The organism is Plesiomonas sp. ISS29, assembly GCF_056522795.1.
Map to the genome: position 1 here is coordinate 1,787,817 of NZ_JAWRZQ010000001.1, position 461,373 is coordinate 2,249,189.

412 protein-coding genes, 13 tRNA genes, 7 pseudogenes, 2 riboswitches and 1 other annotated feature (2 of these 435 running past the window's edge) are annotated in these 461,373 nt (G+C 45.2%); of the genes and pseudogenes, 247 read left to right on the top strand and 185 right to left on the bottom strand.

Going from position 1 to position 461,373, the window contains the following annotated elements; genetic code table 11:
* A protein-coding gene (gene dtpA, locus AC1HDJ_RS07995; protein ID WP_479537052.1) for a dipeptide/tripeptide permease DtpA crosses the window boundary here: on the bottom strand, nt 1-328 show its 5' portion. It extends 1,154 nt beyond the left edge of the window; 328 of the gene's 1,482 nt are visible here — the first part of the coding sequence; it begins with the start codon at nt 326-328; its stop codon lies beyond the left edge, outside the window.
* A 422-nt stretch (nt 329-750) separates the two neighbouring features.
* Between dtpA and apt the strand changes: the two genes are divergently transcribed.
* The 18 genes and pseudogenes from apt to AC1HDJ_RS08085 all read left to right on the top strand — a co-directional run bounded on the left by apt (nt 751) and on the right by AC1HDJ_RS08085 (nt 24,753).
* Nucleotides 751-1,296: an adenine phosphoribosyltransferase gene (gene apt / locus AC1HDJ_RS08000; protein ID WP_479534876.1), complete on the top strand. Its 546-nt coding sequence runs from the start codon at nt 751-753 to the stop codon at nt 1,294-1,296.
* 266 nt (nt 1,297-1,562) lie between these two features.
* Nucleotides 1,563-3,911, top strand: a complete 2,349-nt coding sequence (gene dnaX / locus AC1HDJ_RS08005) for a DNA polymerase III subunit gamma/tau (RefSeq protein ID WP_479534878.1) — start codon at nt 1,563-1,565, stop codon at nt 3,909-3,911.
* A 204-nt stretch (nt 3,912-4,115) separates the two neighbouring features.
* A complete protein-coding gene (locus AC1HDJ_RS08010) occupies nt 4,116-4,451 on the top strand; it encodes a YbaB/EbfC family nucleoid-associated protein (RefSeq protein ID WP_438623058.1) in 336 nt (111 codons plus the stop codon).
* Nucleotides 4,452-4,599: 148 nt separating this feature from the next.
* Nucleotides 4,600-5,208 (top strand): recombination mediator RecR, encoded by a 609-nt coding sequence (recR, locus tag AC1HDJ_RS08015; protein ID WP_479534881.1) that lies wholly within the window; start codon nt 4,600-4,602, stop codon nt 5,206-5,208.
* Between the two features lie 163 nt (nt 5,209-5,371).
* A complete protein-coding gene (gene htpG, locus AC1HDJ_RS08020) occupies nt 5,372-7,285 on the top strand; it encodes a molecular chaperone HtpG (protein ID WP_479534883.1) in 1,914 nt (637 codons plus the stop codon).
* A 272-nt stretch (nt 7,286-7,557) separates the two neighbouring features.
* Nucleotides 7,558-8,202 (top strand): adenylate kinase, encoded by a 645-nt coding sequence (gene adk, locus AC1HDJ_RS08025; RefSeq protein ID WP_479534885.1) that lies wholly within the window; start codon nt 7,558-7,560, stop codon nt 8,200-8,202.
* Between the two features lie 172 nt (nt 8,203-8,374).
* A complete protein-coding gene (gene hemH, locus AC1HDJ_RS08030) occupies nt 8,375-9,352 on the top strand; it encodes a ferrochelatase (RefSeq protein WP_479534887.1) in 978 nt (325 codons plus the stop codon).
* Between the two features lie 95 nt (nt 9,353-9,447).
* Nucleotides 9,448-10,758 carry an inosine/guanosine kinase gene (locus tag AC1HDJ_RS08035; RefSeq protein WP_479534889.1) on the top strand — a complete coding sequence of 437 codons (1,311 nt, stop codon included), beginning with the start codon at nt 9,448-9,450 and terminating at the stop codon, nt 10,756-10,758.
* 222 nt (nt 10,759-10,980) lie between these two features.
* Complete coding sequence (locus AC1HDJ_RS08040) at nt 10,981-12,171, top strand: dicarboxylate/amino acid:cation symporter (RefSeq protein WP_479534891.1); 1,191 nt, start codon at nt 10,981-10,983, stop codon at nt 12,169-12,171.
* A 368-nt stretch (nt 12,172-12,539) separates the two neighbouring features.
* Nucleotides 12,540-13,457 (top strand): annotated as a pseudogene (locus AC1HDJ_RS08045) (L,D-transpeptidase family protein); the annotation flags it as partial.
* A 535-nt stretch (nt 13,458-13,992) separates the two neighbouring features.
* Nucleotides 13,993-15,297 (top strand): trigger factor, encoded by a 1,305-nt coding sequence (gene tig, locus AC1HDJ_RS08050; protein ID WP_479534893.1) that lies wholly within the window; start codon nt 13,993-13,995, stop codon nt 15,295-15,297.
* Nucleotides 15,298-15,400: 103 nt separating this feature from the next.
* Nucleotides 15,401-16,024, top strand: a complete 624-nt coding sequence (clpP, locus tag AC1HDJ_RS08055; RefSeq protein WP_479534895.1) for an ATP-dependent Clp endopeptidase proteolytic subunit ClpP — start codon at nt 15,401-15,403, stop codon at nt 16,022-16,024.
* 83 nt (nt 16,025-16,107) lie between these two features.
* Nucleotides 16,108-17,382, top strand: a complete 1,275-nt coding sequence (gene clpX / locus AC1HDJ_RS08060) for an ATP-dependent protease ATP-binding subunit ClpX (protein WP_438630947.1) — start codon at nt 16,108-16,110, stop codon at nt 17,380-17,382.
* A gap of 250 nt (nt 17,383-17,632) precedes the next feature.
* Complete coding sequence (gene lon / locus AC1HDJ_RS08065) at nt 17,633-19,990, top strand: endopeptidase La (protein WP_479534897.1); 2,358 nt, start codon at nt 17,633-17,635, stop codon at nt 19,988-19,990.
* A 253-nt stretch (nt 19,991-20,243) separates the two neighbouring features.
* Complete coding sequence (gene hupB / locus AC1HDJ_RS08070) at nt 20,244-20,519, top strand: nucleoid-associated protein HU-beta (protein ID WP_438623069.1); 276 nt, start codon at nt 20,244-20,246, stop codon at nt 20,517-20,519.
* 129 nt (nt 20,520-20,648) lie between these two features.
* Nucleotides 20,649-22,517 (top strand): peptidylprolyl isomerase, encoded by a 1,869-nt coding sequence (gene ppiD / locus AC1HDJ_RS08075; protein ID WP_479534900.1) that lies wholly within the window; start codon nt 20,649-20,651, stop codon nt 22,515-22,517.
* A gap of 227 nt (nt 22,518-22,744) precedes the next feature.
* Nucleotides 22,745-23,119, top strand: coding sequence for a ComEA family DNA-binding protein (locus AC1HDJ_RS08080; RefSeq protein WP_479534902.1), 375 nt, complete (start codon nt 22,745-22,747; stop codon nt 23,117-23,119).
* Between the two features lie 236 nt (nt 23,120-23,355).
* The gene (locus AC1HDJ_RS08085) at nt 23,356-24,753 is read left to right on the top strand and encodes a coniferyl aldehyde dehydrogenase (protein WP_479534904.1); all 1,398 of its coding nucleotides are present in this window, start codon (nt 23,356-23,358) and stop codon (nt 24,751-24,753) included.
* Nucleotides 24,754-24,823: 70 nt separating this feature from the next.
* On the opposite strand, the gene queC is transcribed toward AC1HDJ_RS08085, so the two are convergent.
* The gene (gene queC / locus AC1HDJ_RS08090; protein WP_479534906.1) at nt 24,824-25,516 is read right to left on the bottom strand and encodes a 7-cyano-7-deazaguanine synthase QueC; all 693 of its coding nucleotides are present in this window, start codon (nt 25,514-25,516) and stop codon (nt 24,824-24,826) included.
* A gap of 198 nt (nt 25,517-25,714) precedes the next feature.
* On the opposite strand from queC, the gene ydiK reads away from it, so the two are divergent.
* Nucleotides 25,715-26,833 carry an AI-2E family transporter YdiK gene (ydiK, locus tag AC1HDJ_RS08095; RefSeq protein WP_479534908.1) on the top strand — a complete coding sequence of 373 codons (1,119 nt, stop codon included), beginning with the start codon at nt 25,715-25,717 and terminating at the stop codon, nt 26,831-26,833.
* 108 nt (nt 26,834-26,941) lie between these two features.
* On the opposite strand, the gene AC1HDJ_RS08100 is transcribed toward ydiK, so the two are convergent.
* Nucleotides 26,942-27,994, bottom strand: a complete 1,053-nt coding sequence (locus AC1HDJ_RS08100) for a PLP-dependent cysteine synthase family protein (RefSeq protein WP_479534910.1) — start codon at nt 27,992-27,994, stop codon at nt 26,942-26,944.
* A gap of 110 nt (nt 27,995-28,104) precedes the next feature.
* Between AC1HDJ_RS08100 and AC1HDJ_RS08105 the strand changes: the two genes are divergently transcribed.
* From AC1HDJ_RS08105 to yfcD, 4 genes are all read left to right on the top strand, one after another.
* Entirely contained in the window at nt 28,105-28,581 is a 477-nt protein-coding gene (locus AC1HDJ_RS08105) for an Lrp/AsnC family transcriptional regulator (protein WP_479534912.1), read from the top strand.
* Between the two features lie 305 nt (nt 28,582-28,886).
* On the top strand, nt 28,887-30,068 hold the full coding sequence (locus AC1HDJ_RS08110; protein ID WP_479534914.1) for a thiolase family protein: 1,182 nt from the start codon (nt 28,887-28,889) through the stop codon (nt 30,066-30,068).
* Nucleotides 30,069-30,265: 197 nt separating this feature from the next.
* On the top strand, nt 30,266-30,817 hold the full coding sequence (gene yfcE / locus AC1HDJ_RS08115) for a phosphodiesterase (RefSeq protein WP_479537054.1): 552 nt from the start codon (nt 30,266-30,268) through the stop codon (nt 30,815-30,817).
* A gap of 26 nt (nt 30,818-30,843) precedes the next feature.
* On the top strand, nt 30,844-31,380 hold the full coding sequence (gene yfcD / locus AC1HDJ_RS08120; RefSeq protein ID WP_479534916.1) for an NUDIX hydrolase YfcD: 537 nt from the start codon (nt 30,844-30,846) through the stop codon (nt 31,378-31,380).
* A 60-nt stretch (nt 31,381-31,440) separates the two neighbouring features.
* Here yfcD and pta read toward each other — a convergent pair whose 3' ends face one another.
* Nucleotides 31,441-33,579 carry a phosphate acetyltransferase gene (gene pta, locus AC1HDJ_RS08125; RefSeq protein WP_479534918.1) on the bottom strand — a complete coding sequence of 713 codons (2,139 nt, stop codon included), beginning with the start codon at nt 33,577-33,579 and terminating at the stop codon, nt 31,441-31,443.
* A 75-nt stretch (nt 33,580-33,654) separates the two neighbouring features.
* Nucleotides 33,655-34,857: an acetate kinase gene (gene ackA, locus AC1HDJ_RS08130; RefSeq protein WP_438623080.1), complete on the bottom strand. Its 1,203-nt coding sequence runs from the start codon at nt 34,855-34,857 to the stop codon at nt 33,655-33,657.
* A 317-nt stretch (nt 34,858-35,174) separates the two neighbouring features.
* Here ackA and yfbV point away from each other — a divergent pair, with 317 nt between their 5' ends.
* Nucleotides 35,175-35,627 carry a terminus macrodomain insulation protein YfbV gene (gene yfbV / locus AC1HDJ_RS08135; RefSeq protein WP_479534921.1) on the top strand — a complete coding sequence of 151 codons (453 nt, stop codon included), beginning with the start codon at nt 35,175-35,177 and terminating at the stop codon, nt 35,625-35,627.
* Between the two features lie 528 nt (nt 35,628-36,155).
* Entirely contained in the window at nt 36,156-36,656 is a 501-nt protein-coding gene (locus AC1HDJ_RS08140) for a YfbU family protein (protein ID WP_479534923.1), read from the top strand.
* Nucleotides 36,657-36,799: 143 nt separating this feature from the next.
* Here AC1HDJ_RS08140 and AC1HDJ_RS08145 read toward each other — a convergent pair whose 3' ends face one another.
* The 8 genes from AC1HDJ_RS08145 to AC1HDJ_RS08180 all read right to left on the bottom strand — a co-directional run bounded on the left by AC1HDJ_RS08145 (nt 36,800) and on the right by AC1HDJ_RS08180 (nt 47,382).
* On the bottom strand, nt 36,800-37,489 hold the full coding sequence (locus AC1HDJ_RS08145; RefSeq protein WP_479534926.1) for an N-acetylmannosamine-6-phosphate 2-epimerase: 690 nt from the start codon (nt 37,487-37,489) through the stop codon (nt 36,800-36,802).
* Entirely contained in the window at nt 37,486-39,051 is a 1,566-nt protein-coding gene (locus AC1HDJ_RS08150) for a PTS transporter subunit EIIC (protein ID WP_479534928.1), read from the bottom strand. The genes AC1HDJ_RS08145 and AC1HDJ_RS08150 overlap by 4 nt, the downstream gene beginning before the upstream one ends.
* A 162-nt stretch (nt 39,052-39,213) precedes the next feature.
* Nucleotides 39,214-40,083, bottom strand: coding sequence for a MurR/RpiR family transcriptional regulator (locus AC1HDJ_RS08155; RefSeq protein ID WP_479534930.1), 870 nt, complete (start codon nt 40,081-40,083; stop codon nt 39,214-39,216).
* A gap of 240 nt (nt 40,084-40,323) precedes the next feature.
* Nucleotides 40,324-41,064 (bottom strand): pyruvate formate lyase 1-activating protein, encoded by a 741-nt coding sequence (pflA, locus tag AC1HDJ_RS08160; RefSeq protein WP_438623086.1) that lies wholly within the window; start codon nt 41,062-41,064, stop codon nt 40,324-40,326.
* 145 nt (nt 41,065-41,209) lie between these two features.
* On the bottom strand, nt 41,210-43,492 hold the full coding sequence (pflB, locus tag AC1HDJ_RS08165; RefSeq protein ID WP_479534933.1) for a formate C-acetyltransferase: 2,283 nt from the start codon (nt 43,490-43,492) through the stop codon (nt 41,210-41,212).
* A 14-nt stretch (nt 43,493-43,506) separates the two neighbouring features.
* Nucleotides 43,507-44,415, bottom strand: coding sequence for a formate transporter FocA (gene focA, locus AC1HDJ_RS08170; protein ID WP_479534935.1), 909 nt, complete (start codon nt 44,413-44,415; stop codon nt 43,507-43,509).
* Nucleotides 44,416-44,907: 492 nt separating this feature from the next.
* On the bottom strand, nt 44,908-46,662 hold the full coding sequence (ycaO, locus tag AC1HDJ_RS08175; RefSeq protein WP_479534937.1) for a 30S ribosomal protein S12 methylthiotransferase accessory factor YcaO: 1,755 nt from the start codon (nt 46,660-46,662) through the stop codon (nt 44,908-44,910).
* A 141-nt stretch (nt 46,663-46,803) separates the two neighbouring features.
* A complete protein-coding gene (locus AC1HDJ_RS08180; protein ID WP_479534939.1) occupies nt 46,804-47,382 on the bottom strand; it encodes a hypothetical protein in 579 nt (192 codons plus the stop codon).
* Between the two features lie 212 nt (nt 47,383-47,594).
* Between AC1HDJ_RS08180 and ansB the strand changes: the two genes are divergently transcribed.
* Nucleotides 47,595-48,671, top strand: coding sequence for an L-asparaginase 2 (gene ansB / locus AC1HDJ_RS08185; protein ID WP_479534941.1), 1,077 nt, complete (start codon nt 47,595-47,597; stop codon nt 48,669-48,671).
* Nucleotides 48,672-48,762: 91 nt separating this feature from the next.
* Here ansB and AC1HDJ_RS08190 read toward each other — a convergent pair whose 3' ends face one another.
* From AC1HDJ_RS08190 to AC1HDJ_RS08200, 3 genes are all read right to left on the bottom strand, one after another.
* Nucleotides 48,763-49,233 carry a hypothetical protein gene (locus AC1HDJ_RS08190; RefSeq protein ID WP_479534943.1) on the bottom strand — a complete coding sequence of 157 codons (471 nt, stop codon included), beginning with the start codon at nt 49,231-49,233 and terminating at the stop codon, nt 48,763-48,765.
* A gap of 42 nt (nt 49,234-49,275) precedes the next feature.
* Nucleotides 49,276-49,890 carry a 5'-deoxynucleotidase gene (gene yfbR / locus AC1HDJ_RS08195; protein ID WP_479534945.1) on the bottom strand — a complete coding sequence of 205 codons (615 nt, stop codon included), beginning with the start codon at nt 49,888-49,890 and terminating at the stop codon, nt 49,276-49,278.
* Nucleotides 49,891-50,180: 290 nt separating this feature from the next.
* Nucleotides 50,181-51,395, bottom strand: coding sequence for a pyridoxal phosphate-dependent aminotransferase (locus AC1HDJ_RS08200; protein WP_479534947.1), 1,215 nt, complete (start codon nt 51,393-51,395; stop codon nt 50,181-50,183).
* A 376-nt stretch (nt 51,396-51,771) separates the two neighbouring features.
* Between AC1HDJ_RS08200 and AC1HDJ_RS08205 the strand changes: the two genes are divergently transcribed.
* The 6 genes from AC1HDJ_RS08205 (at nt 51,772) to menE (ending at nt 59,375) form a co-directional block, all read left to right on the top strand.
* Nucleotides 51,772-53,196 carry an isochorismate synthase gene (locus tag AC1HDJ_RS08205; RefSeq protein ID WP_479534949.1) on the top strand — a complete coding sequence of 475 codons (1,425 nt, stop codon included), beginning with the start codon at nt 51,772-51,774 and terminating at the stop codon, nt 53,194-53,196.
* Nucleotides 53,177-54,880: a 2-succinyl-5-enolpyruvyl-6-hydroxy-3-cyclohexene-1-carboxylic-acid synthase gene (gene menD, locus AC1HDJ_RS08210; RefSeq protein WP_479534951.1), complete on the top strand. Its 1,704-nt coding sequence runs from the start codon at nt 53,177-53,179 to the stop codon at nt 54,878-54,880. Before AC1HDJ_RS08205 ends, menD begins: the two co-directional genes overlap by 20 nt.
* A gap of 100 nt (nt 54,881-54,980) precedes the next feature.
* Nucleotides 54,981-55,817 (top strand): 2-succinyl-6-hydroxy-2,4-cyclohexadiene-1-carboxylate synthase, encoded by an 837-nt coding sequence (gene menH / locus AC1HDJ_RS08215; RefSeq protein ID WP_479534953.1) that lies wholly within the window; start codon nt 54,981-54,983, stop codon nt 55,815-55,817.
* 135 nt (nt 55,818-55,952) lie between these two features.
* Nucleotides 55,953-56,810: a 1,4-dihydroxy-2-naphthoyl-CoA synthase gene (gene menB / locus AC1HDJ_RS08220; protein WP_438623098.1), complete on the top strand. Its 858-nt coding sequence runs from the start codon at nt 55,953-55,955 to the stop codon at nt 56,808-56,810.
* A gap of 148 nt (nt 56,811-56,958) precedes the next feature.
* Nucleotides 56,959-57,930, top strand: coding sequence for an o-succinylbenzoate synthase (gene menC / locus AC1HDJ_RS08225; protein ID WP_479534956.1), 972 nt, complete (start codon nt 56,959-56,961; stop codon nt 57,928-57,930).
* The gene (gene menE / locus AC1HDJ_RS08230; protein WP_479534958.1) at nt 57,912-59,375 is read left to right on the top strand and encodes an o-succinylbenzoate--CoA ligase; all 1,464 of its coding nucleotides are present in this window, start codon (nt 57,912-57,914) and stop codon (nt 59,373-59,375) included. Before menC ends, menE begins: the two co-directional genes overlap by 19 nt.
* A 43-nt stretch (nt 59,376-59,418) precedes the next feature.
* On the opposite strand, the gene AC1HDJ_RS08235 is transcribed toward menE, so the two are convergent.
* Nucleotides 59,419-59,850 (bottom strand): GNAT family N-acetyltransferase, encoded by a 432-nt coding sequence (locus AC1HDJ_RS08235; RefSeq protein ID WP_438630198.1) that lies wholly within the window; start codon nt 59,848-59,850, stop codon nt 59,419-59,421.
* A gap of 431 nt (nt 59,851-60,281) precedes the next feature.
* Between AC1HDJ_RS08235 and fdnG the strand changes: the two genes are divergently transcribed.
* The 22 genes and pseudogenes from fdnG (at nt 60,282) to nuoN (ending at nt 87,979) form a co-directional block, all read left to right on the top strand.
* Nucleotides 60,282-63,338, top strand: a complete 3,057-nt coding sequence (gene fdnG, locus AC1HDJ_RS08240; protein ID WP_479534960.1) for a formate dehydrogenase-N subunit alpha — start codon at nt 60,282-60,284, stop codon at nt 63,336-63,338.
* An 11-nt stretch (nt 63,339-63,349) separates the two neighbouring features.
* Entirely contained in the window at nt 63,350-64,324 is a 975-nt protein-coding gene (gene fdxH / locus AC1HDJ_RS08245) for a formate dehydrogenase subunit beta (protein ID WP_479534962.1), read from the top strand.
* Nucleotides 64,321-64,968 carry a formate dehydrogenase cytochrome b556 subunit gene (fdoI, locus tag AC1HDJ_RS08250; protein WP_479534964.1) on the top strand — a complete coding sequence of 216 codons (648 nt, stop codon included), beginning with the start codon at nt 64,321-64,323 and terminating at the stop codon, nt 64,966-64,968. The genes fdxH and fdoI overlap by 4 nt, the downstream gene beginning before the upstream one ends.
* A gap of 6 nt (nt 64,969-64,974) precedes the next feature.
* Nucleotides 64,975-65,910 (top strand): formate dehydrogenase accessory protein FdhE, encoded by a 936-nt coding sequence (gene fdhE / locus AC1HDJ_RS08255; protein WP_479534966.1) that lies wholly within the window; start codon nt 64,975-64,977, stop codon nt 65,908-65,910.
* A 96-nt stretch (nt 65,911-66,006) separates the two neighbouring features.
* A pseudogene (selA, locus tag AC1HDJ_RS08260) lies at nt 66,007-67,425 on the top strand (L-seryl-tRNA(Sec) selenium transferase); the annotation flags it as partial.
* Between the two features lie 108 nt (nt 67,426-67,533).
* Entirely contained in the window at nt 67,534-69,507 is a 1,974-nt protein-coding gene (gene selB / locus AC1HDJ_RS08265; protein ID WP_479534968.1) for a selenocysteine-specific translation elongation factor, read from the top strand.
* A gap of 83 nt (nt 69,508-69,590) precedes the next feature.
* Nucleotides 69,591-69,685, top strand: a tRNA-Sec gene (locus AC1HDJ_RS08270).
* A 399-nt stretch (nt 69,686-70,084) separates the two neighbouring features.
* The gene (locus AC1HDJ_RS08275) at nt 70,085-72,025 is read left to right on the top strand and encodes a PhoX family protein (RefSeq protein WP_479534970.1); all 1,941 of its coding nucleotides are present in this window, start codon (nt 70,085-70,087) and stop codon (nt 72,023-72,025) included.
* A gap of 323 nt (nt 72,026-72,348) precedes the next feature.
* On the top strand, nt 72,349-72,492 hold the full coding sequence (locus tag AC1HDJ_RS08280) for a sugar diacid recognition domain-containing protein (RefSeq protein WP_479534972.1): 144 nt from the start codon (nt 72,349-72,351) through the stop codon (nt 72,490-72,492).
* A gap of 633 nt (nt 72,493-73,125) precedes the next feature.
* Nucleotides 73,126-73,548 (top strand): NADH-quinone oxidoreductase subunit A, encoded by a 423-nt coding sequence (locus AC1HDJ_RS08285; RefSeq protein ID WP_438623113.1) that lies wholly within the window; start codon nt 73,126-73,128, stop codon nt 73,546-73,548.
* Between the two features lie 16 nt (nt 73,549-73,564).
* The gene (locus AC1HDJ_RS08290; protein WP_479534975.1) at nt 73,565-74,239 is read left to right on the top strand and encodes a NuoB/complex I 20 kDa subunit family protein; all 675 of its coding nucleotides are present in this window, start codon (nt 73,565-73,567) and stop codon (nt 74,237-74,239) included.
* A 21-nt stretch (nt 74,240-74,260) separates the two neighbouring features.
* Complete coding sequence (nuoC, locus tag AC1HDJ_RS08295; RefSeq protein ID WP_479534977.1) at nt 74,261-76,060, top strand: NADH-quinone oxidoreductase subunit C/D; 1,800 nt, start codon at nt 74,261-74,263, stop codon at nt 76,058-76,060.
* Nucleotides 76,061-76,062: 2 nt separating this feature from the next.
* Nucleotides 76,063-76,563 (top strand): NADH-quinone oxidoreductase subunit NuoE, encoded by a 501-nt coding sequence (gene nuoE, locus AC1HDJ_RS08300; protein ID WP_479534979.1) that lies wholly within the window; start codon nt 76,063-76,065, stop codon nt 76,561-76,563.
* Complete coding sequence (gene nuoF, locus AC1HDJ_RS08305) at nt 76,560-77,900, top strand: NADH-quinone oxidoreductase subunit NuoF (RefSeq protein WP_479534981.1); 1,341 nt, start codon at nt 76,560-76,562, stop codon at nt 77,898-77,900. Before nuoE ends, nuoF begins: the two co-directional genes overlap by 4 nt.
* 128 nt (nt 77,901-78,028) lie before the next feature.
* Entirely contained in the window at nt 78,029-80,743 is a 2,715-nt protein-coding gene (gene nuoG, locus AC1HDJ_RS08310) for an NADH-quinone oxidoreductase subunit NuoG (protein WP_479534983.1), read from the top strand.
* Nucleotides 80,740-81,717, top strand: a complete 978-nt coding sequence (gene nuoH / locus AC1HDJ_RS08315) for an NADH-quinone oxidoreductase subunit NuoH (RefSeq protein ID WP_479534985.1) — start codon at nt 80,740-80,742, stop codon at nt 81,715-81,717. Before nuoG ends, nuoH begins: the two co-directional genes overlap by 4 nt.
* 25 nt (nt 81,718-81,742) lie before the next feature.
* Nucleotides 81,743-82,282, top strand: coding sequence for an NADH-quinone oxidoreductase subunit NuoI (gene nuoI / locus AC1HDJ_RS08320; protein WP_479534987.1), 540 nt, complete (start codon nt 81,743-81,745; stop codon nt 82,280-82,282).
* Between the two features lie 11 nt (nt 82,283-82,293).
* Nucleotides 82,294-82,824 (top strand): NADH-quinone oxidoreductase subunit J, encoded by a 531-nt coding sequence (gene nuoJ / locus AC1HDJ_RS08325; RefSeq protein ID WP_479534989.1) that lies wholly within the window; start codon nt 82,294-82,296, stop codon nt 82,822-82,824.
* Complete coding sequence (nuoK, locus tag AC1HDJ_RS08330) at nt 82,824-83,129, top strand: NADH-quinone oxidoreductase subunit NuoK (protein ID WP_438630226.1); 306 nt, start codon at nt 82,824-82,826, stop codon at nt 83,127-83,129. The genes nuoJ and nuoK overlap by 1 nt, the downstream gene beginning before the upstream one ends.
* The gene (gene nuoL, locus AC1HDJ_RS08335; RefSeq protein ID WP_479534991.1) at nt 83,126-84,973 is read left to right on the top strand and encodes an NADH-quinone oxidoreductase subunit L; all 1,848 of its coding nucleotides are present in this window, start codon (nt 83,126-83,128) and stop codon (nt 84,971-84,973) included. The genes nuoK and nuoL overlap by 4 nt, the downstream gene beginning before the upstream one ends.
* Before the next feature lie 21 nt (nt 84,974-84,994).
* Nucleotides 84,995-86,512, top strand: coding sequence for an NADH-quinone oxidoreductase subunit M (gene nuoM, locus AC1HDJ_RS08340; protein WP_479534993.1), 1,518 nt, complete (start codon nt 84,995-84,997; stop codon nt 86,510-86,512).
* A gap of 3 nt (nt 86,513-86,515) precedes the next feature.
* Nucleotides 86,516-87,979, top strand: coding sequence for an NADH-quinone oxidoreductase subunit NuoN (nuoN, locus tag AC1HDJ_RS08345; protein WP_479534995.1), 1,464 nt, complete (start codon nt 86,516-86,518; stop codon nt 87,977-87,979).
* Between the two features lie 278 nt (nt 87,980-88,257).
* On the opposite strand, the gene AC1HDJ_RS08350 is transcribed toward nuoN, so the two are convergent.
* On the bottom strand, nt 88,258-88,656 hold the full coding sequence (locus AC1HDJ_RS08350) for a MerR family transcriptional regulator (RefSeq protein ID WP_479534997.1): 399 nt from the start codon (nt 88,654-88,656) through the stop codon (nt 88,258-88,260).
* A gap of 243 nt (nt 88,657-88,899) precedes the next feature.
* A complete protein-coding gene (gene yciA, locus AC1HDJ_RS08355; RefSeq protein WP_479534999.1) occupies nt 88,900-89,340 on the bottom strand; it encodes an acyl-CoA thioester hydrolase YciA in 441 nt (146 codons plus the stop codon).
* A 370-nt stretch (nt 89,341-89,710) separates the two neighbouring features.
* Between yciA and AC1HDJ_RS08360 the strand changes: the two genes are divergently transcribed.
* From AC1HDJ_RS08360 to ptsG, 3 genes are all read left to right on the top strand, one after another.
* Entirely contained in the window at nt 89,711-90,202 is a 492-nt protein-coding gene (locus AC1HDJ_RS08360) for a glutathione peroxidase (protein ID WP_479535001.1), read from the top strand.
* Nucleotides 90,203-90,491: 289 nt separating this feature from the next.
* Nucleotides 90,492-92,069, top strand: coding sequence for a transcriptional regulator TyrR (gene tyrR / locus AC1HDJ_RS08365; protein ID WP_479537057.1), 1,578 nt, complete (start codon nt 90,492-90,494; stop codon nt 92,067-92,069).
* Between the two features lie 748 nt (nt 92,070-92,817).
* A complete protein-coding gene (ptsG, locus tag AC1HDJ_RS08370; RefSeq protein ID WP_438623130.1) occupies nt 92,818-94,275 on the top strand; it encodes a PTS glucose transporter subunit IIBC in 1,458 nt (485 codons plus the stop codon).
* Between the two features lie 165 nt (nt 94,276-94,440).
* Here the strand turns inward: ptsG and AC1HDJ_RS08375 are convergent, their stop codons facing one another.
* Both AC1HDJ_RS08375 and AC1HDJ_RS08380 read right to left on the bottom strand, forming a co-directional pair.
* The gene (locus AC1HDJ_RS08375; RefSeq protein ID WP_479535004.1) at nt 94,441-95,790 is read right to left on the bottom strand and encodes a dihydroorotase; all 1,350 of its coding nucleotides are present in this window, start codon (nt 95,788-95,790) and stop codon (nt 94,441-94,443) included.
* Between the two features lie 216 nt (nt 95,791-96,006).
* The gene (locus AC1HDJ_RS08380) at nt 96,007-98,067 is read right to left on the bottom strand and encodes a methyl-accepting chemotaxis protein (protein WP_479535006.1); all 2,061 of its coding nucleotides are present in this window, start codon (nt 98,065-98,067) and stop codon (nt 96,007-96,009) included.
* 316 nt (nt 98,068-98,383) lie between these two features.
* Between AC1HDJ_RS08380 and hinT the strand changes: the two genes are divergently transcribed.
* The 8 genes from hinT to AC1HDJ_RS08420 all read left to right on the top strand — a co-directional run bounded on the left by hinT (nt 98,384) and on the right by AC1HDJ_RS08420 (nt 105,446).
* Nucleotides 98,384-98,749, top strand: a complete 366-nt coding sequence (hinT, locus tag AC1HDJ_RS08385; RefSeq protein WP_479535008.1) for a purine nucleoside phosphoramidase — start codon at nt 98,384-98,386, stop codon at nt 98,747-98,749.
* On the top strand, nt 98,749-99,147 hold the full coding sequence (locus AC1HDJ_RS08390) for a YcfL family putative periplasmic lipoprotein (RefSeq protein WP_479535010.1): 399 nt from the start codon (nt 98,749-98,751) through the stop codon (nt 99,145-99,147). Before hinT ends, AC1HDJ_RS08390 begins: the two co-directional genes overlap by 1 nt.
* A 21-nt stretch (nt 99,148-99,168) precedes the next feature.
* Nucleotides 99,169-100,089, top strand: coding sequence for a phosphotransferase (locus tag AC1HDJ_RS08395; RefSeq protein ID WP_479535012.1), 921 nt, complete (start codon nt 99,169-99,171; stop codon nt 100,087-100,089).
* 116 nt (nt 100,090-100,205) lie between these two features.
* A complete protein-coding gene (nagZ, locus tag AC1HDJ_RS08400; RefSeq protein WP_479535014.1) occupies nt 100,206-101,240 on the top strand; it encodes a beta-N-acetylhexosaminidase in 1,035 nt (344 codons plus the stop codon).
* A 94-nt stretch (nt 101,241-101,334) separates the two neighbouring features.
* Nucleotides 101,335-101,877: an alpha/beta hydrolase YcfP gene (gene ycfP / locus AC1HDJ_RS08405; protein WP_479535016.1), complete on the top strand. Its 543-nt coding sequence runs from the start codon at nt 101,335-101,337 to the stop codon at nt 101,875-101,877.
* A gap of 128 nt (nt 101,878-102,005) precedes the next feature.
* Complete coding sequence (locus AC1HDJ_RS08410) at nt 102,006-103,298, top strand: NAD(P)/FAD-dependent oxidoreductase (protein ID WP_438623138.1); 1,293 nt, start codon at nt 102,006-102,008, stop codon at nt 103,296-103,298.
* A gap of 260 nt (nt 103,299-103,558) precedes the next feature.
* Nucleotides 103,559-104,101, top strand: a complete 543-nt coding sequence (locus AC1HDJ_RS08415) for a heme NO-binding domain-containing protein (protein WP_479535019.1) — start codon at nt 103,559-103,561, stop codon at nt 104,099-104,101.
* Nucleotides 104,102-104,108: 7 nt separating this feature from the next.
* Nucleotides 104,109-105,446 carry an ATP-binding protein gene (locus tag AC1HDJ_RS08420; RefSeq protein WP_479535021.1) on the top strand — a complete coding sequence of 446 codons (1,338 nt, stop codon included), beginning with the start codon at nt 104,109-104,111 and terminating at the stop codon, nt 105,444-105,446.
* A 116-nt stretch (nt 105,447-105,562) separates the two neighbouring features.
* On the opposite strand, the gene mfd is transcribed toward AC1HDJ_RS08420, so the two are convergent.
* Entirely contained in the window at nt 105,563-109,075 is a 3,513-nt protein-coding gene (mfd, locus tag AC1HDJ_RS08425) for a transcription-repair coupling factor (protein ID WP_479535023.1), read from the bottom strand.
* Between the two features lie 3 nt (nt 109,076-109,078).
* On the bottom strand, nt 109,079-109,645 hold the full coding sequence (locus AC1HDJ_RS08430; protein ID WP_479535025.1) for a PilZ domain-containing protein: 567 nt from the start codon (nt 109,643-109,645) through the stop codon (nt 109,079-109,081).
* A 323-nt stretch (nt 109,646-109,968) separates the two neighbouring features.
* On the opposite strand from AC1HDJ_RS08430, the gene lolC reads away from it, so the two are divergent.
* The 6 genes from lolC (at nt 109,969) to AC1HDJ_RS08460 (ending at nt 115,181) form a co-directional block, all read left to right on the top strand.
* Nucleotides 109,969-111,174 (top strand): lipoprotein-releasing ABC transporter permease subunit LolC, encoded by a 1,206-nt coding sequence (gene lolC, locus AC1HDJ_RS08435; protein ID WP_479535028.1) that lies wholly within the window; start codon nt 109,969-109,971, stop codon nt 111,172-111,174.
* Nucleotides 111,167-111,871 carry a lipoprotein-releasing ABC transporter ATP-binding protein LolD gene (gene lolD, locus AC1HDJ_RS08440; RefSeq protein WP_479535030.1) on the top strand — a complete coding sequence of 235 codons (705 nt, stop codon included), beginning with the start codon at nt 111,167-111,169 and terminating at the stop codon, nt 111,869-111,871. Before lolC ends, lolD begins: the two co-directional genes overlap by 8 nt.
* Nucleotides 111,871-113,115, top strand: coding sequence for a lipoprotein-releasing ABC transporter permease subunit LolE (lolE, locus tag AC1HDJ_RS08445; protein ID WP_479535032.1), 1,245 nt, complete (start codon nt 111,871-111,873; stop codon nt 113,113-113,115). Before lolD ends, lolE begins: the two co-directional genes overlap by 1 nt.
* Nucleotides 113,116-113,140: 25 nt before the next feature.
* A complete protein-coding gene (locus AC1HDJ_RS08450) occupies nt 113,141-114,094 on the top strand; it encodes an SPFH domain-containing protein (protein WP_479535034.1) in 954 nt (317 codons plus the stop codon).
* Nucleotides 114,088-114,543, top strand: coding sequence for an NfeD family protein (locus tag AC1HDJ_RS08455; RefSeq protein ID WP_479535036.1), 456 nt, complete (start codon nt 114,088-114,090; stop codon nt 114,541-114,543). The genes AC1HDJ_RS08450 and AC1HDJ_RS08455 overlap by 7 nt, the downstream gene beginning before the upstream one ends.
* 101 nt (nt 114,544-114,644) lie before the next feature.
* Nucleotides 114,645-115,181, top strand: a complete 537-nt coding sequence (locus AC1HDJ_RS08460; RefSeq protein ID WP_479535038.1) for a YaeQ family protein — start codon at nt 114,645-114,647, stop codon at nt 115,179-115,181.
* 63 nt (nt 115,182-115,244) lie between these two features.
* Here the strand turns inward: AC1HDJ_RS08460 and AC1HDJ_RS08465 are convergent, their stop codons facing one another.
* Nucleotides 115,245-115,673: an N-acetyltransferase family protein gene (locus AC1HDJ_RS08465; protein ID WP_479535040.1), complete on the bottom strand. Its 429-nt coding sequence runs from the start codon at nt 115,671-115,673 to the stop codon at nt 115,245-115,247.
* A gap of 192 nt (nt 115,674-115,865) precedes the next feature.
* Between AC1HDJ_RS08465 and AC1HDJ_RS08470 the strand changes: the two genes are divergently transcribed.
* Nucleotides 115,866-116,231, top strand: a complete 366-nt coding sequence (locus AC1HDJ_RS08470) for a hypothetical protein (protein ID WP_479535042.1) — start codon at nt 115,866-115,868, stop codon at nt 116,229-116,231.
* Nucleotides 116,232-116,410: 179 nt separating this feature from the next.
* The gene (locus AC1HDJ_RS08475) at nt 116,411-117,826 is read left to right on the top strand and encodes an EAL domain-containing protein (RefSeq protein WP_479535044.1); all 1,416 of its coding nucleotides are present in this window, start codon (nt 116,411-116,413) and stop codon (nt 117,824-117,826) included.
* Nucleotides 117,827-117,938: 112 nt separating this feature from the next.
* Here AC1HDJ_RS08475 and AC1HDJ_RS08480 read toward each other — a convergent pair whose 3' ends face one another.
* Nucleotides 117,939-119,528, bottom strand: a complete 1,590-nt coding sequence (locus tag AC1HDJ_RS08480) for an ABC-F family ATPase (protein WP_479535046.1) — start codon at nt 119,526-119,528, stop codon at nt 117,939-117,941.
* Between the two features lie 258 nt (nt 119,529-119,786).
* Here AC1HDJ_RS08480 and earP point away from each other — a divergent pair, with 258 nt between their 5' ends.
* Together earP and efp are read left to right on the top strand one after the other, a co-directional pair.
* Nucleotides 119,787-120,938, top strand: coding sequence for an elongation factor P maturation arginine rhamnosyltransferase EarP (gene earP, locus AC1HDJ_RS08485; RefSeq protein WP_479535048.1), 1,152 nt, complete (start codon nt 119,787-119,789; stop codon nt 120,936-120,938).
* A 45-nt stretch (nt 120,939-120,983) separates the two neighbouring features.
* Nucleotides 120,984-121,553 carry an elongation factor P gene (gene efp / locus AC1HDJ_RS08490; protein WP_438623153.1) on the top strand — a complete coding sequence of 190 codons (570 nt, stop codon included), beginning with the start codon at nt 120,984-120,986 and terminating at the stop codon, nt 121,551-121,553.
* A 75-nt stretch (nt 121,554-121,628) separates the two neighbouring features.
* Here the strand turns inward: efp and ttcA are convergent, their stop codons facing one another.
* Both ttcA and AC1HDJ_RS08500 read right to left on the bottom strand, forming a co-directional pair.
* Nucleotides 121,629-122,564, bottom strand: coding sequence for a tRNA 2-thiocytidine(32) synthetase TtcA (ttcA, locus tag AC1HDJ_RS08495; RefSeq protein WP_479535051.1), 936 nt, complete (start codon nt 122,562-122,564; stop codon nt 121,629-121,631).
* Between the two features lie 320 nt (nt 122,565-122,884).
* Nucleotides 122,885-123,232: a hypothetical protein gene (locus AC1HDJ_RS08500; protein ID WP_479535053.1), complete on the bottom strand. Its 348-nt coding sequence runs from the start codon at nt 123,230-123,232 to the stop codon at nt 122,885-122,887.
* Between the two features lie 293 nt (nt 123,233-123,525).
* Between AC1HDJ_RS08500 and AC1HDJ_RS08505 the strand changes: the two genes are divergently transcribed.
* On the top strand, nt 123,526-124,446 hold the full coding sequence (locus tag AC1HDJ_RS08505; protein ID WP_479535055.1) for a cation diffusion facilitator family transporter: 921 nt from the start codon (nt 123,526-123,528) through the stop codon (nt 124,444-124,446).
* Nucleotides 124,447-124,645: 199 nt separating this feature from the next.
* Here AC1HDJ_RS08505 and uspE read toward each other — a convergent pair whose 3' ends face one another.
* The 10 genes from uspE to ccoN all read right to left on the bottom strand — a co-directional run bounded on the left by uspE (nt 124,646) and on the right by ccoN (nt 134,234).
* A complete protein-coding gene (gene uspE / locus AC1HDJ_RS08510; protein ID WP_479535057.1) occupies nt 124,646-125,611 on the bottom strand; it encodes a universal stress protein UspE in 966 nt (321 codons plus the stop codon).
* Between the two features lie 149 nt (nt 125,612-125,760).
* On the bottom strand, nt 125,761-126,510 hold the full coding sequence (locus tag AC1HDJ_RS08515; RefSeq protein WP_479535059.1) for an FNR family transcription factor: 750 nt from the start codon (nt 126,508-126,510) through the stop codon (nt 125,761-125,763).
* Between the two features lie 65 nt (nt 126,511-126,575).
* A complete protein-coding gene (locus AC1HDJ_RS08520; RefSeq protein WP_479535061.1) occupies nt 126,576-127,259 on the bottom strand; it encodes a sulfite exporter TauE/SafE family protein in 684 nt (227 codons plus the stop codon).
* Nucleotides 127,246-127,590 (bottom strand): cbb3-type cytochrome oxidase assembly protein CcoS, encoded by a 345-nt coding sequence (ccoS, locus tag AC1HDJ_RS08525; protein WP_479535063.1) that lies wholly within the window; start codon nt 127,588-127,590, stop codon nt 127,246-127,248. Before ccoS ends, AC1HDJ_RS08520 begins: the two co-directional genes overlap by 14 nt.
* 3 nt (nt 127,591-127,593) lie before the next feature.
* A complete protein-coding gene (locus tag AC1HDJ_RS08530; protein ID WP_479535066.1) occupies nt 127,594-130,119 on the bottom strand; it encodes a heavy metal translocating P-type ATPase in 2,526 nt (841 codons plus the stop codon).
* Between the two features lie 62 nt (nt 130,120-130,181).
* Complete coding sequence (locus tag AC1HDJ_RS08535; protein ID WP_479535068.1) at nt 130,182-130,670, bottom strand: FixH family protein; 489 nt, start codon at nt 130,668-130,670, stop codon at nt 130,182-130,184.
* Between the two features lie 290 nt (nt 130,671-130,960).
* Nucleotides 130,961-131,974 carry a cytochrome-c oxidase, cbb3-type subunit III gene (ccoP, locus tag AC1HDJ_RS08540; RefSeq protein ID WP_479535071.1) on the bottom strand — a complete coding sequence of 338 codons (1,014 nt, stop codon included), beginning with the start codon at nt 131,972-131,974 and terminating at the stop codon, nt 130,961-130,963.
* On the bottom strand, nt 131,971-132,150 hold the full coding sequence (locus AC1HDJ_RS08545; RefSeq protein ID WP_438621833.1) for a cbb3-type cytochrome oxidase subunit 3: 180 nt from the start codon (nt 132,148-132,150) through the stop codon (nt 131,971-131,973). Before AC1HDJ_RS08545 ends, ccoP begins: the two co-directional genes overlap by 4 nt.
* 9 nt (nt 132,151-132,159) lie before the next feature.
* Complete coding sequence (ccoO, locus tag AC1HDJ_RS08550) at nt 132,160-132,780, bottom strand: cytochrome-c oxidase, cbb3-type subunit II (RefSeq protein ID WP_479535073.1); 621 nt, start codon at nt 132,778-132,780, stop codon at nt 132,160-132,162.
* Between the two features lie 14 nt (nt 132,781-132,794).
* Nucleotides 132,795-134,234 (bottom strand): cytochrome-c oxidase, cbb3-type subunit I, encoded by a 1,440-nt coding sequence (gene ccoN / locus AC1HDJ_RS08555; protein ID WP_479535075.1) that lies wholly within the window; start codon nt 134,232-134,234, stop codon nt 132,795-132,797.
* A 263-nt stretch (nt 134,235-134,497) separates the two neighbouring features.
* Here ccoN and AC1HDJ_RS08560 point away from each other — a divergent pair, with 263 nt between their 5' ends.
* Nucleotides 134,498-134,980: a hypothetical protein gene (locus AC1HDJ_RS08560; protein WP_479535077.1), complete on the top strand. Its 483-nt coding sequence runs from the start codon at nt 134,498-134,500 to the stop codon at nt 134,978-134,980.
* A 171-nt stretch (nt 134,981-135,151) separates the two neighbouring features.
* Complete coding sequence (locus AC1HDJ_RS08565) at nt 135,152-135,565, top strand: acyl-CoA thioesterase (RefSeq protein ID WP_479537059.1); 414 nt, start codon at nt 135,152-135,154, stop codon at nt 135,563-135,565.
* Nucleotides 135,566-135,568: 3 nt separating this feature from the next.
* Here AC1HDJ_RS08565 and AC1HDJ_RS08570 read toward each other — a convergent pair whose 3' ends face one another.
* A complete protein-coding gene (locus AC1HDJ_RS08570; protein WP_479535079.1) occupies nt 135,569-136,291 on the bottom strand; it encodes a DUF3581 family protein in 723 nt (240 codons plus the stop codon).
* A 329-nt stretch (nt 136,292-136,620) separates the two neighbouring features.
* On the opposite strand from AC1HDJ_RS08570, the gene AC1HDJ_RS08575 reads away from it, so the two are divergent.
* From AC1HDJ_RS08575 to AC1HDJ_RS08615, 9 genes are all read left to right on the top strand, one after another.
* Nucleotides 136,621-136,696: transfer RNA gene (locus AC1HDJ_RS08575), tRNA-Gly, on the top strand.
* 2 nt (nt 136,697-136,698) lie between these two features.
* Nucleotides 136,699-136,772, top strand: a tRNA-Cys gene (locus AC1HDJ_RS08580).
* 31 nt (nt 136,773-136,803) lie between these two features.
* Nucleotides 136,804-136,879, top strand: a tRNA-Met gene (locus AC1HDJ_RS08585).
* Between the two features lie 66 nt (nt 136,880-136,945).
* A tRNA-Met gene (locus tag AC1HDJ_RS08590) sits at nt 136,946-137,021 on the top strand.
* A gap of 65 nt (nt 137,022-137,086) precedes the next feature.
* A tRNA-Met gene (locus tag AC1HDJ_RS08595) sits at nt 137,087-137,162 on the top strand.
* A gap of 71 nt (nt 137,163-137,233) precedes the next feature.
* Nucleotides 137,234-137,309 (top strand) — tRNA-Met (locus AC1HDJ_RS08600).
* Between the two features lie 63 nt (nt 137,310-137,372).
* Nucleotides 137,373-137,448: transfer RNA gene (locus tag AC1HDJ_RS08605), tRNA-Met, on the top strand.
* Between the two features lie 71 nt (nt 137,449-137,519).
* Nucleotides 137,520-137,595, top strand: a tRNA-Met gene (locus AC1HDJ_RS08610).
* Between the two features lie 63 nt (nt 137,596-137,658).
* A tRNA-Met gene (locus tag AC1HDJ_RS08615) sits at nt 137,659-137,734 on the top strand.
* Nucleotides 137,735-137,899: 165 nt separating this feature from the next.
* On the opposite strand, the gene AC1HDJ_RS08620 is transcribed toward AC1HDJ_RS08615, so the two are convergent.
* Nucleotides 137,900-138,103: a hypothetical protein gene (locus AC1HDJ_RS08620; RefSeq protein WP_479535081.1), complete on the bottom strand. Its 204-nt coding sequence runs from the start codon at nt 138,101-138,103 to the stop codon at nt 137,900-137,902.
* A gap of 125 nt (nt 138,104-138,228) precedes the next feature.
* Nucleotides 138,229-138,819, bottom strand: a complete 591-nt coding sequence (gene ribA, locus AC1HDJ_RS08625; RefSeq protein WP_479535083.1) for a GTP cyclohydrolase II — start codon at nt 138,817-138,819, stop codon at nt 138,229-138,231.
* A gap of 297 nt (nt 138,820-139,116) precedes the next feature.
* Between ribA and nagK the strand changes: the two genes are divergently transcribed.
* Together nagK and cobB are read left to right on the top strand one after the other, a co-directional pair.
* Nucleotides 139,117-140,028, top strand: a complete 912-nt coding sequence (nagK, locus tag AC1HDJ_RS08630; protein ID WP_479535085.1) for an N-acetylglucosamine kinase — start codon at nt 139,117-139,119, stop codon at nt 140,026-140,028.
* A 258-nt stretch (nt 140,029-140,286) separates the two neighbouring features.
* Nucleotides 140,287-141,120: a Sir2 family NAD+-dependent deacetylase gene (gene cobB, locus AC1HDJ_RS08635; protein WP_479535087.1), complete on the top strand. Its 834-nt coding sequence runs from the start codon at nt 140,287-140,289 to the stop codon at nt 141,118-141,120.
* A 158-nt stretch (nt 141,121-141,278) separates the two neighbouring features.
* Here cobB and potD read toward each other — a convergent pair whose 3' ends face one another.
* The 4 genes from potD to potA form a co-directional block, all read right to left on the bottom strand.
* On the bottom strand, nt 141,279-142,325 hold the full coding sequence (potD, locus tag AC1HDJ_RS08640) for a spermidine/putrescine ABC transporter substrate-binding protein PotD (protein WP_479535089.1): 1,047 nt from the start codon (nt 142,323-142,325) through the stop codon (nt 141,279-141,281).
* Between the two features lie 127 nt (nt 142,326-142,452).
* Nucleotides 142,453-143,226, bottom strand: coding sequence for a spermidine/putrescine ABC transporter permease PotC (gene potC / locus AC1HDJ_RS08645; protein ID WP_438624223.1), 774 nt, complete (start codon nt 143,224-143,226; stop codon nt 142,453-142,455).
* Entirely contained in the window at nt 143,223-144,080 is an 858-nt protein-coding gene (gene potB, locus AC1HDJ_RS08650; RefSeq protein ID WP_438624222.1) for a spermidine/putrescine ABC transporter permease PotB, read from the bottom strand. Before potB ends, potC begins: the two co-directional genes overlap by 4 nt.
* On the bottom strand, nt 144,064-145,182 hold the full coding sequence (gene potA / locus AC1HDJ_RS08655; RefSeq protein ID WP_438624221.1) for a spermidine/putrescine ABC transporter ATP-binding protein PotA: 1,119 nt from the start codon (nt 145,180-145,182) through the stop codon (nt 144,064-144,066). Before potA ends, potB begins: the two co-directional genes overlap by 17 nt.
* A 305-nt stretch (nt 145,183-145,487) precedes the next feature.
* Here potA and AC1HDJ_RS08660 point away from each other — a divergent pair, with 305 nt between their 5' ends.
* The 5 genes from AC1HDJ_RS08660 (at nt 145,488) to AC1HDJ_RS08680 (ending at nt 151,175) form a co-directional block, all read left to right on the top strand.
* Nucleotides 145,488-146,261, top strand: a complete 774-nt coding sequence (locus tag AC1HDJ_RS08660) for a DUF2987 domain-containing protein (RefSeq protein WP_479535093.1) — start codon at nt 145,488-145,490, stop codon at nt 146,259-146,261.
* Nucleotides 146,262-146,339: 78 nt separating this feature from the next.
* Nucleotides 146,340-147,566, top strand: a complete 1,227-nt coding sequence (gene pepT / locus AC1HDJ_RS08665) for a peptidase T (protein ID WP_479535095.1) — start codon at nt 146,340-146,342, stop codon at nt 147,564-147,566.
* A gap of 395 nt (nt 147,567-147,961) precedes the next feature.
* On the top strand, nt 147,962-148,336 hold the full coding sequence (locus AC1HDJ_RS08670; protein WP_479535097.1) for an Hpt domain-containing protein: 375 nt from the start codon (nt 147,962-147,964) through the stop codon (nt 148,334-148,336).
* 228 nt (nt 148,337-148,564) lie between these two features.
* A complete protein-coding gene (locus AC1HDJ_RS08675; RefSeq protein WP_479537061.1) occupies nt 148,565-148,882 on the top strand; it encodes a putative pterin-binding protein in 318 nt (105 codons plus the stop codon).
* A 46-nt stretch (nt 148,883-148,928) separates the two neighbouring features.
* Entirely contained in the window at nt 148,929-151,175 is a 2,247-nt protein-coding gene (locus tag AC1HDJ_RS08680; RefSeq protein WP_479535099.1) for a response regulator, read from the top strand.
* A gap of 14 nt (nt 151,176-151,189) precedes the next feature.
* Here AC1HDJ_RS08680 and AC1HDJ_RS08685 read toward each other — a convergent pair whose 3' ends face one another.
* The 14 genes from AC1HDJ_RS08685 to AC1HDJ_RS08750 form a co-directional block, all read right to left on the bottom strand.
* Nucleotides 151,190-151,993 carry a PP2C family protein-serine/threonine phosphatase gene (locus AC1HDJ_RS08685; protein WP_479537646.1) on the bottom strand — a complete coding sequence of 268 codons (804 nt, stop codon included), beginning with the start codon at nt 151,991-151,993 and terminating at the stop codon, nt 151,190-151,192.
* A gap of 22 nt (nt 151,994-152,015) precedes the next feature.
* Nucleotides 152,016-152,690, bottom strand: a complete 675-nt coding sequence (locus AC1HDJ_RS08690; RefSeq protein WP_479537648.1) for a response regulator — start codon at nt 152,688-152,690, stop codon at nt 152,016-152,018.
* Nucleotides 152,691-152,753: 63 nt separating this feature from the next.
* Complete coding sequence (locus AC1HDJ_RS08695) at nt 152,754-153,476, bottom strand: tyrosine-protein kinase family protein (protein ID WP_479535103.1); 723 nt, start codon at nt 153,474-153,476, stop codon at nt 152,754-152,756.
* A gap of 14 nt (nt 153,477-153,490) precedes the next feature.
* Nucleotides 153,491-155,653 (bottom strand): polysaccharide biosynthesis/export family protein, encoded by a 2,163-nt coding sequence (locus AC1HDJ_RS08700; protein ID WP_479535105.1) that lies wholly within the window; start codon nt 155,651-155,653, stop codon nt 153,491-153,493.
* A gap of 32 nt (nt 155,654-155,685) precedes the next feature.
* On the bottom strand, nt 155,686-156,147 hold the full coding sequence (locus AC1HDJ_RS08705; protein ID WP_479535107.1) for a hypothetical protein: 462 nt from the start codon (nt 156,145-156,147) through the stop codon (nt 155,686-155,688).
* A gap of 63 nt (nt 156,148-156,210) precedes the next feature.
* On the bottom strand, nt 156,211-156,546 hold the full coding sequence (locus AC1HDJ_RS08710; RefSeq protein ID WP_479535109.1) for an STAS domain-containing protein: 336 nt from the start codon (nt 156,544-156,546) through the stop codon (nt 156,211-156,213).
* Between the two features lie 54 nt (nt 156,547-156,600).
* Nucleotides 156,601-157,236 carry a sugar transferase gene (locus AC1HDJ_RS08715; RefSeq protein WP_479535111.1) on the bottom strand — a complete coding sequence of 212 codons (636 nt, stop codon included), beginning with the start codon at nt 157,234-157,236 and terminating at the stop codon, nt 156,601-156,603.
* A 2-nt stretch (nt 157,237-157,238) separates the two neighbouring features.
* Nucleotides 157,239-158,429: a glycosyltransferase family 2 protein gene (locus tag AC1HDJ_RS08720; protein WP_479535113.1), complete on the bottom strand. Its 1,191-nt coding sequence runs from the start codon at nt 158,427-158,429 to the stop codon at nt 157,239-157,241.
* Complete coding sequence (locus AC1HDJ_RS08725) at nt 158,426-159,559, bottom strand: glycosyltransferase (protein ID WP_479535115.1); 1,134 nt, start codon at nt 159,557-159,559, stop codon at nt 158,426-158,428. The genes AC1HDJ_RS08720 and AC1HDJ_RS08725 overlap by 4 nt, the downstream gene beginning before the upstream one ends.
* Nucleotides 159,498-161,012 carry a GumC family protein gene (locus AC1HDJ_RS08730; RefSeq protein ID WP_479535117.1) on the bottom strand — a complete coding sequence of 505 codons (1,515 nt, stop codon included), beginning with the start codon at nt 161,010-161,012 and terminating at the stop codon, nt 159,498-159,500. The genes AC1HDJ_RS08725 and AC1HDJ_RS08730 overlap by 62 nt, the downstream gene beginning before the upstream one ends.
* Nucleotides 161,002-161,412: a hypothetical protein gene (locus tag AC1HDJ_RS08735; protein ID WP_479535119.1), complete on the bottom strand. Its 411-nt coding sequence runs from the start codon at nt 161,410-161,412 to the stop codon at nt 161,002-161,004. Before AC1HDJ_RS08735 ends, AC1HDJ_RS08730 begins: the two co-directional genes overlap by 11 nt.
* Nucleotides 161,413-161,629: 217 nt before the next feature.
* Complete coding sequence (locus AC1HDJ_RS08740) at nt 161,630-164,320, bottom strand: hypothetical protein (protein WP_479535121.1); 2,691 nt, start codon at nt 164,318-164,320, stop codon at nt 161,630-161,632.
* The gene (locus tag AC1HDJ_RS08745; RefSeq protein ID WP_479535123.1) at nt 164,317-165,780 is read right to left on the bottom strand and encodes a glycosyltransferase; all 1,464 of its coding nucleotides are present in this window, start codon (nt 165,778-165,780) and stop codon (nt 164,317-164,319) included. Before AC1HDJ_RS08745 ends, AC1HDJ_RS08740 begins: the two co-directional genes overlap by 4 nt.
* Nucleotides 165,773-166,540 (bottom strand): acyltransferase, encoded by a 768-nt coding sequence (locus tag AC1HDJ_RS08750; RefSeq protein WP_479535125.1) that lies wholly within the window; start codon nt 166,538-166,540, stop codon nt 165,773-165,775. The genes AC1HDJ_RS08745 and AC1HDJ_RS08750 overlap by 8 nt, the downstream gene beginning before the upstream one ends.
* A gap of 145 nt (nt 166,541-166,685) precedes the next feature.
* On the opposite strand from AC1HDJ_RS08750, the gene AC1HDJ_RS08755 reads away from it, so the two are divergent.
* The 4 genes from AC1HDJ_RS08755 to AC1HDJ_RS08770 all read left to right on the top strand — a co-directional run bounded on the left by AC1HDJ_RS08755 (nt 166,686) and on the right by AC1HDJ_RS08770 (nt 171,806).
* Nucleotides 166,686-168,014: a lipopolysaccharide biosynthesis protein gene (locus AC1HDJ_RS08755; RefSeq protein ID WP_479535127.1), complete on the top strand. Its 1,329-nt coding sequence runs from the start codon at nt 166,686-166,688 to the stop codon at nt 168,012-168,014.
* Nucleotides 167,972-169,363: an O-antigen ligase family protein gene (locus AC1HDJ_RS08760; RefSeq protein WP_479535129.1), complete on the top strand. Its 1,392-nt coding sequence runs from the start codon at nt 167,972-167,974 to the stop codon at nt 169,361-169,363. The genes AC1HDJ_RS08755 and AC1HDJ_RS08760 overlap by 43 nt, the downstream gene beginning before the upstream one ends.
* Before the next feature lie 80 nt (nt 169,364-169,443).
* Entirely contained in the window at nt 169,444-170,667 is a 1,224-nt protein-coding gene (locus tag AC1HDJ_RS08765; RefSeq protein WP_479535131.1) for a glycosyltransferase family 4 protein, read from the top strand.
* Nucleotides 170,664-171,806, top strand: a complete 1,143-nt coding sequence (locus tag AC1HDJ_RS08770; RefSeq protein ID WP_479535133.1) for a glycosyltransferase — start codon at nt 170,664-170,666, stop codon at nt 171,804-171,806. Before AC1HDJ_RS08765 ends, AC1HDJ_RS08770 begins: the two co-directional genes overlap by 4 nt.
* 28 nt (nt 171,807-171,834) lie before the next feature.
* Here AC1HDJ_RS08770 and AC1HDJ_RS08775 read toward each other — a convergent pair whose 3' ends face one another.
* Both AC1HDJ_RS08775 and AC1HDJ_RS08780 read right to left on the bottom strand, forming a co-directional pair.
* Nucleotides 171,835-172,905: a glycosyltransferase family 4 protein gene (locus AC1HDJ_RS08775; protein WP_479535135.1), complete on the bottom strand. Its 1,071-nt coding sequence runs from the start codon at nt 172,903-172,905 to the stop codon at nt 171,835-171,837.
* Between the two features lie 226 nt (nt 172,906-173,131).
* On the bottom strand, nt 173,132-174,148 hold the full coding sequence (locus AC1HDJ_RS08780) for a mechanosensitive ion channel family protein (protein WP_479535137.1): 1,017 nt from the start codon (nt 174,146-174,148) through the stop codon (nt 173,132-173,134).
* A 302-nt stretch (nt 174,149-174,450) separates the two neighbouring features.
* Here AC1HDJ_RS08780 and ovoA point away from each other — a divergent pair, with 302 nt between their 5' ends.
* Entirely contained in the window at nt 174,451-176,586 is a 2,136-nt protein-coding gene (gene ovoA / locus AC1HDJ_RS08785; RefSeq protein ID WP_479537063.1) for a 5-histidylcysteine sulfoxide synthase, read from the top strand.
* Nucleotides 176,587-176,716: 130 nt separating this feature from the next.
* Complete coding sequence (locus AC1HDJ_RS08790) at nt 176,717-177,661, top strand: DUF808 domain-containing protein (protein ID WP_479535139.1); 945 nt, start codon at nt 176,717-176,719, stop codon at nt 177,659-177,661.
* A 93-nt stretch (nt 177,662-177,754) separates the two neighbouring features.
* Here the strand turns inward: AC1HDJ_RS08790 and AC1HDJ_RS08795 are convergent, their stop codons facing one another.
* Nucleotides 177,755-179,077, bottom strand: a complete 1,323-nt coding sequence (locus tag AC1HDJ_RS08795; RefSeq protein WP_479535141.1) for a Na+/H+ antiporter family protein — start codon at nt 179,075-179,077, stop codon at nt 177,755-177,757.
* 229 nt (nt 179,078-179,306) lie between these two features.
* Here AC1HDJ_RS08795 and rlmG point away from each other — a divergent pair, with 229 nt between their 5' ends.
* Both rlmG and AC1HDJ_RS08805 read left to right on the top strand, forming a co-directional pair.
* A complete protein-coding gene (gene rlmG / locus AC1HDJ_RS08800; RefSeq protein ID WP_479535143.1) occupies nt 179,307-180,428 on the top strand; it encodes a 23S rRNA (guanine(1835)-N(2))-methyltransferase RlmG in 1,122 nt (373 codons plus the stop codon).
* Nucleotides 180,429-180,625: 197 nt separating this feature from the next.
* The gene (locus tag AC1HDJ_RS08805; RefSeq protein WP_479535145.1) at nt 180,626-181,045 is read left to right on the top strand and encodes an H-NS family histone-like protein; all 420 of its coding nucleotides are present in this window, start codon (nt 180,626-180,628) and stop codon (nt 181,043-181,045) included.
* Nucleotides 181,046-181,332: 287 nt separating this feature from the next.
* Here AC1HDJ_RS08805 and AC1HDJ_RS08810 read toward each other — a convergent pair whose 3' ends face one another.
* Together AC1HDJ_RS08810 and AC1HDJ_RS08815 are read right to left on the bottom strand one after the other, a co-directional pair.
* Complete coding sequence (locus tag AC1HDJ_RS08810; protein ID WP_479535147.1) at nt 181,333-181,809, bottom strand: hypothetical protein; 477 nt, start codon at nt 181,807-181,809, stop codon at nt 181,333-181,335.
* Nucleotides 181,810-181,901: 92 nt separating this feature from the next.
* A pseudogene (locus AC1HDJ_RS08815) lies at nt 181,902-182,054 on the bottom strand (IS1 family transposase); the annotation flags it as partial.
* A gap of 616 nt (nt 182,055-182,670) precedes the next feature.
* Between AC1HDJ_RS08815 and AC1HDJ_RS08820 the strand changes: the two are divergent.
* Nucleotides 182,671-184,530, top strand: a complete 1,860-nt coding sequence (locus AC1HDJ_RS08820) for a peptidase U32 family protein (protein WP_479535149.1) — start codon at nt 182,671-182,673, stop codon at nt 184,528-184,530.
* Between the two features lie 103 nt (nt 184,531-184,633).
* Here the strand turns inward: AC1HDJ_RS08820 and AC1HDJ_RS08825 are convergent, their stop codons facing one another.
* Complete coding sequence (locus AC1HDJ_RS08825; RefSeq protein ID WP_479535151.1) at nt 184,634-185,683, bottom strand: 3-deoxy-7-phosphoheptulonate synthase; 1,050 nt, start codon at nt 185,681-185,683, stop codon at nt 184,634-184,636.
* A gap of 393 nt (nt 185,684-186,076) precedes the next feature.
* Here AC1HDJ_RS08825 and ydiJ point away from each other — a divergent pair, with 393 nt between their 5' ends.
* Together ydiJ and menI are read left to right on the top strand one after the other, a co-directional pair.
* On the top strand, nt 186,077-189,148 hold the full coding sequence (gene ydiJ, locus AC1HDJ_RS08830) for a D-2-hydroxyglutarate dehydrogenase YdiJ (RefSeq protein WP_479537065.1): 3,072 nt from the start codon (nt 186,077-186,079) through the stop codon (nt 189,146-189,148).
* A gap of 231 nt (nt 189,149-189,379) precedes the next feature.
* Nucleotides 189,380-189,793 carry a 1,4-dihydroxy-2-naphthoyl-CoA hydrolase gene (gene menI / locus AC1HDJ_RS08835; RefSeq protein WP_479535153.1) on the top strand — a complete coding sequence of 138 codons (414 nt, stop codon included), beginning with the start codon at nt 189,380-189,382 and terminating at the stop codon, nt 189,791-189,793.
* A 115-nt stretch (nt 189,794-189,908) separates the two neighbouring features.
* On the opposite strand, the gene AC1HDJ_RS08840 is transcribed toward menI, so the two are convergent.
* Entirely contained in the window at nt 189,909-190,079 is a 171-nt protein-coding gene (locus AC1HDJ_RS08840; protein WP_438624156.1) for a hypothetical protein, read from the bottom strand.
* A gap of 160 nt (nt 190,080-190,239) precedes the next feature.
* Here AC1HDJ_RS08840 and zntB point away from each other — a divergent pair, with 160 nt between their 5' ends.
* The gene (gene zntB, locus AC1HDJ_RS08845; RefSeq protein ID WP_479535155.1) at nt 190,240-191,214 is read left to right on the top strand and encodes a zinc transporter ZntB; all 975 of its coding nucleotides are present in this window, start codon (nt 190,240-190,242) and stop codon (nt 191,212-191,214) included.
* A 467-nt stretch (nt 191,215-191,681) separates the two neighbouring features.
* Here zntB and AC1HDJ_RS08850 read toward each other — a convergent pair whose 3' ends face one another.
* Nucleotides 191,682-192,254, bottom strand: coding sequence for a PhnA domain-containing protein (locus tag AC1HDJ_RS08850; RefSeq protein WP_479535157.1), 573 nt, complete (start codon nt 192,252-192,254; stop codon nt 191,682-191,684).
* 242 nt (nt 192,255-192,496) lie between these two features.
* Nucleotides 192,497-193,198: a ribonuclease T gene (gene rnt / locus AC1HDJ_RS08855; protein WP_479535159.1), complete on the bottom strand. Its 702-nt coding sequence runs from the start codon at nt 193,196-193,198 to the stop codon at nt 192,497-192,499.
* Between the two features lie 123 nt (nt 193,199-193,321).
* Here rnt and AC1HDJ_RS08860 point away from each other — a divergent pair, with 123 nt between their 5' ends.
* The gene (locus tag AC1HDJ_RS08860; RefSeq protein ID WP_479535161.1) at nt 193,322-194,224 is read left to right on the top strand and encodes a flagellar protein MotY; all 903 of its coding nucleotides are present in this window, start codon (nt 193,322-193,324) and stop codon (nt 194,222-194,224) included.
* 111 nt (nt 194,225-194,335) lie between these two features.
* Here AC1HDJ_RS08860 and gloA read toward each other — a convergent pair whose 3' ends face one another.
* Nucleotides 194,336-194,740 carry a lactoylglutathione lyase gene (gloA, locus tag AC1HDJ_RS08865; protein WP_479535162.1) on the bottom strand — a complete coding sequence of 135 codons (405 nt, stop codon included), beginning with the start codon at nt 194,738-194,740 and terminating at the stop codon, nt 194,336-194,338.
* A gap of 605 nt (nt 194,741-195,345) precedes the next feature.
* On the opposite strand from gloA, the gene AC1HDJ_RS08870 reads away from it, so the two are divergent.
* Nucleotides 195,346-195,585 carry a hypothetical protein gene (locus AC1HDJ_RS08870; protein ID WP_479535164.1) on the top strand — a complete coding sequence of 80 codons (240 nt, stop codon included), beginning with the start codon at nt 195,346-195,348 and terminating at the stop codon, nt 195,583-195,585.
* A gap of 138 nt (nt 195,586-195,723) precedes the next feature.
* Here AC1HDJ_RS08870 and AC1HDJ_RS08875 read toward each other — a convergent pair whose 3' ends face one another.
* Nucleotides 195,724-197,397, bottom strand: a complete 1,674-nt coding sequence (locus tag AC1HDJ_RS08875) for a phosphoethanolamine transferase (RefSeq protein WP_479535166.1) — start codon at nt 197,395-197,397, stop codon at nt 195,724-195,726.
* 321 nt (nt 197,398-197,718) lie between these two features.
* Here AC1HDJ_RS08875 and AC1HDJ_RS08880 point away from each other — a divergent pair, with 321 nt between their 5' ends.
* Both AC1HDJ_RS08880 and AC1HDJ_RS08885 read left to right on the top strand, forming a co-directional pair.
* Nucleotides 197,719-198,156 (top strand): YcgJ family protein, encoded by a 438-nt coding sequence (locus AC1HDJ_RS08880; protein WP_479535168.1) that lies wholly within the window; start codon nt 197,719-197,721, stop codon nt 198,154-198,156.
* A gap of 203 nt (nt 198,157-198,359) precedes the next feature.
* Entirely contained in the window at nt 198,360-199,898 is a 1,539-nt protein-coding gene (locus AC1HDJ_RS08885; RefSeq protein ID WP_479535170.1) for a cyclic di-GMP phosphodiesterase, read from the top strand.
* Between the two features lie 28 nt (nt 199,899-199,926).
* Here AC1HDJ_RS08885 and AC1HDJ_RS08890 read toward each other — a convergent pair whose 3' ends face one another.
* Nucleotides 199,927-200,319 (bottom strand): hypothetical protein, encoded by a 393-nt coding sequence (locus AC1HDJ_RS08890; protein ID WP_479535172.1) that lies wholly within the window; start codon nt 200,317-200,319, stop codon nt 199,927-199,929.
* Between the two features lie 159 nt (nt 200,320-200,478).
* Nucleotides 200,479-201,060 carry a superoxide dismutase [Fe] gene (gene sodB, locus AC1HDJ_RS08895; RefSeq protein WP_479535174.1) on the bottom strand — a complete coding sequence of 194 codons (582 nt, stop codon included), beginning with the start codon at nt 201,058-201,060 and terminating at the stop codon, nt 200,479-200,481.
* Between the two features lie 412 nt (nt 201,061-201,472).
* Here sodB and AC1HDJ_RS08900 point away from each other — a divergent pair, with 412 nt between their 5' ends.
* The gene (locus tag AC1HDJ_RS08900; protein WP_479535176.1) at nt 201,473-201,811 is read left to right on the top strand and encodes a Grx4 family monothiol glutaredoxin; all 339 of its coding nucleotides are present in this window, start codon (nt 201,473-201,475) and stop codon (nt 201,809-201,811) included.
* Nucleotides 201,812-202,155: 344 nt separating this feature from the next.
* Entirely contained in the window at nt 202,156-203,388 is a 1,233-nt protein-coding gene (locus tag AC1HDJ_RS08905; protein ID WP_479535178.1) for a uracil-xanthine permease family protein, read from the top strand.
* Nucleotides 203,389-203,511: 123 nt separating this feature from the next.
* Here AC1HDJ_RS08905 and AC1HDJ_RS08910 read toward each other — a convergent pair whose 3' ends face one another.
* Together AC1HDJ_RS08910 and AC1HDJ_RS08915 are read right to left on the bottom strand one after the other, a co-directional pair.
* Nucleotides 203,512-204,954 (bottom strand): DUF2867 domain-containing protein, encoded by a 1,443-nt coding sequence (locus AC1HDJ_RS08910; RefSeq protein WP_479535180.1) that lies wholly within the window; start codon nt 204,952-204,954, stop codon nt 203,512-203,514.
* A gap of 185 nt (nt 204,955-205,139) precedes the next feature.
* Nucleotides 205,140-205,694 (bottom strand): undecaprenyl-diphosphatase, encoded by a 555-nt coding sequence (locus tag AC1HDJ_RS08915; RefSeq protein WP_479535182.1) that lies wholly within the window; start codon nt 205,692-205,694, stop codon nt 205,140-205,142.
* 194 nt (nt 205,695-205,888) lie between these two features.
* On the opposite strand from AC1HDJ_RS08915, the gene AC1HDJ_RS08920 reads away from it, so the two are divergent.
* The 3 genes from AC1HDJ_RS08920 (at nt 205,889) to nrdG (ending at nt 209,964) form a co-directional block, all read left to right on the top strand.
* On the top strand, nt 205,889-206,473 hold the full coding sequence (locus AC1HDJ_RS08920) for a rhomboid family intramembrane serine protease (RefSeq protein WP_479535184.1): 585 nt from the start codon (nt 205,889-205,891) through the stop codon (nt 206,471-206,473).
* Between the two features lie 786 nt (nt 206,474-207,259).
* Nucleotides 207,260-209,380, top strand: coding sequence for an anaerobic ribonucleoside-triphosphate reductase (nrdD, locus tag AC1HDJ_RS08925; protein ID WP_479535186.1), 2,121 nt, complete (start codon nt 207,260-207,262; stop codon nt 209,378-209,380).
* A 116-nt stretch (nt 209,381-209,496) separates the two neighbouring features.
* Nucleotides 209,497-209,964 carry an anaerobic ribonucleoside-triphosphate reductase-activating protein gene (nrdG, locus tag AC1HDJ_RS08930; protein ID WP_479535188.1) on the top strand — a complete coding sequence of 156 codons (468 nt, stop codon included), beginning with the start codon at nt 209,497-209,499 and terminating at the stop codon, nt 209,962-209,964.
* A 35-nt stretch (nt 209,965-209,999) separates the two neighbouring features.
* Here the strand turns inward: nrdG and bioA are convergent, their stop codons facing one another.
* Nucleotides 210,000-211,277, bottom strand: a complete 1,278-nt coding sequence (gene bioA, locus AC1HDJ_RS08935; RefSeq protein WP_479535190.1) for an adenosylmethionine--8-amino-7-oxononanoate transaminase — start codon at nt 211,275-211,277, stop codon at nt 210,000-210,002.
* Nucleotides 211,278-211,398: 121 nt separating this feature from the next.
* On the opposite strand from bioA, the gene bioB reads away from it, so the two are divergent.
* From bioB to bioD, 4 genes are read left to right on the top strand one after another with little or no spacing between them, the layout of a single operon-like run.
* Nucleotides 211,399-212,526, top strand: coding sequence for a biotin synthase BioB (gene bioB / locus AC1HDJ_RS08940; RefSeq protein ID WP_479535192.1), 1,128 nt, complete (start codon nt 211,399-211,401; stop codon nt 212,524-212,526).
* The gene (gene bioF / locus AC1HDJ_RS08945; RefSeq protein ID WP_479535194.1) at nt 212,523-213,779 is read left to right on the top strand and encodes an 8-amino-7-oxononanoate synthase; all 1,257 of its coding nucleotides are present in this window, start codon (nt 212,523-212,525) and stop codon (nt 213,777-213,779) included. The genes bioB and bioF overlap by 4 nt, the downstream gene beginning before the upstream one ends.
* Nucleotides 213,772-214,563 (top strand): malonyl-ACP O-methyltransferase BioC, encoded by a 792-nt coding sequence (gene bioC, locus AC1HDJ_RS08950; protein ID WP_479535196.1) that lies wholly within the window; start codon nt 213,772-213,774, stop codon nt 214,561-214,563. The genes bioF and bioC overlap by 8 nt, the downstream gene beginning before the upstream one ends.
* A complete protein-coding gene (gene bioD / locus AC1HDJ_RS08955; protein WP_479535198.1) occupies nt 214,556-215,236 on the top strand; it encodes a dethiobiotin synthase in 681 nt (226 codons plus the stop codon). Before bioC ends, bioD begins: the two co-directional genes overlap by 8 nt.
* 172 nt (nt 215,237-215,408) lie before the next feature.
* Here bioD and AC1HDJ_RS08960 read toward each other — a convergent pair whose 3' ends face one another.
* Nucleotides 215,409-215,558, bottom strand: coding sequence for a hypothetical protein (locus AC1HDJ_RS08960; RefSeq protein ID WP_479535200.1), 150 nt, complete (start codon nt 215,556-215,558; stop codon nt 215,409-215,411).
* 372 nt (nt 215,559-215,930) lie between these two features.
* Here AC1HDJ_RS08960 and htpX point away from each other — a divergent pair, with 372 nt between their 5' ends.
* On the top strand, nt 215,931-216,809 hold the full coding sequence (gene htpX / locus AC1HDJ_RS08965; protein WP_438642379.1) for a protease HtpX: 879 nt from the start codon (nt 215,931-215,933) through the stop codon (nt 216,807-216,809).
* A 157-nt stretch (nt 216,810-216,966) separates the two neighbouring features.
* The gene (locus AC1HDJ_RS08970; protein ID WP_479535203.1) at nt 216,967-217,833 is read left to right on the top strand and encodes a DUF3658 domain-containing protein; all 867 of its coding nucleotides are present in this window, start codon (nt 216,967-216,969) and stop codon (nt 217,831-217,833) included.
* A 21-nt stretch (nt 217,834-217,854) separates the two neighbouring features.
* Here the strand turns inward: AC1HDJ_RS08970 and punC are convergent, their stop codons facing one another.
* A complete protein-coding gene (punC, locus tag AC1HDJ_RS08975; RefSeq protein ID WP_479535205.1) occupies nt 217,855-219,045 on the bottom strand; it encodes a purine nucleoside transporter PunC in 1,191 nt (396 codons plus the stop codon).
* A 169-nt stretch (nt 219,046-219,214) separates the two neighbouring features.
* Between punC and punR the strand changes: the two genes are divergently transcribed.
* Entirely contained in the window at nt 219,215-220,180 is a 966-nt protein-coding gene (gene punR / locus AC1HDJ_RS08980; RefSeq protein ID WP_479537068.1) for a DNA-binding transcriptional activator PunR, read from the top strand.
* On the opposite strand, the gene AC1HDJ_RS08985 is transcribed toward punR, so the two are convergent.
* The 4 genes from AC1HDJ_RS08985 to AC1HDJ_RS09000 all read right to left on the bottom strand — a co-directional run bounded on the left by AC1HDJ_RS08985 (nt 220,072) and on the right by AC1HDJ_RS09000 (nt 224,131).
* On the bottom strand, nt 220,072-221,340 hold the full coding sequence (locus AC1HDJ_RS08985) for an ABC transporter substrate-binding protein (RefSeq protein ID WP_479535207.1): 1,269 nt from the start codon (nt 221,338-221,340) through the stop codon (nt 220,072-220,074). The two genes, punR and AC1HDJ_RS08985, sit on opposite strands and share 109 nt — an antisense overlap.
* A gap of 348 nt (nt 221,341-221,688) precedes the next feature.
* Complete coding sequence (locus AC1HDJ_RS08990) at nt 221,689-221,934, bottom strand: DinI-like family protein (protein WP_479535209.1); 246 nt, start codon at nt 221,932-221,934, stop codon at nt 221,689-221,691.
* A gap of 271 nt (nt 221,935-222,205) precedes the next feature.
* Nucleotides 222,206-223,228, bottom strand: coding sequence for an HTH-type transcriptional repressor PurR (gene purR / locus AC1HDJ_RS08995; protein ID WP_479535211.1), 1,023 nt, complete (start codon nt 223,226-223,228; stop codon nt 222,206-222,208).
* 378 nt (nt 223,229-223,606) lie between these two features.
* The gene (locus AC1HDJ_RS09000) at nt 223,607-224,131 is read right to left on the bottom strand and encodes a hypothetical protein (protein WP_479535213.1); all 525 of its coding nucleotides are present in this window, start codon (nt 224,129-224,131) and stop codon (nt 223,607-223,609) included.
* A 178-nt stretch (nt 224,132-224,309) separates the two neighbouring features.
* Here AC1HDJ_RS09000 and cydH point away from each other — a divergent pair, with 178 nt between their 5' ends.
* Nucleotides 224,310-224,399, top strand: a complete 90-nt coding sequence (cydH, locus tag AC1HDJ_RS09005; protein ID WP_438624123.1) for a cytochrome bd-I oxidase subunit CydH — start codon at nt 224,310-224,312, stop codon at nt 224,397-224,399.
* 140 nt (nt 224,400-224,539) lie between these two features.
* Here cydH and AC1HDJ_RS09010 read toward each other — a convergent pair whose 3' ends face one another.
* The 4 genes from AC1HDJ_RS09010 to ybcJ all read right to left on the bottom strand — a co-directional run bounded on the left by AC1HDJ_RS09010 (nt 224,540) and on the right by ybcJ (nt 228,381).
* Nucleotides 224,540-225,448 carry a DMT family transporter gene (locus AC1HDJ_RS09010; protein WP_479535215.1) on the bottom strand — a complete coding sequence of 303 codons (909 nt, stop codon included), beginning with the start codon at nt 225,446-225,448 and terminating at the stop codon, nt 224,540-224,542.
* Between the two features lie 142 nt (nt 225,449-225,590).
* Nucleotides 225,591-226,133, bottom strand: a complete 543-nt coding sequence (locus tag AC1HDJ_RS09015; protein WP_479535217.1) for a YniB family protein — start codon at nt 226,131-226,133, stop codon at nt 225,591-225,593.
* 282 nt (nt 226,134-226,415) lie between these two features.
* The gene (gene cfa, locus AC1HDJ_RS09020) at nt 226,416-227,600 is read right to left on the bottom strand and encodes a cyclopropane fatty acyl phospholipid synthase (RefSeq protein WP_479535219.1); all 1,185 of its coding nucleotides are present in this window, start codon (nt 227,598-227,600) and stop codon (nt 226,416-226,418) included.
* Between the two features lie 568 nt (nt 227,601-228,168).
* Nucleotides 228,169-228,381, bottom strand: coding sequence for a ribosome-associated protein YbcJ (gene ybcJ, locus AC1HDJ_RS09025; protein WP_438624237.1), 213 nt, complete (start codon nt 228,379-228,381; stop codon nt 228,169-228,171).
* Nucleotides 228,382-228,562: 181 nt separating this feature from the next.
* On the opposite strand from ybcJ, the gene AC1HDJ_RS09030 reads away from it, so the two are divergent.
* Both AC1HDJ_RS09030 and pbpG read left to right on the top strand, forming a co-directional pair.
* A complete protein-coding gene (locus tag AC1HDJ_RS09030) occupies nt 228,563-229,042 on the top strand; it encodes a YehS family protein (protein ID WP_479535221.1) in 480 nt (159 codons plus the stop codon).
* A 78-nt stretch (nt 229,043-229,120) separates the two neighbouring features.
* On the top strand, nt 229,121-229,996 hold the full coding sequence (gene pbpG, locus AC1HDJ_RS09035; protein WP_479535223.1) for a D-alanyl-D-alanine endopeptidase: 876 nt from the start codon (nt 229,121-229,123) through the stop codon (nt 229,994-229,996).
* A gap of 76 nt (nt 229,997-230,072) precedes the next feature.
* On the opposite strand, the gene AC1HDJ_RS09040 is transcribed toward pbpG, so the two are convergent.
* The gene (locus AC1HDJ_RS09040) at nt 230,073-230,273 is read right to left on the bottom strand and encodes a hypothetical protein (protein ID WP_479535225.1); all 201 of its coding nucleotides are present in this window, start codon (nt 230,271-230,273) and stop codon (nt 230,073-230,075) included.
* 254 nt (nt 230,274-230,527) lie between these two features.
* On the opposite strand from AC1HDJ_RS09040, the gene AC1HDJ_RS09045 reads away from it, so the two are divergent.
* From AC1HDJ_RS09045 to AC1HDJ_RS09055, 3 genes are all read left to right on the top strand, one after another.
* Nucleotides 230,528-230,604 (top strand) — tRNA-Val (locus AC1HDJ_RS09045).
* 27 nt (nt 230,605-230,631) lie between these two features.
* Nucleotides 230,632-230,708: transfer RNA gene (locus AC1HDJ_RS09050), tRNA-Val, on the top strand.
* A 51-nt stretch (nt 230,709-230,759) separates the two neighbouring features.
* Nucleotides 230,760-230,836, top strand: a tRNA-Val gene (locus AC1HDJ_RS09055).
* A gap of 196 nt (nt 230,837-231,032) precedes the next feature.
* Here AC1HDJ_RS09055 and AC1HDJ_RS09060 read toward each other — a convergent pair.
* A complete protein-coding gene (locus tag AC1HDJ_RS09060) occupies nt 231,033-232,403 on the bottom strand; it encodes an MATE family efflux transporter (RefSeq protein ID WP_479535227.1) in 1,371 nt (456 codons plus the stop codon).
* A gap of 243 nt (nt 232,404-232,646) precedes the next feature.
* Between AC1HDJ_RS09060 and AC1HDJ_RS09065 the strand changes: the two genes are divergently transcribed.
* Nucleotides 232,647-233,309 (top strand): riboflavin synthase subunit alpha, encoded by a 663-nt coding sequence (locus tag AC1HDJ_RS09065; protein WP_479535229.1) that lies wholly within the window; start codon nt 232,647-232,649, stop codon nt 233,307-233,309.
* A complete protein-coding gene (locus tag AC1HDJ_RS09070) occupies nt 233,310-233,969 on the top strand; it encodes a Dph6-related ATP pyrophosphatase (protein ID WP_479535231.1) in 660 nt (219 codons plus the stop codon).
* A 170-nt stretch (nt 233,970-234,139) separates the two neighbouring features.
* Here the strand turns inward: AC1HDJ_RS09070 and hxpB are convergent, their stop codons facing one another.
* Nucleotides 234,140-234,787, bottom strand: a complete 648-nt coding sequence (hxpB, locus tag AC1HDJ_RS09075; RefSeq protein WP_479535233.1) for a hexitol phosphatase HxpB — start codon at nt 234,785-234,787, stop codon at nt 234,140-234,142.
* 109 nt (nt 234,788-234,896) lie between these two features.
* Nucleotides 234,897-235,775 (bottom strand): fructosamine kinase family protein, encoded by an 879-nt coding sequence (locus tag AC1HDJ_RS09080; RefSeq protein ID WP_479535235.1) that lies wholly within the window; start codon nt 235,773-235,775, stop codon nt 234,897-234,899.
* Nucleotides 235,776-236,168: 393 nt separating this feature from the next.
* Here AC1HDJ_RS09080 and thrS point away from each other — a divergent pair, with 393 nt between their 5' ends.
* From thrS to AC1HDJ_RS09145, 13 genes are all read left to right on the top strand, one after another.
* Nucleotides 236,169-238,097 carry a threonine--tRNA ligase gene (thrS, locus tag AC1HDJ_RS09085; protein ID WP_479535237.1) on the top strand — a complete coding sequence of 643 codons (1,929 nt, stop codon included), beginning with the start codon at nt 236,169-236,171 and terminating at the stop codon, nt 238,095-238,097.
* A 4-nt stretch (nt 238,098-238,101) separates the two neighbouring features.
* On the top strand, nt 238,102-238,644 hold the full coding sequence (gene infC, locus AC1HDJ_RS09090; RefSeq protein ID WP_438624235.1) for a translation initiation factor IF-3: 543 nt from the start codon (nt 238,102-238,104) through the stop codon (nt 238,642-238,644).
* Nucleotides 238,645-238,734: 90 nt separating this feature from the next.
* Entirely contained in the window at nt 238,735-238,932 is a 198-nt protein-coding gene (gene rpmI / locus AC1HDJ_RS09095; RefSeq protein ID WP_010863568.1) for a 50S ribosomal protein L35, read from the top strand.
* 37 nt (nt 238,933-238,969) lie between these two features.
* Nucleotides 238,970-239,326 (top strand): 50S ribosomal protein L20, encoded by a 357-nt coding sequence (rplT, locus tag AC1HDJ_RS09100; RefSeq protein WP_438624108.1) that lies wholly within the window; start codon nt 238,970-238,972, stop codon nt 239,324-239,326.
* 85 nt (nt 239,327-239,411) lie between these two features.
* Nucleotides 239,412-239,543: a sequence feature (Phe leader region), on the top strand.
* A 195-nt stretch (nt 239,544-239,738) separates the two neighbouring features.
* Nucleotides 239,739-240,725, top strand: coding sequence for a phenylalanine--tRNA ligase subunit alpha (pheS, locus tag AC1HDJ_RS09105; RefSeq protein ID WP_438621975.1), 987 nt, complete (start codon nt 239,739-239,741; stop codon nt 240,723-240,725).
* A gap of 18 nt (nt 240,726-240,743) precedes the next feature.
* Nucleotides 240,744-243,131 carry a phenylalanine--tRNA ligase subunit beta gene (pheT, locus tag AC1HDJ_RS09110; protein WP_479535240.1) on the top strand — a complete coding sequence of 796 codons (2,388 nt, stop codon included), beginning with the start codon at nt 240,744-240,746 and terminating at the stop codon, nt 243,129-243,131.
* 4 nt (nt 243,132-243,135) lie between these two features.
* Nucleotides 243,136-243,432 (top strand): integration host factor subunit alpha, encoded by a 297-nt coding sequence (ihfA, locus tag AC1HDJ_RS09115; RefSeq protein ID WP_438621973.1) that lies wholly within the window; start codon nt 243,136-243,138, stop codon nt 243,430-243,432.
* 229 nt (nt 243,433-243,661) lie between these two features.
* Nucleotides 243,662-244,699: a succinylglutamate desuccinylase gene (gene astE, locus AC1HDJ_RS09120; protein WP_479535242.1), complete on the top strand. Its 1,038-nt coding sequence runs from the start codon at nt 243,662-243,664 to the stop codon at nt 244,697-244,699.
* Entirely contained in the window at nt 244,699-245,694 is a 996-nt protein-coding gene (gene btuC, locus AC1HDJ_RS09125; RefSeq protein WP_479535244.1) for a vitamin B12 ABC transporter permease BtuC, read from the top strand. Before astE ends, btuC begins: the two co-directional genes overlap by 1 nt.
* A gap of 106 nt (nt 245,695-245,800) precedes the next feature.
* Nucleotides 245,801-246,562 (top strand): vitamin B12 ABC transporter ATP-binding protein BtuD, encoded by a 762-nt coding sequence (locus AC1HDJ_RS09130; protein WP_479535246.1) that lies wholly within the window; start codon nt 245,801-245,803, stop codon nt 246,560-246,562.
* Between the two features lie 115 nt (nt 246,563-246,677).
* On the top strand, nt 246,678-247,169 hold the full coding sequence (locus AC1HDJ_RS09135; protein WP_479535248.1) for an NlpC/P60 family protein: 492 nt from the start codon (nt 246,678-246,680) through the stop codon (nt 247,167-247,169).
* Between the two features lie 70 nt (nt 247,170-247,239).
* On the top strand, nt 247,240-247,512 hold the full coding sequence (locus tag AC1HDJ_RS09140; RefSeq protein ID WP_479535250.1) for a DUF2960 domain-containing protein: 273 nt from the start codon (nt 247,240-247,242) through the stop codon (nt 247,510-247,512).
* Between the two features lie 36 nt (nt 247,513-247,548).
* Nucleotides 247,549-247,785 carry a hypothetical protein gene (locus AC1HDJ_RS09145; protein WP_479535252.1) on the top strand — a complete coding sequence of 79 codons (237 nt, stop codon included), beginning with the start codon at nt 247,549-247,551 and terminating at the stop codon, nt 247,783-247,785.
* An 11-nt stretch (nt 247,786-247,796) separates the two neighbouring features.
* On the opposite strand, the gene cspE is transcribed toward AC1HDJ_RS09145, so the two are convergent.
* Nucleotides 247,797-248,006, bottom strand: a complete 210-nt coding sequence (gene cspE, locus AC1HDJ_RS09150; protein WP_438621967.1) for a transcription antiterminator/RNA stability regulator CspE — start codon at nt 248,004-248,006, stop codon at nt 247,797-247,799.
* A 708-nt stretch (nt 248,007-248,714) separates the two neighbouring features.
* Between cspE and AC1HDJ_RS09155 the strand changes: the two genes are divergently transcribed.
* From AC1HDJ_RS09155 to folM, 3 genes are all read left to right on the top strand, one after another.
* Entirely contained in the window at nt 248,715-249,347 is a 633-nt protein-coding gene (locus AC1HDJ_RS09155; protein ID WP_479535255.1) for a transglycosylase SLT domain-containing protein, read from the top strand.
* Between the two features lie 2,212 nt (nt 249,348-251,559).
* On the top strand, nt 251,560-252,963 hold the full coding sequence (locus AC1HDJ_RS09160; RefSeq protein WP_479535257.1) for an amino acid permease: 1,404 nt from the start codon (nt 251,560-251,562) through the stop codon (nt 252,961-252,963).
* A 117-nt stretch (nt 252,964-253,080) separates the two neighbouring features.
* Entirely contained in the window at nt 253,081-253,812 is a 732-nt protein-coding gene (gene folM / locus AC1HDJ_RS09165; RefSeq protein ID WP_479535259.1) for a dihydromonapterin reductase, read from the top strand.
* A gap of 67 nt (nt 253,813-253,879) precedes the next feature.
* Here the strand turns inward: folM and AC1HDJ_RS09170 are convergent, their stop codons facing one another.
* On the bottom strand, nt 253,880-254,818 hold the full coding sequence (locus AC1HDJ_RS09170; RefSeq protein ID WP_479535261.1) for a DNA replication terminus site-binding protein: 939 nt from the start codon (nt 254,816-254,818) through the stop codon (nt 253,880-253,882).
* 132 nt (nt 254,819-254,950) lie between these two features.
* Nucleotides 254,951-255,925 (bottom strand): glucosaminidase domain-containing protein, encoded by a 975-nt coding sequence (locus AC1HDJ_RS09175; protein WP_479535264.1) that lies wholly within the window; start codon nt 255,923-255,925, stop codon nt 254,951-254,953.
* A 211-nt stretch (nt 255,926-256,136) separates the two neighbouring features.
* Between AC1HDJ_RS09175 and AC1HDJ_RS09180 the strand changes: the two genes are divergently transcribed.
* Nucleotides 256,137-257,162 (top strand): DUF2860 family protein, encoded by a 1,026-nt coding sequence (locus AC1HDJ_RS09180; protein WP_479535266.1) that lies wholly within the window; start codon nt 256,137-256,139, stop codon nt 257,160-257,162.
* Between the two features lie 126 nt (nt 257,163-257,288).
* Here AC1HDJ_RS09180 and hrpA read toward each other — a convergent pair whose 3' ends face one another.
* A complete protein-coding gene (hrpA, locus tag AC1HDJ_RS09185; RefSeq protein ID WP_479535268.1) occupies nt 257,289-261,191 on the bottom strand; it encodes an ATP-dependent RNA helicase HrpA in 3,903 nt (1,300 codons plus the stop codon).
* 371 nt (nt 261,192-261,562) lie between these two features.
* On the opposite strand from hrpA, the gene AC1HDJ_RS09190 reads away from it, so the two are divergent.
* The 6 genes from AC1HDJ_RS09190 (at nt 261,563) to rlmF (ending at nt 269,317) form a co-directional block, all read left to right on the top strand.
* Nucleotides 261,563-262,597, top strand: coding sequence for an ABC transporter substrate-binding protein (locus AC1HDJ_RS09190; protein WP_479535270.1), 1,035 nt, complete (start codon nt 261,563-261,565; stop codon nt 262,595-262,597).
* A 10-nt stretch (nt 262,598-262,607) separates the two neighbouring features.
* Nucleotides 262,608-263,681, top strand: coding sequence for a FecCD family ABC transporter permease (locus AC1HDJ_RS09195; RefSeq protein WP_479535272.1), 1,074 nt, complete (start codon nt 262,608-262,610; stop codon nt 263,679-263,681).
* A 55-nt stretch (nt 263,682-263,736) separates the two neighbouring features.
* Nucleotides 263,737-264,786: a FecCD family ABC transporter permease gene (locus AC1HDJ_RS09200; RefSeq protein ID WP_479535274.1), complete on the top strand. Its 1,050-nt coding sequence runs from the start codon at nt 263,737-263,739 to the stop codon at nt 264,784-264,786.
* Between the two features lie 5 nt (nt 264,787-264,791).
* Nucleotides 264,792-265,631, top strand: coding sequence for an ABC transporter ATP-binding protein (locus AC1HDJ_RS09205; protein WP_479535277.1), 840 nt, complete (start codon nt 264,792-264,794; stop codon nt 265,629-265,631).
* Nucleotides 265,632-266,047: 416 nt separating this feature from the next.
* Complete coding sequence (locus AC1HDJ_RS09210) at nt 266,048-268,123, top strand: TonB-dependent receptor domain-containing protein (RefSeq protein WP_479535279.1); 2,076 nt, start codon at nt 266,048-266,050, stop codon at nt 268,121-268,123.
* Between the two features lie 213 nt (nt 268,124-268,336).
* Nucleotides 268,337-269,317 carry a 23S rRNA (adenine(1618)-N(6))-methyltransferase RlmF gene (gene rlmF, locus AC1HDJ_RS09215; RefSeq protein ID WP_479535281.1) on the top strand — a complete coding sequence of 327 codons (981 nt, stop codon included), beginning with the start codon at nt 268,337-268,339 and terminating at the stop codon, nt 269,315-269,317.
* Nucleotides 269,318-269,445: 128 nt separating this feature from the next.
* Here rlmF and AC1HDJ_RS09220 read toward each other — a convergent pair whose 3' ends face one another.
* On the bottom strand, nt 269,446-271,296 hold the full coding sequence (locus AC1HDJ_RS09220; RefSeq protein WP_479535283.1) for a glycerophosphodiester phosphodiesterase family protein: 1,851 nt from the start codon (nt 271,294-271,296) through the stop codon (nt 269,446-269,448).
* A gap of 178 nt (nt 271,297-271,474) precedes the next feature.
* A complete protein-coding gene (locus AC1HDJ_RS09225; RefSeq protein ID WP_479535285.1) occupies nt 271,475-272,251 on the bottom strand; it encodes an SDR family oxidoreductase in 777 nt (258 codons plus the stop codon).
* Between the two features lie 824 nt (nt 272,252-273,075).
* Here AC1HDJ_RS09225 and AC1HDJ_RS09230 point away from each other — a divergent pair.
* From AC1HDJ_RS09230 to AC1HDJ_RS09265, 8 genes and pseudogenes are all read left to right on the top strand, one after another.
* Nucleotides 273,076-273,165 (top strand): annotated as a pseudogene (locus AC1HDJ_RS09230) (hypothetical protein); the annotation flags it as partial.
* Between the two features lie 100 nt (nt 273,166-273,265).
* On the top strand, nt 273,266-275,392 hold the full coding sequence (locus AC1HDJ_RS09235) for an Ig-like domain-containing protein (RefSeq protein WP_479539989.1): 2,127 nt from the start codon (nt 273,266-273,268) through the stop codon (nt 275,390-275,392).
* Complete coding sequence (locus tag AC1HDJ_RS09240) at nt 275,352-275,759, top strand: hypothetical protein (RefSeq protein WP_479539987.1); 408 nt, start codon at nt 275,352-275,354, stop codon at nt 275,757-275,759. Before AC1HDJ_RS09235 ends, AC1HDJ_RS09240 begins: the two co-directional genes overlap by 41 nt.
* A 223-nt stretch (nt 275,760-275,982) precedes the next feature.
* The gene (locus tag AC1HDJ_RS09245) at nt 275,983-276,846 is read left to right on the top strand and encodes a LysR family transcriptional regulator (RefSeq protein ID WP_479535289.1); all 864 of its coding nucleotides are present in this window, start codon (nt 275,983-275,985) and stop codon (nt 276,844-276,846) included.
* A gap of 259 nt (nt 276,847-277,105) precedes the next feature.
* Nucleotides 277,106-277,702 (top strand): FMN-dependent NADH-azoreductase, encoded by a 597-nt coding sequence (locus AC1HDJ_RS09250; protein ID WP_479535292.1) that lies wholly within the window; start codon nt 277,106-277,108, stop codon nt 277,700-277,702.
* A gap of 145 nt (nt 277,703-277,847) precedes the next feature.
* Nucleotides 277,848-278,240 carry a DoxX family protein gene (locus AC1HDJ_RS09255; RefSeq protein WP_479535294.1) on the top strand — a complete coding sequence of 131 codons (393 nt, stop codon included), beginning with the start codon at nt 277,848-277,850 and terminating at the stop codon, nt 278,238-278,240.
* Between the two features lie 233 nt (nt 278,241-278,473).
* Nucleotides 278,474-279,175, top strand: a complete 702-nt coding sequence (locus AC1HDJ_RS09260; protein ID WP_479535296.1) for an ABC transporter ATP-binding protein — start codon at nt 278,474-278,476, stop codon at nt 279,173-279,175.
* On the top strand, nt 279,172-279,969 hold the full coding sequence (locus AC1HDJ_RS09265) for an ABC transporter permease (protein WP_479535298.1): 798 nt from the start codon (nt 279,172-279,174) through the stop codon (nt 279,967-279,969). The genes AC1HDJ_RS09260 and AC1HDJ_RS09265 overlap by 4 nt, the downstream gene beginning before the upstream one ends.
* Nucleotides 279,970-280,035: 66 nt before the next feature.
* On the opposite strand, the gene AC1HDJ_RS09270 is transcribed toward AC1HDJ_RS09265, so the two are convergent.
* Genes AC1HDJ_RS09270 through AC1HDJ_RS09280 form a run of 3 tightly spaced genes read right to left on the bottom strand, consistent with a single transcriptional unit; the run spans nt 280,036 to nt 283,360 of the window.
* Nucleotides 280,036-280,512, bottom strand: a complete 477-nt coding sequence (locus tag AC1HDJ_RS09270; RefSeq protein ID WP_479535300.1) for a response regulator — start codon at nt 280,510-280,512, stop codon at nt 280,036-280,038.
* Nucleotides 280,513-280,553: 41 nt separating this feature from the next.
* Nucleotides 280,554-281,918, bottom strand: coding sequence for a sensor histidine kinase (locus AC1HDJ_RS09275; RefSeq protein WP_479535302.1), 1,365 nt, complete (start codon nt 281,916-281,918; stop codon nt 280,554-280,556).
* A complete protein-coding gene (locus AC1HDJ_RS09280; protein ID WP_479535304.1) occupies nt 281,918-283,360 on the bottom strand; it encodes an SLC13 family permease in 1,443 nt (480 codons plus the stop codon). The genes AC1HDJ_RS09275 and AC1HDJ_RS09280 overlap by 1 nt, the downstream gene beginning before the upstream one ends.
* A 174-nt stretch (nt 283,361-283,534) precedes the next feature.
* Between AC1HDJ_RS09280 and AC1HDJ_RS09285 the strand changes: the two genes are divergently transcribed.
* On the top strand, nt 283,535-284,527 hold the full coding sequence (locus AC1HDJ_RS09285; protein WP_479537070.1) for a 2-hydroxyacid dehydrogenase: 993 nt from the start codon (nt 283,535-283,537) through the stop codon (nt 284,525-284,527).
* A 626-nt stretch (nt 284,528-285,153) separates the two neighbouring features.
* Nucleotides 285,154-285,747: a TetR/AcrR family transcriptional regulator gene (locus AC1HDJ_RS09290; RefSeq protein ID WP_479535306.1), complete on the top strand. Its 594-nt coding sequence runs from the start codon at nt 285,154-285,156 to the stop codon at nt 285,745-285,747.
* Between the two features lie 239 nt (nt 285,748-285,986).
* Here AC1HDJ_RS09290 and AC1HDJ_RS09295 read toward each other — a convergent pair whose 3' ends face one another.
* Nucleotides 285,987-286,730, bottom strand: coding sequence for a hypothetical protein (locus AC1HDJ_RS09295; RefSeq protein ID WP_479535309.1), 744 nt, complete (start codon nt 286,728-286,730; stop codon nt 285,987-285,989).
* A 203-nt stretch (nt 286,731-286,933) separates the two neighbouring features.
* Between AC1HDJ_RS09295 and AC1HDJ_RS09300 the strand changes: the two genes are divergently transcribed.
* The 5 genes from AC1HDJ_RS09300 (at nt 286,934) to AC1HDJ_RS09320 (ending at nt 296,591) form a co-directional block, all read left to right on the top strand.
* The gene (locus tag AC1HDJ_RS09300) at nt 286,934-287,479 is read left to right on the top strand and encodes an META domain-containing protein (protein WP_479535311.1); all 546 of its coding nucleotides are present in this window, start codon (nt 286,934-286,936) and stop codon (nt 287,477-287,479) included.
* A gap of 1,604 nt (nt 287,480-289,083) precedes the next feature.
* Entirely contained in the window at nt 289,084-290,055 is a 972-nt protein-coding gene (locus AC1HDJ_RS09305; protein WP_479535313.1) for a TAXI family TRAP transporter solute-binding subunit, read from the top strand.
* 226 nt (nt 290,056-290,281) lie between these two features.
* Nucleotides 290,282-292,885, top strand: coding sequence for a TRAP transporter permease (locus tag AC1HDJ_RS09310; protein WP_479535315.1), 2,604 nt, complete (start codon nt 290,282-290,284; stop codon nt 292,883-292,885).
* A gap of 350 nt (nt 292,886-293,235) precedes the next feature.
* Entirely contained in the window at nt 293,236-294,699 is a 1,464-nt protein-coding gene (locus AC1HDJ_RS09315; protein WP_479535317.1) for a catalase, read from the top strand.
* 284 nt (nt 294,700-294,983) lie between these two features.
* Nucleotides 294,984-296,591 (top strand): hypothetical protein, encoded by a 1,608-nt coding sequence (locus AC1HDJ_RS09320; RefSeq protein WP_479535319.1) that lies wholly within the window; start codon nt 294,984-294,986, stop codon nt 296,589-296,591.
* 82 nt (nt 296,592-296,673) lie between these two features.
* On the opposite strand, the gene AC1HDJ_RS09325 is transcribed toward AC1HDJ_RS09320, so the two are convergent.
* From AC1HDJ_RS09325 to AC1HDJ_RS09335, 3 genes and pseudogenes are all read right to left on the bottom strand, one after another.
* Nucleotides 296,674-298,692 (bottom strand): EAL domain-containing protein, encoded by a 2,019-nt coding sequence (locus AC1HDJ_RS09325; protein ID WP_479535321.1) that lies wholly within the window; start codon nt 298,690-298,692, stop codon nt 296,674-296,676.
* A 415-nt stretch (nt 298,693-299,107) separates the two neighbouring features.
* Complete coding sequence (locus AC1HDJ_RS09330; RefSeq protein ID WP_479535323.1) at nt 299,108-299,323, bottom strand: VF530 family protein; 216 nt, start codon at nt 299,321-299,323, stop codon at nt 299,108-299,110.
* A gap of 253 nt (nt 299,324-299,576) precedes the next feature.
* Nucleotides 299,577-299,750, bottom strand: a pseudogene (locus AC1HDJ_RS09335) (NADP-dependent isocitrate dehydrogenase); the annotation flags it as partial.
* Nucleotides 299,751-300,174: 424 nt separating this feature from the next.
* Between AC1HDJ_RS09335 and AC1HDJ_RS09340 the strand changes: the two are divergent.
* The 3 genes from AC1HDJ_RS09340 to AC1HDJ_RS09350 all read left to right on the top strand — a co-directional run bounded on the left by AC1HDJ_RS09340 (nt 300,175) and on the right by AC1HDJ_RS09350 (nt 301,425).
* On the top strand, nt 300,175-300,399 hold the full coding sequence (locus AC1HDJ_RS09340) for a type II toxin-antitoxin system Phd/YefM family antitoxin (protein ID WP_479535325.1): 225 nt from the start codon (nt 300,175-300,177) through the stop codon (nt 300,397-300,399).
* Nucleotides 300,396-300,773, top strand: coding sequence for a type II toxin-antitoxin system death-on-curing family toxin (locus AC1HDJ_RS09345; RefSeq protein ID WP_479535327.1), 378 nt, complete (start codon nt 300,396-300,398; stop codon nt 300,771-300,773). The genes AC1HDJ_RS09340 and AC1HDJ_RS09345 overlap by 4 nt, the downstream gene beginning before the upstream one ends.
* Nucleotides 300,774-300,864: 91 nt before the next feature.
* Nucleotides 300,865-301,425 (top strand): serine O-acetyltransferase, encoded by a 561-nt coding sequence (locus tag AC1HDJ_RS09350; RefSeq protein WP_479535329.1) that lies wholly within the window; start codon nt 300,865-300,867, stop codon nt 301,423-301,425.
* 9 nt (nt 301,426-301,434) lie between these two features.
* Here AC1HDJ_RS09350 and AC1HDJ_RS09355 read toward each other — a convergent pair whose 3' ends face one another.
* From AC1HDJ_RS09355 to AC1HDJ_RS09410, 12 genes are all read right to left on the bottom strand, one after another.
* Nucleotides 301,435-302,361: a phage baseplate protein gene (locus tag AC1HDJ_RS09355; RefSeq protein WP_479537072.1), complete on the bottom strand. Its 927-nt coding sequence runs from the start codon at nt 302,359-302,361 to the stop codon at nt 301,435-301,437.
* Nucleotides 302,361-303,014, bottom strand: coding sequence for a baseplate wedge 1 family protein (locus tag AC1HDJ_RS09360; RefSeq protein ID WP_479535331.1), 654 nt, complete (start codon nt 303,012-303,014; stop codon nt 302,361-302,363). Before AC1HDJ_RS09360 ends, AC1HDJ_RS09355 begins: the two co-directional genes overlap by 1 nt.
* On the bottom strand, nt 303,011-304,219 hold the full coding sequence (locus AC1HDJ_RS09365; RefSeq protein WP_479535333.1) for a baseplate J/gp47 family protein: 1,209 nt from the start codon (nt 304,217-304,219) through the stop codon (nt 303,011-303,013). Before AC1HDJ_RS09365 ends, AC1HDJ_RS09360 begins: the two co-directional genes overlap by 4 nt.
* Nucleotides 304,206-304,556 (bottom strand): contractile injection system sheath initiator, encoded by a 351-nt coding sequence (locus AC1HDJ_RS09370; protein ID WP_479535335.1) that lies wholly within the window; start codon nt 304,554-304,556, stop codon nt 304,206-304,208. The genes AC1HDJ_RS09365 and AC1HDJ_RS09370 overlap by 14 nt, the downstream gene beginning before the upstream one ends.
* Nucleotides 304,556-305,206, bottom strand: a complete 651-nt coding sequence (locus AC1HDJ_RS09375; protein WP_479535338.1) for a Gp138 family membrane-puncturing spike protein — start codon at nt 305,204-305,206, stop codon at nt 304,556-304,558. Before AC1HDJ_RS09375 ends, AC1HDJ_RS09370 begins: the two co-directional genes overlap by 1 nt.
* Nucleotides 305,178-306,065 carry a baseplate hub protein gene (locus AC1HDJ_RS09380; protein ID WP_479535341.1) on the bottom strand — a complete coding sequence of 296 codons (888 nt, stop codon included), beginning with the start codon at nt 306,063-306,065 and terminating at the stop codon, nt 305,178-305,180. Before AC1HDJ_RS09380 ends, AC1HDJ_RS09375 begins: the two co-directional genes overlap by 29 nt.
* Complete coding sequence (locus AC1HDJ_RS09385; protein WP_479535343.1) at nt 306,058-306,360, bottom strand: phage baseplate plug family protein; 303 nt, start codon at nt 306,358-306,360, stop codon at nt 306,058-306,060. The genes AC1HDJ_RS09380 and AC1HDJ_RS09385 overlap by 8 nt, the downstream gene beginning before the upstream one ends.
* The gene (locus AC1HDJ_RS09390; RefSeq protein WP_479535345.1) at nt 306,357-306,977 is read right to left on the bottom strand and encodes a phage baseplate protein; all 621 of its coding nucleotides are present in this window, start codon (nt 306,975-306,977) and stop codon (nt 306,357-306,359) included. The genes AC1HDJ_RS09385 and AC1HDJ_RS09390 overlap by 4 nt, the downstream gene beginning before the upstream one ends.
* Nucleotides 306,977-308,677, bottom strand: a complete 1,701-nt coding sequence (locus tag AC1HDJ_RS09395; RefSeq protein WP_479535347.1) for a phage tail tape measure protein — start codon at nt 308,675-308,677, stop codon at nt 306,977-306,979. Before AC1HDJ_RS09395 ends, AC1HDJ_RS09390 begins: the two co-directional genes overlap by 1 nt.
* A gap of 49 nt (nt 308,678-308,726) precedes the next feature.
* Nucleotides 308,727-309,431 carry a Rha family transcriptional regulator gene (locus AC1HDJ_RS09400; RefSeq protein WP_479537659.1) on the bottom strand — a complete coding sequence of 235 codons (705 nt, stop codon included), beginning with the start codon at nt 309,429-309,431 and terminating at the stop codon, nt 308,727-308,729.
* Nucleotides 309,432-309,514: 83 nt separating this feature from the next.
* A complete protein-coding gene (locus AC1HDJ_RS09405) occupies nt 309,515-310,132 on the bottom strand; it encodes a P22AR C-terminal domain-containing protein (protein ID WP_479535351.1) in 618 nt (205 codons plus the stop codon).
* 73 nt (nt 310,133-310,205) lie between these two features.
* The gene (locus AC1HDJ_RS09410; RefSeq protein ID WP_479535353.1) at nt 310,206-310,379 is read right to left on the bottom strand and encodes an Arc family DNA-binding protein; all 174 of its coding nucleotides are present in this window, start codon (nt 310,377-310,379) and stop codon (nt 310,206-310,208) included.
* A 124-nt stretch (nt 310,380-310,503) separates the two neighbouring features.
* Between AC1HDJ_RS09410 and AC1HDJ_RS09415 the strand changes: the two genes are divergently transcribed.
* A complete protein-coding gene (locus AC1HDJ_RS09415) occupies nt 310,504-310,917 on the top strand; it encodes an Arc family DNA-binding protein (RefSeq protein ID WP_479535355.1) in 414 nt (137 codons plus the stop codon).
* A gap of 81 nt (nt 310,918-310,998) precedes the next feature.
* Here the strand turns inward: AC1HDJ_RS09415 and AC1HDJ_RS09420 are convergent, their stop codons facing one another.
* From AC1HDJ_RS09420 to AC1HDJ_RS09580, 33 genes and pseudogenes are all read right to left on the bottom strand, one after another.
* Entirely contained in the window at nt 310,999-311,697 is a 699-nt protein-coding gene (locus AC1HDJ_RS09420) for an OB-fold protein (protein WP_479535357.1), read from the bottom strand.
* 141 nt (nt 311,698-311,838) lie between these two features.
* Entirely contained in the window at nt 311,839-312,018 is a 180-nt protein-coding gene (locus AC1HDJ_RS09425) for a YdcA family protein (protein WP_479535359.1), read from the bottom strand.
* 169 nt (nt 312,019-312,187) lie between these two features.
* A complete protein-coding gene (locus tag AC1HDJ_RS09430; protein ID WP_479535361.1) occupies nt 312,188-312,640 on the bottom strand; it encodes a hypothetical protein in 453 nt (150 codons plus the stop codon).
* Between the two features lies 1 nt (nt 312,641).
* Nucleotides 312,642-313,091, bottom strand: coding sequence for a phage tail fiber protein (locus AC1HDJ_RS09435; protein ID WP_479535363.1), 450 nt, complete (start codon nt 313,089-313,091; stop codon nt 312,642-312,644).
* A 12-nt stretch (nt 313,092-313,103) separates the two neighbouring features.
* On the bottom strand, nt 313,104-314,618 hold the full coding sequence (locus AC1HDJ_RS09440; protein ID WP_479535365.1) for a DUF3383 domain-containing protein: 1,515 nt from the start codon (nt 314,616-314,618) through the stop codon (nt 313,104-313,106).
* Nucleotides 314,619-314,630: 12 nt separating this feature from the next.
* On the bottom strand, nt 314,631-315,164 hold the full coding sequence (locus AC1HDJ_RS09445) for a phage gateway protein (protein WP_479535367.1): 534 nt from the start codon (nt 315,162-315,164) through the stop codon (nt 314,631-314,633).
* On the bottom strand, nt 315,161-315,532 hold the full coding sequence (locus AC1HDJ_RS09450; protein ID WP_479535369.1) for a phage collar protein: 372 nt from the start codon (nt 315,530-315,532) through the stop codon (nt 315,161-315,163). Before AC1HDJ_RS09450 ends, AC1HDJ_RS09445 begins: the two co-directional genes overlap by 4 nt.
* On the bottom strand, nt 315,529-315,978 hold the full coding sequence (locus AC1HDJ_RS09455; RefSeq protein ID WP_479535371.1) for a hypothetical protein: 450 nt from the start codon (nt 315,976-315,978) through the stop codon (nt 315,529-315,531). The genes AC1HDJ_RS09450 and AC1HDJ_RS09455 overlap by 4 nt, the downstream gene beginning before the upstream one ends.
* Entirely contained in the window at nt 315,975-316,406 is a 432-nt protein-coding gene (locus AC1HDJ_RS09460; protein ID WP_479535373.1) for a DUF4054 domain-containing protein, read from the bottom strand. Before AC1HDJ_RS09460 ends, AC1HDJ_RS09455 begins: the two co-directional genes overlap by 4 nt.
* A 3-nt stretch (nt 316,407-316,409) precedes the next feature.
* Nucleotides 316,410-316,775: a hypothetical protein gene (locus AC1HDJ_RS09465; protein WP_479535375.1), complete on the bottom strand. Its 366-nt coding sequence runs from the start codon at nt 316,773-316,775 to the stop codon at nt 316,410-316,412.
* Between the two features lie 47 nt (nt 316,776-316,822).
* Nucleotides 316,823-317,962: a major capsid family protein gene (locus AC1HDJ_RS09470; RefSeq protein ID WP_479535377.1), complete on the bottom strand. Its 1,140-nt coding sequence runs from the start codon at nt 317,960-317,962 to the stop codon at nt 316,823-316,825.
* Between the two features lie 54 nt (nt 317,963-318,016).
* A complete protein-coding gene (locus AC1HDJ_RS09475; RefSeq protein WP_479535379.1) occupies nt 318,017-318,556 on the bottom strand; it encodes a structural cement protein Gp24 in 540 nt (179 codons plus the stop codon).
* Nucleotides 318,557-318,565: 9 nt separating this feature from the next.
* Nucleotides 318,566-319,726 carry a DUF2213 domain-containing protein gene (locus tag AC1HDJ_RS09480; RefSeq protein ID WP_479535381.1) on the bottom strand — a complete coding sequence of 387 codons (1,161 nt, stop codon included), beginning with the start codon at nt 319,724-319,726 and terminating at the stop codon, nt 318,566-318,568.
* Nucleotides 319,726-320,364, bottom strand: coding sequence for a phage minor head protein (locus AC1HDJ_RS09485; RefSeq protein WP_479535383.1), 639 nt, complete (start codon nt 320,362-320,364; stop codon nt 319,726-319,728). The genes AC1HDJ_RS09480 and AC1HDJ_RS09485 overlap by 1 nt, the downstream gene beginning before the upstream one ends.
* Nucleotides 320,345-321,913 (bottom strand): phage portal protein, encoded by a 1,569-nt coding sequence (locus tag AC1HDJ_RS09490; RefSeq protein ID WP_479535385.1) that lies wholly within the window; start codon nt 321,911-321,913, stop codon nt 320,345-320,347. Before AC1HDJ_RS09490 ends, AC1HDJ_RS09485 begins: the two co-directional genes overlap by 20 nt.
* Nucleotides 321,910-323,202 (bottom strand): PBSX family phage terminase large subunit, encoded by a 1,293-nt coding sequence (locus tag AC1HDJ_RS09495; protein WP_479535387.1) that lies wholly within the window; start codon nt 323,200-323,202, stop codon nt 321,910-321,912. Before AC1HDJ_RS09495 ends, AC1HDJ_RS09490 begins: the two co-directional genes overlap by 4 nt.
* A complete protein-coding gene (locus AC1HDJ_RS09500) occupies nt 323,186-323,800 on the bottom strand; it encodes a terminase small subunit (RefSeq protein ID WP_479535389.1) in 615 nt (204 codons plus the stop codon). Before AC1HDJ_RS09500 ends, AC1HDJ_RS09495 begins: the two co-directional genes overlap by 17 nt.
* 18 nt (nt 323,801-323,818) lie before the next feature.
* Nucleotides 323,819-324,145 carry an Rz1-like lysis system protein LysC gene (gene lysC / locus AC1HDJ_RS09505; protein WP_479535391.1) on the bottom strand — a complete coding sequence of 109 codons (327 nt, stop codon included), beginning with the start codon at nt 324,143-324,145 and terminating at the stop codon, nt 323,819-323,821.
* A 207-nt stretch (nt 324,146-324,352) separates the two neighbouring features.
* Nucleotides 324,353-324,967, bottom strand: a complete 615-nt coding sequence (locus tag AC1HDJ_RS09510; RefSeq protein WP_479535393.1) for a glycoside hydrolase family 19 protein — start codon at nt 324,965-324,967, stop codon at nt 324,353-324,355.
* Nucleotides 324,964-325,254 carry a phage holin family protein gene (locus tag AC1HDJ_RS09515; RefSeq protein ID WP_479535396.1) on the bottom strand — a complete coding sequence of 97 codons (291 nt, stop codon included), beginning with the start codon at nt 325,252-325,254 and terminating at the stop codon, nt 324,964-324,966. Before AC1HDJ_RS09515 ends, AC1HDJ_RS09510 begins: the two co-directional genes overlap by 4 nt.
* Complete coding sequence (locus AC1HDJ_RS09520; RefSeq protein WP_479535398.1) at nt 325,238-325,621, bottom strand: putative holin; 384 nt, start codon at nt 325,619-325,621, stop codon at nt 325,238-325,240. The genes AC1HDJ_RS09515 and AC1HDJ_RS09520 overlap by 17 nt, the downstream gene beginning before the upstream one ends.
* Before the next feature lie 78 nt (nt 325,622-325,699).
* On the bottom strand, nt 325,700-326,767 hold the full coding sequence (locus tag AC1HDJ_RS09525) for a DNA-methyltransferase (RefSeq protein WP_479535400.1): 1,068 nt from the start codon (nt 326,765-326,767) through the stop codon (nt 325,700-325,702).
* Nucleotides 326,768-326,918: 151 nt separating this feature from the next.
* On the bottom strand, nt 326,919-327,122 hold the full coding sequence (locus AC1HDJ_RS09530) for a hypothetical protein (RefSeq protein ID WP_479537074.1): 204 nt from the start codon (nt 327,120-327,122) through the stop codon (nt 326,919-326,921).
* Between the two features lie 170 nt (nt 327,123-327,292).
* Nucleotides 327,293-327,802 (bottom strand): antiterminator Q family protein, encoded by a 510-nt coding sequence (locus AC1HDJ_RS09535; RefSeq protein ID WP_479535402.1) that lies wholly within the window; start codon nt 327,800-327,802, stop codon nt 327,293-327,295.
* Nucleotides 327,799-328,404, bottom strand: a complete 606-nt coding sequence (locus AC1HDJ_RS09540) for a recombination protein NinG (protein WP_479535404.1) — start codon at nt 328,402-328,404, stop codon at nt 327,799-327,801. The genes AC1HDJ_RS09535 and AC1HDJ_RS09540 overlap by 4 nt, the downstream gene beginning before the upstream one ends.
* On the bottom strand, nt 328,398-329,216 hold the full coding sequence (locus AC1HDJ_RS09545) for a phage N-6-adenine-methyltransferase (RefSeq protein ID WP_479535406.1): 819 nt from the start codon (nt 329,214-329,216) through the stop codon (nt 328,398-328,400). Before AC1HDJ_RS09545 ends, AC1HDJ_RS09540 begins: the two co-directional genes overlap by 7 nt.
* Nucleotides 329,209-329,406: a hypothetical protein gene (locus AC1HDJ_RS09550; protein ID WP_479535408.1), complete on the bottom strand. Its 198-nt coding sequence runs from the start codon at nt 329,404-329,406 to the stop codon at nt 329,209-329,211. Before AC1HDJ_RS09550 ends, AC1HDJ_RS09545 begins: the two co-directional genes overlap by 8 nt.
* Before the next feature lie 41 nt (nt 329,407-329,447).
* A complete protein-coding gene (locus tag AC1HDJ_RS09555) occupies nt 329,448-329,879 on the bottom strand; it encodes a recombination protein NinB (protein WP_479535410.1) in 432 nt (143 codons plus the stop codon).
* On the bottom strand, nt 329,872-330,606 hold the full coding sequence (locus AC1HDJ_RS09560; protein WP_479535413.1) for a replication protein P: 735 nt from the start codon (nt 330,604-330,606) through the stop codon (nt 329,872-329,874). The genes AC1HDJ_RS09555 and AC1HDJ_RS09560 overlap by 8 nt, the downstream gene beginning before the upstream one ends.
* Before the next feature lie 2 nt (nt 330,607-330,608).
* Nucleotides 330,609-330,929, bottom strand: a complete 321-nt coding sequence (locus AC1HDJ_RS09565; protein ID WP_479537076.1) for a conserved phage C-terminal domain-containing protein — start codon at nt 330,927-330,929, stop codon at nt 330,609-330,611.
* A 158-nt stretch (nt 330,930-331,087) separates the two neighbouring features.
* Nucleotides 331,088-331,559 (bottom strand): annotated as a pseudogene (locus AC1HDJ_RS09570) (replication protein); the annotation flags it as partial.
* Nucleotides 331,560-331,674: 115 nt separating this feature from the next.
* A complete protein-coding gene (locus tag AC1HDJ_RS09575; RefSeq protein ID WP_479535415.1) occupies nt 331,675-331,953 on the bottom strand; it encodes a CII family transcriptional regulator in 279 nt (92 codons plus the stop codon).
* A 132-nt stretch (nt 331,954-332,085) separates the two neighbouring features.
* On the bottom strand, nt 332,086-332,301 hold the full coding sequence (locus AC1HDJ_RS09580; protein ID WP_479535417.1) for a YdaS family helix-turn-helix protein: 216 nt from the start codon (nt 332,299-332,301) through the stop codon (nt 332,086-332,088).
* Between the two features lie 111 nt (nt 332,302-332,412).
* On the opposite strand from AC1HDJ_RS09580, the gene AC1HDJ_RS09585 reads away from it, so the two are divergent.
* The 10 genes from AC1HDJ_RS09585 (at nt 332,413) to AC1HDJ_RS09630 (ending at nt 339,457) form a co-directional block, all read left to right on the top strand.
* Nucleotides 332,413-333,105, top strand: coding sequence for an XRE family transcriptional regulator (locus tag AC1HDJ_RS09585; protein WP_479537078.1), 693 nt, complete (start codon nt 332,413-332,415; stop codon nt 333,103-333,105).
* Between the two features lie 67 nt (nt 333,106-333,172).
* Nucleotides 333,173-334,198 (top strand): hypothetical protein, encoded by a 1,026-nt coding sequence (locus AC1HDJ_RS09590; protein WP_479535419.1) that lies wholly within the window; start codon nt 333,173-333,175, stop codon nt 334,196-334,198.
* A 634-nt stretch (nt 334,199-334,832) separates the two neighbouring features.
* The gene (locus AC1HDJ_RS09595; protein WP_479537080.1) at nt 334,833-335,027 is read left to right on the top strand and encodes a hypothetical protein; all 195 of its coding nucleotides are present in this window, start codon (nt 334,833-334,835) and stop codon (nt 335,025-335,027) included.
* A gap of 15 nt (nt 335,028-335,042) precedes the next feature.
* Nucleotides 335,043-335,321: a hypothetical protein gene (locus tag AC1HDJ_RS09600; protein WP_479535421.1), complete on the top strand. Its 279-nt coding sequence runs from the start codon at nt 335,043-335,045 to the stop codon at nt 335,319-335,321.
* Nucleotides 335,322-335,805: 484 nt separating this feature from the next.
* Complete coding sequence (locus AC1HDJ_RS09605; RefSeq protein WP_479535423.1) at nt 335,806-335,955, top strand: hypothetical protein; 150 nt, start codon at nt 335,806-335,808, stop codon at nt 335,953-335,955.
* The gene (gene exoX, locus AC1HDJ_RS09610; RefSeq protein ID WP_479535426.1) at nt 335,948-336,616 is read left to right on the top strand and encodes an exodeoxyribonuclease X; all 669 of its coding nucleotides are present in this window, start codon (nt 335,948-335,950) and stop codon (nt 336,614-336,616) included. Before AC1HDJ_RS09605 ends, exoX begins: the two co-directional genes overlap by 8 nt.
* 23 nt (nt 336,617-336,639) lie before the next feature.
* The gene (locus tag AC1HDJ_RS09615; RefSeq protein ID WP_479535428.1) at nt 336,640-337,308 is read left to right on the top strand and encodes an ATP-binding protein; all 669 of its coding nucleotides are present in this window, start codon (nt 336,640-336,642) and stop codon (nt 337,306-337,308) included.
* A 10-nt stretch (nt 337,309-337,318) separates the two neighbouring features.
* Complete coding sequence (locus AC1HDJ_RS09620) at nt 337,319-338,017, top strand: hypothetical protein (RefSeq protein WP_479535430.1); 699 nt, start codon at nt 337,319-337,321, stop codon at nt 338,015-338,017.
* 80 nt (nt 338,018-338,097) lie between these two features.
* Nucleotides 338,098-338,349 carry an excisionase gene (locus tag AC1HDJ_RS09625; RefSeq protein ID WP_479535432.1) on the top strand — a complete coding sequence of 84 codons (252 nt, stop codon included), beginning with the start codon at nt 338,098-338,100 and terminating at the stop codon, nt 338,347-338,349.
* Entirely contained in the window at nt 338,324-339,457 is a 1,134-nt protein-coding gene (locus AC1HDJ_RS09630) for a site-specific integrase (protein ID WP_479535434.1), read from the top strand. Before AC1HDJ_RS09625 ends, AC1HDJ_RS09630 begins: the two co-directional genes overlap by 26 nt.
* 212 nt (nt 339,458-339,669) lie before the next feature.
* On the opposite strand, the gene icd is transcribed toward AC1HDJ_RS09630, so the two are convergent.
* Nucleotides 339,670-340,923 carry an NADP-dependent isocitrate dehydrogenase gene (icd, locus tag AC1HDJ_RS09635; RefSeq protein WP_479535436.1) on the bottom strand — a complete coding sequence of 418 codons (1,254 nt, stop codon included), beginning with the start codon at nt 340,921-340,923 and terminating at the stop codon, nt 339,670-339,672.
* Between the two features lie 146 nt (nt 340,924-341,069).
* On the opposite strand from icd, the gene rluE reads away from it, so the two are divergent.
* From rluE to AC1HDJ_RS09675, 8 genes are all read left to right on the top strand, one after another.
* On the top strand, nt 341,070-341,714 hold the full coding sequence (rluE, locus tag AC1HDJ_RS09640) for a 23S rRNA pseudouridine(2457) synthase RluE (protein WP_479535438.1): 645 nt from the start codon (nt 341,070-341,072) through the stop codon (nt 341,712-341,714).
* Between the two features lie 207 nt (nt 341,715-341,921).
* Nucleotides 341,922-343,031 carry a tRNA 2-thiouridine(34) synthase MnmA gene (gene mnmA / locus AC1HDJ_RS09645; RefSeq protein ID WP_479535440.1) on the top strand — a complete coding sequence of 370 codons (1,110 nt, stop codon included), beginning with the start codon at nt 341,922-341,924 and terminating at the stop codon, nt 343,029-343,031.
* A 5-nt stretch (nt 343,032-343,036) separates the two neighbouring features.
* Complete coding sequence (gene hflD / locus AC1HDJ_RS09650; RefSeq protein WP_479535442.1) at nt 343,037-343,663, top strand: high frequency lysogenization protein HflD; 627 nt, start codon at nt 343,037-343,039, stop codon at nt 343,661-343,663.
* A 64-nt stretch (nt 343,664-343,727) separates the two neighbouring features.
* Complete coding sequence (gene purB, locus AC1HDJ_RS09655; RefSeq protein ID WP_479535444.1) at nt 343,728-345,098, top strand: adenylosuccinate lyase; 1,371 nt, start codon at nt 343,728-343,730, stop codon at nt 345,096-345,098.
* 376 nt (nt 345,099-345,474) lie between these two features.
* The gene (gene phoP, locus AC1HDJ_RS09660) at nt 345,475-346,161 is read left to right on the top strand and encodes a two-component system response regulator PhoP (protein WP_479535446.1); all 687 of its coding nucleotides are present in this window, start codon (nt 345,475-345,477) and stop codon (nt 346,159-346,161) included.
* Nucleotides 346,161-347,645 carry a two-component system sensor histidine kinase PhoQ gene (gene phoQ / locus AC1HDJ_RS09665; RefSeq protein ID WP_479535448.1) on the top strand — a complete coding sequence of 495 codons (1,485 nt, stop codon included), beginning with the start codon at nt 346,161-346,163 and terminating at the stop codon, nt 347,643-347,645. The genes phoP and phoQ overlap by 1 nt, the downstream gene beginning before the upstream one ends.
* Nucleotides 347,646-347,686: 41 nt before the next feature.
* The gene (locus tag AC1HDJ_RS09670; RefSeq protein WP_479535450.1) at nt 347,687-352,378 is read left to right on the top strand and encodes a dermonecrotic toxin domain-containing protein; all 4,692 of its coding nucleotides are present in this window, start codon (nt 347,687-347,689) and stop codon (nt 352,376-352,378) included.
* 138 nt (nt 352,379-352,516) lie between these two features.
* Complete coding sequence (locus AC1HDJ_RS09675; protein ID WP_479535452.1) at nt 352,517-353,692, top strand: ribosomal protein uL16 3-hydroxylase; 1,176 nt, start codon at nt 352,517-352,519, stop codon at nt 353,690-353,692.
* Between the two features lie 102 nt (nt 353,693-353,794).
* Here AC1HDJ_RS09675 and ppiC read toward each other — a convergent pair whose 3' ends face one another.
* Nucleotides 353,795-354,076, bottom strand: a complete 282-nt coding sequence (ppiC, locus tag AC1HDJ_RS09680; RefSeq protein WP_479535454.1) for a peptidylprolyl isomerase PpiC — start codon at nt 354,074-354,076, stop codon at nt 353,795-353,797.
* Between the two features lie 344 nt (nt 354,077-354,420).
* On the opposite strand from ppiC, the gene pfkB reads away from it, so the two are divergent.
* Entirely contained in the window at nt 354,421-355,356 is a 936-nt protein-coding gene (gene pfkB / locus AC1HDJ_RS09685) for a 1-phosphofructokinase (protein WP_479535456.1), read from the top strand.
* Between the two features lie 170 nt (nt 355,357-355,526).
* Here pfkB and AC1HDJ_RS09690 read toward each other — a convergent pair whose 3' ends face one another.
* On the bottom strand, nt 355,527-357,527 hold the full coding sequence (locus tag AC1HDJ_RS09690) for a DUF2813 domain-containing protein (protein ID WP_479535458.1): 2,001 nt from the start codon (nt 357,525-357,527) through the stop codon (nt 355,527-355,529).
* A gap of 218 nt (nt 357,528-357,745) precedes the next feature.
* Between AC1HDJ_RS09690 and AC1HDJ_RS09695 the strand changes: the two genes are divergently transcribed.
* From AC1HDJ_RS09695 to hcr, 3 genes are all read left to right on the top strand, one after another.
* On the top strand, nt 357,746-358,645 hold the full coding sequence (locus AC1HDJ_RS09695; RefSeq protein ID WP_479535460.1) for a LysO family transporter: 900 nt from the start codon (nt 357,746-357,748) through the stop codon (nt 358,643-358,645).
* Between the two features lie 119 nt (nt 358,646-358,764).
* The gene (hcp, locus tag AC1HDJ_RS09700; protein ID WP_479535463.1) at nt 358,765-360,420 is read left to right on the top strand and encodes a hydroxylamine reductase; all 1,656 of its coding nucleotides are present in this window, start codon (nt 358,765-358,767) and stop codon (nt 360,418-360,420) included.
* 114 nt (nt 360,421-360,534) lie between these two features.
* A complete protein-coding gene (gene hcr, locus AC1HDJ_RS09705; protein ID WP_479535465.1) occupies nt 360,535-361,611 on the top strand; it encodes an NADH oxidoreductase in 1,077 nt (358 codons plus the stop codon).
* Nucleotides 361,612-361,890: 279 nt separating this feature from the next.
* Here hcr and kch read toward each other — a convergent pair.
* Both kch and AC1HDJ_RS09715 read right to left on the bottom strand, forming a co-directional pair.
* Nucleotides 361,891-363,135, bottom strand: a pseudogene (kch, locus tag AC1HDJ_RS09710) (voltage-gated potassium channel protein); the annotation flags it as partial.
* Between the two features lie 133 nt (nt 363,136-363,268).
* The gene (locus AC1HDJ_RS09715) at nt 363,269-363,733 is read right to left on the bottom strand and encodes a hypothetical protein (protein WP_479535467.1); all 465 of its coding nucleotides are present in this window, start codon (nt 363,731-363,733) and stop codon (nt 363,269-363,271) included.
* Between the two features lie 382 nt (nt 363,734-364,115).
* On the opposite strand from AC1HDJ_RS09715, the gene AC1HDJ_RS09720 reads away from it, so the two are divergent.
* The 5 genes from AC1HDJ_RS09720 to AC1HDJ_RS09740 all read left to right on the top strand — a co-directional run bounded on the left by AC1HDJ_RS09720 (nt 364,116) and on the right by AC1HDJ_RS09740 (nt 366,644).
* Entirely contained in the window at nt 364,116-364,469 is a 354-nt protein-coding gene (locus AC1HDJ_RS09720; RefSeq protein ID WP_479535469.1) for a monooxygenase family protein, read from the top strand.
* A 167-nt stretch (nt 364,470-364,636) separates the two neighbouring features.
* Nucleotides 364,637-364,822 carry a hypothetical protein gene (locus tag AC1HDJ_RS09725; protein WP_479535471.1) on the top strand — a complete coding sequence of 62 codons (186 nt, stop codon included), beginning with the start codon at nt 364,637-364,639 and terminating at the stop codon, nt 364,820-364,822.
* Nucleotides 364,823-365,056: 234 nt separating this feature from the next.
* The gene (locus AC1HDJ_RS09730; protein ID WP_479535473.1) at nt 365,057-365,254 is read left to right on the top strand and encodes a hypothetical protein; all 198 of its coding nucleotides are present in this window, start codon (nt 365,057-365,059) and stop codon (nt 365,252-365,254) included.
* Between the two features lie 210 nt (nt 365,255-365,464).
* Nucleotides 365,465-365,722, top strand: a complete 258-nt coding sequence (locus AC1HDJ_RS09735; RefSeq protein ID WP_479535475.1) for a hypothetical protein — start codon at nt 365,465-365,467, stop codon at nt 365,720-365,722.
* A 247-nt stretch (nt 365,723-365,969) separates the two neighbouring features.
* Nucleotides 365,970-366,644 carry a YfdX family protein gene (locus tag AC1HDJ_RS09740; protein ID WP_479535477.1) on the top strand — a complete coding sequence of 225 codons (675 nt, stop codon included), beginning with the start codon at nt 365,970-365,972 and terminating at the stop codon, nt 366,642-366,644.
* Nucleotides 366,645-366,728: 84 nt separating this feature from the next.
* Here the strand turns inward: AC1HDJ_RS09740 and nadA are convergent, their stop codons facing one another.
* Nucleotides 366,729-367,769 (bottom strand): quinolinate synthase NadA, encoded by a 1,041-nt coding sequence (gene nadA, locus AC1HDJ_RS09745; protein ID WP_479535479.1) that lies wholly within the window; start codon nt 367,767-367,769, stop codon nt 366,729-366,731.
* A 151-nt stretch (nt 367,770-367,920) separates the two neighbouring features.
* Nucleotides 367,921-369,543: a zinc ribbon domain-containing protein gene (locus AC1HDJ_RS09750; RefSeq protein ID WP_479535481.1), complete on the bottom strand. Its 1,623-nt coding sequence runs from the start codon at nt 369,541-369,543 to the stop codon at nt 367,921-367,923.
* Between the two features lie 715 nt (nt 369,544-370,258).
* Between AC1HDJ_RS09750 and sbcB the strand changes: the two genes are divergently transcribed.
* Both sbcB and rarD read left to right on the top strand, forming a co-directional pair.
* Nucleotides 370,259-371,686: an exodeoxyribonuclease I gene (gene sbcB, locus AC1HDJ_RS09755; RefSeq protein ID WP_479537082.1), complete on the top strand. Its 1,428-nt coding sequence runs from the start codon at nt 370,259-370,261 to the stop codon at nt 371,684-371,686.
* A gap of 111 nt (nt 371,687-371,797) precedes the next feature.
* Entirely contained in the window at nt 371,798-372,730 is a 933-nt protein-coding gene (rarD, locus tag AC1HDJ_RS09760; RefSeq protein ID WP_479535483.1) for an EamA family transporter RarD, read from the top strand.
* 146 nt (nt 372,731-372,876) lie between these two features.
* Here the strand turns inward: rarD and phoA are convergent, their stop codons facing one another.
* Both phoA and AC1HDJ_RS09770 read right to left on the bottom strand, forming a co-directional pair.
* Nucleotides 372,877-374,337, bottom strand: a complete 1,461-nt coding sequence (gene phoA / locus AC1HDJ_RS09765; RefSeq protein ID WP_479537084.1) for an alkaline phosphatase — start codon at nt 374,335-374,337, stop codon at nt 372,877-372,879.
* Between the two features lie 332 nt (nt 374,338-374,669).
* Entirely contained in the window at nt 374,670-376,034 is a 1,365-nt protein-coding gene (locus AC1HDJ_RS09770; protein WP_479535485.1) for an alanine/glycine:cation symporter family protein, read from the bottom strand.
* Nucleotides 376,035-376,160: 126 nt separating this feature from the next.
* Nucleotides 376,161-376,256: riboswitch (glycine riboswitch) on the bottom strand.
* A 450-nt stretch (nt 376,257-376,706) separates the two neighbouring features.
* Between AC1HDJ_RS09770 and AC1HDJ_RS09775 the strand changes: the two genes are divergently transcribed.
* From AC1HDJ_RS09775 to AC1HDJ_RS09835, 13 genes are all read left to right on the top strand, one after another.
* A complete protein-coding gene (locus AC1HDJ_RS09775; protein ID WP_479535488.1) occupies nt 376,707-377,126 on the top strand; it encodes a CidA/LrgA family protein in 420 nt (139 codons plus the stop codon).
* Entirely contained in the window at nt 377,123-377,809 is a 687-nt protein-coding gene (locus AC1HDJ_RS09780) for a CidB/LrgB family autolysis modulator (protein ID WP_479535490.1), read from the top strand. The genes AC1HDJ_RS09775 and AC1HDJ_RS09780 overlap by 4 nt, the downstream gene beginning before the upstream one ends.
* Before the next feature lie 170 nt (nt 377,810-377,979).
* A complete protein-coding gene (gene cdd / locus AC1HDJ_RS09785; RefSeq protein WP_479535492.1) occupies nt 377,980-378,879 on the top strand; it encodes a cytidine deaminase in 900 nt (299 codons plus the stop codon).
* Between the two features lie 210 nt (nt 378,880-379,089).
* Nucleotides 379,090-379,968 (top strand): DMT family transporter, encoded by an 879-nt coding sequence (locus tag AC1HDJ_RS09790; protein ID WP_479535494.1) that lies wholly within the window; start codon nt 379,090-379,092, stop codon nt 379,966-379,968.
* A gap of 295 nt (nt 379,969-380,263) precedes the next feature.
* Complete coding sequence (gene csgD / locus AC1HDJ_RS09795) at nt 380,264-380,905, top strand: biofilm master transcriptional regulator CsgD (RefSeq protein WP_479535497.1); 642 nt, start codon at nt 380,264-380,266, stop codon at nt 380,903-380,905.
* Nucleotides 380,906-380,964: 59 nt separating this feature from the next.
* Nucleotides 380,965-381,336, top strand: a complete 372-nt coding sequence (gene csgE / locus AC1HDJ_RS09800) for a curli production assembly/transport protein CsgE (protein WP_479535500.1) — start codon at nt 380,965-380,967, stop codon at nt 381,334-381,336.
* Nucleotides 381,337-381,346: 10 nt separating this feature from the next.
* On the top strand, nt 381,347-381,748 hold the full coding sequence (locus AC1HDJ_RS09805; protein WP_479535502.1) for a curli assembly protein CsgF: 402 nt from the start codon (nt 381,347-381,349) through the stop codon (nt 381,746-381,748).
* Nucleotides 381,749-381,766: 18 nt separating this feature from the next.
* The gene (locus AC1HDJ_RS09810; RefSeq protein WP_438624014.1) at nt 381,767-382,603 is read left to right on the top strand and encodes a CsgG/HfaB family protein; all 837 of its coding nucleotides are present in this window, start codon (nt 381,767-381,769) and stop codon (nt 382,601-382,603) included.
* Nucleotides 382,604-383,002: 399 nt separating this feature from the next.
* Nucleotides 383,003-383,527, top strand: coding sequence for a curli minor subunit CsgB (csgB, locus tag AC1HDJ_RS09815; RefSeq protein WP_479535504.1), 525 nt, complete (start codon nt 383,003-383,005; stop codon nt 383,525-383,527).
* A gap of 47 nt (nt 383,528-383,574) precedes the next feature.
* Nucleotides 383,575-384,501 carry a hypothetical protein gene (locus AC1HDJ_RS09820; protein WP_479535506.1) on the top strand — a complete coding sequence of 309 codons (927 nt, stop codon included), beginning with the start codon at nt 383,575-383,577 and terminating at the stop codon, nt 384,499-384,501.
* Nucleotides 384,502-384,660: 159 nt separating this feature from the next.
* Entirely contained in the window at nt 384,661-384,987 is a 327-nt protein-coding gene (csgH, locus tag AC1HDJ_RS09825; protein WP_479535508.1) for a curli-like amyloid fiber formation chaperone CsgH, read from the top strand.
* A gap of 225 nt (nt 384,988-385,212) precedes the next feature.
* Nucleotides 385,213-386,916, top strand: coding sequence for an NAD-dependent malic enzyme (locus AC1HDJ_RS09830; RefSeq protein WP_479535510.1), 1,704 nt, complete (start codon nt 385,213-385,215; stop codon nt 386,914-386,916).
* A gap of 440 nt (nt 386,917-387,356) precedes the next feature.
* Nucleotides 387,357-388,214 carry a SanA/YdcF family protein gene (locus AC1HDJ_RS09835; protein ID WP_479535513.1) on the top strand — a complete coding sequence of 286 codons (858 nt, stop codon included), beginning with the start codon at nt 387,357-387,359 and terminating at the stop codon, nt 388,212-388,214.
* Nucleotides 388,215-388,246: 32 nt separating this feature from the next.
* Here the strand turns inward: AC1HDJ_RS09835 and yeiB are convergent, their stop codons facing one another.
* Both yeiB and folE read right to left on the bottom strand, forming a co-directional pair.
* Nucleotides 388,247-389,407, bottom strand: a complete 1,161-nt coding sequence (gene yeiB, locus AC1HDJ_RS09840; protein WP_479535515.1) for a DUF418 domain-containing protein YeiB — start codon at nt 389,405-389,407, stop codon at nt 388,247-388,249.
* A 163-nt stretch (nt 389,408-389,570) separates the two neighbouring features.
* Nucleotides 389,571-390,227, bottom strand: coding sequence for a GTP cyclohydrolase I FolE (gene folE, locus AC1HDJ_RS09845; protein WP_479535517.1), 657 nt, complete (start codon nt 390,225-390,227; stop codon nt 389,571-389,573).
* A 502-nt stretch (nt 390,228-390,729) separates the two neighbouring features.
* Between folE and moeA the strand changes: the two genes are divergently transcribed.
* Nucleotides 390,730-391,983 (top strand): molybdopterin molybdotransferase MoeA, encoded by a 1,254-nt coding sequence (moeA, locus tag AC1HDJ_RS09850; protein ID WP_479535519.1) that lies wholly within the window; start codon nt 390,730-390,732, stop codon nt 391,981-391,983.
* Nucleotides 391,984-391,985: 2 nt separating this feature from the next.
* The gene (gene moeB, locus AC1HDJ_RS09855; RefSeq protein ID WP_479535521.1) at nt 391,986-392,789 is read left to right on the top strand and encodes a molybdopterin-synthase adenylyltransferase MoeB; all 804 of its coding nucleotides are present in this window, start codon (nt 391,986-391,988) and stop codon (nt 392,787-392,789) included.
* Nucleotides 392,790-392,913: 124 nt separating this feature from the next.
* Here moeB and modC read toward each other — a convergent pair whose 3' ends face one another.
* From modC to moaA, 8 genes are all read right to left on the bottom strand, one after another.
* Entirely contained in the window at nt 392,914-394,134 is a 1,221-nt protein-coding gene (gene modC / locus AC1HDJ_RS09860) for a molybdenum ABC transporter ATP-binding protein (protein WP_479535523.1), read from the bottom strand.
* Nucleotides 394,135-394,146: 12 nt separating this feature from the next.
* Nucleotides 394,147-394,830 (bottom strand): molybdate ABC transporter permease subunit, encoded by a 684-nt coding sequence (gene modB / locus AC1HDJ_RS09865; protein WP_479535525.1) that lies wholly within the window; start codon nt 394,828-394,830, stop codon nt 394,147-394,149.
* Between the two features lie 87 nt (nt 394,831-394,917).
* Nucleotides 394,918-395,640 carry a molybdate ABC transporter substrate-binding protein gene (modA, locus tag AC1HDJ_RS09870; RefSeq protein ID WP_479537086.1) on the bottom strand — a complete coding sequence of 241 codons (723 nt, stop codon included), beginning with the start codon at nt 395,638-395,640 and terminating at the stop codon, nt 394,918-394,920.
* A 47-nt stretch (nt 395,641-395,687) separates the two neighbouring features.
* Nucleotides 395,688-396,176 carry a molybdopterin synthase catalytic subunit MoaE gene (gene moaE, locus AC1HDJ_RS09875; RefSeq protein ID WP_479535527.1) on the bottom strand — a complete coding sequence of 163 codons (489 nt, stop codon included), beginning with the start codon at nt 396,174-396,176 and terminating at the stop codon, nt 395,688-395,690.
* Nucleotides 396,176-396,421 carry a molybdopterin synthase sulfur carrier subunit gene (gene moaD, locus AC1HDJ_RS09880; RefSeq protein WP_479535529.1) on the bottom strand — a complete coding sequence of 82 codons (246 nt, stop codon included), beginning with the start codon at nt 396,419-396,421 and terminating at the stop codon, nt 396,176-396,178. Before moaD ends, moaE begins: the two co-directional genes overlap by 1 nt.
* Nucleotides 396,418-396,897: a cyclic pyranopterin monophosphate synthase MoaC gene (moaC, locus tag AC1HDJ_RS09885; RefSeq protein ID WP_479535531.1), complete on the bottom strand. Its 480-nt coding sequence runs from the start codon at nt 396,895-396,897 to the stop codon at nt 396,418-396,420. The genes moaD and moaC overlap by 4 nt, the downstream gene beginning before the upstream one ends.
* Nucleotides 396,898-396,910: 13 nt before the next feature.
* Nucleotides 396,911-397,423 carry a molybdenum cofactor biosynthesis protein B gene (gene moaB / locus AC1HDJ_RS09890; RefSeq protein WP_479535533.1) on the bottom strand — a complete coding sequence of 171 codons (513 nt, stop codon included), beginning with the start codon at nt 397,421-397,423 and terminating at the stop codon, nt 396,911-396,913.
* Nucleotides 397,424-397,464: 41 nt separating this feature from the next.
* The gene (gene moaA, locus AC1HDJ_RS09895; RefSeq protein WP_479535535.1) at nt 397,465-398,445 is read right to left on the bottom strand and encodes a GTP 3',8-cyclase MoaA; all 981 of its coding nucleotides are present in this window, start codon (nt 398,443-398,445) and stop codon (nt 397,465-397,467) included.
* Nucleotides 398,437-398,585, bottom strand: a riboswitch (molybdenum cofactor riboswitch). It overlaps the preceding gene by 9 nt.
* 339 nt (nt 398,586-398,924) lie before the next feature.
* Here moaA and AC1HDJ_RS09900 point away from each other — a divergent pair.
* Together AC1HDJ_RS09900 and AC1HDJ_RS09905 are read left to right on the top strand one after the other, a co-directional pair.
* Nucleotides 398,925-399,131, top strand: a complete 207-nt coding sequence (locus AC1HDJ_RS09900) for a hypothetical protein (RefSeq protein ID WP_438624031.1) — start codon at nt 398,925-398,927, stop codon at nt 399,129-399,131.
* 118 nt (nt 399,132-399,249) lie between these two features.
* Complete coding sequence (locus AC1HDJ_RS09905; RefSeq protein ID WP_479537088.1) at nt 399,250-400,149, top strand: gluconeogenesis factor YvcK family protein; 900 nt, start codon at nt 399,250-399,252, stop codon at nt 400,147-400,149.
* Between the two features lie 44 nt (nt 400,150-400,193).
* Here the strand turns inward: AC1HDJ_RS09905 and uvrB are convergent, their stop codons facing one another.
* A complete protein-coding gene (gene uvrB / locus AC1HDJ_RS09910) occupies nt 400,194-402,212 on the bottom strand; it encodes an excinuclease ABC subunit UvrB (RefSeq protein WP_479535538.1) in 2,019 nt (672 codons plus the stop codon).
* A 1,226-nt stretch (nt 402,213-403,438) separates the two neighbouring features.
* On the opposite strand from uvrB, the gene AC1HDJ_RS09915 reads away from it, so the two are divergent.
* From AC1HDJ_RS09915 to nth, 8 genes are all read left to right on the top strand, one after another.
* The gene (locus AC1HDJ_RS09915; protein WP_479535540.1) at nt 403,439-404,998 is read left to right on the top strand and encodes an EAL domain-containing protein; all 1,560 of its coding nucleotides are present in this window, start codon (nt 403,439-403,441) and stop codon (nt 404,996-404,998) included.
* Between the two features lie 179 nt (nt 404,999-405,177).
* Nucleotides 405,178-405,756, top strand: coding sequence for an electron transport complex subunit RsxA (rsxA, locus tag AC1HDJ_RS09920; RefSeq protein ID WP_438624034.1), 579 nt, complete (start codon nt 405,178-405,180; stop codon nt 405,754-405,756).
* Between the two features lie 2 nt (nt 405,757-405,758).
* Nucleotides 405,759-406,319 (top strand): electron transport complex subunit RsxB, encoded by a 561-nt coding sequence (gene rsxB, locus AC1HDJ_RS09925; RefSeq protein WP_479535542.1) that lies wholly within the window; start codon nt 405,759-405,761, stop codon nt 406,317-406,319.
* Nucleotides 406,320-406,322: 3 nt separating this feature from the next.
* Entirely contained in the window at nt 406,323-408,932 is a 2,610-nt protein-coding gene (gene rsxC / locus AC1HDJ_RS09930; protein ID WP_479535544.1) for an electron transport complex subunit RsxC, read from the top strand.
* Entirely contained in the window at nt 408,929-409,975 is a 1,047-nt protein-coding gene (gene rsxD, locus AC1HDJ_RS09935) for an electron transport complex subunit RsxD (RefSeq protein ID WP_479535546.1), read from the top strand. Before rsxC ends, rsxD begins: the two co-directional genes overlap by 4 nt.
* A gap of 10 nt (nt 409,976-409,985) precedes the next feature.
* Entirely contained in the window at nt 409,986-410,615 is a 630-nt protein-coding gene (rsxG, locus tag AC1HDJ_RS09940; RefSeq protein ID WP_479535548.1) for an electron transport complex subunit RsxG, read from the top strand.
* Nucleotides 410,616-410,650: 35 nt separating this feature from the next.
* The gene (locus AC1HDJ_RS09945; protein ID WP_479535550.1) at nt 410,651-411,361 is read left to right on the top strand and encodes an electron transport complex subunit E; all 711 of its coding nucleotides are present in this window, start codon (nt 410,651-410,653) and stop codon (nt 411,359-411,361) included.
* A 26-nt stretch (nt 411,362-411,387) separates the two neighbouring features.
* Entirely contained in the window at nt 411,388-412,020 is a 633-nt protein-coding gene (gene nth, locus AC1HDJ_RS09950) for an endonuclease III (protein WP_479535552.1), read from the top strand.
* A gap of 497 nt (nt 412,021-412,517) precedes the next feature.
* Here the strand turns inward: nth and AC1HDJ_RS09955 are convergent, their stop codons facing one another.
* The 7 genes from AC1HDJ_RS09955 to lrp all read right to left on the bottom strand — a co-directional run bounded on the left by AC1HDJ_RS09955 (nt 412,518) and on the right by lrp (nt 422,697).
* Entirely contained in the window at nt 412,518-413,132 is a 615-nt protein-coding gene (locus tag AC1HDJ_RS09955; protein ID WP_479535554.1) for a hypothetical protein, read from the bottom strand.
* A 362-nt stretch (nt 413,133-413,494) separates the two neighbouring features.
* Nucleotides 413,495-413,944: a LexA family protein gene (locus AC1HDJ_RS09960; RefSeq protein ID WP_479535556.1), complete on the bottom strand. Its 450-nt coding sequence runs from the start codon at nt 413,942-413,944 to the stop codon at nt 413,495-413,497.
* Nucleotides 413,945-414,128: 184 nt separating this feature from the next.
* A complete protein-coding gene (gene serS / locus AC1HDJ_RS09965) occupies nt 414,129-415,415 on the bottom strand; it encodes a serine--tRNA ligase (RefSeq protein ID WP_479535558.1) in 1,287 nt (428 codons plus the stop codon).
* Nucleotides 415,416-415,573: 158 nt separating this feature from the next.
* Nucleotides 415,574-416,914 (bottom strand): replication-associated recombination protein A, encoded by a 1,341-nt coding sequence (locus AC1HDJ_RS09970; RefSeq protein ID WP_479535560.1) that lies wholly within the window; start codon nt 416,912-416,914, stop codon nt 415,574-415,576.
* 9 nt (nt 416,915-416,923) lie between these two features.
* Complete coding sequence (lolA, locus tag AC1HDJ_RS09975; protein ID WP_479537090.1) at nt 416,924-417,535, bottom strand: outer membrane lipoprotein periplasmic chaperone LolA; 612 nt, start codon at nt 417,533-417,535, stop codon at nt 416,924-416,926.
* Between the two features lie 246 nt (nt 417,536-417,781).
* Nucleotides 417,782-422,062: a DNA translocase FtsK 4TM domain-containing protein gene (locus AC1HDJ_RS09980; protein ID WP_479535562.1), complete on the bottom strand. Its 4,281-nt coding sequence runs from the start codon at nt 422,060-422,062 to the stop codon at nt 417,782-417,784.
* Between the two features lie 140 nt (nt 422,063-422,202).
* Entirely contained in the window at nt 422,203-422,697 is a 495-nt protein-coding gene (gene lrp / locus AC1HDJ_RS09985; RefSeq protein ID WP_438624054.1) for a leucine-responsive transcriptional regulator Lrp, read from the bottom strand.
* Between the two features lie 153 nt (nt 422,698-422,850).
* Here lrp and ald point away from each other — a divergent pair, with 153 nt between their 5' ends.
* From ald to infA, 7 genes are all read left to right on the top strand, one after another.
* Complete coding sequence (gene ald, locus AC1HDJ_RS09990) at nt 422,851-423,972, top strand: alanine dehydrogenase (RefSeq protein ID WP_479535565.1); 1,122 nt, start codon at nt 422,851-422,853, stop codon at nt 423,970-423,972.
* A gap of 247 nt (nt 423,973-424,219) precedes the next feature.
* On the top strand, nt 424,220-425,176 hold the full coding sequence (trxB, locus tag AC1HDJ_RS09995) for a thioredoxin-disulfide reductase (protein WP_479535567.1): 957 nt from the start codon (nt 424,220-424,222) through the stop codon (nt 425,174-425,176).
* Between the two features lie 93 nt (nt 425,177-425,269).
* A complete protein-coding gene (gene cydD, locus AC1HDJ_RS10000; RefSeq protein WP_479535569.1) occupies nt 425,270-427,141 on the top strand; it encodes a heme ABC transporter permease/ATP-binding protein CydD in 1,872 nt (623 codons plus the stop codon).
* Between the two features lie 3 nt (nt 427,142-427,144).
* Nucleotides 427,145-428,899, top strand: a complete 1,755-nt coding sequence (cydC, locus tag AC1HDJ_RS10005; protein WP_479535571.1) for a heme ABC transporter ATP-binding protein/permease CydC — start codon at nt 427,145-427,147, stop codon at nt 428,897-428,899.
* Between the two features lie 30 nt (nt 428,900-428,929).
* Nucleotides 428,930-429,688 (top strand): leucyl/phenylalanyl-tRNA--protein transferase, encoded by a 759-nt coding sequence (gene aat / locus AC1HDJ_RS10010; protein ID WP_479535574.1) that lies wholly within the window; start codon nt 428,930-428,932, stop codon nt 429,686-429,688.
* 2 nt (nt 429,689-429,690) lie between these two features.
* Complete coding sequence (locus tag AC1HDJ_RS10015; RefSeq protein WP_479535576.1) at nt 429,691-430,419, top strand: arginyltransferase; 729 nt, start codon at nt 429,691-429,693, stop codon at nt 430,417-430,419.
* A gap of 99 nt (nt 430,420-430,518) precedes the next feature.
* Nucleotides 430,519-430,737: a translation initiation factor IF-1 gene (infA, locus tag AC1HDJ_RS10020; protein ID WP_010861786.1), complete on the top strand. Its 219-nt coding sequence runs from the start codon at nt 430,519-430,521 to the stop codon at nt 430,735-430,737.
* Nucleotides 430,738-430,866: 129 nt separating this feature from the next.
* Here the strand turns inward: infA and clpA are convergent, their stop codons facing one another.
* Nucleotides 430,867-433,173: an ATP-dependent Clp protease ATP-binding subunit ClpA gene (gene clpA / locus AC1HDJ_RS10025; protein WP_479535579.1), complete on the bottom strand. Its 2,307-nt coding sequence runs from the start codon at nt 433,171-433,173 to the stop codon at nt 430,867-430,869.
* Between the two features lie 45 nt (nt 433,174-433,218).
* Nucleotides 433,219-433,536, bottom strand: a complete 318-nt coding sequence (gene clpS, locus AC1HDJ_RS10030; RefSeq protein WP_438624065.1) for an ATP-dependent Clp protease adapter ClpS — start codon at nt 433,534-433,536, stop codon at nt 433,219-433,221.
* 255 nt (nt 433,537-433,791) lie between these two features.
* On the opposite strand from clpS, the gene cspD reads away from it, so the two are divergent.
* The gene (cspD, locus tag AC1HDJ_RS10035) at nt 433,792-434,016 is read left to right on the top strand and encodes a cold shock domain-containing protein CspD (RefSeq protein ID WP_438624066.1); all 225 of its coding nucleotides are present in this window, start codon (nt 433,792-433,794) and stop codon (nt 434,014-434,016) included.
* A 198-nt stretch (nt 434,017-434,214) separates the two neighbouring features.
* On the opposite strand, the gene hutZ is transcribed toward cspD, so the two are convergent.
* The 4 genes from hutZ to AC1HDJ_RS10055 form a co-directional block, all read right to left on the bottom strand.
* Nucleotides 434,215-434,772, bottom strand: a complete 558-nt coding sequence (hutZ, locus tag AC1HDJ_RS10040) for a heme utilization protein HutZ (RefSeq protein WP_479535582.1) — start codon at nt 434,770-434,772, stop codon at nt 434,215-434,217.
* A 148-nt stretch (nt 434,773-434,920) separates the two neighbouring features.
* Nucleotides 434,921-435,466, bottom strand: coding sequence for a heme utilization cystosolic carrier protein HutX (hutX, locus tag AC1HDJ_RS10045; RefSeq protein ID WP_479535584.1), 546 nt, complete (start codon nt 435,464-435,466; stop codon nt 434,921-434,923).
* Nucleotides 435,467-435,561: 95 nt separating this feature from the next.
* Nucleotides 435,562-436,917, bottom strand: coding sequence for a heme anaerobic degradation radical SAM methyltransferase ChuW/HutW (gene hutW / locus AC1HDJ_RS10050; protein WP_479535586.1), 1,356 nt, complete (start codon nt 436,915-436,917; stop codon nt 435,562-435,564).
* A complete protein-coding gene (locus AC1HDJ_RS10055) occupies nt 436,917-438,938 on the bottom strand; it encodes a TonB-dependent hemoglobin/transferrin/lactoferrin family receptor (RefSeq protein ID WP_479535588.1) in 2,022 nt (673 codons plus the stop codon). The genes hutW and AC1HDJ_RS10055 overlap by 1 nt, the downstream gene beginning before the upstream one ends.
* Nucleotides 438,939-439,227: 289 nt before the next feature.
* Here AC1HDJ_RS10055 and AC1HDJ_RS10060 point away from each other — a divergent pair, with 289 nt between their 5' ends.
* Genes AC1HDJ_RS10060 through AC1HDJ_RS10085 form a run of 6 tightly spaced genes read left to right on the top strand, consistent with a single transcriptional unit; the run spans nt 439,228 to nt 443,961 of the window.
* Complete coding sequence (locus AC1HDJ_RS10060) at nt 439,228-440,106, top strand: energy transducer TonB (RefSeq protein ID WP_479535590.1); 879 nt, start codon at nt 439,228-439,230, stop codon at nt 440,104-440,106.
* A 17-nt stretch (nt 440,107-440,123) separates the two neighbouring features.
* Nucleotides 440,124-440,768, top strand: a complete 645-nt coding sequence (locus tag AC1HDJ_RS10065) for a MotA/TolQ/ExbB proton channel family protein (RefSeq protein WP_479535593.1) — start codon at nt 440,124-440,126, stop codon at nt 440,766-440,768.
* Nucleotides 440,765-441,187 (top strand): ExbD/TolR family protein, encoded by a 423-nt coding sequence (locus AC1HDJ_RS10070; RefSeq protein ID WP_479535595.1) that lies wholly within the window; start codon nt 440,765-440,767, stop codon nt 441,185-441,187. Before AC1HDJ_RS10065 ends, AC1HDJ_RS10070 begins: the two co-directional genes overlap by 4 nt.
* Nucleotides 441,188-442,084, top strand: a complete 897-nt coding sequence (locus tag AC1HDJ_RS10075) for a heme/hemin ABC transporter substrate-binding protein (RefSeq protein WP_479535597.1) — start codon at nt 441,188-441,190, stop codon at nt 442,082-442,084.
* A gap of 9 nt (nt 442,085-442,093) precedes the next feature.
* Nucleotides 442,094-443,149, top strand: a complete 1,056-nt coding sequence (locus AC1HDJ_RS10080; RefSeq protein ID WP_479535599.1) for a FecCD family ABC transporter permease — start codon at nt 442,094-442,096, stop codon at nt 443,147-443,149.
* Entirely contained in the window at nt 443,146-443,961 is an 816-nt protein-coding gene (locus tag AC1HDJ_RS10085) for a heme ABC transporter ATP-binding protein (RefSeq protein WP_479535601.1), read from the top strand. Before AC1HDJ_RS10080 ends, AC1HDJ_RS10085 begins: the two co-directional genes overlap by 4 nt.
* Before the next feature lie 143 nt (nt 443,962-444,104).
* Here AC1HDJ_RS10085 and mlc read toward each other — a convergent pair whose 3' ends face one another.
* The 3 genes from mlc to AC1HDJ_RS10100 form a co-directional block, all read right to left on the bottom strand.
* A complete protein-coding gene (gene mlc / locus AC1HDJ_RS10090; RefSeq protein WP_479535603.1) occupies nt 444,105-445,322 on the bottom strand; it encodes a sugar metabolism global transcriptional regulator Mlc in 1,218 nt (405 codons plus the stop codon).
* A gap of 107 nt (nt 445,323-445,429) precedes the next feature.
* The gene (locus AC1HDJ_RS10095) at nt 445,430-447,076 is read right to left on the bottom strand and encodes an AMP-binding protein (protein WP_479535606.1); all 1,647 of its coding nucleotides are present in this window, start codon (nt 447,074-447,076) and stop codon (nt 445,430-445,432) included.
* Nucleotides 447,077-447,508: 432 nt separating this feature from the next.
* Nucleotides 447,509-448,051 (bottom strand): cytochrome b, encoded by a 543-nt coding sequence (locus AC1HDJ_RS10100; RefSeq protein ID WP_479535608.1) that lies wholly within the window; start codon nt 448,049-448,051, stop codon nt 447,509-447,511.
* Between the two features lie 478 nt (nt 448,052-448,529).
* On the opposite strand from AC1HDJ_RS10100, the gene queE reads away from it, so the two are divergent.
* The gene (gene queE / locus AC1HDJ_RS10105; RefSeq protein ID WP_479535610.1) at nt 448,530-449,204 is read left to right on the top strand and encodes a 7-carboxy-7-deazaguanine synthase QueE; all 675 of its coding nucleotides are present in this window, start codon (nt 448,530-448,532) and stop codon (nt 449,202-449,204) included.
* A 160-nt stretch (nt 449,205-449,364) separates the two neighbouring features.
* Here queE and queD read toward each other — a convergent pair whose 3' ends face one another.
* Nucleotides 449,365-449,739, bottom strand: a complete 375-nt coding sequence (gene queD / locus AC1HDJ_RS10110) for a 6-carboxytetrahydropterin synthase QueD (RefSeq protein WP_479535612.1) — start codon at nt 449,737-449,739, stop codon at nt 449,365-449,367.
* Between the two features lie 153 nt (nt 449,740-449,892).
* Nucleotides 449,893-452,304: a heavy metal translocating P-type ATPase gene (locus AC1HDJ_RS10115; protein WP_479535614.1), complete on the bottom strand. Its 2,412-nt coding sequence runs from the start codon at nt 452,302-452,304 to the stop codon at nt 449,893-449,895.
* 78 nt (nt 452,305-452,382) lie between these two features.
* On the opposite strand from AC1HDJ_RS10115, the gene AC1HDJ_RS10120 reads away from it, so the two are divergent.
* Complete coding sequence (locus AC1HDJ_RS10120; protein WP_479535616.1) at nt 452,383-452,862, top strand: Cd(II)/Pb(II)-responsive transcriptional regulator; 480 nt, start codon at nt 452,383-452,385, stop codon at nt 452,860-452,862.
* A 214-nt stretch (nt 452,863-453,076) separates the two neighbouring features.
* Here the strand turns inward: AC1HDJ_RS10120 and AC1HDJ_RS10125 are convergent, their stop codons facing one another.
* Complete coding sequence (locus AC1HDJ_RS10125; protein WP_479535618.1) at nt 453,077-454,786, bottom strand: pyridoxal phosphate-dependent decarboxylase family protein; 1,710 nt, start codon at nt 454,784-454,786, stop codon at nt 453,077-453,079.
* 381 nt (nt 454,787-455,167) lie between these two features.
* Between AC1HDJ_RS10125 and asnS the strand changes: the two genes are divergently transcribed.
* The 5 genes from asnS to AC1HDJ_RS10150 all read left to right on the top strand — a co-directional run.
* Nucleotides 455,168-456,568 carry an asparagine--tRNA ligase gene (gene asnS, locus AC1HDJ_RS10130; RefSeq protein WP_438624088.1) on the top strand — a complete coding sequence of 467 codons (1,401 nt, stop codon included), beginning with the start codon at nt 455,168-455,170 and terminating at the stop codon, nt 456,566-456,568.
* Nucleotides 456,569-456,906: 338 nt separating this feature from the next.
* The gene (locus AC1HDJ_RS10135) at nt 456,907-458,082 is read left to right on the top strand and encodes a porin (protein ID WP_479535621.1); all 1,176 of its coding nucleotides are present in this window, start codon (nt 456,907-456,909) and stop codon (nt 458,080-458,082) included.
* A 371-nt stretch (nt 458,083-458,453) separates the two neighbouring features.
* Nucleotides 458,454-459,572, top strand: a complete 1,119-nt coding sequence (locus AC1HDJ_RS10140; protein WP_479535623.1) for a porin — start codon at nt 458,454-458,456, stop codon at nt 459,570-459,572.
* 136 nt (nt 459,573-459,708) lie between these two features.
* Nucleotides 459,709-460,899: an amino acid aminotransferase gene (locus tag AC1HDJ_RS10145; protein ID WP_479535625.1), complete on the top strand. Its 1,191-nt coding sequence runs from the start codon at nt 459,709-459,711 to the stop codon at nt 460,897-460,899.
* Between the two features lie 216 nt (nt 460,900-461,115).
* Nucleotides 461,116-461,373: the 5' end (the start) of a DUF2982 domain-containing protein gene (locus AC1HDJ_RS10150; RefSeq protein ID WP_479535627.1), read on the top strand. Its footprint extends 426 nt past the window's final position; 258 of the gene's 684 nt are visible here — the first part of the coding sequence; the start codon lies at nt 461,116-461,118; its stop codon lies beyond the right edge, outside the window.

Genomic DNA, 461,373 nt, shown 5'->3' on the forward strand with positions numbered 1-461,373 from the left:
AGAAGGCTATCATGGCGTAACCGAGCATGAGTGTAATTGCACCCAGAATAATCAGGCGCTTTGTGCCGAGGATTTTATCCCCCAACCAGCCACCCACAGCAACCAAACCGTAAACCAGCGCGATGAAAGAGGAAAACAGTGCAAATGAGTGGGTTTCAGTCAGCTTTAACTCTTGAACTAAGTAAACAGCAAGAATGCCCTGTAGCCCGTAAAAACCGAAACGCTCCCACAATTCGACCGAAAATATGAGATAAAACGATTTGGGTTGTTTGAGTGATTCAGTGATCGACACGTTAACCTCTGTATGAATTATTGTGTTTTGCAAGATGCGTAATTTTTTTTAGACACTCTCGTTTACACGTCTGTGAGGTAAATCACAACCCATTGCAAAATCATGTTACAAAACAGCAAGGTAAAAAGGTTAATGATGTTTATATTTTGAATGAGTTGTTTGTTTTTATGGGGTTAAATCATCAGGAAAGAGAATTGATGTGATAAAAGCTTAGCTGCTCTGCGTAAGATATGAGCATCGGGTTTAAGATTTAATTTAAGGCGTTGCATTTCACGTCAGCTTTGACTAAATTCTGCACTTTTGAGATTTTCCCTCTGCGCAATTGGCAGGGTAAGCCTGATTCTCTTTTTTGTTGTATAGGGATGTAAGCACAGAAGATGCGAACACAAAAAGAGATTTTGCTCTGCCTTGTAGATAGTATTGCCAGATTCCCTCTGTACTGCGGACGACACTAAATTATGACCGAACAAGCACGCCAACTGGTTAAAGAGAGCATTAAAACCATTGTAGACTACCCAAAGCAGGGCATCCTGTTCCGTGATGTCACCAGTTTGCTGGAAGTACCGGAAGCATTTGCAGCCAGTATCCGTTTGATTGTTGAGCGTTACCGCGATCAGGGCTTCACCAAAGTGGTGGGCACAGAAGCACGTGGCTTTTTATTCGGTACTCCGGTAGCACTGGCACTGGGTGTTGGTTTTGTACCCGTACGTAAGCCCGGCAAACTGCCGCGTGAAGTTATTGCGGAAAGCTATGCGTTGGAATACGGCACAGATACTCTGGAAATGCACATTGATGCGATTGTTCCGGGTGATAAAGTGCTGGTGATTGATGATCTTTTGGCTACCGGTGGCACAATTGAAGCTACTGCAAAACTGATCCGTCGTCTGGGCGGTGAAGTCACTGATGCTGCGTTTATCATCAATCTACCTGATTTAGGCGGTCAGCAGCGTTTGGAAGATATGGGCATTAAAACCTTCAATCTGGTTGATTTTGCTGGCCATTAATAGCAGACAATGCATAAATCTGCCATTCATGTTATGAGTGTGCAGTGTAATCTGTTGAATACCACATTTTGATACGGGCCGGCTTGCTGGCCCGTTCTCTTTTCTGAAACGGGTCTCCCTCTTTTCTGTATTGTGCTTTTTCTTTTTCTTTTGAATATGCCAACAGTCTGATTTTCCGCGCAATGTTGCCAGATAGCGGCTGAATTCTGTAATCAACGCTGCTGTTGTGCTACTATTTACGTCTGTTTCCCTGTATTCCGGTTCCGATGAGTTATCAGGTTTTAGCCCGTAAGTGGCGTCCCCACACCTTTAATGCTGTTGTGGGTCAGGAGCACGTACTAACAGCCTTAGCGAATGGTTTATCGCTCGGGCGTTTGCATCATGCCTATCTGTTTTCTGGTACGCGCGGAGTGGGTAAAACCACCATCGCCCGCCTGTTTGCCAAAGGGTTAAACTGTGAAACCGGGGTTACTTCTACCCCTTGTGGTGTCTGTGATACCTGCCGCGAGATTGATGAAGGCCGCTTTGTTGATTTGTTAGAGATTGATGCGGCATCACGTACCAAGATCGAAGACACCCGTGAACTGCTTGATAATGTTCAATACACGCCGGTGCGTGGTCGCTTTAAAGTCTATCTGATCGATGAAGTGCACATGTTATCGCGTCACAGCTTTAATGCACTGCTCAAAACGCTCGAAGAGCCGCCTCCGTATGTGAAGTTTTTGCTGGCAACAACTGATCCGCAAAAGCTACCAGTCACTATCTTGTCGCGCTGTTTGCAGTTCCACCTTAAAGCGCTGGATGTCGATCAAATTCGTGGTCAGCTTGAGTATGTGCTGAAAGCCGAAGCTATCCCGTTTGAGCTGCGTGCGCTTTCGCAACTGGCGCGTGCCGCCGAAGGCAGCATGCGTGATGCGCTGAGTCTGGCTGATCAAGCTATTGCCATGAGCAGCGGTCAGGTGACCATTGAGGGTGTCAGCCAGATGCTCGGCTCACTGGATGCTGACCAGCCGTTGGCACTGATTGAAGCGCTGCAGCAGGCTGATGGTCAGCAGGTTATGCTACAGTTGCAGCAGGCTGCCGAACGAGGCACTGATTGGGAAGCCTTGCTGGTGGAAACCAGCGCTATTTTGCACCGTATTGCAATGGCACAGATGCTATCCGGCACAATTGACGATGCCGATCCGCATGCCGTGCGTTTGCATACTCTTGCCCGCACGCTTGCCCCACAGGATGTGCAGCTGTATTACCAAACACTGCTGATGGGGCGAAAAGAGTTGCTGCTCGCCCCTGATCGCCGCAGCGGTGTTGAAATGACATTTTTACGTGCGCTGGCATTTCATCCCGCACAGGTTGCTGCACAGCTAAACAAGGTAGCACCCTTTGGCGCAATGGCGGCGGCCAGTGAACCACAGATGCCGGTCTTGGCGGCAACACCTGCGGCACGGGTAAGTGCTATCCCGAACCATGTTCCGCGTCGGGTAGCATCTGCTGCGCCGCGTCAGGATATGGCGCAACGCGCTTTGGCACCGGTCGCGCCCTCGGTGAGCTCTCAGCCTGCGGTTTTTGAACCATCAGCCTCAAGAGTGAGTACCGATGCTGAATACGCGCATCCGGCCGAGGCGGGTTTGCCTTCAGGCTCGGTGTTTGATTCTGCCAGCGAACCTGCCGGTTTTATTGGCAGTGCAGATGATACGGGTGCAGATAATACCGGCGCAGATCATGCGGGTTATCCGGATAATGCAGATCGACTGAATGAGCACCGAGGAAACAGCCCAGAATTTTCACATCCGCCACATGCTTCGGTGTCTGTGAGTGATGCTGCACCAGAGCCTGCGGGAGTAAGCTCTCCGGCAATGCAGGCGTTGCAAGCACGTGAGCAGTTGCGCTCTCAGCGTCAGCGTACCGAGGGCAACGCGCGCACAGACGCCGGAGGTTTAGCAAAAAAAGCTGAGCCGGTTGTAGCAGCAACGCTGCGGCCGGCAAAGAGTAAGCCTTCACCGTTAGAGCGTCTGGCACTTGCGGGGGAGCAACGAACTCAGCAATCGGATCAGCGGCAGGTTGCTAATGCCCAAGTACCGGTGTTGGCTAAAAAGAAAAAAGAGGCTTACCGCTGGACAGCGCAAAACCCCGAGCTGGAAACCAATGATGTTGTGACACCTGATCAGTTGCGCAGCTCACTTGAACATGAAAAAACGCCAGAGATGGCGTTAAAGTTGGCGAAAGAGGCGAGCGAACGTGACCCTTGGTCGGCACAAATAGAAACACTCGGTGTGGCTAAATTAGTAGAACAAGTGGCGTTAAATTCTGTCAAAGAGGAACTAAGTGCTGGGCAGATCCGCCTGTTATTGCGCTCTTCACAGCGGCATCTGAACTCTGACCGGGCAAAAGAGCAGTTAACCGAGGCGCTGAGCCAGCAAACCGGTTTGCCTATCGCGCTTGAAATTGTAGAAAGTGATGATAAAACACAGCTTACCCCGCTAGAGATTCGACAAGTTATCTATGAAGAGAAGCTGGCTCAAGCACGGCAGTCATTGCAGGAGGATGCGCATATTTTGCAGTTACAGCGTCTTTTTGCGGCCAGTATAGATGAGAGCAGTATTCGACCACTGTAGTGCTATATCCCCCATTTGCGGTTTGAAGTTTACCGTGTAAATGTTGAATAATGGGTGGAATAAGTTATTTTGTGCTGTGTGAATGCAGTAAATAAGATTTTTATGGGAAAGCATGCGGTAAATCTGCTTTCCTTGTGACATAAAATTGAATCAAATAGTCTGTATGCCGATATCGGCTCAACCCAAAAGAAAAGAGAGAGCGCTATGTTTGGTGGTGGAAAAGGTGGTCTTGGTAACCTGATGAAGCAAGCCCAGCAAATGCAAGATCGTATGCAGAAAATGCAAGAAGAGATCGCGCAGCTGGAAGTTACCGGTGAGTCGGGTGCGGGTCTGGTTAAAGTAACCATCAACGGTGCGCACAACTGTCGTCGTATCGACATCGACAGTAGCCTGATGGAAGATGATAAAGAGATGCTGGAAGATTTGATTGCTGCGGCATTCAATGATGCGGCACGCCGTATTGAAGAGACTCAAAAAGAGAGAATGGCACAAGTGACTGGCGGTATGCAGTTACCACCGGGTTTTAAAATGCCATTCTAAGCGTGTTTTGCCTGTTAGCGTATTTTAATCAGTGTGATCTGAATGCTGGTTATTTGCGGCAACAATTACGGTAACAGGGCAATAAACACAGGTAAAACGGTTAACCTCAACGCCCTGATTGCAGGGCGTTGCTAATATAGGTTTATACATGGCAAATTCTAGCCCTCTTTTAGATACCCTGATGGATGCGCTGCGCTGTTTACCCGGTGTCGGGCCAAAGTCAGCACAACGCATGGCATTTCAGTTGTTGCAGCGGGATCGCAGTGGCGGTATGCGCTTATCACAAGCGCTGTCGCGCGCTATGTCAGAGATAGGGCATTGCCGTGATTGTCGTACGTTTACCGAAGAAGATGTGTGTGCTATCTGCACCAATCCTCGGCGGCATAAAAGCGGCCAGATTTGCGTGGTTGAAAGCCCTGCGGATATCCATGCCATTGAACAGACTGGGCAATACTCAGGCCGCTATTTTGTGCTGATGGGGCATTTGTCGCCGTTAGACGGTATTGGGCCGGATGATATCGGGCTCGATCGGCTAGAAGAGCGTTTGCGCACCGAAACGATCAATGAAGTGATTTTAGCCACCAACCCAACCGTAGAAGGTGATGCCACCGCCAACTTTGTTGCCGAAATTTGTGCTATACACAATGTCATGGCCAGCCGAATTGCCCACGGTGTACCAGTAGGTGGAGAGCTAGAGATGGTTGATGGTACAACGCTTTCCCATTCATTAGCCGGCCGTCATCCGTTCAAATATTAAGCGCCGCGATTACCACCAAATGCCATAAATATGTGCAGGTTTGTCTTAATTTCATCAGGGAAGCAGAAAGCTTCCTTTTTTTGCACTTGAAAACAGTTTGTGTGCCCCCATCTATCTGAATATCACTTTTATTTTGCTATCTGTTGATACGAGGATTTGCACAATGACCCAAAATACAACTCAGGATTCTTCCCTTAAAGCACAGGAAACCCGTGGTTTTCAGTCTGAAGTAAAGCAACTGCTGCAATTGATGATCCACTCACTGTATTCCAATAAAGAAATTTTCTTACGTGAGCTGATCTCAAACGCCTCTGATGCGGCGGATAAACTGCGTTTTCGGGCGCTGTCACAGCCTGATCTGTATGAAGGCAATGGTGAGCTGTGTGTCCGCCTTTCGGTAAACAAAGAGGCCGGAACGATTACCATCAGTGATAACGGTATTGGTATGACCCGTGCTGATGTCATTGATCACTTGGGTACCATTGCAAAATCAGGTACTAAAGCATTTTTAGAGTCAATCGGCTCTGATCAGGCCAAAGATAGCCAGCTTATCGGCCAGTTCGGTGTGGGTTTCTACTCTGCATTTATTGTGGCTGATAAAGTTACCGTACGTACGCGTGCAGCCGGTGTAAGCGCTGATCAGGGCGTATTCTGGGAATCAGCCGGTGAAGGTGATTATACCGTTGCCGATATTACCAAAGCCGATCGCGGTACTGAAATCACCCTGCATTTACGTGCCGATGAGCATGAGTTTTTAGATGACTGGCGTTTGCGCTCTATCATCGGTAAATACTCTGATCATATCAGCCTGCCGGTTGAAATTCAGAGCCGTGAGCAGAACGAAGATGGCAGTGAAGGCGATCTGAAGTGGGAGAAAATCAACAAAGCGCAAGCCTTGTGGACCCGCAACAAAGCCGATGTGTCTGACGAAGAGTATAACGAGTTTTATAAGCATATCTCGCACGACTTCTCTGACCCGATGAGCTGGAGCCACAACCGTGTTGAGGGCAAGCAGGAGTACACCAGCTTGCTGTATATCCCAGCACATGCGCCTTGGGATATGTGGAATCGCGACCACAAGCACGGTCTGAAACTGTATGTACAGCGCGTATTTATTATGGATGATGCCGAGCAGTTCATGCCGACATATCTGCGCTTTGTTCGTGGTCTGATTGACTCTAATGATCTGCCGTTGAACGTTTCACGCGAAATTTTGCAAGATACCCGTATCACCCAAAGCTTGCGCAGTGCTTGTACTAAGCGTGTGTTGCAGATGCTGGAAAAACTGGCAAAAACCGATGCCGAGAAGTACCAGACTTTCTGGAACGAGTTTGGTCTGGTGATGAAAGAGGGCCCGGCAGAAGACAGCGCGAACAAAGAGACTATCGCAAAACTGCTGCGCTTTGCTTCCACCCAAAATGATAACGATGTTCAAAATGTGGCGCTGGCCGACTATGTCAGCCGCATGAAAGAAGGGCAGGAGAAGATCTACTTTATCACTGCCGATAGTTACGCCGCTGCCAAGAACAGCCCGCACCTTGAGTTGTTCAACAAAAAAGGCATTGAGGTTCTGCTGTTATCCGAGCGTATTGACGAGTGGATGATGAGCTACCTGACCGAGTTTGACGGCAAACAGTTCCAGTCTGTGACTAAAGCAGATCTAGATCTGGGCGCGCTGGCAGATAAAGAAGAGGAAGAGAAGCAGAAGGAAGCCGACGCTGAATTCACCTCTTTTGTTGAGCGTGTGAAAGGTTACCTGGGCGAGCGCGTGAAAGATGTACGCCTGACCCACCGTTTAACCGGTACGCCGGCACTGGTTACAACCGAGTCAGATGAAATGACGACTCAAATGGCTAAACTGTTTGCTTCTGCAGGTCAGAAAGCCCCTGAAATCAAGTATGTGTTTGAGCTAAACCCTGAGCATATGCTGGTGAAAAAAGTGGCTGATACCAGTGATGAGCTGCAATTTAACGAGTGGGTTGAGCTGCTACTAGAGCAAGCTATGCTGGCAGAGCGCGGTAACTTAGAAGATCCAAGCGCCTTTATCCGCCGCATGAACCAGCTGTTAACCGCGTAATGTACGCAGTAGTATCCGTGGTATAAAAGCATAACAGAGACCTGATATGCATCAAATTTAGCCACCGTATTAACGCCGCTTGTCTTTGTACTGGCGGCGTTTTATTTTGTATTTATTGCTTAAATATTCAACATAATCTGGTTTTTATTGCCGGAAGCACGGCGATAACAGGTGCTGATCTTGAGTTTGGCGCTGAGTCAGTGTTATGGTTTATCCCTAAAAAAATTATACCCTTCATTATTATCTTGAATTCTAAGAGAGAGGAATCATCTATGCGTATTATTCTGCTCGGTGCTCCGGGTGCAGGTAAAGGCACTCAAGCGCAGTTCATCATGGAGAAATACGGAATTCCGCAAATCTCAACCGGTGATATGCTGCGTGCTGCGGTAAAAGCTGGAACCGAGCTGGGTTTACAAGCGAAAGCAATCATGGATGCAGGTCAGCTAGTTACTGATGAGCTGATCATCTCTTTGGTCAAAGAGCGTGTAGCGCAAGAAGATTGCCGTAACGGTTTCTTGCTTGATGGCTTCCCGCGCACGATTCCACAAGCTGATGCAATGAAAGAGGCCGGTATTGCGGTTGATTTCGTACTGGAATTTGATGTGCCTGATCAGGTTATTGTTGATCGCATGAGTGGCCGTCGGGTACATCCGGCATCAGGCCGTGTTTACCACGTTGTGTACAATCCGCCAAAAGTGGAAGGTAAAGATGACGTGAGCGGTGAAGACTTGATTATCCGTGTGGATGATGAAGCTGAAACCGTACGTAAGCGTTTAGCCATTTATCATGACCAGACCGAACCTCTGGTGGCTTATTACAATAAAGAAGCCGATGCAGGCCAGACCCGTTATTTCAAATTAGACGGTACACGTAACGTTGATACCATCAGCCAAGAGTTAGCGACTATTCTGGGTTAATACTCGATACGCGCTAAAATGGCAGAATAGCGTTACAAAAAGATAATAAAAGGTGGCTTAGCCACCTTTTTTGTATAGCCAGTTTAGAGTCTGAATTCATCTATTGTACCGGTGAGTTAACCTGTAGCGGGGTGGATACAGCCTCTATTTTTAGCATAAGGAGCGGCGATTGATGGCTCAGAAACAGTATGGGGTGTTGCTGGTTAATTTAGGCACGCCGGATGCACCCACACCGGCAGCGGTAAAACGCTATCTGGGTGAGTTTTTGCATGATAAGCGGGTAGTTGATCTGAGCCGCTGGCTCTGGTGCCCGTTACTGCATGGTGTGATCCTGCCGATTCGTGCGCCTCGGGTAGCAAAGCTGTATCAGTCGGTATGGCGTGATGACGGCTCTCCGTTGCTGGCATTCTCCCGCCAACAGCAGCAGGCGCTGTATTCTCAGTTTCAGCAGCAGGGGCATGATATTCCAGTTGAACTGGCAATGACCTACGGCAACCCTTCGTTATCGCACGCTCTTGATCAGCTGCAATCAAAAGGGGTTACAAACCTTGTGGTGCTGCCGCTGTTTCCACAATATTCAAGCTCTACCACTGCTGCTGTGTGGGATGGCCTGACAAAAGCACTGAAAGGCCGCCGAAATATACCGGCTATTCGTTTTATTCGTGACTATCATGATCATCCGCTCTACATTGCGGCACTGGCAAAAAGTATCCGCCAGCACCTGCCGCAACTGCCGGATAAACTGATCTTTTCGTATCACGGGATTCCACAGCGTTATGTGGATGAGGGCGATCAGTATGCCGCCCAATGTCAGACCACTACCGAGCAGGTTGCACAGGCGTTAGGGTTGGCAGAAACACAATATCTGCATACCTATCAATCACGGTTTGGGCGCGAAGTTTGGTTACAGCCCTATACTGATCATACGCTTAAAGCATTGCCTAAGCAGGGCGTTAAGACACTGGGTGTAGTGTGTCCGGCATTTTCTGCCGATTGTCTGGAAACACTCGAAGAGATTACCGAGCAAAACAGAGAGATCTTTTTGCATGCAGGGGGCGAGGTGTTTACTTACGTTCCGGCACTGAATGCCGATCCTGCACATATCGTGCTATTGCAGTCTTTAGTGCACCACGAAATAGAAAATTGGTAGCAGATTAGTGCATTAGGATTCATTCTGTTTACACTATTTTGTGATAGAATTCGCGATATACGCTGATTGTCCACAGCCTTTTCTGGATCTGAACGATGAAATTTCCCGGCCAACGTAAATCAAAACACTATTTTCCTGTCAGTGCGCGCGATCCTCTACTGATTAATCAAATGCGTGCAGCAGAGAGTGAAGTCAGTACCGCGTATGTGGTCGGTATCGATCAAACGTTGGTTGATATTGAAGCCCGTGTTGATGAAGATTTTTTGTCGCGTTATGGGCTGAGTAAAGGGCACTCTTCGGTTATTGAAGATGCCGTTGCTGAAGCGCTGTACCGTGAATTAAAAGATCGCAGCCTGATTACGCATGAATTTGCGGGCGGTACGATTGGCAATACCCTGCACAATTACTCGGTACTGGCTGATGATAAATCAATCATGCTGGGTGTGATGTGCAGCCGTATCGAAATTGGTGGTTACGCTTACCGCTATTTGTGCAACACCTCAAGCCGTTTGGATCTGGATTATCTGCAACCGGTAGATGGCCCGATTGGGCGCTGCTTTGCACTGATTTCTGAAAACGGCGAGCGCACGTTTGCCATCAGCCCCGGCTGTATGGATCAGCTGCACCCCGATAGCATTCCGGAAGAGGTTGTTGCCGGTGCTTCAGCACTGGTGCTGACATCCTATCTGCTGCGTTGTAAACCGGGTGAGCCGATGTCAGAAGCCACCTTGCGCGCCATTGAGTATGCGAAAAAGCATGATGTGCCAGTAGTACTGACTCTTGGCACAAAAATTCTGATTGAAGAAAATCCACAATGGTGGCGTGATTTCCTCAAAGAAAACATCTCTATGGTAGCGATGAATGAAGAGGAAGCGGCGGCATTAACCGGGATTGAAGATCCACTAGCGGCATCAGATAAAGCGTTAGATTGGGTTGATCTGGTGCTCTGTACTGCTGGGCCAGTGGGTCTGTATATGGCCGGTTACACTGATGAAAGTACGTTACGCCAAACACAGCATCCACTGTTGCCGGGCGTTATTCCTGAATTTAATCTGTACGAATTCAGCCGCCCGATGCACCGTGCCGCCTGTGTAACGCCAAAACGTATCTACTCACATATCTGCCCGTATATGGGTGGGCCTGAGAAGATCATGAACACCAACGGGGCAGGTGATGGTGCACTGTCAGCTATTTTGCATGATATGGCAGCCAACCACTACCACCGCAGTAATGTGCCGAACTCCAGTAAGCACGCCTGTACCTTCATGACATACTCCTCACTGGCACAGGTATGTAAATACGCTAACCGTGTGAGTTATCAGGTATTAAACCAGCACTCTCCGCGTTTAACCCGTGGCCTACCTGAGCGTGAAGACAGTCTAGAAGAGTCTTATTGGGAACGATAAACCCTCTTTTTGACAAAGAATGTCCATTAAGCCGACAGGAAACTGCCGGCTTTTTTTATGCATAGGAATTTAGAGCTGAAACGTTACCACTAGTTGATATGCAGTGTTTTTTATGACTAACACGATGCTTTTAACTATTAAAAGCGGAAAATATGCTATTTGCATGCTAAAAATGCCGCCGTAATCAAGATGCCCCAAATGATGTAATTAAGAGAGGGAACGATGAAATTAATTTTGCGCCTGCTAGCAGGTATTGCTTTTGGTGTTTTATGTGGTCTTTTTGCACCAGACTTCTTAATCCGAGTACTGATTACCGCTAAGGTATTGATTAGCCAAATGATTGGCTTCACGATACCGTTACTTATTCTGTTTTTTGTTACCAGTGGTATTGCCAGCTTGCCAAAGAACTCAGGTAAGCTACTGGGGAAAACGGTTGGGCTTGCTTATGCCTCTACAGTGGGTGCCGGTTTCCTCGCTTATCTTGCTTCGGTCGAGATCATGCCGACACTGTTAAGCCATGCTGGACAGCTTGCCGAACCCGTTCGCAAGTTAGAGCCGCTGATGACCTTGCAAATTCCGCCGGTAATGGGCGTGATGAGCGCACTGGTGCTGGCTTTTGTTTTTGGTCTGGGCATTGTGGCTACCAGCAGTGCTGAGATGAAAAAATTGAGCGATCAGGGCCGTGATATTATCGAGCTGCTGTTGAGCAAGTTTATGATCCCAGCTCTACCATTTTATATTGCCGGTGTATTTGCGGATATGACCGTACAGGGCACAGTATTTGCCACCCTGAAAACCTTCAGTTTGGTCTTGGTACTGGTAGTGGTACTGCATTGGTTGTGGCTGACATTCCAGTTTATTACTACTGCTGCAATTGTGAAGCGCTCACCGTTAACCCTGCTCAAAACCATGATGCCGGCTTACTTTACCGCGCTGGGTACAATGTCATCTGCGGCAACTCTGCCGGTGACACTGCGTCAGGCTCAGGTGTGTGGTACGAGCAAAAGTATCTCTAACTTTGTTGTTCCCCTGTGTGCAAATATTCACATGGCCGGTTCAGCAATCAGTATTGTTACCGTAGCCTGTGCGGTGATGCTGATGAATGGCTACGCACATATCCCGAGTTTTACCGAAATGCTGCCGTTTATCATGATGCTGGGAATTACCATGGTGGCCGCACCGGGCGCACCGGGTGGCGCTGTGATGGCCGCACTTGGATTACTGGGCACTATGCTAGGCTTTAGCGAAGCGATGCTGGGCCTGCAAATTGCCTTGCACTTGGCACAAGATGGGTTTGGTACGGCCTGTAACGTCACAGGTGATGGCGCTTTGGCAATGTGTGTTGACAAAATGGCAGAGAATGACGGTATTGTGGCCGAAGAAACCCCTGTTGTGGCTGATGAGATAGCTTAAACCTGATGCTCATACGGGTGATCAAGTAACCCGTGGCAAAATAAAAAAGAGGTCAGCATATCTGGCCTCTTTTTTGTTTTTAGGCGCTAGCTCTCTCTATTTTGCGGAAGGTTTTGCGAGCCATTTTGCAAAAATAGGGTATTCACTTCACAGTAAAAAATTTTTATATAAAAAAGTTTATTGTTAGCTGAATACATTATTTAATATAGCGCTTGATGTTGTCATATTCAGTACACAATGTGCTTTTTTTTCAGCCATTGATACTGGCAATGGCATTACTTTACTGTCTATTTCGCACTGGCCATTCTGAATGATCGTATCACTATGATCGGATTAAAGAATGAATCTATGCTCTTTTGGGGTCATTAATGAAAGCTGTTCGTCTACTTGCCGGCTTGCTGGTGTCTGCGCTGGCAATGGCTGCCGTGCCACATGCACTGGCTGCATCTTATCCGCTGCCTCCTGTTGGTAGCCGTTTAATCGGTACTGAAGAGATCTACACTGTACCCGGAAATGGTGAGTCATTAGAAACCATTGCGGCCCGTTATCAGGTCGGTTTAATCGCCATGTTAGAAGCGAACCCGACAGTTGATCCGTTCCTGCCGCAAACCGGTATGGAGCTGCGCATTCCAACAACTATGCTACTGCCTGAAACACCGCGTGAAGGGATAGTGCTCAATCTGGCCGAGCTGCGTCTCTATTATTACCCGAAAGGCAGCAATGTTGTCGAAGTGTACCCCATCGGTATTGGCCGTGTAGGGCGCTCTACACCCACTATGGTTACCACCATTATCTCTAAGCGTGCTAACCCGACATGGACACCAACGGCAAATACCCGTAAAGAGTATGCAGCTCAAGGTATCTCACTGCCCGCAGTTGTACCGGCAGGGCCGGAAAACCCAATGGGGTTATTTGCACTGCGTTTGGCAAAAGGCAATGGCGAGTATCTGATTCATGGTACTAACGCAAACTTCGGTATTGGCATGCGCGTTAGTGCCGGATGTATCCGTTTACGCCCTGATGATATTGAAGCGCTGTTTGATAAAGTGCCAGTAGGTACGCGGGTACAAATCGTCAACGATCCTATCAAAGTCTCAGTAGAACCTGATGGCAAGCGCTATATGGAAGTGCATCAGCCGCTGTCAAAAAATGATAACGATGATCCACAAACTATGGTGATCCCATTTAGCGCATCGGTACAAAGCTTTATTTTAGATGCTAAAACTGACAATGTTGCAGCAGAAAAAGAGGTTGCGCGCCGTTCAGGTTTACCGCTAGATGTTACTGCGCCAAGCGAACCGCAATAATTGTGCGCGTTAGATGTTAGGATCATCAGATGTTAGTAGCATCACCGTTTAACGCTACTGCCAACCATTATTTATGGGTGTAGATTTGTAGGTATAGTGAGCGTTATCGGTTGATTCGACACTGGGTTAACCCCAAACAAAAGCTGCTATGGCCATGTGCTAAGCAGCTTTTATTATTTATAGCGCATTTTTTGCTTTTATATTTCTCATTGATTGGCCTGATAATTATACGATTTATCACGCAAAAGAATCATCTGATGCCCTTGCACACGCTTTAACCAGCCAATGTTGCCGGAAAATTGAGCGCAAACACACCTCAGACCTTCTGTTAACTCGACTCCCCCTGATACCACCGCTATAATGCCTCGTCTACTTTTCCATACTGTACTCGGGACATTCCGATAACAGAAATATATCGGTTGTGTTCGGTAACTGATACAGCGTGTTATTTTCGTGCTACACGGAAGTGAGCAGCTCATCATACCGAGCACTGAGGATTTTTTTGAGGTAAAAGATGCACGTTTCCGTTGAGACAACTCAAGGCCTTGAGCGCCGCATGACCATCACCGTAGCGGCTGACGCTATTGAAACCGCCGTTCGTAACGAACTGCAGCGTATGGCTAAAAATGTACGTGTAGATGGCTTCCGTAAAGGTAAAGTTCCAATGAGCCTGGTTGCCAAGCGTTATGGCCAGTCTGTACGTCAAGATGTTGTTGGTGAAGTTATGCAACGCAACTTCATTGACGCTATTATCAAAGAGAAGATCAATCCAGCTGGCGCACCTACTTTTACCCCAAGTGAAATGGTAGAAGGTCAGGATTTCTCTTTTGCAGTAACATTTGAAGTGTACCCAGAAATCACCCTGCAGGGTCTGGATACCATCGCTGTAGAGAAGCCAGTTGTTGAAGTGACTGACGCTGACGTTGAAAACATGATCGACGTACTGCGTAAGCAGCAAGCAACTTGGAAAGCAGCAGATCGCGCAGCAGAAGCTGAAGACCGCGTAACTGTTGACTTTACCGGCTCTGTAGATGGCGAAGTGTTCGAAGGCGGCAAGGCCACTGACTTTGCGCTGGCAATGGGCCAAGGCCGTATGATCCCTGGTTTTGAAGAGGGTATCGTTGGTCACAAAGCGGGCGAAGAGTTCACTATCGAAGTGACTTTCCCAGCTGAATACCATGCAGAAAACCTGAAAGGTAAAGCAGCTCAGTTTGCTATCGTATTGAAGCAAGTTGAAGAGCGCGAGCTGCCAGAACTGACTGCTGAATTCGTACAACGTTTTGGCGTTGCTGATGGTTCAATTGATGGCCTGAAAGCTGAAATCCGCAAAAACATGACCCGTGAACTGAGCACCGCAGTGAAAACCCGCGTGAAAACTCAAGTTCTTGACGGTCTGCTAGCGGCAAATGAGTTTGATATCCCAACTCCGCTGATCGACGGCGAAATTGACGTACTGCGTCAGCAAGCTGCACAGCGTTTTGGCGCACAAGGCAACAAAGCGTTTGAACTGCCACGTGAGTTGTTCGAAGAACAAGCTCGTCGTCGCGTACAAATCGGCTTGCTGCTGGGTGAAGTTATCAAAACCAGCGAAATGAAAGCAGACGACGCACGTGTAAATGCACTGATTGAAGACATGGCTTCTGCGTACGAAGATCCATCTGAAGTTGTTGCATATTACGCGAAAAATGAAGAACTGATGAACAACATGCGTAATGTTGCTCTGGAAGAACAAGCGATTGATGCTGTTCTGGCGAAAGCAAATGTCACTGAAAAATCAGCGACCTTTGATGAGCTGATGAACCAAGCACCGGCAGCCTAAGTGCTATGAGCCGACCTAAGTATTTGACTTAATTCCGGCTCTTCTGCTATCTATGGCTCGGGTGAAGCATCACTCGGGCCATTTTTCTATTGGGGAGAAGACAATGTCATACAACGCAAAACAGGATGATTTCACCACCCGTATGGCCTTGGTGCCAATGGTCGTTGAACAGACATCGCGTGGTGAGCGATCTTATGATATCTATTCCCGCCTGCTAAAAGAGCGTGTCATCTTTTTGACCGGGCAGGTAGAGGATCACATGGCGAACCTAATCGTCGCCCAGCTGTTATTCCTTGAATCAGAGAATCCTGAGAAAGATATCTATTTATACATCAACTCACCGGGTGGTTCAGTTACCGCAGGGATGTCTATTTATGACACCATGCAGTTCATCAAACCTAATGTCAGCACCGTATGTATGGGGCAAGCTTGCTCAATGGGCGCGTTCTTACTTGCTGGTGGCGCGAAGGGCAAACGCTTTTGTTTACCGAATGGTCGGGTTATGATTCACCAGCCATTGGGCGGTTTCCAGGGGCAAGCGTCTGACATTCAGATTCATGCACAAGAGATCCTGAAAACGAAACTGAAACTGAATGAAACGTTGGCATTCCATACCGGCCAGCCACTGGAAAAAATCGAGCGCGATACTGACCGCGATAATTTCATGTCTGCTCAGGAAGCGGTGGAATACGGTCTGGTTGATGCAGTACTCAGCCATCGCGAGTAATAGCGGCAAATTCCGGAAGCTGATATACACTCAACATTAGGTCTATCAGGTTCCGGGGCTGAGCCCTGATAAGAGGTTTACGAATGACAGATAAGCGCAAAGACGGGTCTGGCAAACTGTTGTATTGCTCCTTTTGCGGCAAGAGCCAGCATGAGGTACGCAAGCTGATTGCAGGGCCGTCGGTGTATGTCTGCGATGAATGTGTCGATCTGTGTAACGACATCATCCGCGAAGAGATCAAAGAGCTGTCTCCACGTCGTGATCGCAGTGCATTACCAACACCACATGAAATCCGTAATCATCTTAACGATTACGTGATTGGCCAAGATCATGCCAAAAAAGTATTGGCAGTAGCCGTATATAACCACTATAAGCGGTTACGTAACGGTGACACCAACAACGGCGTGGAATTGGGTAAAAGTAATATCCTGCTGATTGGCCCAACCGGTAGTGGTAAAACATTACTGGCCGAAACACTGGCTCGCCTGCTTGATGTGCCATTTACAATGGCCGATGCTACCACATTAACCGAAGCGGGTTATGTGGGTGAAGATGTTGAAAACATCATTCAAAAGCTGCTGCAAAAGTGTGACTATGATGTCTCCAAAGCACAGCGCGGTATCGTCTACATTGATGAAATTGATAAAATTTCACGCAAATCAGATAACCCGTCAATCACCCGTGATGTTTCCGGTGAAGGTGTCCAGCAGGCATTGCTGAAACTGATTGAAGGAACTGTTGCCGCTGTGCCTCCGCAAGGTGGCCGTAAGCACCCACAACAAGAGTTTTTGCAGGTTGACACCTCAAAAATTCTGTTTATCTGCGGCGGTGCATTTGCCGGTTTGGATAAAGTGGTTGAGCAGCGCCTTAACACCGGTACCGGCATTGGTTTTGGTGCGCAGGTGAAAGGCAAAGATGATAAGTTTGGCCTGAGTGAACTTTTCACCCAAGTTGAGCCTGAAGATCTGATCAAATTTGGTTTGATCCCAGAGTTTATTGGTCGTCTGCCGGTTGTCGCAACATTAACCGAGCTTGATGAAGCGGCACTGATTCAGATCTTGCAAGAGCCGAAGAACGCGCTGACCAAGCAGTTCCAAGCCCTGTTTGATCTTGAAGGCGTGCAGCTTGAGTTCCAAGAAGATGCCCTGATTGCCATTGCCAAAAAAGCACTGGCCCGTAAGACAGGTGCTCGCGGATTGCGCTCAATCGTAGAAGCTGTATTGCTTGATACCATGTATGACTTACCTTCTTTAGAAGGCGTGGAAAAAGTGATTGTTAATGAAGCTGTCATTAACAATACTGCTGCACCTACCTTGATCTACGCAAAGCCAGAAGCACAAGCCTCTAACGCCGATTAATGTATGGTTAACCCCTATTTTTGTCGCTCTGTTGTCAGCAAGACAAAACGGGACTTGACAAAAAGTGCCGGTTAGCCGAACGTAAATACAGGCAACGCATTGACAAAGGGAAGGGAAACCTTCCCTTTTTCTTTGCCCTTCTTTTTTCTTTGGGAAGTTATCTGCTTAGCTGTTGAATCCTATTTTTCTGACCCCATATATTCAGATAACAATTATATTTGGCGGAAGCTAAGTCTTAAGAGAGAGTTCTATGAACCTGGAGCGTTCCGAGCGAATTGATATTCCTGTATTGCCTCTGCGTGATGTTGTGGTCTATCCGCACATGGTTATCCCACTGTTCGTGGGGCGAGAAAAATCCATTCGCTGCCTAGAAGCGGCAATGGAGCAGGATAAACAAATCCTATTAGTGGCACAAAAAGATGCCGCAACCGATGAGCCTGTAGCCGCTGATTTGCACCAAATTGGTACTGTTGCCACTATTTTACAAATGCTGAAACTGCCTGATGGCACGGTTAAAGTTTTAGTAGAAGGGCAGCAGCGCGCAAAAATCATCCTTCTGGCCGACAGTGACGAATTCTTCTCTGCTCAAGCTGAATTCTTAACCACCACAGTGGCAGATGATACCGAGCAAGATGTACGCGTTCGTACTGTGATTACTCAGTTTGAAGGTTACATTAAGCTAAATAAAAAGATCCCACCAGAAGTGCTCACTTCATTGGCTGGAATTGATGATCCTGCACGCTTGGCTGATACCATTGCTGCACACATGTCATTGAAAATAAAAGATAAGCAAACAGTATTAGAGATGACCAATGTCTCTGAGCGTCTTGAGTATCTGATGGCAATGATGGAATCAGAAATCGATCTGCTGCAAGTTGAAAAGCGCATTCGTAACCGCGTTAAAAAGCAGATGGAAAAAAGCCAGCGTGAGTACTATCTGAATGAGCAAATGAAGGCTATTCAGAAAGAACTCGGCGAAATGGATGATGTTCCCGATGAGTTCGAAGGCTTAAAACAGAAAATTGAAGCGGCAAAAATGCCGAAAGAAGCGCGTGAGAAAACGGAAGCTGAACTGCAAAAATTAAAAATGATGTCACCGATGTCAGCAGAAGCAACTGTAGTGCGTGGCTATATTGATTGGATGCTGCAAGTGCCTTGGCATCAGCGCAGCAAAGTGAAAAAAGATATCGCTAAAGCGCAAGAGATCCTTGATCAAGATCACTATGGTTTAGATCGCGTCAAAGAGCGTATTTTGGAATATCTGGCAGTACAAAGCCGTATTAACAAAATTAAAGGCCCGATCCTGTGTCTGGTTGGCCCACCGGGTGTGGGTAAAACGTCACTGGGGCAATCTATTGCACAGGCGACGGGGCGTAAATATGTCCGTATGGCATTGGGCGGCGTGCGTGATGAAGCCGAGATCCGAGGCCATCGCCGTACTTATATCGGCTCAATGCCAGGTAAATTGATCCAAAAAATGGCGAAAGTGGGCGTTAAAAACCCATTGTTCTTGCTCGATGAGATCGACAAGATGGCATCTGATATGCGCGGAGATCCCGCATCAGCATTGTTAGAGGTACTTGATCCTGAGCAGAACGTAGCGTTTAACGATCATTACCTTGAAGTTGACTATGACCTGTCGGATGTGATGTTCGTGGCAACCTCGAACTCAATGAATATCCCCGGCCCACTGCTTGACCGTATGGAAGTGATCCGTCTTTCCGGTTATACCGAAGATGAGAAGCTGAATATCGCAAAACGCTATTTGCTTTCGAAGCAAATCGAGCGTAATGCGCTGAAAGGCAATGAGCTGACTGTTGATGACAGCGCATTAATTAGCATTATTCGTTACTACACTCGTGAAGCGGGCGTGCGTAGCCTAGAGCGTGAAATCTCTAAACTATGCCGCAAAGCCGTGAAAAACTTGCTGCTCGATAAATCACTCAAGAGCATTACGATTAACGCTGAAAACCTCAAAGAGTACCTTGGTGTACAGCGTTATGATTATGGTAAGAGTGATGGTGAAAATCACATCGGTGAAGTTACCGGTTTGGCGTGGACAGAAGTGGGTGGTGATCTGCTGACCATTGAAACCGCATCTGTTCCGGGTAAAGGTAAGCTGACCTATACCGGTTCACTCGGTGAAGTGATGCAAGAGTCTATTCAAGCGGCAATGACAGTGGTTCGTGCACGTGCTGAAAAACTCGGGATTAATAGCGATTTTTATGAAAAACGCGATATCCATGTGCATGTGCCGGAAGGGGCTACTCCTAAAGATGGGCCGAGTGCGGGTATTGCAATGTGTACTGCGCTGGTCTCATGCCTGACCGGTAATCCGGTACGCGCTGATGTTGCCATGACGGGTGAAATTACCTTACGTGGTCAGGTGTTACCGATTGGTGGCCTTAAAGAGAAGCTGCTCGCGGCACACCGTGGTGGCATCAAAGTGGTACTGATTCCGGAAGAGAATCGCCGTGATCTGGAAGAGATCCCTGACAATGTTATTGCTGATTTGCAGATTCATCCAGTCAGTAAAATTGATCAGGTCTTGAGCATTGCCTTAGAAAACAGCCCGTTTGGGGTTGATTTCCCAACAGCAAAAGCGTGATCTATAGCAAGAAGCGCTGAGAAATACAGACTGGTTTGGTTTTCTGACCTTGCCAGTCTTTTTTTGCGCAGTTACCGTAGCCAGCAACGTAACAAGGTTAAAGCTGTTAATCCCTTGTGTTACGTGGCTTGTAACTTAAACAACCCAGCGTTTGCGCTGCTTGCCAAGGCTGGGTAAGACTGATATAAAAGCGCCATCGTGACCCTAAAGGATAGTGTCGGGCATGATATGAGATTCTTAGAGGGGATGAAGAGTGAATAAATCTCAACTGATTGACAAAATTGCAACTGATGCAGATATTTCAAAAGCGGCTGCTGGCCGTGCGCTAGATGCATTCATTGATTCTGTAACTGATACACTGAAATCAGGTGATCAAGTTGCATTGGTGGGTTTTGGTACTTTTGCTGTGCGTGAACGCGCTGCGCGCACTGGCCGTAATCCACAAACCGGTAAAGAGATTGCTATTGAAGCCGCGAAAGTACCGGGTTTTCGCTCGGGTAAAACGCTTAAAGATGCGGTAAATAGCTAATCACAGATAACCTGTGCAAAATGTTGCTGCGTCTACAATAATCAACATTTTGTTATGATTGCAAGGCGCATCATTTGATGCGCTTTTTTTCTTATTTGACAGCGTAACAAGACGGAGCATTGTCAACTCATGATGGACAAATTGCGCGAAGCGCAACATAGCATCGCTCTCAAAGTTGTGCTCGGTATCATTATTCTGTCGTTCGTACTGACCGGCGTTCAAGGATTCCTCAGCGCGAATAGCAACTATGTTGCTAAAGTCGATGGACAAGAGATCACTCGCCAGCAGTTCGAGCAGGCGTTCCAAACAGAGCGCACCAACTTACAACAGCGTATGGGTGATAACTTTAATACGCTGGCAGCTGACCCTAATTACCTGACTATGCTGCGTAAAGAGGTATTAAACCGCCTGATTGATGATGTATTGCTAAATCAATATGCCAAATCACTCGATTTGCGTGTTAGCGATGATCAAATCAAGCAGGGCATTGTGACTATGCCTGAATTCCAGAAAGAGGGGCGTTTTGATAACGCACAATATCTGGATTTGATTCAGCGTGCAGGTTTTACACCTGATGCGTTCAGTGAATATATGCGCCAGCAAATGGTTCGCCAGCAACTATTGTCGGCGTTTACCGGCAGTGATTTTGTGTTGCCAAAAGAGAGTGACCAGACATTTGCACTGCTGACACAAGAGCGTGATGTCCGCTTAGCTACTATTGCAGTACAACCGCTTGAAGCAGCGCAATCAGTGACCGAGCAAGAGCTGAAAGACTATTACGAGAAGAACCCAACTCGTTTTATGTCTCCAGAACAAGCGAAAGTGCGTTACGTTGAAATTAACGCTTCTGAGCTGCAAAAAGCGGTAAAAGTGGATGATGCAACCATCAGCCAGTATTACCAAGAGAACAAAGCCCGTTTTAGCCAGCCTGAGCGTCGTAAGTTGAGCCATATTCTGGTGAGTAATGAGAAAGCGGCACAAGCTATCGAAGCTGAGCTGAAAAAAGGGGCTGACTTTGCCACTCTGGCAAAAGACAAATCAGAAGATAAGTTCTCTGGCCGTAAAGGTGGTGAGCTGGGTTGGACAGACAAGGGGGTCATGGATCCTGCCTTCGATCAGGCTGCATTTGCTCTGACAGCTAAAGGTGATGTTTCGGCTATCGTGAAAACCCAGTTTGGTTATCATGTGATCCGTTTAGATGATATTCAACCGGAACAAGTTCGCCCGCTGTCAGAAGTGCGTGACGATGTTGCCAAGCAGCTGCGTCAAACCACGGCAATGAATGAGTTCTACGCTCTGCAACAAAAAGCCAGTGATAAAGCCTTTGAAAATCCGGATTCATTGGATGATGTTGAAGCGGCTACCGGCGTGAAGATTCAGGAAACCGGTTTGTTTGATGAGAAAAACGTACCGACAGCACTGAATTACCCTGATGTTGTAAAGGCTATTTTTAGTGATGATCTGATCAACGGTAATGCAAACTCAGACGTTATCTCGGTGGATGACGAGCACGCTTTTGTTATTCGAGTAGTTGAGCATAAAAACGAAGCGCGTAAGCCATTTGCTGATGTTAGCGCTGAAATTACTGCGTTGCTAAAACGTCAGAAAGCTGAAGCAGTTGCTCGTGCAGAGGGTGATAAGTTGCTGACTGCGCTGAAAGCTGGTAAAGGTGATGAAGCGTTAAAAGCGGTTTCTGTTGAGTTTGGTCAATCTCAAACGTTACAACGTAACGCGCCGGATCAGCAATTAGCCACCGTTGTTTTCAATTTGGCAAAACCACAAGACAATAAACCTGTGTATGGCGTAAGCCAAGACAATAAAGGTGATGTTGTCGTGGTTGAACTGTTGAAAGTAAAGAGTGAAAATAATCCGGAAATGGCCAAAATGTTTGCCCAGCAGCAGCTAAATGGTGAAATGAATACCACCTTTATGGCAATGTTGGCGAGCTTACGTGCGAATACCGAGATTAAATACGGTGATTTAGCAAACGTAGAATAATATTCCGCTACTGCTGCAATTCACTGCAACAACAAAAAGCCGCTTTTGCGGCTTTTTGCTTTTTGGTAAACCGCAGATAGACTCTTTTTTTCTGAGCAGGCAGAGTTTTCGCTCAATGGGCTGCGTTGTTCACGGAATAAAAGAGGGAGTGCACTGTGTGCCAAAAAAACATATATCAAAAAATATCTAGCCAAGTTAAACGCTTATCATGCGGTTTCTTGTGTTTTATGCTCTGTTATTTCTCGGTAAATACCGAACTGTATGCGCAAACTGAACGTTATATTATCAACGGTATCCCGATTGAAAATATTGAACAGGATAAAAGCCGCAGTGCAATTTCAAGCTCACCGACAACCTCCGCGGGGAAAACGTCTGTAACTAAACAGACGGAGTCTGCGGAAAAATCAGAGCAGGTTAATATTAATACGGCAACCGCCGATGAGCTTGACCGTGTGTTAGTGGGTATTGGCAAAAATAAAGCGCAAGCGATAGTGGATCACCGCACAAAAAACGGCACATTTTTACGTATTGAGCAGCTAACGGATGTCAAAGGTATCGGGGAAGGTTTGCTGAAAAAAAACTTGTCACGTATTTTAATTTAGCACTGTAGCTTGTGTGGCATCTGGTGGTATCAAAATGTAGAGGATTGAAATTAAGGGGCTGTTATGCAGACACTCTGAGTTTTGCAATACTCTGCTGAGTTTGTTACCAGTGCAGCATAGCCACAGACGCTCTTATTATGGCAAAGTAACACCTATCCTGCGTTTTGCAGGTCGCCCGAATGCATGCGTGTTATTGATACACTGTATTGTCATACCAAGCCAAAGGAGTCAGGTTCATGAGTGCCGCACAACTCGCATTTAACCGAGTCAAAGAGGCCTTTGATATCAATTCAAACCCCGATATATCAATGCGCAGGCATTGGCTATTACAGCTTCGCGGGGCACTGAAACAACATGAACATGATCTGATTAGCGCAATGGATAAAGACTTCGCTGGCCGCTCAGAGATGGAGAGCCGCATGGCAGATTTAATGCCATGTTATGCGTTATTGCGCTATACCTTGAAAAACCTGTCTGGCTGGATGAAACCGGAGAAACGACCGGTTGATCTGGTATTCCGGCCGGGAAAAGCGTGGGTTGAGTATCAGCCGGTGGGTGTGGTGGGAATCATTGCCCCATGGAATTATCCGGTGAATTTAGCGTTACTGCCGCTGATTACGGCGTTGGCTGCTGGTAACCGTGTATTGCTCAAATTATCAGAATATACCCCGGAAACTAACCGTGTACTGAATAAATTACTGACGGATGCTTTTAGCCATGAGGAGGTCGGCGTTATTCATGGTGGTGCTAGTGTGGGGGCTGAGTTTTCCCGTTTACCGTTTAACCATATTGTGTTTACCGGCTCATCGGCTATCGGGCGCAAAGTAATGCGTGCAGCGGCTGAAAATTTAACCCCAGTAACCTTAGAGTTGGGGGGGAAAAGCCCAGTATTGGTCGCTCCTGACAGTGATGCCACTCAAATTGCCCGTACTATTATCTTTGGAAAATCACTCAATGCGGGGCAAACCTGCATCGCGCCTGATTATCTGATGTGTGCACAGGTACAGCAAGAGCCGTTAATTGAGGGGATGCGAAATGCGTTCGCACAGCAATACCCTAATGCGCTAGATAACAGTGCCTATACCTCGATCATCAATGTACAGCATTTTCAGCGGTTAATTCATTTATTGGACGATGCAAAAAAGCAGGGTGCAACGGTTATTCCGTTACAGCAACCGGCGATTGATGAAAGTCGTCGGCGTATCGTGCCGCATATTATCACTGGTGTCACAGACGATATGCTGATTATGCAAGAAGAGATCTTCGGGCCACTGTTGCCGATTAAAACCTATGATGTTATTGGCTCTGCACTGCGCTATATCCATCGTCGGCCAAAGCCTTTGGCGTTGTATCTGATGACATCAGAGCCATTTGTGATAGAGATGTGTACCAAGCAGGTTCACTCGGGGGGCTTGTGTATCAATGAAACGATGCTGCATGCTGCAGTTGATAGTTTACCTTTTGGCGGGATAGGGGCCTCAGGTGTTGGTTGTTATCATGGGCCGGAAGGGTTTAAAGAGTTATCACATCCTAAAGCGGTGTTGCAGTATAAAAGGGTCAATTTTAACTCACTGATTCAACCGCCTTACCGCTGGTGGCACCGTTTGGCCGTGCGCTGGTTATCTCGTAAATAGCGGGGATATCCCCGCTGGTACGATAGAGCGCAAATACTCGCTGATAATACTGTGTGACACCAAGGGTGTTTTAATCACCTAATCGGGTTTTTTGTAGCATACTGTGCATAACCACCGGTGGGTTATCTAAATACTCTTGTAAGCCCCGTGCACGTAAGTGGCATGCTGCGCACTCACCACAGCCATCTCCGGCAATAGCGTTATAGCAGGTAAGTGTATTTTTCCGCACCCAGGATAAGCGACCATAATGGTCTGCCAATGCCCATGTTTCAGCTTTATTTAGCCACATCAGCGGAGTATCAAACTGCACATCACGGCCCATGCCTAGTGTAATGGCATGGTTGAGTGCCCGTACAAACTCATCGCGGCAATCAGGATAACCTGAGAAGTCTGTTTCACAGACTCCGGTAATCACATTTTTAGCGCCGATTTGATAAGCATAGATAGAGGCTAGTGTCAGGAACAAAATATTTCGCCCCGGAACGAAGGTATTGGGTACTCCGTCAGTGCATTCGGTGGGGACGGGAATGTTATCGCGGGTTAGGCTGCTGATAGCCAGCTCGTTGAGCAGAGTTACATCCATCACTTTATGGGCGGTAACCCCTAACTCTGCGGCTAATTGTCGGGCGATATCAATTTCAGCACGATGGCGCTGACCGTAATCAAAGGTAATACAGTGAACTTCATCATAAATTGAGAGAGCCTGAATTAGACAAGTGGTAGAATCTTGTCCGCCACTGAATACAACAACTGCTTTTGACATGAGATTAACTTCTATACTTATGGCTGGTGGCGGCTAATAACTAAACATTAAATCGCGCACGCTGTGAAAATTCATGCAGATAAGCATAGAGAAAAGGTGTAAGTTGTGCACGCGCTAAATCATGTCATCATTTTAATGTGCCTCGATGCGGGGTATCTATCGAATTGTTATTATTAAGATTTTTTATAAAGGCTTTCTATGTCGAGTGAACCCATTACGCCAAGTAAACCTGTTGCGCTGAACAAGCTTGCCACACTCAATAAACCGATCCGTGCAGATTTGGCCGGTACAGTTTTAAGCGTGCTGTTTATTGGCATCTTAATTATTGCTGCCTTTTGGGTTGTGAACCCGTTTTTGCCCGCGCTAGTCTGGGCAACCATGATAGTGATTGCTACATGGCCTATTTTGCTGTTTTTCCAGAAAATGCTGTGGGGCAAGCGAGGGTTAGCCACGTTTGTGATGACCACCGCACTGCTGTTGCTGTTTGTTATCCCTATTCTGCTGGCTATTAGTACCATGATAGAGAATGCGCCTGCGTTAATCGCATGGAGTGGCAAGCTCTCTTCACTGGATATTCCGGTATTAGATAATCTGAGTAAGATCCCGTGGGTAGGGCCAAAACTGGCTGAAACCTGGGTACAAATTCAAGCAAGTGGTGGTAAAGCACTGCTGAGCAAGCTAACACCGTATATCGGTAAAAGTCTGAGCTGGATTGCCTCACAAGCAGGCAACTTAGGCATGCTTGTGGTTCACTTTATCATTACTGTGGTGATCTGTGGTCTGCTGTATAGCTCGGGTGAAATAGCGGCTAAAGGGCTACGCCGTTTTACCTGCCGTTTGGCAGGTGAACGGGGTGATACTGCGGTGATTTTGGCATCGCAGGCGATTCGTGCTGTGGCGTTGGGGGTTGTGGTTACCGCGCTGGTTCAATCCGCTTTAGCCGGTGTAGGGCTGTTTATTGCCGGTGTTCCTTACGCTATGGTGCTGACCGTGCTGATGTTTTTACTGGGCATTGCTCAGTTAGGCCCAGCATTAGTGCTGTTTCCTGCTGTCGCGTGGATTTACTGGAGTGGTGATAATACGTGGGGTACGTTCCTACTGGTATGGTCACTGCTGGTTGGCAGCATGGATAACTTTATGCGCCCGATGCTGATTAAACGCGGTGCTGACTTACCTCTGATGCTGATCTTGACCGGTGTTATTGGTGGTTTGCTGGCGTTTGGTATTATCGGCTTGTTTATCGGCCCTGTTGTGTTGGCAGTGGCTTATACGCTGCTGGTGGCATGGATTAAAGAGGGTGAGCAATCGGCGCAGTGATAAAATCGCGCGGTTATTTATAAAGACAAAGTAGAAATAAAAAGCAAAAAGCGATTTTCCGTTGTTAAATAGCTGGAAAATCGCTTTTTTATTTGTTTGTGTCTCGGTTTAGGCCTGCTGTAATTGCTGAAGCTGTTGCAGATAAGGTGAGATATCGCCTAGCGTGCCACGTATCCATGCCGGGTCATAATACGTATCAAGGTAACGTTCACCGCTGTCACACAACAGGGTTACAATTGAGCCTTGCTCGTGGTTTGCCCGCATGCGTTGTGCTAGTTGCAGTGCTCCCCAGACATTGGTGCCGGTTGATGCACCAACTTTCCGCCCCACTATTTTTTCCAGCCAGTGAATGGTGGCGATACTGGCCAGATCAGGCACTTGCATCATTTCATCAATCACACCGCAAATAAAAGAGGGCTCGGCACGCGGGCGGCCAATACCTTCAATTTTACTGCCACATCCGCAGGTCAGATCGCGATCATTACGGGTATAGCAATCAAAAAAGACAGAATTTTCAGGGTCAACAACCAGCAGTTCAGTCGGGTGTGATTTATAACGAATATAGCGGCCAATGGTTGCCGATGTACCGCCTGTTCCGGCACTCATTACTACATAGCGTGGAATCGGGTGCGGTTCAAGCTCCATCTGGCGGAAAATGCTATTGGCGATATTGTTATTTCCACGCCAGTCGGTAGCGCGTTCAGCATAGGTGAACTGATCCATATAATGGCCGCTCAGTTTTTTTGCTAGATGTTCTGATTCGGCGTAAATTTCTGATGAGTGATCAACAAAGTGGCACTTTCCGCCGTAGAACTCAATTTGAGCAATTTTTGTTTTCGCGGTGGTACGCGGCATAACAGCAATAAAGGGTAAACCCAATAAACGGGCAAAATAGGCTTCGGAAATAGCCGTGCTGCCTGATGATGCCTCGATAATTGGCGTGCCTTCTTTAATCCAGCCATTACATAAGCCGTACAGAAACAGTGAACGGGCTAAGCGGTGTTTTAAGCTGCCGGTAGGGTGGGTGCTCTCATCCTTTAAATAAAGATCGATACCCGGAAAACCCGGTAGCGGGAGTTTTATCAGATGTGTATCAGCTGAGCGTTGAAAATCAGCTTCAATCGCATGAATGGCACGGTTAACCCAAGATCGAGATGGCATATGTCAGCGTCCAGTACGGTTTTTTATTATCCTACCTAGCTGCGTGAAGAAAAACATTGCTATTATTCCCATAATTTCCCCATTAAGTAGAATAATTTTCTAAAAAAATCATGCTTGATAAAATAGATCGTAAGTTACTGGCGCTGTTGCAGCACAACAGTGCGCTCTCTTTGCAGGAACTGGCTGATGCGGTAAACCTGACAACTACGCCTTGCTGGAAGCGGCTAAAGCGTCTGGAAGATAGCGGGGTGATCCGGGCGCGCGTGGCTTTGCTGGATGCAGAGAAAATTGGTGTCGGGTTAACGGCATTTGTGTTGCTGAAAACACAAAATCATACCCGTGATTGGTATCAGGCTTTTGTGCAGCAGGTGAGTGAATGCCCAGAGGTGATGGAATTTTACCGTATGGCCGGTGAATACGATTATTTACTGCGGGTTCAGGTTTCTGGAATGAAGCAGTTTGATACCTTTTACAAAAAACTGGTGAACAATGTGCAGGGGTTGAGTGAGGTGACATCAAGCTTTGCCATGGAGCAGATTAAATATACAACAGCATTGCCACTCGATCTTCCTGTCGGAAATACGTAAAGATCATTGACTGTATTCTATAACATTCTATATGCCGTTGAATGATAACAAATTCAACGGCATTTTTTTGCAGTGAAGATGTTAATTGTTGTTAACATATTTATCACATGCAATGCAATTGCATACGCTTAATGCATTAAAACAGACAGATAGACAATTATTTTGGAATGTAGGTAACTTTTTTTTTGGATATTCAGTTTTTGTAAACTATAAGTCATCTATAGCGGGTAAAAATGAATACAGATGCATACTGAACAAAATTTACCCGTAGATAAAAAACAAAATAAGCCAAGGAAGAGGTTGTTATGTCTAAGAATATCGTTGTGTTGTCTGCTGTTCGTACCCCAATGGGTGGTTTTCAGGGCAGTTTGGGGGGATTTTCAGCCCCGCAATTGGGCGCTGAAGTGATTAAAGCAGCAATAGAGCGTGCTGATATTCAAGCTGATCATGTCAATGAAGTGTTGATGGGTTGTGTATTGCCTGCCGGACAAGGGCAAGCACCTGCGCGTCAGGCGGCATTAGCTGCCGGTTTACCTGATAGCGTACCCTGCACCACAGTAAACAAAGTCTGTGGCTCAGGGATGAAAACCTTGATGCAGGCGGCGGCCAGTTTGCGTACCGGTGAGGCCGATGTGATTGTTGCCGGCGGTATGGAAAGTATGACGCAATCACCTTACATTCTTCCGGCCGCACGCGCTGGCTTGCGTATGGGGCATGGTGCGGTAAAAGATCACATGTTTGCTGATGGCCTTGAAGATGCTTACAGCGGTAAGCTGATGGGTGTACTGGCACAGCAAATGGCCGATAAGCGTGAAATCTCCCGTGAAGAGATGGATAATTTTGCGATTGCCTCACTAGCAAAAGCAAACAAAGCGATTGCCGAGGGCGCGTTTGAAGCAGAAATTACACCGGTTACCGTTAGCGGCCGCAGTGGTAATACGCTGGTGGCCGTTGATGAGCAGCCGGGTAATGCTAAACCTGAGAAGATCCCGACTCTGCGCCCTGCGTTTGCGAAAGAAGGAACAATTACCGCCGCAAATGCTAGCTCCATTTCTGATGGAGCTGCTGCGTTGGTATTGGCAACCGAAGAGTATGCTGCCCAGCAAGGTTGCAAGCCGTTGGCTCGGATTGTCTCTTATGCATCACACGCCCAAGCACCAGAAGAGTTTACCGTAGCACCGGTAGGCGCTATTCGAAAAGCGATTGATCAGGCCGGTTGGTCGGTCGATGATATTGACTTGTTTGAAGTTAACGAAGCCTTTGCGATGGTTACTCTGCTGGCAATTAAAGATGTCGGTTTAGACAGCGCGAAAGTGAACGTGCACGGTGGTGCATGTGCATTAGGGCATCCGTTGGGTGCCAGTGGTGCGCGTGTTGTGGTTACTTTGATCCACGCTTTGCGTCGCTACGGTAAAAAACGTGGTTTGGCTGCACTGTGTATCGGTGGTGGTGAAGGTATTGCTATGACAGTTGAGCTGATTGATTAATTTTAAAAAATCATAAACTTGAGTGATTTTTTGCTTAAAGAAACAATGGTTATGCTTTCGTTTCTCAGGCTTAATCAGTATGTAATGTTATGCAATTAAAAGGCTTCATTTTGAAGCCTTTTATCTTATATGAATCATGGCATCTGGCCGGTGGCTACGGTATTCTAGGCGTCTCTTTCCTCTGCTTTCCTATCACCATGAAATTGTTATTTGCTTCTGATCTGCATGGCTCGGTTGAGGCAACTGAGCAGGTATTACAACGGTTTGAACAACATCAGGCTGATTGGCTCATTTTACTCGGTGATCTGATGTATCACGGCCCGCGTAATCCGCTTCCTGCGGGTTATGATCCCGCACAAGTTGCTGCGCTTTTAAATCCCTATAAAGATAAAATTATTGCGGTGCGTGGCAATTGTGAGAGTGAAGTTGATCAGATGCTGCTACATTTTCCGGTGATGGCCGATTACCAGCAGGTTTTACTGCCTGCGCGGCGGATGTTTTTAACGCACGGACACCTCTATAACCCACAGTCATTACCACCGCTTGCTGCGGGGGATGTACTGGCGTACGGACATACGCACCTTCCGGTGGCTGAAATTTCAGGGGATATTGTTGTATTTAACCCTGGTTCAGCGGCACTGCCGAAAGGCGGGTTTCCGGCAAGTTATGGCCTGTTGGCTGATAACCGGTTACAGGTATTGGCACTGGACACACAGTCTGTCATTGCTGCTATCACAATTGACGCTTAATGATGATAAGTCAAGGATCGAACCTGATGGATACACTGGTGCAAGAGTGGGTTGATGTTGTGGATGAAGAGAACCGTGTGACCGATACGGTTTCTCGGCAGCAGGTCAGAGAGCAAAACCTGTGTCACCGTGCTACCTATATCATTGTGCACGATGGCATGGGCAATATTTTAGTTCAGCGCCGAACCGAGGGTAAAGATTTCTACCCCGGCTGGTTGGATGCGGCAGCCGGTGGTGTGGTATCGGCGGGTGAGAGCATGAGTGAAGGTGCTAAGCGCGAAGGGGAAGAGGAGCTCGGTATTGCCGGTATTCCACTTCTTGATCATGGCAGTTTCTATTATGAATCTGAAGATTGCAAAGTGTGGGGTGGGTTGTTCAGCTGTATCAGCCGGGGGCCGTTTGCACTGCAAGAGTCAGAGATTGCAGAGGTGATGTGGATGTCTCTTGATGAGATAAACCAGCGTCGCCGTGAAATCACGCCAGATACTCGGGTTGCGCTTGATTTATGGCTTAACCGTAATAGCGGTGAGCTTTCCACTGAAAAAAGTCAGCTGGCATATTAAATTACGAATAAAAAAAAACCGGCTTATTAGCCGGTTTTTTTATTTCAGATAGAACACAAATTACTGTTGTGTCGCCTGAATTGCAGTGAGTGCGATGGTATAAACGATATCGTCAACCAATGCACCGCGTGACAGGTCATTAACTGGCTTACGCATGCCTTGCAGCATTGGGCCAATAGAAACCAGATCAGCTGAACGCTGTACTGCTTTGTAGGTGGTGTTACCGGTATTCAGGTCTGGGAAGACGAATACGGTAGCTTGACCGGCTACTTTGGAGTTTGGTGCTTTTGATTTTGCTACGTCAGCCATGATAGCGGCATCGTATTGCAGTGGGCCGTCGATCATCAGATCTGGGCGCTTTTCTTGTGCAATACGGGTTGCTTCACGGACTTTCTCTACATCGCTACCTGCACCTGAAGTGCCGGTAGAGTAAGAGATCATGGCAACACGCGGGTCAATACCAAAGGCAATGGCAGACTCTGCAGATTGAATAGCGATTTCAGCCAGTTGCTCAGAGGTTGGATCCGGGTTGATTGCACAGTCACCGTAAACCAGAACTTGGTCAGGCAGCAGCATAAAGAACACGGAAGAAACCAGTGATGCACCCGGTGCTGTTTTGATCAGCTGCAAAGGTGGACGAATGGTGTTGGCAGTGGTGTGAACCGCGCCAGATACCAGACCATCAACAGCAGAAGCTTCCAGCATCATTGTGCCCAGAACAACGGTATCTTGCAGTTGTTCACGTGCAACAACTTCAGTCATACCTTTGTTTTTACGCAGTTCAACCAGACGTGGAACGTAGGTTTCAATGACATCAGCAGGGTTAACAATTTCGATACCCTTGCCCAGTGTAACGCCCTGAGAAGCAGCAACACGTTGGATCTCTTCTGGGTTACCCAGCAAGATACACTCGGCAATACCGCGCTCAGCACACAGTGCGGCAGCTTTGATGGTACGTGGCTCATCACCTTCTGGCAGCACAACACGCTTACCGGCTTTACGAGCCAGTTCAGTCAGTTGGTAGCGGAATGCAGGAGGAGACAGACGACGTGAACGACTTGATGCCGCAGTCATTGATTCGATCCACTGGCCATCAATGTGTGAGGCGACGAAATCTTGAACTTTCTCGATACGCTCTTTGTCGTCTACTGGCACTTCCAAGCTAAAGCTTTGCAGGCTCAGAGATGACTGCCAGGTGTTGGTTTTTACGCCAAACACAGGCAAGCCGGTTTCAAATGCACGGGCACACAGCTCACGCACCTGAGGCTCGATAGCGTAGCCGCCAGTCAGCAGCAGAGCGCCAATTTCAACGCCGTTCATGGCAGCCAGTGAGGCAGCAACCAGAACATCTGAACGATCAGCCGAGGTCACAAGCAGTGAACCTGGGCGGAAATGTTCAACCATGTGCGGAATGCTGCGTGCACAGAATGTAACATTCTTAATGCGGCGGGTATTGATTTCACCTTCGTTGATGATTTCAGCATTCAGGTGCTTGGCCATATCGACTGCACGGGTTGCAATCAGGTCAAAGTTCCAAGGCACACAGCCCAGAACACGCAGCGGACTGTTGGCAAACAGCTGCAAAACTTCAACGTTAGCTGATTTTGCTTTGCTGCTGTCATCAAAAATTTCAGACAGGTCTGGGCGAGTACGGCCCATTTCATCAACCGGTGCGTTCAGTTTGTTAACAATCACACCTGCGATAGATTGGTTTTTCAATCCACCGAAGTTAGAGCATGCTACTTCAAGACGCTCTTTGAGCTCTTCAGGGGAATCGGTGCCCGGAGTGATAACAAATACGATCTCTGCGCCTAATGTCTTGGCAATGTCAAAGTTGACGTTGTTAGCAAAAGACTGCTTACGCGTTGGCACTAAACCTTCGATCAGAACGGTATCAGCGTCTTTAGTTTCTTCGCTGAAACGCGCAACAATCTGCTCAAGCAGTACATCAGTCTGGCCGCTACCGATCAGATTTTCGGCAAAGCTCAGGGCAAACGGCTCGATAGTTTTTACTGTGCCGTTAGCATTGATGATGCTGCTGGTCAGATCCGGCTCATTGCCGCCCTGACGTGGCTGGCAGATAGGTTTGAAGAAGTTGACGTTAACGCCTTTGCGCTCCATCGCGCGTACAACACCTAGACTGACGCTGGTCAGACCGACACCGGTGCCGATGGGAACTAACATGATGGTACGGGACACGGCTAAACCTCTATTCGGTTGGGCTAGAATGCAAAAAAGCACCGCCAGCAGAGCTGACGGTGCGGAAGTCGTTGATTATGCAGTCAGACGTGCAGCGTCTTGTGCAATCACCAGCTCTTCGTTGGTTGGGATGACCAGAGCAGGGCGGCTGTTGGCAGTAGCAATGTTGCCAGACTTACCAAAGCGTGCCTTCAGGTTGCCTTCTGGGTCGATTTCGAAGCCCAGAACAGCCAGTTTCTTCATGGTCAGTTCGCGAACCAATGCTGAGTTCTCGCCAATACCACCGGTGAAGATGATAGCGTCAAGACGGCCTTCCATTGCAGCAGCATAAGATGCTACGTATTTTGCTAAACGGTAGCAGAATACATCCATAGCACGTTTCGCGTTTTCTGCGGTTTCGTAGTTATCTTCAACGTAACGGCAGTCGTTAGAAACTTCGGTCAGACCCAGCAGGCCTGATTTTTTGGTCAGCATTTCGTTGATTTCAGCAACAGACATGCCCATTGCATCGTGCAGGTGGAATACGATAGCAGGATCGATATCACCTGAACGCGTACCCATAACCAGACCTTCTAGTGGAGTCAGACCCATAGAAGTATCAACACACTCACCGTTACGGATAGCAGCAACAGATGCGCCGTTACCCAGATGGCAAGTGATAACATTCAGCTCTTCTACTGGCTTGTTCAGCACTTTTGCAGCTTCACGGCTTACATAGAAGTGGCTAGTGCCGTGTGCACCGTAACGGCGGATGTGCTGTTCGGTATACAGGCTGTATGGTACTGCGTACAGGTATGCTTCTTGTGGCATAGTCTGGTGGAACGCAGTGTCAAATACTGCAACGTTTTTGTCTGCCAGATTCGGGAATTCTTTTAGTGCTTCTTCGATACCGATCAGGTGGGCAGGGTTGTGTAGGGGAGCAAAAGGAATCGCAGCTTTGATGCCGTCGATAACGTCAGCGTTGATCACAGCAGAAGCGGTGAAGTTTTCACCACCGTGAACAATGCGGTGACCGATAGCGGTCAGGTTAGCAGAGAGCTCCGGCTTCTGCGGCAGAATGGTGTTCACGATGTGGCTCAGTGCTTCTGCGTGTGCAGCGCCTGCACCCAGTTCAGCTTCGTGTTTTGCACCATCCATTTTCCACTTGATACGGGCTTCCGGCAGGTTAAAACACTCGGCCAGACCAGAGAGATGCTCGTCACCTGTTACTGCATCAATGATGGCGAACTTCAGTGAGGAACTACCGCAGTTTAAAACCAGAACCAGCTTGCTCGACATGAGAAAGTACCTATACGTCTAAATCGGATGATCATGACATGAACAAATCGCGTGCAATCCTAAAATCGTAGTGCATTATTGGGAAACTTGCTTATCTTAAGCAAAAGTATGTTTCTCCGATAATCAGACACAGAAAAGTAGATGACACCTGCTTTAGATACGACTATGGTTGAATTGATCTGCTCATGCTTGTGTGAGCGCATAGAATAGCGATACTTACCGCAGATCACAAAATAAATTGAATAAAGAAGCTTAATTTTAATCAATTTTTACTTAAATATTTTAATCGTTGCACTTTTTTTTGAATCGGAGGGCGTATGAGTGATGTGAGTCCGAGTTGGATGCAGCTGCTCCGGGATGGGCAAACGTATATGAAGTCGTGGCCAACAGAGAAGCGTTTGGCGATGATTTTCCCCGAGCCCCGCATAATCAAAACAACAAAGTTTGCGCAACGTTTTATGCCGGCATTGGCGGTGTTCAGTGTGGCATGGCAGATGTCGGTCGGTGGTGGCAATAATATGGCTGTTGCCGTGATTGTGGCGCTGTTTTCACTCAGCTTGCCGCTGCAGGGCTTATGGTGGTTAGGAAAACGGGCAAATACGCGCCTGCCACCCTCTTTGACTCAGTGGTATCGAGATATCTACCATAAAATGCAAGCGGGTGGGATGGCGCTATTGCCGGTAGCCAGTAACCCCCGTTATCAGGAGTTAGCTGAGCTGCTCAATCGTGCGCTGAAAAAACCGGAATGGCAGATTTTAGATGAGCTGTAGTTGATTCGCTGTAACTACGCTGTTGTAACTAGGCTAAGGCATATATTGCAGTACTGAGGTATATACTAAGGCGTGGTGTTGTATATCACAGGCTTACTGGGTCTGATTGTGGCGCAGTAAGCTTGTGTTGTTTTTCGTTTTTTTTCCTTCCCTTTAAATAAAGTCTTTTTATTTTTTGATCTGAATCACAATGAATGTTTTGTTTTGCCACTGGCTGTGAAACAAAACGTGGTCAAAATCAAAAAATCCATGTTATGACCATGCTACTTTATAATGACTTTATAATGACTTTATGGATGAGATATTTTTCACGACAACAGTGTTGGCTTATAAGGCTGAAACGATACAGCCTATTCGGTATGGGTGATTTTAGCGTGTAGATCCTGCTAATACGGTGGCTGATGTTGTTTGAACCGATCTTTTTATTTTGCTCTATTTATACAAAAAGTTGATCTTAAAAGAGCCGATATAAAGGTAATAGACTGTTGTGGTGAAAAACTTTTATTTTTCTTATGCGGAGAGCAAACCATGGAAATGACGAACGCCCAGCGTCTGATTTTATCGAACCAGTATAATTTGATGGCGATGATGGATCCGAATAATGCCGCGCGTTATCGCCGTTTGCAGACGATTGTTGAGTGTGGCTATGGTTTGCAGTTGCGTGAACTGGATCGTCACTTTGGTGATCTAAGCGAAGAGGATTGCCGCACGATTATTGATGCGATGGAGATGTACCACGCTCTGCAAGTATCGTTTAATAATTTGAGTGCTGATACTCAGCAGCCGATTGATTCACGCCGTTTAGGTTTTTTAGGGTTTGATGCGGCTACAGAGCCACATTTACTGGGGTATGTTCGTTTTCTGGTGGAAACTGAAGGCCGTTACCCGCAGTTTGATGCTTCTGTGCACGGGTTTAATGCCCAGATGCCGATGTGGGATAAATATCAGCGGATGTTGAATGTATGGCATGCTTGTCCGCGCCAGTATCACTTATGTGCAGCTGAAATTGCACAGGTGCTGAATGCGTAACTAATTCGCTATTATTTGTTGTCTTAACGCACATAATAAAAAGCTCTCAGGCCGTTGCCGAGGGCTTTTTTTGTGTCTATTTTTTTATTTTCACAGACCCTGTACGCGGTTAAAACGTACAGGGCTTGATTCTGTTTATGCGTTTATGCAATGGCTTTCGCAAAGCGTTGCGTGATGAGTTGCGGGCGGGTAATGGCGCTGCCAACAACTACGGCATAACAGCCAAGTTCCATGCAGCGTTTTGCCATTTCTGGCGTTTCCACATTACCTTCTGCGATCACCGGAATATTGACATTGGCCAGTACATCTTTCAAAAACACATAATCGTTGTGATACAGTTTGTGTGTCTGGGTGTATTCGGTGTAACCGTGCAGTGTGGTTGATACACAGTCAAAGCCCAGTTGCTCGGCAATTTTTGCCTCTTCGAGCGTTGAGATATCGGCCATCAGCGCAACGTCAGGGTATTTACTGCGAATTTTAGTCACCAATTCAGCCAGTGTTTCCCCCTGAGGGCGGGGGTTGATGGTGGCATCAAGGGCGATCATCTCTGGGTGAACCGTCATCAGTTCATCCACTTCCTGCAATGTTGCGGTGATATACACGTTACTGTTGGCGTAATCGCGCTTGATGATACCGATAATCGGCAGATCAACATGCTGTTTGATGGCGGCGATATCTTTTGCACTGTTGGCGCGAATACCTACAGCGCCACCTTGTGCCGCGGCAACGGCCATTCTGGCCATAATGAAATCACTGTGCAGTGGCTCATCGTCGAGTGCCTGACAGGAAACAACCAGCCCTTTGTGGATTTTCTTGAACAGATTCGCTGTCATAAGCCTAATACTTCCTCTATTTCATTTTTAATGATCGTAACATGCGGGCCATAAATAATTTGTACCCCGTTACCTTTCATCACGATAGCACGTGATTGTGTTGATTTAATCAGCTCTTGGTTGACTTGTTCACTGTCATTGACTGAGATCCGCAGGCGGGTTGCACAGCAATCAACATCTTTGATGTTGGATTTTCCGCCTAATCCATCAATGATTCGCTGTGCCCGTTCTGTACCTGAGAGAGCATCTCCGGCAGGCTCGGCTTCAACGGCCTCTTTTTCTCGCCCTGGGGTATTTAGCCCTAATTTGGTGATCAGGATCCGGAAGGTAAAGTAGTATAAGAAAAACCATACCGTGCCGATGACCGGAACGAACATCCAGTTTGTTTTGGTTTCACCTTGTAAGATACCGAACAGTACAAAGTCAATGAATCCACCCGAGAAGGTCTGCCCAATGGTGATGCTGAAAATATGAGCCAGCATAAAGGCAAGGCCATCAAAGAAGGCATGGACTACGTATAATACCGGAGCTAAAAATAGGAATGAAAACTCCAGTGGCTCGGTGATACCGGTCAGAAAACAAGTTAATGCGGCGGTTAACATCAGGCTGCCAACACGCTTTTTATGTTCAGGTTTTGCGGTGTGGTAAATGGCGAGGGCTGCGCCTAGCAAACCAAACATCATGGTGATAAAGCGGCCAGACATGAAGCGCGCCGTTCCCTCAAAGAACTTTGCGGTATTTGGATCTGCCAACTGTGCAAAGAAAATACGCTGTGTACCTTCCACCAATACCCCATCTACCACGGCACTGCCGCCCAAAGCGGTTTGCCAGAAAGGTAAATAGAAGATGTGGTGTAAACCAAACGGGCCTAATAAGCGCAGAACAAAGCCGTAGATAAATGTGCCAATATAGCCGGTTGTTTCAACTAAGCTGCCCATGCTGGCAATACCCGCTTGTACTACCGGCCAGACAAGGTACATCAGCGTACCAAGGATAATTGCCCCGAATGAGGTGATGATTGGGACAAATCGCGATCCGCCAAAAAAGCCTAAAAACTGTGGCAGCTCAATCTTGTTATAACGCGAGTGCAGTAGGTAAGCCATAATGCCGACAATCACACCGCCAAATACGCCAGTATCGAGTGCCTGAATGCCGAGGATCATACCTTGACCACTCGCACCTAAGTTACCGGTGGCAAGTTCGGTATTTAAGATCAGCAGTGAGTTTATGGTGGCATTCATCACCAAATAACCGAGTACTGCGGCTAATCCAACGGTGCCTTTATCGCTTTTCGCTAGGCCGACGGCCAGCCCGACCGCAAACAGCAGAGGTAAGTTGCTAAATACAATGGCACCGGCACTGCTCATGACGGTAAAGATAGCCTGAAGCAGTGGGATATTTAAGAACGGATAGGCTGCCAATGTATTGGGATTTGACAGTGCTCCGCCAATACCGAGTAAAAGGCCTGCTGCTGGTAATACTGCAATAGGCAGCATCAGGGATTTGCCAAATTTTTGGGCTTGTTCGAAGAAATTTTGCCTGAGCATGCTGAGCTTGTTCATGTGGTTACACTCCGACCGATGTTGATTGGAGTATAATTCCATTTGATGGAGTAATACTCCATATGCGGTGAGCATTTGTGTAATGAAGATCACTAATAATTTTTGATAAAACCGATCTTCACTCTGAGTGTCTGGCTGAAAATGTATAAATAAGACAGTGCGTTATTCTAGTGAACGGGTTGTTTTGAGCTTAAATTCCCGAGCACTGTCGGGTTTAGCCTGAACAAGTAAAGTGTAGAGCAGATCAATGATAAACAGCTGTGAAAGTTTGGTGCCGATAGAATCACCCTGCAGGAAATTTTCCTGATTGCCGTTATTGAGTATGCAGTCTGCATAAGTACAAATGGCTGAAAACGTATTTTGGGTGATGGCTACGGTAAATGCACCGGCCTCTTTTGCCAGCCGCAATGCTTTGATGGTTTCCGGTGAGTTACCTGAGTGTGAAATAGCAATGGCGATATCTTGTTCGCAGAGCAGTGAGGCGCGCATATACATAAAATGGTTGTTGGTTACGGCTTCAGAACGATAACCGATACGCATTAGCTTATTTTTCGCCTCTTCAGCAGTAATACCAGATGACCCGACACCAAAAAAGCAGATGTCACGGCAGTTCACAATCTTATCAACAACATGGCAAATTGCGCTGTAGTCGAGCCGTTCAATGGTTTCATCCAAGACCTGAATCAGGTTGTTTTTCAGTTTTTTGGCGATCAAATCGGTGGGGTCATCAAGTTCCACTTCTTGTGAAAGCAGGGGAGTGATGTTCCGGTTTTTATTGGCAATCTCTACTGCCAGTGCCACTTTAAACTCTTGAAAACCTTTAAATCCGAGTGATCGGCAAAAGCGAATAACCGAGGCTTCACCTACTTTTGCGCACAAAGAGAGCTGACTGACTGAGCTGTGTGTTGCTTGCTCTGGCGCGTGAATGATTGCATCAGCCAAGCGTTTTGCCGAAGGCGTTAGCTCGCTGTTGATCATTTTCAGGTGTGTCAGAATGCGCGTGTTATTCAAGATTGGGTGAGAGGCCGGCATAATAGAAAACAGTGTCAGGGAAATTGTCCGACAGGATACCGTAAAGCGGTTGCCTACAGCAAATGAGTGCGGTTTGTGGCCAATGGTAGTTAACGGCGGGAGTGTACTTGGGTTGGTGAGTTTTCTTCAGGCTAAAATAAAAACCGGTTGTAATAAAAACAGGCTGTAATAAAACGAGCGGCAATAAAAAAACCGGCACAGATGATGCCGGTTTTTAGGTGAAGCGTACTGAAAGCACACTCAGTACATTACTTTGTGGCCATAACCTTCAAGAATGGTTTTAATTTTCTCAAGTGTTTCTTTTTTCGGGGGTTTTACACCGGCCAATTTGTACTCTTCACCCATGGCTTCCCACTTATGTTTACCCAGCTCATGGTAAGGAAGAAGCTCAATTTTCTCTATATTTTTCATGTCTTTGATAAATTCACCCAGCTGGTGTGCTGAGGCTTCATCATCGGTATAACCTGGAACGATGACATAGCGGATCCATGTGGTTTTATTGATTTTGGCTAAGTATTGCGCAAAATCTAAGACCCGCTTGTTTGATACGCCGACCAGATTGTGGTGGATGTCATCATTAATTTGTTTGAGATCGAGCATGACCAGATCGGTGGCATCAAGCAGCTCATCGATCACCGGTTCCATTTTACGGACAAAACCGTTGGTATCCAGACAGGTGTGAATGCCTTCTGCTTGACAGGCGCGGAACAGATCGCGCACAAACTCTGCCTGTAAAATAGCTTCACCGCCTGATGCAGTCACACCGCCACCCGAGGCTTTCATAAAATGGCGGTAGGAGCGTAAATCATTCATGATTTCATCGACTGTCACCTCTTTGCCGCCGTGGGTATCCCACGTATCGCGGTTGTGGCAGTACAGGCAGCGCATCAGGCAGCCTTGCATAAAGACGATGAAGCGGATCCCTGGGCCATCAACCGTACCGCAGGATTCGAAAGAGTGGATACGTCCTTTCACTGACATAGCGAGGTAATACTCCGCATAAGGCTGAACAATAGCAGCCTGTTTAAAATAAAAAAGGCCCCGAAGGGCCTTTTATTTTACGCGATTTTTGCAGATTTTTCCGCATTTACACGCAGTTTGTAATGTTATTCGTGGAATAACAAGATTACAGTGACTGGGTGAAGGTACGAGTAATCACGTCTTGCTGCTGTTCTTTAGTCAGCGAGTTGAAACGTACGGCATAACCAGATACACGGATGGTCAGCTGAGGGTATTTCTCAGGGCTTTCCATTGCGTCTAGCAGCATTTCACGGTTCATTACGTTCACGTTCAGGTGTTGACCACCTTCGATGCTCGCTTCGTGGTGGAAGTAACCGTCCATCAGGCCAACTAGGTTACGCTTTTGCGCTTCCATGTCTTTACCCAGTGCGTTAGGTACGATAGAGAAGGTATAAGAGATACCGTCTTTCGCATGCGCAAATGGCAGTTTAGCCACAGAGGTCAGGGATGCAACAGCACCTTTCTCATCACGGCCGTGCATTGGGTTGGCACCCGGGCCGAATGGCGCGCCAGCACGACGACCATCTGGCGTGTTACCGGTTTTCTTACCATAAACCACGTTAGAGGTGATGGTCAGAACTGACTGAGTTGGGATAGCGTTACGGTAAGTTTTCAGCGCACGGATCTTGGTCATGAAACGCTCAACCAGATCACAAGCGATGTCATCTACACGTGAATCGTTGTTACCAAACTTCGGATAGTCACCTTCGATTTCGAAATCTACTGCGATACCGTCTTCATCACGTACTGGTTTAACAGTGGCGTATTTGATTGCAGACAGGGAGTCAGCAGCAACAGACAGACCTGCGATACCACATGCCATAGTACGAACTACGTCACGGTCGTGCAGCGCCATCAGAGAAGCTTCGTAGCTGTACTTGTCGTGCATGAAGTGGATAACGTTCAGTGCAGTTACATACTGCTTCGCCAGCCAATCCATGAAGTGATCCAGACGATCCATCACTTTGGTGTAATCAAGAACGGCATCAGTCATTGGCGCTTCTTTCGGGCCAACTTGCATTTTCAGTTTTTCATCAACGCCGCCGTTGATTGCGTACAGCATGGTTTTAGCCAAGTTTGCACGAGCACCGAAGAACTGCATTTGCTTACCAACGATCATCGGAGATACGCAACATGCGATTGCATAGTCGTCAGAGTTGAAGTCTGGACGCATCAGATCATCGTTTTCGTACTGCAGGGAAGAGGTATCGATAGACACTTTCGCTGAGTAACGCTTAAAGCCTTCTGGCAGTGCTTCAGACCACAGGATGGTCATGTTCGGCTCTGGAGATGGGCCCATAGTGTAAAGGGTGTTCAGGAAGCGGAAGCTGCTCTTTGTCACCATAGTACGGCCATCTAAGCCCATACCTGCCAGTGATTCAGTTGCCCAGATTGGGTCACCAGAGAACAGAGTATCGTACTCAGGTGTACGCAGGAAACGTACCATACGCAGTTTCATGACGAAATGGTCAATCATCTCTTGCGCTTGTTCTTCAGTGATCAGACCCGCTTTCAGGTCACGCTCGATGTAGATATCGAGGAATGAAGAGGTACGGCCCAGAGACATTGCTGCACCATTTTGTGATTTCACTGCAGCTAGGTAGCCGAAGTAAGTCCACTGAATAGCTTCTTGTGCAGTTTTTGCCGGAGCAGAAATATCACAACCGTAAGAGGCTGCCATTTGCTTGATTTGGCCCAGTGCACGGTGCTGTTCTGCAATTTCTTCACGCAGTTGCATGGTCATTTGCAGATCTTCGCCGTTTTCCATGCGCTCTTGCAGGGAAGTGAACTGTGCGAATTTGTCTGCCAGCAGGAAGTCGATACCATACAGTGCAACACGACGGTAGTCACCGATGATACGGCCACGGCCATACGCATCAGGCAGACCAGTCAGTACACCTGACTTACGGCAGCGCAGGATATCAGGGGTATAGATATCAAATACGCCTTGGTTATGCGTTTTACGGTATTCGGTGAAAATTTTCTTAACCATTGGGTCAAGTTCACGACCGTAAACTTTGCAAGAACCTTCAACCATCTTGATGCCGCCAAATGGAATCAGCGCACGCTTCAGAGGGGCATCAGTTTGTAGACCAACGATAGTCTCTAGAGACTGGTCGATGTAACCTGCACCGTGAGAAGTAATGGTAGCTGGCAGGTCGGTATCAAAGTCAACCGGCGAATGCGTGCGGTTCTCTTCTTTGATGCCTTCCATGACGGAATCCCACAACTTGGTGGTCGCTTCAGTTGCACCCGCTAGGAACGCTTCATCGCCTTCATACGGTGCGTAGTTCTTCTGAATGAAGTCACGTACGTCGACAGCGTGTTGCCATTCACCGGAAGCGAAGCCTTCCCATGCGTTAGCGAAGTTTTGATTTAATTCGGTCATTGTATGTACCTACCTTAATTCTGAGGTGTTTCTTGCGAAAGCGCAGTACGCAGTGAGACAGGTAAAACTGTCTCTCCGCGCAAAAAGATAACCCAGTTCATCATTCCGACCAGCAGCGCACCACCGATAATATTACCCAAGGTAACCGGGATGAGGTTGTTGAAGACAAAATGAGAGACGGTTAAATCAGCAAACTGAGCAGGGTCAACATTGATGCTGGTCCAGAACTCTGGGCTGGCAAAGGTGTGAACCACGATACCCATTGGGATCATAAACATGTTTGCGATGCTGTGTTCAAATCCGCTGGCCACAAACATGGCTACAGGTAACAGCATAGCAAGAATCTTATCGGTAACGGAACGGCCTGCGTAGGTCATCCATACGGCCAAACAGACCATCAGGTTAGCCAAAATACCGAGGGCAACAGCTTCAACGAAGCTATGGTGCAGTTTGTGTTGTGCCGTTTTAAGCACGGTCAGACCCCATTGTCCATCGGCGGCGGTATGTTGACCGGCAAACCAGATCAGGCCAACAAAGAAGATAGCACCGATAAAGTTACCGACATATACCACACTCCAGTTCTTGAACATTTGTGCCCAAGAGATGCGGTTACTGGCTTTGGCCACGAGGGTTAATACGGTAGAAGTGAAGAGTTCGCCACCACAGAGCACAACAAGGATTAAACCTAAGGCAAAGGCGACACCGCCCATCATTTTGGCCAAGCCCCAAGCAACGCTGCCGGTTCCTGTCATGACGGTGGTATAAAAAACAAATGCGATGGAGATAAATACACCTGCCATGATGGCAAGTAAGAACGATTGGTTCTGATTTTTGGTTGCTTTATAAACACCGACATCTTCGGCTTTTTTAGCCATAGTTGCTGGCGCTAAAGCATCAACATGAGATGAGTTTTCTGTTTTCACACACGGGTACTCATTGACATGAAATTGGCGAGACAATACTAGCAAAACAGCTTTCATTTAAAATTGATCTAGATCATGTCCGTGAAATTAGATAACACAATTTACAAGGTTATTAACAGAGTGAAATATTTAACCACATGAAAAATAATAAGAAAAATTTTTTTAAAATTTGCACTAAAAATTGAATGTAACTAAGTTACGAAAAAAAATAACAGTATCAGCCGGTTACCGATCGTCTGTTGTTGGTGATCTCGATCACAAATAAAAGCCTCAAAAACTGTTTTGGGATATTTGGAATAATATTTGAAATAGAGGCTAACGTGCCATCGACAATCTATAGATGCCAATGGCTATAAATAAGTGTAGTTCAAATTGACGCATACGCTGGTTTTTTTTGTCTAAACATTGGGTTTTGTAAGTGCATAAAAAAACGGCACGAGCCTAAGCACGTACCGTTTTACTAAGATTATCGATATTTATGCGTTACTGAATTTAACTCCAGTAAGTGCGTTTTGCATTTTGCAGCTTTTGATAAGCATGCAGCAGTGCTTGATGAGCCGGGAATTCGTTCAGATCACTGTCAGAGGCGATAAGGCCAAAGAAGCGTTGTTCACCTTGAACTGCAGCCCATGCTTCACTCACGGTTTGTGCACCGTACATACGTTCAAACGCATGGCGGTATTGTTCAGGATGACGATCCTCATCCAAGAACAGCTCTAATGAGGCTTTCAGGCAGCGGTAGTAGTTTGCGCGCTCAGTTGAGAAGACTGACGCATTGAACTCCATCGTCCACTCAGCCCACTCGAGTGCAACATCAAGCTCACCTGCTGCCAGCGCCAGCATTGATTTCAGCTCACCGACACGCAGGGTATTCCACGCACTGTTTGCACCCGGAACAAAGCCGAGCAGTTCACGTACTCGGGTGAAATCATCCATGCCTTCTTCATCTAACTGGTTATAGAAGGCCATGTAGTCCTCTTTTTCCCATTCAGAATCAGGTAGGCTTAAGATGATATCGCGCAGGTGCATGCCCATATTGTTGTTGGCCAGCAGCAGATCATCTGCCGGATAAATATCAGACATGCTCGGCACTAAAATACGGCAGGCATATACGCCTAAATGCTCGTAATCAGCGATATACACATCAACATCTTCATCGGCAAAAATGCTCATCAAACCGGCAAACTCTTGCTCGGTATCATCACCAAAGTTCCAGTCAGCAAACTCATAGTCAGCTTCGGCTTTGAACATATCCCATGAAATCAGGCCGCTTGAATCAATAAAGTGGGTCTCAAGGTTGGCATGTTCGGCAACATCATCATTATCAAATGACGGAGGCATAAATACGTCAAGATCTTTGAGGCTGCGGCCTTGCAGTAGCTCTGTTACGGTACGCTCAAGTGCCACACCAAACATCGGGTGTGCGCCAAATGAGGCAAAGCAACTGCCATTTTCTGGGTTAAACAGCACCACACAAATTACCGGATATTGGCCACCGAGCGAAGCATCATAGGCAAAAATAGGGAAGCCTGCGGTTTCCAGCGTTGCAATGGCCTCTTGCACATGTGGGTAACGTGCCATGACTTCAGCCGGAATTTCAGGCAGGCTGATACCCTCAGCAATAATGCGGTTTTTAATGTAGCGTTCGAAAACTTCAGATAGCCCCTGTACACGCGCTTCATAGCGGGTATTACCGGCTGACATACCGTTTGACACATACAAGTTGGCAACGATATTCATCGGAATATAGACAGTTTCGCCATCTGATTGGCGGGTAAACGGCAGGGCGCAGATCCCGCGCTCTTCATTGCCTGATTGCAGGTCAATCAGGCCTGATGCCAGCAGTTCACCTTCTGGATCATAATAGTCGCGCAGACCGTCATCCAAAATGCCGTCTGGCAGGCTGTCGTCTTCAGGAATAGTGAACCATTTTTCATCGGGGTAGTGCACAAAATCGCCGTTGGCGATCTGTTCTCCAAGATAAAAATCGGCGAAGAAGTAGTTAGTAGACAGGCGTTCAAAATACTCACCCAGTGCAGAGGCCAGCGCGGCCTTTTTGGTTGCACCTTTACCGTTGGTAAAACACTGCGGACAGTCTTTATCACGGATATGAACGGACCAGACATTAGGCACTGGGTTTAACCATGAGGCTTCTTCAATATTAAAGCCCAATGCTTTCAGTTTGGACTGGAAACGCTCGATAGAATCTTCTAGGGCTGCGTCTTTGCCCGGAATGAAAGTTTGCATGTGCATAGAGTCCGTTTGATTGAGTCAAGAATGCCGGTAAAACTCATCCCGGCGGTTCAGGTGTTACATTACTGCGGTTTTATGGCAATTGTGAACCTGTTGTTTTGTTTATTTGGGAAGCCTGTTGATTGTAGCGCAATATTAACGTACTTCATTCTGATAAAACGTACTATCACAATTCGCTGCACCTTCAACGGTGTAATTATAAAAATCACCGTTTACAGATAGATAATCGTTCAGCGCGGAATAAGCAAGCTGTCGCTCGGGTGTATTAGTGATCCACTGCTCAATTTCTTTTAATGGGAAGTCGGGGGTCACATTTTGGAATGTTGCACAGGCGGCTGCTCGGGCAATCGGCTCGCCGGTGACAGAGATTGCTTTTTTATCCTCTAACTCTTGATTATAAGTCATCATACTTTGGCTGATTGCTGCTGCAAGCTGCATTAGCGCGGCTCGTTTACTCGGTTCGCTAGGGTAGCGCTGCGCAATTTTCCGCTGTACATCATCGCGTATTCCGTTGCCGTCAAGATCAATGCCCTCAAGGGTTAATGTACCGGCCATGCCGGGATCAGGCGGTAGGCTAGAGGAGAGCGCGGTAAAGGCCTGTTCGCGTTGCTGGCTGTTTTGTGAATCATCCGCAACTTGTAGCCGTGTGGTATTTGCTGATGCTGGCAGCACAGTGCCAGTAATTGCCAGTGCCAGTATTATTTTTGCGATCATGCACGTTCTCCTTCCTCTGTACTAAGAGAGCCCTATTGTCCGCTATTTTTATGTGCGGTAATTAACACTCTTAGGTTTTTATGCTGCGCTTAGCGCTTTTTTATACGATTAATCACATTTTTATTATTCATGCTCGGCATAATTGCGCCGGTCAATGAACGCACTTTCTGCTTTCATAGCAATTTGTCAATACATAAATGGATGTAATATTAATGACTCTGCATAAATCCTTCAAAAAAACGTTAAGTGCATCAGTGGTTGCATTGTGGTTTTCAAGTGCTGCATTTGCTGCTGATTTACCGAATATTACCATTTTGGCAACCGGCGGCACGATTGCCGGCGCAAGTACCACGAATTCGGCCACCGATTCCGGTTATACCGCAGGTAAAGTGGGTGTAGATGCACTGATCGCGGCTGTGCCGGAAATGAGTAAGGTAGCAGATGTCACCGGTGAGCAGGTGGTAAAAATTGGCTCACAGGATATGAATGATGAAGTCTGGCTGACATTGGCTAAACGTGTGAATGCGTTGCTGGCCAAAGAGGATGTTGACGGCATTGTGATAACACATGGTACAGACACCATGGAAGAGACGGCCTATTTCCTAAATCTCACGGTGAAAAGTGATAAACCAGTCGTCTTAGTGGGCGCAATGCGCCCGTCAACCGCAATGAGCGCCGATGGCCCGTTTAATTTGTATAACGCCGTCGTCACGGCGGCAGACGGCGCATCAAAAGGGCGCGGTATAATGGTTGCGATGAATGATACGGTATTGGGTGCGCGTGATGTTGTGAAAATGAGCACAACAGAAGTGAATACGTTTCAAGCACCAAATTTTGGCCCGTTAGGGTATATCCATAACGGTAAAATTGATTATCAGCGCACTCCAACCCGTAAGCATACCGGTGGTGTGCAGTTTGATATTAGTAAGCTAGATAAGCTGCCGAAAGTGGGCATTGTTTACGGCTATTCAAACATGGCGGTAGAGCCGGTAAAAGCGCTAGTGGATGCCAAATATGATGGGATCGTGACTGCCGGTGTGGGCAACGGTAATCTGTATAACACAACGTTTGATGTGCTGGAGAAGGCGGCAAAGCAGGGTACGGCGGTGGTTCGTTCATCACGCGTGCCGACCGGAGCGACTACGTTGGATGCCGAGATTGATGATGCTAAATATGGTTTTGTGGCCTCGGGTGCGCTTAATCCACAAAAAGCCCGTGTTTTGCTGCAACTGGCATTAACCGAAACCAAAGATCCGGCTAAAATTCAGGAAATTTTCCAGCAGTACTAAATTCTTCGGCAGTACTCTGTTGCCTAAATAAAAAAAGGCGCAACCTCGGCGGTAAATGTTGAGGTTTGCGCTTTTTTTTATAGTGATGTGATTAGAGCTTTTTGATCCACACACCGTTTTCTTGTTCAACGCTGTTTTCCCAACCACACAGCGCGGTAACATCACTCTCTTTATATAAAATGGCCGGCTGACGCCCGTATCCAAACATAAAGTTGTACTGCTGTTTTTGTGCGCTGGTGCTGCTGGCATCGGTATTTACATCGCCCAAGGTGCGCTCTACGTTAAACAGCATGTCTCCGACCCAGAGAAACTTCCTGTACTGCGGATACATTGAACTCCAGCCCGGCATGGTGTTCTCATCTTCTAATATGCCGGTTACGTGGGTGATATCACTGTGTGCAAGTGCCGGACACAAGGTTTTGAGTTTGCGCCATGCGCTGACCACACTCTGAATTTGTTGCGGAGCAAGTGTGGGCTGATCAATGGTAACTTTCAGCTCTTTTTCTTTGTCTTTGCAGCCGGTCAGGGCGACCAGTACAACCAGTGCCGCAATACGTTTCATAAATTATCCTGTATTTATCGGTGATCTTGTATAAACAGCTACTTACAAACTGTGGTTTTCGCCTTGTTCATCATGGCTGATTTCATCGAGTGACAGATGAAAACTGGGGACAAACACCGTCATAAAGTAGTCCATCTCTTCGCTGTGTCGCTCTTTGAGTGTTTTTTTCAGGCGCTTTTTCGCCAGTTTAAATTCATTATTACCGGCCTCAAGCTCTTCAATGCATTTTAAGTATGCACAGAGCGAATCGGCCTGCTTCACCAGCAGTTGTTCTTCGGGTTCGTGTTCATCTGAGTTAATCAGCGGGCGGTAATCTTCCTGAAACTCTTCCGGAAGCATATCAATTAGCCTGTTTTCGGCGATTTTTTCAATTTTCTTATATTCGCGGGCAATTTCAGGGTTGTAATACTTAATCGGGGTTGGCAAATCACCGGTCAGTACTTCGCTGGCATCATGGAACATGGCAATCAGTGCGATACGCTCAGGGTTGACCTTTCCCCCAAATTTTTTGTTTTTAATCAACGCCAGTGCATGAGCAACAAAGGCCACTTGTAAACTGTGTTCAGAGATATTCTCTGCACGGATATTGCGCATCAGTGGCCAGCGATTAATCAGCTTCATGCGTGAAAGATAGGCAAAAAAGTGGCTGTGATTCATAACGATCCTCGTCAGCATAAGGCCATCAGTAAAGAGGCGTATCAATAAACGGGCATATCAATAAACAAAAAATACGCTTAAACATAAGCGGTATATGTTTCATGTGTTGGCTTGGATGAGAGTTTATCGCAGAAAAGGGAAAACAGCATGCCTATGAATAGGAAACAGAGCGTTACGTGGAGTATAACGAAGAATAGAAACAGGCAGTGCGACCTTTATTAGAGCTTCATTAAAGAAAGCTTCTCGTTAGAGGGCACACTACCGATAAGGTTATTTACGCTAAGACAAACTTACTGGTGATAATTGGCAAAAAAACGGCCAAGTTTGCCGATGGCCATCTCGAGTGTATCAACCCGAGGCAGGGTAACGATGCGGAAGTGATCATGCTGCGGCCAGTTAAAACCGGTGCCTTGTACCAGTAGTACTTTCTCTTGCATCAGTAGATCAAACACCATTTTCTGATCATTTTGGATATTGAATTTTTTCTGATCCAATTTAGGGAACATGTACAGTGCACCCATCGGTTTGACACAGGATATACCGGGGATCTGGTTTATGAGTTCCCACGCGCGGTTACGCTGCTCATACAAGCGCCCGCCGGGTTGGATAAATTCACTGATGCTCTGGTAGCCACCAATGGCGGTTTGGATGGCATGCTGCATCGGCACGTTGGCACACAAACGCATTGAGGCCAGCATATCCAGCCCTTCGATATAGCCTTTGGCATGCTTTTTCGGGCCATTGAGGACCATCCAGCCCTGCCGGAAACCCGCCACGCGGTAGGTTTTTGATAGCCCGTTAAAGGTGACGGTCAGTAGATCAGGGGCTAATGCGGCAATTGAGTGATGTTTGGCTTCATCGTAGAGAATTTTGTCGTAAATTTCGTCGGCAAAAATGGTCAGATTATGCTGACGCGCTACCTCAACCACCTCTAACAGCAGCTCTTTACTGTATACGGCACCCGTTGGGTTGTTGGGGTTGATGATCACTATCCCTTTGGTATTGGGGGTGATTTTGCGTTTGATATCATCAATATCGGGAAACCAACCAGCATCTTCATCACACATATAGTGCACGGCATTGCCGCCAGAGAGCGAGACGGCGGCTGTCCATAATGGGTAATCAGGGGCGGGCACTAAGATTTCATCACCAGTGTTGAGCAGTGCCTGCATGGCCATCACGATCAGCTCTGACACGCCATTACCGATATAGATATCTTCCACTGTGATATCCATCATGTTGCGCTTTTGGTAGTGCTGCATAATCGCTTTACGTGCCGAATACAGGCCTTTTGAGTCACAGTAGCCCTGTGCGGTCGGCAGATTACGAATAACATCGACTAAAATTTCATCTGGCGCATCAAACCCAAACGGGGCTGGATTTCCGATATTCAGTTTGAGGATGTTGTGGCCTTCTTCCTCAAGGCGCTTCGCCTCTTTCAGTACTGGCCCGCGAATGTCATAACAAACGTTATCTAATTTGATTGATTTATTGAGTAAGTGCATGATTAGCGCGCCATTATTTGAAATCATTAACTAAAATGTAGGTATCTGTAGCACTTTACTCCGCAAGTTCCTTATTCGAAAGACAAAAACCTGATTTTGGAGCAAGGCTCTGTATCCAGTAGAGATATTAGCGGATATCAGATTGTATAACTGAAATTTACGGTGTTTTGTTGTAATAATTGCAGATAAAATAGATTAAAATCGTGCGTGCAGCACAGCGCTTTACGGGTGTAGTCGTTAAACATTGTAATTTAGAGTTACAATACAACTGTTTTATCACTGTTTTTTGTGATTTCTCTCGATTAACGATAGGTAATATAGATCGTAAAATGAGAAGAGATGACCCGTGAGCGGATAATTTACGCATGAGGTTACTTTGAATCTGCTTGATGACCTGATGCCTCGTGTGCATCAGTTACTCTGTTCTTGGCCGGAAAACGGCGCGTCAGCTGAAAAAACAGCAGAAAAAAAGGGTGCGAAACTGAACCCGACGCAGAACGATGTGAGCTCAACCGACGCTGTTTTCCCGCCGAATGCAGGTGCTCAGCGGATAACGCTTCCGCTGAAACGTCAGGAGATGGGTAAATTACTCGACTGGCTGGCAGCACAGACGTTGTTTCCTAAATTCTATTGGTTACACCGTGATGGCTCTGAAGAGGTGGCTGCTTTGGGGCAGGTGCGTAATTTTACACGCCCTGATGCTGCTAGTGCATTTGTTCGCCAGCAAGAGAGCGCATTTCGCCTATGGGGTGGAACGGCGTTTGATGGTGAGCAGGCCCGCAGTCACGGCTGCCTTAGTGGTTGGTTTTTTCTGCCGCGTTTTGAGCTGAGTCAGGGCACAAAAGGTGCGCAACTGGTCATTAATTTGTTCAGTCAGACCTCTTTACGTGCCGATGCCGCTCTGGCATGGCAGCAATTCAGCGCCTTGGTCAGTGGTACTGCATTAACGCTACCGGATGTGACTGTGGTGCGTGCGCAGCATTTACCGGAGCACGGTGCATGGTGTGATCTTGTCAATCGTGCTTTGGCGGCGATTGAAGCGCATCAGGTTGATAAAGTGGTGCTGGCGCGTAAAACTACGTTAACGCTCGATACGCCGGTTGCTCCGCCGCAGTTGCTTAATGCCAGCCGTAGGGTGAATCACCGTTGTTTCCATTTTATGCTGGCAATAGATGATAAGCATGGGTTTATGGGATCAAGCCCTGAACGGCTGTTCCGACGGCACGGGTTGGCGCTGCACACGGAAGCGTTGGCCGGAACGGTATCACGTACCGGTGATGATAAGCGCGATACTCAGCTGGCAAACTGGCTGCTTTCAGATAAAAAGAATCAACATGAAAATCTGCTGGTGGTTGAGGATATCTGCACTCGTTTAAACGGGCATGTAGATAATGTTGATGTGCTTTCGGCAGAAGTGTTGGTGCTGCGTAAAGTACAGCATTTACGGCGTAAAATTACTGCCCAGCTGCGCACCCGCGATGATGCCGAGTGCCTTGAATGGTTGCATCCTACGGCGGCGGTGGCCGGATTACCGCGCGAACCGGCCCGTGTATTTATCCATGAACATGAGCCATTTGAACGGGGCTGGTATGCCGGTTCAGTGGGCTATCTTTCGCGTGATCGCGCCGAGTTTACGGTGGCGATCCGCTCTGCATTAATTCAACAAAATTACGTTCATTTATTTGCCGGCGCAGGAATTGTGCCCGGCTCTGACCCAGAAGCTGAGTGGCAGGAGATCGAGCGCAAAGCGGCCGGTCTGCGCACTCTGCTGGAGCCCGACTATGTCAATGAGTGCCTTTAATCGTCGCTGGGCGGGGGTAGTACTGGAAGCGATTACCCGTCACGGGGTGCGCCATGTCTGTATTGCACCCGGTTCCCGTTCTACACCGCTTACATTAGAAGCGGCTGCACATGCAAAACTGACCTGCCATACGCACTTTGATGAGCGTGGGCTAGGGCATATGGCCCTTGGTATGGCAAAAACCTTAAATCAACCGGTTGCCGTCATTGTGACATCCGGTACGGCGGTGGCTAATCTTTATCCCGCATTAATTGAGGCGGGGTTAACTAAAGAGAAACTGGTGCTGCTGACAGCAGATCGGCCACCGGAACTGGTAGATTGTGGTGCAAATCAGGCCATTCGTCAGCCTGATATGTTTGCTTCTCACCCCTGTGTCAGCCTGAATTTACCACGGCCAAGTGCCGATATTCCGGCGCGCTGGTTGCTGTCAACGTTGGATGATGCCATGCATCAACAACATCAGCAGGGCGGTGCGGTGCATATTAACTGCCCGTTTGCCGAGCCGTTGTACGGCAACGATCAGCACGCTTTTACCGAGTGGTTAGCACCGGTGAATACATGGCTGCAAAGCACAAAACCGTGGGTCAGCTTTAGTGCGCCAGTTGCGCAGGCTGAAACTGATCCACAGTGGGAAACGCTGCGTCGTCAGAAAGGGGTGATTGTTGTCGGCCAGTTGGCACTCGGTGAAGGTGCGGCTATTGCAGCATGGGCGCAACAGTTGGGTTGGCCACTGATTACTGATGTGCAGTCGGGTGTTTCGCCGATGTTGCCTTATGCCGATTTGTGGATGAGCAATTCGCATGCACTTGAGCGGTTAGCTGAGGCGGATATTGTACTGCAATTTGGTGCGCGCTTTATCTCTAAACGTATTAATCAGTGGCTGGAAACACTGAGTGTGCCGGAGTATTGGCTGATTGACCCGCAGCAGGGGCGGCTTGATCCGTATCACCAGCACAGCCGCCGCATTTGTTGTGCGGTGGCACAGTGGGTTAGCGTGCATCCGGCTGATCCGGTAGATAGCACCCGCAAACCGTGGGCTCCTGAACTTCCCGCATTGGCGCGTTTTTCCCATACGCAAGTACAAAAACAGGTGGGATCAAAGCTCTGTGAAGCTTCTATTGCCCATCACTTAAATAAAATTCTTCCGCCGGAAGGTCAGGTATTTTTGGGCAACAGCCTGATTGTGCGTTTGATTGATGCACTCGGCACGTTGCCGGAAAACTACCCGATCTTCAGTAACCGTGGCGCGAGCGGTATTGATGGCTTGATCTCTACTGCCGCGGGCGTGGCCAAAGCGGGCGGTAAGCCAACGCTGGCGATCATGGGGGATATGTCAGCATTGTATGATCTAAACTCCATGGCACTGCTACGCAACTTAGGCGTGCCGTTTGTGCTGATTGTAGTGAACAACAATGGCGGTGCGATTTTTGACATGCTGCCTGTGCCTTCAGAAGAGCGGGATCGCCTCTACCGTATGCCGCATGGTCTGGATTTCTCGCATGCCGCAGCGATGTTCGGCATGACCTACACGCGCCCTTATACTTGGGCCGATGTGGGTACGGCACTGCGTCAGGCCTATATCAAAAACGGGGCGATGCTGATGGAGCTGAAAGTTGCCGACAGCGAAGGCGCAGATACACTGCGCGCGCTGTTACAGCAAGTGCGTGATGCGGTGATTAATTGATCTGATCCCAGCATAACCTTTCTGGATGCTGCATAGCCGGAAACGCCCGCTATGCAGCTCATTATCAACCGAATGACTGAATCTACAGGTTCATTGAAATATGCAGCGAGAGCATGACGCTATCCTACAAACCACGCTTTATTGCCAAAAACAGGGCGCTGTTGAGGCTGTTGAGAACGGTCAGCCCTATCTGGTTTGGCTACACGGTTTTTTAGGCAGCAGCGAAGACTGGCAGGCCGTTGTTCCCCACTTTGCTGATTATCCAAATCTGGTGGTGGATCTTCCGGGGCATGGCGGATCATCGTCGATCCGTGTGCGCAGTATGGCGCAGGTCAATCAGCTGTTGATCAATACCCTCAAGCAGCAGGGCATTGAGCGATATTGGCTGGTCGGGTACTCAATGGGCGGGCGAATTGCCTGCTTTCATGCTACACAGCCTACCGAGCAAGAAAATGACATCGCATCATCACCTACTGGGCTGTGCGGGCTGATTGTCGAAGGTGCACATCCGGGGCTGGCACAGGAAGAGCAGTGTCTTGGTCGTTGGTATCATGATAACCGCTGGGCAGAGCGTTTTCGCCGTCAGCCATTGGCAAATGTGCTCGACGAGTGGTATCGCCAACCGGTTTTTGCCGATCTTAGCGCCGATATGCGCAGTGCAATGATCGCCGCCCGTAGCCAGAATGATCCACAGGCTTTGGCGATGATGCTTGAAGGCACATCACTGGCCCGTCAGCCACAAATGAGCCGCGCATTGCAGCGTTTATCCGTGCCGTTTGCATATCTGACTGGCAGTAAAGATGTGAAGTTTCAGCGTATCGCACAACAGTACGGGTTTCCGCTAACTATTATTACTGATGCCGGACATAACGCACACACTGCTAATCCGGCAGAATTTTCCGCTGAGGTGCGCCGTATTCTGAATGGCGCTCATTGATTGCGTGTTCGTTAACACACGCTATTGGCGATGAAATACGCTATGACATAAAAATCGTGCCGATGAGGCAAAGCAGCCCACGCATTATCACGGTTTTTGTTTGTTACCATTTTTTCAATCATAGGAAGCAGCCTGATGCTTTATCCAAGCGAAGAAGAACTGTATGCCGCGGTAGAATGGCATGATTGCTCAGAAGGTTATACCGATATTCAGTATCACAAATCGGCTGACGGTATTGCTAAAATCACCATCAATCGCCCGGAAGTGCGCAATGCGTTTCGCCCACTGACCGTTAAAGAGATGCTACAGGCACTGGCTGATGCGCGCTATGACGACAATATCGGCGTAATCGTGCTGACAGGTCAGGGCGAGAAAGCATTCTGTGCGGGCGGCGATCAGAAAATTCGTGGCGATTACGGCGGCTATCAGGATGACTCGGGTGTGCATCACCTGAATGTGCTTGATTTTCAGCGCCAGATCCGTACCTGCCCGAAACCTGTTGTGGCCATGGTTGCTGGATATGCAGTTGGGGGCGGCCATGTGCTGCACATGATGTGCGATCTGACTATTGCGGCAGAGAATGCCCAGTTTGGTCAGACCGGCCCAAAAGTGGGTTCGTTTGATGGCGGCTGGGGTGCATCGTATATGGCCCGCATTGTTGGCCAGAAAAAAGCGCGTGAAATCTGGTTCTTATGCCGTATGTATGGCGCACAAGAAGCGTTGGATATGGGGCTGGTGAACACGGTCGTTTCACTGGAAAATCTTGAGCGTGAAACCGTACGCTGGTGTCGTGAAATGCTGCGCAACAGCCCGATGGCACTGCGTTGCCTGAAAGCAGCGCTGAATGCTGACTGTGATGGTCAGGCGGGTCTGCAAGAGCTGGCCGGTAATGCCACTATGCTGTTCTATATGACTGATGAAGGGCAGGAAGGGCGTAACGCATTCAACGAAAAGCGCCAGCCTGATTTTAGTAAATTCAAGCGTAACCCGTAATTGTTGCTATCACGGTAACGGTACCAATGCGGTCATGATCTAAATAGGGCATGGCCGCACTGATAGCGGTGAGATAGCCCTACACGGAATCTATTTCCTGCAAAATAGAAAGTTATGCTTTTTACATAATAAATGAGTGAATAACGCCATGAGAACTGCGGCTCTGTATCGCTATAGTGTGCCGATGGAAGCTGGAATTGGCCTGCGTAACCGTCCGTTAAAAACCCGCGAAGGCCTGATTATTCATCTGCAACACGGTGATAAACAAGGTTGGGGGGAAATTGCCCCGTTGCCCTATTTCAGCGAAGAGACGCTCGAACAAGCTCAAGCAGATGCACTGTGCTGGCTAACCCGCTGGCAGGCAGATGAGCAACCTGAAGATCCACAGTGGCCTTCAGTCGCCTTTGGCGTGAGCTGTGCAGAAGCTGAACTTTCTGGTGAACTGCCTTTGCATGGTGATTTTCGTACTGTACCACTCTGTTCAGGTGATCCCGACGAGCTGTTTACCACACTGAATGACATGCCCGGTGAGAAGATTGCTAAGGTAAAAGTGGGCCTGTATGAATCGGTGCGCGATGGCATGATAGTCAATATGCTACTTGAGGCACTGCCCGATTTAACGTTGCGCTTGGATGCCAACCGCGCGTGGACACGCGCAAAAGCCGATGGATTTGCAAAATACGTGAACCCAGATTACCGTGCGCGGATCCAATTTCTGGAAGAGCCGTGCAAAACGCCGCAAGAGAGTCTGGCTTATGCCCAGTATACCGGCATCAATATTGCGTGGGATGAAACGGTACGTGACCCCGGCTTTGTGGTCAAAGCCGAAGAGGGCGTTACGGCAATTGTGATTAAACCAACACTGGTCGGCAGCTTGCAACGTTGCCAAGCCTTGGTCACTCAGGCGCATGAACAGGGTTTAACGGCGGTGATTAGCTCAAGCATTGAATCCAGCCTTGGGCTGACCCAACTTGCGCGGGTTGCCGCATGGCTGACACCCGACACTCAGCCGGGTTTAGACACCTTAAACATGATGACAGCGCAAGTTCTTCGCCCGTGGCCAGACAGTGCGTTACCGATGATCAGCCAAGGTCAGTTGGAATGTCTCTGGCAGCGTTAAGTGACTATCCGTGGCAGGTGTGGGCACGGCAGCGTGTAGCCGAAACTGCACTGATCACCGAGCAGGGCACGCTGACATGGCAGCAACTGGCCGCAGAGGTTAATCTTCGCGCGCAGCATCTGGCTGCGTGCGGAGTCTCTGCCGGAACGGGCGTGGCACTGTTAGGCCGCAATAGCCCCGCGTTATTGCTTGATTATCTGGCCACAATTCAGCTGGGTGCGCGGGTTTTGCTGCTGAACCCGCAGTTGCCGGAACTTCAGCAAGCAGAGCTGGTGCAGCGGCTGGATATTAGCCTACTATCTGAACCGCAATTATCTGCGCCGCAATGGTCAGAGCTTCAGACTCGTGACTCTACTGCTGGGGTGGATACCGATAATCCAGTGCAATATAACCAGCAGCCGGCCTATGATCATCAGCCCGTGTACAGCGCACCATGGCAGCCATCGCGACCGGCTACAGTCACACTGACCTCCGGCTCAAGCGGCCTACCCAAAGGGGTGGTGCACTCTGTAGCTAACCATCTGGCCAGTGCCGACGGTTTATTGCAGTTGATGCATTTTACCGCTGCAGATAGCTGGTTACTTAGCCTGCCGCTATTTCATGTTTCGGGTCAGGGCATCGTTTGGCGCTGGTTACTGCGCGGTGCGCGGTTAGTTCTGCGCGATACGCGTGATCTGCTGCATGCGTTGCGCGGCTGTACCCATGCATCGTTAGTGCCGACACAGCTTTATCGCCTGCTCAACCAGAGTGCTCAGCACGATCAGCCTGTTGCTAAACCAGTATTGCGTGAAGTGTTATTGGGCGGGGCGATGATCCCAGTTGAGCTCACCACGCAGGCCGAACAAGTCGGTATCACTTGTTGGTGCGGCTATGGGATGACTGAAATGGCCTCAACAGTCAGTGCAAAACGTGCCGACAGCCTGCCCGGTGTGGGGCTGTGCTTACCGCGCCGTATGTTGCATCTCGAACATGATGAAATTTGGGTTAAAGGTGAACCGCTGGCATTGGGTTACTGGCGTGAAGGTACTATTGAGCCGCTTACCAACCCGCAAGGCTGGTTTGCTACCCGTGATCGGGGTTGTTGGGAAAACCAAGAACTGCGGATCTTAGGCCGTTTAGATAACATGTTTATCAGTGGCGGCGAAAATATTCAGCCGGAAGAGGTAGAGCGGATACTTGCCCAGCATCCGCAAATAATGCAGGCGTTTGTGCTGCCCGTGCCCGACTGTGAATTTGGGCAGCGTCCGGTTGCGGTGTTACAGCTAAACAGCCATAACAACACCGAGTTTACGGAAATTGCCCAGTGGTTAATGCCACAAATCAGCCGCTTTAAGCAGCCAATTGCCTATTACGCCTTACCGGAAAACCTGCAACAAGGCGGAATTAAAATATCCCGTAAAGCCGTCGCGGTTTGGCTATCAGAACAATTGCAGCTGATACCATAAAAACAGCATGAAATATTATAAAAATGCAGAGAATAGGGGGATCTTAATCCCCTTTTTTATAGATATTCGGATCATGAATTTCCATATACACCTGCGGGCGGGGCAGCGGTTCAAAACCGTATTTATTGTACAACGCATGGGCATCAGCGGTTGTCAGCACAAAACGGCGTAGCCCCTGTAAATCAGGGTGTGCCATTACTGCCTCAAGCATAGTTCCGGCAATACCCTGACCCCGAAACTCCTCCAGCACAAACACATCGCACAAATAAGCAAACGTAGCATAATCTGAAATCACACGGCAGAACCCGACCAGCTCATCGCCCTTGAGTGCACTAAAACACAATGAGTGATCAAGGCCACGCAGCAGCGTTTCCCGTGGAATGCGGCGAGCCCAATTGCTCTGTTCAGAAAGGAACTGATAAACCCGTTCATCATCAACATCTTTACGTTGATCGGAAATGGTTATTTGCAACATGCTCATACTCCGGTTACGACACTGTTTATTGAGCATACCTTAATTTGTCGGGGGATAAAGCCGACAGCAGGTTAAATTTATTTGTGCGAACAACGGATTATTTTGATATTACGCCAGCACTGTCTATTTTTCAGTTTCCCACCCTCTGCTTTGTATCCCCCAAAAAGGCTTTGCACGTATTACAAACGTGCCTGATTTGCTTATATGTGAAGATGCATATGATGTGATTGCAATGTAAAAATAAGCCAGATAACTGAGTGTAATTTGTATTTTACGTGTGTTTTAGCACAGGTTTTTATGCTGAAAATCGACAGAATTGTTATGAATACGCTATTATCCACAACAGCCCTATGGGTATGCGTTAAGACAGACGTGTTTCAGAGCACTTAAAATAAAAAGTAAACGTGATCAAAGTGATCAAGGAGATGACCATGCAGGTCAGCAGAAGACAGTTTTTTAAAGTCTGTGCTGGTGGTATGGCAGGGACAACATTGGCTGCACTGGGGTTCGCTCCGGCGACTGCGCTGGCCGATGTTCGCAGTTATAAACTGATGCGGGCAAAAGAGACTCGCAACACCTGCACATACTGTTCAGTCGGCTGTGGAATTTTACTCTACAGCTTAGGGGATGGCGCGAAAAACGCGAAAGCCGAAATTTTCCATATCGAGGGTGATCCCGATCATCCGGTCAACCGAGGTGCATTGTGCCCGAAAGGGGCGGGGCTGGTGGATTTTGTCCACAGTGAAAGCCGCCTGAAATACCCGCAATATCGCGCGCCCGGCTCTGATAAATGGCAGCGTATTAGCTGGGATGATGCCTTTAGCCGCATTGCCCGTTTAATGAAAGATGACCGCGATAGCCATTTTGAAACCACCAATCAGCAAGGTGTTACCGTAAACCGTTGGTTGAGTACCGGCATGCTGTGTGCTTCGGCTGCCAGTAACGAAACGGGCTGGATAACGCAAAAAGTGGTGCGTTCATTAGGAATGTTAGCGGTCGATAACCAAGCGCGTGTCTGACACGGACCAACGGTGGCAAGTCTTGCCCCAACATTTGGTCGCGGTGCGATGACAAACCATTGGGTTGACATTAAAAATGCCAACCTGATTGTGGTGATGGGCGGGAATGCAGCAGAAGCGCATCCTGTCGGTTTCCGCTGGGTGATGGAAGCGAAAACTAAAAATAATGCCAAACTTCTGGTGATTGATCCGCGCTTTACCCGCACGGCTTCAGTGGCTGACTACTATGCCCCGATCCGGCCGGGTACTGATATTGTCTTCCTGTCAGGGCTAATTTTACACCTGCTGACCGAAAATAAGGTCAACATGGAGTACGTGCGTGCCTATACCAACGCCAGCTTACTGGTGCGGGATGACTACGCCTTCAATGATGGCCTGTTCTCTGGCTATGATGCCGAAAAACGGCGCTATGATAAAACCAGTTGGAATTACCAGCTTGGCGCTGATGGCTATGCGCTTGAAGACCCGACACTCACCCATCCGCGTTGCGTTTGGAACCTGCTGAAACAGCATGTCAGCCGCTATACCCCTGATGTGGTTGAGAATATCTGTGGCACACCGAAAGAGGCATTTCTAACGGTTTGCGACTATATCGCCCAAACCAGTGCACCGGATAAAACCACCTCATTTTTATATGCCTTGGGCTGGACACAGCACTCCGTTGGCTCACAAAATATTCGCACCATGGCGATGGTTCAGTTGTTGCTCGGGAATATGGGCATGGCAGGCGGTGGCGTTAACGCGCTGCGTGGTCACTCCAATATTCAGGGCTTGACCGATGTTGGGTTGTTATCACAAAGCCTGCCCGGTTATCTGAGCTTGCCGTCAGAAAAAGAGACCGATTTGGCCACTTACTTGGCCAAAAATACCCCTAAACCCCTGCGTGCAGGACAGGTGAACTACTGGGCCAACTACCCAACTTTCTTCATCTCATTGATGAAATCGTTCTGGGGAAACAGTGCCACACCTGAGAATAACTGGGGCTATGACTGGTTACCTAAGTGGGATAAAGGCTACGATGTTCTGCAATACTTCACCTTAATGGGGCAGAACAAGGTGAACGGCTATATTTGTCAGGGTTTTAATCCGGTTGCCTCCTTCCCTGATAAAAATAAAGTGGTTGCTAACCTGAGTAAGCTCAAGTTTTTGGTCACTATTGATCCACTGGTCACTGAAACCTCTACATTTTGGCAAAATCACGGCGAAATGAACGCGGTTGATACTGCCACCATTCAGACCGAAGTGTTCCGCCTGCCGTCGACCTGTTTTGCCGAAGAAGATGGCGCAATCGTCAATTCTGGGCGTTGGTTACAATGGCACTGGAAAGGGGCAGATGCTCCGGGTGAAGCGCGCGGCGATCAAGAGATTATTGCGGGGATCTTCTTAAAGCTAAAAGAGCTATATGCCAAAGAGGGCGGCGCGTATGCCGAGCCGATTCATGCGTTGAGCTGGAACTATCTGCAGCCAGAATCCCCAAGCCCTGAAGAGCTGGCAAAAGAGCTGAACGGCAAAACCTTAGCCGATCAGTTTGATAGCCGTGATCCCACTAAAATCAAACTGAAAAAAGGTGAGCAACTCTCAACGTTTGCTCAGTTAAAAGATGACGGCTCTACTGCCAGTGCGTGCTGGATCTTTGCCGGAAGCTGGACAGCGGAAGGCAACCAGATGGCACGGCGCGACAATGCTGATCCATCGGGGCTTGGTAACACCTTGGGTTGGGCGTGGGCGTGGCCGGTCAACCGGCGGATCTTGTATAACCGTGCATCCGCTAATCCAGCCGGACAACCGTGGGATCCAAAACGCAAATTAATTGGCTGGAACGGTGAGATCTGGAGCGGTATTGATGTGCCTGATTTCAAAACCGATGCCGGGCCTGACAGCAACGCAGGGCCATTTATCATGCAGCCGGAAGGGTTGGGGCGTTTATTCGCACTCGACAAAATGGCTGAAGGCCCGTTCCCGGAACACTATGAACCGTTTGAAACGCCGATTGGTACTAACCCGATGCATGCTTCGGTGATCTCGAACCCAGCAGCGCGGATCTTCAAAGAAGATCAGGCGCAATTAGGTTCTCACACCGAGTTTCCATATGTGGGAACAACTTATCGGCTAACCGAGCACTTCCACTACTGGACCAAACATTCGCGCCTGAACGCCATTATTCAGCCCGAACAGTTTATCGAGATCAGTGATGTACTGGCGGCCGAAAAGGGCATTGCGCATGGTGATACGGTGAAAGTATCCAGCCAGCGTGGTTATATCAAGGCCAAAGCGGTAGTTACTAAGCGGATAAAACCGCTGACCGTAAACGGCCAAACGGTATACACCATCGGTATTCCAATTCACTGGGGCTTTGAAGGGGTAGCGAAAAAAGGCTTTCTGGCCAATACCCTGACACCGTTTGTCGGCGATGCGAACAGCCAGACACCGGAGTTCAAGGCATTTTTAGTTAACGTCGAGAAGGTGTAACGGAGTCAATTATGTCAATGCAATCACAAGACATCATTCGCCGCTCAGCCACCTCGTCGCTGACTCCGCCGCCGCAAACGCGCGATTACAAAATGGAAGTGGCCAAGCTGATTGATGTCACCACCTGTATTGGCTGTAAAGCCTGTCAGGTGGGGTGCTCAGAGTGGAATGACTTGCGTGATGAGATCGGCAGCAATGTGGGTGTCTATGATAATCCGGCCGACTTGTCGGCCAAAACATGGACATTGATGCGCTTTAGTGAAACTGAAGAGAACGGTAAGCTAGAGTGGCTGATCCGTAAAGATGGCTGCATGCACTGCAGTGATCCGGGTTGCCTGAAAGCTTGCCCGTCAGAGGGCGCAATCATTCAATACCGTAACGGTATTGTGGATTTCCAGTCGGAACAGTGTATCGGCTGCGGTTATTGTATCTCAGGTTGCCCGTTCAATATTCCACGGATTAACGAACAAGATAACCGAGCTTACAAATGCACCTTGTGCTCTGATCGCGTTAATGTCGGTCAAGAGCCTGCGTGTGTGAAAACCTGTCCGACCGGCGCTATCCATTTTGGCTCGAAAGAGGACATGTTGCACTTGGCCGAAACGCGGGTTGCCGAGCTGAACACGCGCGGCTTTGCTAATGCAGGCGTGTACGATCCGCAAGGGGTTGGGGGCACGCATGTCATGTATGTGTTACATCATGCCGATAAACCTGACCTTTACCACGGTCTGCCAAAAGATCCGCATGTGAGCGACACCATCCGGTTCTGGAAAAGTGTCTGGAAACCGCTGGCCGCGATCGGCTTTGCGGCAACCTTTGCCGCCAGCTTGTTCCACTACGTGGGCGTAGGGCCAAACAGAGTCAGTCAGGATGAGGAAGAGGATGCAAATAGCAACTCAACTGAAACTGACAGTCAGCAAACCTCTGATTCGCAGACTCAAGCGCCGCACCGTCGACAGGATCAGGATAAAGGAGGCAAACAATGAGTCAGCAGCGTCTTATCCAGCGTTACAGTGCGCCGGAGCGGATCAACCACTGGATTGTCGCTTTCTGCTTTATGCTGGCGGGGATCAGCGGGTTGGGCTTTCTGTTTCCCTCGTTTAACTGGCTGATGGGTATTTTTGGCACACCGCAATTAGCGAGGATTTTGCATCCATTCACCGGTGTCATCATGTTTGTTGCGTTCAGTTTCATGTTTGTACGTTACTGGCGGCACAACTTGATCAACCGTGAAGATCTGATCTGGGCTAAGAATATCCATCGTATCGCCATGAACCATGAAATGGGTGATACCGGCCGCTATAACTTTGGGCAGAAATGCGTATTCTGGCTGGCAATTGTCAGCCTGATACTGTTGTTGCTCAGTGGTATTGTGATCTGGCGTCCGTACTTTGCACCTGTGTTTCCTATTCCGCTCATCCGCATCGCGCTGTTGCTGCATTCGGTTGCAGCCGTTGGGCTAATGTTGGTCATTATGATCCACGTTTATGCGGCATTGTGGATCAAAGGCACAATCACCGCGATGGTTGAAGGTTGGGTTACCACAGGCTGGGCAAAGAAACATCACCCGCGCTGGTTTCGTGAATCACAACAAAAAAATCTCGCTAATAGCGATAAACCAAGGCAGTAATTTTTCATGAGTATCCGCATCGTCCCAAAAGAAAAATTGGATGCTGATGGCAGAAAAAACAACACGGCGGGAGTTATCCCGCCGTTACTTTTCGCCAATATCAACACCCTGTATCAACACCGCTCAGCCCGCATGGCTGCGTTGGCACAACAGCATCCGTTTGCCGAGTACCTGAACTTTGCCGCGCAACTTGCGCAGGCCCAACATCATGCGCAGCATGATCATCCATTACCCCAGCGCGAGCGCCAATCGATTAGCGAAAATGCTGCTTTAGAGTCAGCGCCGCCTTTGGCGGTAAAAACACAGGTTCGTTCAACGCACTGGCATCAGTTGTTGCATGCGATCATTGCCGAGTTGCGGCCTGATATGCATGAGCCTATTTCAAGCGTATTAGACAGCCTAGAAAAAGCTTCTGCCACAGAGTTGGAGCAGTATGCCGATGCACTGCTGCGTTACGATTTTGCTTCGGTAGGCAGTGATAAAGCACCGTTTTTATGGGCAGCGTTATCCATATATTGGGTGCAATTGGCCGCAGAGTTACCAAAACATGCCATTGCCGAATACGGTGAGCAACGTCAGTGTTGCCCTGTATGCCAGAGTGTGCCGGTTTCCGGTGTGATTCAACTGGGTACGGCGCAAGGTTTGCGCTATCTGCACTGCGCACTGTGTGAGTCAGAGTGGCATGTGGTACGAGTAAAGTGCAGCCACTGTGAGCAGACAGGCAAGCTCGATTACTGGTCACTTGATAGCGAGCACGCCGCCATTAAAGCCGAAAGTTGTGGTGAGTGTGGCAGTTATCTCAAATTACTGTATCAAGAAAAAGACCCTCATAGCGAAGCGGTGGCCGATGATTTGGCTTCGCTGTTTTTGGATGCAAAAATGGAAGAAGAGGGGTTTATTCGCAGCAGTTTAAATCCGCTGGTATTTCCTCAGGGTGAATAGCCCTATTTTCACGCGATATTATAGTGTATATGTGTGATAAATAGAGATATCCTCTGTAATTAGACTTTTCTCTTTTAAATAATAACGGACTTATGGATGAGCACCTTCTCTGACACGGCTAACAGATCCTCTTGCTTACCACTTTCGGGCTTGTATCGGCAGATCCCAGCCATTGAGCATCTGTTACGTCAGCCGGAGATCTGCGCATTAGTCAGAGAAAAAGGGCAGAGTTTTATTGTTGGAAAGCTGCGCAATTTGCAACAGCAAGCGCGTGAGCACATCAAACAGCATGCTGTATTGCCAAAATGGCACAACAACTGGGTAGATGCCCTGAACACCGAACTTGCTCGTGTTCTCTGTGCCCCCATTCCGGTTTTTAATCTAACTGGAACCGTTTTGCATACCAATTTGGGGCGTGCGTTACTGGCTGAAAATGCGATAGAGGCGGTTACTCAGGTGATGCGCCGCCCAGCCGCGCTGGAGTTTGATCTGGATAACGCCGCACGCGGACACCGTGATCAGGCTATTGCCCGGCTGTTGTGTGATCTTACCGGTGCGGAAGATGCCTGTATCGTTAACAACAATGCCGCTGCAGTCTTGCTGTTACTGGCCAGCGTTGCGGCTGGAAAAGAGGTGGTGGTTTCCCGTGGTGAACTGGTTGAAATTGGCGGCGCATTTCGTATTCCTGATGTGATGCGGCAGGCCGGTTGCCAGTTGCACGAAGTGGGCGCAACCAACCGCACACACCTGAAAGATTATCAAGCCGCTATCAATGAACAGACCGGTTTGTTGATGAAAGTGCATGCCAGTAACTACAGCATTCAGGGTTTTACAGCAGAAGTCAGCCATGCACAGCTAGCCGAATTGGGGCAGCAACATCAGCTGCTTACCGCCGTTGATCTGGGTAGCGGCTCACTGACCAATATGCAGGCTTATGGTTTGCCTGCAGAGCCGATGCCACAAACACTGATTCAGCAGGGTATTGATCTGGTTACTTTTTCGGGGGATAAACTGCTGGGCGGGCCACAAGCGGGTATTATTATCGGTAAACGAAAGTGGATAGAGAAGCTCCAATCTCATCCGCTAAAACGCGCACTGCGGGCCGATAAAATGACCCTTGCCGCGCTTGACGCTACCCTTCGCTTATATCAACAACCTGAATTGCTTGCGCAAAAATTGCCGTCGTTGCGTCTGCTTACCCGCACACCGAGTGATATCTACACCTGTGCGCAAAGTTTACATACGCCATTGCAAGCGCACTATATCCATGATTTTAAAATCGATATTCAGCGCTGTGCATCGCAAATAGGCAGCGGTTCACTGCCGCTAGATCGCCTGCCAAGCTGGGCGATAACCTTCACACCACATAATCAGCGCGGCGCGCTCTTACATATACTGTGCGATCTGTGGAGCAAATTACCGATACCGGTAATCGGCCGGATTCAAGAAGGGCATCTGTGGCTCGATTTACGCTGTGCAGAGCCAGAGTATGAAGCTGAACTGTTAGCAATGCTGACTCATCCCAGTGTTTTATCCGGTTTACATGCCCTTTCGAGCAATATGGATAAAACAACTCAGGGTTAATCTGAGCATTCTGAAAAAACAACACGGAGTCAAACCCTCATGCTGATCGCTACTGCCGGACATGTTGATCACGGTAAAACCACCTTGCTGCATGCTATTACCGGTATCAATGCAGATCGGCTGCCGGAAGAGAAGCAACGAGGGATGACCATTGATCTTGGCTACGCCTATTGGCCACAGCCAGATGGGCAGGTTATCGGTTTTATTGATGTACCCGGCCATGAAAAATTTCTGGCCAATATGCTGGCGGGGATTGGCGGTATTGACCATGCTCTGTTATTGGTTGCCTGTGATGACGGCATCATGCCGCAAACCCGTGAACACCTGCAGCTTTTGCACCTTAGCGGTTTGCAATCATTAAGCACAGTATTAACCAAAGCTGATCGCACGAGTGCTACCCGCCAACAGCAGGTGCATCTTGAAGTTACTGAGCTATTGTCAGAATACGGCTGGCAACACACGCCCTGTTTTATTACTGCCGCAACGCAACAGCAGGGGCTTGATGCCCTTAAACAGCATCTGCAGCAGTTGCAACCTTCCGCCAAAATGTACGCTCAGCGTTTTAGATTGGCCATTGATCGCGTTTTTACCGTAAAAGGTGCAGGCACAGTTGTCACCGGAACGGCCTTATCTGGGCAGGTTGCAGTGGGTGATACCCTTTGGCTAACTGGTAAAACCGGTCAGGTTTCCGTGCGCAGCTTACACGCACAAAATCAGTCAGTCTCTCAAGCAGGAGCTGGGCAGCGAGTGGCGCTGAACTTGCGCGGCGCTGATCCGCACAATATCAGGCGTGGGGACTGGTTACTGGCACAAGCACCGGTTGGCGATGCCAGTGATCGTGTCATCGTCAGGTTAGATCAGCAGCATACCTTTACCCATTGGCAACCGCTGCACCTATATCATGCCGCCAGCCATATTACCTGCCGTATCTCTTTGCTGACCGATCACCAGAGTGCCTTGCCACTTGCTGAATTGCGTTTTGATACACCGCTCTATCTGGCAGAAAAAGATCGTCTTATTTTGCGGGATATCAGCGCGCGCTACACCCTAGGTCAGGCAACGGTTATTGACCTTACACCTCCTAAGCGGGGTAAGCGTCAGGCGGGAAATTTGGCATTTTGGCAGCACTATGCACAACAAATTACATCTGATCAACGCACATTAGAAACACGTTTACAGCAAGGCTGTATCAACCTGCCGCAATTTTCGTGGGCAAGGCAACTGACACCGCAAACACTTAACGTACTGCTTGAACAAAACAGCCTATTATCAGCAGGAAACAGCATTATCAGCACAGATTATGCGCAAGGTTTACTGCAAAAATTATGCGCTGTATTGGCTGATTTTCATCAGCAAAACCCCGACCAACAGGGTATCAGCCGTTCACGTTTACAACGAATGACATACCCGTTATTAGATTCAGCACTGTTTCAGAGCCTGATAAAAATACTGCAACAACAAGACCAACTCACTATTACGCAGGGGTGGTTGCATCTGTCGGAGCACCGAATTGAGCTGAGTGAAGATCAGCAGCAACAGTGGCAATATATCTATCCGATATTGCGCTCTGCGGGAGTCAGTTGGGTGCGTGATCTGGCCACACAACTGCAAACACCCGTACAGTATAATCCCGCAACAGAGCAAAATCTAAAGCCAGAAAATAGCCAATCCTGTCAAGGGAAAAGAGACATTCAGTGGGAAGAAAACACACTTCGGCAGCTATTACAACATACCGCAAAAATAGGTTTAACCACTGCGATTGTGCCAGACCGTTACTGTTTGCGTGAACAACTACTCCAATATGCCGCCCTAATTCGCGCTTTACACTCCACGCAAGGTTCAGTATGTGCCGCTGATTTTCGCGATCATATACATATTGGCCGAAAGCTGGCGATTCAGATTTTAGAGTATTTTGATCGAAGCGGATTCACTCGTCGGCGGGGAAATAGCCATATCATACGGGATCACAGCATGTTTGCTGATACCGATTTAGACTCTTCATCCGCTCATTAATACCGTTTACTGTGGCGATAATCTGTCACTTTATAGCTGACTTTACCCGTGATTTTCTTTATAATTGAAAATGTTAGAAGCATGGAAGGTCGTCGTTTCCGGTGAGGCGGCTGGGCTTCAAATCCAGTTAGGGCTGCCAGCAGTCCTGGGCAGGTTCAACTCCTGTGACCTTCCGCCAATTAAGCTCTCCTGAACTCTCCCCGCGTCAACAAATCGATTGTAATTCAATGATATACTCAGAGCAGCTACTCTTCTATAGTCAATTCATATCAACCCACACTCAGCGAGGTTTGGAGGTTATTTTAGCTATCTTGAAAATAGGCCTATTATCAAATAAACCGAAAATTTCATTTCATTATTGATGAAGTTAATGAATGAAGTGAATAATTTTGTCTTATCTAAAATTGTATGATTATCTAGGCTAGCAGCACAGTTATTGTATTTAATAACTGAATATCATTTCTCATTATTTCATGTCGATATTGAACCGTTATGTAATATTAGTGTCACAGCTAGAATGTATTTTCTTAGAACATTAAAAATTAATTTATCAATTAGTTTGTAGGAAAGTACTCATATGAGTTTTAAAGAAAGCCGTAATGACAAAAGCACTAAAGATGTTGCGTTTGATACCATTTTATCCCACTCAATAAATAGACGTAATGTCCTAAAAGGTGCTTTTGGTGCAACGGCAACACTGTTTTTTGCTAGCAGCTCTTTAACAAGTGCATTTGCTAAATCAAAAAACAGTACTTTGCTTAATTTTAAACCTGTGCCAGCGAGCACTCTTGATACTATTGTTGTTCCAGAAGGTTACTCATTCAAATCTTTAATTTCGTGGGGTGATCCTATTATTAAAGGTGCTGCAGCATTTAATCAGAGCTTAAATTCTGCAGAAGAGCAACTTGGTCAGTTTGGGGATAACAATGACGGAATGAGTTTTTTTCATTTTATGAATGAAAAAGGAGAACTGAACCAAAATCGAGCATTAATGGCCATTAATAATGAATATTATCAGCCTTTTATTTTCCCACATCAAACGGCAAAAATTAAAAACATTAATGATTTGAAAAAAGCTCAAGCAGCTTCAGGTGTATCTATCATTGAGGTGGTAAGGGACAGTAAAAACCAATGGAAATATGTTCCCGATTCTAAATTTAATCGTCGCATTCATGCTAACACACCAATGGAAATAACAGGTGAAGTTAGAGGCTCTGATTTATTAAAATCAACATTGCATACTGATGGCGTTCATGTTTCAGGCACAATAAATAATTGCTCTAACGGAAGAACCCCATGGGGAACGTATCTGACGTGCGAAGAAAACTTCAATGTGTATTTTGGTGCAACAGACGAGTTTATACCTACTCCAGTACAAAAACGTTACGGTTTAAGTGCAAAATCTGAACCGGGCCGTGAATGGGGTGAATTTGATCCTCGTTTTGATCTAAATAAAAATCCGAATGAAGCTAATACATTTGGGTGGGTTGTTGAAATAGATCCCTTTGACCCTACCTCCGTTCCTAAAAAGCGTACGGCCTTAGGTCGCTTTATGCATGAAAATGCTGCTGTGGTCATTAACAAAGATGGGCATGTTATTGTTTACATGGGGGATGATGATCGTGGCGAATTTATGTATAAGTTTGTTTCTGAAGATGTTTTTGATGCAAGCAATCCTTCAGCTAAAAGTAACCGAGATCTTTTAGAAAAAGGGACACTATACGTAGCTCAATTTGAAGGTTCAGAAAATAAAAATAGCGTAAATGCACCAATGGGAACGGGGCGCTGGTTACCTCTTATTTGGAATGAGAATGGCCTCACACCTGATAATGGTTTTTATTCACAAGCTGATGTATTAATCAATGCACGGTTAGCGGGTACGATTGTAGGTGCAACAACAATGGATAGACCTGAGTGGGTTGCAATTAATCCGCTGACGGGTGATATTTTCACAACACTTACCAATAATAAAAATAGAGGCGTGAATGATAATCAAGCTCTCAATGCTCCGAATCCTCGTGCAGAGAACCATTATGGGCAAATTATTCGTCTTTCTTTATTAAATAAAGATCATGCTAGTGATGATTTCTCTTGGGATCTGTTTTTATTAGCAGGTAATCCGATAGTTCATAAAGGTACTTTTTACGCAGGATCTCATAATATTACGTCTGAAAACATGTTTAACAGTCCTGATGGTATTGGGTTTGATAAAGCTGGCCGCTTATGGATACAAACAGATGGTAATTATAGCAATAAAGGTGATTTTAAAGGCATGGGTAACAATCAAATGTTATGTGCTGACCCCAATACAGGCGAAGTAAAACGGTTTTTAACTGGCCCTACGGCATGTGAAATTACGGGGCTTACATTTTCAGATGATCAAAAAACAATGTTTATTAATGTTCAACATCCAGGTGAAGATAGTGTTTCTACCTTTCCACATGGAGTTAAAGGTAATGTGCCGAGATCGTCTGTTATTATGATAACTAAAGATGATAATGGTGTTATTGGTGATTGATTTTGAATCCTATAAACACTCTGCCAGGAATGGGTTTTTTAATGTACGCAATAAATTTGATGGTTAATTAATAACATTTTCATTTCTTTCTTATAGTGAGGTAATAGCTTTTACCTCACTCATTTCAATGTTTTTAAAATAGTATTGCTCAGAACAGTCAGTGCTAATTAAAATAGATAGTCAAGTCAAGTCAAGTCAAGTCAAGTCAAGTCAAGTCAAGTCAAGTTTGTGACCTACCATAAATTCATTTTTTTAATTATGTATTACGACAAGTCATTGTAGTTTACCTATTGTATAAGAATCCTTTTCTTGCGGAGTTATCCATGCTCCAGAATGTTGCCATTGCACAGCAGATTGTTGAGCGTACCATGAACATTATCCACTATTCGGTCAGCGTGATGGATCAGCATGGCAGAATTATCGGCTCGGGCGACCCAATTTACCCATTGTTTTTAATCAGTAGGTGATTGGCGTTGATGTCGCAGATCCAGTGGAATAAACGTCATTGTTAAGAGCTGGTATTGCAGTTGATTCAAAGCAGTGAATTGAGAGAGCAACAGCTAATTAAGGTAGCCGAGCGTCTGAATGTAGACCTTATCTAACTACGGATTGCCGCTATAGTAAAAGTGCTGCCACAATCGGGGGAGAATTTTTCCCTGAATTTTTCAAATTCAACGCATTGAAACCTGCAGCCCGTTATATTGAGCTGCTTTCTGTCATTGTGGTATTTGCATACTGTAAAAGTGATATACATCGCATAAATTTTGATGTGGGTATTTTATTACAAGTGTCGGTTGCAACCAGACTCAATGAATCCCCAAATCATAACGTACTGTCTTTAAAATAGACTGAAAATACAAAGAAATAGGTATTCATTTTAAATGTGAAGGGGCGTATCAAAATACACTGTTGTACCGTAATTCAATTGACATATTGTTGCTTACTGGTGTAAAAAACATGTGAAGTTTATATAAAAAAATTGCATGTATTCTGTTCTTTATTACGTGCTATAAATAGACTTATCCTGTTGAAGTGCTTGTTTCCTGCCATAATGCACTGTTCAACCTAACGCTAATCCACTGATTGTTGAGGGTCAGACGATGACATCGGAAGTCATTGCTCATCATTGGTCTTTTGCCGTATTCGTCTTTGCGATACTCGGCTTATGCGCTTTCATGGTCGGTACTGCCTCGTTGTTGGGCGGTAAGGCTTGGGGTCGCTCCAAAAACCAACCGTTTGAATCCGGTGTTGATTCTGTCGGTAATGCCCGCCTGCGTTTTTCTGCCAAATTTTATCTCGTGGCTATGATGTTTGTTATTTTCGACGTCGAAGCTCTGTTTCTTTTTGCATGGGCCGTATCCGTGCGTGAAAGCGGTTGGCTTGGCTTAATTGAGGCCTCTGTCTTTATCGTCGTACTGCTGATGGGGCTGGTTTACTTAGTGCGAATTGGTGCACTTGACTGGACACCTGAACGCTCTAAACGTGCCATTAATGCCAATAAGAATGTTGCCACAAAGTCGTGAAACAAGGATTGTCCACATGAAGTACACGCTCACCCGAATTGATCCGAATGCATTACCCGAACAGTATCCTATGGGTAAAACTGAGACGGTTGATGATCCTTTGCAGCAAGATATTGACCGTAACATTTTTATGGGCAAGCTCGAAGATGTACTTCATTCAACCGTCAATTGGGGGCGTAAAAACTCCCTCTGGCCCTATAACTTTGGTTTGTCCTGTTGTTACGTTGAAATGACTACTGCCTTCACATCACCACATGATGTGGCCCGTTTTGGCTCAGAAGTTATTCGTGCATCTCCACGTCAAGCTGATTTTATGGTGGTGGCAGGTACATGCTTTATCAAAATGGCACCGGTCATTCAGCGTTTATATGAGCAAATGCTTGAGCCTAAATGGGTTATCTCAATGGGGGCATGTGCTAATTCGGGTGGCATGTACGATATCTACTCAGTAGTGCAAGGCGTAGATAAGTTTCTTCCAGTGGATGTGTACATTCCGGGCTGCCCACCTAGACCGGAAGCATTCTTACAAGCTCTAATGCTATTGCAAGAGTCTATCGGTAAAGAGCGTCGTCCGCTCTCTTGGGTGGTTGGCGATCAAGGTGTTTATCGTGCACAAATGCCTGCAGAGCGTGATGTGAAACGTAATGAGCGTATTCAGGTAAAAAACCTGCGTACTCCCGATGAAGTGTGATGAGCAGGAGTTGCTTTTAAAATGACAACAACACTACATACTCCTGAGCAGTCAACACAAGGTTGGCCATCTTCCGATCATCAGCATGATCCTATTCTTGCTGAACTGGCCACCCGTTTTGGGAGTGATGCTTTTGTATTGCAACCCACTAAAACTGGTATGCCGGTTATCTGGCTGCGCAAACCACTGCTAACTGATGTGCTGCTATTTTTGAAAAAAGTCGCAAAACCTTATGTCATGCTGTACGACCTGCATGGTGTAGATGAGCGCTTGCGTACGCATCGTGAACACATTGCCGCACAAGATTTTACCGTCTTTTATCATCTGCTCTCGGTTGAGCGGAATCGTGATATTTTGATTAAAATTGCACTCAATGAGCATGATTTAGTGCTGCCGAGTATCACCTCTATCTTTGCCAATGCGAACTGGTATGAGCGTGAAGTCTGGGATCTCTACGGCATCACCTTTTCTGGCCATCCTCATTTAACCCGAATCATGATGCCACAATCATGGGAAGGGCATCCGCTGCGTAAAGACTTTCCTGCGCGAGCCACTGAGTTTGATCCTTTTTCGCTGGATATTGCTAAACAGGATTTAGAGCAGGAAGCTCTGCGTTTTAAACCTGAAGATTGGGGCATGAACAAGGGAACAGACAACGAAGATTATATGTTCCTAAACCTTGGCCCTAACCACCCGTCTGCACACGGTGCATTTCGTATCGTATTACAACTCGATGGTGAAGAGATTGTCGATTGTGTTCCTGATATCGGCTATCACCACCGTGGCGCAGAGAAAATGGGCGAGCGCCAGTCATGGCACAGTTATATTCCGTATACCGATCGTGTGGAATATCTCGGTGGTGTGATGAATAACCTACCTTATGTTTTGGCCGTCGAAAAACTAGCCGGTATCAATGTGCCTGAACGCGTTGAGGTTATTCGGGTGATGCTGTCAGAACTCTTCCGTATTAATAGCCATTTGCTCTTTTTGGGCACATATATTCAAGATGTCGGTGCTATGACTCCGGTGTTCTTTGCTTTCTCTGATAGGCAGCGTATCTACAATATTATTGAGGCCATTACTGGGGCAAGAATGCATCCGGCATGGTTTCGTATTGGTGGTGTGGCGCATGATTTACCGCAAGGTTGGCAGCATCTGGTACGTGAATTCTTAGATTGGTTACCGAATCGCTTAGAAAGTTATGTTACCGCTGCGCTGAAAAACAGCATATTAAAGGGCCGGACTATCGGTGTTGCTGCGTATAACACCCAGCAGGCGCTTGACTGGGGGGTGACTGGCGCAGGTTTACGGGCTACCGGTTTTAATTTTGATATTCGGAAGTGGCGCCCTTATTCCGGCTACCAAAATTTTGATTTTGATGTCCCTACTGGCAATAACGGTGATGCCTATGATCGTGCATTAGTCAGGGTTGAAGAGATCAGACAAAGTCTGCGTATTATTACCCAGTGTTTAAATAATATGCCTCAAGGGCCTTATAAAGCTGATCATCCGCTGACTACGCCACCGCCAAAAGAGCGGGCATTACAGCATATTGAAACTCTGATTAACCATTTCTTGCAAGTGTCATGGGGGCCAATAATGCCGGCCAATGAATCGTTTCAGATGATTGAGGCAACAAAAGGGGCAAACAGCTATTACCTGACTAGTGATGGCAGTACCATGAGTTACCGCACCCGTATTCGTACCCCAAGCTTTGCGCATTTACAGCAAATTCCAAGTGTTATTCGTGGAAGTCTGGTCTCTGATCTTATTGTCTATTTAGGCAGTATCGATTTTGTTATGTCAGATGTGGATCGTTGATTATGGATAATCACAACAAAGACAACGCAACAACATTTGAACTTCCTTCCGAAGTTAAAGCGGCCATTGAACATGAAATGGCACATTATGAAGACTCGCGTGCCGCATCGATAGATGCATTAAAACGGGTACAAAAGCATTATGGCTGGGTGTCTGATGAGGCTATTTACGCCATTGCCGATATATTAAAAATCCCAGCGAGTGATGTAGAAGGTGTCGCTACATTTTACAGCCAAATTTTTCGCCAGCCGGTAGGGCGGCATGTGATTCGTTTATGCGATAGCGTAGTGTGCTATATCACCGGTTATCAGGGTATCCAGCATAAATTAGAGCGAAAACTGGGTGTGAAGTTAGGGCAAACCACCGCCGATCAGCGTTTTACTTTATTACCGGTTTGTTGCTTAGGTAATTGTGATAAAGGCCCAACGCTGATGATTGATGACGATACCCACAGCCACTTAACGCCAGAGAAGATAGATAACTTGTTGGAGCAATATTTATGAGCATATTGTCCGCAGATACACACCCTTTGACGTGGCGTATTCGTCCTGATTTGCAACCGGTCTGGCTTGATGAATATAAGAAAAAAGATGGCTATGCAGCGGTAATTAAAGCGTTAACCACCATGCAGCCAGCAGAGGTCACTGCTTGCGTAAAAGATGCAGGCTTGCGTGGGCGCGGTGGCGCTGGTTTTTCTACCGGCGTAAAGTGGAGCTTAATGCCGACAGATCCTAAGTTTGATCGCAAATATCTGTTGTGTAACGCCGACGAAATGGAACCGGGTACCTACAAAGACCGCTTGTTGATGGAGCAATTACCACATCAGCTCGTCGAAGGCATGATTCTAGCCGCTTATGCTCTCGGTACTTACCGCGGTTATATTTTCCTGCGTGGAGAATATATTGAGGCAGCTGATCGTTTACAGCGTGCTATTGATGAAGCGAAAGCCGCCGGTTTTCTGGGAAGCAATATCCTTGATTCTGGATTTAGTTTCGATCTGTATGTGCACACTGGCGCGGGGCGTTATATCTGCGGTGAAGAAACCGCTCTTATTAACTCACTTGAAGGTCGGCGCGCCAATCCACGTGCGAAACCGCCGTTTCCTGCTATTGCCGGAGCGTGGGGAAAACCAACCTGTGTGAATAATGTCGAAACACTCAACAATATTCCCTACATTATTCATTATGGTGCTGACTGGTATAAAGGCTTATCACAAGGGAAAAGTACTGACAGTGGTACCAAATTAATGGGCTTTTCTGGCCGAGTTAAACGCCCCGGGGTGTGGGAAGTGCCTTTTGGTACTACTGCCAGAGAATTACTCGAAGAGTATGCTGGCGGCATGTTAGACGGCTACACATTTAAAGCCTGGCAACCGGGCGGTGCAGGAACTGATTTTCTGCTTGATGAACACCTTGATTTACCGATGGACTTTGACTCTATCGCCAAAGCCGGTAGCCGTTTAGGTACAGGATTAGCCATGGCGGTTGATGACAGCATCAACATGGTTTCACTGGTTAAAAACTTAGAGATATTTTTTGCCCGTGAATCGTGTGGTTGGTGTACTCCTTGTCGTGATGGCCTGCCGTGGAGCGTTAAAATTTTACAAGCACTTGAAGCAAAACAAGGGCAAGCCGGTGATATTGAAACCCTTGAACAGCTTTGCCAGTTTTTAGGCCCTGGAAAAACATTTTGTGCTCACGCACCGGGTGCAGTAGAGCCATTACAAAGTGCGATTAAATATTTCAGGTCTGAATTCGAAGCGGGTATCAATACTGCTGAGTTAACATCACTGCGTACTTTGGCTGGCATTCAGCCTAATCTACTTAAAGAGCGATGGTAGATAGATCAATACCCAAAATAAAGTCATAAAAAGGAATTGTGAGTACAGATATCTCTGCATGAAGAGAGTGACTCCCAACACATCAATAACCCGCCTGTAGTATCGGGCATAAAATAAGATTGCTAGGTATGGCTACGATTCACATTGATGGAAAGGATTTCGAGGTCAATGGTGCAGATAATTTACTGCAAGCATGCCTCTCATTGGGTTTAGATATTCCTTATTTTTGCTGGCATCCGGCACTAGGAAGCGTAGGTGCGTGTCGTCAGTGCGCAGTAAAACAGTATCAAAATGCCGACGACAAACGTGGCCGTTTGGTTATGTCGTGTATGACTCCGGCAGCAGATGGTACGTATATTTCAATTGATGACGATGAAGCGAAAGCGTTTCGTAAGAATGTTGTCGAATGGCTTATGCTCAATCATCCGCATGATTGTCCAGTATGTGAAGAGGGTGGTGCGTGTCATTTACAAGATATGACTGTGATGACACAGCATACAGAACGACGTTATCGCTTTACCAAACGAACACATAAAAACCAGAATTTAGGTTCGTTTATTGCCCATGAAATGAATCGCTGTATAGCCTGTTATCGCTGTGTTCGCTATTACAAAGACTATGCCGGAGGTACTGATCTGGGGGTTTATGGTGCACACGATAATGTCTATTTTGGCCGTGTAGAAGATGGCGCATTAGAGAGCGAATTCTCCGGAAACCTCGTTGAAGTCTGCCCGACCGGCGTATTTACCGATCAAACGCATTCGCAACGCTATAACCGTAAATGGGATATGCAATTTGCCCCGAGTATCTGTCAGCACTGTAGCGTTGGCTGTAATATCAGCCCCGGTGAGCGTTATGGCGAATTACGTCGTATAGAAAACCGTTATAACGGTGTTGTAAACCACTACTTCCTCTGTGATCGTGGTCGTTTTGGGTATGGTTTTGTGAATGCAAAAGATCGTCCATTACAGCCGCTGTTAAAAACAGATGGCGGATTTGTTTCTATCACGCAAGAACATGCATTAAATTTAGCCGCTGATACTTTACGGCACGCTCAACACATTATCGGTATCGGTTCGGCAAGAGCTAGTATAGAGAGCAACTTTGCATTAAAAGAGCTGGTGGGCGCAGATAATTTTTATGCCGCGGTTGATGCTGAGCAGTGGGAGCGTCAACAGTGTGTCTTGGATATATTGACACAAGCTAATGTTACGTTGCCTTCATTGCGTGATATCGAAGAGTACGATGCAGTACTTATTTTGGGCGAAGATATCACGCAAACAGCACCACGTATTGCGCTGGCTGTGCGCCAGGCAGCTAAGGGTAAGGGGCGTGAAATGGCGGCCAGTTTGCGTGTTGATGCATGGCAAACTGCCGCTATTCAGCATATCGGACAAACAGCCCTGAATCCGGTGATCATTACCGGTACCGAACCCAGCCGTTTAGATGATATTGCGCAAATGACATGCTTTGCACATCCTGAAGAGCAAGCGCATTTAGCCTTTGGTATTGCTGAGTATATTCAGGGCGCTCGTACCGATAAAAGTCATGCTGATATAGCCGATGTTGCCAATATTTTACTTAATGCGAAAAAACCGCTGATTATTTCCGGCACATCTGCGGGCTCTTTATCACTGATTCAAGCCAGTGCCAATATTGCGATGGCATTGAAAAAACATAACCCACAGGTTGGGTTGAGTTTGGTTGTTCCAGAGGTGAACAGCTTAGGGCTGACCATGCTGGGGGCAAAGCCGCTGGATGATGCTTTTACCCGCATCAGCACAGAGAGTATTGATACTGCCATTATACTGGAAAGCGATCTGTATAGAACGTTTGCTGCTAATGTGGTTACCAACGGGTTGAAATCACTGCAATCAGTGATAGTGATAGATCATCAGCATACCGCGACCGTCGATAATGCAACTTTAGTGTTACCGGCAGCCAGCTTTGCCGAAGCTGATGGTACAGTGGTCAACCACGAAGGGCGAGCACAGCGTTTTTATCAGGTCTATTCACCCGCTTATTACTCTGATGCAAATTTAGTCAATGAAAGTTGGCAATGGCTGAGTGCGTTAAAAAGCCAGATGACCGACAGAACCATACAATGGGCTGATTTTGATGCGCTATTAAAACACTGTGCTGACTCTGTACCGGCCTTGCGATCAATTACTGATGCTGCGCCAAAAGCCGATTTTCGTATTCGCAGTTTGAAACTGGCTCGTTCGCCGCATCGTTACAGCGGCCGTACGGCATTGAGAGCCAATATCAGCGTGCATGAGCCGCGTGTTCCTCAAGACAGTGGTACACCATTCTCATTTTCGATGGAAGGTTATTCCGGTACTAAAGAGTTATATCCGGATATCCCTTTTGCATGGTCACCTGGGTGGAACTCACCACAAGCGTGGAATAAGTTCCAGCAAGAAGTGGGCGGATCATTAAAAGCGGGTGATCCCGGTTTGCGCCTAATTAATACGGCCACTGATGCAGTGTCTATTGCTTGGTATCCTGCGAAAATAAAAAACATTACTGCACAGACAAACAAATGGTTGGTTGTTGCTGACTATCATATTTTTGGCAGTGATGAATTGTCACAGCGTGTCGGTGTTATTCAATCACGCATCTCTGTGGCATCAATTGGATTAAGCCACGTTGATGCACAGCTATTAGGTGTTAATCAAGGCAGTGCCATTTCGTTTACTTGGCATGATAACTACTACCGTCTACCTGTTCGAATTAGCCCACATTTAACACAAGGTATTGTTTCTATTCCCGTCGGTTTTGAAGGGTTACCCTTAAGTTTATTAGGGAAGTATATTACAGGTATTCAGGAGGCCGTATTATGATGAACTTCTCTCCTGAAACGGTGTTGATAATTAGCTCCGTATTGAAATCGGTTGCAATATTATTGATAGTCGTCAGTTGCGGTGCATTCATGAGTTTTATTGAACGGCGGCTGCTTGGGTTATGGCAAGATCGCTACGGCCCTAATCGGGTTGGCCCGTTTGGTCTGTTTCAGATTGCCGCTGATATGATCAAAATGTTCTTCAAAGAAGACTGGATCCCTCCCTTTGCAGATAAACTAATTTTTATCCTTGCGCCACTTATTGCAATGGGGGCATTTTTACTCACGTTTGCCATTATTCCTATAACGCCGACATGGGGCGTTGCTGATTTGAATATCGGTATCCTGTTTTTCTTTGCTATGGCGGGTCTCGCCGTTTATGCGGTGTTATTTGCTGGTTGGTCGAGTAACAACAAATACTCATTATTAGGAAGTTTACGAGCATCGGCACAAACATTAAGTTATGAGGTCTTTATGGGCCTCTCTTTAATGGGGATCGTTGCAGTAACAGGCTCATTTAATATGCGCGATATCGTTGCTGCACAGCAAGATGTTTGGTTTATTGTGCCGCAATTTTTTGGATTTGTGACCTTTCTTATCGCAGGCATCGCAGTAACACACCGTCACCCTTTTGACCAGCCAGAAGCTGAGCAAGAGTTAGCCGATGGATACCATATTGAATATGCCGGTATGAAATGGGGTATGTTCTTTGTCGGTGAATATATTGGTATATTGCTAGTTTCTACCTTATTGGTCACATTATTTTTTGGTGGTTGGCTAGGGCCATTTTTTCCACCGATTGTGTGGTTTATCTTAAAAACTGCGTTTTTTGTTATGTTTTTTATTCTGTTGCGCGCGTCATTACCGAGGCCTCGTTATGATCAGGTCATGACATTTGGCTGGACATTTTGCCTGCCGCTCACGTTGCTTAATTTGATAGTGACCGGTGCCGTTGTTTTATATAACGCCCAATAAACTAGCATCACCAAGGACGATAAAGATGTTAAAAGAAATTATCATTGGTACGGGCACTCAGTTGCGAAGTTTATGGATGGTATTTGCACATTCGTGGCGTAAGCGCGATACATTGCAATACCCTGAAGAATCGGTTTATTTACCACCTCGGTATCGCGGAAGGATTGTATTAACACGAGATCCCGATGGCGAAGAGCGTTGTGTCGCGTGTAACTTGTGTGCTGTAGCCTGTCCGGTGGGGTGTATTTCACTACAAAAAGCTGAAACACCTGATGGCCGATGGTATCCGGAATTTTTCCGTATCAACTTTTCGCGTTGTATTTTTTGTGGCTTATGTGAAGAAGCTTGCCCGACTACCGCGATTCAGTTAACACCCGATTTTGAAATGGGTGAATACCGCAGACAAGATTTAGTGTACGAAAAAGAAGATTTACTGATTTCTGGGCCAGGAAAATATCCTGATTATAATTTCTATCGGGTTTCAGGTTTATCTATAGCAGGTAAACCAAAAGGTAGCGCACAAGATGAAGCTCAACCGATAGATATTAAAAGCCTGTTACCATAAGGAGAGAGAGAATGAATATCCCTTTTTATGCGGCAGGTGCTATTGCACTGATAGCGACATTTCGAGTTATCAGCAATCGCAGCCCAATGCATGCATTACTGTATTTGATTATCTCATTGCTGTCGGTTGCCATGGTTTTTTTCACATTAGGTGCTGAGTTTGCAGGTGCAGTTCAAATTATTGTTTATGCTGGTGCTATTTTAGTTTTATTTGTTTTTGTTGTCATGATGCTTAATATCGGTACATCAGAAGACCAAGAAAAACAGTGGTTAAAACCAAGAGTCTGGATAGGCCCAGCGATTTTATCTGCTTTGCTTTTAGTGATTATCGCTATTGCTATTGGCAGTTTAGGTAGCGGTGTTATCGGCAGTCACGATGTTCCCTCTAAAGCGGTAGGAATATCACTGTTTGGGCCGTATGTCTTAGGTGTTGAACTGGCATCTTTATTATTATTAGCTGGTGTCGTCTCTGCTTATCATTTAGGGCGTGAAAATAAATCAGCAGACAGCGCAATAAACCGTTCACAAGGAGACAAGAGATAATGGATATACCTCTTGAGCATGGATTATTGCTATCCGGTGCACTATTTGCCCTCGGTTTAACAGGGCTGATGATAAGACGCAACTTGCTATTTATTCTGATGAGCTTAGAAATAATGATGAGTGCTGCTGCATTAGCCTTTGTTGTTGTGGGTAGCTATTGGGGGCAGGCTGATGGGCAGGTTATGTATATTTTTATCGTGACACTGGCCGCAGCAGAAGCAAGTATTGGATTGGCATTGCTGTTACAAATGTACCGGCGCCATCATACCCTCGATGTTGATGTCGTAAGCGAGATGCGCGGATGAATCTCTTATTTTTAACAGTCGTATTCCCATTGCTAGGGTTTTTAATTCTGGCTTTTTCTGCAGGCCGGTTAACTGAAAACACCAGTGCCGTGATCGGCGTTGGTTCTGTCGGTTTATCTGCGTTGGTTACTGCTTATGTAGGTTATGGCTTTATTAATGCGTATCCTGAAGGGGGAATATACACTCAGCCCTTATGGCAGTGGCTTTCGGTTGGTGATTTTACGGCTAATTTATCCCTCTATTTAGATGGGTTATCACTGACGATGTTATCGGTAGTCATTGGTGTGGGATTTTTAATACACCTTTTTGCCTCTTGGTATATGCGTGGTGAAGAGGGATATTCACGTTTTTTTGCTTATACAAACTTATTTATTGCCAGTATGCTTTTTCTGGTTTTAGGTAATGATTTATTGTTTGTATATCTAGGCTGGGAAGGTGTTGGCCTCTGCAGTTACTTACTCATCGGGTTTTATTATCAGCACAGTAAAAATGGTGCAGCGGCGTTAAAAGCCTTTGTAGTAACACGTGTTGGTGATGTGTTTCTAGCCATTGGTCTATTTATTTTATATCAGCAACTAGGCACATTAAATATCCATGAAATTGTTACCCTAGCACCGCAAAAATTAGAGCAAGGTGGGTGGCCCATTACGTTGGCAACATTGATGTTGCTCGGTGGTGCAGTGGGTAAGTCTGCTCAACTACCATTGCAAACATGGCTGGCTGACGCAATGGCAGGCCCAACTCCTGTCTCTGCACTGATCCATGCTGCAACAATGGTAACGGCAGGCGTTTATTTAATTACCCGAACACATGAACTGTTTTTATTGGCACCTGATGTTCTTTACCTCGTGGGTGTGATCGGTGCAGTGACTCTGTTACTTGCCGGTTTTGCCGCGCTGGTTCAAACCGATATTAAGCGTATTTTAGCATATTCAACCATGAGTCAGATTGGTTATATGTTCTTAGCACTCGGTGTTATGGCGTGGGATGCGGCAATTTTTCATCTGATGACGCATGCATTTTTTAAAGCACTGCTGTTCTTATCTGCGGGTGCGGTGATTGTAGCCTGCCATCATGAGCAAAATATTTATAAAATGGGTGGTTTACGAAAATCATTGCCATTCATTTATGTTTGCTTTTTGGTTGGTGGCGCTGCTCTTTCTGCGCTTCCTTTTATTACCGCAGGTTTTTACAGTAAAGATGAAATTTTGTGGCAAGCATTAGCTTCTAATCACACAGGGTTGTTACTTGCAGGTTTAGTAGGGGCATTACTCACCTCTGTCTACACGTTCCGGTTAATTTTTATTGTGTTTCATGGCTCAAGCAGTATCGATGCGCATGCAGGTAAGGGGGTTAGTTACTATTTACCATTGTGTATACTAATGCTGCTATCAACATTTATTGGTGCGTTAATTACTCCTCCGCTAGCGGGTGTGTTACCCATGAATGAAACGGTAGCTGATTTTAGCGCTAAACACCAACTTGAGCTTATCTCGGCTTTAGTGGCATTGGCGGGTATTGTTATTGCTGCCGGATTATTTTTAGGTGATCGCCATCGGGTGAATAAGATAGCGCACTCTGTGATAGGCAAAAAATTAACTGTGTTGTGGTTTAATGCATGGGGTTTTGATTGGTTGTACGATCATATTTTTGTAAAACCTTATTTACTTTTTACGCAGAAACTACAAGCTGACCCACTAAATAGAATGCTTAATATTTTTATGCTGGTGACTCGGCAGGGAAATAAGCTGGTTGTATCTACAGAAACAGGGCAGTTACGCTGGTACGTAACGTCAGTAGGGTTCGGTGCGCTGTTCATTTTAGCGTTGCTGGTGTTGTTTTAATTAGAATGGATTCTATCTGCCATGACACTACTGTGGCTCATCCTTATCCCCTTTATGGGTGGTTTTTTATGCTGGCTGGCTGAGCGTGGCCAGTCTTTAATGCCACGTTGGATTGCATTGTTTTCTATGGGTTTAACGCTGGCATTAGCGTTATATCTGTGGGCTACAGGGAATTTTACGTTACCGGCTGTGAATGGTGTTCCACAGTGGCAAGTTGAGTATCAACTGCCGTGGATACCTCGGTTTGGCATTTCACTGCATTTGGCACTGGATGGTTTATCACTGCTGATGGTGATATTAACCGGTTTACTCGGTGTATTAGCCGTGTTGTGTTCATGGAAAGAGATTCAGCGTCACTTAGGTTTTTTCCACTTAAACTTATTGTGGATTTTAGGCGGCGTAATCGGTGTATTTTTATCCGTTGATCTTTTCTTGTTTTTCTTTTTCTGGGAAATGATGTTAGTTCCCATGTATTTTTTGATTGCCTTGTGGGGGCATAAAGCCTCTGACGGTAAAACAAGAATTACGGCTGCTACAAAGTTCTTTATTTATACGCAGGCAAGCGGGCTATTAATGCTTGTTGCAATCCTGTCTCTGGTATTTGTGCATTATCAAGCAACAGGGATAATGACATTTAGTTATGAAGAGTTGCTGCATACTCCAATGACTAAAAACGTTGAATATGTTCTGATGCTTGGTTTCTTTATTGCTTTTGCCGTGAAAATGCCAATAGTGCCGTTACACGGTTGGTTGCCTGATGCGCATAGCCAAGCGCCTACCGCCGGCTCTGTTGATTTGGCGGGGATTTTACTTAAAACTGCAGCATACGGTTTATTACGTTTTAGCTTACCGCTTTTCCCTGAAGCATCGGCTGATTTTGCCCCTATTGCTATGTCATTGGGTTTGGTCGGTATATTCTATGGCGCATTACTGGCATTTGCACAAACCGATATTAAACGCTTAATTGCGTATACCAGTATATCTCATATGGGCTTTGTGCTTATTGCTATTTATTCTGGAACAACGCTTGCTTTGCAAGGCGCGGTTGTTCAAATGATTGCTCATGGGTTATCAGCTGCAGGCCTGTTCATTCTTTGTGGGCAAATTTACGAACGCTTGCATACGCGTGATTTACGTGAAATGGGTGGTTTATGGGGAAGAATTCGTTATCTTCCTGCGCTATCACTGTTTTTTGCAGCAGCATCGCTCGGGCTACCTGGCACAGGTAACTTTATTGGTGAGTTCTTAATTTTGCTGGGAAGTTACCAGGTTGTTCCGAAAGTGGCGGTGGTCGCAACATTTAGTTTAGTGTTGGCCTCAGTATATTCGTTGATTATGATTCAGCGAGCATTTTATGGGCCAGCTAAATCTGATTCACCTTTAGCAGATATGACCAAAAGGGAGTTCTTTATTATTCTCTTGCTGGCATCACTGTTGTTATTGCTGGGTGTATATCCGCAGCCAATTTTAGATACTACAACACAGGTTATGCTCAATGTTGAGTATTGGTTTAATTCAATTCCTGTGAATGGAGTGTAGATCATGATGTTCCCACTACAGTCACTTATTGCCGAACTTCCGTTAATTATTACCGGGTTAACGGCGCTTATCGTTATGATGGTTATTGCATGGAAGCGTGAACACTTCTATGTAGCCACTGTTTCGGTAATCGGTTTAAACTTAGCTTTGTTTTCAGTGCTATTTGGTGCACAAGTTCCGGCTCAGCAAGTTACACAACTGTTGCAAGTTGATGGTTTCAGCCTGTTTTTTTCAGCGCTGATTTTAGTGGCAACACTGGCTAGTTGCACCTTTGCTTACTTATGGTTGCAAGATTACCCAGATAATAAAGAGGAATTTTATCTTCTGTTATTGATTGCGGCATGTGGTGGATTGGTATTGACCGGTGCGCGTCATTTAACATCGCTGTTTATTGGAATAGAGCTGATTTCATTACCCTTATTTGGTTTGGTTGGTTATGCTTATCGGGAAAAAAGGTCGTTAGAAGCCAGTATTAAATATATGGTTCTTTCTGCTGCAGCCTCTGCCTTTATCCTTTTTGGTATGGCATTATTGTATGCAGAAACAGGAAGTTTGGTTTTTGTCGATATAGGTTCTTCATTACAGCATCATACATTCCATGAACCACTTCTGCTTGCTGGGTTTGGTATGATGTTAGTTGGGTTTGCGTTTAAACTATCTCTAGCACCATTTCATTTATGGACACCTGATATCTATGAAGGCGCACCTGCTCCTGTTGCTACCTTTATTGCTACAGCAGGTAAAGTAGCTATATTTGCTGTGTTTTTACGTTTCTTATTGAGTACGCCTGCTGCTAATCATCCAGTATTGCAGCAAGTACTGAGTATTTTAGCTGTGTTATCAATTCTCTTTGGTAATTTATCAGCATTAATGCAAAATAATATTAAGCGTATGTTAGGTTACTCTTCTATTGCACACTTTGGATATGTGCTGGTTGCAGTTGTTGCGGCAAGAAACCTTGCTGTTCCGGAAGAGTCTGTCGCGGTGTATTTAGTTGCTTATGTACTTACAGCATTAGGTGCGTTTGGTGTTGTAAGCTTAATTTCTAGCCCATATCGTGGCCGAGATGCTGATTTATTGTATAGCTATCGTGGGTTGTTTTGGCATCGTCCGGTGCTAGCGGCAGTATTAACCGTTATGATGCTGGCGCTAGCTGGTATTCCGTTAACACTGGGCTTTATTGGTAAATTCTACGTGCTTGCGGTTGGCGTTGAATCACATAACTGGTGGTTAACTGGCGCGATTGTTTTGGGTAGTGCCATTGGTTTGTATTATTACTTACGAGTCATGGTTGCACTGTACCTTGCACCACAAATGGTTAGAACCCGTGACACTGCAGATAATTGGGCAGTAAGTGCAGGGGGGATAGTTTTACTGTTATCAGCGTTGCTAGTATTGGTATTAGGTATTTATCCACAGCCGTTATTAACGTTAGTTTCAGCAGCAAGGATTATTCCAATTTTGTAGTGATCTAAGTATATTCAACAATAAATACGGTTATGATAATAGCTTTGATGATAAATATATTTTCATGATTAGCATTATCAAGTTAATAAAAAGGTAAGCTTAATCAATAAGCTTACCTTTTTTTTGTTGCAGTGTTAATTTAGGTGTGCCGGATGGGTTTTTAGTCTAAACCGCTGGATTTTAACTGTTAAATTAGTGTTCCAAGCCGGTTTTTGCTTTTATTCTTTTGATGGGATATGACCGCTGGCTTTAGCTTATTATTTATTATTTATTATTTATTATTTATTATTTATTATTTTATTTGCAGCCTCTGTGCATATTTCTTCTGCACTATTTAATTCATTAAGTACAATATGTATGTCATTGAGTTGTTGCTTAAGTTGTATTTTTTTATCCTCAATTAAATTTTGCATATTTCTTATTTGAATTCGATTGTCTTTGGGGGAATCGTACCAGTTAAATAATGTTTTTATCTCGCTTAAACTAAAACCTAGTCTTTTCCCGCGTAATATGAGTTGCAAGCGGAGTCGATCTTGGCGGCTATAAATACGGGTTAAGCCTTGTCGGACGGGAGATAGCAAACCTTCGGCTTCATAAAAACGCAAGCTACGAGGTGTAATCTCAAACTCAGCAGCTAAATCAGAAATAGAGTATTTTGCTGGTGAGGTGTCAGACATGGAGTGATCCCTGTGTTTATTCCATAAAATATGGCGACTTTATCAGTACCATTATTGATAAATGAAATGACTACATATTTCAATGAATTACAAGATTGTCTTATCAATTTGTGTATAAGATCGCATTTATCGAAAGAGAAGAAGCCGATCAAATAGAAAATTACCGGCTTCAACGCATAGGCTGGGTAACAGTATACGGCATGTTCAGCCGTATTTTATGCATGTTGTGTTACTTGTTACTTGTTACTTGCTGATTGTTGATACAGCCAGATCATATTCTGGATTTTGTGTTTTAGGGACAGGACGCGCTCGACCGTTAGGATCAACAGCAACATAAGTAAAGATAGCTTCAGTAACGCAGTAACGTTGACCAATTGGCTCACTAGAGACTTTTTTGACCCATACTTCCATTCTGATTTTCATCGAGCTGTTGCCGACATGCACTGCTTTGCCGTAACAGCAGACAACATCACCAACGGCTACTGGTTTAAGGAACGTAATGCCATCGACTGCTACAGTCACTACACGCCCATGGGCGATCTCTTTTGCCAGAATTGCGCCGCCAATATCCATTTGTGACATGATCCAGCCACCAAAAATATCACCATTCGGATTAGTATCGGCGGGCATCGCTAAGGTACGCAGCAGTAGCACACCTTCGGGTTTGCGGGGTTGTTCAGTCATACAGTGATCTCAATTGCTCGCGGGTTAGCCCGGACAGCAGCAAAACCCCTAAAAAGGGCATAGTGCAGTGTATTGGGAACTTACAGTCTGTGTGCTTAACACTATGATTGTGGTGCACAACATCAAAATTCAGATATACAAATTAGGCCGTAGTAATAAAGGCTGCAACAAATTAGTAGAACTTGAGAGCAATGTCGATAAATTTGTCGTAAAAATGATGAGGTATTTACCGTTATTCTTGTTGGCTAGTGTGGGTGATCACAAGATCAGAGCATGCAGGTTCATAAGATTGCATGTGTGCGTTGTGGTGCTCAGCTAAATGTGAATAATTGTGCTAAAAGTTATAGACCGACATTAAAGGAGATAAGTAATGACATCATTATACAATTTTGAGTTAACGGAGCTGACCGGTCGTACATTTGATACGCAGTCTTTGAAAGGTAAGGTGATATTAGTTGTTAATGTGGCTAGCCAGTGCGGTTTTACTGAGCAATATAAGGGATTAGAAGCACTGTATCGGGAGCTTTCTTCGTTAGGATTACAAATTTTGGCGTTCCCCTGTAATCAATTTGGTGAGCAAGAGCCGGGGTCTGCTGAAGAAATTATGCATTTTTGCTCATTAAATTATGATGTTACATTTCCTATAATGCAGAAAATTGACGTAAATGGTGAGCATTCTCATCCGTTATATCGTTGGTTGAAAGCCCAAAAATCAGGTTTGTTGGGTCTGGAAGCTATTAAGTGGAATTTTACAAAATTCTTGCTTGATGGTGAGGGAAATGTTGTTGAACGCTATGCTCCGCAGACTGCACCGGAATCTTTACGTTCCGATATTATTAAGTATCTAAGTAAGACGGCATAACCTGCTGTTAAGCGTTGTCTACTTTGTATTTTATGCGGATTTTTCAGGCCAAAAACAGTATTACTCAATAGCTGTTTAGTTTTTTTTGACAGAAATGTGTAACTTTCTTTGAGATAAAAGAGACGGTAACATTATGATATTTAGTGGTTTATCTTTATGATAAGCCCTAAAACGTAACGAAGTGGGCGATATATCTGTCAAGAAATAGTGACACATGTCTTCATCTGCCGCACATAGCGGGGTATTATCCATTGCATACGAAGTTAAACATCGTAAAGGTCAGGAAGATATGCGGCTGGAAGTGTTTTGTGAAGACCGAGTAGGGTTAACGCGTGAGTTGCTCGACTTACTGGTAGGGCGAGGGATTGATCTTCGCGGTATTGAGATTGATACCTGTGGTCGAATTTACCTAAGCTTCCCTGAAATTGACTTTGAAAATTTTAGCAGTTTGATGACCGAAATTCGGCGTATTGCTGGAATTACTGATGTACGTAAAGTTCGCTTTATGCCGGTTGAGCGTGAGCATACCGAGTTAAAGGCCTTAGTGCATGCACTGCCTGACCCAGTATTTTCAGTGGATGTACGTGGTCGAATTGATCTGGCAAACAAGGCAGCTTTAGCACTTTTTGCCATGAATGAAACACAGTTGCGTGATGAGGGTATTCAAACATTACTGACTGGTTTCCATTTTCAGCGCTGGTTTGAGAAAGATAACCCGGCAGCATGCCTTGCTGAGCATATCGAGGTGCGCGGACAAGATTATCTGATGGATCTGACACCGGTTTACATCACTCATGATGACGATCCCCAGCAGCCTTTACTGGCCGGTGCTGTGCTGATGCTGCGCTCATCGGCAAAGCTGGATTATGTGTTACAGCCGGTGAATGTGCATGATGAAGATAGTTTTTCTCATGTGTTGGCGGATAGCCCGAAGATGAAGCAGGTTGTGCTACAGGCAAAAAAACTATCAATGCTTGATGCACCCTTGTTGATTGAAGGGGAAACCGGAACAGGAAAAGAGATGCTTGCACGGGCTTGTCATTTGCGCAGTGCACGTGGAAATCTGCCATTTTTGGGTTTGAACTGTGCTGCATTACCTGACTCTGTTGCGGAAAGTGAACTGTTTGGTCATGCTCCGGGGGCATACCCTGGTGTTGTAGAGAGCAAAAAAGGTTTTTTTGAGCAGGCAAGCGGCGGTACTGTTTTTTTAGATGAGATTGGTGAAATGTCATCTCAGATGCAGGCCAAACTGCTACGTTTTCTTAATGATGGTACGTTTCGGCGGGTGGGTGAAGATCACGAAGTGAGTGTTGATGTTCGGGTGATTTGCTCAACACAACGTAATTTGCTTGATCTGGTACATAAAGGCGTTTTCCGAGAAGATCTCTATTACCGTTTGAATGTACTAACACTAACTGTTCCGCCTTTGCGTGAGCGTCAGCTAGATATCCCTGAGTTGGCAATGATGTTTATTACACAAATTGCCCATGAAATGCAGATTGAACGGCCTATTGTTGTACCTGAACTGATGCCATTTTTAACGCAATACACATGGCCGGGAAATGTCAGACAACTGCGTAATGCGATTTATCGTGCGTTAAGTCAGCTTGACGGGCATATGATGACACCTCAGAGTATTGATCTTCCTGAGCTTGAGGCTGAAATCAGTGTTGCAGATGATCAATTGACAGGCTCATTAGATGAGATAACTAAACGCTTTGAGCGTTCGGTATTAACCCGTTTATATCGGAGTTACCCGAGTACGCGTAAATTAGCTCGGCGTTTGGGTGTTTCACATACTGCGATTGCAAATAAATTGCGTGAGTATGGATTAGGTAAACACCACCATGATGAAGCAGAGAAGTAGATTGAAATATGAACTGTCAGAGTGTTAATCATACCACTTTTTAAATGGTGGATAGTCACTTACGATAGTCACTTATGTATGTTAACTACTCTAAATTACTACTAGAACAGCCACATGAGTTAACGGCGCTATAATAGTGCTTTAACGGATGTGGTTTTTTTTACATGTAAATATTTGTAGAAATGAATAATTGTTAAATTATTGCATGTAAGGTGATTTGTTTTTTACCAAAATAAATATACGTTTTGGGCATTGGATTAGCACAACGGTGGACTCTATATTATGCTTAATGGATTGATATGTTTAAGCATACATTCAGTTATGGACATGCTCAAGTAATGCGCTGTATCAGTAACTCAGGGGTGAATCGTTATTTTTCAACGTAAAATATCTTTTGTATTTTCTTCGTTGGTATTACTTTAATGCTCAAAATAAATACGTTTTTAAATGTTAAACTCTTCAATTTATCATCTTTGCAAGACATTTTTTACTTTGTGTAATTACTTTATTATCTGAAATATTTATTTTGTGAAGCGGATAGAGCTTTTTAGTAGGCTAACGGTGTGATCCAGCTAAAAGAAATGATACCTAGTACTGTTTGCGCTTGTTTTAATCTGACAACCGTCAAACAATACGCCGACTTTATTTTCTATTATGTCATCAGGTTACAACACAGCTTTTAATCTGCCATATCAGTGGCAAACAGAAAATGTAACGATAATAAACTCACTCAGGAGCACAGACTCACATGATAAAGGATGCCTTTGCTGGCCTACAAAAAGTAGGTAAAGCGTTGATGCTACCCGTATCGGTTTTACCGGTTGCGGGTATTTTGCTCGGTGTTGGTGCCGCCAACTTTAGTTGGTTACCAGAGATCGTCTCCAACATTATGGAGCAGGCAGGTGGTTCTGTATTTGGCCAAATGCCGCTGCTGTTTGCTATTGGTGTTGCATTAGGCTTTACGAATAATGATGGTGTTGCTGCCTTGGCGGCAACGGTGGGTTACGGTGTAATGGCCGCGACGCTGACCGTTATGGCCGGTGTTATGGGTGTTGAGAAAATCGATACCGGTGTGCTTGGCGGTATTCTTGCCGGTGCGTTGGCGGGGTACATGTTTAACCGCTTCTATCGAATTCAATTACCTGACTATCTTGGTTTTTTTGCCGGAAAGCGTTTTGTACCGATCATTACCGCGTTTAGCTGCATTGGTTTAGGTGTGATTTTGTCTGTGGTGTGGCCGCCGGTAGGTGCTGCTATTCAGGCATTCTCTAACTGGGCAGTGCACCAAAACCCTGCGTTGGCATTTGGTATTTATGGTGTGGTTGAACGATCACTGATTCCGTTTGGTTTGCACCATATCTGGAACGTACCGTTCTTCTATCAAGCCGGTGAAACCTGTGTTATCAACAGTAAAGTTGTTGCTGCTATTACCGCAGAGCCTGCATGTTTGGCTGAAGGTGGTAAGTGGATTACAGGTGAAATTCAGCGTTACCTGATGGGTGATCCAACTGCCGGTAATATGGCGGGTGGTTATATGTTTAAAATGTGGGGCCTGCCTGCTGCTGCTATCGCAATGTGGCATACTGCGAAGCCTGAAAACCGTGCAAAAATTGGCGGTATCATGATTTCAGCGGCGTTGACTTCATTCCTGACCGGTATTACCGAGCCGATTGAATTTGCGTTCATGTTTGTTGCTCCAGTGCTGTATATCATTCACGCTCTGTTGGCAGGTTCAGCGTATGTTCTGCTGATTTTGCTGGGCATGAAGCATGGTATGACATTCTCACACGGTGCAATTGACTTTGGGTTGTTCTATCACCTGTCTACAAATGGTTGGATGTTCTTTATTGTTGGCCCAATTTATGCCGCGATTTACTACATTGTTTTCCGTGTGGCGATTGTGAAATTGGATCTGAAAACCCCAGGCCGTGAAGATGAAACTGCTGCAAGCTCCACTGCATCGGGTTCTGAAATGGCGCAAGCGCTGGTTGCAGCGTTTGGCGGTAAGCAAAACATTACCAGCCTAGATGCTTGTATCACTCGCTTACGTGTAGGCGTTGCTGATGTGGCGAAAGTTGACCAAGCTGGCTTGAAAAAGCTGGGTGCTGCGGGTGTAGTGGTTGCAGGCTCAGGCGTACAAGCAATTTTCGGTACTAAGTCAGATAACCTCAAAACAGATATGGATATTTACATGAGCAGCAATTAATGTTGCTAACTTAACCTTATCTGTTAACAGATAAGGTGGTTATGTAAGTGTTGTATCAGTACAAAAAAGGGAGCTTTAGCTCCCTTTTTCTTTTTATGTTCTCTGTTTTTTCTTTGAGTGCACGCTGACTTTTAGATTAGTCAGTATTGCTTGTTTCCTGAAAAATTAACGGCGGTTAAAACCAAGACGCTGCCCAGGGCGTGCGTTGGTATGTGCTGCATTACGGAAAACAATTTCACCGTTGACGAATGTGGTATCTATGCGGGCAGGGAAGGTGTGCCCCTCAAATGGCGACCAGCCGCACTGGTAGAATAAATTCTCTTTATTCACGCTGAAGTGGGTATTTTGATCGACCAGTACTAAATCAGCCCAGTAGCCCTCACGTAGGTAACCACGGTCTTGCAGTTGGAAGCGTTCAGCAATGGCATGACTGGTTTTTTGTACCAACATTTCAAGGCTTAGTGCACCTTGTTTGTGCAGATCAAATAGCGCTAACAGTGGGTGTTGAACCAGCGGTAGGCCAGATGGCGCATTAAAATAGGTGTTCTGCTTTTCATCCCACGTATGAGGGGCGTGATCGGTAGCGATAATATCAATGACTCCCCGACGCACGGCATCCTGCAAGGCTAGCTGATCTTCACGTGCTTTGACTGCCGGATTGCATTTCAGTAAATGGCCTAAACGATCGTAATCTTGTTCATTAAAAAAGAGATGGTGCACACAAGCTTCGGCAGTAATTTGCTTGTTGCGAAGAGCTTCTAGTGTTGGGGCCGCTTCAAACAGCGCTAGCTCTTCTTTGGTGGTGATGTGTAAAACATGCAGGCGGGTACCGTGTTTTTTTGCCAGCTCTACGGCCAGAGTAGACGATTTCAAACAGGCTTCAGTAGAGCGAATGCGGCCATGTTCACGAGCAGGAACGTCATCACCATAACGAGCGCGGTACTCATCTTCCAGCAGTTTGATGGTTGGCGTATCTTCACAGTGGGTTGCGATTAGCACCGGGCTTTCAGCAAAAATAGCGGCCAGTGTATCGGCATTATCAACCAGCATGTTACCGGTTGAAGCGCCCATAAAAATTTTCACACCACAGGCTTGCTCTGGTGCAAGGCGGCGAATTTCATCAAGGTTATCGTTGGTAGCGCCAAGGTAGAAGCTGAAGTTGGCTACAGAAGAGAGGGCTGCCCGTGAATATTTGTCTTCAAGCGCTTGCAGGTTGGTGGTCTGCGGATTGACGTTTGGCATCTCCATATAACTGGTGACACCGCCTGCAACCGCGGCTCGTGACTCGCTGGCAATCGTTCCTTTCAGGGGAAAACCCGGTTCACGAAAGTGCACTTGATCATCAATCATGCCGGGGATAAGGAGTTTGCCGGCTGCATCTATAACTTCTGCTCCGTTTGGAGCACTAATGTTACTGCTAATGTGGCTTATTCTGCCATGCTCAACCAGCATATCTCCTTGTGTCTGGCGGCCCTCATTGACCATAGTTGCATTTTTTATCAATAACTTAGTCATCACTTCATCCTTCCAGCGTGGGTGATTCACTATACTGGAAATGTTTCGGAACTGGAATTGGCTGAAAGCGAATTCCCTCGTGACAATTCGTTTATTTTAATGCGATACCTGTTGTGTGCATAAAGGGGCGTATTTCAGTGATAGAGCTATTTTGTGCTGGGAAGATCTTACCATGCGCATACATGTATATGCATGTATGCGCATGGTAGGATAAAATCACAATGTAAACTGTTTAACTAACCGCTCTTGTGAGGCTGCCAGCGTGTCAAGTTGCGTGCTGTTTCCGGCAATTTTTTCAACGCTGTGGAAGTTCTGATCAGCTAAACGCGATATCTCTTCTAAATTACGTGCAATATCTGTTGAGGTGGCCTCTTGCTCTGTGGCGGCATTGGCTATCTGTGCGTTCATATCGCTGATTTGGCCAAGCCCATCGAGGATAATTCTCATCGCATCACCGGTCTGGCTGGTTTGGCTCACGCTCAAAGACATGTCATTGAGGCAGTTATCCATATTGCTCAGTGCGGTATGTGTACTGTTTTGTAATTCAGCGATCATTTTCTCGATTTGTCCGGTCGAGTCGGTAGTGCGTTTTGCCAGTACACGCACTTCATCGGCTACTACAGCAAAACCACGGCCCATATTACCGGCGCGGGCCGCTTCAATAGCCGCATTGAGTGCCAGCAAGTTAGTTTGATCAGCAATACTGCGAATAACATCCAAAATTGAGCCGATTTTCTCACTCATCTGGGCAACGGTTTTCACTTCAGATGAGGTATTGGTTAGGCGCGAGGAGAGCTGTTGACTGGTAGATATATTATCTTGCACTAAACGATCACTTTGTGTCACCGTCTGTTCGAGCATTAAAACCTGATCGAGCGTGTGGTTAACACTGCGGGCGATCTCTTTTACCGAGTGCTCCATCTCTGCCATTGCAGTGGCTACGCTTGTGGTCTGTTCACGCTGTGACTCTACGGCACTTTGTGCGTTGGTCGTATTTGCCTGATTGAGCAAGGTCACGTGTGATAATTGCGCCGAGGCATGGCCGATTTGCTCAAGAATATCGTGTAATCGAGTTGCCATCGTATTGATATGATTAGCGATTAAGCCAAACTCATTGTTGGATGACGTATTAATCCGGCTGGTCATATTACCCGATTCAATATCACGCAATGTTTGCAAAATAGCCTGTACCGGTTTACGAACTGAGCGGGCCAAAAACCAGCCGGTAACGGCTGCCAGCAGAGCGACAATGGCTGAAACCGTGACTGAGAACCAAAAACCACGGGTATAGTTGCTGTTTGCTTGCGCGGCCAACTCAGTGACATGATCTGCCGATTGCTGGCGTAATGTGTTTAGCAACACCAACGCGTTATTCATTAGGGTTGCTAATGTTGCGATGTCCTGATCGACAGCCAGTTCACTGCGGGTAAAATCATCGTGCTGCTGCAAAACACCGTCTTTGCGCCCTGCATCTGTTAAGAAGCCCTGAAACAGAGTGCCATAGCGTTCGCTGAGTATTGGCTCTTGTGCTGCCAGCGCTTTGAAAGAGTAATCGAGCCGTACAATATTCATTTTATTTTTCTTGATAGCCGCTTCAATGCTAGCAATATCTTTTGTGGTTAACGCCTCTGATGTGGTGTTATCTACTTCACGTAAGCTATTGAAAAAAGACTCGCTCGTCAGTTTTAATACATCATTATCGCCATTATCAATCAGTGCTTTTAATCCATATTGCAGCTCGAGTTTTTTATTCTGGAAAGCATGCACGGCCTGATTCAAATTTAAGCGGCCTTTGAGTATTTGCTCGTAACGGGTGAATGTGGCTTTTGCCAGCGTAAAATAACGCTGTTCGATACCGCTGAGCACTGTTAGCTGTGCAGAATCTATGGTTTGTGTGTCTGTTGTTTGTAAGTTGGCCACAGTTGAATTTTTTGCCGTAACAGACAAATCTGAATGTGTTAACTGAGAGAGCTGTTCAATTTGCTGGCGAAATTGTTGGTGGCCAAGATCAAATTCCTGCTGATAGCCAGTAATCAGTGTCGGGTTTTGATTAGCAATAAATGATGTCAGAGCTTTATCGGTTGTCAGTAAGCTTAGTGTTAGCTCTGATGATGTATTGGTGACCGGCATTGCTTGATCTATCACCGAATCAAGGCTGTTTTTCAAACGCCCGGCAACATCAAGCGAAAATAAACTTGCGGCAATAAATGCGCCCACCATAACAACAAAGCTAATTGTCATATGGCGTACAACGGAGACGTTCTTTTTTTTATCCATAAAATTCAACACCGCAAAGGGAAAGAGGCAACATCCAATGTTTATAGAAGGCCTATCGGCTGATTAAGTCGGGTGTTGAATCATATCGGCAATGCGTGATCTCTTTTTCGAGGCAGATAACGAAATCATTGAGGTGTTGCAGGGTGTGTGCATTTTTGTGACAACACGGGGGATTTAACAACAGTATTTTTAGGCTTATCTGCGGAGTTATCCCGCTTATACATCACACATATTTTCAAAAATAGACTAAGTTGCAGTACTATATAATTAGCAAGCTAACCCATTGAATTTTGAACTGCATGAAGGAGCATAAAACATGGCCGAAGAGACTATTTTCAGTAAAATTATCCGTCGTGAAATTCCAGCTGATGTGGTGTACCAAGATGAACTGGTTACCGCATTTCGTGATATCAGCCCGCAAGCCCCAACACATATTCTGATTGTACCAAACCACTTAATCGCCACGACCAATGATGTTACGGTTGACGATGAAAAAGCACTGGGCCGCATGATCACCGCTGCAGCTAAAATTGCTGCTGCAGAAGGTATTGCTGATGACGGTTATCGCCTGATCATGAATTGCAACCGCCATGCCGGGCAAGAAGTGTTCCATATTCATATGCACCTTGTGGGTGGCCGGGCACTTGGGCCGTTACTGAGTACTGCGGTGAATGCACACTGATGCGTAGCTTGTGGGTAGCTTCCTTGCTGATTGGTACAACATTATTGGTCGGATTGGCTGGTTGTGCGCCCGCCACCAGTGGTTTTAAGATAGATCAGCAACAGCAGGTTGTGGTGGCTGATGCTGACTCTAGCCGTACCATCAGCATTGAGCGTATTCATTCGGGGAAAAAAGCGCAGCGGTTAAATGTACAGGTAGAGATAAAAAACCAGCGTCAGCAGGCTCAGTTGCTTGAATACCGTTTTTACTGGTACAACAAACAAGGGCTAGAGATTGACCGGGATACCGCACCTTGGCATACCCTGACAGTTTTCCCGAGCGCCGTAAGCACCATTCGCGCGGTGGCAGCTGAACCCAATGTGGAATATTTCCGGTTGTATGTGCGGACAAAAAAATAACCGTGCTTGGAATAGGCAAGCATGCTGAATACTGATGACCCGATAGCACAAATTCTCGCCTTGCCCTGTTGGCATAACCTGAAAGTGATGTCGGTTGTGCCGTTAGCCGGATTATCGGGCGGAAGTTTTCAGATCCGGCTTGAAAATAACCTTGTGCTGGTGGCTCGCAGGGGTGATAACCACGCGCGGCAATTGGGTGTTTGCCGTACTCAGGAATCACAAATTTTAACGTTTTTGGCCGCTAGCCATGACACCGCACACCGTGCGCCGCTGCTATTTTATCACAGCCCGCAGTGGAGTATTTTACGCTGGGTTGCGGGCGATATATGCCCCCCTGATTATCTGCAGCACCGGCAGGGCTTGCAGGCATTGGCGGTTTGCCTTCAATCGGTACATCAATCTGTACATCAGTCAGTGGCTTCGGGCAGCTTACTGTATTCTGAACGCCCTGAAACAACCGTACCTACCTTTGATATTAAGCAGCGTTTAGCGCTGTACTGGCAAAATATATCACCACAACGCAAAACACCGTTTTTACAGCAGGTTTATCGCACATTTTTAGTGTTAATGCCCCCATGTCTACAAATGCCGATATTGGCACATCATGATTTGCATCCGGCCAATATGGTATTAACCCCGACAGGGCTGGCATTAATTGACTGGGAATATGCCGCTATCAATGCGCTTGCCTGCGAAATATGTTTATTGTGTGATGCAAACCAGTTCAGTGAGCAGCAGTTACAGCACTTCTTACAATATTATTTGCCAGATCAAGAGACAAAAACCTTACTGTTAAGGGATATAGAGCGTTGGCACCCATGGTGTCATTTTTTGACTCTGCTGTGGTTTGAAGTCCGCTTCCGGCAAACCGGCGAGCCGCAATATGCTCAGTGGGCTGAGCAGTATCAACACCTATTACCCGAAATAACATCAAATGTATAACCCCATATTCTGCGATGTTGTCAACAGCATCTACTGAATATGGATGTTACGATATGCCACCTTCGCCCCTGACGCAGATAAACGTTGGATGTAGGCAATTGAAAAGGAGAAACACCGTGGGCCCAGTCATGCTTGATGTACTTGGTTATGAGCTTGATGCGGAAGAGCGCGAGATATTGCGTCATCCGTTGGTGGGGGGCGTAATCTTTTTTGCTCGCAATTATCACGATCGGGCGCAGATGCAGGCGCTGGTAAAAGATATCCGCCAAACCGTACAGCGCCCGTTATTACTGGCGGTTGATCAAGAGGGCGGGCGTGTTCAGCGTTTCCGTGACGGTTTTACCCGTTTACCCGCTCCGCAAGCTTTTGCCGCACTGAATGAATGGCCGAAGGCACTCTCGTTAGCTTTTGACAGTGGCTGGATGATGGCAGCCGAACTGCTGGCGATGGACATTGATCTTAGTTTTGCCCCCGTGCTTGATTTAGGACACCAGTGTGCGGCGATCGGCGATCGGGCTTTTCATGATGATCCCAAAAAAGCATTAGATTTAGCCCGCAGCTACATTGATGGTATGCACAGTGCAGGTATGAGTGTGACTGGTAAGCACTTTCCGGGGCACGGCGCAGTGTTGGCTGATTCACACAAAGAGACTCCACGGGATAACCGCAGCAAAGCTGAGATCATGAATCATGATATGGCGCTATTCCGCCAGCTTAATCAGGAAGGGCGTTTAGATGCCGTTATGCCAGCTCATGTGATTTACACCGATTGTGATCCTCGTCCAGCTAGCGGGTCTGAGTTTTGGCTTAAAGACGTACTGCGTAAACAGCTGCAATTTGATGGTGTGGTTTTCTCTGACGATCTATCCATGGAAGGCGCTGCCATTATGGGCAGTTATGCCGAGCGTGCCGAAGCCTCACTCAATGCTGGATGCGATATGCTGCTGGTGTGTAATAACCAACAAGGCGCAGTTGAAGTGCTTGATCGTCTGCCACAGACTCGCTCGGAGCGCATCGCGCGTTTACTGCGTAAGCCTGCGCCTGCACAAGCGGAATTAGAAGCGTCGGAACGTTGGGTAAACTGCCATCGTCAGTTACAAGATTTGGCCGCGCGCTGGCAAGATCACAAAGAAAAACGACTGGCAAAATAGAATGGATTACTGCATAGCGGCTGGCGTAATGTGGTGCATAAAATAGCGCTGCGCTCGCCCGCTTCTCCTGTTCATCATGTTTAAGGAATAGACCATGATCATCTATTTACACGGTTTTGATTCAACCAGTCCGGGTAACCATGAGAAAATTTTGCAATTGCAATTTATTGATCCTGATGTTCGGTTTATCAGTTATAGCACCTTACACCCGCGCCACGATATGCAGCATCTGTTAAAAGAGGTACACAAAGCTATCCAGCAAAGTGAGGATAAAGCTCCGCTGATTTGTGGTGTTGGGCTGGGCGCATACTGGGCAGAACGGATTGGTTTTCTTTGCGGTATCCGCCAAGTTATGCTGAACCCTAACCTGCATCCTGAAAACAATATGGCGGATAAAATCGATCGGCCGGAAGAATATTTCGATATTGCGACCAAATGTGTAGAAAATTTCCGTAAAAAAAATACAGGAAATTGTTTGGTGATCCTTTCCACTCAGGATGAAGTATTAGATAATCAGGCTACTCAGGAAGAGCTGACAGAATTTTATAATATCGTCTGGGATGACACGCAATCCCATAAGTTTAAAAATATTTCTTCTCACCTTCAGCGCATTAAGGGGTTCAAGCTGCAAGAATAACAGAGGCGCTAACCTCTTTTTTTGCCCTTATCTGTCTGATCAGATAACGCATGTTTGAACCGTGGCCTTTGTGTGTTTGGTGTAAGTTTTTATCATTCTGACCAAAAAGTTGTAACGGGGGCTACGCCTTGAAAAGAATTATTGTTGTTGGCGGCGGTGCTGGTGGTCTTGAATTAGTGACCCGCATGGGTAACAAGCTCGGTCGTAAAGGCAAAGCAGAAATTACGCTGATTGATCGTAACCAGACACACCTGTGGAAGCCGTTGTTGCATGAAGTTGCAACCGGCTCAATGGATGATGGCATTGATGCGTTGAGCTATCGCGCACACGCCCATAATCACCATTTTCAGTTCCAGCAAGGCACATTGATTAATATCGATCGTGAGCGTCGCTCTGTTACGCTGGCTGAAATTCGTGATGAAAATAACGAATTATTGGTGCCTGAACGTGAGCTGTTCTTTGATGTACTGGTGATGGCGCTGGGCAGTAAATCAAATGATTTCCGTACTGAAGGTGTGGCCGATAACTGCATCTTCCTTGATAGCCCAGATCAAGCAAATCGCTTCCATGAGGCGATGTTAAATCAATTCATGAAGTTCTCGGCCCAGCCTGAGAAGCAAGAAAAAGTGAACATTGCCATTGTCGGCGGCGGGGCTACAGGGGTAGAGCTCTCTGCTGAACTGCACAATGCGGTTAAGCAACTGCACAGTTATGGCTTTGAAGCGCTTGATAGCCGTCATCTGAATGTCACTCTCGTAGAAGCCGGTGAGCGCATTTTGCCTGCACTGCCGGTGCGGATTTCATCTGCCGCACACCTTGAGCTGACTAAGCTAGGTGTTAACGTGCGTACACAGACAATGGTAACAAAAGCCGATGCCGGTGGTTTGCATACCAAAGACGGTGATTACATTCCTGCTGAGCTGATGGTCTGGGCTGCAGGCATTAAAGCACCTGATTTTATGAAAGATATCGCAGGGCTGGAAACTAACCGAATCAATCAGTTAGTGGTTGAACCTACGCTGCAAACTACCCGTGATTCACAGATTTTTGCCATTGGTGACTGTGCTAGTTGCCCGCAGGAAGATGGCTCATTTGTGCCACCGCGCGCGCAATCAGCACATCAGATGGCTAGCCTGTGTTATGACAATATTCTGGCGCTGTTTGATGGCCGAGACCTGAAAAAGTACGTGTACAACGACCGTGGATCACTGGTTTCACTGTCTAAATTCAGTACGGTAGGTAGCCTGATGGGTAACTTAATGCGTGGATCGATGATGATTGAAGGGCGCATTGCACGTGTTGCTTACATCTCACTGTATCGAATGCATCAAGTTGCACTGCACGGTTACATTAAAACAGGTTTGATGATGTTGGTAGGCCGAATTAACCGCGTTATTCGCCCGACACTGAAACTGCATTGATTCCTTAAATTGAGTCTCTGTTTTTAAAAAAGCATCACGTTATCGTGGTGCTTTTTTTTATTTCAGCATATGGATAAACCGCTTAGATCGCATTTTGAGGATTAAGCCTGTAAATCGCGCTTAGTGCATGGAGTAAGCCGAAAGAATGAACTAATGTTGATGGTAAGGGATAACATTTATTGTTTGTCTCTACATCAAATATAAGTAAGCAGTCATCAGCGGCTGACTACACATTGGCGTAATCGACAGAGAGTATGCAGATGAAAGGGATCGTGTTTACTGAATTTATGGATATGGTATCGCATGTATTTTCAGAGGATATGGTCGATGAGATAATAGACGATGCTCAGTTACCTCATGGTGGCGCGTATACGGCGGTTGGTACTTATCCTTTTAGTGAAATGGCCAGCCTAGTAACAGCACTTTCGGTACGAAGTGGTATTCCAGCAGGTGATCTGATTCATCAGTTTGGTCAATTTTTGTTTGGCCGTTTTAGCCAACTTTACCCGCAATTTTTAGTCGGCCATACCACCACATTTAGCCTGTTGGCCGGTATTGAAGATGTTATTCATGCCGAAGTAAAAAAGCTCTATCCCGATGCGGAGTTACCCGCTTTTGATGTGCTCGAACAGACCGAGCAGCGGCAACTGTTGCAATATCGCTCACCCCGTTGTTTAGACCGTTTAGCACAAGGGTTGGTTGAAGGGGCATTATTACATTACCGGCAAACGGGCAACGTAATTTTACATCCACAGCAAGATAAATCGACTCTGATTGAAATTACGCTAGCATCAGATAACTGATATTACTATGGATAGCGCTCATCCTGATATTTTGAAATTACAGCGGCGTCTTGAGAGAGAACGTAATGCACGTAAAGAGGCTGAGCGTTTACTTGAGGTAAAAAGCCTTGAGCTCTATTCCGCCAATATTTTATTAGAGAGTGCGGCTAAGGGCCTTGAGGCACAAATAGCAATTCGCACCGAAGAGTTAAAACAAGCTCTGATCCGTTCTGAGCAGGCTGTTAAAGCAAAAAGTGAATTTTTTGCGATGATGAGCCATGAAATCCGCACGCCGATGAATGGTGTGCTGGGAATGGCTGAGTTACTTGCCGCTACGCCATTGAATATGGAACAAGATGAATTTGTTGAAACCATTCGTTCGTGTGGGCAGTCACTTATTTCCCTGATTGATGGAATTCTTGATCTTTCACGAATCGAAGCCGGAAAGTTGCGCTTAGAAGAGTCAGTATTTGATTTAAGCGAACTGCTCTACAGTATTATTACGTTGTTTAGCCCTAAAGCTGTGAAGCAAGGCCTAAAGCTAGAGCTGAAGGGCGCGCAGGGGAAACACTTTTTCTATGGCGATATTACCCGACTACGACAAGTAATCTCGAATTTAGTCAGTAACGCCTTGAAGTTTACTGAACAAGGCAGTGTTGTTGTGGCAGTGCAGTTAAGCCCCATTTCCTCAGAATCTGAACTTCAACATTTGTTTCAAATTACCCTAAGGGTAGAAGATACCGGCATTGGTTTAACTGATGAGCAGCAAAGCCGGTTGTTTAGACCCTTTGAACAAGCTGACAGCTCAACCACGCGCCGTTTTGGTGGTAGTGGATTAGGGCTGGCGATAAGCCACCAGCTTATTCAGATGATGGGCGGCAGCATTTCAGTGGTCAGTGAATCGGGAAAAGGCAGTTGCTTTACCATAAGTTGGCCGATGAGAGCGGCGCTGGCTGTTGAGCAGCCCTTGTCAACATTACCGGTATTGCCTGAACACATCAAATCACAGCATGTTTTGCTGGTGGAAGATAATAAAACCAACCAGCGCCTTTCGTTAAAAATTCTGGAAAAATTAGGGTTAAAGGCGCAGTTAGCTGAAAATGGTGCTGAAGCAGTTATGTTTGTGCAGCAACATCAACCTGAAATTGTGCTGATGGATATTCAAATGCCGGTGATGGATGGCCTTGAAGCTACGCGCCAAATTCGTTCATTACCCCTGTTGCAACCGGTGATTATTGCATTAACCGCCAATGCAATGCTGCAAGATAGAGAAGAGTGCCAAAATGCGGGAATGGATGGTTTTCTCAGTAAACCTTTTTCAACGCAGGATTTAGTCACGGTTCTGAGTCAATACGCGAACCCGTGATAGCATTAATGGCAGAGTTAAAGAATAAAAAAGCACAGCGTTAAACAAGGCGCTGTGCTTTTTTTGCTATGAAGGTTTACTGTGAATGTTAAGCACAGTGTTATTTATTGCATGATTTATTGGCTAACTTTGTGCGTTTCAAAGTTGCCGATAAGTTGTTCGATATACTCAATGCGCTTTTTACGGTCAACTAACTGGGCAAAAAATCTGAGTCTGGTCGGGCCGTCTAACCGGAATTGTTGCGGCTGCTGTAACAGTGAAATCAGATAGACAGGGCTGATATTCGGCTGGTCATTAAACTCAATATAACCGCCGCTGTCAGAGGCTTCCACACGCTTGATACCCAAACGGTGTGCACGTAGGCGAATTCGCGCAACACTGAGTAAGTGGCGGGCAGGATCAGGCAGTAAACCAAAGCGATCGATAATTTCTGATTTAAGATCATCGAGTACCACTTCATTTTCTGCACTGGCGATACGCTTGTAGAGCGATAGCCGCATATTTACATCCGGCAGATAATCATCTGGCAGCAGCGCGGGAATACGCAGCTCAACTTCAGTTTGCCCACGAGTTAGATCATCGAGTGACGGCTCTTTACCGTTACGCAGTGCATCGACCGCGCTCTCTAGCATCTCCATGTACAAGGTAAAGCCGATTGACTCAATCTGCCCGCTCTGATCATCGCCCAATAGCTCGCCTGCGCCCCGAATTTCTAGATCGTGCGTTGCCAGTGCAAAACCTGCCCCTAGGTCTTCGAGTGAGGCGATAGCCTCTAGGCGCTTGCGTGCATCGTCGGTCATGCGTTTTGGCGGCGGGGTGAGCAAATAGGCATAAGCCTGATGGTGTGAGCGGCCTACACGTCCGCGCAACTGGTGTAGCTGAGCCAGCCCGAAATGATCGGCATCATCAATAATAATAGTGTTGGCAGTAGGGATATCAATACCGGTTTCAATAATGGTGGTACACACCAACACATTAAAACGCTGGTGATAAAAATCAGACATCACCCGTTCCAAATCACGCTCACGCATCTGGCCGTGGCCAATGGTGATCCGGGCTTCCGGCACTAACTCGGCCAGTTTTTCAGCGGTTTTCTCGATACTGTCGACCGCATTATGCAGATAATAGACCTGACCACCCCGCAGTACTTCACGCAGTATTGCTTCGCGAATGGTTAAATCGTCATATTCACGCACAAAGGTTTTCACCGCCATACGGCGTGCTGGTGGGGTGGCGATAATTGACAGATCACGCATGCCGCTCATGGCCATATTCAGCGTACGCGGAATCGGGGTTGCGGTTAAGGTGAGAATATCAACATCAGCGCGCAGTGCTTTGATCTTCTCTTTTTGGCGGACACCAAAACGGTGCTCTTCATCCACAATTAGCAAGCCGAGATTGCTGAATTTAATGTCATTTTGCAGCAACTTATGCGTACCGATTAAAATATCGACCTTACCTTCCGTTACATTTTGCTGTATCGCTTGCTGCTCTTTTGCGCTGCGAAAGCGCGACATGACTTCAATATTCACCGGCCAATTAGCGAAACGATCTCGGAAGTTTTCGAAGTGCTGTTGTGCCAACAGCGTGGTGGGCACCAATATCGCCACTTGGCGGTGGTTTATTACCGATAAAAATGCCGCTCGCATGGCCACTTCTGTTTTACCAAAGCCAACATCACCACAGACCAGCCGATCCATCGCATAGGGTTGGGTCATATCCGTTAATACAGCATTGATCGCGTTGCGCTGATCTTCGGTTTCATCAAAGGGAAACGTGCTGCAAAATTGCTGATACTGTTCACGATCATGCTTAAAGGCAAAACCGGGTTTGAGTGCTCTTCGGGCGTAAATATCAAGCAACTCTGCGGCAACATCGCGCACTTTTTCTGCGGCTTTACCACGGGCTTTTGCCCATGCTTCACCGCCGAGTTTGTGCAGTGGCGCGGTTTCATCTGCACCTCCGCTATAACGGCCAATTAAGTGCAGTGATGAAACAGGAACATACAGTTTGGCTTCACCGGCATAGGTGAGCACCATATATTCTGCGGTAATTCCCCCAGTTTCCAGTGTTGTTAACCCACCATAACGTCCGACACCGTGCTCAAGATGCACCACCGGTTGCCCGATACGCAATTCGGCAAGATTTCGGATAATCGTTTCGGTATTGATGGTTTTTCGGTTATCGCGTCGGCGCTGGCTAATTCTTACACCGAGCAGATCACTTTCGCAAATCAGGGCAAGAAGGGGCTGAGTGGCCGCATCATGCGTAGTGATATGTTCATCCGGCTGTGCGGTGTTTTCAGTATTCAGGATAAAGCCCGTTTCGGCGCTTCCGACCATTAATACTGGTTCTAGTTTGTGGGTATCTCTGATTTCGTGCAGCTGATGAATTGTTTTTGGGCGTAATTTCAGTGGCGAAAGCAAGTCGAGCAGTGTTTCCCTACGGCCTTCACTCTCAACAGAAAAAACAACTGTGCCGGTAAAGTTTTCCAGAAAGTGGCGTAATGCCTGCAACGGCTCTTTATGTTGATGCTGAAGTTTTATATCGGGCAGGGCCGTAAGGGGGATATTTTCACGGCCTGCTCGCACATCAAGCGGGGCTTGTTGCAAATGAACATTAGGGTACTGCTTAAGATGGCTATTTAGCTCATCAACTCGCTGCCATAATACCGAAGGATCAAGCAGTGGCCGCATTGGGTCAACTCCCCGATCATGATGCCGTTTCGTTGCATCGGCATAAAAACGGGTTGCCGCTTCAGCGGTATCGCCTACCGTCACAATCAGTATATTGTCTGGCAGGTGATCAAACAGCGTGGTCATCTGCTCAAAAAAGAGCGGCTGCCAGTATTCAATTCCGGCTGGAAGCGTATTTTTACTGACTTGCTGATAGACATGCTCCGGATCACGGCGGATTTCAAACTGCTCACGCCAGCGGCTGCGAAAGCCCTCTATTGCCGTTTTATCGGTAGGAAACTCACGTGCTGGTAGCAGATTAATCTGTGCCACTTCGCTCAGCGTGCGCTGTGAATCGGGGTCAAACGTTCTGATCGAATCAATTTCATCATCAAAAAAGTCGAGCCGAAACGGTGTCTGGCTGCCCATCGGGAACAGATCCAGTAGCGCGCCACGGGTAGCAAATTCACCGTGCTCCATAACCTGCTCGGCGGGGCGATATCCGGCTTGCTCTAACTGTACACGCAGTTTTTCCAGAGACAGCTGATCTCCTTTTTTCACCAGCAGCGCGTGTGATAGCAAAAAATCACGCGGACATACCCGCTGCATGAGTGTATTCACCGGCATCACCAGCATACCACTGCGCATTTGTGGTAGCCGGTACAGGGTTGACAGCCGTTCAGAGATAATATCTTGATGTGGCGAAAAGCTGTCATACGGCAGCGTTTCCCAGTCAGGGAACAGTGCAGGCGTGTGCTCACTAAACTGCCGGATCTCTTGTGTCAGGCGTAGCGCGGTCTGGCTGTCTTTTGTGACCAACAGGATAGGGCCGTTATGCTGCTGACCAATTTCTGCAGCAGCCAATGCCAGTGACGAGCCGACTAATTGCCCGACATACCGATGATCACCGGCTTTTACCGGCAAATTCAGATTAAGATAATTATTGAGTGTCATAGGTTAGGCTTTTACTCTGAGTTCGGCGCGTTGTTTGAGCTGTTGCTGCTGTGTATATAAGGCTGCTCTGATCAGTAAATCCTGATCATTATCACGCAAATGGGTAAAGCGAATTTGTACCAGAGGCCGGCCTTGTTCTATTTCAATGGCTTCTACTTCACCATAGCAATAAATCGCGGCGGCAGGATGAGGCAAAAAAAGCTTGATGCACATGTTTGCGCCAACGGCAGGAAGTGCTTCGCAAAAATAGCGTAAACCTCCTGCACTGAATGAGTGCGTAGTATGGCGGTGAGTTGGTTGATCTTCTTGCCCCAAAATATAGTGCACTAAGAGATCGATTTTTTGCTGCTGTACGTGCAAAAAATTGACCAAATCATCGGCAGCAGAACCTAGGTTTTGTAGTGAGCGTATCCCACTGGCATCAAGGTGTGCAGTTTCCGCGGCAATGCGAAAAGGCAGCGGGATCTCCCGTTCAAATGTGGCCTGGTCGGGTAACTGTGTGCCCCGTGCTAAAGGAATTATGTTGACGGATAAACTCTGTTGAACAGAAAAAAAGTGACCCTGATCCATAGCGAAAACCTGATTCATATCATAAGAGAATATTATCAGAGATGTTGCCGGAAGAGGAAAAACAACGAAAAAATTGCCATAAGTGCCGTAAAGCAAGCCTAACAGCGTAGTTTAGCTCTACTTATTAAGAGTTAACCGTAATGTTTGTACCCGGTTGTGATGTTAGGCAATGTTAAATGCTAATCTTGTGTAAGTTTTTCTGTAAATAGTGAATAATATCACCCAGTAACCTTGTGTATTTATTCCGGTTGGCAAGAAAAAACGCTGATTTTCTGTTTCATCGGGTTAATCTCATTTTCACTTTACGGTCAAGCCTACTTCTTATGTTTACTCCGGCTTCAATATTTATTGGCTTACGTTATCTGCGCGGTCGCACGGGTGATCGTTTCGGGCGTTTTGTTAGTCGCCTATCCACCATGGGTATCACTCTCGGGGTTTTGGCCCTGATCATTGTGCTGTCGGTGATGAATGGCTTTGAGCGTGATTTGAAAGATAACACCCTGAATTTGATGCCTCAGGTATTAATCACCTCAGAGCAGGGGTCAATCAACCCTGAGACTGTTCCGTTTAGCGAATTGGCGATGATCCCTGATGTTGTCAATCATACCCCTTTGGTGATGGGCGATGTGATTATTCAGAGCGCACAAAATATTGGTGCAGGAGTCATGCTCGGTATCGACTCGAAAGAGAGTGACCCGCTCTCTGCATTCCTGATTGACTCTTCGCTCGATTCACTTAAACCCAGTGAATACCACGTCATTTTAGGTGATACCCTAGCGGGTCAACTTGGCGTTATGCTAGGCGATAAAGTGCGTCTTATGGTTACTAGTGCATCGCAATTTACCCCAATGGGGCGCATTCCAAGCCAGCGGTTGTTTACTGTTTCAGGCATTTTCTCTGCAGGCAGTGATGTTGATGCATCACAAATTTTAGTTAATATTCAAGATGCTGCACGGTTAATGCGATTACCTAATGGTGATATCAGCGGGTGGCGGTTATTTCTAAAAGATCCGCTTGATGTTGCGCAAGTTGCTAAAACACCACTGCCCGATCACCTTATTTGGGAAGATTGGCGCGCCCGTAAAGGCGAGCTTTTTCAAGCTGTCAAAATGGAAAAAAATATGATGGGGCTGCTGCTAAGCCTGATCATTACCGTTGCAGCCTTTAATATCATCACCTCACTGAGTTTAATGGTGATGGAAAAGCAAGGTGAAGTTGCGATTTTACAAACATTGGGGCTGAACGCGCGTCAGGTTATGATCATCTTTATTACCCAAGGCGCTTCCGCCGGCGTAGTGGGGGCACTGTGCGGGGGCGCGCTGGGTGCGCTGATTGCCACAAATCTCAACAGCATTTTATCTCTTTTAGGGATAGAGCTTTTACAGAGCACCTCACTGCCTGTTGTGGTTGAGCCACTGCAAATTATCACCATCATTCTTTTTGCCATTATCGTGGCACTGTTATCTACCTTATATCCTGCTTGGCGCGCATCAGCTGTCAAACCTGCCGAGGCATTACGTTATGAATAAGCCACTGTTAGTCTGTGAAAATCTCGTCAAAACCTACCGCGAAGGCGGCATGGAGACTGACGTATTGCGCGGCGTCTCATTTACCTTGGCAAAAGGGGAGCTGGTGGCGGTGGTCGGCAGCTCTGGTTCGGGGAAAAGTACACTGTTGCATTTACTCGGCGGGCTGGATAAACCCACATCAGGGCGGGTGCTGTTTCAAGGTAATGATGTCTACACAATGAGCAACACCGAGCAGGCCAAACTGCGCAATGATCATATTGGCTTTGTGTACCAATTTCACCACTTATTGCCCGACTTCACAGCATTAGAAAACGTGGCCATGCCGCTACTGATTGCCGGAGAATCACCGAAAATAGCCCAACAACGTGCCCAAGAGATGCTGACTGCAGTAGGCCTTGCCCGCCGAGTTGATCATCGTCCGTCAGAGATATCGGGTGGTGAGCGTCAGCGTGTTGCTATTGCACGGGCACTGGTCAATCAGCCTTCATTGGTCTTGGCTGATGAGCCTACTGGCAACCTTGATCAGCGCACGGCTGACGGTATTTTTGAGCTGCTGGGTGAATTAAACGCACGGCACGGCACTACCTTTTTAGTAGTGACACATGATCTGAGTCTGGCAGGGCGGTTAAGCCGACAGCTAGAGATGCGTGATGGTTTACTTACCCGTGAACTCAGTGTCAAAACAGGGGGGCGTTAATGCTGCGTCCGTTATCACTGTTTATCGGGTTACGCTATAGCCGGGCGCGCCGCCGTAACGGTATGGTGTCATTTATCTCGGTTATCTCTACACTCGGTATTGCGCTGGGTGTTGCCGTTTTAATCATGGGCTTAAGTGCCATGAATGGCTTTCAGCGTGAACTCAATGACCGCATTCTGGCGGTTGTGCCACACGGTGAAATCACCCCTGCTGAAGGCAGCCTGCTTGACTGGCAAAAAGTAGAGACAAGGTTACAACGTCACCCCGGCATTGTGGCAACTGCGCCTTACGTCACTTTTACCGCATTAGCTGATCAAGGAACACAGCTTAAAGCCGTGCAGATCCGTGGGGTTGATCCGGCCTCTGAAGAGAAGATCAGTGCATTACCCCAATTTGTCTTGGGGGATGCATGGAAAACATTCCGTTCCGGTAAAAATGAGCTTATTTTAGGAAAAGGGGTGGCTGATTCCCTTGGTATTAAAGTCGGCGATTGGCTGACACTGATGATCCCAAACCCTGATCCTGAAATGAAACTACGCCAGCCAAAGCGTATTCGTTTACAAGTTACTGGCTTATTACAGCTACACGGCCAGCTTGATCACACCTTTGGGATGGTTCCCTTGCGTGATGCGCAAGAATATCTTGATTTAGGCGAGGGTGTCAGCGGTGTGGCCATGAAGGTGGATAAAGTTTTTGAAGCCTCAAAAATCGTGCGTGATGCAGGGCGCTTAACCGGCGTATACGGTTATGTACGCAGCTGGATGGGCACATATGGCTATATGTACCGTGATATTCAGATGGTACGTATTATCATGTATCTGGCTATGGTACTGGTGATCAGTGTGGCCTGTTTTAACATTGTTTCGACTCTGGTGATGGCGGTAAAAGATAAGCAAAGTGATATCGCCGTGTTGCGGACGATGGGCGCAAACAATCGAATCATCCGTAATATTTTCCTGTGGTACGGCATGATGGCTGGGCTGGTTGGCTGCGCTTTTGGCGTAATAGGTGGGGTACTGTTATCACTGAATTTAACGAGTATTATTCGTGCAATAGAGACACTGGTTGGGCATAAATTTCTGTCGGGAGATATCTATTTTGTTGATTTTCTTCCTAGTGAACTGCGTATACAGGATGTTGTTTTAGTTGCTATCACCGCCATCATCTTAAGTTTACTTGCTAGTCTTTATCCGGCATGGCGTGCAACCCGTATCGATCCGGCCCGTGTACTGAGCGGCCAGTAATCGTATTAATCAAGGATGTTAACTGATGGATATTACGCTATTTTCGCCCATATTTGCCTTTGTTATTGTGGCATTTATCATCATTATTACTGCGTTTAAAATTGTCCCGCAGGGTTATCAATGGACAGTTGAGCGTTTTGGGCGCTATACCAATACACTTGTGCCAGGCCTGAATTTTGTGATCCCCTTTATTGATCGTGTCGGGCATAAAATCAACATGATGGAGCGGGTACTCGATATCCCTTCACAAGAGGTCATCTCGAAAGATAACGCGAACGTCACCATTGATGCAGTCTGTTTTGTGCAAGTGTTTGATCCGGCAAAAGTAGCGTATGAAGTCAATGATCTGGAAAATGCCATTCGTAACCTGATTATGACCAATATTCGTACGGTGTTAGGCGCACTTGAGCTTGATGAAATGCTCTCGCAGCGCGATACCATTAACAGCCGTTTGTTGCGGATTTTAGATGAAGCTACCAACGCATGGGGCGTGAAAATCACCCGTATTGAAATCAGAGATGTGCGCCCACCACAAGAGCTGATTGCGGCAATGAATGCGCAAATGAAAGCTGAGCGAAATAAGCGTGCGGATATCCTTGAAGCAGAAGGCGTACGTCAGGCTGAGATCCTGCGTGCTGAGGGTGATAAACAATCACAGATTTTAAAAGCCGAAGGGGAGCGTCAGGCTGCATTTTTGCAGGCTGAGGCGCGTGAGCGTGCTGCTGAAGCAGAAGCGCGTGCAACCCAGATGGTTTCAGATGCAATCAGTGCCGGTAACATGCAAGCCATTAACTACTTTGTGGCGCAAAAATACACGGAAGCCTTGCAGGCTATTGGTCAGGCAGAAAACAGTAAAATTGTCTTAATGCCGTTGGAAGCGAGTGGTTTAATCGGTGCTATTGGCGGTATCTCCGAGTTATTAAAAGCAGATCCGACGGTCAAAAATAGCGCACATAAACAAGGCGAATATTCGTGTTAAGCGCATTTTCTGCATGGTCAGCCCTGCACTGGATTGTTTTCGGTTTGGTGCTACTGGCTTTTGAAATGCTCGGTACAGCAGGGTACCTGTTGTGGCTTGGGGTTGCAGCATTGTCTGTTGCGTTACTGCTGTGGTTGATGCCGCTGAGTATTGCAGCACAATGGGTTTTATTTGCTGTATTCAGCGTGGTGGCATCACTGCTTTGGTGGCGTTGGCAGTATGGAAAAGACAAACAAGACCAGCAACATACCCAACTGAACCAGCGCGGGAATATGCTAATTGGCCGTCAAGGGAAACTCACTGAACCCATGCAAAACGGTATTGGCCGGTTAACCTTGGGCGATACAACATGGCGTATCCAATCTGACACCGATCTACCCGTAGATTGTGTTGTTGAAGTTGTGTCTGTAAGCGGTATTACTTTGCATGTAAAAGAGATCCCTGTATAACACACCGCATAATCACCTATTTATCACCCTGTCTTTCTGCTGCCATAAACAGTATGGCTGCACGATATACCTTTTAGAAAGCACATCATAAAGAGAACAGCATGGCCTTAAAAGCGACTGTCTATAAAGCAAATGTCAACATTGCGGATATGGATCGCCACCACTATCAGGATGCCGATTTAGTTATTGCACAGCATCCATCAGAAACTGAATTACGCATGATGGTGCGCTTACTGGCATGGATTCGCCATGCTGATGAGCGTTTATCCTTCACAAAAGGCTTATGTGCGGAAGATGAACCTGAAATTTGGGTTAAAAATTATCACGGCGGTATCGATTTGTGGATTGATGTTGGTCTTCCTGATGAAAAACGAGTTAAAAAAGCGGTTAATCAGTCCGAACAGGTTATTTTATATACCTACAATGAGCGATCTGCCCGTGTGTGGTGGGATCAGAATAAGCGTAAGCTCAAGCAATATTCAAACTTGTCGGTCTATTTTATCTCTGATGAGCAGACAGAAGCATTAAGCCAATTTGTTCAACGTACTATGCATATTCAGGCAACCATTGAAGATGGCGTTATGTGGTTTTCTGATGCAACAAAAAATAGCCAGATTGAATACGAAAAGTGGCAATAATAACCTATCTAGAAAAATACGAATAAAACAGTTTTATTTGGGGTAGCGCATACCCCAATGCTGTTAACTCATAGATTTATGCCGTGTATAAACCACTTCATTCTCATCTTTCATTATACCCCGCACCCACCCTTGTGCTGTATAAAAGCGGTCGGCCCGTGTATTGGCGGTCGTGCTCAGCGTTACTGTTTCTGCGCCGTGTGTAAATAACCACTCTGTAGCTAGCCGAAGCAACTGTTTACCTGCTCCTATCCCTTCATTATTTGGATGAACGAACAGAGCCCAAATAGAGTTCTCCTCTGAGGCCGCATAAGAAAAACCAATGATCTTCTCGCCTATTTCACAAACCCATGCTTTTCCATGCTTATGAAGGTAATCTTCATACATTTGGTAAGTAATAATACTCGGATCAGAAAGAGTGTTCTCTTTAACGGCTAGCCGAATTGCCGACATTAGCGGAATATCAGCCAAAGTTGCTTCACGAAACCTCATGAAATCACCATAAAACAGTTTATATGCACGATATTATACTTTTTACATCACAGCTAATCACTATTGATAAATATGGTTAGGTTCAGATAAATGAACTATCTTTTAGCATAGCAGGTTAAGTTTAGTGTAAAACTTAGTGAAAAACAGAGTATCAGCTTGTATCGCTTAAATAATTTGATGGGATGCACAGTAATGACAACATTATTCAGGGCTTTATTACATCGATTAACGCTATTGTTGCTAGTGCTTGGTGTCGTGTTTTTTTTCGCTACACTATTTTTGGTTAAAAATTTTACAACATCTCCGTTTTTATTTCCCCCCGAGGCTACGTCTGTACAGATATCCTCAGAGCAGATCTCTGCTTCATTATTGCCACAACCCTCTGATATGACGATAGCCAAGGGGATGGGTGAAACCTTATCAGAAGGGTTGGCAACAGATAATCACATAATAAAAAACCATACAACAAAACATCACATAGCTAAAAATAATAGCGAAGAGGTGGGTATACAATATACAGAAAGTGAAACACTATTTTTACTGGAGATGATTCGGTAATTAAAAATAATTCAGATTTCCCTCTGTTACTATGCCTATTATTTATTTTATTTATTATTATCACGATCACGATTTACAGTATTATCCTACGTAAGGTATTAAAACCTCTGCATGAACTTACAGAGCATTTCCCTGTTTTTTTTGTTAATAATACAGAGGATGAAAAAGCGCCAGCGTCGTTGGTATACTCCTCTACTGACTTTCCGTTATCAAATATAAAAGAGCTCAGAGAGATTTCACTGTCTTTTAATGCAATACAACAAAAATTTTTACGTGAGTTTAATTCTCAAATTGAAGAAACATCACGTCTTCATCGTGAGGCTTATCAGGATGTGACTACCGGATTGGCTAACCGCCGCTGGTTTCGTCAGCAATTAGATACCGCCAGCCATGAAGGTGTTGCTGGTGTTCTCTTTATTATAGATCTTGAAGGATTATCTCATTATTATGAGACAATCAGTAATCAGGATGCAGATACAATAAGCCTACGTATTGCTACACTGTTGCGTGAACAGTGCGCTACTCATCCTGATGCTGTTATTGCGCGTACTCGTTTAGCTGAATTTGCAATTTGGTGCCCCCGATTATTAGCTGATCCAGCGGAACAATTAGCAAAAATATTATTGGCAAATATTAATCAAGTGATGGATGAATATGAAGAGATACAAAGTAGCCAAAGCCACAATGGTTTGCCTATTGAATTACCGGTATTGCTAGGCGGTGCAACAACACATGGTCGTCAAACTAGCCAAGCTCTCTTGAGTGCAGCAGATATGGCGTTGCAACGGGCAAGAAAAACAGCAAAAAAATATTATATTCATCAGGATACATTTTCACCTGTATTGAATGATAACCATTCTTGGCGTTCTGCTATTTTAGGTGTTATCGAAAATCCGGCACAAAATATCAACGCTATTCTACAACCGGTTTTTGATAGTGAAGGTAATCTTCTACACCAAGAGGCCTTTATCCAACTGAAATTAAATGAACAGTGGATTATGGCTGAAGATTGGTTGCCAATGGTTGAAGCGGTAGGGTTATCCGTACCACTAGATATGGCTGTAATCAGTTATTTAGCTCAGCAGCACGCTGATAAAGTAGTGGCTATTAATATCAGCATGTTGAGTGTGCATAGCCATGATTTTATCCGTTATTTACAGCAGGTTAAGTTTGAGCATCAGCATCTTATTTTAGAAGTGTCAGAATCAGCGCTATTGATAAATATAGAACGTGCGAAATTCTTTATTCAGCATATAGAAAACAGTAGTTGGCGGTGGGGGCTTGATCAATTTGGGCGAGTTGCCGGAAAAGGGTATTATCTAGCTCAATTTAAACCAGAGTATATTAAGCTGGATTATAGCTATACCAATAACATTGACACTGGTGCAGATATTATGATGCGTAATATTGTTATTGCGTTGTGTCGTTTAATTTATCAGTGCTCACCTTATGCTATTGCAACCCGAGTGGAAAGTGAAAAGCAAAAACAGCAGTTGATTCAATTATCACTCAATGGGTTTCAAGGGTTTGGTATTTCAGTTTCGCGGGAAGATACAGAGAAGTCAGACCGTGATTTATCAGGTAATCAAGAATAGAATATCTGGATGTAAAAATAAAAACAGAGAGCTTTATTGCTTCTCTGTTTTTTATTTATCTGTGTCGTTCTGATTTTCCGGTTATACCTGATTGGGTATAACCGGTATCGTATTACAGGCCTTGACGGCGCAAATACTCATCGTAAGTGCCGTTAAAGTCTTGAATGCCCTCAGGGGTTAATTCAATAATACGCGTGGCAAGTGAAGATACAAACTGACGATCGTGGCTGACAAAGAACAGTGTGCCTTTGTAGTTTTCCAGAGCCAAGTTCAGTGATTCGATAGATTCCATATCCATATGGTTGGTTGGTTCATCCATCACTAAAATATTTGGCTTTTGCAGCATCAGTTTAGCAAATAACATGCGGCCTTGTTCACCACCAGAGATCACTCGCACTGATTTAAGAATATCATTTTGCGAGAACAGCATCCGGCCAAGCATGCCACGGATAACCTGCTCATCATCACCTGGTTTTTTCCACTGATCAAGCCAGTCATACAGGTTCAGATCACAATCGAACTCGTCTGCATGATCTTGTGCATAATAACCGATATGGGAATTTTCCGACCACTTAATCATGCCACTTTGTGCTTCCATCAAGCCTACTAAGGTGTGCAGCAGGGTAGATTTACCCACACCATTTTGGCCGATAATGGCAACTCGCTCACCCACTTCAGTCATCAAATTAAAGCCAGAGAAAAGGGTATTGCCATCATAGCCCTGAGCCAGCTTTTGAACTTCAAGTGCGTTACGGAACAGTACTTTCTCTTGTTCGAAACGAATAAACGGATTTTGACGGCTTGATGCTTTAACTTCTTCAAGCTTAATCTTATCCATCTGACGCGCACGTGAGGTTGCTTGTTTTGCTTTTGAGGCGTTCGCAGAGAAGCGGCTGACGAAAGATTGAAGCTCGGTCAGTTGTGCTTTTTTCTTGGCGTTATCAGCCAATAGACGCTCACGCGCTTGTGTTGCCGCAGTCATGTACTCATCATAGTTACCAGGGAATAGGCGTAAATCACCGTAATCCAGATCGGCCATATGGGTACACACACTGTTCAGGAAGTGGCGGTCGTGCGAAATAATGATCATGGTGCAGTTGCGCTGATTAAGCACATCTTCCAGCCAACGGATAGTATGAATATCCAAGTTGTTGGTTGGTTCATCAAGCAACATGATATCCGGTTCGGCAAATAGGACTTGCGCCAGTAATACCCGCAGTTTCCAACCTGGTGCTACTGCGCTCATCAGGCCAAAATGCTGTTCCAGCGGGATACCTACACCAAGTAGCAGCTCGCCAGCACGCGCTTCAGCGGAATAACCATCCATCTCTGCGAACTGAACTTCAAGATCGGCCACTTTCATGCCGTCATCTTCGCTCATTTCAGGCAGGTTATAGATGCGGTCACGCTCTTGCTTAATTTCCCACAGCTCCTTGTGCCCCATGATAACGGTATCAATCACGCTGTACTCTTCATACGCGAACTGATCCTGACCCAACTTGGTCATTCGCTCATTGACATCAAGGCTGACATTACCAGCGCTTTGCTCTAATTCACCGCTTAGAATTTTCATGAAGGTGGATTTCCCACAACCGTTGGCCCCGATCAGACCATAACGGTTACCTTCACCGAATTTAACGGAGATATTTTCAAAAAGCGGCTTGTCGCCGAATTGCATTGTGATATTGGCTGTGGAAAGCAAGGGTGCGTACCTAAAACAGTGAATGAAATGAGATGATGAGCATCATACAGATGTTCAATTAGAGGCGCAGCCTACAGGTTGAACGGCTTTTGAGCAACCGTCAGCGGGAAAAAATCGTGCTTGCGGGCAGAGATCACCGCTTTTTAATGCGATTCCTCATGAGTGTGACAGAGATCTCACCATTACGCTGACTCATTATGCAGATAAAATAGCGTAAAATAACCAGTAACAGGTCAACCAAAGTACGGGCAATGCGGTATGAGTGAACAACGTTATGACTGGGATATTTTTTGTACAGTCGTGGATAATTATGGCGATATTGGCGTTACGCTACGATTGGCGCGTCAACTGACCACGGAATATCAGCAACGGGTGCGTTTGTGGGTTGATGATCTGGCTTCATGCGCCCGCATCTGCCCTGGAGTAGATGCTCACCGTGTGCAGCAGCAATATGCCGGAATCACCCTCTGTTTGTGGCAAGCAACGCCACAGAATGGTGATCCTGTGATACCGGCTCACAATGTGATTGAGGCATTTGCCTGCGAGCTACCGAGCTATTTTAGAGCGCAAATGCGTCAGTGCGTGCTAGCACCTTGCTGGTTAAATCTGGAGTATCTCAGTGCCGAGCCGTGGGTCGAGGGCTGCCATGCGCTGCCATCACTGCAGCCTGATGGCCTGACCAAACACTTTTTCTTTCCGGGATTTACAGCAAAAACCGGTGGTTTATTGCGTGAACAGGGGCTATTGGCCGCACGTGAACAGTGGCAAGCAGATCCGCAAGCTATCGGCCGCTACTGGCAAGAGAAGGGCATTACGCCTAAGTGTGAGAATGAGCAGTGGATCAGCCTGTTTACGTATGAAAACCCAGCCTTACTGACACTTATCAAACACTGGGCAGACGCTGAAAAACCGGTGCGCTGTTTAGTACCGGAAGGGCGAACGTTAACCTATCTGACAGAACAGCTCGCTCTGCCTGCATTGCACGCAGGCGATCACTGGTGTAACGGTAATCTTCGGTTGGAGGTATTGCCGTTTACTGATCAGGCCGGATTTGATCGCCTGTTGTGGAGCTGCGATCTGAATTTTATCCGTGGTGAAGACTCTTTTATTCGAGCTCAGTGGGCAGGTGTTCCTTTTATCTGGCATATCTATCCGCAAGAAGAGCAGGCACATATCGAAAAATTAGACGCCTTTTTAACCCGCTATCTTGAGGCATGGCCGGCAGAGCTGGCCGAACCGATGAAGCAGTTTTGCCATGGTTATAATGAAGGTCAGTGTGAGCTAAAAGCATGGTCTATTTTAGAACATGAGTATGATTTGCTGAAAAAACAGGCGCTCGAGTGGGCAAATACGTTAGCTTTGACAGAAGATTTAGCTTGTCAGCTAGTGAAATTTTCACAAAGCAGTTAGAATACGGCGCTTTTCAAAAACTCTTGTTGAATACAGGAAATACCGATGAAAGTTGCTCAGGAAATCCGTGCCGGTAACGTAGTTATGATTGGCGGCGAGCCAATGATTGTACTGAAGTCCGAATTTAACAAATCCGGTCGTAACTCTGCCGTGTGTAAAATGAAGCTGAAAGGCCTGCTAACTGGTGCGGGAACCGAGACAGTCTTCAAAGCTGACGAAAAAATGGAAGATATCATTCTGGAGCGTAAAGAGTGTACTTACTCTTACTTCGCTGACCCAATGTATGTATTCATGGACAGTGATTACAACCAGTATGATATCGAAACTGAAAACTTGGGCGAAATGCTGCACTACATGGTAGACGGCATGGAAGATATCTGCCAAGTGACCTTCTACAACGATAAAGCTATCAGCGTAGAACTGCCAACCACTATCGTTCGTGAAGTTGCTTACACCGAGCCATCTGCGCGTGGTGATACTTCAGGCAAAGTGATGAAACCAGCAACACTGGTCGGCACTAACTACACGCTGACTGTCGCTGACTTTGTACAAATTGGCGATATGATCGAAATCGATACTCGCACCAATGAATTCAAGCGCCGTATCAACAAGTAATTGATTGATTTATCGCGTAAGAACATGTTTGTGTGAAAATAAAAAGAGAGCGCAATGCGCTCTCTTTTTTTACGGTTATTTTAGCTCAATAATATCAAGCCGTTCACCGATATTGACCACCAGATCCTCATCATCTTCCAAACCAACCGGCTGTAGAGGGATCTCTTGTCTATCAAAGGCAATATCCCCGCCATCAACCACTGCACTGCCGGCATGAATAGATTTGAAATCAAACAACGCGCTATCACACATGTGTGAAGGAACGATATTTTGCGTTGCGCGGAACATGGTTTCAATTCGACCCGGATGGCTCTTATCCCAGCCACGTAACATCTCTTTGATGACCTGACGTTGTAGATTTGGTTGTGAACCACACAAGTTGCATGGAATAATCGGGAAGTTACGAACCTCAGCGTAGCGTTCGATATCTTTTTCACGGCAATAGGCTAGCGGGCGGATCACCACATGTTTGCCATCATCACTGACCAGTTTTGGCGGCATACCTTTGAGCTTTCCACCGTAGAACATATTTAAGAACATGGTCTCGAGGATGTCATCACGGTGGTGTCCTAAGGCAATCTTGGTTGCACCCAACTCAGTAGCCGTACGGTACAAAATACCGCGGCGCAAGCGTGAGCAGAGCGAGCAGGTGGTTTTACCTTCGGGGATCTTATCTTTAACAATAGAGTAGGTATCTTCTTCAACAATTTTGTACTCAACACCGATACTCTCTAGATAAGCAGGTAGAATTTCTGACGGAAAGCCAGGCTGCTTCTGATCTAAGTTCACGGCAATCAGCTCAAAATTAATCGGCGCACTTTGCTGCAAATTGCGCAAAATATCCAGCAGCGTATAGCTGTCTTTACCACCGGACAAGCAGACCATAATCCGGTCGCCTTCCTCAATCATATTAAAGTCAGCAATCGCCGAGCCGATTTCACGGCGTAAACGCTTTTGCAGTTTATTGAAGTTATACTGTTGTTTTTGATTAAGATCTTGTGTCATCGTCATATTTCTAATGCTGATATTCTCTAAGATGCAAACATTGCATCTGGTACAATAAATCTATGCCGCGTATGGTACGGTTTTCTGCCGTTATTACCACAAAAATTGCGACAAAAAAAAGCCCGCAGAGCGGGCCAGTAGATTACTCTTTTCCGTGATAACTGTTCAGGGCAGCCATTCCGTTGGCTTTGGCAGATTCAATATCTGCCCATTGAAGTAACTCGTCACGAGTCATGGCCTACTCCTGAATAACGGCATATCGAAAATTCGATACGCTGATGAATATACCTTGAACATGTGACAATAACTAGACACTCACGCTGTACTCAGCAGCCACCACAACTTCCGCAGCGCCAATCGGCCAGATTAATGGCTTCATAAAACCAGCGTAAGTGCATTTCATCAGCCGGAATAGCGTGATCAATAAAACAGTCAACAACCCAGTCGGCATGCTTAATAATCCACTCATCGCAGTGTAATCCTTCGGCAAATAGCGGGTCATCTGGTGACATAAAAGAGTAAATCCCGTATGTATCCATATGATTTTCATTGTTTTTATCAGGAATGCTCAGTAATGCATCGTTGTAGGTAATGATCCAGTGCCCTAAACACAACGTATTGCCTGCTCGACTCCAGCGTGCCGAAAATGGATTTTCAGAACTTTTTGTCATCATGATGATTGGCGTAAATGTACTTAAAAGTATGTTTTTAATATCTTTTGTGATTATAAAGCGATAAAAGCGATAAGTCTTATCGGAAAGGGAAAGATAGAGTCGGGTACAACGGTTATCAATATGCTATCTTCTAGCTGTTTTTATTCCTTCTGCTGCATGGTCAGTACTTAATGAGTCCTGTTCGACTATTTGTGCTATATAACTTGTGCTACATAAATTTTGCTATGTAAAAAGTAGGCTATAAAAACATCACTGATGTATGTCATTTTTTTAATACGAATGGAGGAAAACTTATGGTTGCTATTAACCATGCCCTTATTAGGGAGCGTCAGGCTTTAAAGCTTTCTCTGGCCGGAACAGTCATTATGTCTGGTTTTGGTATTGGCTATGGTTTATCTGTTGGATCTGATGCCATCTTTATGGATGGTCTGTTTTCATTGCTCAGTATGGCAATGACAGGGCTCGGATTAATGACAGCCTATCTGATTGCTCGTCCAGATGACCATCGCTTTCAATATGGCTACGCTCATCTTGAACCTCTGATTAATGTGGTAAACGGCAGTATTATCTTACTGACGTGTATGTATGCTTTTTTTAATGCTCTGCTCTCTATTCGTAGCGGTGGGCACGCGGTTAACCTCAACAGTGCATTAGTCTATGCATCGTTATCAACCCTATTTTGTTTAACTGTATATTGGTTTGAATCGCGGGTAGCCCGTTCTGTAAATTCAGAGCTGGTCAGCGTAGATGCCAAAGAGTGGCTGGTAGATAGCTTGTTAAGTGCCACCATCTTGGTCGGGTTTTGTATTGCTAAGCTGCTTGAACCCACTCAATTTGCCTGGATGAACCTGTACATTGACTCCGTGATGGTGTTGGTACTTGCCTTGGTTGCTATGTTGATCCCCATTAATGTGTTACGCCGTAACTTACGTGAGGTTTTGCTTGTTGCACCACGTTCGTCACTTTCAGTGCATTTGGACCAAACGTTATCGCGTATTGCCACTCGTCATGGGTTTATCGAATATTCCAGCCATTTGGCAAAAATTGGCCGTCGCTATGAAGTTGAAGTGAATATTCTTGTTCCACGAGAAGGGGATTGGGGCATACATCGGCAAGATCATATCCGTGCCGAGTTATGGGCTGAATTGGGTGATGAGTTGGGCAGTGACCCATGGTTGTCACTTTGTTTTACCAGTGAGACTCGTTGGCTATAAAAAAGAGTATAAAAAAGATTACAAAAATGGCGTTTATAAAATACAGAGCTTATAAAAAAAACAGACCATAAAATAAACCGGCAAGGCTAATAAAAAGTTGTAAGACACTAAAATAGCCTTGCCAAATTTATTGCGAAGATAACAATTGCGCATTGTATTAATTACTTATATAGCCGGTTACTGTCTATACTGTTCCAATTTACAATGTGCTATCTGGATCAATCGGACAGATAAATCCTTCTGGTTTTACGGCCAATAAATCACAGGTGAGCCGATCAATAACATGTTCAGCTGTATTGCCGATAAATGCTGCTGAAAATCCGGTGCGGCCAATAGTTCCTAATATCACTAACTCAGCATCAAGTTGAGTGGCAATCTTAGGAATAATCTCTTCCGGTAACCCTTCAACCACATGCGTATGTTCGACATCAATATTATTGTGCTGGCGTAATGCCTTCATACCTAAAAGATGATGTCCACGAATGGCATCATTGTAAGTAGTCGGGTCAAACTCAGGAATATCAATAGCGATATTAATAGGTGTAGAAGGGTAAGAGTTTACCAAGTGAATTTCAGACTGTGGCAGTGCTTTACTCAATGCTTGCGCTTCACAGACCAGTTTCTGATTTAACTCTAAATGGTACTCCTCATCACTTGATAAGTTTACCGCGACCAGCAACTTGCTGTATTTACGCCAAGCTTGTGCTTTTACCATCAATACAGGGCATGGGCACTTACGTAACAGATGCCAGTCTGTGGGCGTAAAAATGAGCGATTCTAGACCATCATGCTGATGAGTTGCTTTGATCAGTAAATCGTGTTTTCCGCGAATAACTTGCTGAATAATGGCTTCAAAAGGACGATTGTGCCAGACAACGTTAATCTCAATCGGTACGGCATGCTCTCCGTTATTGTCAGATTGCCTATACTGCACAAGAAGATCTTTTATCCAGCTTATGCGTTGCCCGACTACCCCATTGCGCATGGCTTGGCGCTCATCGGCTGAGAGCATTGATGTCATCTCATAAGAGAAGTCATAAATTGATAAAAAGGCAGTAATTGTTGCCCCTTCTTCTTGCTGAGCAAGATAGATAGCACGGCTTAATGCCGGTTGATCCTCTTGGTTGGGATCAATGGCAACGAGGATATTACGGTACTTAATCATACAGTCCCCCTTAATTTGTGAGGTTACTGGTTATTGAATCTACATCTGTAGATAATACGTAATATATAGATAGCAGAAGCTGGCAGGAAGAAGAGAGATACGGGTCAAGAATATGAGTAATCTTTGACCCGATTCAGATAATTTGTCGATCAGGCCGATTTATTGTTACCGGCGAGTACCGAGAGAGCATCAATATCATTAATGGTAATGTATTTACCTTTTACCGCCAGAATATCGGCTTTTTGAAAACGGCCCAGTAAACGGCTGATGGTCTCAACAGTCAGACCAAGGTAGTTACCAATATCACCACGCGTCATGGTTAAGCGGAACTCACGCGGTGAAAAACCACGGGCAGCAAAGCGGCGTGATAAATTGTAAATGAAGGCAGCTAAACGCTCTTCTGCATTTTTCTTTGACAGCAGCAGGATCATATCCTGATCAACTTTAATTTCGCTGCTCATCAAACGCATCATCTGCTGACGCAGCTTAGGCATTTTACCCGAGAGATCATCAAGCACTTCAAAGGGGATCTCACAGACCATTGATGTTTCCAGCGCTTGTGCAAAGCTCGGATGCGACATTGAGTTGATAGCATCAAAACCAACCAGATCACCGGCCAGATGAAAAGCAGTAATTTGCTCATCACCCTGTTCGGTAATGGTATAGCTTTTTATGGTTCCAGAACGGATCGCATACAGTGACTTTAGCTCATCACCGGCTTTAAACAGAGCCTGACTTTTTTGAATCGGTTTTTTACGCTCAATAATATTATCAAGCTGATCCAATTCACTCTCATTCAGTGTGAAAGGAATACACAGCTGACTGATACTGCAGTCTTGACAATGGATAGCACAGCCACCGGATTGGATGCGACGAATCGTCTTTTTCTCTGGGATCATACCGTATAACACTGCCTGATATTGATTTTGGTCAATTTTATCACGTTTGCTTACTGATTTGCTAATTATGTCAACTGCTGAACTGCAACATAAGTGGTTTGCAGCCCGTAGGCTAGCAGAAGTAGTGCAGAAATACGTTTAAACAGCGGTGTTGCTAGTAGTTTTCGTAGGTATTCAGCGGTATGGCCTACGGCAAGCATCGCGGGTAGTGTGCCTAGTCCGAAAAACAGCATGATAGCGCCACCCGACATGGCACTACCAGAAGCTGCTGCCCAGCTAAGGCTTGAATAGACAAGGCCACAAGGCAACCAGCCCCAGATAAATCCTAAAGGTAACGTCATCAGTGGGTGGCGAAGCGGCAGCATTTTTTGCGCGAGAGGTTTTAATCCGCGCCAGATAAATTGGCCAGCACGTTCAACTTTTTGTAGCCCAAACCACCATTGCCCCATGTACAACGCCAGTAAAATCATCATTCCACCAGCAAATAAGCGCAGTATGGCCAGCGCATGTTTTGCTGTACTTAACTCAGTGATAGAGGCAAACAGCCCACCAATGATTAAACCGGCCAATGTATAAGCACTGATCCTGCCGATATTGTAGAGCAAAAGTGCACTAATTTTTCGAGTCAGAGAGTGGTTTTCAGGCAGTGCAAATGTCAGTGCTGCCGCCACACCGCCACACATCCCCATACAATGCCCTGCGCCAGCAAGCCCGACCAGCATGGCTCCGGCTGCATCAAAAGCTATCATGGTTAGCCTGATTAGGATTTATAGGCTGTACGCTAGAATCGTTTTGTTGGGTGATTTTCTGTTTATCTGGTTGCTGTTGAGTGCACTGTTTTTTAGTACTTAGATTTTGAGAGCTTAGATTTTGAGAGCTTAGATTTTGAGTATTTGGAGTTGATATGAGTGACGTGTTTTTTTCCGGTAAATTGGGGGTGTTATCTTCTTCAAATAAAATTTGCATACCCTGACGATTAAGATCTTCAAATTGTTCTGATTTTACCGCCCACAAAAAGATCAGTACGGCGGCTAGTACAAACAGCATCGCTATCGGAACAAGAACATAGATGATATCCATCAGTTACCTCGTCAGCCGCAAAGAGTTTACGACAACAATCAAAGAGCTAGCCGACATACCTATGGCTGCAATATAAGGGGGAAGCATTCCGCTAATTGCCAGAGGAAGAATGACTAAATTGTACCCTAATGCCCATGCCAAATTTTCGCGGATGATTTTGCGGGTACGTTTGGCCAGTTCGATAGCAAAGGGGATTTTGGCCAGATTATCAGATAATAGAACTACATCGGCAGCATTTTTAGCCAGTTCCGTTCCGCCACCCATGGCCACTGAAATGTGGGCACCAGCCAGTACAGGCGCATCATTTACGCCATCACCAATCATCATCACAACATTGCCTTGCTGCTGCTTTTGTCGCAGATAATGTAGTTTTTCTACCGGTGATAGGCCTTTAGCACAGTGCTCTACAGACAACTGTCGTGCAACGTTATCTGCTGCCGTTGAAGGATCACCGGTTAGCACATGAACACTGGCATGGTGGCGGTGTAAGTGCGAAAGACAGTCTTTGGCCGTTGCTCTAATTGGATCTTGCAGCCAAAAACAGGCAATGACTTGTTGGCTGTTAGCCAGATAAATAGGCAGATTACCTTGTTCGGTATGTATTGTGTCGTTTGCTATTTCTACACTGTTAGGGAAGTCAGTGTGCTGTTCAATAAATGCTCTATGCCCGATATGGTAGGTTTCCCCATTGATAACACCGCTCAGCCCATTTCCGGTGAATGTTTTAATCTGATTGGCGATGAGGGGGGATTGCGCATCATTACCAATTTCTGTTGTTTTTACTATCGCCCGCTGAAAGAGTCGAGCTATAGGATGAGCACTGTGTGCTTCGAGTGCCGCAGCATGCATAAAGGCACGCTCTTCGGTCCAATAATCATTGCTATGCTGTAATAGAGCTGTTTCTGAACTCTCCGATGTTAACGCATTACTACCTAATGAGAATGTTTTTTCCGTGAGTGGGTACAGCGTTGTTTCGACACACACCATATTGCCTTCGGTCAGCGTACCGGTTTTATCCATCGCCACGCAGTTGACTTGGCACAGTGTTTCTAACACGTGGCTTTTGCGGATTAACAGCCCATTCTGGCTCATGCGTGAGATAACACAGGTGACTGCAGTTGGCGTTGCTAATGCCAAAGCGCACGGGCAGGTGGCTACCAGCACGGAAAGTGTCACCCAAAATGCTTTCTCTGGTTGATACAGATGCCAGCCAAACCAGGTTAGCCCTGCAATGAGTAACAGCGCCCAGACAAAATAGCGGGCAATTTGATCGGCAAGTAAGACAATGGCAGGTTTGGTTTGTAAGGCCTGATCTTGTAAACGTAAAATTGCGGCAATTAGGCTGTCAGGCCCAGTGTGTGTCACTTGTGCAAGTAGATTACCTTCACCGTTAATGGTTCCTGTGTAAATACAGTCTTGCGGGTGTTTGGTCACCGGCAGATGTTCACCGGTTAGCATTGATTCGTTAATATCACTGCTGCCAGATACGATTTTTGCATCGGCGGGTATCGGCTCTCCAGGGCGAATAATAATAATATCATCCGGCTGCAAACTTTTTGCCGCAACTTGTACACCTGACTCCAGCGTGGCTATCGCAGGAATAAACTTGAGTAAGTTGCTGGTGGCTTCGGTAGCAATTCGGCGAACCCGCATTTCGAGAAAACGGCCAAGAAGCAGGAAAAAAGCAAACATGGTGATTGACTCAAAATAGACTTCACCTTTGTCTGCAACCGTTGCGTATGCACTGGCAATATAAGCACCAATAAGTGCAAAAGAGACCGGTACATCCATATTCAATGTGCGGGCTTTTAAACTGCGCCATGCACTGTAATAAAACGGAAGAGAGGAGTATAGAATTACTGGCGTTGACATGATCAGGCTCACCCAGCGGAAATACCACCGTTGAGTTGCGTCAAGATCACTGAATATTTCCAGATACAGGGCGACTGCCACCATCATGACCTGCATACTGGCTAAGCCTGCAACACCGAGCTTGCGTAAATAGCTGTTCATTGCGTTACGATACTGCTGCTCGTGTTGTGCAATTTCAAACGGCGCAGCCTGATAGCCGAGTTGTTGTAATGACAACAGCAGTGTGCTTAATTTAACGCGGTTATTATCCCATTTCAGGCGCGCTCTTTGTGCCGTGGCGTTTACCTGTATCTGGCTGACACCGGCAATTTTGCTCAAGTGTTTTTCAATCAGCCATGCACAGGCGGCACAAGTGACATTATCCAGCGATAAACTGACATCAGACATTCCTTCGTGTTGATGCACAAACTCTGCCTGCACCTCATCAATATCGTAGTGCTGTAATGTGCTCAACTCTGCGGGGATAAGATCGGCTTTTTCAGCGGTTGCGGTACGGTATTGGTAATACGATGTTAAGCCACTATCCACAATAGTCTGTGCAACTGCCTGACATCCGGGGCAGCACATGGCCTGTGGCTGATCAAAGATGACTACCGAAAAATCGGAACCATTCGGAACAGTGTCACCGCAATGGTAGCAAGCGCGTATGATATTCATTTTATCGACATCCAGTGATACGCAGTCATGATCATGTATTCAGGTTTTAGTTCGGAAAAGGGTTATCGATGCCCGTAAACCGTAAATGCATCATCACTCGGAAGCTGGATTTGCGTTTGTAGCCGCCATACTGCATTAAAAGGTTCAACACTGACTTGCCATTTACCCTGGATTGCCGAAGGTAGAGTGAAACGATAAGTGCCACTGTAATCAGCGTTAATCATCAAACGCAGATCTTTATCTTGCAGAGTAGGGTGATAAAAGTAGATTTTCAGTGCGGGGTAATCAGATAAGTTGCCTTTATTGAGGGTGAGAGTCGCTTGTGTTCCCGCAATACGTAGTGAGGCTTGAATGCCAGCATCATTTGCAGCTTGTAAACGGCTAATATCTTCGTTAATGGCTTTGCCCTTGTTGTAGTAGTCATCTACAACAAGGCTATCTTGTGTATTTATGGCCAGTGTTAAAGTGTAAAAACTGGCGACAACAGCAATCACTGGTAAAATAATTAAAAACCAAGGCCAGAACTGCTTATACCAGACTTGTTGAGTCATACTTCACATCCATGTTTAATGTATAACGTTGTGTTATGCGCCTAGATTAACGCTTTGTTATAGGTTTATGTTCTATGTTGCCTACCGTAGCACAGTATTTTCATTTTTAAGATACTTTTAAAGCAATATCTCTTATCGCCTTTTGTGGGGTGAACCAGTACTTTTCTGGCCACTTTTTATCACAAGGAATGAGGGCACGGGAAATTAACTTACCCATGCCCTGCATTGTACCGCAGAGCGTTATCGTGTTTTAACGTTCTGCTATTGTGTCTTGCTATTGATAACAAGTGTTAATGTTTGTTTTCAGTTGCCGTATTGGTTGGGGCATTGTTGCTGCCGTGGCTAAGGCTATACACGTAGGCAGTCAGCAGGTGGACTTTCTTATCCCCTAAGATCTGTTGCCATGCAGGCATGACACCATTTCGGCCATATTTCACTGTTTCTTCAACAGCCGCTCGGCTACCGCCGTATAACCAAATTTGATCAGTCAAATTTGGTGCTCCAACAGCAGGGTTTCCTTTACCATCAGGCCCGTGACACGCCGCACATAAAACGAAACGTTTTTTACCTGCTTCAGCTTCACGTGGGTCAACTTTTCGGCCTGATAAACTCAGTGTATAACTGACAACTTCACGCACACCATCAGGGCCTAACGTTTCTAACCATGCGGGCATTGCGCCTTGGCGACCATGTAAAATAGTGGTTTTGATAACCTCAGGTTCACCGCCATAAAGCCAATCATTATCTGTTAGGTTAGGGAAACCTTTTTGCCCTCGGGCATCAGAGCCATGGCACAACGCACAGTTTTGTAAAAACAGAGCTCGCCCCACTTTCAATGCTTTAGGGTCTGCGGCTACTTCAGTAATCGGGCGAAAGGTTTTACCATCTGCTGTATCGGCAAGCTGTTTAAACGTTTCACCATACAGCTTATCTGCATGGATTTTTTCCTGATCATACTGAATATACTGACCGCTTTTTTCTGCATCTACACTGGCTGTTGTTGATTCTTGCAGGGATAACACATTTTTATTGGCACTGTGCCAATTGAGTAGATTTCCCCAAGAGCCCAAACCCGGATAGAGCACTAGATAACCGAGTGCAAACACAATGGTCATCCAGAACATATAACGCCACCACTTTGGCAGTGGGTTATTGATCTCTTTGATACCATCGTAAGTGTGGCCCATATCGGCACCTTCATCGACGCCGGTTTTATCTTTAGTACACCATCGCAACAGCAGAGCGCAGCCAAGAATACTGCCAAGGGTGATGATGGTAATCCAAAGGGTCCAAAATAGACTCATTCTTGCTTACTCCCTGCCTGCGACACGGATTGCTGTGGTTCTTCATCAGCAAAAACCAGATTAGCCGCTTCCTCAAACCGAGCATGACGCTTTTTGCTGTAAGCCCAGAAGATTATCCCAAGGAAACTGACAAAAACGGTTACTGTGTAGATGCTATGGATAACGCCAAAGTTCATTGTCAGCTCCTACTGCTTCATCGCTAAGCCAAGAGATTGTAAATAGGCTATCAGTGCATCCATCTCCGTTTTCCCTTTGACATCAGCCGCTGCAGATGCAATTTGTGCATCAGTATAGGGAACGCCAAAGTTATCGCGAAAGAGCGCCAGTTTTTTACCGGTTAATTCGCCGGTTAATACATTCTCTTCTAGCCACGGGAATGCAGGCATGTTGGATTCTGGTACAACAGCGCGTGGGTCAAGTAAATGCTCACGATGCCATGTATCTGAATAACGCCCGCCGACACGCGCCAGATCAGGCCCGGTGCGCTTTGAACCCCATAAGAATGGATGCTCCCATACTGACTCTCCGGCCACCGAGTAGTGCCCGTAACGCTCAGTTTCTGCACGCAATGGCCGGATCATCTGGCTATGACAGACATGGCAACCTTCACGAATGTAGATATCGCGACCTTCCATTTGCAGGGCAGTATAGGGTTTTAAATCAGAGACCGGTTGGGTGGTCTCTTTTTGGAACATCAGCGGAACTATCTCTACTAATCCACCGAGGCTGATAGCAATAACGATCAGAATCGCTAGCAGACCGATATTTTTTTCAATGATCTCATGGCGGTTGCCTTTATTGCTCATGACTATCTTCCCTGTTAGGCCGGCTCAGAGGCTGATTCGGTGGCTTCATGCGCTTCGTTATCTGCGGTAATCGTTTTATATGTGTTGTATGCCATGATAAACATACCCGTCACAATAAACAGGCCACCGACGAAGCGAATAAAGTAGAACGGATAAGAGGCTTGTAACCCTTCAACGAAAGAGTAGGTTAATGTGCCATCAGCGTTAACTGCCCGCCACATCAGGCCTTGCATCACACCCGAGATCCACATCGCAACGATATACAATACCGTACCAATAGTTGCTAACCAGAAGTGCACATTAATCAGGCGTACGCTGTACATCTGTTCTTTATGGAAAAGAATAGGAATTAAATGATACAGCGATCCAATTGAGACCATTGCAACCCAGCCGAGCGCACCAGAATGCACATGGCCGATAGTCCAGTCTGTATAGTGTGACAGAGCGTTGACTGTTTTGATGGCCATCATCGGGCCTTCAAACGTAGACATACCATAAAATGAGAGTGAAACCACAAGGAAGCGGATAACCGGATCATCGCGCAGTTTATGCCATGCACCTGATAGCGTCATGATACCGTTGATCATGCCGCCCCAAGACGGAACAAACAGAATAACTGACATCACCATACCTAAAGATTGTGTCCAATCAGGTAGTGCGGTGTAGTGAAGATGGTGTGGCCCCGCCCAAATGTAGAGAGAGATCAGTGCCCAAAAGTGCACAATGGATAAACGATAAGAGTAAACCGGGCGGCCAGCTTGTTTGGGTACAAAGTAATACATCATGCCTAAAAAACCGGCAGTCAGCAGGAAACCCACGGCATTGTGCCCATACCACCACTGCACCATAGCATCAACAGCACCAGAATAGAGTGAGTATGATTTGGTGAGCGTAAGCGGTACAGCCATGCTGTTAACAATGTGTAATACAGCGACTGTGATAATAAATGCACCAAAAAACCAGTTTGCTACATAAATGTGCGAGGTTTTTCGTTTGACTATTGTACCAAAAAAGCAGATAGCGTAAGCAATCCAGACTATCGTAATTAAGATATCGATAGGCCACTCTAGCTCAGCATACTCTTTCGAGGTGGTGTAGCCCAAAGGCAGTGAAATTGCTGCGCTGACAATAACCAGTTGCCAACCCCAGAAAACAAACTGCGCCAGTTTAGGGCTAAAAAGAACTGTCTGAGTTGTGCGTTGTACAACATAAAAAGAGGTTGCCATAAGTGCCGATGTACCGAAGGCAAAAATGACAGCATTGGTATGCAGTGGGCGTAAATGGCTATAGGTTAGCCACGGCGTTTCGAAATTGAGTTGGGGCCAAATAAGCTGTGCTGCAATTAATACACCTACAGACATACCCACAATACCCCAGACAATTGTCATCAGGGCGAATTGGCGCACGACTGTATAGTTGTAGGTTTGCTCAAGCGTATTCATCTGTTGAGTCATGATGACGTGCTTCCGCTGTTGTCGCTGTCAACTACACTAATGTTTCCCTGTGCAGGAACATCTCTCTTTTGTATGCCATGTACTTTTGCTAATTGCTTTAAAACGTGGCATTTTTCGATTCTGATTCTACTTTAGCTGCCGGTAAAGCGCAGCAAAAAAAACACACATTTGTTACGGTGAAATAACAAATTTGTGTGTCTTGTAACGCTGACTTTTGGTTTTGTGCGAAAATTGTGCGATAACAGACAACGAGAGAGGGCCTTGTGGCAGCAGAAAAATTAACCCGTGCGCGTTTTATCCAGATTGTGTTGGTGATGATCTTTTTTCTTGGATTGTTTGTGTGGCGAACATTTGATAATCCTGCCGGAAAAAACGTGACACTCGCGTCAGCGCAGTGCTCCTTAAATGCAGGAGAGTGCCCGTTGGAAGAAAGCACTGCTTTAGTAAAGGCGGATAAAGTTGATAGTGATATCGCTAAGGTCACACTATCGCCGTTACCACCGCAAGCCGAACACCCGTTACAATTGGTGATTACTGGAGTTGCCAATAATGCAAAGATCTCTGCCCGCGTAGAGGGAAGAGATATGTTTATGGGGGAGATCCCCGTGGTATTTTCGTTTCAAAATGGCCGTTGGATAGGTGATTTTACGGTGGGGTCGTGTACTAGTGAACAAATGGTGTGGCTGGTCACCATTACGCAAAATGATAAGCTATCAACGGTCTTTTTTACCGTTACAAAAGCATAGCTAAAACCTAACTAAAAGATAATTTAGATCAGCGTGTAAGAAAAAATAAAAGCGTGAAGTACAGCTTTGCATGTTGTATTGCAGGCAATTAATCACTGTTGATATTCAAGGAAGGAACAACTAATGAGCACCCTCAAAGAGAATGAACAACAAAGTATTACCATATCGGAAATGGTTATTCAGCCAGTAAATATTAAGGTGAGAGGATATCATCTTGACGTTTATCAACATGTTAATAATGCAAGATATTTGGAATTTTTAGAAGAAGCCCGCTGGCAGTGGCTTGAAGAGAGCGGTGATCTTGCATGGTGTGAAAAACATGCGATTGGTTTTGTAGTGGCAAATATCAATATCAGCTACCGTAAACCGGCACTGCTGAACCAGCATTTACAGATTAGCTGCCAACTGACAAAACTGGGGGAACGTAGCGGGGTTTTAACACAGATCATTCATTGTGTTGACAGCGGTCATGTTATTGCCGATGCAGTGATCACGTTTGTCTGTGTTGATTTACGAACCCAGCGTGTATTGTCCATTGAAGGTGAACTGCAACAACGTCTGGGCCGATGGCTGATAATAGAGTAAGCCTTACGCGGCATTACCCTGCTGCATAAAGGCGGTTTTACGCTGCTCAAAACGTTGGATGAGATCGTCGATTGCCTCTTGCTGATAAGGCATTAGACCACTGGCGACCATACGCTTTCGTCCAACACCAATCTCTTTTCCTTGTTCGGAAAAAATAAACTCAAGCGTTACGTTTCCGCGTTTACCTTCAATATCCATCGTTGCATTGCTCAGTTTTACTGTGGGATTGATAAAATCGAGCGAGTCCATTTCGAGAGTCATACTTTCATAGATAACCAGCGGGCGTGTCGGGTGGATCATGTGCTGTGATTTTTCCATCAGCGGCACCATGATATGTGGAAAATTCATTCCCGAAAATGCGACATAGCTGCGTATGACCTGCTCGGTAATTTGCTTATCGGTTGTGATATTACCGGTTCGTGTCAGATTTAGGTAATTTTTACCCTGCTGATCTGTCACTTTCCAGCAGTCATCTGACAGGGAAGAGAGTGTTAAGTTGATACCATCAGTGACCATTCCAGCAAAATCAAAATGCATCTTCTGGCTCAGGCCTAGCTTATTAATCGTTAAGGCAAACAGCAGATCACCGGGTACACAAAAACGCTTTGCGTCCGTATCGTGGATAGGGTTAAAGTCACCGGCTATTTTTTTGGCAAAGTCACTGGCTTGTTCACGGCTAAAATGAAAATGTTCAGGGTTACTGTGATAAAACGGGGCTAAAAACATGAGTAGATATCAACTTAAATAAGCAACATGCATGCAGTGTAGCGAAAAATACGCTTGAAATGGTCTAGCCAGTTGAGAGATCCGATCTCTATCTGTATTAAAAATAAAAGCCTACAGAGTGTGATTAGTGCCATGTTTTATGGAGAAAAGACTTCATTTTGGTTGATATTCATGCAAGACGCTTGATTATCAGGCGATTGTATCTGCTTGATGGAATAGTTTGTTGACATCCTGCGGTAATCAGGTAGTATCTGCATCCGTTCCCAGTGATAACTAAACATAACGTGTTGAAGTTAAAGGGAAAGTAAAAAATGTTAAATACCGTGAGTGCGGGAATAGCTCAGTTGGTAGAGCACGACCTTGCCAAGGTCGGGGTCGCGAGTTCGAGTCTCGTTTCCCGCTCCAAAGGCGTGTTAACAAAGCGGTTATGTAGCGGATTGCAAATCCGCCTAGTCCGGTTCGACTCCGGAACACGCCTCCAAATTACGGTTTAGCAAAAAGCGATATTCAGTCGCGGGGTGGAGCAGTTGGTAGCTCGTCGGGCTCATAACCCGAAGGTCGTTGGTTCAAATCCAGCCCCCGCAACCAGTTTAAAATCAGGTGTTTGGTTCTCTTCCTTATATAGAGAGAAATATCTGAAACGTAAAGATCAGTCGCGGGATGGAGCAGTTGGTAGCTCGTCGGGCTCATAACCCGAAGGTCGTTGGTTCAAATCCAGCTCCCGCAACCAGTTAAAAATCAGTGTTTGTGTTGCTAGGTTTTAAGTACACATAAATATCTGAAGTAAAGATCAGTCGCGGGGTGGAGCAGTTGGTAGCTCGTCGGGCTCATAACCCGAAGGTCGTTGGTTCAAATCCAGCCCCCGCAACCAGTTTAAAACAGATATGCGTTTTGTTGGCTGTTTAGGGCGCAAAGCAAACTATCAGTGTAATAAAGATCAGTCGCGGGATGGAGCAGTTGGTAGCTCGTCGGGCTCATAACCCGAAGGTCGTTGGTTCAAATCCAGCTCCCGCAACCAGTTAAAATCAGTGTTTGTGTTGCTAGTTTTAAATGTACACAAATATCTGAAGTAAAGATCAGTCGCGGGGTGGAGCAGTTGGTAGCTCGTCGGGCTCATAACCCGAAGGTCGTTGGTTCAAATCCAGCCCCCGCAACCAGTTTAAAACAGATATGCGTTTTGTTGGCTGTTTAGGGTACAAAGCAAACTATCAGTGTAATAAAGATCAGTCGCGGGATGGAGCAGTTGGTAGCTCGTCGGGCTCATAACCCGAAGGTCGTTGGTTCAAATCCAGCTCCCGCAACCAGTTAAAATCAGTGTTTGTGTTGCTAGTTTTAAATGCACACAAATATCTGAAGTAAAGATCAGTCGCGGGGTGGAGCAGTTGGTAGCTCGTCGGGCTCATAACCCGAAGGTCGTTGGTTCAAATCCAGCCCCCGCAACCAGTTTAAAAAAACCACAGAGAAATCTGTGGTTTTTTTTTGCATATACTTAGATAAAAGTCTGCATGGTAACGGTGTATTTTACCGATTAATAGGGATTAATTCGAGTAGACATATCGGTGTTATCTTTCCCGCCTCATAATATTATCCCATTTTCTTTTTTGATCGTTAATCTGTTGCTGTTTCATCTGTTGTTTTAAGCGCATCTTTTTTATGAGCGCCTGTTTTTTTTGTTTTTTTTGTACGATATTGGCGATAAACAGAAAACAAAAAAAGATCAGCAACAGTATCAGAAAATTTGTGGACATAGACCAACCTTGTACTGCAGATGTCGAGCTTAACAGGGTACTGATGATAAGCTGTATAATTCACGATCTACGATCATTACTGCATCTGGTGAATTATACAGACTGTTATGTTAACACTTTTGTGCTATTGCTGAAGAGGAATGACAGCATATTCCTATATAAAATAGGTTTATAATCACAAAAAAGTGGTTAACGATCAAGCATATGCCCCATTTTCAGTGCTTTTGTTGCCAGGTAGTGCTCATTTTTAGGGTTTTTGCCCACTAAAAGCGGAACGCGCTCGATAATATTGATACCGGCAGCAGACAAAATATCGACTTTCTTCGGGTTGTTGGTCAGTAGGCGAATATTCTGAGAACCGAGCAGGGTGAACATATCCGAACACAAAGTAAAATCACGCTCATCATCGGCAAACCCGAGTTGATGATTTGCCTCAACCGTATCTGCGCCTTGATCTTGCAGCGCATAAGCGCGGATTTTATTCAGCAAGCCGATACCTCGCCCCTCTTGGCGATGATACAGTAAAATCCCGCGCCCCTCTTCTGCAATACGGGTCAGTGCGGCTTCAAGCTGAAAACCGCAGTCACAGCGCAAACTGAATAACGCATCACCGGTAAGACATTCTGAGTGAACACGAGCTAAAACAGGATCGTCTCCTGATATATCACCAAAAACCAGAGCAACATGATCTTTGCCTGTTTTGAACTCTTCAAAACCGATCATTCGAAAATCGCCCCAAGGCGTCGGTAGTACGGCTTCCGCCACCTGTTTTAACTTCATTATTTTGCTCCTGCAAATTGATTGCATCAATTCTATCGATGAGGCCGGCAACTAATGGGTATACCTTGCGGTGAAAACCGGACAAACATGGATTATTCTACCTTGAAAAGGTGGAAGGCAGAAACTGCTATCTTCATACCAATAAATTGCGAAACAGCCCATGATATTACACTTGATATTCTGATTTTGTTCGACCAATTTTAGTTTTGTGCAATAATTAACCTATTGATTATTAATGGATACCGCAGCATAAACAGAGTTTGTAGCGATACAGTAGATTTTATAAGGGAGTGCGTTATGTATTACGGATTTGATATTGGCGGAACGAAAATTGAATTTGGTGCGTTTGATACTGATTTAGTGCGGGTAATGCGTGAGCGGGTAACTACTCCGTCTGACAGCTATGATGATTTTTTAGCGGCCATAGTAAATTTAGTACGTGCTGCAGATGCTGAACTCGGGGTGGAAGGTAAAATTGGGATCGGAATCCCCGGTATTGCTGATGTCGATACGGGAAAATTGCTGACTTCAAATATCCCGGCAGCTATGGGCCAAACGTTAAAACATGATCTTGAAGCGCGACTGGGGCGTGAAGTCAGAATTGAAAATGATGCTAATTGCTTTGCCTTGTCTGAAGCTTGGGATGATGATCTGCGTGAATATCCCTCTGTGCTTGGCCTGATTTTGGGTACGGGTGTTGGGGGGGGAATTGTTATCAACGGTAAAGTGCATTCTGGGCGTGCCAACATTGCAGGTGAGGTTGGCCATATTCGTTTACCTTATGATGCGTTGAAGTTATTAGGCATGGAAAATGCGCCTATTTTTTCTTGTGGCTGCAAGAAAATGGGCTGTATTGATAATTATCTCTCTGGCCGCGGTTTTGAGCTGCTCTATGCTCACTATTTTGCGGAAAAACTCTCGGCACAGGAAATTATTGAGCATTACTATGCAGAGGAGCGACGGGCGCTACAACATGTTGATCGCTTTATGGATTTATTAGCCATTTGTCTTGGTAATGTGTTGACCGTACTTGATCCGCACGTTGTTGTAATCGGTGGTGGCTTATCTAATTTTGCACTGATTTATGAAGAGTTACCTAAGCGTTTACCTGAGCATTTGCTGAATGTGGCCAAAGTGCCGCGGATTATTAAAGCACGCCATGGTGATGCGGGTGGGGTACGTGGGGCCGCATTTTTGCATTTATCATAGCCTTTTATAACTCTCACTGACTGCCAGTGAGCCAGCCATCATCTGATCATTGGCAGCATGTTGAAATGTGGTTATTACACTAAAGGCTAGCTTTCTTTTTCATTATTAGCATGACATGGTTATCATGTTTCGGTGATCTGTGCATCAGGAAGATAGGGTGTTCGGGTCGGTAGGCTGTGTTGTAGAGAAATTGCTGTAAACCTACTTTTTATTTATCGTGGGATTAAACCATAACACACAGTAAGCGGTACAAGGTGAATGAAAAAAAGAGTACGCCAACGTTACCGTATCTGGCTTTTTTATCGAAAAAAAGCGAACCGATTGAGTCTATCTTTTGCTAAAAATGAAAGAGGTTACAGTGTGCAAAACAATAATCAGATTGGAAAAGTTGTTGTATTAACCGGTGCCGGTATTTCTGCTGAGTCTGGTATTCGTACCTTCCGAGATCAAAATGGGTTGTGGGAAGAGCATCGAATTGAAGATGTTGCAACGCCGGAAGGTTATCTGCGAGATCCTGTATTAGTTCAGCGATTTTACAATTTACGCCGGAGTGAATTGCTTTCTCCGACATTAGAACCCAATGCTGCTCATCTTGCTTTGGCTCGATTAGAGCAAGTATTGGGTGATGATTTTTTACTGGTAACACAAAATATCGATAACTTGCATGAAAGGGCAGGGAATCGGCGAGTGATCCACATGCACGGTGAGTTATTAAAAGCACGCTGCCCTGAGTCAGGCCAAACAATTGATTGGAAAGGGGACTTGACCGTTGATGATACCTGCCACTGCTGCCAGATCCCCGTGCCGTTGCGCCCGCATATTGTCTGGTTTGGTGAAATGCCGTTGGGCATGAATGATATTTATACCGCATTGGCAGACGCTGATCTGTTTATTGCCATCGGGACATCCGGTAATGTGTATCCGGCGGCCGGTTTTGTGCATGAAGCAAGTTTGAGTGGTGCGCACACAGTTGAGCTGAATTTAGAGCCAAGTTTGGTTCAAAGTGAGTTTGCTGAAAAACAATATGGTATTGCCAGCCAGTTAGTACCGGAGTTTGTGGCTGCGCTGTTGGCTAAATCTTCTGTTTGTTAATCATATCTTACCGATACGATAGGATCGTAAACAGATAAAAAATGCCGATCATGGTAGTGATCGGCATTTTATGACAAGGTTGCACAACAGCGCAGAGTGTATAACGGTCAGCGTTATCGTTGATCGATAGTGAACTTATGCGCTCTTTCAATCGGTTATTAACGTCCAGCTTTGAGCTTTTGAAAATAACTTTCATACAGTTCATTGGCTGAACCGACATCACTCTGCCATTCGCCGGCCATAATGGTTTTTTCTTCCGGATAAATGGTTTTATCGGCAACCATCTCTTTTGGCAATAAAGGCTGTGCGGCTTTCACCGGTGTAGGGTAGCCAATTTCTTCAGCCACTTTTGCTGCCACATCAGGGCGCAGTAAGAAGTTGATTAGCTTGGTCGCACCTTCGGTGTTTTTTGCGTTCGTAGGGATTGCCAGGCTGTCCATCCAGAAAATAGCGCCCTCTTTTGGCCAGACAATCTGTACTGGAGTACCTTCCTGACGTGCCATATAAGCAGAACCATTCCACAACATACCTAAGTTAACTTCACCAGCAATGTACGGGTTTGCCGGAAAATCTGAATTGAATGTCAGTACATTTGGCATCAGTTTTTGTAGCTCGTGGTAAGCCGCTTCAATCTGCTTAGGGTCGGTTGTGTTTGCTGAGTAGCCTAATTTACGCAGTGCAAGATGGAAGAATTCACGCGCATCATCCATCATCAGCAGGCTACCGGCATATTCAGGCTTCCACAGATCAGCCCATGATGTGATGGTGTCTGAGTCAATCACATCGGTATTCACGCCGATCCCTGTTGCGCCCCAGATATAGGGAATAGAGAAATCGTTGTTGGGATCAAATGGCTTATTGAGCAGAGCAGGATCTAAGTTTTTATAGTTAGAGAGCTGAGCTTTATCGATTTTTTGTAGCATACCTTCTTTACGCATTTTATCTACGTAATAGGTTGAAGGCACGACAAGATCGTAAGCATTGGCTGCATCCAATGTTTTGAGCTTAGCATACATGGTTTCGTTGGATTCATAGGTGGAGTAGATCACCTTAATTCCGGTCTCTTTGGTGAACTCTTCTAACAGACCAGAAGGAATATATTCCGACCAGTTATAGAAGTAGACCACATTATCCTCAGCCGCATTCGCAACTTGAATGCCGAGCGCCATCATCCCCGCAACAAGAAGACGTGACCATCGTTTCATTCAAGACTCTCCTCTAAGTAAGTAAATTAAATCAGGGAATTACGAAAAAGTGTGTAATTCCCTGCCTGTTTCATATTATCAATCTTACGGTTTCCTATTACACCTGAATATGCGTGCAAGGCCACCTTTACGTAACTTTTTTGCGTAACAATAGCTGACTTGTGATGATTAAAACCAGTGAACCTGCCAGCATGAGTGTTGCTAGTGCGTTGACTTCCGGCGATACGCCGACCTTTACCATTGAGTAGATTTTTAACGGTAAAATTTCGTAGGTTGGCCCAGTTACAAATGAGGAAACCACCACATCATCAAGCGATAGCGTAAAACTGAGCAGCCACCCAGCTGCAACGGCTGGCATAGCCAGTGGCAGTAAAATCTTTCGCAGAATAACGGTTTCACTGGCACCTAAGTCTCTTGCGGCTTCAAGCATTCTGACATCAAACCCTTTTAGGCGTGAATACACAGTCACTACAACAAAGGGTAGACAAAAAGTGATATGTGCAAACAGCAAAGACCAGAAGCCGAGTGAAACACCGGCAACCACAAACAGAGCTAGCAGTGAAATAGCCATAACAATATCGGGTGACATCATCACCACAAACAGCATTCCACTGACAAACGGCTTACCCCGAAAACGGTAACGGAACAATGCCACTGCCGCCATTGCACCAATAAGTGTTGCCATGGTTGCTGACAATACGGAGATAGTGATTGAATGCAGCGCGGCTTGTATCAGGCTGTCATTGTTCATCAGCCGTTCATACCAGTTAAGGCTGAAACCTTCCCATTTAATCCCGTATTTTGATTTATTAAAGGAGTTTGCGATCAAAATGCCGATAGGAATATACAAGTAGGCATAAACCGTAAGCATGAAACCGCTACGAAATATACGTCCTATCATTCTAGCTCACCTTTACGATTAAGCAGTTTTCCTACCCGATAATAGATAAACAGCAATAGCCCCATCAATAAAGTCAGAGTTACGCTGGTTGCCGCGCCAAATGGCCAGTCACGGATATTGAGGAACTGACTTTTGATCACATTACCGATTAACAAATTTTTGGCTCCACCAAGTAAATCAGAGACATAAAACATCCCCATGGCAGGAAGCAAAACCAAAACACACCCGGCCACAATCCCCGGCATGGTCAGGGGAAGGATCACTTTGATAAAACGCTGAAATTTATTTGCGCCTAAATCGCGCGCAGCTTCAATATAAGCGTTATCGAGCTTTTCAATGCTGGAGTAGAGCGGTAGCACCATAAAAGGCAAGAGAATATACACTAACCCCATAATAACGGCGGTTTCGGTATACATCAGACGCAACGGTTGATCGATAATGCCAACCGAAAGTAGCAGTGTATTGAGCAAGCCTTTGGTGCCGATGAATATTTTCAAGCCATAGGTGCGGATCAGGGAGTTAGTCCAAAACGGGACTATCACCAAAAAGAGCAGGATAGGCCGCCATTTGGCCTTCATGCGGGCAATGGTGTAGGCAAACGGGTATCCGATGAGTAGACACAAAAACGTCGCGATCATGGCCATTGAGAGCGAATGCCACATGACTTCGGCGTAGAGCGGGTCAAACAAGCGGGTATAGTTGTCCAGCGTAAAGGTCAGCTGGATCAGGTTTGCATCATCACGTACCAGAAAACTGGTACCAATAATCATCAGGTTAGGGATGAAAACAAACAACACTAACCAGGCAACAATGGTGGTGATGACGGTATTCTGAAACTTACGCGTTGTCTTCATCGGCGAGTACCACCTCCCAGCTTTCAACCCATGTTACAGCAACTTTTTGGTTGAGTGAGTGGTCAACATCAGGATCATCTTCATTGAAGAATTCACTGACCATGACAGATTTTCCGCTTTCGAGCTCAACGGTGGAATCGAGTGTCATACCTTTGTAGTTACGTTCGCGAACGTAACCGATGATGCCATCAACCTGATCGGTATTGTGAATTTCGTCAATCCGTAAATCTTCAGGACGCAGCAATACATTAACTTTATCGCCGGCTGATACATCCATCATCACATTATGGATATGGCATTCACGGCCTTCGACATTGGCCAGTACACGGTCGGCATCAACACGTTCGATGATCTCGGCAGTGAAAATATTAATTTCGCCGATAAAGTGGGCCACAAACAAGTTGCGCGGCTCTTCATAGATCTCGCGTGGTGTGCCATCTTGCTCGATACGACCATCACGCATAACAATAATGCGATCTGACATGGTCAGGGCTTCTTCCTGATCATGCGTAACGAAAACAAAGGTGATTCCCAGCTTACGTTGTAAGGCTTTTAGTTCATTTTGCATCTGCTTGCGCAGTTTGTAGTCAAGAGCAGAGAGTGATTCATCAAGCAGCAATATTTTTGGCTTGTTAACCACCGCACGTGCAATCGCAACGCGTTGTTGCTGCCCACCGGAAAGCTGGTGCGGGCTACGGGTTGCCATATCATCAAGTTGCACCATGCGAAGCGCATCCATCACGCGTGGTTCAATTTGACTTGCAGGTACTTTTTGCATGCGTAGACCAAAAGCGACGTTTTCAAACACCGACATATGGGGAAAGAGCGCATAGCTTTGGAATACGGTATTGACGTGACGATGTTCTGCCGAGATATCAGTAATATCTTGATTATCAAGAATAATACGACCTTCATCAGCATCTTCAAGCCCTGCAATTAAGCGCAGAACGGTTGTTTTCCCGCAACCTGAAGGCCCTAGAATGGTTAAAAATTCACCGTCATTAATGGTGAGGTCAAGATTCGAGATGATGTCCCTGCCGTCGAATCCTTTACGAATGGCTCGGAGTTCTACTACCGGCGAATGAGAGCGTAGTTCAGTCATTTAGCTTCTTACTCTATCCTTAATGTGTACAGATAGAACCGTCTTTGGAAAAGACTGTTAACCAAAGACGCCACTGAATATAAAAAAGAGCGCGAATGATAAGGGTAACGCTGCAGAATGGAAAGCCGTTTTCCCTTTAACCAAACAATTTTCCTCTTTTCATTCCTAAAGCACAAACTATAGTGCTCCGGATTTGTTTTTTATCAAGCAATACAGCAATCTTTTACTTTAATCATGTTAAGCATTGTGTTTTCAGGTAAAAGTATTGAGGTAAATGTAATCTATCATAATGACAGGGTGTTGCTATGTATGCTGCTACCGTTTTGAATGCGCACGACAAAATCAAAAGTAAAAAAACAACAATAAAAGGAAGCACTTTACTCAACATTGTACATAAGGTTTTTTACAGCGGGTGTTTGGTTTTTTTTGGTTTGTCAGCAGGTTATGGCCATGCAGCAAGCCAAGTTTTCGAATATAAGACATTTTATGATGATGTCTCACGCGTAAATAGTGCTGATGAAGCGAAGTTAGCGGCTCGGTTAGCCTATTTTTTACATGATCCGCAAACAAAACAGCGTTGTAAGATTACGCGTATCACAATGAGTGCCGGGCGGCATAATGAGCAGATAAGTGTCGATGACTCCGGTGAGATACGGGTTCCACAAGACAGCAATTTGCGCAGTATTAACCCCAACATTACCATTGAAACGGCCAATACAGCGCCTTGTAATATCTCGGTTCAGGTACTGGCCACGTTGCCAATGACAACCACTATTTCTGGCCAGCAATTACAGTTGCTGGTGGCGGATATGAATACGCTTTACCAGCGGTTGGGAACATTTTTTACGCGCAGTCGTATGCCTAAAGTGGCGGGGGTGATCATTCGTTTTCCGACAGAAACTGGCCAGATTTCGGTAGCGAATACCGATAACCCTGTCACGGCATTAGAAACGCGTACCATTGAATATAAGCAGCATGAATGGGCAGTAGATGTTACACAATTTCCGATTACGAAAAGTGATGTGCTGACCTTTTCTGTTAAACCAACGCAAATTACCCCTTTTATTCAACAGGATTAAGCAAAAGACTGACTTGCCGCAATGCTTGTTTGTATCGACTTTGCATAATAGAGCGATTACAAATGAGGTACAGAGATTATGAATAAGCTGTTAGACCGATTTTTCTTTTACCTTGCGTTTGATACGCAGTCTAAAGCTAACCACCGCCATGTGCCGAGTTCAGAAGGGCAAATGGCGTTAGCGCAGGCACTGCGTGATGAAATGCAAGAGATGGGCTTGACCGATATCAGTTTAGATGAGCATGGTTGCTTAATGGCAACATTGCCAGCCAATACGGATCAGTCTGTACCTACGATTGGCTTTATCGCCCATTTAGATACTTCGCCCGATTATTCGGGAAAGCATGTTGAACCACAGGTGATTGAGAATTACCGTGGAGGAGATATTGCGTTAGGTATTGGTGATGAGATCTTATCACCGGTGATGTTTCCGGTATTGCACGAGATGTACGGTAAAACATTAATCACCACTGATGGTAAAACTTTGCTGGGTGCAGATGATAAAGCGGGTATTGCTGAGATATTGACCGCAATAGCACGTTTACAAGCCGAAAATGTGCCACACGGTAATATTCGAATCGGATTTATTCCTGATGAAGAAATTGGCCGTGGCTCACATTATTTTGATGTTGATAAGTTTGCGGCACAGTGGGCTTATACGGTTGACGGTGGTGGGGTTGGTGAACTTGAATATGAGAACTTTAATGCTGCCAGCGCGGTGATCCAGTTCCACGGTAATAATGTGCATCCAGGATCAGCAAAAGATGTCATGGTCAATGCTTCGGCATTAGCTATGCAATTTCATGCCAGAATGCCAGCAGGGGAGACGCCTGAGTTAACCGAAGGGCGTGAGGGTTTCTTCCATCTTAATCAGATGAAAGGTTCGGTTGAAAAAGCAGAGCTGCATTATATTCTTCGTGATTTTGACAGCGATAACTTTAGAGCACGTAAAACATTTTTATATGAGCAGGTTGCGGCTTTTAACTCAGGCTTAAAGCGTGGATGTGGAATTGATATCACAATTTCTGACTCTTATTTAAATATGCGTGATAAAGTGCTGGAATACCCACATGTTGTCGCTATTGCTGAACAGGCTATGCGTGAGTGTGGTATTGAGCCGCAAATTAAACCTATTCGTGGCGGTACTGATGGTGCGCAGCTCTCTTACCGTGGACTCCCTTGCCCAAATATTTTTACGGGTGGGTATAATTTTCATAGTAAACACGAGTTTGTCAGCGTAGAAGGCATGGATAAAGCCGTTGATGTTATTGTGAAAATTGCTGCACTTACTGTATTGAAAAATTAGTTATTACGATAATGAGCTAATATTAGCTATTTATTTTTTTAAAAGGCATCTATCTCTAATTTGTAGCAGCAGATGCCTTTTATATCCAACCTTTATGTTTATTAGTTATATCATCGCTAGTCCTTATTGTTTTTTTCTTATTTTTGCTTTTACTCTCATTTCCCATTGTTTTTAGACAATACATTCAGATGCATGTGAAGATTTCTGTGCTGAGTGCTATCTTTGAATAAGCAGATAGAGACTTAAGACTATTTATCTACTTCTGTGCATATGTGTATCGCTGTTGTTGTATCAGGGTAAGGTTGGCAGTGAGCAATTTTACCTATCAGTTGTATCTGGCTTCCGCATTGTTGTGGATTTTGTGGTGTGAGTTTATCTGTAGTAAGAGGGTATATATGGCTCAACTTCAAGCACTTAAAGCTTCCTCTATCGAGCGGCTTGATTTACAAGTATTGAATGAGTTGCAACATGAAATTGGTGATGAAGTGCTCATTGATATCATTCAGGTTTACTTAGTAGAGCTTGATGAACATATCATACAAATGACCAGTGCACATAGTGCAGAGGATTTTATTGCATTAGGCAAACTTGCACACTGTATTAAAAGCAGTTCTGGCTCATTGGGAGCAAAAGATCTGTACCAATCCGCCTTGCGTTTAGAGATGCACTGCCGAAATGGTGAGAGAGAAGAGAGTCAATCAGCATATACTGATTTCATGCAGTACAGTGAGCCAACAAAAGCCGCATTACAAGATTATCTGACATTATAATCTTGTCAGTATGAAATTTTTAGTTGGAGTATAACAGATGAAACTCAAGCCTTTATTTTACGCTATTGGATTAGCTGTATCTACACTAGTGTTGCCTGCTGCTAGTTGGGCACTTGATGCTATTACAGGTGATCCAGTATTAACTATATCAGGAAGTATAGTGAGAAGAACCAAGGTGAAATAGCTGTTTTTGATGAGCAATTACTTGACTCACTGCCTCAACATAAAATTACAACAGTAACGCCGTGGTATGAAAGCGAAAAAACATTTGAAGGTCCATTAATTAAAGATGTATTGGCACTAGTTAAACCCAATGGGAAAAACATTACTTTTGTTGCTTTGAATGATTATGAGTCAACTATCCCAACATCTGATGTTGATAAGTATGATGTTATTTTAGCAAGAAAAATTGATGGAAAAATACTGAGTGTAAGAGATAAAGGGCCTCTATTTGTTATCTATCCATTCAATACTAATCCGGAGTTGAGAACAAAATTATATTATAGCCGTTGTGCTTGGCAGGTTGATTCTATAAAAATAGAGTGATGTGTTATCATTAGCATGTAATCCGACACGCTAAATAAGGGATGAGATGAAAACAAATTATCGACTGCTTATTATGATATGCCTTGTGTTATTAGGCACATTCATAAGTATTGCATCTATCCAATATAAGCAGTTTGATGATTTGAAAAGAAGTGCCAGTATTGGTGATGATAACTTGATGTGGACCTATTTTCAGTTGCAAAATGAGTATTATCGTTTGCAATATCAACTGTTAAAAGTTGAGTCTGAAAATGGTAGTGTATCATCAATGCGTGCGCTGCAACTGCGTTATGATACTTTTGTAAGCCGTATTGGGCTAGCTCTGCATGGCAGTGATAGCCGTGAGATATTAGTTGAACAGCCCATTTACCATCAGATAAAGAAAGAGCTTCCTGCTTTTATTGATTATGCAGACACCTTTTTAGGCCCTGATATGACGCCTGTGTATGATAAAAAAAAGTACCAGGAGCTTATTGCGCGGGTTAATAAATTACAGTCTTTACTTCAAAAAACAAATCTGCAGGTTAACACATCCTTTACTGCTCTAGATGAGAACAGAAAGCAAACAGTAAAAAATCAGATTGCAACAACAACGATGATTGCTGCCTTACAATTTATGCTAATTATTGTTTTTGGTGTTGCTGCATGGAGCCAATTACAACGCAGTAAAAAGCAAAATCATTCGTTAGTGCTGCTAACCGAAAAACTAGAGGATGCACGTTTTCAGGCAGAAGCGGGTAATCGGGCAAAAAGTGTTTTTCTGGCTAATATGAGCCATGAGATTAGAACACCGATGAACGGTGTTATTGGTATGATTTCATTGCTTGAAGACAGTACGTTGAACTCACAACAAGCTGACTATTTAGCCACCGCCAAAGATTCAGCTGAGCATTTACTTGGGTTACTGAATGATATTCTTGATGTGTCTAAATTGGAAGCAGGGCATGTACGCTTAGATGTTTCTCCTTGTTCACTATCAAACCTGTTGATTAATACACATCGTTTAGTGGCTAATACAGCAGCGCAAAAGGGGTTGCAGCTAATTCTTGATTACCCGCCAGACCTTCCAGCATGGATTGAACTTGATCCAATCAGAGTCAGACAAATAATCATGAATTTAATCAGCAATGCGATTAAATTTACAGAGCAGGGCTCAATTCGTATTATCGTACGTAGCAAGCTTATATCACCGCAGCTTTTTGAGATCTCTATTGCCGTAGAGGATACCGGTATTGGGATTGCAGAAGACGTTATACCAAAATTATTTCAACGATTTTCACAGGCAGAGTTATCAACAACTCGTTTATACGGTGGTTCAGGTTTAGGGCTGGAAATATCAAAAAATTTGGCTCAGATAATGGAAGGTGATATCACATTAACCAGCGTAGTAGGAAAAGGTAGTAGTTTTGTATTTTCTTTTAAAGCAAAAGAAGCTCAAGCGCCTTTAACAGATAAATGTCAAAGCACAATGTGCCATCAGTGTACACCACAAATTAGCATTTTGGTGGTTGATGACAGTGCAGCAAACCGCAAGTTCATCTCTACCTTATTGATTGGACATGGCCATAAGGTGCAAACAGCAGAGAATGGTTTTACGGCAATAGAAAAAGTTAATAATGAGATGTTTGATCTGATCTTTATGGATATTCAAATGCCGCTGATGAATGGTTTAGATGCTGCTATGGTTATTCGTAAATATGCAGATGATAATCGCCGTGAAATTAAAATTATTGCACTGACTGCCGATGCAATGGAAGGCTCAAGAGATGTATATATTAAAGCAGGTATGAATGATTACCTGACTAAACCGGTGAAGTCTGCAGGCTTGCAAGCTGTTATTGCTAAACATTTTGATGCAAGAGACTATCATTGTGCACCCCATGATGCCATTGAGGTAGAGCAGATATACAGTGCTAAATCATTACTGGTTGTTGATGATAATAAAGTTAATTTAATGGTTGTAAAAGCCATGTTGAAAAAAATGGGCCATACAGTTGATACTGCGTCATCAGGTGAGGAGGCAATTAATACGGTGAAAAATAAAAATTATGATATCGTTTTTATGGATTTACACATGCCGGGTATGGGAGGAATAGAAACAACGCAGGTAATCATTCATGATATGGGGAAGAATTCACCTAAAATTATTGCATTAACTGCCGATGCAACTATTGGTGTTCGTGATGAGTGCTTGTCTGCTGGTATGATTGATTATTGCACTAAACCACTTACAATGAGTAAGTTAAATGATACGATTAATCGAACCTTGATTAAAGATTCGATTTTGGCATGATTTTTTACTATACGCTATACAGATTTTTCGATTAAAACAAAAGTCATGTCATCTTCGGGCATTTCTGCATGAGCAATATCAAACCAGCTGGAAATTTTTTTAGCAGCTAACTCAATAGGTTCTGATAGTGAAGAAATTAAGATCTTACTAATTTCTGTTTCGTAATGGTTGGTCAGCGCCTCACTTCTTGACTCTAATAACCCGTCAGTATAAAGCATCAATCTTTGTTTTGGCTTTAATTGCACAGTAAGTTTATTATATTGTGTATCTTCAGTGATACCCGCTAACATGCCACTAACAGGTAAAATATCCACACCTTCTTCGGTAATTAGCCACGGTTTAGGGTGGCCTGCACTGGCTAATTGAATATATTCGTTGTTGAGCTCGGCTGCAATACATGTAGTTAGTGCGCCGCTGAGTAGGGAGTCATTGATCATGCTTTGAGATAGCTTATTTAAGAGAACATTAATGCCTTCATTTTTGTATAAGCCATAAATTAAACCACGAAAGTAGCCTGCATGTGCATACGCAAAAAATTTAGCTTGTTCACCATGGCCCATGATATCACCCAGCAGTATAAGTTTATCATGCTGTAATAAGTAATCACCGCCACCTGCAGATGCAACTCGGCTTTGCACAACAAGATTATAGGTGTCTATTTTACTGGGAAGCTGCGGGCGTAAACCTGCGGTAACTTTGGGATCAAGCCGCTGATTAATCCGGGTTTTTAGATTTTGGCTTCGTTGTAGTACACGCGATACAATATCGAGCAGTTCTGTTTTTTTCACTGGTTTAACAATATAGTCGTCAACACCCAATCTTGCTGCTGTCTGGCGTGTATTATCGCTTGAGTTTCCAGTGATAAAGACAAAAGGAAGTATATCTGTTCTCAATATGTCCAGCTAAGTTTTTACGCATGCTGAGCCCATCCATACCTTGCATTGATATATCAGATAGAATTAGGTCTATTTTATTTTTTTTGATAAACGGAATGGCATCTTCGGCAGAAGGGAATTCAATAATCTGATATTTATCTTTGAGATAACTATGTATTATTTTTCGGATTACAGGGTCATCATCAACAAGAACAATAGTAGGTAGTTTAATTTGAGAGCAGAATGGATTTGATATGACTAGTTTATTTGTATTTTCAGTAGTGCGTGAATAGACAGATTGTGCAAATAATGACTGAATTAGCGCAATGCCATAACCTCCTTCGTTTAATGTATCGGGTATATCAAATATGTTGTTGTACACAGCAGTTTCACCGCCATTATCTTCTATTGTCATTACCCATTTGTTATCAATATTCGACAAAGTTAACTGAATAAAACTGGCAAGAGGGTCTGTATGTCTGACTACGTTGGTAGCTGCTTCAGTAAACGCAAGTAACCAGTGCTGTAATTCTTGTGGTGCTATACTGTGAGAATTTAATATTGAATTTAAGTTATTTCTCAGTTCACGAACCGAAAGCAGTGATGCTGTTTTTTTTAATACCCACTCATTTTTCAACATAATGCAATCCTTTCGGTGGTAATGCTGTTTTTAAGGATGTATTAAAAATACACCTACAATTTACTATAATTTAAAAGAGAGAATGGCTAATTTTTTTATTCGCGCTCTTAATTTTTCCATTAGCCGAGGAAAGCGACTCTCCAATCGGTAGGTTTCCCGCGTTAAATCACTGGCAAGGGATGGATTAAACTTGTCATTAGCGATGAAACCAATGATATTACATTCGGTCTGTTTGAGTTTTTTTAGCGCATCTTTTATTTCGCTTTCTTGGGTGCGGGAAAATAAAACAGACAGAACGGTAGCATCACAACAAGCACAGGCTATTTCACTGGGTAAGTATTTTTGCTCTTCTAATGTGATTGGCGGAATATCAAAAATGACGATGTCATAGTGCTCAGTGAAATCACTTAATAGCTGAGTGAAATTTTTTCGATACCAGCGATCAGTAGGTTCAGCACGTGTCAGTGTTGTGGCAAGTGAAAATAAAGATGATATCTGATGAATGGTCGGAAAGTTGACAGAGCTTGTATTTGGCACGCTATTAACAAGAGCATTGCCTACATCAGGGTATAATGTAGGTAAAATTGGTGCAGTGATCGATAACTCGATTAGCAGTGTACGCATATTCGCCTGAACACAGCGTTTGGCAAAGGCAAGGGCACTGCTAGATACCCCTTCTTGATGTACTGCTGAGGTAATTGCTAGTGTACGAATGCCTTTTGACAGTGCTCGGTCAAAAAGAATATCAATTTCTTTATGGTACTCAGGCTCTTTATCTTTACTCATTTTGTACTCAACCATTAAATTTTAATCAGTAAGGTAAGTACGGAGAGGATCGTAAAGATATCTGTCATCCCGCCCATGAACACAGACCAATTACTGTCTTTGGTGTCAGGGATGTATACAGTATCTCCTGCACGCAAAATAGGTAATTGGCTAAAATCAGGTGATTTCATAAAATCAAGTAAATCAAATGTACGTGCTTGATCGTTCTTCCCACTTTCAGATAAATTAGCCACAATGATTTTTTGTACATAAGCTGAACTTGTTGGGCCGCCAGCCTCAGCTAAAAGGTCAAGCAGAGTCATGCTCTCATTGAATCGATAGCGACCCGGTTTTCCAATTGCACCCATAATTCTGACGGTTGATTCTTTGCTTGTATCGAGCCATAAACGGTCTTTTTCCGGAATATAGATAGAATCACCGGTCACGACTTTTGGTAGCAGGCTTTCATCACCTGATTCAAAATAAAGGGATAAATCAAGTTTGGTGACATTGGCTGAGCCACCATTGCGGTGCGCTACGCGTATATTGCGTAAATCGGCTTTTTCTGTTGGGCCATCTGCTGCCGCTAAAATATCCAAAAAACCCATTTCTGATGTAAACGCATAACGGCCGGGAGCACCCACTTGCCCCATGATATAGATCGAATTTTCAGGCGCTTGCTGTACCCATTGTGATTTATTATCTTTCGGATCATTGGGTAGTTGCGGGATATTAATGGTATACCCCGCGCGTATATTTGGAATTTGATCTAAATTCCCGCCATCTTTGAGAAATTTAGTTAAATCAAAATAAGTGGGTTTTGCTTGTCTGCCATTTTCAGTGATTAAAATTTGTACTTTTGATGTATCGGCTTTGTCTGAAGGCCCACCTGCATTGGCGAGAAGATCAAGCAGCGACATTTCATCTGACCACTCATAGCGGCCCGGTTTATTGACTTGTCCGATAACCATCACTGCATGCTTAGGGGAAACTTTCAACCATGATTTTTCATTCATATCTGTTTTTTCGGGAATAAAGATAGCATCACCGGGTGTAATCACAGGCAATTGTCGGCTGGTTAACCCTTCAGTGTATCCTTGCAAATCAAAAGGCTCAATTGAGCCATCAGCTCGGATGATACGAATTTGTCGGCTTTCTGAGTAGCGGGTTGGCCCACCGGCATTGGCAAGAATATCCATAAAAGTATCACCTTTACGGCTTTCGTAAGCGCCGGGTTTTGCCACTTCTCCCATAATATAGACAGTACGCGTGCCTTTTTTAATTTGTTCTTCATCTTTGGGGATAAAAATAGTACTGCCCGGTGCAATTTCTGGCATGAATTGCTTGTCACCGGTATCAAGGAATTTTTTTAAGTCAAACAGTGTAGGTTCATTGTTGCTGATAACCCGAATGCGCTCAACACCCGCATAGCGAGTAACGCCACCTGCGCGCATAAGCATGTCTACCACTGTCTCTCCGGGTTTAATGCTGTATGCTCCAGGAGTATTGACTTCACCAAAAACTTTAATTGCACGCTGTGCATCAGCGGCATCGCCACTTTTTGATAAAGTTGCGGCATCAAAATCAATTTGTACATTACCGGTGAGGGGGGATGCCGGAATAAATACCGTATCGAGCGTTTGCAGTGAAGGCATTTCACTGGAATCACCGGTATCAAGATAGTGTTTATAATCGAAGGCGATTTTTTGATTTTTTCGCTGAACTTGGATATTACTGAGCTGTGCTCCCGGCACTAAGCCATTAGCAGACTCTATGGCAAGCTGTACGTTAGCATTTTCGGGTAACTGATAACTACCAGGTTTACGTACGTACCCCATTACGTTGACTAATAATAAACGTTCTTTGATGCGAACGCTAAAGCCTGAAAGATCTTTAAACACCGTTTGCAGTTGTTGACGTATTTTGGGTGTTGCCTCTGCTAGTGATAACCCGAGTAACTTAATATCACCAATTTCAGGTAATTGAACGTTACCTTGGCGATTAATTTGAAACGGCTCATTGAATGCGGCTTCACCCGGAAGATTGATAAAAATAAGGTCTCCGGGCCGCAGAGTATCAGGTGCAGTTTCTGTTGAAGCAGATGGGGCTGGTTCTGCATTAACAGGAGCAGCTAAGGGGCCAAAGAAAATAAAAAGGGATAAAAAAAATATTGGCTGAATAATCCTTAGCCAGTTCATGCCGCTCTCCTTGCTTTTATTTATCGGCAGACTTATAGCAATCGCCATTCACTTAGTGGGTTATGGGCAGAACTTGCACAGCCAGTCTTTTTTTGTAAGCTAACCAAGTCTTTTTCTGCTTTCTGAATTTCTTTTTTCCATAAGTCAAGATTGTATAACCCGTCGTACCATAATCGTGCGTGTAATTCACGTTCAATTAATATTTGGTGTTGTTCTAATTGGGTTAATCTACCGGGCATACACTCTTGTAACGTTGGGCGTAATTGCACTAATTGTGTGATTAAACTCTCTTTATAATGTAATATTTGATTAATGTTCTCTATATAATAGTGCTTTTCAGCCTGATTAGGTAATACAGTCGGCCTGATTTCAGCCATACCGCCACGCCCATCTGAAGGCCAACTTGTACAGCCTACAAGAAAACTACCTAGTATGATTAAGGTTATCCTTTTATATCTGTTCATTTTTAGCACTTTATCATAGAAAACAGACACTCTTATGCCTTTGTTTAGGTATTTGTTATTGACACTAAGCACACTTCAGTAAACTTTTAGTGATTATTCACTCGTCTTAATAACAAAATCTTTAATTGTACTATGGCACTCGATAGTATTATCAATGTGCAAGAGCTTTAATAGCTCTCTTGGTTGACCTTGATCACAAATAAGCGATAGTGTAAACGATTTTGCTTTTAATCTTTTATATAAAAAGACCAGCGCTCCAATACCTGAAGAGTCAATGAAATGAACTTCGCTGAGATCAATAAGCACGTTGTTATCTTGCAGTGCAAGCGTTTCAAATGTTTCACGGTGCTCACTTACATACATTGCATCAAGCTCGCCGCTAAGAGTCATTACTTGCCAGTTGTTTAAGGTATACATCATAGGTTTCATAGCGCTTTATCCTTAAATTTAAGACAGATTGTATTACCGTTAGTAGTTATAAACTTATTGACCACGTTTGCCTACCATCACTTTGACAGTACGCCATGCGATATTCAAATCAAGTTTTAACCACTGCCAAGGGCGTGTTAGCGCTAATGAGTAAGCAAGGTCATACGCTAGCTTACTGCGAACATCATCTAAACTTTCATCATACCCTTGGCTGACTTGTGCAAGCCCGGTAATACCGGGGGCTACGCCATAAGTTCTTTCAACGTAAAAGGGAATTGCATCTTCTAAAGTATTACAAAATTGAGGCCGCTCAGGTCTTGGGCCAATAAGTGACATTTCACCGTGTAGCACGTTGATAAATTGGGGTAATTCATCTAACCGTGTTTTACGTAAAAAATTGCCAACACGTGTGATACGTGGGTCATTTTTAGTTGCCCATACAGCACCGCTCACTGATTCGGCATCTTGACGCATTGATCTGAATTTGATCATATAAAAAAGCTCTACATGATCAGGGAAAATTCGACCGACACGTTGTTGCTTGAAAAAAACAGGGCCTTTACTTTCAAGCTTAATGGCAAGTGCAATAATGGGCCAAAGAGGGGATGTGAGAACAATCCCCAATAACGCACCGATAATGTCCATCGTTCGTTTAGCGAATGCGGTAACCGGATGAACATAGTGTGACATGATCACTCTCCCTGTTGATTAGCCCGTTTCCAACGACCTTTCTCTTTACCCAATAAATAGCGGCATGTACCAATAAAATTGTACCAGTGGCCATTGACAAGGTACTGAATTTTTTTAGCACTGCTAGGCCATACTGTTTTTGGATTAAGATTCATAATGATAATAGATATATAGCCAATGAGTTGTAAAATGAATAGAAATATAAACGCTGGTATCGTTATTGAGAGATAGAGTGATAATAAAAGCACTGCTAGCAAACAAAATGGCATAAGGACACGTAATCCTTTGCCAGAAATGAAGTTAAATGCATTCCAGCGGAAACGGGGATGAAATAGTCGGCGTAAGCGCCAAATTTGCTGCGTATTTCCTGCTGCAATACGTCTGCGTCTTTTAGCTTCAAGTTCAGGTGAGGCGGTTTCCAGTTCAAGCGATAGACAGCGTGGTTCATACACCGCACGGTATCCTTTTGCGATTGCATTCATCGGAAGGATAAAGTCATCATTAATCGTATCGGCTTCAATCGGATCGAGGCACTCTCGGCGAATAAAATAACAAGCTCCATGCATGCCTAGTACCGAGTTTAGCGCTGATTCTGACTGTTTAATCTGAGACTGGTATTGCCAGTAATGTGCTTCGCCTAATGATCCTGCTTGTAATACGCGATATCCAGGGCCTACCACGCCTACATCAGGGTGTTTGAAATGCGCGATAGCCGTCAAAAAGGTATCTATGGGTAATAGTGCGGAGACATCACTAAATGCAACGATAGGGGTTGTGATATTTGTAATAGCCTCATTGATTAAGGCTATTTTACCCCGATTAATATTAAATTCTTCAATGATAAAAGGTAGCCATTGGCATTCTGGCTCGTTCAGTGTATTTCGAGCGATTTCAACGGTATTATCAGTGCAGCCATCACATAATAGATGAATAGTAAAGTGCTCTGCTGGGTAATCTTGTGCGGCAAGATTACGGATTTTTTCAGCAATAGAGGGGGCTTCATTATATGCGGGAATGATAAGCGTAATATTAGGAAGTGATGAGTCATCCTCTGTTGTTGTATAGTGGCGTGCCGTGATGTCTGGCAGTGTGGATATTCGGTGCTGACTCATTTTTTTTAGCAAAAAAGGATAGAGAAAATGATGATAAATAATTAAAAAAGAGACAAGTATAAAAATACTGAGTGCGATCATGCGCCTATTCCTTGGCCGTCTTTATATCTTGACGTATTTTGATAAAGAGATAAATATTGTGTAGCCATATTGTTCAGGCTAGCATTTTTCTCCACAAATGGGCGAGATGTTGTCTGCTCTTGTAATGTAACGCTGTGTATCAGCGCTTTTGCTAATGATTCGGGTTCTCCGAGAGGGACTAACTGACCTGACTTTGGATCAATACACTCTCTACAGCCGCCAACATCAGTGAGTACAACTGGAATACCGCATGCTTGTGCTTCTAGCGGGGATAAAGGTAACCCTTCGGCTTCAGACGCAAGGCAAAAGCTATCTATTGCATGGTAAAATATAGACATATCATTTATCAGCCCTAAAAAATGAACTCTGTGGATAATATTTAACTCATGCGCGAGAGTTTTTAACTGTTGTTCTAATGAACCGATTCCCGCTAGCGCTAAATGTAAATCAGGGCATTGTTTAATAGCATGAAATAAACCCACATGCCCTTTAACCGATTCAAGGCGTGCAGCACAACCGACTATTTTTTCTTTTAGTGGTAAGTTAAGCTGTTGACGAGCTTTCTCTCTATCACCAATAATAAAATGTGTAGTATCTATACCGTTTAGAATAACAACAGGGTGAGCCTTTGGAAGATGGGCTCGAATATTAATAGCAACTTGTTCTGAGTCTGCAACAACAACAGGTTTTATTATTTTAAGTAACAGCCGGGCTAGGTTTCGGCGCTTTTTGTTATTTAGGTGCCAAGCATCATGCTCGGTATGAATAATAGTTTTAATATTAGCAATTCGGGCTGCTAAACCCCCATATAATAATGGGCCAATATGGTGAGTATGTACCACATCAGGGCGTGATTTTTGTAATAAACGAATCAGTGTTAATAGCAAACCGAGCTGTAACCCTGGTTTTTTATCAAGAAAAACCAAGCTGTTTGCTGAGTTTGAATTTTCGATTGTACTTGCTACGCGAGGCCAGTGTTTACAAGCTTGCTCAATATTCCCTTCTAAGCTAATCAGTGAAGATTGGTGATCGTGTTGATATGTACGGTGTAGCTCTAGCGCAATGGTTTCAATACCACCCGGAGCTAAGTGCTGAATGATTTGCGTTATCCTGCGCGGGGCGGTTTTCATACTGTTCCATTTCCTGATTGTAAGGAATTCGTATTAATACGGGTACACCTAATAGCATAGACAGTTTATCACTACGATGCACGGTACTGTCTGTTATTTCTGCAACTAATGCAAACCCACAACCAATAGCAATACCGGCGATAATTCCTGCAATAACAAAGACAAAAAGTGGTGGTGTACTTGGTGATGTAGGGGTGAATGGAGGATCAATTACTTTAACACGATCACCTTTTTCAAACTGACCTAACGCACCGGTAACTTGTGCTTTTTTATAGCGAGTGAGTAAATCTTGATAGATTTCACGCTGAACTTGAAGATTACGTTCAAGTTCTGACATTTGTCGCTCTACATCACCGAAACTGCCAACGCTATTTGAGGCTTCTAACAGCATTCTCTCAATGCTGTTTAACTCCTCTTGAAGCGATTTGACATTGGTTGCGGCTTTTTGTAATTCTTTAAGTTGAGAGTCAAGTAACGTATCATTTTTATTTATTTGACCCGTTTCATTCTTATTACTGTTTTGGGATAAATTGAGTAGTTGATTGAGATCTGAACTATCAATTTTAGGTATTGAGTTTAATTGTGATTGGCGTTCATCTTCAAGTTGTTTTAACCGGTAAATGGCAGCTTGAATTTTACTGTGTGAGTCAGTGTAGCGTGTGCGTAACAGTGATATCTCATTCGTAGTATTTACTATTTGCTGTTCAAGATTGGCAATAATAGGGTTGACTTGTGATATGCCATTTTGTAATGCATTTAATGCCGCTTTCGCACCGGCGAGTTGAGTTAATCGCTCTTCTTGTTTATCTTTTAATGTATGTAACCGGTTGACATTAGAGCTGTAGAGGTCGGGTAGTTCTGCCGATTGTCGGCGTTTAAAGTCAGCGAGGTTTTTTTCCGCTTTATTGAGTTCTGTTTCTTGTTTAGTAATTTGCTCTTTTAGAAACTTCTCTGATCCGCTGATAGAGGATTGCTCTGGTGCAAGTACATTATCTAAAAAACGCTGGCTAATAGCTTGTAATATTAACGCACTGTTTTCAGGGCTTTGTGTTTTAAAGCGTAATTGAACCAAATCACTGCCGACTAAGTTCAGTACAACAGAAGAGGAGAGCAGATTAATTTTATTGTCATAATCACTTTGGCTGGCATTTGCAGGCAGTAATTTCGCATCATCAATAACCATTTGCAGAACATAACGGCTGTGCAGAAGGCTATCAAGTGCGGCAAAACGATCTTTTAAATTGGTAGAAACAGAGAGATCTTCCAAAAATGGGTTCAGCTTTGATGTTTCCTGAATGAGCAGCGTGGTATACGACTGATACTGTTTTGGCGTAAATATACCGATTAGAGTTGCCAGCAAAGGCATGAGTAGGAGAGGGGTGACAATCAGAGCACGTCTTCGCCATGCACCGTTTAATATGGCACATAAAGACAGGTAGAGGTTACTGTTCACGGCTCACCTCAATGCGCAAACTATCTGCACGCGCTTGCGGGGTATATTGCAAGTTTAGAGCAATAGGTCTGGCAACGAGCATTTTTTCAATCAGTTTTAAGCGTTGATGTGCCTGTTGTGCGCTATGAAGGGAGTCTCCTTCTGCAGGGCCAACAGATACCGTGAGTGCACTTGGATCTTGCTGCGCGATAAATTGGTAGAATTGCTTTTCATCTTCAGCAGAGAGAGCGTGGCTGCTTTTGGAATATTCAGCACTAAAGGTTTGTGAGTGCGTGCTCTGTACAGCGCGCAATTGCTGTATTGCAGCCAGATCAACCGGCTGTTTACTGCTGGTTTTAGTACCACAAGCAGAAAGCAGAAGTATGAAAACGATGTGGCTTATTGTGTAGTAACGTTTCATTCTCACGGGTTGTCCTTTACACACGATGGCTTGCTATTACAGCTTTAGCGGCTCATTCGGCAACAAAGCAATCTCTTTTGCTACCATAGCGTTATACAATATGAAGCACATTGTTATTATAAATAAAATACCAATCTAAAAAGTGATCGGCAAGGCAACTTTGCATTTACATTTTTATTTGAGCTTACGCACATATCATGATCGCATCTGGTTTGCATTATGTTGATTTTGCTGGCAGTACAGCCAATGCTTGAATTTGACCAATCCATTGATTAAGCGTTTGTTCGGAGAACGATTCCGCTGCACGCCACGTATCAGGCATCTGATCCCATATTTTTTGTCGTAAGACTTTGGCTGCGGGAAGTGTTTCACTTTTCTGATCAAGCCAATACAGCCAGCGTAAATCTTCTATGCCTGATGTTATGGCAAACAGGGAGCGATCAACGTCAGGAATAGCAGTACAGTAGGTTGTCATTGGATATAAAAATTGGAAATCAGCTTCTCGGCCATCAGTTGGGTCAAAGGGGTCAGCGGTTGGCATACGAGCATGCCATTGCATGTAACCCTCTGCGCCGGTACGCCACAGGTAAAAACCACTGGCAATACGTTTTGCGCCTAAGTTATACAGCCAAACTTGAATATTTTGTTTTTTCAGTGCCGATATTTGCATACTGTCAGCACCAAACCCTGCATTGATCAGCGCAAGATCGATGTGCTGTAACAGTGCATTTTGCATGGGGTGGTTAAAGTGTGCCGCTAATTTTGTTTTGGGTGATTTCTGGTGCAGATTGTCGGCAAATTGAATTAACAGCGGAATATCACTGGTGTTGGGTTCATCAGCTAAACTCCATGCAATAGGCTTGGTGGCACGCTGATCTATTTCGGTAATACGGGCAATAGTCTCGTTATCCCCCATAGCTTCTAGGGCTCTTTTTAGTGGGGTATAGGCCAGTAGGGTGGCTGACGGTGTCAGTTTTGTTGCGGTATCTAGATCCTGTTGAAAGGCTTGCATATTATCATTGGTTGGGGTGCTCAATGGTGGGGCATATGTGGTTAATCCGGCGTTAGAAAGCCAAAGCATGTCGCACTGTGCTGCGGCATCTGCGCTGTTTGCATCAAACCAACTTAAATGGGGTGCTTTATCAAGATAGACACCAATAGGTAAGGGGATATCAGGCAGCTCGATATCCAATACCTTAATTTTAAAGGGGGTATTAATTAACTGCTGAGTGGTTTTTATCTGAATATTTCCACTGTAGATACCCTCAGGTGTACCCGCCGGTATTGATAATGCGATATTCAGTAAACGTGGTTGTTTCGGTGATAACGGCACGTTTTGGGTATCACTGCGTAGATAATCGGCACTGATAGAAAGTGCGTTGGTTTGTGCTAGCGGCCGACGCCATAACCACTGACCCCAGCGTAATTCACTGTTTAGGGTAACTCCATTAAGTGCTGGTGCTTGTACACTAATATCTGCTGTTGTTGCCTGTTTGATACTTTGACTATCAATAACAAAATTTAGGTTCAGGTGGCTGTTTGAGCCTGTTTGTGTAATATATTCAGCGGGTTTATCTTCATTTGCTAACGATATTAGTGTGGCATCGGTAGGCAATGCTGCTGGTGTTGAATCTATATTCCAATTTTCCCGAAACAAGGTTGCGAGGCGGGTATCAACCGTTTCGGCCGGTGTCAGTATTTTTTTACTTTCCGAGGAGGGGGTTGTAATCGGATTTTCAGCGCTTTTATCAGGCCAGAGCAGCAGTGCGGATAAAAACTGAGCATCTGTTGAATCACCGTCTAGGGCAATGACCATATCACCATCGGGTTGTGTAAAGGTATAGTCTACACTGCCACCACGCCGTTTCTGGATCTGTTGCCATGCATCGCCATCGGGTTTAGCTTCATCTTTTGCACCTGCCATATAGCGTTGAGCAATCCATGTCTCGGGTGTCATTTTTTGCTGCCAAATGACATTTTGATTAACTTGGATACGGCGTTCTAACGGGTGTGGCAGATACTCCCATTCCCCTAAATCTTCTGTCCAAAGTCTTAAGTGATAGCGGCCTGCCGGAAGAGGAAGGCGTATTTCGCTGATACCCCGTAACCCATCATTGAGCAGTGCTGAACTGCCTGCGCGCTCTGTTACCGACATTGGGCCTTTCAAATGTGGATCAGTTTCACTGATACGGGTAAAACCACTAAACGGCGGGCGTGAAGCTGCACCAAAATCCCATGCAATAACATCTTCGGAAAACTGTAAACCTTTCTCTGATCCGATTTTATTGATAATCAGAGGCGGTGCTTCAATGTTAAACAGATAAATTGCCCGTATTTTTGCAAGGTTGAGTGGTGTTTTGTTGGGGGTTTGTAGTGCACTTAAGGGTAAACGCAGGCGGAAATTTCCGGTAGGAATAACTCGCTCTTCATTTACTCGTGAGTTGTATCCGGTAGAGTTTGCATCATCAATGCGGATCACCAAGAGGTTATTTTTTGTTGAAGGGTTATTCCCCTCAATAATTAAGTCATCATTCTTATGCCATTGCTGATCGGTGGTAAATTCCCAGTTTTGGGGCAGTGAATTCTCTGCACGCAGAGGCAAAAACAGTGCCGAGGGGTGTTTATCTTTTGTCCCGACCGAGTCTGGTGAGGTGAGCGTAAATGTGGGGATTGCCGGTTCATCGGCTAGTGCGGTTTGTGCCGGCAAAAAATAGGTGATCAGAGCTGAGAAAAATAGAAATAGAGCTGATACAACAGAGCGACCATATTTTGGGGATGGATACTCTGCCCGAATGATTAATGTGTGCGTGGTGTGCGTACGATGATCACTTTGCGTGCATGCTGACCAATGCAATGCACAACGTAGGTAATTATGTAATAAGTAAGAGCGAGCACAATAGTAAATCATAAGCGATCCAACAGAAGGTTGAGGTCATTCACTCTGGCTTCCCAGCTCTGTTCGGTGACTCGCTGGTAACGTTCATGGCGTTGCATGCCTAGCTGAACGACGGCATCCCAATCGGGGGAGGATTGTTCCAACCATTGGCTGAATTGTTCGATATCGGCCAGTTCATGTTGAGTGTTATTGAGATGTTCATTGCTGTCTGGCGCGAACATATGACTCCGCTTAGGGGTATCAAGTGCTGCAAGTTGTAATGCAACACAAAAATTATGGGCCGAATTAGCGGTATGAATCAGATCGCGGTAGCCATCGAGTGCTGGAAAATCAGTGCATACAATGGGTTTTTTTGCGGCCAAATATTCCCGTAATTTAAGCGGGTTGCAGGCTCTTATCTGCGCATTATCGTGAAATGGCAGCATGGAAACCTGCCAGTATTGCACATAGGCCGGAAGATCATGATGTGCTCGAGGGCCCAATATATAGATATTTTCCAGGCCATGAAAAGCTGATATATCGGTTTGAATAGGGCCTATTAGTACAAAATTCCAGTCTGTTAATGTGCGGGCAACATCGGCAAGCAGTTCAACGTTGATCCATGTTGAGAGGCTGCCATAGAATCCGGCAATGGGCTTTCCGGTTGGTAAATCGGCGGCTCGAGCTTGGGGCTGAGAGAATAGCTCTACATCAACACCGTGTGGAAGCAGCTGTGTTTTTTCTGCTGGAAATCGGGATGCTAATGTCGGGCTTGCCGCTAGAATTAGGTCAGCTTTCTCGACAAGTTCTTCTTCTAACTGATGAATGGCCTGATGATCGACCCCTGCTAGTGCAGAGAAGTCATCACCGCAATAGTAGATCACCGCGCGCTCGTTTAACGTATTAATTAGATCAACGCCGGTAGGCAGAGATAACCATAAAATGGGTGATGTAATGTGATGTTTTTTCATCACACTACTGATCTGTTTTTTGAGTAGGTAACGGTTAATCGGCCTGGCCCATGCAACACCCGGTAGGGGTAAGGCAAGTGGCGCGATAACAAAAGGTTCATATAAGGCTGAAACACTTTCAGAAATGGGCTCAAATTCAGAGGGTGCGTGTGTATTTTCCGCCACAGTAGTTTTAGATACTGCGGTTTCAATGTTGTTTGTAGTATCAACCACGGTTGTGTCAACAGCGGCTGTGCTAGCAACACTGGCCTGAGTGTGTAAGTTCATACCTACACGCGGGATTTTCTGGTTATGGCGGCTACGTAAGATGGCCCACAACTTTTGCCATAAACGGCTCAGATCACGCCGATTAAGGCGGGGTCTACGTAGGCCAATAGAGTTAACCCAGATAATCTGGCGATCATGCAACAGGCGTTTGATCAGATGCTGAGTGCTGCTTGGGTGGCCACCCCAATCTTCACCTAAGACGACTAACGGGGGTTTATTTGCACGGATTTCCGCTGTCTGGTCATGGTTATTCATGGGATGACTCGTGCATAAATGGTTGTGAATCTGATGCTGAAAATGGCTCAGATGCAGAGGGAAGAGCTCGGATGATTTTGGCAGGAATGCCGGCAGCAAGTACCCGATCAGGTAAATCATGGGTCACGATGCTGCCTGCCGCCACGACCGTACCATAACCGATATGAACGCCTGCATTCACCATTACCCCTGTTCCCAACCAGACTTTGTCTTCCAGCACAATATCACCGACCTGATCATCGTGCTCAGCCAGACCTGCCGCTCGCTCTTCAGGGTTTAACGGGTGACCGGGAAAGCCGGCTAAAAATACTTTTCCGGCCATAAATACATCGTTACCGATTTTAATTTTCCGGCCAACAGCAAAGGTAGTTTGCCAGCCAATATTACAGCGATCGCCAATTTCCAGATGTGCGGAGTGCGCGGTTTGGCGGCCAATAAATGAGGATATGCCACTGATTTGGCATTTTTCACCGATGCTAATCTGTAACGGGCCAATAATTTGCGGCATACCGCTATACAGGTAAAGTTGTGGGGCTGTTGCAGTTAATCTGCTTTGAAATAAAGGGGTCCAGTACAGTATTCGCAGTAACCCTGACAGCATATTTTTAATAATGTAATGCAGCGAATACAAGGCGCGGTGTAGAGGGCGGATCACCGGAAAAGAGCAGGAGCGTAGCTGTTTTGCGGTGTTCCATATCCAGCGAGCGCTGGGAGATTGCCCCTGTTTTGCCCATAGCCGAAAGCGACTTATCCATGTCATGACTGTGTGCTCATCTTAGAAAAACAAAAGAGTAATACTTAATTATTAAGACTATTTTGCCTATTTTGCCAGTTTATCTAGTCAATAATCAGAAACATGACTATAAAGATCTGATAATTCTTTGACTTATGATGGTACGGACACCATGCGGATAAAAATTCCGGCAGCGTTGCAGCAGATGTTTTTTTACGGCCTTGGGCTGATCCTGATGAAGGGGATCTCACTGCTAATGCTGCCTGTTTTTACCCACTATTTGTCGACGGCTGAATTTGGGCAACTTGAGGTGTTACTGGCACTGATCAATATCGGCACGTTACTGCTGGGCTTAGGGTTGGTTGATGCGCTGTACCGTTTTGCTGGTGTTTCACATACACCAGAGGAGCGTAATCAGGTTGCCGGAACGTTGTTTGGGCAAACCTTAATTATTGCAATATTGGGTGTTCTGGTTCTTCTGCCTTTTTCCGATCACATTGCGGCGTTATTGCCTGGTGTTGTTTCTGTTTCAGCTGTTCGCTGGGCTTTGATCTCTATTGCCTTAGAAGGGGTTATTGGTATTCCACTTGCATGGATACGCATGAAAGGAATGGCCCGTTTTTTCTTCTTGTGTACGGCTGGGCGAGTTGTGATACAAGCGTTTTTGATTTGGATTTTTCTGCGTAGTGGTTACAGTGTTGAAGGTGTGATTATGGTGGGCGCACTGGCTAGCTTAGGGCAAGCGATTTTAATGGGCGGCTGGCAGTGGCGTGATACCGGCTCCCACTTTAGATTGCAAAATAGCACGCAGTATTTACGTTATGGTTTCCCAATATTAATTAGCGGTCTGGCTGGTTTTGCGGTAGCAGGGTTAGACCGCTGGTGGTTGGCTGGTTCTGCAGGGGAAACTGAATTAGCCTATTATGCGGTAGCGGCTAAATTTGCATTAGCTGCCGGATTAGTATTGCAACCTTTTGCGCTCTGGTGGTATCCAAAACGGTTTCAATTATTGGGTGATGCAAAAGGGCTACAGCAAAACGCAGACTTTGCAGAGTTTGGGGCATCTTGCGGTTATTTATTGGCTGGCGTGGTGGGTGTTATTGCGCCTTACTTAATTATGAAGTTAACACCGGCTGCTTATCACCCTGCAATACAGTTAGTTCCCTGGTTAGTGGCGGCAATGGCATTTAAAACACAATCTGAATTGATGAATGTAGGTTGTTACAGCCAATCTGACAGTAAAATACAGATGAATATTCATCTGGCCAGTAGTGCTGTAGGTGTGATCGGCTATGCAATATTAATTCCCTTTTTTGGGGTTTTTGGCGTTATTATTAGCCAATTATTGGTGAATATATTACGCGCAGGTCTGTTTTTTTATTGCAGCCAACGGTTATTGTATCTGCCTTATCGCGGGTATGGGGTAATTAGTTCGGCATTGTTAATGGGGATAGCGCTATGGATAGGCCAGTGGTGGGTAGCCCAACACCCCATTTTATAATTCGCCATGGTAAAGCGATATTAGTGAGCACACTGCTTTGTGTGCTGGTTTCTGCTGTATGGTGGTTTGTGCCTTTACCATTAATTGGCCCTATTTTAGGAATGTTGATTATTGGTGTGCTACTGGTTTTTCGTTTTCCATTTTGGGTCGTATTGGCTTTTATCGCATTTTCTTTTTTCCGTATTCATGAGGTAATTCCTCAGCTTAACCCACTGCGTTTACCACAACTTCTTGCTGTAGCAGCATTGGCAGTATTGCTGTGGCACACGTTAATGACAAAAAAAATCCAGCCATTTTGGTGTTCAGAATTTAAGTGGCTAAGTATCTTTTTTGTACTGGTGACGATGGGTGTTTTTATGGCAGCAAACCGTGGTGAAGCATTGGCGGCCTGGAATGGCACGTATGTGAAAATTGTCACGATGACATTTGCTATTGCATGGCTGATGGATAGACCGGCCGATTTTGCCATGGCAACGCGGGTTTTTATTGCTTGTGGTTTATTGGTAGGTATTGTTGCTCTGTATAACAAAAGTGCCGGAATAGGGCTGGTGGAAGAGACTCGTGTCACCATTGGTCGAGAGTTGGGTTCAGTTTTGGGTGACCCAAATGATTTAGCATTAGTATTGCTATTTCCTGCCGGATTTTCGTTAGCCACAGCACTTGAATCTCGCGCACATAAGATGGAGCGATTTTTTGGCTTGGCCGGATTTGTCGTTAATTTATTGGCTATTATTGCGACACAAAGCCGAGGGGGGTTACTGGGTATTTGTGCTGTGATGGCTGTATCCGGTTATCGGAAAATAAAATCAAAAGTCTTGCTATTTTCTCTGGGAACTGTTGCGCTATTAATCTTATTTGCTGTTGCCGGAATCAGTGGCCGCAGTTCGGGCGGGGCATCTGAAGATGGTATTGATGCTTCCGCGATGGGGCGGTTATATGCGTGGGAAGCAGCCTGGGGAATGGCAGTTGCACACCCATTTCGTGGGGTAGGGTTAAATAACTTTTACTATAATTACTATTTTTATAGCCCACATTGGGATGGGTTAAATCATGCTGTTCACTCTACATGGTTTAATGTGTTATCTGAAACCGGTTTTTTAGGGTTGACGATTTTTTTAATTATGCTTTTTTCAACGCTATTGCATATTTGGCGTGTGGCTTCTAGCCTTGATAGTTCAGAACCGCATTCAGTAACAATTGCAATTAATGGGGTTGTAGCCAGTATTATCGGGTTTTGTGTTTCAGGCACATTTTTAACACAAGGTTTTACATGGCCTGTCTATTTACAATTAGCAATTGCGGTAGCGGGTATGCGTGCGATTGAAAAACAGCGAGCATTGCGATTGTAAATATTTCAATGAACTTTATTTCATCAGTGTTGAATAATATGTTGGCGTAATGGCACACATTTTATGAAAGGATAACTGAAATGATGCCGATTCCCGTTCTGTTTGTACATTATGGTGAAACATGGATTAGAGGCAGTGAGCGCTGTTTATTAGATTTACTAGCGGGCTTAGATACTCGGCAATATTTACCGATAGTGTGGAGTAACAATAGTGCGTTATTAACGCAAGTAGCACAATTGGGTATTGAGGTTTATTTTACCCCATTTACGTTAATTGGCGGGTGGCATGCTCCACGTTGTGATCTTCGTGCTTATTGGCGGCTACTCAGGCAAGCGGGCGATATTATCGATGAGCATGAGATTAAACTGGTTCATTGTAATAGCGGCGCACCTTGTCAGTGGATGGTGCCTGTTGCCCGATCTTACCATTTACCCCTTTTTGCCCATTTACATGCCCGTTACCAGCCGCGAGATCGTTACAGCTTATTGTTGCATCAGGTGTCGTTTGCCGCCGGAGTCAGTAAACCAGTCATTGAAGGGTTGATTGATGATGGAATGCCAAGCTATCGGCTGAAGGTTATTTATAACGGTATTGATGCTAATCGATTAGCACTGCATCCGATTGCTGATATTCGCCAGCAACTGGGCATTCATAAAGATACTCTGCTACTGATTTCAGTAGGATCACTGATTGTGCGAAAGGGCATGGATATTCTTATTGATGCCGTAAAAAAACTGCAGGATAAACAACGCGATGTGGTGTTGGTTATTCTGGGTGAAGGTGAAGATCATGCCGCACTCACACAGCAAATTCAAGAGCTTGGTGTGATGCACCGAGTTTTCATTGTAGGTGAGATAACAGATGTCGGCGGATGGCTACGCGGAGGGGCTGATATTATGGTGTCTGCTGCCCGTGAAGAGGTCTTTGGTCTTGTCTTGGCTGAGGCTGGCTGGGCGGGGTTACCGGTGATTGCTTCTCGGGTGGGAGGGATCCCCGATGTTATTGCCGATCAGGTTTCAGGGCTTCTATTCCCTGCTGAAGATGTTAATGCTTTGGTTGCGGCTATTGAGAAATTACACGATTCACCGCAATTACGGTTACAAATGGGGCAAGCTGCTCGCCTTAGAGTTGCACAGCAATTTTCTGTTGAGCGCTATATCCAAGATATTCAAGCTGTGTATCAGCAGCTATTAACAAATCCGGAAATGCACCTGACATGGCGTAATGGTTGGCGCTGTTTTCCTGGGGTATTGCGCTGGTTATGGCAGCGTATGTGTGCTTTTTTCTCAAGAGGTGCGGAATGACAAGGCGTATTTTATTGCTTGATCCCATTGCATTTAATGGGGGGTCAAAAGTTGCCAACCGCTATTTTTTGGGGTTATTACCAGAAGCTCAGGCGCAAATTACTGTACTGACCCGTAATGCGAGTGCGTGGAAAACCACGGGGTGGCGTACGGTAAACTTATATGAGTTGCCGTTTGTTCGTACTGCTGAATCGGGGATCCCCTATTTTTTACGGCATCTATTTTTTGCGTTACAAGTGCTGCTGCTACGTCTTCGTTTGGGAATAGGGAGTGTGTTGATTGGTGGGTCAGGCCCTGGTGTAGATTTGGCACTGTATCTGAACAAATTAATTGTGCCGGCCCAGATAGTACAATTAGTTCACGGCCCGGTAGCGCGTTCACGTACGTGCGGGCGCTGTTTAAAAATTGCGGATCGGGTGTTGTACCTGGCTAGTTGTGAGGAATCACTAAAAGCGGCACTGAGTGCCGCAGGTGAAACCGAATATAAAATTAATCAGCGTTTACAAAGTGATGCATGGTCTATCATGCAAAATGGTATTCCCCGTTCATGCTGGCCATCGGCTATGCTAGCCATCAACGCAAGCACAGAGGCTCTGCCAGTAAAGATTTTCTGGGCGGCTTCTATCCTAAAATGGAAGGGGTTAGATCTGTTGCTTAATGTTTTGCAGCAAGCGGCTGTTGAACCTCAAAAGGAGACTACTTGGGAGACAGAGATCTGCTTTCTTCGTCCAAAAGACATTACGTTACCGGTGACACAAATACCACGGGCTATTTCCAACGTTCATTGGCATGAAGAGCCGGATAATCTGGACCAGATTAGATCGACCTGTACGGTATTTATTTCAACCAGTGAGAATGAACCCTTCGGGTTGTCTATTTTAGAAGCGTTGTGTGTGGGTTTGTGTGTTGTGATCCCAGCAGACGGTGCGTATTGGGATCAAAAGCTTGAACATGGTGTAAATTGTTTGAAATATCAGCCTAATAGCAGTGAAGCACTGCTGCAGTGTTTGAAGCAATTACAACAACAACCGGCGCTGATCCATGAACTTGGTTTGGCAGGAGAACAGGTTGCGGCTGCGTTTCGGGCTGAAATTGTCTATCAGCAGCCGCTTGAGGTGATCAAAAAACTGTTAGGCTGATCTCTCGGATCTTGATAGTTAAATGGTATCAACCAGACAGCGCCGACAGATACTGCAGCATAATATGGGGAACGGCGGCTTCCGGCGTATATTGTTTGGCGATAGATGCCCGTGCTTGCCGTTGTATGCGGGTGCGCTCTGCATCCTCCAAATTCAGCCAATATGTGATAGCTTGATTCATTTGCTGGCTATTTTGTGCCTGAATCAGCCAACCGTTATGGTTATCTTGAATCAGATCGCCCAGCCCACCGATATTAAATGTGCAGACCGGTATTCCATGGGCAAGCGCTTCAAGTGCGGCAAGCGGTAATCCTTCCGCACGTGAAGTAATACAAAGTAGATCAATATCCGGCCAAACTTGTGCCATATCAGCACAAAAACCGTGAAAAATCACCTGATCATGGTATTCAGCTTGCAGTGTTGTATGCATTGGCCCATCACCGTATAAATGAAATTCAGCATAAGGGTGCTCTTTTGCCAGCTGGCAAAAAATATCAGGGCCTTTTTCGTGGCTAAGGCGGCCTACAAACCCGATACGGGTATGCTGATTGATATTTAATTGTGCGGGTAGATCCACAAAATTAGGGATAACCGCCACCGGTTTGTACAGCCGTTGGGCAATACTCTTGCTTACGGCAATTCTAGGGGCAAGGCAGGCGGTCAGTAAATCGACCGTAGTATAAAACCGCAAACGGCCAGTGCCCATATCCCCTGAATGGTAGGTTGAAATGACTTTAATACCCGACAATCGTCCAAAAATACGGCATATAATACCGGCTTTATAGCCGTGTGAGTGCAGTAAAGCGGGGCGTTGCTGGCGCATATAGCGGATGAAATCACGTGAGCCGTGGCAAATATGATACGGAATATTCAACCGTTTTAACCGATTGATATTGGGGCTTGAACCGTAGTCATCCATTAACACCACAGTGGGTTGGCAACCTTGTTTTTGTAATGCTTCTGCCAGAGTGAAAACATGGTTTTCAATTCCACCAATCTGTCGGCTATCTAGCACCAACCAAATTGGCTTACCGGCACATGCTGTTTTTAGCGCCGAAAGTGTAGTTGATGCGTTATTGTGATCGGTATGTCGTTCCATGACAGAGCCTTCTTTATCTTGGTTGTATTTATATGAATATCAATTCTATTAATATAGCACAATATGTAGACTTGATTGCTTATTATGGGGAATTTTTAAAGTCAGAGAATTTAAACAAAGATTAACATTAGGAATGTTTATGCCCATGTTTATTTTTATTATGTTTTTCAAAATGGAATAGAGCAGTTAAGATAACCTGCTCATAATGGGGGGAATAAAAAAGATATTACTCTTTATCGATATACAGCGTTTGGCTTGGAAATGCAAAATCAGCATTATGCTGATGAACAATATCGATCATTTTTAAATAAACGTCTTGTTGTACACGTAACCACTCTGCCCACGCGGTAGTGCGGGTAAAACAGTAAATCATGATATTCAGTGAAGAATCGGCAAACTCATCAAAATAGACTAACAGTGTCTGTTTGGTATCAATATCAGGATGTGATCTAAGCATCTTATTGATATCATTAACAACATTCCCTACTACTGCTGCATCTTGGTAGCGTAAACCCAATGTGGTTTTTATCCGGCGATTGGTCATTCTACCGGGGTTTTCTACGCTGATAGATGAAAAAACAGAGTTTGGAACATACAGGGGGCGATGATCAAACGTGGTTATTTTAGTTAAACGCCAGCCAATTTCACATACCGTGCCTTCAATATTGCGATCGGGTGAGCGAATCCAGTCTCCGACATTAAATGGGCGGTCGAAATAGAGCATTAAACCCGAGAAAAAATTACTGATAATATCTTTACCAGCTAAACCAATTGCAATACCACCTACACCGCCAAAGGTCATTAAACCTGACAAACTCAAACCAAAATGTTGACCGACTAACAATATTAGTGTCAGTACTGTAATTGATTTTAGTAAGCGGGCAATCGCTCTTGATGTGGTGACATCATTGCCTTTTTCAATTTGTGATACTTCAATCCGCATGATGAGTGCGAATACATATTTAATTACAATGGCTGAAATTAAAGTGATATTAACTGTACTGATCCATTCCGGATAGTTATATGAAAAATGCAGATGTTTTAAAAAAATACTGATAGTTTCCGTGACTGTCAGCAGGATAATAATCCAAAAAACAATTGAAGAGATACAAGCTAGCACTGATGTAAAGGCTTTCTTGTGGTTATTAAATTTTCGGCTTAAAAAGAAAAACCATACACCGATAGCAAAAGCCGAGGCCGATGTTAGTAATACAAGCTCAATAATCAAGCGAGATGTAAACATAAGGATAAAACCATGTGTTATGTTAATAATTCTACTGCATTATACCGCATAATTATACCGTATATCAGGCGATAAACAGTACCTTAGACGATAAGAGCAACCATTTTCAGTCTGCCAGTAATTGCGCATATACGTCTATAGTTAAAATGTGCCTGAATATTAACCTAAACGTTTTATCACCCGGTCACTGAGGTTTCGTGCTCTTTGCCGTGCAGGTCTCGGGTAAATCAGTATCGGAAACAAGGAGAGTCACCCCCATGATGCTGCACACAACAAAAACGGTATCAACGCAAAATTCATTTATGTCAGAGAACTTGTTGGCCGGTACGGTATTGCTGATCGGGGATGACCCCGAACAGAAAAGGGCCGAGATACTCGCGACATTTTTGAGCGTGTTTAACCGCTATGAAGCGTTGTTTTCCTGCTTATGTGATGAACGGGCGTGGTTTACTAAAGCGATTAGCCTGCGTCACCCATTAATTTTTTATTACGGCCATACAGCAACGTTCTTCATTAATAAGCTGATGGCTGCTCAATTATTGCATGTACGTATAGATCCAGTGATTGAATCAATGATGGCCATTGGTGTTGATGAAATGAGCTGGGATGATCTGGATGAGTCACACTATGCATGGCCTGATATTGCCACCCTGCAAAATTACCGGTTACGTGTGAAAGCCTGTGTCAGCACCTTTATTGAGCAGATGCCGTTATCGTTACCGATACAAGATGACAGCCCTGCATGGGTGATTCTGATGGGAATAGAGCATGAGCGCATTCATCTTGAAACATCATCAGTGTTGATTCGGCAGTTACCGCTTTCGTGGGTTGAGCCTGATCCCCGGTGGCCAATTTGCCCGATAGCAGAGCATCAGCGGGAAGATGTGCCTGATAACTGTTTGATTGCACAATCGGGAAATGCCTTGTTACTGGGAAAAGAGCACAGTGCCGCAACCTACGGGTGGGATAACGAATATGGCCAGCGTACCGTAGAGTTTGCTGATTTTTCAGCGGCACGTATGCTGGTCAGTAATGCTGAGTTTTATCGATTTGTTGCTGATAACGGCTATATGCAGCAGCAGTGGTGGAGTGATGAAGGGTGGCGCTGGTGTCAGTTTGCAAAAGCGGTGCAACCCACATTTTGGGTGGGCAGGTACAATCAACCTGAACAGTTACGCTTACGTTTGATGCTGCAAGAAGTGCCTATGCCGTGGGATTGGCCGGCAGAGGTTAACCAGCTTGAAGCCGATGCCTTTTGCCGTTGGAAAGCTGCAGAAACAGGGTTGCCGATACAGTTGCCGAGTGAAGCTCAATGGGTGCAGTTACGGCAGGTAATAGATACCGATCACCCTGCATGGCTGGCTGAAAATGCTACTGTTCCGGCCAATATTGACTTGGCTTACTGGGCTTCGCCGTGTCCGGTTGATTATTTTATGCACGGGCCATTGTGTGATGTTGTGGGCAATGTTTGGCAGTGGACCTCTACCGCGATTGATGGCTTTGAAGGGTTTGCTGTTCATCCATTATATGATGATTTTTCCACCCCTACATTTGATGGTAAGCATACGCTGATTAAAGGCGGCTCATGGGCCTCAACCGGAAATCTGGCAATCCAGCATTCACGCTATGCGTTTCGCCGCCATTTTTTCCAGCATGCCGGATTTCGTTATGTGCTCTCTGACTATCAAGAACCGGCGGTGATTAACCCGTATGAAACTGATCAGTTAGCGGGGCAATATCTTGATTTTCACTATGGCCAGCCGCACTTCTCAGTGCCAAATTTTGCCGAGCAGTTGGTTGAGCATGTTATTCCGCATTGTCATCGCGTAAACAGGGCTTTGGATATTGGCTGTGCAGTTGGCCGAGCCAGTTTTGCATTGGCCCGCCATTTTCGTGCGGTAGATGCGGTTGATTATTCTGCCCGTTTTATTGATATTGCCTTGTCATTAACGCTACAGCATGAATACCGCTATGCCGTTCCGACCGAAGGGGAGCTGCGTGAATATCGCAGTATTACGCTTTCTCAGTGCGGAATAACGGCCGATACAATGGATAGGGTACAGTTTACACAAGGTGATGCCTGTAATTTGAAGGATAAATATCAGCAGTATGATCTGGTATTTGCCGCAAATTTAATTGATAGATTACCAAATCCGACCCTATTTTTAGAGATTATTGCAGGGCGTATTGTCAGCGGTGGAGTACTGTTACTGGCTTCGCCTTATACATGGTTAGAGCAATATACGCCGGTGGAGCAGTGGCTTGGTGGAAAGAAAGAAAATGGTGAGTCATTAAGCAGTTTTCAGCATATTAGCCGTTTGTTAAACCAGCAATTTGAACTTATTACACAGCCAAAAGATATACCATTTGTTATTCGAGAAACAGCACGAAAATATCAGCATACGATCTCTCAGGTCACGCTTTGGCGTAAAAAATAGATACATTATTGGGAAGGAAAATAAAACAGACAAACCTTATCGAGGATTTGCGGCATAATAGATCATATTCATGTGATAAATGTACGGGGGGGTTATCCCCGTACACGATAAGGGTACTTCAGGGGAGTTTATGGCAGGGGCGAGTTTTTTTGCTTTGTTGGATGATATAGCGGCAATTCTGGATGATGTTGCCTTGATGACGAAAGTGGCGGCTAAAAAAACGGTCGGGGTATTGGGGGATGATCTGGCCCTAAATGCCCAGCAGGTTTCCGGTGTTAAGGCTGATCGTGAATTACCGGTGGTATGGGCAGTCGCAAAAGGGTCTTTTCGCAATAAACTGATTTTAGTGCCCGCGGCACTGCTGATCAGCGCGTTGATTCCGTGGGCAGTTACCCCGTTATTAATGCTGGGCGGCATGTTTCTCTGTTTCGAAGGGTTTGAGAAGGTTTTGCATACACTGACAAAATCATCACAGCAGACTGCTGAAAATTTGAACGCTGAGGCAACAGGAAATACCCGTGAGCAGACCCCACTGGCAGCAGAAAAAGATAAAATCAAAGGCGCTGTGACCACCGATTTTATTCTATCGGCAGAGATTATTGCCATTGCATTAGGCACGGTAGCCGGGCAGTCACTCTTGCTGCAATTTTCGGTGCTGGCAGTTGTCGCCGTAGCGATGACCGCGGGTGTTTACGGGCTGGTAGCGGCTATCGTTAAGCTTGATGACGGCGGATTGTATTTAATGCAGCGTCAGGGGCCGGGCGCAGTAACCCGCGTATTGCGTTTGGTTGGAAAGGGCATTTTGCATTCAGCGCCGTATCTGATGCGGGGATTAACCTTAGTCGGTACGGTTGCCATGTTTATGGTCGGTGGCGGTATTGTTGCGCATGGCCTGCACGCAGTCAGTACGTGGATGGGCAGCATGACTTTATATGTCAGCCACTATGCGTATCTGGGGGATATTTTAGCTATTATCACGCCAGCCTTATTGAATGCAGTTTGGGGTGTGGTTGTCGGCGCGCTGGTATTTATAATCGTTTCTGTGTGTGGCCGGATACGCGCACTCTGTCGGTAATGTTTATCGGCAATATATCTATATAATATAAATCGGGCGGTATGAAAACCGCCCGATTTATATTGTGAACTACAGATTTCTCAGTGTAATTAATTACAAAATCATCGCGGCAAGCCAGCCGAACATCAGCAGCGGAATATTGTAGTGAACAAAGGTGGGTACTACCGTATCCCAGATATGATCATGTTGACCATCCATATTCAGACCTGATGTTGGCCCAAGGGTAGAATCTGAGGCTGGAGAACCTGCATCACCCAGTGCGCCGGCAACACCCACGAGTGCGATTGTCGCCATCGGAGAAAAGCCAAAAGAGATACACAGCGGCACATAGATAGTCGCGATAATCGGTACGGTAGAGAATGAAGAGCCGATCCCCATAGTAATCAGTAGGCCGACTACCAGCATCAAGAATGCACCTAAAGCACGGTTGTGGCCAATCACATCAGTAATCGAATGCACCAGTGTTTCCACACTGCCGGTGGCTTTCATCACTGCGGCAAAACCGGATGCGGTGATCATAATAAACCCGATCATTGCCATCATTTGTACGCCACGGCTAAAGACATCTTGCGTATCTCGCCAGTTAATCACACCGCCGATAATAAAGATGATAAAGCCCATTAGCGCACCAAGAATGATGGAGTTGGTATACAGCTGTACACCCAGAGCACCTAAAATTGCCGCCCCTGCAACCCACAAATGCTGGGGTTCAATACTCTTTTTTTCTGGTTCGGCTGCAAGAATTTTTTCCACATCATAGTGGCGCGGTTTACGGTAGCTAAAAAATACTGCAATCAGTAAACCGACAACCATTCCCATCACAGGCAGCGCCATGGCGGTGGGTACTTGGCTGGCGGTAACGTGCAAACCGTTGTTATTGAGATTTTGCAGCAAAATATTATTGAGGAAAATACCACCAAACCCGACCGGAAGGATCATGTAAGGGGCAGTCAGGCCAAATGTAATGGCACAGGCTACCGCGCGGCGATCCATATTCAGTTGAGCCATAACATGCAGCAACGGTGGGATAAGAATCGGAATAAACGCGATATGAATCGGGATTGCATTTTGTGAGGAAATTGCGATTAGCGCAATAGCCAGCAGCAGCAGGTATTTAAACCAGAACACCTTATTGGCGCTGGCCTCAGCCCCGAGTTTTTTGATCACAAACTGCGCCAGTACATCAGTAATGCCTGAACGGGAAATCGCCACGGCAAATGTACCTAACATGGCATAACTTAGCGCAATTTCAGCACCACCACCCAGACCACCGGTAAAGGTATCGACAGTCTGTTTTAAATCCATCCCACTAATGAGCCCACCTAAAATTGCAGAAAACGTTAATGAAATCACAACGTTTACCCGCAATAAACTTAACAACAACATGACACAAACGGCAATGACAACGGCATTCATAGACAATTCAAATGTAATAGTTAATTAGAGTAAGTGTAAGATTCCGTATTCATACCCGTTTGTCGAGCATAAATTTAAATATTATGTCAGTAAGGTGTGAATCAGTGTCATACCTTTTGCTGATATGACACGGTAAACGTATTTTTGCACAGATGAATATCAACACAGCATCCGTATTTCACGTTAAAATAGCGCCATAAATTGAGTCACACTATTGTGGAGTTGAGGCATGAGCCATTTTGAATCAGGATCGCTGACGTTGGATTTAGTTCGTTATCCTGAAGAGGGCACATCTGAATTACAAGCATGGGAAGCAGCAGATGAATATCTGCTACAAGAGTTATCTGAGCACCCGATTAATGGGCCGGTGATCATCTTTAATGATAATTTTGGCGCATTGACCTGTGCACTGCATGCGTACATGCCCGTATCGGTGAGTGATTCTTATGTCAGTCAGCAGGCGATATTCAAAAATATGCAGCGTAACGGCTTAGCTGCTGAACAGATTACTCTGCAAGATTGCATGCAGCCTTTGCCGCAAAATCCGGCACTTGTCATCATTAAAATTCCAAAGACATTGGCTCTTCTAGAGCATCAACTGCTGCTATTGCGCTCAGTTATTACGCCAGCGACACGGATTATTGCGGGTGCAAAAGCGCGTGACATTCACACCTCTACACTGAGCCTATTTAGCAAAATTATCGGTGAAACCACTACTAGCTTAGCGTGGAAAAAAGCACGGCTTGTATTTGCACAGGTAGAGTCTCGCCCTGAGATGGAGAGCCCATATCCAACCACATGGATATTGGAAAATAGCGGCGAAAAAATACAGAATCACGCCAATGTTTTTTCGCGTACCTCTTTAGATATTGGTGCACGGTTTTTCATGCAGCATTTACCTGCCAATATTCAGGGGCGTATCGTTGATTTAGGGTGTGGTAATGGGGTTGTCGGGCTGACAGCATTGAAGCAAAACCCTGACGCGCATGTTATTTTTATTGATGAGTCTTATATGGCTGTTGAGTCAAGCAACATCAATATAAACGCTAATTACCCACAAGATTTAACACGTTGTGAATTTATTATTGGCGATAGTTTGCAAAATATAGAAGCTAACTCGATTCAGTCTATATTATGTAATCCACCATTTCATCAGCAGCAATCAGTTACTGATCATATTGCATGGCAAATGTTCCGTGATGCAAAGCGTTGCCTGAAAAAGGGTGGGGAGCTGCGTATTATTGGAAACCGGCATTTAGGGTATCATCTGAAATTACGCCGCCTGTTTGGTAATTGCAGTACAGTGGCCTCGAATCAGAAATTTGTCATTTTACGTTCAGTAAAAGGGTGACATGCGCTAAATTGAATATGTTTGCTGATGATTCAACCAAAATATAAATTAAAGTGTAAAAAGTATTAATAATTGGTTGGGATAGATTGGCTTTATCCTATTTTCGTTCTAAAATAGAGTTTCATGGTTATCATTACTTATTTGTAGTACTTGATAGCTAACTATTAGAAAAATATTTGTTAGTTGTGTTAATTATTATGTCTCAAGAAATCATTGCTCTATTTAAAAATATTCGTTCACTGCGTGCCTTTGCGCGTGAAGTTGACTTTGAAACGTTAGAATCGGTATTAGAGAAGTTATCTATCGTTGTTGAAGAGCGCCGTGAAGAAGATTCCCTGCAAAAAGCACAAGAAGAAGAGCGTGCTCGTAAGCTGGAACAGTACCGTGAAATGCTTAAAGAAGACGGTATTGATCTGAACGATCTGCTGCAAGTTGCTGCGGCAAAAGCACCGGTTAAAACACAAGGTAAGCGCGCACCACGTGCACCTAAGTATGAATACTTAGATGAAAACGGTGAAGTGAAAACCTGGACTGGTCAAGGCCGTACACCTGCGCTGATCGCAAAAGCATTAGAGAACGGTGAGTCTCTAGAAAGCTTCCTGATCAATAAGATCTAATTGACCTTCTTGTTGCTGATGTTGCCGTTACTTCACATCAACAAAACGTCATGATAAGTGCGCCATTATATTGGGGTGGTATCTGCTATTACTACTCTGTAATATTATGGTTAGCCCAGTATAACAGACAGACAAAAAGAGCCTTCAGAGGCTCTTTTTTTTGGAGTAAATTCAATGTAGTGATTAGCATTAGAAATAATGCTTACGTTCGACACTAAATAACCATGAGAAATAGTGCTCTGATCACCGTAAACTCAGTTTATTATTCAATGTTCAAAATCGAACTTTTACGCTTTAGCAAAAATCTCGCCAAAAGCTTTTTTTATGTCTTGGTCATCAAAATTTTCATTTTTCAGTGTATTAATAACCTTTAAGAGCTGCGCACCCGATGTGTTATTGTGGGTGATACTATCTTTGAATGCTGTCAATATCACATTTGACCGTTGCTCTTTTGCAGCATCAATGGCACTGCGAGTGAATGGACTCCCAGTAATGCCAAATAAATTCTTCGAATATTTTTGTAATTTACTTACATTACTCAGTATGTCGTTAATTTTTCTTTTTTCGGTGCTTTTTGTTAATTTATTAGCGTAGTATTCTGTTTTTTCATACATTTTTGAAACTTTATGCCCTTTTGCCTCTGCTGTATTTTTAACGCCTTGCAGGCTATCAGTGAAGTCTTTCACACGTTTGCTAACCTCTGAACGGGTATTAGAAGAAGGCTTGGCAACTGGCATAAAACGGAAAAAACTAGCAATTTTCATCTATATATCTCCTGCTTAAAAAAACATATGAGAACATATAAATGTTTTTCTATCTTTCAGAAAACGGTCACGTATTCAATGTGTAGATTTGGTCATTGCAGGTAATATTTATGTGCGATGAATATACCAATAATTTTGTCATATATTTCTGTTGATTTTGAGTATCTCAGAGTCTTACGGTTTAGCCGTTTCAGCCTGTTGCGAAGATTCAGATTTTCACGCGCAACACTTTGAGTCGTAACCTTTTTTATGCTTATATTCAGTAAGTTGAGTAATAAGTCTCAGCTAAAATAAGTATAATCCTCAACATAAAAAATTTCATCATGTCATTTTTTAGGCGGATTTATTTTGTATGGCCTTTTGCAGAATTATTGCTATTTGAACTATCATAAGTAGAACCTGTATCTGCAAAATAACATGCAGAGGTAGGTTATTCTTTTGCGTGACATCATCATGAATAAGGCCAAATTGTCATGAGTGAACTGAACCTAGATTTTATAGCGGATGAGCTACTCTCGGTAATGCGGAAGCACATAGGTGATGATAAGGATATCAATATACTGTTTTTAGAGAGCACCGCGCAGCATGTTACCTTGAAAATAGAAACACACGGAAAACAGCGCATGGTTAATACAGATAGCAGGTAATACAGATAACTGGATATAAATGATAGAAAAAAGAGGAGTATTTTGGAGTTATCGCATGTATGGCTGATTTTCAACCGGTAATATCACAAACCATCGCTACAGTAGAAGGTATAAAATACGTAAGCTAAGGGAAATGAAGGTGTTGTGATGCTGAGTTTGTTATACACTGCATTCCCTTTTTTATGATGGTTTTCTGACAGAGTTTTGCTGACTGATGATGGTACAAAATAACCGGCTTGAACTGCTTGCTCCGGCAAAAAATGCAGCATTTGGTATTGAAGCGATAAAACACGGTGCGGATGCAGTTTATATCGGTGGCCCGGCATTCGGGGCGCGCTCTGCTGCCGGTAACAGTGTTGCAGATATTGAACTGCTGGCCACCTTTGCCCACCGTTATGGTGCTCAGGTGTTTGTAGCACTCAATACCATCTTGAAAGACAGTGAGCTGGCAGAGGCTGAATTACTGACACATCAGTTGTGGAATGCCGGTGCCGATGCACTGATTGTGCAGGATATGGGGCTATTACAGCTCGATTTACCGCCCATTGCACTGCATGCTAGTACTCAGTTAGATAACCGAACTCCTGAAAAAGTGAAGTTTTTACAAGATGTCGGGTTTTCACAGGTGGTGTTAGCCCGTGAGTTATCGTTAGAACAGATAGCTGCTATTTCTGCCCAAACATCTGTGCAGCTTGAATTTTTTATTCATGGTGCGCTTTGTGTAGCCTACAGTGGCCAGTGTTATATCAGCCATGCGCTGACTGGACGCAGTGCAAACCGTGGCGAATGTGCGCAAATCTGCCGTGTACCTTGCTCACTGAAAAATCGCGAAGGCGAGGTGCTGGTACAAGATCAACATCTGTTATCGCTTAAGGATATGAACCAGAGCGCAAATTTACCAGCGATGATTGATGCTGGTGTGCGTTCGTTCAAGATTGAAGGGCGCTTAAAAGATCTCTCGTACATCAAAAATGTGACAGCATGGTATCGCCAGCAACTTGATACGATTTTAGAGCAGCGCCCTGAATTGAGCCGCTCATCTGCGGGGCGCAGCCAGTACACCTTTAGCCCTAATCCGGATAAAACCTTTAATCGCGGCAGTACCGACTACTTTTTGTTGGGAAGACAGCCAACAATCTCTTCGTTCCGATCGCCTAAATATATTGGTGAAGAGGCCGGAAAGGTGACCCGAGTTGGGCCAAACTGGTTTGAAGTCAGCAGCCAGACAACCTTTAATAACGGTGATGGGTTGTGCTATTTCACCGCACGCAATGAGCTAAGTGGTTTGCGGATTAATCGGGCCGAGGGGCATCGCTTGTTTACCGCCGAGCCAGTGCGCGGATTAACCGTGAATACCGTAATTTATCGCAACCATGATCAGCAGTTTGATGGCGTGTTGGATAAAGAGTCGGCTACCCGTCAGATTGCCGCCGATCTCAGTTTCACCGAAACAGAGCAGGGTTTTTGCCTGACGATGCAAGATGAGCAGGGCTTTGCGGTAGACGTGATGCTAGAAGCTGAAAAATCAGTAGCCAATAACCCTGAGCGTGCCTACCAAACCGTACGCGATCAGCTGGGCAAACTCGGCAATACGCTATTTTACCTGCGCAAGATAGAGGTGACGTTGTCACAGGCATGGTTTATCCCTGTATCTGTACTCAATACCTTGCGCCGAGAGGCGTGCGAGAAACTTGAACGCGCACGTACAGAAGGGTATCAGCGCCCGCTGCGCCATACTGCAGAAGAAAACGCAACTTTCCCGCAAGATACTTTGAGTTATTTAGGTAATGTCTACAATAAAGCGGCGGAAGCTTTTTACCGTGAGCACGGAGTTAGCGAAGTTGCGCCTGCTTATGAGTTGAATCAGGAAGATGATGAAGTTTCCCTGATGATCACTAAACACTGTTTGCGTTATACCCAGAACATGTGTCCGAAAGAGGTGAAAGGGTTGAAACCTGATCCGTTGGTGCTAGATATGGGTAACGATACGTTCCGTTTGAAATTTGATTGTAAGCGTTGCGAAATGCACGTCATGGGCAAGTTAAAAAAGGGAAAATCAGCACGCGTTGTTTAGTGTGCGAGAATTCAAAATTGGTGTTTAAACGCCGATTATTGGATGTCTGCTACGGAAGGTCGTGATTAAAAAACTCCCCATAACGGGGAGTTTTTTGTTAGTGCTAAAAACGGGTGGCCACTGCAGTAGCCAGTTTTTCGAGCAGAGTTTCTGTATCAGCCCAGCTCAGGCAAGGGTCAGTGATTGACTGGCCATACACCGCTGCCTGACCGTTAACCACTTTTTGGCTTCCTTCCACCAAAAAGCTCTCGGCCATGATCCCCGCAACCGCACGTGAACCGGCTTGGATCTGTGCACAAATGTTATCGCACACATCAAGCTGGCGGCGGTGAAGTTTCTGGCAATTCCCGTGGCTAAAATCAACCACCAGATGTTCTGCCAGATCAAACTCACGCAGGCGATCACAGGCTTGTGACACATATTTAGCCTGATAATTGGGATCTTTCCCGCCGCGCAAAATAATATGCCCGTAAGGGTTTCCCGATGTGCGGTAAACGGTCATCTTGCCGTGTTTATCGGGCGATAAAAACATGTGTGATGCGCTAGATGCACGAATCGCATCAATGGCGATACGCACATTCCCATCAGTACCGTTTTTAAAGCCAACCGGACACGACAGCGCAGAGGCCATTTCACGATGGATCTGGCTTTCTGTGGTGCGGGCACCAATTGCGCCCCAGCTGATCAGATCGGCAATATACTGGCCGGTGACCATATCTAAAAACTCAGTGGCGGTTGGCTGGCCTATCTTATTAATATCCAGCAATAGCTTACGCGCCATTTTGATACCCTGATTGACCTGAAAACTGCCATCAAGATAAGGGTCTGAAATTAACCCTTTCCAGCCAACAACCGTACGCGGTTTTTCAAAATAGGTGCGCATAACAATGAACAGGCGATCATGATACTGCTGATGCAGAGCATACAACCGCTGTGCATAGTCAACGGCTGCTTTCGGATCGTGTACCGAACAGGGGCCAACGATAACCAGCAAACGCGGATCTATCCCACTTAGGATATTTTCTATTGTTTTACGGGCACTCATCACGGTATTAGCTATCTGATCATCGAGCGGATATTCCGCTGCCAACTCATCAGGCGTGACCAGAGTGTCAATGCGCGCAGTGCGCAATTCATCAGTTCTAATAGGCATTATATTCTCTTGGTAACTTCATACAGACGGGCTGTGAAGAGACTCACCTAGACACAATAACGAAATTTAGGCAGGCTGCAAACAGGCAGGGCCTGTTCCGAGCCGATAAAATGGCATATAGAAAAATAATTTCTGGAATTGGTGAAAATTCGCAAAGTGTTGCGCAAATTATCAGCAAATATAAATGGGGGATAAAAAGACACAGAGAGGTTGCATTGATATGTGTTGTGGTAGGTGATCTGGCCGTAAAAATTTTCCTGCTCCTTGTGTTAGGCAAGACAGACGCGCAGTAAAACAGTAGATTAGATAAATACAGTAGGCATGGCTTTGTAAGGGTGCAGGTGTAGGCCGTTATCAGAGCATGAGGACGCAATGTTGTAAGGGATAACAATGATGATTCCGCGTTTATCACATGTGCCGGGCGTAGCGCCGGTCACGCACGCTTTTCTTGATGCTTTAAAAGCCCGTGGCTTTACGGGGGATACAGAGCACACCTATGCCGCGCGCCTGAGTATGGCAACGGATAATAGTGTGTATCAGCAGCTTCCGCAGGCGGTGGTATTTCCGCGTTCGGTGGCTGATATGCTGCTGTTAATGCAAACGGCACAGTTAGCTGATTTTAAAACGCTGACATTTACCCCGCGTGGTGGCGGAACGGGCACAAATGGTCAATCACTGACTACCGGTATCGTGGTGGATACCTCACGCTACATGAACCGCATTTTAGAGCTGAATTTGGATGAGATGTGGGTGCGCGTTGAGTCGGGCGTGGTTAAAGATCAGCTCAATGCCTATCTGCGGCCACATGGCTACTTCTTTTCACCCGATCTCTCCACCAGCAACCGCGCCACGATAGGCGGGATGATCAATACCGATGCCTCAGGTCAGGGATCACTGCTGTACGGTAAAACCTCGGATCATGTGCTGGGCTTACGTGCAGTGATGGTTGATGGCACACTGCTTGATACCGCGCCGATGGCGGTGGAGCTTGCCGAGCATCTTGCGCAGCAAAAAGAGCGTATCGGGCAAGTGTACCAGACGGTTCTCGACCGTTGCCGTGAACAGCGCGCACTGATTTTAGAGCGTTTCCCACCATTGAACCGCTTTCTGACGGGTTATGATCTCAAGCATGTCTTTAATGATGATCTTAGTCAGTTTGATTTAACCCGTTTATTAACCGGATCAGAAGGCTCTCTGGCGCTGATTGCCGAAGCGAAACTCAATATCACCGCCATTCCGCAAGTTAGGCAACTGATCAATATTAAATACGACAGTTTTGACTCGGCACTGCGCCATGCCCCTTTTATGGTGCAGGCAAACGCTTTATCGGTAGAGACAGTCGATTCAAAAGTGCTCAACCTTGCACGCGAAGATATTGTCTGGCACTCAGTGCGAGAACTGATTACGGATGTTCCGGGTGTGGATATGCAGGGGCTGAATATCGTTGAGTTTGCCGGTGATGATGCTGCGCTGATTGAGCAACAGGTCAGTACGCTGTGCGATAAGCTTGATAGCCTGTTACCCGAACATCTTTCTGGCGTGATTGGCTATCAACGCTGCCACGATCTAATCAGTATCGAGCGTATTTACACCATGCGTAAAAAGGCCGTGGGGTTGCTCGGAAACACCAAGGGGGCAGCCAAACCTATTGCGTTTGCAGAGGATACTTGTGTGCCGCCCGAGCATTTGGCCGATTACATTGCCGAATTTAGAACCTTACTCGATCAGCATGGGCTGCATTACGGTATGTTTGGTCACGTCGATGCGGGGGTGTTGCATGTTCGTCCGGCACTCGATTTATGTGATCCGCAGCAAGAGATCCTGATGAAAACGCTCTCTGATCAGGTTGTGGCACTGACAGCAAAATACGGCGGTCTGATGTGGGGCGAGCATGGAAAGGGTTTTCGTTCTGAATACAGCCCGCTGTTTTTTGGTGAAACACTGTGGAACGAATTGCGCCACATCAAAACCGTGTTTGACCCTGATAACCGGTTGAACCCGGGGAAAATTTGTATCCCACTGAAAGCGGATGCCCAACTGGTACAGGTCAGTGATGAAAAGCGTAGCTGGCATGATAAAAAAATCCCGCTGACAGTACGTGAATCTTACCGTGGAGCACTTGAATGTAACGGTAACGGCCTGTGTTTTAACTTTGATACCCATAGCCCGATGTGCCCCTCAGTAAAAATCACCCGAGATCGCCGCCACTCACCAAAAGGGCGTGCCGCGCTAGTGCGTGAATGGCTGACACTGCTGGCCGATGAGGGGGCAGACACGCTGGCTATTGAAGCTTCACTTACTGGAACACGCACTACATTCCGCCAGTTGATAGCAAAAACTCGCCACACGTTGGCCGCGCGGCGTGGTGAGTATGACTTCTCGCACGAAGTGAAAGAAGCGATGTCAGGTTGTTTGGCCTGCAAAGCCTGCTCAACACAGTGCCCGATTAAGATTGATGTACCGGCTTTTCGTTCACGCTTCTTACAGCTCTACCACACCCGTTATTTGCGGCCCGTGCGTGATTATATGATTGGCACGGTTGAGCAGTATGCTCCCCTGATGGCCAAAGCCCCACGGCTATTTAATGCCCTGATGCAGCCGGCGTGGATGCAAAGCCTGACAGAAAAAACACTCGGCATGGTCGATGTGCCGTTACTGTCAGTGCCAACGTTGCCCGAACAGCTGACCGGGCACACCGCATTGCAGTTTGATTATGCACAGTTGCAGGCACTCAGTCAGGCTGAAAAATCACGCTATCTGTTAGTCGTGCAAGACCCGTTTACCAGTTTTTATGATGCAAACGTTGTGGCTGATTTTGTCCGGTTGGCCGAACACCTTGGCTTTCAGCCGATATTACTGCCGTTCAAACCCAATGGAAAACCACAGCATGTCAAAGGGTTCCTTACCGCATTTGCCACTACTGCCGCAAATACGGCTGAGTTTTTAAACCATATCAATGCATTGGGTATTCCGCTGGTGGGCGTTGATCCGGCTCTGGTGCTCTGTTACCGCGATGAATACCGCATTACGCTGGGGGATAAACGCGGTGATTTTAGCGTACTGCTGGCCCATGAGTGGCTGAAAAAGCAACTCGCCACCTTGCCTGCTTACCGTAAAACCTCTGATACATGGTATCTCTTTGGCCACTGCACCGAAAGTACCGCGCTACCTGAAAGTAGCCGTGACTGGGCCGCAATATTTGCGCATTTTGGCGCAGAGTTACAATCGGTTAATGTCGGGTGTTGTGGTATGGCTGGAACATACGGGCATGAAAAGAAAAATCGAACACACTCTCAGGGGATTTATGCCTTGTCTTGGCAATCGCAGCTAAAACTTCGCCCATTAAACCGCTGTGTTTCAACCGGTTACTCGTGCCGTAGTCAGGTTAAACGTGAAGAGAAAACGGTAATTTTACATCCGGCTCAAGCACTGCTGGCGATTTGCCGCAGTGGCAATCTGCTGTAGTCAATGTGGCACAATCATGCAGCTATAAACCGGTACTTCGTGGCATGTTGAGTGACAGCGTCACAAAAGTGTGTAGCTAGTATGGTTGTTATGGGTATTTGCTATCGTGTAATCCTCATAATACTTATAGATAGGGGATGTGAAGCACAAACTGCCATGAATAGCGATGAATACTAGACACTGAATTGCATGCAATTTATTGAATAACATGCTAAAAAAGAGAGCATACCTATGATGTGGAAACGTCAGGCAACCCTTAGCCAGCTCAATGCAATGGGAACAGAGTGCATGGTTGGTCATGTTGGTATTGAATTTACCGCGTTGAATGCAGACAGCATTGAAGCCACGATGCCAGTCGATCAGCGCACCACCCAGCCGTTTGGTTTATTGCATGGTGGCGCATCGGTAGTGCTGGCTGAAACCCTTGGTTCAGTAGCGGGGTATCTGTGTACAGAAGGCGCGCAAAAAGTAGTGGGGCTGGAAGTGAATGCTAACCATATCAAAGCGATTCGTCAGGGCATGGCTCGTGGCGTTTGCAAAGCACTGCATACTGGTAATCGGCATCAGGTCTGGCAGATTGAGATCTTCAATCAGCAAGATCAGCTCTGCTGCAGTGCACGCTTAACCACCGCGATTATTGATTGATCAGTGAGCTATACATAACAAATATACATACAAAATCAGGGTGTTTAGCGGGTAAATACCCTGATTCTAGTGATTGATGTTTGTGGCTAACTTTAGGTTACACGGTGACTTTAAGTTACAATGTCACTTTCTTGCTGCGTTTAATCTGACGGCGGCGGCAAGATCGGCGGTTAGTGTCAGGTTGTGTATTGTCCTGCTCTTCGCGTAAATGGCGCAATCTCTCGGTTCTGATCACTTCCTGCAGCATAAGCTCTTGCTCTAGCCAGACCTCTGCACTTTGTTTCATTGTCGGTGATCCTTAAAATAGACTTAACGGATAATAACAGGGACGCTAACGCCAAATTTTATGGGCAGAAATCTATCACAGATTTGTTATTTGGAAATCGGCAAATAGATTCAAAATGTGATCGGTATAGGGAATTGTGACGATATTTTAGGATGAAAAGATGCAACTGAATGATGTATTAGTGGAAGGCGCTGTAACCAAGATGTTTTTTGATGGAAAAGGCGGAGCTTTACCGATGAATGCTGCCGCAAATGCTATTCCATCATTACCTGCATGGTTACATCTTGATTACAGCCATCCACAATCGGCAGAGTGGATCAAAAGCAGTGAGATTTTGCCGGAAGGGGTAAAAGATGCGCTGTTGGGCGAAAGCTCACGTCCACGCTTTACCCGTATCGGGGAGGGGATTTTAGTCACCCTGCGGGGGATTAACTATAACCACGGTGAAAGGCCGGATCAGATGGTTGCATTGCGAGCCTACATCACTAGCGAGTTGATTGTTTCAACCCGTAAACGCCGCTTATTTCCGGTGGAGGATGTTGAGTCAACACTTTGGTCGGGTAACGGGCCGGCCGACAGCAGCGAGTGGGTGGTTGAACTGTGTGATGCAATGACCGACTACGCCTCTGAGTTTATTGATGATTTGCATGAAACCATTATTGAATTGGAAGATGGTCTGCTTGAGCACAAAGTGCCTGATCGTGGCCAACTGGGGCTAATTCGCAAACAATTAATCATTTTGCGCCGTTATCTTTCACCGCAGCGGGATGTGTACTCACGCATTGCCGCAGAGAAAATTCCGTGGTTTAGCGAAGAGGATAAACGCCGGATGCAGGATGTTTCCGAACGCCTTGGCCGTACACTCGATGATCTGGATGCCGCTATTTCGCGTACCTCGGTATTGGCCGATGAAATTGCCAATTTACTGGCTGATGCCATGAATCGCCGGACATATGTTATGTCACTGTTGGCAATGATGTTTTTACCGGTATCATTTTTGACAGGGTTGTTTGGCGTTAATCTAGAGGGTATTCCAGGTGAGGGGTTTCGCGGTAGTTTTACGCTGTTTTGCGCAACACTGGTGGTGGTTGCTATCGGTATAGGTATTTGGCTGAAGAAAAAGCGCTGGTTGTAGCTGTAATCATGCGCAATGAGAGGCTTTTATGGCTACGTTTGATAACGATGACCGAAATATTGAGCAAAATCAAAGTAGCAGATAGATAGTTGTCGCATACTCTTCTACGCAGGTGAATACAGTATTTATGCGATGGATGCTGTACTCCACGTTGTCTTAACTTCCTTCAATTTATTTGCATTATAGCGAACATATATTTTTGCGGCGCCGATATGATATCGGCGTTTTTTTTATGCCGATTTTCGGTATATTTTGTTGTCCTATTTCTGTTATCCCTGATATTTTCTTTCTTCTTTCTTCTTTCTTCTTTCTTCTTTCTTCTTTCTTCTTTCTTTTATCTAGTCTTTTTACTTTTGGGATCTTTCGCCCCATCAACAACATATGTTAATAACATAATACATTGCATACAGGTCATATTGTATGCCGAGCATAATATATGGCCATGATGAGGCGATTATCAGGCAGACTTAGGCTTTTTTAAGGAAAGCGGCAACCAGAACAATATGTACGCCGTTAACTCGGCCTTCGATATGCTCAGGGTTGCTCGTCAGCGTAATATTCTTCACCATAGTGCCGCGTTTTGCTGTGAAGTTAGCGCCTTTCACGACTAAGTCTTTAATCAGGGTAACGGAATCACCGTCTTGCAGCGGGTTGCCGTTGCTGTCGAGTGTAGGCTGGGTATCATCAGACTCTTCTGCTACACCGGCTGCAGCCCATGCAAGAGTTTCGTCATCAAGATAGAGCATATCCAGCAGATCATGCGCCCATACTTCGCTTGATAATTGCTTGAGTTGACGCCATGCCATAACTTGTACTGCGGGAACTTGGCTCCACATGCTGTCGTTCAGGCAACGCCAGTGGCTGACATCAGTCAGTGCTGGGTTTTCAATCTGAGTTCGGCAGGTTTCACATAACAATACACTGTGATCAGCATCATCAGCAGCAGAGTGTGGAACAGGATAAACAACAAGATCTTGTTCGCTTGCACAAAGTTCACAATGGGTGTTGCTGCGTTGCAGTAAAGTAGCTTCGACTGACATGTTTTTTTCCGATAGGGCAGAATAATAAGCTATTAATATAGCATAAACTTGATGTCAATGGGAGTCTGAGCATTTTTGGGCTCGGCAAGGGATGAAAAGAAGCCGAATAATGTAGTGTTAGAAGAGCATCACACTTCATTGATTTATATATAATCGGATAGGGTATATTGGAAAAGAGATTATGCGGGAAATAATGAATTCCCGCAGGATTATTGCTTGTGCTGCTGGTTTATATCACAGTATTACTCTGGTGTTTCATTGCTTTTTTCATCAACTGTTTGATCAAGCGCTTCAGGTGTATCTTCTGAATCAATCGCCAATGGCCACCCACCTAAACGTTTCCAGCGGTTAACCAGTTCACAAAACAGCTCTGCGGTGCGCTCGGTATCATACAATGCGGAGTGTGCCTGATGATTATCAAAGGGAATTTGTGCTGTTTTACACGCCTTTGCCAGTACGGTTTGCCCCAACACCAAACCACTGAGTGCAGCAGTATCAAACGTTGCAAAAGGGTGGAAAGGGTTACGTTTTAGGTTTGCTCGCTGTGCGGCTGCCATTAAAAAACCGTGATCAAAGGCAGCATTGTGTGCTACGACAATTGCGCGGTTACACTCAGCGGCTTTCAGCTCTTTGCGCACAACTTTAAATATTTCATGCAAGGCATCATATTCACTTACCGCTCCACGCAGTGGGTGGTACGGGTCAATGCCGGTAAAGGCTAGCGCTTCAGGGTTTAAATTCGCCCCTTCAAAAGGCTCAACGTTAAAACTTAATTTTTGATCGGGCAGTAACCAACCGTTCTCATCCATTTTCAGCGTGACTGCGGCAATCTCTAAAAGAGCATCCGTTTTTGCGTTAAAGCCGCCTGTTTCAACATCAATCACGACAGGGAAGTAGCCACGAAAACGGGCGCTCAGGCTGTTAGGATCGGTTATTTTAGCCATGGACTCTCTTTGCTGCTGTATAAATGACACGGATTAGCGCTCTATTATTGCAATTTATGGGGGTTAACTAAAGTATTCCTTCGCTTTGCCGTTAAGAAGGGAGCATTCAGGAGTGGTAATAAAATGATAAAGTGTCGTATTACGCGTGGCAGCCTACAGATCGCTCTGGCTGGATTATTGATGAACAGCCTTCCTTTGTGGGCAGATACGGTGTTTTTTGCCGGCATCGATGATTCAAAATGGGTAATGACACAAGATTCACCGCTTGAATGCCGTTTAGAACATGTGATCCCCAATTATGGCACGGGTGCATTTACTAGCCGGGCTAGTAAAAAAATCAACCTCGATTTTGAGTTGAGAATGTTGCGCCCAATGGCTGAGACCCGCCGTACCAACTTACTGACCTTGCCACCCCGTTGGATGCCGGGTACAACATCTGAGCCAGTCACTACATTGACACTGTTTCAGCAGTTTGATGGTTATGTAGCAGATAAGTATGCATGGCAAATGCTTGCGGCGCTCGAGAAAGGGCGCTTACCGACACTGCAATACCGTGATGCTTATTACGGGCATAGTCAGGTACAAGTGAGTTTATCACCGGCGTACTTTAAACCGGCATACAAACAGTATTTGGCGTGTGTGCAGCGATTATTACCGTACAACTTTGATGATATTGCTTATACCGTATTGCATTATCAGCCAGATAGTGAATTTTTGGTGGCCGATTCGCAGCAAAAACTGGCAAAAATAGCTGAATATGTAAAGCATATTAAAGATGTTGAATTGGTGCTGGTGGCCGCACATGGCGATGATAGAGAAGTGGTTATCAACAGTGAAGAGTTGGCACGAAAACGCGCGGAAACCATTCAGAAATATTTCGTTAAATTAGGGCTGAAACCTGAGCAAATCCAATTACAGGTTTATGGTGATAAACGCCCTGTGGCAGATAATCGCTCACCAACCCACCGTGGGCTGAATCGACGATTGATTATCTCGCTAGCACGTGGTTCAGAAAGCAGTCTATAGCGCTGATTAAAATATCGGTAAAGTGCCATTTTCATCACTTTACCGATATTTGATTGTGGCTATATTAATCTATACTGCTCTATCACCGCAGAGTGAATCGGGGTATGAAAATCAACCTAATCCAACAGATGCTTGTTTATTTTGAATCAGCTCAATTTTGTAGTGATCAGGGTCTTCAACAAACGCAATAATGGTGCTTCCACCCTTCACTGGGCCAGCTTCTCGGGTTACTTTACCACCAGCATTACGAATAGCTTCACAGGTTGCAGCAACATCATCAACACCGAGTGCAATATGCCCAAATGCAGTGCCTATCTCATACTGCTCAACACCCCAATTGTATGTTAACTCAATTACCGCACCGGTACTTTCATCACCATAACCGACAAAGGCTAAAGAGTATTTATACTCTTCATTTTCATTGGTACGCAGCAAATTCATGCCTAAAATGCGGGTATAAAAATCAATAGCACGTTGCATATCGGTTACCCGCAGCATGGTATGTAAAATGCGCATAATATTTCCTCATCAATGTTAATAGTCATGGTGTAACTTGAACATAATGCTATCAATACTCTCAGGAATGGCCTGTAGATGAAAGAGTTTCATCAAAAAATAATATGTTTGAGCTTTGTTTTGGATGAAAAGAAAGTACAGGAAATAGTTGAGTAAAGTGATGTGATTTTGTGTTATAGCATTCATATCTTACATTAAATTGTTTCAGATTATGTTCTTCTGGTTATTTATTATGCATTTACATGCGTTTTAATTGTGTTTAAGCAGTATTTAATCTTTAAAAATAAGGCTTTAAACTTATTTTTGTTATTGAATCCCATCATGAAAACAACCGGATTAAACTTGTAAGCGTTTGTTTTTAATGGTTATTTTTTATTTTTACTTATATTCATTATTGTCTATAAGGGCTTGTGGTTAATTTTATTAGAAAATAATCTCAAAAAGAGTAGGCTATGCAGTGTTGCTTCAGAAGTTAATTGCTGGGCACACAGCAAAATAGGGATGAATGATAGCTATCATGAAAGTCACCGGATAATATGGCTTTTGCCTTAATAGCGGGTTAAGTAAAAGTAACTTGTGTTCATGGATGCATATCAGGTGTAAGTATGTTGATGATAAATGGAATGAACTTAAAAAAGATAATAGTGCATGTATTAACGTTCAGGGTGTTGTTTGCTCTCATTACAGGCGTGTTATCTGCTGTTTTTTTATTCGAATTGATACGTCAGCTTTATACTGATACAACCAACTATCATGATTCATTAATTTACTGCTGGGATCTGGGGATTTCAGCCGTATTTATGGCTTTGCTCAGTATTACAGCGATGACAAAAGCAATAATATAAGCTAATAATGTTATAACGAGTTGTAAGTAGACAGTACAATCTGATGCGGGTACTTGGTTTGTATGTACTTCAGTATAAAAAGTAAAGCCCTGTAGGTATTACAGGGCTTTGTGCCGTAATTATGATGGCTTATCGACTTTACCGGCGACAGCTGCTAAAAATATCCAGTTCAGATTGATAGACCGATGTTTTTACGTTCATGATCCCTAGCAGTGAGTTGAACAGATTATCATGTGAAAAACTCTCTGTTTGAGCTTTCTCTTTTAGGCAGGTGAGATTAAGATTATTTGTTTTTGCAAAACCGTCAGAGAACCAGGTGATCATTGGCACTTTTGTCTGATATTCTGGCGCTAGGCTATACGGTGTGCCGTGTAGGTAAAGGCCGTTTTCACCAAGAGACTCACCGTGATCAGAGAGATAAAGCAGGGCAACGTTATACTTCTCTTCATATTTCTTCAGCATCTTGATGATTTCAGACATCACAAAATCAGTATAAAGAATCGTATTATCGTATGTGTTGATGAGTTCTTGTTGAGTACAGTTCTCAATATCACTGCGTTGACAGTCAGGAATAAAAGTACGCTTATCTTTTGGATAGCGTAAATAGTATGTTGGGCCATGGCTTCCAATCAGATGCAGAGCAACCATTTTTGAACCTGAAACATTCTGCATATCATCTTCTAATTCGAGTAGAAATGCACCGTCATAACAAGTTGAACCATTGCAGAGCCCATTTTTTTCTTTTACATCTAATTTTACGTTTGGAATACGATCACAGACCCCTTTACAGCCTCCATCATTCTCTTTCCATAACATATCAACGCCAGCCCGTTGCAAGATATCTAGAGCATTATCCTGATTTTTGGCTTGTGCATCATTGTAATTACTTCGGCCTAAATTTGAGAACATGCAAGGAACAGATACCGCAGTGGCCGTACCACATGAGCGGACATCTTTAAATGAGATAACCCCAAGATCTGCCGTATATTGGTTGGTTGGTTTATCATAACCATTCAGCGCATAGTTCTGACTGCGTGCCGTTTCACCTACGAGTAAAAAGAATACTGTTGGCTTGGTATTTTCGGCTGAATTGTCACTATTTCCGATGGTGGGGGCGGCTAATTTAGCATCTAGACCGACTTGCTGATAAACAACAGGCTTAGAGAAGTGTATTCTTTTAATATACTTGTAAGTGTTGTTCACATAATACGTAGGTATGATCATCGCACGCAGTGTCGGATTATTTCGTCCAACAGAGGCATAGTCTTTATAAAAGAAGAGGGCGATAATTCCTACGATAAGTAGTGATATTGCCAATGATAGCAATCGCCAGCCTTGTTGTTTTAAAAAAGAGCTGTAATTGATTGGGGTGAATAAAATGATGATTGCAGGTAATAACCCCGTCAGTGAAAACCAAAAAAGTGCGGACAAACTAAAATAGGAGTTTGCTTCGCTGGTATTAGTTTCAAAGATGTTTTGGATCATATCTTGGTTGAAAATTACGCCATATTTTGTCATGGCATAAGAAACTAAAGCAGATGTTATGACTAATAGTATAAAAAAAGGTTTTATAAAATATCGCCAGTTGAGCAAATTGAGTAGAAAATTAAGTGTTGCAACAATGAAAAATGGAATAGATATGACAAATAAACTGTTTACTGTGGGCATTTGCGAAAAAATGTCATACAAATTTGCGTAAAATGGCCAGTTAAGTACTAAACCAATGTAAGCACTGGTCAGCAGTGTAAACAGCGAAAGAGAGATCCCTTTAGCTGATGAGAGTCTTGTAGTAACCGATTTGATTCCGTTCATCTAATACAACCTGATAGCAAGTAAAGTAGAGCATCCATAGCATGATGCAGGGTAGCATGTTATTTGTCTGTGACAACAGGTTAGGTAATTGTTTATGCTGTTTTTTGTATAAAAACCGTGATTAACACAATAAAAGACTCTTATTTTAGCCATTTGTTCCAGTGTGAAAGTGTTTTTTTATACCTAAATAGCATGTGATTCAGTGTTTTTTCACTGCAGATTGAAGGGGAGAAGTAAAAGTAAATGTTATTTTAGCTATTGGTTTGTATGATTTTTATTCTCGATTATACTCTAGGTAATATACCCGTGATGGATATGATCATGAATCCGTTCACTGTACTCATCGTGATTGCTATAGGGTTAGGAGCACTCTATGAATCTGTTCAGCAAATATTACCTGATATCTTTATTCCTGAGCAGGGTGTGGTATGTGATCGTGTTGCTAAATTCTGTGCTACTAAAGAGGGTATCTCTGCGCAATTGACTTCAAATTATTTTAATTTGGCCAAAAATAAAGACGGATCGTCAAATATAGATGAGAGGATGACAGGTAGTGGTCAGGGGCTTTCTGGTTCAGTCTCTACAGGCTCCGTGTCTACTACTACTACTACTACTACTACTACTAATATTGCTACTGGGCGTGAGCATCATATTCAGTTTAGTAATGGTGTTATTTGTAATTTAGATAACAAACGCTGTGAACCTCTTTCGGAACGTGCTACCAATATTCAGATTAATTTATTTCCTATCGGGTATTGATCTTAAGTTTTCATTCTTAATCGATATAAAAGATATTTTATATGCAGTGAAAATATACCATTGGGTAGCATTCTATCTTATACTCTGATTTTAGCTTTTTGTGCTATTTGATGTTTGCTACTTCCTGAGTTTAGCTGTATGTGGAGATTACTTAGGCGGTAGTGGTTTTCATCTTTTTTGTATCTTATCTAGGTGAGTGAAGCGTGAAGAATAAAAAATATATAATATCACTGATAAGTACATTCGTTTTTCTGCTGGTTTTTTTCTGCATCTGGCTTTTCGCTAGTTATCAACAGGATTTATTTAGACAAAGTGTTATGTATAGTGTTGGAAAAGTCATGGATGATAAAATAGATAAAATTGTTGATGATATGTTGTATATTTCAACAATTCAGAATCTTACCTGTGATAGTGTCCGTGATAAACTGATAAAACGTGCATCGTATAATACTGAAGTTCGATCTTATATATTAGTCAGAAAGGGTACGGCATATTGTTCATCATCGTTAGGTGATATGTCAGAGCGGGTTGAAAAATACCTATTGGGGGTTAATTTAGGTGAAGAATACAGTATCGGCTTAAGCCAAGGTACATTATCTTCACCGAATGCACCGGTTATTACGTTATGGACAGGTAATGCTGCGGCTGGTTCGGTAAGTAATGAAACCGGTATTCTGGCGACCATTCCGCTCTCAATTCAGAGCTATAAAACGATAGTTTTTACCTCTGAACGGATTGATGATTTAGCGCTTGTAATCAACAATAAAGCCGTCACAACATTTGCAGATAAAATAATCTCAAAGAGTGAACTTCCTACCCCTGTTGTTAAAATAGCGTCAGAGCGACACGGTTATGAAGTCTATGTTTTTGGCGATAAGCTGCCTCTTTCTGCTTGGTATGAAATTTCATTTTTTTCTGCGCTGATTGCCACAATGAGTGGTTTGTTATCCTACTTTTATCTGGGTAACAACAGAGATATGCGAACCCTTATTTTGCGTGGCATCAAAAATGACCAGTTTTTTGTACTGTATCAACCTGTATTTAGTTTACACGATGGATCTTTGAGTGGGTTTGAAGTGTTATTACGCTGGAGACACCCAACAGAAGGCTTGATTCCACCCGATCAATTTATCAATTATGCAGAAAATTCAGGTGTGATTGTTCAATTAACACAACACTTGTTCAAATTAATTATCAAAGACAGTGCTGAACTGGCAGAAAAGTATCCTTCGCCTACAAAAATAGCGATTAATATTTCAGCACTTCACCTCAATACGCCCCATTTTATTGATGATTTAACGGCCTTTTACCAGCAGTTACCACAAAACCATTTTACGTGCGTACTTGAGATAACTGAAAGAGTCTTGATTCAAGACGACGAGAGTGCAGAGCATATCTTTGTGAAGCTCAGGGAGTTAGGATTTTTGATTGCTATTGATGATTTTGGTACTGGGCACAGCGCATTAATTTATCTACAAAAGCATAAAGTAGATTATCTGAAAATAGATAAAGGCTTTATTCACTCTATTGGGTTAGAGACTATCAATACACCAGTACTTGACTCGATACTGCATATGGCTCATTCCATGAGTATGGAAGTAGTTGCAGAAGGTGTTGAAACCCCAGCACAACTGGCTTATTTGCGTAATCTGAACGTTGATCATGCGCAGGGGTTTTTCTTTAGTCGACCATTGTCTAAAGAGCAGGTGATTAACCATCCTATCACTAGTATTACACTGTAATATTTATAACTTAGGGTGGCCAATAGTGCTATTGGCAACGCGATATTACATTACCTTGGAATGCCTCAGCACCTTCAGTTTCTATATCTCCGGTGCGAACTCGGCTGATAAAGACCTTTTTTTCATCTGTTGATATAGACCATGATTCAATCGTGGTTACATTACCTTCATCATAAACGCCAGCTGCTGTTTTATTACCAATAGAGATAAAATTAAGATTGCTTGGAGTTATTTTTGTTAGTTTATCACTAATTTTAACAATAAACTTACTTTGGTGATCAGCGCCATAGTAAAGATCAGAATGATGGCCTTCAGCGTTATAACCTTTTATATCACCAACCAGCCAGCAAGAGGCTGAACTTGAAAAGTTAATCAATAATAATGAATAAATAATTAAATGGGATTTTTTCTTTGAAATCATAACCACGATCAAGTGTTAGGCAGATTGGTTAACTATATGATTTTTTAGTTACCCGTATCAACCATTACTTACAATAGGTGTATTTTTTTGTTTTTTTTCAAAAAAAAGCCTTTATCGAAATAATAAAGGCTTTTTAGCTAGCGAGGGGATCAGAGATATTTATGCTGCCAGGTTTTGTGCAACAAATTCCCAGTTGATCAGTGCCCAGAAACCATTGAGGTAGTTAGGGCGCACATTGCGGTAATCAATGTAGTAAGCGTGCTCCCACACATCAACAGTTAGCAGCGGTGTATGGCCTTCAGTGAGCGGGCAGCCTGCATTTGATGTGCTAACAATTGCCAATGAACCGTCAGCTTTTTTAACCAGCCATGTCCAGCCTGATCCGAAGTTTTTAACTGCGGCATCGTTAAATTGTGCTTTAAAAGCATCAAATGAACCGAAAGTACTGTTGATAGCATCAGCCAGTGCGCCAGTAGGCTCTCCACCAGCTTGAGGTGCTAAGCAGTTCCAGTAGAAGGTGTGGTTCCATACCTGAGCTGCGTTATTGAAGATAGGGCCAGAAGAGCTCTTTACGATGTCTTCTAATGATTTGCCTTCAAACTCAGTACCTGGAACCAGATTGTTTAGGTTAACCACATAAGTGTTGTGGTGTTTGCCGTAATGGAACTCCAGCGTTTCAGCTGACAGGTGTGGTTCAAGTGCATTTTTTGCATATGGTAGTGCAGGTAATTCGAAAGACATTGCCATGATCTCCGTTATTGTTAGGGCATAGCCCAAGTTTTCTTGCTTCCTAAAATCACTCATCAAACTTGAGATGATCTGCCCCGAAGGGCTGTTGTATAACTGTTATGGTTTGGGATTTTAGCAAGTTTTTCCTATATTAAAAGGATATTAGCGAGCATAACGTGTAAATATATCTGCAGGTATCGTTACATCTTGGTAGTCTAGCGAAAAAACAGGGGAGCTTGATGTGCGTTTCGATGCGCACGGGGATGCTGAATAAAAACTCAGTACATAAGCGTGCATACCTGTTTTAGACACCAATAAATTACAAAAAGCGATATCCCTATAAAAAATGGGATTTTTTATTTATGCTCAGACTCGGTAGAATCAGAACATACTTACATTCAATGATGGGCAATAGAGGTTAACAATGGAAACCATTGATAAAATTAAGCAACAGCTGGCTGAAAACCCGATTATTCTGTATATGAAAGGGTCACCGAAGTTGCCAAGCTGTGGTTTTTCTGCTCAGGCAGTACAAGCAGTAATGAGCTGTGGTGAGCGTTTTGCCTATGTTGATATTTTGCAAAACCCAGATATCCGTGCTGAGTTACCAAAATTTGCTAACTGGCCAACTTTCCCGCAATTGTGGGTTGAAGGTGAGCTGGTTGGCGGTTGTGATATTATGCTGGAAATGGCACAAAAAGGTGAGTTACAGGTGCTGATTAAAGAAGTTGCAGCAAAATATAAAGATGAATCTGCAGAGTAATATCACGCTTTTTCATGACTCATTGAAATAAATAATGGGCTTTGATGCAATTAATCAGAGCTATATTTTGATTTTTTTTGCATATTTCAGTGTAGTAAAAGTGGCGCACTTACGTTGTGCCATTTTTTTATTTGTTGCCGCAAACGTTTGGCATTTTGGCCAAGATACCGTATGATCCTGACCTCGATGCTTGTATATCTTTGTTTACGTATCGAATTCTTTTCCTGCGTACCCACACTTCTGATGATAGATAGCAGCAGACTTTAGTAACCCACACTATTCATCATATGAATAAACGGTTTGCTACCCCTATATTTTATTCTGTCTGTTTTATAAGGTTCAGAATGTTCTCTTCTTTAAGACAAAGTATTGCCGGATTACAAATTCTGTTTGTGGCCTTCGGTGCAATGGTTCTTGTTCCGCTTCTGACAGGTTTAAATCCTTCAATGGCACTGCTAGGGGCAGGGGTTGGAACACTGCTGTTTCAGATCAGTACGCGTAATCAAGTGCCTATCTTTTTGGGATCAAGCTTTGCGTTTATTGCGCCGATTATTTATGCCACGCAGACATGGGGTGTGCCTTCGACCATGTTTGGTCTGTGTATGGCCGGTATCATGTACTTTGTTTTTGCCGGTGTTATTCGTGCTCGGGGCGTCAACTTTGTACACCGGCTATTGCCTCCGGTAGTGGTTGGGCCGGTGATCATGGTGATTGGTTTGTCGGTGGCGCAGGTGGCCTGCAATATGGCAATGGGGCGGGTGAACGGTGAGCAGATTATTCCACTGGATATGGCCATTGGTTTAGCAGGCATCTCTTTGGCTACTACACTGATTACCGCCGTTTTTTGTAAGGGGTGGATACGTCTGCTGCCGATACTGTCGGGTGTGGTTGTCGGTTACGTAGCGTCAATGATGGCAGGTATTGTCAATGTTGAACAATTGTCAGCTTCTGCATGGTTTGTGATCCCTACCTTCATTACACCGGAGATCAACTGGGCTGCGGCGCTGTTTATGCTGCCGGTAGCTATTGCACCTTGTATTGAACACATCGGTGGCGTGATGGCCATTGGTGGTGTAACAGGCAAAGATTACACCAAATCACCGGGATTACACCGTACATTATTTGGTGATGGTTTAGGTGTCTGTTTTGCCGGTTTGATCGGTGGCCCGCCAGTGACTACCTATGCGGAAGTCACCGGTGCTGTGATGCTGACGCGTAATTTTAAAGTGCTGACTATGACATGGGCGGCTATTTTTGCCATTATTTTGGCATTCGTGGGCAAGTTTAATGCGCTGCTGACCTCTATTCCTATGCCGGTGATGGGCGGAATTATGTTGCTGCTGTTTGGCTCTATTGCGGCAATTGGGCTGAAAACCCTGATTGATGCGAAAGTTGATCTGGGTCTGCCACGCAATATTGCGATTGTAGCGGTGACACTGACTATCGGTATTGGTGCTCTTGAGCTGAAAATCGGCAGTTTTGCGTTGGCAGGAGTAGGGCTGGCCTCACTGGTTGCCGTATTGCTGAATCTGATTTTACCGCATACGGTGGTGAGTCAAGCTACTGAAACCGAGTAATCGGTAGCGAATTGCCTCAATAACAAATTAATACAGTGATAAAGCCATGTACATGTGGTGTACATAGCTTTTTTGTTGCTTTAGCTTGGTGGAATGTCTGTTATCTAGCTGATTTTAAAACGGTTAGCGTTTTTGATTTTTGAGTACATTTTTAACGATTTGCATGCACATACCGCGAAAAATAAACAGGTGAGCAGGCATCATTGCAAACCAGTAAAGTAACCCCGGAAAACCGGCCGGATGCCACCAAGCTCTGACATCCAGATAGCGCAGGTTATTTTTTTCCGTTATGGTGAAATCGAGCCGGCCTAAGCCCGGTGCTTTCATTCCAAATAATAAGCTCAGTTTTTTTTCCGGATCAGCACAAATCACTTTCCACGAGTCTACTTTGTCACCTACTTGCAACTCAGCATGCGCAGGGCGCTGACGCACATGAGGTTTCCCCCCGAATAAACGGTCTAGATGCGCGCGGGTTGTCCATAAAATATCGGCATAAAAGTAACCATGATTGCCGCCAACTTTGTTGATCTCTTCCCATAACTCTTTACTGCTTACGCGGGTGGCCAGGCGATAACCAGCATTTTTAGGATAGAAGCTGTAATCGGCTTTCCATGTTGATTTTGCATCGGCATCGTATCCCCAGCGGGCGGAGTCGAGAAAATCAGAGCCGTGTTTGAGGGTTTCACTGACGGCTTCTTGGTAGCTAAGAAGATGTTGCGGGATCAGTGCCTGAAGCGGGGCGCTGTCAGCGGGAAGATCGTGCGATAACCCGCCAATCAGTGCGCGGGCAATGTTTATCGGTACGGTGGTAATTATGCGTAGCCATTTTGCAGAGAGTGCCGGAGATAAAAACGGCACGGGAATGATGATGCAGGATTTACCGGTAATATCGGCGTACATCTTCATCTGATCTTGGTAGCTGATATAGTCAGGCCCACCGACATCAAAAATACCGTCGTTAATGGGGGTGTTGATCAACGCAGAGAGATAGAACAGCAGGTTATCAAGGGCGATCGGGCTGGTTTTCGAGCGCACCCAGCGTGGGGTGATCATTATCGGCAGGTGATTGACCAGATCACGCATCACTTCAAATGCCGCTGATCCTGCGCCGACAATAATACCAGAGCGCAGCTCGATAACCGGAATACCGCTGCTGCGTAGGATCTCTCCGGTAATCCGGCGGGCTTGCAGGTGTTCTGATTGTTTTGCGTGTGGTTGTAATGCGCCAAGGTAGATGACTTTTTTCACGGATGATTGCTGTAATACTTGTGCGCAATGTGTGGCTGCACTCTGCTCTTGTGCCAGAAAGTGGTTGCCATCATTCATGCTGTGTACAAGGTAATACACGATATCAATGTCGGTAAGTAAACTGTTGAGTGTGTCTGCTTTTTGTAAGTCAGCGTAGACTAACTCAACTTGTGGTGATGTTGCCCATGCTTGATTGCTGAGAGTGGTGGTATCACGTGCTGCGGCGCGGATGTTATAACCTTGCGGTATAAGGTGTGCAATTAAACTGGTACCAATATAGCCGTTTGCACCAAGAATCAGTATGCGTGGTAGGCTCATGTGCTGCATTCCATGCTCAATAAAAAGGGTAATTGCTGCACTATACCTATACTACCAGCAAGAATACTACAAGTAAGACGACATACTACAAGCATAGCCATTGGCTATTGGCTATGCTTTTCAGCGCGATATTTTTGAATGCTGAGCGATTAGCCACAGCGTTTAGTGGTACACAAATTATGCACTTACCATGCTTTGCATCCTTCAAAGTAGGTGTTGATTTTTGCTTGTACTTTTTTGCCAACCGGCAGTGTTAGCCATGCGGCGAACAGGCTGACCGGAACAGCGCCAAGAATATCAAAGGGAAAGTGTACGCCGAGAAAGACTCTGGCCCAGCCGATGCCAGCTCCGGTCAGTAAAATGGCAGCACCTGCAGCCCGAAAGCGCGAGAGATATAAAGAGAACCCGAGGCTGAAGACCAAGGTGGCATGTCCGCTGGGAAATGAGGCATTGGCGGAGTGATACAGGAAAGTTTTCCCGATGGGTAGCATAAAAGGTCGTGGGTGCGGAAAAATCAGGCCGATAATGGTGCAGAGCAGATAGCCCAACAGCCCGCATCCGAATGCGGTGATAATGACGGCTTTGACTTTGGGTGGCCCGAAAAGCAGAGCGAGGCTCAGTGCGCTGAGGATCAGGTAGATCATCCAGGTTGCCATAAATTGGGCAAAAATAAACCGGAGTAACGGGTGCGTACTGCTGGCATTAATCAGCAAAAACAACTGGTGATTGAGCGTTTCCATGATCTGTTCAAATCCGTAAAAGGGTGGCAGAGAGTTAAAAAATTAAGGTGCGTAAGGCTGAGCAGCGGCGTAATTGGGGAAAATGTTTACAGGGTTGGGGGAAAACCACGACTCTTTTTTGTGAAAGCAGGGAGTTGGTGTTGGTTTCATTTAGGTTTATGGGCACGACGAGACAGTAAATAAGCAGGGAAAATATGATGAAACGTTTACCGCGTGTGGTGTGGGTAATTCTGGCGATTGATGTGCTGTGCCTTTTTTTTCAGCTGCTAAATATGCTCAGTGGCGGTTATTTCGTGCGGTTTGGTTTACAGCCGGGCAGTGCAAATCTGCTGCCTGCATTGCTGTTAGCTCCGCTGATTCATGGGTCATGGGCCCATTTACTGAGTAATTTATTGCCCTTTACACTGTTATCGTGGCTGGTTTCACGGTACGGAGCTGGGCGCTATTACGGTTTGCTGGCGCTGGTGTGGGCCGGTGGCGGTATGCTGGTGTGGTTGTTTGCGCGTCAGGCTTATCATGTGGGGTTAAGCGGGGTTGTTTACGGGCTGTGGGCCTATTTGCTGGTATATGCCTTGATCTTGCGTAGTGTTAAATCATTGCTGATTGCTTTTGCAGTGGTGCTGGTTTACGGCGTGATGTTTTTTGGCCTTTTTCCCACCCAGTTACGGGTTAGTTTTGAAAGCCACCTCTTTGGCGCTGCGGTAGGTGGTCTTTATGCCTATTTACTGGCGCGCTATGACCGCCATATAAAACGCAAACAGGCTTTAAAACAGACATGATAAGGGAAGAGTAAACAGCCGGTAACGGAAAGATACAAGTGCCATTTTTCCAGTCAGAGGCAAGTTAACGTTACGCTGTAGCGCAAGATTAGCGTGAGCTATGGCTTGCTATTTCAGGCCAACAGGCGGTAAATAGAGTCAGTTTCACTGATCTGGAGAGTTAATATGAGCCACGATTTAAAGAAAAAGCCACAGAAAACTCAACAAGAACGTCGAGCTGAAAAACGCGAGAAAAAGCATCCGCATGAAGATCATCAGGATGCCGCGAAGTAAATTCGTAAAACAGATCATAGTACGTGCCGACAAATATTCACTATGATCAATAACCCGCCTTCACTTCAGAATGGCGGGTTTTTTTATGCCTTTAAAACGCTATTTTGGTGCTCAATACAGTAATAGAAATACGGGTATGCGATTTGTTGATTATGGAAGTGAAAAAAGTGCGTGCTTCGGTATTCAATGCCCGTTTTTTTGCCGCGTGGTGAACCCTTTTTTCGGCACATTTTCTCTGGTGTATTGTTGAATAGAAAGGAGGGTGAAAATTGAGCGGAAAAAGCAGTTAACAAGCGAAATATAATCTGATAAGGGGCGATGTGAAGTGGCCGACGAAGCGTAATAATATTGCATGGGAAAGAATCGCTCACGAAAAAAAGTTGATCAAGATCAAGGTATCAAACCGCGTAATCTCGCCTAATACACCACATCTAGTAGATAGCTTTATCATCTCATCAATATTTAGTGTTTTGCATAAAGTATGGCGAGTTGGTAGCAAGTGGAGGAAGTTCAGTGAAGCCGGTTGTAATTAAGCGTGACGGGTGCCGTGTAGCGTTCGATGCCAAAATGATTAAAAACGCAGTGATCAGTGCCGCTCGAACGGTTGAAGTGATGGAACCTGCCTATGCTGAGGCCGTGGCTGAGGCTGTTGAATCTTCCCTTGATGGCGCGCAGGAAGTGGCCATTCATACCATTCAAAATGCAGTGGAAAATCAGCTAATGTCTGGGCCGCATAAAGCGGTTGCAAGAGCCTATATTGAGTATCGCCACGATCGTGATATTGCGCGTGAAAAAACCAGCCGCTTGAACAGCGAAATTCGCGGATTAATTGAGCAGAGCAATGCCGCTTTGTTAAATGAAAATGCGAATAAAGACAGTAAAGTGATCCCGACTCAGCGTGATTTGTTGGCCGGTATCGTGGCTAAGCACTATGCCTTGCAGCATTTATTGCCACGTGATGTCGCACAAGCTCATGAGCGCGGTGATTTGCACTACCATGATCTGGATTACGCACCATTCTTCCCGATGTTTAACTGCATGCTGATTGATCTTGAAGGCATGCTGACACACGGCTTTAAGATGGGAAATGCTGAAATTGATACGCCAAAGTCAATTTCAACTGCAACAGCGGTGACCGCACAAATTATCGCACAGGTGGCGAGCCATATTTATGGCGGCACGACCATTAACCGGATTGATGAGATACTTGCGCCTTATGTTACGGCCAGCTATCAAAAGCACCATGCGGTTGCGCTGGAGTGGGATATTGCCGATCCGGCGGCTTTTGCACATGCTCGTACCGAAAAAGAGTGTTACGACGCATTCCAGTCACTGGAGTATGAAGTGAACACGCTACACACGGCAAACGGGCAAACCCCGTTTGTCACCTTTGGTTTTGGGCTGGGTGTTTCATGGGAATCACGCCTGATCCAGCAATCAATACTGAAAAACCGGATCGCTGGTTTGGGTAAAAAGTGTAAAACCGCCGTTTTCCCGAAACTGGTGTTTGCGATTAAAGATGGCCTGAACCATAAGCCGAGTGATCCGAGCTACGATATTAAGCAGCTTGCACTAGAGTGTGCCACTAAGCGTATGTATCCGGATATTCTCAACTACGACAAAGTGGTGGAAGTTACCGGGTCATTCAAAACCCCGATGGGTTGCCGCAGTTTCCTTGGTACATATGAGGAAGAGGGTGAGCTGATCCACGATGGCCGCAACAATATTGGTGTTGTCAGCCTGAACCTGCCGCGTATCGCATTAGAAGCGAAGGGCGATGAGCAGGCATTCTTCCGGTTACTGAATGCCCGTTTACTGCTAGCGAAAGAGGCGCTGGATACCCGTATTGCGCGTTTGCAGGATGTAAAAGCACGTGTCGCTCCCATCTTGTATATGGAAGGGGCATGTGGCGTACGTCTGAACGCAGATGACAGCGTGGCGGAGATCTTCAAGCATGGCCGTGCCTCTATTTCACTTGGCTATATTGGTCTGCATGAAACCGTGAATGCCCTATACGGTACACAAACACATGTATACGACTCTGCCGAGCTGCGTGAAAAAGCCATTGCAATTGTGCAGTGTCTGCGTGATGCCACTGATGCATGGAAAGAAGAGAGCGGCTATGGCTTTAGCCTGTACAGTACGCCAAGTGAGAACCTGTGCAGCCGTTTTTGCAAAATAGACACGCAAGAGTTCGGTATTGTTGCGGGCGTTACCGATAAAGGTTACTACACCAACAGTTTCCACCTTGATGTTGAAAAAGCCGTGAATCCGTACGATAAGCTGGATTTTGAGATGCCTTATCCGGCTATCGCGAACGGCGGTTTTATCTGTTACGGCGAATACCCGAATATGCAGCACAATATTGAAGCGCTAGAAAATGTGTGGGATTACAGCTACAGCCGCGTGCCGTATTACGGTACCAACACTCCAATAGATGAGTGCTATGAGTGCGGCTTTACTGGTGAGTTTGAGTGCACCAGTAAAGGTTTTACCTGCCCGCGCTGTGGTAACCATGAGCCGACCAAAGTGTCAGTGACCCGTCGTGTTTGCGGTTATCTGGGCAGCCCTGATGCACGTCCGTTTAACTATGGTAAGCAAGAAGAGGTTAAACGCCGGGTGAAGCACCTGTAACGCAGGCCGGATATACGATCTGATTTAAGTGATGCTGTTATGCAAACCACCTCGGTTTGTGTGACGGCGTCACTTTTTTCATTGTGAACAGTAACGCTTAACGTGGGAATACTGCGGTGAACTATCATCAATACTATCCGGTCGATGTGATTAACGGGCCGGGAACGCGCTGTACACTGTTTGTATCAGGTTGTGAGCATCAGTGTCGGGGCTGTTATAACCAATCTACATGGCGGCTTGACTCTGGACACCTGTTTACACAGGAGATGGAAGAGCAGATCATTGCTGATCTGCTAGATACGCGCATCAAGCGGCGCGGGTTATCTCTTTCCGGCGGCGATCCGCTGCATCCGGCAAATGTATCGGCAGTGCTTGCACTGGTGCAGCGGGTGAAGCGCGAGTGCCCAGATAAAGATATCTGGTTATGGAGCGGATATACCCGTGCCGAATTGACTTCCGCGCAACAAGCAGTATTGCCCTATATTGATGCGCTGGTGGATGGGAAATTTATTCAAGCCAAGGCTGATCCGGCATTGGTCTGGCGCGGCAGCGCTAATCAGGTTATTCACCGCTTTACACTGTAAAGCGGTCTCTGTTTATCCAAAATGATTTACCTCGGTTATTTATCTGATATCACGTGGAAAATTGCCTGTACTAATTGCCGTATATCATCTTGAGTGGCGATATAGGGCGGCATGATGTAGATCAGCTTTCCAAACGGTCGTATCCAAACACCGGCCTGCACAAATTGAGCCTGTAATTGCGCGGTTGAAACCGGCTCTTTCATTTCGACAACCCCAATAGCACCTAATACCCGTGTGGCGGCTACGCTTGATAACGTGGCCAGTGGCAGCAGTTCGGCTTTTAGCTGTGCTTCAATGCTTGCCACCTGTGTTTTCCACTTTCCCGTAGCTAACAACGCCAAACTTGCGTTGGCAACGCTGCATGCCAGTGGATTTGCCATAAACGTTGGACCATGCATAAAGCAGCCTGCTTCACCATTGCAGACCGTATCGGCCACATGCCGGGTGGTAATGGTGGCCGCGAGTGTCAGATATCCCCCCGTCAGCGCTTTGCCAAGACACAAAATATCCGGTGTGATATCTGCGTGCTCACAGGCAAATAACTTTCCGGTGCGGCCAAATCCGGTAGCAATTTCATCAGCAATCAGCAAGATACCGTACTGATCACACAGCGCCCGTACGTGCCGTAAATAGTTCGGGTGATAAATTCGCATGCCGCCAGCGCCTTGTACGATAGGTTCGAGGATCACCGCCGCAATAGTCTGGTGGTGCTGCGCTATCTGCTGGGCAAAAGAGGCGATATCACGCTCATCCCACGGATCATAAAATCCACACTGTGGCGCATCAGCAAAACGGTGTTGCGGTAAAAAACCCCGATACAGGCCGTGCATAGCATTTTCAGGATCACATACCGACATTGCGCCAAAAGTATCACCGTGATAGCCGTGCTTAATAGTTAGAAATTCTGCCCGAGGCTCTGCCCGTGCATGCCAGTATTGCAGCGCCATTTTCATGGCTACTTCCACCGCAACAGAACCTGAATCAGATAAAAATACGCACTCAAGTTCGGCTGGGGTTATATCCACCAGCGTGCGGCACAGTGTTATTGCAGGCTGATGGGTTATCCCGCCAAACATAATGTGCGACATCTGGGGGATCTGAGCTTGTAACGCCGCATTGAGTGCCGGATGGTTGTAGCCGTGTACTGCAGCCCACCATGATGACATACCGTCAATCAGTGCTGTTCCATCCTCCAGATAAATACGGGTTCCGAGTGCTGATTTTACCGGATAACAGGGCAGTGGGTGGCTCATGGATGTGTAAGGGTGCCAGATATGGCGCTGATCAAACTCAAGATCGGCAGCAAAATTCATGGTGATAAAATAACCTTATGTAAACCATTATTAATTCATGTTATTGACAGTGTACCTATGAGAATTACACTAGCCAAAATTTTTTCACGATTATTTATCCGGCAATAGCATGGAGCAAGGTATGGAACAGCCTAAAGTGCAACCGACAGTACAGCAGACATTAGCAGGCGATAACACCGTTCGTCATGATTGGACAGTAGAGCAGAGCCGTGCGTTGTTTGAGCTGCCATTTATGGATCTGCTGTACCGTGCCCAGCAGGTGCACCGGCAGTATTTTGATCCTAATTATGTGCAGGTAAGTACACTTTTATCTATAAAAACAGGTGCTTGCCCAGAAGATTGTAAATATTGCCCGCAAAGTGCGCGTTACCAAACAGGCGTTGAGGCTGAGCGTTTGCTGGAAGTGGAAAGCGTGCTGGAGTCGGCGCGCAAAGCAAAACTGGCCGGTTCGAGCCGTTTTTGTATGGGAGCTGCTTGGAAAAACCCAAAAGCGCGTGACATGCCGTATTTGGTCAAAATGGTAGAAGGTGTCAAACAGCTCGGGTTGGAAACCTGCATGACACTTGGGATGTTGACAAGTGATCAGGCGGAAACACTGGCAGAGGCGGGACTTGACTACTACAACCATAATCTGGATACCTCGCCCGAGTTCTATCAGCAGATTATTACCACGCGCACCTACGATGATCGCTTGAATACCTTAGCACATGTTCGCTCTGCAGGTATGAAAGTGTGTTCAGGCGGCATTGTGGGCATGGGCGAAAGTGCGCAAGACCGAGCCGGATTGCTGGTTCAGCTAGCTAATCTGCCAGCACACCCTGAAAGTGTACCGATTAATATGTTGGTGAAAGTAGCCGGTACACCGCTGGCCGATGCCGAAGATCTGGATGCGTTCACTTTTATCCGCACCATCGCGGTTGCGCGGATTATGCTGCCACGCTCTTTTGTACGCTTGTCGGCAGGGCGTGAAAAGATGAATGATCAGATGCAGGCATTGTGTTTTATGGCAGGGGCTAACTCAGTGTTTTATGGCTGTAAATTGCTGACAACACCTAATCCGGAAGAGGACAGTGATGTGCGTCTGTTCTCGCGCTTAGGGATTAACTCGGCCGAATCGGCAACCGAGCAGGGGGATAATGCGCTGTCAGACCGACTGACTGCGCAGGTGATGCAGGCTCAATCGCAGACCGGTAGCAACCTGTTTTATGATGCAACAACGCAAACTAAAACACAGGTGCAGCGCCGATGAGCTGGCAACATAAAATCAGCAGTGCATTGGCTGCCCGTGAAGCACAGGGGCTATTGCGCCAGCGCGTAATCAATCAGCACGGCAGTGATCGCACTGTACATATCACGGAACAGTTAACAGATTCATACGCCACTGTGCCAGAAACCTATCTGAACTTTGCGGCTAATGACTATCTGGGGTTGGCTAAAAACCCCCAGATTATTGCCGCATGGCAAGCCGGATTAAACCAATATGGCGCGGGAAGCGGGGCATCCGGCCACGTTTCAGGGCACACCCGAGCCCATGCTGAATTTGAAGCGCAGTTGGCAGACTGGCTCGGATACGATCGCGCCTTACTGTTTATCAGCGGGTTTAGCGCAAATCAGGCCGTAGTGCATGCCCTGTGCGGTGAGGGCGACAACATTGTTGCCGATAAACTCAGCCATGCCTCACTGATTGAAGCGGCAATGCTCTCTCCGGCCAGCTTACGGCGCTTTGCTCACAATGATCTGTTCGCGCTCTCTCGTGTGCTAGAAAAGCAGGCCGCTCGTTCATCACCAGCAGGAAATACCCTGATTATCACTGAAGGCGTATTCAGTATGGATGGCGATCTTGCACCACTGGCAGAGTTACAACGTCACGCAAATCAACATTCTGCGTGGTTACTGGTCGATGACGCGCATGGTATCGGTATTCACGGCCCGCAAGGGCGCGGGAGTTGTGCGCTTGCGGGTATCAAACCTGATATTTTGGTTGTCACCTTTGGTAAGGCATGGGGTGTCGGGGGCGCTGCGGTATTGTGCTCACAGGCGGTGGCTGAATATCTGTTGCAGTTTTCCCGCCATCTGATTTACAGCACGGCAATGCCTCCGGCACAGGCCTGCGCACTGCAAGCCGCGCTCGAGTGTGTGCAGCAGGCTGACGCGCAGCGTACTCATCTGCGCCAACTGATCAGCCAGTTTCAGCAGGGCTGCCGTGATCTGCCCTTTACACTTCTGGCGTCTGATACCCCTATACAGCCTCTTATTTTGGGGGATAACCACACAGCGCTGACACTGGCTAGCCGCTTGCGCCAGCACGGTGTATGGGCACCAGCCATTCGCCCGCCTACCGTTGCCCCCGGCAGTTCCCGCTTGCGGATCACACTGACTGCGGCACATACCTCCGCCGATATTTCGCATCTGTTAACTGCACTACGTACAGAAGCACACACAGAAACATTAAATATAACGGCACAGCAGACCAAAACTGCCACCGAGGCTGCTGATGTATAATAATTTGGCTTCCCATAATGCACTGATTGCGGCCCGTTTTAGTAAAGCTGCCACCGGTTATGATAATGCCGCCGCATTACAGCGTGAAATCGGGCACGATTTGATGCAGTCAGCCGATATTCCTGCGGGTATTTTGCTGGATGTGGGGTGCGGTACCGGTTATTTCAGCCGTCAATGGCAACAACGCGGGCACAGCGTGATTGCACTCGATATTGCCGAAGGCATGCTAGCCGTTGCCGCCGCGCAGCAAAGTGCGGAACGTTATTTGTGTGCAGATATGGAGTCTATTCCGTTACCCGATAACTCGGTGGATGCCTGCTTTACCAGTTTAGCCATGCAGTGGAGTAGAAATTTACCGCAAGTTTTTCGTGAGTTAACCCGGATTACCCGCCCTGGGGGGACAATTCTATTTGCCACGTTATTGGAAAATACCCTGTCTGAATTAAGGTATAGCTGGCATGCGGTTGACCCGAATATTGATCTGGATGCGCATGTGAATGCATTTCTTCCTGCTAATCAAATAAATATTGCGCTGGAGCAAGCAGAAATTTCGCACTATCACCTAGACTTCAGCACGAAAAAAGTGATGTACCCCAGTGTTGTTGCCTTAATGCGTGATCTTAAAGCGATCGGCGCAAACCATGTCCACCGTGAACGGAGATCGGGTCTGGGGGGAAGGCGACAATTGGCTGAACTGGAGCGGCACTATCGCGAAAAATTTCAACAGCAAGCGATGCTACCAGCCAGCTATGACGTGTGTTGTGGAGTAATAGTCAATGAGTAAGCGTTTTTTTGTTACCGGCACGGATACCGAAGTAGGTAAAACAGTAGTTAGCCGTGCGTTTATGCAGGCCGCTGCCAATATGGGGCACTCGGTTGTCGGCTATAAGCCCATTGCATCGGGTTGTACAGAAACTGAAGAGGGGCTGCGCAATAGTGATGCACTGGTTTTGCAGAGCTCTGCCTCTGTTACCGTACCCTATGAGCAGGTCAACCCGATAGCCCTGCGTGAGCCTATCTCTCCGCATCTGGCCGCTAAACTTGATGGCATTGATATTGATTTTGCCCGTTTATCACAAGGAGTGACAACGCTAGAATCACAGGCTGAACTGGTTCTGGTTGAAGGGTGTGGTGGCTGGCGAGTTCCGGTGACTGACAAACAAAGCCTCTCTGAGTGGGTGATTGGTGAAAAGATACCAGTTATTCTAGTGGTGGGGATTAAGCTGGGTTGTCTGAATCATGCCATTCTTACGGCAGAGTCTATCGCCAATGATGGTGTTGAACTGGTTGGTTGGGTAGCAAACCGTGTGAATCCGTGTTTAACACACTATGCTGAACTGATTCAAACGTTGCGTACCCGTATGCCGGCACCACAGTTAGGTGAGATCCCGTATATCTCTCGCCCTGAAAAACAGCAGTTGGGCAAGTATATGGATTTAACACCGCTGCTCGGCTAGTTAAATTAGTTAAACAGTGCATTTTGAGCGGTTTATCTCATCAATATTTTTACAATAAACCTGCTTATGCAAAATAAAAAATAGGCGCACAAAAACAAAAAGGCACTTTAGAAAGTGCCTTTTATTGTTGTTTTTATCCGCTCTTTTTTATCTATTCTTAATTGTGCGATGGTTATTCAGCGGCCAATACGCAGGCTGAATCCCCGCTATCACCATGTGAGTTTTGCTCTAATCCCAACACTTCACAGGCTTCTTCGTAACTTTTGCCTAAGTGACAGCGTAAAATATCAATCGCAACCAAGTAGTTTTCTTTATCGGCCATGGGGTCTCCTTACCTGAGTGGCGTGTGTAATATCATTGCTTCTGTATATACATGCACTATCAGCTATAGATCGCATTTTCGCAAGTAAGACTATAGTCGTAATACAATGCTACGGGCTGTAGTACTTCTTCCATTGTTTGTTTATGGTTCTACCTATCTACCTATCTACCTATCTACCTATCTACCTATCTACCTATGCCATATCGCATTTTAGTGTGGCTAGAAGTGATCGCTATCACTTATTTTAAATTAAAATATTGATGTAGGTCGTTAAAATGAAAAAGAATATGTCTAAAATGCTTGAAAGATGACATTCAGGCTCTATGATGCCTGTAATTCTACTCATGATTCGACTCTAAGGACGTAACGCTTATGATGCGTATTGCATTGTTCCTTTTAACCAACCTTGCGGTGATGATGGTCTTCAGCTTAGTACTGAGCCTGACCGGGATCCAATCGAGCAGTGTGGCAGGTCTGGCCATTATGGCCGGTCTGTTTGGTTTTGGTGGCTCTCTGATTTCATTGATGATGTCTAAATGGATGGCCTTGCGTTCGGTGGGGGCTGAAGTTATCGAGCAACCGCGCAATGAAGTCGAACGCTGGCTGATGGAAACAGTGCGTCAACAGGCGCAGCAATCAGGCATTGCGATGCCGCAAGTGGCTGTTTATCACTCAATGGATATTAATGCATTTGCAACTGGCCCGAGCCGTAATAACTCGCTGGTGGCAGTAAGTAGCGGCTTGCTAGAGAGCATGACCCGTGATGAAGCCGAAGCTGTATTAGCTCATGAAATCAGCCATGTGGCGAATGGTGATATGGTCACTATGACCCTAATTCAGGGCGTGTTGAACACCTTTGTGATCTTTATTTCACGTATCATTGCGCAAGTGGCCTCCGGTTTTCTTTCTAATAATGATGATGGTGAAGAGAGCAGCAACGGAAACCCGCTGATCTATTTTGGTATCAGCATGGTACTGGAGTTGGTGTTTGGTATTCTGGCTAGCATTATTGCTATGTGGTTCTCACGCTACCGTGAATTCCACGCGGATGCGGGCTCTGCCAAGCTGGTGGGCCGCGATAAAATGGTGGCTGCACTTGAGCGTTTGAAAACCAGTCACGAGCCGCAAATGGAAGGATCTATGATGGCGTTTGGTATCAACAGCGGTAAAAAAAGTTTTAGTGAGTTGTTCATGAGCCACCCTTCACTGGATAAGCGTATTGCTGCACTGCGTGCCGGGCAGTATCAGTAAGTGTGAGTTCGGTAACAAGTTAGTATTAAAGGCTGCCAATGGCAGCTTTTTTTTTAACTAATCTCTCGGTTTTTATTGTCATAATCCTATTATTCTGAATATCTGATATGTGTCTTACCTAGCATATTGGTATCCATTCAGGTTTAAGGGGAACACCATGGCATCTGCACTGATCCACATAATTTCAGACAGCGTCTGTGCGGCTACGCTGCGTGAAATGCTGCGGCGGGCAGGGCGTACACACGAAAGCGTGGTGTTGTTTGATGATATTCTCTGTCATGGCGATCTAAACGTTGACCGTAAAATGTACTGGCAAGCACTGATGAGCGGTAGCCCGGCATTTCCGGTATCAGAACATGAACTGACACATGCACTGGTCTCTATGCAAAAGCCGTTGATTTTGTTGTCAGACTGGCTTGTTCAGGGGCGTATTGTTCAACTGTGGTTATCCGAAAGCCTGCAAGATGCGCTGATGCAAAGCCAGATCCTTCGTCATATCGAAACGGGGTATCAGCAGAGCCGTCAGGTTCGTTATGCCCGTTATCTGCGTGGAGAGCAGAATATGGCGCAACTGAGAAAAAGTGAGCAGCATGCCATCGATTTTCCGCTTTCTGCCTACTGGCAGGCGGCAGATCTGTGGCAGCAGCTGGTGGATGATCGTGGCAGTTTACGTTATCAGAATAACGGCAAAATCGTGAGCGTGCCGGAAAGCTTGTATGATCCGTTGCTGCTCAATGCAATTGCACTGCCTGAGGTCGTGTTATCAGAGCGGGTGGCAGTGTTGGTTGCCAATATGGCGGGGGCCCCTCTCTCTATGCCGCACACTCTCACCGAGCATACGGCGCAGCATCCGAAGCGGTGGAGCAAAGCACTGATGGTGGTCGCGAAAGCCTCGGCCTGTATTCATGACTCGCCGGGCTATGAGTTTTTACTGCAACGTTTGCTCTGCCTGATACAAGAAGGCCGGGTCACTGCCCGGCACATGCATCATTTCTGGCCCGAGGTTGAAGTTTCACTCGGGTAATTTATTCGGCTGTATTGACTGTTACTGAGATGAAGCTTGGCTCGGTTTAGTGGCCGAGTTTTCTGCCTTTACGCCCTGCAAAAAATAGCCAACCAGCACCAGCATCGCCATAATTAGCATGGTTTGTGTGGTAGCAATCAGCGCATTTTGTGCCTGCCACGATACCATCATACTGGCCAGAAAACTTAATCCTAATTGAATGGCATTTTGTAATGCCGCGGCACGGCCGGTATGGGCTTTCCACGGTGCAAGTGCATTGGCAACCACAATCGGGTAGATTGCGCCGTTTGCTACGGCCAGCAAACAGAAAGGGATCATCAGCAACAGCAAAGAGACATAACCTGTTAGCGGGATGATATACAGCATACCCACGCTCAAAATGAACAACCCGAGCAACCATGGCAGCATTTTTTTACCGGTGGTACGGGTCAGCAGCGTGCGGCAACCATAACCCCCCGCTAAGAAAGCAATGGTTTGGGGGATATAGCTCAAACCGATATCCCGCGGGCTGTAGCCCAATTCGCCTAAGATGAACGGTGAACCGGTCAGCCACGCAAAAAAAGCGGCAGAGCAGGCAGCAAAGATCAGTGCATTTCCCGAGAATACAGTTGACTGCAAAATGGTCATGTAGCTAACCGATTTTTGTGTGGCGGGTTGTGCACCGCGAGCTTGCAGACGTAATGTGCACAGCAGCAGCAGAATACCAATCACACCCAGTGCTACGAAAATCGCTCGCCAGCTGAAGTGCTCAAGTAACCACACTCCCATCAGTGGTGCAAGTGCAGGGGAAAGTGCGACCAACGGCATAATAGTTGCGAACATCCGGTTGGCTTCATTTCCCTCAAAACGGTCAACAACCAATGCCTGCCAGCTCACTGCGGCGGCACAGACCCCTACAGCCTGAATAAAGCGCAGCACCAGTAATTGTGTGGTACTGGTGACAAACACACAGCCGAAACTGGCGATGGTAAACAGTAAGATCCCCGCCAGCAGAATCGGGCGACGGCCAAGGCGATCAGAGAGCGGCCCCCAGACCAGTTGCGCTATCGCAAAACCGGCTAGAAAGATACTTAACGTTGCACCGATAGCACTGGCATTGCTGCCCAGAGAGACCTGCATAGATTCGAATGCGGGCAGATACATATCGGTAGCCAAAAAACCAAGCATACTAAGCCCGGCAAGGTATACGGTAAAACCGAGGGAGGATTTCATGTGGCTATCCTGTATTTTTATTGTTATGCGTATAAGACACTTACCTGCGAGTTTTATACAGTGAGCTTTATACGGCGGGTATGAGATTGCGCGCAGTCTACTGAGTGACGTTTTCCCTGTAAAACGTTAATATTTGTCTATTGCTTTCAATTATATTGATATCAGAATGATTTGGTCAGAATATACACTGCAAGTGGTTGAATCTGTAGCAAGAACCGGAAGTTTTAGTGCCGCAGGGCAAGAGCTTCATCGCGTACCATCGGCCATCAGCTACACGGTTAGGCAGCTAGAGTCTTGGCTTGCTGTTACGCTTTTTGAAAGAAGACATCGCGATGTAGTGCTCACCCCCGCAGGGCAAACGTTTGTCCATGAAGCGCGTGAAACACTTAAGCGGATGAGTGATATCCGTCATCGCTGTCAACTGGTCGCCAATGGGTGGCGCGGGCAGCTTTCAATTGCGCTGGATAATATCGTGCGCCCCGATCGTGTTCGGCATCTGGTGGCTGATTTTTACCGTGCATTTCCGGATATGGAGTTGCTCATTAGCATGGAAGTGTTTAACGGTGTGTGGGATGCGCTGGTCGATGGCCGTGCAGATGTGGGTATCGGTGCAACCAGCGCGATACCGGTCGGCGGGAGTTTTGATTACCGTGATATGGGGAGTATGTCATGGCACTTTGTGGTCAGTCCTGATCATCCGGTTGCACAATTGGCTCAGCCGCTCAGTGATCAGGTGCTTAGCCGTTATCCCTCTATTTGTCTTGAAGATACCTCACGGCTATTGCCGAAGCGAACAACATGGCTGTTAGATAATCAGCGGCGTTTGGTTGTCCCTGACTGGTATGCCGCTACCGATTGCTTGTGCGCAGGGTTGTGTGTGGGAATGATGCCGGCACATATCGCCAAACCGTTGCTACTGGCTGGCCGTTTGATAGAGATGCAGGTGGAGACCCCAACGTTAGACAGCCGATGCTGTGTTGCATGGCGCTCGCAAGATCACTCACCTGCAATGCAGTGGTTGCTTAATTATTTAGGGGATACCGAGACACTCAACCGTGAGTGGCTTTCAACACTGGATACGACACTTGAAACCACAGCGTCTGCCGTGGGTGCAGATGCAGACTCTGTACCGTAGCGGCGCAACCATTCGGTTTCCAGCGCATTCGCCCATGAAGGGTGAGGCTCTGGTAATACCCGATAAAGCTCACCATGGGCAGTAAACTTAGCTCTTTCTGCTTCACTGAGGGTTGGCAGATTTAGAATAGTCGGGTCGCCCCAGACTGCTGGGTCTTCTTTATAAGCTTGCGCTTCGGGTGATAGCAGGAAATTAATCACCACTTTTGCCCCATCGGGGGAAGGGGCATTAAACGGAATCGCCAGAAAGTGGGCGCGGGTAATTGCACCTTGCCCTAATGCATACGCTTTGGCTGTTTCCGGTAAGCGGTTTTGCGCGATTGCGTTTTGCACCTCATTAGGGTTGAAACTAAGGGCAATATCAATTTCACCTTCATTGAGCAAAGCCTGCATTTCGGTTTGATTCTGCGGGAAGGCTTGCCCCTTTTTCCATGCATACCCGTGTAATGTATCAAGGTACTGCCATAATGCGGCGGTCTGGAACTTAAAATCACTCTCTTTGACATCACGGTATAGCACATCAGGTGTTGGAGCTAATTGCAGTAACGCCGCTTTGAGGAAGTTGATACCGTGTATTTCGGTAGGAACAGGGTATGTGATTTTTCCGGGGTGCTGTATCGCATAAGTGAGTAAGTCTTTAAAGCCTTGCGGAGGGGTTGGCAATGTTGCCGTGTTATAGATAAAGACTAATTGGCTTAACCCCCATGGCGCTTCATATCCCTGAGTAGGAAACGTGGCATCAACCTTAACCGGCAGGCTCTGATCTACTTGCTGCCACTGTGGTAACTCTTCAACAAACGGGCCTTGCAGCAAATCGGCGCTACGCAGGGTATTAAAGAAGCGGCCCTGCAACCAGACAATATCACTGACACCCAGCTGTTTTTTTCCTGCAATTTTATCGGCCATAATACGGCTGACAATTTCGGTATTATTGGGGGTTTGGGTATGTATCAGTGTAATATTAAAGCGTTGTTTAACTTGGGTTACCGCCCAGCTAAGGTAATTATTTAATTCTGTATTCCCCGCTTGGGTATTAATGTAGACAGTCTGTCCTTGCGCTTGTTGCAGCGTGTGTTGCCAAGGCGTGATTTCATCAGCATACACGCCAGTTGTCCATAAACTACAGGCGAGCAGTGTCGCTGATATCCAGTTTTTCTTCACAGATCTATCCTCATGCCGGGGGGGAGTTGCTGAGTGCATTATCGGCGATGGTATTACCTTTAAGGCGGCGTAGTTTACCAAAATAAATGTGGATTGCAGCAACTGGCTGTAATTTCATTTTTATCTTGGGAAGGATAACTGCCAAAAAGGCACAAACTGTTAACTGGCATATCTTTCAATACCTTTTATCTTTCAATAGAGGAGGGATATGCTGCAAGTTTAGCTGAGTTTAACAAGGGGGGGCTCCCGCAAAATGTATAAAACCCTCTTGCGGGATAGTAATGGGAATAGAGCAAGCACTCGATTTAGTGCATGTGATGCTCTTTGTTCAGTCAGTGTTATCGGCAGTTACTCATACTCTTCAGTATCAAACCAATCGTCTGCACTTTCCCATGTGGCCTGTAATGCCTCTTCGACCTGATCTCTGTCGCCTTTATTCCCGCGTAAGATTGAAATACCTGCCGCACCGCGTTTGATGATGACATCAGGCTCATCAAAGATCACACCAAGGCGTTTTGTCAGTTCAGTTTGTAATTTTAGTTCGAACTGAGCCGGAAGGGTTAGATTACGATCAAGCGAAATTTCAATGCGCATGGACAACCTCCTGTAATTCCTGTTGTAGCGGAGCACACATGATGAAAGAGAGTAGCTCTATTTATGGTGGATATATATACAGTTGTTTTTGGCAGTTGTCTAGCTAGCCTTGATATTAAACAGACCCAGAAAATTAAGCATGATACAAAGTGAATTAAGAGGGGATAAACGGGAATAACTACACTAAGAGAAAAGAGGTAAAACAACACAGCTACAAAGTACGGATAAGAGGCAATTGCAGCTGTGAGGGATTACGTATTACGGGTACGAGTTACTTATTTTTCTTATACGGGCCATCAATCACCGAGCTACGGGCAACCAATTCAGGATGCAGCTCAATAATTTGGCCACCTTCACGCTTATTGATAATGCGGTCAATCAGCATATCAAAGGCCATTGCACCTAAGCGCGCTTTCGGCTGGTGGATGGTGGTTAATGGTGGCGAGAAAAAACGCGCATCACGAATATTGTCATAGCCCACAATAGAGATATCTTGTGGAATACGCAGGTTTTGCTCACCGGCGGCACAAATTGCACCCATTGCCATCGTATCATTGAAGCAGAATACCGCCGTTGGGTGCTGTTCATGGCTTAAAATAGCATTCATCGCTATATGGCCTGATTCAGGTTCAAAGTTACCCTCTGCAACCCACTTATCATTAATAGGTAAACCGGCTTCCTGCATGGCTTTGATAAAGCCGTCATAACGCGTTTTTGTTGTGGTTTTACTTAGCTGACCGGTGATCACGCCGATATCACGGTGACCACGATCAATCAGGTAACGGGTTGCCAAATAACCGCCATCAAAGCTGTTATCCTGAATACGGTCAGTATAATCACTTTCGCTCAGACCCCAATCCATCACCACCATCGGGATAGTACTGTAGTTCTCAAGCAGCTCAAGCAATTGCTCGTTATATTCAGAGCACATCACCAGCAGGCCATCAACCCGCTTTTGTGCCAGCATCGCAAGATATGCGCGTTGTTTTTCAAGGTTATTCTGTGAATTACATAGGAATAGGGTATAGCCTTTACGGTAACAGTGCTCTTCAACCGACTGTACAATTTCTGCAAAGTAAGGCGTATCGCTGGTGGTTACAATCATGCCAATAGATTTGGTATGATTAACCTTCAGGCTTCTTGCCACCGCGCTAGGTGAGTAGTGCAGCTCTTTTACTGCAGCCCATACCCGGGTGCGAGTTTCTTCTGCTACAAAGCGCGTTTTATTGATAACATGCGATACTGTGGTTGTTGAAACACCCGCAAGTTTGGCGACATCTTTAATCGTTGCCATAAATTAAGTAGAACTCCTGACTTGAGCGAGCATCAAGACATGGGCAGAGGTTAGCCTGTTTGCCTTCTTTACTACGGAAGCGTTTGCCTCCGTTGCTTGCTATATTGTGATAATTAATAATGCAAACGGGCTTTAGTTATCGTTATTAAACTCATGACGGCCCGATGCTAAAAATCCAAAAGATCATTTTCTCTTATAATTTACGATACGGGAAGCAGAAAGAGACAGAAAAAGGAAATATTGTGTGATTTTTAATGACAATACTTTCTGTTTTTCTCTGCGCCACTTTCGGCACTCTTCCTATAATCTCTTCTTATCTATTGTAGGCAATATCACGCATACTTGCATTCAGCCCACACTATAGCGTGAATAGTAAGGCTACTTAGAACAATGCAGCGCTTCTATTTTTTCCATTGAGCGATTATAGCGCTCTAACCCTTCACGTACATTTTCCGGGTGTGTTAACAGTTCTGCAAATGCAGAGCGAAGCGCATAGCTCTGTGGATTGGGCTTGATCACTCGATCATTAAAAACTTGTTCATTTAACGCAGCAAACTCACTGTTTTGGCTGCTAAGCTTCTTTTCTGACTCTTCATCAAGTGAAAGCCACTCATTGACTGATTTATCCAACGCCAAGCGTGCCGGTTCATGGTTCAGATACCACTTCACGGCAGTCAGATTACGGTTAAAGTAATTTTTTCGTTCATTTAGGAATTGTTCACTGGCTATTTTTAGTGTTGGGTCTTGCTGAGTGACTTTACTTAATAATGTGGAATACCAAGCATCAGAGGCCTGTACAAACTGTTCGTATTTATTGGTAAAGCAGGTTTGATCAAGTGCAGCATGTGAAGGGAAAGAGAGTAGTGATAGGGTAAGCACAAAAAATGGCATTCCGTGGCGCATAGAATATCCTTATTATTTGTTGGATTAGCGTTATTTATGTGTATTGCCGAGTGTATCATTGTTTGTTGGTGATAGAATCCACATTAACAAAAATGATACATTACAGTTTAATGATACAGAAGATACACTGCTTGCATTCAAAGTGAAAAGTTGGAAAAACACAATACAAGGGGGGAGTATGGATACTGAATTACGTTTGGCGTTGCTGACAACAACAGGCGCACTGGCGATGATCATCACATTCAGTTTTGTGGCTGTATTTATCTGATCACGTTTTGCATGGTGTCTGGCGTAGCGTTTTGTATGTACAAAACGGTAGCAATGTATCACGGCAAGTAAACAAGGCAGGGTCGGCATATTGACTAAGCTGACCCTGCTTAGTCTGCGTTTAACGCAAGGTTCAGGATATTATTGCGGCTCTCTGACCGATGAGGCTTTAAGCAGCGAACCACTGATAGGCTTACGCAGGGTTTGTGAAAGAACCACGCCGCACAATGTAATCACTCCGCCTACGATATGATAATGCTCAACCTTCTCTTTCAGCAACGTCATTGCAATCATCGCGGTAAATACCGGCATAAGGTTCATGAAAATTGCTGTTTTGCTTGCGCCCAGTAATTTAACAGCCTGTAACCAGAGGAACGGCGCGACCACCGATGCCGGAATTCCAGCATAAATAATCAATGGTAATGTTTGGGCATTAATCACGGTGTTTTGTGCAAACAGGAAATTGGGCAACAGCAACAGCATCCCAAAAAAAATCTGAATGTATACCGATTGCCATGTAGAGAACGGTAGCTGCCATTTTTTCAGTAGCACGCCGTACAGCGCGTAAGCACATGAACCAGTTAGCAGTAGTAGCTCTCCGTTTCCTACTCCTTGATGCAGCAGGCTAGCTATATCCCCACAACTGACAAGGTAAAGAATACCGAACAGTGAGAGTACTGTGCCCGATACGATACCTATAGTCGGGGTTTCACCCAGAACAAATAGGCTAATAAGTACAGTTATTAGCGGGATTAATGAGGTAATAATGCCGATATTCATGGCGCTGACCGTTAACCCAGCGTAATAGCCAAATGTTTGGTTAATTGCCATACCGAGTAGGGCAAGAACAATGAATTTAGCCAGATAGGGGATGAATTTCCGGCGATTATGCCATACAGGAAGCAGCATAAACGGGGTTAATACGACAAAGGCCAATGCCCAGCGATAAAAGGCAATTGCCGCAGGATCGATGCTGGTGGCTGCCATTTTATTCACAATGGCGTTGCCTGACCAAATCAGAACAGTAAGTAAAGGAAGAAGGTAGTACATTAAGACATCAATGGCTAATAAAACAGAAAGAGCAGTGTACTCTTTCTGTGTTCATGTTGCGATTTGTATCACAAAATTAATTTTAGACGACCCTTTAACGCTCTATTTGTTATTAAAGGGCATCTGTTTCGTGTGAGTTAGGTCAAAAGCCGAACATTTTATAGAAGCCGAACAGTAATCCAGATGTGATAACCAGTGGGATAAGTTCCCACAATAGCTGATTTAACACGGGATAGTTGGGGATCACCAGTGCATCTCTGATCTCTTGCTTGCTACGAGAGGGCAGAGCACCTATCTGATCTTGCATCAATTGGTCATCGATTTGATTGCGTGTTTTTGCCAGCCGTTCAGAAAGTTTTGCCCCTGAGTCTTTAATGGCGCTGGCGATAAAGATAAACACATAGATGATAAAGAAGCTAACTGATGCACTTCCTGTCAGATTAGTATGATCTGGTGTTGGGGAGTTATTCCAAAACAGGCTTAAAAACTGGGTTTTACCGTAGATAAAGATGAAAAGCTGCTTATAGGGGTCTGATAACACAGCCGAGGCCATCGTACCGTTATCGATATGAATGCTAAGAAACTTTAAGATAGATATTGCAGTACTGATTACCGCGATAATCACCAAAACCCACCCCACCAAGCGTTTACTGGCGGATAAGATAACTGCATTCTTATAATTCACGTGTTGATTCTCCGAGTTTCCAGCAGAAGGCTGCTTAATTATTTGCTACATATCTGGGTATAGCGTAGCAGAGATGCAGTGGATTCAGAAACAGTGGCAATCTATAGTCAGGATAAAGACGGTACAAATAGCACCATTTTAAGTCATCATCCATTATCTTGCCTTAAATAAATAACCTCTACTGCTACCGAAAAATCGATGTAAAAAACACGCAAGCCAGAAAAAGAGGAGAGCGTGTTTGATGTCAATACTGCTTTTCCGCACTGGTTAATAGAGCATTGATTAATGCTGAATATAAATATTGCCCCGTAATCCGGCATGGCTAAATAATACCTGCCACAGTTGAATGTCACGGGCACGGAATGCACCTGCGCATGCATTTAAATAGTAACGGAACATTCGATAGAAGCGGGGGGAGTATTGTGCCTGTAATGAAGGCCATGCATTGACAAATTTATTGTCCCATGCCATCAGCGTTTTGTCATAGTCAGTACCAAAGTTATGCCAGTCTTCCATTACCAGAAATGGTTCTGACTCTGTTGCAATTTGCTTGATAGAGGGAAGGCAACCGTTAGGGAATATATATTTGCTTATCCATGCATCGGCTTTTATACCTGACACATTACTACCAATACAGTGCAATAAAAATAACCCCTCTTTTTTTAGACAGCGATTTACAATATTAAAATAAGTATGATAATTTTTGGGGCCGACATGCTCAAACATCCCGACAGATACAATACGATCAAACTCAATATTTAAATCACGGTAATCTTGCAAAATAATCTCTACGGGTAAATTTTCACAGCGTTGCTGTGCAAGTGCTTGTTGCTCTTTAGATATAGTTACACCGACAACAGATACACCATGGTTTTTTGCCATGTAGTAGGCTAATCCGCCCCAACCACAACCGATATCTAACACTTTCATACCAGGTTTGAGTTGTAATTTATCACATATCATCGCGAGCTTTGCTTCTTGCGCAGCTTCAAGAGTTTTAGCCTCTTTCCAGTAGGCACAAGAGTACTGCATGTGTGGGTCAAGCATTGCATTGAACAGGTCATTACCCAAATCATAATGCTCTTTACCTACTTGCCATGCGCGCAAGCGAGTTTGCATGTTAAAAATTCTGGCTTTTAAAATACGTAATGTATCTTGAAAGTGTGAGGGTAATTGCTTATCTAATTTTGCTGTTAATACTTTATCAAAGAAGATATCTAAACGTTCACAATCCCACCACCCATCCATATAACTTTCACCTAATCCCAAAGATCCTTCTTGTAATATCCGCATTAATGTATCTGGGTGTTTTATTTTCATATCAAACGGCTGATTACCATTTAGTGTAATACCCGCTTTAGTCAGTAGTTCACTGGAAATTCTTACCCAATGGTCGTGTTTTAACTCTGTTGTATCAATATTAATCTCTTGTTCTGTAGATAAATACTCAACACTTTGCGCTTTCATCAAAAACATCCTCTAAATAATTATTTCCGCTCTATTTTGATTATTTTGTGAGCGCCGTAGAATTTAATTCAATTCATATAATATTTATCCTGATTTCTTTTATAATGAAACCGTAAGTTCCGCAGATTATTTTTCTGTTTGTAAAAAAATGTACTGTCTTAAAATCTATTTACAGACTCTTATATCTGATTTGCTAAAGTAGATGCACCGTTTTTTATAACGTTATTGGTTGTTGTAGGTTTATTTAAATCAATAGGTTAGTTGTTTATTAAGTATAAACTTTTTCGTTCATTTTTAGATTGGCGTGTTTAATATAGGTAAAAAGAGATCTTACATGTTTGGTTACAGCTCAGCATGGCTGATTTTGTTAAACCGAATGAGTGTAGGTAGGTATGAGGTATTTTTGTGTGGCTGAGAGGCGGTATGAAGTTTCTCGGTGTTTGTATGATGCCTATACGTGCAACATCTATATGTAAATTGTCTACGCGTGTACTTAAACCTGAGTGTACTTAAACCTAAAGTGGTTATGCCACCGCAGATTCGGTGGCATATGGGGTAGATCCTAGAGTTAGGTTCTTACTTTTACAGTTTGTCCCTGAAAAGAGACAACTTGGCCTGGCTGAATTTTACAACGTTTGCGGGTTTCAACCTGCCCATCAACAGTTACCAAGCCTTCGGCAATGAATGCTTTGGCTGCAGCACCACTTTCGCTCCAACCCTGAATTTTTAGCAAGTCACACAGTTCAACGAAAGGGTGGTTTTCTAATTGGAAAATTTCCATTATTTTGCCTTTTAAAGGAATAAAAATAGTCATCAGCAGACTAAAATATTCTTACATTTTATCAGTTAAATGAGGTGTGACGCGAGATCAATATTGATACTCAGTGATATAGCGGTTGTGCTAGTATGCGCACGCTTTCTGCACCAATAACGACATTTGTCCTGAACTAATTTGGAACTCTATGATTAATAATGATGTTTTACGCAGCTTACGTTACAGCTTACAGCTAAGCATTGCTCATATGTTGCGCATTTATGAGCAGGCCGATTTAACGGTTTCTACCGAGATGCTAAATGGCTGGCTAAAAAAAGAGGACGAAAGCGGTTTCATTGATTGTGATGACAATGCATTAGGTGCTTTTTTAGACGGTTTAATCCTTGAGTTACGTGGGCCTTCTCCAAGTGCATCACCTGATGCAACTGGCGCGGTAAAAGAGAAAGAACTACTTTCGAATAATGTTATTTTGCGTAAAATCAGAATTGCACTTCAATTACAAGATGAAGATATGCGCGCTATTTTGTCTGCGGCAGAATTACGGATTTCAAAATCAGAGTTAAGTGCACTGTTCCGCCAGAAAGGGCATAAGAATTACCGTCCTTGTGGTGATCAGTTTTTACGCAATTTCCTAAAAGGCTTAGCCCGTACTAAGCGTCCGTCATAAAACGAACGGCGTCTGTACCGGAATAGTAATTCAGCCACTATATTTATATGTTAATTAAACGGAATTGATGGAGCGTTTATGAGCAAAAGGAGTCGCATTCTGGGGGTTGTTTGTGCGCTGACTCTCTCTGTATTGGTCACGAGCATAACGCCTGCAGAGGCATCATCGTCATCAGACTCATCGTTGAAGCTAGCTTCTGCGAGCGCTTTGGTGATCGATACCCGTAAGGGGAAAACGCTGTATGCCAAAAATCCGAATAAAGTTGTGCCTATTGCATCGGTCACTAAATTGATGACGGCACTGGTGGTATTGGATGCAAAGCAAAACTTGAATGAGATTATCACCGTTGATCAGCGTGATCGTGATTCGTTGAAAAATACGCATTCAAGGATTAAATTTGGTACAAAAATAACGCGTCGTGATGCGCTTTTATTGGCTCTGATGTCATCCGAAAATCGTATGGCATCAGCATTGGGACGACACTATCCGGGTGGTAAGCCTGCGTTTGTGAAAGCGATGAACAGAAAAGCGAAAGCGTTAAAAATGACGCGTTCCCGCTTTGCTGACTCAACCGGTTTATCTACGCACAATGTGTCAACGGCCAATGATTTGGCAAAATTGGTGAAAGCGGCATACGCACAACCGTTGATTCGCCAGTTTACGCAGACAGAAAACCGAGAGATGCGTTTTAGCACGCCATCGTACGCATTACAGTTCTTTAATACTAATCCACTGGTAAAAAATGACAGCTGGAATGTGCGTCTGAGCAAAACCGGGTTTACTGATGAAGCAGGGCGTTGCCTTGTAATGCGGGCTAAACCTGGCAGAGATGATCTGACTATCGTGTTGCTCGACTCGGTTGGAAAACGCACCCCGATTGGTGATGCCAATCGTATTCGCCAATGGTTAGAAGGCAGTAAACCTGCAAAAATTCCTGCGGCAGCAAAACGTTAATACCGTTTCACCCATTATTTTGATGATAAAGTGGCAGTGGTATACCTTTAGGGTAAACTATTGCCACTTTGTTTTTTCAGTCCTGACGGTTTGCATTACGGTGAAAGTGCACCCGAGCTAGAAAATAGGTTTTCATATGCTCAGTCATACTTTCCATATACTGTTCAACTGAATGCCATAAAATCTCATCACTATTGATATCATCAACTTGCGCACGAGCGAGTTGATCGATAGCAGTCATTTGTTGCTCAGTCAGTTGCGTAGTGCTGTTAGTCATCAGAGTATTCCTGTCAGTTTAGCAAGCATAATAGTCAATAATGCTAGCAAATCAGTATTACAGACAAAAATGATTTTGTGTAATAGCGTATATTTGCTGGCCAGCTAGGGCGGTGAAAAGAGCAAATTGGCTATATTTAATGCAAACAGTTAAGTTAGCTAGCTTTTTTGATATTTCAAGCTTGCCAGCACCGCGGTTCATCGTTAATATTCACCTCGTTTTCTGGCAACGGAAAACCTGCGTTGCTGTAATGTGCGTCCTTAGCTCAGCTGGTTAGAGCACTACCTTGACATGGTAGGGGTCGGTGGTTCGAGTCCACTAGGACGCACCATAAAGTAAAGCGTAATCAATATGTGATACACCCATAGCTCAGTTGGTTAGAGCACTACCTTGACATGGTAGGGGTCGGTGGTTCGAGTCCACTTGGGTGTACCAATCAAATATATGATGATTATAGGCTGTTTACTTTAAGCTAACGTTAACTTTACACCCATAGCTCAGTTGGTTAGAGCACTACCTTGACATGGTAGGGGTCGGTGGTTCGAGTCCACTTGGGTGTACCACATTTTAGACAAAGCCCGCATTATGCGGGCTTTGTTGCATCTATATCACTCTAAATGTATCTGAATATAAGATAATTACCGGCCATTTGTGAGCCGTACTCTTTATCCTTATATTGCCTACATACATGATTAAACGAAAAAAAAGCAGCACAATGTGCTGCTTTAAAGTCTAAAAGGCTTCTTTGCTAAACTGAGTTTAGCGGCTCGCCATTGCTAGGATCTTATGGCTGTCTTGACGCTGTAACCAACGAATTCGCAGAATAAAGAGCAGAGCAGCAGTGGTTAATCCGCTGATAAAACCAATCCAAAAACCGTGAGCACCCATCGGCGCAACCAGATAATCTGTCCGGCCCAATACATAACCAATCGGTAAACCAATCAGCCAGTAAGAGATAAACGTGATCACGAAAATAGCACGGGTATCTTTGTAACCGCGCAGCACACCACTGCCAACCACTTGAATAGAGTCAGAGCACTGGTAAATACCGGCAAATACCATTAGCTGTATGGCAACGTGAATAACCTGCGGATCACTGTTATAAATATTGGCGATATTTTCACGGAACAAAATGGTCAGGATAGCGGTAGACATCGCTAGAGAGAATCCAACCACCAGCCCGGTAATGGCTGCTACCCGTGCATCTTCCGGTAATTTCTCACCCAAACGGTGGCCTACACGGATTGTTACGGCAATCCCCATAGAGAGCGGCAGCATAAAGACCATCGAGCTAAAATTCATTGCAATCTGGTGTCCGGCGACAATCGTCGTACCGAGCGGAGAGACCAGCAGCGCAACCACGGCAAACAGAGTCACCTCAAAGAACATCGCCATAGCAATCGGGAAACCCAGTCGCATCAGCTTGTTCAGAGTTTTTAAATCGGGCTTCTCCCAATGGGTAAAGGCGTTAATATCACGGTAGCTGCGTGCACGGGTGGCATATAGCATCATCATGATAAACATTGACCAATAAACCATTGCCGTTGCAACACCACAACCAACACCTCCGAGTGCTGGCATCCCGAATTTACCGTTGATAAATATATAGTTCACCGGAATATTAATCAGTAATCCGATAAAACCAATCACCATGCCGGGCTTTGTTTTGGAAAGCCCTTCATTGAATGAGCGCAGCACGGCAAACATCAGATAACCCGGAACACCCCACATAATCACTTGTAAATAACGAACCGTGAGGTCAGTCAGGTGTGGGTCAATATCCATCTGTTCGACAATAATACGGCTGCCGTAAAGCACCAACATGATAGGGATAGAGATCAACCACGCCATCCAGAACCCTTGGCGCACTTTATGGCCGATTCTATTGCGTCGGCCTGAGCCATTAAGCTGCGCAATAATAGGGGTTAATGCCATCAATAATCCGTGCCCGAACAAAATAGCAGGCAACCAGATGGACGATGCAATGGCTACAGCGGCCATATCTGCAGCACTGACCTTGCCCGCCATGACAGTATCAATAAACCCCATGGAAGTTTGTGCTACCTGAGCAATTAACACGGGAATAGCCAGTTTTAACAGGCTTTTAGCTTCTAAACGATATCGTTGCACAAACACTCCGCAATGAAAAAAAGGCACTCCGCTGACAACAATGCGTTTTTTGTCAGCGGAATATGCCGTGATAGCATCACCCTCGAATCAGGGTAAACCCACTAATTCTACTGGTTAACGTTATGGTAGCAAACAATTACGCTAGGATTTTGTTTTGAATTAAAAATCGTTGCTGTATCAGCTAAAATAAACAGGCTAAATTGCTAATTTATTATTTTATCATCCGGAATCGAGAAATCAGTCATGTTTACAGGAATCGTGCAAGGAAAAGCCCAACTCATTTCGATTACAGAAAAAGACCATTTCCGTACACATGTTGTCTCGTTACCCGACACCTTATTACATCAGCTTGAGACCGGTGCATCGGTTGCACACAATGGCGTCTGTCTGACCGTGACACAGATTGATGGGAACAACGTCAGCTTTGATCTTATGAAAGAGACATTGCGCATCACCAATTTAGGTCTGTTGCAGTGCGGTGATTGGGTCAATATTGAAAGAGCAGCCCGTTTTGGTGATGAAATTGGCGGGCATGCCATGTCAGGCCATATTATGGCTACCGCAGAAGTGGTGCGGATACTGACATCAGAAACAAACCATCAAATCTGGTTTAAATTGCCGGTTGAACTGATGAAATATGTGCTCGATAAAGGCTATATCGGTGTTGACGGTATCAGTTTAACGGTTGGGGAAACCACCAAGTCACGGTTTTGCGTAAACTTAATTCCTGAAACCCGTGAGCGAACTACTTTGGGGCAGCGGCGTTTGGGTGAAAAGGTAAACATTGAAATTGACCCGCAAACCCAAGCTATTGTCGATACCGTAACCCGTATTCTGGCAGCACAACCTGTAGCAGCGCTCAATCACACCGGATTAGCTCCGTCAACTTGCACAGAGAATGTATGAATGATGAACGTTTTACTCAGTTGGAGCTCCGGCAAAGATGCCATGCTCGCCTTGTTGCGAATGCAAGAAGATCCGAACTGCCATATTGTCGGGCTGTTTACCACCTATTCAGAGTCTGAGGATGAAGTGCCGATTCAAGGCACACCGATCAGCGTAGTTCGGTTGCAGGCACAACGAATGGGTTTACCGCTGATTGAAATTCCACTGCCGGTTTGGCCGAACAACCTTGTTTACACAACTTCTATAGTTAAGGCGCTAAAACAAAGTGAACTTGCGTTTGATACTCTAGCATTTGGTGATCTATTTCTTGATGGAATCGCGGAGTTTCGCCGCAGCTACCTTGAGCCGCAGGGGTGGGGTACGTATTTCCCACTAATGGGGCAGCCCACCACTGAGCTGGCACAAGAGATCATTGCCCGGAACATAGAAACCTATCTAGTCAGTATTGATACCACACAATTATCCGGCGAGTTTTGCGGTCAGCGTTTTGATAAGCAATTACTCCAGCACTTACCCGAACAGGCTGACCCCTGTGGAGAGCGGGGTGAGTTTCATACGTTGGTAGTCAACTCTCCGGCCTACACGCATCCACTGATTATTGAATGGGGTGATATCGAGCAGCAAGAGCGGTTTCATTTTCAGCGTTATACCGCAATATAAACGTGCTAAGTGCAGGTAAATTAGTACTGTTGAAAATACAATATAGGCTGTGTATCCCAGCATCATGGCATTTTAGTCTATTTATTGGGATACGCAGCTATATTTTTTTAAACGCTGCTAACTACGCTAAACGTGTAGTTAAACACGAATATATTGTTAAATTCAGGAAATTATTTCAGGTGCAGATAACTGACCAGCTGCAAACTGGATAAGCAGTGATCAGCAATTGACCAGCGCGGATCATCTAACAGTAACTTATCGGGGACTACAACCGTCTGCATGCGGGCGGCCTTGGCTGCAATTAACCCCGGCAGTGAATCCTCAAACGCAATACACTGTATTGGCTGAACATGTAAAGCCTGCGCACATTTAAGGTAAACCTCGGGATGAGGTTTTCCGTAAGGAAGAGATTTTGCTGATTCAATAGCATCAAAACAGTGCGTTAAACAAAGCGCATCAAGTACCTGATGAATCAGTTCAAGCGGGGAAGAAGAGGCTAGCCCGATTTTTAAATCACACTTACGGCACAGACTTAAAACCTCAATAACACCCGGCATCATAGGCTTATAGCGTGCTACCAAATCACCCACACGCTGCACAATTTGCCCGACAACCGCTTCTTTACCTATGCCAGACCACGGAAAACGGCTGTACCACAGATTGACTATCTGATCGATACGCACCCCAGTTGTCAGCATTGTGTCTTGCAAAGTAATATCCACGCCCAGCGGGCGTAGTACATCTATCTGAGCCTGCTGCCAAAACGGCTCAGAATCAACCAATAATCCATCCATATCAAATATGGCAGCTTTAAGCATTACATCACTCCTTTGAGATTAGGTGTTATGTACTTACAAACACCTATAGTCCTTATTATTGTCACAGCTTATACAATATAGCTCATATGGATAACCACCAAAACCACTATCAAGAACGAAAAACCATACGGTCGATCACGGTTTGTGCCCGCGCCAAATAGTCCCCGCCAAACAAATTACATAAATTTAGCAAATGATAGAGCTGATAAATGCTCTTACGCTGACTATAACCGTTGGAAAGTGGGCTTAACCGCTCATAAGCCTGCTGAAATGTTGCCGGTAGGGGGGGGAACAACGTATTTGCCAATTCACTTGCTGCAATATCGCACTCTCGATCTCCCCAGTAACAGGCTGGGTTAAAAACCACAGGGCCGGTTGATGAGCTACCACAATGGTGGCTTAACAGATTGCCAAGCAACAGAGAAGGCTCAACCGTATGCCCTGAAAGAAGCTCTCTTACCGCCCCGACAATCTGCTTGATATCCCCAAAATAAATGCCTTTCTCTTGGCATAACTGTAACTGCCAGCCAATACGCTGCTCAGCAAAAAACGTATCCCAGCGAAGTTGCCAACTATTAGGCTGTGGCGTGCTAGCTAAACCGTTATCCTCATCAAATCCAAACTTCAGCTGCTCACCCCACAAATGCAAGCAGGCCAATTGAGCACCTAACTCGGCGGCATCTATCGTATTGATCGGAGCAAGATCAATATATTCCATGAGAAGGAAGCTTTTATTTCTGAATGTGCCTACAGCATAAGGGGTTGGAACGCGCACTGTTTCTGTGCTGCTCAGTAATGAAAGAGCATCATATTCTGCCTGAAACTGCGGCAGCAAAGAGAGATCATTCACTTTTACAAAAACCGGATCATGTCCGTTAGAGATGAAATAGCTTTCGGATACCTCACCACCTCGCAGCGCCGTCTTTTCTGAAATGACATAAGCGTATTGGAAGTGTTCACTTAACAACGTACAGACGGTATGCCACATGGTGTTACCCCTTACGTAAAGTTACAGGTGAAAGGTTGCAGGCGTGTTATTTCAATTCCATAAAACTAGCGTATAAATTTAGCGCAATCCCTGAGTCAGTGCACAGTTGAGCGAAACAGTTGTGTTAAATATAAACAAGAAATCGCTGTTAACGATAAACCTGCTCGGTATTTCTTTATTCGCGTAGGCTCAGCGTATTTTTGTATGGTAGGATTTATGCGAACTGGTGGTTTTGCTAACGATCGTGTTGCTTTGAAAATCAAATCAACCGATTGTCATAAACCATTCTCGCAGAGTGAGTCGAGATACCAGAGTACTCATCTATTATTTGATAGATTTACAGCCTGTATGTGATCTTTCGTGTGGGTCACCACTGCAGAATAAGGAATCATTATGCCTGTTATTACCCTTCCTGACGGCAGTCAGCGTCAGTTCGAGCATGCCGTTTCTATTATGGATATCGCGCGTGATATCGGCCCTGGTCTGGCGAAAGCCTGTATTGCTGGCCGCATCAACGGTGAACTGGCAGATGCCAGCGATCTGATCGAACAAGATGCGCACGTTGCTATTATTACGGCAAAAGATGATGCCGGTGTCGAAATTTTACGACACTCCTGCGCACATCTGTTAGGTCATGCTATCAAGCAGTTATGGCCAGACACCCGTATGGCAATCGGCCCTGTTATCGACCACGGTTTTTACTACGATGTCGATATTGACCGTACCTTAAGTCAGGAAGACTTAGATCAGCTTGAAAAGCGCATGCTTGAGCTGGCAAAAAAAGATTACGATGTCATCAAGAAAAAAGTGAGCTGGCAAGAAGCCCGTGACACTTTTGCTGCGCGCGGTGAAAACTATAAAGTCGCCATTCTTGACGAAAATATTGCGCGTGATGACCAGCCGGGTCTATATCACCACGAAGAGTACGTAGATATGTGCCGTGGCCCGCATGTTCCTAACATGCGTTTTTGCCACCACTTTAAACTGCAAAAAATTGCAGGTGCGTACTGGCGTGGCGATAGCAGCAATAAAATGCTGCAACGTATCTACGGCACAGCGTGGGCAGATAAAAAGCAACTGAGCGCTTATCTACAGCGTTTAGAAGAAGCAGCAAAACGTGACCACCGTAAAATCGGCAAGCAGCTTGACCTGTATCATATGCAGGAAGAAGCACCGGGCATGGTATTTTGGCACAATGATGGCTGGACTATCTTCCGTGAGCTAGAAGCGTTTGTTCGCATGAAACTGCGCGAGTATGACTACCAAGAAGTCAAAGGCCCATTCATGATGGACCGCGTGCTGTGGGAGCGTTCAGGCCATTGGGAAAAATACTCTGAAGCAATGTTCACCACCTCATCAGAGAACCGTGAATACGCGATTAAACCAATGAACTGCCCGGGCCACGTACAGATTTTCAACCAAGGTTTGAAATCTTACCGTGATCTGCCACTGCGTATGGCTGAATTTGGTTGCTGCCACCGTAATGAGCCATCAGGCTCACTGCATGGCCTAATGCGTGTACGCGGCTTCACCCAAGATGATGCGCATATTTTCTGTACCGAAGATCAAGTACAAGAAGAAGTAACCAATTGTATTAAAATGGTTTACGACGTCTACAGTACTTTCGGTTTCCAGAATATTGCAGTAAAATTATCAACACGCCCGGAAAAGCGCATTGGTTCCGATGAAACATGGGATAAAGCCGAAGAGGGTCTGGCCGAAGCACTTCGTGCAAATGGCTTAGATTTTGATCTTCAACCGGGTGAGGGGGCATTTTATGGCCCTAAAATTGAATTTACCTTGCACGATTGTTTAGATCGCGCATGGCAATGTGGTACTATCCAGCTCGACTTTGCACTGCCTGGTCGTTTAAATGCCTCTTACGTTGGTGAAAATAACGAACGCCACGTACCAGTCATGATTCACCGTGCAATTTTGGGTTCACTCGAGCGTTTCATCGGTATTTTAATCGAAGAGTACGCAGGGTACTTCCCGTCATGGCTAGCACCGGTACAAGCGGTTATCATGAATATTACTGATAACCAAGCCGATTATGTACGCGAATTGACCGAAAAGCTGCAATCTGCGGGTCTGAGAGTAAAATCAGACTTGAGAAATGAGAAGATTGGCTTTAAAATCCGCGAACACACTTTACGGCGTGTACCGTACATGCTGGTTTGTGGCGATAAAGAAGTGGAAGGCGGCCAAGTCGCCGTACGCACTCGCCGCGGTAAAGACCTAGGCAGTATGAATGTTGACGAATTCATTGCTCATTTGAAGCAAGAAATTCGCAGCCGTAATTTGAATCTTTTAGAGGAATAAGCTTATTAAAGGCGCAAAACGAGTTCAACCGACGCGACCAAACCGTATTAACGAAGAGATTCGCGTCCGTGAAGTCCGTCTGATCGGCGTAGACGGCGAGCAAATCGGTGTTGTTAGCATCCTTGATGCTCGTGAAAAAGCAGCAGAAGCAGGCGTTGATCTGGTAGAGATCAGTCCTACAGCAGAGCCGCCAGTTTGTCGTATCATGGATTACGGCAAATTCCTTTATGAAAAGAGCAAGGCTGCGAAAGAGCAAAAGAAAAATCAAAAAGTTATTCAGGTTAAGGAAATTAAATTCCGTCCTGGTACAGATGAAGGCGACTATCAGGTCAAACTACGCAACCTGATTCGTTTTCTGGAAGAAGGCGATAAAGCTAAAATCACACTGCGTTTCCGTGGTCGTGAAATGGCTCACCAACAAATCGGTGTTGAAGTTCTTAACCGTATCCGTGACGACTTAGCAGAACTTGCTGTAGTTGAATCGTATCCGAGCCGAATTGAAGCACGTCAGATGATTATGGTGCTCGCACCTAAGAAGAAACAGTAAGGCATATACAAGTAGTTTATGTTGGCATTTTGGTGCCAACATAGCTCGCCTAGCTGGTTCGTTTCAATTAACAATGCGGAGTAGATACTCATGCCAAAAATGAAAACCGTGCGCGGTGCCGCTAAGCGCTTTAAGAAAACTGCTTCTGGTGGTTTTAAGCGTAAGCAGTCTCACCTGCGTCATATCCTGACTAAGAAATCGACTACTCGTAAGCGTCACCTACGTCACAAGTCCATGGTTGCTAAGTCCGACCTGGTTCTGGTAGTAGCGTGTCTGCCGTACGCATAACATTTTTTTTCAGGTTTAAGACGATTAGGAGATAACCATGGCTCGTGTGAAGCGTGGTGTGACTGCACGTGCACGTCACAAAAAAGTTCTGAAAGCAGCGAAAGGTTACTACGGTGCCCGTTCTCGCGTTTATCGTGTTGCTTTCCAAGCAGTAATTAAAGCAGGCCAATATGCTTACCGTGACCGCCGCCAGAAAAAGCGTGTGTTCCGTCAGCTGTGGATTGCACGTATTAACGCTGCAGCACGTCAGAACAGCATGTCTTACAGCCGTTTCATCAACGGTTTGAAGAAAGCTTCTATTGAAATCGATCGTAAGATCTTGGCTGATATCGCAGTATTCGACAAAGTAGCATTTGCTGCTCTGGTAGAAAAAGCGAAAGCAGCACTGGCATAAGCTAGTTCAATAGGTAAGGGAGGCATTGCCTCCCTTATTTTTTACCAAATGGCGTTAACTGATACAACAAATAAATTACAGAATGACTTATTATTCCGGCATCATCTTTCGTTTCTTTTTTTTCTTTATCCCCCAATAAACAGGGAGGATTGCTTCGCGTTGAGAAAAGAAACGAAAGACGAATGCAAAAAGCCTCCCAACGGGAGGCTTTTTTGTTGGTTGATCGTGGATTTGACACAAATAATCACAGAACAACGCTCTAAAATGACACAGTATTAAAGACGGCAAATGCTGATTTGATCATGATATGGTATTAGCATTTGGTGAATAGACAGGAAAACGATAATATCCTTGTTTATTGATAGGTTACGGTTACGAGCAACTCCCTTTATGGGGTAATTGAGGAATACACATGCAACAGCAATTAGCAGAATTAGTTGCACAGGCTCAGGCCGCTATCGAGCACGCGAATGATATCGCCGCGCTAGATACCGTGCGTGTTGAGTTTCTGGGCAAAAAAGGGCACATGACCCTGCAAATGCAGTCTTTACGCAATGTTCCGGCAGAAGAGCGTCCGGCGGCAGGTCAGGTGATCAACCTTGCTAAGCAACAGGTTCAAGATGCGTTAAATGCCAAAAAAGAGCTGCTTGAATCCGCAGCCCTCAATGCTCGTTTAGCCGCTGAAACCATTGATGTTTCACTGCCGGGCCGTCGTATCGAGAACGGGGGTTTACACCCTGTGACACGTACCATCGAACGTATTGAAACTTTCTTCGGTGAGTTGGGTTTCAGCGTGGCTAATGGCCCCGAAATTGAAGATGATTTCCATAACTTCGATGCATTGAATATTCCAGGCCATCATCCTGCACGTGCTGATCATGATACTTTCTGGTTTGATGCGCGCCGTTTGCTGCGGACACAAACTTCCGGTGTCCAGATTCGCACCATGCAAAATGAAGAGCCGCCGATCCGTATCATTGCGCCGGGCCGTGTTTACCGTAACGATTACGATCAAACCCATACACCAATGTTCCATCAGGTTGAGGGTTTGATGATTGATAAAAACATCAGCTTCACGCAGTTAAAAGGCATTTTGCATGACTTCCTGCGTAATTATTTTGAAGAAGACCTGACCATTCGTTTCCGCCCATCTTATTTCCCGTTTACCGAGCCTTCTGCTGAAGTTGACGTTATGGGTAAAAATGGCAAATGGTTAGAAGTGCTTGGTTGCGGCATGGTACACCCAAGTGTACTGCGCAACGTAGGAATCGATCCTGAAGTGTATTCCGGTTTTGCATTTGGCATGGGCGTAGAGCGTTTAACCATGTTGCGTTACGGTGTCACTGATTTACGTTCTTTCTTTGAGAACGATCTGCGTTTCCTTAAGCAATTCAAATAATTTCGGGAGTCGAATACAATGAAATTCAGCGAATCTTGGCTGCGTGAGTGGGTCAATCCCGCAATTAGCACCGAAGAACTGTCAGAACAAATCACCATGGCCGGTCTGGAAGTTGATGCGGTTGAGCCGGTTGCCGGTGCATTTACCGGTGTCGTGGTAGGGCATGTGGTTGAGTGCGCACAGCACCCCGATGCGGATAAACTGCGTGTAACCAAAGTGGATGTGGGTAACGATACCCTCATTGATATCGTATGTGGTGCGCCCAATTGTCGTCAAGGCCTGAAAGTTTGCTGTGCGATCGTAGGTGCAGTGCTGCCGGGTGATTTCAAGATTAAGAAAGCGAAACTACGCGGACAACCGTCTGAGGGGATGTTGTGCTCTTTCGATGAGCTGGCAATTCCGGTTGAATCTGACGGCATTATTGAGTTACCGGCTGATGCGCCAGTAGGTATGGATGTCCGTGAATACCTGCAACTGAATGATAATGCTATTGAAATTGGCTTAACACCAAACCGTGCTGATTGCTTGGGTATGGCGGGTATCGCCCGTGAAGTCGGCGTGCTGAACCGTTTACTGGTTACTGAACCTGCTATTAACCCGGTTGCTGCAAGCATTGAAAATGTGCTACCAATCAAAGTAAATGCGCCTCAGGCTTGCCCGCGCTATTTAGGCCGCATCATCAAGGGGATCAACCTGAATACCGCAAGCCCACTGTGGATGCAGGAAAAACTGCGCCGTTGTGGTATTCGCTCGATTGATCCAGTAGTTGATATCACCAACTATATGCTGCTTGAGATGGGGCAGCCGATGCATGCATTCGATGAAAGTAAAATCGACGGCGGTATTGTTGTACGTATGGCAGAAGAAGGTGAAAAGCTAGCGCTGCTCGATGGCAACGAGGTTACGTTACGCAGCGATACACTGGTTATTGCTGATCATAAACAACCTCTGGCAATGGCCGGTATTTTTGGTGGTGAGTATTCAGGCGTTACGGCTGATACGCAAAATGTGCTGCTCGAGTGTGCATTCTTTAGCCCGCTGAGTATTACTGGCCGTGCGCGTGCTTATGGTTTGCATACTGACTCATCACACCGTTTTGAGCGTGGTGTTGATCACGCTATGCAATATAAAGCGCTAGAGCGTGCAACGGCATTACTGCTTGAAATTTGCGGTGGTGAAGCAGGCCCAGTGATTGATGTGACCTCTGCAAGCAATTTGCCACAGGCTGCAACCATCACGTTACGCCGTCACAAACTGGATTCACTGATTGGCTATGTCATTAAAGATGATGTGGTAACCGACATTCTAACCCGCTTGGGTTGTCAGGTAAGCAAAACAGCAGAAGGCTGGACAACAGTTGCGCCATCTTGGCGTTTTGATATGGAAATTGAAGAAGATCTGGTCGAAGAGGTGGCCCGTATCTTTGGTTACAACAATATCCCGAATGAAGCTCCGCTGGCTGAGTTGCGTATGAATGACCATAAAGAGTCAAACTTACCACTTAAGCGAGTCAAAGCCGCATTGGTAGATTGTGGTTATCAAGAAGCGATTACCTACAGCTTTGTTGATCCGAAAATTCAGGCATTATTGCATCCGAATGAAGAAGCAATGATTTTGCCAAACCCAATTTCTGTTGAAATGTCGGCAATGCGTTTGTCACTGTGGTCTGGTTTACTCGGTGCAGCAGTGTACAACCAAAACCGCCAGCAGCCTCGTGTACGTTTGTTCGAAAGTGGTTTGCGTTTTGTTCCTGATGCTACAGCAGAGAATGGTGTTCGCCAAGAAACCATGCTGGCCGGTTTAATTACCGGTAACCGCAGTGGTGAGCACTGGGCTCAGGAAAGCAAAACTGTTGACTTTTTTGACCTGAAAGGGGATTTGGAAGCGGTTCTGGAGCTGACAGGCCGTTTGGCTGATATTAAATTCCAAACTACATCTAACCCAGCTCTGCATCCTGGACAAAGCGCTGCACTGTTTTTAGATGGCGAGCAAATTGGTCTGATTGGTGCGCTGCACCCAGAACTCGAGCGTAAGCTTGATCTGAATGGCCGTACTATGCTGTTTGAAGTGCAGTGGGATAAGATCTCTCAGCGCATGATCGCCTCAGCGCAGAGTATTTCACGTTTCCCTGCGAACCGTCGAGATATCGCTATTGTGGTGGATGAAGCAGTTTCTGCACAAAATATTGTTGATGAATGCCAGAAAGTTGGCGGAAATCAGTTAGTTGGCGTAAACTTATTTGACGTGTACCGTGGAAAGGGTGTAAATGATGGTTGTAAGAGCTTGGCGGTGAGCCTCGTTCTGCAAGACACTTCCCGTACACTGGAAGAAGAGGAAATCGCTAACGCTGTGTCGAACATAGTGGAAGCGTTAAAAGTAAGATTTCATGCATCCTTGAGGGACTAAATCTATGGCACTCACCAAAGCCGAAATGGCAGAGAATCTGTTTGAAAGCCTCGGACTCAGTAAACGAGATGCCAAGGATCTGGTTGAAGCGTTTTTCGAGGAAATCAGAAAGGCTTTGGAGAATGGCGAACAGATTAAGCTGTCTGGTTTCGGAAACTTTGAACTTCGTGATAAAAACCAGCGGCCTGGGCGTAATCCTAAAACCGGTGAAGACATTCCGATTACAGCTCGTCGGGTTGTAACCTTTAAGCCGGGGCAAAAATTAAAAGCACGTGTCGAAGGCACTGATGTGAAAGAGTAGATTCCCTGAGATTGCGCGTATATAGCGCGCATCTTTTTGCTCTTTTTTAGCCGCCTGTTTTCAGGGCTGATTATTCAGCACCCGTGCTATTTATCCCTAAAGGCTACCTCATTTATGGTAGCCTTTTTTAATCGTTTTTTAAGGCCGATATTTTTACTCTATATCGTTCTGCGCTAGGATGGCGAAAATTGAGTAGTGATAAATTTGGCGACATCAACGGAGGTTTTTTATGCGACTTGTTGAGTTGTTAAATGGTGACTTTTTAAGTCTTTCATTAGCACATGAGTGGCACTTATCCGCCAGTGAATTTACGTTAAATAACGGCACAAAAGTCTCTATCTGGGATACCGGTGTCATCATCTTTGCACCTCAAACTCACTCTGATCGAGATATTATTTTGTCATGTGGTCTACATGGCAATGAAACTGCGCCTATTGAGCTACTCTCTGATTTAGTTCAGACTTTACTGCTTGAAAAATGGCAGGTGAATCAGCGGGTAATGTTTATTTTTGGTAACCCCGCGGCGATTAATGCCAATGTGCGTGAAATTCGCGATAACTTAAACCGCTTATTCAGTGGGGCGCATCTTGGCGGCCGCTCGCGTGAACGCGATCGAGCAGCAAAACTTGAAGCCTATGTTGATCGTTTTTTTCGTGAAGGCGGAGCTACTCGGGCACGTTATCACTATGATTTTCACACCGCTTTACGCCGCTCGCGCTATGAAAAATTTGCCATTTATCCCTATTTACATGACGCAACCCACAATTTAGAACAATTGGCGTTTTTATCTGCATGTGGGATTAAAACCGCTGTACTGATGAATACTCCGACCACTACGTTCAGTTATTTTTCAAGTAAAGAGTTTTCCGCTCATGCGTTTACTCTTGAACTTGGAAAGGCCGCTCCCTTTGGGCAAAATGATCCCCATGCATTAACCTTATTGCGCACACAACTGATAAACTTTTGTAGTCAGGAAAATTATGTATGGCCGCAATCAGTAGCAGACGTCAAATTATTTGCTGTCTGCCGTGAGATTCGCCGTAATAGTGATGATTTTCGGTTTCTTTTTTTGGATGATTTACCGAATTTTTCCACATTTCAGCAAGGTGACCATTTTGCTGTTGATGGTGAGATAAACTACTACATTGAGCAACCATACGAGACCATTGTTTTCCCCAACCTTAATGTTGCGATAGGGCAGCGTGCATGTTTGACTGCGGTGCCCATTTCTATTCCTGCGCTTCTACATAATAATTTGAAATCTTAATGTCTTTTTATCCTTTGATTGAATTGCAACATCGCCGCTGCCGCCATAAGATTTTTGTGATGAGCACTCTTTTATTGCTGATGATACTTTTTAGCCTAATGGCTGGGGAGCAGTGGTTGTGGCCGGCACAGTGGAATACACCTATTGCACAAACGCTGGTTTTTGAGCTGCGCTTACCACGCATGATTGCTGCGTTATGTGTTGGTGGTGCATTGGCCATTGCCGGAGCATCAATGCAAAATTTATTTGCAAACCCCTTGGCTGAGCCCGGATTACTCGGGCTATCAAATGGCTCGGGAGTTTTGCTGGTTATTGTTATGTGGTGGTTTCATGGTTTTCCTCCAATTTGGTTAGTGAGCCTGTTGGCAATTGTTGGAGCACTGGTTATTACCCTGTTTTTGTTGTGGCTTGCACATGCAAAGCGGTTGAACAATGCACGGCTGTTGCTGATGGGGGTAGCTTTTAGCATTTTAAGCGGCGCAATGATGACATGGATGGTATACCTAAGTGATGATTTAAGTTTGCGCCAGTTAATGTACTGGATGATGGGGAGTTTCAGCGGGATCAGCTGGGATCAGCTGGTAATGTTACCGCTGTTATTACTGCCAGTAATCTGGTTACTTCGGCAATCTGCCTCATTTAACTTACTCTTGTTAGGGGAGTCATCAGCAAGACAATTAGGGTTAAATATCCGGTGGTTACGCGGATTTCTTGTTGTTGCTGTTGCCTTTATTGTGGGAACGAGTGTTGCATTGGCTGGTGTGATAAGTTTTGTTGGTTTAATTATTCCCCATTTACTGCGTCTTGCCGGTTTTACCGATCAGCACTATTTATTACCTGCCTGTTTTATCGGCGGTGGAATGGCTCTGGTATTTGCTGATTTATTAGCTCGGTTATCATTAAATGCTGCAGAGTTACCGGTAGGTGTGGTTACTGCCAGTATTGGTGCACCACTGTTTGTGTGGATGTTACTCAACCAAATGACAACTGACTAAATTAAACGCAATATACAGGCACCTCTTGTTGTGTGGTTATTTTTTACAGCACTTATATCTCATGGCTTAGGTTGATCATGTGAGTTTCATACCAATAGGGCTACCCATGTTAACGTTGTTGGATATTAGCCTGAATGGGCGTTTAAAGCAGATTTCGGGTGAAATAGAGCCTCATAAAATCACCCACTTGATCGGCCCTAATGGCGCAGGGAAAAGTACGTTACTTGCCGTGATGGCCGGTATGTTAGCGCCCGAAAAAGGCAGAGTTTGTTATGCGCGTCATCAGCAATACTGCGATATATCCACACTTTCATTACGTGAATTAACGGGTATCCGCGGATTTTTATCCCAGCAGCAATTTCCTGCTATGGATATTCCGGTCTTTCAGTATATTTATGCGCATTATCAAGGTGTTGCTTCACCGGAAGTAGAAGCTGTTATTATTATGCTAATTGAGCGGTTATTGTTAACCGATAAATTACAGCGCCGGATATCACAACTTTCAGGTGGAGAGTGGCAACGGGTTCGTTTAGTCTCTATTCTTTTACAAGTCTGGCCAGATATTAACGCTACCGTTAGCATGCTATTTTTAGATGAGCCGATGACAGCGTTGGATGTGGCTCATCAGGTTATCGTGAATGATTTATTGAAAACATTAAAAAGCAAAGGGTTAACGATTATTATGACCGGTCATGATCTTAACCATACACTCTGCAATTCTGATCAGGTGTGGATTATGCAAGAGGGTATGCGTATTGCTTATGGTGATACGCGTACTGTGATGACCGAGCAACAATTATCATCAACTTATGGCGTACCTTTCAAACGTATCAGGGTTGAAGGGCGGGATGTGTTGCTGACCCCATAATCGATAGCGGTAAGTAAAGCGTTTTGCGGATCATGCTATGTGACAACGTCACTAATGGTTGGGTGCCTCTTCGGTATAAAACCGATGTCTAAAAATACAATAACGGTAATCACTTATGATAAGGATATTTTCATTTCGCTTTGTTGGTTTGATAACCTTAATATTATTGTTAGCTGCTTGTTCGTCTACACCTACAAAAAAGAGTTCATCGATTAAAGGCTCACTCGGTGATCCCATTATGGTGATTGCAGCTCTGCATGAACAGCTTGATGACTGGTACGGTGCGCCTTATCACCTTGGTGGAATGACAAAACGAGGCGTGGATTGTTCCGGTTTTGTTTCAGTAACATTTAAAGATCGCTTTGCGCTTGGGCTTCCACGAACCACATCAGCACAGGCACGCAAAGGTACTAAAGTCACTAAAAGCGATCTTCAACCTGGGGATCTGGTCTTTTTCCGCACAGGAAGAGGGCCGAATGGGTTGCATGTAGGTATTTACGCTGATAATGACAGTTTCATTCATGCATCAACATCTTCAGGTGTAGTGAAATCATCTATGAACAATCAATACTGGCGACAGGTATACTGGCAATCTCGTAGGTTGTAGTGCTAGATAAACGCAATACTGTACTCAGAGAGAATTTCCAGTATAGTGAGCGCTTTTTTAGGAGGCCTTAATGGCACGCAGAATCGTTTATACCTTTAAAGGTAAATCTAAAGAGATCCCGTTTGCTTACACACAGTACCACGATATGTATGAAGCAGTAGCTAAAGCTGAAGGCATTGATTTAAAAGCATTTATCATGATGGAACAACAGGTTGCTGCAACATCTAAAGGTTCTAAGGCCGTGAAAGATTTTCGACATAACTATTTTCTGACTCTAGGATTTACTGCCATTACGTTCGTTAAAGATGAGAAAGAAGAGCAGGGTGTTGCTGGTAAAGTATAATAAGAGAAAATATATAGCAGGTTACCAAGCGAACGCGTGTTAATTGCAGATAATAATACAGCATCCTCAATGGATGCTTTTTTTTTGCATCAAACACATTATTTATCACTAATTGGTAAGAATAGAGAAATGAAACGAAGTGAAGAGAGTGCGTTAGCCATAGTTATTGAATTGAGAACCCAACAATTGGGGGAAGAAGAGGGAGTCAATAGATATAAAAAAAGCACCCCTAAGGATGCTTTTTTGCTTTTAATCAGACCGAAGTCTAACTAAAGAAGGCTCAATTACAGCTTGATTACGTTAGCTGCTTGAGGACCTTTCTGGCCTTGTTCAACGTCAAAAGAAACCTTTTGACCTTCAGCCAGAGTTTTGAAGCCTTCGCTCATGATAGCACGGAAGTGAACGAATACGTCAGCGCCGCCGTTATCTTGAGTGATGAAGCCAAAACCTTTCTCTTCGTTGAACCACTTAACGGTACCAGTAGATTTAGACATTTTAGTCTCCTGAAAATCTTTTATTTAAAGTTAAACATTACGCATAGCGCGTTCTAGCCAGAATAAAGAAATATTTATGATGACCAATTGAACGAAAATCTTCAGGACAACTACTAACAAAGTTAAGCGGTGTAGCGAAGCGTTCAGAATCAAATTGTTGCATAAATAAGGTCTGCTTTACAGGCCGGAATGGATATTACCACAGATTAGCCTCTTGTACATACTTATTTGCTTGGTTTTCATAAATTTTTCGTAAACTCAAAACTAACAACAGAACGTTGTAATGCGCACTGCCGTTTGATTATAGCTTATAATCTACTGACATACACAAGTCATTAATGAAATTTCGTGATAAAAGGCCAATAAGTGGCATTTATTTAGAAAAAGAGGTGATTTGGTTAGCATATAAGAAGGTGATTCAGGTGTTTTGGCTATTTTACAACCATACTTTTGGCCTGTATTTTACCTAAAGAAGAGAAGGTGAGCTGCCAAAACATTCCTCATGCACAAAAAACACACGAATTTATTGTGTGTTTTCTTGTGTAAAGTTAGTCATGCTAAAAAAGCAGAATGGCCACTGGATAACATAATGATCAGAATAACTGATCTAGTTCACATTTTAATCATTTGCATTGCAAAGTATAATGCAGAGATTGTTATTATTTTCTTTCAAACTTTTCGTTCACCCTGAGTATTAATGTATTACTTATGAATAAACCACGTTATTGGTTTGTTTTGATCTTGTTCACGCTTGTTCTTGCAGGCTGTAGCAGTTCAGGCAAACGCCCTTCAAAGCAACCGAACTATGAGCATACTACCCTGAGCCCACAGGCGAAGATGTACATGCCATCAATAAAAAAATCAGCACGCCGTTATGGTGTTGATGAGAAGCTGGTTACTGCATTGATACAAGTTGAATCAAGTTTTAATCCTAATGCAATTAGCCGTTCAAATGCGATCGGTTTAATGCAAATTAAACGTGAGACAGCAGGGCGCGAAGTGTTCCGTGTTTATAAAAACAGTTCAGGCATGCCGACAAAAAGTTATTTGCTTAATCCAGCCAATAATATTGATGTTGGTACAGCCTATTTAAGTATTTTGCGTGATAGGCAACTCGCCGGTATTCGGCATCCGAAAAGTATGCATTATGCAATGATGGCAGCTTACAGTAATGGTGCTGGTGCATTATTACGATCATTTCATCCAGACAAAAAGAAAGCTCTGCAAAAAATCAATCGCATGAGCCCTGAACAAGTTTATCGTTATATAAATACTCAACATAACGATCAGCAAGCCAGGCGTTATATCTATAAGTTGAACTCTGTCTACAATTCAATTTGATTAGCTAATATTAAATAGACTCACCTATTTAATAATATCACCGTGATCTTACATCACGGTTTTTTTCGCCTGAAACCAGTTGAGCTATTCAATTTATGTCATAGGATAATCAAATCGATTTTTTGTGCTGGTCTAAAATTTCTCGGGGATATAATCAATTTATTTTTAGTTAAATAGCTATCTCCATTTGAATATCCTATTGATAGGGTATTTTATAACCTGCCGCAATTCTGATTATTGATGTCAAGAAATTATGATGATGTGGGTTACTGTAAAAAATTTTTTATATCTAGTTTGTATTATAAATACTATCAGCATAGTAATGTTATTTTTATAAATATTTTAAAAAAATAGGAATAATCATGGGATAAATAATTAATTTTAATAAAAATTGACGTATTAATATCAACAGCACCATTTTAATATTTTTAATTGATGGATTAATACAGACTTCAAATTTTAACTTACTGTTAATTATATAGCCTTGCATATATTGTAAATATAAAGTAATTTTCATACAGGTTGATTTTAAATGTACTCTAGTATTTTTCATCGTTAATATATATTACAAGATAAGCATATGATCATATCAGTAGATATTTACCATGTAGATAAAGATTATAATAATCTTGGTTAATTATCCTTATGGGTATAATGTTTTCAGAACCATACTATATAAAATGACACTCTAAAGCAGAAAGTAAAAGCAAGTATCCACATATTGGATTTCTGATGTTATAGATTAAATAGCAAACCCAATATGACTAAGAGGGTATCATTGTGATAGCAGCGTTCATTGAAATTAGTTTTACCCATGTTTGTCATTATCTTACATGAGAATAGTGTTTCTTCTTACGCACTTTAGTATCTGTACACTATTTCTGCTTTATAATCTCTAAAGAAGGCCGATTGGTATATTTTAGGCAAAGTACTCAGCAAGGCATATTTTATGTTCAAAAATGATTGTGATGATTTAATTTTTTCTGAGTTCAATTTGTCTTATTCATATACTGTGGTTACCTTCAGATATGATTACGCAGTTAGGCAACTAAAAATTATCTAGATAAAAATATGATTTTTGAAAATGAGATCACTGATAAATAGATAAAGACAGTTTAATGCCAGATTTTCTTTCTTTTTTTGTGATCTAAGCATCTAAGTAAACTGAGAAAGTAGGGTGGGCTGAACATAAAACGCTCATGTTATGAGCTACCAGCTTTATTGTGATTAATTTTTAGCCAATCCAATCTAATTGGTAGGCTTAAGTGATTTTAATTTTAACTACGAATATCCGTTTAAATTTTTAGATTTCACGTAGCGTTATCAACTGCTTTTATATCCTTAGTAGGGTTTAGTTTGCTATAAAGAGCAGCCAGACCTGATTTTTTTAATGGCCGGATTGGTATGATTGTTGTAGTGCGTAGTGATTTTTAAAATCAGTGTGCTTCTCCATTTTTATGTTCATAATACGATGAATATGATCTCTGCTAAATGACAAAGAGCAATTGAGAATACAATAAAGGCCGTCGTATTTTTAGTCTTTTTTTTATTATTACCAAAACCAGAAAACATAACGAATAGATGAAAAAAAGAGGAGAGGCTACGTGGTAACAGTTCTGTATACAGTATTACTCACACTACTATGAGGTAGAGATGGTTTCTGCTTACTCCCTTCTTAATTTAACATAATATACATTGTGCGCACTTGTGGTTGGATGTAGCAATGAGCAGTGAGGATAACAGATCATCAATAGTTATCATTGATGCATACATGCGCGATTACATATTTCACTCATAATTAAAACCTAACATTAACAACCATTGAGTTGATCGCGCTACGTGAAATCTGAAATTATAAGTACACAGATACTGACAAAATCAATTCTGCATAAGATACAGATAGATTACTTATCATAGCATTACAAGCGTATGAGTCTATTTATTGAGCGTAAAGCCTACATTTAGGCTGTTAATTGAACGATTTATGGTGATTGATATGAAAATAGCGCATATTGTACGCCATTTGAAATTAAATACTTTGCAGGCAAGAAATCCTTTGCTGATATAGCGACATGTGCGTAAAATTCGCGAGTATTCAATGACATTAGTGATTTTCACTCAAATAGATTGAACGCTATGTCATGAAATATAATGCTTGGGGTCGGTATTATGATACCGGCTTGTTTAGACCATTCTTCAGGATCTCCCCACATTGAACAAAAAACTTGGTCTTGGTGCATTAACTGCACTGGTACTTAGCTCCATGGTTGGCGCAGGTGTTTTTAGCTTGCCTCAAAATATGGCTGCCGTGGCCAGCCCCGCCGCGTTATTGATTGGCTGGGCCATTACTGGTGTTGGCATTATTTTCCTAGCACTCGCATTATTACATTTATCGCGTTTACGCCCAGATCTTGAAGGCGGAATATTCACGTATGCGCGTGAAGGGTTCGGTGAGTTTATAGGCTTTTGCTCTGCTTGGGGTTATTGGCTATGCGCTGTTATTGCTAATACTTCTTATTTGGTTATTCTCTTTGCAACATTAAGTTTTTTTACTGATAGCCCTGGTAATGTGATATTTGGTGACGGCAATACTTGGCAGGCATTATTGTGCTCATCTGCCCTACTTTGGATTGTGCACACGATGGTATTGCGTGGCGTTCAGGAAGCTGCAAGCATTAATAATTTAGCGACAATTGCTAAACTTATTCCGCTGTGTATTTTTATTGTTTGTGCTGTATTCTTTTTTAAGTGGGATACATTCCATATTGATTTTACTGGCCTGGCATTAGAAACTCCCGTATGGCAACAAGTAAAAGAAACAATGCTGATAACGGTATGGGTTTTTATTGGTGTTGAAGGTGCTGTAGTTGTTTCCTCTCGTGCAAAACACAAACATGATATTGGCCGCGCAACTATGCTAGGCTTATTGTCAGCGTTGGGGATTTATTTACTGGTAACGCTGTTAGCTGTTGGTGTTATGCCACGTGCTGATGTGGCGTTATTACGTAACCCTTCAATGGCTGGCATGCTTGATCTAATGATTGGCCCTATGGGTAAAATCATTATTAGCTTAGGTTTAATTATCTCAGTATGTGGCGCGTATTTAAGCTGGACTATTCTAGCCGCTGAAGTTCCCCATGTTGCTGCATTGCAAAATGCATTCCCACGTTATTTGTCAAAAATAAATGAGAATGGTTCTCCATCATCATCTTTGTGGCTTACGAATGGCTGTGTTCAGATTGTATTGTTACTGATCTATTTTTATGGTGGAACATACAATTCATTGCTGACAATAGCATCTGAAATGGTACTTGTACCCTACTTTTTAGTTGGTGCATTCCTACTTAAAATTGCAATTGAACGCAAAAGTATCTTGTTAAAAATGATTAGCTGTGGTGCATGTATATACGGTATCTGGTTACTTTATGCATCAGGTTTACCTCATTTAATGTTATCTGTTTTAATGTACGCACCTGGTGTACTTCTCTTTTTCTACTCTCGGAAAAATAATGCGGATGTGCTTCCTCTACAACGGATTGATCGTATTGGCGTATTAATGCTTTTACTAGGAATATTACCCGCTACATGGATGCTATATCAAAATTTGCATTCATAATCTAAAAAAGCCGATGTTGATACATCGGCTTTTTTACTTTAACTTAAAATAAGTTGAGATGAACATCAATTCAGTATATGTATATAGTTAATTTTTATAGATAGCGAGTACAGCTCTATGCCATTGCAACCACATTCAGAGGTCATCATTATTACGGGTGGAGCAAAACGTATTGGTTACGCACTTGCCCGCTATTTTTTACAGCAACAAAAAACGGTGATTATCAGTTATCGAACTCATTACCGTGAGGTTGATGAATTGATCGCTCTAGGGGCTATTTGTCTTCACGCTGATTTTTCAACAGATCTGGGTATTGAACAGTTTTATGAGCACGTTATTGCAACACTAGAGAAACTTGGTGAGCAAAAGATAAAGGCATTAATTCATAACGCCTCTGAATGGCGATCAGATAAAAAAACAGTAAGTGATCTTAGCTCTGCACTTAATGCAATGATGCAAATTCATGTTAAAACCCCCTATTTACTAAATATGTTGCTGCAAAACCATTTTGATGAGCATGCTGATATTATTCATTTTACTGACTATGTGGCAGAAAAAGGTAGCGACAAACATATTGCTTATGCAGCAAGCAAAGCCGCATTAGAGAATTTAACATTATCGTTTGCAAAGAAACTAGCACCTTTGGTTAAAGTAAATGCTATCGCACCTGCGTTGATAATGTTTAATGACCATGATGATGATGAGTATAAGAAGAAAGCACTGGCTAAATCATTAATGGGAGTTGTACCTGGTGAAGCTGAAATCATTCAAACTGTGCAATATTTACTCGACAGCCAATATGTAACAGGCCGGACTTTACATGTTGATGGTGGTCGGCATTTACGTTAATGACAGCTGATATCTTTGTTCTGCCCGATAGATATCATCATCGGGCAAGTTGATCCGGTTTACTAGTCTACTCTATTATTTCAATATTCAAACGTGGAAGCAGTGCCTTGCCTTTTCCTATTGGTCTGCGGTGTTTTGATTCAGCATCTATACGGTTAAAATCTTTTAGTGGTGTTACTTTTACCGGTATATTAGTGGTCAATAATGGTAGATTTACCTTACCATTACCGCGTAATGTGGTTATGAGATCTGTGTCTGGAAGTTGTTCTTCGTATACCCAATTAACCTGTGGTACTTCCCGTAATATACGGCGATAACGCAATTGCGCATTCTCAGGCAGCGCTTCGACTATCGCGATCTCTTCTTCTATTTTTGCAGCCCAAATATCCCCTTCTAAATTCATTGCGATATGTGCCGGAGGGTAACGCCGTTCTTGGGTTAACTTTTCAAGCAATAATGCCTTATTCAATTTACTGCTATCACTTTTTGATGCAATAGGCCTCTGCCATGAAAAACTTACCTTCATTGTGTTACAGGGTAATAATTTGATGTGGCGAGTAGCCTGTAATGTGACCATCATCGGGAAGCGAGAATGTACAGCTTCAAAACGCTGCTCTGGATTACCTACTGCTTTGATAGCATCAGCGAACCGATCTTTACACGCATTAATGGTGTGAATAATTTCTTGTAGCTCATGGTAACTTCCAGAACAAACAGCTAAGCCTGGATAACGCTGGACAATTTTTGTTGAGGGGGTTGAATCAGAATCACAGGTATCAGGAGCATAAAATTGGCGGTATATTTTTATCAGCAGTGGTGTTAGCTCTTCTCCACCGATAATCGCAGTCACCGGAATGATATCAGGAAGATTGCCTTCATCCGCCCTGCTCCATAAAGGCAACTCATATAACCATAGATGGGTTATTGGATTGTCTGTTAGAAATAAATCTAATACATCAAGTGCACAATCAAGATCATATTTGGCGGATTTTAGAGAAATAGCCATGCTAAACCTTTTGATATAAAATTTTCAGCGCATAGCGCTACCTATGATACTATTAGGCATAGTATAGTATGATGACTTAAATTTACAAGAGTTACTCTTTCTATTTATCTTTTATCATGTTAATGGATTAAATTAACTTTCTGAGAAAGTAACATGAACAGGTTCGCTTTTCGCCAATTGAATATTATCAAACTGATTGAGATTAGCATTATGCATTAATTCATGCAGGTCTCGAATATAGTGTCTACCCCTTGAGGAATAATGAACGAGATCATTCGCTAATGAATAACCGAATAATCTCTCATCACTGTTTTGCATTTGCTGGCGGCGAAGACGAAAATCGTGATATGCCGGGTTTATATTTAAATTATGGATATAAGAATACACTGAATCATACAGTGTGTTGAATCCGGCTAATCTGACTCGTCCATGCTCAGCATGGATGACATAGTTTTCATGCTGAGGTGATTCATGCTGGCCAAAAATCGCGTTACCATGCTTAGCTGTATACGATGTACCCCACCCACTCTCATCAATGCTTTGTGCTAAAACCAGTGAGGCAGGAACAATATTAACCCGAGAAAGCAAGTGATTATAATCACTAGGCGATACATTATACTGAGCATAAACTTCATTAAGCCATTCAGATTCATTATCTGATAATGATTTATCACCTAATTTCTGGTTATGCAGTTTAATTATCTCTGACCTGGTCTCTTTTATTTCACGGTTAACCTTCTTAATAATGGGTAACATAATCATGATAAATGTTTTTTTCTTTTCAGGTGTATTCATATCGCGAAGATCATTAGGTAAATTATTACAATAAACCGTAGGTATACCACTACGGTCTATATCACCAATATAGATATCATGCTGATGCATAAACTGCATATAATCAGCTGCATTATCAAAAGATATATGCTCAACCGATGTTTTACTTTGCCCATTTAACAAACTTGGTAATTCTGCTGCATGTGCCATTGATGATAAAAAAATGGCTGTACATGCAAAAATAACTTTTAACGTCAGCGTGGTTTTTTTAAACGAAAACATAAATTGAATCAACCGTTCTGGTGCTAAAATAAAACAACTTGGTGAAAGCACAAGCCATGCGTTTAAAATATGATCAACCTTTTACCGTGATTCGCTTTCTGTGCACACCCATTATCTGTGTCAAAACATGTCAGCGCACTCTATACCCTTACCCAAAGAGTACATTCAATTACCAATGGTGACTTGATTAACGTTGATGTAAACTGCAATTAGATTAATTAACAACATAGCGCTGCATTCCCAACATTTTATAGGCGGAAAAATGAAAAATAAAATATTGTTATCAGCCTCATTATTAGTGCCATTATCTAGTTCTTATGCTGCCACACCGCTTGATATACCAAAAGAAAGTGGGTGGTCAGGCTTTATTTCTGGTGGTATAAATGCTACGCAGAATAAATCGAACCTGTATCTTGGCCCGACAGGTGAAGATGATGCTAACCGTTATGTCGCAAATAAAGACGCGTCAGCTGAGTCAAAAAATAAGCTATCCCCTTCTTTTAACTTAGATTTACGCTATACATTGGGTGAATCAAGAACACAATTCTATTTAGGGAATCTAATTCAAGACTCTGTTCGGCTCGATTTCTCACAACAACTCGGTGTTCGCCAACAAATTGGTCAGAATGGTATTCTTTCCGCAGCCTATGTATTTTCTGGGTTAGCTAATAACGTCTGGCAAGACCCATATGCATTTGGTGTTGCTCGATCAGATACAAAACGTGATACCAAAGGTGCATTGATTGGATGGCAAAATATTTTAGGCAGTAACTTCTCAGCTGATTATACCTACCGCAATTTATCTATTGATAATGAAACCAGTGGGCAATACTTATATCAAAATAATGAATTGACATCAGCACAGATGCGGATGCTTGATCGCAATGGTTACAGCCATACATCACGTGTATCTTATTTTTATGCTATCAATCAAAGTCAATATTTAGTGCCGGAGCTTCGGTATGTTGATAACCAACTAGAAGGCGATGCTGTCAGCAATCAACAATATGGTATGCTAGTTAGTTATTTCTGGCGATCAATGCCATACAGTTTAGTCAGTAATATTTATTTAGGTAAAACCGATTACGAGAGAGCTAATCCAGTTTTTGATAAAAAAACAGATTCAACGGATTTTGCGGCTAACATAATGTTATTTAGGAATAATATTATTGATATGCCAAAACTGTCTATTTATGGCTCTTTAGCCTATGGGAAAATAAATTCTGATGTTGAGTTTTTTAACTCTCAGTTAAGTAATTTTTCTATCGGAATGATGTATCGTTTTTAGTGATTATATATTTTAAATTGCATTGAAAATATATAATCCATCGTATTAAAACAGCATAAATACGCACTAAAATATAAAAAAGGCCCTATCACAGGGCCTTTTATTAAGGTATTTAATCGGTAAAATTTAATTTAACACATCATCAATAGCTATTTTCACCCGTTTATCTGAAACCGGATACGGTGTACCTAGTTGTTGGGCAAACAAGCTGACCCTTAGTTCTTCAAGCATCCAGCGTAAATCTTGTACTTTATCTGGAACAGGCTGCCCTTTGGGTATTTTACCCAGTAATAGCTGATACTCTTTCTGTATTGACTCTACTTTAAGCATCTGCGCTCTATCACGATTAGGATCTGTCGGCAATTTCTCTAAACGGCGCTCAATGGCATTTAAATAGCGTTGTACATCAGGTAAACGCTGCCAACCACACTCACTGACAAAGCCTCGATAAATTAAATTTTCCATTTGCGCTTTCACATCAGACAATGCAAATGCCATGGTGAAATCAATCTTTCCTTTTAAACGCTTATTAATTTCATGTGATGTTGTTAATATACGCTCAACTTGTTGAGCAATATCTACTACCGTATCATTTAAATGCGCTCGAACATGATCTCGCAATAACTCAAAATTATTATCTTCCCATACTGGCCCACCAAACTCAGCGGTTAACTTATCAATACCGGCATCAATACAGTCATCAATTAAGTCAAGAACCTTGCCAAACGGGTTAAAATAAAGCCCCAACTTGGCCTTGTTAGGTAAACGCTCATGTAAATATTTAATCGGTGACGGAACGTTCAGTAATAATAAGCGGCGCGTACCTTTTAGCATTGCTTTTTGTTGCTCATGCTCGGTTTCAAACAGTTTAATACTGACTGAATCTTTATCATCCACCAGCGCAGGAAAAGCTTTAACTGAATAGCCACCCCGCTTTTGTTCATAGCATTGCGGCAGTGAACCAAAACTCCAAAGATGTAAACCAGACTGTTCAATACCATCATCAGCCACTGCGGAAAGTGTTTCCTGCACTTTTTCTTTCAGATTTAGTTTTAATGTATCCAGATCAGTGCTTTCAGCTAACTTCTGATTTTTATCATTCACCACTCGGAATGTGATGTTGAGATGATCAGGAATCGGTGTTGAACCCCAATCATCACGTGACACTGTCACCCCTGTCATCCGGCGGAATTCACGTTCGAGCGCATCGAGTAAATGACCATCGAGCGCCTCTGCCCGACCTAAAAATGCCTGAGCATAATTGGGGGCCGGAACAAAATTACGGCGTACTGGCTTTGGTAGCGATTTAATCAGCGCAATAATTAGCTCTTCACGCAAACCGGGAATTTGCCAGTCAAAACCTATCGCCTCAACTTGATTTAATACCGGTAATGGAATATGTACTGTCACGCCATCGGCTTCCTGCCCCGGTTCAAACTGATACGAAAGCTTTAATTTCAGACCACCTTGATACCAAAAGTTCGGGTAATCCAAATCACTGATCTTTGCCGCCCCTTCTTTAATCAACATTGATTTTTCAAAGCTGAGTAAATCAGGTTGTGCTTTTTCAGCTTGCTTCCACCAGCTATCAAAGTGGCGACCAGAAACGATATCGTGCGGTAAACGCTGATCATAAAACGCAAACAGGGTTTCATCATCAACCAAAATATCACGGCGACGTGATTTATGTTCTAGCTCTTCCACTTCTGCCAGTAATAAACGGTTTTCACGGAAAAACTTATGCCGCGTGTTCCATTCCCCTTCCACCAGCCCTGAACGAATAAACAACTCGCGTGATAACAGCGGATCAATCTCGCCATAATTAACTTTACGCGCAACAACAATAGGAATTCCGTAAAGCGTAACGCGTTCACTGGCCATAACCGCATTTTGGGCTTTTTCCCAATGCGGTTCACTGTAGCTGCGCTTTACTAAATGCTGGGCAAGAGGCTCTATCCATTCAGGTTCAATACGGGCTGCAATACGCCCCCATAAACGCGATGTTTCAACAAGCTCGGCAACCATTGTCCACTTTGGTGATTTTTTAAATAGCGCTGAACCTGGGAAAATGGCAAAACGGGCATTTCGCGCCCCTTGAAATTCATTTTTCTCGGCATCTTTCATACCAATATGGGAAAGCATACCGGTAAGTAACGCTAAATGAACCGAACGAAAATCGGCAGGTTCTTCATTGATAGACAGACCTTGTTCACGCACAACTTGACGTAATTGCGTGTAAATATCCTGCCATTCACGAATGCGTAAATAATTAAGGAAATCAGATTTACACTGACGACGAAATATGTTGCTAGAAAGTGCTTTTTGCTGATCGCGCAGATAATCCCACAGGTTCACAAATGCCAAGAAATCAGAGTCTTTATCATGAAAACGGCGATGCTTTTCATCTGATGCTTGTTGTTTTTCTTGCGGGCGTTCACGGGGGTCTTGAATCGACAACGCGGCAACAATGATCATAACCTCACGCAGACAGCCGTATTTAGGTGCATCTAACACCATACGTGCCAAACGCGGATCGACCGGAAGTTGTGATAACTTGCGCCCCAACGGGGTTAAACGCTTTTTCGCCTCTTTTTGTTCGGGATCAAGCGCGCCAAGCTCTTCGAGCAGCCGAACACCATCTTGAATATTGCGTTTATCTGGCGCTTCCACAAACGGGAACGCACTGATATCCCCTAATCCTAATGAGGTCATTTGCAAGATGACCGAGGCTAAGTTGGTACGCAAAATCTCAGGATCAGTAAACTCAGGGCGCGATAAAAAATCATCTTCAGAGTACAGACGAATACAGATACCGTCAGAAACACGACCGCAACGCCCTTTCCGCTGATTGGCCGATGCCTGTGAAACCGGCTCTATCGGTAAGCGCTGGACTTTGGTGCGATAACTGTAACGCGAGATACGTGCAGTACCCGGATCAATCACATATTTAATCCCCGGAACGGTCAGTGATGTTTCTGCTACGTTGGTTGCCAGTACAATACGGCGACCTACAGAGGCTTGAAACACCCTATTTTGTTCCGACGATGAGAGGCGTGCATACAGAGGTAAGATCTCCGTATGCGGCAACTGGCGCTTTTCCAGCGCATCAGCGGTATCCCGTATTTCACGCTCACCGTTCATGAAGATCAGGATATCACCGCGACTCTCCAGATACAGCTCATCTACTGCATCAAAAATCGCCTGTAGTTGATCGTTATCCTCCCCCGCATCGGCCGCGCAATGATAACGCACCTCTACTGGATAGGTGCGGCCAGACACTTCAATGATCGGCGCATTGTTAAAGTGTTTGGAAAAACGCTCAGGATCAATGGTTGCAGAGGTGATAATCACTTTCAGATCAGGGCGCTTTGGCAACAGCTCACGCAGGTAGCCCAAAATAAAATCAATATTTAGGCTGCGCTCGTGCGCCTCATCAATAATGATAGTGTCGTATTGGGTTAAAAACCGATCATTTTGAATTTCTGCCAGTAAAATACCGTCAGTCATCAGTTTGACGAGCGTATTGTCACTCACCTGATCATTAAAACGGACTTTATAACCAACAGTTGATCCCATCTGAGTTTTCAGTTCATCGGCGATACGGTTTGCCACAGAACGCGCAGCTAAGCGGCGTGGCTGGGTATGCCCGATTAACCCCTGAATACCACGGCCAAGCTCCAGACAGATCTTTGGTAACTGCGTGGTTTTACCCGATCCGGTTTCCCCTGCCACAATCACCACTTGGTGATCTCTGATAGCATTTAAAATGTCATCTCTTTTTTGGCTAACCGGCAGTTCCGGCGGGTATTCAATGGCAGGAATTGAGGCGCGACGGGCCTCTATCTTACGTTTGGCATCAGTAAGTTCAGTGGTTATCTCATCAACCACTTTTTGCAGCGTTTGTGGATTTTTAATCTTCTTTGCGCCTTCAATCCGGCGCTGCAAGCGGCGGCGATCACGCAGCATGATACCGTTAAGCTCGGCCATGCGCGGCAACAAAGGGGCTTTCACAATCGGGTTACCGTTCATTGTTGTGATTCTTATTCAATTTCAATACGGAGTCAGGTGCTGTATAGGTGCTACATGACGCACTGCTATCACCACATTAAAGCACTAAGCTTCTGCATCATGCCTGATATTGCTGTAAATATTATCACAGAGTCACGCAGGGTGCGCTTTACCTGCACATAGTCTGCCGTTTTATTCCTTATATCTTTTTATCTCTCTTTAATAGCGGATAACCGCATACCAAGTATGTAACCCGTTGCCCTCAGTGAAATGTACTCAGTGCACGTTTCTGCCGGCACCAGCTTGCATTTGATAATGATAGTTAATATCATTCCCGTTAATAGGTCACACAAGGTTACATCTTGTATCCGTACATTTTATCGGGATAGTCTATGCGTAATACTCTTCTGCTTGCCACCGCGCTCTCTGTTTTTACCCTTACGGGGTGTGATAACGCCTCATCCACAACAGACGCTGTTGACTCATCAAATGCAGCCCAGCAAAGCACGGCAACCCTCTCCACTCGCAGTGTAAAACACGCAATGGGCACAACAGAGGTTAGTACGCACCCTGTCCGCGTTGTTACGCTGACCAATGAAGCCACTGAAGCAATGCTGGCGATGGGGATTACGCCCGTTGGCGCAGTACGCTCAATGACTGTCAGCGGTCAGGATAACGGGGTTTGGTATTCACACTTTGGCAAAACCCTGCGCGATGCGGACACAGCCGATCTGGGGGAAGAGGAGCAGGTTAATCTGGAGGCGATTGCCGCGCTCAAACCAGATCTTATCCTTGGTATCAAACAGCGGCAGGAGAACATTTATGATCACCTCTCTGCTATTGCGCCTACCGTATTTAGTGAAACCTTTATGGGCGCATGGCGCGATAATCTGCTGACCTATGCAAATGGCGCTAACCAGCAGGAAGCAGCGGCCGCTCGTCTTGCCGCGTGGGATGCCAAAGCGAAACAGCTAAAAGACGATCTGCAAGCTGCGGGGAAACTGCAACAGCAAGTTGCCGTGGTACGTTTCCAGAGCGCCGGTGCGCGTTATTACTATAATGACTCTTTTGCTACTGACATTATCCGCCGTGTTGGGCTAGCTCGCCCACCGCTGCACGACAAAGAGGGGTTTGCCGAAGGCTTAACTCGCGAACGTATTCCAGAGATTAATGCCGATCAGCTGTTCTACTTTGTAATGGAAACCGGTAACGGCAAAGCCAGTGCCGCAGAGAGCAGCTGGATCGCCGAACCTTTGTGGCAACAGCTTCCGGTCGTCAAAAACGGGGCTGTGCATAAAGTAAACCATGAAACGTGGAATAAATCTTACGGGATCATGGCCGCCGATTATGTGCTTAATGATCTGCGTACCGCTTTATTACCGGCAAGTGTATTACCAACAAGCACAGCACAAGAACAACAAGGTTAAAGGAAAGGATATGCCCGCGTTGTCTTCCCCTACACCTCAGACCTTCCGTATACACCGCGCTGGTATCCCCAAAATTGCGCTGCTCTTGCTGCTTTCGCTGCTGCTAGGTTTGCTGTTTTTGGCCAGCCTGCGTTTTGGTTATACCGGGCTGAACAGTACGCTGGTCTATAAAGCCATAACAAATCACTCTCAGGGAGCGGCAATAACCACCGATACCGACACAGTGAACGCGTTAAGTGTGATCCGCGATTTACGCCTGCCAAGAGCGGTGATTGCCGCTCTTGTGGGTGCGTGTCTGGGTGTGGCCGGCGTGCTGACGCAGGGGATCACCCGTAATGGGCTGGCTTCACCCGGTGTACTGGGTATTACCTCTGGGGCGGGTTTCTTTATTGTCGTGGCCTATACCCTGTTTGGGATCAGTGAACCTCAGCAGATGATGTGGTTTGCCTTTGCCGGCAGCTTATGTAGCGCGGCGCTGATTTTCTTGCTGGCTGCGGTTAGCCGTACCGCTTCTGGCCCGCTGGGTCTGACATTGGCGGGAATTGCACTTGGTGCACTGCTCTCTTCGTGGTCTTCCGGCCTACTGGTGCTTAATGAAGCGGCGCAAAGTGAAATTATGCTGTGGCTTACCGGTAATATTGAGGGCCGAAAACTCTACCATGCCCTACCGCTGCTGCCTTTTGCGCTGTCAGGTCTGTTGATGGCAATGGGGATGAGCCGCAGCCTCAATACGCTGGCGCTAGGGGAAGAGACTGCACAAGGGCTGGGGATTAACTTGAGCCGCTTGCGAATGGGCGCGCTACTGGCCGTGGTACTGTTGACCGGAAGTGCGGTCGCGATGGCAGGCCCGGTCGGCTTTATCGGGCTAATTGTACCGCATGTTTGCCGCGCAATATTAGGCATTGATTACCGCTGGCTGATTCCTGCGGCGGCACTGTGCGGAGCGAGTTTACTGACAGCGGCTGATATCAGTGCCCGTTTCCTGTTCTTTCCGGCAGAAGTTCCGGTCGGGCTGGCCATGGCGGTATTGGGCGCACCGTTCTTTGTCTATCTAGCCTGCCGCCGTAACGGACAAGCACTCTAAAATGCACACATCTCCGACTACCGAACTCATCCAAACAAACCGCCTGAGGAGCTGCATGTCTACCTATCTGTCTGGTTATACATCCCGCTATATCCAGCTACGTTACCGTACATTCAGTCTGTTAATTGCTCGTCAGCCGCTGCGCGTTATAGGGATACTGAGCACGCTATTGCTGCTGCTAACTCTGCTGGCCATCAGTGCCGGAAATCAGTGGCTGACTCCGCAAGGGCTGTGGCTGCTGATCAGCGGTCAGGCAGACAGCGCTACCACACTGATTGTTAACCAATTTCGTCTACCGCGGGTGCTGCTAGCATTAAGTGCGGGTGCAGCGCTCGGTTTATCGGGTGTTCTGGTGCAGAGCATTATCCGCAACCCGCTGGCCTCACCCGATATTCTGGGGATTAACAGTGGCGCAGCCACCGCCGTCGTGCTGTTTTTCCTGTTTTTTCAGCAGCAAATTGCGATTATCTGGTTGCCACTGATTGCTTTTACCGGCGCGGTACTGATGATGCTGCTGCTAGTCAGCATTAGCCGGATATTACACCTGCGCCCGGGGCAGATGATTTTAGTGGGAATTGGTTTCGCCACGCTGCTTGATGCCCTGCGCGCGCTGCTGGTCATGTATGCGCCAAGCTGGATTTTAGGTAAAAGCACAGTTTGGGTCACGGGGTCTGTGCATGGTGCACGTTACGATCAGGTCTGGATGCTAGCCACCGCACTGTTTTTACTGCTGCCGTTGCTGGTCGGTTTATTGCGCCACCTGACCATACAACTGCTGGGTGAGGATACCGCGACCGGACTTGGCTGCGCGCTGTCGCGCTGGCAGTGGGCCGGACTGCTACTTTCTGCTGCACTGTCAGCGCTGGCGGTCGGGTTTGTCGGTGGAATTGGCTTTATCGCATTGATGTCGCCCCATATTGCCCGCCGCTGGGTGGGAAACCAACAAGGGCCACTGCTGATTTGTGCGGCGCTAACCGGCAGCCTGTTATTGCTCAGTGCAGACACTATAGGCCGAACCCTGATGATCCCGCTCGATATTCCGGCTGGTGTATTTACCGCCATGCTGGGTGCGCCCTATTTCCTCTATCTTCTTTTACGCCGGTGAGAACCATGACTCGCTTACAGACCCAGAACTTACAACTCTCCTATCCCCAAGCATCACGTCAGGCCGGTGCGCAGCGGCGTATTATTCATGATCTGTCGCTGGAAATTGCTGACGGTGAAATTACTGTATTTATCGGGGCGAATGGTTGCGGTAAATCGACCCTGCTTAAATCACTGGCCCGCTTGCTAAAACCCACTGCTGGTGAAGTGTGCCTTGATGATCGCCCGCTGACCGAATGGGCGGCAACGGATATTGCGAGAGAACTGGCTATTTTGCCGCAATCGCCCGTCGCGCCTGAAGAGATGACCGTTTTACAGCTGGTAAAACAGGGCCGATACCCCCACCAGCGCTGGTTTCAGCAGTGGTCAGCACTTGACCAACAGAAAGTTGAGTGGGCACTGGAGTTGACGCACACCACCGAGTTAATGCATCAGACTGTACAGAGTTTATCCGGTGGTCAGCGCCAGCGGGTCTGGATCGCGATGACTCTGGCGCAAGATGCCGATATTCTGCTGCTCGATGAACCAACCACTTATTTGGATCTGAATCACCAGATTGAACTGCTGGATTTGCTGATTATGCTCAATCGTGAGCATGGTAAAACCATCGTGATGGTGCTACATGATCTGAATCTGGCCTGCCGCTATGCTGATCAATTGGTAGCCGTTCATCAAGGTGACGTCTGCGCGCAAGGAAAACCGACAGAGATCATGACATCTGGCTTGCTACAACAGGTCTTTAATCTGCACGCTGATGTGCTGCCAGACCCCTTTTATGGCACACCAATGATTGTTCCGGTTAGCCGCCACCTGCAGTGTAAATCGGTAATCAGAAGAACAGCATAAAAAGAACAACATAGAATACACATAGATCTGCTGTTTTTATCCCACAGCGGAGGCTTTTTTACGCCTGAATGTTGTGCCTAAAGATAGGTTAATTATCACATTGATAAATAATAACTTTTTGTGAATATTTCGCTTGTTATTTAAATGATAATAGCTATCATTTGCATCATAATAATTATGTCGCCGTATACCTGCTTAACCTGAAGCTTCATCATGCAAATTCCAACGCATATGCTTGATGAGGGGGAAAGACAAACCGGTAAACGCCAGACTACAGCGCTATCTTAAAATACGCTTTTAATCTCTTTTGAATTTCTAATGAGCAAGGTCATCTGAATGCATCTGTTGTTGCTATTTTTACGGATATAACAGCAACACAGGTGCGCTTTATCCATCATCAGATAACGACCATTATTATGACAACCCAAAAAAGTAACGCAGTGCACGCCTCTTTCACAGTAACACCACTCACGCTGGCTCCGCTAACTGTCGCAATAGCCACGATATTGAGTTCGACCGCACTGTATGCGGCCGGTACATCTACCAGCGAAACCATTGTTGTTACCGGTGAAGCGATTGATGTTCACATACAACAGCAGATAGATGCCGAGCAACTCAGCAACCGGCAGGCCAGCGATATCAAGGATGTACTCAATACCCTGCCCAGCGTAACTGTTGATGGTGGTCAACGCTATGGCCGCAAGGTTTGGATCCGCGGTTTGGAAGATAAATTCTCGTTAGTGACCATTGATGGTGCGCGCCAAGAGGGGCAGATCTTCCACCACTCAGGCGATCAAACCATTGATCCGGAACTACTCAAACGTGCAGTGATTGAGTTTGGCCCTAACTCGGCACTCGACAGCGGCGGTACGGTCACCGGCAGTTTCCGCTATGAAACACGTGACCCTTCAGATCTGTTGCGAGCGGGTGAGCGCGCCGGAGGGTTTGTTAAAGCCGGTTATCAGGATGCCTATCAACGTAAAACCGGCAGCGCAGCTGTTTTCGGTAAACTCGGCGATGCCAGTGAGCTGTTATTGTATGGCCACATGGATGATGACGGTACGATGCGGTTGGGTGATGGCACAGATATTCAGTCAAAGCAGGGAAAATTAAAGTCGGGCATGGCAAAAGCCGTGTTTGAATTGGCACCTTACAGCAAGCTTAAACTTAACGTACAACACTATGAAGATGGCGGCAACCGTCAGATCTCCGGTGAAAAAGCCGGTGCAACCGAGGATAACCACTACAGTTACTCTGGTATGACACGCAATACCTACAGTTCTGAGCTTCGCATCTCACCGCCTGGTTCAGCACTGGATATGACGCTGAATATTTACCAGACCAAGCAAGGCATTGATCGTGATGCTGAAGTATCACAAGAAAAAGATTCGCAAAAACATGCCCCGAACCGCAGCTATTACAATAAAACCACCGGCGCTGATCTGCGAAATAGCACCACAATCAGCAACCATCAGCTGACCTACGGTATGGAAACTTACCGCACCGTTCAAACCAAACAAGCCGATGGTGTAAGCCGCTATATCGGCGGTGCGCAAGATGGAAAGATCGTACAGGAAGATGTGAAAGGCCGCGGGCTGATGACCAGTTATGGTCTGTATGCCGAGGATAAAATGACGCTAGGTAATCTGACACTCACTCCGGGCCTACGCTATGACCAGATAAAAATGGGTGGTTTGTACGAAGGTGATTTTAATCAGTGGTCACCCAAGCTAAAAAGCAGTTACAGCCTGAGCGATAATTTGTCGGTGCGCAGCGGCTACGGGAGGATCTTCAAAGGGCCGGGATTACCGGAAACCTTTATGATCAGTGACAATATGGTGAAACCAAAAGATGTGAAAGCGCAGACCGGCTATAACATTGAAGTTGGGGCTGATTATGATCTGACACGCCTAGTTGGCGCAGATTATGCTACCAGTGGCTTTACAGTGTACCGCTATACACTGGATAACTATTTACATCCGACCAAAAATACTGCATTGGTCAGTCAAGGCAATGCTGAAGTTTGGGGCAGTGAGATAAATGCTAACGCCGGTTTTGGCCGCTTAGATCTGTACGCCAATTACAGCTATAGCGATGGAACGCTGACCGATCACCAAGGCATGAAATCTGTATTACCGCAAACCCGTTATCACAGTATTAAACTCGGGGGCGCTTATGCGCTGACTGAGAGCGTTATTGTGGGTACGGATATGCGTTTTACACCGAACAATGCCTATACCCAGCATGAGCGAAACAAGCAAGGTGGCGTTGATACGTTACGGGTGGAACGCAACGGTTTTAGTGTCGTTAATTTGTGGACCAGCTATGAGCCGCAACAGATCAATGGCCTGAAACTGATGGCCGGTATCGATAACTTGTTTGATACCGCATATGCCGAACCAACTGGATTTGGTTTCTATTGGGGCTCTCCGGAATCCGGCACGCTAGAACCAGGCCGTAATCTGAAACTTTCGGCGAGCTATCAGTTCTAACTGCCCTGCTCTTATATTAACGGGCCGATATTACAGCACTCTTTCCCTAGCGCCTTTTTGTCTAGCGCAATGGAATGGGCTACAACGCACCAAGCCCGCCGATATCAGGCGGGCATATCAGGATTTAATTACCTCAGAATGCGGGTTTTATGCCACAAACTGCCGGATTCCCGCTATCATTAGCGGCATTATTTCCTCTGGTAGCCATATTCGATGAGTGATACAAAAAAAAGCCTGCACCCGCGCAACCTGCACCGCGCGTCTTACGATTTTGCCGCACTGACAGAGACCAGCCCTGAACTGGCAACCTATGTACAGCGTAATGCCTACGGAACAGATTCAATCAATTTTTCTGATCCGAATGCAGTAAAAGCGTTAAACCGCGCCCTACTGAAGCATTTTTATGCGGTCGAAAACTGGGATATTCCGGAAGGTTATCTCTGCCCGCCGATTCCGGGGCGTGCTGATTACCTCCACTATATTGCCGATCTGCTGGCTGAAAGTAATCAGGGCCGGATACCAAAAGGCAAAGGTGTTACCGGTATTGATATCGGTATTGGCGCAAATGCGGTGTATCCGTTACTTGGTCAGCATGCCTACAATTGGCAGTTTATCGGCTCAGATGTTGATACTACCGCGTTGGAATCAGCTGAGCGGATCTTGGCGCAAAATCCGGCGCTGCAATCTCAGATATCACTGCGCCACCAGCCTTCGCTGGAGAGTATTTTTACCAATATCATCCAGCCCAATGAGATGATTGATTTCACGCTCTGTAACCCGCCATTCCACGGTTCAGCAGAAGAAGCAGAAGAGATCTCACAGCGTAAGCGCGATAATCTGGGCTTTAACCAAAAAATTCGCGGCAACAAAGTCACGGTGTCAGCGCAATCAGCATCTAACTTTGGCGGTAAGAATAATGAGTTATGGTGCGAAGGTGGTGAAGTTCAGTTTATCTGTACCATGATTGCTGAAAGCCAGAAATTTGCCCAGCAATGCTTCTGGTTTACATCGCTCGTATCCAAAAAATCAAGCTTGTCGCGCATTTATGATGCACTCGAAGATGCCGGCGTAGCAGAAGTCAAAACCATAGAGATGGCTCAGGGCCAGAAGATCAGCCGTTTTGTTGCATGGACATTCTTCACCCCAGCACAGCAAAAAGCATGGCGGATGTACCGCTGGAAAGCGCGTGGATAAACGTTAGCGGATAAAAATACAAAATAGATAAAACACCATAAAAAATGCCGCAAGCTATTTTAGCCTGCGGCATTTTTGTTGGTAACTTATAGATTTGTAGGTTTAGGTTTGTAACCTTGATTTAGCGCTTAAAACACATAACGCAAGCGTAATGCTGTCTGCTCTATAGGTGAAAGCGCTAACCACTCGGCGCGGATAGCCACAGCTTCCTGTGGATGGTCGGTAATCAACACATCAGCCCCCAATGCCAGCATACGGATCATCTGCTTGGGGCTATTTACTGTCCAGACATGGATCTGCTTGCCACTTTTGTGCGCTCTGGCAATAAATTTCTCAGTCGCTACCGATTGGTTGATGGCAAGAAACTGGGTATCCGTACGGCTCGGATCACCAATTGCCGTGGTAACTATCAGGCCGGTGGCAAGAGAAGGGTCAAGCTTGCGCACCTCTTCTATTGCACGCGCATCAAGTGATGTAATTACCACCTGTTGGGTCATGTTCTCTTGCTGCAATAACGCCACCACTTTTTCAGCCAGCAAAGGGTCTGGCCGGTTATATTTCAGCTCAATATTCAGCCCGATTTTATTGCGCGCCAAATCCAGCATCTCTGACAACAATGGCACTGACTCTCCGGCAAAAGCGGCACTGTGCCAACTGCCCGCATCGGCGGCTTGGATCTGTGCTGTACTCAACTCAGAAACCTTGCGCGGATCATTGGCTATCCGCATCAAATCAGCATCGTGTAAAACAACTAGCTGGCCATCGGCCGAGGTTTGCACATCAATTTCTGCATAATCAGCGCGCTCTGCAATCGCCTGACGCAGCGCTGCCAGTGTATTCTCCGGCCCGCGTATCGCACCCGCCCGATGAGCGGTAATCAAAATTTGATCCGGTTTTGGTTCATCGGCCAAATTATACAATCCTGCAGCAAGCATCACGGTAAAAATGGCAATCAGTACTGTTCCCACCAGTTTTACCGATAAAGCGCTTTGGCGGGCCGCAGCGTTACGCTCCAATCGCTCAAGTGAAGCCAACTGACCGCCCGACTCGCGGTATAACTGCTGAACAATCAGCGCCTCCCCCGACATCCCCAACAAAGACCACGCAGCACTAAGGATAAAGATCAATGCCGCTACCAAAGTCACTATAACCACTTCAGCAGATAACCCCACCGTGACATGATCCAGGCCATAATCGGCCAGCGCGGAAATGGCCCTGTTCAGCGGGAAAATCAGCGCCGTTAGCAACAGCCACCAGCCTCCCGCAGCTTTAACAATAAAGCGCTCATTGCAGGTAGTCATCTGCCAACTGCAGTGCAGAGCGCTGATAGCACCACGGCGTTCGCTGACAATTACGGTTAATGCTAAAATTGAACGCGCCCATAAATGAATCGCTAACACCGCATAACCCAGCGCCAACAGCGCAATACATCCCAAAAAAGCAAACCACTCTGTTGGCTGATGATAAAGATAGTAATTAATATCGTGACGTTGTAACAAAAAATACGCGGCAATCGCACCAGACATGATAAAAGGCAGGCTGGCTAACAACAAACCCAGCGCATATATCCCGCCCAATCGTAGAAAAACCGGTAACCGACCTAGCGCAAACACTAAAGACCGAATTGGCCCAACTGGGCGGTCATGCACCACCGAGGCCGCCAGAATAGTCACCCCTGCCCGCTGGGTAAAAAATAGCGTAAAGCTGCTGCACAGTGTGACTAGAATAAAGAGTATTCCGTAGGGGGATAAAGCAAATGCCATCAGGTCATAGTTAGTAATAGCAACATTTCCAGTACGGTTGATCAGATGATTCAGAACCAAACCGGAAAGCGGCACGATGACCCCCGCTGACATCAGTGCAAACAGCAGTTCAAACTCGATCAGTTTACGCCCGCTGCGCTGGATATTTCCCCACGCTTCGCGCCAATACTGGCTGATAGACGCTGACTGAGGAGTAAGCCTCATCGAACTGCGCATGCATTCTCCTTAATGGTGCTCTGATTATATATACGGTGTTATATCTACAATACGGCATACAAAAAAGCAGCCACAAGGCTGCCTGAGTGCTTATTGTATTATAACAGCGTCATCTTCATCTGAACGTAAACTAAAGGTGAATACTGCGTCAATCCATCATATAAACGGAAATACCAATTTATGGCTGCTGACGTGTCGCCGCCAGTACAATTTCCCGAATACACAATGATTGCGGTTGTTCATACGCATAACAAATTGCATCGGCCACTTGTTCGGGTTGTACCACGCTGCCCATCTCAGTTTTCCATGCCTCATAACCACGCTTGATTGCTTCGCTGGTGGTATGCGAAAGCAGCTCAGTTTCTACTGCACCCGGAGCAATAGTAATACAACGGACATTATCTAAAGCTACCTCTTCGCGCAGACCTTCAGTAATGGCATGTACAGCAAACTTCGTGCCGCAATATACACCATGATCAGGGAAGGTTTTGCGGCCGGCCACTGAGCTGATATTCACAATAGTACCGTGCTGACGGGCGCGCATTCCGCGAAGCACGGCATGAATGCCATTAAGAACACCACTCACATTCACCGATAACATCGCCTGCCATTCAACCGGATCTTGCTCTGCCATACTGCCAAGCAGCATCACACCCGCATTATTGATCAGCGCATCAACAGGGCCATACAAGGTTTCAGCCTCAGTAATGGCAGCCGTAATGGCGCTGATATCCGTAATATCAACTTTACGGCAAAGTGTATTCGGCAATGCCAGCGCCTCGAGTTTCTCGACTCTACGTGCCAACAGTAACAAAGGGTGGCCCTTCGCCGAAAACAGCCGTGCTGTTGCCGCACCAATCCCCGAACTTGCACCGGTAATCACCACCAACGGCTTTGATACGGTTTGTGAGCCTGCTGCTAACATTGAATCTGCTGACTGAGTATTTTCTGACATTGCTAGGTTATCTCCATAATCAATAATAATGACAAACGAGCTCGATTGTCTTTAGTGCGACTATATCCCCGAAAATCCCAAGACTGAAATGCAAAATAACACTCACAGCGATAACTAAAACTTATTTCAAGAAAAGAAATACACCACAGATATGAGCTGTTTTTAAGCATTTTGGTGTAAGTTCGAGTTTTAGCTACCGTATTCAAGGTTTAGCATTGAGCCATCACACTACACCTCCCCACGCCACATGCAGCACGTGAATAACGTATAAATAACATTAACACCTACATTTAAACAATAAAAATACAATTCCACTGTTGGTTCAATAAAAGTTTTAATATTTAAACATGAGTAAATATTAAAAATAGTAACACCAACATTAATAATTATGATTTTCAATAAGGTTAAAGAATTCAACGCTAAATTCTTAGAATATATTAAATAAGAAATATTAAATAAAATAACCACACTTAAAATATGGGTAAAAGATATAAATATATACAGATACCTACAAAAAAACAGATATCAACACATAAAATCAAAAACAAACCCATTGAAGCATGATCATTCAATTGAATAATTAGCCATAACTTTAAAAAATAAAAACACCTAATCACCTTTAAAAAAGCCATTCATTTATTTCCCTGATTTTTCATATGAAAAATCAACACGCCAAAAAAGTTCCTGCATTGACCATGCCAATAAATAAACCATAGAATAAAACAAAGCATAAAACCCCATCACAATCATATAGTTAAATACGATAATGCAGATCTAGATCCAAGTGTGAACTCAATAATAACTGAAGCGCCACTCTTGAGTATCAATGGATTAATAATATAGAAAAACCTGATACTAGAAGAACAGATTTAAATACTCTCAACTTAGGTGTTATTTATCACTTTAATTTTTAGAACATCAACACCTATACCAATACGCATATCATCTAGAACTGATATTCTGAGAGTTTACTATTAACTGCAGTTTATGAAAAACAATGGAGCCAATATCAATATGGTAAGTTTGAAATATTTATTCATGAGTATTGCCATACTTATTTTAGTGGGATGTGGTGGAGAGGAAGGTAATCTTCTACAGCAATCAGATGCGGTGGTTATCACTGCCCTACAAGTTACCCCTCAGACAGGTCGTATACCGGCAGGGCTTAACTTACAACTCACCGCAAATGCAGAAATGAGTAACGGTAAGATTGTTGATGTCACCGCTTCTCCATCAGTAACGTGGAAAAGCAGTGATACACAGGTAATAACTGTTAATACTACAGGATTAGTAACAGCAGTTAATGTTGGTAATGCAATAATTACTGTTTCTGGTACTAATGAGCAGAACCAATATTTTGAAGCTACAGCATCAATTGAGGTGACTAATGCCATTGTCGTAAGATTGCAAATTACACCGCCAGAAATAAGCATTGCCGCAGGCCTAACAACCGATTATACAGCCACCGCTATTCTCTCGGACAATTCAACGTCAGATGTTACTCAATTTACTGAGTTAACGTGGAGCAGTAGCGATGATCGCATTGCAACGGTCAGTAATGATTCCAATACCAAAGGGAAAGCGACAGGAATTATCCCCGGTGTTGTGACGATATCAGCGTCAGGATATGCAAACGGTGAGCAATTCAGTGCCACCGCTGAATTAACAGTCAGTGATAAAATTATTACGGCATTACAGATAGAGCCGAGATTGGGATCAACACCTGCAGGTTTAGATTACACATTTACTGCTGCTGCAATATTTTCTGATGGCTCAACACGAGATGTTACTAAAGAGCCCTCATTAATCTGGAGTAGTGAAAACTCTGAAATCGCTACAATTAATTCAGGTGTTGCAACAGGAGTGCAGGCCGGAACAACGCGTATACAGGCTTTGGGTGTTATCCAAGGAAAAACTATTAGCGATACAACGACATTAACGGTAACTGATGCCATTATTACTGGTTTAGACGTAACGCCAAGCGCTGTATCAATCGCTGAAGGCTTGAGCACAAAACTAATTGCAACTGCCCTTTTATCTGATGGGAAAACCCAAAATGTGACTAAAAATGCGTTATTAAATTGGCGTAGTGATAACCCGTCAATCGCGACAGTAAGCAATAGTGCTGAAGACAAAGGCATTATTACCGGAATAAAAGCAGGTGAAGTAACTATCACCGCGTCAGGCGAAGTCGATGGCCAACAATTCAGTACTGACGTAAAAGTAACCGTAACGGATGCAGTCATCACACAGTTACGGATTACACCAGAAAGTCCGAAAATTCCTCTCGGTCCACAGCAGCAACTTAATGCTGAAGCTCGATTTTCTAACAATACTGTTTTAGATGTCACCAATATAGAGAGTATTAACTGGATTTCGAGCGATCCAAACATTGCAACTATCAGTAGCAGTGGTAGAAATAAAGGTATGATAACGCCTGTTTCAGTAGGAGACGTAGATATCACTGCAACCATTATTGAAACAACAGGTAAACAATTCAGCACTACTACTAAGGTAACCATTACCAATGCGTTAGTGACTCAATTATCCATAGAACCAGAGGCTCTATCACTCCCTGAAGGTTTAAAAAAGCAGCTTAACGCTAACGTAATGCTCTCAAATAATAAGATAATGAATGTTACTAATTCCGATGCTATAAGCTGGATATCTAGCGATCCGAGTATTGCAACTGTCGATAATAATGGCACAAAAAAAGGCACTCTCACTGCCATTGCTGAAGGTAATGCCACTATCACAGCTACTTTTGAGAGTAATGGTCAAACATTTATGGCAACCAGTCAAATTGAAGTGACTATCCCTATTTTAAAAGAAATAGCACTCAGCACTTCATCAGTTAACATCACCCAATACTATGGCGCACAAGTAAAAGTCACCGCTATTTATGACAACGGAAAGTCATACGATGTTACCGAACAAAGTACATGGTCTACCAGCGAAAACTTGACTGTGATTAATGGCTATGTATCAACGAATGAATTTATTGAGGGGCAAGTAGGAAATATTAAAGCCTTATATAAAGATAAAGAATCGGCACAGGCTAAAGTTAATATGGTTTTAGCCAACAAAAGTTTGATAATAGGTGCTGAAACTGCCTACTCAGAATATTATTTCTTCAAGTAACTTTACTACACTGAAATTTCAGGGAAGTGCTGTTATAGATGGTATTTATGATGCTGTCAGCGGCGAACTGTTAGCCGGAGGTTATGGTGGAGGTGACCCTATTAACTATAACGATCAGATGAATATCCGTGATGTTGTAAGTATTAAAGGCGTATCAGGCACTGTTTGGGCTGGGAGTAACGGCATAGATATGTTGCAAATATTGGAATGGAATGATGGGGAAGATAAAAAAATCGGTAAAAACACGCAGGGAAGTGTGTCTGAAATTCCGCAAATTGATGATTCAATTTATAGCGTTATCGTGTACTCCTCATCAGCAACCCCCCCTAGCCGCTATGTTACAGGGATACAATTTGTGTATCGATAAACAGACAACGGCTGTTAGTTAATAATACACCATCAGCTCATGTAAGTTTACATTTACATGTGGAGTGTAGTAATCACATATTAAATAGACCCACAATTACATTTGAACGGAGTTACTGTATGAAAATACAGCAACTCCGTTCTTTTTTATAGAAGGATCAATCAAGTAATTCATGTATTTGATATAGTTCGAGCATAACACCACCCAGAGAGTGACCAAAGTTATGGATTACCGTCAGTTACGCGCATTTACCGCTGTTTTTGAAGAGAGAAATATGACCGCAGCGGCGCATCGCTGCCATATTTCGCAACCTGCGCTATCGGCGGCGATTCGACAACTCGAAGATCAGCTTGGTATCGAATTATTCATTCGTCAGCCCAAAGGGGTTGCGCTGACTGAAGAGGCCCGACGGCTTTACCCGACGGCACGCCGTCTGGTCAATGAGATCAACGCCCTACCCGATCTGTTTGCCGAACAAGGCAATGCACTCAGTTTGCAGATTGGCCTGATGCCCGATCTTGGCCAGCAGTTACAAAGCCGGATCATGGCCGCATGCTATAATGCGATCCCCAATTTAAAATTAGATGTACGATCCGGCTGCTGCGGAGATATGCGGATCGATCTTGATACCGCACTGTGTGATGACGATCTGTTCTTTCCGTTGATCGATGAAGAGTACCGCGTGGCGATCGCCGCTGATCACCCACACAGCACGGTATTACGCACCCTGTTTGCTGAAAAAGGCACAATTTCGGCCAGTGATATTCCTGCCAATAGCTGGCTTGTTTGTAATAACAGTGCTAGTTATCAGCGTATTATGGGCATACTCTCGCAACATTCACTGGTGCTTTCCCCCAAAGCAAAAGCAGAAACCGATATTCAACTGGCGGCAATGATCAGCGCCGGCTTAGGTATTGGCCTGTTACCCAACAGCGCATTAGCTGACTGGCCTACATTACAGACATATACTCTGCCAGAGCTCACACTTTCCCGCAGAATAGGCTGGTGTTACAGCGTAGAAGCCGCTCAATTACCTGCTGTGCAACAAATCATTCACTATTTTTCTGATCCCGACCGCCTAAAATAAGCACCTATTTGCATATAACTATCCGATATTCTTACAAACATAAGGTAAATCATTCTATTAATCAGAATGGTTTACCCGATTTTTTGCGCTTTTTACCTTTATTTTTTCGTGTAAATTGAAGTTATGCCCACAACGGCGTTTTTTTAACTACACTGAATAAGTGTATTTTGTTGTTAACAACTGTGTTTCATCACAAAGTTTCATTAGCACTGTTTAAGCAACAAAAAGCACAACACGGATGAATACAGGAAGCGAATTTATGAGTAACGTATTGGTTTTAAAATCCAGCATTATGTCTGCCCAGTCACAATCAAACAAAATGGCTGACTTTCTAATTGCACAACATAAAGAAAAAGGTGACAACGTCACAGTTCGTGATCTGGTAGCTAACCCGATTCCGATGATCGACAGCGAAACCGTGGGCGCACTTCGCCCTACCGGTGAACTGAGCACACGTCAGCAAGAAACTCTGGCACTGTCTGATCACTTAATTAACGAACTTCTGGCACATGATATTATCGTGCTAGCCGCACCTATGTATAACTACAGTATTCCAGTTCAGCTAAAAACCTATATTGATATGGTTTTACGAGCAGGAACAACATTCCGCTATACCGAAAAAGGGCCGGAAGGTTTAGTTCTTGGTAAGAAAGCCATTGTGCTGAGCAGCCGTGGTGGTATCCATAAAGATCTGCCGACCGACCATATCACACCGTATCTGAAAACCGTTCTGAACTTTATTGGTGTTACCGATATTGATTTCGTTTATGCCGAAGCCATTGCTTACGGGCCTGATGCGGTAAACCAAGCACAAACTGCTGCACGTGAACAGTTAGCTGCTCTGGTTAATGGTTAATGGTTAAATAATAACGCAACGCCCTCTTTACATAATGCAGGAATATGTACCGGAATATAGGTCTAAATATAGCGTTTAAATACAACGTATAAATATAGCACCTAAGCATAGATCCGGAATAACAACAGGAATAAAGGATATCCACATGAAATATATTGATCTGTTAGCCCGAGCAATGATGGCTTATATCTTCATTATTGCCGGATGGGGTAAATTAGGGGCAGGTTATGCCGGTGTTGCAGGTTATATGCAATCGGTCGGATTACCCGGATTTTTATTACCGCTAGTCATCTTACTTGAACTCGGTGGTGGTTTGGCGCTGCTGGTGGGTTTCCAAACACGTTTCATGGCCGCAGCACTCGCCCTGTTTTGTATCGCTAGTGGTGTTATTTTCCACTATCAACCAGCCGAAAGTATGCAAATGACCATGCTGATGAAAAATATCGCTATGGCTGGTGGTTTGCTGATGTGGGTTCAGCATGGCGCAGCAGCACTAAGCTGGGATGCCTATCGTGCGTGTCTGTGCAAAAATAAATAAAATCCAAACACTATTTGGCTGAATATACGCCACTCACTAACTCCAGAAGCCCGCATAGCGGGCTTTTTTTATATTCGGATTTATTCATTCAGTATTTTTATTCAACACTGACTATGCCAGATTTACATTCAGCCATTAAATAATTCTAGCTGCGCTCTTTCACTAAACCGTGACTCTGCCCTATCATTAACCACTACTTTCTGTTTTTGCTGTAAAACCGGAGTTTCCACCTCATGCCCTCAGCGGTACATTCCCCTGTATTAACAATCGAAAATTTATCGATAAAACATAATGACACTGTGCTTATCGCTCCGTTCTCAGCACAATTAACGCAAGGCCAGCGTATCTCGCTTACCGGTGAATCTGGTTGTGGAAAAACCACTCTGCTGACGCAGCTTTGCGGCATGCTTCCGGCTCAAAGCGGCAGTATCTCGCTGTTCGGACACCCAATTTCACCGGCCACACAAACCGCTATCCGACAAAAAATTGCGTATTTGCCCCAGCAGATCCCCGCGGTAGAGATGTCAGTCGAGCACTATTTGCAGCGTATTTTGCAGTTTTCTCACAATCAACACTTGAATACACCCGCTATGCAGCCGATTATGCGGCAAAAAATGGTGACATTACTTGAGCAGATTGGGTTAGATGCCGATGTTCTAACACAACGCATGTCAGATCTCTCCGGCGGACAGCGTCAGCGGGTAGGCATTGTCGCATGCCTACAACTTGAGCGGCCACTGCTGTTTGCTGATGAACCTACCTCTGCACTCGACAGTGAAAGTAAGCTCAAATTCTTTGCCATGATCGAAAAGCAGGCCTGTAGCTTATTGGCTGTAACACACGATCCCGATGTGATGCACTTTTGTCAGCGCCACTGGCTGATTGCCAATCAGCAGTTTCAAGAACAGCACACTCAGGAGCAATACAGCGTATGAATGAACTCTATGTAAGCTGGCAAGATATTGCCTTGGGTGTGTTGTTGCTGATTATTCCGCTCAGCCTGAGCCGCTGGTTGCAACTGAAACTTGAAACTGACATGGTTAAATCCTGTTTGCGCATGGTGATTCAGCTAGCCTTGATTGGCTTTTACCTTGAGTATCTGTTTGAGCTGAATAACCCGTTTTTGAATGCCCTCTGGTTGCTGGTGATGATCTCTGCTGCCGCCTCAAATGCAATTAAACGCACACCGCTGCCACGGGGCCGTTTATTTGCACCAGTGTTTATCGGTATTTCGCTAGGGTCACTGTCTGTACTGGCATACCTGTTACTGGTTATTTTGCAACCCACTCCGTTGTACGATGCCCGTTTTGCCATTCCGCTGGGCGGCATGCTGTTTGGTAATGCACTTACCGCTAACTATCTGGTACTCGACCGTTTCTACCGCGCGGTTATTACCCAACAACCCATGTGGATGATGGATCTCTCGCTTGGAGCAACACCGTTTGAGGCGGCGCTGCCACATCTTCGCCATGCAATGCGTTCGGCATGGTCACCGACTATTTTATCGATGGCGACACTTGGGGTTGTTTCACTGCCGGGCATGATGACAGGGCAAATTTTAGGTGGAAACAGCCCTCTTTTGGCGATCAAATACCAAATACTGGTTATGCTAGCGCTGCTTGCCTGTACCACACTCTCATCAACCCTGATGATTTTGCTCAGCCTGCGCAGCACCTTAACGCCTCAAGGTATTATGGATCCCACACTTACTCAGCTCTATCGTGATTGATTGCATCATGCTTGATTACATAGTTAACGCTTGCTGAGAATAAAACTGCGCGGTGTCGCTTTCCTGCTAATCGCGCAGTCTTTCCAGCACCACGGCTTGGTCGGCAAACTCAAGATACGGCGTAATATCCATACCACTGTCGAATAAAAACTCGGTCAACAATTTGCGGCATACTGCCAGCAGCCCATCAGCCTGCCAAGGCTTTTCAAGATAGTGCTGAATACGCGCGCGGTTTACCGCATCAATTGTATCTTTGTGTGATGCCTGCCCAGTCAGCAGAATTTTTTTCATCTGGTAAAAACGCGGATCAGCGGCTAACTCAGCCAGAAAATCGACCCCGTTTTTTCCCGGCATAATATGATCTGACACCACCAGAGCGATCTGTTTTCCCTCGGCATCAAGATCATCGATTAAACTGATCGCTTCGGCAGCCGATTCACACTCTTCAATATTGATCCAACTAGCCAGCTTATCCAGATCACGCACCACCGCACTGAGCACTTCGCGCTGATCGTCAACACAAATCAGATATAACCTTTCCATATGATCCTCCTTGAATAGCGTACTTTGTCCGATATTGATCTTCATAACACTGATTGCAACGGAATTCGTACCCGAAACTGCGTATAATCTGCGTTACTTTTAAGCAGCAAATCGCCGCCATAGCTCTCAACTAGCCGCTTGACGATATACAGCCCCAGACCTAACCCGATAGTTTGGCCACTTTTTTTGGTGGTAAAATTGGGTTGGAAGATCTGCGCCGCGATCTCTTCAGGGATCATCGGCCCGTTATTTGAGATCATCACTTGTATTGATCGCTTTCCTACCCGTGAAGTAATCCGTAACGTTGGATTAGATGTGTGCGCCTCTTTCATCGCATCCCAGCCATTTTTGATAATATTGACCCACACCTGCACCAATTCAGTTTGGTTACCGTATATTGGCGGAAGATCGCCCAGATTCAGCTCAACACTCACTTCCCGCAGATGGCTTTGCAGTAATGACAAGGCTTCGTGCAAGGAGTCATTCACATCAATCCCCCACTGCCGCTGATAATCACCACCGCCCAATTGCTTCACTGATTTTACGATCCCGCTGGCATGGCGCGCGGCTAACTGCATGTCATAGCAATCACGGCCTATTTCCCATAATTGCAAAGCATCATCAAGATTATTAGGGAGATGAGCCGGTATGGGTTGATCACCAAGCGCGCGAGCCAAGGTTTTAGCCTGCGCATGTGAAAGTGTGAACTGCTTACGCAACTGGCCAGCTAGCTCACGCACATGCAAACTTGACTCAGATTGCCCCTGCTCGCGCCCCTGATCAAACCATGGGATTAGGTTCGGAGATCGATCATTGAGCAAATGGCGCATAACATCACTTAGATAATCCGATTTACGGGCCAGCACGCCCACCGCATTATTTAGCTCATGTGCCAGACCTGCGGCCAGTTGCCCCAGCGTAGAGAGCTTTTCTGCCAGATGTAAACGCCGGTTGGCCGCTTCTCGCTCACGTGCCATCTGGCTTAAGCGCCACTGTCGACGTTGTAACTCTTCCACAATAACCGGCATAAACTGCTCACTTAAACTGCCAAAGCGTTCACGATCAACCGGCGCGGTGCGCAGATCTATCCACGCCAGCTCGGCATCAGTTTCTGCCACCACACGGCTTGATGCCACCAGCCGGTACGAGAAAAAGCTGTGTACACCGATAAACGTACCCGGTGATGCCAAAAAGATCTCGGCTTGCTCCTCTTCACCAATATCATCCAGTGCCTTTACAGTGGCGGTCAGTTGCCCTTCGCGCACATAGTAGAGGCGATCATTAAACTGGCCTTGATCCATCAATACATCACCACAGCACAAACTGATCTGCTGCTCAGGTTGCGTAAAGTAGTCACGGATAATCCGCTCAATGACCGCTAGCTGCTCTTTTTTCCGCTCACTCATCAGATGATCCCAAACTGTGTCAGCAGCAGTAGCATCAACAAACTCAGCACCACACCAATAATCCCGAGCCATGTTCCCGTTTTTGCCATTTGTGAAGACTCGACCATGCCGGTGGCATGCGCCAGCGCATTAGGCGGTGTACTGATAGGCAGAGCCATACCGAGTGATGCGGCAAAGGTTACCCCCAGAATCAGGGTGACTTCATTTAACCCGCTGACCGAGCCAGCCAGTGCCGCCATCAGGGGTAACAGTAAGTTTGCCGTTGCGGTATGCGACATAAAATTCGCCATCAGTAAGGTTAACGCCACCGCGCCCAGCAACACCGCCATCGCTGAATAGTTGGCAAATGGAATGGTTTGCACTAGACGCTGAGCCAGCCCTGTTTTTTCAAGCGCCAAACCAAGCGCAATACCGCCGGAGACCAGCCAGAGCACATCCCATGACATTTTTTTCATGTCATCACGGGTAATAATACCGGTAGAAACAAATACCGCGACCGGGATCAGTGCCACAACATACGAATTCATGTTATGCAACCCGCCCAGCATCCAGAGCAATATGGTGACAATAAACGTGATATACACCACGACAGCCTTACCGGTTTTCAAAAACTTACCGCGAATTTGTAGCTCAATCTCTTTTTGTGATGAAGGATAGAAGAAATTCAGTAACCACCAGCCAATCAATAGCAGCACCAGTACAAACGGCACACCAAAACTCATCCACTCACCAAATGAGATAGCGTTCTCTCCAGTCAGGTATTTCAGCGCGACCGCATTGGGTGGCGTACCAATCGGCGTACCGATACCACCGATATTTGCCGCAATCGGAATCGAGAGTGCAAACGCTACCCGCCCCCGATCCCCCGCCGGTAATGCAGCCAGTACCGGTGTAAGCAAAGAGAGCATCATTGCTGTTGTTGCGGTATTACTCATAAACATCGAAAAAATAGCAGTAACTACCATTAATCCGAGCATGACATTACGCGGATTTTTACCGAAGGGTTTGAGCAAAACCCGTGCAAGATTGACATCTAAACGGAATTTTGTTGCCGCCATAGCAAGAAAAAATCCGCCTAAAAACAACATAATAATCGGGGATGCGAAGGTACTCATGATCTCTTGGTATCCCAGCATGATACCAAAATCGGTTGCATCGGCAGCAGGCAGTGCCAGCCAGATAGAGCGATCTGAAATTAACAATAACTCCAACAGAATAATCAGTACTGAAGTCGCATAAATAGGAATAGGCTCAAGCACCCAGCACAGCGCTGCTAGAATAAAAATAGCAATTACCCGCTGTTCTACCGTGGTTAAACCCGGCATCATAAACCAGCTTGAAGGCATTAAAATTATGATAAAAAACAACAAAAATGGCAGTGACGTAACAAAAATTTGCCTTATCGAATGGGTATGACGCGGCTCTTTACTTACTCTATCCATGAATAACCACCGTGATTTTTAATCCCTAAAGTCATTAAGGACATACTCTCAAACTGACAAAAATTCACCGTGAGTCATATCTAAAAACAGTCATTAAATATTGAAACAAACATTCATTTGATTTACATCAATTATTTTTGTAATTTAATTACAATTAAGATGTGGAGTAGCATGATGAACATCGCAGTATTTAGCAGTAAACAGTACGATCGTAAGTTCTTCAATCTGGTGAACCACTCGTTCAACTTCAATCTGGATTTTTTTGATTTTAAGTTTGATGCTAAAACAGCACGTATGGCCGAAGGTGCTGATGTTGTTTGTATTTTTGTCAACGATACCGCTGACAGAGAAGCCATCCAAGTACTTGCACAACAAGGCATTAAACTTATCGCGTTGCGCTGCGCTGGTTTCAACAACGTTGATTTAGCCGCAGCTGCCGAGTTTGGTATTGCGGTAGTCCGAGTGCCTGCGTACTCACCGGAAGCTGTAGCAGAACATGCTGTTGGAATGATGTTAACCCTCAACCGCCGTATTCACCGCGCTTATCAGCGCACGCGTGATGCCAACTTTTCGCTTGAAGGGTTAACCGGATTCAACATGCACGGGCGCACTGCCGGTATTATCGGTACGGGAAAAATTGGTATCGCTACCATGCGTATCCTAAAAGGCTTTGGCATGAAGTTGCTGGCCTTTGATCCGTATGTCAACCCTGAGGTTGAAAAGCTCGGGGGCGAATATGTAGATCTAGATACCCTACTAGCACAATCAGATGTGATCTCATTGCACTGCCCACTAACACCAGAAAACCGCCATCTTCTCAATGAAGCAGCATTCGCAAAAATGAAGCAAGGCGTTATGATTATCAACACCAGCCGTGGTGGTTTGTTAAATTCTCAAGATGCTATTGAAGCGCTCAAGCAAGAGAAAATTGGCGCACTCGGCCTTGATGTGTATGAAAATGAGCGCGATCTATTCTTTGAAGACAAATCAAACGATGTCATTAAAGATGATGTGTTCCGCCGCTTGTCTGCCTGCCATAACGTGCTGTTCACCGGCCATCAGGCTTTTTTAACCGAAGAAGCATTGACCAATATTGCCGATACTACACTCAACAATATTGCTGAATTTACTCGCTCTCAGCACTGTACAAATCAGGTTGTGCTGTAACCAAATAACCACTATACCTACGCCTTATTCCTGTTAACGGGTATAAAGCAGCATCAGGTTATTATTTAGGCAACAAGCTGCAGCTATTATGTTGCAGCTTGGTTTAAATAATGATCTTTTTTATACCAGATATAAACAAAATGCATTAAAGCCCTGAAACCACTTACAGATAAGACCTCTTACCTCTTCGTGTTTATGCCTTAGTCTTCTAAAAGCCATACCTCGTTTTCGTTAACATTTCTTACAATAATTAATTATTTTTCATTAAGTTAATTAAAAAATAACGATGTGTTTCATAAATAAGCGATAAATATCCAGAAGATAGCCGACTAATCACACCTTGTTTGTTTCTTATTTTCTGCTAAGTTATGCCTTCTTTTGCACAGAATGTGCGTGCAGTAAAGCTATTTATAACAAGATACATTCTAATATTAGGTGATAAAAATTATCAATAACTGACTTACTTCCCTCTTATTTGTGGAATATCAGTTAGCGGTAATAATTTAATCTCGTTACGAGTTGACGAGCTTGAGCTTTCGCTTCTAATTTTATATATGAAACAACACCAATTGTGACAAAAAGATCACAAATGGTCATTACAAAAAACCACACATGAGGAATACGTCGTGCAACGACAACAACCACTACAGCGCCGTAGCCGTGAGCGCGTTCAGCGTATCCTAGATGCTGCTGCAGAGCTGTTCGAACAAAAAGGGATTGATGCTGTCAATCCAGGTGATATTGCTATTCACGCGGGGATTACACGAACATCGCTATACCGTTATTTCCCAAATAAAACATCTGTTATTCATGCACTGGCTATCTGCCATTTAGAGAAACTGCGTGAGCAATTCCGTGAAGTGCGTGATCAGCATTTAGACGGTGAAGCACTGATTAATGCTCTGCTGAATGTTCATATCCACTTTTTAAGTAAAGAGCCAGGTTATCAGGCGGTATGGTCATCCGTTGCTATTACTCCTGAGTTGCATACACTGTATGAACTGGAAAATGAGTGGCTATCGGATGTCTGGGGTAATTTGATTATTCACTTGAACCCGCACTTTGATGAGAGCCGTTTGCCAACTATCCGCCGAATGATTCCGCTGATTGTTACCGCTGTACTGCGTGACTGCTCACGTGATAACACAGAACAGCTCGATGCCTATTTTTCAGAACTGCGCAATATGCTACATCAGGTATTTGGTTTACAAGCCAAATAAACAGAAGGCCAAGGAGTGGCCTCTGCTCTGCCTTCCCTATTCGACTCAACCCTGTTTCCTATTTCTGCGTTCTCTTTCCCACTGAATTCATCTCTAAAATAGAGATCTAGAATAAATCACTTCCACCTGTAATAATTTATATTAAGAATCACCCTAATATTTATAAATAATACTGGGATTCTCATATGAATTTATAAATATTCATGCTGTTAAAATGATAATGGCGAAGACTTATCTGCTTATATCAACACTGCTAATAAGGTACTGCATAAATACAATGCAGATACCCAGAGCAAGCGCTGTAGTGAAGGAACTGCTTTTGCTTTCATCTTTGCATCTGCCATATAAGCATATTGGCGATACATAATTAACGGCCATACCCAGAGCAAAAATCCGCCGACCAGTAATATCAACCGTACCGTAATACCTATCATCAGCGAAGCAGATAACACCGAGCCCACCGGCGTATGAAGAGCCTGATATACTGCATTACCACATGCACTAAAAATACCGATAAACCCACCCAGCGGCAATAAACGGTGAAATGCCTGTAAGCGGCAACGTGCGGCAACCATCAGTAAATGTGTGAATACCGCCCCAAGCGTTAACAGTGTGGTAATCAGCAGGCTAAGCGTTTTGGGTTCTGTGGCAACAAAAAACACCGCAGTAGTGATGGCCAGCAGTGATGATAATACGCTGCAATAGCGTGTCAGCTGTATGGATTTAGAAACTGAAAATGGTAAGCGCTTAACATTCCACAATGAAAGTGCATGCACACCTGCCACTGAAGCAGATAGCCACGTTAGCAGCGATACATCGCCAAGCAACACCGCACTTAGCACGCTAAACACCAGCCACAGCAGAGTCAGTGTGTGCGATTGCTGTATCAAACGGCGCTGCTGACCCGGGCAGATTTGCCCTTTCCAGCGCATAAGACTCAAAATAAGGGTTGCCATTAGCACTGTCGCAAGCAGTACACTCATCAACAGAGCTATTACGGGTGAAGAAAAAGGTGTAGCCAGTACAGTAGAATTCAAGACAACAAACGAGGTCATATGATCGGCCATTATCGAAACAGTGTGTGTAAAGATCACTGTAATTAGAAAAATCAGAGCGCAGAGTATAAAGTGAGAACCGCTAAACTAAAACATTCTTACACTTCTGATGTAAATACTAAGTGGGATCAATGACCTTCTCTAATGCTCTATCCCTTAGCCTGATATGCTTTTCGCTGGTGGGCTGCACCCTGCCAGCACAGACCGACACACTATTGCATGACGAGCCAAAATCAGCATCCGCCGAGCGACATTCTGTAACGCTTGCTGATCTGGCACACCGCCATTTTGTGCTGCTGAGTGTTGACGATAAATCATGGCCACCAGCCGATACCGGTTTAACAACGCACCGGCGGGCAATGTATCCGGGCATTGATTTTAATGAGCAAAATATAATTAGCTCGACATTCTGTAATGAGTTACAGGGTCACGTATCACAGCTGAATCACAAGGTTCAGGGTATATTGACCCCACTCAGTTATCCGGTGGCTGTACACCAACAAGAAAACGGTATTCGTAAGACGAAAACATGCGCGGATAAACGGTTAAATCAGTGGGATAAGTTATTTCAGCAGATGATGAGTGCGGGCGTGGTTTTAGAGTTGCAAGAGTCAACGCTGTTTATTGAAGGTGCAGGCCATACTATGACATTTATGCTGCGTGATTGGGTTTATTAATCGTTGCACCAGAAGCTAGCACATTAATACACTAGCATAAAAAAACCGGAATGCTATTTAGCCATTCCGGTTTAGGATGTTGCAACACTTATAAGGCTACTTTTTACAGTACGTGTTACAGAGAAACTATCTATCTTTACGTTAACATTCAAAGTCATCAGCAACCTATGCTTATGTTACGGCTTACGGTGCAGACAACTTCACCATTTTTAAAAACACTCACAAAACCTCTTTTTAACACTTTATTCAATTTCACGTTTCCAATTGCCCGGCGAATTTGAAGGCCGGTATAGCTGATTTCCGTTTGATGATCGTTTGGTAGTAATAAACAAACCAATCACAAGCAGTAACACGATAACACTTAACAGTAATGGAACTAGCATCCTGCCACCTCCTCGGCGATTGGCTTGCATGGCCTTGTAGCAGTGGATCTTGTTACTGTGAAATTTACAGGTTATTTGTGTCTCAATTATTACTGAACTGTTTTTGATTGTGACAATTTATTCTACAACTTCCTTTGCTTACTGTTATCGCTTTTACTTTTTACGCTTACGGTCAATTTTACACTTACGGTCTTAGTTTACGCTTACAGGTTTTACACGAACACCTATTACATATCGCACATGCTTAGCTATGACTTCGTTAGTATTGCTTAGCTCACTCCTTTGGCAGTATTCCTTTATGTTGTTGATTCACTTGTTGCTTGTTGCTTGTTGCTTGTTGCTTTCATTTTGTACGTATTCTAACTTTGTGACTTGTTAACATTATCTGACGCTTTAACCTTACTATTTCCACAGAACTCCTGTAGGAGTCACTCTATTGGCGTAATATTGAGTTACGCGCGGCCTAGCATACAGATTTTTGGTGCTTTGGTGCTTTGGTGCTTTGGTGCTTTGGTGCTTTGGTGCTTTGGTGCTTTGGTGCTTTGGTGCTTTGGTGCTTTGGTGCTTTGGTGCTTTGGTGCTTTGGTGCTTTTAGCATTTTGTCATGCGCGCCGTAGCGGCATACAATTGTGCTTTTTCAATGCATCTATCAAAAAAGGTATCTGCTATCTGATACCTATTACTGAGTGTAGATTGACTTTAAAAATTAGCCAGAAAATAAATATCAAATATCTACATATTTTTAGCATGATCGTCTGAAATTCAAACACTCTGTTTAATTCATAGCCCGACAATACCTATCATTAACATCCTCCCACTTGCTCATTATAGCTACATTATGCTTCCCACGTCTAAAAATTGAACACCAAAACAAAATAACCCATTGAAATAAAACAATTAAAAAATTTGAATGCCGTAATGAAACTGCCAGTAATATTTATCCAAGAATATGAATCAATGTGTTGTTTTTTACATAACACAAATGACTCACTTCAAACTTTACAACATTTAATGCTGGAAAAATGCACGTTAATTTGATTTGCGCCAAGGTTTTATGCTTAATCTTAGAGGCTTATTTTATCAGTTTGAGTTGGAAGCAACATCAAACACCATGTTGGCAATATAGCCAAAGCCGTGATCGGTAGCCGTATCGGTCGGTATGATTTTCACTCTTCTTCCCCGCTTGGGGCAGCTTGTCATTTCAAAAGAAGGAACTATTACATGAAGGGAATAACACTTGCGTGTGCACTTTCCGCCGCTATCACAAGCTCTGTATTCAGCTACTCGGCTGCCGCAGCTGAACAATTTGTCACTATTGGTACGGGTGGTCAAACTGGAGTCTATTATGTGGCCGGTCAGTCTGTTTGCCGTTTTTTAAACCGTGGTTCGGCAGATCACCAAATTAAGTGCAATGCTCCTGCAAGCGGTGGTGGCGTTGCCAATGTAAACGGCCTACGCAGTGGTGAATATAATTTCGGTATTATGCAGTCAGACCACCAGTATAAAGCGATGAAGGGCCTTGCTCCGTTCCAAAAAGAGGGTGAAATGGCCGATATGCGCGCAGTATTCTCATTACAAAGTGAGATTTTCACTGTTTTAGCACGTAAAGAGGCGAACATCGGTAACTTTGATGCACTGCAAGGAAAACGCGTTAATATCGGCAACCCAGGTTCGGGCCAGCGTGATACGTTTGAAGAGCTGATGTCAGCAAAAGGCTGGAATCGCTCAGCATTCAGTTTAGTCTCTGAGCTTAAACCGGCAGAACAAGCTTCCGCGCTCGGTGACAATAATATTGATGCGATGAGCTACTTTGTTGGCCACCCGAATGGCGCAATTCAAGAAGCTTCAACCACCACTGATGCTGTGTTAGTACCCGTTACTGGGCCAGAAATTGATAAACTATTGGCCGAAAAACCCTATTTCACCAAAGCCGATATTCCGGGCGGTTTGTATAAAGGCAACCCTGACGCAGTGCCTTCCATTGGTGGAAAGGCGGTGCTCTCTACCCGTGCTGATACTGATCCTGAAATTGTTTACCAACTGGTAAAGTCCGTCTTCAGCAACATTGACCGCTTCAAGAAACTTCACCCAGCCTTCGCTGAATTGCAAGAACAAGACATGATTAAAGTTGGCTTTTCTGCGCCGCTGCATGAAGGGGCGGCACGCTACTATCAAGAGCGTGGCTGGATGTAATCCCCCTTTCCCACCGGTGTCTATTTATGGGTGGGTATGCGTTTAACCCGATGTCTGTTTAGACGATTATTTTAAATCAATATGGCTCATCGGGTTTTTACTTTTACCTGTACACAATAATTGCACTATTGCTATTGCTATTGCATTGCTGCGTGCAGGTATGCCGCGCTTAATAAACATCAGCTTATTAAGTCAGTCTGTTTAGTTGTATCCGTTGAGTTATCTTATGCAACCACAATCACTCTCTACTGAAGAACTTATTGCGGAAGATGTCGGTGCCCGTTTGCCGACCGGCGCGATGGCATGGACAATTGCCGGGTTAGCGCTGATATGGTCTCTGTTTCAGCTGTGGATAGCGTCTCCACTTCCCTTTATTTTTGGTGTTGCGGTATTAAATGATACTGAAACACGCGCTATACATTTAGCCTTTGCGCTGCTACTTGCCTATCTGGTCTTTCCCGCATTTCGCCGCTCACCCAGAAAATATGTCCCGGCGATTGATATCGCGCTAGGGCTAGTCGCCGCGGCGACAGCCGCCTATCTATTTGTGATGTACAAACAACTGGCGCTCAGACCAGGAAATCTGGCAACCGCTGACTTTATTACAGCCTGTATCGGCATTCCTCTGCTGTTAGAAGCTGCGCGACGAGCATTAGGTATCGCACTGCCGGCCATTGCATTAACATTTTTAGCCTACAGCCTTGCAGGGCCGTGGATGCCAGGGTTATTGGCTCACCGCGGCGTAAGTTTAACGGCTCTGGCCAACCATCAATGGATTACAACCGAGGGCGTATTTGGTATTGCTCTGGGGGTATCCACCAGTTTTGTCTTCTTGTTTGTGCTGTTTGGTGCATTGTTAGAGCGTGCGGGCGCTGGGCACTATTTCATTCAACTAGCATTTAGCATGCTTGGGCATTTACGTGGTGGTCCGGCAAAAGCCGCCGTTGTTGCCTCGGGGCTGACAGGGCTGATTTCAGGATCATCTATAGCCAATGTGGTAACCACCGGCACATTTACCATTCCGATGATGAAGCGTGTCGGTTTTAGCGCAGAAAAAGCCGGTGCGGTAGAAGTCGCTTCATCGGTCAACGGGCAAATTATGCCGCCTGTTATGGGGGCTGCTGCATTTTTAATGGTGGAATATGTCGGCATTCCCTATGTTGATATTATTAAGCACGCCTTCTTGCCAGCAGCAATTTCATACATTGCATTGCTGTATATCGTACATTTAGAAGCGCTTAAATTAAACATGCAACCACTGGCGCAGCACTCAGCGCCCCGCCCATGGTTATATCGGTTAACTGGGTTTTCGTTTGGGGCGGCACTTATCAGCGGCCTTTCGCTGTTAGTCTATTACGGGTTAAGTTGGTTAAAACCGCTTTTGGGGGATTACGCACTCGTCGGTATTGGTGCGCTGCTTGCAGTAACCTATATTGGATTACTGAAAATAGCGGCCAGTAATGAACCTCTGGCGGCTGAAGATCCGGATAAACCGCTCGACCAACTGCCAAAAACCCGTGCGGTACTGCTTTCCGGTCTGCACTTTTTATTGCCGGTTGTGGTACTGGTATGGTGTTTGATGATTGAGCGTTTGTCGCCAGGCTTATCAGCGTTCTGGGGCAGCATCATACTGATGATTATTTTGCTCACACAGCGCCCGTTACTGAACATGCTTCGCCGTGATAAACGCCACTGTTATGGTCGTTTTATTGATGGTGTGATTGATCTGCGCGAAGGGTTAATTGCCGGCGCACGCAATATGATCGGAATCGGTATTGCAACCGCTACAGCCGGTATTATTGTTGGCGCAGTATCACAAACCGGTGTTGGTCTGGTATTGGCCGATTTGGTCGAGCTACTCTCTATGGGCAATCTGCTGTTAATGCTGATGCTAACGGCAGTGCTTAGTCTTATTTTAGGTATGGGGCTGCCAACCACCGCAAATTACATTGTGGTATCAAGCCTGCTTGCTCCGGTTGTCGTCGCATTAGGGCAGCAAAACGGTTTGATTGTTCCGCTAATTGCCGTTCACCTGTTTGTATTCTATTTTGGGATTATGGCTGATGTCACCCCTCCGGTTGGGTTGGCCTCATTTGCCGCCGCAGCCGTATCAAAAGGTGACCCGATAAAAACCGGTATTACTGCGTTTTATTACAGTTTACGCACGGCTGCCCTGCCGTTTTTATTTATCTTCAATACTGACCTATTGCTGATCAACGTTGATTTTGCACATGGTGTACTGATATTCATTGTCGCCACCGTGGCCATGCTGATTTTTGCTGCAGCCACACAGGGCTACTTCCTAACCCGCAGCCGCTGGTATGAAACCGTACTACTTTTGCTGGTGGCATTTACCTTGTTCAGGCCTGATTTTTGGTTAGATAGAGTCTCTAATCCCTATCAAACTACACCGCCTGCAGAATTAAGCCAAACGCTGGGTTCAATAGATGAAAACAGCACACTGCGTTTAGAGCTTCAGGGGGAAGATGCCGTAGGGAAACCCCGCCAGTTTACTGTATTACTCACCGTACCCGATGGGGTATCAGGTGAAGAGCGGTTGGAAAAGCTAGGGATTAGCACTTATCAGGAAGATAATGCCACGCGTATTGATACCGTGACATTTGGCAGCCCCGCCGCCGCTGCCGGTATTGAGTTTGATCAGACTCTATTACAGGTTCGCACCCCAACCGTGCGGATACCAAAAGAGATAATGTGGATCCCTGCTCTTATCCTTTTTGCTTTTATTATTCAATTACAGCGCCGCAGAATAATGAAAAACAAAACTGATGATGCATTACCCACTGAACTGATCTCTGATCCAGCCAAATAATTTGCTATCAGTTAAAATATCACACAATAATAAAAGTAAGTCATTTAATTATGGCTTGCTTTTATTACATCTACTTACCCTTAATTACCTGCAAATGAAAAATAATTAACTATACAGTCACATTCCATATGCGCATTAATTTTATGCTTCTATAAAAACAAATAGCACATGAAACCAAATGACACATTAAGTCTAAGTTTGATACAATTAATGTATGAGACAAGGAATCTGTTTTCTGCGAATTACAATAAGTTACACCTATTGGAATAATAGAATAATCAAACTATTTAGTTCGCAATTAACTCATCTATACTTGAAATACACAGTACAGCAAAGACAAGGAATACAAAATGTCTGATAAAAAATTAACTACAGCTTTCGGTGCACCTGTACCGAATAATCAACATGTACTCACCGCCGGCCCGCGTGGCCCAATGCTGCTGCAAGATGCCTGGTTTCTCGAAAAATTGGCTCATTTTGATCGCGAAGTGATCCCTGAGCGTCGCATGCATGCTAAAGGCTCAGGTGCATTTGGTCATTTCACTGTCACACATGACATCACCAAATACACAAAAGCAGCGCTCTTTTCTGAAGTGGGTAAAAAAACTGAAATTTTTTCCCGCTTTTCAACCGTAGCCGGTGAGCGCGGCGCAGCTGATGCTGAGCGTGATATTCGTGGTTTTGCGGTTAAATTTTATACCGAACAAGGCAACTGGGATCTGGTTGGTAACAATACTCCGGTCTTTTTCTTAAAAGATCCGCTAAAGTTTCCTGATTTGAACCATGCCGTAAAGCGTGACCCTTATACCAACATGCGTTCAGCCAATAATAACTGGGATTTCTGGACCAATCTGCCCGAAGCGCTGCACCAAGTCACTATCACCATGAGTGATCGCGGTATTCCTTTCTCATATCGCCATATGCACGGCTTTGGTAGTCACACTTACAGCTTTATTAATAAAGACAGCCAGCGTTTTTGGGTGAAATTTCATTTTATTACCCAGCAAGGCATTAAAAACCTGACTGATGAAGAAGCAGCCGCTATTGTTGCCAATGATCGTGAAAGCCATCAGCGTGATTTACTTGAAAGTATTGATCGCGGTGATTTCCCGCGCTGGACATTAGCCGTTCAAATTATGGAAGAGAAAGATGCTGAAACATACAAAGTTAATCCTTTCGATTTAACAAAAGTATGGTCACATAAAGATTATCCATTAATTGAAGTGGGTGTTATGGAGTTAAACCGTAACCCAGATAACTATTTTGCTGATGTAGAACAAGCCGCTTTTGCACCCACCACCATTGTACCCGGTGTTGGTTTCTCACCGGATAAAATGCTGCAAGGTCGCCTGTTCTCTTATGGTGATGCGCACCGTTACCGCCTTGGTGTTAACCACAGCCAAATTCCGGTCAATGCGCCACGCTGCCCTGTCAACTCATTCCACCGTGATGGTGCAATGCGTGTCGATGGCAATAACGGTCGCACCTTGGGTTATCAACCAAATAGCTATAAAAAGTGGGAAGAACAACCTGACTTTGCCGAGCCACCATTAGCAATTAATGGCGATGCTGCACATTATGATCACAGTATTGGCGATGACCCTTTTGCACAAGCGGGTGATTTGTTCCGCCTCATGCCGCATGATGAGCAAATTCGTCTGTTTGAAAATACCGCACGTGCTATGTTCGGTGTAGAAGAGCAAATTAAACTGCGCCATATCTGTAACTGCTTCCGTGCTGATCCTGCCTACGGCATGGGTATCGCAACGGCGCTGGGAATTTCACCCGATGCAGTAATGGGTAAACATAAATAAGCATTACATCATATAAATGATATTGCTTAATATACATTAACATAACTTAAAAGCGGCCTTAGAAATAAGGCTGCTTTTTTTGTATTCACAGCAAGCATTACTGCACCGAGTGTATTGATATGCACGTACACAACATTTAGTTTTTAAATCGTTAACAATACTATTATGTTATCAGGGATAACACTTATGTGATTTTGACTGAACACACTTGATATTATAAGTAATCTAGCGTGTTTAACGTTGGGATTTATAGTATTAAAAAATAAAAAAACATAAGGATACCTATGACGAACATAACAACACTGCCAGTCCCCGTGCATTATTTTAGAAGTACAAACTCAATAAACGTGGATATCAAACATGTTGAATCACTCATTCTAGGTGAAAAGCCGGATATAAAACTTTCGACACTTGACCAGATTATTGATTTTTTTAGACGCTTACTTGGAAGGAAAACCAAACAACAACAACAAAACGAACTAAATAAACTGTTCGATACCTTTCTTTTAAAAAGGCAAAACTTACACCATCAGGTAGCATCAAAAACCAACACATTAGACGTCAAAGAGAATCAAGGGTTATATACATTTTTATGCTGTATAAACACCATTGATATGACTGAAAAATCTCAAATAAAAAACTACTCATTTAAAATTGATAGTAAAAAAGATCAAGATGGCTATGTAATCATTAGATTTTCATTCAATGATAATGAAGTGTCAAGTTTCATGATAAAAGACAATGATCGTAATAAAATACTTTTAGATGATGGCACATTCAATTACAATCAAAGTGAAAACACATATAGCATCAAAGAAAACTATAATCATCACACTCTGTTAGATTCAGTGCTAAAGAATTTCATTTCAAAAACAGAATTCAATAACCCACCTGTACTACTAGTACCTACACTATTACTAGTACCTACACTATTAATAGATAATACATTCAAGACAAAAAAGACCACACATGAAGTAGGTGTAAACACGATCACTCCCTCGACTTCAGACAATCATTCACAGACTAATCAAATACCAGAAGATACTAATAACTCAAAAACAACTGGTTTCGTAAAAGTCCAAACTACAGAAAAAACAACACAAACAACACACACAACACAAAAAAATATTAATGAATTCATCGAATATTTATCAAAATTTAAATCAATTGATGAAATCATCAACAAAAGTGAGCGCTTAACTGTCGGCGCAGGTAGTTATGGGACTGCATATCGTTTCCTTTCTCCTTATGATGGATTTGTGGTTAAAGTTCCTATAAATAAACATGGTGAAATCACTGATTATACTATAGCACAAACCGCACATCCTAAACGAGCAGCAAAATATTTAAATAAAATCAATGGTGATGGTTTTGCTTTTTCACATTTAATTGGTAATAATGAAGAAGTTCTTATATCAAAATACATTGATGGCCATGATTTTTACGAAGAAAAAAATGGGATAAAAGAGATCAAGGCATTATTAAATAGCAAAGGGTTTACCTGCTATGATATTTCATCGCCAGGAAATTTCAAAAAAGACTCTTCGGGAAGATTGTATGTTATTGACGTTGACCAAGTGGTTGAAAATCCAAAAACAGATAATCCAGGAGTGTATTCAGATTATCTATTAGAAATACAGATAGCTATTTGTCTCAAAAATGAGATCAAAGAATTAAAGGAAAAAAATGAAATACAGTTATTTCATTATAATACATACAAAAGAATTAAACAGGAAAACAATCCTGATACCACTACAATAAAACAAAACATTGATTGTATTAATAAAGAAATACAAGACCTAGAAGCAATGCTAAAATTATGTGAAAACAATAAGGAATTACGTGAAGATGAGGCAGGTAGATTTAAAGGTACTATAGATAAATTAACATAGATTATGTAAAGTACAAAAATATGACCTGTGAATCATACAAAATTACACAGGTCATAGATAAGAAATATTGAATAAATAATAATTAACGTTGATTACAGCGCCGAGCTAAACGTACCAACACCTCTTTGAGAGGTAACGGTACTGAGATACCAAAACCCTGCACAATATCAATACCACAAGCCTCAACAAAAGCCTGCTCTTCCTGAGTCTCTACCCCTTCTGCAACAACATCGCACTTTGCAACATTACCAATTTGTGCCAGTAATCGGTACAACTGCTGCCCACGTGGGTGTTTTGCATCAATCAGTAAAGAGCGATCAAGCTTCACTTTATCAAAGTGGTATTTAAACAAATGTGGGAACGAGGCATAACCAGAACCAAAATCATCCATAGCCACATGTATACCCAACACCTGCAACGCTGACATATTATCTCCCACCTGAGCAATATCGCCCAAAATCGCTTCTTCGGTTATTTCAACCTCAATACTCTGTGGTGAAATACTATAGTGAATTAAGCGATTCGTAAGATGAGAGACAAAATCAGACTGCGATATAGATGCAGCCGAAATATTAATCGCGATTCGATCCCCAGCCAAAAAATCCATTTTTTGCATATCAGAAAGTACACGCTCTAATACAATTTTGTCTAGTTGCGGCATAACACCTAATAGCTGAAAATCAGCAATAAAAGTCGGTGCATGTAAGTGTCCAGCAGGATCACGATAACGCACTAATGACTCAAATGAGCATTTATTTTGGTTATCGCGATACTGCTGAGGCTGATAGTACATAACAAACTGGCCTTCACTCAGTAAACGGTTAACCCGTTGCTGAGCCTGTGCTTTACGTACACTGTCATCAGCTGCATTTTTAATATCCTCAATAAAGTGCCCGAAGGTAATTTGCTCAACCTCTTGTTTACGGCTAATGTGCTGATTAATTTGCTTACTGCGACCTGCATAGCGCAGATAAAATGGCCGGTATACCAACACCCCGATCATCAGGATCAACAGCTGTAATAAAAAACCTTGCAAACTGTTATTTGTTGCTAAATAACCGCTTAATAGTGGAGGCGTCATCCAGTCAACAATGGTTGTTACTGGGCTAACCAAACCACTACTCATAGCGATATAAGCAATACCAAAACTAAGTAATGGTACTGTAATAAAAGGAATGATCAATAATGGGTTAAAAATGACTGGCAGGCCAAATAAAATTAATTCATTGATATTAAACATGCACAGAGGCAACGCCGCTACAGCTAGCGTGAGATGGCGCCTATCTTTTGAAAAAAGAAAAATACACAACAGTAAACTCAGTGAGTTACCCGAACCACCCATCGACAAAAAGACATCATAGAACCCCTGGCTTAAGATATTTAGTGATGCATCACCTGCTTGCCATGCCACCAAGTTAGCCTGTGTCGTCGCAAATAAAGCCTGTTTAGCTGAAAACAGAAAATTATGCCCGTTAATCCCCACAGAACCAAGAGCCCCGAGGATAAACTGGTACACTAGCCCCCCCTTTACACTCAATGGGTTAAGTTGCATTTGCTGGCGATAAACCTCCACTTCCCTGAGCAGGTGCATACTTGCTAATGATAGGCCTAGCGCAAGAAGGCTAAATATAAAAAAATGTCCGACTTGTCGGAATAGATCACGAGAAAAATCAACCTGTGAAGGGTCTAATGGTCGTAATTGAAAACGGCTGCAATAGCTAGTAGTGATAAATGCAGAGAACAGTGCCGTAAGCGGATTATTAGGTAAGTGTAAATAGTCAGATAAGCCATTATTGTTTATTGAGATAATATACAACATCACCAGCGCATAAATAATGGCTATTACGCTATTCGTGCTGTTTTTGTGTGACAAATAATAGGTAGTTATCACACATAACGAAATAGGATAGATACCAATGAGCAGGTCTGAAAGGCGAAAAACCGCATGAGCAAGATCAGGAAAATCGATATAATTTAACGTATGTGCTGAAAATATAGCAATTGCGTTACTTAATGTCAGCGGTAATAAGATAAGAAAGATAATCGAAATATCACGAATATAACTGTGATATCGGAAATGCATAGAGGGCAATAGGCGCATTTGAGACCAAAAATAGCGAGATATAAAGTAATGACCTCTTATATGCTAATACGCAAAGACGGGAGGTGCAAATGGATAAATATGATTTAGCACAGATTGTTAAAACAGTGTTCAACAAAACCCAGAAAAGCAATTGAACTGTATAGTACACACCAACACGTGTTAATAACATAAGAACTATAGCAATTTCAATTTAAAATTGCTTATTAGAAGATAGCCTGAAAAAGATCATAACTATAAATAGTTCATGAGTAGAGATACCAAAATGATTGGCAAATTCCCCAACTGATTACTCATATTTGGAAAAACTAAACTAAAATAATATGTCATGGTAAATTTCACGGGGTATTGAAAACAGTGTAATAACTGAATCCCCCCCCCGCATCTCAAACAATACCTATACGCTGCCCTTCCCTCAGGCAAATGTACGGAGATACAAAGACTCGACTTTGTCGCGTGCCCACTGTGTTTTACGCAAGAACTTTAGCGATGATTTTATCGAAGGATCATTTGCAAAACAGTTGATATTGATTTGGTCATATAAGTCATCCCAACCGTAGTGCTCGAGCAATCGGGTCAAAATTTTCTCTAAGCTTAAACCATGTAGCGGATTGTTAGGTTGTTCGTTCATTACATCATTCTCTGCGATTATTGCTCTGCCCATTGCTCATTGTGGGCGGTAAAGGTGGATTCTAGCAGAGAACATCGGGTGAATTAAAAGATTAATGACTTAAAATAACGGAACAAAATCAGGAAAGTGGTACATTTTTTGGCGTGATGCTTTGCAAATAATTCTGGAAATTTCATTGCTCATCAATAAAAAAGGGAAGCTAAAGCTCCCCTCTATATTTAAACGTACTAAACGTAAAAGTGACAAATCACAATTACATGTGCTCGCACATCGCCTTGGCAAACTCACTGCACTTCAATAACTTAGCATCATCCATCAGACGCTCAAAATCATAAGTGACCGTTTTCGCGGCAATAGCGCCTTCCATGCCTTTCACGACAAGATCGGCGGCTTCGAACCAGCCCATATGACGCAGCAGTACACTCGCAAACCTACGTTAACACCATGAATTTAAATAATTTTAATGTAAAAATTACGCCAAAAAGCGGCAGGAAACACCTAATTTAAACACCAGTGATTACATATAGTTAGCTTTCATTTTGGGGAATGAATTCTACGCTTAGCGAGCAGATGCGGCTAACTACCCGCCCGCATTGGACAAGGCTTCTTGTTTCGCTGACTGCAATTCGGATGGCCTGCTTAATAGACATACCAATAACCTCGGTTGAATGCCCACCGGACTTGCCAGAAGATTTTACGAAAGTTTCGTAAAATTCCCTATTAGCAACTTACAATTTATTTTTGAAAATAGTGGGCTTTTGGGGATCTCATATTGGCTTGAGCTGGTGTTGTTGTCGACTTAGTTGTACAATTGAGTCGATGTTAGTTTGAGGCAGTTTAAGGAGCTCCTGATGATCACGCTAACCTTTTCCGATGTTCGTCAAAAATTCTCTAGCGTACTAGATATCGCCATCAATCAGCCTGTGACGATCACTCGCCGCTCCGCACCTGATATGGTGGTTATTACAGCAGAACAATTTGCTGAATTGCAGCAAGCTAAATTTGACGCATCTCTTGCACGGGTGATGGAAAAACCAGCGAATCAGCTACTGTTCAAGGAACTTGCGGATAAATGATTTTTTTCTTATCTGTTGAGCAGGTTATAGCCATTCACGATTACCAGTTAGCAGCTTATGGTGGCCTAGCTGGGTACAGAGATATAGGCCTTATCGAAGGGATGGTGGCCAGAGTTGAAAACCTTCATGCATACCAAGGGGAAGGTGATTTGTTTGTGCTGGCAGCATCTCTATTGCTTTCAATAGCCAGAGGACATGGCTTCAATGATGCAAACAAAAGAACATCTGTTGCATCAGCGATGGTATTCCTGGATATGAATGGTGCACCAATAATTCCGTCGGAGGGTTTTGCTGACTTCGTGGTAGAAGCGGCGCAGGGAATTCATGATGTGCATGCGGTAGCGCAAGAGCTGAAGAGACTCGCAAATTGTTAGTAAAAATGCCGTAAAACGTTAACATTGGCCCTAAGAGAACTTCAAAAGTTCCATTGTACATCAGATTCAACTAATTAGAGGTATCACCACAATGAGCAGTATTGCTATGATTTTTTATATTTTTTTTAATGGTGAAAAACTAAAAGAATTTTGGATTGTGGAGTTTTTAAATAATAAGCCATTTTCTTGGATAAGAATTATTTCATATTTAATTAAAGGAGATCGCATAAAGTTTCTTTTTTGGTGGAGGCTAGCAAATGCTATGTATGATTCTGGCAATAGAACATATAAACATACCGCAAAAAAATTACAATCCAAACTTATTGCAAAATACAACACAGAAATCGAGTTAGGTGCAAAAATAGGTGTTGGTTTACAAATACGACACTATTCATCAATAGTCATATCTAAGTACGCTGTAATTGGTGATAATTTCACATGCCATCAAAACATAACTATTGGATACCGAAAACATCCTTACAACCTATTAATTGGTCATAACGTCACCATGGGATGTGGCTCGACTATTTTAGGTGGTGAAATAGTTATTGGTGATAATGTAAAAATAGGTGCAATGTCATTAGTAGTATCAAACATTCCTAGTAATTGCACCTATATATCTGAAATAAAAAGTAAGGTAATAAACAGTTAAATTTGATTATTATGACACTCTATACCACCCCATGAGCTTAACAAATGAGTTAGTTACAGAGAATGCAGAACCTGAACCACTACTTGATGTTATACCAGAAACAGTGTGCGAATGAGCGCCAACAGCTACCGTATGTGTGTGGGCACCGATACTCAATGTATGTGCATGCTCACCAGCGGCAGGAGTGCTCCCTCCCCCGTTACCAAAATATGCCCCACCGCCACCAGACCAGGCCTGATTCGCTGAACTGTAGGGGACGCTGTGTGTATGTGATCCCGTTGTATTTGTAGTTTTAGTGCCATAGTCAAATGAGCTTGTTGTTTTAGAACCGTAATCAAAGGTGCCGGTATTAGCTGAAAATGAGTGGCTGTGCGCGGGTATATTCCCTATTGTCAGCGTGGAACTATCCGAACCACCCGTTGTCAGCACATCGCTACCGTTAGCTGAGGCCAAGCGAATTGTGCGGTTATCCCCAATATATTGCCATGTAGTGCCAGGGAAAAGCACGTTTGGATCTTTTTTCTGAGCAAACCACGTAACAATCCCAACTGGGTACAACGTATCAACGGAGTTTGTATCCGCTTTTAATTCTATCCAATCGCTACCTTTGCCGGGTTCTTCATCATTATCTTCTAATTTTGATTGCCATACCTTTTTACCGTAGTACACCAATGAACAAATCGGATAGGGTTTACCATCCTCAGACCAACTAGCAATACCAGAAGTTTGAATTTCTTTGATCGCAACTGTAATCATATTAAACAGTGCGTTCATTTTCTCACGTTCTATACGCTTTGCTGATGGGTCTGATGCCGGATCAAGTGCATAAGCTTGCGTGTACCCCTGCGTCATATTAACGCCACCACTAGCATCGGTCTCAGGCACTGGTGTTTTATCGCCTGTAGCGGCGAATGGCACTTTTATGAAACTCATTATCAGCTCCCAAATTGTGAATTATATTGGTCAAAATTAAGGTTGTACTTAGAAAACCCAAAAGAGTCGCGTGGCTTAACAAGATGAGTAAATTTCACGCCTGAAGGCCTTGGGATAAGGTCAAAATCTTTAAGCAGTCGCATCATGATATTAGGTAGCACAATCTGATAAACAACAGTAATAGTCATGTCATGCCCATCAAGCGCGTAGACATCAGAACCGAACACATCATACAGCGCATGATTAATGCTCGGCATCGAAGCATCTGATGTGATTTGCCACCACCGCATTCGCAATAGCTGCCGCTTTTGCTCAACTGAAAGTCGATTTACAGTGTCAGTATCCGTGGCAAAATTGCTTGATTTAAAATTAAATCCAAAATTTGCAAAACCGAATGCAGGGTAGTTTTTGGGGCTTGCAGATTGTTCTGTGTAGAGTGGAAGGTTAAGGATTATAGCCCAAACATTTAACCCGAAATCATTTGCAGTAAACAGATTAAAAACATCACGCTCCCAATCGATCCAAAATTGTGAATGATTATTCGTGTACCAATCTTGCTTTAAATTAAGGATGCTTTTCAGGTTTGGTGCTTGGTCATATTCCCATTTAACAACTTTCAATAAATCAATACTGAAATCAAATGATTGAACATTCATGTTGTCACCACAAGAATATCATCAATCTGTATTGTCGCTTTCTCATTAAGCCCAATAACAATGTCATCTTTTGACCACGCTGGCGTTACTAATTTAAGTGATACTTCGACACTTTTAATAAATATTTGTGGTGATGCCGCATTTGCTGCAGCTGAGAGTTCAAAGGGTGAAACGTCTGCCCCCAGAACAAACCCTTCTTCACCGTTTTCTGATAAGCCTTCAGCATAGTTAACTATTGCATTTTTAATAACAGAGACTGGATCACCAACGCCAGCCCCTCTTGATGCTACTAAAAACTTTGCCATCACCGGTTTTGCTGTCGGTCTGTCAAACTTAACGAGGCTAATCTGGTTAGACCACGGGTCAATAACTGTTACATTAATCGCACCATTCCAACTCGCGCCCCCTGTTTTGGATCGATATAGTGCTGCAGCAATATCATTGTCTTCCCCTCCATCTACGCATGCCCATACGGAGTGTTTAACAAGCGTGATACCGTCAATCGTTTTAGTTGAACCTTCATAGTTCTCTCGAAATGACAAAGACTTTACGCCATTCACTGCGCGAACGTTGGAAAATACGGCTTCAGCAACAGATCGCCCTTGCAGCGCCAGCGTTTGCACTCTCTCTTTTTTAGCAGATAAATCTGACTGCCCTTCAGTGCCAAGCACTCCCGTGACGGGGTTATCTGATGTCTCCCATCCCACTGCGGTATAACCCGCCACTGGTGATATTAACGAATGTGGCGGGCATGGGATCGGCCCTGACTCAATTGCTTGAAAAATTCCAACGCCCTTCCCAGAGGAGTCGAGCGTGACGGTAGACAATAGCTCAAATAAATTTCCGTTTGACTCCCGTCGTGATCCCGATGGAATAATTACGTTGGGAACACCCGTTAGAATTACGCTATCAACAAGGGTATAGGTTGCTTTGCGTCGTTTCCCTCCAGTCAATGCCCAGATGTCGTCTAAAAATAAACCACCCGAATAATAAGGATTAATCTGGTTTGCAATTGCCGCGTTATTAGCAACAACTTCCGCTCTGACTGCTGTATCGCTTGCGATTAATGCGCCTTGCGGCGTATCTGGTAAAGTAATTAGATCATCACCGAATGTGGATTTCCATTCGTTTTCTGTGTCGGTGAGGATCTGCGATGTGTCAGGGACAATAACGCCCTGTGGAGACAGGTATTTATAATTTGCCACTCACATTCCCCGCGCCGTAAATTGTCTTTACTTCAGCGATATATGTCATAACATCGCCGTCCATCCAAATATTAAGATTGCCTATGCTCGTCACGCCAGAAACTGTCAATAATACTTTTCGTAAGTACATGTCATAAAGGCCAACATCTGGTGTTGTACCCAAAGCAACATCAAAAAACGGAATGCCGCGAGACAACGCGTAAGGTAGCTCGCCAAGAATTGTCTGCGAAACATGTTCGCAGGTCTGGAGTATTGCTTGAAGATCAGTGGCTATTGCTAAATTACCGTCATTCCCCAGATAAATATCGCTATTCTCATTCGTCGCAAAAGTTTTCATTAATTTTTTGCAGGGCCAACATCCCCACCCTCCGGATTCGCATGATTATGACCGACAAGATTTAATGAGCCATCCGTGAATTGCGGAGCTTTAATCGGCTTATTGGATTCAATGCCGGAATCAGTGATAGACATAATCGTAGACCCTACTGTTAACACGATGCTTCCGGGCTTCACTGCAACAGAAGTCTTTCCATCCAGAGTTTGTAGCGTGGCAGCATCGCCATCTGTTACTACAAAATCTTTCATCACATCAGGGATAAACACCCCATCTTCAAAACAATGAAGCCGAGCTGTATTGCCCGGCTCGGCTTCGTATGACTGAAGAAAAAGTGACATATCTCGGTCACTGGCCTTTATCCACCCGAGATCGCCAGGCTTTAGAGGAAAGCTCATGCACATACCACCGCCGCCCATCGTGAGCGCGGGAACTTCTGCCGGCGCTATAAGTGGATGCATAGAGCCATCAGTCATGGTTATTCTGTACAGTATTTCTATCTGCGCTCGGTTCTTCGAGCGGTCATAAGACACGATCCGCGCGGGTAGCATGTCATCAACATCAAGAAGAAATTTACGAAGCACCAGATCCATTGTTCCGGTTAGGTCATCACCTTGACCGGGTTTACGACTGGGTATCGCTGGATTTGTCATTGGCCTTCCTCGTTGCCTCACGTTTCTCGGCAATGGATTTGATATTGTCGTTGTTGCAGGCCAGATCGAGATACCATGGCGTATCGTGCGTAGCCAGATTTGCTGACCAACTGTAAATCACGTACTGACCGTTCGCCGCTTTATTCACTTCTGACTGAATTTCTATTTGTTGACCAAGCCTAATTGTTGGGTCAAACAGCACACGAACTTTAATGCCTTTGTCGTCAAGGGTGGGTGTACCAATCATGCCGGTATCTTTCGAAATAAGGCGAACCTCACCACGCATGCCCTTCCCTAAATCTTTCACAATAAAAAATTCATCATCAATAAAGCAGTCAACATCACCAACCTGCTCTAGCTTTTTAATTTGCTGGGCTGTTGTGCCGTTATACACATAATTAGCGATGGTCTTGTCTTTGGCCTCAAAACGCAAATTAAGCGAATAGTCAGCGGCCACATTCCGGCACAGCTCTGATAATTGCGTGGTTTTTGGTGAAGAACGTGATGTCCATTTGTACTTAGCGCCATTTTGGGTCAGCGCCTTCATTGTTAAACGCCGTTCTGGGGGCATGCTAGGTTCAGCCATAATCACATCGCCAACATAAATACACTCTACCCCTGTAGATAATCTGCCCGCCATCACTGTAATTAGCTTTGGTTTTTGTGATGGGTTCCAAGGTGATGTTTCAGTGACAAGGTAATCAATCGTTTCAAGTAGCAAATTATCAATACTGATAGTACAAGAATTTTGTTTACTGTCTGATGACTTGGTTATTTTCACAACACTTGCAGCACCGCTATAAAAATGCATTTCCCCGTTAACTTCAATACCAATATTAATCAGCCGATCATCAAACATTATTTATCTCCTCATTTGTCAAAAAAACAAATGTATTGGAATGTTCAAACTGCGTGTAATAAGGCAAGCTATCATTGCTGGTTAAAATAAAGAAATTTCCATCGCTCAGGTAGCTCGAAGGTATAATTGGCACGCCTGCACAAGCACGGCGGTTATTAACGATGGTTTCCCCATCCCGTATTACGGTAACCGCCATAATGCCGTTGCACTCTTTTAATGAAAGTTCGTACAGTGAATTATCTAGCACAACAGAAAGAGATTGACGGGGGAATTGCTTAAGTGGAATTTCTTTCATCCTAGCACCTTATCAACCATCTGACTGCTCAATGACTTATATTTATCTTGCGTTGCTGGCGTAGCTTCTGATGCAGCCTTTTGCCCCTGCTTCACCGTGCTTGCATCAGATTTCGCACCCGTTTTTTTATTGGCCGCCACTTCTTTTGCAGGCATGGTTTCAACAGATGAAGTAAACCAGAACACCTCTTTTAGCGTGATGGATATGGCCACAATATCACCCAAATCGGGTGACTCATCGTGTGGCATATCAGTAATAACCATGTTGGCAAAGGTTGATGCTCTTGTTTGAACAATCATTGATGTGCTGTTGATGTACGCCTGCTCAATCTCTTTGTATGCAGACCCATAAGCATCACTGGGAATAAACACGGCCAATTGCGCAACGTTAGGTTTTATCACCTTGAAATCAGCAATTGTATTCCCTGTTTCTAGTGGGTGCTCGCAAAGTTCTGATGAACGATCTACCGCAGCACGCATTGCGCGTGCAGAGGCAAACATCTGATTTCCTAGCTCATCTGTAATACGAACAACATCAACAGCAAGGCTTGAACCAAGTAAACTGATCGCCGACTGAGCACCTGACATCAAGCTCATCATTTGCGTAAAAGAGGACATTAGTGACTCCTTGCATCATCATACTGATTAGCCATCTGCTGAACGCTGTCGTTCATGCCATCACTCACTGCTGTGCGTATTTGCTGCGGATCACCAGAGCCTACGTTAATCTCAACGCGTTCAATTTTTTGCGTATTTTGAACGCTGGTTTGTCTGGTGTTAGAAATTGCCGACGGATTGTTAGGGATTGATGGAGCAGAGATTGCGCCAGCTAATGCTACATTCGCAGCATTGGCAGTCACAGCAACAGGCTGTAATGGGCTAGTTTCTTTGAAAATGCCATCATCCGAACCGGTAACCATGGAAACACTCTTTTTAATAAAATCGGGTAGCTTGTCATAAGCAGCATTGGCCGCGCCTGAAACCGAATCAGAAATGTAATCACCCAACTGTGCAAACAGGCCCTTCACCCACGCCAGTAAATCACTGAATGTTTTTTTGGCATCAGTAGATAACTTATTCCAAACGCCTGCTAACGTGGCCAGCAGCGCATCAGTGGCTTCATTTACCCCGCTTGCAATAGAATCCCAGCAGCGTTGAACGTCTGCAACAAGTGCATCAAGAAATGCTGAAGGATTTGAAAACAGAACTTTCAATGCCCCCCAAAGATTTAACGCCAGCTCTTTTATTCCTTCCAATGCCGTACCCAGCGCGGGGAAACGCTGCGCTAAATCACCAATAACAGACTCACCACCACTAAAATAAGCAAAGAGGTCGTCTACCACTAAGCCAAGAACCGCAGCAATGGCGATAAAAGGCAAAAATGGGGTCATTGCTTTCCAAGCAGCCTTTCCTAATCCATTAAGCGCAGTGATTAGCATAGGGATGGCAGCCCCTGCTAATGCACCAAAAAAGCCAAGCAGAAACGCCTTGTGTTCACGACCCCATGCAATAACATCTTTGGTCACGTCAATAATTAGCTGAAGCGCAGGAACTGCGCCAATTGCAAGTACATCAGCAAAACGGGAAAAAATGGCAGAGAGTTCATCTTGAGATTGCTTAAACATCTTGAGCTGCTCTGCGTCTTTTTCGTTGAGCACGCCCAGTGCTTTTTGTAATTCAATCTGCCGCTCGAGTGCTTTCTGCCCCTTCATCATTGCAGCAATCACCGCATTATCGGTGATGCCAAGCTCTTTAATACGAAATGTGGCTTGCTGTTTATCCATCTTTTCCATTGATCCGGCAAGCTCTAGCAATGCCTGATCTGCAGTTTTCATCTTTCCCTGAGCATCTTTCAGGCTAACACCGAACGCTTTAAATGTTTCTGCCTTGCCTGATTTAGCATCTGATTCTGCCTCACCCATGGCTTCGTTCAGGTCAATCATTGAGTCACGAAAAGCATCCGTTTCAACGCCCATTGCCCGAAACGAACGTTGCATCGCATCATACTGGCCAATATCAACACCGACAGTTTCAGCGTCTTTTACTCTGTCGAGTAACTCTGTTGTGCGAGTCAGCACTGAGTTTAGGGAAAGCCCTGCACCTGCAATGCCTAACGCGCCAATAGCGACATCTTTTAAACTGCCAACGGTCAGCCCAGCTTTCTCTGCTACGCCAGTAAATACACCAAGCAGTGATTCATTTGCCTGATTAGCACCCTTCTTAACATCATCAAGCGCATGCCCAGTATCATTAATTCCTTTTAATGCGTTCTTATTGTCGGCTTCAAGCAGGAATACAAAGGAATCAAGAACGCTCATCGTGTGCTCCATAAAAAAACCCGCCGAAGCGGGTTTGGTATTAACTGTTCTAAGCTACGTTAGCGCCATGAACAAGGCAACGAAGGGCTTTTACTCCCTCAGAGTTATAGCGAAACGCTTCGACCTGTTTGCTTGAGTGCGCGGATTTGTCCATAACAAAAATACCGTTCTCGTCCGTTTTCAGGTTGTTCGCGTTTGCGATACGTCCAATTTTCTGCGCCGATACCCCAAGCATTCCCGCCACTTCTGTTGCGCTATGGTAATGATCCTCCAACTTTGGTAGCGGAAGAAGTTCAATGCCTGCGGCATCATTGACAGCGCGAGCCATTGCGGTCTGCTTTGCCACATCACTCAGCTTCGGCATGTAAGACAGCGCTAGGCTGATAGCCTCGACCTCCATCTTAATCGCTCGCGCACGGCGAAACTCAGGCAGATGAGAGGTTGATTTGATTGGCATAACGCTACCAGACTCAAGCTTACGCCAGCGCGTAGCAACTTTATGGCGCAACGGGATGCTATATCCCATCATCAGTGTCATGGTCAAATCTTGGTCAAGCCAGTACTCCTGATAAGTGCGCCCTTTATCGTCTTGGTAATCGGCTGAGAAATCAGCCGATTGAAGGTTGAGCAAATTAAACATATTTCGACAGTCTGCCATGACGTTTTTATGCTGCTTCCCTGTCAATGTCGCAATCTCACGGCTTGACATTTTAGTGACAACCGATCTTGCCTTTGCTACAATTTGTTTAGTCATATACGTTCCTAAATGTTGTTAGACTTCAATAGATCGCCAGCGTCCACTGGCGATTTTTCTTTTTGCGCACATCCTGTGCGCCATCAGTGAATCTCCCCTAATCTCAAATTATTCAGTACACGCCAGTTATCTTGCGTAAACGCGCTTACCGGTACATGCATCGTCTCTCTCTCAAGTAAGTGGCGAACCTCATCAGTGTTGCGACAATACTCTCTTGCCATTGAGTAATAAGCTGGCGCTAATCGGTGCTCTGCAACACGCAAAAAAGGCTCAATATCTGCGATATGGCTAATCATTCGAGTTGCGTTTTTCCACATCCAGCACAATGACTGCAGTTCTTTATCACTAAACTGTTTGGCAATAGGTGAATTCAAAACCTCACGATCTAGAATATCCAGCACCCAGCGGCGAAACTCTTTAGCTATCGAGGTACGTGCAAACATAGCAATCAGGTGAGCGCCACGCAGAGAGAACGCGCGAGTCATTTGGTCTCCATAAGGGGTGGTCACCTTGACCACCCCTGTCATTTTCTCAGTAAATTCATCAGCATGACGCGAATAGATTTGTTGAACCGCTTTATCATCCGCGTACTGAAGTGCACAACCAATCTGGCCGGCGGTTAACCACACTTCATCAATATTTTCTACTGGTTGCAGATGAATACCTTGGAAATTGAGATCTGATTTCGCTACAATGTTCATGTCGATAGTTCCTTTGCGGGTATTGTTCGATAAGAAGCCCAGAAGTGCTCGAACACTCTGGGTTTCGCCATTTCTAACTCTCATTGGCGCGCTGCCCTTTCACTCGATTCATTCTTTCTGTAAGAAACTTTAGTAATTCCCCATTCAGAGACCGTGCATTGCGCTTGGCTTCTTCTTCGTACCACTCTCTTACTTCCTGAGGCATTCTCAGTGGATAAGGGGTTACTCTTGATACCAAATGATTCATATGGACTCCTTAATTTGCAATCAGCCATCTTCTCTTACAATAATACTGGATCACTTGGACTCACTTGTCAATACAGCACAGTGCAAATACAATACAAAGAAGTGAATCAAATGGAGTCATTTTCATGTCAAGAATAGCACCATACCCACTAAGAATGCCCCAAGAAGTCAGGGGGTACTTAGAGACGGAAGCTGAAAAGGCAAAGAGAAGTCTTCAGCAAGAAATTCTTTTTCGACTAGATAAGTTCCAGCAAATTGAGAAACTATTAGCGTCATCCTCATCCGATAATGAAGATATGTATATGCAAGTTGCCAATGCTTTGCGCATGACGAAAATTGCAGAGTCTCGTGCTGATGAAATTGAGGTTCTTAAAAACAGAATTGATAGTCTTATGTCTTCGCTAAAGCTTACCGAAACAGACCGATTTATGACAATAGCCAGCAATGTTGAGGTAATTGAAGTGGCTATAAAGAAAATTGTATCAGCCATGCCTGCTGGGTATATAGAAGAGAAAAAAGACTATAAGAAACCCACCTGATTAGGCTGGATTTATTCTGAAGCCTTCTTTCCATCAAAATAAAAAACCACCGAGTGGTGGTTTTTTATTTTGAAAATGTGATCAATTGCTTTTAATAAGAGCTTTAGCTCGTTTCTTTTGATCATCACTTGGTTCTACACTGAACAAACTCTCTAAGCATTTTTTTGTTGGTTTTACACAGGTTTTGGTTACTGCATCTTTATTATCTTCATACAAAACTCTCGCAATAGCCTGATATTTATTAGTAACTTTATCTTCTCTCATCATACTCACAAAGTTAGCTTTCATTTTCTCAGCTGATACATCAGTAAAAGTACACGCTTTCAGCATAGGCGTATGCATTACGTATTTATCCATCGTACATAAAAAATCAATTTTTGAACCTTTTTCTAATTGCAAGATTTTCTCATCAGAACCATCGACATAAAGGAAAACATTCTGGAATTGATTATTCCCATTAACTTTAACATAGGCATAACCAGTAGCATTTTCTCCGATTTCTGATGCTACTGATTTTACTCTGACTCTTTTTCCTTTAAGTTTTTTGTTTGCGGCCAGTTCATTCTTTTCATACATAGCAATGAGTTCTGACGCAGTGTATGGCCCAGACACTGACTCACCAATCAACGAATCGCCACCACTCATGAACGCCATGTAATCATCACTTGCTAATGATTCGATCGCATTTGTATAAGCAAGATCGTTAACTAATGAGTTATTTGCTAGAACAGGGTGAGCTACAAAGGCTAAAAGTAACATCGAAACAGTAATTTTTTTCATTTTAAAATAATCCCATTGCCTTAAAATGATAATGCCTGAACAGATTTTTTTCTCACTTAAGGCTACCATGAGTTGTTTTGATATTTAACGCTTTTTTAACCAGCTCCATTGAAATAAAGCCCACTTAGTGGGCTTCACTATTTATCTGCAAGTTTTAGTTGATTTACTAATACTTCCGTCATTGCACACAAACTGCCCATTGCTTGTACAGTGCGATACACCACCTTTCGAACCAGAGCATGGCTTACGCCCACGGCTCGCATCAGCGGTAGTAGCAACAACCATTAACCCTAACGCCATAACAACCATTAGCTTTTTCATAAAACATCCTTTTAGTATGACTGTTAAAAATCATAAGGCTGTGATGGCTTGAATGTCTACTTCTTATTTTTAATCTGCTCCATTGCCCACCACTCATTAAAGCGAGTGGTCATGACAATTTCCCATAACTGCCAAGCCTCCTCCAGTGTGACGGAGGTTTTCAGTTCAGTTAGGGTTGCTTGCCCTGCTGAGAGGATTGTTGCAATGAAGCTGTCAGCGTTGACGTAATCAACTTGATCATATTCTGCACGATACCTCCTGAGGAAATGGAGCGGTTGAACTTTTCGAAAAAAGAGAAGTTGTGTTCCAGCAAGGCGCGTTCGAGGCGGATAAGCGCCTCTGCGTCAGGCACATGATTATCGACCAGCGCAGCCGTGGTTAATCGAATGGTGCTGCCATCCACCAGCACACGGTCAACAAACGACATTGCTTTCAGCATGATTTTTTCATTTTCACCATACTGGTTCTCTTCCCACTGCTTTGCTAAAGCCGCAATAGAGGTCGGGTACTTTGCGGCTATTTCACGGCCAGTAATGGCCGGAAACTGGCTAATTACAAAATTGTGCTTCTCCCCGTGCCGATCTTCAACCGTAACGGCTTTTGGGTTTAATAACTCCACCACGTTACACCCCAACTCGGCTCATGCCTTCAAAGCGGAAATTAAATACTTTTGATTTATATCGCCCAGCAGATGCGACCGAGTTGCCCGGCAAACCATCAAAAATAACACCCGGTGTTAGCGTGACTGATGAGCCATCAGGGTAAATACCCACGAGGGTGATCACGTCTTTTGCTGGTTTTTTCCCGCGGGCGGCGCGGTTCGCTTCGTACACTACAGACAAGTTTTTATCTGCCTCTGATTTCGGTATCACCGCCAAAGCGAAAGAAATGGGGTTAGCTTTCGACCAAGCAACCATGTCGCCATTTAGCCCCATTCCGACATCATTGATTTGCAACGCTGGAAGGTCAAACGGGTCGGCATCATCTGCAAACTCAGTAATGGTAAAACCCGCCGGATAGGTTTTACTTGCGATCAGGCGAACCTGTAGGCCGAAGCCTGCAATATTCTGCATGTGTTATCTCCGTTAAACCAAGATGTTACGCCCAGTGATTTTATTCACCGCGTCAGCTTTTGAGTAGACAAGCGTGTAATCAATGATGTATTTGATTGTGCTATTGGCCTGTGTCTCTTCTAACACCTGTGCGTCAAGCCACCAGCCGATAGATTGCACTTGATGCCATGCCAGCGGGTCGCCTGTCACTTGAGTGATGTAGGCTTTTTGTGTAACGGTTAAATCTTTTTCCGCTTTGATAGTGCCGTTGAATAGCGCACGAGAAATCGTGTCTTGCAATAAGCTGACAACGATAGAGCGCCCTTCGTCTGTTGCCGGAATGATGGGCAGTGAAAGTAGCCCTGTCATCAATACTGCGGTAGCCGCTGCCTTGAACCACTGCTCATTCGCGTAGACATTCATTTGCAGGGGTGACGTTGATGTGCCACACAAGTACCCATTTTGATAAAAATCAATAGGCTGCCCTGCGTTTTTTGTACGCCCGTAGTAGTTAACGCGCGTATCAGAATCAATGGCATTGGCTTCGGTGTTGCTATCAACTTTGGGCGTAATTCCAGCAATTTGCTGAAACATGTAGTTCTGACTAGCGTTTCGCTGGTTGTAATCCGTTGCGCCTAAAATAATGCCGGGGATCAGCTCGTCATATTCAGTGTTAGCATCATTAACCACGGTCAGCGCGCAGCCGCCAAAGCTCACAAGAGCTTCGTATGAAGTAACATAATCCGCTTTGGTTACCGGAACTAAATACTGATACTTAACGTTTTGTGCGTTGTTCCATGCAGCAATTTCTTGCACTACAGCAAGCTCAAGCGCATCACCGCAAAATGCAAATGAACCGTAGTTATCGCTAATTTCATCAGCCTCAACCACATAATCAAGAATGCTTGAAGCAGTAGAGCCTGGTGACGTAACCATTCCTTTCGCAGTGGTCCAACCTAGCTTGTCTGCAATATCAACCCCCGATCCTACTGGAGTTACGCTAACCGCCGCAGGAACATCATGACCGATAAATTCAGCATTAAATTTCTGCGCAATTTCATCATAAGTGACTGTAGCACCGCTGAGGCTGGTGCGTAACTTCGTTTGAATCGTATCCGCAACATCAACCAGCGCGTCATCAGCAGAAAAATCCAACCCCGTGAGTAAATAGCCTGACTGCCCAACACTGATATGAACCGATCCCGTTGTAATTGCTTTCCATGTGGCAATTGTGGTTAGCGCCGTACCACCAACAATGCCAGCAGAAACCACTGCTGCTGCATCATTGTAATGTGCAAAGGAGATTTTCTTTGATTTAGTGATCAGTTTTGAGATAAAGCCAAAATACAATGCAGCACGCTTGTACTCTTCGTTCGATGTTCCAAATGTGGTAGCGACATCATTCAGATCCGTAAATTCCATGACCACACCAGCAGGAACTTTAGTGTCTTTTGTGAACAAGCGAAGGATGAGTTCGCGCTCTTTAACGGTCGCACCCGCCCCTACGCCGGACGTAATGTCCACGTACTTTTTAATCGAAATGCTCATCAGCAAGCCTCTTTAAACGCGGTAAATCCCGCTGGTGAACTCATCAACAACGCCGACAGAGTGCGTCAGTGTGAGCTTGTGACAAATAACCAAATCGAAGCTTGGGACGTTCTCCCATCGCTCGTTTTCGTTCTTGATATAATTTGACTGGATGGCCTTCACAGCCAGCACCCCCATGCCCACAGGTTTCAGTGCATCAAGCATGGGTTTGCTTTGCAATATCATAGATGCGAGCGTGAGCACGCTCTGAGCCGTTGGTGTGTTGATCGTTTCATTTTCCGGCAACACAAAAGGAAGAACCGCATTAAACTGGATAGTCTCTGCTACGTTCTGCTTCTCAACTACACTTGCAGCAGCACCAACCACCTCACCCTTTCGCGATTGCCAGCCTACGCGCTCAGTGCCGATGTGGTGCATGATAATAGCAGTAACATCAGGAGGGCCGGAAGATATACCCGAATAGCTTTGCATCACGCGAACAGGCATTCCATGTTCAGCAAACCCGGCAATCAGCACCCCACGAACAAGTTTGAATATCTCATTCATTTTTTCACCGCAACGAGCTGTGTCCAGCCGTCTTGTACTTTCCATGACGTTGGCTCAAGAACCTCCCACTCACCACCGTTCCATACAATGATGTCTGCTGATCCGCCACGATAAGCAGAGTGTGCTCCCGTTTGAATCCAAGCGGTGATGTATTGCCGCCCAGTGGTTAGGCCAAATTGCTGGATATCGCGAAAAGGTAATGGCTGGACTGAAGCACCAAAAAGTGGCTCAAGTTCAGAATAGGTGTTAACCGTTTTCCCAAAGTCATTTTCCTGTTGCTGCTGAAAACGCTTTATTTGCACACCGACTGTTGGGTTAATTGCGGTTAGTGCCACACCGAGTAAATTTGCACCGGGTACGAACATCATTTCTCCTTAACAATTGATGTGCAGCTTGCCAACATGAGGCCTGTTGCTTGCAAGGGTTTTTCAGTCTCAAGCCCGCGCCGCTTCCGCGCCATTTTCGTGCTTGCTGCCAGCGGAGGGCCATTAATCTGAGTGATGGCCAAGCGAACATCACCGGCAGCAAGTTCGCCAATAGCCTGCATCACCTGCAGTGGCGTGCGCGTTCCTTGCATAACCGCTTTTACACCTTGCCCCATTGCGCCAGACCACGTATTTTTTTCAGCCAAAATCGTTGGCCTGACCATAGGGCGCGGTGGAATACGGCGAGCAGGTGATCCGTATTCATGCGTTTGTGCCACTAATGCAACCGGTGTTCCATCAGGATATTTGGCTGTATCCTGCCAGCCAACCTCCGCTTTTAGCCGACCAAGCGTCTCAACCTGTTTTGCAAGGTCTTTCCACCCCTTCAAAATCGACCGCCTGTTTTACGAAATGCACGACGCTCAGGAGAGCCACCGACATAACCTATTCCAATAGACAGCCGACTAAGCAATGCAATCAACTGCTCACCGTAAATGGTTTTACCAAGCCATGTCGTAAATGCAGCTTTGCTTGATGAGGCGCTGGCAAACCCAACACTAACCGAGCCCACGGTGGCATTACTAATAATCCCCGTAGCGCCACTTGCCGGTGCTACGGGAGTGCCATTGATCGACAATAAATGCGCAGTAAGTAATTCAGTCATCAGTTCTTGGCATTTGATACATTTAAACCAGCGGCTACTCACGTCGATATAGCAGTCCACCATATCAGCCATCAGCAAAATGCTGTCCGTTGGATAAGGTACAGGGTTAGCAAATGCTGGAAATTTCTCCCTAAACTCAATGACATCAATCATGAATTAACTCTCTTCTTTGGGAGCTTTCTTACCCATCTTCGCATAATCTTGCGGAGTGTCTTGAGCGGACTTATCCTTCTCCAATTCAGCCCCTTTTTCGTCTGCGTCATGAGTGTGTTTGCCTTTTTCGTCAACACTCATAAAACCACGCTCAATAAAGCCATGGAATGCCGGATCTGCTTTCAGTAACTCCAGCTCTTCAGTAGTAACTACGGTAGCAGCGCCAAGTGGCGTGAGCATAGTTCGTTTGTTCTGCGCATTAGCACCCCCCTTGATTAACACGCCCTTCTCATAAGTGTCTTTACGTGCGTGACCTTTCCACACTGGAAAGAAGTTATCAGCGGTACAGGATGAGTAAACAACTGGCATAGTATTCCCCAGAAAAATAATACAGGGCCGCATGGCAGCCCGCTTAATCAGATGCCGCTTGCGCGATACACTGCAAAAGGTCGCTTCACTAGCACACCCGATGTCGCATTCGTAAAATCTTCAGTCACCACTTTGCACGACATGTCTACACCGAGCGCACGAAAACGTGAAGGTACGATTTGATCAATAACGCCACCACCATCAGTGCCTGAGTCACCCACGCTTTCAGCATAGAGATAGAACACATCTGCACCACCGTTGGCCTCATTTAGCTCAACCGCTGATTTTACCGTCACGTTCGAATAGTTCTCTTTCAGCCAGTCATAAGGCGTTTCGCCTAATTCGTTTGGCGTAGACAAGTAATCCACTTTATCAGAGGCTACAGCGAGAATGATCGGGGTAGATGTTGGATCAATCACCTCTTTCGACTTACTGCGAAGCGCGGACAAACCGGTAAGCACATCGCGCACGATATCCGAGTAAGCTTTCTTATCCCAAGTCGTCCCCGTTGCGCCCGCAGGCACAGTGATATAGGCAGGCAGGTTCGGGTCGTTCAGGTAACCATAAATCGGGTAGGAGGTTGCCCCGTTGTAACCGTAAAATGCCACGCGGTTACGCGAGATTTCCAGCGCCAGTGATGCCGCATTACGCTTGGTTTCTGAAGAGTTAACGCCAATACGACCCGCACGCAAACCTTCAAGCTCACCGACTTGAATACCCTCTTCAAAGCGGACAACGCCACGCTTCTCATAGGTAAGATTCCAGCTAGACAGGGGGATGTTGCCATGATCAGTGTAAGGCTGAGCAACACCGACCAACTCAAGAATTTCTTGAATGACCTCTTCATCTTCCCATGCCCCAGCAGTAACCACGCCCATGAGCTCATCTGCCTTACGAGCAGCAGTAATAACCTGCACTTGGCCGGGCAACCAGCTTTGCAAGAACTGCATATATGGGCTGTTACCTTGCGAGGCATTAACAGTTAGACCGGGAATACTTACCGCCGCGTCCATACCATATGCCTGAGCATACGACTGAGCGGCAAAATCAGAGATGTGGATACCAACCTTTGCAAGCGATCGGATATTATCCGCAGAATCCATCGCTACACCCCGTAACTTACTTTTCAGCAGTCCGGCAGCAGTTGGAGATAGGCGCTTATGCACCGTTGAGATTTTTTTAGCCATGCTTGAGTTCCCTCAATTGAATAAGCAGCAAGCGGGCCAGAAGCCCACCAGCGGTTAAGGCGTTTCTGGCGTTTCGGCAGCAGGAGCTGGGACAGGTAGTTGCTGAAGTGAAACAATCGCAGCACCTGTATTCACGTTGTAGCGAACAATGCGCGAACCGGTGATCAGCGTTGAGCCAGCCGGCGCAGTAGACGCAGGAGCAGAAACAAGCGTGCCGTCAACTTTATACGCAATTGCATCACCCACCGCTGCATCCGTAGTCAACGCAATCCACATACCCGGAGATTGTGAAACCGCCTCTAACTTCGCCCCCTCTTCGATGTTAATGACATTGCCACCCAACACCGAGTAATTAGTCCACTGTTTTGGGGATGACAAAATACCGATGAAGACACCATCACCACCAATCGATACAGCGCCGTTTTCTCCTGAGGCCTGTGTCAGAGCTACTGCTCCAAATGGTGAATTCTGCCCTGGCGTTCCACTGAATGCTGTTTTAAGTTGAACGGGTTCGGCTCGAACATCACCCGCTAAAGCTTGCTCTCCGGGGATGCCCCAAGCCATATCATTGGCTACGGAAGTTTGAAATGTCATGGTTGCCCCTTAGAGATCGTCAATTACAGATGAAACAGCGTTAGCTTTGGCGGATGCTGAGTCTTGAGCAAATGCCACTATAGCCGATGGCTGAGATGCTTTAATTGCCAGCGCAGCATTTAGGGCTGAGACTTCATGCCCTGCCGCTACATCCTTAATACCAAGTTTTTTAAGGCCATATTTAGCAACCGCCACGGTATCCATTGAGTCACATGCAAATGCGCCAATAAACGGCGTAAGTCGTGCAGCAAGGCTATTGCGCTTGCCGAGTTCTTTCAGCATCGCTCCGGTATCCTGCGCTTTTACTTGGCGAGTCAGCGCTTGAACTTGGCGCGTCAGCGTTTTGATTTTTGCATCCTGAGCTTTTGATTCATCGGTTTGGTCTTCATCTTCTGATTCCTGATCCTCTGCTGAACCAGATTCCTCGTCTTCGGCTGATGCAGCGTCAGGCTCTTCATCTTCTGCTGGCGTGGTATCTGTAGGGTCTCCGTCTTCAACAGGTGCTGTTGCCGCTGCCGGAGCAATGGTTGCGACCAGTTTTGCTTTATCTTCATCAGTTAAGCCAGCAATCAAAGCCAGCAGTTCTTCTAATGGCATTATTTTCCCCTTGTCGGAGTTTTGGTTAATGGCCTGATCCATCACTGCGACATCAGGTCCTGTTCTGCCCTCGTCAACACGGGCAAGGTGGTTACCGCACCGCAGATTACGCTGCACGTACTGGTAAGGTTGGCCTTCAAATATGCCCGGCGCATACTCGATATCGTATTTGTAGGCTGGGGATAACTGAGACTTTCCCGATTCCAACTCCTGTTTCATCTCATCGGAAAAAACGCGAAGATTTGCCTTCAGATAGGGATAATCGAAATAGACCTTCTCACCGACAATTCCGTCCACCCCAACATCACTAGGGTTAGCGCCTTCAGTGCCAAGCCACGTGTGGTTATTGATGAACGGGATGAGTTTGAATGACTCCAGTGTTTCCGAGCGGCTCAATTCCTCTGCGGGTCGATATACTTGGTAAATTTTTTCAGGATCTACTGCTCCGGGTATTTCACTGCCGAGATAGTCAAATACCCCGACTTTACTGATTGGGTTTCCCTCAACAGTAATCCATCCATTATCGTCAACGACGCGAGCTGATTTATCCTGCGCTTTTGCACTGCCCCCCATCACTTCACTCCAAAATCAATGACCAGTTTAAACGTGCAATGACAGTTAATTTCTTCACCCGGAACAACGCTTTGCCCGTGATCGCCCACGGGCAATCCAATCGCTAAATCGAACTCTTTGCCATGTGCTTTAACGTGCTTGGGGCGGGAGTGTTTCGGGCCACGATGCGAATGAATCCATACCCCTTTTTTCGCACCTGTTGACTGAGCTTTTAGTGTCGCGGTCTGGTTAAACGCCTTGCGGGTCTGATCCATTGCGATGTTATTAGCACGCCGATCCAGCTTGCCATTCGCATCAGCGAGAATATCCTTCATCGCCGTCATATCGCCCGGCGAATCAGCCACGGCTTTACGTATGCGTTCGATATGCTCAACGGGTAGCGTGGAAATTAACTGCGCGTTGGCTTGTGACACGTCACGGAAATAACCCCGAATAACGTCAGCATTTACCGCATCACCGAGCTTTAATGCGGTGAACTGGCGTTGCGTGGACGCATCCACCCCAGTCAGTACGGGATTAAACATCGACGGCGCATATTCACGGAAAAGGTTGCTGTACTTCACGGAAAGAGTATTGAGCCGCTCATCGAGAGAGCGACCGCTGGAATTCAGAATGTCGTCAGCCAGATTTGACTTCATCCACCGGAGCAGCCCCCGGAGCTTGCGCTGGTACGTTTTCTCCAGATGCAATGGATTGTAGAACGGCCTTGAGTCGGTCGGTTTCTGACTCTCCGTCTGCTTCGCCATCATCTACCTCGTCAAACTCATAGCCGCTCGACTCATCGTCTTTAAGCTTGCGCTGGTTCTGCTCTTGACTAACAACGCCAAGGTCCTGATAAATCTGAGCCGTCTGCGCGCGAATAAGCCCAGTCTGGGCTTGTTCTGTTTCCGTAGGTTCGTCTAGCGGATTCCATACCACTTCGATATCAATAACTTCGCCAAACAACGATTTGGTTTGTAGTTGATAGTGTCGCTCAAGGAATGGCGTGCAGTTATGCTCCTGAATGCCGGCCAACGTTTCACGATACGCGCTCGTCTCAAACTCACCCGTCGGGTTGAACCCCTTCGGAGATGTGCCAAGAAGCTTAGTTGCTGGCATTTCAGCAACAGCGGCAACAAGTTGATACCCTGTCATGATGACAGAATCTACGTCACCCAATGAGGTCTCGTGCTGATTGTATTCATCGTCTTTTCCCAGATTCATCAAACCAAAGTTATCTCTCGATTCAGCAAGACTTTGCTGCGCCTCGACATAACGATCCGGATCAGCCATCGCTTGATCAAGGTCAGTTTTTACGACATTTAATCGTTTTGACATGAGTAGCTGCGGGCCTTCGTTGGCCGAGCGTTCAGCTCCATACACTCGCTCCCAAATAAGCTGAGGAAGAGGTAGGCCACCAAATTGGTACGTTGGTTTAAGAACGTCAGGTACTTCGGCATAGCGAATAATGACAAGATGTGAGCGATGGTAACGCTTGTTATAAATCCGCCAGTAAGTTGGCTCATAAAAGTTAGGCGATGAAGGGTCAGAAACATCAACCCCGTCAAGCTCAGGCGCACACCAGTACGGATCAACCTGACTAATCCCTCTGTAGCTACCTTCACTCACACCATCAATATTGAACGGGTTTTCATAATATTGTGGGTCATCGCTGTCCACACAGTAAATAGCGATACGAATGCCAAATACTCGATTAAAACGCGCATACTCTTGAACCTTTCGCTTAATCCCAAGCTTGCGATCTAGCTTCTCAAGACGCTGAATTTTATCAGCAGGTAACCCCGTTATTTTCCAGCCATTTCGCGTCGCGTCTTCCGGTGGAATTTTACAGGCGCGATTAATAAGCCACTGCTGCGCCATTACTGCACATAACTGATGACCAATAAACCCCTGTGACAAAAACCAGCCGATCACGTTATCAGGAACACCTCCGGCCGTAGAAAATCGGTAAGCACCGGAAGGAGACTGAGCGCACGATTCATCCATTGCTTTACCGGTTACCGCATCTACCAACTTGGTAGAGCGAACAGGGAAAGCCACCTCTTCAATTTGCTTTAAAGTTACATGCTGATGCTGCTTATGCGTTGAAAATGCCCCCGCAGGATTTTTCACTGGTTCATCATTCTCATCAGCAATAACGATAGGACGCTTTGGTCGAAACCACTTTAACCAGTTCAGCCATTTCATGAATAAACGCCCCTACTCTTCCTGCGAATCATTCCATCCAGTGAATACCTGATGGCATCCCAGCAATGGTTGTTTTTATCTTCAATAATCGGCAGCACCTCATTAGTGATGCGATCAGTTTTGTAAGAATAGAGTCGAGCTTCTTTTGCAGTCTCTTTACAGCGAGGGTGGATGATAATTTTCTTAAAACCGCGCAGGAACGCGATCCCGTCCTCGACACTTCCCTGCCACTTCTTGGCTGCTGAGATATTAAACCCCTGCGCTTTGATGTGGCTGATCGTCTCTGGTCTGGAGTTATCAGCCTTGATGGGCCACTTACGAGATTCAGGAATGCCCTCGTATTTTGCCTCGTCTGTAATATGCCATTCATCGAGCTGCTTCATTGTTGCGCCATTTTTACCTGCATAGAATTTCCACATATCATCAAGCTCTACATGCTTACCGTATGCTTCGTATTCAATATGCAGACATTTATCTAATATGAATCCGCGAATTAGCGTTGACGGGTCTTCAGCGAAACCGAAGTCACCACCAAACAGCAGCCTGTCGGCCTTTTCCCATAGATCATCCGAGAAACTCTGAACAACGTAACGATTTGCCAGAACCTGCTTGTTGGAATTTTCGAGATAAGCACCTTCCCAGATCCATGCATAGTCTGCGTAATCCAACACATCAAGATCATCTCGCCGCTCTTCTTCGAGAACATCAGGAAACCACGGGTTATCGTTGAAATTCATCTCAACGAATATTGAGTTTTTCGGTGGGGTCTTTCTAAAGCGCTTATCCGTTGCGCTACCGTCTTTTTCTGGATTCCACGTCACCCAGATCTCAGAACCTTCTTCACGAACTGTCGGGCGCAACTTTTTCCAAGCTGTGTCTGAAACTGACTCAGCTTCATCAACCCAAGCGAGAAGAATACGGGCTTTCGATTTTATGCTATCTAGGTTGTGTCGAAGACCGCAGAACACGTAGTTAACCAGACGATTTTTCGTTCTGATGTATTTTTCACCAATATCGAAGTAATCATTAAGCCAAGGAACGGACCGTATTGCCTGCTTCACTTCCTCCATGCTCGACTCTTCGAGTGAGTTCATGTATTCGCGGCCGCAAAGAATCACGCCGCTGATTCCCGCCTCTGCTTTTTCATAAGCACGAACAGCGCTCATCAACGCAAACGTACGGGTCTTTCCTGAGCCACGTCCGCCGTAAGAACCTCGATATCGGACATTTTCAGCAGTAAAGGCAGGAACTAGCTTTGCGGGGATTTCGAGATCAGCTACTGCTTCCATCTGGCGAAACTCCCACTAATCGTATTACTGTCGGTTTTTGCACTAGGCTGCCATCAGGGTTAGTCAGTTCATTCTGAACAACTTTCGGCGCATCCCACCCTTGAAGTTCCGCCAGTTGCTTAATTGCTACTTTCGGATCATGTAACTTAATCTTAAAGCCCTGTGGACCAGCGGTTAACTCGGCTATCGCAGCCATCGCTTCTGGCGTGATCAGCGCGGAGTCTTTAAAACTCCATGATGCCTGTGATATTGGGCTGCCACCCTCATCCATTCCAGTAGTGCTGTTACGAAACTCAGCCAGATCAAATAAGGATGTGCGACCGAGGGACGTTAGCCGCCGCAAGGCCTCTTCGCGCCCCATGATTGCCTCGTCTATCGCTTCACTCTGCACGGACTTGAGGAACGCTACGACGTTAACATTTGCATATATTCGTGAGGCAGCGGCACGTATAGCGTCGCCTTTGGCTTTCCCTTTAGCTGATTTGTATGCATCGGTCTGGTTTTTGCCCTTGACGATGGCAAGAGCGAATTTTTTCTGGAGAGCAGTCAACGCATCGAAAAGTTGCTGCTGCTCTGCCGTGAGCTTTTTCGATGCCATGTTAACTCCCGTATTTCGTTATTTTTGCGATATCCTGGAGTTTTCTATCTGGCGAATGTCAGCTTTATCTCTGTTGCATTCGGCCAGCGCCGATAGCAGGCTGACATTCAAATCCAGACTTTTTCCCCACGTTAGTGGATCGGGTATCGCTGGCTGGCGGGTTTCAGCGGTCAGGCTGGACGATAGCGGAACTGGTGGCACCGTTACGTAAACCGTCCGCGTAGTCGTGCAACCGCTGAGCTGCGCCAGCAGGCACAGTACGAACAGCACAATCATCGCCCGCAACAGCAGTTTTGATATCGCTCGCGACTCTCTGTGACTCCAGTGCAATCTGCTGCTTTGCATGCTGATTCATCTCCACCACGACATTCATTAGCGAAACAGTGCGCAAGACATTAGATGTCACCAGCTCGTAAGCATCAGACTTCTGCTCTGCACTCTCTGCCCGTATTTTCTCTTGCTGATATTGGCCGTAGTAGTGATCGACTGCCCACGCAAGACCGCTTACGACAGACAATGCACAAACAATCATTAACGCTAGATAACTCACTCTCATGCCGTCAATGCCGCTAGTGCCCGCGTTAATCTGCGCTTACGATCACTTAGCCCGTTAGAGCCGCCGTTGATTATGCGCGTCACTTTGTTTATATCGTCACATGCTTGTGAGCACCCGTTAGTTGAATAAAACCACGCAGCAGATCGAGCTGCATGCTTATCCTGCTCCAGCAACTCAGGCTCTTTCACTAAGTCAAGGTGCAAGCCTGCACCACAGCGTAAGTAGTTATCCAAGCCAGTAACCTGAATTAACCCTCTCCCACGATACTTCCAGCCATCACCAGGGGTTTTATTTCCCAGACGACCCGAATAAACTAAATTTGCAATAGCAGACTGATTCGCTGCGTGTTCCGCAGTTCTTCCCAGCATCTCGGCTTGATATTGTGTGATGCGGCGACCAAATGTCGTGATGAGTGACTGTGGCGTGTAGTTGAGTGACTCGGTTAGCAACGAAAACCCGCTACTTTCGTGCCCAGCCTGCGCAATAAACATCGCTTTATCATTTGCCGAAGTAATTCCAAACTCTTCCATCGCAGAAGTAATATGCAAAAACCAGCGTGTTGCAAGCGTAGCGCTGATACCAGCCGCCTGCTGGAATCGTTCCTGATTCATTGTTTATTCCTCAAGCCTGATGCCAACCGCGTAATGTTCCCTCTAGCCGACCACACAGCCACAAGCATTGCTAAATTGATTGCCGTTTCAGGTATGCTTGCATGCCGATAAACCCCGGTCAGCACGAGAATTGTTACCGACCCACACGACACCATGAGCATCCAAGCGCAAATTGAAACAATTAGCCTGTAGTGCGCACCATTTCGCTTGTAAGATGCGAGCCTCAATACAATTAAAAAGCACACCAACGCATTTAACGTCAGGATGAAATCATTTAGAGCGGCCATCGCTACCCCCAGACCAAAAACGACCAGCTATTGACTTGGGGTTGCTACTTAGTGCCATCAGCAGCCTAACTGCAATAGCTGACGATACCAGCGCGCCAATTGGTCCTTCAGCCCTAATCCCGCTTGGAGTCATTACAGTAATGACCGAAGCAACAAATGGAGCGGCTACTATTCCAGCCAATAAAGATGCAAAAAAAAGCACTACCCGCCCAAGACGAGAGTATTCGCTTGCCGACAAGACAAAAATAAGAGAACCCGCAAATGCACCAATCAGTACACCAGGGTCTATTCGACTAAGTAGCCCGACGATTGTTACGCCTCCTACCGCCATAGCAGCAGAAGTAGTGCCGGATACCGGTTCCGTCATTGTGTATCGCTCCTTTATTCGCAGCCAGCGAACGCCGGGCGCTAAAAAAAGGCCGCGCATAAGCGAGGCCAACAGTCTTCATTCCAACATAGAAATATCTGAGACAACCTTCAAGTAAGTCTCCTCCTCAAGCTCCACGCCTATCACTTTACGCCCAAGATTTAACGCCGCTTTTACTGTAGAACCCGATCCCATAAAGAAATCAGCAATAACATCACCGTCGCGAGAGCTGGTTGCAATGATGTGCTCCATCAAAGCTCGGGGTTTTTCGCAAGGATGCTTACCGGGATAAGCTGATACCGGAGGAAATATCCATACATCGGTATGAGGCACATCGGCGGTTACAGAGAACGGACGGCGTAGGCTTTCGTACTGAAGCTTCAAGTCGGCATACTGAGCCACCAAGCCACTGTACTCATCACTCAGGATTGAATAGTGTTTTGCCAGTTCACCATGGATTTCTTGTAACGCACTGCCCATACCGAGCTCCGCAGCTTTACGCTTAAATAGATCTTGTAGCTGCTGATATTGGCTTTCACTTGGCAACTGCCACTGACTGGAAGAAAACCAATGTGAGCACATCTTAGTACCTGTTACCTTGTTAATCTCAGCAGCACTAACCCCGAGAACTTTACGAGCTTCACTGAAATAGCTGATCAGCGGTTTGAACACCTCTTGCCGCAATGCCTTACACTTCACCGCATATCCGGACTGCCCTTTGGCATAGCCTTCTGCTCCATAGTGTTCAGCAAAGATGATGCGCTCAGTAGCGGGAAAGAAAGAACGCAGGTCTTCTTTACGCATACGCCGCCAAGGGCCGGATGGTTTAGCCCATACAATATGGTTTAAAACTTTGAGACGCTGCCTAATCAATATCTCAGTGTCTGCCGCTAAGCGGGAACTGCAGAACATGTACAGCGAACCGCGGGGTTTTAACACTCGCCAAAACTCGACCAGTAAGTCATCTAGCCAAGCTAGATATGCCGCCTCATCGTCCCACTGGTTATCCCAAGCGCAAGACTTCACACGAAAATACGGCGGATCGGTAGCAATAAGATCAATGCAGTTGTCTGGGAGTGTTTTGATGTATTCGAGAGAATCAGCATTAACAATAGTTGCACTGTTTAAATATACAGTGTTTTTCATGGATTGATTTAGCCTTTTTTGATAGGCTTATACCCGCTTTGTGCACACAAGCGGTGGGCCTTGGTGCGCCCGTGACTTCTACAACGGACGCATGGCTGGAAAATGCTACTAACACTTACCAGCCGCCCATTCCACAGCTAAAACCGCCGCCTTACGAGCAGCGCCTAAAATACATACCATTCCCGCAAACATCTTCAGCCAAGCCTGCCAGTACCAATTGCGTCAATATCAACTGACACCGAACCTCAGCAAGACCCGTAATGCGTGCCATATCTATAGGGGCAACCCAGTTATCACCAGGAAGAAACCGATAAATATTTCGTGCGAAAACTGTCATATCCACATGATTTTGCATGTCTTTTTCTCTCTTTAATTGCCGTGACACACAATTAACTCTGTTGTGCTAACACAGCAAGTCATTTCGAAAAAAGACACAAAAAACGCCGCCCCAGCATTCTTACGAGATACTTGAGGCAGCGTATCTGTTTATAGTGGCTCATTGGCTCAACCAAGTCAACCCTAAAATTAGAGATGTCGGCAAGATGCAGTACGTTTATTCATTTTAGCGGCATTATCTTGCACGTTAATCGCAATATACAGCTCACGGTAAATCAACCATAGCGCCGCATCAAGCACCTGATCAACTTCTCTGCGACACGTTACCAATGAAGGCTTACGCCTCCCTGAACCTCCACGCCCCGTCATCTTGCGAGGCTTTGCAGTCTGGCAGTAGTACGATGCTATTGCTCTCTTCGATGCGCCGTGTGCGTAGTAGCTAATCACCATGCCGAGTGCTTTTTTATCAATAGCGAGAACACGGTCTACGACCTGAGAAATCAACAAACCTTGTTCATCGCTGCACATTGGGCGCTCTGGCATGAGTCGAGACGGATCGGCTGCGTCCATCCAGCGAGCAATCATGTTGCTCATTCGCTTTTCCAGTCTTCCAGAATAAACCCACGCCCCCCAACGTTGTAACAACTGGTCAACCCACTGATGCTGTTCGTCGCTTAGTGTCATCTCTATAACGTTCATGCAACCTCCTGCTGACAAGATGCTTTGGTTTTGTCTCTGTAATGTTTGGCTATAGCCTCCAGCTCATCTCTCGTTAGTTTTTTCAATGCATGCATACCCATTAATCGCTCAAACCGCTCAGCGCCTATTTTTTCAATCAACTTTGGCGTGTAATTCTCAATGTTTCCGGAAAGGTGGTTATTGCAAGCAGAACACTGCTTATGGCAGTTATCTTCATCAAACCTAAGCTCTGGATGAGCACCAGTCGTTAAGTAATGACCAGCGTGATATTGACCTGTGTGATGCCTGCCACAGCTAATGCAGGGCAAATGAGCATCACGGGTGCGGATGTATTGGTTAAAGGCTTGCTGGGCTTTCTGGGTAAAATAACGGAGGGGTTTAACTGATTTTCTTCGGGCATTTAACGCGTGTCTTTTTTCCGATTCGTCTTTTTGTCGTCGCTGCTTTTCTTTTTGTATTGCCTTATCCATTAATCGACTTCGTATTTGCATTGCGAATTGTGCACCATGTTCTGGACAACACCATCGCTCGTTAATGAAGCGCGGTATAAACCAATCTCGGCATATCACGCACTTTCTTTTACGTAGTTTGGGTTTTAACAAGCAGCCTCCTCACAGTTGACTAGCGCGTATTCGCATATGTCAGTAATATGGGTGGGTAAAACATCATCCTGCTTTATCACCTCATTAACCTCTGGTTCGGAAATCGCTAATTCTGGTTCAGAACTCACCATATCCGGCTTATGGGTGGTCACTTCTGGTATAAATTCGGGTTCTTCTGGCTCAGAATTAGTTAATTCTGGTTCAGATACTGGCAAATCTGGTTCGGAAATCGCTAATTCTGGTTCAGAAAGAGCCACCAGCATTGCTGCCTGATCCGCAATCATGCTCAAAATATCGCCGCCAAGTCCTTCCAGGGCCTCACGAGAAATATAACTCATGCGGCCACCTGCCCAGTTTTTGTCAAAAATAGCTACCGCAGAGGCAAAACCCGCACCTGCTTTTTGCGGTTCATCTTCTGGTGCATTGAACCAATCAGGCACATCAAATCCAACTCGGCCACGAATGAACGCAATATGATCAGCATTCTCTGGCCACCATGTTTCACTGGTAGCAGCTTTAATTAGCATGACCACCCGTGCACCGGCTTCGCGCTCTTGCATCACTTTATTGATGATGTGAACCATGCCTGTTACCTGATCACCGTTATCATCCTGCTCTGCACGACTGTAAGGTGGGTTTGCAAATGCACTGCCTCCCAGTTTTTTTAAATCACCGGCCCAGTCTTGCAGCAACGCATTGTTCTCAGCAGTATAAAAACTCCGGCACTTGCTGTTGTCACCATCCGTAAACAAGTCAAGCGTGAACGGCCGTGATTTCAGATCAGCCAATCGCTGTGAATATGCATTAGCCATTTTCCCGCACTCCCCGCGCTGCTTTGCAACGCGCTGCCAATTCACGCAGATCACGTGCTGACTCCAAATCCTTATCCCACATGTTTAACTCTGATGTGCGTGGGACAATTCGCTCTATCTGGCTATTAGCCACAAACAGTAGCCAGATCAACAAAAGTACAACGACAGATAAAATCAACGCCGTTAGCATGGGTGTTGTATCCTCCATAAAGTAATTAACCTCCATTCTGATTACCTGCGAATGCGAGCCTGTGCCCACAACATTGCTGACTGGGCCTCATCACCGAACCGCACCCCTCGCTCTGCACCGAATGACTGAATCAGCTCAATAAGGTCACGCATTTCGCTTACTGCCATTCGGCTAGTCGATTGACCTAAAACAACAAAGCCGCCATCAATACCCGGTACTGCTTCCTGCTTTTTCAGTGCCGCACTGAAAACATACTTCCAGCTTTCAGGTGATAGTTTTTTGCCATACCACTCCACTTGGTCTGAGATATCAGTCAGGCAAGCCCAGAGTTTGGCATTTTGGTCTATGCTGCGGGTTTGTTCTTGAATGGTGATTACGAGAGGTTTTTTCTGATCGGTAGGAAGTGTTTTGATGAACTGAATTACGTTTTGCCGTCGGATTTCGTCTACTAAAAAATAACGTTGTTTATTCATCGACCCTTTCCGTTGATTTGCGGGAACGAATACGAGCCAGCATTGCCGCTCCTGCGTTTTTGTAGCGCCCATCAGTATCAAGTGCTTGTACAGGACTGGCTGGCCGAGATTTGTTTTCAACTTGTACAACAGGTGCTGGCACTGCTTCACCGGCCCGCAATTTCTTTTCCCACTGCGCCCGCAGCTTGATAGCTGACTTTTGCACTTCTGCGGCAGTCTGATTGTAGCGATACATCGCGCGGCGCATATCAAGCACAATCCAGTACATCACCGGTGTAGACCACGGGAACAATTCATCCCCTGAGTAATCGTGATGGCGAGCGCTGTAACGATCGAACTCAGTCATGATCTCGTCAGCGGTTGGCAAACCAAGCTGGCCTGGCACTTCCGATTTACACCACGCGACAAACTGGCCGACGCTAGGGATAAACGGCATAGCTTGAGATCGGGCTACACGCAGACCGATGCAGATCAGCTCCATGTCTGTTACGTCATTCTCAATCAAGCCTTTTGCCCACACCTGTTTTGCACTGTTCAGGCTTTCAGCGTCTGGGTATGCCGTACGCCACGCGGGGAATGTGATCGCCAGCTCACGAAAAATATCGTTCACGTTCTGCACTGCTACAGAGTTTATCTGCGCTTGTGAATAATCAACGAATTGCTGGGCCATCCGGTGCAGCGAACGTCGGCCACCTGGCATGGATTCAAAAGTTTTTATTTCACCCATAATCACAACCCCAGACCGTTGTCAGCCCACGATGTGTCATTCAGTGCGTCAGTTAGGCTGAACGATGATTTTCGGCTTCTGTCCCACTGCTTGCCATCACGAACAGGGCGACCTGCGGTGTTCCAGTTATGAGCCCTAACAACACGATCATCGAATTTTGTTGGCCGAAAGATTGATGTCGGGCAGAGGTATTCACGCATCTCAACGTCTGCACCCCACATCTCGGTCAAATAGTCCGTCACCAGCTCACAGTCGGTTTGGCTGAACTCTTTCAGTCGAGCGACAATCAGCGTGATGTTTTGCTTGGCATGTCGAAAGCCCATAGGTTTTGGCCTACCCTGCTTCTCGGCCAGTGCAGTAAGATTTCTGTTCAAGTGATCAATCAGTTTTGATGCCGTGTGAGTCAAACCACCTGAGTCAGATTTCAAAGTGATATCCCCCTGTGGGGGTTTGGGGGATCTCTTATTTCTTTCTTTCTTTTGTATAGTGTCTTTTGTGTTTACCTGATTCGGGTAATGTCGCTTACCTGATTCGGGTAAACTTTCCTTACCTGATTCGGGTAATATTACCTCTTTCGGGTAAACTTTATTTTCCTTACCTGATTCGGGTAAACTTTCCCATTCGCTGACAGATTTATTTATACCTACAGATCGACCAGTTTGAATGAAAATTTTACGCCTAACCAATGCGCATTTAGCGGCTGAACATTTGTGCGAAAGAATGCCTGTTAGTAAAGAAAGCTGCTCATTACTCACCCAGTCAGACTTCTTGTTGAAGCCGTATGTTTTTCGCATGACGGCCATGAAGACTAATAGCTGGTGTTGAGATAATCCGGCCAACATAACAGCCTCCAGAAGTTCATTGGCGATTCGTGTGAAGCCATTTTCTAGATCTGCCACTCGTTCTCCCTCCACCGAGGGTGCGGGAAACATGATTACCTCTGCTGTACCCATCAGCGGTATCCTCTTATGTTTGCAACATCTGATGCGTTTATCTGCTTGCAAAGCAGCGATAACCTACTCATAATCACCTCCGTGAATTGATAGCTTCACTCATAAGCACCTCAAACTAAGCCTCAAAAGTTGCCGCTTTCGAGGTTTTTTCTTTTTCTAGCTGGGCAAGTAGTTGAGCGCATAACTCCCCTACACCACCGTCATTTACAGTCATGCCGATCATCGCCAAAATAATAGACAGCTTCGGTATCATTGACTCTTTCCAGCGACAGACTTGCGACTCGTGAACACCCACCGCATCCGCTATGTTTCGCTGACCCACTATCGAAATACCGTTTAAAATGCGGCTGTGAATTTCTTTTGCAGCTTTCTTGCTGTAGTTTGCGTCCTTCATTTGAAATAATCCTTACGCTAATAAATAGTTACGGCCATACAGCCATGTTGGTTGCATTTGGTTTTTGTGTTGGTTGCCATCTGTCTTCAGGTGGCCAGCAGTATGTTAAAGAGCGGTGTTACTTAAACTGTGTTACGGGTGCGGAAACAGGTGTGGTAAGTCAGGTCTAATCTCATAAGCTTGAATTTTCCCACCAGTCGCATTCACAATATGATTTACGTGCTCTGGTGATACCTTTGCCTTGTTGTGAAGCCACTTATAAACCGATTGCTGAGTAAGACCGCACGCGGCACCAAGTTTTTTTTGTGACCCCACTAAGACAATGGCGGCTTTAATTACGTTGTTCATCACAACCTCCATCGTTCATTGAGTTGAATAATAAAACCATAGTTGTTATTAGTCAACAACCTTATTCGTTTGAATAATTACAACTTCGGTTGTAGAGTCGCAGATATGAAAATGAATCTTGCAAACCGTCTAAAACTAGCCAGAACACAGGCGGGACTCTCTCAAAAGAAACTGGGAGATTCGGTCGGTGTGTCTCAAGCTGCTATCCAGAAAATTGAAGCTGGATTGGCGCAGAACTCAACTAAATTAATTGATATTGCTGGGGTTTTGAACGTCAGACCGGAATGGTTATCTTCCGGTGACGAACCGATGAAAGATGATGGAAAAAGCACTGCGGTTGTGTCTAAAATAGATAACAAAACTGGACATATATACAGGGTTGATGTTTTGGATGTTCAAGCCAGTGCAGGACCAGGGACGTTCATGGTGTCTGATTTTGTTGAAGTGATACATGCGATTGAGTTCACATCAGACTATGCGCGTTCATTATTCGGAACAAGGTCTCAAGAGATTGTTCAAGTCATTACAGTTAGCGGCGATAGCATGGCCCCGACTTTCACATCAGGTGATCGCGTCTTCGTTGATATATCAGTAAGAAGCTTTGAAACTGATGGTGTATACGTGTTTGTCTTCGGTAACACATTTCATATCAAAAGATTGCAAATGCAGGGAGATCGGCTTGCCGTGCTATCTGATAATCCGGTATATGAGAAATGGTACATAACTGATGATAACCAGCATAAGTTTTATGTGATGGGTAAAGTACTGATTCATGAGTCAATTAAATACTACAAAATTGGGTAAGGGTTCACGCCTAAGCAGGAAGCATTAGAGATCCACATAAAATAAATGTGTAACCTAGGAATAAACAGTGACTAACTCAATCATAATAGACAGTGTCGAATCACTAGAAAATGTATTTAATCGGCTGCAATCGGGTGAAGAAATACTCATAGAGCAGCTCAATATCAAGCTTTTTGAATCAGTAAAATTTAAAATATACGGTGATCAAAAACGCTATAATGGGACTCTTCCTGCATCCTTAGCTCAGGGGTTATGTGATTTTCAGACGGAGATGTATAAAGTCTATACTCTGATAAGGTATAAGACAGATAACCTACAAAGGCTTGGTAGCAGCGACAGGGAAAATGCAGAGATAGTATTTTCGATAAACCCTGGATGTACAGAGATCATCACGGCACTTACGGACTTAACCAACGCTTGTGGAAGTGCATTTGATAAGGTGACACAAGGAATGAGCCCAACCCAAAAGACAACCTGCTTTCTTTTTGCCATTGCACTATTCGGTGGTGCATGGGTTGGTACTTCATACTTAAAATCAGAGTCAGAAATTTCACTAAAACAAGAAGAAACCCAGCAGCAGCAAAATAAAAGTAAGTCAGAGAACGAACGATTATCCATCCTTAAAGATGGAATGCTGCAGTCTATGAGAGCTAACGCCGGTGTAGATACAATAGAACGAGCCGAAGGAATACAAGAACATATAGCAAAAGCTTACACGGGCGTGTTAAAAGCCGCTAGTGATGCCGACAGGATAGAGATAGAAAGTGCATCGAAGGTAAACTTGTCACAAAATGATGTACATGAACTAATAAAAAATCCAATAGAAAAAGCGAAAAAAGAAGAGCGCAATATTGAACTGGTTATAGATAGCATTAAACGCACATCAGAAAAGTTGACGCTAAGCTGCCGAGAACCGTCAAGTGATGAAAGCTTTCCTGTTTCAGTTGATACGTCATTCATTGACGACAAAGATGAAATTTCTTTACTTTTTGACGCAATGAAAGAAAACAAAACTGTGAAAATTCTAGGTAGCTACACAATACGATCTGGAGTGATAGAAAACGGAAACGCTTCTACAATATCAAAACCCTGATATCTCACACGTCGCATAAAAACCCCGCCCACCGAGCGGGGTTTTTATTACCCTCATCACGTGCCTAGCCTACGCCAGTCCCCCCCCCACATACATAACCAAACTCACCACTTCGCTCAAAAAACAATCAAACATTACCCCGCTATGAAAACACATCTCCTCAATTTTTATCCCCATAGAAAAATTCAATCGTAAAACAGAAAAAATAAAACCAATAAAAACAACCAAATAAAACCACGATCGCATATGCATGGAATTTTAAACAACTTTCGTTGTTGACATGATAACAACTATGGTTTTAAATGAACTCCATCAATACAGCAGGACGCAACACCCAACAGGACGTTGGACGCTCTTTAACAATCAGTTCCTCACCTGAATACAGGTGAGCCAAAGCAGTAAGTAGGCTTTGGGGTGCGCTTGGCAACACAACTAGCCCACCACCAAAGTCTACTGAAGGAGGTTCTATGAATGCTCGACAACGTTATAACGCACGTCGCATGGCTGAATTCAATGCGAAAAAAAGCGGTACGTTAGCCGCCACACGAAAATCTAAAGAGTCGGCTGGCGGATGTTCTAACAGAGTAATAAGCGCAGTAAGCGGAAGTATCACTTATCGGGGGTTGAAATGCTGATCAGTAACTCAGTTCCAAAATGTGGCCGCGCAGTGACCATGCGTAATAACCGCACCGGTGCAGCATGGCTAGTCTCGTTCAATTACCGCGATGGGGTCTACTGGCATGAACCACAAGGCAGCTTGCGATACATTCGCAGGCCGTATGCTTCCCGATCTGTAGAGCCGCACCTAGTGCCGGCGGGCACGCATTAACATGGAGGTTGATACATGAGTCGTTTGTGTAAAAAAAAGCGGGACATCATTAAGGATGCAGCCATTAAGTTAGGCGTCTTTTTTGTAAAAGATTTGTCATTGGCAACAAAATTACCATCGTCAACAATAGTCCACCACTTGAATAAAATAAGCGAAGATGGCGACCTCCATCTTAAAATGGAATACAAAAAACTTGGTTCTAATTATCCAAGGTGTTACACGGTGGTAGATGAGCCTATTGCCAATCAAGCAAAAGACCTATGGCGCATTGCACTTTTCGGAAAAATGGCTTGATGATTAAATAAATTCTCTAAAAAACTGACTTTAAATTAAACCGCTATGCATTAGCGGCGGATTAACTCACCTTAAATAAAGTAAATAACAAAGGGTATTATATGTTCCCCTACCCAAAAATAACATCTCAAGAATTAACTGAGTCACTACTAGGCGCTCCTGTTAGATTAGGAAATGACATATTCACCGTTTCCAGTATATCCCCACCAGACCAAGCCAGTAATGAACGAGTAATAACGTGCATTAGCTATAATCAGCCTGAACGGAATATTCCAGAAACGCTATTCCTTATGTCAGCAACCAAGCACGTAGAAACAGTAACGTGTGGGTATTGCGGTCAGCATAGACATAAAAATGACGCAATATTTAGAATTATTTACAACTATAGATCACAAGCAATATGCGCATTTTGCAGCGATAAAAAATGTGATGAGAAGTATTTCTTACTGAACCCTAATCGCCTATCTAAACGCCGGAATTAATTATGAACGCTGAAAGCAGTGACGTACTGGTGCTGATCGCATGGTTGTGTGTGCGATACCACGTGCAACCTTCTGAGTTAAATAACATCGCGAACATGCTTGCTGAATATGACGCTGTTACCGATGCAAGAACGGAGATTCAAAATGCTTAATCGAATCAGAGTAATCGACACCGAAACAACCAGCTTGGAAGGTGGCGTTATTGAAATTGCCAGCGTCGATATTGTAGACGGCATTATCTGCAATCCCATGAGTGATTTTGTAAAGCCGCATGAGCCTATCAGTTTTGAGGCAATGGCAATTCACCACATTACCGAAGAGATGGTAGAGAACGCTCCAACGCTGAATGAAGTCATTGGCCGCTACTTAGGTGCTGATGCTTACGTTGCTCATAGCGCAAAGTTTGACCGCTCAAAGCTTCCTCAAATTAACTCGCCGTGGATTTGCACGCTCAAACTAGCCCGATCACTGTTTCCTGAACACCCACGACATGGAAATCAATATCTGCGCTATAGCCTTGGTTTAAAGCCTGATGTGCCCGAAGGCCTACACGCTCACCGCGCACTGTATGACTGCTATGTCACTGCCGAGCTGCTTATTTACATGGTGCAGATGAGCAACTGGACGGTTTCTGAAATGTGTGAAATATCAGTAGCTCCTATGCTGTTAAACACAATTCAATTCGGCAAGTACAAAGGGTCAACATTCAAAGAAGTCGCCTGTGTAAACCCTGGCTATTTACGCTGGCTAGAAGCAAACAGCACAGATGAAGATGTGTTATTCACAGCCGCTTATCACCTATCAAATGCATAATTAAAAAAGAAAGGAGCTAAAAAATGGGCACGCCTGTGTTAATTCTTGGTGACTCTGGCGCAGGCAAATCCTACAGCCTGCGTAACTTTAACCCTGAAGATGTCATGCTGCTTCAGTGCATCCCTAAAATGCTTCCGTTTAAGTCAGCAGGCTGGAAGCTCCACGGCAAACCGTTACCCGATGGGAGCAAGCAGCGCGGCAACGTTCTTCGCTCTGATAATTGGGAGTCGGTGCTAAATACTATTTACCGAATGGTGCAATCAAAAACTCGACGCGTTTTAATTATTGATGATTTTCAAGCTGTCATGCAGCATGAAAATATGAACCGCGCTTATCAAACTGGCTACTCCAAATACACTGAAATGGCCGATCACATCTGGCGGATTATTATGGCCGCAACAGAATTGCCCGATGATTTTCGCGTTTATTTCCTTGCTCACACAGAAGAGAGTGACGGGAAAATTCGCATGAAAACAACAGGAAAAATGCTTAATGAAAAGTTAACACCTGAAGGTTACTTTCCAATTGTGCTACGCGCTGTAAAAAAAGATGGAAAGCATATGTTTTTAATTAAAGGCGATGATAACGATACAGCCAAAGCACCACCTGATTTATTTCCTGACCAAATTGAAATGGATAACGATCTGCACGCAGTAGACACTGCGATCACCGAATTTATGACTGAGCTATAAGGAAAATAACATGAACCAACCAATGAGTTTTGTGTGGGATGCAAGCGCCGCTGAATTAGCAAAAAAGGCCGGAACTTCAAGTGGGATTAATGAAACTGGCGCATATGAAGGTGTAATTACTTCGGCAGTTTATGTATTTGGACGTGATGGCAGTCAATCTCAAGCACTAGAGTTAAGTTTTGACAGTAACGGTTCAAAAGCTAATTACTTAAAGATTAATTACATGGGGAAAGACGGAAGCCCTACTTTTGCAATGGGTCTTGTGTCTGCGTTGATGTGGGCCGCGCAAGTTAAACAATTGCAGCCGCAGCAAGTGAATTTAAACGATGGCAGTGTTGAATGGCAATGCCCTAGCCTTGTGGGCAAAAATATTGGCCTATTTTTACAGAAAATCTTATACACGAAGAATGACGGAGCAGACGGATACCGATTTGAAATTCGGCATATTTTTCAATCAGGAAGCCGTAAAACCTATGCAGAGCACTCTGACAATAAACCTGCTGAAGCTATTGCAGCACTGGAAAACACATTAAAAGACAAAGATGAGCGAAACAACAACTCACACGGGCACACTCAATCATCGCAACGCCAACCAGTGAATCCGTACAGCCAAGCAAGAGATGTTCCCCTATCTCGATTGCAAGCCGCTAACCAACCTGCCAGTAGCGCATGTAATCCCGATGAGTTTGATGATGATATTCCGTTCTGACGGTTATCTGAGACGTTTTTGTAATTGATTATCTATCAAGCGGCATATTAACTACGCCGCTTTCACGCGAGGGTTTAATAATGGCAAGAACCATCTCTTTAGAAAAATGGGCTCAAGACGAATTCGGCGCTGAAGCACCAAGTTTGCGCACATTGCGATACTACGCAAAAGGTAAAATGACAGTGCCACCGGCTGTAAAAATGGGTAGAAAATGGTTTATTGATAGTGAGGCTCGGTTTGTGGGTATGCTGGCCGCACCGAAGCTTTCGCCAAACGCTAACCCTAAATTAAAAAGGATTATCGAAGATGGCTGCACGACCTCGAACACATAAAATAACCATTCCCAACTTGTATGCCAAACTCGATAAACGAACAAGCCGCGTGTACTGGCAATATAAACACCCGATCAGCGGTAAATTTTACAGTCTCGGAACGAACGAAGAAGAAGCAAAGCAAATCGCCTGTGATGCAAACTGCGCCATCGCAGAGCAGCGCACACGCCAAATCTTAACCGTTAATGAGAAAATTGCCCGAATGCGGGAATCAAGAGAGTTCATCACAGTTACCACGTGGCTTGATCGCTATCTTGAAATTCAGCAGGAACGGCTTGAAACAGGCGATATAAAAATCAATTCGGTTAAGCAAAAAAGAAAGCCGGTCGAGTTACTGCGCCAGCACTCAGGCATGCTTTATCTAAAAGATATTACTGCACTGGAAGTGGCAGAAATCATTGATACCGTAAAAGTACAGGGGCATAACCGCATGGCTCAGGTGGTCAGAATGGTGATCATTGATGTTTTCAAAGAGGCTCAACATGCCGGACACGTTCCGCCCGGCTACAACCCCGCACAAGCAACCAAGCAACCTCGCAATAAGGTTACACGCCAACGCTTATCGCTGGAAGAGTGGCAAACCATTTACGCCGCTGCCGAGCATCACCCACCCTATTTGCAGTGTGCCATGCTGCTAGCTTTGGTGACCGGTCAGCGTATTGGCGATATCTCAAACATGAAGTTTTCAGATATCTGGGATGACATGCTGCATATCACGCAAGAGAAAACGGGCGCACGGCTGGCCATCCCGCTCAACATCACTTGCCATGCCATTAACACATCACTAAAAGAAGTGATCACAAAATGCCGTGATGCGGTACTTAGCCAATACTTGATTCACTTTCGACATACCACATCGCAAGCGATTCGCGGCGGTAAAGTGTCGGCCAACGCAATCACCACCACGTTTAAAAAAGCCAGAGACAAATCAGGCATTACGTGGGAAGAAGGAACAGCCCCCACATTTCATGAGCAGCGTTCGCTGTCTGAACGTTTGTATCGTGAACAAGGGTTAGAGACACAGAAGTTACTCGGTCACAAATCACAGAAAATGACCGACCGATACAATGATGATCGGGGTAAAGACTGGTCTGTCGTTGCAGTTTAATTCTTAAGCGAGAAGTCTGTGATATTAAGCTACGCCCTCGCAGCTTGGCGTCATCAAGCTGGCGATATATGCTTCCACGGATCAAAAAATCCGCCTTCTAAACTGTGCTTTTTTTGTACAGTTTTGGGGAAGGGTTTTGGGGAAGAATATAAATAAACAAAAAGCCAACATGCCATTAACGCAGGTGTTGGCTTTTTGTTGTGACTACAAGCTTACATATGTTTGCACATCGCCTTAGCAAACTCACTGCACTTCAATAACTTAGCGCCATCCATCAGGCGTTCAAAATCATAAGTGACCGTTTTCGCAGCGATAGCACCTTCCATGCCTTTAACAATTAAGTCAGCGGCTTCGAACCACCCCATATGACGCAGCATCATCTCGGCAGACAAAATCAGTGAACCTGGGTTCACTTTATCTTGTCCGGCATACTTAGGAGCAGTACCGTGAGTCGCTTCAAATACCGCGCACTCAGTACCAATGTTGGCACCCGGTGCGATACCAATGCCTCCGACCTGAGCGGCCAAAGCATCAGAGATATAATCACCGTTTAAGTTCATGGTGGCGATAACATCATATTCAGACGGACGCAGCAAAATCTGCTGCAAGAATGCATCAGCAATGCAATCTTTAATGATAATGTCACGGCCAGTTTGTGGGTTTTTCAGTTTCATCCACGGGCCGCCATCAAGCAGTTCAGCGCCAAACTCTTCACGTGCCAGCTCATAACCCCAGTCTTTGAAAGCCCCTTCGGTGAACTTCATGATGTTGCCTTTGTGAACCAGCGTCAGCGAATCACGATCATTAAAAATCGTGTATTCAATCGCCGCACGGATCAAACGCTTAGAGCCCTCTTCCGAGGTTGGCTTAATGCCGATACCGCAGTTCTCAGTAAAGCGAATTTTCTTCACGCCCATTTCATCACGTAAAAAGGCGATCACTTTATCTGCATCGGCGGTGCCTGCTTTCCACTCAACACCGGCATAAATATCTTCCGCGTTTTCACGGAAAATAACCATGTCAGTCAGTTCAGGATTTTTCAACGGGCTTGGTGTACCGTTGTAATAACGCACTGGGCGCAAGCAAATGTACAGATCAAGTTCTTGGCGCAGAGCCACGTTCAAAGAGCGAATACCACCGCCGACAGGGGTTGTCAGTGGGCCTTTAATCGCCACACGGTATTCACGGATAAGATCTAATGTCTCTTTCGGCAGCCAGATATCTTCCCCGTAAATCTGGGTTGATTTCTCACCGGTATAAACTTCCATCCACTCGATTTTGCGCTGACCGCTGTACGCTTTCTCGATGGCGGTATCAACCACCAGCTTCATCGCGGGAGTAACATCAATGCCGATACCATCACCCTCGATATAAGGGATTACCGGATTATGTGGAACAACCAGTTTGCCATGCGCATCCAGCGTGATTTTCTGGCCTTCGGTCGGTACAACTACTTTGCTTTCCATTGACATCTCCTGACATCTCCTTCGAGCGTCCATTTGTTATGGTTTTGTAAGAGGCGCGTCAATAATACTCGAACATTATCGTTCCGCCAATCTCTTGCAGAATCCGCTATACTGTTTTGCTCACAGAATTTATTGAACAGAGTAAAATGATTACACGCCCAACGAAAAAAAAATCAGCCAAACCGTTTAAACGCAGCCCGTTACGTAAACCAGCGCCTCCGTTATCCGAACCGCAGCGTATCATTTTGTTCAATAAGCCGTTTGATGTTCTACCGCAGTTTACTGATGAATCTGGTCGAACCACATTAAAAGATTTCATCCCCGTACAAGGTGTTTACGCTGCCGGCCGGCTCGATCGCGACAGTGAAGGCCTGATGGTGCTAACCAATGACGGTAAGCTACAGGCTACACTGACACAGCCAAATAAACAGACCGGTAAAATTTATTGGGTTCAGGTTGAAGGCGTGCCCACAGAGGCTGATTTGCAGCGTTTACGTGAAGGCATCACCTTAAATGATGGCCCGACACTACCGGCACAGGTGCAGTTGCGTGATGAGCCGCACTGGTTATGGCCGCGTAACCCGCCGATTCGTGAGCGCAAAGCGATTCCTACATCATGGCTTGAGCTGACGTTGTTTGAAGGGCGTAATCGTCAGGTTCGCCGAATGACAGCACATATCGGCTTTCCAACATTGCGCTTGATTCGTTTTCAAGTCGGTCAGTGGGATCTCGAAGGGCTTGAGAATGGCACATGGCGCGATATTAGCCCTAACTCAATCAAGGTAAAATAAGCCAAACAGCCTGTATCCCAAAGACAAGATAGGCTCTGCTCTGCCCCACAACGTAAGGGCACGGTTAAGGCGCGGCTAAACGGGGTTTTGCTGATCTGGGCGACACCTCTGTTCTATGTTAAAATCTGCCGCTTGAATTCTGAAAGAAGAATTCTATCAACTTTTTTATCGGGCCATCTACATGGCCACTACGGGTGTAATACACAAATGTCTGATAACAGCCATATCAAAGTGATCGTCGGGATGTCCGGCGGGGTTGACTCTTCCGTTTCCGCTTACCTGCTGCAGCAACAAGGCTATCAGGTTGAGGGGCTGTTCATGAAGAACTGGGAAGAAGATGACACCGAGGAGTATTGCTCTGCGGCACAGGATCTGGCCGATGCCCAAGCGGTATGCGATAAGCTGGGCATGAAGTTACACACGGTGAACTTTGCCGCTGAGTATTGGGATAACGTTTTTGAACACTTCCTTGAAGAGTACAAAGCGGGCCGTACGCCAAACCCAGATATTCTGTGCAATAAAGAGATTAAATTTAAAGCCTTTTTAGAGTTTGCCGCCGAAGATTTGGGCGCAGATTATATCGCCACCGGCCACTATGTGCGCCGCTCTGATCGCGATGAAAACGGGCAGGTACAACTGTTGCGCGGGCTTGATCAAAATAAAGATCAGAGCTATTTCCTGTATACGTTGGGATCTGAGCAAGTCGCACAAAGCCTGTTCCCTGTTGGTGAACTCGAAAAACCAGAAGTGCGCCGTATTGCCGAAGAGATTGGGCTGATCACCGCCAAGAAAAAAGACTCTACGGGGATCTGCTTTATCGGTGAGCGTAAATTCACGGAATTTTTAGGCCGTTACCTACCGGCACAACCGGGCAAGATCGTCAGTGCTGACGGTATTGTGATGGGCGAGCATCAGGGTCTGATGTACCACACGCTCGGTCAGCGTAAAGGGTTGCTGATTGGTGGAACCAAAGAGGGTTCTGAAGAAGCATGGTATGTGGTTGAAAAAGATGTGGAAAATAATCAGCTGATTGTTGCACAGGGTCATGATCACCCTCGCCTCAAATCAAACGGTTTGATTGCCCAGCAGTTGCATTGGGTTGATCGCCGCACCGTTACCGCGCCTTTTCGCTGCACGGTGAAAACCCGTTATCGCCAGCAGGATATTCCGTGCACCATAACGCCGCTGGATGATGATAAAATCGAAGTGCGTTTTGATGAGCCACAAATTGCCGTGACCCCCGGCCAATCAGCCGTGTTTTATGCCGGTGAAGTGTGCTTGGGCGGCGGTATTATTGAGGCGCAAATCAAGGAGTGATTTCAGTGGCAAAAAATACCACGGATGTTGTCATTGCACTTTCCGGCATGTGTCAGGCAGTGAGATTAGTGCAAGAGATTGCACGCGATGGAAACAGTCACAGCGAGGCGCTTCGCGCCTCGCTACACAGCATCTTACAGACATCTCCTACATCAACGCTGGCCGTTTTTGATAACGAGCCGCTGAATCTACGCCTCGGGTTAGAGACGCTGATTAACCAGTTATCCGGCATGAAGGGGCAGCAAGATAGCCAACTCACCCGCTACTTAATCGGGCTGATCATCCTCGAGAAAAAACTCTCTGCCCGTAAAGACAGCGTTTCGGTATTGTCTGATCGCATTACACGCCTTGATCGCCAGCTCGCCCATTTTGATCTGCTTGATGAGCAGATGGTCAGTGCCATTGCCGAGATCTATGTTGATGTCATCAGCCCCCTTGGGCCGCGTATTCAGGTAACCGGCAACCCAACCCATCTGCAAAACAGCCTTGTCCAAAGCCGAATTCGAGCCTGCTTATTAGCCGGAATTCGCGCTGCCGTACTGTGGCGACAAGTGGGTGGCAGCCGATTACAACTGGTCTTTTCGCGCGGAAAACTGGCTGAACAGGCCAAGCGTATGCTTGCCGAGCTGTAAATGGCCCTCTTTTTTCTATTTTCTGTATCAACGTTTACTATCTGAACTCAGGAGTTTTATCCCCATGGAACTGTCCGCTCTGACAGCTGTATCCCCGATTGATGGCCGCTACGGCGATAAAGTCACCGCCTTGCGTGGCATTTTCAGTGAATTTGGTTTACTGAAATTTCGGGTAATGGTAGAAGTTCGCTGGTTACAAAAGCTTGCCGCCTGTGAAGGCATTGCTGAAGTACCGGCACTCAGCGCCGACGCAAACGCTTTCCTTGATCAGATTGTGAGCGATTTTTCCGAAGCCGATGCTGCGCGAATTAAAACCATTGAGCGCACCACCAACCACGATGTCAAAGCGGTTGAGTACTTCCTGAAAGAAAAAGTCGCAGATATTGCCGAACTCAATGCAGTCAGTGAATTCATCCACTTTGCTTGCACCTCTGAAGATATCAACAACCTGTCGCACGGCCTCATGCTGAGTACGGCCCGCACAGAGGTGTTGAATCCAGTATGGCGCACGCTGATCGACCAGATCAAAGGTCTGGCACACACCTACCGCGACATGCCGCTGCTTTCGCGTACCCACGGCCAGCCGGCAACACCATCAACGGTAGGTAAAGAGATGGCTAACGTGGCTTACCGCCTAGAGCGCCAGTTCCGTCAACTGCAACAAGTTGAAATTCTCGGTAAAACTAATGGCGCAGTCGGCAACTACAACGCACATCTGGCCGCCTACCCTGATGTTGACTGGCACAATTTTAGTGAAAGTTTTGTTACTTCACTTGGCCTAAATTGGAATCCGTACACCACACAAATTGAACCGCACGACTACATTGCCGAACTGTTCGATGTGGTTGCCCGTTTCAACACTATTCTGCTCGATTTTGACCGCGATATGTGGGGCTATATTGCGCTCAATCACTTCAAGCAAAAAACCATTGCCGGAGAGATTGGCTCTTCTACCATGCCGCACAAAGTGAACCCGATTGATTTTGAAAACTCAGAGGGCAATATCGGGCTGGCCAATGCACTGTTTGATCATCTGGCGGCTAAACTGCCGGTTTCACGCTGGCAGCGTGACTTAACGGACTCTACCGTACTGCGTAATTTAGGTGTTGGCGTTGGCTACTCACTGATCGCCTATCAATCCACCCTTAAAGGCATTAGTAAGCTTGAGGTGAATGAGAACAACCTTGCCAACGAGCTTGATCACAATTGGGAAGTATTGGCAGAGCCGATTCAAACCGTGATGCGCCGCTACGGTATCGAAAAACCGTATGAAAAACTCAAAGAGCTGACCCGTGGTAAACGCGTAGATGCAGAAGGTATGCAGCAGTTTATTGATGGTCTGGCCCTGCCTGAACATGAAAAAACACGCCTGAAAGCCATGACACCAGCCAACTATATTGGCCATGCAGTGCAAATGGTTGACGCACTAAAATAATACAAATCCATGCTGTGAAAATAACAGCATGACAACATTTTACCTTGAGTTGACCGCTGTTTCCCCGCAAAACAGTGTGCAAAAAATGGCAAAATAAGCTCTATATTCAAGCCGATAACACTGTTGTCGGCTTTTTTGTTTGCGCATTGGTTTACCGCAGGTTTAAACAAAAATCCGCAGAGTGTGAGATAACATATGGCATGTTAATACCAGTTAACGTTAGAGTGTATAGAGTTAGAATATAACACTTTTGCGCGTATTTCGCGGTTAAACGGTGCTGCATTGCTCTTAAGCTATATCCCTAAATTAAAATACTGTATTGGGATATGAAGCAATACAGCACCGCTGTCTACATTGGTCACTGTTTGAGGTTTTAATGCGTATTCTTATTGTTGAAGATAATGCTCTGCTCCGCCATCACCTGAAAGTGCAACTTGAAGAGCAAGGGCATCAGGTTGATGCGGCAAAAGATGCCGTGGAAGCGGACTATTTTCAGCAAGAGCATGAGCTGGATATCGCGCTGGTTGATCTCGGCCTGCCCGATGAAGACGGTTTATCTCTGATCCGCCGCTGGCGCGCCGCCGGAAAAAAATTGCCGATACTGATACTGACCGCACGCGAAAGCTGGCAGGAAAAAGTTCAGGGGCTAGAATCTGGCGCTGATGATTATGTCACCAAGCCATTCCAGCTAGAGGAAGTAGTTGCTCGTTTACAGGCACTGCTTCGCCGCAGTAACGGCATTGCGTCTACCTATATGACAGCCGGCCCGTATCAGCTAAACCTTTCACGCCGTGAACTGACTATTCACCAGCAACCGGTAAAACTGACCGCTTTTGAGTATAAAATCCTCGAATACTTGATGCGTAATCATCAGCAAGTTATCAGCAAAGATCACCTGATGTTTCAACTGTATGCCGATGCCGAACTGCGTGAAACGCACACCATTGATGTATTAATGGGCCGCCTGCGTCGTAAACTGGCCCTCGAAGAAAACGAAGGGCTTAGCGAGGTGATCACCACCGTACGGGGTCAGGGGTATCGCTTTGAACTAAGTTGCCAATAATGGTGATATTCTCTCGGGTGACACAAGGTATTAACCGTATTAAACAGGCTATCGGCAGCCTGAAATTTCAGTCATTACGGCTGCGTTTTCTACTGGCAACCGCCGTATTAATCGGTGTGTTATCACTGCTCTACGGCATTGTGGCGATTGGCGGTTATGTCTATGTGTTTGAAAAATCAACCTACCGGATCATGAGTAGTGAAGGCAATTTATTCGTTAACTTCGCTCATTGGAAAGAAGATAAGCTCAGCGTACACGTGCCAAACAGCCTGCTTCGCAATAAAATGCTACTGGCATGGATTTATGATGCCGATGGAAAACTGCTCTGGCGGCTGGAAAATGTGCCAGAATTTGAAAAAGCAATAGCGCCCGAATGGCTGAAAAAGCCCGGTTTCTATGAAATAGACAGCCCACACCCGATAGCCACCTACCCACTGATGAACAACGAGCGTTTAAAAGCGGGCCTGAATGAGTATATTGATGACTCGGTGACCTACTCGGTGGCCGTAAACACCTATCCGGCCAGCAATGAACTGCCATCAATGACGATTGTGACTCTTGACGCCGTACCGCAAGAGTTACAGAATGCCGATTATGTCTGGCTGCTGTTTGAGTGGGTGTTGCTGGCACATGTTTTGCTGATCATTCCTCTTTTGTGGCTGGCAGCCAACTGGAGTTTGTTGCCAATTGCCAACCTTGCCCTGCAGGTTGAAGAGTTAGAGAACAACCAGCGTCAGCAACTCGATTTCAGCCCGAAACCGCCGCAAGAGTTACGCCGCCTGATCATCAACTTAAACCGGCTGATTACCGCACAAAAACAGATGCAAGAGCGTTACCGCGCAACGCTCGGCGATCTGACCCACAGCCTGAAAACACCACTGGCCGTGTTGCAAACTACCCTGCGCTCTGTACGGTTATCCCCCGAAAAAAACCATTTTGACGAAGCCGAACCGGTGCTGCAAGAGCAGATTGACCGGATCTCACAACAAATCGGCTACTATCTGCGCCGCGCCGATCGCCCGCACGACGGGCCTCTTAACCGTAAATTAACCTCGGTGGCCGGCATGCTCGATGCCTTATGTGGCGCATTTAACAAAGTTTATGCCAGCAAAGGTATCAGCCTGTCTCTTGATATCTCTCCTGAACTCATTTTCAGCGGCGATAAAGATGACTTTATGGAAGTTATGGGCAATATCATTGATAACGCCTGCAAATACAGTCTAGAGTTTGTCTCTATTCGCGCCAATATGCAGGATAACCAACTGATACTGATCGTTGATGATGATGGCCCTGGTATTCCGGTAAATAAGCAGCAGATGGTTGTACAGCGCGGGCTACGGGCTGACACCTTAAAGCCCGGTCAGGGGCTAGGGCTAGCTATCGCGCTAGGTATTGTCGAAAACTACAAAGGTGAGCTGCTCTTTGACTATGGCGCGCTGGGCGGTGCACAGGTCACGGTTATTTTTGGTGATCAAGAGGAGTAGCCAAATAAAAATAATGTCTTTATCAAAAACAGGATGTTTTTATGACTGGCATATTAGGAATAACTTATTCTAGAAACTTACCAACACAAATCACCGATTCTTCTGATCCAAAAAACAATGAGGATTTCTTTAATGCTATTGATTATATCGAAATAGATGATGTATGGTTTGACGCTCTTGACGATATTTCTCTAACAGCATATTCCGAAGTAGAAAAAGCAGAAAAATTCATTCCATTCACGGAGGATTGTCGCCGCTGTGTCAAACAGCTTATTATGATGTTTGGCGACATAAAGAGAAATGAGCTTATATTTTCTACACTATCAAAAGTACTCCCAGGCATTCCTACTGAAATTATTATATTAGCCAATAGTTTATACACAGCAATCACAGAGAGAAGAAACATTGATACTGCTTTATTACACTCACTAGGATTAGCATCCACACATCTTCTTTCAGACGGAAATTCAATTTCCAAACTTGCTCACTTCATTAGAGAAACAATGCTTGACTACACTGGTTATTCATACCTAAATCAGCATCAAGAACAAAATGAAAATAACCCACTCGGATACCTGTTTACTGCACTAGCTATGCTAGCTATAACAACAAAATATTGGATGAAAAATGAAGGTTCTCCGCAACGAAGTTTACTTCAGGCTCCTGCATTCATAGGTAATTTATTTATTCGCGTCAATAGCTACTGGAATTCACTTGGGTATATCGCTAAAAATGCCAAAATAGATCCCACATCAGAATTACAGGGCACAGCATTTGAAGTTGACACCACAATAAAAACCATTATAAATGATAAAAATATCAACCCAGACTATTCATGCAATAACATAAGTTTCCCCACCCACACATTAGATGACATCATTGAAAAACCAACCGTCGCTATATTTTCATCAAACTCCACTACAAATAAACACCTCATTACAAAAGCAACTGTACAGAATAAGGTAGCCATTAAAAAAACAGATATTTACAATGCAGCTGATAAGTTACACAATCTAGCAATTGAAAATCTAAAATATAATAGTGGCATATCGACACTACTCTATTGCAACACACACAAAACAGAAACAACGCAAAATAACAATGCAATAAAAACCACACATACATATATAAACACACAGTGTGATGCAATATATCATCCTTGTGCAAACTTAAATTCATTACAAGAAAAAAATATAGCTGCTCGACTTGAAAAAAGATCATTCTCAGACATTTCAAAACAGCCTGTACATACTAGAACTTATGAATATAGCAAAGACTTTTCTATTCCTTTAATGACACTATCAATGTTGACAGAAGCAACCATTTTACGTGAAAAATCAAAACATTATACGCTTCTTAGCCCCACTTTCATTTCACTATTTGGAATTGCTGATTTTATCTCGTCTTTGCTACCTGTAGCAAAAGCTATACCATCACTATCAGCACCCACAGCATTCACTTACTCTGAGCACTCCCCTACGAAGGTCATTAATACAAAAAAAAATGCTCCTATTTCAAAATTATCTCTACTACAACAATCAATTGAAACACTATATCCATCAATACGAGGTACTGCTCGCACGCTATTACAAAAGGAAATTAAGAGTCAATGTGGTTTAGATCTTAATCCAGATCAGGTATATCTACATCGTTTTAATTTTGGCACTAGCTCTGAGCACTCAATTACTGGCTGGGCTCACAGCGGAAAACCTCTTGAATCAAAAACACTCACTCAATGTGTCATCGATAATTTTAGTAGTCATCACTGGGTAGATCCAAGTAGCATAGACATGTTGTCGGCAATTTACAATCAAACAGCACAACATGTATTTAATGAAAATGACCTACCGTTGAATATCAAACCAGATACACTCGCTCTTATTATATGGCGTATGGATTTTTTTAATAAATACTGCAACATATTAGAAGAGTATTGGTTAAAATATAATGAAGCTCATAAAATAACTTATCTATCCGCTATCATTGCATCTCTAAACACAGAGAAATTCAACATTGGAACATATGCTTCCAATATGGTACTGCGTGCCTTTAATTTACCAGGCACAAGCATAAGCCATCAAGTTAAAACATATCTTTTTGATATTAACAATTATTTATCTACAGATATGTTAGTTATAATTTCGGAATATAATGAAAACGTAGTCCTGTACATGCCGAGATCAACGAATAAGTTTAACTTCTTTGATAATATAAGTAATTTATTAGATTGGATTATTGAAAAATGCAAAACATCATCCGGTCTTCAAGAGATATCATCATACTTTTCTATCGAAAATAGAATGGATGGCCCTACTCTTTTTGGAAAACGGGGAGTTGACCGATGGTTAATTGAAATAAGTAAATATAAAAATTATATTTTTTTGAATCGAAATGAAATAACTTCCCAACTGATATACACACTAACTAGCAATCAGAAAGAACGGCGTATTAATGATGCAGACAAACTAATAAAATCTGATAGTGAAGTAATCAGAGATGAGTGGATTGATGGATTATCCGCATTAGATCAAATATTCCCAAACCCAGTTACTATGATTACCGAGTTTGGTTTGCATATTGAAAAAGCAAAAAGTGCAGACAGTGTAAATGAACGCAATGCTGCAACCAATATGATCTCTAATGATATCATTCAATTTTTAATTATGTCTGCAACCACTGCTATTGATATACAGCTATCACCAACTATACTTGACGATTTTCTCATTAAAGCCACAGAAACTGAAGCTAAAACAACCACATTAGAATTAGAAAATAGGCCCATAAAAGAAAATGACATTAAATCACTTAGCTTGGATGATTTCAAAAGTTTTTTAGAAGAAGATATACATAGCATTACATCTGTAAGCTTTACAAAACAAGAAAAAAATTTGCTGGAAAAGCTCTCAATATCAACATCAGAGAGAAATATTTACATTCCTCAGTTAACCCCCACTCCACTTAATACAATAAAAACCTATAACATTCGCATTGGGAGCATAGGCCATCCAACCTATCAGTGTGTTCGTATAAATGGCAAATTCATTCCAATACGATGGCATAACTCTCCACGAGTCAATTTCTTAGAAATTTATGACATTAAAAAAATCAGAAAGATTGGATATCCAGTATATACAGACAACCACAATCAATTAAGATTTGGTTTCGTTTCTACCCACTTAGGCAATAAAATAAAACCTATAATGTCGCATCAACTTAAAATATCAATAGAGCATGCTAAATTAGAGAAAATAATAAAAATACCAAACGTTAAACCTATAAACTCAAGAGGTATTATACAGTCAAATAATAGAGAGAGATTTATAAACTTCAAAGGGCATTATATTCGTATAACTCCCCACAAAAAATTCAATTCTATTTACATACTTGGATCACAAGAAGATAATCAAGTAATGTGCCGTTATAAAAAGAGTTCGCATGAGTTTTTTCTAACGAATGAGCATAGGGAAATAACGATTCACCAAAATAAATATAAGAATAAACATCGCCGAAAACATGGTGATAAGTCAACTGATAACCTATCACTCGACAGCTTATCATCAGATTATTTTGATTCAGAATCCTCACAGTTATCACATATAGATGCCTCAATAAACATCCCACCACAACAGGCAGAACCACTATATAACCAACAAAAAAACGCTTGGTTACGCTGGCAATCCTCACTTTCTCAGTCACCGCCCTTACTCGCTGAGGATAGTGACTTTATTAGTCTAGAGTCTCAGAGTAATATAGGCGTAATCAACTACAACTTTCCAAATCGACCAGCAAAAAGCTTTAGAGGCGAATGGGATATACCATTAATAACAAAAGAGCAAGTTCAGGAGAAATTACATGCAGAACTCAATGATGACTTTGGGATAAATAATTTCTCCATTATTGACTATAATAACGCTATCAGCTCAGAAAACACTAAAATAAAAAAATTAATTAATAATATATCAAACTCAGCAATTCATATAAAAAAAGTATCTATGGATTTAATTAAATCATTTTCAAATATAACAAAACGTGAAGAAATCAAACGAAACCTATGTATTTTATTACAAACAAATGATGAAGTAATAATCAATCAATCCATGAATTTCATAGAAGGGGCAATTAGAAAAATAGACGATTTAATAACCGAAAGTTTAAATAAAAACAAAAATAACATCTACATCTACGCAGCGAAAAATCCCAAAGAAATAATAGAATCGAACAATGTGTACAATACACACGCATTTACCTTTGTTGAAGATAAAGATCGAAACATCTACTTTAACGCCGATGCAAAAATAAACACATTCAACATGGAAAATGGGCTAAGAAAATTGATAGAAACAAAGGACTGGGCATATATTACAGAAGGAAACTACCACACTATCACCTTTTTACATGAATTAACGCACCAAGCTATTAATACCCAAGACTATATTTATGCTATCAATGAAAGAGGAAATTGGGAGTATGCATCAGCAGAGGAAGCAATAAATCAGTTTAAAAAACAAGCATGGGAAGGAAAAATTGAAGATGACTTTTACTTAGATATCATAGGAAAGCAACCTCAATTCCGTGGAACCCCATTCAGGGTATTGACCGCAGAAGAAAAAAAAATTGCTTGTAGTATTTTACAGATTGACCCTATGTTAACCATTAATATGCTTCTAAATAATGCTGATAATTTGGCAATTATTATCAATGATCTGTATACCACACTGAACTCTGTAGACTGAAAGTAAGATCATAACACCCTCGCTAACGTTGCCTGCATATTTTCTCTTTTACACAAGATAAAATATGTAGGAATACCGAGATAGAGCCGCAAAGAACACGTATAATGCGCGCAAACTCTATTGAGGATATCCTGCGCTATGCCGTACCAACTGAACATTGATTGGCCCGCTTTTATGGCCACTTACTGGCAGAAAAAACCTGTCATCCTCCGCGGTGCATTCACCGATTTTATTGACCCGATGTCTGCTGATGAATTAGCCGGTATTGCCACCGAGCCTGAGGCCGACAGCCGTATTGTTAGCTTCAAAAATCAGCAGTGGAATGCGCAGCATGGCCCATTCGAGAGCTATGATCACCTCGGGGAAACGCACTGGTCACTACTGGTTCAATCGGTAAATCATTGGCATCCGTTGGCGGCAAAATTGATCACCCCGTTTCGGGTGCTACCGAACTGGCGTCTTGATGATTTGATGGTTTCCTTCTCTACCCCGCACGGTGGTGTTGGCCCGCACATTGATCAGTATGGCGTGTTTATTATTCAGGGTTCAGGCCTGCGCCGCTGGCGTGTCGGTGATAAACTGCCGCTGCAACAACACTGCCCGCATCCAAGCCTGCTGCATGTTGAAAAATTTGAACCGATTATTGATGAAGAGCTAAACCCCGGCGACATTCTGTACATTCCACCAGGATTCCCGCACGATGGTGACTCTATTGAAACCTCGATGAGTTTCTCTGTTGGATACCGCGCGCCTGATCAGCGCGATCTGATCAGCAGCTTTGCTGACCATGTATTGGCGCACGATCTGGGTAACCGCCGTTATGATGATCCTGATCTTGCCCTAACCAGCACGCCGGGTGAAATTACCGTTGCCGAAACGGATAAAATCCACCGGATGATGCTCGATTTACTCAGCGATAAAGCCCACTTCAACAACTGGTTTGGCAACTTTATCAGCCAATCTCGCCACGAGCTTGATCTGGTTGAAGCGGAACCAGAATTTACGCCTGATGATCTGTATGAGATGTTGCAAAGTGGCCTGACGCTGCAACGCTTGGGCGGTTTACGTGCGTTTTATCTCGGTGAGCGTTGCTTTATTAACGGTGAAGAGTTACTGCTGCCAAAAGGCTCTGAAGAAACACGCCGGGTACTCTGCGATCTTGAATCTTTTAGTGCCGATGAGCTAGGTGAGCATCTGAATAACGCTACTTTTATGACTCTACTGACTGAATTAGTCAATACCGGCTACTGGTATTTTGAAGATATTTCAGGGGAAGAGTTTGATGACAGCGAATTTGATGAAGATGATGAATAACCGCTGATTACTGCTTCATTTGATAATAACTAGCCGCATTTCAAACATGCTATTAAAACATGCCGTAGTATTTTTGCTACGGCATATCTAAATATTAATTCACTAATTGCGGTACAACACTTTTATCAGATGAAAACCAAATTGTGTTTTTACCGGCCCCATCACTTCCAATAATGGCGCAGAAAACACCACCTGATCAAAAGCACGCACCATTTGCCCTTTACTGAACTCACCTAAATCGCCCCCCTGCTTTCCTGAAGGGCAAGTTGAAAACTGACGCGCCAGCTTTCCGAAATCAGCTCCTGCCGCCAATTTCTGCTTGAGCATGATGCACTCTTTCTCGGTTTTCACTAAAATATGTACCGCTGAGGCCTTATTTGCCATGTTTATCTTACCTACTCTGTTTTCCATATCCCAAAAAGTATAATCGCTCTAGTATGTGAATACCCGTTTTACTACAACTAAAAACGCACTATTCTTGTGAAAATTATTCTAAAAATGCATAACAAATCTGCTATGATCTGCTCGTTTCATTACTCTGACTGCGTTCCGTGTTGAAATGTTCTGCGTCTTGAGAATAATCAGCTAGTGCTGATTCGCTTCAGCTTGTACAATCATAGCGTATAAACGATTAACGGCATTATATTGAGCTGAGTTATTGATTGCTGATTATCAGCGGCAGCCCTGTCGTCGTTGTCACTGATTTTTATTTTTAGGAGTCATCGCTGATGCAGCGTGTGATTGCAGTAACCTTGAATCCGGCGATTGATTTAACCGGTAACATTGATGAATTACATCCGGGTGAACTCAATCTGGTCAATGATTTTAGCCGCCACTGTGCGGGTAAAGGGATTAACGTTGCCAGCATTTTAGCCGATTTAGGTGCCGATGTTACCGTAAGCGGTTTTATGGGCGACAACAACCAGATGGGTTTTGAAAACCTATTTGAGCAAAAAGGCCTGAAAGATCAGTTTTTACGGGTCAATGGCCGTACGCGGGTAAATATCAAGCTGGCAGAAGAGAATGCCCGCATGACTGAAATTAACTTTCCCGGATTTCATGTTGATACTGCCCTGCAGCAGCGTTTGTTCGATCAATTACGCCATCAAGCGTCACCGGAAACGCTGTTCATTCTCAGTGGCAGCTTACCGCGCGGTGTCGAACCTTGGTTTTATGCTGAGCTAATCCGTGCTTTACGGGCAAAAGGCGCGACGGTCTATTTTGACTCAAGCTCTACGGCGCTGACTGAAGGCATTAAAGCTGGGCCGCACTTAATTAAACCCAATTTACACGAGCTATCACACTGGTGTGGTGAAGAGATTACCACGCTTGAACAGGCCCTGCCACATGCGCACCGTTTACTCAGTTTTGGCGTTGATACGGTGGTGATATCGGCCAGTTCACAAGGGGCAATTGCTGTACAAAAAAATGACGGTTGCCGCAGTATTCCACCGGAAATAAATGTCGTTTCTGAAGTGGGTGCAGGTGATACGCTGGTAGCAGGATTAGCATGGTCAGCTATTAAAGGCTGGGATATGGCACAAGGGCTACGCTTTGCGACCGCACTGGCCAGCTGGACAGTGGCCGATCATGGTGTGCATGTTCCATCAATGGAAGCGCTAGATTATATGCTCAACGGTACACAAGTCACCCCGTTATCTTGATCTTTTCCGGCCGCTTTTCTGGCCGGATCTCTGGCGACATTTATTGATTTATCACTCGGTCAAACATAGCCAGATATCGAGTGCCGTATCAGGCACTCGATAATGCAGCCTTTATTAATACATAACCAACCAGCGAATAAAAACCTAATATATAATTATCTAATACCAATCTACCCTGCCCGCCCGCGAGCTAGCCATACCACCTTTGAAAACATCTGACGCAACAACTTCGGTATGGATTCTGTTCCCATTCGCTCGGCCTCTTCGACGATTGCCAACGCCATATCCGGTTTAGATGTTCGGTGAATGGCTTTATCAATAACCCGCCGCGGCGAAAGGGGTACATTTTCAGGCAGACGGGCAACTTGATAATAGACATGTGCAAAACCGGCATGAAATAGATACAGCTCCATATCAGCAACCGGTAAGAATGTCAGGTTTTCACGCTCTGAACTTGTCAGATTGTTACCTATACTATTCTCTCTGCGGTTTAATGTGCTGTTATTTGCCGGATAAGTAGTGAACTGATTGCGCGACGAAGGTGTATGCAAAAAACTGCGCACGGTTGCCGCATATTTTTTACCAGCATCATCACCGTCGGTCAGTACATGCCACTCAATGCCCATTGCATTGGCAAATTTGATCAAAGGTTTCAAGCCGCACTGCGCAAACTCAATAATTTTGATCCCTTCTGATTGCAAATGATAACCGGCCAATCGCGCCAGTTCAGTCAGCAACCAGACCTCTGTTTCCCCTTCAACCAGTAACCAACAACGTGCAAACAGTGATGATGCGCGGTTTAAGCGGATGTGAAATGCAATCCGTCGGCTATCTTCGCGGCTGAGCATTGAGGGTAAAATACGGTAGGCTGATACCCGACTTGAGTGTCGGACCAAACGGCAGACGCGGTCTACCGGTACATACGATAGCAGCTCACCTGAGTTAGTTGTCGTCAGCCGTTGTAGCGGTAACTCCGAGAGCAGCCCCCATGCTACCGAGAGCATAATCGGGTGCAAACGGGTTTCCGGATCTTCCACAATTAATAGCGGTTTAGCGTTCGGGTCGAGTGATTCAATGCCTTTGGCATGCAAAATACTGGCAAACATCCCCAAAAGTAGCAGGCGGATATTGCGGTTCTCAGGGCGCTGTGCCAAACCGCGCAAAATATCGAGTGATTGCCATGAGTTGTGCAGGGTCAAATCTGGGCTTCTTCGCCGTCTGGCCACTGTCGGTGATGTGCTGTGCTCGGTAAAATAGTGATCAAGTAGCTGGCGGGCAGCATCTAGCCCTTCACGGATCTCTTTGTTGGTAATGCGCTGTGGGTTATCTTGCAAATTGTGGGTTAGTTTATCCGACAGGCTTTTGTAAATGTGCTGTGAGAGCTCACCCGATATATCCAAGGGTGCTGTGATGTGCTCTGCATCCCCCATAATGTTGTCTGTTTGTTGGTCTGTTTGAAACGCTGCTGCGGAGTCATTTTCATTTTTATTTGCGTTAATGACCTCAGTCTGCAGTGTTTTAGATGCGACAAAATCAGTCTGCATCTGCCGTGATCGCCGCTGCAAAAGATAGCGACGCGCCCTATCATAGCGCGACAGTGGTCTAGAGTTCTGCTTATCTGTACGCTCATGTGTATTGACTAGAGCAGGCTCAGGTTGGGCTTTTTGGTTACGCACTAACCGCGCATCACGCAGACGCAATACTGGATGCAACCGGATCAGCCGGTGGATCAGCGGCTCAATGTTGCCAAGATGAAGAGGCCGCCCCTGTTCATCAATAAAGTTACGCCATGTGGACACCGAGCCATCATCACACCACTCACCTTCTAGCCGAAAATACAGGCGCTGTAATTTATCGCTGCGCAGATTAACCCATGCGGCCTGAAAAGGCGCATAGTGCGCCTGCTGCCAGTGCCCTGATGTCAGCTCACGAAAGGTAAAAACAATGTGCAGATGCCGCTCTGTTGCCTGCTCCTCACCCGGAGGATGATAAAAATCACTCGCTTTAAAACGGTACAACGTGTCTGCCGGGGCTAACAGCAAACTTAACGCATCCAATAAGCTTGATTTCCCCCAGGCATTTTCACCGATTAAAACGGTGTTCTCATCCAGCAAAAGTGACAAGCGGTTAATACCACGAAATCCAACGATTTCAATGCGTTCGAGAAACATCACTCATCCTCGTGAAGGCGTTATCTTGTAAGAGAGTTACTCTTCAATTGCACGCGGTCAAGTAATTTACATCTGCGGTTGGTTTCACTTCACAATATTGGCAGTCTCTTTTTTTATTTTACGGATACGTTATCTCAGACACATTTCTTTACAGCCTTATAGCTTTGCGATAGCGTGTCAGTATCCCCCTGTCGCTCTGCTGGTTTTGAGGAAAAATAATGTACTCCGGCCTGTTAATTGTGATTATTCCGCTGCTTATTGGTTACCTATTTCCGCTTCGCCAACCTTCACTCACTCCGTGGATTAGTAAATTATGTGGCTGGATGGTTTATGTCATTTTAGGTTTAATGGGGATCACACTCTCTTATTTAGATAACCTTTCTGCAAATTTGCAGCACATCGCCCTAAATGCACTGATTTTTTTTGCCTGTATCAGCGTGTTAAATCTGCTTGCTTTATATTTGGTGGATAAGTGCTGGCCATGGCCTATCACGTTACATCAACAGGAATTGCCTTCACGCCTAAAAATGGCGGCTGATTCACTGCAATTACTGGGCGTTGTATTTGTTGGGTTTGCCGTAGGCTGGGTAACACAACCTTGGTCTGTACATGCGGGAAAAGCCAGTGAATATGCGCTGATTTTTTTGCTGTGGTTAATTGGTATTCAGTTGCGTAACAGCAATATGCCGCTGCGGCAAATTTTGCTTAACCGCCGTGGAATGCTGATTGCCGTGGTGGTATTGCTCAGCTCCCTGCTCGGCGGGCTGATTGCAGCATTACTGTTAGGGCTGCCACTCAATAAAGGGCTAGCCATTGCATCAGGGTTCGGCTGGTATTCCCTTTCCGGTATTATGCTGACCGATGCACTCGGGCCGGTGCTTGGCAGCGCAGCATTTTTCAATGATTTACTCCGTGAATTGGTGGCAATTATGATTATTCCACTGCTAGTACGCCGCTATAGTATGTCGGCGGTAGGTATTGGTGGTGCAACGGCGATGGATTTTACGCTGCCAGTGATCCAAAAATCAGGCAGCGTGCAGCTTGTACCCGCAGCGATTGTCAGCGGCTTTATTCTCAGCCTCAGTGCACCGGTCTTTATGGCACTGTTTGCGCTCTGATTATTGATCTGCATCAAGACAGAATGAAATCGCATTAAGTTGCATTTGAAATGCTTGTTTATGAGTTCTATGATGAATTTATAACAAGCATATAAAATATAACTTAATGCGAGGCTTCAATGTATTGTGTTCAATGTGAGCAAACTATTCGTACTCCTGTCGGTAACGGCTGTTCTTACGCACAAGGTATGTGTGGTAAAACCTCTGAAACCTCTGACTTGCAAGATCTACTGGTTGCAGTACTTGAAGGGTTGTCGGCATGGGCTGTAACGGCACGTAGCTATGCCATTATTGATGCTGATGTAGATGCATTCGTTCCAAAAGCATTTTTCGCAACACTGACCAACGTTAACTTTGATTCTGCCCGCATTGTTGAGTATATCCAGCAGGCTATTACTTTGCGTGAAGCGCTAGCCACACAGTGTCGATTACACAATGCCGAGGCACATGTTGCCCTTCCGGTTGCTCATATCCAACTTTCTGATTTGGCAATTCCTGCACTTACCATGCAAGCGGCTGAATATGCGCTGAATAAAGATAAAGCTGAAATTGGTGATGATATTCACGGCCTGCGTATGCTTTGTTTGTATGGCCTCAAAGGTGCAGCGGCTTATTTAGAGCATGCCCGCGTTTTAGAGCAGCAACGTGCCGATGTTTATGCTCAATTCCACGGTTTTATGGCTTGGCTGGGTACTAACCCGAGTGATATGCAAGCCCTGCTCGATAATGCTATGGCTATCGGTTTGATGAACTTTGATGTTATGGCAATGCTTGATACCGGTGAAACCGGTTTATACGGCAACCCTGTACCAACAAGTGTCAATGTGCGTGCGGTAAAAGGCAAAGCAATTTTAATTTCGGGACATGATCTTAAAGACCTCAAAGCGCTGTTAGAGCAAACCGAAGGTACAGGGATTAATATCTACACTAACGGAGAGATGCTGCCTGCTCACGGTTATCCTGAGCTGAAAAAATACTCACATCTGGTCGGTAACTACGGCAGTGCATGGCAAAATCAGCAAGAGGAGTTTGCTCGCTTCCCGGGCCCAGTAGTGATGACATCTAACTGCATTATTGACCCGAATGTTGGCAATTATGCCAACCGAATCTGGACACGCAGCATTGTTGGCTGGCCAAATGTAAAACATCTTGAAGGTGAAGATTTCTCTGCGGTGATTGCCCAAGCGCAGGAAATGGCGGGTTTCTCGCATACCGAAATCGATGAGATGATCACTGTAGGCTTTGGCCGCGAAACGCTGCTCGGTGCTGCGGATACCGTTATTGATATGGTGGCAAACAAGCAACTGCGCCACGTATTTTTGGTTGGCGGATGTGATGGCAGCCGTGGTGAGCGCCACTATTTTACCGATTTTGCCCGTGAGATCCCTGATGATTGCTTAATCATGACGCTGGCTTGTGGTAAGTATCGCTTTAATAAATTTGATTTTGGTACAATTGGTGCTTTGCCACGTTTGCTTGATGTCGGTCAGTGTAATGATGCTTATTCAGCCATTATGTTGGCGGTTAATTTAGCAGAAAAACTCAATTGTGGTATTAATGATTTACCGTTAACGCTGGTACTTTCTTGGTTTGAACAAAAAGCGATTGTTATTTTATTAACATTGCTAGCTCTGGGTGTGAAAGATATTTATACCGGCCCGACTGCACCTGCATTTTTAACTGATAATGTACTTTCAATATTAAATGAAAAATTTGGGATGCGCTCTATTACTACTGTAGCTGAAGATATGAAGTCTATTTTATCCCCTGCATAAGTTTTAGCCCCCTGTAATAAATATAAGCACATTCTTTTTTGTATGTGCTTATTCCTTCCATATTATCGCTATCATTTATTCAGTTTTATTATTCATATTACAGTGAGTATCACTATGATGACTGCCGCTACCCTTTGCCACAATGCAATGTATGTTCATGCTTTACATCAAGAAACCGCGGATGTTTTCACGCTGACATTACGCCCAGCCAAGCCTTATCTCTATTTGGCTGGCCAGTATGCATTTGTGAATATCGGTAATAATCAGCCTAAAAACAGACCAGACAATAATAGTATTATACGCGCATATACAATCTCTTCATCACCAGATGTTAGTGAATATATCAACATTACTGTGCGACAAATTCCCAATGGAGTTGGGTCTCAGTGGTTAACAACACAGATTAAGGCTGGCGATACATTGTGGTTAAGTGATGCTCAGGGTGATTTTACCTGTGCTACGCATGCTAATAATAAACAATATCTGATGCTTGCTGCCGGTTGCGGTATAACTCCGATCATGTCTATGACACGCTGGTTAATGCATCAGCGTAAAAATACGCATGTCACTGTTATTTATAATGCACACAGTATTGACGATGTTATTTTCGCCCAAGAGTGGCAACAACTTGCAGCATTGTACCCGAAAACATTATCTTTACATATTATGGCAAAGCAGCCGGATTACCCTGCACCACTCAATGGTCGGTTATCATTTGATATGTTAAAGCAGCTTGTGCCAAATATAGAAAAACATACCGTGATGAGTTGCGGGCCTGAGCTTTATATGGAATTGTGTAAAACAGTGACAGAGCAACTCGGTATTAAACAAGGTGAGTTCTATCAGGAATCATTTTTTAATACTAAAGACGATAATCTTGCAGCAGAAAACTGTACTACAATAGAAAAAATCGTGACCGATACTGTCGATACAACAGCAAAATTACATATTCGCGGGCTACAGCGGGATATCCATGTTCCGGTAGGCACAACATTGCTGGCCGCGCTAGAGCAGCATAATGTCCCTGTTTTTGCGGCCTGCCGTGCTGGTGTATGCGGCTCATGCAAGGTTCAAGTTATCAGTGGTAACACCACATCATCCAGCCAGATGACGCTAAGCGCAGAAGAGATCACTTCCGGTTATGTATTAGCATGCAGTTGTACTATTAAAGCTGATCTTGAATTAGCCTAATGGTTCTTAGTATAGCTATTGATTATTGATTATTGATTATTGATTATCTGTAAAAAGATATTGGTGTAAACAGTGCTATCTCATCACACTGCTTACACCTTTACCGTATACGGTATACCGTATACGGCAACCTAACTTAAACAATCTGACACTCACCTATATTTATATATTTATAATTCCCCATGTGCATTACTTATTGTTATCATTTTGATTTTTTCCTGCATCACTACTAGAACTCTTATTTCCGGTAATTCCTTGTGCATTATCACCGTTTTTATTTTCACTACTTCCTTCTGAGGACGTTGCCTTCACGGCATCATCTTCACTGATAATTCCATGCGCTGAATTTAATAGCATCGAGATCAGTAAGCTATTATCAATTTGTTCACCATTCAATATTCTGGCTAAAATCTCGCTGCCAAAAAGTTGTGGCGACAAAATAACATCAGGCTGAACTTTCTTTACTTTATTTATATTTTTACTGTCACTTACAGACAACACAGTTTTCACATCTTTATTCACGTCTTTAGCTGATAAGATCACAAAAGCATTATCGGCATCATTATCACTTAATGCCAAAATAGCCTTACAGCTATCTAATCCTGCTTTTTTTAGCACTGCACTATCATTGCTATCACCAGAGATAATATCAAATGTGCCCTCTAACCGCTGTTGAAACTGAGCCAGTTCATCTTCAGGACGATTGGTGATAATAGTCACCTCTTGACCACGCTGATGTAACTGCTGAATTGTATTAATCGCCAAAATAGAGTGGCCACAAATAATAAAGTGATCTTTTCTTTTCACTCTTCGATGATTCCCTTTAATTAGATTATTAATGCCACCACTGATCAATGGACCAAAGATTGATGTCATTGATGTTGCAAAAACTGTAATTCCCGCAACAATAACAGACACTGTAAATAATCTTGCAGACTCAGAAATAGGTACAATATCACCGTACCCTACTGTCGTCATAGTTTCAATTGAAAAATAGAATGATGTCATTAAGCTTTCTATTTTTGGATTAAAACCATCGCCAAAATACAATGCTCCATATGTTGAATAAAATAGGAGTGATGAGAAGCTGATTAATGCAAAAATCCCCCCTGCTGTTGTACTGCTACGTGAGAAGTCTTTTTTTAACAATGCTAGAATAAGTATCGATGCAACGCAAAACCAAATACTGAATTGCAGATAAGGGTAGAAATGAGCTGTATAGATAAGTGTTATGAGTAATAGGATAATACTCATTGCCCATGCTAACCGGGCTCTAAACAGTAAGCCAAAGAAATTCAATACAAGAAAGACACCAAGCATGAACCATGGAGCATTAGCCAACAATGAAAGCTCTAACCCTGAAAAACTTTTGATATTGAATATATCAAACAGATCAATTGGCATTCGATAAATTGTTTTAAAAATAAGCAACCCATTCAGCAAAACAGCAACAGCCCCAATATCGTGTCGGATACTTAGCCATATCTGTGTCACTTTCTGCCTAAACCCTGCAAAATAACTCAAGTGCTCACCTTTTTAGATACTACTCAATCAGTGTTCCTTCTTGGTAAAGATAATAACGCCAAAAGATAAACCATGCCATTTTTTCATATAGATTTTAGCTAAAATGAGGATCATGTGAGATAGAACTATGAAGTTACATTTTATCTAATTCATTATAACGCATGGGATTATGCTGATAAATACCTCGTTCAAACTCCACCATACCGATTCCAGCAATCCCTAAATGGACATCCCCGCTATTATGGTCAATAACTAAATAGCTAGAACGGTAATTTTTAGAGAGTTGATCATATACATCGGGTAACTTTTTTATTTCAAAAGGAAGTTTACGGGCATTGAGCACAGGAATATTATTTTCAAACTTTGGAAAAGTACGACGCGCTGGTTTATTTTGTTTTCGCTCAAATATTATTGGTTTATTGTTCAACAGAAGAGATGCAAAAGCTCTCTGACCTTCATATTTAAAAGAGGAAACATCATTTTCATTATCTATGTTTTCATCAGCCGAACACTCTACTCCGAATGCTGATTCAGCACTATAGTCACATCCAGTCAGTATTAAAACTAACAAAACCATAGCTATCCGAAGCACTCTCATTACACTCACATCCTTGTGAATCATCAAATAATACAGCTACATCACCCAGGAAAATATCAGGTCTTATTTCCACCTTTTTATTTTGCAATAAAAAAACAGAGGTGAATATATGAATGGTGGGATAAAAATGGGATACTGATCCAAGATAATGACACAATTAGGTCAACTAACTGATTCATTACTAAAAAACCATCACCATTAAATTTCCAGCATGTTTTTATAAAAAACATAGGGATCTCCCCTTTTTCTGAAAACTCAGACATTATATATCAATCAATGTTAACATAACTAACACAAACATACTCTATAATACATTTTATTACATACACTCGTATCACAATTCACTACATAATCAATATCCATACATTTAGGAAATACCACTATGCAAGATATTTACTCCGCCACGTTCATCTTTCAAAAGAAAGAGTATGATGATGAGTTTTACACCCTCGATAATATGATCGCTGAAATGGCAAAAAAAACTGTTGGTTACTTAGGTGATGAAAGTTATACACACCCTGAATCTGGTCAATTGATTAACATTTATTACTGGGAAGGAAAAGAAGGTTTAGATACGCTAATTCATAATAGTATACATAAAGAAGCAAAACAAAAACATGATAAGTGGCTTGATGGCTATCAGGTGATTATTGCAAAAATTGAAGCTGCCTATAATGATGGAAAACTTGAACATCCGTTAAAAAAAATCTCTGTTCAACATCAGCATAATAAATAAATAAATAGATACTCTCTTGCCAGTGTTGAAAAATTTATAATTGTCATGGAAACACACTGTAATGTATGATATATATTTGCAATAAGTGGAACATACATCCCATTGTATAAAATGAGTATGGCAAACATGCTACAATAATAAATTGTTAAACCGAGGTTGAAACAACTATGCTACATAAAAATAAAGGTGAGATTACACTTTCAACAATGGCACTCATTTGGGTACTGTTTCTTGGTGCGGCATTATCAACAAATCTGACATCAAACAACCATCGTCCAACATGGGTGACGTTTGCTTTTCTTGGTAATGTTGTTGCGACATCGCTTTTAGCTTCATGGTCAAGAGAAGACTAATTACACGGTACAAGCATAGCAAAAACCCTATTACTACCCACTTGTAATAGGGTTAACTGCTAAATGTATCAGTATTAGCTCTGTTTTATCCTCGCTATTTTTTATTTTACTCTTCCCCTCTGTTCAATACCTCACATTCATGGCATAACACACATTGTTAACACTTTGTACTGTATCAGTAACGAGAACTACACCTCTTCACTTCACACAGCCTTGTTTGCAGGAATGAACAATATGGATGCTCATAAAAATACTATTGAAATCAATACTAAAGTCGGGGGCGGCATGATAGCCCTGATCTGGATTCTGTTTATTGGTGCGGCACTCACTAATAATTTAACCCTAAGTTCCCGCCCAGAATGGTTATCATGGTTTTATCTTGCTAATGTCGTGATCACGGCTGTGTTGGCACTCTTCATGCGAAAAGATTAAGTCTACAGGCATACGGTAAAGAATTTAAATACGTGCTGTAAAAAGTCGTTACCGTTATGTGTATTCATACACAAGATCACAGTCGCGCTGCTTGGATGCTTAGGTTAATCTATTTCTAGGCACTAATTCTATTTTTATGATGTTCTTTTGCCTTCTAGCATAATGGTATTAAATACTGTTATAAGATATTACGTTGCGATAGGAGTTAATATGAGTTCAGATTGCATTATAAAAATAGCTCATAATTCAGTGAAGCAACTTGAGCATATTCAACGTTTACTCTCTGAATCAGGCATAAGTGAGCAAGAACAAACATCACTTATTCAGCAAGCAAATACCGTTTTATCACTCTGGCAGGCTGTTGATACCGACGTGGCTTTTTCTGACAACCCCGAACTTATTCATTTTGCAGAACAAATTCGACAACATCAAAAAAACTTAAAGTTAGATAAGGTAAGAAATAGATAATAAAATATCATTATGATAACTACGTAAAATTTAAAGAGAGACTATTTTAAGTGTAACATCTCTCTTTGTAGTCTAATTTAAAATCACATTATTGAATCGATTAATCCTGAAACATTCAAGCACACTTTGTGACTACAAATATCAACTATTTTGTATACGCTAGACTCATAATGTTATTACACCTGACATTAGATATGTCATATTTACGCTCTTAAAAGTCTTATTTATTATTATGTAGGGAATGAAAATGAAAAAGATTCTATCTGCAGTTGCACTATCTGTTGCTATTTTCTCTACCGGTGCGATGGCCGCCGAACAGCCCGCTACACAAACTGTTAGCCAGCAACAACAAAAAGATGTATTGCAAGTGGCTCAACAAGGTTTCTCAGCTATGATGAATGTGCAACGAGCTAGAGCTGCACTGTTTAATGGCCAACCGGCAGAAGCACAAAAATTAGTGCTAAAAGCAAAAGCAGAACTGGCTAATGACAGCATTGACTGGACGAAATTTATTAAAGTTGGTAAAACTGCGCCACTGGCAGGTGATAATTATGTTATCGTAAATGCATCAATGTCTGTTGCCGAAGATTTTGTACCAACACCGATCAAACAAAAGGCTATCAGTACTGCAAATGAAAAAATCAAAGCAGGCGATCGTAAAGGCGCACTAGATACATTACGTTTAGCAGGTATTGGTATTGTAGAAAACCAAGCGCTCATGCCATTAAAACAAACTCAGCAGCATGTTAATAAAGCTATTGAATTAATGAAAGAAGGCAAATATTACGAAGCAAATCTGGCACTAAAAGGTGCTGAAGATGGTATTATTATCGATTCAGAAAGCCTAATTGGTACGCCTGTTACTACATCACACGCTGCACCAGCAGTAACAAGCACGACATTAACACCTGCAACAAAATAACTGAAGTTGAATTCTTCGAGTATTATCTTATTTTAGCCCGTAGAAATACTGCGGGCTACTGTAAATATATTTTATATCATCGAATTACATTAATGATGCCGCAAATTCAAGCATACGGTTTAACGGTAGTAATGCTTTTTGTCGAACAGTTTCATCAATATGAATTTCGTGAGGAGCAGGGTCATCTTTCAATGCCGAATAAATGGCCTGTAAGCCATTCATCGCCATCCACGGGCAATGCGCACAGCTTTTGCACGTTGCTCCCTCGCCTGCTGTCGGTGCAGCAAATATTTGCTTATCCGGACAAGCCTGCTGCATTTTATAAAAAATCCCTCGGTCAGTTGCCACAATTAATGTTGATTGTGGCAATGTTTGGGCCGCTTTAATCAACTGGCTGGTTGAGCCGACAGCATCCGCTAATGCCACTACAGACTCAGGTGACTCAGGGTGTACCAACACCGCGGCATCGGGGTACAGTGCCTTCATTTGTTTAAGTGCTTGCGCTTTAAACTCATCATGTACAATACACTCACCTTGCCAGCACAATACATCCGCACCGGTTTGTTTTTGCACATAATGGCCAAGATGACGATCAGGTGCCCAGATAATTTTCTCACCAAGGCTGTCTAAATGATCAATTAATTCAACCGCGATACTTGATGTCACCACCCAATCAGCCCGCGCTTTTACTGCCGCAGACGTATTGGCGTACACAACTACTGCCCGATCTGGATGAGCATCACAAAATGCGGAAAACTCAGCTTCGGGGCAGCCTAAATCAAGTGAACATTCAGCCTCAAGTGTCGGCATCAACACCTGTTTTTCAGGGCTAAGGATTTTCGCCGATTCGCCCATAAAGCGTACACCTGCAACAATCAGCGTTGATGCTGAATGTGCCCGGCCAAATTTTGCCATCTCTAAAGAGTCAGCTACACATCCCCCTGTCTCTTCGGCAAGCGCCTGAATTTCAGGATCAGTGTAGTAATGCGCAACCAGCACGGCATTTTTCTCTTTTAACAGACCCTTTATTTGTTCACGGTAGAACTGCTTTTGTTGTTCCGTCAGTGGTTCAGGTTTTGCGGGGAAAGGATATGCCGATAGGCTGACATCAAAAATCTGGCTCATTGTATAGCGCCTCTACGCTTCAAGAGATACCGGTAGAGGCATTTTGCTACATTCAGTTACACAAGTACATAAAGGAATAAGCCCCTATCACTCATGTGGTGGGGCACTCATGTGGTGGGGCAGTGATTACTATCAGATAAGGGGTTCAGGGTTAGGCTATTTTTTTAAACGCACGAGTCACTACATTACCTTTATTACTTTTTTTAGATTCTAACTGCTGTTTCAGTTCCGCAACATTAATACTTAAATCTTTTATTGTTTGTTCATGTTTTTCAGTCTTAGCAAGATTTTCTTCATACTGACTTTTTAAATCGGAAAACATTTTTTCAGCTTGTCCTAATTTGTTGCTAGTCGATGCAATAGAGTTAACATAGTCGGTATACTTAAGTTGATAATCAGAATTATTTTTAGCAACCAACTCTTTATATTTTGTCATCTTTTCTTTTAACACCACTACATAATCTTTATATTTTTGCAGCTCTGAATTCAATTTTCCATTCTGAATATTCAATTTACTAAAATCATCTTTTAATGTTTCAAAACCAGCTGATTTACTCTGTAAATCAGGCAGATCCGTATCGAGAATAACCTTATTAGCCTCAATTAAATCAATTTTATTAGTTTCAAGATCTTCTTTTAATGATTTAATTTTATTTAACAAGCCACTCTCCCTATCTTTAGCCAAAACAACAAGCCCACTTAGATTTGCTCTTTCTTGAGTCAATGCATCTTTATCTTTTTTTCTTTCACCTTCTAATAACTCAATCTTATTTAACAAAGTCTCATTATCAAACCGCAGTGAATTTATAACACCATCTTGCTCTTCTAACTGCCCACTCCCATTATTATTTACATTTAATTTAGGTAATTTAGATGCCATCACAGAATAATAATAGTCAAAAAATCCGCTTTCAAGGTAAGCTTTTGATGAATATACCTGACCAGTGTTATGGTTATAGCTGTGCTCACACAAACCAACCAACTCCGGTTTTATACAAATACTTTTTTCTAGCTGACCATGCTCGCCATTACCATTAATAACCGGCATGGAAAGTTTGAATAAAAAGTCACCATCATCACCATTAGTTAAGGATAACAAAGCCCCATTATCAGAAAAAACTCTAGCGAGAAACTGCAAATTCACAGCCTCTTTTATTTCATTGTCACCCTTAAAGAAAGCAACCGCATCCTTACTCCTTTTTTCTACTCCTCGAATGAACTTAAGATTTTTAATACCCAATTTATATTCAGCTGCACGTTTATTATTTGTATTTTTAGAACAAAAAGCACGACGAACCCGCTCAAAAATACATCTGAAAAAACCATGTTTTGCTATTATTTTAGCTAAAGGCTTTTCATTGAAAACCTTATTAACAACCTCAGCATTCATAGGTGAAGAAACAATCTGCGCTTGAAATAAGATGGGATTACTTGGGATTGTGCTAGTTAGACTACTTTCTACATTAGTATTTTCACTCTGTACACTAGAAAGTAAAGTAGTCTGTTCATTTAATGCAACGTCACTAATTACCACTTTACTTACTGAAGATAATGATGCACCTCTATTCAATGTGACTGCACTAACTGCCTTACTACTTAATGACGGCAGTGAAGCACTCCTAGATCTTAATTGTAGTACTGAGCCGTCACTATTATTACTGTCTTTCTTTAACTTTCTTGGCATAGGAGTCCCTGATGGTATAGGCTCTCTACCTAAATCTAAATGATCTGGATTTAATGACATTGACGAAGAACTCAGATTTTTAACTAGCATATATAAGCATCCTTACTAAATAATGAATTTAACTATTTATCTAATTAAATCATGTAAATTAGAACTTCCTAAGAAACTTGCCAGCCTCTTTTTTTACTTTATCCACGGACCGCTGAACCTCTTTTTCCACACTATTACCTATCTCTTTTAGACTCTTTGGTTCTCCCGTATCACCAGAAACAAAGCTCGACGAAACCTTACTTAGTATACTTCCTGGTTTAGATGTAGATGCAGTAGAGTTTTGTAAGTCTGTTGTTGACGTGCTTGTTCCTACTAGATACTCGTACTCGATGTTCCACTAGAAGTATTTATATCCATAATCTGCGCCTCCAAGATAATAATTAATTAGGCAATAGAGAACATAATTAAAATTGAAAAATAAAAGCTCACTCATACTCTACACTCGTAGTATCACTTGTCTGATACCAATGACTCCATCATGTTAATACTGTATTTGAGCATAAGTAAAACAACCGAGTTAAAATAAAATAGAAATAAAATTATGCATAACAGAGATATAATATTCATTTACAGGTACTTTACGGTATATTTAAATCTTAAGCATACACACAAAAATATTCGTACACTTTTGTTATTTATTCCGCCAATAGATACGATTCTTTGCTAAAATCCGGCATATATTGACTGTGGCCTTGATACATCGCTTTCAACGTTAGCGCAGGCTGCTCTGGAGCATTAACAAAAAGCCGGTATTCTGATGACATCTTCAACCGAAAATACGTTTTACTTTTATGATTTTGAAACGTGGGGCACGCACCCTGCACTCGATCGCCCTTCACAGTTTGCCGGTGTACGTACAGACAGTGATTTTAATGTCATAGACGAACCATTGGTGATCTATTGCCAGCCGACTGATGACTATTTACCACAACCTGAAGCTGTCATGATCACCGGTATTACGCCGCAACTTGCGGCAAAAAAAGGGGTGTGCGAGGCCGAGTTTGCCCACCAAATCCACCAGCAATTTAGTGTGCCGAACACCTGTATTGTGGGCTATAACAATATCCGATTTGATGATGAAGTCACCCGCAATATTTTTTACCGCAATTTTATTGATCCGTATGCCTACAGTTGGCAAAACCATAACTCACGTTGGGATTTACTGGATGTGGTGCGTGCTTGTTATGCACTGCGCCCTGAGGGTATTGAATGGCCTGAGGGTGATGATGGCTTACCCAGCTTTAAACTTGAACGTTTAACACGCGCTAATGGTATCGAACACACACAGGCACACGATGCGATGTCTGATGTATATGCCACGATTGCCATAGCAAAACGCTTAAAACAGGCACAGCCTAAGCTGTTTGACTATTTTTTGACTCATCGCCACAAGCGCAAAATCTCAGCGCTACTCGATCTAGTGAATATGTCACCGTTAGTGCATGTTTCCGGTATGTTCGGCGCATGGCGCGGCAATACCAGCTGGATAGCCCCGATAGCGTGGCATCCGCATAACCAAAATGCAGTAATTGTGGTTGATCTGGCCGGAGATATTACCCCGCTGCTCACTGAAAGCGCTGATGTATTACGCGAAAAACTGTACACCCCTACTGCAGAGCTGGCTGTCGGTGAAAGCCGCCTTCCACTCAAACTGGTTCACATCAACAAGTGCCCAATTTTGGCTCCAGCAAAAACACTGTTGCCTGAAAATGCTGAGCGCTTAGGTATTAACCGTGAAACCTGTTTAGCTCACTTACAGCACCTGCGTGATACCCCTGAATTACGGGAAAAATTGGTTGCTATATTTGCACAAGAAAAAACGTATCCGGCACAAAATAATGTTGATGCGCAGCTGTATGACGGTTTTTTCTCTGATGCCGATAAAGCCGCTATGCGCATTATTCAGCAAACCAAACCTGAACAACTCGGTGAGTTAGATTTACAATTTACCGATAAACGAATTACACCGCTGCTGTTTCGCCACCGCGCACGCAACTATCCCCACACGTTAACAGCGGCTGAACAGCAACAATGGTTTACCCATAGGCATGAAGTGCTCACCGCTCAGGCCCCTGCATTTGTGCGCAGCTTAGAAGATTTGGCAAATTTTTATGATGATAATCCGGAAAAATTAGCATTGTTGAAAGCATTGTATGATTATGGGCAGCAGTTAATGTCGTAAAGATAAGGCTTTTTAGCGCCACGCTATTTGCGAATCGGCATTGAACATGAACATAAATAATTCGATAATTTACCTATAGGTGCGGTATTGCATAACAATACCGCAATATATATGCCTCTACTGTTTTCTGGCCCTTTTATTGCCGCCGCTGCATTTATTTTATGGGGGATAACCCCGATATTTTATCGGCTTATTCCCGGTGCGAATGCCCTTGAACTGCTCTCACAACGGTTAATCTGGTCGCTACCGCTGTTACTGCTTGCTCGCTGTTTTATGCAGAATAAAACTACATTTAAACAAGTATGGCAGGATAAAAAATCACTTCTTGGCTGTTTACTGGGTAGTTTAGTGATGTGCATATCATGGACAGCATTCACCTATGCCATCACCCATGATCAAGTGCTCTCAGCAAGCCTTGGATATTTTATTAACCCACTTTGCTCTATTGCACTGGGTGTTATATTTCTCAGTGATAAATTAACCCGCTATCAGCGCTGGGCTGTCATCTGCGCTATTATCGGTGTAGGTTACCAAGTCTGGCATTACGGCCAATTACCGTGGCTAGCAATACTGATGGGTTCAGCTTTTGCCGTATATGGCCTGATCCGTAAACACGTTAATTATGATTCAATCACCGCGCTCAGCGTGGAGACACTGTGCCTATTTCCTTTTGCGCTAGCCTACGCCGTATGGCTACTGGTCAGCGGTAACAGCGTACTGCTCGATGCCGATACACTCACCCGCGCAGGCTACATTCTCAGTGCTCCGGTCACATTGCTGCCACTACTACTGTTTGCATTGGCAGTAAAACGTACCTCTCTAACCATTGTCGGTTTGGTGCAGTATATCGAACCTTCTTTGCAGTTTTTACTCGCTGTACTTATTTTTGATGAGCCGTTTGATCGCGTTAAAGGCATCAGCTTTAGCTTCATCTGGCTTGGGCTAATACTGTGTGTCGGGGAAGTGATATATCAGCAGTACACGCAAAAACAGCGGTTAAAGCAGAGCAACCAAAAAGCTCGACCGGTCAATGCATCGCACTGATCAAGTCTCTGTGTTAATCCGGTAAATCACGCCGTAAATACAACACTCGCTCCAGCGTACATAACAAAAGAGCACATAAAAAAATGGCGGAGATAAAAAACACTTATCTCCACCATACATTAAACTTTCGTGTATTTAAAACAAGTTTATTGCTTGATATTCATTGCATCACGCAGAGTAAAGAACAGATCGGTTTGATCGGTCAACCCGACAACGTTCGCCGCTCGCGGGCCGTATGCCGCAATACGTAATTGTGAACCGGTATGCTCCTGAGAACCCTCTTCCGCCGTACCATAGCTGATAGCCATGATTGCACCATCTTTGGTCGTCAGAGCCTGAGTCAGGCCGGGTGCTTTGGTGTCAGGGGCGACTATTTGGCTGGAATGCGCATGATCGGCGGTCACAACCACCAGTGTATTCCCCTCTTTACGCGCAAACTCTAAGGCTTTTTGTACGGCTTCATCCAGATCGACCGTTTCACCAAACTGACCACACGGGTTAGCCGCGTGATTTTGTTTATCGATAGAAGCCCCTTCAACCTGCAAGAAGAAACCCTTTTTATTGTCTTTAAGCAAGTTAATCGCTTTTTCTGTCATCTCTGCCAGTGTCGGCACAGCAGCCGTACGAGCCGGATTATTGATACAGGTCACCGCAGGTTGTGTCAGGTTACCGTGTAAACTCGCTTTCGGGCCTTGCCAACGAACCGGCATATTACCATCAGAGAACAGCCCTAACAGCGGTGCTTTCTGATTAGCGCTGGTGATTTTTCCTAAATCATCTCTGTTTTCAACAATCACATACCCTTGTGCCAGCGCCTGCTCACGCAATGTTTTTCCCTGCCATTGCCCCGCTTTAGACACTTCGGCAAAGGTTTTCATTCCACCACCGAGTGAAACATCAGGGCGGGTTTTCAGCATTTGCTCTGTTACTGATCCTTTACCGCCATTTTCAAGCGCGTTGCTCGGGCAAAGCAGTGTGGTGGTATCAGGGCCATAACATTTACGGGCAGTAACATGTGCGACCTGCGCGGCAGGTGTGGCATCTTGCAGCTCGGCAGTAGAAACGTTACCCGTAGATTTTCCGGCTATTTTGGCCAATTCCAGCAATGTTGTGTGTGGTGTTTCTGTGATATCAACACTCAACGCACCGTTATAGGTTTTAACTCCGGTGCTCCAAGCCGTGGCTGACGCGGCAGAGTCTGTTACGTAATCGGGCTTACCAGTTTTCTTATCCAGCGCATAGTGTGTGTACTGGCCGGTTAGCGGTAAAGCATCAATACCCTTGAAATAGCCACCCGCACCTTCAGCATAGTTACGTGCACTGGTGATCTCCGAATCACCCATGCCATCACCAATCAGTAAAATCACGTTCTTAACGTGTTTGCCGGATAAAGAGGCACGCAGCGCGGCGGTCTGCTCAGCAGCCAAGCGGCGGGCACCGCCAAACTGGGTGATATCACCCTGTGCTGCACGTGCACTTAGCGGTGGTAAGCCGGCTAATTTATCCGCTTTACTGCCAGCGTCCTGATGGTCAGCAGCCTGAGCCCCCAAAGAGATCATGATTGCCGTGGTGATAAGCGCAAAAGAAAAACGTGTTGTCATTGTGATTATATCTCCATATAAAACAGTATCCTGCCGACTGTTGTCGGTCTGCATGGGAAATATAGGCGCTCACAATGACAGCTTGGTTACAAAAACAAAACAGTCTAGTGACACTCTGCCCTGATAAACATTGCAGCAGCGTTTGCAGCTGTATTTGCAACAGTGAACACCTTTGCATCCTGACAAGTCTGGCGTGATCACTGAGTATCGCTGATTTACTGGCAATTTTTTTAGAGGGAAATACCCTATATCGCAGTTGCCACACAATGCGGATATCGCAACATTTGTGTGGCAATTTATGCGGGAATAATGAAAGAAGAAAGTGCAGTAATAGCCGGTTAAACCGGCTGAATGGCAGAGGTTGATACTCGCATTCTAGCGAAATAATCACGGGTTTCAGCAATCACCACATGGCGTAATCCAAGCAGAGCTATCAGGTTGGGGATCGCCATCAGGCCATTAACAATGTCGGCCAAAATCCAGATCGTATCGAGTTTTAAAAATGCACCCGAGGCGACCAGTGCAATAAAAATCCAGCGATAAGGGTTAATGCCTTTTGTTCCCCACAAGTAGGTAACACAACGCTCACCGTAGTAGTTCCAACCTAAAATAGTGGTAAATGCAAAAAACATCAGGCCAATGGTCACAATCCATTCACCAATCCCGTTTAACCCACTCGAAAAGGCCGCATTGGTCATCGCCGCACCGCTTAGCGGGCCATTCCAGACACCGGTCACCACCAGTGCCAATCCGGTCATGGTACAGATCACCAGCGTATCAATAAATGTACCGGTCATTGAGATCAACCCCTGACGCACCGGCTCATTGGTACGAGCAGCGGCAGCAGCAATCGGTGCGCTTCCCAAGCCAGATTCGTTAGAGAATACTCCGCGCGCAATCCCTGATTTCATCACCTGCTGAATGGTCAGGCCAACCGCCCCACCGACAGCGGCATCAGGGTTAAACGCAGAGGTAATAATGAGCATAATGGCATCTGGCACTTTGTGGTAATTTACCGCCAGCAACATCACCGATCCGGCCACATAAAACAGCGCCATAAAGGGAACGGTAAATTGAGCGATCACTGAAATACGCTTTATCCCACCCAATGTTACGGCAGCAACCGTGCAAGTCAGCACCAAGGCGGTGATCCAAACCGGAAAACCAAACGTGGCATTGAGTGATTCGGTAATCGCATTCACTTGCGGAAAAGTACCGATACCAAAAAATGCGACCCCGACACCAAACAGCGCAAACAGTGAGGCCAACCACTTCAACCCCAACCCCTGTTCGATATAGTACATCGGGCCACCGGCCATCTGGCCATTAGCATCTTTAACCCGAAATTTAACCGCCAGCAGACACTCAGCATATTTGGTGGCCATACCAAAAAATGCCGCAATCCACATCCAGAACAGTGCACCGGGGCCGCCCGCTTTAATCGCGGTAGCTACACCCACAATATTTCCCGTGCCGATAGTAGCCGACAGTGCCGTGCACAATGCAGCAAATGCACTGACATCACCGACAGATTGCCCCGGCTCTGAACGGAACATATAGGAAAATGCCCGAGGTAGGCAGATAATTTGAATAAGCTTAAGCCGTAGGGTTAAGTAAACACCGGTGCCGACTAAAAGTGTCAGCAAAGGCGCGCCCCAAACCAGATTATCAACGCTTTGCAATACTGATTGCAGATCAAACACAATATTCCTCCTGTAAGGTAATAAATCTAACCATTTAGGAGGAGAAACAGATATGTGGACGTATGAAGCTCACCAAAACACTCATAGCACAACGCAGATTGCCCCTGCTGGGTCAATCTTCCGCACATCTCTTCCCCTGTCCTTTTGCCTGAGCGTTTGAGTAGCGGGAGCTACCTTGCGCCTTCGGCGTCCAATTCAATGGCTCTCTCCAAGGGCTCGTCCAGTAACAGTCTTTGCTGTTGAAAACAGCGCCTGAAAGATTTACTTCTTCGGCGTAGGGTCGATTCCCCACTCTCCTGATACCTTCATCCGAACTTTTTAGGCGTAACAACAACCGGTTACCGGCTGCTGAATACTTTTTTAGTCTATCAATCCAGTTTTGGCTTTGTCCAGTACCTCTGGGGGGTGATTTTGATCAAATAACACCAATTTTCGCCATAATCCTGTGTTTATTGGTTAGTTGCTGGCTATTTAGACAAGTTTGGTGTGATTCACAAAAATTATCTCTGGCTAGACAACAACAGCGTTATTGCACGAATAACGGTTCTTCATCGGTACTGAGTGTGGTAGTGTCGGAAATATTCGTGCACACATTATACATTGTGTGATCTATGGCGCGTTTCAAAAAACAATTGTATGATGATTTAAGTTTATTAAGCGTTGTCTATTCCTATGTCACAATTTACTCACTCTATATGGGGCTATGCCCGCGCATTTGCATTAATTTTCATCTGTTTATGGATCGGTAACGGTCTGTCTGAATGGCTGCATCTGAATATTCCCGGCAGTATTATTGGTATGCTGGTGCTATTTGCGCTGCTTTGTACTCGAGTCATTCGCCCTGACTGGGTCAGATCAGGTTGTTATCTTTTCATCCGCTATATGGCTGTGCTGTTTATTCCAATCGGTGTCGGGTTAATTAATCATTACAACCAGTTATCCAGTGAATTAGGTGCATTTTTGGCATCCACTACCGTCAGCACTATTATTGTGATGACCGCCGTGGCTGTGGTGTATCAGCGTATTCATGCAAAAAATCCGGATTCGGAAACACCGAAAAGTACAGATTCAGATGTGGAGAAACAGTCATGATATGGTGGCCTTTACCGCTGACCTTGGGCGTATTTTTTGCTGCTCGCTGGTTAGCAACCAAAATAAAATCACCGCTGATGAATCCGCTGCTGATCTCTATGCTGGTCTTGATCGCATTTTTGGTCTGTACGGGTATCCCCTACAGCGAGTATTTTTCGGGCAGTAAGCTATTAAATCAGTTGCTACAACCCGCGGTGGTTGCATTGGCGTTTCCGCTGTATGAGCAGTTACATCAAATCCGTGCTCGCTGGAAATCAATCATCGGGATCTGTTTTGTCGGCTCTTTTTTTGCCATTGTCAGCGGCACTGCCATCGCGTTACTGATGGGCGCTTCACCTGAAATGGCCGCATCTATTGCTCCGAAATCGGTCACCACGCCGATTGCTATGGCTGTGGCGCAAAATATTGGCGGAATTCCGGCCATTACTGCAGTTGCAGTTATCTATGTGGGTTTACTCGGTGCAGTATTTGGCCATATTTATATGCGCTGGCTGAAAATACACCACCCTTCTGCACGTGGGTTGGCTATGGGTAATGCCTCGCATGCACTGGGAACGGCACGCTGCGCAGAGGAAGATTATGTTGAAGGTGCGTTCAGCTCTTTGGCACTGGTGATCTGCGGCATTATTACCTCTTTAATTGCTCCACTGATCTTCCCTGTTCTGCTGCATATATTGCATTGAGCATAATAGCCTTATAAGCGATTAACACATCATTATTGTGGGATAACTCTCACAATAATGAATGCAATCAATATTCATTACATTAAAAAGTGACATCCATCACACTAAATTTCATATTTGCTCTCTAGAATCGTTGATCCTATAACTGAGAATAAAAAGGGATCACACGAATGCACGAGAGAATTCAAACAGCACTCACCCATCTTCCGCGTGATTTAGCTGCGGCGCTCACTCCCTATGTATCTCGTGCTGGTTTTGCCGGATGGCTTTCGCATGATGAGGTGGTTGCACTGCAATCAGCCTGCAACATGACCAGTGAGGCGCTTGCACTAGCACTGCTTCCTCTGGCAGCGGCCTATTCTGTTGCCCCTATTTCAGCATTTTATGTCGGTGCGGTAGCAAAAGGTGTGAGCGGTAATCTCTATTTTGGTGCCAATATGGAGTTTACCGGTGCAGCAATGCAACAAACTGTGCATGCAGAACAGAGTGCCATTACGCATGCGTGGATCCGTGGCGAAAAAGCCCTGAGCGATATCACCATTAATTACTCACCCTGCGGGCATTGCCGCCAGTTTATGAATGAACTCAACGCCGCGCCGACACTCAACATTCATCTTCCCGCACGTACCGCAAGCAAGTTACACGACTATCTGCCGGAAGCCTTTGGCCCGCGCGATCTGAATATCACCACACTGTTGATGGATAACCAAATGCACCAATTATCCATTGAAAAACAAGTTGATATGGAAGAAGACACGGTAATACAACAGGCATTATCGGCGGCCAATGCTAGCCATGCGCCTTACAGCAAAAGCTATTCAGGCGTTGCCCTGCAAACGGCATCAGGCCAGATTTATCAGGGGATGTATGCTGAAAATGCGGCGTTTAACCCAAGCCTACCCCCGCTGCAAGCGGCATTAATCAACCTAAATCTTTCTGGTGAGGCTTTCAGCCAAATTACTCGTACGGTATTGGTGCAAAGCCACGTGCAAACCATTAATCAGCAACCAGCAACTGATGTCATGCTGCATGCACTGGGCTTACCATCCTGTGAGTGCGTGACGGTGTAACTAAATGTAGCGTAGCCGCATCAGCAAACTCTGGTGTGGCTATTTTTTCGCTGCTATTTTTTAACGCTTGTTTTACAACAGATATTATTCTTTTTATGTTTCGCTTATATCCCACTTTTTATGTTCGGTTTTGCTGTGTTGCTGGCAGGAAATCGGTACACTACTTCCCTTAATTTGTGACTGATTGCCGAAGATTTTAAGTAGCCCCTCATGACAATGCACACTCACCGACCATTAGTCGGCGCCAGTTGGATGATTCTGGCTGGGCTCGCTTTTGCCTGTATTAATACGCTGACACAATACATCAGCATTCATATGCGCCTGCCTTCAACCTCTGTTGCTCTGTATCAGTATCTTGTTGCGCTGATAGCCATGCTGCCTTGGTTACTGAAAACCGGTTTACGGCGCTCTTTGCATACCCAGCATTTTGGGCAGCATGTGTTTCGTATCTTTTTATCGGTTATCGGTATTCAGTGCTGGTTGTGGGCGCTGGCCTACCCTATTCCTATCTGGCAAGGCATTGCGTTATTGATGACATCACCGCTGTTTGCCACACTCGGTTCAGGGCTTTTTTTAGGGGAGAAAGTCGGCGTGGCCCGCTGGTGTGCTACGTTAGCTGGGTTTATTGGTGCAATGATTATTCTTGAGCCGTGGGGAAGTGAGTTTAAGCTGATTACCTTGTTGCCGCTGGCCGCCGCCTTTTTCTGGGCAAGTTACTCATTAATGGTCAAAAAACTTTCTCATCATGACTCATCTACCACCATGGTGGTTTACCTGTTACTGCTAATTACTCCTTTTAATCTGGTATTAGCCATTCCAGAATTTACACTGCCAACGCTCTATAGTGGCGCAATTTTACTGGTTGTCGGGTTACTCACCGCATTTGCACAAACCGCCATTGCCAAAGCTTACGCCAGTGCTGATGCCTCTTTTGTGCAACCCTTTGATAATTTTAAATTACCTATCAATATTGCTGCCGGTTGGATTGTGTTTGGCTGGGCTCCTCCTGGCCGTTTGTGGCTTGGTGCAGCCATTATTATTGCGGCTACGGCATTTATTACCCACCGCGAGCACCAGCAATCGGCATAGAATTAAAACTTAACCCTCTTTCTACGCCATCTCATCAACGGGTATCTATAGCCTGCTTAATTAAGCAGGCTATTTTTTTACGATTGACTATGCTTATTTTATATCCCCTCATTTAATAGAATATTTCTTTATAAAGTAATTAAACATTCTTTAAGTAATAAGTGCTAACTGCTTGTTATCTCAGTAATGAAACATAATGGCATATAAATAGGGAGGCGGAAGAAATAAGATTAATCCGCTACGCTTTCGTACTAATCATAAAGTGCATATTCCCGTATAGCTGATGAGGTTTACTATGGAAAAACAAGCGCATTTGCTGCTTATTACCAAACCATCGCTTCAGGTTAGCGCATTAAGTCGAACCTTACGGGAAAAGACAACTCTGCCTGTTAGCATCCATAACCTACACAATACGCTAGATGATGTGCCCTCTGCACTGACTGTCATGCTTTTTGACATGGCAGAGATGGATAACAAAGAGATTAAACTCTGGCAATATCAGATATTTAAGTATCGAGCCAATATTAAAACACTGCTGTTTAATATGTCAGATACCTATTCACAGGAGGATGTTCTTGCATGGCCCTCTATTTGTGGATTATTTAAAACAGATGAAAGTGAAGATGTGCTAGTCAAAGGTATTAAATCTGTTATTCAGGGTGAGTTTTGGTTGCCGCGCAGCTTAACCAGCTTGTTAATCGAGCATTTACGTGTGCATCAACGCGGTACGGCCAACTATCCGCAACTGACATTGCGTGAAAAAGAGATCTTGGAAAAACTACGCTCAGGTGCATCAAATATGGAGATCGCCAGCACCTTGTTTGTCAGTGAGCATACAATTAAATCGCATTTATACAATTTATTCAGAAAGATAAATGTTAGAAATCGCACACAAGCGATCTACTGGGCCGAAGAAAATGTTAAACAACAGTCATAACCGCCATGAATAACTCCCCTATTATCCTGTGGCGAAAATTTACTGCTAGCCTGCTAGCCGTGGCCATATTGGTATTAACTACCTTATATCCACCACCACTGCATGCTGTTGAGCTGGAAATTGCTGGATTAATCACCAACAGAACTATTACCCCCGTTGGCCATGATTTTTATCGCTTATTTAGTGATAAATGGCAAGCCAGTGATCATATCAACCTGACCATTTACGAGAAACCCAGTGCACGTTGGGGAAGTATTATCACCATAAAAAATGAACAAAATGTGTTATTTAGAACTGTACTTTTTCCCAGTAAAAAAAGTTTAGAGAAAACCGTTAATCAAGCCATTGTTGTAACAGCTGATAACCTAGCAAAAATTATGTTTGATAAAGCACTGCTAAAAACCGATGAATTAGCCTCTGATGAGTTTTGATGGAGATATTATGAAAAAAAATATACTGCTTACAGCTCCTATGCTCATGCTAAGTCTCTTAGCACAGGCTAGCCCGTTGATTTACCAGCCGGTAAACCCCAATTTTGGGGGAAACCCGAATAACGGCGGTTATTTAATGTCAGGTGCTCAGGCTCAAAATAGCTACCGTGATCCTTCACTCGAATCAGCACTAGCAACCCCGTCAGCGCTTGATAACTTAAGCGAATTATTACAATCAAATTTGGTGAGTGATTTATTAAGTAATCCGACTGCCGGACAATCAATCTCAACCAATGACTTTTCCGTAAAAGTGCAACAAGGTGGCAATGCCGGTCAGCTCGTGGTCTTAATTACCGATAAAAAAACCGGACAAACCTCTACCATTGAAGTCAGTGGCCGCTCAACAAATTAATCTATAAGGGTTACCTCTATGCGAGCAATGATTTTAACCGCAGTGTTATTACTGGGGGGATGTGCGGTCACTGATATACCCAAGGAAGGTGCAAAACCAACCTTAATGCCGCGCCCTAGCACCTATAAAGATCTGGTTCAATTGCCAAAACCAAACGGGAAAATAATTGTCTCCGTTTATTCTGTTCAGGATGAAACTGGCCAATTTAAACCGCTTCCTGCCAGCAACTTCTCTACTGCTGTGCCACAAAGCGGTAATGCCATGCTAACCTCAGCATTAAAAGACTCCGGCTGGTTTGTACCGTTAGAACGTGAGGGGCTGCAAAACTTACTCAATGAACGTAAAATCATTCGGGCAGCCCAAGAAAGTGGTACGGTTGCAGCCAATAACCAAAACCCTCTGCCCTCACTGCTTTCTGCCAACGTACTGATTGAAGGCGCTATTATTGGCTATGATACCGATATTAAAACTGGTGGTGCGGGCGCCCGTTATTTCGGCATTGGCGCATCAGGAAAATATCGGGTTGATCAGGTTGCGGTAAACCTGCGAGCGGTCGATGTCAGAACCGGCGAAATACTGCTTTCGGTAAATACCAGTAAAACCATACTCTCGAATGAATTTTCAGCCGGTGTCTTTAGGTTTATTGAGTTTCAGCGATTACTCGAACTTGAAGCCGGATTTACCACCAATGAACCGGTTATGTTGTGTATGATGGCCGCGCTCGAATCCGGCGTAGCCCACCTTATTGTTGAGGGGTTAAAACAAAACCTGTGGGGGTTACAAAACCCATCTGAGATAAATAACCCGATTATTCAGCGCTATATGAAAGAAGAAGTACCTGCGAATGTAGATTGATTACCTCCGTAGATATTACTCTTTAACCCTTATTAAGACCGCTCTGGCGGTCTTTTTTTACTTTTATATTATCCTCAGCCATATTCACATTTTTTCAAAACTTATTTTCTTGCATCTTATATTTTAAAGAAACCGTATAAATACTCACTAATTAAATTTACGCGATGATAAGAATCACACTAAAAACCAACCTCAAACAACAAAAAATAACAAAAAATAACAAACCAGAAGCCAAAATAATTAATACCTAACCACTATTAATATTATGCACAGTCAAATAAAAACAACAATTTATCGATGGAAAATAAAAATAATTAATACTTTATAATGTAATATTACATACAAATACGAATATAGTTTTATTTATAGTTATTAACATCCCGCCAATAATTAGGCTGCTTGAAACGCAAAGCGGATAAAAGAGTAACTCTAATGCAGCGAAAGTATTCTTGGCTACCTGCGCTTATTTTGCTGTCATTAATCCCGACAACTTATGCAGCAGAAGATTTAGCGTCTGATGAGATAAACTTCAATACCGTTGATATTTATCAGGCTGGATACAAAAACAGCACTGATATTCTTCAGCACGGTGTATTTAATGATGCATCATTGAGGCAAATAGGAAAAGGCAATGATTTCACCCTCACCCAGTATGGCTCACACAATACGGTGTTTGCTGAACAGTCAGGGGTAAATAACATTGCTGATGTTTCACAATACGGTTCAGGCAACGAAGCATATATTAATCAAAGCGGTTACGCCAACAATGCAGCGATTAATCAATATGGGTTTAACAACTACGCAGCTGTTATACAAATTGGCTCGAGTAATCAAGCTAACATTAATCAAAACGGCACAGGCCTTAGTGCTGCAGTCGTGCAACATGGTGTAGGTTTACCAATTACCTTGTCACAAAGTAATTAGCAAACCGATGAATTAATTCAGGCAAAGCAACACTGAGGATTTTTATAATGAAAATGTTGAATCTGTCTATCATCACCGTCGCTATTTTAGGCTCCGTTGCTATTAATGCTGCTAATCAACAAACAACCATTTACCAATCAGGTAATGGTAACTTGGCAGATGCTCTGCAAAGTGGCTCTAACGATGTACTCATTGATGTTACCCAGCTGGGTACTAAAAACACCGCTGATTCAAAACAACTCAATGCCTCAATGAGTGATACCACCATTTACCAAAGTGGCTCACGCAACAGTGCCGTCACCGATCAGGGTGGCAGTAAAAATGATATTAATATTGAACAGCGCGGTAAACGTAACAGTGCTGACGTACTGCAAGCCGGTTATAAAAATGATACCAATATAGACCAGCGCGGCCGGAAAAATGATGCCACGGTCGACCAAAGCGGTAAACGCAACGATATCACCATTGACCAGTTTGGCCGTAAAAACAGTGCCGATGTTGCACAAAAAGGCCAGCTAAATAAAACTGATATCGATCAGCACGGTAATAAAAACAGCGCGGATGTTACTCAACGTGGTCGTAAAAATGATATTGATATAGACCAAAGCGGCACAGCAAACAGTGCTCAAGTCACACAATCAGGCCGTCGTAACGATACCACCGTGGATCAATCAGGCTCTTATAACGATGCTATCGTGAAACAACGTGGACGCTTTAATGATATCGATGTAAGCCAAACCGGGCAAAACAACACCGCGCAAGTCAAACAACGTGGCCTGAATAATGACGTTGATGCCGTACAAATTGGCCGCCGTAATGATGCCGATATCAAGCAATCCGGTGGTATGAATACCTCAGACACCTACCAAAATGGCCACCATAACAGTGTTACCGTTGACCAGAGTGCCTTTGGTGATTTAGCTACCGTAACACAATACGGTGGTCACAATACCGCCAATGTCACACAAAATTAGCTGAACATTGTTAAGCTATTACTAAAAATAGATCTACACTCTATATCAGACCACAGCTAAAAGAAGCGGAAACTCAGGTATTCCGCTTCTTTTGTTTTATACGTAACGTACTATATTTACACAGTATAAATCATAACTAACTGGATAAAAGGTATAACTATGTTGGCTCTATTGCTGGCGGGTGCATTACAAGCACAAATCTGGTTTGATGTAAAAACACAGGGTACTGAGTCAACCGTGGTTGCTTACGCAAAAACAACCCAAGATTGCCTATGCCACTACCATATTAGTATTGTAAAAGAAGGAAAATCAGGTACTAACCGCACATCACAACACCAAGAAAGTGACTTTGATGCCGATAACCCCGAAGTGCTCTCTTCCATGCGTTTAGCTCTCTCATCGGCGGATAAAGTCACCATCTCTATAGAGCTCTACGCAGATAATCTGCTTCTTTCACAAGCATCTACAGAACTACCCAAACCATAACCAGAATAGCCTCAATAACCAGACCGTACGGCTGATTACGCATCTTTTCCGTAAGATTTACCACTTTGTACCGATATTAACAATGTCAGCCATCTCTGATTCTGGCACATTAAATCCCCCATAACTTGCGCGCTCGCACATTTATGAGTAATACCAATTTACTTTCTACTGCATCGTCCTAGGATCTGCCCTGCCTTTCCTACAAACTTATTTACACTAAAGACTATGACAACTGAAAATAATCAGGACACCAAACGCCCCCTTTACATTCCTTATGCCGGTGCAGCACTGCTAGAGACTCCTTTGTTGAATAAAGGCAACGCCTTTACTGAGGATGAACGCCAATTTTTCAATTTAGAAGGCTTGTTACCTGAGGCTATTGAAACGATAGAAGAACAGGCTAACCGAGCCTACAAACAGTTCACCAGTTTCCACAGTGAAATCAACCAGCACATTTTCCTGCGCAACATTCAAGATACCAATGAAACGCTGTTTTACCGCTTAGTTGAAGACCATATTGAAGAGATGATGCCGGTTATCTATACCCCGACAGTGGGTCAGGCTTGTGAGCAATTCTCTGATATCTACCGTCGTGCACGGGGTCTATTCATCTCGTATCCAAACCGTGACCGTATTGATGACATGCTGCAAAATGCGACCAAGCAGAATGTTAAAGTCATTGTGGTGACTGACGGCGAGCGTATTTTAGGTTTAGGCGATCAGGGTATCGGCGGCATGGGTATCCCTATCGGTAAACTTTCTCTGTATACCGCATGTGGCGGTATTAGCCCGGCATACACCTTGCCGGTCGTCCTTGATGTGGGTACGAATAACCCGCAGCGTCTCAATGATCCTATGTATATGGGCTGGCGTCATCCACGGATTACCGGTGAAGAGTACGACGCTTTTGTGGATGAATTCATCCAAGCCGTAAAACGCCGCTGGCCAAATGTTCTGCTGCAGTTTGAAGATTTCGCACAAAAAAATGCCATGCCACTGCTGAACCGCTACCGCGATGAGCTGTGCTGCTTCAATGATGATATTCAAGGCACTGCCGCCGTCACGCTCGGTTGCCTCATTGCCGCAAGCCGAGCCGCAGGCAGCCAGCTACGCGATCAGCGCATTACTTTCCTCGGAGCAGGCTCTGCCGGTTGCGGTATTGCCGAACAAATTATTGCGCAAATGAAAGCTGAAGGCTTGAGCGATGAAGAAGCACGTTCACAGGTCTTTATGGTTGACCGCTTTGGCCTATTGACCGATCAAATGCCAACACTGCTTGAATTCCAGACCAAGCTGGTACAAAAAACCGACCGTTTACAAAACTGGGATCTCTCTTCCGACACCATCTCACTGATGGATGTAGTGCGTAACGCCAAACCAACCGTATTAATCGGTGTATCTGGGCAACCGGGGCTGTTCACCGAAGAGATCATTCGTGAAATGCATGCTCACTGTGCTCGCCCAATTGTGATGCCGTTATCAAACCCAACCTCACGTGTCGAAGCCCGTCCTGAAGATGTTATTCGCTGGACAGACGGTGCAGCACTGGTCGCCTCAGGCAGCCCGTTTGCCCCAGTATTGCACGCTGGTACAACCTATGCAGTAGCCCAGTGCAATAACTCGTACATTTTCCCGGGTATCGGTTTGGGTGTTATCGCATCAGGCGCTCGCCGTGTTACCGACAATATGCTGATGGCCGCAAGCCGTGCACTGGCTGACCGTTCACCACTGGCTAATAATGGTGAAGGCTCACTGTTGCCGTGCCTGTCTGAAATCCAAGAGCTCAGCAAATATATTGCATTAAAAGTGGCAAAAGCTGCGCAATTTGATGGTGTAGCCGTACAAACACCTGATGAAGCACTTGAGCACAATATCGAGCAGAACTTCTGGAATGCAGAATACCGCCAATACAAACGCACCTCGTTCTAAATAATACAGGCATTAAATTGCCTGTTAAATAAAGCCGATAGGAAGGCCATTTTCATAAACCGGCCTCAGCAATACCCCTGAATCGGCTTTATCCCAATCCTATAGAATCAGAGAGCAACGGCTCTCTGATTTTTTCTATCCTGTAAACCTATGCTTATCTACGGGTCAATACCTCGTGTTAGATACAACCTCGGCGTTAAATACTAACCCCTAACCTACTGACTTCTCTGATATAAAACTGATTAGTACAGGAATTAACACATCTTCAATTGAGATCGTCGTGTGCTTTTGCAAAAATAGCGCTTGATCGGATATCGAATTAATACAGAGCACATAAACAGCCCCCCATCTTACTTTTGTATCGTGCTTTCAATGAGATAGTACGGTAAAGTATAGTGCGGTAAAGTAAAGAGGATATGGGTAAAGGTAGATGAGTTGCCATGTGGCGTAAAAGCTTACAATATTTATTGTTTCTTGCATTATTAGCGGTATTAACACTGCTGCTGCTTGATCGCTGGATCAGCTGGCGCTTTTCACCCTATATCTATGAAGATGCAACGCTACTGCCTGATGCACCTGTCGGGCTAGTGCTGGGTACGGCCAAATATATCAGTCGGGGAAAACTGAACAGCTTTTATACTAACCGTATTGATGGTGCAGCCGCCTTGTACCATGAAGGAAAAATTAAACGTGTGCTGGTTAGCGGTGATAATGCGCAACTCAGTTATAACGAACCGCGTAATATGCGCCGAGATCTAATTAAAGATGGTGTACCACCACAAGCTATCGTGCTCGATTTTGCCGGATTCCGCACCCTTGACTCAGTAGTTCGCGCCAAAAAAGTGTTCGATACAGAAAAATTTATTATCATCACACAACGCTTTCATTGCGAACGCGCATTAATGATTGCGCACCACTACAACATTAATGCAGTCTGCTTTGCCGTTTCCATGCCAGACAATTACCTGAAAACACGCACCCGTGAAATATTTGCCCGCCTTGCTGCGGTTTCTGACCTCTATCTGCTTGGCAGCCAACCCCGTTTTTTAGGGCCAAAAGAGCCAATTCCTCAAGGGGATGTGGTACTACCAGAGCCAATACCTAAGTTAACGCCAGAATCAGCCACTTTCACTGTATTTGAACCGGCACTTGCTGAGCCTGCATTAAAGACTCTCCCGCAACAAATTCTGTCTCTCTCGGAGCACACCGCAGTGTTGCCTGAACCTGCCTCAATACCTACAGCACCCAAGGCAGATCAGCAACCTATGGTTGTCACTCCGCCATGGGCACGCGATTAACCCGTTTACCGGTTAATCACTATATAGAAACACTACGCAGGGTGATGATGGCGCACACTGAGTAAGACAAGTTTTCGCCACCCCCACTCCAGTGGCCCCCGAGAAAAATGGCGCAACCAAATAACCGAAAACAAAATATTAACCAGCCAGATAACCGGCACAATCATCAATAAATGCACCCGATCAAGCTGATTAAACCAGCCAAAATGGTAGAAAATCAGGCTGCATAGCAGAGTCTGTAAAATATAGTTACTCAGCGCCATTCGCCCAACAGAGACCATTGCCTGCGCAAAGCGTGAATGCTGAATATGTGGGAATATCGCATACCACAATGCCAAATAGCCCATTGCCTGAATCGGCGCAGCAATTTCACGCGGGATCTGCCCGAAATACGCACTCCAGTGAAAATCCCACTTTACGGCAATATTAGCCCAAACACTCGGGCTTTGAATCAGTAACCCCAGTGAAATCAGCACAATGGCCTTACGCCAATATTGATGCGGTAACCGGCTGCCCTGTAGCCAACCGTTACGAATAAGCCCAGCTCCCGCCACCATCAACCCGGCAAGTTGCCAGCCATATTGCAGCATTACCACCAATAACATTGAGATCATCTGATGAAAACGATACGTTACCGCGCCCCAGCCACCATTGAGTTTGGTTGTAATTTCACTGTCGAGCGTAAGCCAGTCGGGTTGCCAAAAGGTGCTCGGCGCAGCATTCAGGCTCAGCCACCCCAAGGTTAACAACAGCAACAACCCCAAACTGTACAGCACCAGACCAAAGCGCAGTAAGCTGCGCGGGCTTTGCGCATCACGGATCATCCGCCAGCACATTAAACCCACCAGCCCGTAAGAGAGTAAAATATCACCATCCCACAGAAAAAGGGTATGCACTAACCCAAACAGCAGTAACCATGACAGGCGCGATTTCATAAATTCGTTGCCCTTGCCGCGCCGTAACTGCAATTGCAAACCCGCGCCAAACAACAGCGCAAAAATAGTCAGAAACTTTTGCTCGGCAAACAAACTTTGTGTTGCCCATACCCATGTATCCGTTGCAGAAGGCAGCCCCGCAAATGCCGGATTTAAATATGCCGCCTGTGGTAATCCAAAACTGATAATATTGAGCAGTAAAATCCCCAATACCGCAACACCACGGGCGCCATCCAACACGGCTAAACGTTCTTGCATGCAACCTCTCGCTATTATTATGTTAACTTATGCCATCATGGCTGATATCAAATACCCCAATAAGGGCTAAAAAACGAATACAAACAAAAAGGATGCTTTTCAGCACCCTTCTCTTACAACAAGGTTAAGTTTGGCCGGCTACCACCGCAGAATATACTATATACTAACTGCGTACCGCACTTAAAAACTCCTGACGCGTGCTCTGGTTAGATTTAAATATTCCCCCCAGCGCAGTGGTCATTGTCGAACTACCTGAATCACGAATACCGCGTGCTTTTACACAATAGTGTACCGCATCAATAGATACCGCAACATTGTCTGTTTCGAGCAGTGTTTGTAACGCAATTAAAATTTGCTGCGTTAAACGTTCTTGCACCTGCGGGCGCTGGGCAAAAAAGAGCACAATACGGTTTAATTTAGACAGACCAATAACTTTATCACGCGGAATATACGCAATGTTTGCTACGCCATCAATAGTCACAAAATGGTGTTCACACGTACTGTTCAGATGAATATTTCGTACTGTGACCATTTCATCAACATGCATTTTGTTTTCAATAACGGTTATCTTGGGAAAGGCGCTGTAATCTAATCCCGAGAAAATCTCATCGATATACATCTTCGCAATGCGCCGCGGTGTTTCCGCTAGGCTGTCATCACTCAGGTCCAGATCCAGCAAACGCATCACTTCTGTCATATGGTGCTGAATTTGTTCCCGACGCGTATTTTTATCTAATCCAGATAACTTCATTGGTGTTTCAAGGCCATGAGCCTCAAGTGCAGCACGAACTTTATTAGCGTCTTCAGTGAGCGATGGCATTATGTTCTCCACATAAATAAGGTTGCGCTGTCACCCCTATAATATTGTTCTATATGGTGCTGGGGTCACTGCTTGTTGTCTTGACAACGACATATCACCCTTTAAAACATGACAGGCGATAAATATCTGTTTTTTAGAAGCATAACCCTTACGAAAAAAAAATCTACCTTGATGTTAATCAGGTTATTTCATTTTATTGCACCTATATAAAGCAACTGCGCGTTTAAAAATACAAACACCCGTTAATTCAACCACAAAAACACACATTAGTGAAAACAAAATGCTACATATAAACCACATAATGCGCCACATAAACACTATTACGGCATTCACCTTACCTTAGGAATGAAATCAATGCGATTCCCTTGCCGAAGGCTTTATACTAGAAAACTTGATACCAAAAAAATCACTGACGACCGAAAAGCCAGACTCGCTTTACCGCCAAAACAGCGTAAAGCTAGAAAAATCGAGAATAAATACAAAAAGATAAGAGGAGTATCACATGGATTGCTGTGCCAATACGGGTTTGCAAACATTAGAGCAAGCATTATCTACCTTGTTAGCACGTGTCTCTTGTTGCTGTACAGCAGAAACCATTGCACTGGATCACGCTTCCGGCCGGATTACAGCAGCTGCACTGCAATCACCCATCAATGTACCGCCTTTTGCGAATTCGGCAATGGATGGTTACGCTGTGAAACTCGCTGATCTTACCACGCCACATTGTTTACCTGTTGCCGGTAAAGCCTTTGCAGGTGCACCGTTCAATGGCGGATGGCCAGCAGGCACTTGTATTCGGATCATGACCGGCGCAGTCATTCCAGACGGTTGCGACGCAGTAATCATGCAAGAGCAGGCCGAGGTAACGGCAGAAGGCGTTACCTTTACCCACCCTGTGCGTGCGGGGCAGAATATTCGTTTGGCAGGTGAAGATGTACAACGCGATAGTGACATACTGCCTGCGGGCACAAAACTCAGTACAGTACATTTACCGATGATCGCCTCACTCGGCATTGCTCACCTGAGCGTTTACCGCCGTCTGAAAGTGGCCATTTTTTCTACCGGCGATGAACTGCGTGAACCGGGCCAGCCTCTGGCCGACGGGCAAATTTATGACAGTAATCGGCTGGCTGTTCGTTTAATGCTGGAAAAGCTCGATTGCGAGATCATTGATCTGGGCATTATCCCTGATGATCCTGATGCTTTTCGCCGTGCTTTTGAACAGGCCGATGCCGCAGCCGATCTGGTGATAAGCTCAGGCGGAGTTTCTGTGGGTGAAGCCGATTATACCAAGCAAATTCTGGATGAAATGGGTGAAGTCGCCTTCTGGAAACTGGCAATAAAACCGGGCAAACCATTTGCCTTTGGCCGCTTGCAGCACAGCTGGTTCTGCGGATTACCGGGTAATCCGGTTTCTGCAGCAGTCACCTTTTATCAGTTGGTACAACCGCTTATTGCCGTATTGTCCGGACACAGTACATGGAAAATGCCGCTGAGTTTTCAGGTCCGCTGTAATGACCGCCTGAAAAAATCACAAGGGCGGATCGACTTTCAGCGCGGTGTATTACACAGCACTCTTGATCCGCAAACCGGTACGATGGCCTTAAGTGTCAGCTCAACCGGTCATCAAGGGTCACATATCTTCAGCTCATTCATGCAGGGAAACTGTTTTATTGTGCTGGAACAAGATCGCGGGCATGTGAGTGCCGGTGAAATGGTGACAGTAGAGCCGTTTAATACCCTACTCGGAGCATAACAATGCAAGCCGAACTCAGCGATGCTGAAGCCTTGCGCTACAACCGCCAAATTGTGCTGCGCGAGTGTGACTTTGATGGGCAAGAGAAACTGAAAGCAGCATCAATTCTGGTTGTCGGGCTCGGCGGATTAGGCTGCGCGGCCGCACAGTATCTGGCCGCTGCTGGTGTAGGTTCGCTGACACTGCTCGATTTTGATACCGTATCACTCTCGAACCTGCAAAGGCAGGTTCTGCATCGCGATGCGCGTATTGGTATGCCAAAGGTCGAGTCAGCGGCCGCAGAGTTGCGGGTTATCAATCCGCATATCCGCGTAAAACCACTGAACGGAAAACTTGAGGATGATGACTTATTTATACTCATCACTCAGCACGATCTGGTGCTTGATTGCACCGATAATGTCGATAGCCGTAATCAGCTCAATCAGCTCTGTTTTAACAGTAAAACCCCGTTAATATCGGGGGCAGCAATCCGTTTTGAAGGTCAACTTTCGGTCTTTACCTATGCTGAAGATCAGCCATGCTACCGTTGTCTGAGCCGCTTATTCGGTGAAAATGCGCTCTCTTGTGTCGAAGCCGGTGTTATCGCCCCAATAGTCGGTGTTGTCGGTAACCTACAAGCACTAGAAGCCATTAAATACATCACTCAAATTGGTCGAGTACTGGCAGGAAAATTACTGCTGATTGACGGGCGCACCCTGCAATTTCGGGAAATGGCATTGCCGCGTTTTGCTGATTGTGATGTCTGTACTGATCATAATGCCGACGCTGATCAGAATGCCGGTGCTGATCGTACAGACAATCAATAACCTGCACGCAACTTGCAAAGCGGATACAACCCGATAACGGCACATATATCCTGAGCGTTATCACATCAAGTTAGCCGATTAACAGTAGCCTATATGCTTGTTAATCGGCCTATTTGTAGGAAGACTACGGCTGCAACTCCGTCATTACCGATTCCACCAATCCTACCGCTTTAGTGTAGGCAAAAACCCACTCATCGTTTCGCAACGCCATCTGATTTAATGCTCGACATGAAATACGAGCAAGCAATGGCTGCAAGCCACAATACAGTTGCACCATCACCATCCCATTATGCGGTTCACCAATTTGGGTTATCCGACACCATAGCCTGTTTTGCACACTGCAAGGCGGCAACTCACTGCGTGACAACAGCACCTCACGTGCCAGCACCCGTAAGCGCCATGCCTGCGGAGCAATTTCATCACCCGGAATCCGCAGCAGTTGCCCTTCACAATCGGCGATAATCTGCTGATTTTCAGCATCATATCCAGTAATTTGTGTTTTCAGCAGTACCGCCGCCTCAGGGTGTTGCGCCAGTGATAAATCGGTACGTGAAAACAGATCGGTCGGTTCGCCCTGCGCCTCTACCTCACCCGCCCGCAGAACCACAATCTGCTCACATAGCGTGACAACCTCCTCCATGGCATGGCTGACATACAACATCGGCAAAGCCAGCTCATCGGCTAACCGCGCAATCTCGGCAGTCAACTGGCGGCGCGCATGGCTGTCGAGTGCCGATAACGGCTCATCGAGCAACAACAGCGCTGGAGTTGCCATTAGCGCACGGGCAATCGCTACTCGCTGCCGCTGGCCGCCAGAAAGCTTGTGTGCCGCTAAATCCAGTAACGGCGTAAACCCGAGCCGCTCGGCCAGTTGTATAATATCCGGTGGAGTTTTAGTGGCATAACGTGCGGCCAATTTCAAATTTTGCCGAACAGTTAGCCAGTTGAAGAGGTGGCTATCTTGAAACACAACACCCACAGATCTTTTTTCTGGCGGGATAGAGCGTAAAGCAGACTGCCACTGCACACCAGCAAAACTGATACGAGCGTGCTCTACGGGCATTAGCCCTGCAATAATTTGCAGTAAGGTGGTTTTCCCCGCCCCACTGTGGCCAAATATGCCGTGGATACCGCGCGCAGGCAGGGTAATATCAACATTCAGAATAAAGTCAGACAAAGGTGCATGCACCTGTATCTGCAAGGTTTGATCGCCTGTAGCCTGATTCTGGTTGTGGTTTTGGTTTTGGTTTTGGTTTTGGTTTTGGAAAAGAGTATCTGCCGTATGCGCTATTCGAACAGAACTGCTCGGGATACGCCCCTTTAATTTACGCCGGAAAAATCTCACTCAGATACCCCGCTACCCAATTAACAGCCGACGCTGACGGCGCTGTAACACACCGTAAACCAAGGTCAGCATCGCTATGGAAAATAGCAGTAATCCGGCAGATAGCGTGTGGGCATTTTGATAATCCATCGCTTCGACATGATCAAACAGCGCAATTGACAACACCTGCGTTTGTCCGGGGATATTGCCACCAATCATCAGCACCACACCAAACTCGCCAATGGTATGAGCAAAGCTCAGCGCTGCGGCAATAATAAAGCTGGGAAATGACATCGGCAGCACAATATACCGGAAGCGGGCAATACCGTTGAACCCGAGTGTCCGTGCGGCATTCAGCTCTTTATCCCCCATATTCACAAACGCACTTTGCAGCGGTTGTACGGCAAACGGCAGTGAATAGAGTACTGAGGCAATAACCAGACCGGAAAAGGAAAATGCCAGAGTCTGGCCGGTAAGCTGCTGCCAATATGAGCCCGGTAAGCTTTGCGGAGAAAATGCCAGTAACAGGTAAAACCCCAGCACAGTCGGTGGTAACACCAGCGGCAACGACACCAACGATTCAATCAACGGGCGAATACGGCTCTGACTGCGCGCCAGCCACCATGCTAGCCACGGAGAGAACAGCATCAGCACACAGGTTGTGGATGCGGCCAGTTTCAGTGTCAGCCAGACCGCCTGCCAATCAGCCTCAGACACGGTTCTGCCCTATTCCATAACAATAAGAGATCTCATAGCAGCAAAAGGAGATCTCACAAAAAGGAAAAAAAGCTGATAAGGGAATACTCAAGGCAGCAAGTACCCCTGCTCGCGGATCAGCTTTTTGACCGGCTCGCTGCGCAAAAATGCGCTAAATTGCTCAGCAGCAGCCAGATGGGTACTGGATGATAAAATCACGGCCTGTTGCTCAATCGGCGGATAACTCTCTGCCGATAACAGCAATATTTGCCCTTTAGGGTGATTAACCAACACATTCGGATACGCCACCAACCCCATATTGGCATTACCGGTATCAACAAACTGATACGTCTGCGAAATATTTGCACCGGTAATCAAGGTTAATGCTGGCAATTGCCACGCTTTATGCTGCTCTAACCATGCTTTTGCTGCACTGCCATACGGCGCAGTTCGCGGATTGGCAATCGCCAAACGGCCACGCCATGTTTGTGGGTCAGCCAGTGAAACTGGCTCTCCGATATTCCATAGCGCCAGTTGCCCTTGTGCATAGGTAAAACGCGAGCCAGCCACCGTACGCTGCTCTTGTTCAAGCTTTTCTGGCCGCTCGCGGTCTGCCGACAACAGAACATCAAACGGTGCACCGTTAATAATTTGGGTATACAACACGCCGCTAGATGCCGACGTGATGCGTAACTGATGCCCTGACTGACGCGCAAACAATGGAGCCAGCGCATCGAGCGTAGGCTTAAAATTAGCGGCAACCGCAACATTGAGCGTGTCAGCCTGCACAGCAGGGCTACTGATTAGCGTAATACAGGCACTGATCACCACGGCAGGCAAACACGTTTTCCGGACCGTGTATTTGGCGCAGCTTATACTTAATTTGCGGAAAAATCTGACCATCGCGCGGCGGCCTCTTTATCGCTGTGCTTTGCATCCACCCAACGAGAACCCTCGGGGGTTTGCTCTTTTTTCCAAAACGGTGCGCGCATTTTCAGGTAATCCATGATGAATGTGTTGGCAGCAAATGCAGCATCGCGGTGCGCACTACTTACCCCGACAAACACAATTTGTTCACCGCAGTGCAGATCACCAACCCGATGAATCACACAAATCCGGTGCAATGGCCAGCGGTTGCGGGCTTCCGAAACAATATCCGCCAAGGCTTTTTCCGTCATCGCCGGATAGTGCTCTAAACAAAGCGCGACAACATCATCACCCTGATTATGATTGCGCACTTTTCCGACAAACGTGACAACTGCCCCGCTCTCATCATCGCACGATAACCAGTTGTGCTCTTCATCAATGCTAAACGGCGCTTCGCTAACCCGAATGCGCGTCAGTGCTGGCGGTATTGTGTTCATCATCAGCCTCCGGTTACTGGCGGGAAAAAAGCCACTTCATCGCCATCGTGCAGCGGGCTGTCTAACGGGGTTAGCGTCTGATTGACCGCCACCAGCAGTTTCTCTTTCTCCAACGCCAGAGCCCATTTATCACTGCGAACAGAAAGCTCAACCCGTAACGCTTCCACCGTGGCAAATTCTGCGCTCAGTGTCAGCATATCTTCGCCTACCAGCTCACGCACCTGCGCAAAAAAAAGGACCCGAATCATTCACTCACCTTAAACTCGCCCGATTTACCACCGCTTTTTGCCAGCAGTCGCACCTGGCTGATAATCATGTCTTTTTGCACCGCTTTACACATATCATAAATGGTCAACGCCGCAACCGAGGCTGCCGTTAATGCTTCCATCTCGACACCGGTTTTACCGCTCAAACGGCATACACTCTCAATGCGTACACGCTGCTTTTCCGGCTCAGCTACAATACTGACATCAACTTTAGACAACAATAACGGGTGGCACAGTGGAATCAGCTCCCACGTGCGTTTTGCCGCCATAATGCCGGCAATACGTGCGGTGGCAAACACATCACCTTTATGGTGCTGTCCGCCGATAATCATTGCCAACGTAGTTTCAGCCATTTCAACAAATGCCTCAGCACGCGCTTCACGCACCGTTTCATCTTTGGCTGAAACATCAACCATATTGGCTTCACCACGGGTATTGATATGGGTAAACTCTGTCATACGCTTCCCGATATTACGCTTTCAGATGGGGCATAAAGTTGCACGGGCGATGGCTAGCATTGAGCTGATCGCAGATGATCTTTTCCCACGCCGTGCGGCATGCACCGGTTGACCCCGGCATAGCAAAAATCACGGTATGGTTGGCAAAACCGGCAATTGCGCGCGACTGAATGGTCGACGTACCAATCTCTTCATACGACACCATACGGAATAGCTCGCCAAAACCTTCCACTTCTTTATCAAACAACACACGCACAGCTTCAGGCGTAGTATCGCGTGAGGTAAAACCCGTTCCGCCAGTGATCAGAATGCCCTGAACCTGCGGGTTAGCAATCCACGCAGACACAATAGCGCGGATCTGATACACATCATCAGGCACAATGCTTTTTGCCACCACCTGATGTCCCGCGTCTGTCGCGGCATTCACCAGAAACTGGCCTGATGTATCATTCTCTTCAGTGCGGGTATCTGATACGGTCAGTACCGCCAGCATTGCAGGCTGAAAATCAGCAATTGCGTGTCCCATCGTGTCACTCCTTCCTATCGTTATTGTAATCTTGGTTTTTATTATCCGCCCAGCGATGCCAGATGCGGTGTGCTGCCAGAATTACCGGCATGCAAGAAATGGGTCTGTTTTTTACTCAGTAGCGCCTGCTGTAAACGCTGTTGCAACAACGGGAGTTGCTGATCTTCGATCAGTAAATCTCGCAGGTTAATTCCCTCATCCCCGAATAGGCACAAGTGCAGCTTACCGGTTGCCGAGACTCGTAAGCGGTTACAACTTTGGCAAAAATCTTTTTCATACGGCATGATGAGGCCAATTTCACCACAGTAATCTTCATGGCGGAAAACCTGTGCCGGCCCTGCATTGCGTTGTTTTCCCACCGGCTGCCAACCCTGTTGCAGCAGAATATCGCGGATTACCCCCCCCGAAAGGTGGTGTTTTGTAAACAGCTCACCCATTTCGCCGGTTTGCATCAGCTCAATAAAGCGTAATTGAATCGGGCGATCTTTAATCCAGCCTAAAAAATCATTCAGGCCGCGATCATTTAACCCCTTCATCAGCACCGTATTCACTTTGACTTTTTCATATCCGGCGGTAAATGCTGCATCAATGCCCGCCATCACTTCCTGTAATTTATTTTCACCGGTAATGGTATGGAACAAGCGAGGATCTAGGCTATCAACACTCACATTAAGTGCATTAACACCGGCAGCTCTCCAACGGGCAACATCTTTGGCCATGCGGTAGCCGTTGGTGGTCAGCGCTAATGTCCGCAATCCGGCAATTGCGCTGATACCTTCGGCGATTTCAAGAAAATCACGACGCAGTGTCGGCTCGCCACCGGTCAGCCGAATTTTATCGGTACCCGAGGCAATAAAGGCGTGCGCAATCCGGCGGGTTTCATCCGGGGATAAAAACGCCGTTTTAGAGGTCTGTTTATAACCATCAGGCAGGCAATAGCTGCACCGAAAATTACACACATCGGTAATTGATAACCGCAAGTAATAAAACTCACGGTTAAATATATCTTTAAGTTGCTGCACCTTAAAACACCTTTCCAAATGTCGGGAGGCCAAGGCATTTCTGCCCCAACCCGGTGGCTCGTTGAACCACGGCCAGCTTCCCCTATCCAGCCAAACAATGGCTGCACTTAGGCAAGAGGGCTTCGGAGTTTTTGGCGGCAATGTCCACTGCATGCAGTGAGTTTGACGACATAACCACAATATATGTAAAGCGTATCGCTATTTTATGTATCTGTGTAGCAAAATTACAATCATCATCAAGGGGTATCAGGTAAAAATTCTAACTTGATCAAGCTTCGTAGTCTGCCCTGCCTATTTTTTGCTTTTGCTGATCTTCTCGTAAATAATTGCTATTTCTCTTTCTAAACTTTGCTTTCTGAACAATACCAAAGAGCCTACAAACTTTTTAAGGGAAGGAAAAAGAGAGGCAACTACACACCAATATAATGAAAACCGTCTACGCTTCATAACAGACACATGCATTTATATATGGGGTGGATATGAGCAACATTACCGAATCTGTGGGTATCACCGAGCTGGCCAAATATCTCAAACGTATGCACGGTTATGATGATGAAACCGCATTAACCGAAGCGCACACGGTATTGGCCGGTTTTCAAGATATGTCAGCACACCATATTATCAAAGGTTGGTACTTTGATACGGAAGGCCATTTGGTACTACTGCCCGATGAACGGATTAAATAAGCAGCAAACACAGAGCATAACGTGCGGTCAGTCAACATTATTGATTGAGTTTGGTGAGATTATTTCTTATGGTCGGCTCTCTTCTTGTATCTTACCGTTATCTGATACTGACTTTATTATGCGTACCCCCATGCTTGCAGATTTAAATCATGTTGTTGCCATTGGTGGTGGACACGGGTTAGGCCGTGTTCTCTCTTCTTTAGGCTCTCTGAGTCACCGCCTAACCGGTATTGTCACCACCACCGATAACGGCGGGTCAACCGGCCGTATTCGTATGGCAGAAGGCGGTATAGCTTGGGGGGATACCCGTAATTGCATTAATCAGCTGATCTCCGAGCCGACCGTGGCTTCTGCCATGTTTGAGTACCGTTTTACCGGTGAAGGTGATTTAGCGGGGCATAACTTGGGCAATTTAATGCTCAAAGCACTTGATGACCTGAGCGTCCGGCCTTTAGATGCGATCAATCTGGTGCGGCGTTTATTGAAAGTGGATGCCCATATTATTCCGATGTCAGAGCATCCGGTCGATTTGGCTGCAGTGTGTGCTGATGGTATGTCAGTTTTTGGTGAGGTCAATATTGATGCCCTAACCGAGCTACCACTCTCTTTAGAGTTAGTGCCACCCGTTCCGGCTACACGCGAAGCGGTAACGGCAATTGAACGCGCCGATTTGATTTTAATCGGGCCAGGTAGTTTTATGACCAGCCTACTGCCGCCGCTACTAAACAGTGAAATTGCCGAGGCCATACGGCACGCTAATGCCGCACATGTGGTCTATATCGGTAATCTGGCCAAAGAGCACAGCCCTGCCGCAACACTGAATGTCGGTGAAAAGCTCGACATTATTGAGCGGCACATTGGCCGGCGCTGTATCACCGGTGTGGTGGTCGGCCCGCATATTGATGTCAGTATGCTGGAAAACCGCCGGATCGTACAAACCACGCTCGAGGCGGCCGATATCCCCTACCGCCACGATCGTCAGTTGTTGAAACAGGCCATTGAACAGGCCTTGCGCTGATAGTGCCACAGTGCAGCGCTAATGCGCCATGCGCATTAGCTGGTTTATGATAGCTGTATAAACTCTTCTCTGAGCCGTTGCAATTGATCACGCAGTGCCGCGGCCTCTTCAAACTCCAGATTTTGCGCATGCTGGTACATTTTTTGTTCCAGTATGCGCAATTCGTGTTCGCGCTCTTTGGCCGACATAGCATGATATGCTGGCGCTGATTCGGCTACTTTTCGCCCTTTGGTTTTTCCTTTAGCTTTTGCTGAAACCCGTGAACCAACATCCAGCACATCAGCCACTGCTTTGTTCAGCCCTTGTGGCGTAATGCCATGTTGCTGGTTGAACAGTTGCTGCTTCTCGCGCCGGCGCTCAGTTTCACTGATCGCCTTGGCCATTGAAGGGGTAATTTTGTCACCGTACAAAATGGCTTTACCGTTCAGATTCCGCGCGGCCCGCCCGATAGTTTGGATTAATGAGCGTTCGGAGCGCAAAAAGCCCTCTTTATCGGCATCTAAAATCGCCACCAGTGAGACTTCCGGCATATCCAGCCCTTCACGCAAAAGGTTGATCCCCACCAGCACATCAAACAGCCCTAACCGCAAATCACGGATGATCTCCATGCGCTCAACCGTATCAATATCCGAATGCAGGTAACGCACCCGCACACCGTGTTCTTCGAGATATTCGGTGAGATCTTCCGACATCCGCTTAGTTAACGTGGTCACCAACACGCGTTCATTGATTGCCGTACGAAGATGAATTTCAGAAAGCAGGTCATCCACCTGTGTTGTTACTGGGCGCACTTCAATGATGGGGTCAAGCAATCCTGTTGGCCGCACTACTTGCTCAATAATGTCACTGCCCGAGTGTTCAAGTTCATATTTTCCAGGGGTTGCCGAGACATAAATCGTCTGTGGTGCTAATGCAGCAAACTCCTCAAATTTTAGCGGGCGATTATCGAGTGCTGAAGGCAGACGAAAACCGTAATCCACCAGCGTTTCTTTGCGTGATCGATCACCTTTATACATAGCGCCGATTTGTGGCACGGTAACGTGTGATTCATCAATGATCAGTAAACCATCGTGCGGCAGATAATCAAACAGCGTCGGAGGCGGCTCTCCGGGGTTACGACCCGACAAATAACGTGAATAGTTCTCTATCCCCGAGCAGTAACCAAGCTCATTCATCATCTCGATATCAAACTGCGTTCGCTGGCTGATCCGCTGCTCTTCCAACAATTTATGATGCTCCAGCAGCGTAGCCTTTCTCTCGACTAACTCTGTTTTAATCTGCTCAATGGCATCGAGGATCTTCTCGCGCGGTGTCACATAGTGGGTTTTCGGGTAAACAGTGTAACGCACAACTTCTTGCTGAACCTGACCGGTTAGCGGATCAAACACCGATAAACGATCAACCTCATCATCAAACAGTTCGACCCGAACCGCATGATCGTCAGATTCTGCCGGATAAATATCAATAACATCGCCACGCACACGAAATGTACCGCGCTGAAATGCCTGATCATTGCGCTTATATTGCAACTCAGAGAGCCGGTGCAGAATAAACCGCTGATCAAGCTTATCGCCACGCCGTAAATGCAGCATCATTTTCAGGTAGGAATCAGGGTCACCCAGACCATAAATTGCAGACACCGATGCCACCACCACCACATCGCGGCGCTCCATCAGAGCCTTCGTTGCCGACAAGCGCATTTGCTCTATGTGGTCATTAATTGCCGCATCTTTTTCGATAAAAGTATCGGTACTTGGCACATACGCTTCGGGCTGATAATAGTCGTAATACGAAACAAAGTACTCCACCGCATTGTGCGGAAAAAAGGCTTTCATTTCGCCATACAGCTGAGCTGCCAGTGTTTTATTCGGTGCAAGTATCATGGTTGGGCGTTTTAAGGTGGCAATCACATTTGCCACCGTAAATGTCTTACCCGACCCCGTTACACCCAGCAATGTCTGGTGAGCTAACCCCGCGTCAATACCGTCAATCAGCGCGTGTATCGCCTCAGGCTGATCACCAGCAGGCTGGAAAGTTGATTCAAGTTCAAACGCTTTGCTCATGCTTACCCTACTGCGATTTGTCTTGTTATCTCTCCATTATGCGCGGCTTTATAACGAAATTCGAGTTTGTTTGCCACTTACTGAGAATCTGGCATTGTTGATAGATATTGCCACAGATACATTGATATCAGACTATCGATATAATCTCTTTCGATATAAATCCATTTAACCTGCAACAATAATGCAGAGAGCCGACACATACGATAAACAAAAAAATAAACGGGAAAACAAACAGAAAGATAAACAATATGTTATTTACGAAATACTGCCATCAGGAGAATATTAAAAAACAAAGAACAATTGGTTGCACTTTCATTTCCAATATAAAACAACATGAATATCAACACCTGAGAATTCAGTCATGAAAATCGGTGAAAACAGAGTGACGATATAATGTACATCGAGTTAAATCCTCACCACATATCTAAACTGCAATAAAATCCCATCATATCATCACACAAACATATCTTTAGCATTTGCATCGTTGATAATGCAAATCACATTCACTTCTTATTACAGCATTTAACCCACACAAGCTGTTCAGTTTTCACTCATCCATACAGCACCTGTAAACACCCTGTTATTGTGCGGTAAATCACATAAGTGTTACAGCGTCTGCGCCCACGATGCACCAGTAAACAGACAAAACCGCTTATGCACGGCAAACCGAGAGAATCAGAGGCATTCATCAAACTGTCTTAATATAGCCCACATAGTTATCCACAGATTCAGTGGATAACTTTCTAATTTCCAGAGAAAACAACAGAAGTCAATCTTTTAAATGTACTTGAATATCATTACGTTAGCTAAATGAGTAAATAGACTGAATCGCACAAAATAGACTTGACAAATCACTCAGTAAAATAAACACATCACACAAAAACAATCCATTAACATATAAGTAGGAATGATAAGCACATAGCTATAATTCAACATAACAATACAACACAACGTTGTTAGGTTTAAAAATAACGTCGGCATATCACCGCCACTACCCACAGAGGTGCACCTCACCATTTTGGAAAACTTTCTTTTAAAATCTGATGGATAGCCTATTTTATACCGCAAAATATGTTATATAGCTCGAATCGTAACCTACTAAAATTGCAGGCAAACATTTAATTATGGAAGGCAAATCACATAATAATTATCCCTTTAAAATAATAAATACAAATACACTGATATAATCAAATTATCTGCATTTGCCTGAAGAGAATATTATTACGATGAGTAGAAAAATATCTTGGCTGACCTCTATCTGGCGGGTGATTATCTATTTTGTTGTAATCACTGCTCTGATTTATTTTCACTCAACCTACTCATTACCTCTTGGAATAACCCTTGTTCTTTTATTCACATTTTGTACCGGTATGTTCAGTATTGAGTCACTTCAATTTAAACAACAGGCTGCTGAACGATTGAGTAAACTAGAGCAAACATTAAATGTTGCTGCCAGCCCAAACGATACTGCAGAGACCAAACTGGTTGCACAATACGTGCAAGGGTGGCGGCAAGAAAAAGCAGAGTTACAACACCGATTAGAGTTAATAGCAAAAGATGTAAACCGTGATTCATTAACCGGCTTACCTAACCGTACTAATTTTATTCGCCAACTGTCACTGCTTCCCGAAGATAATGCAAAGCATTGGTTAGCCTTAATTCATGCCGCACCGGTCAATGAATTGAACCAACGTGGCGGGAATAAACTTGGTGATCTTTTTATACAGGAAATTGCAGAACAATTAACTATCCACGGTCTTCCATTAGGTCAATTATACCGATTTGAAGGCGCTATGTTTGCCTGGGTTGCCTCTGCTCACCAGATAGATAATCCTGAGCGCCTTGCCGAGCGTTGCGCCCAATCACTCGAACAAATAGCGCAGCGTCATCACATTACCCGTGCAGCAAATATCACATTTGTTAGCTTCTATGGTAATCAGTGGGGCGCAGCATTAAATCATGCAGAAGATAGCTTGCGGATTGTCGCTGCCCTGCCACATCGTAGTTGGCAAGTCGAATACACTGAGCAACCGCTGGTTGATGACTGGCACCATGAATTGGATCAGCAAATTGCCAATGCCGATGTTGCTTTTGAGATTCAATCGACCCTCAGCATCAGTGAAACTATGCCAAAATATCACGAACTGTTCTCACGCTTCACCTTCTCGAAAGGGGCTATGTCAACAGAGAAAGTGATCGCGATGGCCGAGTACCATGGCAGAATGGCACAACTTGATATGATGCTGTTAACCAAAATTAAATCGGTTCTGAACAGCTTCAAAGGTGAAGGGATACTTGCGGTTAACCTTGGTTTTCACACCGTAAACGATGTGGGCTTTTTACGCTGGTTAACCCATTATCTTGAGCAAGAGAGCACAATCGCAAAGTTATTGGTTGTCGAAATTCCGACCGAAGCGGTGCAGACCTACCCAGAAAATGCCGGTCAGTTGATCAATGTTCTGCATCAGTACGGTGTGCGGGTCTGTTTGTGTAATTTTGGCCAGCAATTTGATGGGCTGGCTATTTTATCAAAATATAAGCCATCATTTATCAAACTAGCACCCCGTTATACCCGTGATATTGATGCTGATAAAAATACACAGCAAGTTATGCGCCTGTTTATCGATACCTTACACCGCTTGGGTACCCGCGTTATTGCTGAAAATGTTGAAAAACAAGAAGATAAAGCAGCACTTATACATCTTAGGATTGATGCGATTCAAGGATATATTGTTGCAAAACCAAAATCAGTCCATCATTCAGAATTGTTAAAACTCGTCAGTTGAATCATGAAAAATAGTGACAAAAACCATTTTTTGATCACATTCCAATAAAAAAAGGCATTTTATCCTTGATAAAATGCCTTTTTTTAACATTAACCGACATCTCACTCTCATTGCTAGGTTGTCGAATCGCACAGAATTGCTGATAATACGGCAGTTTTTTGTTATCTAAGGTAGATCCGATGACCGAGTATATTCTGTTGCTTATTGGCACAGTGCTTGTCAATAACTTCGTGTTGGTCAAATTTCTCGGACTATGCCCGTTTATGGGTGTATCCAAAAAACTTGAAACCGCCATTGGCATGGGGTTAGCCACAACATTTGTACTCACGCTTGCATCAGTGTGCTCATATCTTGTTGATCACTTTATTTTGCTTCCTCTTGGTATCAGCTATTTACGCACATTGGCCTTTATTTTAGTGATAGCCGTTGTTGTGCAGTTTACTGAGATGGTGGTGCGCAAAACCAGCCCTGTTCTTTACCGTTTACTTGGTATTTTTCTGCCGCTCATTACCACAAACTGTGCGGTATTGGGTGTTGCACTGCTTAACACCAACCTATCACATAATTTTATTCAATCTGTAATCTACGGGTTTGGTGCCGCGGTTGGTTTTTCCGTTGTGTTGATTTTGTTTGCGGCACTGCGTGAGCGTTTGGCATTAGCCGATATCCCCGCCCCCTTTAAAGGCTCTTCAATTGCGTTGATTACGGCAGGTTTAATGTCGCTAGCCTTTATGGGCTTTACCGGTCTGGTTAAATAAGCATGTTTAGCATTGTAGTTGCTGTTTTAGCATTAGTTGTACTTGCACTTATTTTCGGTGTGCTTTTAGGCTTTGCCTCTATCAAATTTAAAGTTGAAGCTGATCCTATTGTTGATCAGCTGGACGCTATTTTACCGCAAAGCCAGTGTGGACAATGTGGTTATCCTGGTTGCAGACCTTATGCTGAAGCGGTCAGTCAGGGTGAGCAAATTAATAAATGTGCTCCGGGTGGCGAAGGGGTCATTATTAAAATTGCTGACCTGCTGGGTGTTGAACCTCCGGCAGCGAATGAAGAGTTGGCCAATGCCGACTTACGGAAAAAAATTGCCTTTATTCACGAAGATCAGTGTATTGGGTGCACCAAATGTATTCAGGCATGTCCGGTTGATGCCATTATCGGCTCAACAAAATCACTGCATACGGTGATCAGTGATCTCTGCACCGGGTGCGATCTCTGTGTTGCTCCCTGCCCGACTGATTGTATCGAATTGATCCCCGTCGACGAGACTCCCGACACATGGAAATGGGATCTGAACACAATTCCTGTTAAGGTCATCAATTAAGTTATGTCCAGCGTTATCGAAGCTATTCAAAGCGGCCAGCTATGGGATTTCAACGGGGGTATTCATCCGCCCGAAATGAAATCTCAGTCAAACGCCACACCTATCCGCCGGATTGATCTTGCGCCTTATTATGTTGTACCACTGCAACAGCATGCCGGGCAAAGTGGTGATCTGTTGGTCTCTTGTGGTCAGAAAGTATTGAAAGGCCAGCCACTGACCAATTATATCGGCGGTGGACGCGTACTACCTGTACACGCACCAACATCAGGTATTATTACGGCAATAGAGCCAAGAACAACCGCACACCCTTCCGGTTTGCCTGATTTATGTGTTGTAATACAACCCGATGGTAATGATACCTGGTATGAACGGCAGATTATTGATGACTACCACCTTGCCACGCCTGAAACGTTAATCGCACAAATCCGCAGTGCCGGTATTGCAGGTCTCGGTGGTGCAGGCTTCCCGACAGCCGCTAAATTACTCAGCGGTAGCCACTTGGTAAAACTGCTCATCATCAACGCAGCAGAATGTGAACCCTACATCACCGCAGATGACCGCCTCATGCAGGATTATGCCGACGAGGTGATCGAAGGCGCACGTATTTTACGGCATATTCTGCGCCCTGAGCAGGTGGTTATTGGCATTGAAGATAATAAGTCAGCCGCCATCAGTGTCTTGAAAAAGGCTCTCAGTGGCAGTGAGGATATTCAGCTGCGGGTTATTCCCACGAAATACCCTTCCGGCGGAGCAAAACAGCTAATCAAAATTCTAACCGGCTGTGAAGTGCCCAAAGGAAAACACTCTTCAGCCATTGGTGTCTTAATGCAAAATGTGGGAACTGCATTTGCAATTAAACGCGCCATTGTTAACGGTGAGCCGCTGATTGAGCGCGTTGTTACCATGACGGGCGATGCCATTCATGACAAGGGCAATGTCTGGGCTCGCTTAGGTACGCCAGTACAGCATCTGCTCGATCATGCCAGCTTCCGCCCAACCCAAACACCACAAGTGATCATTGGTGGCCCGCTGATGGGCTTTAGCCTACCGCATTTGGATGTTCCGGTCGTCAAAATAACCAACTGTATACTTGCACCAGGCTACACCGAATTTGGGCAACCACAACCCGAGCAAGCCTGTATACGCTGTAGTTCATGCGCCGATGCCTGCCCAGTAAGCCTGCTACCACAGCAGTTATACTGGTTCAGCCGCGGGCAGGATCATGACAAAGCCAGCCAATACAATATTATGGATTGTATTGAGTGCGGGGCCTGTGCTTATGTCTGCCCAAGTAATATTCCGCTAGTACAGTACTATCGCCAAGAGAAATCTGCGCTCTGGGAAATTCGCCGTGATGAGCGAAAAGCAGAAGTGGCTAAACAGCGCTTTGAGGCGAGACAACTGCGGTTACAGCGTGAAAAAGAGGAACGTGAACTGCGGGCTACGCGTGCAGCAGAGGCGCGGCGCAGCACACAAAAATCGGCTGACGGCGTAGATCCGATACAAGCTGCACTTGAGCGAATTAAAGCCAAAAAAGCACAGGCTCAAGCGCAAGAAGGCTCTCACACTGATGTGCCGCAGATTACTCAAATACGTAATGAGTCAGCTACAGATCTGGCTGGCCGGACTGTCGTGGAGCAAAATGCAGCCATTACTGGCCGTGAAATGCGAAAACAGCAAGCCCGTGAGCAAAAAGCACGCAAAGCTGCGCAGAGTTCTGCTGATACAGCCCTTTCGGCCACCGAGCAAGTTGCTGTAACACCCGCCGCAACACAAGCTGAAGAGGCTGATCCGCGCAAAGCGGCTGTCGCGGCTGCTATTGCACGGGCAAAAGCACGCAAAGCTGCGCAGAGTTCTGCTGATACAGCCCTTTCGGCCACCGAGCAAGTTGCTGTAACACCCGCCGCAACACAAGCTGAAGAGGCTGATCCGCGCAAAGCGGCGGTCGCGGCCGCCATCGCGCGGGCAAAAGCACGCAAAGCCGCGCAGGGTTCTGCTGATACTCTCCCTCCGGCCACCGAACCCGTTGCTGTAACACCCGCCGCAACACAAGCTGAAGAGGCTGATCCGCGCAAAGCGGCTGTCGCGGCTGCTATTGCACGGGCAAAAGCACGCAAAGCCGCGCAGGGTTCTGCTGATACTGTCCCTCCGGCTACCGAGCCTGTTACTGCAACACCAGACGCAACACAAACTGAAGAGGCTGATCCGCGAAAAGCAGCGGTCGCGGCCGCCATCGCGCGGGCAAAAGCACGCAAAGCCGCGCAGGGTTCTGCTGATACTCTCCCTCCGGCCACCGAGCCTGTTGCTGCAACACCCGCCGCAACACAAACTGAAGAGGCGGATCCGCGTAAAGCGGCTGTCGCGGCTGCTATTGCACGGGCAAAAGCACGCAAAGCCGCGCAGGGTTCTGCCGATACTGCCCATCTGACCACCGAGCCTGTTGCTGCAACACCAGACGCAACACAAACTGAAGAGGCTGATCCGCGAAAAGCAGCGGTCGCGGCCGCCATCGCGCGGGCAAAAGCACGCAAAGCCGCACAAGCGACAGCTACACAAACAGATAACGGCAGTACAATTCATACTGAAATGCGTGAGGAAGAGACAAACCGATGATCTTTAAAATTGCTAGCTCCCCTTACACGCATAACCACCAAAGTACCAACATGCTGATGCGTCAGGTGATTATCGCCTGCATTCCTGGCGTGGCCGCACAATGGTTTTTCTTTGGCTGGGGCAGCTTGATTCAGATTGCAATTGCTATCATAACGGCAGTTATTGCAGAAAGTCTGGTGCTGTTTTTGCGGAAAAAGCCTATCCGGCAAACGCTGCAAGACAATACCGCCATACTCACCGGCTTGCTGCTTGGGATATGTATCCCACCATTAGCACCTTGGTGGATTATGGTTATTGGCATTATTTTTGCCGTAATCATTGCCAAGCAACTGTACGGCGGTCTGGGGCAAAATCTGTTTAACCCAGCTATGGTTGGCTATGTGGTACTGTTAATCTCTTTTCCTGTGCAGATGACATCATGGCTTCCTCCGCTGAGCCTGCAAACAGAGCCGGTTTCGTTGACTGACAGTGCCATGGTTATTTTTAGTGGGCATACGCTAGAGGGCAGCACCATGCATCAACTGCTGATTGATGCAGATGGCGTTACCCAAGCAACCCCGCTGGACACACTAAAAACCAGCCTGAAAAACGGGTTAACTGTACATGAAATTATGCAAAAACCGTTTTTTGCGCAAGGTGGCAGTGTTGGCTGGTTATGGACAAATATTGGTTTTATGCTGGGTGGCCTCTACCTGCTGTACCGCCGCACAATACAATGGATGATTCCGGTCAGCTTTTTGGCCAGCTTAACGGTAGTTAGTACGCTCGGCTGGCTGATTTCGGCCGATTCTGCCGCAACACCGTGGTTTGCCCTCTTTTCAGGCGCAACTATGTTTGGTGCTTTTTTCATTGCAACCGATCCGGTAACGGCCTCAACAACCGTCAAAGGGCGTCTGATTTTCGGGGCTTTAATTGGTTTGCTGGTCTACCTAATTCGAACATTTGGTGGCTACCCTGATGGCGTAGCATTCGGTGTACTGATTGCCAATATGGCCGTTCCCCTGATCGATCATTACACCCAACCCAGAGTTTACGGGCGCTAAGGATTTTATCATGTTAAATACAATGCGCCGTCATGGCATTACGCTGGCTATTTTTGCGCTGGTTACTACCGGTATGATCGTGGTTGTACACTCGCTGACTAACGATAAAATTGCTGCACAGGCCAAATTACAGCAGGTAAACCTGATTAATCAGGTATTACCACCAGAGCTGTATAATAATGACCCGTTAAAAGAGTGTGTATTGGTCACCAGCTCTGCGCTACTGGGTACAACCACACCGCAGAAAGCCTATTTAGCGCGTAAAAACGGCCAACCTGTTGCCATGGCGATAGAGAGCACAGCCCCTAACGGTTATTCCGGCGCAATTAAACTGATTGTCGGGGCAACATTGAATGGGGAATCACTCGGCGTACGCGTATTAGAGCACCATGAAACACCGGGGCTGGGTGATAAAATAGAGTTGCGCATCTCTGACTGGATTTTGAGCTTTAAAGACAAAATTTTAAAAAATGATACTGATTCACGCTGGGCAGTACGCAAAGATGGCGGTATGTTTGACCAATTTACCGGAGCAACTATTACCCCCCGAGCCGTGGTTGGCAGTGTTAAAAACACGCTGATTTATGCACACCAATACGGTACAGAATTATTTAACCAAACACCTGATTGCGGTGAATAAACACGCGATGATTTAGTGATTGATGGAGTAAACGTGTGAATAATCCACGAGAAATTTTGCTGCAAGGGTTATGGAAAAACAACTCCGCACTGGTACAATTGCTGGGTTTGTGCCCTTTGCTCGCAGTAACATCAACAGCAACCAATGCGCTTGGCTTAGGCCTAGCTACCATGCTGGTACTGATTTGTACAAACGTGACTGTTTCAGCCATTCGCCACTGGGTACCCAATGAAATCAGAATACCTATTTATGTGATGATCATTGCCTCGGTAGTCACCGTTGTGCAGTTGCTGATGAATGCCTATGCCTTTGGGTTGTATCAGTCATTGGGGATCTTCATCCCCCTTATCGTTACAAACTGTATTGTTATTGGCCGTGCAGAGGCTTTTGCGGCAAAAAACTCTGTTGCTGATTCTGCGCTCGACGGGCTGGCGATTGGTTTAGGTGCAACATCAGCGCTGTTTGTCTTAGGCTCGCTACGTGAAATTATTGGTAAAGGTACTCTCTTTGATGGAGCAGATCTTTTACTCGGCTCATGGGCTACTGTATTACGTATTGATATTCTGCATCTGGATAACAGCTTTTTACTGGCAATTTTACCACCCGGTGCATTTATTGGGCTGGGTTTTATGCTGGCGGGAAAATATCTGATTGACCAAAAAATCAAAACCCGCAGCAGTGCGGCAGCGTCCCTTGAATCTTCTCTTGAACATGGTGAGCTGAAAAAAACCAACAGTTGCCACTGACTTTCACCGTGCAAGGAAGAGCAGATATGAACCAGAAAAAAAGAGTCGAAATTCTACAACGATTACGAAAGCAAAACCCAAAACCCACAACCGAACTAAACTTTAGCTCTCCGTTTGAGTTGTTAATTGCGGTAATGTTGTCAGCTCAAGCTACTGATGTCAGTGTTAATAAAGCCACAGACAAGCTCTACCCTGTCGCCAATACTCCGCAGGCTATTTTTGATTTGGGTGTTGATGGCTTAAAAAGTTACATAAAAACCATTGGGCTCTATAACACCAAAGCCGAAAACGTCATCAAAACCTGCCGTATTTTGCTTGATCAACATGGTAGCGTCGTACCTGAAAGTCGTGAAGCACTGGAAGCATTACCCGGTGTCGGAAGGAAAACAGCCAATGTAGTACTCAACACCGCATTCGGATGGCCTACTATTGCCGTAGATACCCATATTTTCCGTGTATCCAACCGTACAGGCTTTGCTCCGGGTAAAAACGTCAATGAAGTTGAAACCAAACTTCTCAGCGTTGTGCCTGCCGAATTTAAGCTCGATGTGCACCACTGGCTTATTTTACACGGCCGCTACACCTGTATTGCCCGCAAGCCTCGCTGTGGCTCATGTATCATTGAAGACTTATGTGAATATAGCGAAAAAACCGAATAAAAAATCACATTAATCACTAGCGTATAATCTCAGTGTAACGTGTTTTCCGCACAAATAGATAACGCTGTACCACATAAAATCGGGTAACCTTTGCGTTATCACAATCTACTTTGTGGTAAGTTAACCTCGTGTGTTGCGCATTTGCATTTATTTCTGAACGCTAATACCTAGAGATAAATTGATTATTTATTCAGTGACGCATTTTGCGTCACTTTTTTTATCCCTATACCCATAAAGTGTACAGTGCTATTTATCATGTTAACCTTGGCCAGACTCACATTTTAATCTTATATGGATGCTGGCTCGTCAAGTGCTTCGTAAGCTCTTGCTTTCTTAATCGGTCTATCCATGCATACGTTTGAATTTACCCATCATCAAGATGAACGACTTACTTCGATGATTGAATATCCCTGATCAAACACCCTAGATGTGGTTTCCAGCGTGAGCTCGGCAGGGACAATCACTATAAACGTAAACAAAATGCCTAGAAGAACAAATTATCGCCATTTTTGAAGCAATTGATTGTATATATTCATAAATGTCGAAGGAGTATTAGTGATGTTACCGAAAAGTGCTATATCCCTTTTTGGGATAAAACACTGACGCACACCTAGGCCACCATTAAAACACAAAGACATACAAACAGACCCATTAGGATTAGTTTTCTCTTGATCAATGGAAATAGTCACGCCTTCATTTCGTAATACATGAGCTGTCAAATACAGATTAATGGCTTCCCTAGATAAAGGTGGTGATAGAGAAGGTAATCCATTGAATTTTGATTCAAATTCCGCCCCAACTTTCTCACGTTGGCTTTTAAATACAGCCATCTGTTTTTTTCCTTTACTCGAAAAAAACAAAATAATTTTATTAAAAATGGACATCAATAATCCACTTTTCCGTGAGGGGAATGTATAGCTATGATTTAATATCTCTTCGATATCATTCCGTTTAAGATAACTATTCGGAACAGTCATTTGAACGGGTAATTTATTTTTTTCAACCTCTACTGTAGAGACAGATCGTGCACGAGGTACTAACGAGCTATTATATAAATGCTCTACTCCCCGATACTGAGGTTGTTGAGCTCCACTATTGACAGTAATCTTCATTATATTTTCTTCCGATCATCAACGTGGCAGCAGTACACAACAACTTAACGTCTATCCCTATCCTACAAAAACCCTATTTCATACTTATGTATCTCTTCATGCTAGATTATAGTGGTCTAATAATCCCGGATACTCTTTTAGGTAGTACAGTTGAAGTATTCAATGACAAGATTGCGTCACTCATTTACTGCCGAGCTCAAGCTGGAAACGGCATCTCTGGCCTTTGCTCAGAGATATTCGAATCGAAATGGGACACCCCATCGAAGATGTTGCTCTACTCTGATCAGAACAGTTAATAATTTGGCCAAAAATTTCGACAACAACTGTGACTACCGCATTAATACCCACAAGATTAAACACTTTTACTGGCGAATATGGTGAATAATACTGGTTACAATACCTACAATATGCGGCGTAGCATGTGTATCAAGATCAGGATGATCCGGGTTTAATGATAACAAACAGGCTTCATCATTTTGGCTATCACTCTGACTATCACTGCCCTGTTGCATTTCATACACCACCATCTCCCCCTGCTGCATAATAATCAACAAATCACCTGATTTAGGTAACAATATGCGATCAACTACCAGAATATCGCCGGAACGGATACCCGCATTTGTCATACCTGATCCGGTAATTCGCATAAAAAAAGTATCATCTGGGCGCTTAATACAATGCAGATTTAGATCAAGACGCTGACGTCCGGAAAAAGGGTGAGAAGAAGTCGGTATACCTAACGCATTGTCATTAAAAAATGCCACTGGGCGGTAGGTGAACAGATCATTGGGGAGCGAAATGTTCAGTTCCATGATAGCCTTATCTATACTGTACGTTTATACAGTATAAGATAAGGAGTATCGGTTTCAGATGCAAGTATTTCTGAACACCGAATACCACTTTTTTGTGCTGTAGATAGCAGACATAAAAAAACCTCTGATATACAGAGGTTTTACAGCGCTTATATAAGAAAAGCTTAGCATATCAATTAGTAAATTAACCGATATGTGTCAAGCCACCCATATAGCTGCGCAATACTTCAGGGATCTCAATTCGGCCATCCGATTGCTGATAGTTCTCGAGAACCGCCACCAATGTACGGCCTACCGCCAAACCAGAACCGTTTAAGGTATGCACCAAACGCGGTTTCTTATCGCTCTTAGAGCGGCAACGAGCCTGCATACGGCGAGCTTGGAAATCCCCCATGTTAGAACATGAAGAGATCTCGCGGTAAGTATCTTGTGCCGGCAACCACACTTCCAAATCATAGGTTTTGTGTGAGCCAAAGCCCATGTCACCGGTACACAGAAGCATGGTACGGTATGGCAGACCCAGCAGTTGCAGTACTTTCTCTGCATGGCCAGTCAGCTCTTCGAGAGCCTGCATAGAGTCTTCTGGGCGAACAATTTGCACCATTTCAACTTTATCAAACTGGTGCATACGGATCAGACCACGGGTGTCTCGACCATATGAACCGGCTTCAGAACGGAAGCACGGGGTATGAGCCGTCATCTTCAGAGGCAATGACTCTTCTTCAAGAATATCACCACGGACCAAGTTCGTTACCGGTACTTCTGCTGTTGGGATCAGAGCATAAGTTGGATCACCCTCTTCCAATGGCATTGTGTGGAACAGATCTTTGCCAAACTTAGGCAGTTGGCCGGTACCGTACAGCGATTCGTGGTTTACCAGATACGGCACATATGTTTCCAAATAACCGTGTTCTGTGGTGTGCAAATCCAGCATAAACTGGGCAAGCGCACGATGCAGTTTTGCAATCTGGCCTTTTAATACCACAAAGCGCGAACCGGTTAGTTTCACCGCAGCGGCAAAATCCATACCACCGGCCATCTCGCCTAGATCAACGTGATCACGTACAGTGAAATCGTAGCTGCGTGGTGTACCCCAACGGCGAACTTCATGGTTGTCAGCTTCATCGCGGCCACTTGGCACATCATCTGCCGGAATATTCGGAATACTCAGCGCTATATCACGCCATGCATCTTGCAACTGATCCAGCTCAGCTTTTGCTGCATCCAGCTCACTTCCCATGGAAGCAACTTCATCTAGCAATGGCTGAATATCTTCACCACGCGCTTTGGCAGAACCAATCGCTTTCGAACGAGCGTTACGTTCAGCTTGCAGATTTTCAGTTTTTACCTGCAATACTTTACGTTTTTCTTCCAGCGCTTTAAGCGTTTCAACATCAATTTTAAAGCCACGACGTGCCAGCTTCTCTGCCACCACGTCAAGATCGTTTCGTAGCAAATTAGGATCGAGCATTTTTATCCCGCTTTTTATCGTTATTTAAGAAATTTAATCTGAGCCATCTCAGAAATAGAGCGCTCAGCTATCTTATTTTCGCTGTTTTACAGCGCAGGGTCTACTGTAAACACCCGTTCTATATACCCTTAATACAAACATTAACGCAAAGCCATATGTTACGGATAGCGTTTTATCGGGCTATTTTGATCTTGCTGTGCTAACCAGCTCAGTTTCTCAGCAATTTTACCTTCTAAGCCGCGTGCGGTAGGGTGATAGTAACGTGTTTGCTGCATTTCTGGCGGCAAATAGCTCTCACCGGCGGCATAGGCATGCGGTTCATTGTGCGCATAGCGATACTCTGCACCTAACCCCATCTGCTTCATCATGGCCGTTGGCGCATTACGCAGATGATCAGGCACATCATAATCGGGGTTATTCTTGGCATCAGCCAGTGCAGCGTTAAAAGCGTTATACACCGCATTGCTTTTTGGCGCGCACGCCAAATACACCACAGCTTGTGCAATGGCCCGTTCACCTTCTGCAGGGCCTACACGGGTAAAGCAATCCCATGCCGCCAAAGCAATTTGCATACCCCGCGGGTCGGCATTACCCACATCTTCAGAGGCAATAGCCAATAATCGGCGTGCAACATACAGAGGATCACCGCCAGCAGTTAGTATTCGAGCATACCAGTACAGCGCACCGTCAGGTGATGAACCCCGGATCGACTTATGCAGCGCCGAGATAAGGTCGTAGTAACGATCACCTTTGTTGTCAAAACGCGCGCTACGCTCGCCGATTACATCCGTCAACAGTTGCGGGGATAACACCTTCTGGCCATCAGCATTTTCTGTGGCCATATCCACCATCAGCTCAAGGCAGTTCAGCGCCATGCGTGCATCACCATTGACCAACCGCATCAGCTGTTCCCGAGTCTGAGGCAGCAGTTGCAACGGCTGAGTGCCTAAACCGCGCGCACTATCATGCATGGCTTGATCAAGCACCGTACCAATCTCCTCTTCCGTTAGGGATTTAAGAAGATAGGTGCGAGCACGCGATAACAGCGCATTATTAAGCTCAAAAGAGGGATTTTCGGTTGTTGCACCAATAAAGGTAATAGTGCCATCTTCAATGTGCGGCAGAAATGCATCTTGCTGACTTTTATTGAAGCGATGCACTTCATCCACAAACAAAATTGTGCGACGGTTGCGATCACGGTTACTGCGTGCCCGTTCAATCGCTTCGCGGATCTCTTTGATACCCGATGTTACCGCAGAGACGCGTTCAACATCGGCATCAGCATAACGGGCTATCACTTCGGCTAACGTTGTTTTGCCTGTACCCGGTGGGCCCCACAAGATCATTGAGTGTAGATGACCCGCTTCAATTGCCCGACGCAGGGGTTTTCCCTGCGCTAAAAGGTGGGATTGCCCAATATACTGTGCCAGTGTTGTCGGGCGCATTCGAGCCGCCAGCGGTTGAAAGTCAGCGGCAAAATCCAACGATAAATTACTCACCAAACCGCCTTACTGACGCTGATCGTCGATTTCTACACCTTTAGGCACGTTGAAGGTATAGGTTGCTTTATTCACTGGCGTGGTTGAAAAACGCGATAATGTAGTCTTACTGGTTTGGCCGTCTTGCTCAACCACAGAGAAACCATTGATAACACCTGCCGACGTCACATTTAGCTGGAATTGTTTGATATTGCCGTCAGTTTTAATCGGTTTTAGGGTAAACACATCCCCTTTCTGACTGACATTATACTGTGCCCAGTCAGACGGGTTATTGCGGGTTAGCAAAACAAAAGGGGTATTACCGGTGACATCTTTTAAATTGCTGATGGTGACCTGTTCAACAAACGGGTTAAAAAACCATACGGTTTTGCCGTTGGTTACCAGCAGCGTTTCATCCGGTGTTTTGCTTTCCCAACGAAATAAATTCGGGCGGGATACCGAAAGAGCGCCATCCCCTTTTTGCAGGGTTGTGCCATTAGCTGCATTCACGGTTTGTGTAAATGAGGCACTAAAACTGTTTACTTTACCTAATCGGGTTTGTAGATCACCACGAGCATCAGCCCAAGCACTTGATGACACAAGGCTCAATACCAAGCCGCAGGCCATTACTCCTGCAACCATAGCTGTTTTTATTTTTGCTGTTTTCCTGTTTGTTTGTGCTTTCATTGTGATTCTCACTTTTCCGCTCAATCATACAACTTGCGATTTTGCACATCAGTTTGCAGGTGATTTTTCAGGTAGCATCCCTGCACTCTGATTTCCGTACACAGGTTAGATTCTCTGTGTAAAGGCTGGTCAGAATGCAGGGTTTATTGATTTAACTTCCGATTTCGTTGCCCATTTATTTACCGATTTAATCGTGCTGATTTAATCTCGCATTGGCGGCGGCGCTAAGACTTCACGGTTACCGTTGTGCCCTTGAGCACTCACAATACCCTGACTCTCCATCTGCTCAATAATGCGAGCCGCCCGGTTATATCCGATTTTAAATTTACGCTGCACCCCGGAAATTGAACCTCGACGGGTTTCGGTAACAAACACAACGGCTTGATCAAACAGCGGATCGAGCTCTTCATCCATGCCATCGTAACCTGCACCACCTTCAGCACTGTCACCGGCTAAAATAGCATCAATGTACTGCGGGCGACCGCGTGCTTTCCAGTCTTGTGCAACTGCATGCACCTCCTGATCACGGACAAATGCGCCATGAACACGCTCAGGAATAGAGGAGTTCGGTGGCATGTAAAGCATGTCTCCCATCCCCAGTAAGCTCTCTGCACCGCCCTGATCAAGAATGGTACGTGAGTCAATTTTACTCGATACCGTAAACGCAATACGGGTTGGGATATTGGCTTTAATCAGGCCAGTAATAACATCGACTGAAGGGCGCTGAGTAGCCAAGACCAGATGAATACCGGCTGCACGCGCTTTCTGTGCCAAACGTGCAATCAGCTCTTCAATTTTCTTGCCCGCCACCATCATCAGATCAGCAAATTCATCAACCATCACCACGATATAAGGCAGTTTAGTCAGTGCTGGCGGCATAGGTTCCATACTGTCGCCCGGACGCCATAACGGGTCTGGAATCGGCTGCCCCATCTGCTCGGCCATGACTACTCGCTCGTTATAACCGGTGATATTCCGAACACCCAGCAGTGACATCAGCTTATAACGACGCTCCATCTCGCCAACACACCAGCGCAGCGCATTCGCGGCATCTTTCATGTCAGTGACAACTTCAGTCAGCAGGTGCGGGATCCCCTGATAAACCGAAAGTTCCAGCATTTTCGGGTCAATCATGATGAAGCGAACTTCATCAGGTGTCGCCTTATACAAAATGCTGAGGATCATGGCGTTAACGCCGACCGATTTCCCTGAACCTGTAGTACCGGCAACCAGCAAATGCGGCATTTTTGCTAAGTCAGCCACGACAGGCTTACCGGCAATATCTTTACCCAATACAACCGTCAATGGCGATGTGCTTTGGCGGAAAGCATCACAATCGAGTACTTCTCGCAAGAAAACGGTTTGTCGATTTTTATTTGGCAACTCTAAACCGACATACGATTTTCCGGGGATCACTTCAACTACACGCACCGCAGAGGTGGACAGTGCACGGGCCAGATCGCGCGACAAGTTGGAAATACGCGCAGCTTTAACACCGGGAGCAAGATCAAGCTCAAAGCGGGTAATCACCGGCCCCGGTGAAATTTCCGCGACATCCGCTTTGATACGGTAGTCATTCAAGCGCTCTTCCACCAAACGTGCCGTAGCTTCAAGCTCTTGATCACTGACTGGTTGCTCGGCATTCGTTGGCATTGCCAGCAATTCGAGTGTAGGCAGCGGTGTGGTTGGCTTTGGCATTCTCTCTTCTTGTTGCATTAAGAAAGGGTGTAAAAAAGCCAGATTCTCTTGTTCGGCGCGTTTGCGCATGCGGGCAATCTCTGCCGCCTGTTCCTGATAGCGCAATGCCTCTTCTTCATCTTGCAGATCTTGTTGATCCTGCACCGCTATCTCTTGTTCAACATCTTGTCTTACCTGTGTGCGGCGATCTTCTGCGCGATCTTCTTCTTGCGTGCGATGGCTAGACTCCCAAGCAGTGCTCATCACCGGTTCAGTACGTGCCGGTCGCAGATGATTATTGCGGGAAGGCTCTGTCTGCAAAGTTTGTAGCGCTTCCAATTGTGTACTATACGCACTTGATGGGCTGACGCTTGGTGCACTCACATTGGTTGTATAGGCACTTGTATTTTCCGTATGGGTAAATGCCGAGTAAGCCGCCGGTGTTTCTGGCACTGTAGCTGATGTTGCATATGGTGATGAAGATACTGCCTTCGGTTCAGTTTCTAACTCTTCATGCGGTACAGATTCAGGTACAGGCTCAAAAGTAAACAGAGGCTCCGGAGTTTGCTCTACCACCGGCTCAAAGGTAAAGGTCGGTTCTGTTCTCTTTGACAGACTCGATGTATCTGATGGCTCTGATGCAGCAAATTGGAGCGGTTTACGCACGGCTTCCACTGCACGCTGTAAACGAGCATTTTCATGCGCTTCAAATTCGGCCTGTAAACGGGCGTTAAGTGCATCATCATCGTCAACAGGGCTATTAGCAATACCGTGATTTACACTTGGACGCACATTACTGCCCAAATGATCAGCAGTGTGTACCGTACGTTCAGAGGTAGCAACAGCAGCGCTTTCGATAGCTGTACTGTGAGTTGCAGTATTTTGGGTATCGGCATATTGAGTTGCCGTGTGCTGATTAGTCGCACTTTGAATATCACTTTCATCGCGTGCGGTGAACGAGTATGCACTCGTCAGATCATCATCTTGCTGCTGAGCAAAGAATGTGGGAACTTCAACCCCAGGGATCAGCGGATTCTCACGCTTTAACGCATCTTCAATCTGCTTATGCTGAGCATTTTCTTGCTCTTGCTGCTCGATTTCACGCTGACGCTGCTCGGCAATACGCTCAGACGGCAGCTTAATACCCAGTGAGGCAAGTGTACGGCGAGTTGGAATTTTAACCGGATTTGGCCTCGGCATTTCAGGCACGTTAGGCTTAACCTGTGGTTTCGGCGTATATGCCGTATCGGCATCATCACTGTGATGAGCGCTAAAACTGTGCGCGGATACATCGTGAAGATCGCCGCTCTCCCCTGCCACCGAATGCTCTGCTATTCCTATATCTGATGAGGCATTAGAAAAAGCTGAACCAAACGGGGTGATCTCTTCATCAAACACCTGATTGATGCTTTGGCTACTAAATGCCGCCACTTTTTCAGGTGAACGAATATCAGCCTGTACTGGAGATGGGTCCATCGCCATAAGCGCATCAAGCCCGGCCAGATTGACTTGCGGCTCAAACCAGTTATCTGTATCACTGTTATCATCAACGTGAATTGTTGCAGCCTGCGAAGGCGCAACTGCTGTTGACAATGCAGCAGCGACAGCCGCCGGTACAACAGCAGATTTGATCTCTGGTTCTCTTATTGCAGGTATTACGGGCTTGCTTATTTCAGACTCTTGGCCAGATAAACGCGGTGTAACTGCTTTCATTGCTGAATCAGTATGAGTACTGAGTGAAATATCATCATCCATGCGATGAGCATGCAAAGATGGCATGACAGTATCCTTACCATCCATCTCAGGCTTTTTTGTGGTAGGTTCAGCCTTAACCGCAGTCTCTGCTACCGCATTGTTCTTCGCTCGGCGAGGTGATTGCAGCAGTACATCATCGCTGTCTATATCATCACTGGCTATACCATCTTGATCGGCATCGTATTCTGATGGGTTATCATGTAGATCGAGATCACGCGTACGCTTTTGATTTTTTTGCGGCTGCTTTTTGCTGTTTTTTGCCGTTACCGCAGCAGGCTCTTCCTGCTCGTCGAGCTCTGCATCATCAAGGTCTTCATCATAACCATCATCATCGTCATGATCATAACCTTGCTGATCAACATAATCGGCATCATCCGCTTCACGTGCAGCTTTATCTGCCGCTGCTTTTTCAGTCAGCATTTCACGACGGCGAGTGCCGCCACCCGAAAAAAAGGCTACCGGGCTTAAAATAGCGGCACCAATATTTTCGGCCAATGTCAGCCATGACAAACCGGTAAACAAAGTCACTGCCGATGCCCAGACACACAACAAAATCAACGTTGCGCCGATTTGTGAGAACCAAGGCACACTGTAGTTGCTGATAGCCGCACCGATAAACCCACCGGAAGGGAAATAGTAAAAGTCATCAATACTGATAGCAGCTAACCCGCAAGATGCGCCAATCAGCAGTACTACACCTATCAGGCGTAATGCTAAATTCAAGAAATCAAACGGTTCATCATCGCTACGGCGACGGAACATCACCCATGCTGCAAGCACCATAATTGGCGGCACGGTATAAGCAAGCACCCCGACCGATAAGAATAGCGTATCAGCAACCCACGCCCCTACCGCACCGGTAATATTTTGTATTGCATCATGCCATGAAGCTTGTGACCAACTCGGATCTGAGGGGTCAAAGCTAAGCAGTGCAACCATCATATAGACAGCAAAAATAACACCCACAATCAGGAATGCTTCCATAATGCGGTGTAATCCACTTAATTTCTTATTGGCTCTAGCTTTTTTTTCTGCGAGTACCTGGCTCAAAAATGTCTCTCCAGGAGTCAATATTAACGACCAAAAATACGCCGAGCGGCACAAGCCGCTCGAGCGTTTTGATCTGGATGAATGGCCAGTATTTTAACTAAGCTGAGCGAGTTTTGCACTCTTCATACTCATCTTGTTATTTAACGGGTCTTTATCACCAAACGATTGGTCTGTTTTACCTCTTCCATTACAACGTAAGTTCGCGTGTCATTCACACCCGGCAAACGCAGTAAGGTTTCACCTAATAACTTACGGTACGCTGACATATCAGGTACACGTGTTTTCAGCAGGTAGTCGAAATCACCGGAAACCAGATGGCACTCTTGGATCTCTTCAAGCTTTTGCACGGCGGCATTAAATTGCTCGAACACATCAGGTGCGCCACGGTTTAAGGTTATTTCAACAAATACCAATAAAGATGCATCTAAATAATGCGGGTTTAATAACGCTGTATAACCGTTAATAAAGCCCTGACGCTCTAAGCGCCGTACTCGCTCTAAACAGGGAGTGGGTGATAAACCGACGCGCTTTGATAATTCAACGTTGGATATACGCCCGTCCTTTTGTAGCTCATTCAGAATATTACGATCTATTCTGTCGAGATCTTTGCTTGGCCGCTTTTTATTCTCTGTCATTTTACTCCACCCGTTTCGTCCTTGCGTGAATTAATGCTGCATCCTAACCCAAAAAAAGAAACACTATACCAACCTAGTCGTTATATACTAGCAACATATACAGAGGATTCACAAACCTTCAGCGTTATACACCATGTGTCGCGAGGTACTCAGATGATTATTGGTATTCCTAAAGAGATCAAAAACCATGAATATCGCGTTGGGATGACTCCTGCTGGCGTGAAAGAACTCTCTGTTCATGGCCATCAACTCCTTGTCGAAACTCATGCTGGCAGTCAGATCGGTTTTACCGATGCCGATTATATTGCTGCAGGAGCGCGTATTGTTTCTTCCTCAGATGATGTTTTCGCAAATGCAGAGATGATTGTCAAAGTAAAAGAGCTACAAACAGTAGAACGTACCAAACTTATCCCCTCTCAGGTGCTTTTTACCTATCTCCATCTAGCAGCAGATATGGAACAGACTCACGCTTTACTGCAAAGTGATGCAATTTGTATTGCTTATGAAACCGTTACCCATGCACTCGGTGGTCTGCCACTTTTAGCACCAATGTCTGAAGTTGCTGGACGCATGGCCGTACAGGCAGGTGCACATGCACTGGAAAAATCACACGGAGGATCAGGCATTTTACTGGGTGGCGTTCCGGGTATTCCTGCAGCTAATGTGGTGATTTTTGGCGGAGGTGTGGTTGGTGCCAATGCCGCACGTATTGCGGTCGGTATGCGGGCCAATGTTATTCTGTTTGATAACAATATTGATACATTACGCCGCCTAGACAGTGAGTTTGCAGGCCGCGTTCAGCTGCTCAGCCCAACCCATGCTGCCATTGAGTCTGCGATAACCCACGCAGATTTAATCATTGGGGCGGTGCTTATTCCGGGTGCAAGCGCGCCAAAATTACTTAGCCGTGATGATCTGAAAATCATGAAAGCGGGGACAGTACTGGTTGATGTTGCTATTGATCAAGGTGGATGCTTTGCCACTTCACGCCCTACTACACACGATAACCCAACATATGTCATTGATGATATTGTGCATTACTGTGTCGCCAACATGCCGGGAGCCGTAGCCAAAACTGCCACATTAGCCCTGTGTAATGCCACGCTGCCTTATATTATACAACTGGCGGATCAGGGCTGCTTAACGGCCATGCAAAACAACCCTCATTTGGCAAACGGGTTGAATATCTATCGTGGGAAACTGACTTCGCGTTCGGTAGCTGACAGCCTGAATCTTCCCTTCACGCCATTAAGATCTATTTTACAGGGTGGATAACCTGCCAGTTCGGTGCTTAAGCATCACTCAGGCTGTATCAATAAAATGCGGAATTTCTCTTGTCGGTGAGATAAATATCCGCATATCTTCCCGCTAAATCGCATTATTCCTGCAATCAGGGGAATTTTGCTGATGATACTTGAGCCTAATAATCTGTATCATCGGTACAAAGTGCCTTTTTTTACTGTTTTTGCTGACACAATTTACCTACAATCGGCAGCACACCTGTCGTACGTGGAGAATAACAATGACATCGACAAAACATTGCAAATTATTAATTTTGGGCTCAGGCCCTGCAGGATATACCGCCGCAGTTTATGCTGCTCGTGCAAACCTTAATCCGGTTCTCGTTACCGGTATGCAGCAAGGCGGACAGCTTACCACCACGACGGAAGTGGAAAACTGGCCCGGCGATGCCGATGAGCTAACTGGCCCACTGCTGATGGATCGCATGAAAGCGCATGCGGAAAAATTTAATACCGAGATTATTTTTGATCACATCAATCGGGTTGATCTGCAATCGCGCCCACTGCGTTTGTTTGGCGACAGCACTGAATACACTTGTGATGCGCTGATTATCGCAACCGGCGCTTCTGCACGTTATTTGGGTATGCCGTCTGAAGAGGCATTTAAAGGCCGTGGCGTTTCAGCCTGTGCAACGTGCGATGGTTTCTTCTATCGTAATCAGGCGGTTGCTGTAATTGGTGGCGGTAACAGTGCTGTTGAAGAGGCGTTGTATCTCTCGAATATCGCATCGGAAGTACATCTGATTCACCGCCGCGACACCTTCCGGGCCGAAAAAATCCTGATCTCCCGTTTGATGGATAAGGTGGCCAACGGCAACATTGTGTTGCACACCAACCATACACTCGATGAAGTTCTCGGTGATGATATGGGTGTAACCGGCCTGCGTCTACGCAGTACCGAAAGTGACACAACCAACGAACTGACGGTAAACGGCCTGTTTGTAGCCATTGGACACAGCCCGAATACCGAGATTTTCCAAGGCCAGCTTGAGCTGAACGGTGGCTACATTAAAGTTCAGTCAGGAACAGAAGGTAATGCCACTCAAAGCAGCATTCCGGGTGTATTTGCCGCCGGTGATGTGATGGATCACATTTATCGCCAAGCGATTACCTCTGCCGGAACAGGTTGCATGGCAGCGCTTGATGCTGAACGCTACCTTGATGCCCTCGGAAAATAAGCACCATGACAACGGGAGCAAATGCTCCCGTTTACTCATTAGTTAGTAACGGCCACAGAGCCGTATTTCTAGGGCTGTTAAGACACTGCACTCATGGATAAACTCAAACAACGCGAACTGACTCGCTGGCTAAAACAACAAAGCAAACTGGCTCGCCGCTGGTTAACGCTGACAATGCTGCTGGGGTTGTGTTCGGGGCTTCTCATCGCACTGCAAGCGTGGCTGCTGGCCACCCTGCTCAATGATCTGATTATTCTTAATCAACCGCGTGAATCGTTAAGCGGCTACTTTATTGCCCTAATAGGCACAGTTATTGTGCGCGCACTGATTACCCGGCTGCGTGAACGCTGCGCATTTCAATGCGGTGTTGAAGTCCGCACGAAAATTCGCTCACTGGTACTCAATCACCTCGATTCACTCGGCACGGCGTGGATTAAAGGTAAACCGGCTGGCTCATGGGCCACTATGGTGCTCGAGCAAATTGAAGATATGCAGGATTTCTTTGCGCGCTATCTGCCGCAAATGTATTTGGCTGTATTAGTGCCATTGATTGTACTGTGTGTCGTGTTTCCGATAAATTGGGCCGCAGGCTTGATCCTTCTGGCAACTGCGCCATTGATCCCCTTTTTTATGGCGCTGGTTGGCATGGGTGCGGCAGATGCCAACCGCCGCAACTTTAAAGCATTAGCCCGTTTGAGCGGGTCATTTTTAGACCGTTTGCGGGGGCTGGAAACACTGCGTATTTTCAATCGCGCTCAGGCCGAAGTTGACCATATTCATGCTAATGCGGAAGATTTTCGTCACCGCACAATGGAAGTGCTGTATATGGCATTTCTTTCCTCGGCAGTACTGGAGTTTTTCACCTCGCTCTCTATTGCCGTGGTTGCGGTCTATTTTGGCTTCTCTTTCCTCGGTGAGCTGAATTTTGGGCATTACGATCAAGGTATTACCCTGTTTGCTGGTTTTTTAGTCTTAATTCTTGCGCCGGAGTTTTATCAGCCCTTGCGCGATTTGGGCACGTTTTATCATGCCAAAGCCCAAGCTATTGGCGCGGCAGAAACACTGGTTGAATTTCTTGCGGTAGAAAAACCGGTGATAGAAAAAGCGGCTAACAATATCCGTGAAACAGCAACTGCTGATACAGATAAGGGTGAAGCTACCCACTCACCATCACACTCAACCGAGCAAGTGTCTAGCCACTCTGCTGATGAATTGTTGCCTTTCCAGACACTACAGCCAGTTTCCCTTGTCGCCACTGATCTTGAGATCCTCTCGCCACAAGGAAAAGTGCTGGCAGGGCCTCTGAGCTTTACGATTGAGGCCGGTCAGCGTATTGCGTTAGTGGGAAAAAGTGGTGCAGGAAAGACCTCACTCATGAACGCGTTACTCGGGTTTTTGCCGTACCGTGGCTCACTGCTTATTGCAGGGCAAGAGCTTAATCGGCTGGATAAAGCCTCGTGGCGGCAACATCTGGCTTGGGTTGGGCAAAACCCGCTGCTGTTGCAAGGCTCGCTACGCGATAACCTGACGCTAGGGCTGGATACTGTTAATCAACAAACCATCGAACAGGCGTTAAATTCCGCCTATGCCAGCGAATTTATCAATAAACTGCCACAGGGCATTGATACACCATTGGGTGATCATGGTGTCGGTCTGTCGGTCGGGCAAGCGCAACGTCTTGCCGTTGCACGTGCGCTACTGCGCGATTCGCGCTTTTTACTGCTTGATGAACCCACCGCCAGTTTAGATGCCCGCAGCGAGCAATTAGTGATGTCAGCCCTGATGCAGGCTGCAGAAAAACAGACCACCTTTATGATCACGCACCGTATTGAGGATATCAAACACTGCGAGCAAATCTGGCTGATGGATAACGGAATGCTGGTACAACAAGGTGATTTTGCCACCCTAAGCCAAGCTGATGGCCCGTTTGCTACCCTGCTGGCTAACCGGCATCTGGAGATTTAACCCATGCGTGTTTTGTTACCTTTTCTGGCGTTATACCGCCGCCATTGGATCCGTATGGCGCTCGGTGTTGCACTGGCTATCGTGGCACTCGCTGCCAGTATTGGCCTGTTATCGCTGTCCGGCTGGTTTTTGGCAGCCTCCGCTATTGCTGGTGTTACGCTTACCAGTGGCACGTTCAATTATATGTTGCCAGCCGGTGGCGTACGTGGGTTGGCGATTTTTCGTACAGCATCACGCTATTTTGAGCGTGTAGTCAGCCATGACGCCACTTTTCGGGTGCTTACCCACCTGCGGGTATTTTGCTTCAGCCGTATCATTCCGCTCTCACCCGGCGGATTAGCAAAATATCGCCAGACCGAGCTACTCAACCGGCTAGTATCCGATGTCGATACCCTTGATCATATCTACCTACGTCTGCTCTCACCGCTGGTCTCTGCCCTGCTGATCATTATCAGTACAACCTTACTGCTGTCACTGCTTGATGTGCGTTTAGCACTGATACTTGGCGGTATCATGCTGATGCTTTTGCTGGTGATCCCAGTTATTTTTTATCAGGCCGGAAAACCTGTCGGGCAGAATATTCACCGCCAGCGCAGCCTCTACCGTGTACAACTGGTCGAATGGTTGCAGGCACATGCGGAGTTGGTGATCTTTGGCGCAGCCAACCAGTACCGCGAGAAACTCGATCACACCGAGCAACAATGGCAACAAAGCCAAAAACAAGAAGCCAGCCTTGCAGCATGGGCACAAAGCCTGATGGTGCTGGCCTCGGGCCTGACACTGGTGCTGATGCTGTGGCTGGCGGCCGATAATATTGGCGGAATACAACATGCTGGTGCAATGATTGGCCTGTTTGCGTTTGTCACACTTGCCGCATTTGAGGCATTAACCCCCGTGGCAGGTGCATTTTTACACCTTGGTCAGGTTATCGCCTCGGCTGAGCGGGTAAACAATGTTATCTCACAACAGCCAGACGTGGTGTTTATCCCTGAAGCACAAACCACAGCACAGGCGATTTCCCCTGCTAATCGCAGTCTGCATGACAGCACACTGCAGCTAAAACAGGTGAGTTTTGCCTACTCGCCGACTGAACCACTGGTCTTAAGCAAGATATCGCTGACGCTGAATCCCGGACAGCATATCGCATTACTAGGGAAAACCGGTTGTGGGAAATCAACCCTATTGCAAATGCTAACACGAGCTTATGATCCGCAAACAGGCCAAATTTTGCTTGGTAATCAACCCTATCAGACGCTCACCGAAACACAATTGCGCAGCATGATCTCTGTTGTTTCGCAGCGGGTACATATATTTAGCGCTACGTTGCGCCAGAACCTGTCAATGGCTGCACCTACTGCCTCTGATCATCAGATCGCCAACGCGCTAAACGCCGTGGGCTTAAGTGCACTGATGAAGGATGAAGGGCTTGATATGTGGCTTGGCGATGGCGGAAGGCCGCTCTCTGGCGGTGAACAGCGCAGGCTCGGGCTGGCACGTGCTCTGCTGCACAATGCGCCTATCATGCTGCTTGATGAACCCACTGAAGGGCTAGATGCAGAAACTGAGCAGAAAATACTGGCATTACTGACAGAACATACGCAAAGGAAATCAGTTATTTATGTCACCCATCGCCTGAGTGGATTAGCCGATTATGATCAGATCTGTTTAATGGAAGAGGGCCAGATCATTGAACAGGGTTCGCATCAGCAGTTAATGGCTGAGCAGGGGCGTTATTATCAGCTACACCAGCGCCTATAAGCTTGTTTCTATAGAGGGTAATCATCTGTCATGCGATTAGCTCAACTCTCCCTCACGGATACGAATTTCCCCTCCCCCGAGCAGGCACTGACTGACCCAGAGGGTCTGCTTGCGTATGGGGGAGATCTCCGCCCTGCACGTCTGCTGGCCGCCTATCAGCAAGGTATTTTCCCGTGGTTTAGCGATCAAGAGCCGATCCTATGGTGGTCTCCGAATCCGAGGGCAGTATTTGTTCCCGCCACGCTGCACCCTAACCGCAGTATGCGTAAATGGCTGGCTAAAATGCCGTACCGGATCACGCTGAATCAGGCATTTTCTGCGGTAATCGAACAATGTGCGGCAGTTCGGCAGGGAAATACTTGGATCTCTGCTGATATTTGTCAGGCTTACACGTGTTTGCACCAACAAGGTTTTGCCCACTCGGTGGAAGTCTGGCAGGAAGATAATTTGGTCGGAGGCTTGTATGGCATTGCCATGGGCCAGATATTTTGTGGTGAATCGATGTTTTCACTGCAACCTAATGCCTCGAAAACCGCACTGCTGGTATTTAATCACCATTTTCAGCAAGCACAGGGAAAACTGATTGATTGTCAGGTGATGAATCCGCATCTGGCATCATTGGGTGCTCAGGTTCTATCCCGAACTGAATTTTTACAGCAATTACATATTCATCAACACGCTATGTTATCGCAAGATTTTTGGCGCGCACGGCAGCTTGATTATCCGCATACGTTATTGTACAACGCTCACACCTTTGCTGCGCACGGCGCTCAAACCAGTAATGAATAACCATGTCATCTGATCATCAAACCACACAGCAAAAACAGATTATGCTCTGGCTTACGCCGCCGAGCACATGCAGCTATTTGCCCGAGCAATCCGAACAGATAGGGGTTATCTCTGGTACTGAGTGGCATACTGCTGAGGGATACTCACAACTTTTGGCATGCGGTTTTCGCCGAAATGGCAACGCCATTTATAAACCACACTGCCCTGTATGCCACGCATGTAAGCAATTACGTGTTTCAGTGGTTGAATTTCAACCTAGTCGCTCACAAAAACGAGCATTGCAACATTGGCATGCCGTGTCATGGCAGATTTGTGATAAACTACCGCCTGAGTTTTTTACTCTTTATGCCAAGTATATCAATGCTCGGCATGCCAGCGGCAGTATGTATCCACCGAATAAAGAACAATTTGAATCTTTTGTTCAGTGTCGCTGGTTAACAGTGGCCTATCTTTGTATGTATCAGGGCGATCAGCTGATTGCAGTAGCGGTAACGGATGTACTACCCGACTCTCTGAGTGCTTGTTATACATTTTTTGACCCCGGATTCAGTCAGCACTCTCCCGGTGTCGCCATGCTGGTAAAACAGCTGGAGTGGGCGCAACAAAGCGGGAAACGCTGGGTATACCCCGGTTACCAGGTTGATGCATGTAAGGCGATGTCTTATAAAAAACGATTTCGCCCAGCGCAAGAGTTAACACAGACAGGTTGGCAATGGGTTGATAAATGCTGAGTTTTAACCAGCTTTATGCCCTGTTGCCTTTACACTACCAACGTTTTTCGGCATTATCTGCCGGTTATTATTCAGGTTGTAAGCCTTAACGAGGAATCGATGTCTAAAGAAGACAGCATTGAAATGCAAGGCACCGTGCTAGACACGCTGCCAAACACCATGTTTCGTGTAGAACTGGAAAACGGTCACGTTGTGACTGCTCATATCTCTGGTAAAATGCGTAAAAACTATATCCGTATTCTGACCGGCGATAAAGTGACTGTGGAAATGACACCGTACGACCTGAGCAAAGGCCGTATCGTATTCCGTAGTCGCTAATTGCGGTGATAAAAAAACCCGGATTAAAATCCGGGTTTTTTCTTTTCACTCTTGCCATTATCACCTGAGGCTATGGTTAGCAACTCGCTGTTATACGCGCTGCTAACGGATATCACTCATCACACCGGTTCAGTGCAAAGTGCTCTCTTCTTCTTTATCTTTACGCGCATGTGCACTACTGAACGCATAAGTTAGCTCGCCTGCAGTAAGATCAACATCAACTTTCACCACACCACCGTGCGTCAGAGAACCAAACAGCAGCTCATTGGCTAACGGTTTTTTCAGGCTCTCCTGAATAATGCGGGTCATTGGTCGCGCGCCCATTGCCTGATCGTAACCTTTTCCAGCTAACCAATCGCGGGCCTGTGCGCTAACCTCCATCGATACCCCTTTTGCATCAAGCTGTGCCTGCAGCTGTACAATAAATTTATCCACCACTTGATGAATAATTTCCGGTGTCAGATGGTTGAACCAGATAATGTTATCCAACCGGTTACGAAACTCTGGTGAGAACACTTTTTTAATCTCACCAAGCGCGTCGGTGCTGTTATCCTGCTGCTGGAAGCCTATCGATTTACGCTGAGTCTCATGTACCCCGGCGTTAGTGGTCATCACCAGCACCACGTTACGAAAATCAGCCTTACGCCCGTTGTTATCGGTCAGCGTGCCGTTATCCATCACCTGTAACAGCAAATTGAACACATCAGGGTGCGCTTTTTCAATTTCATCAAGCAGCACAACAGAGTGCGGGTGCTTAATTACGGCATCAGTCAGCAAACCACCCTGATCAAAACCAACATAGCCCGGTGGCGCACCAATTAAACGGCTGACGGTGTGCCTTTCCATGTACTCTGACATGTCAAAACGCAACAGCTCAATGCCCATGGCACGTGCCAGTTGTACGGTAACTTCGGTTTTACCTACCCCAGTTGGGCCAGCAAACAGGAATGAACCAACCGGTTTATTATCTTGTGAAAGACCCGCACGGCTCATTTTGATGGCTTCGGTGAGGACTGAAATGGCTTTATCCTGACCAAATACCAGCATTTTTAGTTTATCATCCAATGAACGAAGTACATCCCGATCACTAGAAGATACTGATTTTTCAGGAATACGAGCAATGCGCGCAACGATTGATTCAATATCACTGACATTGACCGTTTTCTTGCGTTTACTCAGTGGCGCTAAACGGCAGCGAGCACCCGCTTCGTCTATCACATCAATGGCTTTATCGGGTAAATGGCGCTCGTTGATGTATTTTGCCGACAACTCAACCGCAGCACGGATGGCCTTGTTGGTATAACGAACATCGTGGTGTGCTTCGTATTTTGGCTTTAATCCCATCAGAATTTTGGTTGTTTCATCTACTGATGGTTCAATAACATCAATTTTTTGGAAGCGGCGTGCCAATGCACGATCTTTTTCAAAAATATTAGAGAACTCTTGGTAGGTGGTTGACCCCATAACCCGAATTTTTCCACCTGAAAGCAGCGGTTTTATCAGGTTAGCGGCATCAACCTGCCCACCAGATGCGGAACCCGCACCAATAATGGTGTGAATTTCATCAATAAACAGGATGGAGTTCTCTTCACGCTCAAGCTGACGCAAAATGGTTTTAAAGCGTTTTTCAAAATCACCGCGGTATTTAGTGCCAGCCAGCAGTGAGCCGATATCCAACGAGTAAATTACGCAGTTAAGCATAATTTCTGGTACATCACCTTCCACAATGCGCCATGCCAGACCTTCGGCAATAGCCGTTTTACCGACACCTGCTTCCCCCACCAGCAGTGGGTTATTTTTACGGCGGCGGCAGAGCACTTGTACGGTGCGCTCAAGCTCATGCTCACGCCCAATTAGCGGGTCAATGCCGCCCACACGGGCCAGTTGGTTAAGGTTGGTTGCAAAGTTCTCTAAACGCTCATCACCCTCTTCGTTGCTGCTGTTTGCAGACGAGGAGTTCTGGCTTTGGTTAGATGCTTGCGGGCCACTGGTGTCAGGGCTGTCTTTGCGCACACCGTGTGAGATGAAGTTCACCACGTCAAGACGGCTAACATCGTACTTTTTCAGCAGATAAGCCGCTTGCGACTCTTGCTCACTGAAAATAGCGACTAAGACGTTAGCACCGGTGACTTCACTACGGCCAGATGATTGCACGTGGAAAACCGCACGTTGCAGTACGCGCTGAAAACTGAGCGTGGGTTGTGTTTCCCGCTCACTCTCTTCAGCGGCAATCAGCGGCGTGGTTTGTTCGATAAAAATGGTCAGATCATTACGCAGCATGTCCAGATTAACGGAGCAGGCTTCCAATGCCTCACGCGCTGAACCATTGTCAATCAGTGCAAGCAGCAGGTGCTCGACTGTCATGAACTCGTGCCGCAACTCGCGAGCTTTGGCAAACGCTAGGTTCAAACTTAATTCAAGTTCTTTATTGAGCATAGGCACCTCCCCTTAGAAGCTGAAAGCAAAGCCCGTACAACGCTATCAGGCTTTTTCCATTGAACAGAGCAATGGATGTTCGTGCTCACGCGCATACTGATTTACTTGCGCTACTTTTGTTTCGGCAACTTCAGCGGTAAAAACGCCACAGGTTGCTTTACCCTGATAGTGTACGGTTAGCATAACTTGTGTTGCTTTCTCAATATCAAGACTAAAAAATGTGGCCAGCACCTCAATTACAAAGTCCATTGGGGTGTAATCATCATTGTTTAGTATCACTTTATACATCGACGGCGGCTTCACCGTGGTTTTCTCTTCATCCCTGATGAGTTCGTCTATTCCAAGCCAATCTAAATTACTCATAACTCTTATCGTAGTCTTTACATTCAGTAGATGCGAATGAAATGTTAATTTCAATGACGTTTTAGTGAACAACCCGTCAACACGACCTTCGTCGCCTTGACGTTACATCCAATTCTACTAGAGTGTATCAACAAGCTGTGTTTATATTTCGACCAGTCAGCATAAAAATTGAGTGATTGAGTCGTCAATTCGCACGCGCGTGCGCAAACACAGCCTGTACTATCAAATAAAGTATCACTCGAGGGATGTAGAGGTATGGAAACGGGTACTGTTAAGTGGTTCAACAATGCCAAAGGATTTGGGTTTATTTGTCCGGTTGTCGGCGGTGATGATATTTTTGCACACTATTCCATGATTCAGATGGAAGGTTATCGCACGCTAAAAGCGGGGCAAGAGGTGCAGTTTGAAATGCATCGAGGGCCTAAAGGTTGTCATGCAACCTGCATCGTTGTTCCTGCGTTAGAAGCAGAGCTCAGTTGACGCTGATGCGTTATTTACGCTGACGAGTGTCGGCATCTACAATAAAAAAAGCAGACGATTGTCTGCTTTTTATCATGAATACCAAAACGCAAATTAATGCGGAAACGTAAAGTAGGGCCTGCGCTTAAACTAAACCGAGCCAAACTCAAGCACACGCGTAAATACACGTATGCTTGTGCATAGCGGATAATCGGTTATTTATACCGCTGAGGCGTTGTCAGCGATAATTTCAGCGCCTGACAGTGATTTATGCCCCTCTTTCAGATGCACCATATCAATCAAATCATCACTGCTGACCTGAAATGCCTGACCAAACCCTTTCACATACAGGCCCTGTTCTGGCACTAAACGGAACAGAATAAAATCCGCCATATTTGACAGATTATCGACAATATCACCATGGCGCTGTGCTAAGGCATCAATCGCTGGTTTCCATGCGTTGTCATCACGCGAAACAATTTCTGCTTTTGCATCAAACGTTAGACGCTGACGCGCAAACAAGATACGGCTGCTTGCTTCATCTTGAATCATCATCAAAGAGGTGCGTGGGACTTGCTGTAAATTACGCGCATGACGGGCAATTTCAGAGATCAGCACGTAATAGCCATCAGCTAGCTGTACAAAAGGGGCATAGCTGACATTTGGCACGCCGCTGCTGTCTACTGTGGCAAGGATCAGGGTTTTACATTGCTGGCGAAAAGCCTGAATTTCAGGTTCTAGACGATTTTGCAGGCGCTCTTGACGTTCAGTGCTCATGGTTCTTCCTTCCTTCTTTTCTTTACGCACGGTAAGACTGTTTTTCCCGTGCTATTTATTTGTTTATTAATTATTGGTTCACCCCGCCAGTGGTAAAGCATATGGTGCAAACCTCACATACATAACGGGGGAATGTTCTCTGTATTATCTATGCGAATTGTTCACGTAACTGGTTAAACCGGCTGATCTGCTCGGGGAATAGCTGGCGTTTGTTGTCACGCCCCAGATACACTTTAAAAATACAGCGGCCTGACTGGGCAAAAAACAGCAGGCTATAGCTCTCTTTGCCCATAAAGGGTTTTTCCAGCAGGGCAATGTGTGCTACCTGATCAAGTTTGAGATGGCCATGCAGACCTTCGGCACTTTTGGTATACAGGTTGAAATAACCGTGTGCCGGTTTTCCAGCCGGAAACGCACCTTTAAACTCAAAAATGCTGCCTTCTGATTCAATAATGGTGGTCAGTGTTCCCCACTCTGTCAGTGATTCAAGCAGTGTTTGTGCGTGCTCTGCGGGGATCCAGGTTGACATGGCTGCCGGAAGTGCCGCCACCAGTTGCTGTTCGCTTACCGCAAACTGACTTGCCAGTGCTTGTGTCGACGCGCCTAATTCTTGCTCTGAAAGTGCGGCAATCTGGGTTGCAAGGTCTTGTTGTTGTTTGGTCATTGATTGCTCTAACGTTGATTGCGCTAACATAAGTAATTCCATACTCTGTGTATCAAAAAAATCAGATAAATCAGTAAACACGGTCACGGTTGTTGGTAAAAATATCCGTGCTTAAAGGCCTAAACTTAAGCAGCCAGCGCTGCCGGTGGCATACGTTTTAATGCTTCAATCATGCCCTGAGCCATGTTGATATTCCAAAAACTGCCTGCGGTGGTTAGCTGGGCGGTTGAGGTATCAAGTGTCAGTAATCCACGCTCTTGCCATGCGGCCAACAGTGGCTGTATATGTTCAAACAGCTGAATTTCACTGGCCTGATTTAAGGATTGTGCTGAAAGCTCGCCGCGATCAAATCCGGCTTTAATAGCGCTGTGCAGCACATGCTGCGGATTGGGTGTCATCATCATCGCCAGCGGGAATTGGTTCTCAGCAATGGCGGTGTGATAGGTCTCTAGATCACGGGTTTGCATCAGGCCATACCCGTTAATTGAACCGCCGGCTCCTGCGCCAACCGGTAATACATCGGCATGTGTTTTAGCCAGATGGTTGTAACGGCTGCGCTCACGCAAGTCTTTTGCCCAGTGGTTAACGCTGAGCTGCTTAATTTTCTGCTGTTGCATGAAGGCTACGCCATTGGCGTACATCCGTGATTTTTCCGGTGTATCCGCCGGTGGCGGTAACCTGTTCTCACTGACTAAACGTGCCATTGGGGTGCTTTGCATCTCAATAAGCTGATACAGGTCTACGCCATGTGCACCACTGGCCAAAAAATCGGCCAGATCGCGCTGCCAACATTCGCTGTCTTGCCCCGGTAGGCCAAACATCAAATCAACAATTATCGGTGCGCGATCAAATGCGACAATACGGTTAAGTGTACTCAGCAAGGTTTCGCGGTTATCCAAACGCTTGGCCTGTTTACGCACGGCGGTATCAAAACTCTGTACGCCAAATGAGAAGCGGTTTACGCCGCCTTCAACGGCTGCAAAGTATTTTTCATCACTGAAACGGTTTAAACGCCCTTCTAGGGTGATTTCGCAATCATCCGTTAATGGAAAATGTGCTTTGATCAATCCGCCCAGCTGAAAAATCTGCTCTGCAGTGAGATCGGTGGGAGTTCCCCCACCGATATATACAGCGGCAAAAGGCTGTGCTTGTGTCCACGGCATAGCTGCTTTACGTTTTAGCTCTTCAGTCAGCGCGGCAAAGTACTCTGCCACTAATGCGGCACTGGCGGCATACTGAAAGAATGAGCAAAACGTACAACGCACGCGACAAAACGGAATGTGGATATATAAACAACGCTCACGTTTTACAGCGCTGTCACCCGTCAGGATTTGTGTAAATTGTACACTCGCAGCTTCAGCAGGCAGAGGCCGACCACCGCCCCCTGCATGTGCCTGACGTTTTCCGGTAAAGGCATACGCCAGTGGATCGGGGCTGTGACGCCCCAGTATGTTTTCATCTAATACAGAGAGATCAATCATCAGAACTGATACCGCACACCAATTTTGAAGTTACGACCGGCTGAGTAAAGCTGGTCAAATGCCTGACGGTAGTATTCGTCAGTCAGGTTATCGATACCGACATCAACTTTGACGGCTTTAAATGCTTGTGGCTGCCATGTGGTATAGAGATCAACGAGGGTGTAACTTGGGTATACTTCGGTGACATTCTCAGGCAGATTGTCTTGCGCTTGGTAGTGGCTGACATTCATACCCACTTTAAGGGATTTATCCATAAAGTAGTGCCCTGCTCCCAACACCCATTTTTGGGCTGGAATATTTTGCAGTGGCTGGCCATTACTTTTATTTTCACCGTCTGTTTTGGCATAGCTAAGGCTGGTTTCAAAGTTTTGCAGGTTGTAGAGCGCACTGAGCTCTACACCTTTAAGCCGTGCATCGTTCACATTCTGGTATTGTGTGGTAAAACGATCGACTCGCTGATCAATATAGTTGCTGACGTTGTTATGGAAATAAGTAGCATTCAGCGCCAATTCATCATCGGCCAACACATTACGGAACTTCATGTTGGCAGAGATCTCTTTGTTCTTTGCCGTTTCCGGTTTCAAATCAGGGTTTGGTTTAAAGGTGTTGCACATGCCAGGGCCCATGCAAAAGTGTGTACCGCTGGTGTACATCTCTTCCATGCTTGGCGCTCGGAAGGCTTCATCGTAACGAGCATTGAGCGTTAACCACTCTGCAGCCTGCCAGCGTAAACCGACTGACGGTGAGAGGTTACTTTCACTGCGTGATGAGTCGGCAATGTTGTTATCTTTAACGCTAAAGTGGTCGTAACGCAGGCCCGGCAGTAAGTTCCAGTCGGTAGCCAGCGGGATATCGGCTTGTAAGTATGTACCCCACACCTGACCACGGCCATCTGCCGGAATCGGGCGATTTTGCCCTTCGCGCTGACCTTCTGTTTTATCTTGGTAGATATCGCCACCATACACGAGTGTCATGAGATCAAACTCTGAACGGTTACTCATGTTCAGCCCTAAGGTGCGGTAATTTACCGTATCACGCTGCGCTTTTTTGATGCGGTATTCGTCAAACTCGGTTTTGTTCAGGTAGGCCGTTACGCGGGCATCTAACAAACGGTTATCCTGTGGGTTCAGGCGGTAATCCAGTGTGGTGTTAAAGTCACGGGTTTTCTGCTGAACCAGAGGGACTGAAGAGCTGACCGCTTCTGACGGGTTACTTGGTGCATTCTGGTGGTTTTCTGACTGGCGAACAGAGAGCTGCAGACGTTGCGCATCATCCATTTGCCAACCTAATTTTGCCAAACCACCCTGATTACGGTAGCTGGAGTCAGTCAATTTATCGCCATTACCTAAGCGTAAATTGCTTGCATCGGTGTAATAGCCGTTTAGCAGGAAATCAACCGAATCATTCGGCATACCGTACAGTGAGGCGCTAGTACGTGTTTCATCATTCGCACTGCCATAACCTTGCTTGATATAGCCGCCGATGGGCTGATCGGTCAGTAAATCGGGTGCTGATAATGTTTGTTGTGCAACCACTCCACCCAATGCACCGCTTCCCCACAACGCACTGCTCGGACCTTTGACCACTTCCACACTTGAGAGCATTTCTGGGTCAAGAAAATAGGTTGACCGATGACCAGAGTTGGTGTTCTGGCGAGCGCCATCAATAACTTGCAGTAATCGGTTTCCGCTTAAGCCACGAATAATCGGGCTTTGCGCATTAGCGCGTGGGCCGCCATCAACATCAACGTTAGGAGCATATTTCAGCACTTCTGCAACGCTGGCTGCCTGCTGCTGTTCGATCTGTGCTTTATCCATCACCACTACCGAACGCGTTTCCTGCTCGATAGTTTTGTTGTCACGCGTTGCTGTGACTACCACTTCGGGTAAAGCGGTAGATTGCGCGCTCTCTGCTGCGGCATGGCTAGCAAAAGAGACAGTGAGAACGTTAACAATCAGCAAGCTAAGTACAGATCGTTGAAAGACAACCGATTTTTCGCAATTCATTCGATGACTCGCCATTTGTGTTAAATCCTTTTTAAGATAAAAAAATTTACGATTGATTGAACACCTGAATAAACATCACCGTGCGTAAGGGCATATTTTTCGCTGGCGTGAAACGGCAACGATTTGCAATAGGTCACGGTTTAATCAGCACATTTTGGGTGGGGTTTTACCGGTTTATGTGCGCTGCCGAAGATTAACCGAACATTAAATGCGAATGCAAATAATTTTCATTTGATCTTTGAGGGTGTCAAAATGTATATTTGCTACCTCGTTGGATAAATCAGGTATGCAAAGGCAGTTATCTATGTGGATTTCCTCAGAAAAAAAGCGATTGTTGGTAGCCTCTGGCGTATGCCTTTGTGCTCATACCGTTTTATTACTGGTGGGATTTCAACCACTTCAGACTCGAGCTGTTACGCTTGATGCTCTGAGTGCGCCAGCATCAGCATCCAGCATGGTTTTAACGCTGGCCGCAAATCAGCGCTCTGGGGTTAATCCCACCGCTGAAACGGCAGAAATATCTGAACCTTCCCCCACTCAAGCAATAGCAACCTCCGCGCCTGAGCCGGTTAAAAAAGAGGCCGCTAAAGAAGAAGTGGCTAGAAAAGAGGAAGTCATTCCCCAAAAAGCGCTTGCTCCTAAGGCTTTGCCGCTTAAAACACCCTCAGTACAAAAACCGGCCAAACCCAAAGTCAGGCCTGAAAAAAAAGCGGACATAGAACGTTCAGAGAGATCTGAAAAACCAGATATCCCTAAAAAAACAGCACCTGTGCGCACACAAAAACAGCAAACCGAAAAACAACAATATGCAGCGCAAACAACAACGCAAGGTAGCCAAGGTGCGGCAAATACCTCTGCTGTAAATCAAACCAATACGGCATCTCCTTCACTGCCGACCACACTCAACAGTGAAAGTAAGCCCCGTTTTCGTATTCCCCCTGCGCCACCAGAGTACCCAACCGCTGCGCGGGCCAGACGGCAGGAAGGAACAACGCTACTCGATATCACACTCGGTGTTCGTGGTGAGCTTCTTGCGGTGGTACTAACCCGAAGCAGCGGTTCACTACTGCTAGATAAGGCGGCGCTAAAAGCCGTACAAAAATGGCAATTTTTACCCAAAGAGATCAATGGCGTAGGCATTAAACATACGGTGCGTATTCCTATTCGTTTTGAACTGACTTAAATAGGCTTGAAATTAAGATGTTGCTGACTCAACTCGAACAACAACTGGGCACCATGATGTGGCCCTTGCTGATTTGCTCATTTTTAACGGGTGTGATTGTGCTCGACCGGTTGTTTAAGCTGCTGCAAGCCAGCCGGTTTAATTTTCAAACCTCTGGCGCTCTGCAACCGCTTACGCTCTGTACACAACAGGGGGATTTTGAGCAGATTCAGGCCAAACTATCTGGTCAGCGTTCACTTCTGCTGCAAGGCTTATCGCTGCTGATTATGCACAGGGATGAAAACAAGCTTTTGCGTGAAGAGATCGCCGCTATCTGGCTGCAAAATAAACGCCGCCAGCTCAGCTTTGGTTTAAAAATGCTGACGCTGATTGCAGCTATCAGCCCATTACTGGGTTTGCTTGGCACAATTTTAGGGCTAATTCAGATGTTTCAGGATATCGGTGTAAGTAATAGCCCAGTAACCCCTGCTTTGCTAGCCAATGGTTTGGGGATTGCCATGTACACCACCGCCGCAGGCCTGTTGATTGCGCTGCCAGCAATTATTGGTGCGCAGCTATTTGGCCTGTGGATTGATAGGCTGATTCACCGTGCCGAGCACGGGATGAACCACTACAACTTGTGGTTAGAGGGCATTGCGCTGAATAAGGAGTTCCATGAATGATCCGCGATCGCTCAGCTGATCAGGCGCGTCATGATATTGGTATTGATCTGACACCGCTACTGGACATCATTTTTATTGTGCTGGTTTTTCTGCTGCTCACGGCCAACGTTCGTCTGCAAAGTATGGAGATTGATCTGCCGGAAATCGACAGCGCACAATCCGCTGCACCCGCTGAGCAGCAACCGCTAACACTGCATTTATTGGCCAGTGAGCCCTACTGGGCGCTGAATGAACAGACTTACTCGTCGTGGGAAGCGTTCCGGCAAGCGCTGTTACAGCGCCGCCAGCAATTACCAAACGCCAGCATAATCATTGCGGCAGACCGTAATGTCAGTGCCGAGCGCTTACTGAATTTGCTTAATTTCTTACAACAACAACATATTCCAGCAGCACAAATTTTGACGAAGGGAACAGAATAAATGCCGACCGTATTTGCACTCCGTAAACAGATAAAGCCTGCTGTATTTGCCTGCAGTATGGCATTGCTAAGTTGTTTTTCTGCTCCAGTTATGGCGGCTGACCGTATTATTTCAGCCGGAATGGGTGTGACTGAGATTATTGTGGCACTCGGCGGAGAGGATCTGTTAGTCGGTACTGACAGCAGCAGTGAGCTGCCGGTAGGCAACACCGCTGCAAAACTGGGCTATATTCGGCAACTGCCTGCTGAGGGTATGCTGGCTCTGCGCCCGAATAAACTGATTGGTATTGATGAAATGGCGCCACAGTCATCGGTTGATATGCTCAAACAAGCGGGTGTTAGTGTCACCGTACTGCCTTCGGGATCAGATATTGAGAGCTTAAAGCAGCGTATTAGTGTGCTGGCAAAACAGCTGGATAAACCGTCAGAAGGCACGCTATTGCTGCAACAAACAGAAGCACAACTGGCTGAACTGGCAAAAAAACGCCAGCAAATTCAAGGAAAACAAAATCCAAAAGTGATTTTCCTGCTGCTTAATGAGGGGCGTGCACCAATGATCGCAGGAGGAAATACGCCCGCTAACACCCTGATATCGCTTGCTGGAGCAACCAATCCAGCAGAAAAAGTGAACAACTACCAGACTGTTTCCAGTGAGAGCCTGCTGGCAATGCAACCCGATATTATTGTCATCAGCCAGCGCAACTGGAAAGGCAGTGCGCAGGCAACATTGGCACAATTCCCGATACTTACCAATACGCCGGCGGGAAAAAATCTGGCCGTTTATGCGATGAACGGTAAAGCATTGATTGGCGGATTAGGCCTGACCAGTTTGCATGAAGCTGACCGTCTAGCTGATTATTTACTCAGCCACGCATCTAGCCCCTCATCCAGCCACTAAGGTGCGCCGATGTTACGTCTGAAATTGTCACTTCTAAGCAGCACAGGGCTGCTGCTGCTCACCGCCGCAGCCCTGTTCTCTATTACGACTGGGCCGATTAAATTACCGCTTAATGAGAGTTTACTTGCCCTATTTAATACACCAGAAACTGCGGCTCAGCAGGCAAATGCACTGATCATTCAGAGTATTCGGCTACCGCGCACCCTGTTGTGTATCAGTATCGGCGCAATACTGGCCATGTGCGGTGCGGTATTACAAGGGCTATTTCGTAATTCACTGGCCGACCCCGGTATCATTGGTGTCAGCGGTGGTGCGGCACTGGGCGCTGGGTTATCCATTGTTTTGCTGCCGGCCGGTTGGGCGTTGTCATGGCCGTTACTGGCCGGTATCGCCAGCTGGTTAACGCTCGGGTCAACCGCTCTGTTTGCCTTTGCCAGCGGTATGCTGACCACCTTACTGGTCTATCGTATCGGGCAAACACCGTTTGGTACATCCGTCAGTATGATGTTGCTGGCCGGTGTCGCCATTGGTGCTATCGCCTTTTCCGGTTTAGGGCTGCTCAGTTATCTGGCCGATGATCAACAACTGCGCGATCTTTCGCTGTGGCAAATGGGCTCACTGGCCGGAGCGACATGGCACAGTGTACTGCTATCAATTTTTGTCATGCTTGCCCTGCTGGTTATTTTTTCCCGCCAGCACGCCGCACTTAATGCGCTGCTGCTAGGCGAATCTGAAGCTCGGCACTTGGGTATTCAGGTGGAAAGTCTTAAACGTCAGTTAATTGTGCTTTGTGCCATGGGCATTGGTGTGGCGGTATCGGTATCCGGCATGATTGGCTTTATCGGTTTGATCGTGCCGCACATGGTGCGCATGCTCTGCGGGCCGGATTACCGTAATTTGCTACCCGTGAGTGCACTCGGTGGCGCTATCTTACTGCTGGTGGCGGATCTGCTTGCTCGCCAACTGGCCGCCCCTGCCGAGATCCCGGTAGGAATCATCACCGCATTACTGGGCGCACCGTTCTTTATCTGGCTGCTGATCCAGCAAAAAAGGAGTCTGGGATGAGTGTATTACAGATCAATCGGTTACGTGTACAGCGCGGGCAGCGGCAAATTTTAACCGATCTTTCACTGACACTGTTTGCCGGAGAGCTGACCATATTGCTCGGGCCAAACGGCTCAGGAAAGTCAACATTGCTCAAATGCATCAGTGCTGAAATTCCCTTTCAGGGTGAAATTACGCTGTTTAATCAGCCACAACATGCGTGGGATGCCAGCATGTTAGCCCGAAAAATGGCTATTTTGCCGCAAAGCTCATCGCTCTCATTTGCTTTTTTGGTACACGAGGTGGTGATGCTAGGGCGGTTGCCACACGCTTCATCACACGCTGAAAATCAGCGAATTGCGCACGAATGTCTAGCCGTCGTTGGGGCTCAGCATCTGGCAAAACGCCTGTATACAGAGCTCTCTGGTGGCGAAAAGCAGCGGGTACATTTTGCAAGAGTGTTGGCACAGCTAGGTGAAAAAAAACAGAGTCAAAAACAGTTCAGGGAAGCCGAGCAAACAGGTTCATTACCGTTAGAACCACAGTTATTGATGCTTGATGAACCCACCTCAGCGCTCGATCTCTGCCACCAGCACCACACACTGCAAACAGCAAAAGATCGGGCAATAGCCGGTGATGCAGTGCTGGTTATTTTGCACGACTTAAACCTTGCTGCCCGCTATGCCGACCGGATCTTGCTGCTCAACAACGGCACACTGTATGCCGACGGCACACCAAAACAGATCCTAACCCACAACAATATTCGGCATGTGTTTGATATCGACACCACCATTATTCCCCACCCCGATATTGACTCAGTACTGGTGGCATAGCTCTAGCTGCATAGCTTCTAGTTGCATAGTTAAGTCGCCTAGCTCAACAGCTAGGCTTCTACATATAATCTATATCTATACGTAAAATAGCTAACAGAGCATCTGTAAACGATATTTACAAGTGCTCTACATAGGTCGGTTTATTAGCCTTCCAGCAACTGCGTCAGCAACGAACCGCTATACAATGCCTCTTTCACCAGCCCAGCACCCGCCATTGTGCCTTCGTTATAAAATTCGGTAAGTTGTAGTTCCAGATTTTCGGTATACGGAGAATAAGAGAGGCGCTTGATTGTAGCTTCAATTTCAGGGAAAAGGACTGAATGCGCCTGACGCAACGGCGAACCAAACAGAATTTTTTCAGGGTGAAACAAATTAACCAGAGTAGAGAGTAGCTGCCCGATATGGCGCGCGGCATCACGCAACAGGGTTAATGCTAGAGCATCCCCCTCTATGGCCGCCTGACAGAGTGCTGCGATAGTCAGAGGAATATTCTGCAACTGGCTGGGCGTACCCGCATCGAGTTGCTGCTGCGCTTTACGCAGCAAGGCCTGCACGCTGATCTCGGTTTCTAAACAGCCGCGATGACCACATTCACATAGCTCGCCGTCTGGGTTAACAATCAGATGCCCCGCTTCAATCAGATTACGAAACTGACCATGGATCAGTTTTCCATCAATCATGACTCCTACGCCCACACCGTGGTTAATGCTCAGCAGAACCACATTATCACAGCCTTGTGCATGCCCGAACAGCGATTCGGCCATCGTCCATGCACACACATCATGCCGTAAAAAAACCCGCAAACCGGTTTTTGCCGCCAACTCAGCGGCTAATGGCATATCTTTCACATGATAATACGGCATCTGGTGAACAATACCGCGCGCGGCATCAATCACGCCCGGCAGCGTAACGGCAATACCGGTTAACCGCTCAAGCTTATCCTGATGACGGGTAAAAAAGAGATCAATTTCACTGACCAAACGTTTGAGCAGGGCAACTTGCTCACGCTCAATCACATCTAAACGCTCTTCAATCAGCGCCCGACTATTGAGCTCGTGCAGTGCCAATGTAAGATAGCCTCGCCCCAAACGCAGCGAGAGAAAATGCCATCCCTCGGTATCGAGCACCAGCCCTACTGCTGGGCGGCCACGGCTACCCAACTCCTGACATTCGTTTTCACGGATCAAATGAACATCAAGCAGCTCACGGGTGATTTTCGTGATACTGGCCGGCGCTAAACCGGCCTGTTTTGACAACTCAATACGCGAGATAGGGCCTAACTGATCAATCAGGCGATACACGGCGCCGGCATTTATCTGCTTAATCTGATCAATATGCCCGGGATTATGCCCTACCGCCATTTTACACCACTCCAAAAACGTATTTCATACTGCGAAATATTATTATCATCATGGTGTTAGCTTTAGGTAACAGCGTCAACCCCGCAATCAATGAACCGTGACCAAACCTACAACCAACGCACCTTCTCACTCTTTTGCCAGCCGGTAACCCGCTCGTTGTAGCGTTGCTCTATCACATGGCGGCGCAATTTCAGTGTTGGGGTTACATCACCGCTTTCAATACTCCACGGTTTTGAGATCACCGCAATGCCACTGAGCTTCTCGTGCGGCTCAAGCTGATTGTTAACTCTCTCAAGATGCTCTATCAATGCCTGTGTCAGCATATCTTGCGGCAGAGTTAGTGAATTTGCTGAAAGCTGAACCAGCGCAACAGGTTGTGGCAGCCCACTGCCGATAACACAGAGCTGCTCTATGATCTCTAGCGTAATCAGCTTACCTTCTAGCAAGACTGGGGAGACATATTTACCCTTTTCGGTTTTAAAAATATCCTTCAAACGCCCGGTAATTTTCACAAACCCATCAGCATCAATTTCCCCCAAATCACCGGTATACAGCCACCCCTCTTTCAAACTCAGCGCAGTGGATATGTCATCAAGATAATATCCGAGCATCATTCCCTCACTGCGGGTGAGGATCTCGCCCTCTTCCGAAAGCATGATTTCAACGCCCTTGGCCGCATGCCCAATAGAGCCAATTTTATCGGCCCTGAAAGGATAGTTGATAGACCCATAGGCCAGATTTTCTGTCATCCCCCACGCTTCGGTAATATTCAACCCCAAACGCTGATACCAGTGCAACAATGCAGGCGCGACGGGCGCTGAGCCACAACCAAGCACTCTGGCCCGGTGCAATCCAAGCTTACGTTGGATGACATATTTGACTACCGAGCTGACTACGGGAATACCCAGCAAACGGGACAGTTTTTCTTCAGGCATTTTCTCGGTAATTCGCTGACGAAACGCACCCCACAAACGTGGTACTGAGATAAAAATGGTTGGGGCAGTAGCTTTGATATCATCAACAAAAGTATCTAATGATTCAGGAAAGGTAATACTGCATCCACCGTATAAACTTGCACCAAGAATATAAACCCGCTCAGTGATATGTGATAACGGCAGGTAAGAGAATCCACGATCATTCGGGCTGAGCTGCACGGTTTTCGCCACTGATTTTGCGGCCCAACCAAAACGTTCATGGCTGTGCATCACCGCTTTTGGGCGGCCGGTACTGCCCGAGGTGTACACCAAAGACATCAGGCTTCCACCTTCAGGCACGGGGTTCTCTTCTAGCGGAAGAAAATCATTGAGCAGCATTTTCCACTGATATTGGCATGTTACGGTCGGATATGGGAATGCAATACGAAGAATATCAGCAGAGAGCGCTTCTTCAATCGGTTCGGGGTGATCAAGTTTGCCGATAAAAATGGCTTTACTCTCGGAGTGCTCGAGCACGTAACGGATGGTTTCTGTGTTGGCGGTTGGGTAAATAGGCACACTCACAAAGCCGCCCATCATCATCGCCAAATCGGCAATAAACCATTCGGCACAATTTTTTGATAGCAGAGCAACACGATCCCCCGCAGTAAGCCCTAATCCACGCAGTGCACTGGCCATCACTCGGGCTTGCCGACCCACTTCTCGCCATGAGTAGCAGTGAAATTGTCGATTTATGGGCTGGCGCAGATAGGTTTCATCGGGGCGATGCGCTTCCCAGTAATAGAGCATGTCTAGTGGTTGCTGTTTTATTATGCTCATGCTTCCCCCAACAAAGTCATTGTTATGGCTGCGGCAACCTTGCCGTGATTACTTATTGTTATTTAACAATATAGTCACAATTTGCCGACGTAAAGCAGTTTATTAAGCATACACTCTGTAGTTTTATAGCTGGATCGTATCAAGCAGTGCAAGTGTGCAGCGTGTTATGCCTTGAACAAGGAAAGGCACTGTGAAGCAAAGATAAATACAGGTGATTAATAAAGATTGATGCTTAATCAATCTTTACGCAGATACATCATCTGTATATCTGTATATAAACCAGTTGTAACTCGCGTTCACGGCTATCGCCACGAAAAGAAAAAATAAGCGAAGAATAAATATAGTCGACTAAAAAACCCCTTTTATTCCCGCTATGAATAATACACCACAGAGTATAAAAAGGGATTTTTAATATATAACAGAGGTTTTTTATTAGCGTAATGTAAATCGTGGCCCTAGCATACGAAGAAGCACATTATTACGTAATACCCTATGATGCTTTACTACTGCTGCAACATGCAATAATACCATCAGTGCTAAAAAGATGCAGGCAATACGGTGTACTGTAAAAAAGAAATCATTAATCGGCACCGAGGTGATAGGGTTTGGTACTTCTATCATCCAAAAAAACAGATAGCTCTCTTTAATCATAAGAAAACCGGAAAAAAACACCATAAACATAGCAAAATAGATTACAGAATGTGCCATTTTGGCAATGTTTATCTGATTTTTAGGAATATTGTCCATTTTTAGATCAGGCGATACACGAAAAAAGCTCCAAACCCATCTCACCAAAAACAATACCGTACCGACACTAGCCAGTGATATATTTAAGGTAGAAAGAAAACGAAATATACGTGGGTTTGAATCTATAACTAAATGCGTGGCATAGCCTGCAAACGTTGCATAGATAATAATAATAGCCATTATCCAGTGAAGTACTCTACTCATACGATCATAATATTGCACAGTCATTTTATTTCACACCATTACTTTTTATTTTATTCACGACATTTAACTTTATAAAGGAAATACTTCTATTCAAAAAACACCTTGCAATACTGACTATGCGTTTATTTACACAATCACAAAATACAGCCATGCAGCCATGCAGCCAACGCATTGATTAATCACACCGTAAATTAGAAGCAAAGACTATTACTCCTCACGAACACCGTCAATTTACTTACTGTGATTTATTTTGAATTCAAATAAAAAGTAAAACAGAAAACACTTATTAAATTCTAAAAAGATAAAAAATGCCTGCTATTTTGCTTCTGCTTTTATAAAAACACATCCTTCCTGATGTGTTTTTTAATCGTTATGCCATTGAATTTAAAATAAATAAATATAAATACACGGCTGACATATTCAGAAAAAGTTATAAGTAGTCAGGCTCGGCGGGGTTTGCGATAATCAGAGTATCTTTTTCTCTTAACCGCTTAGGCGATGTATGTTGTACCCAATTAATGAAGTTTTTCAAACCCTACAAGGTGAAGGGGTTTATACCGGTGTACCGGCTATTTTTGTGCGTTTACAGGGCTGTCCGGTAGAGTGTAGCTGGTGTGATACCAAGCATACCTGGGCATTAGACGCAGATAAACGCGTGGCTGAAGATCAGGTTATTATGAAAACCGGTGATTCTGATCTGTGGTGCTCATTACAAACAAGTGATTTATTAGCGCTGTTTAACCAACAAGGTTACACCGCAAAACATGTGGTCATCACGGGCGGAGAGCCTTGTTTATATGATCTAAGTGCGCTGACTGCTGCATTAGAATCTGCCGACTACCAGTGCCAGATTGAAACCAGCGGTACTTACGAGGTGCGTTGCAGTGCGCAAACTTGGGTAACGGTATCACCTAAAGTGGGCATGCGTGGCGGCTGTCAGGTTCGGCCTGATGCTTTGGTGCGGGCTGATGAAATTAAGCATCCGGTCGCACGTGAAAGTGATATTGATGCGCTGGATCAGCTGTTAATGCTTATTCCTGCCGATGATAAAAAACGCGAAATCGCGCTGCAACCTATCAGCCAAAAGGCACTCGCAACCGAATTATGCATGCGTACTTGTATTGCCCGTAATTGGCGTTTATCGGTGCAAATGCATAAGTACTTGTCAATCGCCTGATGATGACTGCCTTGTGCTTTATAGCATGACAATACGGCTATATTACAGTAACGTAATTACCGCTATATATTGGCAGGATCTCCCCTGCCAATATATTTATTGACCTAATTCAACCACATTAATCGGCCATATTGATTAGCCAACCGTGGTTATTATGGGGCTATGCGATGCTCTCACCACGGTATAAACAACCTGATGTACAGGTCTCTTTAATCAAAATACCGGATAGCAGAGGTAAACGGGGCTTTAGCTGCTGCCAGATCCAGCGGGCAAGCACTTCACTGGTCGGATTTTCCAGACCGCTAATATCATTCAGGTAGTAGTGATCAAGCTGATCATAAATAGGCTTAAATGCCTGTTTTATTTCGGCAAAATCAATAACCCAGCCGGTATGCGGATCAACCTCACCGGTCACTTCCACACGTACGGTAAATGAGTGCCCGTGCAAACGCCCGCACTTATGCCCTTCCGGCACATGTGGCAGGTGGTGGGCAGCTTCGAACATGAAATCTTTGAACAAAGTGGTTGTCATCACTCTATTCCTATAATAGTAGGATAAAAAAGAAGGGGTGATGGTAGCAGAAAATACAAGCTCTGTAGTGCTGATTTACCTAGTCATCAGCACCGTGGCATGTCCTGTATGATATGCCACGGTTTTACTACTCGTGAGGGTTATCGTTGATTAATATCAATCAGACTCAATCTGCTTGGCCAGCCGCAAGCCGTTTGCAATAACCAGTAAACTCGCACCTACATCGGCAAATACCGCCATCCATAAGGTGGCAATACCCGCCAATGCCAGCGCAAAGAAGACTGCTTTAATCACCAGCGCCATCACAATATTGGCTTTCAATACATTGGCGGTGCGACGGGCATGAGCAAACAGATCAGGCAGTTTTTCCAGCTTATCTTCCATCAGTGCTGCACCGGCAGTTTCCAGTGCGGTGTCTGATCCGGCAGCCCCCATTGCAATACCCAAATCAGCCTGTGCCAACGCCGGAGCATCATTTACGCCATCACCAATCATGGCAACATGGCCATATTGTGTTTGCAGTTCGTGAATGCGTGCTAATTTATCTTCGGGTAACAACCCACCGAGTGCTAACTCAACGCCAATTTTATTGCCGACCGCTGTGGCAACGCTTTGGTGATCGCCAGACAGCATCACGGTATGAATCCCCATACTGTTTAAACGCTGAATAACCGCCTGTGCCTCATCACGGATTTTATCCGCTACGGTGATAATTCCCAGCACCGTCTGCTCAGACATCAGCAGTAACAGGCCTTGCCCCTGTGCTTCCTGCTCAGAGAGTTGTGTATCAATGTCTGCGGTCAGCACGCCTGTACGCTCCGCCAAACGGCGGCTTCCCAGCAGATAACGCTGCCCATCAACCGTGCCCTGCACACCCAAGCCTGTCAGTTCCTGAATATCCTGCGCCAATATTGTCGGCACTTGCTGCGTGCTTGCCGCATTGAGTACCGCACGCGCCAGCGGATGGGTCGAATGCGCATCAAGCGCCGCAGCCAGGGCCAGTATGCTCTGTTCGGTCAGTACAGGGTGGGCAGACAATCCGGTCTGCTCAGCAATTTGTGCCTGCTGAGAAGTGTGTAACACTGGGCATAAAATACCCGTCACCTCTGGCTCACCTACGGTCAGCGTGCCGGTTTTATCAAAGGCAACCGCCTTAATTTTTGCCGCCATCTCGAGCGGCGCACCGCCTTTCACCAGCATGCCGTGACGTGCCGACGATGCCAGCGCACTGACCAGTGTCACCGGTGTGGCAATCACCAAGGCACACGGGCAGGCAATCACCAACATAACCAGTGCGGTATACACTGAGGCTTTCAGTGTCATCAGACCAAATACCGGTAACAATATGGCTACCAGCACGGCGGCAATCACCACCGCAGGGGTATAATATTTGGCAAACTGATCGATAAAACGCTGCGTCGGCGCTTTGCTAGCCTGCGCATCCCGTACTGTACTGATAATACGGGCCAATACACTGCTGCTTGCGCTGGCGGTAGTACATACCTCTACCACACCATCGCCGTTAATACTGCCTGCAAATACCGTCGCGCCGACCTCTTTACTCACCGGCAGGCTCTCGCCGGTGATCGGCGCTTCATTAAAATGGCTGACACCGCTGCTAATCTGGCCATCGAGCGGCACGCGCTCACCGGGGCGCACGCGCACAATACTGCCTATTGCAACTTCTGCCACAGCCACTTCCTGCCATACTCCGGCGGCGTTACGCACCCATGCAGTTTCCGGTGCCAGTGCCATCAGCGCTTTCACCGCTTCTCCAGCACGGGTCAGAGACATATCTTCCAGCTTCTCTGCCACTGCAAACAAGAATAAGACCATCGCCGCTTCCGGCCACTGGCCGATAAATACCGCGCCAATCACGGCAACTGACATCAGAAAATGAATGTTCATCGTGCCGGTTTTCAGGGCGATCCACCCTTTTTTCAGGATCGGAATACCGCCACAGGCGATCGATAACAGTGCCAGCAGTGCAATCCAGATACTCATATCCGAGCCGCTGCTAAAAGCTACCGCCTCTGAACCTGCCGCAGCCAAGCCTGCCAGCGTAAACAGCACTTTTTGCTGCCATCCGGTTTTGCGTTCTACCGGTAGTGCAGCAGCCTGTGCATCTGTTAGCGGTCGCGCTTCCATCCCTACGCCGCTAATGGCTTTGATCACGGGGCTGAGATCCTCAAGATCATGCTCCATCACCATCACGCGTTCGATATAGTTGAACTCCAGCGCCGTTATACCCTCAATTTTTGCCAGCACTTTCTGAATCAGGGTTGACTCTGTCGGGCAATCCATCGCCAAAATTTGAAATTTAGTCTGGTATTTACCCGATTTCCCACCAGCAGTGCGTACAATTTGTTGTGCCTGCATGCCAGCCGAATGCCCACAGCAGACGTGCTCAGTATGCGCGTGTTCGTGTTCGTGTTCGTGTTCGTGTTCAGCCGAGTCTAAAGGCCGAATGCCGGTGAGTGCCAGTTCCGCAGAATGTTTTGATTCTGTTTTTTTATTCAGCAGACCGCTCTGTGTACTCTTTTTATCTTGGCAGCATGAGGTCATCATCTTATTCCTCCATAAATATCTTGCTATAATTTCACACCCTGTAGTTACTATAGGGTCAAGCGTTTTTGGAGGATAAAGATGAAAATTGGTGAACTTGCCCGTAGCGCGGGTGCTGAGGTGGAAACACTGCGTTTTTACGAACGTGAAGGGCTACTCTCTGAACCGCTGCGCAATGCCTCGGGTTACCGTATTTATCAGGCCCAGCATTTGTCTGAACTGAATTTTATTCTGCACTGCCGCTCGCTGAATATGTCACTGGCCGAAATCCGCCAGTTGGCGCATTACCGCAATAACCCTGCGCTGGGGTGCGTACAAACCAATGAGATGATCGACCGCCATATTGATAATGTGCATCAGCAAATCGAGAACTTAAAACGGCTGGAACAGCAGTTGATTATGCTGCGTGAGCGCTGCCCTGAAGGCCATCACAACAGCAATAATTGTGGGATATTAAAAAGTCTGGTTGCGGCCGCAGAGGGTGAACCTTGTGCCTGCCACCCTGATGAGCATACAAATAACAATGCAACGAATAACTCAACCACCAGACCCGTGAAGTAACCCGCATAGAGTAATACGAGCTCAGATCCACAGCAAAAGAGATTATCGGGAAGGATAACACAATCAATGCCCACTTAAGTGACAGGGTAACAAAATATGGGCATTTTCAGAGTTCCAACGGCTGATACAAGGTACAAGCACAATGCGCGAGTACAAATACACAAGTACAATACACCGATAAATACAACGCACCGATGTATCAGCCGTTTTAAGCTTATTTTAGATGAGCAAAGCGGCGGGCAATAAACTGATCAATCTGCTCGCGGCCGGTGGCCGGATTCATAAACACAGCTTTCTCACCCGGAATGTAAGCATAACGCCCTTTTACGTTATAGGTTGAACGCGCAATAAACTCGACCCAGTTGGTATACAGCCCAAACTTTCCGCCATCTGTAAACTGCTCACGATGCCAGTGTGCATTACGCTGCATGCGCGCCATGCTGTCGGTGTCTGTCATGCACTGCTGCTCAAAAGCAAACTCGGCATCTGGGTCACTCACCCACTGCGGGTTGTAGACTTTAAAGCCAACACTTGGCCCCTGATTTTCCGGCACCATCAGCTTCACATGGCCAACATCTTGCAAACGCTGACGGAAGTAGTTCGCATTTTGCAGACAGTGCGCCAAAATGATCTGATATCCCTCAATACCCATGTGTTGCAGTGCAGAGAATGCACCAAACATCCCCGCCGCACCGCGCGAGCACTCAATGGTTGACTGCAAATGCGTCTGCCCCTGCAAATCATGCTCAAAGTACGAGAAATTTTCCGGATCATTTTCCAGCGCATGCATATCATCTTTATTGCGGATCATCACCAAACTGGAGGTATACGGCACATATCCCCATTTTTGGAAATCCACTGTAAACGAATCGGCATATTGTACTTCACGGAAGCGCTCAACATTATGTTGAATACCGGCCAGCGTTGCGCCATTGATCTCTAGCGGGTTTGCTGCAAAATCATAGTTAAGGAAAAACAGCATTGACCAGCCCACCGCAGCATCAGCATGAATGTGCGGTTTTACGGCAATATCGTACTCTTCACACAATCGGTTACGCAGATCGTATACCGGCTTAATGCGGTCAACACCGAACGTATCGGTTGTGCCCAATGTCAGCATAATCGCCGGAATTTTACAGTGTACATCAAAGCAGGCACGCATTTGGCGCTCAAGATCGATCAGATCAATATCATTGCTTTGGGTGACTTTAATCCGGATGGTTTTATTGCGAATATCCACCCCAAGCAGTGACAGATTAGTCATGTTGGAGTAGTGCCCACCCTGCGAATTAATAATGCGGTAATCCTGATCGACGCCCATACCGTGGGTACGCGCTTCAGGCAGTGATTTACGAATGCCCAGCAGGTAGCCATACAGATTACAGAATGTTCCACCTTGTGTGAAAACACCGGTAGCCTGCTCCGGATCATAGCCCGCCAGCGTTGCCATCTGCCGAATCACGGTTTTTTCTAGATGATCAGCCATGCCTGCATATTCACAGTAGGCCAGATTCGGGTTGGCCAGTGAACACATCATCGCGCCGTATACTGCCGGATCACAGGGCATGGTAATCACGTTTTCAACTGAACTTGGGTTTTCCCAGTCTTTTGACATTGCCGCGGCAAAGGTCAGTAACGGATCAGTGCCCGCACTGGGCGGCTGCATGTGCGGCTGAATCTGGCGCATGCCGTCAATCTGCGCAAACATGGCAGCACCCTGCGGATAAGCAGCCAAACGTTCGGCAGGCGCTAAATGCTTTTGCCGAAAACCGATAATTTGCTGCAACCCCGGATCTTGATAAATCGGCCATTGTTTAGGGTCGCGGCTAAAAAACCATGCCATAACTTGTTCATAGCGATTTGAAAAATAAGAAGAAACCGTATTTTCCTGCGATGAATGCAGCAACGCATCGTGTCGAGTCATGAGTGCTTATATCCTTGAATTTACCTTTTCCCGAAAGAGGTATGGGTAGTTAATCCAGCATAATTCACTACAAATTAAGTGCAAAAGCAAAATAATAATTCATTTATATGATTAAAGTCAGACTTTAAATTTGATTAGATGGCAAAATAACAACACTTAACACCAAAAACGGTTCAGTTTGTAATATTTACCGCTACGCCCCCTTCCATACCTCATCGTAAAGAAGAAAAAGATACTGAAAACAGAAAAAACTCACCCGATGAACACAATTACGCAGAATTTATGCTTGAGTCCTGCGGATCGGCAGGTAACATAAGCAATTATCCTTGCTAGGTGCATTCAGTGCCTAAGAAAAGCAAAAATACGGAGTATGAGAATAGTATGAGCGTAATGCCTGTCGTTGATGTATTGCGTGGCCAGGCCGCGGTTGACAGTGAAGTCACCCTAAAAGGCTGGGTACGAACACGTCGAGATTCCAAAGCGGGGATCTCATTCCTTGCCGTTTATGATGGCTCATGTTTTGATCCTCTGCAGGCAGTTATTGCCAATTCTCTGCCCAATTACGAGAGTGAAGTGCTGCGCCTGACTACCGGCTGCTCAGTTGAAGTCACCGGTACTGTGGTTGCCTCTCCGGGCCAAGGCCAGGCCTTTGAGATCCACGCCACTGACGTAAAAGTGCTCGGTTGGGTTGATGACCCTGATACCTACCCAATGGCAGCAAAACGCCACTCTATTGAATATCTTCGTGAAGTGGGCCATCTGCGTGCACGTACCAATATCGTGGGCGCAGTGACCCGTGTGCGTAACACGCTGGCACAAGCAGTTCACCGCTTTTTGCATGAAAATGGCTATCTGTGGATCTCTACCCCACTGATCACCGCCTCAGATTGTGAAGGCGCGGGTGAAATGTTCCGAGTTTCTACGCTGGATATGGAAAACCTACCACTAACCGATAAAGGTGCGGTGGATTATTCACAAGATTTCTTCGGTAAAGAAGCCTTCCTGACTGTATCAGGCCAGCTGAACGTTGAAACTTATGCCTGTGCGCTGTCTAAAGTGTACACATTTGGCCCAACTTTCCGTGCGGAAAACTCCAACACCACCCGCCATTTGGCTGAGTTTTGGATGATCGAACCGGAAATTGCCTTTGCAAACCTTGACGATGCCGCAGCGCTGGCTGAAAAGCTGCTGAAGTATGTCTTCAATGCGGTGCTTGAAGAGCGTATGGATGATATGGCGTTCTTTGCCGATCGTATCGATAAAGATGCGGTTGCCCGTTTAGAGCGTTTTATCAGTTCTGACTTTGCGCAAATTGATTACACCGATGCCATCAAGATCCTCGAAACCTGCGGTAAGCAGTTCGAAAACCCCGTGTTCTGGGGTGTGGATATGTCATCTGAGCACGAGCGCTATCTGGCCGAAGTTCATTTCAAATCACCGGTGGTGGTGAAGAACTATCCGAAAGATATCAAAGCATTCTATATGCGTATGAATGATGACGGCAAAACCGTTGCCGCGATGGATGTTCTAGCTCCAGGCATCGGCGAGATTATCGGTGGTTCACAGCGTGAAGAGCGTCTGGATATTCTTGATGCACGTTTAGACGAGATGGGCCTGAACAAAGAAGATTACTGGTGGTATCGCGATCTGCGCCGTTACGGCACAGTGCCACATGCTGGTTTCGGTTTGGGCTTTGAGCGTCTGGTTGCCTACGTTACCGGTATGCAAAACGTGCGTGATGTGATTCCATTCCCACGTACACCACGCAACGCGGCATTCTGATACAGTGATTGGCGTTTAAGCCAATTTATTTCAACAGAAAACCAACCCCGCACTTTAGCGTAAAACAAAAAGCCAACATCACCATGTTGGCTTTTTTTTATGAGTGCATTCCATCAGCAAAATATGGGTTAACACCCGATAACCTGAACAGGGAAAAGTTCGCCACCATACACAGATCATTACACTCTGTAGCCTGATGCAAACACTGACACTAATAGATTCAATTAGTGACTGGCATCACACCTGCGTAAGTGGGACATTAAATGCAAAGAAAGGTTCCGGCAAAAGTACATTTACATTGCTAGCCGGAGCAATACGATACTAAATAAGGAAATAGCATGAAACGTACCGTTCTTGCAGCAATGATCCCAGCAATGCTGATGGCTACCGCTGCAAATGCCGCTGTTATTTACGATCAAAATAATAATAAACTTGATCTATACGGCTCTGTAACCGGTGACTACCACTTTGCGTCTAACCACAATGCCGGTATGTACCAGCGTGGTGATCAAAGTTATGCGCGTCTGGGCCTGAAAGGTACTACCCAGATTAACAATAACCTGCAAGGTTTCGGCCACGTTGAATACAATCTGGCAACCAACCAAGACTCTAACTTCAATGGCCCTAGCCAGCTTCGTTTAGCCTATGCTGGTCTGAAAGATGACCGTTACGGTAGCATCAGCTACGGCCGTAACTGGGGTGTATCTTATGATGTAACCGGCTATACCGATGTACTGCCTGAGTGGGGCGAAGATACCCAAGGTTATATGCCTGAAGCAACCAACAATTACAGCGGTTCAGCACCGACTCTGTTTGGTAATGGCCGTTCTGATGGTGTTCTGCAGTACCGCAACAACTGGGATAACTTCAATTTGGCGCTGCAACTGCTGGCACCAAATGATTCCTACGATGGTGACTCATCTAACCACAACTATTCACGTATGGTAGAGAACGGTACTGGTTACGGTATCGCAATGAGCTACGATCTGGATATGGGTGTAACATTGGGTGCAACCTACAACAATGCGCGTAAATCTGATTGGCAGAAAGAGAACATTGCCAACGATAAAAATGCACAATTGTGGTCACTCGGTGCAAAATACGACGCAAATAACGTGTATGCTGCCATCAACTATACCCAAACTAAAAACCAAATGGCATACAGCATGAGCCCGTTGGGTGGTGCGAATATTGGCGATACTGCCAATAGCATTAACGACAATGCCTTTGCTTCCACCAGCCAAGCGGTATTTGCAGTTGCGCAATACAACTTTGACAACGGCCTGACTCCAAGCATTGGTTATGCGCAGGGCTGGTTACGTCAACCAAATGGTTACAACGGCAACCAAAACTACAGCAAATATGTAGACTTAGCGCTGACTTATAACTTCAACAGCAATATGAATGCGTTTGTTGATTATAAAATTAACCTGCTCGATAACAATGACTACACCGCAAACAACGCGCTATATACTAACAACGTAGCGGCGGTTGGCCTGCAATATACATTCTAATTCTGGCATACTAATTTGTTTAGGATAACCACTGCTGCATTTAGTGCGTTATTCTAACTTGTTATCTACCTATGACTAAGCCAATCCCCTTAACCGTGGTATTGGCTTTTTTTATTTTATCCCACCCTATTTATTTTTATTCTTTTAATTTTTTTATCTCTTATCTCTTATCTCTTATCTCTTATCTCTTATTTTGTAGCACCTGCTCCCACTGGCTCTTTTTCTGCGTTTTATGTGCGATACAGTGCTGCAACATGGCGGATTTTTTAATCAGTTCTATGCTTAATTTCAGCGTGGCAAATTTGGGATATAAGCCACAAAAAAAGCAATGGCGATGCATAACAGCATCATAACCGACAAGGAAATAGATCATGAGATACCGCATTCTTACTGTCATCATTCCTGCTATTCTGCTTGCTAATACGGCTCATGCTGCTGAAATTTATAATAAAAATGGTAATCAGCTCGATTTTTACGGCTACATCATGGGTGATTACCACTTTGCCAAAAAAAATGATCTTTCAACCTACGGCGATCAAAGTAACTCTCGCTTTGGCTTGAAAGGAACCACCATCATCAATGATAACCTTAAAGGTTTTGGCCATATCGAATATAACCAACCATTGAGCAGCAACCAGAACCCTTTCTGGGGAAGTGATGGTGAAATTCGCCTTGGTTATGCCGGTATTACCCACGAAACCTACGGTACACTGCAATACGGCCATAACTGGGGAGTAATGTACGATGTCACCGCCTATGCCGACATGCTGCCCGAGTTTGGTGAAGACACGCTCGGCTACTTTTCAGAAGTTTCAGCCAGTAGCCCGATTTCACCAGACTCAATGTTTGGTACAGGGCGCGGTGATGGCATGCTGCAATACCGCTACAGCTATACCAATTTTGACGTGGGGATACAATATCTGGCCCAAAGTACTGGCGTACAGACTGACGGCGGCGGCATCTCACTGCAATACACCTTTAGCGATCTGGGTTTAACACTTGGCAGCGCCTATAACTCGGGCGGTAAAGATATGCAGGCTATCCGTAATCTAAGTGATACCCCATTAGCCGCTGATTTTAATGAAGATACCGCTGATATGTGGTCAGTCGGCGCAAAATATGACATGAACAATATCTACTTATCTGCTGTTTATGCCGAAACCAAAAATCTTCAGCCTTATGTGGATATCAACAGCAACAACAATTTTGCTGATAAAACACAGGCCTATTTCCTGACTGCCCAATATACGTGGGATAACGGCATGACACCGGGTATTGCATACGCGCAAGGCAAAGCAAAAAACCTGACCGGTTATGGCGATCAAAACTACAGCAAATATGTCGATCTTTCGCTGACTTACACCATTAATGCCAACTTTACCACTTACGTTGATTATAAAATCAATTTGTTGGATCAGAATGACTACACATCGCAAAACAGTGTGCTGACAGACAATGTCACCGCCGTTGCCATGCAGTACGCATTTTAACCTGTTGCACTCTTTTCTCGCTTTGCACGATTAAGGCGCATTTGCGCCTTTTTTATTACAGAGTTGATTGTCAAGCACACACGCAAGCGGTATAAGAATAAAGGAACTTTTCTGACTTTCATGGATGCTATCACACATGTTTGAACACATCATTGCCGCACCAGCCGATCCTATCCTCGGGCTTTCAGATACGTTTAAAGCAGACCCGCGATCCCACAAAATAAACCTCAGTGTCGGCGTATATAAAGACGATGCCGGTTTAACACCCGTACTGCACTCAGTAAAAAAAGCCGAAAAACGTTTATTAGAAGAAGAAAACAGCAAAAACTACCTTGGCATTGACGGCATTGCCGCGTTTGGCACATCCACACAAACACTGCTGTTTGGCGCAGATAGCCACATTATTGCCACCAAACGCGCAAAAACAGCACAATCCCCGGGTGGCACAGGGGCACTGCGTATTGCCGCAGAGTTTATCGCCCGCCAAACCTCGGCAACCACCATTTGGATCAGTAACCCAACATGGCCAAACCACGTCAGCGTTTTTAAAGCCGCCGGCCTTGAAGTGCGTGAGTATGGTTATTTTGATGCCAATAGCATGTCGCTCGATTTTGATGCCATGCTGACTTCATTAGAGCAAGCTAAAGCCGGTGATGTGGTTTTATTCCACGGCTGCTGCCACAACCCTACCGGTGTTGATCCAACACCTGCACAGTGGGATCTGCTGGCAAAAAAATCAGCCGAAAAAGGCTGGCTACCGCTGTTTGACTTTGCCTATCAAGGCTTTGCAAAAGGGTTGGAAGAAGATGCCTATGGCCTGCGTGCGTTCTGCGCAAACCATAATGAGCTTTTAGTTGCCAGCTCATTCTCGAAAAACTTCGGTTTGTATAACGAACGTGTCGGAGCCTGTACCCTTGTTGCCGCTGATCAGGAAACTGCCGAGCGTGCGTTTAGCCAGATAAAATCGGTGATCCGTGCCAACTACTCTAACCCACCGGCTCACGGTGCTGCCGTTGTTGCCATGATCTTAGCTGACAGCCAACTCAAAGCTGAGTGGGAAGCCGAGCTTGCCGACATGCGCAGCCGTATCCACCAAATGCGTGAGCTATTTGTGGCAAAACTGCAACAATTGGGCGCAGACCGTGATTTTAGCTTCATCGCCCAGCAAAATGGCATGTTCTCATTCAGCGGTTTAAACCCGCAACAAGTAGCCCGTTTGCGTGATGAGTTTGCTATTTATGCAGTAGGTTCAGGCCGTATTAACGTTGCTGGTATTACCACGCAAAATATCGACCCATTGTGTCAGGCGATTGCCAAAGTACTCTAAGCGCTGCAGTTTTCAATACGGCAAAAAAAGCACGGTAAAGCAAATACTTATTTAAGGGATACACACCACCATCAGCCACGGTTAACTCTGTGGCTGATTTTTTTTGCTTAAAAATAAGCGTGACAAACTTCTCATTTCTTAGAGTTCGACACCATACTGATACACACGACTGATACCCACAGTAAACCCACCACTCAATATCAGCAGGAGAGCCTAATGGAAAGTGTGCACATGCGACCGGCCATCAAAAAACATTGCCTGACTCTGCTTTGCTCGGGCAGCCTGCTTGCCGCCAGCGCCGCACTGATGCTGTATACCCTGCAACCAAGCTGGTTTTTCCTCTGCCTCCTGTTTGCACTGGCGGTTTATCTGGCATGGCAGGGGCTGACCCGCTGGCGAGAGCCGGATGTGGGGCTTACACTGTCAGAAATGCATCTGCAATATCACCATCGTAGCGGCGGATGGGCGCTTCCG

What these genes read in the sequence shown, in the direction of transcription:
- AC1HDJ_RS08085 (WP_479534904.1), top strand. Translation starts at nt 23,356, where the DNA reads ATGAGTGCCGCACAACTCGCATTTAACCGAGTCAAAGAGGCCTTTGAT.
- pfkB (WP_479535456.1), top strand. Translation starts at nt 354,421, where the DNA reads ATGCAGCGTGTGATTGCAGTAACCTTGAATCCGGCGATTGATTTAACC.
- AC1HDJ_RS08805 (WP_479535145.1), top strand. Translation starts at nt 180,626, where the DNA reads ATGTCTCAAGAAATCATTGCTCTATTTAAAAATATTCGTTCACTGCGT.
- cydD (WP_479535569.1), top strand. Translation starts at nt 425,270, where the DNA reads ATGGATAAACTCAAACAACGCGAACTGACTCGCTGGCTAAAACAACAA.
- AC1HDJ_RS09375 (WP_479535338.1), bottom strand. Translation starts at nt 305,206, where the DNA reads ATGACAAATCCAGCGATACCCAGTCGTAAACCCGGTCAAGGTGATGAC.
- AC1HDJ_RS08380 (WP_479535006.1), bottom strand. Translation starts at nt 98,067, where the DNA reads ATGGATAAAAAAAAGAACGTCTCCGTTGTACGCCATATGACAATTAGC.
- AC1HDJ_RS09735 (WP_479535475.1), top strand. Translation starts at nt 365,465, where the DNA reads ATGAGTTCAGATTGCATTATAAAAATAGCTCATAATTCAGTGAAGCAA.
- rsxA (WP_438624034.1), top strand. Translation starts at nt 405,178, where the DNA reads ATGACCGAGTATATTCTGTTGCTTATTGGCACAGTGCTTGTCAATAAC.
- ppiC (WP_479535454.1), bottom strand. Translation starts at nt 354,076, where the DNA reads ATGGCAAATAAGGCCTCAGCGGTACATATTTTAGTGAAAACCGAGAAA.
- htpG (WP_479534883.1), top strand. Translation starts at nt 5,372, where the DNA reads ATGACCCAAAATACAACTCAGGATTCTTCCCTTAAAGCACAGGAAACC.
- AC1HDJ_RS08760 (WP_479535129.1), top strand. Translation starts at nt 167,972, where the DNA reads ATGGATAGGCCAGTGGTGGGTAGCCCAACACCCCATTTTATAATTCGC.
- AC1HDJ_RS09915 (WP_479535540.1), top strand. Translation starts at nt 403,439, where the DNA reads ATGAGTAGAAAAATATCTTGGCTGACCTCTATCTGGCGGGTGATTATC.
- AC1HDJ_RS08040 (WP_479534891.1), top strand. Translation starts at nt 10,981, where the DNA reads ATGAAATTAATTTTGCGCCTGCTAGCAGGTATTGCTTTTGGTGTTTTA.
- AC1HDJ_RS08915 (WP_479535182.1), bottom strand. Translation starts at nt 205,694, where the DNA reads ATGGAAACGCTCAATCACCAGTTGTTTTTGCTGATTAATGCCAGCAGT.
- AC1HDJ_RS08100 (WP_479534910.1), bottom strand. Translation starts at nt 27,994, where the DNA reads ATGCCATCTCGATCTTGGGTTAACCGTGCCATTCATGCGATTGAAGCT.
- selB (WP_479534968.1), top strand. Translation starts at nt 67,534, where the DNA reads ATGCTGATCGCTACTGCCGGACATGTTGATCACGGTAAAACCACCTTG.
- AC1HDJ_RS09320 (WP_479535319.1), top strand. Translation starts at nt 294,984, where the DNA reads ATGACGAACATAACAACACTGCCAGTCCCCGTGCATTATTTTAGAAGT.
- AC1HDJ_RS08395 (WP_479535012.1), top strand. Translation starts at nt 99,169, where the DNA reads ATGCTGAATACTGATGACCCGATAGCACAAATTCTCGCCTTGCCCTGT.
- nuoC (WP_479534977.1), top strand. Translation starts at nt 74,261, where the DNA reads ATGACAACAACACTACATACTCCTGAGCAGTCAACACAAGGTTGGCCA.
- AC1HDJ_RS08080 (WP_479534902.1), top strand. Translation starts at nt 22,745, where the DNA reads ATGCTCTGTTATTTCTCGGTAAATACCGAACTGTATGCGCAAACTGAA.
- AC1HDJ_RS09180 (WP_479535266.1), top strand. Translation starts at nt 256,137, where the DNA reads ATGAAAAATAAAATATTGTTATCAGCCTCATTATTAGTGCCATTATCT.
- mfd (WP_479535023.1), bottom strand. Translation starts at nt 109,075, where the DNA reads ATGACACTCAATAATTATCTTAATCTGAATTTGCCGGTAAAAGCCGGT.
- tig (WP_479534893.1), top strand. Translation starts at nt 13,993, where the DNA reads ATGCACGTTTCCGTTGAGACAACTCAAGGCCTTGAGCGCCGCATGACC.
- AC1HDJ_RS08775 (WP_479535135.1), bottom strand. Translation starts at nt 172,905, where the DNA reads ATGGAACGACATACCGATCACAATAACGCATCAACTACACTTTCGGCG.
- AC1HDJ_RS08690 (WP_479537648.1), bottom strand. Translation starts at nt 152,690, where the DNA reads ATGTTGAAAAATGAGTGGGTATTAAAAAAAACAGCATCACTGCTTTCG.
- aat (WP_479535574.1), top strand. Translation starts at nt 428,930, where the DNA reads ATGCGATTAGCTCAACTCTCCCTCACGGATACGAATTTCCCCTCCCCC.
- AC1HDJ_RS09790 (WP_479535494.1), top strand. Translation starts at nt 379,090, where the DNA reads ATGACAATGCACACTCACCGACCATTAGTCGGCGCCAGTTGGATGATT.
- AC1HDJ_RS09140 (WP_479535250.1), top strand. Translation starts at nt 247,240, where the DNA reads ATGGCACGCAGAATCGTTTATACCTTTAAAGGTAAATCTAAAGAGATC.
- nadA (WP_479535479.1), bottom strand. Translation starts at nt 367,769, where the DNA reads ATGAGCCAGATTTTTGATGTCAGCCTATCGGCATATCCTTTCCCCGCA.
- menB (WP_438623098.1), top strand. Translation starts at nt 55,953, where the DNA reads ATGCTTTATCCAAGCGAAGAAGAACTGTATGCCGCGGTAGAATGGCAT.
- AC1HDJ_RS09205 (WP_479535277.1), top strand. Translation starts at nt 264,792, where the DNA reads ATGACTCGCTTACAGACCCAGAACTTACAACTCTCCTATCCCCAAGCA.
- AC1HDJ_RS09315 (WP_479535317.1), top strand. Translation starts at nt 293,236, where the DNA reads ATGTCTGATAAAAAATTAACTACAGCTTTCGGTGCACCTGTACCGAAT.
- AC1HDJ_RS08825 (WP_479535151.1), bottom strand. Translation starts at nt 185,683, where the DNA reads ATGCCTATTAGAACTGATGAATTGCGCACTGCGCGCATTGACACTCTG.
- folM (WP_479535259.1), top strand. Translation starts at nt 253,081, where the DNA reads ATGCCATTGCAACCACATTCAGAGGTCATCATTATTACGGGTGGAGCA.
- AC1HDJ_RS08765 (WP_479535131.1), top strand. Translation starts at nt 169,444, where the DNA reads ATGATGCCGATTCCCGTTCTGTTTGTACATTATGGTGAAACATGGATT.
- ycaO (WP_479534937.1), bottom strand. Translation starts at nt 46,662, where the DNA reads ATGCAAACTTTCATTCCGGGCAAAGACGCAGCCCTAGAAGATTCTATC.
- dnaX (WP_479534878.1), top strand. Translation starts at nt 1,563, where the DNA reads ATGAGTTATCAGGTTTTAGCCCGTAAGTGGCGTCCCCACACCTTTAAT.
- hcp (WP_479535463.1), top strand. Translation starts at nt 358,765, where the DNA reads ATGTATTGTGTTCAATGTGAGCAAACTATTCGTACTCCTGTCGGTAAC.
- AC1HDJ_RS08150 (WP_479534928.1), bottom strand. Translation starts at nt 39,051, where the DNA reads ATGAACAAGCTCAGCATGCTCAGGCAAAATTTCTTCGAACAAGCCCAA.
- nth (WP_479535552.1), top strand. Translation starts at nt 411,388, where the DNA reads ATGAACCAGAAAAAAAGAGTCGAAATTCTACAACGATTACGAAAGCAA.
- recR (WP_479534881.1), top strand. Translation starts at nt 4,600, where the DNA reads ATGGCAAATTCTAGCCCTCTTTTAGATACCCTGATGGATGCGCTGCGC.
- earP (WP_479535048.1), top strand. Translation starts at nt 119,787, where the DNA reads ATGAGTGAACAACGTTATGACTGGGATATTTTTTGTACAGTCGTGGAT.
- AC1HDJ_RS09040 (WP_479535225.1), bottom strand. Translation starts at nt 230,273, where the DNA reads ATGACTAACAGCACTACGCAACTGACTGAGCAACAAATGACTGCTATC.
- AC1HDJ_RS09780 (WP_479535490.1), top strand. Translation starts at nt 377,123, where the DNA reads ATGATATGGTGGCCTTTACCGCTGACCTTGGGCGTATTTTTTGCTGCT.
- AC1HDJ_RS08180 (WP_479534939.1), bottom strand. Translation starts at nt 47,382, where the DNA reads ATGATCGCAAAAATAATACTGGCACTGGCAATTACTGGCACTGTGCTG.
- AC1HDJ_RS08840 (WP_438624156.1), bottom strand. Translation starts at nt 190,079, where the DNA reads ATGAAACAAAGTGCAGAGGTCTGGCTAGAGCAAGAGCTTATGCTGCAG.
- AC1HDJ_RS08905 (WP_479535178.1), top strand. Translation starts at nt 202,156, where the DNA reads ATGTTCTCTTCTTTAAGACAAAGTATTGCCGGATTACAAATTCTGTTT.
- hxpB (WP_479535233.1), bottom strand. Translation starts at nt 234,787, where the DNA reads ATGCTTAAAGCTGCCATATTTGATATGGATGGATTATTGGTTGATTCT.
- AC1HDJ_RS08735 (WP_479535119.1), bottom strand. Translation starts at nt 161,412, where the DNA reads ATGAAACGTTACTACACAATAAGCCACATCGTTTTCATACTTCTGCTT.
- AC1HDJ_RS09200 (WP_479535274.1), top strand. Translation starts at nt 263,737, where the DNA reads ATGTCTACCTATCTGTCTGGTTATACATCCCGCTATATCCAGCTACGT.
- AC1HDJ_RS08695 (WP_479535103.1), bottom strand. Translation starts at nt 153,476, where the DNA reads ATGAGTAAAGATAAAGAGCCTGAGTACCATAAAGAAATTGATATTCTT.
- AC1HDJ_RS10095 (WP_479535606.1), bottom strand. Translation starts at nt 447,076, where the DNA reads ATGAGCATAATAAAACAGCAACCACTAGACATGCTCTATTACTGGGAA.
- efp (WP_438623153.1), top strand. Translation starts at nt 120,984, where the DNA reads ATGAAAGTTGCTCAGGAAATCCGTGCCGGTAACGTAGTTATGATTGGC.
- thrS (WP_479535237.1), top strand. Translation starts at nt 236,169, where the DNA reads ATGCCTGTTATTACCCTTCCTGACGGCAGTCAGCGTCAGTTCGAGCAT.
- AC1HDJ_RS09255 (WP_479535294.1), top strand. Translation starts at nt 277,848, where the DNA reads ATGAAATATATTGATCTGTTAGCCCGAGCAATGATGGCTTATATCTTC.
- AC1HDJ_RS09370 (WP_479535335.1), bottom strand. Translation starts at nt 304,556, where the DNA reads ATGAAAACTTTTGCGACGAATGAGAATAGCGATATTTATCTGGGGAAT.
- ycfP (WP_479535016.1), top strand. Translation starts at nt 101,335, where the DNA reads ATGATCATCTATTTACACGGTTTTGATTCAACCAGTCCGGGTAACCAT.
- AC1HDJ_RS09805 (WP_479535502.1), top strand. Translation starts at nt 381,347, where the DNA reads ATGAAAAAAAATATACTGCTTACAGCTCCTATGCTCATGCTAAGTCTC.
- AC1HDJ_RS08155 (WP_479534930.1), bottom strand. Translation starts at nt 40,083, where the DNA reads ATGCCGGCCTCTCACCCAATCTTGAATAACACGCGCATTCTGACACAC.
- AC1HDJ_RS09275 (WP_479535302.1), bottom strand. Translation starts at nt 281,918, where the DNA reads ATGAGTGAGCGGAAAAAAGAGCAGCTAGCGGTCATTGAGCGGATTATC.
- AC1HDJ_RS09070 (WP_479535231.1), top strand. Translation starts at nt 233,310, where the DNA reads ATGATGAACGTTTTACTCAGTTGGAGCTCCGGCAAAGATGCCATGCTC.
- ptsG (WP_438623130.1), top strand. Translation starts at nt 92,818, where the DNA reads ATGATAAAGGATGCCTTTGCTGGCCTACAAAAAGTAGGTAAAGCGTTG.
- AC1HDJ_RS09485 (WP_479535383.1), bottom strand. Translation starts at nt 320,364, where the DNA reads ATGAAGTCAAATCTGGCTGACGACATTCTGAATTCCAGCGGTCGCTCT.
- AC1HDJ_RS09670 (WP_479535450.1), top strand. Translation starts at nt 347,687, where the DNA reads ATGACTGGCATATTAGGAATAACTTATTCTAGAAACTTACCAACACAA.
- phoP (WP_479535446.1), top strand. Translation starts at nt 345,475, where the DNA reads ATGCGTATTCTTATTGTTGAAGATAATGCTCTGCTCCGCCATCACCTG.
- yeiB (WP_479535515.1), bottom strand. Translation starts at nt 389,407, where the DNA reads ATGCAAGAACGTTTAGCCGTGTTGGATGGCGCCCGTGGTGTTGCGGTA.
- AC1HDJ_RS09475 (WP_479535379.1), bottom strand. Translation starts at nt 318,556, where the DNA reads ATGACATTTCAAACTTCCGTAGCCAATGATATGGCTTGGGGCATCCCC.
- AC1HDJ_RS10125 (WP_479535618.1), bottom strand. Translation starts at nt 454,786, where the DNA reads ATGACTCGACACGATGCGTTGCTGCATTCATCGCAGGAAAATACGGTT.
- menE (WP_479534958.1), top strand. Translation starts at nt 57,912, where the DNA reads ATGTCTCTGGCAGCGTTAAGTGACTATCCGTGGCAGGTGTGGGCACGG.
- AC1HDJ_RS09480 (WP_479535381.1), bottom strand. Translation starts at nt 319,726, where the DNA reads ATGGGGGGCAGTGCAAAAGCGCAGGATAAATCAGCTCGCGTCGTTGAC.
- AC1HDJ_RS09530 (WP_479537074.1), bottom strand. Translation starts at nt 327,122, where the DNA reads ATGCAAAATCATGTGGATATGACAGTTTTCGCACGAAATATTTATCGG.
- AC1HDJ_RS08285 (WP_438623113.1), top strand. Translation starts at nt 73,126, where the DNA reads ATGACATCGGAAGTCATTGCTCATCATTGGTCTTTTGCCGTATTCGTC.
- AC1HDJ_RS09535 (WP_479535402.1), bottom strand. Translation starts at nt 327,802, where the DNA reads ATGAACGTTATAGAGATGACACTAAGCGACGAACAGCATCAGTGGGTT.
- purR (WP_479535211.1), bottom strand. Translation starts at nt 223,228, where the DNA reads ATGGCAACGATTAAAGATGTCGCCAAACTTGCGGGTGTTTCAACAACC.
- potD (WP_479535089.1), bottom strand. Translation starts at nt 142,325, where the DNA reads ATGAAACGATGGTCACGTCTTCTTGTTGCGGGGATGATGGCGCTCGGC.
- AC1HDJ_RS08275 (WP_479534970.1), top strand. Translation starts at nt 70,085, where the DNA reads ATGAGTTTTAAAGAAAGCCGTAATGACAAAAGCACTAAAGATGTTGCG.
- AC1HDJ_RS08750 (WP_479535125.1), bottom strand. Translation starts at nt 166,540, where the DNA reads ATGACATGGATAAGTCGCTTTCGGCTATGGGCAAAACAGGGGCAATCT.
- AC1HDJ_RS09065 (WP_479535229.1), top strand. Translation starts at nt 232,647, where the DNA reads ATGTTTACAGGAATCGTGCAAGGAAAAGCCCAACTCATTTCGATTACA.
- AC1HDJ_RS08190 (WP_479534943.1), bottom strand. Translation starts at nt 49,233, where the DNA reads ATGAAACGTATTGCGGCACTGGTTGTACTGGTCGCCCTGACCGGCTGC.
- clpA (WP_479535579.1), bottom strand. Translation starts at nt 433,173, where the DNA reads ATGCTCAATAAAGAACTTGAATTAAGTTTGAACCTAGCGTTTGCCAAA.
- rpmI (WP_010863568.1), top strand. Translation starts at nt 238,735, where the DNA reads ATGCCAAAAATGAAAACCGTGCGCGGTGCCGCTAAGCGCTTTAAGAAA.
- asnS (WP_438624088.1), top strand. Translation starts at nt 455,168, where the DNA reads ATGAGCGTAATGCCTGTCGTTGATGTATTGCGTGGCCAGGCCGCGGTT.
- menH (WP_479534953.1), top strand. Translation starts at nt 54,981, where the DNA reads ATGCAGCGAGAGCATGACGCTATCCTACAAACCACGCTTTATTGCCAA.
- AC1HDJ_RS08515 (WP_479535059.1), bottom strand. Translation starts at nt 126,510, where the DNA reads ATGATCCCAGAGAAAAAGACGATTCGTCGCATCCAATCCGGTGGCTGT.
- ald (WP_479535565.1), top strand. Translation starts at nt 422,851, where the DNA reads ATGATTATTGGTATTCCTAAAGAGATCAAAAACCATGAATATCGCGTT.
- cydH (WP_438624123.1), top strand. Translation starts at nt 224,310, where the DNA reads ATGGATACTGAATTACGTTTGGCGTTGCTGACAACAACAGGCGCACTG.
- nuoG (WP_479534983.1), top strand. Translation starts at nt 78,029, where the DNA reads ATGGCTACGATTCACATTGATGGAAAGGATTTCGAGGTCAATGGTGCA.
- phoQ (WP_479535448.1), top strand. Translation starts at nt 346,161, where the DNA reads ATGGTGATATTCTCTCGGGTGACACAAGGTATTAACCGTATTAAACAG.
- rarD (WP_479535483.1), top strand. Translation starts at nt 371,798, where the DNA reads ATGCCTCTACTGTTTTCTGGCCCTTTTATTGCCGCCGCTGCATTTATT.
- AC1HDJ_RS09435 (WP_479535363.1), bottom strand. Translation starts at nt 313,091, where the DNA reads ATGCAGAATATTGCAGGCTTCGGCCTACAGGTTCGCCTGATCGCAAGT.
- AC1HDJ_RS09330 (WP_479535323.1), bottom strand. Translation starts at nt 299,323, where the DNA reads ATGAACGAACAACCTAACAATCCGCTACATGGTTTAAGCTTAGAGAAA.
- AC1HDJ_RS08420 (WP_479535021.1), top strand. Translation starts at nt 104,109, where the DNA reads ATGGATAGCGCTCATCCTGATATTTTGAAATTACAGCGGCGTCTTGAG.
- purB (WP_479535444.1), top strand. Translation starts at nt 343,728, where the DNA reads ATGGAACTGTCCGCTCTGACAGCTGTATCCCCGATTGATGGCCGCTAC.
- AC1HDJ_RS09350 (WP_479535329.1), top strand. Translation starts at nt 300,865, where the DNA reads ATGAGCAGTATTGCTATGATTTTTTATATTTTTTTTAATGGTGAAAAA.
- potA (WP_438624221.1), bottom strand. Translation starts at nt 145,182, where the DNA reads ATGACTGAACTACGCTCTCATTCGCCGGTAGTAGAACTCCGAGCCATT.
- menC (WP_479534956.1), top strand. Translation starts at nt 56,959, where the DNA reads ATGAGAACTGCGGCTCTGTATCGCTATAGTGTGCCGATGGAAGCTGGA.
- AC1HDJ_RS09720 (WP_479535469.1), top strand. Translation starts at nt 364,116, where the DNA reads ATGCAAGATATTTACTCCGCCACGTTCATCTTTCAAAAGAAAGAGTAT.
- AC1HDJ_RS09300 (WP_479535311.1), top strand. Translation starts at nt 286,934, where the DNA reads ATGACCTTCTCTAATGCTCTATCCCTTAGCCTGATATGCTTTTCGCTG.
- AC1HDJ_RS09080 (WP_479535235.1), bottom strand. Translation starts at nt 235,775, where the DNA reads ATGTGGCATACCGTCTGTACGTTGTTAAGTGAACACTTCCAATACGCT.
- AC1HDJ_RS09465 (WP_479535375.1), bottom strand. Translation starts at nt 316,775, where the DNA reads ATGCCAGTTGTTTACTCATCCTGTACCGCTGATAACTTCTTTCCAGTG.
- AC1HDJ_RS08870 (WP_479535164.1), top strand. Translation starts at nt 195,346, where the DNA reads ATGTTGATGATAAATGGAATGAACTTAAAAAAGATAATAGTGCATGTA.
- AC1HDJ_RS08035 (WP_479534889.1), top strand. Translation starts at nt 9,448, where the DNA reads ATGAAATTTCCCGGCCAACGTAAATCAAAACACTATTTTCCTGTCAGT.
- yfbV (WP_479534921.1), top strand. Translation starts at nt 35,175, where the DNA reads ATGAGTGATGTGAGTCCGAGTTGGATGCAGCTGCTCCGGGATGGGCAA.
- AC1HDJ_RS09460 (WP_479535373.1), bottom strand. Translation starts at nt 316,406, where the DNA reads ATGATTGATGTCATTGAGTTTAGGGAGAAATTTCCAGCATTTGCTAAC.
- AC1HDJ_RS08375 (WP_479535004.1), bottom strand. Translation starts at nt 95,790, where the DNA reads ATGACTAAGTTATTGATAAAAAATGCAACTATGGTCAATGAGGGCCGC.
- AC1HDJ_RS10115 (WP_479535614.1), bottom strand. Translation starts at nt 452,304, where the DNA reads ATGATGACCTCATGCTGCCAAGATAAAAAGAGTACACAGAGCGGTCTG.
- AC1HDJ_RS09955 (WP_479535554.1), bottom strand. Translation starts at nt 413,132, where the DNA reads ATGAAGATTACTGTCAATAGTGGAGCTCAACAACCTCAGTATCGGGGA.
- queE (WP_479535610.1), top strand. Translation starts at nt 448,530, where the DNA reads ATGTTGTACCCAATTAATGAAGTTTTTCAAACCCTACAAGGTGAAGGG.
- bioD (WP_479535198.1), top strand. Translation starts at nt 214,556, where the DNA reads ATGAGTAAGCGTTTTTTTGTTACCGGCACGGATACCGAAGTAGGTAAA.
- apt (WP_479534876.1), top strand. Translation starts at nt 751, where the DNA reads ATGACCGAACAAGCACGCCAACTGGTTAAAGAGAGCATTAAAACCATT.
- AC1HDJ_RS08470 (WP_479535042.1), top strand. Translation starts at nt 115,866, where the DNA reads ATGACAACATTATTCAGGGCTTTATTACATCGATTAACGCTATTGTTG.
- AC1HDJ_RS09030 (WP_479535221.1), top strand. Translation starts at nt 228,563, where the DNA reads ATGATTAATAATGATGTTTTACGCAGCTTACGTTACAGCTTACAGCTA.
- mnmA (WP_479535440.1), top strand. Translation starts at nt 341,922, where the DNA reads ATGTCTGATAACAGCCATATCAAAGTGATCGTCGGGATGTCCGGCGGG.
- AC1HDJ_RS09195 (WP_479535272.1), top strand. Translation starts at nt 262,608, where the DNA reads ATGCCCGCGTTGTCTTCCCCTACACCTCAGACCTTCCGTATACACCGC.
- AC1HDJ_RS09555 (WP_479535410.1), bottom strand. Translation starts at nt 329,879, where the DNA reads ATGAATAAACAACGTTATTTTTTAGTAGACGAAATCCGACGGCAAAAC.
- AC1HDJ_RS09565 (WP_479537076.1), bottom strand. Translation starts at nt 330,929, where the DNA reads ATGGGCTTTCGACATGCCAAGCAAAACATCACGCTGATTGTCGCTCGA.
- AC1HDJ_RS09520 (WP_479535398.1), bottom strand. Translation starts at nt 325,621, where the DNA reads ATGACGGAACCGGTATCCGGCACTACTTCTGCTGCTATGGCGGTAGGA.
- lolD (WP_479535030.1), top strand. Translation starts at nt 111,167, where the DNA reads ATGAATAAGCCACTGTTAGTCTGTGAAAATCTCGTCAAAACCTACCGC.
- AC1HDJ_RS09820 (WP_479535506.1), top strand. Translation starts at nt 383,575, where the DNA reads ATGAAAATGTTGAATCTGTCTATCATCACCGTCGCTATTTTAGGCTCC.
- AC1HDJ_RS09250 (WP_479535292.1), top strand. Translation starts at nt 277,106, where the DNA reads ATGAGTAACGTATTGGTTTTAAAATCCAGCATTATGTCTGCCCAGTCA.
- cfa (WP_479535219.1), bottom strand. Translation starts at nt 227,600, where the DNA reads ATGAAAGCGCAAAGTGTTGAGTATTTATCTACAGAACAAGAGATTAAT.
- AC1HDJ_RS09340 (WP_479535325.1), top strand. Translation starts at nt 300,175, where the DNA reads ATGATCACGCTAACCTTTTCCGATGTTCGTCAAAAATTCTCTAGCGTA.
- nuoJ (WP_479534989.1), top strand. Translation starts at nt 82,294, where the DNA reads ATGAATATCCCTTTTTATGCGGCAGGTGCTATTGCACTGATAGCGACA.
- AC1HDJ_RS09400 (WP_479537659.1), bottom strand. Translation starts at nt 309,431, where the DNA reads ATGACTAAACAAATTGTAGCAAAGGCAAGATCGGTTGTCACTAAAATG.
- AC1HDJ_RS08660 (WP_479535093.1), top strand. Translation starts at nt 145,488, where the DNA reads ATGTATGCTGCTACCGTTTTGAATGCGCACGACAAAATCAAAAGTAAA.
- AC1HDJ_RS09310 (WP_479535315.1), top strand. Translation starts at nt 290,282, where the DNA reads ATGCAACCACAATCACTCTCTACTGAAGAACTTATTGCGGAAGATGTC.
- cspD (WP_438624066.1), top strand. Translation starts at nt 433,792, where the DNA reads ATGGAAACGGGTACTGTTAAGTGGTTCAACAATGCCAAAGGATTTGGG.
- AC1HDJ_RS08850 (WP_479535157.1), bottom strand. Translation starts at nt 192,254, where the DNA reads ATGTCAGTCGAAGCTACTTTACTGCAACGCAGCAACACCCATTGTGAA.
- AC1HDJ_RS09740 (WP_479535477.1), top strand. Translation starts at nt 365,970, where the DNA reads ATGAAAAAGATTCTATCTGCAGTTGCACTATCTGTTGCTATTTTCTCT.
- AC1HDJ_RS09405 (WP_479535351.1), bottom strand. Translation starts at nt 310,132, where the DNA reads ATGAACATTGTAGCGAAATCAGATCTCAATTTCCAAGGTATTCATCTG.
- AC1HDJ_RS08725 (WP_479535115.1), bottom strand. Translation starts at nt 159,559, where the DNA reads ATGAAAACCGCCCCGCGCAGGATAACGCAAATCATTCAGCACTTAGCT.
- AC1HDJ_RS09715 (WP_479535467.1), bottom strand. Translation starts at nt 363,733, where the DNA reads ATGAGAGTGCTTCGGATAGCTATGGTTTTGTTAGTTTTAATACTGACT.
- btuC (WP_479535244.1), top strand. Translation starts at nt 244,699, where the DNA reads ATGTCTTTTTATCCTTTGATTGAATTGCAACATCGCCGCTGCCGCCAT.
- AC1HDJ_RS09440 (WP_479535365.1), bottom strand. Translation starts at nt 314,618, where the DNA reads ATGAGCATTTCGATTAAAAAGTACGTGGACATTACGTCCGGCGTAGGG.
- AC1HDJ_RS09675 (WP_479535452.1), top strand. Translation starts at nt 352,517, where the DNA reads ATGCCGTACCAACTGAACATTGATTGGCCCGCTTTTATGGCCACTTAC.
- clpX (WP_438630947.1), top strand. Translation starts at nt 16,108, where the DNA reads ATGACAGATAAGCGCAAAGACGGGTCTGGCAAACTGTTGTATTGCTCC.
- nuoF (WP_479534981.1), top strand. Translation starts at nt 76,560, where the DNA reads ATGAGCATATTGTCCGCAGATACACACCCTTTGACGTGGCGTATTCGT.
- AC1HDJ_RS08545 (WP_438621833.1), bottom strand. Translation starts at nt 132,150, where the DNA reads ATGAACTTTGGCGTTATCCATAGCATCTACACAGTAACCGTTTTTGTC.
- pbpG (WP_479535223.1), top strand. Translation starts at nt 229,121, where the DNA reads ATGAGCAAAAGGAGTCGCATTCTGGGGGTTGTTTGTGCGCTGACTCTC.
- AC1HDJ_RS08105 (WP_479534912.1), top strand. Translation starts at nt 28,105, where the DNA reads ATGCTTGATAAAATAGATCGTAAGTTACTGGCGCTGTTGCAGCACAAC.
- menI (WP_479535153.1), top strand. Translation starts at nt 189,380, where the DNA reads ATGATGTGGAAACGTCAGGCAACCCTTAGCCAGCTCAATGCAATGGGA.
- AC1HDJ_RS08680 (WP_479535099.1), top strand. Translation starts at nt 148,929, where the DNA reads ATGAAAACAAATTATCGACTGCTTATTATGATATGCCTTGTGTTATTA.
- AC1HDJ_RS08700 (WP_479535105.1), bottom strand. Translation starts at nt 155,653, where the DNA reads ATGAACTGGCTAAGGATTATTCAGCCAATATTTTTTTTATCCCTTTTT.
- yfcD (WP_479534916.1), top strand. Translation starts at nt 30,844, where the DNA reads ATGGATACACTGGTGCAAGAGTGGGTTGATGTTGTGGATGAAGAGAAC.
- AC1HDJ_RS09450 (WP_479535369.1), bottom strand. Translation starts at nt 315,532, where the DNA reads ATGATGTTCGTACCCGGTGCAAATTTACTCGGTGTGGCACTAACCGCA.
- bioC (WP_479535196.1), top strand. Translation starts at nt 213,772, where the DNA reads ATGTATAATAATTTGGCTTCCCATAATGCACTGATTGCGGCCCGTTTT.
- gloA (WP_479535162.1), bottom strand. Translation starts at nt 194,740, where the DNA reads ATGCGCATTTTACATACCATGCTGCGGGTAACCGATATGCAACGTGCT.
- ydiK (WP_479534908.1), top strand. Translation starts at nt 25,715, where the DNA reads ATGTCGAGTGAACCCATTACGCCAAGTAAACCTGTTGCGCTGAACAAG.
- AC1HDJ_RS09575 (WP_479535415.1), bottom strand. Translation starts at nt 331,953, where the DNA reads ATGAAGGACGCAAACTACAGCAAGAAAGCTGCAAAAGAAATTCACAGC.
- AC1HDJ_RS09615 (WP_479535428.1), top strand. Translation starts at nt 336,640, where the DNA reads ATGGGCACGCCTGTGTTAATTCTTGGTGACTCTGGCGCAGGCAAATCC.
- rlmG (WP_479535143.1), top strand. Translation starts at nt 179,307, where the DNA reads ATGAGCCATTTTGAATCAGGATCGCTGACGTTGGATTTAGTTCGTTAT.
- hinT (WP_479535008.1), top strand. Translation starts at nt 98,384, where the DNA reads ATGGCCGAAGAGACTATTTTCAGTAAAATTATCCGTCGTGAAATTCCA.
- AC1HDJ_RS09280 (WP_479535304.1), bottom strand. Translation starts at nt 283,360, where the DNA reads ATGGATAGAGTAAGTAAAGAGCCGCGTCATACCCATTCGATAAGGCAA.
- cspE (WP_438621967.1), bottom strand. Translation starts at nt 248,006, where the DNA reads ATGTCTAAATCTACTGGTACCGTTAAGTGGTTCAACGAAGAGAAAGGT.
- AC1HDJ_RS08740 (WP_479535121.1), bottom strand. Translation starts at nt 164,320, where the DNA reads ATGATTTACTATTGTGCTCGCTCTTACTTATTACATAATTACCTACGT.
- AC1HDJ_RS08710 (WP_479535109.1), bottom strand. Translation starts at nt 156,546, where the DNA reads ATGAAACCTATGATGTATACCTTAAACAACTGGCAAGTAATGACTCTT.
- AC1HDJ_RS08670 (WP_479535097.1), top strand. Translation starts at nt 147,962, where the DNA reads ATGGCTCAACTTCAAGCACTTAAAGCTTCCTCTATCGAGCGGCTTGAT.
- AC1HDJ_RS08970 (WP_479535203.1), top strand. Translation starts at nt 216,967, where the DNA reads ATGGCATCTGCACTGATCCACATAATTTCAGACAGCGTCTGTGCGGCT.
- AC1HDJ_RS08450 (WP_479535034.1), top strand. Translation starts at nt 113,141, where the DNA reads ATGGATATTACGCTATTTTCGCCCATATTTGCCTTTGTTATTGTGGCA.
- trxB (WP_479535567.1), top strand. Translation starts at nt 424,220, where the DNA reads ATGACATCGACAAAACATTGCAAATTATTAATTTTGGGCTCAGGCCCT.
- AC1HDJ_RS09835 (WP_479535513.1), top strand. Translation starts at nt 387,357, where the DNA reads ATGTGGCGTAAAAGCTTACAATATTTATTGTTTCTTGCATTATTAGCG.
- AC1HDJ_RS09560 (WP_479535413.1), bottom strand. Translation starts at nt 330,606, where the DNA reads ATGGGTGAAATAAAAACTTTTGAATCCATGCCAGGTGGCCGACGTTCG.
- AC1HDJ_RS09580 (WP_479535417.1), bottom strand. Translation starts at nt 332,301, where the DNA reads ATGAACAACGTAATTAAAGCCGCCATTGTCTTAGTGGGGTCACAAAAA.
- AC1HDJ_RS09490 (WP_479535385.1), bottom strand. Translation starts at nt 321,913, where the DNA reads ATGAAATGGCTGAACTGGTTAAAGTGGTTTCGACCAAAGCGTCCTATC.
- lolE (WP_479535032.1), top strand. Translation starts at nt 111,871, where the DNA reads ATGCTGCGTCCGTTATCACTGTTTATCGGGTTACGCTATAGCCGGGCG.
- AC1HDJ_RS09470 (WP_479535377.1), bottom strand. Translation starts at nt 317,962, where the DNA reads ATGGCTAAAAAAATCTCAACGGTGCATAAGCGCCTATCTCCAACTGCT.
- rplT (WP_438624108.1), top strand. Translation starts at nt 238,970, where the DNA reads ATGGCTCGTGTGAAGCGTGGTGTGACTGCACGTGCACGTCACAAAAAA.
- sodB (WP_479535174.1), bottom strand. Translation starts at nt 201,060, where the DNA reads ATGTCTTTCGAATTACCTGCACTACCATATGCAAAAAATGCACTTGAA.
- AC1HDJ_RS09385 (WP_479535343.1), bottom strand. Translation starts at nt 306,360, where the DNA reads ATGAAAGAAATTCCACTTAAGCAATTCCCCCGTCAATCTCTTTCTGTT.
- AC1HDJ_RS10080 (WP_479535599.1), top strand. Translation starts at nt 442,094, where the DNA reads ATGTTACGTCTGAAATTGTCACTTCTAAGCAGCACAGGGCTGCTGCTG.
- AC1HDJ_RS09495 (WP_479535387.1), bottom strand. Translation starts at nt 323,202, where the DNA reads ATGGAAGCAGTAGCTGATCTCGAAATCCCCGCAAAGCTAGTTCCTGCC.
- AC1HDJ_RS09695 (WP_479535460.1), top strand. Translation starts at nt 357,746, where the DNA reads ATGTACTCCGGCCTGTTAATTGTGATTATTCCGCTGCTTATTGGTTAC.
- AC1HDJ_RS09345 (WP_479535327.1), top strand. Translation starts at nt 300,396, where the DNA reads ATGATTTTTTTCTTATCTGTTGAGCAGGTTATAGCCATTCACGATTAC.
- AC1HDJ_RS08530 (WP_479535066.1), bottom strand. Translation starts at nt 130,119, where the DNA reads ATGAATATCATACGCGCTTGCTACCATTGCGGTGACACTGTTCCGAAT.
- lolC (WP_479535028.1), top strand. Translation starts at nt 109,969, where the DNA reads ATGTTTACTCCGGCTTCAATATTTATTGGCTTACGTTATCTGCGCGGT.
- queC (WP_479534906.1), bottom strand. Translation starts at nt 25,516, where the DNA reads ATGTCAAAAGCAGTTGTTGTATTCAGTGGCGGACAAGATTCTACCACT.
- AC1HDJ_RS10085 (WP_479535601.1), top strand. Translation starts at nt 443,146, where the DNA reads ATGAGTGTATTACAGATCAATCGGTTACGTGTACAGCGCGGGCAGCGG.
- hutX (WP_479535584.1), bottom strand. Translation starts at nt 435,466, where the DNA reads ATGTTAGCGCAATCAACGTTAGAGCAATCAATGACCAAACAACAACAA.
- hutZ (WP_479535582.1), bottom strand. Translation starts at nt 434,772, where the DNA reads ATGAGCACTGAACGTCAAGAGCGCCTGCAAAATCGTCTAGAACCTGAA.
- AC1HDJ_RS09960 (WP_479535556.1), bottom strand. Translation starts at nt 413,944, where the DNA reads ATGGAACTGAACATTTCGCTCCCCAATGATCTGTTCACCTACCGCCCA.
- AC1HDJ_RS08990 (WP_479535209.1), bottom strand. Translation starts at nt 221,934, where the DNA reads ATGCGCATTGAAATTTCGCTTGATCGTAATCTAACCCTTCCGGCTCAG.
- AC1HDJ_RS10140 (WP_479535623.1), top strand. Translation starts at nt 458,454, where the DNA reads ATGAGATACCGCATTCTTACTGTCATCATTCCTGCTATTCTGCTTGCT.
- AC1HDJ_RS09155 (WP_479535255.1), top strand. Translation starts at nt 248,715, where the DNA reads ATGAATAAACCACGTTATTGGTTTGTTTTGATCTTGTTCACGCTTGTT.
- AC1HDJ_RS09905 (WP_479537088.1), top strand. Translation starts at nt 399,250, where the DNA reads ATGCGTACCCCCATGCTTGCAGATTTAAATCATGTTGTTGCCATTGGT.
- cobB (WP_479535087.1), top strand. Translation starts at nt 140,287, where the DNA reads ATGAAAAAAAGAGTACGCCAACGTTACCGTATCTGGCTTTTTTATCGA.
- moaC (WP_479535531.1), bottom strand. Translation starts at nt 396,897, where the DNA reads ATGACAGAGTTTACCCATATCAATACCCGTGGTGAAGCCAATATGGTT.
- AC1HDJ_RS09235 (WP_479539989.1), top strand. Translation starts at nt 273,266, where the DNA reads ATGGTAAGTTTGAAATATTTATTCATGAGTATTGCCATACTTATTTTA.
- rsxD (WP_479535546.1), top strand. Translation starts at nt 408,929, where the DNA reads ATGATCTTTAAAATTGCTAGCTCCCCTTACACGCATAACCACCAAAGT.
- AC1HDJ_RS08795 (WP_479535141.1), bottom strand. Translation starts at nt 179,077, where the DNA reads ATGAATGCCGTTGTCATTGCCGTTTGTGTCATGTTGTTGTTAAGTTTA.
- AC1HDJ_RS10075 (WP_479535597.1), top strand. Translation starts at nt 441,188, where the DNA reads ATGCCGACCGTATTTGCACTCCGTAAACAGATAAAGCCTGCTGTATTT.
- AC1HDJ_RS10135 (WP_479535621.1), top strand. Translation starts at nt 456,907, where the DNA reads ATGAAACGTACCGTTCTTGCAGCAATGATCCCAGCAATGCTGATGGCT.
- AC1HDJ_RS09130 (WP_479535246.1), top strand. Translation starts at nt 245,801, where the DNA reads ATGTTAACGTTGTTGGATATTAGCCTGAATGGGCGTTTAAAGCAGATT.
- adk (WP_479534885.1), top strand. Translation starts at nt 7,558, where the DNA reads ATGCGTATTATTCTGCTCGGTGCTCCGGGTGCAGGTAAAGGCACTCAA.
- AC1HDJ_RS09395 (WP_479535347.1), bottom strand. Translation starts at nt 308,677, where the DNA reads ATGAGCGTTCTTGATTCCTTTGTATTCCTGCTTGAAGCCGACAATAAG.
- AC1HDJ_RS09810 (WP_438624014.1), top strand. Translation starts at nt 381,767, where the DNA reads ATGCGAGCAATGATTTTAACCGCAGTGTTATTACTGGGGGGATGTGCG.
- rsxG (WP_479535548.1), top strand. Translation starts at nt 409,986, where the DNA reads ATGTTAAATACAATGCGCCGTCATGGCATTACGCTGGCTATTTTTGCG.
- AC1HDJ_RS08360 (WP_479535001.1), top strand. Translation starts at nt 89,711, where the DNA reads ATGACATCATTATACAATTTTGAGTTAACGGAGCTGACCGGTCGTACA.
- mlc (WP_479535603.1), bottom strand. Translation starts at nt 445,322, where the DNA reads ATGGCGGTAGGGCATAATCCCGGGCATATTGATCAGATTAAGCAGATA.
- AC1HDJ_RS09775 (WP_479535488.1), top strand. Translation starts at nt 376,707, where the DNA reads ATGTCACAATTTACTCACTCTATATGGGGCTATGCCCGCGCATTTGCA.
- lrp (WP_438624054.1), bottom strand. Translation starts at nt 422,697, where the DNA reads ATGACAGAGAATAAAAAGCGGCCAAGCAAAGATCTCGACAGAATAGAT.
- AC1HDJ_RS08415 (WP_479535019.1), top strand. Translation starts at nt 103,559, where the DNA reads ATGAAAGGGATCGTGTTTACTGAATTTATGGATATGGTATCGCATGTA.
- fdoI (WP_479534964.1), top strand. Translation starts at nt 64,321, where the DNA reads ATGAGTCAGCAGCGTCTTATCCAGCGTTACAGTGCGCCGGAGCGGATC.
- uspE (WP_479535057.1), bottom strand. Translation starts at nt 125,611, where the DNA reads ATGATTAAGTACCGTAATATCCTCGTTGCCATTGATCCCAACCAAGAG.
- nuoK (WP_438630226.1), top strand. Translation starts at nt 82,824, where the DNA reads ATGGATATACCTCTTGAGCATGGATTATTGCTATCCGGTGCACTATTT.
- AC1HDJ_RS09510 (WP_479535393.1), bottom strand. Translation starts at nt 324,967, where the DNA reads ATGAATCAGGAACGATTCCAGCAGGCGGCTGGTATCAGCGCTACGCTT.
- pheS (WP_438621975.1), top strand. Translation starts at nt 239,739, where the DNA reads ATGCAACAGCAATTAGCAGAATTAGTTGCACAGGCTCAGGCCGCTATC.
- AC1HDJ_RS09690 (WP_479535458.1), bottom strand. Translation starts at nt 357,527, where the DNA reads ATGTTTCTCGAACGCATTGAAATCGTTGGATTTCGTGGTATTAACCGC.
- hutW (WP_479535586.1), bottom strand. Translation starts at nt 436,917, where the DNA reads ATGATTGATCTCTCTGTATTAGATGAAAACATACTGGGGCGTCACAGC.
- moaB (WP_479535533.1), bottom strand. Translation starts at nt 397,423, where the DNA reads ATGGGACACGCAATTGCTGATTTTCAGCCTGCAATGCTGGCGGTACTG.
- pheT (WP_479535240.1), top strand. Translation starts at nt 240,744, where the DNA reads ATGAAATTCAGCGAATCTTGGCTGCGTGAGTGGGTCAATCCCGCAATT.
- AC1HDJ_RS09225 (WP_479535285.1), bottom strand. Translation starts at nt 272,251, where the DNA reads ATGTCAGAAAATACTCAGTCAGCAGATTCAATGTTAGCAGCAGGCTCA.
- AC1HDJ_RS09285 (WP_479537070.1), top strand. Translation starts at nt 283,535, where the DNA reads ATGAACATCGCAGTATTTAGCAGTAAACAGTACGATCGTAAGTTCTTC.
- AC1HDJ_RS08745 (WP_479535123.1), bottom strand. Translation starts at nt 165,780, where the DNA reads ATGAATAACCATGACCAGACAGCGGAAATCCGTGCAAATAAACCCCCG.
- yfcE (WP_479537054.1), top strand. Translation starts at nt 30,266, where the DNA reads ATGAAATTGTTATTTGCTTCTGATCTGCATGGCTCGGTTGAGGCAACT.
- AC1HDJ_RS08460 (WP_479535038.1), top strand. Translation starts at nt 114,645, where the DNA reads ATGGCCTTAAAAGCGACTGTCTATAAAGCAAATGTCAACATTGCGGAT.
- yciA (WP_479534999.1), bottom strand. Translation starts at nt 89,340, where the DNA reads ATGACTGAACAACCCCGCAAACCCGAAGGTGTGCTACTGCTGCGTACC.
- AC1HDJ_RS09390 (WP_479535345.1), bottom strand. Translation starts at nt 306,977, where the DNA reads ATGTCCTCTTTTACGCAAATGATGAGCTTGATGTCAGGTGCTCAGTCG.
- AC1HDJ_RS08860 (WP_479535161.1), top strand. Translation starts at nt 193,322, where the DNA reads ATGATAAAGTGTCGTATTACGCGTGGCAGCCTACAGATCGCTCTGGCT.
- AC1HDJ_RS08890 (WP_479535172.1), bottom strand. Translation starts at nt 200,319, where the DNA reads ATGATTTCAAAGAAAAAATCCCATTTAATTATTTATTCATTATTATTG.
- AC1HDJ_RS09625 (WP_479535432.1), top strand. Translation starts at nt 338,098, where the DNA reads ATGGCAAGAACCATCTCTTTAGAAAAATGGGCTCAAGACGAATTCGGC.
- htpX (WP_438642379.1), top strand. Translation starts at nt 215,931, where the DNA reads ATGATGCGTATTGCATTGTTCCTTTTAACCAACCTTGCGGTGATGATG.
- ybcJ (WP_438624237.1), bottom strand. Translation starts at nt 228,381, where the DNA reads ATGGAAATTTTCCAATTAGAAAACCACCCTTTCGTTGAACTGTGTGAC.
- bioF (WP_479535194.1), top strand. Translation starts at nt 212,523, where the DNA reads ATGAGCTGGCAACATAAAATCAGCAGTGCATTGGCTGCCCGTGAAGCA.
- AC1HDJ_RS10060 (WP_479535590.1), top strand. Translation starts at nt 439,228, where the DNA reads ATGTGGATTTCCTCAGAAAAAAAGCGATTGTTGGTAGCCTCTGGCGTA.
- AC1HDJ_RS09360 (WP_479535331.1), bottom strand. Translation starts at nt 303,014, where the DNA reads ATGAATGTTCAATCATTTGATTTCAGTATTGATTTATTGAAAGTTGTT.
- pflA (WP_438623086.1), bottom strand. Translation starts at nt 41,064, where the DNA reads ATGTCAGTGAAAGGACGTATCCACTCTTTCGAATCCTGCGGTACGGTT.
- moaD (WP_479535529.1), bottom strand. Translation starts at nt 396,421, where the DNA reads ATGATTCGGGTCCTTTTTTTTGCGCAGGTGCGTGAGCTGGTAGGCGAA.
- AC1HDJ_RS10070 (WP_479535595.1), top strand. Translation starts at nt 440,765, where the DNA reads ATGATCCGCGATCGCTCAGCTGATCAGGCGCGTCATGATATTGGTATT.
- clpP (WP_479534895.1), top strand. Translation starts at nt 15,401, where the DNA reads ATGTCATACAACGCAAAACAGGATGATTTCACCACCCGTATGGCCTTG.
- AC1HDJ_RS09260 (WP_479535296.1), top strand. Translation starts at nt 278,474, where the DNA reads ATGCCCTCAGCGGTACATTCCCCTGTATTAACAATCGAAAATTTATCG.
- AC1HDJ_RS08235 (WP_438630198.1), bottom strand. Translation starts at nt 59,850, where the DNA reads ATGTTGCAAATAACCATTTCCGATCAACGTAAAGATGTTGATGATGAA.
- potC (WP_438624223.1), bottom strand. Translation starts at nt 143,226, where the DNA reads ATGATAGGACGTATATTTCGTAGCGGTTTCATGCTTACGGTTTATGCC.
- AC1HDJ_RS08465 (WP_479535040.1), bottom strand. Translation starts at nt 115,673, where the DNA reads ATGAGGTTTCGTGAAGCAACTTTGGCTGATATTCCGCTAATGTCGGCA.
- moeB (WP_479535521.1), top strand. Translation starts at nt 391,986, where the DNA reads ATGCAAGCCGAACTCAGCGATGCTGAAGCCTTGCGCTACAACCGCCAA.
- AC1HDJ_RS08390 (WP_479535010.1), top strand. Translation starts at nt 98,749, where the DNA reads ATGCGTAGCTTGTGGGTAGCTTCCTTGCTGATTGGTACAACATTATTG.
- AC1HDJ_RS09605 (WP_479535423.1), top strand. Translation starts at nt 335,806, where the DNA reads ATGAACGCTGAAAGCAGTGACGTACTGGTGCTGATCGCATGGTTGTGT.
- AC1HDJ_RS09545 (WP_479535406.1), bottom strand. Translation starts at nt 329,216, where the DNA reads ATGGCTAATGCATATTCACAGCGATTGGCTGATCTGAAATCACGGCCG.
- rsxC (WP_479535544.1), top strand. Translation starts at nt 406,323, where the DNA reads ATGTCCAGCGTTATCGAAGCTATTCAAAGCGGCCAGCTATGGGATTTC.
- AC1HDJ_RS08145 (WP_479534926.1), bottom strand. Translation starts at nt 37,489, where the DNA reads ATGACAGCGAATCTGTTCAAGAAAATCCACAAAGGGCTGGTTGTTTCC.
- fdhE (WP_479534966.1), top strand. Translation starts at nt 64,975, where the DNA reads ATGAGTATCCGCATCGTCCCAAAAGAAAAATTGGATGCTGATGGCAGA.
- AC1HDJ_RS08350 (WP_479534997.1), bottom strand. Translation starts at nt 88,656, where the DNA reads ATGTCTGACACCTCACCAGCAAAATACTCTATTTCTGATTTAGCTGCT.
- rlmF (WP_479535281.1), top strand. Translation starts at nt 268,337, where the DNA reads ATGAGTGATACAAAAAAAAGCCTGCACCCGCGCAACCTGCACCGCGCG.
- AC1HDJ_RS09585 (WP_479537078.1), top strand. Translation starts at nt 332,413, where the DNA reads ATGAATCTTGCAAACCGTCTAAAACTAGCCAGAACACAGGCGGGACTC.
- nagK (WP_479535085.1), top strand. Translation starts at nt 139,117, where the DNA reads ATGTATTACGGATTTGATATTGGCGGAACGAAAATTGAATTTGGTGCG.
- AC1HDJ_RS08500 (WP_479535053.1), bottom strand. Translation starts at nt 123,232, where the DNA reads ATGATGACAAAAAGTTCTGAAAATCCATTTTCGGCACGCTGGAGTCGA.
- csgH (WP_479535508.1), top strand. Translation starts at nt 384,661, where the DNA reads ATGTTGGCTCTATTGCTGGCGGGTGCATTACAAGCACAAATCTGGTTT.
- AC1HDJ_RS08280 (WP_479534972.1), top strand. Translation starts at nt 72,349, where the DNA reads ATGCTCCAGAATGTTGCCATTGCACAGCAGATTGTTGAGCGTACCATG.
- infA (WP_010861786.1), top strand. Translation starts at nt 430,519, where the DNA reads ATGTCTAAAGAAGACAGCATTGAAATGCAAGGCACCGTGCTAGACACG.
- AC1HDJ_RS08790 (WP_479535139.1), top strand. Translation starts at nt 176,717, where the DNA reads ATGGCAGGGGCGAGTTTTTTTGCTTTGTTGGATGATATAGCGGCAATT.
- AC1HDJ_RS09000 (WP_479535213.1), bottom strand. Translation starts at nt 224,131, where the DNA reads ATGCGCCACGGAATGCCATTTTTTGTGCTTACCCTATCACTACTCTCT.
- AC1HDJ_RS08565 (WP_479537059.1), top strand. Translation starts at nt 135,152, where the DNA reads ATGGTTATTCAGCCAGTAAATATTAAGGTGAGAGGATATCATCTTGAC.
- ackA (WP_438623080.1), bottom strand. Translation starts at nt 34,857, where the DNA reads ATGTCGAGCAAGCTGGTTCTGGTTTTAAACTGCGGTAGTTCCTCACTG.
- AC1HDJ_RS09900 (WP_438624031.1), top strand. Translation starts at nt 398,925, where the DNA reads ATGAGCAACATTACCGAATCTGTGGGTATCACCGAGCTGGCCAAATAT.
- AC1HDJ_RS09445 (WP_479535367.1), bottom strand. Translation starts at nt 315,164, where the DNA reads ATGAATGAGATATTCAAACTTGTTCGTGGGGTGCTGATTGCCGGGTTT.
- AC1HDJ_RS09730 (WP_479535473.1), top strand. Translation starts at nt 365,057, where the DNA reads ATGGATGCTCATAAAAATACTATTGAAATCAATACTAAAGTCGGGGGC.
- AC1HDJ_RS08900 (WP_479535176.1), top strand. Translation starts at nt 201,473, where the DNA reads ATGGAAACCATTGATAAAATTAAGCAACAGCTGGCTGAAAACCCGATT.
- zntB (WP_479535155.1), top strand. Translation starts at nt 190,240, where the DNA reads ATGCAACTGAATGATGTATTAGTGGAAGGCGCTGTAACCAAGATGTTT.
- AC1HDJ_RS08820 (WP_479535149.1), top strand. Translation starts at nt 182,671, where the DNA reads ATGATGGTACAAAATAACCGGCTTGAACTGCTTGCTCCGGCAAAAAAT.
- AC1HDJ_RS10065 (WP_479535593.1), top strand. Translation starts at nt 440,124, where the DNA reads ATGTTGCTGACTCAACTCGAACAACAACTGGGCACCATGATGTGGCCC.
- AC1HDJ_RS09620 (WP_479535430.1), top strand. Translation starts at nt 337,319, where the DNA reads ATGAACCAACCAATGAGTTTTGTGTGGGATGCAAGCGCCGCTGAATTA.
- ribA (WP_479535083.1), bottom strand. Translation starts at nt 138,819, where the DNA reads ATGAAGTTAAAACAGGTGGCGGAAGCCGTACTACCGACGCCTTGGGGC.
- potB (WP_438624222.1), bottom strand. Translation starts at nt 144,080, where the DNA reads ATGAAGACAACGCGTAAGTTTCAGAATACCGTCATCACCACCATTGTT.
- hemH (WP_479534887.1), top strand. Translation starts at nt 8,375, where the DNA reads ATGGCTCAGAAACAGTATGGGGTGTTGCTGGTTAATTTAGGCACGCCG.
- AC1HDJ_RS10015 (WP_479535576.1), top strand. Translation starts at nt 429,691, where the DNA reads ATGTCATCTGATCATCAAACCACACAGCAAAAACAGATTATGCTCTGG.
- AC1HDJ_RS09170 (WP_479535261.1), bottom strand. Translation starts at nt 254,818, where the DNA reads ATGGCTATTTCTCTAAAATCCGCCAAATATGATCTTGATTGTGCACTT.
- AC1HDJ_RS08110 (WP_479534914.1), top strand. Translation starts at nt 28,887, where the DNA reads ATGTCTAAGAATATCGTTGTGTTGTCTGCTGTTCGTACCCCAATGGGT.
- hrpA (WP_479535268.1), bottom strand. Translation starts at nt 261,191, where the DNA reads ATGAACGGTAACCCGATTGTGAAAGCCCCTTTGTTGCCGCGCATGGCC.
- rsxB (WP_479535542.1), top strand. Translation starts at nt 405,759, where the DNA reads ATGTTTAGCATTGTAGTTGCTGTTTTAGCATTAGTTGTACTTGCACTT.
- moeA (WP_479535519.1), top strand. Translation starts at nt 390,730, where the DNA reads ATGGATTGCTGTGCCAATACGGGTTTGCAAACATTAGAGCAAGCATTA.
- nuoE (WP_479534979.1), top strand. Translation starts at nt 76,063, where the DNA reads ATGGATAATCACAACAAAGACAACGCAACAACATTTGAACTTCCTTCC.
- astE (WP_479535242.1), top strand. Translation starts at nt 243,662, where the DNA reads ATGCGACTTGTTGAGTTGTTAAATGGTGACTTTTTAAGTCTTTCATTA.
- AC1HDJ_RS08920 (WP_479535184.1), top strand. Translation starts at nt 205,889, where the DNA reads ATGATGAAACGTTTACCGCGTGTGGTGTGGGTAATTCTGGCGATTGAT.
- clpS (WP_438624065.1), bottom strand. Translation starts at nt 433,536, where the DNA reads ATGAGTAATTTAGATTGGCTTGGAATAGACGAACTCATCAGGGATGAA.
- ccoO (WP_479535073.1), bottom strand. Translation starts at nt 132,780, where the DNA reads ATGAGCAATAAAGGCAACCGCCATGAGATCATTGAAAAAAATATCGGT.
- hcr (WP_479535465.1), top strand. Translation starts at nt 360,535, where the DNA reads ATGATGACTGCCGCTACCCTTTGCCACAATGCAATGTATGTTCATGCT.
- nuoL (WP_479534991.1), top strand. Translation starts at nt 83,126, where the DNA reads ATGAATCTCTTATTTTTAACAGTCGTATTCCCATTGCTAGGGTTTTTA.
- AC1HDJ_RS08780 (WP_479535137.1), bottom strand. Translation starts at nt 174,148, where the DNA reads ATGTTTACATCTCGCTTGATTATTGAGCTTGTATTACTAACATCGGCC.
- ccoN (WP_479535075.1), bottom strand. Translation starts at nt 134,234, where the DNA reads ATGACTCAACAGATGAATACGCTTGAGCAAACCTACAACTATACAGTC.
- AC1HDJ_RS08810 (WP_479535147.1), bottom strand. Translation starts at nt 181,809, where the DNA reads ATGAAAATTGCTAGTTTTTTCCGTTTTATGCCAGTTGCCAAGCCTTCT.
- lon (WP_479534897.1), top strand. Translation starts at nt 17,633, where the DNA reads ATGAACCTGGAGCGTTCCGAGCGAATTGATATTCCTGTATTGCCTCTG.
- ttcA (WP_479535051.1), bottom strand. Translation starts at nt 122,564, where the DNA reads ATGACGATGACACAAGATCTTAATCAAAAACAACAGTATAACTTCAAT.
- AC1HDJ_RS09500 (WP_479535389.1), bottom strand. Translation starts at nt 323,800, where the DNA reads ATGGCATCGAAAAAGCTCACGGCAGAGCAGCAGCAACTTTTCGATGCG.
- ccoS (WP_479535063.1), bottom strand. Translation starts at nt 127,590, where the DNA reads ATGGATATCATCTATGTTCTTGTTCCGATAGCGATGCTGTTTGTACTA.
- AC1HDJ_RS09380 (WP_479535341.1), bottom strand. Translation starts at nt 306,065, where the DNA reads ATGTTTGATGATCGGCTGATTAATATTGGTATTGAAGTTAACGGGGAA.
- AC1HDJ_RS09245 (WP_479535289.1), top strand. Translation starts at nt 275,983, where the DNA reads ATGGATTACCGTCAGTTACGCGCATTTACCGCTGTTTTTGAAGAGAGA.
- AC1HDJ_RS10145 (WP_479535625.1), top strand. Translation starts at nt 459,709, where the DNA reads ATGTTTGAACACATCATTGCCGCACCAGCCGATCCTATCCTCGGGCTT.
- AC1HDJ_RS08520 (WP_479535061.1), bottom strand. Translation starts at nt 127,259, where the DNA reads ATGATAGCTTTTGATGCAGCCGGAGCCATGCTGGTCGGGCTTGCTGGC.
- AC1HDJ_RS10120 (WP_479535616.1), top strand. Translation starts at nt 452,383, where the DNA reads ATGAAAATTGGTGAACTTGCCCGTAGCGCGGGTGCTGAGGTGGAAACA.
- AC1HDJ_RS10100 (WP_479535608.1), bottom strand. Translation starts at nt 448,051, where the DNA reads ATGACTGTGCAATATTATGATCGTATGAGTAGAGTACTTCACTGGATA.
- AC1HDJ_RS09270 (WP_479535300.1), bottom strand. Translation starts at nt 280,512, where the DNA reads ATGGAAAGGTTATATCTGATTTGTGTTGACGATCAGCGCGAAGTGCTC.
- fdxH (WP_479534962.1), top strand. Translation starts at nt 63,350, where the DNA reads ATGTCAATGCAATCACAAGACATCATTCGCCGCTCAGCCACCTCGTCG.
- AC1HDJ_RS09725 (WP_479535471.1), top strand. Translation starts at nt 364,637, where the DNA reads ATGCTACATAAAAATAAAGGTGAGATTACACTTTCAACAATGGCACTC.
- AC1HDJ_RS08200 (WP_479534947.1), bottom strand. Translation starts at nt 51,395, where the DNA reads ATGCACTTACTCAATAAATCAATCAAATTAGATAACGTTTGTTATGAC.
- lolA (WP_479537090.1), bottom strand. Translation starts at nt 417,535, where the DNA reads ATGGTTGCAGGAGTAATGGCCTGCGGCTTGGTATTGAGCCTTGTGTCA.
- yfbR (WP_479534945.1), bottom strand. Translation starts at nt 49,890, where the DNA reads ATGAATCACAGCCACTTTTTTGCCTATCTTTCACGCATGAAGCTGATT.
- AC1HDJ_RS09325 (WP_479535321.1), bottom strand. Translation starts at nt 298,692, where the DNA reads ATGCGCCTATTGCCCTCTATGCATTTCCGATATCACAGTTATATTCGT.
- nuoN (WP_479534995.1), top strand. Translation starts at nt 86,516, where the DNA reads ATGATGTTCCCACTACAGTCACTTATTGCCGAACTTCCGTTAATTATT.
- ppiD (WP_479534900.1), top strand. Translation starts at nt 20,649, where the DNA reads ATGATGGACAAATTGCGCGAAGCGCAACATAGCATCGCTCTCAAAGTT.
- AC1HDJ_RS08910 (WP_479535180.1), bottom strand. Translation starts at nt 204,954, where the DNA reads ATGAGCCTACCACGCATACTGATTCTTGGTGCAAACGGCTATATTGGT.
- AC1HDJ_RS08880 (WP_479535168.1), top strand. Translation starts at nt 197,719, where the DNA reads ATGAATCCGTTCACTGTACTCATCGTGATTGCTATAGGGTTAGGAGCA.
- bioA (WP_479535190.1), bottom strand. Translation starts at nt 211,277, where the DNA reads ATGAATTTTGCTGCCGATCTTGAGTTTGATCAGCGCCATATCTGGCAC.
- ccoP (WP_479535071.1), bottom strand. Translation starts at nt 131,974, where the DNA reads ATGAGTCTATTTTGGACCCTTTGGATTACCATCATCACCCTTGGCAGT.
- AC1HDJ_RS08140 (WP_479534923.1), top strand. Translation starts at nt 36,156, where the DNA reads ATGGAAATGACGAACGCCCAGCGTCTGATTTTATCGAACCAGTATAAT.
- AC1HDJ_RS09210 (WP_479535279.1), top strand. Translation starts at nt 266,048, where the DNA reads ATGACAACCCAAAAAAGTAACGCAGTGCACGCCTCTTTCACAGTAACA.
- AC1HDJ_RS09630 (WP_479535434.1), top strand. Translation starts at nt 338,324, where the DNA reads ATGGCTGCACGACCTCGAACACATAAAATAACCATTCCCAACTTGTAT.
- AC1HDJ_RS09550 (WP_479535408.1), bottom strand. Translation starts at nt 329,406, where the DNA reads ATGCTAACGGCGTTGATTTTATCTGTCGTTGTACTTTTGTTGATCTGG.
- AC1HDJ_RS09190 (WP_479535270.1), top strand. Translation starts at nt 261,563, where the DNA reads ATGCGTAATACTCTTCTGCTTGCCACCGCGCTCTCTGTTTTTACCCTT.
- tyrR (WP_479537057.1), top strand. Translation starts at nt 90,492, where the DNA reads ATGCGGCTGGAAGTGTTTTGTGAAGACCGAGTAGGGTTAACGCGTGAG.
- AC1HDJ_RS09525 (WP_479535400.1), bottom strand. Translation starts at nt 326,767, where the DNA reads ATGAAAAACACTGTATATTTAAACAGTGCAACTATTGTTAATGCTGAT.
- icd (WP_479535436.1), bottom strand. Translation starts at nt 340,923, where the DNA reads ATGGAAAGCAAAGTAGTTGTACCGACCGAAGGCCAGAAAATCACGCTG.
- nuoM (WP_479534993.1), top strand. Translation starts at nt 84,995, where the DNA reads ATGACACTACTGTGGCTCATCCTTATCCCCTTTATGGGTGGTTTTTTA.
- AC1HDJ_RS10055 (WP_479535588.1), bottom strand. Translation starts at nt 438,938, where the DNA reads ATGGCGAGTCATCGAATGAATTGCGAAAAATCGGTTGTCTTTCAACGA.
- AC1HDJ_RS09410 (WP_479535353.1), bottom strand. Translation starts at nt 310,379, where the DNA reads ATGAATCATTTGGTATCAAGAGTAACCCCTTATCCACTGAGAATGCCT.
- AC1HDJ_RS09305 (WP_479535313.1), top strand. Translation starts at nt 289,084, where the DNA reads ATGAAGGGAATAACACTTGCGTGTGCACTTTCCGCCGCTATCACAAGC.
- AC1HDJ_RS09135 (WP_479535248.1), top strand. Translation starts at nt 246,678, where the DNA reads ATGATAAGGATATTTTCATTTCGCTTTGTTGGTTTGATAACCTTAATA.
- AC1HDJ_RS08505 (WP_479535055.1), top strand. Translation starts at nt 123,526, where the DNA reads ATGGTTGCTATTAACCATGCCCTTATTAGGGAGCGTCAGGCTTTAAAG.
- pflB (WP_479534933.1), bottom strand. Translation starts at nt 43,492, where the DNA reads ATGACCGAATTAAATCAAAACTTCGCTAACGCATGGGAAGGCTTCGCT.
- menD (WP_479534951.1), top strand. Translation starts at nt 53,177, where the DNA reads ATGTCAATGAGTGCCTTTAATCGTCGCTGGGCGGGGGTAGTACTGGAA.
- moaE (WP_479535527.1), bottom strand. Translation starts at nt 396,176, where the DNA reads ATGATGAACACAATACCGCCAGCACTGACGCGCATTCGGGTTAGCGAA.
- AC1HDJ_RS09415 (WP_479535355.1), top strand. Translation starts at nt 310,504, where the DNA reads ATGTCAAGAATAGCACCATACCCACTAAGAATGCCCCAAGAAGTCAGG.
- exoX (WP_479535426.1), top strand. Translation starts at nt 335,948, where the DNA reads ATGCTTAATCGAATCAGAGTAATCGACACCGAAACAACCAGCTTGGAA.
- AC1HDJ_RS09220 (WP_479535283.1), bottom strand. Translation starts at nt 271,296, where the DNA reads ATGCGCAGTTCGATGAGGCTTACTCCTCAGTCAGCGTCTATCAGCCAG.
- AC1HDJ_RS09425 (WP_479535359.1), bottom strand. Translation starts at nt 312,018, where the DNA reads ATGAAAAAGCTAATGGTTGTTATGGCGTTAGGGTTAATGGTTGTTGCT.
- csgD (WP_479535497.1), top strand. Translation starts at nt 380,264, where the DNA reads ATGGAAAAACAAGCGCATTTGCTGCTTATTACCAAACCATCGCTTCAG.
- AC1HDJ_RS08755 (WP_479535127.1), top strand. Translation starts at nt 166,686, where the DNA reads ATGCGGATAAAAATTCCGGCAGCGTTGCAGCAGATGTTTTTTTACGGC.
- AC1HDJ_RS08010 (WP_438623058.1), top strand. Translation starts at nt 4,116, where the DNA reads ATGTTTGGTGGTGGAAAAGGTGGTCTTGGTAACCTGATGAAGCAAGCC.
- bioB (WP_479535192.1), top strand. Translation starts at nt 211,399, where the DNA reads ATGGAACAGCCTAAAGTGCAACCGACAGTACAGCAGACATTAGCAGGC.
- AC1HDJ_RS09295 (WP_479535309.1), bottom strand. Translation starts at nt 286,730, where the DNA reads ATGAGTGTACTGCTTGCGACAGTGCTAATGGCAACCCTTATTTTGAGT.
- rnt (WP_479535159.1), bottom strand. Translation starts at nt 193,198, where the DNA reads ATGGCTAAAATAACCGATCCTAACAGCCTGAGCGCCCGTTTTCGTGGC.
- ihfA (WP_438621973.1), top strand. Translation starts at nt 243,136, where the DNA reads ATGGCACTCACCAAAGCCGAAATGGCAGAGAATCTGTTTGAAAGCCTC.
- AC1HDJ_RS09420 (WP_479535357.1), bottom strand. Translation starts at nt 311,697, where the DNA reads ATGAAAAAAATTACTGTTTCGATGTTACTTTTAGCCTTTGTAGCTCAC.
- AC1HDJ_RS08715 (WP_479535111.1), bottom strand. Translation starts at nt 157,236, where the DNA reads ATGTCACACTATGTTCATCCGGTTACCGCATTCGCTAAACGAACGATG.
- pepT (WP_479535095.1), top strand. Translation starts at nt 146,340, where the DNA reads ATGAATAAGCTGTTAGACCGATTTTTCTTTTACCTTGCGTTTGATACG.
- AC1HDJ_RS08770 (WP_479535133.1), top strand. Translation starts at nt 170,664, where the DNA reads ATGACAAGGCGTATTTTATTGCTTGATCCCATTGCATTTAATGGGGGG.
- AC1HDJ_RS09265 (WP_479535298.1), top strand. Translation starts at nt 279,172, where the DNA reads ATGAATGAACTCTATGTAAGCTGGCAAGATATTGCCTTGGGTGTGTTG.
- uvrB (WP_479535538.1), bottom strand. Translation starts at nt 402,212, where the DNA reads ATGAGCAAAGCGTTTGAACTTGAATCAACTTTCCAGCCTGCTGGTGAT.
- nuoH (WP_479534985.1), top strand. Translation starts at nt 80,740, where the DNA reads ATGATGAACTTCTCTCCTGAAACGGTGTTGATAATTAGCTCCGTATTG.
- rluE (WP_479535438.1), top strand. Translation starts at nt 341,070, where the DNA reads ATGATTACACGCCCAACGAAAAAAAAATCAGCCAAACCGTTTAAACGC.
- AC1HDJ_RS08535 (WP_479535068.1), bottom strand. Translation starts at nt 130,670, where the DNA reads ATGACTCAACAAGTCTGGTATAAGCAGTTCTGGCCTTGGTTTTTAATT.
- AC1HDJ_RS09515 (WP_479535396.1), bottom strand. Translation starts at nt 325,254, where the DNA reads ATGGCCGCTCTAAATGATTTCATCCTGACGTTAAATGCGTTGGTGTGC.
- AC1HDJ_RS08290 (WP_479534975.1), top strand. Translation starts at nt 73,565, where the DNA reads ATGAAGTACACGCTCACCCGAATTGATCCGAATGCATTACCCGAACAG.
- AC1HDJ_RS08960 (WP_479535200.1), bottom strand. Translation starts at nt 215,558, where the DNA reads ATGGCCGATAAAGAAAACTACTTGGTTGCGATTGATATTTTACGCTGT.
- ovoA (WP_479537063.1), top strand. Translation starts at nt 174,451, where the DNA reads ATGTCAGAGAACTTGTTGGCCGGTACGGTATTGCTGATCGGGGATGAC.
- serS (WP_479535558.1), bottom strand. Translation starts at nt 415,415, where the DNA reads ATGCTCGATCCTAATTTGCTACGAAACGATCTTGACGTGGTGGCAGAG.
- AC1HDJ_RS08430 (WP_479535025.1), bottom strand. Translation starts at nt 109,645, where the DNA reads ATGGATCAGGGTCACTTTTTTTCTGTTCAACAGAGTTTATCCGTCAAC.
- AC1HDJ_RS09010 (WP_479535215.1), bottom strand. Translation starts at nt 225,448, where the DNA reads ATGTACTACCTTCTTCCTTTACTTACTGTTCTGATTTGGTCAGGCAAC.
- lysC (WP_479535391.1), bottom strand. Translation starts at nt 324,145, where the DNA reads ATGCAAAGCAGCAGATTGCACTGGAGTCACAGAGAGTCGCGAGCGATA.
- ansB (WP_479534941.1), top strand. Translation starts at nt 47,595, where the DNA reads ATGACTCTGCATAAATCCTTCAAAAAAACGTTAAGTGCATCAGTGGTT.
- AC1HDJ_RS09600 (WP_479535421.1), top strand. Translation starts at nt 335,043, where the DNA reads ATGAGTCGTTTGTGTAAAAAAAAGCGGGACATCATTAAGGATGCAGCC.
- AC1HDJ_RS09830 (WP_479535510.1), top strand. Translation starts at nt 385,213, where the DNA reads ATGACAACTGAAAATAATCAGGACACCAAACGCCCCCTTTACATTCCT.
- folE (WP_479535517.1), bottom strand. Translation starts at nt 390,227, where the DNA reads ATGCCATCGCTCACTGAAGACGCTAATAAAGTTCGTGCTGCACTTGAG.
- punC (WP_479535205.1), bottom strand. Translation starts at nt 219,045, where the DNA reads ATGAAATCCTCCCTCGGTTTTACCGTATACCTTGCCGGGCTTAGTATG.
- ydiJ (WP_479537065.1), top strand. Translation starts at nt 186,077, where the DNA reads ATGATTCCGCGTTTATCACATGTGCCGGGCGTAGCGCCGGTCACGCAC.
- AC1HDJ_RS09750 (WP_479535481.1), bottom strand. Translation starts at nt 369,543, where the DNA reads ATGCTAGTTAAAAATCTGAGTTCTTCGTCAATGTCATTAAATCCAGAT.
- cdd (WP_479535492.1), top strand. Translation starts at nt 377,980, where the DNA reads ATGCACGAGAGAATTCAAACAGCACTCACCCATCTTCCGCGTGATTTA.
- AC1HDJ_RS08570 (WP_479535079.1), bottom strand. Translation starts at nt 136,291, where the DNA reads ATGTTTTTAGCCCCGTTTTATCACAGTAACCCTGAACATTTTCATTTT.
- cydC (WP_479535571.1), top strand. Translation starts at nt 427,145, where the DNA reads ATGCGTGTTTTGTTACCTTTTCTGGCGTTATACCGCCGCCATTGGATC.
- AC1HDJ_RS08720 (WP_479535113.1), bottom strand. Translation starts at nt 158,429, where the DNA reads ATGATCGCACTCAGTATTTTTATACTTGTCTCTTTTTTAATTATTTAT.
- AC1HDJ_RS08875 (WP_479535166.1), bottom strand. Translation starts at nt 197,397, where the DNA reads ATGAACGGAATCAAATCGGTTACTACAAGACTCTCATCAGCTAAAGGG.
- nuoI (WP_479534987.1), top strand. Translation starts at nt 81,743, where the DNA reads ATGTTAAAAGAAATTATCATTGGTACGGGCACTCAGTTGCGAAGTTTA.